The sequence below is a fragment of the Promicromonospora sp. NFX87 genome, assembly GCF_048564965.1.
Classification (GTDB): Bacteria; Actinomycetota; Actinomycetes; order Actinomycetales; family Cellulomonadaceae; genus Promicromonospora.
Genome location: NZ_CP183413.1, coordinates 4,372,633 through 4,828,634, shown reverse-complemented (window position 1 = coordinate 4,828,634; position 456,002 = coordinate 4,372,633). Strand labels below are relative to the sequence as shown.

The window sequence follows — 456,002 nt, the reverse complement described above, 5'->3', positions numbered from 1 at the left end:
GCGCTCCGCGATATGTGGCGAGCTAAGGGCCGATTTCTGCTGCTCAGCATGCAGGTGATCGTCGGCACGTTCATCATGGCGGTCGCATCGACGGCACTTCTCGACGGGAGCGCAGCGGTGCGCGCCATAAGGACTCTTGAAAATGCGCATGCGACGATGTTCTCGATCGTGTACCCAGACGCGGGCGTGGGGCGTCCAAGTGTGCCGACCGAGGGGCTGGACGCATACTTGACGCGGACCCTCGACGGTTCGACGCCCAGCCACTCCTTGGTGGTGGGGAACTACTTCAGCGACGCAAGCGTGACTCATCCTGTCGTCGTCGGGATCGGTGGGTTTCTTGAGTTCTGGGGCATCGACGATCCAAGGAAAGATAGAGAGCCAGGGATCTGGGTTGGCTCGAACGTCCGGGAATATCGGGTGGGTGACACCATAGATCTCGGACCCCATGTTGCAACTGTGCGTGGACAGCTTCCTTCAGGCACAGCTGTCTTCGACCCGTGGAACGGCCTCGTCGACCTAGACGATTCTCTAGTTCTCACTTCTTCATACGCCTGGTACCGCGATGAGGCGGTGGGCTCGGGGGCGCAGGCATCGTTTGAAGAGATCACGCAGAGCCTTGTGATGTCAGAGGCATCTCCCCGTGAGGTGGAGACGTATGTGCGTACCGTGAGCCAGAGCTCGGATTATCACGTTCTTCCGAGAACGGCCGAGGGCAGCCGGCAGTATTTTCGTGACCAAATTTTCTGGGCGTCAATCCAGCTCGCGATGGGTCTCGGGCTTCTCGTGGTGGCCGGTATCGGAATCGTGTCGATGGCAACTCGGCTCGTCCGCTCCAATGTTCGTGACTTTGCGATTCGACGCCTAAGCGGAGCGACCGTTCTGGAGACAGCTTTGCGTGTCGTGATCGCGATCGGCCTGGGATTTGCCGTGCCAGCAGTTGTGGTGTTCGTTGGATTGGGCGCCGTACCCCTGCCGGAGTTCGGCAGGCTTGGTGACTTGGTTCCGGCATTCGTGATCGGGGTAGCGGTTCTAGTTAGTGGAACAGCGTGGTGGGCCTCACGGATCGTGCGTAAAGCCGACCTCGCTCAAGTCGTCAGGGAGGAGCGCTGATGGATCGCGCGATCGAAGTAGAGAACCTCGTCAAATGGTACGGGAGCGGCGAATCACGAACCCATGCGCTGCGAGATGTCACGTTTTCTGTCGACGCCGGCGAAATGGTTTCGATCACGGGACCATCTGGCTGTGGAAAAAGCACACTGCTGTCGATCGTGGGCCACGTGACGGCACCGACCGCTGGAGTGGTTCTTGTCCGGGGTAAGGAGATGACCCGTGCCGACGACCGTTCGCTGGCCGCTTTCCGGAACTCCACGTTCGGATATCTGCTGCAAGAGTTCGCACTGCTGGAGCGCGACTCGGTCTTGGAGAACGTCGAACTGCCGCTTCGTTACCGACGCGGTCGGGTCGGTAAGGTCGCGCGACGCCGGATGGTGGGTGAGATTTTGGAGCGCCTCGGGGTGGCGCGATATGTGGATCGGAGAGTCGCTGATCTGTCGGGCGGCGAACGGCAGCGTGTGGCCCTTGCTCGGGCGCTGATAACCGACCCACCGATACTGCTCGCGGACGAACCGACTGGTGCGCTCGACTCGGAGAACGCGGCGGCCGTCTTCCAACTCCTGCGTAAGCAGGCTGACGAGGGCCGAACCGTGATGGTGGTGACGCATGACACCGAGATGGCTGCTCTGTGTGATCGTCAGATCGCCATGCGTGATGGGCATGTAGTGGAGTCCCGCGACGAACGTGGAGATGGCGACGGTTTGTCAACGGCATCAAGGGAGACAAACGAGGCCGTCCGGCCGCGGTGACATGCAGAGCTTGGGATTCCTCCGGCAGCCAGAAGCGTTCAAGGTCTACGTGCTTCAGGGCCATCGCTCACCAACTTCATGGAAGGAGCCGACGACGACCTGCCGTGTCGTCCGGTGTGTTCGGAGACTGGATTCCGCGGAACAATGACTGGGAGAAGGTTAGGAACGGTGGTCCCGCTTCCTGGTGTGGGCTGGCCGGGGCGGGAGCAGCCGGTCCCGTCGATCGGTGTCGTAGTTCTTGTTCGGGACACCGATCGTCCGAGGTCTACGTCGGTACAAGCCGTAGCGCCGGTCGCTCGTCTGCTTCCCCCAGAAGCTTGCGGACCGTCGCTGCCGACCATGCGAGCTCTTGGGCAAGGGACGGTACGGTCACTCCGTTGGCGTCCGCGAGCTCGACGGCTTCGCGTAACAGGCATGGTGTCTCGCCGGGAAACTGGCCGACCGGTTGTGGCGCGAAGGCCCCTTCGTTCTGCAGCTGGTTGAGCATGATGTAGGCGCGTCGCGCGGTGGAGTCCGACAGCAGTCCGACTTCGCGGCTGCGATATATCAGGGACTTGATCGAGACGCCCCACTCGTCGCTGAGCTGGTTCCATCGCTGGAAGTCGACGCGGCGCGGTAGCCGGTCGCGGATGACCAGGCCCGGCGTGAGGAACTCGGCGGCGAACCGATCTGCCTCGCGCTCAAGCTGAGGGTCGCCGCCGACCTGGTCGGCGTGGAGGACCAGGTGCCCGAGTTCGTGGGCGGCCGTGAACCTGTGCCGGAGCACGTCGTCGGCACGGTCGGGAGCGAGCACGATGATCGGCCGAGACAGGGCGACTGTCGAGAAGGCGTCGATGCGTCGCACCTCGGCGTCTGCCAGCGGTGCGAAGACCACAGCGATCCCGTGGTTCTCGATGGTCCGCACGACGTGCGCGACAGGTCCTGAACCTAGTCCCCACGCCTTGCGCAGGGCGCGCGCAGCCGCGTTCGGGTCTTCGGGGAAGGCCCCTGGCTCGATCTCACCACCAACGAAACCGGGAAGGGCGACTGGAGGGAACCGGACGTGCCGCTCGATCGCGTTCACCAGCTCCCAGACCTGCTCGGCGTAGGAGACCGCCTTCGCACGCTGCTTCGCCGTGGTCGACCGCAGACTGCGGAAGTAGGTGTCCGCCGTCTCCAGCCGCGCCATCGGGCGACCGGCCGCGAAGAACTGGCGCGGCACGCCGAGCTCGGTAGCCATGCGCACGATCAGGTCTGGGCGCGGCGGCGTCGCTCCTGACTCGAACTGCCCGACGGCGGTAGCTGATACCCCGAGGGAGGCCGCCAGGCTCTGCTTGGTTCGCAGGGCGAGCAGTCGCGCTTGCCGTAGCCGGTAGCCGTCGAACACCCGAGCAATCTGACGGTCAGTGAGCCGGCTCTCTGCCGGGCTGTCATTCACCGCCGCCCCCGGTGGCGGACTGGTCCTGGTCCTGGTCGCCTTCCGTATCGGTGCGCAGCGAGATCGGGCTCTCGGGCAGCGGCGCCTGGTCGAACCTGCCGCCGACACCGGGGTCGCTGACGAGGGCAAGCCCGGTGATCGAGCTGTCGAGAAGGGACTGAGGCAGTTCCTCCCGGTGGGTCCAGTCGAGGTACCCCAGAGCGTCGGGGGCGGCCTCTCCGTAATACACGTGCTGGAGGCCCCCACGAGCCGAGACAGCGCAGGCGACGGTCATGACCCGTTCTGCCGAACCGAAGGAGCCGTCACGCACCACGCGCACACGGCCAGCATCGAACTCCTGACCCAGGTCCAGGTGCCCCTGGACGGCCTCCGGCTCACGCCCATTGAGGGCGTACACGCGGGCACGGTACTCGGACACGTCGATCCGGATCTTGTCACCGCCGTGCGGGCTGCTCGCGTACCGCACAGGGAAGATCAGTGTCCCGCGGAAGACGATCAGCGGGAAGCGGGAGTCCTTCGGGTGGACCTGCTCATGGCCCGGCAGAAAGTTCATGTGCGTGGCGACCTGGTGGCCAAGGATCCGCCAGAGCGCGCCGTAGGCCTCGTTGGACTCCAGTCTGCTGCCGGCCTTGGCGTCCAGGGCATACTCCTGCGACGCACGTGCCGCCTCCGCCAGGGCGGCCCTGACCTGGTGCGCGTGCTCGCTGAACCGCTCGACCATCCACCGCGACGCTTCGGGCAACTCATGCATGCGCACTCCAGGGCTTGAGTAGGTTGCATGAATAGTAGCAGTAGTGCTTCAGATTCGTGCGAGGAACAGTCATTGGGCTGGTGGCGGCGGTCAGCGAGATGCTCTCGGTTCAGGAGGTTCTCCGACGCGGCGGCAAGGACCCCTCGTATCCCGCAAGACCTCTGCGTCCTCGGCTTCCTCGGCCATGTACCCGCCGCGGACGCTTCCCCTCAGGCCTGAGAGTCGCCCCTGCAGGCTGAACGAGAGGCTGTCTGGTCGCTGCTCGGCGGCTCCTGAGACGCGCTAGCCAGCGTAGGTAGTGGGTAGATCTCATGGCGTCGAAGTCTCAGGTCGAAACGGCGAGGTCTGCGAGCCGGACTCGTGGCCAGCTGCAGAACCGCCTGACCAACTGGCGGGCCGGATGCTTGGGCTTGAGGGTTTCAGGACTTTTCGACCCGCTCGCCTGCGGGCGTCTTGGGGCGGGACGAGTTATCCACAGGCATTCCTGCTGTGGCGCGCGGATCCGGATGGATCCTCCTAGGGTCGTGGTCGGTGGCGGTCCGCAGGGGGAGCGCGAGTGGCAAGAGCTCAGGGGGGACTATGTCCGCTGCGGTGGAACGGACGGAACTGCGTCGGCCGGCTCGGCTCGACGTCGGCGATGAGCGTGCGGTCGGCTCGGTAAGGGCCGATGGGATCGCCCTGCTTGAGAGCGAGGTGCGCGAGCTCGTCCGGCGTCGCGGCGTGGACCCGATGGCCGAACCGGACCGGTTAACCGATCTGGTGCGCGAAGCAGCTGCGGACTATGCGGACCGCGCTGCACGGGGTCTTCTCCTTGGGCTGCCCGATATGGAGCGTGTAGTCCAGGAGATTTCGGACGCGGTTGGCGGCTTTGGTCCACTCCAGGCCTATCTTGATGATCCTGAAATAGAGGAGGTCTGGCTCAACGCACCGACGCACGTGTACGTGGCGCGGCGCGGGGTGCCGGAGCTGACCAGCACCGTCCTGACCACGGAGCAGGTTCGTGACCTGGTGGAGCGGATGCTCAAGACGTCGGGTCGGCGGCTCGACCTGTCCAGTCCCTTCGTGGACGCCCGGCTGCCTGGTGGCGAGCGGCTGCACGTGGTCCTCCCCGAGATGACCGGCGGCGGGATGGCCGTGAACATCCGCAAGCACGTGGTGCGGGCACGTGCGCTCGCGGACATGGTGCGTCTCGGGTCGCTGACCGGACAGGCCGCGACCTTCCTCGACGCCGCGGTCCGGGCCGGCCTGAACATCCTCGTGTCCGGCCAGACCCAGGCGGGCAAGACGACGATGCTGAACGCCCTCGCGGGGTCGATCCCGGGATCCGAGCGGGTCATCTCGGCCGAGGAGGTCTGGGAGCTGCGCCTCCCGGTCCGCGACCACGTGGCCCTCCAGACGCGGCCGGCGAGCCTCGAAGGCACGGGAGAGGTGCCGCTGCGACGTCTCGTCAAGGAAGCGCTGCGGATGCGCCCCGACCGGATAGTGATCGGCGAGGTGCGTGAGGCGGAGGCGTTCGACCTGCTCATCGCCCTGAACAGCGGCGTCCCCGGCATGTGCACGCTCCACGCCAACACCGCGCGCGAGGCCGTGGCCAAGATGACGACGCTGCCCCTGCTCGCCGGCGAGAACGTGTCCGACCGGTTCGTGGTGCCCACCGTCGCCTCGGCGGTGGACCTCGTGGTGCACCTCGGCCTGAACCGTTCCGCGGACGGCGTGGTCCGGCGCCAGGTGCGCGAGATCGTCGCCGTCACCGGGCGGGTCGAGGAGGGCCGGATCGAGACCGCGGGCATCTTCGACAGGGACGCCGACGGCGACCTGCGGCGCGGCGACGGCATGCCGCCCGGTGAGGACCGGTTCGAGCGCGTCGGGTTCGACGTGCGGGCCCTGCTCGCGGACCCGCGGGTCGTCCCGGCCGGAACACGTCCGGGGACGGGCGGCGTCGCCGGCCCGTGGGCGGGCGCGGGCGCCCTGTCGGGCGCGGACGCCCGGGCGGGCGCCGGCCCCTGGGCGGTGCGCTGATGGGCGTCGTGGTCGGCCTCCTCCTGGGCGTCGGCGCGTTCTGCATCTGGTGGTCGTTCTGGACCCCGATGCCGCGCCCCGCGGGCCGGGTCACGTGGCAGATGCGGACCCGCGACCTGCTGACGCAGGCCGGCGCGCCGTCCGTCACGCCCGGGATGCTCGTGGGCGCCTGCGCGACGCTCGGCGTCATGACGCTGCTGCTCGGGCTCGCCCTGACCCGCTCGCCCGCGATCGCCGCGTGCTTCGCCGTCCTGACGACGCCCGGTCCGGTGGTGCTCGTGCGGGCGCGGGCGCGCCGCCGTCGTCGGGCGCTGCGGGAGGTCTGGCCCGAGGTCGTGGACCACCTCGCCTCCGGGGTACGCGCGGGGTTGTCCCTGCCGGAGGCGGTCGCACAGCTCGGGCAGCGCGGACCGGTCGAGCTGCGTGAGCAGTTCGGCCGCTTCGCCCACGACTACCGGGCCGGCGGCCGGTTCGGGGACGCGCTCGACGCGCTCAAGGAGCGCCTCGCCGACCCGGTCGCCGACCGCATAGTGGAGGCCCTCCGCCTCACGCGCGAGGTCGGCGGACAGGATCTCGGCCGGCTGCTCCGCACCCTCAGCGGCTTCCTGAGAGAGGACGCCGCCACCCGCGGCGAGCTGGAGGCACGGCAGAGCTGGACGGTGAACGGGGCCCGGGTGGCGGTCGCCGGGCCGTGGGTGGTGCTGGCGCTGCTGGCCACCCGGCCGGAGACCGCACGCGCCTACGACTCACCCACCGGCGTCGCGGTGCTGGTCATCGGCGGCCTCTGCGCCGTGATCGCCTACCGGATGATGCTCCGGATCGGCAGGCTGCCCGCCGAACGCCGGGTGCTGCGGTGACGGGCTGGGTGGCAGGGGCGCTCGCAGGTCTCGGCGTCGCGCTGGGACTCCTGATCGTGCTCGCCCGGCTGCGGTCGCGCGCCGTCACCCTCGACGAACGGCTCGCGCCGTATCTCCGCCCGCGTGACGCGACCTCGACGCTCCTCCGCGAGGTCAGCCGCACCTCGGCAGTGGTCCGCCTGCTCGGCCTGCACGACGTCGGCACCCGCCTCGAGCGGTTCGGCTCGCCTCGCGAGGAGGTACGGCGAAGGCTCGACCGGGCAGGATCCGTCGAGTCGGTGGACCACTTCCGGGCCCGGCAGATCGTGTGGACGGTGGCCGGGCTGGCCACAGGACTCGGCCTCGCGCTGCTGCTCGCGGCGACCCGGGGCGCGGCGGTCGTGCCGCTGCTGGCGCTCGTCGTCGTCGCGGGCGCATGCGGCTACGTGGCCTGCGACCAGGCCCTCACCCTCCGGGTCCGACGGCGCGAGGAGCGGCTGCTGGCCGAGCTGCCGACCATCGCGGAGCTGCTGGCCCTCGCGGTCGCCGCGGGGGAGAGCCCGCCCGCCGCCCTCGAACGCGTGGCCTCGACGGCGCGCGGCGAGCTCGCCGCGGAGATCCGGCGCATGGTCGCCGAGGTGCGGGCCGGCGCGCCCGTCACCACCGCCCTGACGGCGCTCGCCGACCGGTCGGGCCTACCTCCCCTGTCGCGGTTCGCCGAGGGGGTGGTCGTGGCCCTGGAACGGAGGCGTTAGTCACGTTACTTTGAAGGCATGGCATCCTCAGATCGGGAGCACAACCCACGGCGCGCCGTCACCTACGCCCGCCAGTCGAAGGAGCGGGACGACCGCTCGACGGCGTCGCCGGAGGCCCAGCGCAAGTCGACGGCCGCGCATGTGGCGAGCCGCCCCGGCTGGGAGTTGGTGGCGAGCTACGAAGACCTTGGCCGGTCCGGGTATGACCCGACGACCGACCGGCCCGGCCTCGAGGCGGCGCTCGCGATGCTGGAACGCGGCGAAGCCGACGCGCTCGTCGTCTACCGGCTCGACCGGCTCACGCGTCGCGGTGTAATCGAGGCCGTCGAGCTCGTCCGGCGCATCCAGCGTGCGGGGGCCGTGCTCGTCTCGGCGACCGAAGCCGAGTTCGACCTCTCTACGCCGATGGGCGCCGCCATCTTCGCGATGCTCGCCGCCATGGCAGAGCAGGAGTCGGCGAACATCTCCGCCCGAACCAAGGGGGCGAAGGCGGTGCTCCGCGAAGCGGGCTCGCACATGTCCGGACGGCCGCCGTACGGGCTCCGCGCCGTCAAGGTCCAACGCGACGGGCTCACTGTGCGCCACCTCGAGCCCGACCCGGTCACGGCACCTCATGTGCGCGAGGTCGTCGACAGGGTCCTCGCGGGCGCGTCGGTACGGTCCGAGGCTGCCCGCCTGGCCGCGCTAGGGCTCCGCACCGCGACTGGCGCCGCGTGGACGACGAGCGCGCTCGGCAAGCTGCTGCGGTCGCCGTCGCTCGCCGGGTACGTGCCTGCGACACGTGCCGGACATGTTGACGAGCACGGCGTCGCAAGGCGAGCTCGAGACGTAGCGACACCCCGAGACTCGCGAGGCCGCGTCGTGATCGCCACGGATGACGACGGGCACCTCATGCGCCCGTGGGAAGGGCCGCTCGAACCTGCCGTCTGGCACCGCCTCCAAGACCTCCTCGATTCCCGACCGATGACGCCCGGCACGACCCGGGAGGCGTCACTCCTCGGCGCGCAAGGGCTCCTAAAGTGTGGCGAGTGTGGCGGTCCCATGGTCGCCGACCGGCGCGCCACAGGGGGCGCCTACCGCTGCTCCTGGCACCGCACGGGCAAGCGCCCGGACTGCCCTGGCGTCTCTGTCTCGCTGCCGCACACCGAGTCATGGCTCGTCGAGGCTGTCTTCCGGCGCATCGCCGCGCTAGACCCTGAAGACGAGGCCGACCTCGAGCTACTCGTCGAGGTCGCTGCCCGGCACGGTGCCCAGACGGCCGACCCGGCATCGGAGGCGGAACGCTCGACACTCACGGCCGCTCGGGACTCGGCGCTCGCAACCCTCGAGCGGCTCGACGACGACCGCGCCGCCGGACTGTTCGACGGTGAGCTCGGCGCCAAGCGCTACGCCCGGCAGGTAGACGCGTTGACCCGGCGTCACGCCGAGGCCGAGGCAGCTCTCGCTGCGCTGCCGTCGGGTTCGATCGACATTTCCGTGTGGCTCGACTCCGTCGGCATCGCCGGGGAGCGGGGCGCCGGGTTCGACACCTGGTCACTTGAGGAGCGCCGAGAGTTCCTTGCGCTGTTCGTCGACCGCGTCGAGGTCACGAAGGCGACCTACCGAGGCACGCGCAACGACCGGTTCCGCCCGCAAGAGCGGTTCCGTCTCTGGTGGGCGGGCGCCGCCGAGGCTGTCAGCCCGGCGTAGCGCCGACGCGCCGCGTGTAAACGCCCTCGACCCACGCCGGGTCGGGGGCGTCGCCCGTTCCGGCGCCGCCGGGGGAGCGCCGGGAGCGGCCCCTCGAGGTCGGAGCTCAAGGGTGAGGAACCCTGCAACGGTGTAGCAAAAGCGTCTTTCTCCCTTGTTCCTCTACTAGCTGCTGCTACTCGAACAAGTAATAAGAGAGACCCAGATTTCTACACGCGTTGCAGGTTTCCTCACTCTGGGCTTGCGGCACCGACCCGGCGCGGGGCGCGCCCGCCATCCCGGCGAAGAAGTCACCTAGCCCTACGAGCACCGGGCTTTCGCTGGCCGACTATCACTTCGAGAGCACTGGGAGCCGCCGCGCCGCTCTCGCCCCGGGCCACACCTGGCCCCGGAGGTGAGCAGACCGCGTGCCGCTGGCCGTCTTCTATTCCGAACAGCCCGACGTGTCTTGGCGGATCGCGTCGGGCTGTTCGCAATCCGCCAACCATCCGCCACCGAAGGATTCCCCATGCACCTCACCATTGAGCACGCGCGCCTAGCGTCGCGCCGCGAACGTCGCTCGCTAGACCTGCCGAAGGCACACCGCGACCGCACGTGGTTCGCCGACACCGACGGCAGCCGTCGCGCTGTCGGCGTGCCCGGCCCTGCCGTGCTCGCCGCCCACGTGACCGTCCCCGGCGTCAAGCGCTCCGGCCGCACCCTGGTACTCGACGGCACGCCTGTCCCACTCGAAGACGTCGTCGCCGCGCTGAAGACCGCGCTTGCGGCGCTGCCCGACGTGGACAACGCCGAGGCGCCCTACCGCGACCTTCTCGTCGCCGCTACGTTCCCCGGCGCCGCGTACAGCGCGTACGCCGCCGACGCGGCCCGCGAGTGGGTGAAGCTCGTTCCTCGCGTTCCGAGGCCGCCGCGCCCGGCCCCCGAGGACCGCACCCCGGCGATGACTGCGACCGAGCGCTCGCGCTTGCACCGCGCCCGCCGACGCCGCGAAGAGCGCGAATCCGCAGAGTGGGTGATCCGTACCCACCTGGAAGGCGACCCGTACGGGGACACGCCGCCGCCCACCGTCGGTGACCGCATCCCCGGCCGCGACCTCTTCGGCCTGGCCGAGAGCATGCTTGGAGAAGCGACGTACGACCGCACCGACGCCGTCGCCGAGGGCACGCTCGAGGAGTGGCTCGAGGGCCGAGACGACCTCTATGCCCCTGGTTGCCCGGCGCACCCGCGCATGGTGTCGCGGCAGATGCTTTACGCCGCTGCGGCGGACATGGGCCTTCGCATCACTCGCCCAGGTAACGCCGTCGTCCTGACGGTCATTCGTCGACTCTTCCGACGCCTCAAGGAGGCCACCGTGTACGCACTCCAGCACGCCGCCGAAGTGCTCGGCGATCACCGCTCGCCTGAAGAGTTCCATGCCGAGACGCTCGAGGCGATCGGTGCCCCGGTCCCGCCGTCTAACCCCGACCCGGAGCTCGAGGCCCTCGCCGAGGCGCTGCCGGGCCCTGTGGCCAGCGCTATGGCGTCGTCTGACGACCCACTCCGGTCGCTCGAGCTCGTCGGTGCCTACTGGGCTCGGCGTCACCCCGAGACACGCGACGCGATCGTCGCGGCGCACCGCGCGTTCAGCCCGGCGCTCGTTGAGCACGTTCGTTTCCTGGTCGCCTCCGCGATCGAGGCCGACGTATGAGCGGTGCCGACGCCGCCGCCAGGCGCGGTCTGTGGGCGTACGCCTTTAGGGCATCTTCCCAAAGTGGACGCTGATGGGTACGCCCGGAGTGACGAAGAGCTTTACGCCCTGGCCGTTCCCGTCGTAGGCCATGAACGTACCGAGCTCGCCTGACCTCAGCCATCTCTCAATGTCCGCCTCGATTGTGCTGGCGGTGTGCTCTGGAAGGCTGTAGGTGAAGGTGCCGTATGTGATGTAGGCCATGGGACGGAGCATCGCAGTCGGCGCCCGGCTGCGCCACCGCGCAGAGCGGCTCGCGTGAGGGGCTCGTGACGGCAGCGTAAGGGCCTCGAGGAATTGGCCCTGATGGCACGGAACCGCTCAACCACTGGCTGTTTACACCTATGACAGAGAACTACGTTCCTGCCTCCGCTCGCGCTCGCCGACCTCGGCGTCGCGGGCCTCTCTCTTCCTCGGCTCATGTGCGCCGAGGAGGGCATGTGGGTTCCTTCGGTTGGTTGGTACCGGCCCGGTCGCTCTGAGCGGAGCGACCGGGCTAGCCGCCGCCCCACGGAGATCCCACGCCCGACGCGCTTCCCTCGCTCGCCACCTTCGGCGCCCACGTCCGCACGGACACCCGGCGCCTTCGGCTCCCTGACGCACACGCCCGCACGGGCCGCCGACCGGAGCCCTTCCCGGCGAGCCGCTCCCGCCGACGTGACGACGTCGTCGCCCCCTAGCTGCTGCACTCGGGTACCTATCAACAGGTCACATGAGCCCGAGCGCAGCGCCCTCTGCCTGCCCCGCCCGCCGGATCTTCCCCTTCCAGGCGCTGAGCCGTCGCAGGCACACCCGAGACAGCCCCGTCATGCGCGCCCGAGCGGATCGCGTGTGGCGGGGCTGGCTCTTTGCCTATTCCGCGAACGTTCGAAAGGACAACCCATGTTCGACACCTGTCCGACTGCCGGGTGTGGGCGGCGCAAGCCCGAAGGCTACGCACGGTGCGACCGCTGCCGCGCCAACGCGTCACGGCAACGCGCCGTTGACGACGTCGCCCGCGCCGCCGAGACCATCCGCGCACTGACCAGTGCCCTCCGCCGGAAGGCCCCCACACCGTGACGACCATGACCGACGCACTTGCCGCGCTGCGTACTGCTGTCCGCGAGGCCGAGGCTGCTCTCGCCGCTGTCGAGACCGACCCCGAGGCCAGCCTCGGCGACGCCATGACGGCCGCTGGCGAGGTAACTGCGGCGCGTATGCGCGCCGATGACGCCGAGCGGCAGCTCCCCGCCGCTCGCGAGCTCCGCGAGGCCGCTGGCGCTGAGGCACTCGCGGGCCTCTTCACCCCCGACGCCGCCGCCGACGCCTGACCAACCCCTGGATTTTCGCCGGCGAAAGTCCGGCCCCCGTCCACACCCCACCCAAGGAGCCATACCAACATGTTGACCAACCCTCGAAGCATCCTCGCCGCCCTCGCCGGGCTCGACGTCGAGCTGCCCGCTGCGGTCGTCGCAGCCCGCGCCAAGCACGCCGCCCTTGCGAAGCTCAACCCGACGCCCGCGACCGTGAACAGCTTCGCCGACCGCCTGATCGCTGCCGACGAGAAGAACCTCGGGCGCGAGCTCGACAAGCTCGCCAGTGCTTACGCCGGGGAGGCGGAGCGAGGGCGCATCCTCGACGCCGCCAAGCGTCGTGCCGACGCGGCAGTCGCTACGGCGATCCTCTTCGAGCGCGACTCGATCGTCGAGCAGGTGCTCACTGCCGCGCCCATCGCCGCCGCGTTCGCCACGATCGCCGAGGCCGCCCCGCTCGTTCCGCGCCTTACTGAGCGCTCGCCGTCCCTCGAGCGCGTGCCCGCCGATGTCGTCAGCAACGCCGCCCGGGTGACTGGCGCATACGCGACGATCGACGCCCTTGCCCGACAGCTCGCCGAGCTCTTCGGCTTCGAGCCGGTCCCGGCGACCATCGCGCTCCTGTTCGCGTCGCCGACACTGGACACGCGCGAGGACCTCGCCGCCTTCGTGCAGGCAGCAGAGGGTAAGTCGAACGCGCTCGCCGGGGCTTATAGGGGCCTGGCCGGTGAGGCAGGCAAGACGGGCCAGGGCATTCCGGCGGTACTCGTCGCCCACCTCGAGGGCGTCGAGCTCGCTGGCGTTAAGAGCCTCGCCGAGTTCCGGGAGCGCCGTGCCGCCTTCGCTACCGCACGCGCGCTGCCTCCGAGCGAGGCCGAGCTCGCCGGGGTGGAGAAGCAGCGCACCGTACCGATCGAGGCAGCCCTCGCGAACGGCATGCTGACCGGCGACGAGCCCGGCATCGTGTCCCGCGTCTGACCCGTCCCCCAGAGAGCCCCTGTGCCGCCCGCTCATGGCAGCACGGGGGCTCTCTGCTGCCCGGCGCCATCCTGGCGCCCCTCAACCTGGAAGGCACCGAAGGTGACTACCTCTCGCACGGGCACCACCGTGTACCTCAACCGCCGGGCACGCTTCCTGGCCAAGGCTCGCCGTGAAGGCTGGCCCTGTGCGCTCTGCGGTAAGCCGATCGACTACAGCCTGAAGCGTCCGCATCCCGGCGCGTTCCAGCTCGATCACATCACTCCTTACTCGCGCGGAGGCGCTGACCTCGACCCCGCGAACTGGCAGCCGAGTCACGCGAGCTGCAACCGAGCGAAGAGCGACAGCGTCGACATGCCGACGCTCAAGGAGCGTCCCGACTACCCGCACACCGTCGACACCGGGGGACGCGTGAACAGGCTCACGCGCGAGTGGTGACCGCGCCCGCCGTCGGCCACCCCCGGGTGGGAGCTACCCCTCCGGGTACCCCCTTCCCGCTCTCACGGCATTGCGAAACATATTCACCCAGAGAAGTTCTGTGGGAGAGAGAAACCACGGCCCTCTGACCTGCAACAACGCGAACCCGCCTGTGACCCGACCCTGAAGGAGGCCCCGTGCCTGATATCCCGACCGCAGACGGCAGCCCGCTCGCCTGCACCACGTGTGGCCTCGTCCTGGATGAGTCCACCGCCGTCCGCGACGCCAGCAAGCCGAGCGGCTACCGCTCCCGCTGCAAGACGTGCCACGCCGAGCGCATGGCAGTTGCCCGCGCGTCCCGTGGCGCGAAGTGGGCCTTCGATGTGATCGAGCGCTACGCGTTCGCTCTCGACGGCGCCGTGTTGGTTGGCGAGATTGGCCGGTTGATCGATCGCGCCGACTGGCTCGACGCCGCCGTCGCCAAGCTCGACGAACCGACGATCACCACCGCGCGCGGCGTCGTCCAGCTACACCCTGTGATCGCCGAGGCGCGACAGACGTTCAACGCCTTGCAGCGCGCCCTAGCAACCCTGGCGCTCGACCCGAGCGACATGCCGTGATCCGCTCCCAGCGCAAGGCCACGCCGCCGACCACGGCGCACCTGCCGACCGGCGAGACTCTCGACGAGTTCCTCGCCGCCGAACGTCGCGCCATCGCCGATGGCAGCGGCACCCGACCCCAGAGGAAGACATCATGATCCGATCCAAGGTGCGCAGCACCGCCCCCGCCGCCGTCGAGATTCCTGCCGGGCTCGAGTGGGGCGTGGAGCCGATGCCCGCTGACACGTTCAATTGGCTGGTCGAGCAGCTCGGCGAGGAGTGGGACGTGCTCCGCGTCGTCATGGTCGACCATCCCGACGACCCGCGCCGCACGATCACGCGCGACTTGCGCACGATCTCCGTCGAGCAGTTCCTTGCCGAGGAGCGAGCCGCCATCGCGAGCGGTGTCGGCACCTACCCGCGTCGCCAGGAGGCCCGCCGATGACGCGCCGTGTGTCTCGCCCAGCGCCCGACAACCCGGTCGCCCGCAAGCTGGCCTTCGACCTGATCGCCGCTGGCGCCACACTGGCCGAGCTGCGGGAGGCGATGACGGATCGCGGCTTCCACCCGGCGACCGCGAACCGGCTGCTCTCGGAGTGGTTCGACCACGTCGAGCGTGTCGAGGTCCCGAGCGGGCGAAGTACACGGTTCATCTACCGCTTCACGACGACGGAGGCCGCGTGAACAGGCTCACGCTCCTCGGCGCCCGTGACGGCTCGAGCCCGAACCGCGCCGGGTACGCCGTGCCCGCCGTCAACGTGCTCTACAAGCTGCCAGCCCCGGCCGCCGTCCGGCGCACTCTCCGTGACGCTCACGACGTCATCGCCGCGATGCGCGAAGCGTTCGGGAAGTCCGGCGTCGAGTACGCGATCCGCTCGGCGCTGCTCGGGCTGGCGATGTCCCGGGCCTCGAGCCGTGCCGACGTCGTCGCACTGCGCGCATGGGCTGCCGACGTCGCCGAGACAGAGACCGACGCCTGGCTCGAGGAGCACGCGGCAGCGTAGGCCCGCTAGCTCGCGAAGGTGGCGAGTGCCTCGGCGTAGGCGCGAGCTCGCGGGTCGTCGGTGAGCTTGGCCCGGTCGAATTCCTGCGTCAGCTCGTGCGCCACGAGCGCCAGGCTCGGCGCCGACCGCCGGTCTCCGGCGAGAGCGTCCACGCCGTAGTCGAGCGCCGCGTCGGCGTCGCCTGCCCGCGCTGCGACGACGGCGAGCGTGATGCGGGCCTCCGCGTTGCGCATGGGCGACCGTTCGACGCCGTCGGGCCGAACGCCTGCCCGGAGCGTTTCCTGGGCGTAGAGCGTCGCGAGTGCGTCGTTCCCGACGTTCCTGTGTACGTCCATCTCGTAGTACGACCACTTCGCCGGGTCGATCACGAAGTGGTTATCGGGGTTGTCGGGCATCGGCAGGGCCTCGAGCACGGCGCGCCCGCGCTCGAGGCTCAACTCGACCTGCCGGGCGTTGCCGAGCCTGGCCCACGCCTTCGCAGCCTGGGCGGCGAGCTGGGCACTGACGCCCCGCGATCCGGCGACCTCGATACCGCGCTCTGCGGCAGCGACGACACGGTGCAGGTCGCCGGACGTGAGAGCGAACCACGCCGACATCTCGAAGGCCCATCCGCTGACGTCGCGGTCGTCGACCTCGCCGGACAGGTCGAGTGCAAACCGGCGCGTCGACTCGGCGGCTACGTGTCGCCCGGCGTCGTACTCGACGCACCCGACCAACAGAGCGAGCCGACCGGCGAGCGAGAGCAACTCGCGATGCTGTCGGAACGTCAAGCGCTCATCCAACAGCCGCGTCATCCGCCGGAGCCACGTCATGCCCTCGGCGTGGAGCTCCCGAGTGTCGCGGTAGCGGTACTCCGTACAGAGCCGCTCGACCGTGACCTGTACCCCCGTCACCGTGGCGTCAGAGATCGTCGACCGCTCGAGCCTTGCGATTAGGTCGGCCGTGTCCATCCCGGCCTCTTGCAACAGGCCCACGTCGCCGACCGGCTGAGCTGGCGGGAAGAGCTCGTCTGTCACGGTGCCGAACACGTTGGCGATGTGCGGCGCCCATGTGCGCGGCGTGACGCGCCCCGCTTCCCAGTCCTTCCACTGCCGTAGGAGCGACTCGGCTGACGGCGCTTCCTTGCCCGTCGCCCGGCTGTAGACGGCTTGCAGGTTCGCGACAGCGCGGGCCTGCGACCAGTCACGCGCAGCCCGCTCGCGACGTAGGCGCTCCGCCCATGCTGGCCGTTCGCTCATGGCACCCATCGTGCCTCACGCGGGGAGCCAGGGGGAGACCTAAGTCTCCCCGGGTCTCACCTATTCCGACGTCCCACCCGGCGCCGAGGCTGGACCGCATGAACCTCGCGCCCCCGCCCGCACTCGTCGCGTGCGACATAGACGGGACCCTCCTCCGCACGGGCAACCCTGCGTCGCCCGGCGTTCGCGCCGCTGCTACCGCCGTCCGCGCCGCCGGTCATCACATCGTGCTTGCGACCGGTCGCTCTCTCGTCGGCGCGCTCTCCGTGGCCCAAGAGCTCGAGCTCGACGACGACATTTGGATCGTCGCCAGCAACGGCGCCGTCACGGCGCACGTGACCGGCTCAGGCTTCGAGGTCATCACGCAACACGATCTCGAAGCCGAGACCGCCATCCGGGCCGCGCTCGCCGCCTCGCCGGGCCTGCGCATCGCCGCCGAGGTCGTCGGCGTCGGCTACCGCGTGAACATCCCGTTCCCGGACTCCGAGGTCAACGGCACGCAGAACAGCGTCACCGGGCTCGAGGAGCTTTGGGCGGAGCCGACGCCCCGGCTAGCGCTCTACGGCCCAAGCGCCTATCGCGCCGTGCCCGCCCTGCGCGCTCTCGGGATCACGGCGATACCGACCCGCACCGACTGGGTAGACGTCACGCCGCCAGGGCTCTCGAAGGCCACGGCGCTCGAGAAGGTGCGTACCGAGCTCGGCGTCGAAGACGACGCCACGGTCGCTGTCGGCGACAGCGAGAATGACCTCGAGATGCTCCTGTGGGCGTCGACCGGGTTTGCCATGGGACACGCGCCCGTCCCCGTGAGAGCCGCCGCCGATCACGTCACGGGCACGCTCGACGACGACGGCGCCGCAACGGTCCTCCGGTCGCTCCTGGCATGACAGAGGCCTCAGGGACGCGCAGCCGCTCCCGAGGAGAACCACTGCACCAGCGGAACCGACAGCATGACGGCAGCTTCAGCCGCCTCCTGTGTAGGAACCGGCAACGGGCCATCGTGCGCGTGGCGACCCACCTGCCCTGCGATAAGCATGTTGAGCATCCCGATCAGGACAGCAGAATTCGGCGTGACCTTGTCCTGGCCATCGAACGGCAACGTCCAGTCCTTCTGGTCTCGGACGACATTCCTCATCTTCGTGAGCGTCGCCATCGAGTCGTTCGGAGACACCTGCTGCTTCATCGCGGCCTCAACAGCCTTGAGTGCGCGGTCGTACGCCTTCGACGGATCTGGGTTCACGCCGAACGCAGCGTGCCATGCCTCCGAGAGGATATCGCCCGCGTGGGAGGCGTTCGCCATGACGTGTTCGGCGGCCTCCTGCACACCCAAGGGCACTCGCCGCTCCAAACCCGGGTAACCCTCACGAGTGCCTACCTTCCAGGCGGATCCATTGAACTCCAGCAATTCTTCAAGCGATACAGCCGAGTACCCGTCCGAGTCCGGAATGATGGAAACGAGGTAGTCCACGAACGGAATCACGTCCACGTGCGGGTCCCACCTGCTGCGGAGCGTTGCGACAGCCACATGAGGGCCTTGCATCTCGACCGCAGACCGCAACGAGGCGGTCACGGGACTAGACGACCGGCGGAGCTGCTCGAACCTGTCCACGAGGTCGATCCGAATAAAGTCTTCTTCGTATGGGGGCCGGAGGGTGATCTGGTTGCCAATCCATGCCCACAGAGCCTCTGCCATCCACCCCGGGACGTCCTCGTGCAGGGCTGCCGCTTCTTCCGCTGTCTGACCCATCGGTCGCCATCCCGCCATGTCCGGAAGTATGACCCGAACCACTGACATGCGCGCGGACGAGGCAGGGCGCGCGCGGTGCTGCATTCCTTGCGCAACACGGCCGCCGGTCGGCGCCCCCGTCACGTCGTTCTCCTCTAGTTGCCGGGACTAATTCGTCCGTTCGCTCGAGCGCGGAACGCCTCTGGCTGACGTGCTGCGTGCGCAGGCACGCGACGTCCGCGAGGCCGGCCGCCGTTCCCTCCTGGAGGCGGGCGGACGCAAGGAGATCCTGATGATGGTCCCGGTCGTTTTCCTCGTGCTGCCGGTCACCGTCGTCTTCGCGGTTTTCCCCAGCCTGGCCACCCTGCGGATCGGGCTCTGACATGACTCCCCGTATTTCCCCCTCGAAAGGAAACGACATGCGCGACGGCCATGAGCCCGCCCCAGAGGCCCGTTCCGAACCGGGCAGTGAACGGGGCGACGTACCCGGCTGGGTCCTGGTGACGTTGATGACGGCGGGCCTTGTGGTCGCACTCTGGGCCATGGCCGGCCCGCTGCTGGAGAACGCGTTCCGGCAGGCGATCAGCAGCGTCACAGGCCAGGGATGAGCTCCGGCCGGCCGGAGCACGGCTCCGCCGCGGTCGAGTTCCTCCTGGTGTCCGTGCTGGTCCTGGCCCTGCTGCTCGGCGTGGTCCAGGTGGCGCTCGCGGTGCACGTGCGGTCCCTCGCCATCGACGCGGCCGCGGAGGGCGCCCGCGTCGCGGCCCGTGCCGACCGGGGTCCCGCCGACGGCGTCGCGCGGACGCGTGCGCTGCTGGCCGGAGCCCTGACCGTGGCCTACGCCCGCGACGTCACCGCCGGCCGCACCACTGTCGACGGCCTCGTGGTGACCGAGGTGACGGTGCGCACGACGCTGCCGGTCGTCGGCCTGCTGGGTCCCGGCGGGACGCTCACCGTGCAGGGCCACGCGCTGGAGGAGGCGCAATGACAACGGGGGAGCCGGAGCGTGGTTCGGCGATGGTCGAGTTCCTCGGCGTCGCCCTGATCCTGCTGATTCCTCTTGTCTATCTGGTGGTGACCCTGGGGCGGGTCCAGGCCGCCGCGTTCGCCGCCGAGGGGGCAGCCAAGGACGCCGTCCGTGCGATGGTCACGGCCGAGTCGTCGGCGGCAGGCGAGGCGCGTGCCGATGCCGCTGTCGGGATCGCCCTGACGGACCAGGGCTTCGAGCGGGCGAGCGGCGCGCTCAGCCTGGAGTGCTCCGCCTCCCCGTGCCTGACGCCGGGTGGTGCGGTCAGCGCCGTCGTGCGGGTCGAGGTGCCGCTGCCCCTCCTGCCCGACGCCGTACGCGGCTGGGTACCGCTGTCCGTCCCGGTCGAGGCAGCTCGCACGGGTACGACGGACCGTTACGCCCAGCCCCGCCCGTAGTCGGTTGTGAGCGTGACCGTTGCGCCGACAAGGGGCACACGGGCGCGACGGTCACGCTCACAACCGAGCCTCTCTCGCTGCTGACCTGCCCCCAGTGGCAGGTCATGGGTCAGCGGGTCAGGGGACCGTGCAGGTCGCCGTCGGGTTGTTGTTGTTGCCGTTCTTGTAGAGCGTGATGCCGAAGTTGTTCCCGGACCCGTTCGGTGTCGCTGTCAGGGTGCCGCTCGTTCCGGACACCGTCGCGTTCCACGAGTTCTGCAGGGTCTGGCCGCCCTGTGTCTGGATGGAGACCCGCCACGTCGAGCTGCCGGACACGGCCAGCGAGACGTTGAACCGGTCGGACCACTCGTTCGCCCTGCTGACGGTCACGGTGCAGCCGGTACCGGGGTCGGGGTTGCCGGTGCCGCCCCCGTTGAGAGCGTTGAGTGTGGAGGTGTAGGCGGCCTTCTTGTTGCCGCTGCCGTCGAAGAGGAGCGGGGTGCCGCTGGCGCGCCACGAGTCGGTGTCCCGGACGCCCCAGACACTGATACCGGTGCAGCGCGAGACGGCCAGGCAGGCCTGGACGACGCGCCGGTAGTTGTCGGCCTGCGCGGTGCCGGAGCCCTCGATGTCGAGCTCGGTGATCTGCACGTCGACGCCCAGCGCCGCGAAGCTCGAGATCGTGGTCTGGTAGTTGCTCGGCACGGGGCTCTGCGCGTTGAAGTGGGACTGCAGGCCCACGCAGTCGATCGGCACGCCGCGGGCCTTGAAGTCGCGCACCAGGTTGTAGACGGCCTGGGTCTTGGCGTGCGACCAGTCGTCGGTGTTGTAGTCGTTGTAGCAGAGCTTGGCGTTCGGGTCGGCGGCCCGGGCAGCGCGGAACGCCGCCTCGATCCAGTCGTTCCCGGTGCGCTGCAGGTTCGAGTCGCGGCGGGCGCCGGAGGAGCCGTCCTGGAACGCCTCGTTCACCACGTCCCAGGAATGGATCTGGCCCCGGTAGTGGGTGGCCACCTGCGTGACGTGGTTGAGCATGGCGTTCCGCAGGGCGGAGCCGCTCATGTTCTGCATCCAGCCAGGCTGCTGCGAGTGCCACGCCAGCGTGTGGCCGCGGACCTGCTTGCCGTTGCTGCGTGCCCAGCTCACGATCCGGTCGCCGTTGGTGTAGTTGAACTGGTTCTGGTTCGGCTCGGTCGCGTCGATCTTCATCTCGTTCTCGGCGGTGATCATGTTGAACTCGCGGTTCGCGATGGTCGTGTACACCGAGTCGTTGAGCCTGCCCGCCGCGATGGCGGTGCCGAAGTACCGGCCCGACTCCGCGGCGGCGGCCTGCAACGTGCTGCCGGCAGCCTGTGCGGTGGTGGCTGCGACACCGCCGGCGAGGACCACCGCGGTCAGGGTGGCGAGCGAGATGGCTCGCAACCCGCGCCGCGACGGCGATGGGGTGAGCGTTCGGGTCATCGTTGATCCCTTCGTGCTGGGCGGGCCGTCATTGGCCCGTCGGACGTGGAAAAGGATTTCGATGCGCGGTGCCGCCTGTCAAGGGGTTCTGCTAAACGTTTTCAAAGATCGGAGAAAGTGAAACGTTTAGGTCGCTTCGGGCACTGGGCAAGGCGGGCTGTGGACAACCGCCACCGCCGCCCGGCAGGTGCGGGCCACCCCCTGGACAATGAGGGAATGAGCCCCGACGCCCACCTGACCGACCTGGAGAGCGGCCGCATCATGCTGCTGACCTCGGCGTTCGTCGCGTTCGCCCTGATGCTCGTCGCGGTGGTCGCCTCGGCCAGCGCGGTCCACCTGGACCGCAAGACGCTCTACGACGTCGCGGACCTCGCCGCTGCCGACGCCGCGAGCGCGATGTCTCCCGACGCCTTCTACGCGGGTGCGGGCGCGCCTGCCGACGGCGCCCCGCTCACCCTGTCCGACGCTGACGTGCGCACCGCCGTCGACCAGTACCTCGCCGAGCACCCGCCGGGCATCCCGCTCGCGGTGACCGGTGCGTCTTCGCCGGACGGTCGCTCGGCCCGGGTGTCCCTCGCGACGGTGTCCCGGCCGCCGCTGCTGCGGTGGTTCACCGACGCGTTCGGCGGCGGGATCTCGGTGACGGCGTCGTCCACGGCACGCGCGTGGTGAGCCGGGTTAGGTTGTGGCCATGAGCGACCCCGAGGCAGGCACACGCCTGGAGCCCCAGCAGATCTTCGACCTCGCCCGGCAGGGTGCCGACGTCCTGCTGGACCTGGTGGACGCGGGGCTCCCCGTCGACCTGGCCGACGAGTCGGGCAACACGCTGCTGATGCTCGCGGCCTACCACGGGCACGCGGACCTGACGGCGGGCCTGGCCGAGCGGGGCGCGGACGTGAACCGGCTCAACGGCAAGAGCCAGGCGCCGCTCGCGGGTGCGGTGTTCAAGAACGAGGCCGACGTGATCAGGGTGCTCGTCGAGCACGGCGCGGACCCCGACGCCGGGAACCCGAGCGCCCGGGCGACCGCTCAGATGTTCGGCCGCGAGCTGCCGGAGCCCGGGGCTCGCTGAGCAGCCGTTCGAGCCTGCGCCGGATCTTCCGGCGTCGGGCACGACGATGCGCGGGTAACCTTGAACATCGTGGCAACCAACGACTTTCCCGCAGAGATCAAGGCGCTCCGCGCCACCCTCGATTCCATCGAGGCAGTGAGCGACCCGACCGCCCTGCAGGCGAAGATCGCCGAGCTGTCCGAGCAGGCGTCGGCTCCCAACCTGTGGGACGACCCGGACGAGGGCCAGCGTGTCTCCTCTGCGCTCTCGGCCGCGCAGTCCGAGCTCGACCGGGTGGAGAAGCTTCGCGCCCGGATCGACGACGTCGAGACGCTCGTCGAGCTCGGCCACGAGATGGACGACGCCGACTCGCTCACCGAGGCCGAGGAGGAGGTCGCGAAGATCCGCAAGGACCTCGCGGCGCTCGAGGTGCGCACGCTGCTGAACGGCGAGTACGACTCCCGCGAGGCGGTCGTGACGATCCGTGCGGGTGCGGGCGGCGTCGACGCCGCCGACTTCGCGGAGATGCTGATGCGCATGTACCTGCGCTGGGCCGAGCGCCACGGCTATCCCACCAAGGTCGGCGACACCTCGTACGCGGAGGAGGCCGGTCTCAAGTCGGCAACCTTCGAGGTCAACGTGCCGTACGCCTTCGGGAACCTGTCCGTCGAGGCGGGCACCCACCGGCTGGTGCGGATCTCGCCGTTCGACAACCAGGGCCGCCGGCAGACGTCGTTCGCGGCGGTCGAGGTGATCCCGCTCATCGAGCAGACGGACCACATCGACATCCCGGACACCGAGCTCAAGATCGACGTGTACCGCTCCTCGGGCCCTGGCGGTCAGTCCGTGAACACCACGGACTCCGCGGTGCGCATGACGCACATCCCGACCGGTGTCGTGGTGGCCATGCAGAACGAGAAGTCGCAGATCCAGAACCGCGCTGCCGCCTACCGCGTGCTGCAGTCGCGTCTGCTCCTGCTCCGCAAGGCGGAGGAGGCGGCCACGCGCAAGGAGATGGCCGGCGACATCAAGGCGAGCTGGGGCGACCAGATGCGCTCCTACGTGCTGCAGCCGTACCAGATGGTCAAGGACCTGCGCACGGAGCACGAGTCGGGCAACCCGCAGGCAGTGTTCGACGGCGCCATCGACGACTTCATCGAGGCCGGCATCCGCTGGCGCCGGGGCGGCGGCGAGAGCTGACGGTCGCGCCGGGGCACGTAGCCCCAGCCGAAATGCCGCTTGCCAGACGTTTTGACCGATATGGCGTCCGGACTTTGCGGACCGGGTGAGTTCTGTCGGCGTGTCCGCCCGACACGCCATGGGTTCCCACCCCTAGTCTCGGGCTCGTGATCAGGTTCGAGAACGTGTCGAAGGTCTACGCGCGGGGCGCACGGCCTGCCCTCGACCAGGTCTCCGTGGACGTCGAGCGTGGTGAGTTCGTGTTCCTCGTGGGGGCCTCGGGCTCGGGCAAGTCGACGTTCCTGTCGTTGGTGCTGCGCGAGCAGCGGCCCACGCGCGGGCGGGTCTATGTGGCAGGGCGGGACGTCGCGAACCTCTCCGGGTGGCGCGTGCCCACGCTGCGCCGTCAGCTCGGCGTGGTCTTCCAGGACTTCCGTCTGCTGCAGAACAAGACGGTCCACGAGAACGTGGCCTTCGCCCTGCAGGTGATCGGCAAGCCGCGCCACGTCATCCGGGACACCGTGCCCGAGGTGCTGGAGATGGTCGGCCTGTCGGGCAAGGGCAAACGGATGCCGACCGAGCTGTCGGGCGGTGAGCAGCAGCGCGCGGCGATCGCCCGCGCGATCGTCAACCGGCCGCAGATCCTCCTGGCCGACGAGCCGACGGGCAACCTCGACCCCACCACCTCGCTGGGCATCATGCGCCTGCTGGACCGCATCAACCGGACGGGCACCACGGTGGTCATGGCCACGCACGACGACGAGATAGTCAACGAGATGCGACGCCGCGTGGTCGAGCTGTCCGACGGCGTCGTCGTCCGCGACGAGGCACGGGGCGGCTACGGCGAGCGCGAGGCGATCCTGCCCGACGTCGGCGCGTCGCCGGTGCTCGACTCCCCGGGCAGCGGAACCCGTGCGCCGGTCCAGACCGCGCGGGGGGTCTGACCGTGCGCTTCCAGTTCGTGCTGGGCGAGGTCTTCTCGGGCCTGCGCCGCAACACCACCATGGTCGTGGCGGTGGTGCTCGTGACGTTCGTGTCGCTCACGTTCGTCGGTGCGGCGGCCCTGCTCCAGGCCCAGATCGGCAAGCTGAAGGACGACTGGTACGACCTCGTCGAGGTCTCCGTGTTCCTCTGCCCGCAGGGCTCCGTCGTGCCGACGTGCGCGGGCGGCGAGGCTACCCGCGCCCAGGTCGACGCCGTGCGCCAGATCATCGACACCGAGCTGTCCGACGAGGTCAGCGCCGTCTACTTCGAGTCGAAGGAGCAGGCGTTCGAGGCGTTCAGCGAGCGCTACCCCGACGGCTACCAGGGCACGCAGCTCACCGCCGACGACATGCAGGCCTCACTCCGCCTCAAGCTGGCCGACGCCGAGCAGTTCGCCGTCGTCAGCGACGTGCTCTCCGGCCGGGACGGCGTGGAGATCGTGAAGGACCAACGGGCCGTGTTCGAACCGCTGTTCCGGACGCTCAACGTCGCCACGCTGCTCGCGGCCGGGCTGGCCGGCGTCATGCTCCTGGCCGCGGTGCTGCTGATCACCACCACCATCCGGCTGAGCGCGGTCTCGCGGCGCAAGGAGACCGAGATCATGCGCCTGGTGGGCGCGTCCAACCTGTTCATCCAGCTGCCGTTCCTGCTGGAGGGGGCGCTGGCGGCAGTGCTTGGCTCGCTGCTGGCCGGAGGTGGGCTCTGGCTCGCCGTGCGGTTCATGGTCAGCGACTGGCTCGAACGGTCGGTCGACTGGGTGGCCTACGTCTCTGAGGTCGACGTGCTCCGCGTCGCGCCGTTGCTCGTGGTCATGGCCGTCGCCCTGGCCGCGCTCTCGTCCTTCTTCACCCTGAACCGGTACACGAGGATCTGATGACTACTTCACGAAGCCTTCGGTTCTGGACCGTCGCACGCGGAGCTGTCGGACGCGGCCCGGTCGCGGCGGTGCTCGCGGCGGTCCTCCTGCTGGGTGGCGCCACTGTCGGGTACGCGGACGACCTCGACGACCGCCGCGCCGCCGCCGAGCGGAAGCAGCAGGCCAAGGAGGACGAGCGCGAGAACCTCGAGGCCGAGCTGGAGCACACGGACAAGCAGCTGGCTGACGCCGTGCTCGAGCTGAACCAGGTGGAGGGTCGCCTGCCCGTCGCGGAGGCCGAGCTCGCCGTGGCCGAGGCCGAGCTGGAGCGCGCGGAGCGGGAGGCGGCGATCCTCGCCCAGCGCCTGGCCGACGCGCAGCTGGAGGAGGCAACGGTCACCCAGCTGCTCCAGGACGGCTCCGGCAAGGTCGACGGGGCGCGCGACGACATCGCGCAGATGGCGCGCGAGGAGTTCCGCGGTGCGGGCAACGCCTCGACGATCGGCCTCGTGACCGGCGCGCAGAGCACCGAGGAGTTCATCGACGGGTACTCCGTCTCGTCGTCGGCCGCGCGGATCCGGGCGCGCACGCTCGCCGAGCTGCAGAGCGCCGAGGCGACCGCACGCAACCTGCAGGCGCGGCTGACCGCGATCCGTGAGGTGGTCACGGAGCTCAAGCGCCTGGCGGACGAGAACGTGCGGTCCAAGGAGCAGGCCAAGCAGTCGGCGGTCCAGCGCAAGGCCGAGATCGTCGAGCTGATCGCCGAGCAGGAGCGGCTCAAGTCCCGTATCGAGCGGCGCAAGCACGTCGCGGTGCAGAACATGCAGGACACCGAGGAGGAGCTCAGCTCCATCGAGTCCGACCTCAAGGGGATCATCAGCGAGCAGCGGGAGCGGGACGAGCGGCTGGCCAGGGAGCGGGCCGAGCAGGAGTCGGACGGGAACGCCTCGGGCGGTGGTTCCGGGGGCGGCGGTTCCTCGGGCGGCGGATCGTCCGGCGGCGGCACGGGCACCGTGTCGTTCCTCAGCTACCCGACGGCGAACCCCGTCGTCACCTCCTCGTACGGCATGCGGTTCCACCCGGTGCTGCAGTACAACCGCCTGCACGCCGGCACCGACCTCCGGGCGTACTGCGGTACCCCGATCATGGCGCCCGCGGACGGCACGGTGCTGTACGCGCGCTACCTGGACGGCCTGGGCAACCAGGTGCTGATCAACCACGGCTACTCGTCCGGCGGCAGCAGCGTGATGACGAGCTCGAACCACCTGAGCTCGTTCGCTGTGTCGTCGGGTCAGCGGGTCTCTCGCGGCCAGGTGATCGGGTACTCGGGCACCACGGGCACGTCGACGGCCTGCCACCTGCACTTCGAGGTGTACATCAACGGTTCCACGGTGGACCCGATGAGCTGGCTGTAAAAGCCTGGTCCACCCAGGCCGGACGCGTAAACTGGGGCGTCGCGCTGCCCGCACGGGGTATGCCGCACCAGCAGATCCCGGAGGGAGACCATGGCCAAGAAGGACGATCCGCGCAAGATCGTGGCGAACAACAAGAAAGCCCGTCATGACTACGTGATCGAGGACGTCTTCGAGGCCGGGCTCGTGCTCTCGGGTACCGAGGTCAAGGCGCTGCGGATGGGGCGGGCTTCCCTCACGGACGGCTACGCCACCGTCGACCGTGGCGAGGCATGGCTCGAGAACGTGCACATCCCCGCGTACTTCCAGGGCACGTGGAACAACCACGCGCCGCGGCGCCGGCGCAAGCTGCTGCTGCACCGCGAGGAGATCCTCCGGCTGGAGTCGAAGTCGCGCGAGAAGGGGCACACCCTGATCCCGCTGGCGCTGTACTTCCTGGACGGCCGGGCCAAGGTGGAGATCGCCCTGGCCCGAGGCAAGAAGGAGTACGACAAGCGGCAGACCCTGCGCGAGCAGCAGGACATGCGCGAGGCGCAGCGGGCGATGCGGCAGAAGGAGCTCCGCTGACCGGTCGCGGTCGCTGCCACGGGCTGCGGGCTGTAACGGAAATAACGTTCCCGTCTGCGGAGTTGTCGCATAGGATGGAGATGTTCCGCACGGGCCCGGCCCGGACGGGGCAGTTGAAAACAACATAGGGGCTGATCGGTTTCGACGGTGGTCGTGCTTCGAGGAGAAGCGGGCCGAGGATGCAGGCTTATCTCGTAAACGATGCCTGCAAACACATAGTTGCCGATAACTCGCGCAACGACTTCGCCCTCGCCGCCTGAGCGAGCCCGAAGTCCGTCGGCCTGGGAGATGCTTCCGTCCCAGTAGCCGGCGTCATCTAGGAAGCCACTGCTCGTAGCTCTCGTCATCGGGGCTGCGGGAACACTCAGATGACTGGGCCTGTCCGCGAACGTGTCTGCGCGAGTGCGGGGGCCGAGAAAATCCATAGCAGACTGCGCCCGGAGAAGTACTCGAAAAGCGTCACCGGACCCGGGTTCGATTCCCGGCAGCTCCACCCCTATGACAGCAGGCCCGCCTCCATCGGAGGCGGGCCTGCTGTGCTGTCTGTCGGCGTTGTCTGTCGGCGCGCGAGGAAGCAGCGCGGCCTACTGCCTCGACAGATCCGTCACGGGGATGGCTACCTCGCGCGACCGCAGGACGCCGTCGACCACGACCACGGCCTCCTTGCCGGCCCAGCCCGGTCGTACGGTCTTCACGATGCCCTCTGTACCGCGTTCGGTGCTCGACGCCCCGGTGACTCTCACCATGACGCCTGTGGCGATCCCGTCGCCCATAACCTTCTTCTTTCTGTTGTCATTTCGGGCCAGGGCGATCAATTCACGTACGTCTGGCAATCGCTCAGCTCGGTGGGTGCATGAGCCTGCCAGCGGTTCGGTGCGGCGTCAAGATGAATGTGCAATGTTGATTTATGGCATCAAGCCTTTGTTTCTGTCTGTGTATTTTCCTTTCACCCAAAGGCTGTTTGCGCAGTTCTGCAACCTTGCTCAATCGCTTTTGCGTATTACGCGCAATTCAGGACAAACCCGTCCCGGTGTCGCGCAGGACCGACTGCACGGCCACCGTCGCCGTGGGCCGCTCCGCCGACGTCGCCCGCGCCGGGGCGGGGGCGAGCGGGGTCCAGCCCGCCGCTGCCCGAGATGCGTGGTTCATCCAGTCTTAACGTCGCCGCAGTCACATCGTCATAATACGATGTAACGATCTACCCACTTGGCGACCTGAAGGGAATGTGTCATGTCACAGCAATCGAGGGCCCTGCCGTCCGGCCTCATCGCGTTGGCGCTGGGCGGCTTCGGCATCGGCCTCACCGAGTTCGGCATCGTCGGGCTGCTCCCGGAGATCGCTACCGACTTCGCCGTCACCGAGAGCGCAGCGGGCTATCTCGTCTCGGGCTACGCGCTGAGCGTCGCGGTGGGGGCCATCTTCCTGACCGGCGCGGTCTCGCGATTCGAGCGTAAGCGGGTCCTGGTCAGCCTGATGGTGCTGTTCATCCTCGGCAACCTGATCTCGGCCATCGCCCCGACCTACGAGATCATGCTCCTCGGTCGCATCGTCGCCGCGCTGTGCCACGGCGCGTTCTTCGGGGTCGGCGCGGTCGTTGCGGCCGACATGGTCGCGGAGAACCGGAAAGCGGGAGCGATCTCCCTGATGTTCGCCGGGCTGACGATCGCGAACGTGGTGGGGGTCCCGCTGGGCACCTTCCTCGGCCAGGAGCTGGGCTGGCGTTCCACCTTCTGGGCCATCACCGCGATCGGCGTCGTCACGCTCGTCGGCATCCAGCTGCTGGTCGGCAGCTCGCCGGCCGCGCCGTCCGGCAGCCTGCGGAGCGAGGTCCGCGTCTTCCGCCGGCCCCAGGTACTGATGTCCGCGCTGGTCAGCATCCTCGCGTTCGGCTCGGTCGTCGGGGCGTACACCTACATCGCGTTCACCCTGACGGATGTCACGGGCTTCGCCGTGTCGGCGGTGCCGTGGCTCCTGCTCCTGTTCGGGGTGGGCACCTTCATCGGCAACCTGGTCGGCGGGCGGGCCGCCGACCGGGCCATGGACAAGTCGCTCCTGGTGATTCTCGGCCTGCTCGCGGTGGTGCTCGCCGTCTTCGGCCTCACCGCCTCGAACATGTGGGCGGCTCTCGTCGCGATGTTCCTGCTCGGTGCCGTCGGCTTCGCCACGGCGCCCGGCCTGCAGCTGCGCATCATGCAGGTCGCAGGGGATGCCCCCACGATGGCGTCCGGCGCGAACGTCGCGGCGCTCAACGTCGGCAACGCGTTCGGCGCCTGGCTCGGCGGTATGGCCATCGCCGCCGGCTTCGGGTTCGTGTCGCCCCTGTGGGTCGGCGCGGGCCTCGCCCTGGCGGCGGCCCTGGTCCTCGCCACGGCCATCGCCACGAAGGCAAAGGACCCGGCGTCCGATCTGACGTCGGCGCCCGCCGACGCGGCGACCGAGACCGCACCCGCCGAGCCGGTGGCCGCGGAGCGCGCCTGACACCCAGCGGCTCGGGCCGCGGTACCCAGCAGCACTATCCAGCAGCACTATCCAGCAGCACTGTCCAGCAAGACCCGCAAGATCCAGCACCAAGCAGCCCCCCGGCTGCAGCACTGACTTCCAAAGGTGGCCGGGGGGCTTTCCCCTGCCTGCCCTGCACCACGATCAAGACTGGTGAAAGGTGCGTCATGAACCCCTCAGTGCTCCACGCGGAACAAGGCCGCTCGTCCACGGGAACGATGCCGGGAACGACGGTCGCCCAGGGTTTCAACCTGGCTGGATTCTTTCCCGGGCTCGGGAGCCGAGCTGCGTATCGCGAGGTCGGGTGGACCTCTATCGGTTCGGCGTCGGAGTCCGTCGTCGAGCTGTACCAGGAAGCCGCTGACGCGCTCCAGATCGCGAACGGACCCGAAGGGCTCTCGCTCACGGCCGCCAACCTGCCGGAGGACCCGGTCGAGCGCCAGGGTTTCATCGGGGCGGGCTTCCTCGCACACAACCTGGCCCTGAACATCGAGCTGCGGGAGCGCGCGGCGGAGACCGGCGTCGCTCACTTCGTCGCCTACACGGGGGAGAGCTTCGGCGTGCTGGCATCGGCGGTGGCCTGCGGCGCGCTGTCGATCCAGGACAGCGTGCTGGTGGCCCGCGCCTTCACCCCGCTGCTGCTGGCGGCGTCGAACCAGGAGGGACGCGGCCCGCTGGGCGCGAGCCTGGCGAGGTACCTGCCGCGCTACTCCAGGGAGCGGCCGCCGATCACCGAGCCGGCGCACGTCATCGCGCTCAAGGCCGAGCCCCACGAGCTGCGCAGGCTCCTCGGCGAGCTCACGGAGCGCTACCGGGACGACGTCGAGATCCACAAGCGCTACTCGCCGAAGCAGACGAACGTCTACGTCCGCGCCGGCTTCATCTCGATGTTCGCCGAGATCATCCGGGCGTTCCCGGGTGTGAAGGCCGAGGAGCTGAAGGAGCCGACGAAGTTCCTCGCCCACTCGCGGAAGATGATCGAGGCGCGGGAGTCGCTGGACCACTACATGGACGATCAGGGCGTCCGGTTCGCCGACCCGCACACGCCGATGATCTCCAACAGCGGTGGCAGCTTTCTGATCACCGGCGACCAGGTGCGCAGCGCGGTGCTCGCGATGACCAACGAGGTCATGGACTCGCAGCGCACGGTCGAGCTGATCGACGAGCTGCGGCCCGACATGGTGGTCGAGATCGGGCGGGGCGGCAAGTCGCTGGACCTGTTGCAGGACAACTGGACGCGTTCCCCGGCTATCGCGTTCACCGGCGCGCGTGACGCGTCGACCCTGCTCGACGGCGCGGGCCTCGTCGTACGGCTGAGGACGGCGCTGCAAGAGCTCCGGTCGGCCGACGGCGCCGGCCCGGAGCCGTGGGACTACGACCTGCTGCGGCGGGTGAACGACCTGGCCAGGGCGGAGCCCGCCTTCGAGAAGTACCTGCTGGAGATGGCGTGCGCGCTGCCGACCCAGCCGGACGGGGCGGTCTCGGCCTCGTACCTGGAGATGAGCGAGGCGCTCAAGTACACCCTCGCGCACCGCAGGCACGTCCTGGAGGGCGAGCTGGTCGTCGGGGCGCGGCTCAAGAAGCGTCTCGACGCCGGGCCCGGCGCCGTCGGGCAGGCCTTCACCGAGCTCTGCGTCCGCGACGCCAAGGGCCGCATCAGAACCCGGACCGTTGTGGCGGCCGAGGACGCCGAGGCGCTCGTGGTCCACTTCGGCAAACCGCGCAAGCCGCAGCTGCTCGAGGCCGCCCGCGCCGCTCGCATGCTCGTCGAGTCCCAGCCGATCGCTCAGCGGATCCGTGCCCGCATCGCCGAGCGGCTCCGTGCGGACAACGGCACCACTACCCACTCCACGGGTCTCAGGGCGGCGATCGCCGAGGCAGAGGCCATCGACCTGCTCGTGTACCAGGTCTCGATGTTCGAGCTGCTGAAGCAGCACCGGCCTGGGCTGTTCGCGCACAACCACGCGTTCCTCGAGGGCGGCGACGCCTTCGGCTGGCTGGTGGCGCTCGTCGCCTCCGGTGCGGCCGACGCCGGTGACGTCATCGAGCTCGGGGCGCACATCGTCAGCGGCAGGCTGGGCGAGACCGTCCTGACCGACGGCATCGTCCGCCGGCTGGGCGCGCGGCTCACCGACGCGGCGGTGCCGGTCCTGTCCTCGACGGGCGCTCCGGTCGAGACCAGGCAGGACCTGGCCGCCGGGACCGCCACGATCTGCCGGCCCGGCGAGCTGCGCCGGGGGAAGCGCCCCATCCGGCTCAACGCCTCGTGCACGATCCTCGCCCTCGGTTCGTCGAGCCGCATCGCCTCGCTGGACACCACGCCCCACGCGAACCGCGTCCTGACCGTGCGCACCGCGGAGGAGCTGTGGCGCCGGGGACTCAACCGCGACCTGGACGCCATGGAGCGCCGGGCACTGCTGACCGCGTCCTCGGAACAGCGCGCGGTGATGCGTTACGCCCAGCAGCGGAGCCTGCTGTGCAGCACGGTCTGCGCGTACATGAACCCGGGGGAGATCCTCGTCGGGTTCGGCAACGGCGGCAGCGAGTCGATGACCGTCTTCTTCCGGCGCCGTGGCGAGAGCGAGCTGCTGGTGCGCAAGGTCCTCAGCGAGGCGCTCACGACCGCCCGGTGGGACCCGGAGGGGCAGGGGGCGATGCTTCCCCCGTTCACCAAGGCGAAGAAGCAGGCGGAGTACCTGATGGCGCTGCCCGCATCCGTCCGTGACTACTTCCCCCAGGTGTACTCGGTCCTCGAGCGGGAGGTGCGTCCGCTGGGCGCGGCCGACGGCGATCCCGTGCGCCGCGAGGTCATCTACGAGATGAGCTTCGTACCGGGCGACGAGGTGGGCCAGTACATCGCGCGCCACGTCCCGCCGCCGGTCGTCGTCGCGCGGCTCTACCAGGAGATCGCGGGCTTCGTGCACCGCAACATCCACACGGCCCGCCGGGTCCCGGCACCACGCGGCACGCTGGAGGAGCAGTACTTCCGCAAGATCGAGGACCGGCTCGACCTGTGCCGTCGCACGGCGCCGGCCACGTTCGGACCAGGCCTGCTCGACACGGACGAGATAGTCATCAACGGGCGCCGCTACCTGAACCACCGCCGCCTCCTGGAGGAGTTCCGCCGGGAGCCCGTGTTCCAGCAGGTCCTCGAACCGTCGTTCCACTCGCTGGTGGTGGGGGACACGAACACCGAGAACATCAAGATCGGCGACACGGCGGCGCTGGTCCGTGCCCAGGCGGTCATCGAGAGCGGGGCGGGCCACGCGGAGATCCGTGAGGCGCTGGCCGCCATCACCTCCGCTTCGATAGGGCTGAAGTTCCTCGACCCGCGCGCGATCGGCTGGCGGAGCGACGGCGCGACGACGAGCGACGACCCCATGTACGACAACAAGCCGTGGCACAACTCCGTCGGCCACTACGACGAGATGCACAACGAGGCGTTCGACCTCGTGGTCTCGAGGGGCCCGGACGGTTCGCCGGGCGTGACCATCGACTTTCACCGCGGCAACCCCTACCAGAGCTCCTACCGGGTGCGCGACGTCACGGAGCGCGGCCTTGCCGTGACCCCTGACGCCCCGCGGGGCATCGAGGACTACTTCGCCCAGGTGATGACCGACGTCTACGGCCTGGACGACCCCACGTCGGAGCAGCACCTGTCTGATCCGTACTGGGTCATCCGGTTCGTCTTCACCATGGGAACCCACTTCACGGCGATGCCCCCGTTCCACTTCGCGTCGGAGATCGACGGGACCGTCGTCGACTCGCCCGACGTCCAGCGCCGGCCGATCGCCATCTACTGCGAGGGCATCAAGTGGCTGAACTGGTCGCTGCAGATGCTCACCGGATCGCGGCCGGACTTCCTGGGTGTCCCGGTGCCGCCGCTCCCTGACGCCGACAACGCCGACAACGCCGGCCTCGCCCGGAAGGAGCAGGTCAAGTGACGTTTCTTCTGACACCACCGGTCCGCGGCCTGGACGACCTCTCGATCGAGTCGCGCGTCATCGCCACCCCCTGGAGCCGCATCGTCCGGGGCATCGGCCTGGGCCAGCACCCCATCGGCTGGGACGCGACGGCGGCGTCCCGGATCCGCGACTCGTTCGCCCTGCTCGACGAGCGGGCGCCCGGCGTCGGGACGTACACGGGTTTCGCACGCGCTCTCGCCGAGCTCGTCCTCCAGGTCGCCGATCCCTCGGTCCGGCTCGGCTACCGGCAGACCCAGGACCTGATGAACACGGCGGCCGACTCGGCCTTCGCGATCGCCAACCCCTACTACCGGCTGACGGCGGGCTGCGCGCTGCTCAGCGCGGTGGCCAAGCTGGGCGTCTCGAAGGCACACCTGCTCGACGGCGACCGGGACATCCCGGCACAGGTGCTCGCCACGATCGGTGAGATCCGCCCGGACGGCATCAAGGACGAGAACCGGGGCCGGCATGGCGACTACGAAAAGCTGTCGGCCTGGACGGCGGTGTTCCTCGCGTTCGGACAGCTCGACCTGCACGACAGGCTCGTGTCGGCCGAGCACGACCACGTGGCCGAGGCCCTGGCCCTGATCGACAACATCCCGGCGCCCTTCTTCCGCGGCCGCGGCGGGTCGATGCTCCTGTCCGCCACCATGCTGCTGGGGTTCGACGGCCACATCTTCGACGGGCCGACGAACTACGTGTCCGCCACCCTGTCCTACCTGGACCGGGTGGACGAGCTGCAGATCTACCCGTCGTTCCCGAGCCCGATGTCGCCGGCGTTCGCCAAGGTCTACCCGCTCCTCACCATGCTCAACGCGGTGGCGGTCACGGGGCGTCTCTCCTACCTCGAGTCCGGTCGGGACCGGCTCGCGGAGGCGGCTGAGCTGATGGCCGCCGTCGCCCCGGTGGAGCGAACGCACATGGGCCTCTACCACGTGGTCGCGCTGCACAACCTGCAGCGCCTCACGGCGGACGATCCCCGGATCACCGGCATCGTCGAGCCGCTGGTCGCCCAGTGGCGGGACATCGACCCCGGCCAGGACTACTTCCTCTACGGGATCTCGTACGCGTATCTCACCCAGCTCGCGTTCTTCACCGGGCGGGAGGACCTCATCACCGAGTCGATGGTCGACCGGATGCTCACCGCCTTCCCGTCGCTCGAACGGTCGGCCGAGAGCCGGGCCAACCGGCCCTACCCGTTCAGCTACGTGCTCAACGTGCTGACCGAGCTGGGCCTCGGTGACCTGCTGTACACGCCGCACGACGCGTACGGCGGCAGTACCCCGTTCCGCTGGTTCGCCGACCATCTCTCGCCGGGCGGTCGGGCCGAGCAGGCCAGGCTCTACATGGTCGACCACGCGCTCCTCAGCTGGGCGCTGCGCCTGCGGCCCGCGGACGCCGTCGAGCCGGGAGCGCTCGGGAGGTTTCGCTTCGCCGCGGGGGAGGAGTGGTAACGGAGAGCGGCAGAGGGAAGGTGATACGCGTTCTGCTGCTTGGTCGAGAGCGGTGTGAGCGATAAACTGGGGATATGACAGCGCAGGTCGAGGAGTACGAACAGATCGCCGACGAGGCTCTGGAAGCCTTCAAGGCGCTGTCGAACCCTGTGCGTCTGCAGATCCTCCAGTGGCTCAAGCAGCCGCGCGAGCACTTTCCCGTGGAGCGTGCGATCGCCGACCCCGACGTGGTGGGGGTGTGCGTCACGCACATCACCGAGAAGGTGAACGCGGCGCAGTCGACGGTCTCGGCCTACATGAACTCCCTGGAGCGCGCGAACCTGGTCACCTCCACGCGCGTGGGCAAGTGGACCCACTACCGGCGCAACGAGGAGCGGATCGAGGAGCTCGTGCGGATCCTCGGGAGCTCGCTGTAGCCCAGGCGCTACGCGATATCGCCTACCCGATATCGCGTAGCGCCGACTGCACGGCCACGATGTCGGTGCCGTACCGGTCGTCCGCGTAGCGCTGGATGCTGCCGTCGTCGTAGGGGACGGTCACCCAGACGTAGCCGTTCTCGATCCAGCCGAGGAGACCGCCGAGGTGGTCGTACACCTCGTTCTGGAGCTCCTGGGCCTCAGGCTCGGACATCTCCGATCCGATCGCACCCGCGTTGCCGGGATCGAGCCGGGGGTCCTCGGGCGGGGCGGGGCGCTCCGCCGGCACCGCGGCGGCCTCGGTGAGCCCGAAGGTCTCGCCGTCCCAGGAGCCCTTCACCTCGTACATGCCCCAGGTGGTGCCGTGCGCGGACTCGGCCTCGACGGCGTCCCAGTCCCAGCCGGTGATCGCCGGACCGCCGCACTGGGGCGGGTACGACTCGGCGATCGCGCCCAGACACAGCTCGGGAGGGGCGTCACCTTCCTGGAGGACGGTCGCGACGGCCGTGACCTGGCCCGACGCCGCAGGGGCGGGCGGCGCTGCCGCCGTCGGCGCGTCATCCGGCTGGTTACCGTCCGGGGCCGAGCCGGCGGGACCGCCCTGGGCGGCGCATGCGCTCAGCAGCAGCACACCGGCCAGGCCGGCGCTGAGGAGTCGGCGTCGTGCTCGTAGCGGCTTCATACTCGGCATATGTTTGCGTGACCACTGCACTTGCACGCTCACGCACGAGATTCTCGGTAAACGCTTGCCCAATGCGCGGGTCCGGGGCTAGCGTGTCCACACAAGAATATGTCAAGACATAAGATCAAACGGCCTTCAGCGATCCACCGGCAACACAGCATCCACCCGGCTACACAGCACAGGCGCTCAGGGTTGAGCGCCGACGAGGAGACACAATGAAGCGTCAGTACCTGACCCGCTCGCTCGCGACGGCGTCGATCACGATCGGCGCGCTCGTGCTCGCATCGTGCTCGAGCGGTGGCGGTGGCTCCGATGACGAGGTCGTGCTCCAGCTCATGCAGTCGGGCGACGTCAACCAGGGTGGTGGCTACGCCAAGCTGGCGGAGAAGTACTTCGACGAGACCGGCGTGCGCGTCGAGGTCGTCGAGGTGCCCAACGACGACCTGCGCACGCGGCTGCGTACCTCAGCGCAGGCGAACGACCTGCCGGCCCTGGCGGCGTCGCCGTCGACCGACCCGGCCTGGACCGAGCGCCTGCTCGACCTGACCGACGTCTTCGACGAGGTCGGCGTCATCGACACGCTCTCGGTCGCCGACCCCGCTGACGGCAAGGTCAAGGCGCTGCCGACCACGCTCACCGCCGTGGGCATGTTCCTCAACAAGTCGCTGTGGGACGAGGCCGGCGTCGAGTACCCGACGACGCTCGAAGAGCAGTGGACGTGGGACGAGTACGTCGAGAAGTCGAGCCAGGTCGTCGAGGCGACCGACGCGGAGTACGGCGCCGTCATGGACCCCTCCGCGCACCGCCTGCGCTCCTTCCTGTTCGAGTTCGGCAGTGACGGTGTCACCGAGCAGCCCGACGGCACCTGGGCGCTCGACGCGGAGGGCGCCGAGGCGCTCGGCTACTTCAAGAAGCTGCACGAGGACGGCGTCATGCCGCAGGCCGTGTGGGGGGCCGCCGACGACCCGAGCGCGACGTTCAAGTCGGGTCGCGTCGCGGGCTACATGTCGGGCGTCTGGCAGATCGCCGACTTCCAGGAGACCATCACCGACTTCGAGTGGGTGTCCGTGCCGCTGCCGCAGCAGCCGGTGCGCGCGACCAACTACGGTGCCGCGTCGTGGATCGTGGCGTTCGACGGCACCGGCGTCGAGGAGGAGACCCTCGACTTCGTCAAGTGGCTGTACTCGGAGGAGAACTACCGCGAGTACTGCGAGATCTCGGGCTGCCTGCCCGTGCTGGACGGCCTCGACGTCAGCTACAAGGACGACGCCTACGCCTTCGACCTCTACAACGGTGAGATCGCCGAGTCCCCGGCGATCTCGGCGGTCCAGACGACCGACGGCGTGCTGAACGGCTACGAGGGCAAGGCGATCGACTCCGAGCCCCTTCTCGACGAGACCGTCAAGCTCATCAACGACGAGCAGACGCTCGAGCAGACCGTGGAGAACATCAACAAGGCCTCGACCGAGCAGATGGCCGACTGATCGCGACGCACGAAAAAGGCTCCTCATGACTCTCACCACCTCGGGTCCGTCCTCCTCCTCCGCCCCCGTGGCGGAGGAGGAGGACGGGCGGCGCGTCCGGCGTCGCCGGCGCAGCCGCTACCTCCTCGCCCCCTTCGTCTTCACGGTCGGCACAGCCGTGCTGTTCGGACTGTTCTTCCTGTGGCCAGGCGTGCTCGGCCTGTCGTACTCGCTGACGGACTTCCGCGGGTGGGGAGACCTCGAGTTCGTCGGGCTCGCCAACTACCTCGAGCTGTTCCAGGACAGCGAGTTCTACCAGTCGCTCGGGCGGACGTTCGTGTACGCCGTCTTCTCGGTGCCCGTCGGCTACGTCCTGGCGCTCGCCATGGCAGTGGCCCTCACCTCGAAGGGAGCACGGGGCAAGACGCCGGCCCGCATCATCTTCTTCATGCCGTGGCTGGTGTCGCCGATCATCGCCGGTGTCATCTGGCGGTGGATGTTCGGCGAGAGCTTCGGGTTCGTCAACTACGTCATCCAGCTGCTGGGTGGCGAGGCGGTGCCCTGGGCGAGCAACGCCGACCTGTCGCTGTTCGTCGCGGTGCTCGCGTCGGCGTGGGGCGGCGCGGCCTTCAACATGCTGCTGTTCATCGCGGCGATCAGCAACGTGCCGCAGTCCTACTACGAGGCCGCTGAGCTCGACGGCGCGAACGGCTGGGAGCGGTTCTGGTACATCACGCTGCCGTCCATCGCCCCGACGTCGGTACTCGTCATCCTGCTGTCGTCGCTCGGCTCGATGAAGGAGTTCGCGATGATCCAGGCACTCAACGGCGGTGGGCCCGGCACCCAGAACCGTCTGGTCGTGCAGTACATCTACGAGACCGGGTTCGAACGCTCGCTCGTCGGATATGCGGCCGCCGCGTCGATGGTGCTGCTGGTCATCCTCATGGTCATCGCGATCATTCAGCTCCGGATCAGCAAGAGGAACAACGCATGGTGACGACGGACACGCCCACGGTGGCTCCGAAGATGTACGCGAGGCCGGGCGGACGCCGGCTCGGCGAGATCCGCCGCAGCATCGTCCCGACCACGATGCTGTGGGTCATCGCCGTGCTCATGGCGTTCCCCCTGCTGTGGTTCCTGCTGTCGTCGTTCAAGCCGGGCGGGGAGCTGTTCACCTACCCGCTGTCGTTCTTCCCGCGCGAATGGACGCTCGCGGGGTACGAGGACGCCTTCCAGCGCGTCGACTTCCTGCGCTACTTCAGCAACACGCTCGTCGTGGCGACCGTGTCGACGGCCATCACGGTGTTCCTGTGCGCGTCGACCGGTTACGCGCTCGCCAAGTACAAGAACCCGTGGCTCTACGTGCTCGGCCTGTGCATCCTGTCGATGACCATGCTGCCGGGCGAGGTGATCCTCAACCCGCTGTTCATCGTCGTGCGCGACCTCGGCATGTACAACTCGCTGCTGGGCGTCATCATGCCGTCGGTGCTCACCCCGACCGGCGTGTTCATGTTCCGCCAGTTCTTCCTGACGATCCCTGACGAGCTCCTGGACGCCGCGCGCATCGACGGCGCGAGCGAGTACCGCATCTTCTGGGGCATCATGCTGCCGCTGGCGCGGCCCATCATGCTCACTCTCGCGATCGTGTCGTTCCACTGGCGCTGGAACGACTACATCCTGCCGCTCATCATCCTCGGCGATCCCGACCAGTTCACCCTGCAGATCGCCCTGCGTGCGCTCGTCGGCGCCGAGAACATCAACTGGAGCGTGCTGCTGTCGGCCTCGGTGCTGTCGATGATCCCGCTGGTGCTGCTCTACCTCGTGTTCCAGAAGTACATCACCTCGTCGAACATCAACGCCGGACTCAAGGACTGAGCGGTGCACGTACAGGTGTCCTCGATCCTGGGAAGGGTCGACCGGTGGCTCGGCGAGTACCTGGCCGACGCCGTCACCGCCGGTTCCGTGCCGCTCGACGTCGCGGCATGGACGGTGCCGGGCGAGCCGGGCGGCGCGGGCGAACCCGTCGCGTTCGCCGACGTCCCTGATCCGGCGACGTTCGCGCCGGCCGCCCCCGGGTACGGGTGGGGGCGGCCCTGGGGCACCACCTGGTTCCAGGTGTCCGGACGGGTGCCGGCGGGTTGGGCTGCCGACGACAGGTACCGCGTCGAGCTCTCCCTCGACCTCGGTTTCGACGGCGCCAAGCCGGGGTTCCAGTGCGAAGGGCTGGTGCGCACCCCGGCCGGGCGCGTGGTGAAGGGCCTCGAACCCCGCAACCATCACGTGCCGCTCGAGGCGGGTCCCGGCGAGTCGTTCGCACTCCTCGTCGAGGGTGCGGCCAACCCGGACCTGTCGGGCGGCGACGACTTCAAGGGCGCACGCGCCTACGCGCCGACGCCGCTCGGCGACCCCAGGAGCGCGCCCGACGCGCCGCTGTACCGGCTGGGGCGGCTCGAGATCCGGCGGGTCGACACCGAGGTCGAGCGTCTGGTCCGCGAGGTCACCGTGCTGCGCGGCCTCACGCTGGAGCTGAGCGAGCACGAGCCGCGCCGGGCCGCGCTGCTGGCGGGCCTCGACCACGCGCTCGACGCGCTCGACCCGGGCGACCCCGCGGCTGCGGCGTCCGCCGCGCGGGCGGTGCTCGCCCCCCTGCTCGCCTCGCCGGCGGCGGCGTCGGCGCACCGCATCGTCGCGACGGGCCACGCGCACATCGACTCGGCCTGGCTGTGGCCCAGCAGGGAGACCGTCCGGAAGGTCACCCGGACCTTCGCGAACGTCGTCGACCTGATGGACCGTGACCCCGACGCGGTCTTCACGAGCTCGTCGGCACAGCACTTCGCCTGGCTCAAGCGCCAGGAGCCCGAGCTCTACTCGCGGGTGAGGCAGCGCGTCGCGGAGGGTCGCATCGTCCCGGTCGGCAACATGTGGGTCGAGTCCGACGTCAACATGCCCTCGGGGGAGTCGCTGGCGCGCCAGCTGCTGCAGGGCACGCGCTTCTTCGAGCGCGAGTTCGGCGCGCGCAGCGACGTCGGCTGGCTGCCGGACTCGTTCGGCTACCCGGGCGCGCTGCCGCAGCTCCTGCGCAAGGCGGGGCTGCGCTGGTTCTTCACGCAGAAGATGTGCTGGAACGACAGCAACCCGATGCCGCACCACACGTTCCTCTGGGAAGGTATCGACGGCACGCGCATCCTCACGCACTTCCCGCCGAACAACACCTACAGCGGCGACATGCGACCCACCGAGCTCGCCCGCAGCGTGCGCAACTTCGCCGACCACGCCGGTGCCTCCCACTCGCTCATGCCGTTCGGGTACGGCGACGGCGGCGGGGGACCGACGCGCGAGATGATGTGGGACGCGCGCCTCCAGGCCGATCTCGAGGGCTCTCCGCGGGTGTGGTTCGGCACCGCCGACGCCCTGTTCGGCACCATCGAGCGGGAGTACGCGAGCCCGCCCGTCTGGTCGGGCGAGATGTACCTCGAGTTCCACCGGGGTATCTACACCTCGCAGGCGCGGACCAAGCGCGGCAACAGGCGCAACGAGCAGCTGCTCGTGGAGGCCGAGCTCTGGTCGGCGAGCGCCACGCTGCGCACGGGCGCGTCGTATCCGTACGACGAGCTCGACGAGCTGTGGCAGGAGGTGCTGCTGCTGCAGTTCCACGACATCCTGCCCGGCGCTGCCATCGCGTGGGTGCACCGTGAGGCCGAGGCCTCGCACGAGCGCGTCACGGAGCGCCTGGAAGGCCTCGTCGACACGGCGCTTCGTGCGCTCGCCGGCGAGGGGACGCGCGTCATCGCGGTCAACGCGGCGCCGTTCGCGGCCTCGGGCGTCCCCGCGCTCGGCGGGACCGCTGACGTCGCAGCGGCTGCGGCGGTGGCGGTGGCCGCGACCGCGCTGCCGGACGGCGGCGTCGAGCTGGCCTCGCCCGGTCTGCGGGTAGTGATCACCGCGAACGGGCTGCTCGCACACGTGGTGGACCTCGCGTCCGGGCGCGATCTCGTGCCGCCGGGTATGGCGGCGAACCTGCCGCAGCTGCACGTGGACGCCCCGGCGAAGTGGGACGCGTGGGATCTCGACCGCTCCTACCGCGCGAACGCCGTCGACCTCGCCGACGGCACGGTGACCCTGCGCGACGACGGCAGCGTGCGCATCGAGCGGACGTTCGGCAGCAGCCGCCTGACGCAGACGGTGACCGTCGTCGACTCCGCTGTGCACATCCGCACCGACGTCGACTGGCACGAGCGCCGCCGCATGCTCAAGCTCGCGTTCCCGCTCGACGTCCACGCGCAGGACGCCGCGTACGAGACGCAGTTCGGGTACGTGCGCCGTCCGCTGCACGCCAACACGTCGTGGGACGCCGCACGCTACGAGGTGTGCGCGCACCGGTGGGTGCACGTGGGCGAGCCCGGCTTCGGCGTCGCCGTGGCCAACGACGGCGTCTACGGGCATGACGTCACGCGCGACAGCGTCGACGGCCGGGTCGTCACCACCGTGCGGCAGTCGCTCCTGCGCGCGCCGACGTTCCCCGACCCGGAGGCGGACCAGGGTCAGCACTCCTTCACCACGGTGCTCGCGCCGGCCCCGACGACCGACGAGGCGCTGCGCGCGGGCGTCCGGCTCGGCGCCCCGCTGCGCCGGATCACGGGTGCCGCTGTGCCGGTCCCCGTCGTCAGGGTCGCCGGCGTCGACGGTGCGCCGACCTCCGCCGTCGTCTCGGCGGTCAAGCTCGCCGACGACCGCTCCGGCGACCTGGTCGTGCGGGTCTACGAGAGCCGCGGTGCGCGCACCCGCGCGACGCTGCACGCCGACTTCGCGGTCGCCGGGGTGCGCGAGTGCGACCTCGTCGAGACGCCGCTCGCCGACGGGACGGCGGCCGTGGTGGACGACGGGGGCGACGGCACGGGCATCGTGCTGCGCCCGTTCGAGGTGCTGACGCTGAGACTGACAGGGGAACACGCATGACCGACGTGGACGAGGCGTTTCGCCGTGCGGTGATCGAGGCAGCGGACGCGGCGGTCGACGCGGTGCTCGCCACGGCGCCGGACGACGTCGACACGGGGCACATCGGGCTGTACCGAGCCACGATGCGGGATATCAAGCTGCTCGTCGCCGCATACCTCGCCGACGGCGGGCGCCACACCGGGGACACCGCGCTCGTCTCGCGCGCCGTGACGTACGCGGAGGCGCTCGCGGGCATGCAGGGGGCGTCCGGCCTGTTCGTCGGCGGGGACAACATCGAGTCGCCGCCGGACACCGCCTTCGCGATCAACGACGTGTGCGACACGCTCGAGCTGATCCGCCGCGCCGCCGCGCCGGCGCTGGCGCCGCTCGACGAGCTGCTCGGCGCGATCGCCGACGCGGCAGCGCCCGCCATGGTCGCCGGCGGGGTGCACACGCCCAACCACCGGTGGGAGCTCGCGGCGGTGCTCGCGAGGCTGCACCGACGTCGTGCCGACCCCGAGGTGCGCGCCCGGGCCGAGAGCTGGCTCGCCGAGGGCATCGACCTGCAGAGCGACGGGCTGTTCTCGGAGCGCAGCGCGGTCTACGCGGTGTTCGTGTCGAACCCGTCGCTCGCCCTGATCGGAGACGTCTTCGACCGCCCGGACCTGCACGACGTGGTGGTGCGCAACCTGGAGGCCACGCTCGGGCTGATCCTTCCGGACGGCACCGTCGAGACGGTGCAGTCGCGGCGCCAGGACCAGCGCGGGGAGCTGTTCCCGCTCGCGCCGTACCTGGTGGCGTACCGGCGGTTCGCGATCGAGCGCGGACGCGGCGATCTCGCGTGGGCGGCGGAGTACGCCGCCGCGCAGGGCATCATCGAACCCCAGACGGTGCTCACCGAGCTGCTGCTCGACCCGAGCCTCGCGGAACCTCTTCCCGACGCCGAACCGCCTGCCACGACGCGACGCGCGGAGTGGGCGGCGTCGCGGCTCGTCGTCGACGCGAACCCGTCGCGGACGCTGGTGGTGTACGGCGGCTCGGACTATTCCAGCCAGCGGCGTATCCGCTCGGGACTGGCGAACAACCCGACCTTCCTGCGCATGTTCGCGGGCGACGTGGTCCTCGACTCTGTGCGGCTGTCCCGCGACTTCTTCGGGCTGGGCCCGTTCCGCGCTGCAGAGGTCGAGCACGACGGCTCCGCTGTGGTGCTCGTCGAGCGGCTGGAGGGGCGCTACTACCAGCCGCTCGCGGAAGATGACCGGCGCGCCGACGGTGCCTACGACCTGGCCGACGAGAGCCGGTTCTCCGCGGCGATGTCCTTCGCGGCCCGGCCGACCGAGACCGTGGTGCTGCGTACACGGATCGCGGCGCGGCCGACCGCGGACGGGGTCGAGCTCGAGATCACCACCGACGGGCCGGGGCTCCCGTGGGCACTCGAGCTCGCCTTCCGTGCCGGCGGTACGTTCGAGGGCGTGGCGGAGGTCTCCGACGGCGCGGTGCGGCTCGACTCGGGTACCGCGCGTTACCGCGTGGGGGGCAGCGTCGTCGAGTTCGGCCCCGGCACCGGCGCGGCGGGCCCGGCCCGCTACCAGCCGGGGGAGGACTACACCTACCTCGGGGCGACCGATGCCGCGGGAGGCAGCCGGGCGTACATCGTCGGGAGCTCCCCGGGGATCGCGCGCGTCTTCGTTCGGGCTGTCTGAGGGCGTCGCCGATACAGGTCTGACCGACGACGGCCGTCCACCTCAGGCGCAACGAACGAAGGCCCTTGCCGCCTCGGGCGTCATTCTGCTGTCAGCAGAGGGCTTGATCCTGGCGAGCGGGTCGAACGCGTGTCGGATACGTTGGTGTCATGACGCGAAGCAGTGAGACGCCACCCCGAACGGCCGACGGGCCTGACCCGTCCAGGCCGTTCGATGGTGTGACCGCTGACGCGGCCGGGGTGCGGGCGCTGCGTGAGCTGGTGGCGACGATGATCCTGCCAGGAGGTACTGACACCGCGTCGTCCGTGTCGAAGCAGACGCAGGCCGAGTGGGTAGATCTGCTCGGTGAGCTGGAGGCGGTGAAGAACACCGTGACCGCGACCCAGGCCCGGCTGGCCGTGGCGCTGGAGGAGGCCACGAAGGCTGACGAGGCTCGGCAGGGCATCCGGGCGGAGCGGCGGGGTCGCGGTGTGCCGAATCAGATCGGGGCAGCGATGCAGGCGAGCCCGCATGCGGGCGGGTCGTTCCTGGGCACGGCACGGGTGTGGGTGACCCAGATGCCGTTCACGTTCGATGCGCTGCGCACGGGTGTGCTCTCGTCGTGGCGGGCGGCTCTCATGGTCCGTGAGACGTCGCATCTGTCGGTGGAGGACCGGGCCCGGATCGATGAGGAGATCTGCGGGCCCACGAACCTGGCAGCCCTGGCTCGGCTGGGTACCCAGCGGCTGGTCGCCTGGATCAAGGACCTGGCCGGCAAGCTGGACGTGCACGCGTGTGTGAAGCGGAACGCGAAGGCCGTCTCCGAGCGGTCCGTCTCGGTGCGTCCGGCTCCGGATCTGATGGTGTACCTGACGGCGCTGGTGCCGATGCAGCAGGGTGTGCAGGCGTACGCGCAGCTGAAGGCGCACGCGGCCGCGGTCAAGGCGACCGGTGACGAGCGGGGTGCCGGGCAGATCATGGCGGACACCCTGATCGAGCGGGTCACGGGTAGGGAGCCGGGCAAGGCGGATGATGTCCCGGTCACGATCAACCTGTTGGTCTCCGACCAGACGCTGCTGGCTGGTGGGGACGAGCCCGCCGTCGTCGTGGAGGGTGCCCCGGCGGGTGTGGGTACGGTTCCGGGTCCGGTGGCGCGAAACCTGGCGGCACACGGCGTCGATGCCGATGCGGCGTGGCTTCGGGCGATCTACGTGGACGCGAATGGTCGGTTGTTGGCCACGACGTCGACGTCACGGTTCCACCCGCAGGGACTTGCCGTGTTGTTGCGGGCGCGGGAGCAGGGGATCTGTGCTTCGCAGTGGTGTGACGCCCCGGTGCGGCACCTGGACCACATCACACCGCATGCGGAGGGTGGGGCGACCAGCCTCGACAACGGGCAGGGCCTGTGTGCCCGGTGCAATCACGCGAAGCAGGCGCCGGGCTGGTCGCAGCAGGTCACCGAGGTCGACGGCCGGCACGCGGTCGAGACGACGTCGCCGACGGGGCACACGTCCGTCTTCGTCGCGCCGGTGCCGCCGCGCCCGGTCACGGCCTCGACGCAGGTACCCGTACCGCTCGGCCCTGTCAGTGGGCCGGCTCCGGTCAGCGGAGAAGCCCGGGACGGTGTCAGGCAACCTTCACCGCCGTGGACCCCTGCGGTCGGTATGTCCGGGCCCGCGCCCGGTCGTGTTCCACGTAGCCGGTACGGCATCGGGTGCAGCGTCCCGCGTCCCCGTGGCGCGATCGCGTACCGCCCGCCCGGGCGACGTGAGCAGGTCGGTCCCGGGCGCCGGACGAGGTCGCGACCCGACCTCGCCTGGGCACACCCACCCGGGGCGCATACCCGCTGAACCGGCGACCGCCGCGAGCCCACCCTCGCGGCGGCCATCGGCACGCCCGGCATCCGTCAGCTACCTGGCGCCGGCACCCGTTCGCGAGAGACTGAGGCGGTGCAGCACAACGACGAACAGGTCCTGTCCGGAGGGTTCGTCTCGACCGTGACCCGGCGGGGCGGCGAGGTGCACCGGTCGATGACGGAGCGGCACGAGTACGTGCACGAGCTGCTGCGGTTCCTCGAGGAGCACGGCTGGGACGGTGCGCCCCGGCTCCTGCGGGTCGAGCCGCCCGCGACGGAGGTGCTCAGCTACCTGGACGGCCTCAGCGGGGCGGACGACGCCGTGCGACGGGCGGGGTCGGACCCGTCCTGCTTGGCCGCGCTCGCACGCCTGGTGCGCGAGCTGCACGACCTGACGGCCGGCACGTCGCTCGCCGGCGACTCGGAGGTGGTGTGCCACCACGACATCGATCCTCGCAACACAGTGTTCCGGCGGGGGAAGTGCGGGCTCGAGCCGGTCGCGCTGATCGACTGGGACATCGCCGGGCCGGGCCGGCGGATCGAGGACGTGGCGCACCTGGTCTGGCAGTTCGTCCCGCTGGGGCCGGGGACCGACGTCGGCGGCGCGGCGCGGGCGCTCGCGGCGGTGTGCGACGCCTACGGGCCGCTCGACCGGTCGGAGCTCGTGCCGACGGCGCTCTGGTGGCAGCGTCGGTGCGCCGATGGCATCGAGAACGGTGCGCGGGCCGGTGAGCCCGCGATGATCCGGCTCGCCGAGCTCGGCGTGCCGGACGACGTGCGGCGCCAGGAGGCCTGGACCGCCGAGCACGCCGAGGAGCTCGTGCGCCTTCTCTGAGAGCGGCTGCCGCTCGACGGCGCCCCAGGTCCGGGGCACACTGGCAGCGGCGCGGGACACCGGGGTCCGTCAGCCGGAACAGAAGGGCACCACATGGCCGACTACGCGGACGTCCACCGACGCAGCCTCGCGGATCCCGAGGGGTTCTGGGGCGAGCAGGCGGCCCTGATCTCGTGGTTCCGCAGGCCCACCCGCGTGCTCGATGCCGACAGCCCGCCGTTCTACCGCTGGTTCCCCGACGGCAGGCTGAACACCTGCTACAACGCGCTCGACCGGCATGTCATCGCGGGGCGCGGGGACCAGGCCGCGCTGATCTACGACAGCCCGGTCACGGGCACCTCCCGGACGATCACCTACGCCACCCTGCTACAGGACGTCGCGGCGTTCGCCGGCGCCCTGCGCGACCTCGGCGTCGAGCAGGGCGACCGCGTGGTGATCTACATGCCCATGGTTCCAGAGGCCGTCGTCGCCATGCTGGCCTGCGCCCGGCTCGGCGCCGTCCACTCCGTGGTGTTCGGTGGGTTCGCCGCGAACGAGCTGGCCCTGCGGATCGACGACGCGCAGCCGAAGGTCGTGGTGTCGGCGTCGTGCGGCATCGAACCCACCCGGATCGTGGAGTACAAGCCCCTGCTGGACCGGGCCCTGGAGCTGGCCGACCACGAGCCGTCGTCGTGCGTGGTGCTGCAGCGGCCGCAGGCCACCGCGACGCTCGTCGAGGGGCGGGACCTGGACTGGGCCACCGCCATGCACGCCGGCCGGACCAACCCCGCGCCGTGCGCGGAGGTCGCGGCGACGGACCCGCTCTACATCCTGTACACGTCGGGCACCACGGGGAAGCCCAAGGGCATCCTGCGCGACAACGGCGGCCACGCCGTCGCGCTGGCCTGGTCCATGCGCAACATCTACGACATCGGGCCCGGCCAGGTCTGGTGGACGGCGTCCGACGTCGGCTGGGTGGTCGGCCACTCCTACATCGTCTACGGGCCGCTCATCGCGGGCGCGACGTCCGTGCTGTACGAGGGCAAGCCGGTCGGCACGCCGGACGCCGGGGCGTTCTGGCGGGTCGTCGCCGAGCACGGCGTCGAGGCCCTGTTCACCGCCCCGACGGCGATCCGGGCGATCAAGAAGGAGGACCCCGAGGGAGTCCTCGTGGCGAGCCACGACACCTCCTCCCTGCGGCACCTCTTCCTCGCGGGGGAGCGGCTCGACCCCGGCACGTACGAGTGGGCGGGGAGCATCCTCGGCGTACCCGTGATCGACCACTGGTGGCAGACGGAGACCGGCTGGGCGGTGGTCGCCAACCTGCGGGGGCTCGACCCGATGCCGACCCGGCCCGGGTCGCCGTCGGTCCCGGTGCCCGGCTTCGACGTGCGGGTGCTGCTGCCGGACGGAACGGTCGCGGGGCCCGGGCAGGAGGGCAGCCTCGCGATCAGGCTGCCGCTCCCACCGGGCACCCTGCAGACGCTGTGGCGCGACGACGCCCGCTACGTGGCCTCGTACCTCGCCGCCTACGACGGCTACTACCTCTCCGGCGACGGCGGCTACATCGACGACGACGGGTACGTCTACGTCATGGGCCGCACCGACGACGTCATCAACGTGGCAGGGCACCGGCTGTCCACCGGGGCGATCGAGGGGGTGCTCGCGGCCCATCCCGCCGTGGCGGAGTGCGCGGTGATCGGCGCCGCCGACGCCCTCAAGGGCCAGGTGCCGCGCGGCTTCGTGGTGCTCAAGACGGGCGCCGACCCCGAGGGCGTCGCGGCGGAGCTCGTCGCCGCGGTGCGCGACCAGATCGGCCCGGTGGCCGCGTTCAAGGACGTCGAGATCGTCGCCGGGCTGCCGAAGACCCGCTCGGGCAAGATCCTGCGGCGCACCATGCGCCAGCTGGCCGACGGCGAGCACCCGGCCGTGCCGTCGACCATCGAGGACCCGGCGGTGCTGACAGCCCTGGAGCCGGTGCTGCGGCGGGGATGACATCTGTCATGCCTCGCCGGGCATTCCTCCGGGCAAGGTCGTGATCGGCGACACTTACCGGCGCACGCGTGCCGCCCGAGGGTGGGTACATGAGACGAACCCACGTCAGCTCCCCACCTCCGGACCCGACCGGCGCGCCGCACCAGGGCACGTCCGACGACACGCAGCAGCGCGTCCGACCAGCGCGCGGCGGGGGTGTCGCCCTGCTGGCCGTGGCACTGGCCGGTGCGCTCGCGATGCCCGCCGCGGCCGCCGTCCGGCCCCACGGCGCCGAACCGGACAGCGAGCCCGCCGCGCAGGTCGAGTGGGGCGAGTGCCCTGCCGACGTCGCGGACGAGGCGGCGCCCTACGTCCTGACCTGTGCCAAGGTGCCCGTGCCGCTGGACTACGCCGACCCCGACGGCGAGCAGATAGAGCTCCAGATCTCCCGCCTGGCCAGCGACAACCCGGCCGAGCGTCGCGGCGTGCTCCTGCTCAACCCGGGCGGCCCGGGCGGTTCCGGGCTCACCCAGCCCTCGTTCCTGATGTCGCGCGGCGTGCCCGACAGCGTCCTGGAGGCCTACGACCTGATCGGCATGGACACCCGCGGGGTGGGCCACTCGACCCGCATCGACTGCGGGTTCACCGCCGGCGGCGACTACTTCAGCAACATCCCGCCGTACGCGGTCGACGACGCCGCGGTGGTCGAGCACGCGAAGGTCGTCAAGGCCGCGGCCGAGCAGTGCGCGGCGAACGACGGCAACGGTCTGCTGCGCCACGTGTCGACGGCGAACATGGCCCGCGACCTCGACAGCATCCGGGCGGCGCTCGGCGAGGAGAAGGCCAGCTACCTCGGCTACTCCTACGGCTCCGCGCTGGGCGCCGCGTACGCGTCCATGTTCCCTGGGACGGCCGACCGGGTGGTGCTCGACAGCAACGTGGGCGACACGCACCTGAACCAGGAGCGTCTGCGCACGTTCGCCCTGGGGATGGAGCAGACGTTCCCCGACTTCGCGAAATGGGCGGCCAAGCGGCACACCGCCTACGGGCTGGGCCGGACGCCGGCGCAGGTGCGGGCCGGCTACTTCGAGACCGCCGAGCAGCTCGACCGCAGCCCGGTGCTGGGCGTTGACGGCGCGCTGTTTCGCCAGGTCGTCTTCGGCGGGCTCTACAGCCCGCTGAGCTACGCCCGGACGGCGCAGGCCTGGCAGTCGCTGCGGGACGGCGACGCCGCTGCCGCGCGGACCCTGCTCGACGGCAACCTCCTCGACGGTGTCCTGCCGGACGGCGCCGCCGTCGGCGCCGATGCCGAGGCGTCGCCCCTCTCCAACGCGCTGTCCGTGTTCATCGCCTCGACCTGCAACGACAGCGAGTGGCCCGAGGACGTCCGGTCCTACCGCCGGGCCGTGGCCGAGGACCGCGAGAGGTTCCCGATGTTCGGCGCGGCGTCGGCCAACATCCTGCCCTGCGCCTACTGGTCCGAGCCGGTCGAGCCGCCGGTGCGGATCTCCGACCAGGGCCCGCACAACGTGCTGATCCTGCAGAACCGCCGTGACCCGGTCACCCCGCTGGCCGGCGGCCAGCGGCTGCACGAGAAGTTCGGCGACCGGTCCCGCCTGGTGACCGTCGACGGCAGCGGTCACGGCGTCTACGCGCTCGGCGACAACGCGTGCGCCCTGAACATCGGGACGACCTACCTGGTCGAGGGGAAGATGCCCAGGCGCGACGTCGCCTGCCCGGCGGGCTGACGGGCCGTGGCACGCGGGAGCGCGCGGTCCTCCGGGATCGTGCGCTCCCGTCGGCACCAGCACCGGCACCGGCGCCGCGCTAGGGTGACCGCGTGCTACGCCCCGGAGACCTTGGCCTCGTCCCGGAACCTGCGTCGACGCAGGTGCCGGGCGGATCGGTACTGCTGGCGGACGGCGCGGGCATCGGTACCGACCCCGCGCTGCGGCCCGCCGCGCGCTGGTGGCGCCGCGTCACGGAGGAGGCGTTCGGCCTCGACCTGGTGCCGGCGGCGACCGATCGCAGCTCCGTCGTCTTCGCCCTCGCGCGCGGACTGCCGGCCGGCGGCTACGGCATAGACGTGCGTCCTACGGGCCTGGTGCGGGTCGAGGCCGCGGACCTCGCGGGGGCCCACGCCGCCGCGCAGACCCTGCGTCAGCTCGCCGGGCCCGAGGCCTACCGCCGCAGCGGCACCGGCGCGCTCGAGCTGCCGGTGGTGCAGATAGCGGACCGCCCGCGCTTCGAGTGGCGCGGGGTGCTGCTCGACGTCGCCCGTCACTTCCTGCCCAAGCACGACGTGCTCCGGTTCATCGACCTCGCCGCCGCCCACCGGCTCAACGTGCTGCAGCTCCACCTCACCGACGACCAGGGCTGGCGGGTGCAGATCCACCGCTACCCGGAGCTGACGCGGACCGGCGCGTGGCGCCACGAGTCCACGGTCGGCACCTGGCGTACCGGGTCCAAGGACGGCCGACCGCACGGCGGTTTCTACACGCAGGACGACCTGCGCGAGATCGTCGGCTACGCCCGCGACCGGGGCGTCACGGTGGTCCCGGAGATCGACGTGCCGGGCCACGTCGAGGCCGCCGTCGCCGCGTACCCGGAGCTCGGCACGCGCAAGGACCGCAGCGCGGTCCGCACCACGTGGGGCATCAGCCAGGACGTGCTCGACCCGTCCGAGGGCTCGCTCGCGTTCTTCCGGCACGTGCTCGACGAGGTGCTCGACGTCTTCGACGCACCCTGGATCGGCCTCGGCGGCGACGAGGTGCCGCCCACCCTCTGGCGGGAGTCGCCACGGATCGTCGAGCGGGCCGAGGCACTGGGCCTGGTCGGCAAGGACGGCACCCCCGACGTCGCCCAGCTGCACGGCTGGTTCGTCGCCCGGCTCGCCGAGCACGTGTCCGACGCCGGCCGCCGCGCCGTCGTCTGGGACGAGGCGATGTCGCCGATGCTGCCGCGGGACGTGATCGTGACCTCCTGGCGCGGTTACGCCCAGGGTGCGGCAGCGCTCGATGCCGGGTATGACGTCGTCATGGCACCTGAGCAGGCCGTCTACCTCGACCACCGCGCCGGGGAGCATCCGGCCGAGCCGATCCCCGTCGGTTTTCTGCGGACGGTCGAGGACGTGTACGCCTTCGAGCCGCTGCCGGCACCGTTGGCCGCGTCGACCAACGGGGCAGGCCGGCTCCTCGGCGCGCAGGCCCAGGTCTGGACCGAGCACCTCGACAGCGCCCGGCGCATCGACTACGCGACCTTCCCCCGGCTCGCGGCGTTCGCCGAGGTCGCCTGGTCGCCGCGGGCCGACCGGACACAGGGCTCCGCCGCGTCGAAGGATTTCCTGGGCCGCCTCGAGCAGCGGCACCTGCCCCGCCTCGACGCGTACGGCGTCGAGTACCGGCCGCTCGCCGGGCCGCACCCGTGGCAGACCCGGCCCGGCGTCCAGGGCTACCCGCGGGACCTGGCGGCGGAGACCGCCGTCGGCGGCTGGGCGGGGCTGGGCGGATGGCGGGACGACGGCGGGGCCGAGAACCTGCCTGCGGGCCGACCAGCCCCGGAGGCCCCAAAGGCCCCAAAGACCCCGAAGGGCGACGGATGACCGGCACGATCCTGGTCCGTGGCGCCCGCGTGCCGCAGCGCGACGGGACCCTGTCGGAGCCGGTGGACCTGCACGTGGTGCGCGGCAGGATCGAGACGATCACCCGGACCGGCGCCCCGGACGGTGCCGGACCCGCCGTCGAGCCAGGTGTCGAACCGGATACGGACGTCCTCGACGCCGACGGCCGCGTGGTGCTGCCCGGTCTCGTCGACGCGCACACGCACGCGGAGGCCGCCGTCTTCGAGCAGGACGTGCAGCTCGCGATGCTGCGCCAGGGGATCACCACGGTCGTGGCCGGGCAGGACGGCGTCTCCTTCGCCCCGAGCGACCGCGCCACCTACGACTGGGCGAGCACGTACTTCGCCGCCATCAACGGGGCGCACCCCACGTTCGGCGGCGGGTCCGTCGGCGATCTGCTGGGCACCTACCACCGCACGGTCCCGGTGAACGTCGCGTACCTCGCCCCGCACGGCACGCTGCGCTACCGGGTGCTCGGGGCCGCGCAGCGCCCGGCGTCCGACGCGGAGGTCGCGGCGATGGTGGGCCTGCTGGAGCGGGCCATGGACGACGGCGCCTGCGGCCTCTCGACCGGTCTCGAGTACGTGCCCGCCGCGTACGCCGACGAACGGGAGCTCGTCGCGCTCGCGAAGGTCGTCGCCGCTCGCGGGCTGCCGCACGTGAGCCACATGCGTGGGTACGAGGACAAGGGGGTCGCGGCGCTCGACGAGCTGATGCGGGTCGCCCGCGCGTCCGACGTCGCCACGCACGTGTCCCACCTGCACGGCCCCGCCCGCGAGCTCCTGGAGCACGTCGGGGGAGCGCGGGCCGGGGGCCTTGATGTCACCTACGACTCCTATCCCTACCTGCGCGGCTGCTCGATCCTGTCGATGGTCGCGCTGCCGACGTGGCTGCCGCTGGCCGATGCCAGCGCCACGATCGAGGCGCTGCGCGACCCGGCGACCGCCGTCCGCCTCGGCGAGCACTTCGCCGGCCTGACCGACCTCTGGCCCCGCATCACCTTCGCGTCGGTCCCCGGCATGGAGTGGGCGGAGGGCCGCACCCTGCCCGACGTCGCCGCGCGGCTCGGGCGGTCCGCCCCCGATACCGTGCTCGAGGTGCTGACGGTCACGGAGCTGCGCGCGAGCTGCGTGTTCGCGCAGCCGCCGACCAACTCGCCGGAGTCGGTGCGCACGCTGGCGGGCCACGAAGCACACCTCGCCGGGTCGGACGCCATCTACTGGGGCGGCAGCCCGCACCCTCGCGGCTGGGGCGCCTTCGCCCGGCTGCTCGACGAGCACGTGCGGCGCGGCTCCTGGAGCTGGTGGGACGCGGCGGAACACCTGTCGGCCCGGGCGGCGCGGCGGTTCGGGCTGGCGGACCGGGGCCGGATAGCGCCGGGCGCCGTCGCCGACCTCGCGTTCGTCGACCCCGGCCGCGTGTGCGACGAGGCGACGTACGAGGCGCCGCGGACCCCCGCCGTGGGGGTCGAGGACGTGCTCGTCGGCGGCGTGCCCGTGCTCGCGGCCGGGCAGCTCACCGGCGCCACGCCGGGTCACGGGCTGCGTCCGGCCGCTGCCGGGTCCGCCGCCCGGCCCCTGGGTTGATCCAGGACGCGTGCGCGGAGCGCCCGGGACACGGCAGGATGTGGGTGTGCTGCGCATCGACGACCCCACGCTCACCTGGCCGCTGCTGACCATCGACGAGGCGGCCCTGGACCACAACATCGGGACGGTGGCGGCCGCCTTCGCGGACGCGGGCGTCGAGCACGCGCCGCACGTCAAGACGCACATGTCCCGCGAGATCTGGACGCGCCAGGCCGCCGCGGGGGCCTGGGGGGCCACGGTGGCGACGCCCGCACAGCTCCGCACGGCGCTCGGCTGGGGCCTGCCCGGTGCGGGGCGCCGCGCCTTCCTCGCGAACGAGCTCGTCGACCCCCGCGACATCGCGTGGCTGCGGACGGCGCTCGCTGACGACGGCGCCGACCGAACTGCCGACGAGGTGTGGGTGTACGTGGACTCCGCCCGCGGCGTCGACCTGCTCGCGGCCGGCTTCGCCGGTGCGGCACCCGAGGTGACCGCCCGGCTGGGCGTGCTCGTGGAGCTCGGCGTCCCGGGCGGTCGCACGGGCGTCCGCACGGTGTCCGACGCCGTCGTGCTCGCGGTCGGGGTGAACGACGCCGGGCTCCGGCTGGCCGGGGTCGCGGGCTACGAGGGGCCGGTGGCGGGCGGCACGAGCGACGAGGAGCTCGCCGCCGTCGGCCTGTGGTGCGACGACCTGCGGGCCGTGGGCGCGCAGATCGGCGGCCTCGTCGACGGGCCGACCGTGCTGAGCGCGGGCGGCAGCGCGTTCGCCGACGTCGTCACGCACCGTCTGACCGTGCCGGTCCAGGACGCCGCGGGCGTGGACGTGCGGACCCGGGTGGTGCTGCGGTCGGGCGCCTACGTGACGCACGACCACGGCCACTACCTGCGTGCCGACCCGTGGACGCGCCTGGGTGCCGCGGCGCTGCGGCCGGCGATCACGGTCTGGGGCTCCGTGCTGTCCGCGCCGGAACCGGGCCTGGTCATCTGCGGCATGGGCCGCCGGGACGTGTCGTTCGACATCGACCTGCCGACGCCGCTCGTCGCGCGGACGCCCGACGCCGCCGGGCGGCTGGGCGCTGCTGACCCGCTGGCGGGCGCGCGCGTGACCGCGCTCAACGACCAGCACGCCTATCTCGCGGTGGACCCAACGGCCGGGCGGGCGCTGGAGCCGGGCGACGTGGTCGGGTTCGGCATCTCGCACCCGTGCACGACCCTCGACAAGTACCGCACAGGCTTCGTGACCCGCGGCGACGAGGTCGCCGAGCGGATCACCCTCGACTTCTGACCCGCCGCACCACCCGAACGCCGCACCACCCGAACGAGGAGAACCCGATGACCGCCAAGACCGCCATCTCCACCCCCGACGCGCCCGCACCCGCGTTCACGTTCCACCAGGGCGTGCGCAAGGGACCGTTCCTGCAGGTCTCGGGGCAGGGCCCCACCGATCCGGCGACGGGGGAGTACGTGCACCTCGACGACGTCGCCGGGCAGACCACGCGCACCCTGGAGAACGTGCGCGCGATCGTCGAGGCGGGCGGCGCGTCGTTCGAGGACGTCGTGATGCTCCGGGTCTACCTGACCACGCGCGACGACTTCGCGGCCATGAACGAGGCGTACGGCGCGTTCGTCGCGAAGTACTGCCCGAGCGGCGTGCTGCCGAGCCGGACCACCGTGATGGTGGGCCTGCCGCGCGAGGAGATGCTCGTGGAGATCGACGCCCTGGCCATCACGGACTGAGCGGCCGGGCCGCCGAGCCGCCTACCGAGAGCGTCAGTCGGTCGGGGCAGTCGCCGGTGTCGCGGTCTCCAGCAGGGTGGGGCCCGCGGGGCGGCGCTTGGCGATCTCCCTGCGGACGGCGACGACGATCAGCAGCACCACACCCGCCAGCGCGAGCCAGGGGATGATCGCGCCGAGCACCAGGACGACGACGTTGAACGTCGTCACCAGCGCGCTCCACCCGGCCGACAGGCCGCCGAGGAAACCGCCGGGCTGCGCCTTGGCGGCCGGCGAGCTCTCGGCGACGATCTCGACGTGCAGGGTGGACATCGCCACCTCGTCCGAGAGCCGGTTCCGCTCGGAGACCCGGGAGTCCAGCTCGGCCTGACGGGTGGAGAGCTCGGCCTCGATCTCGATGAGGTCGGACGTGCGGTCGGCGTCGGCCATGAGCTCGCGCAGCCGGTCGGTCGAGGTGCGCAGCGCCGCGATCCGGGCGTCGAGGTCCTGCGCGGTCCCTGTGACGTCGATCGTCTCGACGTGCCGGTCGCGCACCTCGCCGAGCTCGTCGAGGGCGTCCAGCGTCGCCGAGACGCGGTCGGCGGGGATGCGGAGCGTCATCGACGCGCTGCCCGGCTCGTCCGCGGTCGCCGCACGCTCGTCGCGCGCCTCGACGCGGCCGCCGGCCTGCTCGACGAGGTCGGCGATCTGCTCCGCGGCGTCGAACGGGTCGTCCACGGCGAGCGTCGCGTTGCCTGTGGTGACGAGCTCCCGGTCGACCGCTTCCTCCGGCGACTCGGCGAGGCCGACGGCGCCCGCCGCCGCGTCGGCGGCAACGTCACCTTCGGTGAACCCCTCGGAGCGCGCGGCGGTGTCGGCGCCGCCGCCGTCGGAGGCGCCGGACTCACCGGCGCCACCTCCCGAGCAGGCGGCGAGGGAGACCGCGAGGGTCCCTCCGACGACTGCTGCCAGGAGGGCGCGGGCGAGTCGGCGCGCGGGCGTGCCCACGTGCCCCCTGGCTGACCGGTTGCGCTTCATGGGACGAGAGTAGGAGCCAGACGGGGCGGGGACGTGTCCCACCTGAGAACTGTGATCCCTTTGTGAACTTGTGGGCCTGGTGACCCAATTTTTCTTGGGTTTTGCCCTGTTTTTGATCACGCTGCGGTCACGCCGTGCCCGGCGTCGCCAGGTACGGCAGGCTCGGATTCGTCAAGTACGTGAAGTAATCCGCACACGGTGACGGAGGGCTTCCAGCGACCAGGAGCAACGTGACCCAAGTAACAGTCTTGTTACGGGCCGCTCCGGGTGATGGACAGCGACTCTGTTAAGGAGGTCTACTAACAAACATGGCGACGACGACAGAGCGGAACGGCACCGGGCGAGGGCTCGGCGCACGCCTGCGCGCGACGTCCAAGGTGCTCCCCGAGCACGCCAGGGCGCACAACCGGTCCCTGGTGCTCCAGCACCTCTTCCACGAGGGGCCCACGTCCCGGGCCGACCTCGCACGAGCGACCTCGCTCACCCGCGTCACGATCTCGGACCTGGTCTCGGTGCTCATCACCGAGGGTCTGGTGGAGGAGCTCGGCACGCGACCCGGCCAGCGCGTCGGCAAGCCCGCGATCCTGGTCGGCCTCCGCACGGACGCCTACCAGATAGTGGCCGTCGACCTCACGGAGTACGGCCGCATGCGCGGCGCGGTCCTCAGCCTCACCGGCGAGATCATGGTGCGCCGCCAGCTCGACATCGACGGGCGCACCGGCGACGAGCTCGTCGACCTGCTCACGCGCTTCGTCCGCCGGCTGGTCGCCGCGGCGATCCACCCGGTGATCGGCGTCGGCGTCGGCTCGCCGGGCATCATCGACCTGGACGGCCGAGTGGTCGAGGCGCCCAACCGCGGCTGGTACGACGTCCCGCTCGCCGAGATCCTCGGCGACCGGATGGGCCTGCCCGTGCACGTGGCGAACGACGCCAACACGGCGGCGCTCGGCGAGTTCACGTACGGCGGCGGCAGCTCCGGCATGCTCGTGGTCACGGTGGGCGCCGGTGTCGGCGCGGGCATCGTGGTCGACGGCGTGCGGCTGCACGGCCAGGGCGACGCCGCCGGCGAGATCGGCCACGTCACGGTGGTCGACCACGGCGAGTGCGCCTGCGGCCGGGTGGGCTGCCTCGAGACGGTCCTGTCGGTGCCGGCGCTGCGGCGCGCGATCGCGGACAAGACCCCAGAAGATTCCGACGCCGCACTGGCGTCGGCAGGCCGGGTGCTTGGCGTAACCCTCGCCCCGGTCGTCAGCGCGCTCAACCTCACGGAGGTGCTGCTGAGCGGTCCGCGCGACCTGCTCGACGGTCCCCTGCGCGAGGCCGCGCTGGACACCATCCGTCAGCGCACCATGCAGGCCATCAACTCGGGCCTGCAGCTGCGGATGGCCGCACTCGACGAGGACGTGGTGCTGGCGGGCGCCGCCGTCCTCGTGCTTTCCGCCCAGCTGGGGGTCTCGTGAACAGCACTGTTCACGTGTCGGCGGCAGGCGTCATATCGAGCTTCCACTCGAGCCATCACCACGCACCGCGACACACAGTCGTATCCCGGGAGGAATACAAACGTGAACAGAAACCGTCTTGTCGGCGCTGCGGCGTCGGCGATCACCCTGACGCTCGCACTCACCGCGTGCGGTAACGCGGGCGGCGCTGCGGCGCCCGAGGAGACCGGCCCCGGCGAGGTCCGGGTCTGGCTCGTCGGCACCGACACGCCGAAGGAGGCCCGCGACTACCTGAAGAAGACCTTCGAGGAGGAGAACGCGGGCAGCACCCTCGTCATCGAGGAGCAGGCCTGGGACGGCCTGGTCGACAAGTACACGACGGCCCTGTCCGGCTCGGACGCGCCCGACGTGGTCGAGATCGGCAACACCCAGGCCGCGGCCTTCACCTCGGCGGGCTACTTCCGCGAGATCACCGCCGACGAGTTCGAGACGCTGGGCGGCAGCGACCTGCTCCCCGGCTTCGTCGAGGCCGGCGACTGGGAGGGCAAGCACTACGCCCTGCCGTACTACTCGGGCGCGCGCGTCGTCTTCTACTCCGAGCAGGTCCTGGGTGACACCCCGGTGCCGACGACGCTCGACGAGTACGTCGAGACCGCCGTCGACCTGCGGACCGACGACCTGTCGGGCGTCTACTGGCCCGGCCAGGACTGGTACAACGCTCTGCCCTTCATCTGGGAGAACGGTGGCTACGTCGCCGAGCCGGCAGAGGACGGCACCTGGGACGCCGGGTTCTCCTCCGAGGGCGGCCTCGCCGGCCTGGAGCAGATCCAGACCATCATGACCGAGGGCAACAACGCCCCGAGCGACGCCCAGGAGACGGACCTGCAGGTCCCGTTCTGCGAGGGCAAGGTCGCGTTCCTCTCGGCGCCGAGCTGGATCCAGTGGTCCATCAACGCCCCGGAGGAGCCGGAGGACCCCGAGGGTGTCCCGGGCTGCGCCTCCACGTACGGCAAGGACCTCCAGGGTGTCGCCCTGCCGGGCAAGGACGGCGGCGCCGCCCAGGTGTTCGCCGGCGGCTCGAACATCGCCATCGCGCAGAAGTCGGCCCGTCCGGACCTCGCCATGAGCGCCTACGAGATCCTGCTCAGCGACGAGTACCAGTCCATCCTCGCCGGCAACGGTCTGATCCCGGCCAAGACCTCGCTCTTCGGTGAGGTCGACCAGGAGACCTCGATCGGCAAGGCCGCCGTCGAGGCAGCCGCCAACGCCAAGCTCACGCCCGCCTCGCCGAAGTGGGCGGACGTCGAGGCCCAGGCGCTGCTGCAGACCGCGTTCTCGAAGATCGCCGCCGGCGAAGACGTCAAGACCGTGGCCGAGCAGCTCGACGCGGACATCGAGGAGATCCTCAACAGCTGATCGCTGAGTCAGCACGACTTCCCGCCCCGCCCGGTGCGACCCCAGAAACCCGGGCGGGGCGGGACACCACTGCCCGCCTGATGCTCGCGGCCGCTCTTCGAGGGAGAGGCAGTCGGCCGCCTCTGAGGAAGACAGGACATGAGCACCACACTTCTCGAACCCACGGCGCCACCCCGCCAAGAGATCCGGCAGCCACGCCGGAACCCTTTCCTGCCCTGGCTGCTGCTGTCGGCCACGATGGTCATCCTCGGCGTGCTGACCGGCTACCCGATCCTTCGCCTGGTCGTCATGTCGTTCCAGGAGTACGAGCGGGCCCAGCTCATGGGCCAGCCCGCCGAGTGGGTGGGGCTCGACAACTATGCGACGGTGCTGACCGACGTCGAGGGCTTCTGGACCGTCCTGCTGCGCAGCTTCGTGCTCATGGTCGTCCTCGTGGTCATCACGATGGTGCTCGGCATGCTCGTGGCGCTGCTCATGATCCGCATCGGCAAGGGCCTGCGGCTCCTGGTCTCGGTCGGCCTGCTGCTGGCCTGGGCCATGCCGTCGCTGTCCGCGACCACCGTGTGGGGCTGGGTCTTCGACACGCAGTACGGCGTGGTGAACAACGTGCTCACCGCGCTCACCGGCGACCGGTGGTTCGGCTACTCCTGGCTGCTCAACCCGTTGTCGTTCTTCGTGATCCTGACCTGCATCGTCGTGTGGGGTGCGGTGCCCTTCGTCGCGTTCACGCTGTACGCGGGCCTCACCCAGATCCCGGAGGAGGTCATCGAGGCGGCACAGCTCGACGGCGCCAGCGCGTTCCAGCGCTTCCGGCTCATCCAGCTGCCCTACGTGCGCAGCATCATCACGGTGCTCGTGGTGCTGTCGATGATCTGGGACCTGAAGCTGTTCACCCAGGTGTTCGTGCTGCAGGACATCGGCGGCGACCGCGACCTGACCAACACCATCGGTGTCTACATCTACCAGCAGGGTATGGCCCAGGGGCACTACGGCCTGGCGAGCGCGATCGGCGTCATCTTCGTGGTCGTCATGCTGGCCATCGCCTACCCCTATGTGCGGCGCACGCTGCGGGAGGAAGAGCTGTGATCAAGATCCGCAAGCGAATCGCCGACACCGGGTTCGGCGCCCTGGCCCTCGTCGTCTTCGCGCTCTCGGCCTTCCCCGTGTACTGGATGGTCAACACGTCGTTCCTGCCGAACAACCGGATCCGCGGCGAGAACCTGGCGTTCTTCCCGACGCCGGACGTGTTCACGCTCGACAACTACCGCTCGGCGATGTTCGGCCAGGTGCGGGCCCCGTTCCCGCCCGCCGTCGCGAACTCGATAGGGGTCACGTTCCTGACCCTCCTCATCACGCTCGTCGTCGGCTTCGTGGCCGCGCTGGCCCTCACCCGGTTCCAGTTCAAGGGCCGTCGCACCTTCATCGTGCTGATCCTGGTGGTCCAGATGATCCCCGGAGAGGCGATGATCATCTCGATGTTCCGGATCATCGACGGCTGGCAGCTGCTGAACACGATCATCGGCCTGACGCTCGTGTACACGGCAGGCGTGCTGCCGTTCACCATCTGGACGCTGCGCGGATTCGTCAACGGTGTACCCAAGGAGCTGGAGGAGGCGGCGATGATCGACGGCTGTTCCAGAGCCGGTGCGTTCTGGCGCATCACGTTCCCGCTGCTCGCGCCGGGCCTGGTGGCCACCGGTGTGTTCGCCTTCCTCCAGGCGTGGAACGAGTTCGTCACGGCCCTGGTGATCATGCAGCGGCCCGAGTCGATGACCCTGCCGCTCTGGCTGCGCACGTTCGTGCAGGCCACGCAGGCCACCAACTGGGGCTCGGTCATGGCGGCGTCCGTGCTCATCGCGATCCCCGCGGTGATCTTCTTCCTGATCGTGCAGGGCCGGATGACCGGTGGTCTGGTCTCCGGCGCGGTGAAGGGCTGATGGGTAGCAGGTCCGATACGGGCACGTCCGGCCAGGGCGAGCCCAGCGAGCGAAAGGCTGGGATGGGAAAGGTCGGCAAGCGGAAGGGGAGCGCCCGGACGGGGTCCGGGCGGGTGCCCGCGTACACGGTCGGCCTCGATATCGGCGGGACGAAGATCCTCGGTGCGCTCCTCGACCCCGAGGGTGAGGTGGTCGGCACCGTGCGGCAGAGCACCGTGCACGGCGCCGAGGGCCTCGTCGCCGGTGCGGCGCAGGCGGTGCGCGACGTCGTGGCGTCGGGTGGGGCGGAGCTCGCGGACGTGGCCGGCGTCGGGCTGGGTATCCCCGGCATCGTCGACCACCGTTCGGGCACCGTGAAGCATGCGGTCAACCTCGGTGTGCACGACGACGAGCTCCCGCTCGCCGACCTGCTGTCCGCCGAGCTGGGCGGTGTGCCCGTGGTGGTCGAGAACGACCTCAACGTGGCGGCCGTCGGTGCGGCGCACGTGCTCGAACGTTCGGCGGACAAGGCGGGCGGCGCGCACGACCACGCGGACCTCGCGTTCCTCGCGCTCGGCACGGGTCTCGCGTCCGGGCTGGTGCTCGAAGGGCAGCTGCGGCGTGGCGTGAGCGGGGCGGCCGGCGAGATCGGGCACGTCCCGGTGGACCCGCTCGGGCCGGAGTGCCCCTGCGGGCAGCGCGGCTGCCTCGAACGGTTCGCGTCGGGCAAGGCGCTGGAAGCGGCGTGGCCGTCGCGGCACGGCAAGCCGTCGCCGGTGGAGCTGTTCGAGGCCGCGCGCGCGGGCGACCAGGAGGCGATAGCGGTCAAGGACCGGTTCGCCTCCGCCACCGCCTCGGCCGTACGGTTGCTGGTGCTGACCACCGACGTGCGCCACGTGGTGCTCGGCGGGGGCGTGGCCCAGCTCGGCACCGAGCTGCTGGACGCGGTGCAGGACGCCCTGCGGGAGCAGGCCAAGGTGTCGCCGTTCCTCGGGTCGCTCAAGCTGGCGGAGCGGGTCCAGCTCGCGCCGACGCACGTTCCGGTCGCGGCGGTGGGCGCCGCCGTCCTGGGAAGGAGAAGCTGATGGAGGTCGTGATCGCGCCCCCGGGCGAGCTCGCGAGGCTGGCCGCGGACGCCGTCGAGGGGCTGGTCCGGGCCAATCCTGAGGCGGTGCTCGGGCTGGCCACCGGTTCGTCGCCGCTCGCCGTGTACGACGAGCTGGTGCGCCGGCACAAGGAAGGCCTCTCGTTCGCGCGCGCCCGGGCGTTCATGCTCGACGAGTACGTGGGTCTGTCGGCCGACCATCCCGAGCGGTACCGCAACGTCATCGAGAAGGAGTTCGCGTCCCGCGTGGACCTCGCGCCCGGGGCCGTGCAGGGTCCGGACGGCCTCGCGGCGGACCTGCCGGCCGCCTGCGCCGCGTACGAGGCGAGCATCGCGGACGCCGGCGGCGTCGACCTGCAGATCCTCGGCATCGGCACGGACGGGCACATCGCGTTCAACGAGCCGGGCTCGTCGCTCGCGTCCCGCACGCGGATCAAGACCCTGACGAAGCAGACCCGCGAGGACAACGCGCGGTTCTTCGGCGGGTCGGTCGACGACGTGCCCCGGCACTGCCTCACCCAGGGCCTCGCGACCATCATGTCGGCGCGGCACCTCGTGCTCCTGGCGTCCGGGCGTGCCAAGGCGGAGGCGGTGCACCAGCTCGTGGAGGGCCCGATCTCCGCGATGTGGCCCGCCACCATCATGCAGCTCCACCCGCACGCCACGGTGCTGGTCGACGACGCGGCGGCGTCGCGCCTGCAGCTCGCCGACTACTACCGGCAGACGTACGCCGACAAGCCCGAGTGGCAGGGGCTGTAGTGGCCTGTCAGACGCGTAGGTCACCAGAGTGATCTGAGCGTCTGACACGTCAGAGGTAGTTGCCCGCCACGGGTGCGGGCTTCCACCGGCCGGACGTCGCCACGTCGGTGACCCGGTCGGTGGTCAGCCCGTCGGGCCCGTGCTCGAGGATCGAACGGCGGGCGACCTCACGCAGGTCGGCGCCCGTCGCGCCGTCGAGGTACGAGGCCACCAGGGCGATGTCGACCGGGGCCTGGGGCGGCAGGAAGAGCCGCAGGATGTCCGTGCGGCCCGCCTGGTCCGGCGGCGGCACCTCGATGATGGTGTCGAAGCGCCCGGGGCGCTTGACCGCCGGGTCCAGGGCTTCGGGGTCGTTGGTGGTGGCGACGGTGAGCACGTCGTCGGAGCTGCGCGTGCCGTCCAGGGCATCCAGGAACTCGGCGAACGACGTGTCGCCGCGCGAGCCCTTGGACGCCACCGAGTCGATCTCCTCCAGCACCACGAGGCACGGGCCCAGACCGCGGATCTCCTCGTACAGCTCGGTCATCCAGGTGCGCAGCACCTCCGCGGTGACGAGCACCACGGTGAGCGGTCCCGCCAGCTCGGTGGCGATCACGCGCGTGAGCTTGGTCTTGCCGACGCCGGGCTTGCCGGCCAGCAGCAGGCCACGGGACGTCGTGTGGCCGAGCGCGCGCAGCGCGTCGCGACGGGTCGTGACGCTCGAGCAGAACAGGTCCACCTCGCGCCAGAGGTCGGCGGGCAGCACGACGTCGCCGCGCACCTGCACGGTGTGCTTGACCGGCGTCAGCTCCACCGCGCCCGTCGACGCCCGCGCCGACAGGACACCGCCACGGTAGGGGTGCTCGTCCTCCAGCGTGCGGGTCAGGTCGGCGAGGACACGCTCGGCGAGGGCCAGGCCACCGGGCGGGGTGTAGGCGGTGACCGTCGGGGTCCCGTACCGGTAGGCCACCTCGACGGCCACGGGGGTCTCGTACGCGGACCCGGCCGGGAACATCACGGTGGCCACGGCGGGCACGCTCACCGAGGTGCCGTTGCCGAGGTCGAGCGCGGCGCGCTGCGGCGCTCCGCCGGGGCCGAACACAGCGACGTCGTCGGGGTGGCGTTCGACCCAGCGCTGGAGGGCGTAGGCGTGCAGGCGCTGCAGCGTGCGCGACATGTCGCGCGAGACGTTGACCAGCGCGCTCTCGTCCACGTCCCACCTGCGGGCGAGCCACTCGCTCGACGAGCGTGGGTCCTTGGGGCGTTCCGGGATGGGGCGGCCGAGCATGGCCGCCACTGCGGCGACCGCGCGGCGCGCGGCCTCGTCGTTGTCGCCGAAGTCCGGCCAGTCGGGTTCGGGCAGGTCGTCGGTGAGCGTGGTGGCCATGGTGTCGGCGAGGTGGGAGGCGGCGCCGTCGTCGGGCAGGGTGAGGCTCCTCTCGGGGTGGGGATGTGACATGCAGACAGTTATAGCCGTGGTCACCGACACCACCGCAAGGCTTTCCGCGGTTCGATCGCCCGGAGGGGGTCCCGGACCGGCTCCCGAGCGTGTCCCGCTGGAGTGGCTGTGGGTGGTCCCGCGTAGACTTCTCGGCATGACCGAACCACTCTCGAACCCGCAGGACGACCCCCGCACGCAGGGCGGTACGAGCGTCCTCGAGCGCGAGGAGACCCGGGAGGAGACCGAACCCGGGGACCACGAGCGCTTTGCGCACTATGTGCGCAAGGAGAAGATCATGCAGTCCGCTCTGAGCGGCAAGCCAGTGATCGCGCTCTGCGGCAAGGTGTGGGTTCCGGGCCGGGATCCGGGCAAGTTCCCGGTCTGTCCCAAGTGCAAGGAGATCTACGAGGGTCTTCGTGACCCGCAGGACGGCGGCGAGGGCGACTCCACCAAGTGACGACCCAGCCGCAGCAGCTGCCCCACACACCGTCGTCTGCGGCCGCCTCGTCGCTCAGCCCTGCCTTTCCACGCCGCGCCCCCTGGGGTACGGCGTCGAGTCTGCGCGCCTGGCAGGCGGAGGCCCTGGAGCTCTACCGCGAGAAGAACCCGCGGGACTTCCTGGCCGTCGCCACGCCTGGCGCGGGCAAGACGACGTTCGCGCTCCGCATCGCCACCGAGCTCCTCGAGCAGGGCATCGTCCGGCGGGTGACGGTCGTCGCACCCACCGAGCACCTGAAGACCCAGTGGGCCGACGCCGCCGCACGCGTCGGCATCCGCATCGACCCGCACTTCAAGAACTCGCAGGGCCGGCACGGCTCGCACTACGACGGCGTGGCCCTCACCTACGCCCAGGTGGCGGCCAAGCCGGCGCTGCACCGTGCCCGCACGGAGGCCGCGCCCACGCTCGTGATCCTGGACGAGGTCCACCACGGCGGTGACGCCCTGAGCTGGGGCGACGCCGTCCGCGAGGCCTTCGAGGTGGCGGACCGCCGGCTGGCGCTCACCGGCACCCCGTTCCGCAGCGACACGTCCGCGATCCCGTTCGTGGAGTACGAGGCCGACCGCGAGGGCATCCGCCGCTCGAAGGCCGACTACACCTACGGCTACGGCGAGGCGCTGCGCGACCACGTCGTCCGGCCGGTCCTGTTCATGTCCTACGCGGGCGACATGCGCTGGCGCACCAAGATGGGCGACGAGGTCAGCGCCCGGCTCGGCGAGGCCATGACCAAGGACATGACCGGCCAGGCGTGGCGTACGGCCCTGGACCCGGAGGGCCAGTGGATCCCATCCGTGCTCGCGGCCGCGGAGAAGCGCCTCACCGAGGTGCGCCGCACCGTGCCCGACGCCGGTGGCCTGGTCATCGCCACCGACCAGGACAACGCGCGCGCCTACGCGAAGCACCTGCACGAGATCACCGGCAAGCGCCCGGTCGTCGTCCTGTCCGACGACGAGGGCGCGTCCGGGCGCATCGAGGAGTTCGCGCAGGGCGACGACCGCTGGATGGTGGCCGTGCGCATGGTGTCGGAGGGCGTGGACGTGCCCCGCCTCGCCGTCGGCGTGTACGCCACCAGTGCCTCGACGCCGCTGTACTTCGCGCAGGCGATCGGCCGGTTCGTGCGCGCCCGCAAGCGCGGCGAGACCGCATCGATCTTCCTGCCGAGCGTGGCGCCGCTGCTGAACCTGGCGGGCACCATGGAGCAGGAGCGCGACCACGCGCTCGACCGTCCGCGTACCGCCGAGGAACAGGGCATCGAGTACGACCCGGAGGCCGCGCTCGTCGCGGAGGCCAACAAGGAGGAGAAGGCGTCGAGCGAGCTGCTGGGCTCGTTCCAGGCGCTGGAGGCCCAGGCCTCGTTCGACCGGGTCCTGTTCGACGGCGGTGAGTTCGGCACCAGCGCCGACCTCGGCTCCGCGGAGGAGCAGGACTTCCTCGGCCTGCCCGGGCTCCTGGAGCCGGACCAGGTGGCGACCCTGCTGCGTCAGCGCCAGGCGGACCACCTCAAGGCCCGCGGGGGTGCGCCGACCGCCCGCCAGGCGGAGAACGAGCGGTCGGAGCAGGAGCACCGCCGCGCGATCGAGCTGCGCAAGGAGCTGTCCAAGCTCGTCTCGGCCTGGGCCAAGCGCAGCGGGCAGCCGCACGGCATGGTGCACGCCGAGCTGCGCCGCACGTGCGGAGGGCCGGAGGTCCCGCTCGCGACCGCCGACCAGCTCGCCGCGCGCGTGGCCCAGGTCCGGCGCTGGTTCGTCGGACAGAAGTAGTGGGGAGCGCCACGATCCGCATGGTGAGACAAGATGCCGCCTTGGCCCTGTTCGCGCCGCCCAGATGGGTTCGCTGGCCTACCGTGAGTGCATGACCGACGAGCTTCGGGGCATCGGCGCCTCGCTCACAGACTCGTGGCCTGCCTTCGACAACGGTGTCGAAGAGCCTCGGCCGCTGCCCGCAGCACCCTTGCCGGCGGTACGTCCGTCGGTCGCGCTCCTGACCGACCGCTACGAGCTGACCATGCTCCAGGCGGCGCTCGCGGACGGCACCGCGCACCGGCACTGCGTGTTCGAGGTGTTCACGCGACGCCTTCCCGCAGGCCGCCGCTACGGCGTCCTGGCGGGGACCGGCCGCGTTCTGGAAGCGCTGCCACACTTCGTCTTCGAGGACGCCGAGCTGGCGTACCTCGAGCAGAACGGCATAGTCGACCGCCGGACGCTCGACTACCTCGCGAGCTACCGCTTCTCCGGCACCATCCAGGGTTACGCCGAGGGTGAGGTGTTCTTCCCCGGCTCGCCCGTGCTGCAGGTCGAGGGCACGTTCGCCGAGTCGGTGCTGCTGGAGACCCTGATCCTGTCGATCCTGAACTACGACTCGGCCGTGGCGTCGGCGGCGTCGCGCATGACGAGCGCGGCGGGCGGGCGTCCGGTGCTGGAGATGGGCTCGCGCCGCGCGAACGAGCAGGCGTCCGTCGCCGCCGCACGGGCCGCCGTGATCGGCGGTTTCGCTGGCACATCCAACCTCGAGGCCGGCATGCGGTACGGGCTGGACACCATCGGCACCGCCGCGCACTCCTTCACGCTGCTGCACGACACCGAGCGGGACGCGTTCGCCTCGCAGGTCGCGTCGCTGGGCCCCGGGACGACCCTGCTGGTCGACACGTACGACGTGAAGCAGGGCGTGGCGACCGCCGTCGAGGTGGCGGGCACCGGGCTGGGCGCCGTGCGCCTCGACTCCGGCGACCTCAGCGGTCTGGCACAGGAGGTGCGCCGGCAGCTCGACGAGCTCGGCGCCCGCGACACGAAGATCGTCGTCACGTCCGACCTCGACGAGTACGCGATCGCGTCCCTGGCCTCCGCGCCCGTTGACGTGTACGGCGTCGGGACGTCGGTCGTCACCGGGTCCGGCGCGCCGACCTGCGGCATGGTCTACAAGCTCGTGGCGCGCGCCGACTCGTCGGGCGTCCTCCAGCCCGTGGCCAAGGCGTCGGCGAACAAGGCGTCGGTGGGCGGGCGCAAGGCCGCCGCCCGGCGCTACGGCCGCGACGGGCACGCCATCGAGGAGATCATGGTGACCGGCCCGGACACGGCGGTGGCCGAGTGGACGCCGCAGAGCGACGACCTCCGACCGCTGCTCGCCCCGATGGTCGTCGACGGCGCCGTCGACTCACGCTGGGTGGGGCCGTACGGGGTCTCGAACGCCGCCATCAACCACGGCATGGTGCGTGCCGAGCTGCCCCGCAGCGCGCGCCGGCTGTCCGACGGCGACCCCGCGATCCCGACGGTCGACCTGCGTCTGGACGACCTCCGCTACTGAGCGCGAGGCGCGAGGTCACAGCCAGGCGACAACTTCGCGAAAATCTTGTACAGGAGTGTTCGGCCGAGGGACGAAACCGCCTAGAGTGAGACCTGTGACTTCTTCCCCACCGCCGCTGCTATCGCCCATGGGGTCAGCCGGGACGGCCGTCGAGGAGGACACCGAGACGGACATCCTCGCGGGGGTCGCGGACCCGTGGGTGACCATCGTCTGGAACGACCCGGTGAACCTGATGTCGTACGTGACGTACGTCTTCGAGAGCTACTTCGGGTACCCGCGCGTCAAGGCAGAACGGCTCATGACTCAGGTGCACAAGAACGGTCGCGCAGTCGTGTCGAGCGGTGGGCGCGAGCGCATGGAGGTGGACGTGCAGGCGATGCACGGGTTCGGCCTGTGGGCGACGCTGCAGGAGTCGGGCGCGCGGGGAGCCGCATGACACCGTTCCGCGCCATGCGGCGGGGCTACGAGGCCAGGTTCGAGCCGGTGGAGCGGGTCGTCCTGGCCCGGGTCGCGCGCGATGTCGCGGACATGCTCCGCGAGGAGGCGGGCCTGGACCTGTTCCCCGACGACGACATACCCGGCCTCTCGGCGCACGCAGGCCCGGGCAAGGGGCAGGCGTGGGCCAACGGCCTGCTCGCCCCGGACGAGCTGACCGACGCCGACCTGGCCCGGCTCACCGGGGTCACCGGGGTGGGCCGGATCCCGACCGATCCCGCCGCACGGCGGCTGCTGCCGGACGCGAGCAAGGACGACTCGGACATCGCCGACGAGTTCCGCCGGCTGACCCAGAACGACGTCGCCCAGGCGAAGGTGGACCGGCTCGAGGCGTTCGCCGCGCTGCTCGACATGCCGACCGGCGAGGACGCGCCCTCCCCGCTGGGCAGGCACGGCGCCCCGCCGCCGGTGCGGGTGCCGCGCGAGGACGCCGAGCAGTTCGCGGGGGCGCTCACCGACGTGCGCCTCGTGATCGCCGAGCGGCTCGGGCTGAAGTCCGACGAGCAGGTCATGCAGCTCACCGACGAGATCATGTGGGACCGGCAGGCCGGTCGGGAGATCCCGGTGGCGACGGACGGCCGTGCGGCCCGGCGCTTCTGGTCCGGGGTGTTCGTCGCCGCGGGCTACGCGCAGGAGACCCTCATGGACGTGATGCTCAGCGAGCTGCGGGGGCGGCGTCCACCGGGTTCGGGTGCCGCAGGGCTGTGACCGAGACTGATGCGCTGACCTGCCGGAACGTGTCACGCGTCACGCGTGGCGCGGCTCACGAGCACCGGTGACGACGCGTTGTCGTGGCTAGGCTTCACCCCGTGAACGACGCGCCCATCGGGATCTTCGACTCCGGCCTCGGCGGCCTCACGGTCGCGCGCGCCATCCTGGACCAGCTCCCCAACGAGCAGGTCCGGTACCTCGGCGACACCGCGAACAGCCCCTACGGCCCCAAGCCCATCGCCGCCGTCCGCGCGATGGCGCTCGACGCCATGGACCGGCTCGTGGCCGCCGGCGTGAAGATGCTGGTCATCGCGTGCAACACGGCGTCGTCGGCCATGATGCGCGACGCCCGCGAGCGGTACACCCAGCGGCACGGCATCCCCGTGGTCGAGGTCATCCTGCCGGCGGCCCGCGCCGCCGTGACGACCACGCGGTCGGGCCGGATCGGCGTCATCGGCACGCTCACCACCATCCAGTCGCGTGCGTACGACGACGCGTTCCACGTCACGCCCGGCCTGACCATCACGAGCCAGGCCTGCCCGGAGTTCGTGCGCTTCGTCGAGGAGGGCCGCACGTCGGGCCCGGAGGTGCAGAAGTTCGCGCACCAGTACCTCGACCCGGTGAAGGCCGCGGGCGTCGACACGCTCGTCCTCGGCTGCACGCACTACCCGCTCCTCGCGGGCGCCATCTCGTACGTCATGGGTGAGGAGGTCACGCTGGTCTCCAGCGCCGACGAGACCGCCAAGGACGTGTACCGCACCCTCGTCGCGCACGACCTCGAGCGCGCGCCGGACGCGGGCGCGCCCGTGCACCGGTTCCTGACCACCGGCGACCCGGCGCCCTTCGGGCAGCTCGCCAGCCGGTTCCTCGGCCCTGAGGTCTCACTCGTGGAGGCCGTCTGATGCGCCTGATCCCTCTCGGTGTCTCCGGTTCGTTCCCGGGACCGGCGACCCCTGCGTCGTCGTACCTCGTGCGGGTCACCGCCGCGGAGGCGGCGGCCGCGGGCCACGAGGCGCGCGACTGGAACGTGCTGCTCGACCTGGGCAACGGCGCGTTCGGCGCTCTGCAGCGGTTCATGGACCCCATGGACCTCGACGCGGTCTCCATCTCGCACCTGCACCCCGACCACTGCGCCGACCTCTCGGGCCTCTACGTGTACCTGCGGTACCACCCCGAGCACGGCTCGCTGCGCACGGGTCGCAAGGATGAGCCGCTGCCGGTCTTCGGACCGTCGACGATGGAACGGCACGTCGCGCTGTCGTACGGGCTGAGCGAGGGCGAGTCGATGGAGAACGACTTCGACTTCCGGTCCTGGGCCGACCTCAAGCGGGTCGAGATCGGGCCGCTGACCATCGAGCCGCACCGGGTCTTCCACCCGGTCGAGACGTACGGCGTGCGCGTGACGGGCCCGTCGGCGTCGGGCGGCACGACGACGCTGGCGTACACGGGGGACACCGACGCGTGCCCGTCGGTGGTCGAGCTCGCGCGCGACGTCGACCTGCTGCTCAGCGAGGCCGCGTTCCTCGAGGGGCGCGACGACGTCGTCGAGCGCGGCATCCACCTGACCGGCCGCCGCGCGGGCGAGGTGGCGACCGAGGCAGGGGCTCGCCGTCTGCTGCTGACGCACCTGCCGGTCTGGAACGACCCCGCGGACTCGCTCGCGGAGGCGCGCGGCTCGTACGCGGGCCCGGTGGACATCGCGGAGCCGGGCACGGTCTACGAGGTCTGACGGGGCGGGACCGGTAGCTAGGGTTGGGGCATGACCTCAAGCACCGACATCGTCCGCGCCGACGGGCGCGCCACCGACCAGCTCCGCCCCGTGAAGATCACCAGGGGATGGCTCGACGAGGCCGAGGGGTCGGTCCTCGTGGAGTTCGGGCGGACCCGCGTGCTGTGCGTCGCCTCCTTCACGGAGGGCGTGCCGCGCTGGCGCAAGGGCTCCGGCGAGGGCTGGGTCACGGCCGAGTACGCGATGCTGCCGCGCGCCACCAACGAGCGCAGCCCGCGCGAGTCCGTGAAGGGCAAGATCGGCGGCCGCACGCACGAGATCTCGCGGCTCATCGGCCGGTCGCTGCGCGCCGTCGTCGACATGAGCGCGCTCGGCGAGAACTCCATCGTGCTGGACTGCGACGTGCTGCAGGCCGACGGCGGGACCCGCACCGCGGCGATCACCGGCGCCTACGTCGCGCTCGTCGACGCCATCGAGTGGGGCCGCAGGCACGGGCACGTCAAGGGCGGCAAGCAGGTGCTCTCCGACACGGTCTCCGCGGTGTCGGTCGGCATCATCGACGGAACGCCGATGCTCGACCTGCCGTACGTCGAGGACGTCCGCGCGGAGACCGACATGAACGTGGTCGTCACGGGCGGTGGCAAGTTCATCGAGGTGCAGGGCACCGCCGAGCACGCGCCGTTCGACCGCGCCGAGCTCGACGCGCTGCTCGACCTCGCGGTGGGTGGCACCGCCGAGCTCGCCAAGATCCAGCAGGACGCGCTCGCGCAGGAGCTCTGACCGCGGGCCGGGCGGCGGCTGGCATGATCGGGGCATGAGCTCCTCGACAGTGCCGCCCGCCGCCCGGATCGTCCTCGCGACCCACAACGCCAAGAAGGTGGGGGAGCTGCGGGCGATCCTCTCCGCGTCCGGCCTCGACCTGTCGGACGGCGCTCTGGTCACCTCGGGCGAGGTCGGCGCGCCGGAGCCGGTCGAGGACGGCGTGACGTTCGCCGAGAACGCGCTCATCAAGGCGCGGGCGGTCTGCGCGGCGACCGGGCTGCCCGCCGTCGCCGACGACTCAGGGCTGGCCGTGGACGTGCTGGGTGGCGCGCCGGGGATCTTCTCGGCCCGCTGGGCGGGCAAGCACGGTGACGACCAGGCCAACCTCGACCTGCTGCTCGGCCAGCTGGGGGACGTGCGCCCGGAGCACCGTCAGGCGGGGTTCGTGTGCGCCGCGGCGCTGGTCACGCCCGACGGGCGTGAGGAGGTCCGCATCGGCGAGATGCGCGGCCTGCTGGCGACCGCGCCGCGTGGGACCAACGGGTTCGGCTACGACCCGATCCTCGTCCCGGACGAGGCGGCGCCGGGGGACGCGAGCGCGGACGGCGGCCGCCGTCGGACCGCGGCGGAGCTGGAGCCGGAGGAGAAGAACGCGATCTCGCACCGGGGCAAGGCGTTCCGCGCGCTGGCCCCGGTGGTCCTCGAGGTCCTGGGCGCGTAGCTCGGCAAGTGCATGGTCACTTCGAGGCGTTCGCCGCCTGGGCGCGGCGCAGCGCCGTCACCAGCGCGCGCCAGCCGAGCATGGTGATCGCCAGGAAGACCGCCGTGACCAGCGCGAACGACCAGGCGAGACCCTGACCCGAGACGCCGCGCAGCAGCAGCCCGCCGAGCACCGTCATGAACCAGATCAGCACGCCCGTCGGCCAGATGCGGGTCGGGTCCTGCCAGGCGCGGGTCACTGCCCAGCCGAGTGCGGCGGCCAGGGCGAACGGCCACACCACGCGCCCGAAGGCGGCGACCAGCGACCCGTCGTGCGACGCGATACCGATGGACGTGAAGGCGAGGACGGCGACGGCGTCGGCCACTGCGGCGGGCCAGACGGGCACGGTACGGGGGGCGGTGGTGCTCACGCGTCGAGAGTAGTCCGGGGACGCGTGCGCGCCCGCATCCCGGTGGTCCACGCCGAAGGACGATTCACCCGGGTTAAAAGTTTACATGTCCGACATATATAACCCTTGTGCTCGAATCGTCCAGGCTTCAGGATCACTCCGCCCGCCATGTGGCGGAACGTGTGATCTAGGAGGCAGGCATGCGAAGCAACCTCTCCCGCAATCTCCTTGCGGGTCTGGCAGCTCTGGCACTTGGTGGGAGCGCCGCCCTCACGTCGGCCGCGCCGGCAGTGGCCCAGCCGAGCGACACCACCGGCAGCGTTGCTGTCCACGACGCGGCGACCACCCGGGCGGCCCACGACAAGGTCGTCGACTACTGGACCCCGAAGCGGATGCGCAACGCCGTGCCGGCGGACGTCCTCGTCGCCGGCAAGGACAAGTCCTCCGCGGGTGACGCGGTGGCCGTGGGCAAGCCGACGGTCGTCCGCCAGGCCGCGCCTACCGCGGTCGCCGACTTCACGGGCGGGTACTACTCGGGCGGTGGCGAGGTCCGTGACACCACGGGCAAGGTCTTCTTCACGCTCGGTGGGACGAACTACGTCTGCTCGGGCAGCGCCGTGACCTCCGGGAACAAGGACGTCGTGCTCACCGCCGGGCACTGCCTCAACGAGGGCCCCGGCGCCTACGCCACGAACTGGGCGTTCGTCCCCGGCTACGACGACGGCGCCCGGCCGTACGGCACCTTCACCGCCCGCCAGCTCATCACGACCACCCAGTGGCGTGACAGCGGCGACTTCGACTACGACTTCGCCTTCGCGATCGTGAACACCGTCAACGGCGCGCACCTGACCGACGTCGTGGGCGGGCAGTCCATCGGCTTCAACCAGTCGCGCGGCCAGTACATGTACTCGTTCGGCTACCCGGCCGCCAGCCCGTACGACGGCTCGGACATCGCCTGGTGCCACGGCACCGTCGTGCAGGACACCTACGGCGGCAGCGCCGACCAGGGCCTGAACTGCAACATGACCGGCGGCTCGTCCGGCGGCCCGTGGTTCACGAGCTACAACGAGTCGACCGGCCTGGGCACGCTCAACTCGGTGAACTCCTTCAAGTACAACGGTGGCCGGCTGCGCAGCTACATGTTCGGCCCGTACCTGGGCACCGTCGCCCAGTCGCTGTACAGCACCGCGGCAAGCAGCTGATCAGGGAGACCGCTGGTCGAGCCTGTCGAGACCGACAGGCTCGACCAGCGGTCTCAGCGCGTCAGGGCCGGGAGCAGGTCCAGGTAGTCGGCGAACGCCGCATGCACCTGATCCTGGTCCAGCCCGAACCGCTCGAGGTCGTACCGGTGCGGCGCTCGCCGCTTCGGTGCCTCGAGGGCGGCGGCCAGGTTCGTCTCGTCGGCGGCGCCCCACTGCGCGCCGAGCTGTTCGAACAGCTCCGGCAGCGCCGCACGCGGGTCGTTGGTGAGGCTTTCGTACGGCAGGTCGTGCACGACGTCGGACCCCAGGGCGGCGCGCTGGGCCAGAGCACGGGACACCCCGCGCGACATGATCGCCAGCCACGACCTGCCGGTCTCGGCCAGGTCGACGGCGTCCGGCCGCCTGTGCAGCCGCTCCGCGGACTCGGCCAGGGAGCACAGCGAGGCGAGGGCGACCTCGGGGGCCCGGTGGGTCCAGATGAACCGGGCATCGGGGAACACGTCGTGGATCGCCGACATGTGGAACAGGTTCGCCGGGTGCTTCAGCACCCAGCGGCGCGTGGGCCGCTGGTAGGAGAGCACCTGAAGCGTGTCGCGCAGGAACCGGTAGTCCGGCCGGTGGTCGAAGGTCTGCAGGCGTTCGACGTACTCCGGCGCGGGTACGGCTGACGAGTGCAGCTCCGAGTGGGCCCTGATGAACGTGTCCTCCTCCTCGGCCTCCGCGAAGAGCGGGTGGATGGTGTTCCACGTGGTGCTCAGCCGCGACACCATCGCGTACTTCCTCCGGGTGCGCCGGACCAGCGCGGCCTCCGTCGCGGCGTCGACGGCCAGGCCGAGGTGCGTCATCTCCCAGAGCTTGGGTCCGCGGTGCGCGGGCGACCTGGACAGGACGTTGTACGTGAGGGTGGTGCCCGTCCGGGGCATGCCGACCACGAACACCGGAGCCTCCACCGGCTCGTCGGCGATCCGGGGATGCCGGGTGCGCAGGTCGCCGACCACCGCACGGTTCCGGATGCGGGACTCCACCAGCGCCTGCCCCGCCATCCACCCGAGCGGGCTCAGGCCGGGGAAGCGCGCGAAGGCGCACAGGACCAGCCGGAGATGCTCGAGATCGGCCGCGTACTCGTCGCTCAGCGGTGTGCGGTCGCGCGACGCCCGCGCGATCATCCGGTCGAACACGGCGTCCGGGTCCTTGCGCGTGCGGGTACCGGGCGCGAGGAGCAGGTTGGTCAGGCGAAGTGCAGGCGGGGTCTCGGGCATATGTCTCCAAGGTCGGGCGCTCGCACGAAGAACTGCGGTACATATCATCCCGTAGCGCGCTTTTGCCCGTAAAGGAAAGAGCCAGGTCCACCGAGCGCGGAAGGGCCCGTAGGCTTGGCGGATGCACCTCGTCGCCCAGGATCTTGCCTTCGCGTACCCGGGGCGGGACGTGCTGGCCGGTGTGAGCTGCACCGTGAACGACGGCACGCGGCTCGGCGTCGTGGGCGAGAACGGTTCCGGCAAGTCCACGTTCCTGCACCTGCTCGCCGGTGACCTGAAGCCGAAATCGGGCGAGGTCCGGCGGCACGGTTCGGTCGCCCTCGTCGAGCAGGAGCTGCACCCGACGCCCGGCCAGACCATCGGCGACCTGGTCGAGGGCACGCTCGACGGCCTGCGGACGGCGGCCGCCGAGCTGGAGGCCGCAGCCGCCGCGTTCGACCACGGTTCGGGCGACCTCGCGGTGCTCGAACGCACCCTCTCGCTCGCCGAGCACCTCGCGGTCTGGGACGCCGACCGGCGCGTGGAGGTGGCGCTCACCCGGCTGGGTGCGCCGCGCGACCCCGGGCGGCGTCTCGACGAGCTCAGCGTGGGCGAGCGGTTCCGCGTCCGCCTCGCCTGCCGTCTCGCCGAGCGCTCCGACCTGCTCCTGCTCGACGAGCCCACGAACCACCTCGACGACTCCGCCATCGAGTTCCTCACGGGCGAGCTCGTCGCGTGGCGCGGCGGCGTCGTGCTCGTCACCCACGACCGCGAGCTGCTCGACGACGTCGCCACGGCGATCCTCGACCTCGACCCGTCCTGGGACGGCAAGCCCGTGCTGTACGGGCAGCCGGGCTACCTCGCCTACCGGTTCGCCAAGAACCAGGCGCTGCACCGCTGGCGGCAGCGCTACCGCGCCGAGCGCAAGCGGGCCGCGGCGCTCGCGGAGAAGCTGGACGACGCCTACGAGGGCCTGTCCGACGCGTGGCGCCCGCCCAAGGGTTCGCAGGGGCACCGCCGCGCGACGCGCGCCCGGATCCACGTCAAGGCCGCCGACCGGCTCGTCCAGAAGCTCGAGGCCGAGGCCATCGAGGTTCCGGTGCCGCCGGTGGAGCTCGGGTTCCCGGACCTTCCGGCGATGTCGCCGGGCTGGGACCCCAGCCACCCCGTGGTGGAGGTGCGTTCGCCGCGCGTGGGGGACGACGGCGGTGCCCGCGTGGACCTGCCGGGCACGCGGATAGCGATCCCGCCGTCGGGCCGGCTGCTCATCGTGGGGCCGAACGGGACCGGCAAGTCGACGCTGCTCGGCGCGCTGGCCGGGACGCTGGAGCTGGACCGGGGGACCCGGACGATCGCGGCGGGGGCGCGCATCGGCGTCGTCGGTCAGGAGAGCGCGCCCATCACCGGCAAGGCGCGCCTGCGGACCGGGTTCGAGACCTATGCCGACGAGGCGCTGCGGCTGCTCGCCTCGGGCGAGCTCGACCCGGACCACGTGGTGCCCGTCGCCGGGCTCGGCCTGCTCAGCGAGGAGGACCTGGACCGGCCGCTCGCCGAGCTGTCCGCCGGGCAGCGCCGCCGGTTCGAGCTGGCGCGGGCGCTGCTGCACGCGCCGCACCTGCTGCTCCTGGACGAACCGACGAACCACCTGTCGATCGACCTCGTCGACGAGCTGACCCGGGCGCTCCAGGTCACGCCGTGCGCCGTCGTGGTCGCGACGCACGACCGCCGCATGCGCGCGGACCTGGAGGACTGGCCGGTCCTGGACCTGAGCTAGGGCAGCCGGCCCACGTGGGCCATCGCCTGCTTGATCAGCATGCCCTGGCCGTTCATCATCTCGGCCTGCACGTCGTCGGCGCACGCCTCCTCCGGCGTCAGCCAGGCGAGGTCCAGGGAGTTCTGCTGGGGGCGGCAGTCGCCCGTCACCGGCACCACGTACGCGAGCGACACCGCGTGCTGGCGCGGGTCGTGGAACGCGGTGATGCCAGGCGTCGGGAAGTACTCGGCGACGGTGAACGGCTGCGGCGACGGCGGGACCTGCGGCAGCGCGACGGGCCCGAGGTCCTTCTCGATGTGCCGCAGCAGCGCGTCGCGGACCCGCTCGTGGTACATGACGCGGCCGGAGACCAGGGCCCGCGTCATCACACCCTGCGTGTTCACGCGCAGCAGCAGGCCGACGGCGACGACGTCACCCGAGTCGTCGACCCGGACCGGGATCGCGTCGATGTAGATGAGCGGGAGCTGTGCCCGCACGACCGCGAGGTCCTCGTCCGTCAGCCATCCCGAGGCCTGGGAGGGGTCGCGGTAGAAATCGTCCTGGGGGTAGTCGGCAGTGTCCGTCACGGGTCCGTTCTACCAGTTCACGCCTCGCGGTGCCTTACCCCCGCGCCGTCCGGACCGGTGCAGTGGTGTCGCGCCGCTCACTGAGGCGCTGTTCCCGGAATAGCTGAGGGCGAAACTGTGCTGCACCAGGGAGACGTACAACGAGAGGAAACGCGACATGGCAACCGTCGACATCACCGATGCCACGTTCGAGAAGACAGTCAGCGACAACGGGATAGTCCTCGTGGACTTCTGGGCCGACTGGTGCCCGCCGTGCAAGATGTTCGGCCCCGTCTTCGAGGCGTCCTCGGAGAAGAACGACGACATCGTGCACGCGAAGATCGACACCGACGCGAACCCCGGCATCTCGTCGGCCGCGCAGGTGACGTCCATCCCCACGCTCATGGCGTTCCGCGACGGAGTGCTGGTGTTCCGCCAGGCGGGCGCGCTGCCCGCCAAGGGACTCGCCGAGGTGGTGGAGGCCGTCCGCGGCCTCGACATGGAGGTCGTGAAGAAGGACCTCGCGGCGCAGCAGAACTGACGCGAACCGCAGCGACGGCCGTCCCCGTGCCCGGGGGCGGCCGTCGTTCGTCACCGCCGCGCGGTCTGTCGCTCGGGCTTCGGTGTCAGCGACGGGCCCACCGACGCCGGGTCCGGCCGCTTCTTGCCGTCCTCGCCGACCATCCGTGGTGCGGGCTTGATGGGCCAGCGCTCCACCACCCGGCTCCGCAGCTCGTAGCCGCGGGCGGAGGCGGCGACGTCCCACACGACGGCGACGAGGACGAGCGCGGCCGAGATCGCGAGCGTGACCAGCGCCTGCGGCACGAAGCCGCCGAACGTCTCGTCCGCCTCACCGTAGAGCGTCGCGACGTCCTCCATCCTTCCGGTGCCGAGGCTGTACACCCCCCAGCCGAGCACGGCGCCTAGTGCGGCCAGCAGCGCCAGGGCCTGCACGAAGATCACCGGCTGATGGTTGGCGTACTTGCGCAGCAGCACCCGTGGCGGGCGTGTAGCCGCGGGGTCGTCCAGCGCCGCGCGCAGGATCTCCTGCTCCCGCCGCTGCACGTCCGAGTCGGCGAAGAACCCCACGACCAGGAGCGCGACGGCCGCGACCATGAGGGCCGCGAAGACCCAGACGCCGGCGACGAGCACCACCTCGACGCCGTCGCCGTAGCCCACGCGCGGACCGGCGTCGGTCATGGAGCGGAACGGGTGGGTGACGAACAGCCAGAGCTGCATGAGGCTGAACCCGAGCGCGAAGCACACGATGCCGACGTACTCGAACCAGGTGGCCCTTCGCTGCCGGCGCCGGAGGTCGGGCGGGAGCGCGGTCTCGTCGTCGGCCGTAGACCGCGCGGGGGCCGCGCGTCGCCAGGCGGCCTGCTCGTCGGCGGGTGTCCAGTGCGCCGCGATCGTCAGGCGACGCCGGTGGTGCGCGGAGCGGCCCGCGAGCGCGACCAGCACGAACACACCGCCGACCCCCGTGGCCACGAGGAAGCCCCAGAGGATCGGCAGCTCATGGCCGTTGACGGTGAAGGCCGCGATCACGGACATCAGCAGGCCGATCCCCGCCACCAGGACGGCCATGACGAGGAACGCGAAGAACGGGGGCTGGGCCGTCACCAGGTCGACCTGGCTCGGGTGCGGCACGGCCGTCCGGAGCGCGCCCTCGCCGGATGCCCGGGCGACGGCCTTGGAGGTGATCACCTCGCGCAGCGCGAGCAGGACGGTGGTCAGGACGCCCGCGCCCAGCGCGAGGACGAGCACCGGCACCATGGCGGCCCGCGCGAGCTGGTCGAGCGCGCCGCTCACGGCGGGCTCGTAGGCCAGCGCCTCCTCACCCACCATCGCGACGGCCAGGAGGAGCACGAAGGCCGCCCCGATACCGAGGAGGAAGGGGGCGAGCGCGTTGATCGCCGCGTTCACGACGTTGCCTGCGAGTCCTACCGGGTACACCCGCCAGTGCGGTTGGTCTGCTGCACGTGGTTGTGTCGTCATGGCGCGGGCAGTTTATCCATGAGCACGAGAAAGGGCCCGGCCAGCGGCCGGGCCCTTCATCCGGTGCGCGAGGCGGGACTCGAACCCGCACGTCCGAAGACACCAGGACCTAAACCTGGCGCGGCTGCCAATTACGCCACTCGCGCGCGGCGCACAGTCTACGGGTAGTGAGCGTGCAGGTCAGCGGAACGCGGCCAGTCCCGTGATGTGTCGTCCGAGCACGAGCGTGTGGACCTCGTCGGTGCCCTCGTACGTGCGCACCGACTCCAGGTTGCTGGCGTGCCGCATCGGCGAGTGGTCCAGCGTGATCCCGTTGCCGCCCAGCACGGTGCGCGCCTCGCGGCAGATGTTGATGGCGATGCGCGCGTTGTTGAGCTTGCCCGCCGAGATCATGTGCCCCTCCAGCCGTCCGGCGTCCTTGAGCCGGCCGAGCCGCAGCGCCATGAGCTGCGCCTTGGTGATCTCCAGCGCCATGTCCACGAGCTTGGCCTGCGTGAGCTGGAAGCCCGCGATCGGCGTGCCGAACTGCTTGCGCCCCTTGGCGTAGGCCAGCGCGGCCTCGAACGCGTCCCGCGCGGCACCGACGGTGCCCCACACGATGCCGTAGCGCGCCTCGTCCAGGCAGGCGAACGGCCCCGCCAGGCCGGGGTGCTCCGGGAGCAGGGCGTCCGCGGGCACGCGGACGCCCTCCAGCGTGATGTCGCACTGCACGGACGCGCGCATCGACAGCTTCGGCTCGATGGGCACCGCCGCGAAACCCGGGGTCGACGTCGGCACGATGAACCCGCGGACGCGGTCCCGTTCGCCGCCGCCCTCGACCGGCTCGGCGACCTTGGCCCAGATGATCGCGATGTCCGCGAACGAGGCCATGCCGATCCACCGCTTGGCGCCGTCCAGCACCCACTCACCGCCGGCGTCGCCGCCCTCGCTGCCCGGCACGAACCGGGCGCGCGTCGTCATGCTCGCGGGGTCGGAGCCCGCACCCGGCTCGGTGAGCCCGAAGCAGCCCACGACCTCACCCGTCGCCATGCGGGGGAGCCACCGCTGCTTCTGTGCCTCGGAGCCGTGCTTGTGGATCGCCGACATCGCCAGCGAGCCCTGCACCGACACGAAGGTGCGGATGCCGGAGTCGCCGGCCTCGAGCTCCTGCGCGGCCAGCCCGTACTCGACGGCGGAGCGGCCGGCGCAGCCGTACCCGTCCAGGTGCATGCCGAGCAGGCCGAGCTCGCCCAGCTCGGGTACCAGCTCCTGCGGGAAGTGCGCGTCGGCGAACCAGCGGGCGATGTCCGGCCGGACGCGCCGGTCCACGAACTCGCGGACCCGGTCGCGCGTGGCCAGCTCGGCGTCGCTCAGCTCCGAGTCGATGTCGAGCAGGTCGGCGGGGGAGCCCATCAGTCGAGCCCGAGGACCTTGCGGATCCGGGCCACGTGGCCTGTCGCCTTCACGTTGTAGAAGGACTCGGCGACCGTGAGGTCCGGGTTCACCACGAAGGTGGAGCGGATGACGCCGACGTACGTCTTGCCGTAGTTCTGCTTCTCGCCCCAGGCGCCGTACGCCTCCAGCGTCGCGTGGTCCTCGTCGGACGCGAGCGGGAAGGTGAGCGCCTCGGCGTCGGCGAACTTCGCCAGCTTGGCGACCTTGTCGGGGGAGATGCCCACGACGGCGTAGCCCGCGCCCAGCAGCGACGCCTCGGAGTCGCGGAAGTCGCACGCCTCCTTGGTGCAGCCCGGCGTCGCGGCGGCCGGGTAGAAGTACACGATGACGCCCTTGGACGTGTTCTGCGCCAGCTCGGCGAGGCTGACGGTGGAGCCGTCGGCGGTCGGGAGCGTGAAGTCGGGAGCCTTGTCCCCGGTCTCGAGACGTGTGGTCATGCCCGTAACGTTAGCCGCCTCGCGGGCCGACGGCGGTCCGCCCGGCGGGACCCTGTGGACAACCTCGTCCGCCGGTCGCGTAGCGTTGTCCTGTGAGCACCCCCGCTGTGACGAACGCCGCTACGAAGCCAGGCACCCTCCCGATCCGCATGCTGCACGATCGGCTCCTGGTCGAGCCGGAGACGGACTCGGCGGAGCGGCACTCGACGGGCGGCCTCGTGATCCCGGCGACCGCCGTCGGGCCCAAGCGGCTCGCGTGGGCGACCGTCGTGGCCAAGGGCGAGCACGTGCGCCAGGTCGACGTCGGGGACCGCGTCCTCTACGACCCCGAGGAGCGCGCCGAGGTGGACCTGGCCGGCCGCGACTACGTGCTTTTGCGCGAGCGCGACGTGCACGGCGTCGCCGAACGGGACGAGGCGGACGGCTCGACGGGGCTCTACCTGTAGGTCAGGCGGGTCGGACGTCGGCCTGCAGCAGCTCCAGACGCTTGATCATGCGGCGCACGAGCAGCAGCGGGATCGCGCCGAAGACGCCGAACGACATGTCGATGAGGCTCCAGCCCCACGGGATGTCCCGGATCGGTCCGGCGATCAGGGCCAGCGGGATGATCCCCGCGCAGGCGATCAGCCCGAAGTCGATGATCCAGATGTTGCGGACCGGGTCGCGCAACGGGCCCCAGAACGCAACGGCGATGACCAGGTGCGCGAACGCAAGCCAGTCCGTGCCGTACGCGATGAACGGGTAGTCGGCGGCGGTGGCCTCCAGCCCCTCGCGGACACGGGCGAACCACTCCACGAGGCTCGGCAGCCAGTTCTCCACGCCCCACGCGACGAGGAGCTCGTGGCCCCAGCGGACCTCCGTCGTCAACGGGAACGCCGTGACCCCGCTCAGCACGAGGCCGACGATGAACACGATCAGCCAGGCGCGCACGCGCCGCAGGAGGACGGCCTGCTCGAACTGTGCCGCGGCCTCGGTCGGGGTGCCCGCGCTGCTGTCGGTGACGGTCATGGTGCCCGGAGCGTAGCGGCGGTCGGCGGTACCCCGCTGTCACGCAGTTCACAGCGGCGAGCTGTCCGTTCGGTTTCCGGTGACGGCGCAGGTCCTGGTAGTGTTTCTTCCCGTCGCAGGCGCCATTAGCTCAATTGGCAGAGCAGCTGACTCTTAATCAGCGGGTTCATGGTTCGAGTCCATGATGGCGCACCAGACGGCGGTCCAGCAGGCCCCTCACGGGGGTGTCTGCGAGGGTTGTCGCGAGGCGGAGGTAATGGTGCGCCAGAGGGCTCAAGCCCTGGTAATCTTTCCGTCGCAGGCGCCATTAGCTCAATTGGCAGAGCAGCTGACTCTTAATCAGCGGGTTCATGGTTCGAGTCCATGATGGCGCACAGCAGGTCGAAGGCCCCCACCACGGTGGGGGCCTTCGTCATTCCCGCTCAGGCGCCCGGCTGCAGCTCGACGGGGAACACCTCCGTGCGCGCCACCACCCGGTCCCGCTCCTCCGCCAGCGCCGTGCGCCGGGGATCGGCGAGGTAGGAGTCCAGGCCGGCCTGCCCGGCGAACCGGTAGAGCTGGACCTCGTGCGGCCGGCCCTCGGCGCCGTCGGACATCGCGCGCTGGACCACCGCGCCGCCGTGCTCGGGCAGCAGCTCCAGCACCCGGTCCTCGTAGGCGGTCAGCGCCGCCTCCTGACCGGGGTGCGCCCACAGGAAGCAGCAGAGCTGGATCTGGTCGCCAGGATTCGCCATGTCCAGAGCCTAGGACCTGACGGCAAGTTCACCCGGGTGCTGCGCGGTCGCTGACCTGCGGCTTCACCCGGCCCAACGGACAATTTGTCCGGTTGTTGCCTCCCGCACCCGTTCTGTTCACCCACCCGGTCCAGGTTGACCTCCGGGCGTGCTCAGGGCCGTCCACCTTTCACGGACCACAGGGAGGACGGCCATGCGGCCAGTCACCAGGAAAGAGCGAGGTCGGCAGCAGGCCGGTCTCGTCGCGGCGGTCACGGCGGCCACGCTCGCCATGACGGGATGGGCCGCGACGTCGTCGTCCGCCGCCCCCGCGGAGACCGGCAGCACTGCGGTCGGTAGTGCCGCGACGGCGCCGCACGAGCCGGCGGAACCGGCGGCAGGCGGGCCCGTCCTCACGCCCGACGAGGGCAAGTTCCTCGAGGGGACCGTCCCGGTCGCGGCCGAACCTGTCGCGCCTGGTGACGACGTCGAACGCCTCACCGTCGACGGCGTCGACGTGCCGGGTGCCACCGAGACGCTCGGTACCTCGGTCCTCGGCTACAACGTGGCGACGAACTCGACCGAGGCGCGCTACAAGAACTACGTGTCGGTGAACGGCTCCGAGCCGATCTACCTGCCGGACGCCGTGAGCAGGCGCGTCGAGCTGGAGATCCCCAACGAGTACCTCGTGACCGGCGAGAACACCGTCGAGGTGGTCGCGGGCACGATCGGCACCGACTGCGGCGTGAACCACGACGACTTCGTGCTCTCCGACTTCACGCTCGAGCCGCTCGGCGAGACCGCCGACGGCGAGGAGAACGAGTACACCTACGCGTTCGGCGACGGCAGCTGCGGCACCAACACGAGCCTCCTGCTGCGCGCCGAGCTGTCGTTCTTCCTGCAGGGCGACCCGCAGGGGACCACGGGGCTCAGCGCCGACCTCGACACGACGACGCTCACGAACGGCGAGCACACCATCGAGGCACGCACGGCGGACGGCGACACGACGGCGCACCAGGTCCGCGTGAACAACGCGCCCGTCGGCGCCCCGCGCCTCACCCCGACCGACGGCACCCTCGCCAACGGCACGGTCACCGCCATCGGCGCCCGTCCGGCGGACGGCGAGGGCGCCACCACCGAGCTCACCGTCGACGGCGAGGCGGCCGAGGCCACGGCGACGCTCGGCTCCGGCGACGCGGCGTTCTCGTTCAACGTCGGGTCGAACGCCGTGGACGGCAACGCCGCGAACCTGCTGGTCGTCAACGGGATCGAGATGCCGCTGGGCGGCTCCTACGCGAGCCAGCGCGCGGACGTCGTCGTCCCGAACGAGTGGCTCCGGCCCGGCGACAACACCGTCAAGGTGGTCACCGGCACCTTCGCCGGCGACTGCAACCGCGACGACTTCACCATCTCGAACCTCGCGCTGACCCCCGCGGCGGGCACCGCCGCCGGCGTCGGGCTGAAGCCCTCCTACTCGATGGGCGACGGCACCTGCGGCTCCAGCGGCACCGCCCTGCGCGAGGTCACGGTCACCTTCGCCGTGGACGCCCCCGCGCGCGGCCTGCGCGCCGACGTCGACACGACCACGCTGCCCGACGGCGAGCACGAGCTCGCCGCCACCTCGACCACCGGCGAGACCGCCACCCGGGCCCTGTTCACGGACAACACCGGCCCGGCCCTCGTCTCCGCCACGCCCGCCGACGGCGACCGGCTCACCACCGCCGTGCACCTCGCGGTCTCGATGGACGACGCCTCCGGCGTGGTGCAGGGCCCCGACATCACGCTCGACGGCGAGGAGATCGCCGTGGGCGACCCGGTCGGACCCGGCCTCGCCGCGGGCAGCCACACGATCGAGGTCTCCGCGACGGACGGTCTCGGCAACGAGGTCACCCACGAGATCCCCTTCGTCAGCGCCGGGATCCCCGACGTGCCGGCCGCCGTCGCACCGGCGTCCGGCACGTCGGACGTTGGGCGCACCGCGACCCTGCGCGCGACCGTGGCCGAGCCCGACGACGGCCGGGTCACCGCAACCTTCTCCAGCGCCGAGATCCTCACGCCGAGCCAGGCCTGGCAGGGCGAGGCTCCCGGAGTCCCGAGCACGCTGAGCGTGCGGGGCGAGAAGAAGCTGAGCACCCGGGCGCTGGAGCCGGGCGACGGCCGGACCGCGGCCTCGCCGGACTCGGGCGACGTCACCTACCAGCGGTTCGACGTGCCGGTCCGCGGCCACGTCGAGGCGCCGGTGCTGCGCTGGGAGGGCACCGCCGACCCGGCGCGCCTGGTCAGCCTGCGGGCCTGGAACCCGGACACCGGCGCCTGGGACGTCGTGGCCTCTGCGCGCGGCGCCGTCGACGGGGCGACCGTGCTGGAAGGCACCGTGACCGGCGACTACGTGCTGCGCGGCAAGGTGCACGCGATGGTCACCGGCGAGGACCCCTTCGCCGACGACATCGACCCCGGGGACCCGAACGGCTTCGCCGACCCGGCCGGGTACGACTTCTCGATGGTCCACTACACGGACACGCAGTACCTGACCGAGGGCGCCGTCGAGCAGGAGACCGCGGAGGAGCGCGCGGTCTGGGCCAAGGGCTACACGGGCGTCATGGACTGGATCGTCGACAACGCCGACGAACGCAAGATCGCCTACGTGGCGCACACCGGCGACATCATCGAGAACAACATCCGGGCGATCCCGCCGGAGCTCGAGGAGCAGGTGGCCGGCGAGTTCGAGTTCGCGTCCGAGGCGCAGGGCCGGATCGACGCGGCGGGCATCCCGAACGGCGTCGTCGCAGGTAACCACGACAACCAGTCGGGCACCGACCCCGAGCTGTTCGACGAGCACTTCGGGCCGGACCGGTACGAGGCGCTCGCCGGGGACTGGGAGGACGCGACGTACGGCGGCTCGATGACGCCGGGCTCGAACGAGAACCACTACGACCTGTTCTCGGCCGGCGGCCTGGACTTCGTGGTCGTGGGCCTGTCCTACGGCGTGACGCGGGACGAGGCCGAGTGGGCGGCGTCGATCTTCGACCGCTACTCCGACCGCAACGGCGTCCTGCTCACGCACGACTACCTGGAGCCGTCGACGTCGCCCGACGGGCGCGGGGCGAACTTCGGCGGGTCGGACGGGCCGCTGCTGTACAACCTGCTCGTCAAGGACAACCCGAACGTGTTCCTGGTGCTGGCCGGGCACCGGCACGGCGTGGGCACCAACGTGCGCCCGCCCGTGGTCGGCGACATCGGCGGCGGCGTGGTCGAGCTGCTCGCGGACTACCAGTTCTACACGGTGACCGCGGGCCAGCTGGGGCTCACCCAGATCGGCGGGTACGACCCGGCGGACCAGCTCCAGTTCGGCGCGTCCTTCTTCCGGATGCTGCAGTTCGACGTCGACCGCGGTGAGGTGTCCATCGACACCTACTCGCCGCTGCTGGGCGAGTTCGGCGCCACCGAGTACGACACCGAGCACCGGTACAACGGCCTCGAGGACAGCATGGTGCTGCCGGTCGACCTGACCTCCCGCACGACGTCGTTCACGACGGACTCCGTGGTCCTGTACGACCCGGTGCACCGGATCGGCAGCGACACCGTGTCCTCCGGTGAGGTCGCCTCGGTCCGGTGGACCGGCCTCAAGCCGGACCGCACCTACGCCTGGTTCGTCACGGCCCGCACCTCCGGGGGCGGGACGACGACGGCTTCGCCGGCTTACTTCACCACGGCACGGCGTTGAGGTTCGGCCGCTCCTTGGCCCTGGCGGGGCTGCTCGCAGTGGTGAGCAGCCCCGCCGTCGGGCCGGCCGCGTGGGCGCACGACGCCACGAGCGACGTCTACGCGGAGGTCACGTCCGCTGCTGGAGGCGGGCCGACGGCGGACGTCACCGCCGTCCTCGACCTCGAGTACGACCTGCTCATGAAGTCCGCCTGGCTGCGGGCCGAGGCCTACGAGGCCACCGGCCGGGCGGACCAGCTCGCGCAGCTCGACGAGCACGAGCGGGAGGTCGACGGGTACGTCACCGACCGGTTCGCCGTCACCTACGACGGCGAGCCGTGCGCACCGGCGCTCGACGCCGCCGACGTGGTGGAGCGCGGGGAGCGGGCCTACGCCTCGCTGACCTACACGTTCGCGTGCGACGGCGAGCCGGAGGGCGTGCACGAGGTCTCCAGCAATCTGTTCCCGGACGCCGAGTCGTTCGTGCACTCGACCGAGACGATCATCCGGTACGAGCTGGACGAGGAGGAGGGCTCGGCGGTCCTGACCGCGGCGTCGCCCACCCTCACCACGGGGGAGAACCGGCTGCTCAAGCAGGTGGGGGAGTTCTTCGTGCTGGGCGGCGAGCACCTCCTGTTCGGGCTCGACCACGTGCTGTTCCTGCTGGCGCTGCTGATCGGTGCCCGCAGGCTGCGCGACGTCGTGTGGACCGCCACCGCGTTCACCGTCGCGCACTCGGTGACGTTCCTGCTCGCGGCCCTCGGCGTGGTCTCCGTGCCGGCGATCGTGGTGGAGCCGGTGATAGCGGCGTCGATCGCGGTGGTGGCGGCCGTGGACCTGTACCTGATCTGGCGGGGGCGGGGTTTCGCGTCCGGGGTGGCGCCCGGGTTCACGTCCGGTGGCGGTGGGACGACGTCGGCCGCGGTCCGGGACGCCCTGCGCTGGCGGGCCCCGGCCGGGACCCGGGACGAGCTGACCGGCTGGGACCGCTGGCGGCTGCCCGTGGTGTTCGCCTTCGGCCTGGTGCACGGCGTCGGGTTCGCGGGCGCGCTCGGCATCGATGCGGCCTGGTCGTGGACCCTGCTGTGGTCGCTGCTGTCGTTCAACGTGGGCATCGAGGCGGTACAGCTCGGGATCATCGCAGTCGTCTTCCCGCTGCTGGTGCTGCTGCGCGCCCGGGCCCCGCGAACCGCCCGCTGGGTGCTGGGTTCGACGACCGCTGGCATCGTGGTGGTGGCCCTCTACTGGGTGGTGGAGCGCCTGGCCTAGGGATGGGCCGCCCAGAACGTCTCCAGCTCCGCGTCCAGCGCCGGCGCCACCTGCATCGGCAGGGAGTGCGTGGTGTCGGGCCAGATCTTGACCTGGGCGTCGGGGATCAGCCTCGCCTTCTCCGCCCCCGCCTCGCCGCCGGCCAGCGGGGAGTCACTCGCGATCCCGACGTACACCGGCATGGTCAGGCTCTTCAGCTCGGTATCGGTCAGCTGGACGGGGTTGGGCAGCCCTGACGAGCTGTAGCCCTCGGCGCCGACGCTGATCATCCGGGCGAGCGGGTCGTCGGGGTCGACCTCCTCGTTCTCGACCCCGCCGATCTGGTTCAGGGCCGCCTCGCGCCACGACTCCGGCAGAAACGTCAGTGAGACCGGGATGCTCGCGAACACCACCGAGAGCGGCAGCGCGCTCAGGGTCAGGACCGGCTCGAGCAGCGTCAGGCTGGCGAGGCGGTCCGGGTACCGCACCGCGACGGCGGCCGCGAGCCCGCCGCCCTGCGAGTGGCCAACCAGGTGTACCCGGTCGAGGCCGAGGCCCGCCATCGCCTCGTCCACCCAGCGTGCCGCGTCCCCGACGTCGCGCATCGGCACGGTCTGCTGGGACATACCCGTGTCACCGATGACGTCGAAGGCGTACACGGTGCGGTGCTCGATGTAGTGCGGCAGGTTGTCGCCCCACATCGGCGCGGCGGACGACCGTCCCGGCAGCAGGACCACGGGGACGCCGTCGGGCTGCCCTTCCGGGATCCAGGCGTAGGCGCGCACCGTGCCGAAGGTCGTCTCGATGTCCCGTGTCTCGGTGGGTTCGGGCAGGCGGCCGAGCGCCTCGGCGTAGGCGTCCTCGTAGGCCTCGCGCGCTTCCGGCGTGCGGAAATGGCCGACGCCGGGGGTGCTGGTCGCGAGGAGCAGCATCAGGCCGCTCGTGGAGACCGCGGCCAGGATCGCCAGCAGCACGACCGGCCACCGGCGGCGCTTGGGTCCGGTGTGGTTCTTGCGCATCGGAGGAGTCCTCTCGGAGTGCAGTGTTTTTGCAATACGTTCGCATCGTAACAGGTTGCGATGCGAACGTATTGCTACCCTGGGCACATGCCGAAAGTGGTCGATCACGAGGAACGTCGCTGGGAGATCGTCTACGCGCTCTGGCTGGTGATCGCCGAGCACGGGATCGAGGGCGTCAGCCTGCGGCACGTCGCGGCGGCCGCGGACGTCTCGATGGGCCGGATCCAGCACTACTTCGGCACCAAGGAGGCGCTCGTCCTCGCCGGCTGCACCGCGCTCGTCCAGAGCGCGCACGGCGGCTATCAGGAGACCGCAGAAGCGGCCCCGCGTGAGCGCCTGCTGCACGTGGTGAGCCAGCAGATCCCGCGGGACGACGCCGGCCGGATGGGCGTCAGCGTCTGGTACGCCTACGTGGCGAAGTCGATCAACGACTCCGCCGTCCGCCAGGTGCTGGCCGAGGCCCGGCGCGGGGCGGAGGGGGAGTGCGTGCGGCTGATCCGGGCCGACCGCGGCGGGCCTGCCGACGGCGCCGACCAGGCCGCCCTGGGGCAAGCCAGGCGCCTGCTCGCCCTGGCCGACGGCCTCACCCTGCGGGTCCTGGTCAGGGACCTCGAACCGGCCGAGGCGGTGGCGATGCTCGAGTCCGAGGTGGGCCGGATCTGACCATCCCGCGGATCAGTCGGGATCGGCAGGGCTGCCCAGCAGGTCACGGAAGAGGTCCTCGGACTGCCGCGCGACCTCGACGTCCCGCGCCACCCGGTCGGGCGGCACGCGTCGCTCGTCCGGCTCGGCCCAGCTGCGGTTGCTCAGCAGCCCGCGCCGGATCCAGCCGAGGACGAGTCGCGGGGCGTCGATGCCGCGCCGGTGCGCTATCTCGGTGAGCCGTCCGAGGTCGCCGTGGGACAGGTCGACGACTATCCGGCGCCCGTCGAGCTCGACGTGCGAGCCGGAGCCGCGCTCGGTCATGGGCGCCCGCTCGGCTGCCATGCGTCGATGGCGGGTGCGGCGGCGAGCATGTTCGGTCCTGACTTCGCTGGGTGGTCCGGGCGTCTGCCCCCAGACTGCCGCCCGTCGCCACGGGCGTGCGCGGCGAGCCCCGAATCCTTGCGGATACGCAATGCCCGGCCGCCACCTCGTACGCTCTACCCGTGAGCCAGCCCGTACCTCCCCAGCCCGACGCCGCCCAGCAGCCAGACGCCGCGGACCGGCCCGAGCTGGCGGGGTTCCGGACCAAGCCGGTGTCGTTCGTGCGGCGGTCCGGCCGGCTCACGGACAAGCAGAAGCGGATGTGGGCCGCCCGGCACGGTGCCTACCTGGTCGACGTCCCCCGGGCGGTCGCGCGCACCTCGGTGGACCCGGAGTTCGTGCTCGACGTCGAGGCGGTCTTCGGGCGCCGGGCCCCGCTCGTCGTCGAGATCGGCTCCGGCCTCGGCGACGCCGTGGTCGAGGCAGCCGCGACCGACCCCGCACGCGACTACCTCGCCGTAGAGGTCTACCAGCCAGGGCTCGCCCACACGATCGCGCGCGCCGAGCGGGCCGGAGCGGCCCTCGGCCAGGACGGGCTGTCCAACCTGCGGCTCGTGCAGGCCAACGCGGCAGAGCTGCTCGAGACGACGCTCCCGGCCGGGTCCGTGGACGAGCTGTGGGTCTTCTTCCCGGACCCCTGGCACAAGGCGCGCCACCACAAGCGCCGACTGGTCACCGCGGAGTTCGCTGCGCTCGCGGCCCGCGTGCTGCGGCCGGGCGGGACGTTGCGCCTCGCGACCGACTGGGCGGAGTACGCCGAGCAGATGGTCGAGGCGCTGGAGGCGGACGACGGCCTCACCAACGCGCACGGGCCCGGCGGCGTCGCCCCGCGGTTCGAGCGGCGCGTGCTCACCGGGTTCGAGCGCAAGGCGCACCAGGCCGGACGGGAGATCGCCGACCTGGAGTACGTGCGCCGCTGATGCGGCGTCTGCCGACGCGCCGACCCGCACGGCCCTGACCTGTCCATTTTCGAGATCTCTACAGGGACTCCGCGAAATATAACGACTTGGTCAAGTCCGGAAATCCACCGTGTGATCTGTTTGCCCCCGGCATGTGAAGTGCGGCACATTGGGCCCCAGGTGCGAAGCGCGCACCGGGTCGCGGGCTAGGCGCGCGCCCCCATGAGCCAATGGAGGCGTCATGAGTGACGTAGGGGCTTCAGGCCCGACAGAAACCGATTATCAGCGCGTGGAGAGATCGGAAGAGTTCCAGAGCCTGCGCAAGGCGTTCCGGAACTTCGTCTTCCCGATGACCGCGCTGTTCCTCGTCTGGTATCTCCTGTACGCGCTCATGAGCACGTACGCACACGACTTCATGAGCATCCGCGTGGGCGGCAACATCACCGTCGGTCTCATCTTCGGGCTGCTGCAGTTCGTGTCCACCTTCGTGATCACCACGCTCTACGCGCGGTGGGCGAACAACAAGTTCGACGCCCGGGCCAAGGCCCTGCGCGAAGAGATCGAGGAGGGCGCGCTGTGAACGGGACCGTCATGGCCGCGGCAGCGGCGACGAACGTCGGCAACGTCTGGATCAACATCGGGATCTTCGGCGCCTTCGTCGTGGTCACCCTGATCGTCGTCTTCTGGGTGTCCCGGGAGAACAAGACCGCGGCGGACTTCTACGCCGGCGGCCGCAACTTCACCGGCACGCAGAACGGCGTCGCGATCGCCGGCGACTACCTGTCCGCGGCGAGCTTCCTGGGCATCGCGGGCGCCATCGCCATCAACGGGTACGACGGCTTCCTGTACTCCATCGGCTTCCTCGTGGCCTGGCTCGTTGCCCTGCTCCTGGTCGCCGAGCTCCTGCGGAACACCGGCAAGTTCACCATGGCGGACGTGCTGTCGTTCCGGCTCAAGCAGCGGCCGATCCGGCTGGCCGCGGCGCTCTCCACGCTCGCCGTCGTGTTCTTCTACCTGCTGGCGCAGATGGCCGGCGCGGGCGGCCTCGTCGCGCTCCTGCTCGGCATCACCGACAAGGCCGGCCAGGGCCTCGTCATCGCGATCGTCGGTGCGCTCATGATCCTGTACGTGCTCGTGGGCGGCATGAAGGGCACCACGTGGGTGCAGATCATCAAGGCGACGCTGCTCATCCTGGGCGCGGGCATCATGACGATCTGGGTGCTGTCGCTCTTCGGCTTCAACCTGTCGGCCGTCATGGAGCAGGCCGTGAACATGTCCGGCGACAAGGGCGACGCGATCCTGGAGCCCGGTCTGCAGTACGGGGCGACGGCCCTGTCGCAGCTCGACTTCCTGTCCCTCGCGCTGGCCCTGGTGCTCGGCACCGCCGGCCTGCCGCACGTGCTGACGCGCTTCTACACGGTGCCGTCGGCCAAGGAGGCCCGGAAGTCCGTGGTCGTGGCGATCTGGCTGATCGGCATCTTCTACCTGTTCACGCTGGTGCTCGGGTACGGCGCCGGGGCGCTGGTCGGCCCCGAGACGATCCTCGCGGCACCGGGCGGGCAGAACTCCGCCGCCCCGCTGCTCGCGTTCCAGCTCGGCGGCGAGATCCTGCTCGGCATCATCGCGGCCGTCGCGTTCGCGACCATCCTCGCGGTGGTGGCGGGTCTGACGATCACGGCGGCGACGAGCTTCGCGCACGACATCTACGCCTCGATCATCAAGAAGGGTCAGGTGGCGCCGGACGGTGAGGTCAAGGTGGCCCGCTGGACGGTGGTCGTGATCGGCATCATCGCGATCATCGGCGGCATCTTCGCCAACGGGCAGAACATCGCGTTCCTCGTGGCGCTGGCGTTCTGCGTCGCGGCGTCGGCGAACCTGCCGACGATCATCTACTCGCTGTTCTGGAAGCGGTTCAACACGTCCGGCGCGCTGTGGAGCATCTACGGCGGCCTGAGCTCGACGATCATCCTGATCATCTTCTCGCCGGTCGTGTCGGGCAAGCCCGCCGACCCGGTCACCGGGCTCAGCAAGTCGATGATCAGCAACCCGGCCATCGACTTCCACTGGTTCCCGCTCGACAACCCGGGCATCGTGACCATCCCGCTCGCGTTCGTGCTCGGCATCGTCGGCACGTACCTGAGCAAGGAGCAGTCGCACCCGGAGAAGTACGCCGAGATGGAGGTCCGCTCCCTCACGGGCGCGGGCGCGGAGAAGGCCACGGCGCACTGACGCCCTGACACCCCGCTGAGTGCTGGGTATTTGCCCTCCCAGAGACGTTTCGAGGGCAAATACCCAGCACTCAGCTGTTTCAGGGGGCGATTGTCAGGTTGGTGATGCGGTCGTCCTTCAGGGTGTAGCGGTAGCGGAGGTCTACGACGCCGCCCGGGAAGTTGCCCTCCAGGTGTCGTACGGCCGTCCAGTGCTCCGCGTCGTCCTGGCGGACGGCGGTCAGCTCGCTCGTGAAGCTGTACTCGCTCGCCGCGCGGCCGAGCCAGGCGCGGATCTCCGCCGTGCCGCGGTAGGTGCGGCCCTCGTCGGTGACCTCGGCCTCCTCGGCGTAGCAGGCCAGCTCCCGCTCGACGTCGCGGGCCTCGTGGGCGGCCAGGTGTGCGGCCAGTACGGCGGGGAGCTCGATGCCCTGTGCTGCGTTCACTGTCGTTTCCTCTCGTGGTGTTCCGGACGGCTTGTGGCGGACGGCGGCTCGTGGCGGACGGCGGCGTCAGCCCACCGTCGGGACCGTTCCGCCGTCGATCGTGAGCTCGGCGCCGGTGATCGCCGCCGAGCGGTCGCTGACGAGGAAGGCGACCAGCTCGGCCACCTCGGCGGGTTCGCTGGGACGCCCGAGCGGAATGCCGCCGAGCGAGTCCATGACCTGGGCCAGGGCTTCCTCGCGCGTGATGCCCTGGCCGGCGGACAACCGGTCGACGAGGCCGTCGGCGCCGGACGACCGGATGAAGCCGGGGGAGACCACGTTGACCCGGACGCCGTGCGGTGCGACCTCGTTGGCCAGCCCCTTGCTGTACGTCGTCAGCGCGGCCTTGGCCGCGGCGTAGCCGAGCGTGGCGTCGTGCAGCGGTTGCCTGCGCTGGATGGACGAGACGTGCACGACGGCGCCCCGGCCGGCCGCGGCCATGCCAGGAACCAGTGCCCGGTCGAGGCGGACCGCCGCGAGCAGGTTCAGGCCCAGCTCATGGGCCCAGTGCTCGTCGGTGAGGGCCGCGAAGCCGCCGGACGGCGACCGTGACCCGCCGAGGGCGTGCACCAGGATGTCGACGCCGCCGAGGTGCTCGGCGATGTGCTCGGACACCCGGGCGGCGCCGTCGGGCGAGGTCAGGTCGGCCTCGACGAAGTCACGCGGGTCGGAGTGCGCCGTGGGCGCCGTGCGGGCAGTGCCCAGCACCGTCGCACCCGCCTCGCGCAGCCGCGCTGCGACGGCGGCGCCGGTGCCCCTGCTGGCCCCGGTCACGAGGGCGCGTCGGCCGTCGAGGCGGTCGCTGATGGTCACGGGGGGCGGATCGGCGTCTGCGGAGGTGTGCATGGCTCCACGCTGGGGCCTCCCGCGGGGAGAGGGTCAACCCGTGCGTCCGTTCCTGGAGCCTCTCCCTGCGGGAGGGTGCACAGTGGTGCCGTGACCCGAGGCCTGACCATCGGTGAGTTCGCGCAGCTCACCCACCTGAGCGTCCGGACCCTGCGCCGCTACCACGACTCAGGGCTGCTGGAGCCGGAGCGGGTCGACCCCGTCAGCGGCTACCGCTACTACACGAGCGCGCAGATCCCGCCGGCCCAGGTGATCCACCGCCTGCGGGAGCTCGACGTGCCACTGGCGGAGGTGCGGCAGATCCTCGACACGGAGGACGCCGGGACCCGGGCGGAGCTCGTCGCGGGGCACCTCCGCCGGCTGGAGGCGGAGCTCGACCGGACGCGGACCGCCGTCGCCTCGCTGCGGCAGCTGCTCAGCCCGAGCACGCCGCCGGAGGTCGCGCTGCGCTCCGAGCCGGCGCGGGTGGTCGCGGGGATCACCGACGTCGTCGAGCAGGACGACGTGCTGGCCTGGTACTCGGAGGCCATGGCCGAGCTGGACGCCGCCGTCGTCGGCCACGAGCGGCTCGGGCCGCCGGGCGGGCACTACGCGAACGAGCTGTTCAGCGACGGGCGCGGGCACGTGCTGGTGTACCGGCCGGTGGCGGACCCGCCCGAGCGCGGGCGGGTGCGGCCCGTCGAGCTGCCTGCCGCGGAGCTCGCGACCGTCGTCCACCACGGCGCGCACGACGACATCGACGTCACGTACGGGCGGCTCGGCGCGTGGGTGGTCGACAACACCCTGGGGGTGGACGGTCCGGTGCGCGAGACCTACCTCGTCACCCCGGCCGACACCCCCGAGACGTCCGCGTGGCGCACGGAGCTGGCCTGGCCGGTCTTCCGCCTCGCCCCCTGACCACTGAGTGCTGGGTATTTGCCCTCCTGGCTCGCGAAGAAGGGCAAATAGCCAGCACTCAACGGGGCGGTTCGAGGCGGATGACCACCGACTTGGAGGCCGGGGTGTTGCTGCCCTCTGCCGTGTGGTCCAGGGGGACCAGCACGTTGGTCTCCGGGAAGTAGGCCGCCGCGCAGCCGCGCGCCGTCGGGAACGCGACGACCCGGAACCCCTGGGCGCGGCGCTCCTCCGTGCCGCCGTCCCGCCCCGTCCACTCGCTGACCAGGTCCACCGTGTCGCCGTCGGCGAACCCGAGGGCCGTGAGGTCCTCGGGACGCACGAACACCACGCGCCGTCCGCCCTTGATCCCGCGGTACCGGTCGTCGAGGCCGTAGACGGTGGTGTTGAACTGGTCGTGGGAGCGGACGGTCTGGAGCAGCAGGCGGCCCTCGGGGACCTGGACGACCTCGAGCTCGTTGACCGTGAAGTTCGCCTTGCCGGTCGTCGTCGGGAACAGGCGGGCGTCGCGCGGCGGGTGCGGCAGCACGAAGCCGCCGGGCTCGGCGACCCGCCGTTCGAAGTCGTCGAAGCCGGGCACCACGCGCGAGATCGAGTCGCGCACGCGCGAGTAGTCGCTGCCGAACTCCTCCCAGTGCGTCGCGTCGTCCGGCCCGAGAGCGCGGCGGGCGAGGTCGCAGAGGATGTCGGTCTCGCTGCGCAGGTGCTCGGACGCCGGGTCCAGCCGCCCCCGGGACGTGTGCACGACGCTCATCGAGTCCTCGACGGTGACCACCTGCTCGCGGCCGCCCGTGCGGTCCCGCTCGGTGCGGCCCAGGCAGGGCAGGATCAGGGACCGCTTGCCGGGCAGGACGTGCGAGCGGTTCAGCTTGGTCGAGACGTGCACCGTGAGCGGTACGTCGCGCAGCGCGGCCTCCGTGACGGCGCTGTCCGGCGTGGCGGCGGCGAAGTTGCCGCCCACCGCCATGAAGACCTTGAGCTGCCCGTCGCGCAGGGCCCGGACCGTGTCGACGACGTCGTACCCGTGGGCGCGCGGCGGCTCGAAGTCGAACTCCGTGGCCAGCGCGTCGAGGAACGCCTCGGTCGGCCGTTCCCAGATGCCCATGGTGCGGTCGCCCTGCACGTTGCTGTGCCCGCGTACCGGGCAGGCGCCCGCACCCGGCCGGCCGACGTTCCCGCGCAGCAGGAGGAAGCTCACGACCTCGCGGATGGTCGCCACGGCCTGCTTGTGCTGCGTGAGGCCCATCGCCCAGCAGACGATGATCTTCTCGGATGCGAGGACGTCGCCCACGAAGTCCTCGATCTCCGACCGGTCCAGGCCGGTCGCCGCATCGACGTCGGCCCAGTCGAGGCTGCGCCACGCGGCCGCGGCGTCGGCGAAGCCGGAGGTGTGCTCGTCGATGAACTCGCGGTCGAGCACCCCCGGGTGACCGGCCGTGCGTGCATCGTCATCGGCTTCCAGGAGCAGGCGGTTGACCGCCTGGAACAGGGCCAGGTCGCCGGCGAGGCGGACCTGGAGGAACCGGTCGGCGAGCTTCGTGCCCGTCCCGACCACACCGCGCACCCGCTGCGGGTTCTTGAAGGTCTGCAGCCCGGCCTCGGGCAGCGGGTTGATGGCCACGATCCGCGCGCCGCGGTCCTTGGCCTCCTCGAGCGCGCTGAGCATGCGCGGGTGGTTGGTCCCGGGGTTCTGCCCGACGACGACGATCAGGTCGGCGTGGTCGGTGATGTCCTCCAGGGACACGCTGCCCTTGCCGATGCCCAGCGTCTCGACCAGGGCGGTGCCGGAGGACTCGTGGCACATGTTCGAGCAGTCCGGCAGGTTGTTGGTGCCGAGCTTGCGCGCCAGGAGCTGGTAGACGAACGCGGCCTCGTTGCTGGTGCGGCCCGACGTGTAGAACGCGGCCTGGTCCGGCGAGTCCAGGCCGCGGAGCTCGGACGCGACCAGGTCGAGGGCCTCGGCCCAGGGCACCGGCCGGTAGTGGTCGGCGCCCTCTTCGCGCAGCATGGGCTCGGTGAGGCGGCCGGACTTGCCCAGCCGGTGGTCGGTCCAGGTCGCCAGCTCGGAGATCGCGTGCTCGGCGAAGAAGGCCGCGTCCGCGCGCTTGCGGGTGGACTCCTCGGCGACCGCCTTGGCGCCGTTCTCGCAGAACTCGGCGAGGTGCGGCTTGCCGGGCTCGGGCCACGCGCAGCCGGGGCAGTCGAAGCCGCCGTGCTGGTTGAGCAGGGGGAGCGTGCGCAGGCCGCTCGCGACGCCCGCCTCGCCGAAGACGTGGGCCAGGCCATGTACCACCCCGGGCACCCCCGCCGCACTGTTCTTGGGCGGCCCGACGCGCAGGCTCTTCTCGGGGGCTTCGGTGCGGGCCTCGTCGCTCACGTCTGTCACGCTGCCGACCCTACGCCGGACTTCACCCTGTGTGGAGCGGATGAACATATCGGTCGGTGCGGGTGCGAGACTGGCGGCATGGGAGTCGTCACCGACCGACGGCGCGTCGTCCGCGTCCGCGAGGGCGCACGCGCGGCACGTCCGGACACGCTCGCCGTCGAGGAACCGCTGATGGTCCGGCTGGTCGATCCCGGTCCGGCACCCGGCAGCACGACGCTGACCGTGACGATGCGTACCCCCGGCGACGACTTCGACCTCGTGGCCGGCTGGCTGGTCTCGGAGGGTGCGGTGGCCGCGCCGGACGACATAGTGGCGATGCGGCTGTGCCCCGACGAGGACAACACCGTCGAGGTGGCGCTCGCGCGCGGCGTGGAGCCCCCGCGGCAGCGGGCCTTCGCGACGACGAGCGCGTGCGGCGTCTGCGGGTCGGACACCGTGGTGGAGGTGCGGGCCGGGCTGCGCTGGCCGGTCGCGAGCGACCCGGTCACCGTCGGCTCGGACATGATCTCCGCGCTGCCCGACCGGCTGCGCGAGCGTCAGCGTGCCTTCGACCGGACCGGCGGCCTGCACGCCGCGGGCCTGTTCACCGCCGACGGCGAGCCGCTGTACGTCCGCGAGGACGTCGGCCGGCACAACGCCGTCGACAAGGTGGTCGGGGCGGCGCTGCGCGACGGCGCCCTGCCCGCCGCCGGGACGGTCCTCCAGGTCAGCGGGCGGGCGTCGTTCGAGCTGGTGCAGAAGGCCGCCCGGGCCGGGATCCCGGTGCTGTCCGCGATCTCGGCGCCGTCCACGCTGGCCGTGGACCTCGCCGACGAGTGCGGCCTGACCCTGCTCGGCTTCGTGCGCGGCGACTCGATGAACGTCTACACGTGGGCGGACCGGGTGGTCTGACCCGCCGGACGGGGGTCCTGCCCGAGCACGCGGACGAGGAACGCCGCCGCGCTGTCCATGGCCCGCGCCGCTGCCGGCTCGGTGGCGTGGTGGTGCTGGAACACATGCGGGCTCCCCGGGTAGACCTCGAGGGCGACCTCCACGTCCGCGGCGGCGGCGCGGGCGGCGAGGCCCGTGGAGTCGTCGAGCAGCACCTCGTACGAGCCGACCTGGAGCAGGAGCGGCGGCAGGCCGCGCAGGTCGCCCAGCAGCGGGCTCGCGAGCGGATCGCCGGCGTCGACTCCCTCCGGCAGGTACTCCTTCGCGTACTCCTGGATGTCGGCGGCGTCGAACACCGGGTCGACGCTCTCCTTGCCGGTGAGGCTGGCGCCGGACAGCGTCAGGTCGAACCAGCCGGAGAAGGCGACGACCCCGGCGGGCAGCGGCAGCCCGGCGTCCCGCGCGGCGAGCAGCGTCGCCAGAGCGAGACCGCCGCCCGCGGAGTCGCCCGCGAGAACCACGTGTGCCGGGTCGTTGTCGTCGAGCAGGGCCCGGTACGCGGCCAGCGCGTCGTCGACGGCCGCGGGGAACAGGTGCTCGGGAGCGATCCGGTAGTCGAGGGACAGCGCGCGCAGGCCGGCGCGGGCGGCGAGCGCCGCGGTGAGCGGGACGCCGGTACTCGCGGCGCCGATCACGTAGCCGCCGCCGTGCAGGTAGAGCAGGACGCCGGCGTCGTCGTCGGCGGACGGTACGGCGACGTCCAGCGCCGGGACGCCCCCGAGCGTGGTCTCCGTGACCCGGGTGCCCTCGGGCACCGGCATCTGCCCGAACGACGCGTAGAAGGTGCGGAGCTCGGCGAGCGACTTCTGGTCCATTGTTCCTCCATGCCCGAAGATAGATTCCATGGAAGCCAAACAAGATTCCCAGGAATCTATTCCGCCGGACCTGGGATTCGCGAGCGCGCGGCTGCTCGACGATCTCGTCCGGGTGGAGGTGCGGCTCTACACCCTGCTCGACGCCCGGCTGCGGGACAAGCACGGCCACGGGCTGGGCCGGATCGACCTGCTCCGCGTGATCGCCGAGGTTCCTGACTGCCGGGTCTCGGACGTGGTCCGGCGCCTCGGCATCACGGTGGGCGCGGCGAGCAAGGGGGTCGAGCGGCAGGTGCGCGACGGCCTGGTGCGCCGCGCCGCCAACCCGGAGGACGGCCGCTCGTCGTTCCTCGCGCTCACGCCCGCCGGCCAGCAGGTCCTCGACGAGGCGCTGCCGACGCTCGACCAGGAGGCGGCAGCGGCGCTGCACGGCACGGGGGTGCCCGACGGCGACCTCGCCCACCTCGCGCGGACCCTGGCGGCGGTACGCGGTGCGCTGGAGGACGGCCGCGCGAGGTGAGGCCTGCCGGTCAGCTCGTGAAGAGCGGGATGACGCTGCGGACGGTCTGGAAGAGGCCGTAGGCCAGCGGGACGGTCACCACGAGCCAGGTGATGACCAGGCGCGGGACCTGGTTCGACGTCGGCTCCGGGGCCGGCCCTCCGGTCTGTGTCGCGGTCTGTTCCGGCATGGTCACGCCTTTCCCTCGGAGAACGCGTCGGCGCGGCTCGGCGCCTCGTGGAACCGTGCCGCCACGGGGCGGATCAGGATGTTGGCGACGAAGCCGACCGCGAGCACGGCGACCATGGTGAACAGCGCGGGCCGGTAGTCGGCGGCGACCAGCTCGCCCGGGGTGCCCTGGGCGTCGAGGAAGCCGTTGATGATGAGCGGGCCGGCGATGCCGGCCGCGGACCACGCGGTGAGCAGGCGGCCGTGGATGGCGCCCACCTGGAACGTGCCGAACAGGTCACGCAGGTACGCCGGGACCGTGGCGAAGCCGCCGCCGTAGAACGAGAGGATCACCGCGGCGACGAGCACGAAGATCACCGTGGAGAGGTGCCCGACGGTCGCCAGGAGCAGGTACAGGACCATCCCGACGCCCAGGTACATGACGTACGTCGGCTTGCGGCCGATGTAGTCCGACGTCGACGACCACACGAAGCGGCCCGCCATGTTGAACAGGGACAGGAACGCGACGAAGCCCGCCGCCGTCGTCGGCGCGACGGACGAGGTGCCGCCCTCACGGAAGAAGTCCTGGATCATCGGCGAGGCCTGCTCGAGGATGCCGATGCCCGCCGTCACGTTGCAGAACAGGACCGTCCACAGGAACCAGAACTGCGGGGTCCGTATCGCGTTCGCCGCCGAGACGTTCGCGGCCGACACCATGGGCTTGGCGGCCACCGCAGCGGCGTCGAACCCTGCGGGCGCCCAGCCGGGCGGCGGGACCTTCACCGTGAAGACGCCGAGCATCATCACGAGGAAGTACACGATGCCCAGCGTCACGAAGAGCGAGGTGACGGCGCTCCCGGAGGCCACGGAGGTGGGATCGGACGGGTCGTAGCCGCTGTCGTAGAACGCCATGAGCTGGCGCGAGAGCGGCGAGGCGACGAGCGCGCCGCCGCCGAAGCCCATGATCGCCATGCCGGTAGCCAGCCCCGGCCGGTCCGGGAACCACTTGATCAGCGTGGACACCGGCGAGATGTAGCCGATGCCGAGCCCGATGCCGCCGATGAAGCCGTACCCCAGGTACACGAGCCAGAGCTGCGACGTCGCGATGCCCAGCGCCCCGACGAGGAACCCGGAGGCCCAGAAGCAGGCCGACGCGAACATCGCGGCCCGGGGGCCCGCACGCTCCACCCAGGTCCCGAGCACCGCCGCCGAGAGCCCGAGCATGACGATCGCGATGGAGAAGATGACGCCGATCGCCGTCAGGCTCGACTCGAAGTGTGCGACCAGCGCGCTCTTGTAGACGCTGGTCGCGTACGCCTGGCCGATGCACAGGTGGATGGCGAGCGCCGCCGGCGGGATGAGCCATCTGCTGTAGCCGGGCCTGGCCACCGTGTGCTCGCGGTCGAGGAAGGACAACGCCACGGAAGCACCTCCTCGTGCTCGGGGGATCCGGCCGCAGGGAGTGCGGTTTCACCCGTTCGGTGCGCACGCTACTGGCGGTCGGATGCCCCGGTCAATGGTCAGTGCTGCGGGCTGCGCACCGCCGCGAGGAAGAGGGGAAGCTTCGTCTCGGTGTGGGCGATCCGGAGCAGGTAGGGCCGGTCCACCTGCATCGTGACCTCGGGGTCGGCGGGCACGGCGGCGCTCTCCTTCATCGCGATCTCGGTGACGGCGGCCGCCACCGTGCCCGCCTCGTCCAGGCTCAGGTAGGCCTGCTGCATCGCCTGGCTCACGCGGAGGTCCGCGCTGGTAGTGATACCGGACAGGTCGGGGGCGCCGTACAGCCCGCCGAGGCCCGCCTCCTCCATCGCCGGAGCCAGGTCGAGCGGGGGCGGTTCGAGCTCCAGGGACGGCATCGCCAGGTCGACGAGCCGCGGCGTCTCGGCGTCGAGCACCGTGGTCAGGGCGGTCAGGGTCCCGGGCGAGACGTCCGCCGGGTCGGTACCGGCAGGCGGCAGCAGGACGTCGGCGTGGAAGGCGTCCGCATAGGGCAGCCGGACGGCGGCCCAGCCGTCGCTCTCCGCGTAGGCGAAGCTCTCCGCGGCGTGCAGCATCTCGGTGGGCTCGGTCCCGGACGGACCGGTGAAGTCCTCGTCGGCGGTCGAGTGCTCCGCGAACGGGGTCTCCCAGCGCGCCGCGAGCAGCACGGCGTTCTGCAGGACCATGCGCAGGTCGAGGTCGGGTTCGATCGCCGACTTCTCGATCAGGCCGCCGGTGTGCTGGTTCACCCAGGCGTCCAGGACCTTCTTGCCCGTATCGCTTCCGAGGTCGATGCGCTGGAACCCGGCGTCGAACGCCGTGGCGATCCGGTCGAGGTAGGCCGGATCGACCTCGAGCTCGTCGTCGATCACCGCCTGGTTCGCCAGGTGCAGCACGGGCTTCTCGGGAAGCTCGTCGTCCTGCGCGACAGCAGGGTCGCCGTCGTGCTCCGCGAGCGCGCCCTGGAGGGCGTTGTACGCAGACGTACGGTCGGTACCCGAGGCGCCGAGGGCCTCGTCCAGAGCCGCCGCGGTATCGCCGTCGGCACCCTCGGCGAGCAGCGCCAGGGCGAAGGAGAGCGAAGCGGGGGAGACGAGGGCGTTCCCCTCCGGTTCCTCGGTCGCACGCAGGGCGAGCAGACCCAGCTCCTCGGTGGCGCGGACGGCGTCGGCGCTCGCGGGCGCGTCGGCGACGGCGATCACCGCACGTTCCGCGTCGGAGCGCTCCAGGCCTTCGCCGGCGGCGGGGCCGTCAGCGGCGGGGCCGCAGGCGGTCAGGGCGAGCGCCGCCGTCGCGGCCATTGCTGCGGTCGCCGTCGTACGGCGGTGGGCTGGGCTGGGACGCTGCACTGTTCCTCCTGGGGATGCCGGGCGCGGGAGCGTCTGCGGCGAGGTTCTGACCTCTTGTGTTCCGACCCGCGTCGGGCTTGCAGCGGTTCGTGCGAGGGGCTCTCAGGCCGCCATCATGGTCCGGCTCTCTGACACGCCCCGGAGGATGCGACAAGTGTCAGTGGTGCCAGGCACAATCTGTCCCGACCTTCTAGAAGTGAGGTAAGGGACAAGTGGCAAGTATCAATCGGCGGATCGCCGAGGAGCTGGGTGTACGGGAGGGGCAGGTGGCCGCGGCGGTCGACCTGCTCGACGGCGGCGCGACGGTGCCGTTCATCGCCCGCTACCGCAAGGAGGTCACCGGCACGCTCGACGATGCGCAGCTGCGCACGCTCGAGGAGCGGCTGCGGTACCTGCGCGAGCTGGAGGAGCGGCGCGCGGCGATCCTGTCGTCGGTGGAGGAGCAGGGCAAGCTCACGGACGAGCTGCGCGCCCAGATCCTTTCCGCCGAGACCAAGTCGCGTCTGGAGGACATCTACCTCCCCTTCAAGCCGAAGCGGCGCACCAAGGCGCAGATCGCGCGGGAGGCCGGCCTGGAGCCGCTCGCCCTCGCGCTGCTCGGCGACGCGTCGCTCGACCCGACGACGGCCGCCGGCCCCTACGTCGACGCCGACAAGGGCATCGCGGACACGGCGGCGGCGCTCGACGGTGCCCGCTCGATCCTCGTGGAGCGCATGGGTGAGGACGCCGACCTGATCGGCACGCTGCGGGAGCGGCTCTGGAAGCGCGGCCGCATGCTGTCCACCGTCCGCGACGGCGCGCAGGAGAAGGGCGCGAAGTTCTCGGACTACTTCGACTTCGCCGAGTCGCTGTCCAGCTTGCCGTCGCACCGCGTGCTCGCCCTCTTCCGGGGCGAGAAGGAGGACGTGCTGGACCTGACGATCGAGCCTGAGGAAGGCATCGAGGCGGGCGTGCCGACCTCCTACGAGGCGACCATCGCGCACCAGTTCGGCATCGCGAACCAGGGCCGCCCGGGCGATCGCTGGCTCGCCGACACGGTGCGCTGGGCCTGGCGCACCAAGATCCTCGTGCACCTCGGCATCGACGTGCGGCTGCGGCTGCGTTCCGAGGCGGAGGACGAGGCGGTCCGCGTCTTCGCGGCCAACCTCCGTGACCTGATGCTCGCCGCACCGGCGGGTACCCGGGCCACGATGGGCCTCGACCCGGGCCTGCGCACGGGCGTCAAGGTCGCCGTGGTCGACGCGACGGGCAAGGTCGTCGAGCACGCGACGATCTACCCGCACGCGCCGGCGAACCGGTGGGACGAGTCGCTCGCGAAGCTCGCCACCCTGGCCAAGAAGCACGACGTCGACCTCGTGGCGATCGGCAACGGGACGGCCTCGCGCGAGACCGAGCGCCTGGCCGCCGATCTCATGAAGAAGGCGCCGGAGCTCGGCCTGACCAAGGCCGTCGTCTCGGAGGCGGGGGCGTCCGTGTACTCGGCGTCCGCCTACGCGAGCGCGGAGCTGCCCGACCTCGACGTGTCCATCCGGGGTGCCGTGTCGATCGCGCGTCGCCTCCAGGACCCGCTCGCCGAGCTCGTGAAGATCGACCCCAAGTCGATCGGCGTCGGCCAGTACCAGCACGACATCACCGAGACCAAGCTCTCGCGGTCGCTGGACGCGGTGGTCGAGGACTGCGTGAACGGTGTGGGCGTCGACCTCAACACCGCGTCGGTGCCGCTGCTGTCGCGCGTCTCCGGCATCACCTCGACGCTCGCGGAGAACATCGTCGCCCACCGGGACGCCAACGGTCCGTACGCGTCGCGTGCGGCGCTCAAGAAGGTGCCGCGGCTCGGTCCCAAGGCGTTCGAGCAGTGCGCGGGCTTCCTCAAGGTCTCGGGCGGGGACGAGCCGCTGGACGCGTCGTCGGTGCACCCCGAGGCGTACCCGCTGGCGCGGCGCATCGTGACGGCGGTGGGCGCTGACGTCAAGGCCCTCATCGGCAACGGGAGCGCGCTGCGCACGCTCAGGCCCACCGACTTCGTCGACGAGACGTTCGGTCTGCCCACGGTCACCGACATCTTCGCCGAGCTGGAGAAGCCCGGCCGCGACCCGCGACCCGCGTTCGTCACCGCGTCGTTCGCGGAGGGCGTCGAGAAGCTCGGCGACCTGGTGCCCGGCATGGTCCTGGAGGGCCAGGTCACCAACGTCGCGGCGTTCGGCGCGTTCGTGGACGTCGGTGTGCACCAGGACGGCCTCGTGCACGTCTCGGCGATGTCGAAGAACTTCGTGAGCGACCCGCGCGAGGTCGTGAAGTCGGGCGACATCGTCAAGGTGAAGGTCATGGACGTCGACCTGCAGCGCAAGCGGATCGCGCTCTCGTTGCGCCTGGACGACGAGATCGGCGTGTCCGGCGGGCGCACCTCCGGTGGCTCCCGCTCCGGCGGAGACGGGCCGGGCGGGCAGGGCTCCGGCGGCCAGGGTGGCGGTCAGCGCGGCGGACGTCCCGGCGGCGAGGGTCGCGGCCGGAACGGGCGAGGTCAGGGCGGTCCCGGCCAGGGCGGTCAGGGGGGTGGCCGCGGGCGCCCCGCGCCAGCCGACACCGCGATGGCGGACGCGCTGCGCAAGGCCGGGCTGGCCTGACACGTCGGGCCGTCTGGCAATCGGGCCGCCGGGAGGCCACGATGACGGCATGAGCATTCCTGAGGAGACGTTCGACGTCGTAGTGATCGGTGGGGGTCCGGTCGGTGAGAACGCGGCCGACCGGGCCTCGCGCACCGGCCTGTCCGTTGCCCTGGTCGAGTCCGAGCTGGTGGGCGGTGAGTGCTCGTACTGGGCCTGCATGCCGTCCAAGGTGCTGCTGCGCGCAGGCGCGGTGCGTGCCCTGGCCAAGGAGACCCCCGGCCTCCGGGATCCAGGTGCGCCCGATGCCGCTGCCGTCTTCGCCCGGCGGGACGAGATCACCAGCAACTGGGACGACTCCGGGCAGGTCTCCTGGGTCGAGAGCGCGGGGCTGACCCTGGTGCGCGGCCACGGGCGGCTGGCCGGCGAGCGGCTCGTCGAGGTCACGCTGCCGGCGGGCTCCGACAGCGAGGCGCAGGGTGGAGCGGACGGCGGCCTCGGTGAGGCGGAGACAGGGGAGACCCCCGCGAAGCGTCTGCTGCGCGCGCGGCATGCGGTGATCGTCGCGACCGGCAGCGTCCCCGTCCTGCCCGGCACGCCCGGGCTGGCGGAGGCCGCGCCCTGGTCGAGCCGCGAGGCGACGGCGTCCGACACGGTCCCCGAGTCGCTCGTGGTCGTCGGCGGCGGCGTGGTCGGCGTCGAGATGGCGAACGCGTACGCGGACCTCGGCGCGCAGGTGACGCTGCTGTCGCGCGGCGGGCTGCTGTCCGCCGCCGAGCCCTTCGCCGGCGAGATGGTCGCGGAGTCGTTGACCGCGCTGGGCGTGGACGTCCGTACCGGTGCCGAGGTGGCCTCGGTCGAGCGCCCCGGCGTCGGCGCGGAGGACGGGGCCTCCGGCCCGGTGACCGTCACCCTTGCGGACGGCGGCACGATCACCGCCGCCGAGATCCTCGTGGCCACGGGCCGGGTCCCGCGGACCTCCGACGTGGGTCTCGAGAGCGTCGGCCTGGACGAGTCCGGGCTCGGCCGCGGCGGCGCCCTCGTCGTCGACGAGTCGTTGCAGGTCACCGGCGTGCCGGGTGGCTGGCTGTACGCCTGCGGGGACGTGACCGGCCGCGCGCCGACCACCCATCAGGGCAAGTACCAGGCGCGGATCGTCGGTGACGTGGTGGCCGCGCGGTACGGCACGGAAGCGGGGGACCGGTCGCCCACGAGCGGCGACCCGGAGCCCGCCGTCGGCCAGGAGGGCAAGGCGTGGTCGCGGTATGCCGCGACCGCCGACCACAGCGCGCGCGTCCAGGTTGTGTTCACACGGCCGCAGGTCTCGTGGGTGGGACCGACCGAACGGGAGGCGCGCGCGGCGGGCATCCCGGTGGAGGCCGTGTCGTACGACCTGGCCTGGGTGGCCGGCGCGAGCGTGGAGTCGCCCGGTTACAAGGGTCGCGCCCAGGTGCTCGTCGACACGCAGCGGCGGGTCCTGGTGGGTGCGACCTTCGTGGGGCCCGACGCCGGGGAGATGCTCCACGCCGCGACGATCGCCGTCGTCGGTGAGGTGCCGCTCGACCGCCTCTGGCACGCGGTCCCCGCCTACCCGACGGTCAGCGAGGTCTGGCTCCGCTTCCTGGAGTCCTACGGCCTATAAGCCCCGAGCGCGACTGCCGAAGTAGAGCGCCTGTCCCCCTTCCCCTTGAGGCTCGCCTCACGCGGAACGGGGACAGGCGCTCTACTTCGGCAGTCCTGGGTCCGGTTGGTTATGCGTTCGGGGTCAGGGAGCCGTCCGAGCTGAAGACCAGGCCCAGGGTGACCTCGCCCTGCTGGAGGGCGCTCTTGGTCAGCGGGCCGCCGGCGTCGAGCGAGCGGAACTCCGCGAACTCCAGACCGTAGGTCTCCTCGAGGCCCGGCTGGCAGAACGGGCGCTCCGTGCACTCCGGCGGGCCGCCGAGCACGAGGCCGCCACAGGCCTCGGCGAGCTCGCTGAGCGACGTGACGCCGTGCTCGTCCGCGAAGGCCTTGGTCACGGCGAACGCGTTCTGGTCCTGCGCGGGGGAGGGCTGGCCGAACACGAGGCCGATCTCCTCGCCGAGCCCTGTGAGCGCTTCGACGGTCGCGTCCAGGTCGCTGCCGGCCACCGCCTCGGCGTCGGCCCCGTTGACGTCCTTGTTGATGAACTCCGTGAGCGTGCCCACGTACTCGGGGATGATCTGGACCTGCTTGCCGTCCTCCAGCGCGGGGAGGTAGGTCTCGCGGTTGCCGATGGTGGTGACCTCGGCCTCGTACCCGGCGGCGTTCAGCACCGTCGCGTAGATGGTGCCGAGCGTGGCGCTCTCCGCGAAGTCGGCGGCGCCGATGACGATCTTGCCGCTGCCGCTCTGCTCGGGGGCGTCGAGGCCGGCGTCGGCCACGAACTCCTCCGCGACCTCCTTGGAGGTGCGGCGGTCGACGTCCACCGCCTTGTTCAGGCCGATGAGCGTGTCGGTGTCGAGCGCAGCCGAGACCGAGTCCAGGAGCGGCACGATGGCGTCGTCACCCTCCACGGCCGCCGCGTTGATCGCCGGGATGATGTTGTCCACGGTCTGCAGCTGCTTGTCGTCGTCGAGGACCACCAGCTCGTCGCCGGGGACCGCTTCGCAGGCCGCGACGCTGCTGCCGCCCGTCGAGGTGCTGCTGCCGCCGCTCCCTCCGGCGGATCCCGGCTCGCCGCAGGCGGTGAGGAAGGTGAGGCTGACGACGGCGACCGCCGCGCCGAGCGCCCGGGGCAGGGATAGATGCGTACGGGGGAACTTCATCGATGTCTCCGAACGTGGGTGACGTACAACTGTTCTACGGCTTCGATCGATCCCATTCGACCCCGGCCGGGCGACTATGGCAAGGGATAAACACGCTCGTGAGAATGTCGTTACATCCGGTTCGCCCCGGCCCGCCCGGCCGCGCCGGTGTCCCGCGAGCGGGCGCCGATCGAACCGGACAGGAGCACCGCGCTGCGCCGGGTGAAGAACCGCCCGAGGCCCGCCGCCAGCGCGTTGCCCCGGCCCGAGACGATGCTCGGCCGGCGGTTCCCGCGGTCCAGCGAGCGCAGGCCCGTCTCGACCACCTGCTCGGGTGTCTGGTAGCTGCCGTTGTAGGTGCCGCCGGACAGGTCGTCGAAGAACTCGGTGCGGGTCAGCCCGGGGGCGAGCGACAGGACGCGGAGACCGCTCGACCGCGACTCGAACCAGAGCGCCTCGGTGAAGCTCAGGACGAAGGCCTTGCACGCCGAGTAGACGGCCATGTCGGGCCCCGGCGTGTAGGCGGCGAGGCTCGCGACGTTGACCAGGATCCCGCGGCCCTCCCGCCGGAGCGGCTCGATGAAGGCGCGCGAGATGTCGACGAGGTTCGCGACGTCGACGGCGATCTCGTCCTGCAGCCGGTCCGGGTCCTCCTCGTGGAACGGCCCGTCGGTGCCGAAGCCGGCGTTGTTGACGAGCCCGGTCACGGTGAGGCCGCGTGCCGCCACCTCGCCGGCGAGGGCCTGCCCGGCCCCGCGCCGGCTGAGGTCGAGGGCGATCGGGGTGGCCCGCACGCCGTGGTCGCGTTCGAGCTCGTTCGCGAGCTCCCGCAGCCGGTCGAGGCGGCGGGCGACCAGGATCACGTCGGAGCCGCGCTCCGCGAGGGCCCGTGCGAAGGCGGCGCCGATGCCGGAGCTGGCGCCGGTGACGACGGTGGTCTGTGTGGTGAAGTCGATGTCAGCCATACCTGCACCGTACGCAGGGTGTTGCATCAAGTGCAAGTAATCGCACCATGGGTAAGATCTGCCCATGGACCCGACGCCCGACACCCCGACCCTGCGCGAGCGAACGCGCCGGGCGGTCCACGCCGAGATCACGGACACGGCGCTGCGCCTGTTCGCCGAACAGGGCTTCGACGCGACCACCGTCGACCAGATCGCCGCGGCGGCCGGGATCTCGAGGCGGTCGTTCTTCCACTACTTCGGGAGCAAGGAGGACGTCGTCATGGGCGACCTCGAGGCACTCGGACGCCGGGTGCGCGACGCGCTCGAGGCGCGCCCGGCGACCGAGTCCGCGTGGGAGGCCCTGCGCGAAGCGCTCAAGACCCTGCGCGGCCCCGACACCGAGGCCGTGACCGGGCTGGAGATCGCCGGCATGTACGCCGACGCGCCCTCGCTGCGGGCGAAGCACCTCGAGAAGCATCTGCGCTGGCAGGAGCTGTTCGCCCCCGACATCGAGCGGCGGCTCGGCATCACCCCCGGCCCGACGGCGGACCCGCGCGCCCGCGCGATCATCGCCTCGGCGCTCGCCTGCCTCGACATCGCCGTCGACGCGTGGCACGAGTCGGGCGGCACCGCGGATCCCGTGGAGCTGTTCGACGCGGCGGTCGCCGCGGTCCGCGCCTAGCGCACGCTCGGGCGCGGCGCGCGCCGGCGCCTAGCGCGCGCTCACACGCAGCGGGGCCGGCGTGGCCAGACGCTGCCCGATCGCCAGCACCATGTCGATCGCGAGGCACAGCACCGCGACCACCACACCGCCCGCGAGCACCTCGCCGTACCGCTGCGTGCCCATGCCGAGCGCGATGATCTGGCCCAGGCCCCCTCCACCGACGAGCGCCGCGAGCGGGATGGTGGCGACCACCTGCACGATGGTGGTGCGCAGCCCGGCGGCCACGAGGGTGGTGGCGAGCGGCAGCTCGACCTGCAGCAGGATGCGCCCGCCGCTCATGCCCATGCCGCGCGCGGCGTCGCGGGCGTCCGGGTCCGCGCCGCGTACGCCCTCGTAGGTGTTGACCAGGAGCACGGGCACGGCGAAGAACGCCGCGGCGATGACGGCCGCGCTGTTGCCGAACAGCCCGCCCGCGGCGAGCAGCAGGATGATGCCGAGCGTCGGCATCGCCCGGGAGGCGTTGGTGAGCCAGACGACGAGGCCGGCACCCCGCCCGCTGTGCCCGAGCCAGGCGCCGACCGGGATCGCGACCGCGGACGCCACCGCGACGGCGATGGCGGTCATCGCCAGGTGCTCGCCCGTCAGCTCGAGCACGCCGCCGGGCTCGGTCCAGGTCAGGGGGTCGTTGAGCCATACGAGGGCTTCGTCGACGACGCCGGTGGGGGCGCTCATGAGGTCCTCCTGCGCAGCCAGGGAGTGAGGGCTCTGCCGGCCGCCCACAGGGCGAGGTCCAGCACGAGCGCGAGCAGGATCGTCGCCAGCGTGGCGGTCATGATCTCGGCCCGGTAGGAGTTGTTGCGGAAGCCCTGGAACATGATCTGCCCCAGCCCGCCGTACCCGACCACGACGCCGACGGTCACGAGCGCGACGCTGGACACCGTGGCGAGCCGCAGACCGGCGATGATGCTCGGCAGCGCGCTCGGCATGGCCACCTGGACGAGCAGCCTGCCGGACCCGTAGCCCAGGCCGCGGGCGGCGTCGAGGACGGCCGGGTCCACCGTGGCGAGGCCGGCCACCGTGTTGCGCAGGATGATGAGCAGTGCGTAGACCACCAGGCCTACCAGGACGGGCGGGCGGCCGATCCCGAGCACGGGCGCCAGGATCGCGAACAGCGCGAGGGACGGCACCGTGTACAGGACGGCCGCCGTGCCGACGACCGGCCCGGACAGCCAGCGGAACCGGGAGACCAGCACCCCCAGCGGGATGGCGATGGCCGCGGAGATCGCGACGGCCTCGATGGTCAGCCCCGCGTGCTCGACCGTGCGCTCCCACAGCACGGGCGCGTTGTCGATCACGTAGGACCAGGAGAACCAGGGGTTGCCGGGCATGCCTCCGAACCTACCGCGTGAGACCCGGTAGGTTCGTAGGCATGGCTGCCCGCACCGTGATCGAGCTGGATTCCGTCCGCAAGGCGTACGGGGACGGCACCGTCGCCGTCGAAGGACTGAGCCTCGCCGTGCGCGAGCACGAGGTGCTCGCGCTCGTCGGCCCGTCGGGCTGCGGCAAGTCCACCACGCTGCGCATGGTGAACCGCCTGGTGGAGCCGACGTCGGGCAGGATCCTGCTCGACGGCGAGGACGTCACCACCACCGACCCCGTGGCGCTGCGCCGCCGCATCGGCTACGTGATCCAGAACGTCGGGCTGTTCCCGCACCGCACCGTCGAGGCAAACATCGCCACCGTCCCCGGGCTGCTGGGCTGGGACCGCAGGCGCACACGGGCGCGCGTCGCCGAACTGCTCGACCTGGTGGGCCTGCCCGCCGCGACCTACGCGAAGCGGTACCCGCACGAGCTGTCCGGCGGCGAGCGGCAGCGCATCGGCGTGGCCCGCGCGCTGGCCACCGACCCGCCGGTGCTGCTGATGGACGAGCCCTTCGGCGCCGTCGACCCGGAGTTCCGGCGGCACCTGCAGGCGGAGTTCCAGCGCATCCAGCGCGAGACCGGGACCACCGTGATCCTCGTGACGCACGACATCGACGAGGCGGCACGCCTCGGTGACCGGATCGCCGTGCTCACCCGCGGCGGCAAGCTCGAGCAGATCGCGAGCCCGCTCGCGGTGCTGGCACATCCGGCGTCCGACCGGGTGCGCGACTTCACCGGCGAGGGCGCCGCCTCCCGCATGCTCGCGCTCGCGAGCGTGCAGACCGCCGACCTGGAGAGCGCGGAGCGGATCGTCCAGCCCGCGCCGGCGCCCGTACGGCTGGGCGCGCGCCTCACCGACGCGTTCGAGGCGGTCGCCGCGCTGCCCGGCTCCGCGATGGGCCGGGTGCCGGTCGTGGGGGAGTCGGGCGACGTCGTCGGCTCGCTCACCGCCGACGGGATCCTCGGCGCGCTGCGCCGGGCCGCGGACGCCGCCGGAGCCGAGCCGGGCGTCCAGGACGCCTCGGACCGCGCGGACGACGTCCCCGAGGACGTGCCCGGCCGCGAGCCCGCAGTGTGACCTACGCCGCTCCGTCCGCGGCGGTCGGCGCGGGACCGGGCCTGACCCGTCCCGATAGTCTCGGGGCGTGACCAACGCCCGCGTAGCCCTCGCGACCTGCTCCCAGCTGCCCGACCTCGACACGGACGACGTGCCGCTGATCGCCGCCCTGGCGCAGCGCGGCGTGACCGCCGAACCCGCGGTGTGGGACGACCCCGCCGTGGACTGGTCCACCTACGACCTCGTGCTGGTCCGCTCCACCTGGGACTACTCGCCGCGCCACGACGAGTTCCTCGCGTGGGCGCGCTCGCTGCCCAAGGTGGCCAACTCCGTCGACGTCATCGAGTGGAACACCGACAAGCGCTACCTGCGTGACCTCGAGGCGGCCGGCATCCCCGTGATCCCCACGATCTGGCTCGACCCCGCGCGGCACCTGTCCAAGCGCGCCGTGCACACCCGCATGCCCGCGTTCGGCGACTTCGTGGTCAAGCCCGTCGTCAGCGCCGGCGCCAAGAACACCGGCCGCTACCAGCCCGTGTCCGCCCAGTCGCGGGCCAAGGCCATCGCGCACGCCGTCCGCCTGCTCGACGACGGCCGCTGGGTGATGATCCAGCCCTACGTCACCTCGGTCGACACCGCCGGCGAGACGTGCCTGATCTTCATCGACGGCGAGCTCACCCACGCCGTCCGCAAGAACGCGCTGCTCACCGGCCCCGCCGAGGACACCAGCGAGCTCTACGCGGAGGAGGAGAAGGAGGCGTTCGAGGCCACGCCCGCCCAGATCGACGTGGCGGAGCGGGCGCTCGCCGTGGCCAGGGAGGCCACCGGCGCGGAGTTCACCTATGCGCGCGTCGACCTGGTCTCCGGCGACGACGGCGTCCCGATGGTGATCGAGCTGGAGCTCACCGAGCCGTCGCTCTGGATGAAGTACGGCACGGGCGTCGAGGAGAAGCTCGCTGACGCCGTGGTGAAGCTGCTGGGCTGAGCGCGCGGCGCCGCCGAGCGCGCGGCGCCCAGCGCCCGGCGGCGTCCGGCAACGACGAAGGGCCCCTCACCGGAGTGAGGGGCCCTTCGTATGGGGTGAGCGACGGGACTTGAACCCGCGGCCCTCGCGACCACAACGCGATGCTCTACCAGCTGAGCTACGCCCACCATGCTCGCCGATCCTGGACCGGCGACCGTCGAAAAGCATACATGGTCGGCAGCCTCGGACCGAACTGAAAGCTACGGGGCGAGCTGCTTCGTGACGGACGTCTCGGCGATGCGCTGTGCCGCGGCGCGCGAGGTCGCCGTGTCAGGGCCGGGGTGGGCCGGGAACAGGACCTCGCGGTAGTAGCGCAGCTCGTCGATCGACTCGAGGATGTCGGCAAGCGCACGGTGCCCGCCGCCCTTCTTCGGTGACGCGAAGTAGACGCGCGGGTACCAGCGGCGGGCCAGCTCCTTGATCGACGACACGTCGACGATCCGGTAGTGCAGGTGCTCCACGAGCTCGGGCATGTGCAGGTCGAGGAATGTCTTGTCCGTGCCGACCGAGTTGCCGGCCAGCGGCGCCTTGCGTGGCTCCGGTACCCACTCGCGGACGTAGGCCAGGATCTGCGCCTGCGCCTCCTCGAGGCTCAGCCCTCCGTCCAGTTCGTCGAGCAGGCCGGACGTGGTGTGCATGGTGCGCACGAAGTCGTTCATCTGCGCCAGCGCCTCGGCCGGAGGCTTGACGAGGACATCGACACCGGTGCCCAGGACGTTGAGGTCGGAGTCGGTGACGATCGCGGCGACCTCGACGAGCGCGTCAGCGCGCAGGTCCAGGCCGGTCATCTCGCAGTCGATCCAGACGATGCGCTCGTTGGGGTTGGGAAGGCTCACGCCGCTCAGCCTATTGCGTCCGGAGCAGGGGAGTTACGCGGTGGGTGGTCAAGTGTGGACAGTCCGGGCAAACGGAAGGCCCTCCCGCAGGCCGACCGAGTGGTCGTCCGAGGAAGGGCCAGGATGTTCGACGGCGGCGCCGGCGCGCCGGAGTCGGTCAGATCAGGCGGAGTCGCTTGGTGCGCTTGGCGGTGCGACGCTCGGAACGCTCGCGGAGCGCGCGCGCCTGGGCTCCGGAGACCTCCGCGCGGCGGGCGATCTCGGCGACCTGTGCGCGGCCGATGTCGTACGCGGTCTGGGCATGCATGTGTCTGGTCCTTCCAGGGGTGGGGAGAGGGTGACGGTGCGGTGGGGCGTACCGGCCGGGTCGCGGCTCGGCGCCTCGCACTGTTTCCGTCGTGTTACATCATCCCTGATCGCGGAAAACCCGCGCAAGCCGGACAGGGGTGACGTGCAGCACCCTTGCGCAGGTCAGGGCGCTGCGCGGGCGCCTACAGGGGGTCGCGTCCGGTGCGATCAGCGGTCGTGCAACGCCGAAGCAGAGCGGGTGCCGTGCACGCGCTCTGCTTCGGGGGGTCGAGGGGCGCCGGGTACCGGGTGGAACCCGGCCGGCGCCACGGGGGTCATGCCGACCGCACGCGCAGGGCGGGAACCCGTGCGCGGCTGTTGGTGCTGCGTGCGGCGCCGGCCTCGGCCTTGCGTCGCTTCTGCTCCAGGCGGAGCGTTCGTGAACGCCGGTTCTCGTCGGCGTCGCGGAGGCGGTCCCGGTGAAGGGTGAGCGCCAGGTCGTACTCGGTATGCACGTGAGTGCCTTTCGTGACGCTGGATGTGTCGGTCTCCCGACATGGGTCTGGCCGGACCCTTCCACCGCCCGGTATGGGACCGGACGGACGTCACCGCGGTGTGCCTTGAGCCTCCCAGGTGGCACCCGGTCAGCGCACGGCTTTTTGTCGCGAGCTTTCGCAGGGCGGGTCCGGAGTCGTGGAAGAAGTCGCTAAAGATTGCTTGCGCAAGATGTCTTTAGCGTTCTAGGCTCCCCGCATGCCCGACCAGAAGCCGCCCGAGATCCCGGGATTCACGCGCCCGACGTCGCCCGACGACGTGGTCATCTCGCAGGCGGACGCGATCAAGGCGATGACCCACCCGCTGCGGCTCCGGCTGCTCGACCTCTTCGGCCCGGGCATCGAGCTGACCGCGACGCAGTGTGCCGAGCGCACCGGCGAGTCGGTCGCGAGCTGCTCCTTCCACCTGCGCCAGCTCGAGAGGTACGGCCGGGTCGAGCGGGCGGAGGCACACGGCAAGGAGCGCCCGTGGCGCGCCGTCGGCAACGGGTTCAGCGTCCGCCCCGACCTCGCCGACCCGGAGTCGTGGCCCGCCGCGAAGGCGTTCGGCAGCGTGTTCATCGCCGAGAGGTTCGCGCAGCTGCAGCGCTGGCTCACCGACGCCGGCCGGGACGACCCGGACTGGCTGTACGCCACCACCCAGACGCACCAGGAGTTCTGGGTCACCCGCGACGAGCTCGACGACCTCTCGCGCCGGCTGGAGGAGCTCACCGAGCCGTTCCGCGGACGCTCGGCGAACCCGGACGCCCGCCCGCCGGGCGCGCGGCAGGCCCACCTCTTCGGCGCCGTCTGGTCAGAGATACCGGACCCTGCCGAGGACACGGAGGAGGACTCGTGACCGACACCGCACCTGACGACCCGGCCGCCGTCGGGCAGCTGGTACCCGACGATCCGGCCAGGCACCTGCGGACACCGGTCTTCCGCACGCTCCTGGTCGGCTGGACGCTCGCGAACGTCGCGGACTCGCTCCTGACGCTGCTCATGGCCGTCTGGGTGGCCGACCTGACCGGCAGCGCCGCCCTGGGCGGCCTGACGTTCGCGCTGCTGGGCCTGCCCGCGCTGGCGTCCCCGTTCCTCGGGCACCTCGCCGACCGGGTGTCCCGGCGGCACATGCTCGTGGTCGCCTACGTCGTCGGTGCGTTCGGGCTCGTCCCGCTGTTCTGGGTGCGCGAGCCGGACCAGGTCTGGGTGATCTTCGCGTCGACGCTCCTGTACTCCGCGGTGGCGTACGTGACGGGGGCCTGCCAGTCGGGCATCCTCAAGGACCTGCTGCCCGACGAGGCCCTCGGCCACGCGAACGGGCGCCTCACGATGATCGACCAGGTGTTCCGCATCGCGCTCCCGGTGCTCGGCGCCGCCGTGTACGCGCTGGTGGGCGTGGTGCCGCTGGTCGCGGTGGCGATCGCCGGCTTCCTGGGGGCCGCCGTCGTCTTCTGCCTGGTCCGGATCGGCGAGTCGCGGATCGAGGACGGCGACGACGAGCCGTACCTCGTCGCCGTCGCCGCGGGGTTCCGGCACCTGTTCGGTACGCAGCCCCTGGGCGGCATGACCTGGAACGCGGTGATCGTCTTCGCGTCGGTCGGCCTGGTGAACGCCGTGGCCTTCGCGGTCCTCGACGGCCTGGGGCTGTCCGCCGCCTGGCTCGGACCGCTCACCGTGCTGCAGGGCGTCGCCGGGTTCGTCGCCGGGGCGGTCACCCCGCGCCTCATGATCCGCTTCGGGCGGCCGCGCGTCTACGCGGTCGGGATCACCGCCGCCGGGGTGGCGCTCGTGCCCCTCATGTTCAGCTGGGTGATCCCCGCGGTCGCCGGCCAGGCGCTGCTCGGGTTCGGCGTCACGGCGGCGGTCATCGCGTGGATCACAGAGCGCCAGGTCCGCACGCCCGAGCGGCTCCAGGGCCGGGTCGCGGCCGCGGGCAACCTGGTCAACAACCTGCCGGGCACCGCGGTGACGGCCCTCGGCGCGGGCCTGCTCGCGTTCGTCGACTACCGCCTGCTGCTGCTGGTCAACGTGGTCGTCGTGGTCGGAGCGGGCCTGGTCGCGCTGCGCCTGCGCGACACGACCACCTCGGACGTGTCAGACGCTGAGGTCACTCGGGTGACCCCAGCATCTGACAGGTCTGGCTAGGCCTCGCCCGGGAGGGCTTTGCGGATCACCAGGCGGGTCCAGGCGCCGATGTAGACCCGGTCGCTCTCCTCGATCTCCCGCCGGACGCCCTGCGTGAGCGGGACGTCGGGCAGGGGGTCGCCCGTGGCGGCGACGAACGTGCCGTTCGACGAGCCGAGGTCCTCCACCCACCAGCGCAGCCCGTCGGTGGTCAGCTGGCAGTGCCGCCGGGACACTCCCGGGTCGCTGCCGCAGTCGACGTCGGGCCGGATCCCGCGGGACTGCGACGGCCGCCCCACGAGCAGGCTGCGCTGCCGCAGCGTGACCAGGCCGGGCAGGCCCGCCGACGGCATCGGGTCCTCGGGCTGCTCGTGCGCGTACCAGTCGGGATCGACCCAGATCTCCGCGACCCAGGTGTCGTCGCCCGGCACGGGCGGCGCGCTGAGCCCTCCGCCCCCGGGCGACGGCGCGGGTGCCCCGGCCGACGGCGGCGGGTCCAGCGACGGCGGGTCCTGCGACGGCGTGGCCTGCGACGGCGGGTCCAGCGGCGGCGGGCTCGGCGCGGGCGCCGCAGGCACCGGTTGGCTCGGCTGTTGCGGCGCGCTCAGGCCGGCCAGGTCCAGAGACGACGCCGGAGGTGGCGGCGGAGCCGTCGTGCCGGTCGTGAAGTCGTACCCGCAGTTCTCGCAGAACAGCGAGCCGGAGGGGGACAGGTCACCGCAGTTGGGGCAGGTCACGGGGCTGCCGCCGGCCGGGGACTCCGCGGACGAGGTCGCTACCGGCCCGGTCCCGGCAGGCTCGGCCGCCGAGGCCCCCGCCGGGATCGGCGTGCCGCACACGTCGCAGTAGTCCGTGGACTGGCTGGTGTGGCCCTCCGGGCAGACGACCGTCATGCGCGCCGTACCCGGGTCGTCTTGGTGGAAGCGGTGTCGAGTGCCATCTCGTCCAGCTTGGCGGTGTTCCGCTTGAGGCGCACGGTGCCCGCCTCCTCGTCGTCCACCTCCACGATCTTCCGCAGGCGCGAGGTCGCGTCGTCGTTGCCGGTCTCGGCGGCGAGCTGGACGGCACGGCCGAGCTTGACGGTCGCCGTCGCCTCGTCGCCGGCGGCCTTGGCGGCCAGGCCCTCCTGGATGGCCGAGGCGAGCTCCGCCTGGCCCGTGTAGTGCGCCACCTCGGGGCTGATCCGGGCGGTGAGCGTGGAGTCGTCCGACCACTTGGCCTTGACCAGGCCCGACGCCGTCACCTCGTCGCCGACGGCGACCTGCACGCGCGCCGCGAGCTGTTCGGAGCCCACCGGCTTCGCCGGCACGCGGACCGCCACGTGGTACTCGCGGGTCTCGTCGGCCCACGCGCCGGTGGGGTACGCGCTGGTCAGGGCGTTCACCTGGGTGCGGCGGCCGGTGAGGTCGTCCACCTCCGGCGCCACCTGCTTGACGAACAGGACCTCCGAACCCTGGGGCGCCCAGACCCGCAGGTCGACCGCGGCGACGCCGCGCGCCATCGACTTGCGCACCAGGGCGGAGAAGTCCTCGGCGATGTCCTCGGGCCGGGCGATGAGGTCGACGGTCCCGAGCAGCGCCGTCGAGATCTTGCGCAGCTCCTCCACCACCCACCGGTCGCCGACCCCGCGGGCGTCGCACTGGAAGTGCCCGGTGACGTCGGCGATCATCCGGTCGAGGTGCATGGTCGGCTCGGACTCGTTCTTGCCGTCGGTCAGCAGGATCAGGTGCTTCTGGGCTGCGGGGACGGTCGCGAAGAGGTCGTCGGCGAGGCGCAGCCAGGAGGAGATCGCGGTGCCGCCGCTCGCGGACATGGTCGAGATGGCCCGCTTGGCCTCGTTGCGGGCGCCCAGCTCCATGGCCACCATGGGCACGCGCGCGTTGGGGTAGGGGAAGATCCGGGTCGCCACGTGGGAGCCGCCGATGATGGCGAACAGGGTGCCGTCGGGAATCTGGTCCACGGCCACCGCCGCGGCGTGCTTGGCCGCCTCCATGTTGCGGCCCTGCATGGACCCGGAGGTGTCGACGGCGACGATCTCGGCGACGCCGCCCGGACCGCCGGCGCTCACCCCGGCACCGCCGCCGGCGCCCGCGCCCGTGCACGTCACGGACACGACCGCGTGCACGTCGGTGGCGCCGTCGGACAGGAACTCGTTCTGGAAGACCTCGGCGGAGAACTCGGCCACGGTGGCTCCTCTCGGGTAGACGGCAGGCTATCGCTGCTCGGTGACAGTGGGGGAGACGCGGGCGAGTGCTGCGGTGATGTTGTCCCGCCCGCCCTGTGCGTTGGCCCAGCGCACGAGCGCCGCGGCCGTGGTGTGCGGGTCGCCGGAGGTGGCGAACCGGCGCACGAGCTCGTCCATCTCGTCCGCGTCGGAGCAGTAGTTCCAGAGGCCGTCGGAGCAGACGAGCAGCCAGCCCGGCCCGGACGGGACGGTCGCGGCGCAGCGGGCGTCCGTGTCGGGGGCGTCGGGGCCCAGCCACCGTGTGATCGCGTGCGCCTGGGGCGACGTCTCGGCCTGGGCGCGCGGCACGCCGGCCGCGATCATCTCCTGGGCCCACGAGTCGTCGACGCTGAGCTGCTCCGCCTGGCCGGAGTCCGGCAGCCAGTACACGCGGGAGTCGCCGAGCCAGCCCGCGACGATCAGGTCGTGGTCCACGACGGCCGCCACGAAGGTGCACGACGGCGGGTCGTCCGCCACGTTCTTCCCCTTCGTCGCGGCGAGCTGTTCCGCGGCGCCCCGCACCGCCTGGCCCGCGGCCCGTGAGGCGGCGACCATCGCGTCGGTCCAGCCCGCGATGCGCCGGCTGGTCGCGCCGGCCACGGAGCTCGCGCCCTCGGGGCCGTACGCCACCAGCACGTCCCGCGCGGCGCGGCTCGCGGCGAGCGAGGCGACGTCGGAGTCGGGTGCGCTGGACACGCCGTCGCACACCACGAGGGCCGCGAAGGTGCCGCTGGCGGCGAGGGCCATCGCGTCCTCGTTGCGGGCGTGCCGCACACCGCGGTCGCAGACCCCGGCCACCCACGCGGCCGGGCGTTCCTCGAAGTGGTCGCGCTCGGACTGGCCGGGGGTGCCGCAGTCGGCGCAGTACCCGTCCGGGGCGATGGTGCCGCCGCAGGCGCCGCAGGACCGGCGGCCGGAGGTGTCGCCGGTCGCCGGGTCGGGGTCCACCACGGTGGGTGCCACGTCGAGGGTCACCTCGGAGGGGATGCTCGCAGCGGAGCTGCCCAGCGGCGTGCCGCAGTTCTCGCAGAACCTGGCGCGGGGCGCCGCGTTCTCTCCGCAGCTGGGACAGCGGACGAGGCTACTGTCGTCGGCACTCATGTCTGGGTAGGTCTCCTTGCCACGTCAGGGGGTCTTCAGGTCGATCGACCGCTCAACGCATGGTCCACCGCCGTACGGAGTTTGCCCGGTCGACGAGCGCCACGCGCTCCGAGCGGTCGTCGGTGAGGTGGGCGAGGGTGCGCAGGGCGAGCTCGAGCCGGTCCCGCAGCTCGGGCTCCGTGGCCTCGGCGCCGGCTATCCGCACGCTCGGGTCGGGGCCCTCCTCCGTGACCAGGTCGAGCGCGCCCGAGAGGGCGTCGACGGTGACCTCGGCCTTGGGGCGGTCGGGGACGTGGGCGGCGTCGAGCCCGGCGACGGCGTCGGACAGGTCGAGCAGGGTGCGCCGCGCGTCGACGAGGAGCCGGGCCCGCCGCAGGCGGGCGTCGGGGAAGGACCCACGGCTGGGGCTCACCAGGTCGAGCGCGCGCAGGGCGCCGTCGAGGTCGCCGCCACCCGCCCGCACCCGGGCGAGGCCGAAGGCGGCGGCGCCCGTGTAGTTCGAGTCGGCCCGCGCGATGGTGCCGTACAGCTGCTCGGCGACACCGGGCTCGCCGGAGACCTCGCAGGCCGTGGCGAGCGCGAGCTTGGGCGCGGGCTCGCCGGGCACCTGCCCGTAGACGGCGTTGAACGACGCGCGGGCGGCCGCCGGGTTGCCGGCCGCGAGGTGGCCGAGGCCCTCCATCCAGGCGGCGCGCCACTCCCACGGGTCGTGCTCGAGGATCTGCGCGACGGTCTCGCGCAGGCGGTCCAGGTCGCCGGCCTCGATCGCGGCCCGCGCCAGGGCGAGCCGTACCTCGACGGTGGCCTCGGCCGCGCCGGCGAGCGCGACCATGCGGGCCGTGGGGTCGGTGACGTTCACGCCGGACAGCCAGGACGCCATCGGGTCGCTGGAGTCCACCTTCAGGTGCGGCAGGTCGTCCCAGGCCAGCGCGCCGTCGGCGCCGTCGAGCGGCGGGACCCCGAACAGGAGCGACTCGGCCGACGTCGTGGCCGTGTACCCGGGGCCCTTGTCGGTCGCGACCACCTCGCGGAGCACACCGAGGAGCTGGACGCGGGCCTCGTCGACCCCGCCGAACCGGTCGGCGGGGTTGGGTGCGCACGCCTTGGCCAGCCAGCGGTAGAACGAGTCGTACTTCTGGAAGACCGGCGTCTCGGACACCGGCGGGAACGACGCCTGGTACACGGTCGTGTTGCCGCGGAAGTCGAGCACCAGGGACGCCAGCGTGCGGCCCAGCGTGAAGATGTCGGAGGCCACCGACGGCCCGATCTCGGCCACCTCGGGCGCCTGGTAGCCGACGGTGCCGTAGATCGCCGACGTCAGGTCGTTGATGCGGCGCACGCCGCCCATGTCGATCAGCTTGACGCCGTCGCCCTGGGCGATGATGTTGTCAGGCTTGAAGTCGCAGTACAGCAGCTCGTGGTCGTGCAGATAGCTGAAGGCGGGCAGCACCTCGAGGATGTACGCGATCGCCTGGTCGACGGGCAGCGGCCGGGCCTGCCCGCCGCCCTGGTCGCGGCGCTCCTTGAGCACGTCCTTGAGCGACTTGCCGCCCACGAACTCCATGACCGTGTAGCCGAGGCCCTCGTGCAGCACGAAGTTGAAGATCTCGACGATGAGCGGGTGCTCGACCTCGGCGAGGAACTGACGCTCCGCGACCGCGGCCTCGTACGCCTCGCGGTCACCCGCGTTGAGCAGGCCCTTGAGCACCACCCAGCGGCCGCTGACGTTGCGGTCGCGGGCCAGGTAGATCCAGCCCAGGCCACCGTGCGCGAGGCAGCCCACCACCTCGTACTGGCCCGCGAGGAGGTCGCCGGCCTTGAGCGCGGGCGCGAAGTCGTACCGCGCGCCGCAGTGTCCGCAGAACCCGGCGATGCGGCCCGGCACGCCGTCGCGGGCGCGCCCCACCGGCTGGCCGCACGTGGGGCAGAACCGCTTGTTCTCCGCGAGCTCCGGCGTGGCCATGACGGCCTGCAGGGGATCGGCGACGGGGGTGTGCGGCACGGTGGTCAGGCCGGCGCCCAGGCGGTGCCCGCGCAGCCGGGTCGACCCGGTGCCCACCCGGCGTGTCTGGTACGTGCCGGACGTTCCCACGCGCGCCGAGCCCAGCGCCGTGGACGCGAGGCGGGACGAGCTGGTGCGGCCGGTCGACGGCTGGGACATGGCGCCCAGGGCGGAGCCCGGGGCAGATCCGGAGGCGCGGACGGTGGAGGCGTCCGGGTCCTCGCTGGTCCACGACGCCGCGACCTCGGCGAGCGCCTCGCCCGCGGGGTTGCCCCCGGCGGGCGCGCCGCACACGTCGCAGTAGCCGTCCTCGATGGTGCCGGTGCAGCCGGGCTCGGCGCAGGCCTGTGTCGTCATCGGTGTCCCTCCGGGAGATCACGCACTAGCGTCTCGAGCTGCTCGGTGAAGTGCCGTGCCAGGGCCAGGTCGCAGGGGGTGGCGTCCAGGGCTTCGCGTGCCTCGTCCTCGCCCGCCTTCACGGTGGACGACGCCGCCCGCCCGTTGCCCTGGGCTTTTGTCATCAGCTGCTTGACGCGGTAGCGCAGCTCGGCGCGTTCGCGCAGGGGCGCGGTGTAGGCGTCCTCGACCCTCGCCATCGCGCGTTCGACGGCGCCCAGCCGCTGGACGTACGTCTTGAGGCGGTCGGGTTCGTCCGGGACCTCGCCGAGCCGGGACACGTCCGGGATCGCGAGCCGCGGCGGGTCGGTGATCTCCCGGCGGCAGCGTTCCGCGACCTGGCTGAGCACGGGCGCCCGGTCGGCGAGGGTGGTGCGCAGCGCGACGGCGCGGTCCCGGTCCTTGGCGAGCGACCGGCGCCGGGCAGTCGCCACGATGAGGTCGCGCTCGGTGCGCGCCGTCTCGTCCTCGAGCGCCGCGAGCGGCCCCGTGATGTCGGCGCCGCGGGCGGCGTCGGACCTGAGGCGGGCGAGCCGGTCGCGCAGGCGGGCGACCACCGCGTCGTCCTCGGTGTCGGCCGAGGCGAGCGCGGCGTCCTCGGCCCGGACGAGGCCGGCGGCCAGGGAGCGCAGGCGGGCGGTGACGTCGGCGGCGTGCGGGTCGAAGGAGAGCCGGGCCGCGAGCTGGTCGGCCTGGGCGTCGCACAGGCGCGCGGCGTCGACGAGGGAGAGCAGCGAGGTCGCGGGGTCGCCGCCCAGGCGGCCCCAGATGAGCTGGGACATGCGCTCGCGCGCGACGGCGTCCGCGCGGCCGGAGTCCCACACCGTGATCAGCTCGTCGGTGCGCGTGCGTACCGCCTGCCACAGGGTCAGCGCCAGCACGACGTCGGCGGTGACGCCCTCCGTGCCCGACTGGCGCGCCGCGGAGTCGAGCCGGTCCAGGTCGGCGCGCCGTGCGTCGAGCCAGGCCTGAAGGTCTGACAGGTACGTCAGAAGATCCGTGGGTTCCGCCGCGATCCCCAGGGCACCGGGTGGCGCCGGCGCGCGCTGGGTCCTGCTCACGGCGTCCGTCCGTAGACCGGTTCCGGCGCGACGGGCGCGGGTCCGAGCGCGTCGCCCAGCCAGCGGTCGTAGGACTCCTCCCACTGCCCGCCGGCGATCATGTCCTCCAGCACGCCGTTGACGAACCGCACCATGTCCGGCTGGTCGGCGGGGATGCCGACGCCGTAGGGCTCGTCGCTCACGGCGTCGCCCACGACCTTCGCGTACGGGTCCTGCGCGGCGAAGCCGGCCAGGACGGTGTCGTCGCCGGTGATGGCGTCCACCTCACCCTGCTGGAACAGGACGAGGCACGTGGTGTGGGTGGCGGCGGGCACCGCCTCGACGCCCTCCCACTCCCCGAGCCGTTCCAGGGTGGTGGTGCCCTCGGGCGCGCAGACCCGCTGCCCCTCGAGGTCGTCGATGCCCGCGACCTTCGAGGTCGAGGGCACCAGGAGCTTCTGGCCCGCGTGGTAGTACTCCGCCGAGAACGCGATGTTCTCCCAGCGGTCGCAGTTGATGGTGAAGGCCCGCGTCACGATGTCGACCTGGTGCTCGGCCAGCACGGTCTCGCGGTCGCCCGACGTGATCACGCGGAACTCGATCTTGTCCGGGTCGCCCAGGATCGCGTCGGCGATCTGCCGGGCCACGTCGATGTCGAAGCCCTCGATGTCACCGGTGAACGGGTCGCGCGAACCCATGAGCAGGGTGTCGGCCGAGACCCCCACCTTGAGGGCGCCGTGCTCCCGGATGGCGGCCATGGTCGAGCCGGACGTCACCTCAGGGCTGCCTTCCGGGTCCAGCGACGCGACGGCGGGCCGCCCGTCGGCGCAGTCCTCGGCGGCGGTCGCGACGCCGGACGCCGCTCCACCGGTGCCGGCCTTCGGCGCCGACTCCTGTGTGGACTCCTGCGCCACGGAACCCGCGCCGGCCGCGCCGGTGAGCAGGTGCGTCGTCGGTTCGGGCGCGCACGCCGCCGTCGTGCCGGCGACGGCGAGCGCGACGAGGGCGGCGACCAGCGGTCTGCGAACGGTGCTCATCGGTACTCCTTCAGGCGGACGTTCATCCCGGCGGCAGCGGCCACTGCCCCTGCCACACCCAGCACGAGGGCGATCCAGGCGGCTGCCTGCGCGGTGGTCGCCGCGGACCCGAGCCGGTCGACGGCCTCCGTGCTGGTGGCCTCGACGTCCTCGTGGGCCCGGTCGGAGAACGCGGCGAAGGCCGCACCCGCCGAGCCGTCGCCGGTGGCCGTCGCGGCGTCGACCGCTTCGTCCCAGCGGCCGCCGTCGTCCAGCTCGCGGATCTCGGCGTGCTTTGCGTCCCACTCGTCCAGGAGGGACGTGGGGTCGGAGCCGGTGCCGGCCGCGTCGGCGGCCTCGGCCAGGAGGGCCCGCGCATCGGTGAGCGACGTCTGGTAGGACTCCTCGAAGTCCGCGCCCGAGCCGCGCTTGATCAGCGTGAACGACTCCATCGACTTGGCGTCGGTGGCCAGCGACAGCGCCTCCGACGTCGCGACGGTCGCCGCGTACGGCCCACTGGCGACAGACCGGGCGACGCCGTTGCCACCCAGCACCGCCGCCACCGTCACGACACCACCGACCAGGAGGGCGACGCTCGCGGCCGCCAGCCCGGTGTTCAGGACGCGGTGCGTGCGCCGGGCGAGCCAGAGCTGGACGGCGCCCAGCGCCACGAGCGCCAGCAGCACGAACAGGAGCAGCACCTGGGCCAGCGAGATGGAACCCATGTCGGCGTCCACCCGCTGCGACGTCGAGACCGCCACCTCGTCGATGGTGGGCAGGACCTCGTCGCGCAGCGCGGCCGACGCCTGGTCCAGGTACGCCGCGCCGACCGGGAAGCCCTGCCGGTTGTTCGCGCGCGCGGACTCGACGAGGCCCGCGTACCGCTGCACCGAGTCGGACACGGCGGCGAGGTCCGCGGCCTCCCCGGCGCCCCGCGCGGTCGCGGCCAGGGACGGGACGGCCTGCGCGGCCTCGGACAGGCTCGCCTCGTAGCGCTCGCGCGCCTCGGCAGGCTCCAGCCCGCCCACGAGGAACGCGTTGGTCGCCGTCGCGTCGGCCGAGACCAGGTCGTTGCGCAGCTCCTGCGTGCCCACCAGCTGGGCCGCGTCACGCTGCGCGTCGTGCAGCGCCGCCGACTGGCCGTTTCCCGCGAGAAACCCGGTGACGCCGAGGAGCAGGCAGGCCACCACTGCGACGGTGGTGGCCAGCGCGAGCTGGCCCGGGGTGGTCGCGAGACCCGCCGAGAACCGGCTGCGCCGACGGAGCAGGACGTCGTTGCGCGGCCCGGGAACCTCGCCGGGGTCGGGCGCGGCCGGATTCGGTGCGGTCACGCGGTGGCCTCGCTGTCTGTACCGATGTCCACGACATCCTCCAGGTCCTCTGGGACCAGCGTGCGGAGCTGGTCCAGCGTCGGTCGTTCAACGTCCCGCAGGCGCCAGGCGTGCCGGGCGATCGCGGAATCAAGCACATTGCGGGCCCAGCGGCCGTTGCCGAAACCCTCGCCGCGCGCCTGGTCGGCCGCGAGGCGGTCAAAACGTTCGAGAGTCTCCGGTCGCGGCTCGAAGTCGGCGGACCTCGTCATGCCCTCGAAGATCCGGCGCAGCTCGTCGGGGGAGTAGTCCTCGAACGTGATGGTGCGCGCGAACCGGCTCTCCAGGCCCGGGTTGGTGCCCACGAACCGAGCCATCGGGCCCGGGTAGCCCGCCACGATCACCACGAGGTCGTCGCGGTGGTCCTCCATGTCCTTGACCAGGGTGTCGACGGCCTCGCGGCCGTACTGGTCCTCGGCCAGGGCGTAGGCCTCGTCGATGAACAGGACGCCGCCCAGGGCGCGCTGCACCACCGCCGTCGTCTTCTCGGCGGTCTGGCCCAGGTAGCCGGCGACCAGCTCGGAGCGGTCGACCTCGACGAGGTGGCCCTTGTCCAGCAGGCCCAGGGCGCGGTAGATCCCGGCCACCAGGCGGCCGACCGTGGTCTTGCCGGTGCCTGGGTTGCCTACGAAGACCAGGTGGCGGGTGAGCGTCGGGGCGGTCAGGCCTGCTTCGCCGCGGAGGCGTTCTATGCGGAGGAGCTCGGTCTGGCGGCGGATCTCGTCCTTGACTCTTGCTAGTCCGGTGAGTTCGTCGAGCTCGGTCAGGAGCTCTTCGAGGGTGCGTTCGTCGGTGGTCGAGCTTGTCGAGACCTCGGGCGGTTCGGCTGGGGCGGCCGCGGGGTCCGAGATACCGCGCCGGGATGCGTTCACGGGCCCCAGGGGGCCCTCCACTTCGGGAAGGAATACATCCCGGCGCGGTATCTCGGACCCCGCGGCCTTTGTGGTCAGGTCACCTGGGGTGGTGGGTCGTCCGTCCAGGTTTGGGGTGGTTGGCAGGGGGTGTGCCGTCGTGCGTGTCTGGGGCTGCGTCGCTCTGTCGCGGCCGGCGGCTGCGCTGCGGTGGACTGCCTTGGTGCCCTCGGCTGCGGCTATCGCGCTGATGCTGGGGTCGCCCAGGGTGGCTGCGGCGTCTACGACCGCTGCCAAGGCTTCCGCGTAGTCGGCTGCGTGGGGGGAGTTCTTGGTGATGAGGTCCGTGAGGAGGTCTGTCGGGGAGGAGCGCCAGCGGCGGGCGCTGACCGCGGCGTCGAAGAACGGCTGCAGGCTGCTGCTTGAGGTCGGGCGTCCCGTGGCGGCGATCCAGTCCGTGGGGGCGCCCGGGGAGGACTCGGCTACTGCGGCCGCCAGGCGTTCGGCCTCGGTGCGTGCGGCAGCGGGGCTCAGGTTGGCGGCGGTGGCTGTCGCGGCGACGGCGTCCAGGGCGGCGGCCAGTGCCGTCGTGGTCATGGTGCTTCCAGGGGAGGCGGGCCTGACGTCGTGTCGGGGGCGGGCATCGAGCCGGGTGCTGCGCTCGGGAGGTTCAGGGCCGATGAGGTGCCGAACTTCTCCTCGAGGAAGCGGCCGTGCGCGACGAGGGCTACGGCGTCGGCCCGGGAGACGGCGTCGGAGATCTTGTCGATGGTGGCGCCCAGCAGGTCGAGCTGGTCGCACAGGATCATGAGCGACGTCTTGCCGCGGTCCACGACGCGCCGGTCGGCGAAGTCGCGGGGGAGGCGCAGGTAGGCGTCGACCGCCTCGGGCAGGTAGCTCGTCGCGGTGGCGACGACGGTGTGCGCCTGCTGGGAGCCGGCGCCGAGCCGGTCCAGGCGGGGCGCCATCTCGTGCACGGTCTCGGCGACGCGCTGCACCCGGGCGGTGACGGCGGCCGGCGCCTTGCCGGACGTGCGGGCCAGGACGGCGTCGACGGACGTCACGATCTGCTCCGTCGTGGGCGGGGCCGGGATGGAGACGGGCCGCGCCTCTTCCTCGGCGCGCCCGCCACCGAGGAGTCGCCGCCACCAGCTCATGCCTGCCTCCGAGCCTGCGGTCACGGGGTGGTGAGGTCGAGAGAACCGCTCGCCACGCCGTCGGTGTTGGTGCGTCGTGCGCGCTCCACGTACTGGGAGGCCTTCGTGGTCTCGGTCTGGAGCACGCCGATGGTCTGCGACATCGAGTCGAGCGCCCGGACCTTGAAGTCGCTGATCGAGTCCATGGTCGCGTAGATGTTCGCGAACGCGGACTGGAGCTGCTCGATGCCGACGGTCGAGCTCGCTGCCTGCTCCTGGATGGTCGCCGACTGGTCGGCGAGCATCTTGGAGGTCGAGGCGATCATGTTCGAGGTCGTCGTGTTCAGCGCGCCGATCTGGTCGAGCACGAGCTTCTGGTTGGCGAGCGCCTGCGCGACGATGACGGCGGTGCGCAGCGCGGAGACCGTCGTCGTCGTGGCGCGGTCGACACCCTTGGTGAGCTCGACGTTGTTCTTGATGATGATGTCGATCGCGAGGTAGCCCTGGATCGAGACGGCGAGCTGGGTGAGCAGGTCCTGGTGCTTCTGGCGCACGTAGAACAGGACGTCCTCGGACAGCGCCTTGGCCCGCTCGGGCTCGGCGATCTGGAGCTCGGCGATCTTCGCGGAGAGCTGGGCGTCGAGCCGCTCGGCCACGTAGATGTACTGGTTGAGCCGCGCCATCGTGTCCCAGAGGTTCTGCTTCTCCAGGTTGAGCGCGGCGTTGTCCTTGCGGAGCTCGTCCTGGCCGTTGTACAGGGCCTGGATGATGGCGTTGAGCTGGCCCTGCGCGGACTCGTAGCGGCGGAAGTAGTCCTGCAGCTTGTCGCCGAACGGGATGATCCCGAGGATCTTGCGGCCCACGCTGGCCTCGGACGGGTCCAGGTCCTCGACGGTGCGGCGCAGCTCCAGCAGGGTCTGGCCCACCTTGGAGCCGTCGGCGAGGCCGCCCTCCTTCAGGGCCCGGACGGGAGTGGCGAGCAGCCGGTTGCTGGAGTCCGCGGCCTGCCGGATGTCCTGGTCGCCCATGGTGCGCACGTCGTCGGCGCGCTTGGCGAACTCTGGGCTCTTGGTGTCGGCGCTCAGCAGGCCGTCCAGGTAGGTGGCCACCTTCTGGTCGAGCGCGGGCGCGACGGCGGGATCCACCTTCGGAGCCATCTTGGGGGCCTGCGTGGCCGCGACGGCCTGGACCGGGTCGGGCGCGCTCAGCACGAGGGGCTCGGCTGCGGGAGCAGGCGGTTGAAGCGGCATCGGCTCGGTCATCGGTGCTCCTCGCGATAGGGCGTCCGAACCCGGCGAGTATATGCGGGGGGCCGCTGTCGCCGGGAGGGAAAACGCCTGGGTGCGGGGTGAGAACGTCGGGGCGTGCCGGGTAGTTCCCGGGTGCCGTCTGACGGTTGTCCACGCCCTCCGCCGGGCGCGGCGGTGCGGGCCAGGCAGGGCCCGGCCCACACCGCACGGCCACGTGCTGCCGCGTCGGAAAGTCAGGCGGCCGGGGTCTCCGCGGTGGCGACCAGGGTGGCCCGGCCGAGGATGTGGGACGCCATGGTGAAGCCGAGGAACGCGGGGGTGGCGTCCTCGGGAACGCCGAGGTCCTCGGTGTCGAGGGCGTGCACGGTGATGAAGTACCGGTGCGCGCCGTGGCCGGCGGGCGGCGCGGCCCCCAGGTAGCGGGGCGCGCGGGCGTCGTTGGGCAGCTGGGTCGCGCCCTCGGGCAGCCCGGAACCCGTCTCGTCTCCCGCGCCCTCGGGCAGCTCCGTGACCGCGGCCGGGATGTTGGCGACCGCCCAGTGCCAGAAGCCGGAGCCGGTGGGGGCATCGGGGTCGTAGACGGTCACCGCATAGCTCTTCGTGGCGGCCGGCGCGCCCGTCCAGGTCAGCTGGGGCGACCGGTCCTGGCCGCCGGGCATGCCGAAGAGACCGGACAGCTGCACCGCGGGAAGTTCGCCTCCGTCGGGCACGGACTGGCTGGTCAGCGTGAACGTCGGCACCAGGGGGAGCCTGGCAAAGGGGTCGTTGCTCATCTGCACTCCAATCGAAGATCGATCAACTTGGGAATGATCGATTATTTGTTACGCTAGTCCCATGGAAGCCGAGAGCGCAATCGAACCGGCGCACCGCTCGCCGTCGGAACGTCTGTACGCCGGGGTCCGCACGCGGATCCTGCACGGAGACTTCGGGCCCGGTGCGGCGCTCAAGCCGCGGGAGCTGGCGGACGCCGAGGGGGTGAGCCTCGCGGTCGCCCGGGAGGCCCTGCTGCGCCTCGTCGGTGAGGGCCTGGCGGTGCGGTTGCACAATCGCGGGTTCGTGGTGCCGTCGATGGATGCGGACCGGTGGCAGAAGATCGCGGAGGCCCGGATCGCGACGGAGCCGGCCATGCTCCGCCTCTCGATGGCTCGGGGCGACATCGACTGGGAGGCGCGGGTCCACGCGGCCCACTACCGCTTGCGACGTACCCCGGTCTGGACGGAGGGCGGCCCCTTCTACTCCGACGAGTGGTCGGAGGCCCACCGCCAGTTCCACCGGTGTCTCCTGGAGGCCTGTGCGAACGACATCCTCCTCGACCTGTTCGACCGGATGTGGGTCGCCAGCGAGCTCGCCCGCCGCTGGTCCACGTCCGCGATGCCCCGTGGCGTCCCGCTCCGTAGCGTCCAGCCCCGCGACGGCGTCGCCGAGCATGCCGCGCTGGAGGCCGCCGTGCTCGCGCGCGACGCCGACCGCGCCGTCGACCTGCTCGTGCAGCACCTCACGCTGACAGCGGAGAGCCTGCGTGCCGGCCACGGTGCGTCGAACGGCTGAGCTGCGCGACCGCCGAGGGGAACGACCCACCCAGCCGGTGTGGCGCGCCTCACCTGGGGCCGCTGGACGGAATACGTCCGGCCGGGCGCACAGTTTGGGAGCATGAACGCAGTCGTTCGGAACACCTTCCAGACAGGATGCACAAGTAGCCATGCCCTCGCGTCGGTTCTCCCGCCCGCGTGCCGTCGTCGTCGTCACGGCCACGGTCGCTCTCCTGCTCGCCGCCTGCTCACCCGGGGGAGGGACGCCGGAGGAGGCTTCCGGCGAAGCCGTCGCGGGCGGAACCCTCACCTACGCCTCGGGTGACGCCGAACCCTCGTGCCTCGACCCGCACGTCGGCGGCAACTACCCGCAGGCGCTCATCGCCACGCAGTACCTGGAGTCGCTCGTCTCCCTTGACGAGAGCGGCGAGGTCATCCCGTGGCTCGCCACCGAGTGGCAGGAGAGCGACGACGGCCTGAGCTGGGAGTTCACCCTCCGCGAGGACGTGGCGTTCACCGACGGCACGCCGTTCGACGCCGAGGCGGTGGCCGCCAACATCGCGCACGTGCAGGACCCGGCGACGGCGTCGTCGACCGGCTACCTCGCCCTGGCGAAGATCGAGAACGTGGTGGCCGTCGACGACCACGTCGTCCGGCTGGAGCTCACCACGCCGGACAGCGCGCTGCTGGAGTCGCTCTCGCAGGTCTGGGTGGCCATGGAGTCGCCCAAAGCCCTGGAGCGCAGCCAGGAGGAGAACTGCGCGTCGCCGGTCGGTACCGGCCCGTTCGTCGTCGACCAGTGGGAGCGCCAGGACTCGGTGACCCTCGTACGGAACGACGACTACAGCTCCCCGCCGGCCGACGCCGAGGGCACCGGCCTCCCGTACCTCGACTCGATCGTGTGGCGGTTCATCCCCGACTCCGCGAGCCGCTACGCCGCGCTCCAGTCCGGTGAGGTGCAGGTCATCGACAACGCGCAGCCGGACACCATCCAGTCGGCCGAGGCGAGCGGGACCATCAAGGAGCTCGACGCACCGCGACCCGGCGCCTCGAACCGGATAGAGCTCAACTCGGGCAAGGCGCCGTTCGACGACGAGCGGGTCCGCGAGGCGTTCATCCGCTCCGTGAACGTGGACGACGGCATCGACAGCCTGTTCTTCGGGACCGCGGAGCGTTCGTACTCGCCGCTGTCCGGCGTCGAGCCGCTCGGCCTGGGCGAGCCCGACCTCTTCACCGTCGACACCGACGCCGCGGCCACCCTGCTCGACGAGGCGGGCTGGGCCGAGCGTGACGCCGACGGCTACCGCGTCAAGGACGGCAAGCGCCTCACCCTCGACTTCCCGGTGAGCACCAACCAGTCGATCCCGGCCGAGCAGTCCCTGTTCGAGCAGATCCAGGCGGACGCCAAGGCCGCGGGCTTCGAGGTGCGGCTCCACCCGCTCGACCTGTCCAGCTGGTACGGCGCGCTCGCCGAGAACGACTACAACCTGGTCAGCGCCCCGTACACGAAGGTCGGCCCGGACGTGCTGCGGATCCTGTACCACTCGGCGAGCATCGAGCCCGCGCCCAGCGGCTACTTCGCGAACCTCGCCCAGGTGGACGACCCCGCGCTCGACGACCTGCTCACGCGGGCCTCCGCGACGAGCAACCCCGACGACCGCAAGAGCCTGTACGAGCAAGCGCAGCGGATCATCCTCGAGGGGTACTACATCCTGCCGCTGTACGACCAGCAGAACCACTTCCTGTACTCGTCGACGGTGCAGGGCCTGCGGGCGATGCCCACGGTCTCCACGCCGACCTTCACCGAGGCCTGGCTGACGTCTTGACGCTTCCCGTCCCCACCACCGGGGCGCGCAGGAGGCCGGTGCCGGGCAACCGGCACTGGCTCCTCCTGCGCGCCGGTGGGGTCGTGTTCGTGCTCTGGGCCGCGGCGACCATCACGTTCTTCGCGCTCCGGCTGGTCCCCGGCGACCCCGCCGAGGCGATCCTCGGCGGACCCGGCTCGCAGGCCGGACCCGAGGCGCTGGAGCAGGTACGCCGCGAGTACGGCCTCGACCAGCCGCTCGGCGTGCAGTACCTGACCTACCTCGGCAGGCTCGTGACCGGCGACCTCGGCCAGTCGTACTCCCTGCACAAGCCCGTGGCGACGGCGATAGGGGAGCAGCTCGGCGCCACGCTCACCCTCGCCCTCTGCTCCCTCGTGCTCGCCTGGGTCCTCGCCTGCGCGCTGGCCGCCTGGAGCGTGCGGGGCGGCCGGGTCGCCTGGGCCATCGGGTCCGGGCTGGAGCTGGTGGCCGCCGCGGTGCCGCACTTCTGGCTCGCGACGGTGCTGATCCTGTTCTTCAGCCTCACCCTCGGGATCCTGCCGCCGGTCAGCGTGCCGGGGCCTCTGGGCATCGTGCTGCCCGCGCTGACGATGGCGATCCCGCTCGCCGGGTTCCTCGGGCAGGTCATGCGCGAGTCCCTGCTGACCGCCATGGAGTCGCCCTTCGTCACCACGGCGCGCGCCCGCGGCGAGAGCGAGGTCCGGATCTTCTGGCGGCACACGCTGCGGCACGCCGCGATCCCCGCCGTCGGGTTGTCCGGCTGGGCCTTCGGGTCGCTGATCAGCGGGGCGGTCGTCGTGGAGTCGGTGTTCGCCCGGCAGGGGCTCGGCCGCAGCCTGCTCTCGGCGGTCCAGCTGCGTGACGTCACGCTGGTGACCGGCATCGTGCTCGTCGTGGCGCTCGCGTACACGGTGATGACCCTGGTGACGGATCTGGCCGACCGGGCGATCGACCCGCGCGGACGGGCGGTGACGGAGTGAGCCGCCTGCGCTCCGCCGTCGCGCGCGTCACCGCGTTCCGCCCCACGGTCGCCGAGGCGGTCGCGGGCGCGGTACTGCTGCTCCTGCTCGTCGCGGCGCTCTGGCCGAACCTGCTCGCCCCGGGCGACCCGCTCGCCGTCGCGCGCACCGAGGCCTTCCGGCCGCCGTCGCTCGCGCACCTCTTCGGGACCGACGAGTCCGGCCGCGACATCTACACCAGGGTGATCCACGGGGCCGCGGAGTCGCTGCGGATCGGCGTCCTCGCGACGGCGATCGGCATAGGCCTCGCGACGGTCCTCGGCTTCGCGGCGGGCCTCGGCCCGCGCTGGCTCGACTTCGGCACCACGCGGCTCGTCGAGGTGCTCTTCGCGTTCCCCGGCCTGCTGCTCGCGCTGCTGTTCATCGTGGTGACGGGGCCGGGCGTGCTGAGCTCCACCATCGCCGTCGGCCTGGCCACCGCGCCCGGCTACGCGCGGATCATCCGGTCCCAGGTGCGGCGGACGGCGGCCGCCGAGTTCGTCGAGGCCGCGCGCGTGCTGGGGCGCGGCCGGCTCTGGATCGTCGTCCGGCACATCCTGCCGAACGTGACCGCCGCGCTGTTCGTGCTCGCGACCCTCGGGCTCGGGCAGGCGGTCATCTGGGTCTCCTCGCTGAGCTACCTCGGGCTCGGGGCCGTGCCTCCCGCCGCGGAGTGGGGCGCGATGCTCGCCGCGGGCCGCACCTACATCGCGAACTTCTGGTGGATGACCTTCTTCCCCGGCCTCGCGATCGTCGCGAGCGCCGCTGCCGCCACCGTCATCGGGCGTGGCATCCAGAAGCGGAACAGGAGCGCGGCGTGAGCGATCCGGTGCTGTCGATCAAGGACCTCGTCGTGAAGTTCTCCGGACGTCGCGTCGTCGACGGCGTCAGCCTCCAGGTGGCGGCCGGTGAGTGCGTAGCGATCGTCGGCGAGTCGGGCTCGGGCAAGAGCGTCACCGCGCGGAGCGTCGTGGGCCTCGCGGGGGAGAGCGCCCGGGTCACCGCCGCGGAGCTCAGCGTCGCCGGGCAGGACGTGCTCTCCCTGTCCGGCCGGCGCCTGCGCGCGCTGCGCGGCGGAACCGTCGGCCTGATCGCGCAGGACGCGCTCGTCTCCCTCGACCCGCTGCGGCCCGTCGGACGCGAGATCGGCGACACTCTCGCCCTGCACACCCGGCTCGACGCCGCCGCCCGCCGCACGCGCACCGTCGAGCTCCTCGGCCGTGTGGGCCTGCCCGACGCCGAGCTGCGGGCCGGCCAGCGTCCCGGCCAGCTCTCCGGCGGCCAGCGGCAGCGCGCCCTCATCGCCGCGGGGATCGCGGGCGAGCCGCGGCTGGTCATCGCCGACGAGCCGACCACGGCGCTGGATCAGCCCGTCCAGGCCGGTGTGCTCAAGCTGCTGGGGCAGCTGCGCGACGACGGCACCGCCGTGCTGCTCATCAGCCACGACCTGTCGGTGGTGCTGGGCATCGCCGACCGGGTGCTCGTGATGACCGACGGCGCCGTGGTCGAGGAGGGCACCCCGGCGGAGGTCTTCGAGCGGCCCCGGCACCCGTACACCCGCAAGCTGGTGGCCGCCGTCCCGGGAGGCGTGCCCCGCGGGACCCCCCTCTCGGCCGCCCCGCCGCCGTCGGCCGCCGCCCCAGCGGCCGGCGTCGAGCGTAGGAGTGGTCGCGGCGCGGGCGCTCGTGAGGCGACCGGGCCTACGCTCGGCGATGTCCTCCTCGAGGCACGGGGGCTCGCGCGGACGTTCCAGGTCGGCGGGCGGGAGATAGCCGCCGCCGACGACGTCTCGTTCACCCTCCGCGCGGGGCGGACCCTCGGGCTGGTCGGGGAGTCCGGTTCGGGCAAGTCCACGACCGCCCGGCTCCTCCTCGGGCTGGAGCGGCCCGACGCCGGCGAGGTCACCCTGCTCGGCGAGCCCTGGATCCCCCTCCCGGAGGCCCGACGGCGCGCGCGCCGGCCGCTCGTCGGCGCCGTGTCCCAGGACGCGCTCAGCTCGTTCGACCCCCGCTGGACCGTGGGTGCGGTCCTCGCCGACGCCCTCACCCGCGGGCGCACGACCCGGCCGGGACCGGTTCGCGCGGAGATCGCCGAGCTGCTCGACACGGTGGGCCTCGATCCGGCGGTCGCCACCCGCCGTCCGCTGCACCTCTCGGGCGGACAGCGGCAGCGCGTCGCCGTCGCGCGGGCGCTCGCGGCCGACCCCCGGGTGCTGATCCTCGACGAGCCGGTCTCCGCGCTCGACGTCTCCGTCCAGGCGCAGGTGCTCGACCTGCTCGACCGGCTCCAGCGCGAGCGGAACCTGGCCTACCTCCTCATCACGCACGACCTCGGGGTCGCGCTGCACATGAGCGACGACATCGCCGTCATGCAACAAGGTCGCATCGTCGGGTCCGGCCCGGCGGCGACCGTCTTCGACGACCCGCAGCACCCTTACGTGCGGCTGCTGCGGGAGGCCGCGCCGGTCGCCGTCGGGCGAGCCGACAGGGGCTGACCCGGCCTGCTCTACATCTCGATCCTGGGCTTGGCGTCCAGCACGTCGAACGTGTTCAGCAGGCGCAGGTAGGGCGCGAAGGCCTCGTTCACCTGGTCCGGCTCCAGCCCGTAGCGCCGCATGTCGTACAGGTGCGGCTTCGTGCCCGCCGGCCGGGCGAGCACCTGGTCGAGCTTCGCCTGGTCGCTCGCCGTCCAGGTGGCGCCGATCGCCGAGTACAGCCGCGGCACCTCCGTGTGCGGGTCGGCGCTCAGCGCGTGGTACGGCACGTCCACGATGGCCGACGGCGGCAGGCTGAGCCGCGCCTCCAGTGCGTTGTTCACCCACGTGACCATGGAGTCCATCACGAGCTGCCCGACCTCCAGCGGGTCCGGGTCCTTCTGGTACGGCGCCCACAGCGTCTCGATGAGACTGCACGACGAGCCGACGACGGCGGCCGGGTCGCGGTGCGTCCACACGAAGGTGGCGTCCGGGAACACCTGCTTGATCACGGTCATGTCGTTCAGGTGCGCCGGGTACTTGACGACCCACCGCTTGGACGGCCGTCCGTGCTGCAGCACCTGCAGGCCCTGCTTCAGGTACTCGTAGTCGCCGGCCAGCTCCGCCGCGCTGCGCTGTGCGTACCAGTCGCGGTAGGAGGGCATGCTGCCGTGGAACAGCGGCCAGAAGGTGCCGTGCGGCATGAGCACCAACGACTCCTCCGGGTCCGTGGCCTGGATCGGATGGATGTGCTTCAGCCCCGGGGCGAAGTAGCGGGTGACCAGCTGGATGCTCTGGTCGAACCGCTTGATCTCCCGCTTGGCGACCTTCGGGTCGTCGAGACCCGTGTAGGACATCTCCCAGGCGAGCGGCCCGCGGTGGTCGGGCGACGCCGCGAGCACCTTGTGGGCGAGGGTGGTCGCCGTGCGCGGCAGGCCGAGCACGAACACCGGGTTGACGATCTGCTCGTCGGCGATCTCCGGGCGCTCGGCCAGCAGGCTCTGGATGCGCAGCCGGTTGACGTAGCGGGCCTTGACCACGCTGAGCGCGAAGAACCAGCCCAGGGGCGTCAGCCGGGGCTCCTCGACGATGCTCGAGAACACGCGGCCGAGACCGTCGGCGAGCTCGCGGTCCTGCACGCCGGCCTCCTTGTCGGCGTCGGCCACGGCCTTCGCCCACGCACCTGCGGCGTCCTCCCGCCCGCGGATCGCGGGGGCGAGGACGGTGTTGAGAACCTTGGAGGCTCGGGTGTTGCTGCTCACGATGTCCCTTCGAGTGCGGAGTCCTGCTCTGGGCGGAAGGCGACAGGGAGCGCCTCCAGCAGACGGAAACGGAAGTCGGGTGCCCACCGGAGCTCGTCCGCGCGCAGCGCGAGAGCGGGCGTGAGACGGCGGTGCAGCGTCTCGGCGGCCGTGCGGACGATCAGGCGGGCGAGGTGCGGCGCGGGGCAGGCGTGGGCGCCGACCCCGAAGGCGAGGTGGGCACCGCTGCCGGAGCCGTCCCACGGACCCTCGCCGCGGATGCTCGGGTCCGAGCCGACGGCGCCCACCGCGAGCAGCATCGCGTCGCCGCTCTGCACGAGCTTGCCGTCCAGCAGGAAGTCCTCGACGGCGATCCGGGGCGCCAGCGCGCTCACCGGCGGCGCACTCCACAGCACCTCGTCGAGCGCCTCGTCGGTCCCGAGCCGTCCGCCCGCGAGCCGCCTGGCGAAGTGCTCGTCGGTCAGGGCGAGGTAGAGCGTCTGTGCCAGCCAGGCCTGCAGCCCGAGAGCCGCGGTGGCGGTGAGCGACACGATGCCGAGCGCCGCCTCGGCGGTGCTCTCGTAGGCGGCGTGCCGTGCCAGCCGGCCGGCGGGGGTGGGGGTGCCGTCCGGCCGGCGGGCCGCCGTCTGCCCGTTGAGCAGGAAGCTCACCTCGTGCACGGTCGCCGCGGCGTAGCGTTCCGACGCCGGGCGCGTGGCGATCTCGAACACCTGCTTCGCGGTCGCGGTGTCGAACCCGAGGAGCGCGCCCAGTGTCAGGTGCGGCATCGGCGCGACGTACTCGCGCACCAGGTCGGCGACGCCGGTCGCGGCGAAGCTGTCGATCAGCTCCTCGCACCGCTCGCGGGTGGTCCTGGCGACCTCCGCGTCGTCGATCACGCCGAGGACCTCGTCGAGCGGGGTACGGAGCCGGCCGTGCGTGCTTCCCTCGGCCTGCTCGACGATCGGGCGGCTGACCGGCGCGAGCGGGCGGAGCAGCGGCGAGTTCTCGTCGGGTCCCAGCTGCTCGTGGCCGTTCCAGGTCCCGGTGGCCGTCGCGAGGGGGAACTGGCCGCGGGCCATCGCGACGATGGTCCGGTACTCCGTCACGAGCCACGCGCGGGTACCGGGCTCCAGCCCGACGGGGGCGACGTCCCCCCACTCCTCGCGAAGCCGTGCGTGCACGGCTGCCGCGTCGGGTGACGCGGTCACCTCCGTGATGGACATGACGGTGGCCGGGTCGTCGAGCTTCAAGGGCCGGTGGGCGGGATCACCGCTGACGGTGTCGCCGATGCCGGTGACGCCGTCGATCATGGTCGAGCTCATCGAGTCCCCGTCTGGGTCGGGTACAGGTTCCTGGTTCCGGCCAAACCTTGCCCGATATGTGAGCGTATGTCGAGAAGCCTGCCAGGACTCGTGAAGGACTACGTGCTGGTCAGAAGCCCGCCCGGGTAGCAGGTGGAGCGCTGCCGGCCGTCGAACGCGATCTCGACCACCTGCTCCGGCCGGACGGTCACCACCCAGCCGCCGTCCTAATCGAAGTCGAAGGTGATGTCACCGAGCCATGCGGGTCGACGTACACGGGTCGCTACGTAGTCGGAGAGGGACTGTGCCAGTGCCAGGAGCACGTCGTCGTTGACGCGCTCAGCGACAAAGGCGATCTCGTCCACCAGCGAGACGCATCGCGTCCGGTTCAGGCTTAGGTCAGCCGACCCGTCGAGCAGCGGCAGTGTTGGCAACTCGTACGCACGCCCGATGGTGGTCAGTCGCCGAAAAAGTCGCCCAGAGCACCAAAGAGCGTCGTGCTCGTTGGGATCACGCTCGTAGATCCCTACAACCTCGTCATCTGATTCGTACGTACTGGGGTCGAGACGATCGGCAAAGCGCTCGGGTCGCATGGATTCCTCACCCGGCCGCGAGATCGGCTGCGAAGACGCCAGTGACCTTGCTCGGCCGACGTCGCCACCACCAGCCGTCCTTGTCCTCGTTGCGATAGAACCGGCGGAGCGGGAGCCGGCCGTCATCATCCTCGGTCGCTGCCACGAAGCGGGCGTCGAGGGCCTCCAGCTGGTGTTCGCGAAGTGCGCGGTCGATGGACTCGTAGTCTTCGGCGGTCATTTCGCCCATAGCTCGAACCTTGTCACGATCAGGCAGTCGGATCCCCAAGGAGCGCGCGCAAGGTCTCGATCGTGTCGGTCTCCTCCGTTGGCTTGTCGTCCCGGTAGCGGACGACTCTCGCGAAGCGAAGGGCGACGCCACCCGGATAGCGGCTCGATCGCTGAACGCCGTCAAAGGCGATCTCGACAACCTGTTCCGGCCGAACAGTCACGACCCAACCGTCATCGGAGGTCTGCAGCTCGCGGAATCGTTCTGTCTGCCACGCGAGCATCGCGTCGGTCATCCCTTTGAAGGTCTTCCCGACGGGCACCCAGCCGCTTCGGTCACCGTCTTTCGAGGTCTTGCCCAGCGTCACGAACCCGCCCTCCGGGTCGCGCGCACCGAGGTGGATGTTGGACAGCCAGCCCTGCCGGCGGCCTGAACCCCGCTCGACCGCGAGCACCACGAGGTCGAGCGTCTGGCGCGGCTTGACCTTCACCCAGCCCGCGCCCCGGCGTCCGGCCGCGTAGGGGGTGTCGAGCGACTTCACGACGACACCCTCCTGACCCTCGCGCAGCGCACCCGCGAAGAACTCGGCGGCGGCCTCGGGGTCCGCTGTGGCCAGCCGGCGCACCGTGTGCGGCCCGGCGATCTCGTCGAGCACGGCCAGGCGCTCGCGGAGCGGTGCGTCGACCAGGTCGCGCCCGTCGGCGTGCAGCACGTCGAAGAAGAAGGGGGTGAGCTGCAGCTGGGCGGCCAGCTCCACCTCCGACGTCGTCTCCTTGGTCGCGGAGCGCGCGGCGGTCTCCTGGAACGGCCGGGGCACGCCGTCCTCGCCGACGGCCAGCGCCTCGCCGTCGAGCACCAGGTGGTCGGACGGCAGCGCGCGCACCACCTCGACGATCTCGGGCACGCGCTCGGTGATGTCGTCCAGGGACCGCGTGACGACGCGTACGTCGTCGCCGAGGCGGTGCACCTGGATGCGGATGCCGTCGAGCTTGACGTCGACGCAGAGCTCCGGGCTGTCCTCGGCGGAGGCATCGCCGGACCCGAGCTTCTCGAAGGCTGCGGCGATGTCCGGCGCCGACGCGGCGAGCATCGGCCGTACCGGTCGCCCGACCTCGAGCGTGAACGTCGCCAGCACGGCGAGCGGGTCTTCCGCGAGAAGGGCGGCGCTCGCTACGGGGCCGGTCGCGCCGCGCATCATGACGGCCCGGCGGACGGCGTCGGCGGGGGTGCCCGCGGCCTCGGCGACGGCGTCGACCACCACCGAGTCGAGCGCGCCCTGGCGCAGCTCGCCGGCGACCAGGCCGCGGAGGAACGCCTGCTCGCGTTCGGTGGCGGCGGCGAAGAGGTCCGCGGCCGCGGTGGAGCGGGCCTGGGCGGAACCCGGGCCTTCGAGGGCCGCCATCTCGGCGAACGCCGCATCGACGTCGCGCACCGTGAGCGTGGCCGTCGTCGCCGGGGGTGGCAGATCGCGGAGAGCCGCGTAGCCGAGACCGGTGCGCCGCTGGCGGAGCGCGCCGGCGAGATAGGAGACGACTATCTCGAGGTCATCGGCGGTGTCGGCTGTGCGGCCTCCACCGTTCCCGGGTTCGTCCTGGTTGCCCGCAGCCGTACGGCGCAGCAGGTCGGCGATGGCCGCGCGCTTGGCGAGACGTGAGCGCGTGGCGGCAACGGCGTCGGACGTGGCGGCGACCTCGGCGAGCAGCATGCTCCATCTTGACGCGTCCTCCGTCGAGCCGCTGCTCTGTGCGGCCGACCGCGCGAATGACCATGCACCTGCTGCCAGGCTGGGCCGGATCCTGGCAGCAGGTGCATGGTCATCAGCGCTCCTCGGGCGCCCACCAGGTCAGGTGGCTCGCCGCCTCCGACGTCGGCTCGATGGTCTCCCACGCCTCTGCGATCAGTCCGTCCTCGAACCGCATGATGTCGACGACCGTGATCTCCGGCCCGGAAGGGAGCCGGCGGCGTGAGTGCAGGACGACGTGGTCGCCGTCGGCCAGCATGTGCTCGATCTCGACCTGCATGCCCGCGATGTGTTCCAGCGACGCTCGCATCGAGGCGAGCCATTCCGCCTTGGTCGACGAGGTCGAGTCCGGCCGGTGATGGACGAAGCCGTCGCTCAGCACCCGCCCGACCGAGGCGACGTCGCCCGACTCGACGAGGCCCGCGAACGCCTGGCCGACGATGGTCTTGTTGTCCGTAGATGTGCTCTCCGTGGTCATGGCAGCAGTGTTTTCCGCAGTCGTGGTGCTTGTCGATGAACTGGGAGTTCATGGCGTCCGGCGATGCGTTGAGCAACACTCGACGCCATGCACACAGTGGGGGAGCTGCTGCGGCAGTGGCGGCAGCGCCGTCGGCTCAGCCAGCTCGATCTGGCGATCGCCGCCGACGTGTCGGCCCGCCACGTCAGCCTCGTCGAGACCGGGAGATCCAGGCCGAGCGCCGACATGGTGCTCCGGCTCGCGGACCAGCTCGACGTGCCCCTCCGGGAGCGCAACAGGCTGCTGCTCGCCGCGGGGTTCGCCCCGCGCTACCCCGAGCGGCCGCTCGACGGCGACGCGCTGTCGGCCGCCCGGGACGCCATCGGACGGGTGCTGAGCGCGCACGAGCCGTATCCGGCGCTGGCCTTCGACCGCCGGTGGAACATCCTGATGACCAACCGCGCCGTCGACCGGTTCTTCGCGGGTGTCGCACCCGACCTGCTGCGCCCGCCGGTCAACCTGGTGCGGCTGGGCCTGGACCCCCGTGGACTCGCCTCGCTGGTGGTCAACCTGGCTGACGTGCGGGCGATGTTCCGCGCCCGGATCCGGCGCCAGCTCGCCACGGCTCCTGACCTCGAGCTGACGGCGCTGTACGAGGAGCTGCTGGCGCCGGGGCTCGACGGCGAGGCGGGCGACTCGATAGAGCCCGAGTCGGACGTCGTGATCCCCATGGTCATCCGTCTCGACGGGCGTGAGCTGCGGCTCTTCTCGACGATCACCACGTTCGGTACCCCGATGGACATCACCCTGGCCGAGGTCGCCGTCGAGTCGTACTACCCGGCGGACGCGGAGAGCGCGGCCTACTTCGCGGAGGCTCGGCCCTGAACGTCAGCCCAGATGCCAGGCGGACACCGCGGCCTCGATCGCGGCGCGGGCGTCCGCCTGGATTCCCGGCACGAGCTCGAACGGCGCCTCGCCCGACTTGGGTGCGCGGCGCCAGGTCCCGACCACGCGCCCGTCCAGGAGGACCGCCGGGCGGAAGATCCCGTTGACGAACGGGACGACGGTGCGCATCGCCTCGGCGTCCGCGACCAGCTCGCGGTCCTGGTAGCCCAGGACGATCTCGTCGAACCCCGGCGCGAGCACCACGCCGGACGGTTCGGCGAGATCGGTGCTCGCGGCCTGCCCGACGAGCATCACCTTCCCGTCGACGACCACCTCGGTGACGGCCTCCGGCTGTTCCGCACGCAGCTCGGCGACGGCGTTGCGCACCGGGACCTTGGGCAGGCCGAGCCACCACGCGAGATCCTCGGTGGTGGCGGGCCCCCGGCTCGCGAGGTACGAGCGCGCGATGCGGCGCAGCGCCGTGTCCGGCTCCTCGGCCGGAACCTTGCCGAGCCCGGCGCCCGGTGACTCGACCATCAGCTGCTGCGCCCCCGCGAACGGACCCCAGTGCAGCACTCCCTGGACCCCGAGGGTGGCGATCAGGTGATAGCCCCGCTGCCCCTCGATGGGTAGCCCTGCCTGCTGCCACAGGTCGACCATCGCTGCGCGCGAGATGCCGCCGTCGGCGGGGGACGTCCTGAACGTCTCGAGGGCGACCGCCTCGGCGCGGGCCACCACGTCGTCGTCCAGACCCTCGGTCTCGCGGACCCGGCGGCCCGTGCGCAGCATGCGCTCGCCGGTGAGCGAGAGGAGCGCGGCGAGGTCGCCCGGCGTGGTCGCGAAGAGGGTGCCGCGCTGGGTCCACCCGCGCACGAGCTCGCCGGCGTCGAACGCGGCGCGGACGTCGTCCAGCGTGGTGCCCTGGCGGGACCGGACCGCGATGGCACGCAGCACGGCCGGCAGGTCCTGGCCCTGGAGCGCGACCATCCGGCGGACGACGTCGGCGGGGGACAGGTCGGGGGTGCCCGCGCCGCCGTCGGGCAGGGTGAGGCCCTGCGTGCGCAGGCGAAGCCGGCGCGCGGCTGCGGGCGAGAGCTCGGTCGGTCCGGAAGGCATGCGGGAAGGCTACGGGGCAGGTCTGACACTCACCCGGCCGGCGGCCGTCCGGGCCGCGCCGCCTACTCCTCGATCGCGCCACCGATGGCCCGGAGGTGCTGGCGGAAGGTCGTGCCGTCGCGGTCGCGTGCGGCGAGGTACTTGGTGAACCGGGTCTGCTCGCGGAGGCTGGTGCCGAGGTTCATGCGTATCGCCTGGCGCCGTTCGGTGTCGCGGATGGTCGCTGCGAGCTCCGCGATCTCGGCCGCGCGACCGAGGGGCAGGAACAGCACGCCGTCGTCGTCGCCGAGCACGAGGTCGTCGCCGGTGACCGTGTGGTCACCGAACCGTGCCGCGGTCAGGGCGTCGGCGGGCAGTGCGTCGAGGCGCTGCGGCCCGGCCGGGACGCTGCCCTGGCTGAACACCGGCAGGCGGATCGTGCGCAGGTCGCGGGAGTCGCGGTGCAGCCCCCAGATCACTATCCCGCCGAGTCCGGCGCGCTGGACCTCGAGGGTGATGAGGTCCCCGACGCACGCCTCGTCCGTGCGGGCCTCGTTGTCGACCACGAGGACGTCGCCGGGCTCGGCCAGCTCGATCGCCTCGAGGAACACGTCGACGCTGCCGACGTGCCGCGCCGGCCGGGCGCGGCCGACGACGCGCGCGCCCTCCCACAGCGGGCGGACGTCCGCCGGTGCCTGCCGGACGGGAACACCGAGGCGCACCATCGCATCGGCGACGTGGGGCGTGGTGAGGTCGAGGTACGCACCTTGCAGATCGAGCACGTCGGTCGGCCTCCTTGATAGGCGCGCCGACCGGGCTCCCGGCGCTCGTCCGCGCAACCATATCGCCGCCCCGGAGGCGCCTACGGGCAGGGGTCGAGCGTCGCGGCGAGGAACTCCCGGGCCAGCCTGGTGAACTCGTCGGGCTGGTCGTACGTGACGATGTGCCCGGCGCCCGCGACCGTGACCAGGCGCGAGCCGGGGGCGGCAGCGGCCGCCGCGGACAGCTCGGCTTCCCCCACGAGCGTGTCCTGGTCGCCTCGGACCCACAGCGTGGGGACGGTCAGTCTCGGCAGGTCGGGCAGGAGGTTCAGCCGCATGGCGAACGGCCCGTAGGCCTGGGTCTGCCAGTCGTCGAGCCCCGGCTCGCCGTGCGCGTCCTTGGCCCTGGCCTCCTCGACGGCCAGACGGACGATGCCCTCGAAGTCAGGGGTGTCCGCGCCGGCGGCGAGGCTCGTGATCATGGACCGCCGGACCAGCTCCGGACGCCTGGCGAGGTACCGGCTGGTCAGCCGCATGGCTCCGGGGGTGCGCAGGAACAGCCAGGTGAGGAGCTGTGCCGGACGGCGGGCTTCGATTCCCCCGGGTCCGACGGCGATCAGGGAGCTGACCCGCTCGGGGTGGTCCAGCGCGTAGCCGGTGGCGATGCCGCCGCCCATCGAGAGCCCGATGATCGCCGTCCGCTGCAGGTCCAGGGCGTCCAGCAGGTCGTCGAGGAAGCGGCGGTAGAAGGCGTCGTCGAGCACACCGTGCCAGGGCCGGCTGCCGCCGTGCCGGGGCAGGTCGACGACGTGCACGCGGTAGTCGGCCGCCAGTGCCTGCGCGACCCGGCGCCACACGCCCTGGGCGGTGTCGAGCATGGCGCCGTGGAGCAGGAGGAGCGGCGGCCCTGACTCGCCGGCCCGGTACAGGCGCACCGGGCCTCCGGAGACCGTCAGGTCGGTACGGGTGTCGAAGAGGTCGGTCACGAGGGCTCCTTCAGCAGGTCGGGTGCCATTGTCCCGCGGCACGCCGTCCGGCCGGAGAGTCACTGCCTGGTGCGTGAATTGTTATGGTCAAGACCAGCCCGACCTGGGCTAAACTCGGCAGGCTTGCCTCCGTAGCTCAGTTGGATAGAGCGGGTCACTTCTAATGACTAGGTCGCGGGTTCGAATCCTGCCGGGGGCACCCAAGAGCGTGGCGACGTCGGCTGTGGCGGGGTCCCTGCTCCCCGCCACGGCCGACGCGCTCACCGCCGGGCGTAGGCGCGGTAGGTGTGTCCGCCCTGGCCCGTCAGGTCGATCACGTCGGTGGCTGTCCGCGTGGTCCTGGCCCGCCGGCCCCTGGTGACGTCGAGCACCGCGAACCGGCCGGTGAAGAGCTCGCCGCGCAGGGAGATCGTGCCGTCCCGGTCGGGGGTGATCCGGTACTCGTCGGCCCGCCCCGCGCTCCATGTCGCCCCGACGGTGTGCCCGCCGCGTGCCCGGAGGCCGTCGGCGGTGCCGTCCGGCCACGCCGCCGGCAGTGCGGGCAGCAGGTGCACCTCGCCCGTATGGCTCTGGACCAGCATCTCGGCGATCCCTCCGGTGGCGCCGAAGTTGCCGTCGATCTGGAACGGCGGGTGCAGGTCGAACATGTTGGGCGCCAGCCGGGCCGGCGTGACCAGGTACTTGATGAGGTCGTGGGCGCGTCCGCCCTCCTCGAGCCGGGCCCAGAAGTTGATCTTCCAGGCCAGGGACCAGCCGGTACCATCGTCGCCGCGGAGCTCGAGCGTCCGTTTCGCCGCCTCGAAGAGCTCGGGGGTGCCGCGCCTGGTGATCTGGTTGCTGGGATGCAGGCCGTAGAGGTGCGAGACATGGCGGTGCGTGCGCTCGGTCTCGACCCAGTCGTGCAGCCACTCCTGGATGTTGCCGCGCGAGCCGATCGTCATGGGGGCCAGACGCTCCCTGGTGGCGAGCACCCGCGCACGGAAGTCGGCGTCGACCCCGAGAGCCTCGCTCGCCCGCGCGCAGCCGGTGAACAGGTCCGTGAGGATCTGGTTGTCCATCGTCGGGCCGGCCGCGACGCTGGCGTCGGCGTGGTGGGAGAGCTCGGGGGAGTTCGACGGGTTGGTCACGAGGTAGCCGAGGTTCGGCTCCTCCACCAGCGTGTCGAGGAAGAACTGCGCCGCGCCCCGCATCGCGGGGTAGTGCTCGCGGAGGAAGCCCAGGTCGCCGGTGAACTGGTAGTGGTCCCAGATCGTCGTGGCGAGCCATGCCCCGCCTGTCTGCCACATCCCCCAGAACGCGCCGTCGACCACCGACGTCCCCCGCCAGCCGTCCGTGTTGTGGTGCGTCACCCAGCCGCCTGCGCCGTACTGCACCTCCGCCGTTCGCGCACCGGTGACGGAGAGGTCGTCGATCATCGAGAACACCGGCTGGAAGCACTCGGACAGGTTCGTCGTGTCCGCGGGCCAGTAGTTCATCGGCAGGTTGGCGTTGATCGTGTACTTCGAGTCCCACGCGGGGAACAGCTCGTGGTTCCAGATGCCCTGGAGGTTCGCCGGCTGCGTGCCCGGCCGTGACGACGAGATCAGGAGGTACCGGCCGTACTGGAACAGCAGCGCGGAGAACTGCGGGTCGTCGACGTCGCCGTGCTGGGCGATCCGGACGTCGGTCGGCTGGTCGGCGGCGGCTGTGCGCCCGAGGTCCAGGGTCGTCCGGTCGAACAGCTCCTTGTAGTCGGCGACGTGCCGGCCGCGCAGCTCGTCGAACGACCTGCCGGCAGCGGCCTCGAGGTGGCGCGCCGCGATGCCCTCGTAGTCGCCGCCGACGTCGGTGTGGTCCACATAGCTGCTCCCGATCGAGACGAGGAGCACCACGCTGTTCGCGCCGGAGACGGTCAGCCGACCGTCCGCGCTGCTCACGCTCCCGCCGTCGGCGACGGCGCGGGCCGATGTGAGGAACCTGACCTGGCCGGGGATCCCCTCCTGATCGCTGGAGATCCCGTCCAGCGCGATCGTCGCGGCGTCCGGGCTGGCCGTGGTGGTCCGCTGCGCGCTGTCGAACGCGGCGGTGAACGAGATCGACCCGGGCGTGTCGGCGGTGAGCCGCAGGACGACGACCTGGTCCGGCGCGCTCACGAACGCCTCCCGGCGGTAGCGCACGCCACCGGCGACGAAGCTGGTCAGGGCCGTGGCCGTGGTGAGGTCGAGCTGCCGGTAGTACTCGGTGGCCCCGCTCGTGCCCTCCGCCGTGAGGCGCAGGTTGCCCACGGTCTGGTAGGCGAGCTGGCCAACGGGGTTGCTCAGCATGTGCGCGTTGATGAGGTCCTGAGCCTCGACCCAGCGGTCCTCGAAGACGAGGCGGCGCACCTCGGGGAGCGCGGCCAGCGCCTCCGGGTTCGCGGAGTCGTGCGGCCCGCCGGCCCAGATCGTGTCCTCGTTGAGCTGGAGCCGCTCGGTCCCGGGGTTCCCGAAGACCATGGCGCCCAGCCGGCCGTTGCCCAGGGGCAGCGCGCGGAGCCAGTCGTCGCCCGCCGCCTCGTCGTACCAGAGCGCCAGGTCGCCGGCGGCCTGGACCTCGGGTGGTGGGGCGGACGACGCGCGCGCGGTCGCCGTCCAAGGCAAGGGCAGCAGCAGGCCTCCCGCGCCGACGGCACCGGCCTTGATGGCTTGTCGTCTTGTCACGTCTGGCATCTGGGTCCTCCGTTGGACGTCGTCAGCGCGAGCGTGACAAACCTACGAAGATATGACGTATCGGGTCAAGCATCGTATTTCTCGGGCTCGTTCTGGCGCGAGCCATGGCCGGCGCGGCTCAAACATCCAACCTTCCCCGCGTCCAACCCCGGACCTGTCCCGGCACCGCCCTACCGGTCGCCGAGGGTGTGCCCGGCGGCTCGGAAGGGGCCGCAACACCTGCGCTCTTGCATACCAACAGTCGTGCACGGCTTGGCAGAACGTTCTTTACCAATCAGGATGAAGCCGTGACTCCAGGAACACGCTCCGCAGTGCTCGGCCGTCGGGGTGGTGTGGACCCGAACGTTGCGGAGCAGCTCGGCTTCACGGTGCACGACGTCGTACGCGATCTGCGCCGCGACGTCGCCGCCGCGACCCTGCCCCTTCCCATCGACAGTGCCGAAGAAGCAGAAGCCTCCCGCGAACGACTCCTGGCGCAGCTCGACGAACACCTGCTGCCGCGCCTCGCCGAGCTGTCCAGCCCCGCCGTCGTCGTACTGGCGGGCTCCACGGGTGCCGGCAAGTCCACCCTGTTCAACAGCCTCCTGCGCGAGGAGGTGTCCGAGGCCGGCGTGCTGCGGCCCACCACCCGCGAGCCGGTGGTGGGTGTGCACCCGCGAGACGTCGACACGCTCACCCCGGGGCCCGTCACGGAGCTGGCCCGGCTGGTCAAGCACGAGGGCGTGCCGCGCGGAACCGCGCTGATGGACGCGCCGGACCTCGACTCGTTCCTCTCGGAGAACCGCTCCACCGCCCACCAGCTCCTCGAAGCGGCAGACCTCTGGCTGTTCGTCACCACCGCTGCCAGGTACGGCGACGCCCTGCCGTGGCAGGCCCTGGACCGCGCGAAGGAGCGCGGCGCGAGCGTCGCCATGGTGCTCAACCGGGTGCCGAAGGAAACCCTCACGACCATCCGCGCGGACCTCAACTCGCGGATGAAGGAGCGGGGCATGAAGGATGTCCCGCTGTTCATCGTGCCCGACGTCGGCCCGCACGAAGGGCTGCTCGACCCGAAGCTGGTGGAGCCCATCCAGCGCTGGCTCGGCCTGATGGCCGGGCCCGAGCGCTCCCGCACCATCATCCTGCGCACGCTCAAGGGCGCGCTCGGCGCCCTCCCCGAATGGGTGATGGGGCTCGTCGCGGCCGTGGAGGACCAGGGCACCGCAGCGTTCGACCTGCGCGCCGCCGTCGACTCCGTGGTCCCGGACGAGCAGCTGGCGGCCCGCACCGCCGTCCTGTCCGGTGCGGCGGGCGAGGGCACCGTCGCCGCACGGTTCACCGAGCTCGTCAGCACCCACCGCATCTCCCGCATCACCGTCCGCGACGGCGTCGCCCGGACCACCAAGCGCGCGGGCAAGGCCCGCGAGGCGGCGCTCGTCCGGCTACGGGAAGAGGTCGAGGCCACCACCGCCCGGTCCTTCGTGGCAGCCGGCGTCCGCACCGAGGAGAGCCTGCGCGGCGCCCTCACGGGATCGGGCGCGCCGCCTGCCGGGGAGACGATCCTCCCGGACGCCACCGCCCGCGCCAAGGACCGCCTGGCCTGGGGCCAGACGACCGCCGCCGAGTGGTCCGGGCAGGCGGACGAGATCGTCGGGAGACTGGACGTCACCGTCGCCGAGAGCTCCGATCCGGACGCCCCGGCCCGCGCGGCCGGCGCCCGGAAGGCCTTCGGGGACACCGGCCTCGCCACCCTGCTGCTCGCCACCGCGCTCGGGAACGAGGACGCCGCGCACCTCGTCGACCGCGTGCTCGGCGAGACAGTGGGCGAGGCCATCGAGAAACTTCAGGGCGAACTTGCCGAGAAGGTTGCGCTAGCGGTTGCGGAAGAGGCCCGTTCTGTCCAGAGTGCCCTTGACGTCCCCGCCTTAGCCGACGACGCGGCCGCTCCGCTCCGCGTGCGGCTGGCCGAGCTCAGGAGGCTGACATGACGAGCCACGACGCGACACTGGGCGCACGCACGGAGGACCTCGGACGCGCTCTCCAGATCGCGGGATCACGCCTCGACGACGCGGTCTTCGGCAAGGTCGCGAGCTCCGTCGCGGGCGTGCGCGAACGGCTCGCGCTCGGCGTCGACCACACGGTGGTGGCGCTCGCGGGCGGCACCGGCTCGGGCAAGTCGAGCACGTTCAACAAGATCTCCCGCCTCACGTTCGCCGACGTCGGCGTGAAGCGCCCGACCACCGCCAAGGTGACGGCGTGCTCGTGGAGCGACGACGCCGCGCCGCTGCTCGACTGGCTCGGTGTGGAGCGCGAGCGCCGCATCACCCGGTCCGGCGAGCTCGACGCGGCGGACGAGGCGAGCCTTGCCGGGCTGGTGCTGCTGGACCTGCCCGACCACGACTCCGTGGCGCCCGGTCACCGGGACGTGGTGGACAGGGTGCTGCCGCTGGTCGACCTGCTCGTCTGGGTGGTGGACCCCCAGAAGTACGCGGACGACGCCCTGCACACGGGCTACCTGCGCGACTCGTCGGGCATGCAGGCCTCGACCGTGGTGGTGCTCAACCAGATCGACACGGTGCCGGTCGGGCAGCGGAACAACCTGGTCAACGACGTGAAGCGGCTGTTGCGGGACGACGGTCTGGAGAACGTCCCGGTGGTCGCGGCGTCGACGAAGACGGACATCGGCATCGCCGACCTGCGCGGGCTCCTCGAGCAGACGGTCGCGCGTCGCTCGGTGTCGGCGGGCCGTGCCGCGGGCGAGCTGGACGCCGCGGCGACCCTGCTGCTGAGCCAGACGCCGGCCGAGGTGCCCTGGCACATCGACACGGTGCTCGAGCGCGAGGTGGACGCGCTGGCGCGGGCGGCAGGGCTGGAGTCGGTCGCGGCGCAGGTCGGCGCCGCGGTGCGCAACGGGTACGGCTCGCCCGAGTTCCGTGCGCCCGACCCGGACTCGATAGCGCTGTCGCGGGCGCGCTGGCTCAACGGCGCGGGGGAGTCGCTCAAGCCCGGCTGGCGCCGGTCGCTCGGGTCGAGCGTCGCGGGCGCGTCGGAGGTCGCCGCCGCCGTCACGACGGCGCTGCAGGGCGTCACCCTGGACACCCGCGGCCCGACGACGCAGCCGCTCACCCGCCGGCTCGCGCTCGGGTCGGTGCTGGTCGCCGTGGTGCTCGGGATCGCGACGGTGCTGGCCGCGATGGGCCTCCTGCCGGTCGGCGAGACCTGGACGACCGTCCTCGGTGTGCTCGCGGTCGTGGCGGCGGTGGCTGCGCTGGTGGTGTTCCTCGTGGCGGTGCAGCTACGTCGGGCGCTGGCCGCCCGGCGGGCGCAGGGCGTCATCGCGTCGGGCCGGGCGGCGCTCGAACGAGTGCTGCAGCAGACCCTGGGCGTGCCCACCCAGAAGCTGCTCGACGAGCACCGCGCGGTGCGCGAGCTCGCACAGAGTGCGCGGGACGACGGACCCTCCGCACCGCTTCGCCTGGAAGAGAACGCGACCACAGGGCAGCGGATCCGGGTTCCGTCCACAGGCACGGTCCAGCTGTCGGATCTGCGTATCGCTCGCGCCTGATGCTGGGTACGGACCGGCCGCTCGGGCCGGTCCGGACACCCAGGAGGCCTGAGATGAACGACGTCACGGTGACCGTGTCGGGCAATGTCGGCAGCAGCCCGGCCTTGCACGTGAACACGGCCAAGAATCTGCAGTGGTCCACGTTCCGCATGGCCAGCACCCGGCGCTACGTGAACGAGAACGGCGACTGGACCGACGGCGCGACGCTGTGGTTCACGGTCAAGGCCTGGCGGGCGGCCGCGGCGAACGTGGTCGAGTCGGTGCACAAGGGCATCCCGGTGGTGGTCACGGGACGGCTCGAGGTCGAGGAGTGGACCGGCCCCGAGGGGGAGCAGCGCACGGGACTGGTGATCGTCGCGACGGCGATCGGCGTGGACGCGACCCGTGGCAAGGTCGGGTTCACGCGGGTGGTGCACCACGACACGGTGCCCGACGACGCCCCGGTCACCCCGGTGGACCGCGGTGAGCCGGCCGCTGTGCGGCCGGGCGACGGCGACCCGTTCGCGCTCGACGCCCTGGGCTCCAGGAGCGTCGCCGAGCTCCTGGGTGACGAGGGCGACCAGGGTGACGACGCCGGCGTCGGGCAGCGCGAGCTGGTGAACGCGTAGGCTGGGGCCAGTCGTGCTCCGCGGACCGCGGGTGCCGGGGGCGAACCTCCGCGCAGGGACAACCCGGCACCCGCTCCGCGTGAGCGACCCCAATCCGAAGTACCTTCTGTGAACGGTGGAACACAGGCAGTGGCTGAATACATCTACTCCATGTACAAGGCGCGCAAGGCGCACGGCGACAAGGTCATCCTCGATGACGTGTCGCTGAACTTCCTGCCCGGCGCGAAGATCGGCGTCGTCGGACCGAACGGTGCCGGTAAGTCGACGATCCTCAAGATCATGGCCGGGCTGGACACGCCGTCGAACGGCGAGGCACGGCTCTCGCCCGGTTTCACCGTCGGCATCCTGCTGCAGGAGCCGCCGCTGAACGAGGAGAAGACGGTCCTGGGCAACGTCCAGGAGGCCGTCGGCGACATCCTGGCGAAGAAGGCGCGGTTCGACGAGATCTCCGCCCTCATGGCCGAGCCCGACGCCGACTTCGACGCGCTGCTCGCCGAGATGGGCACGCTGCAGGAGGACATCGACGCGGCCGACGCGTGGGACCTCGACTCCCAGCTCGAGCAGGCGATGGACGCGCTGCGCTGCCCGCCGCCGGACGCCGACGTCTCGGTGCTCTCCGGTGGTGAGCGTCGCCGGGTCGCGCTCTGCAAGCTGCTCCTGGAGAAGCCCGACCTGCTGCTGCTGGACGAGCCCACCAACCACCTCGACGCAGAGTCCGTGCTGTGGCTCGAGCAGCACCTCGCCGGCTACGCCGGTGCCGTGCTCGCCGTCACCCACGACCGGTACTTCCTCGACCACGTCGCGGAGTGGATCTGCGAGATCGACCGCGGACGCCTCTACCCGTACGAGGGCAACTACTCGACGTACCTCGAGAAGAAGCAGGCGCGCCTGGAGGTCCAGGGCAAGAAGGACGCCAAGCTCTCCAAGCGCCTCAAGGAGGAGCTGGAGTGGGTGCGGTCCAACGCCAAGGGCCGCCAGACCAAGTCGAAGGCTCGTCTGGCCCGCTACGAGGAGATGGCCGCGGAGGCGGACCGCACCAGGAAGCTCGACTTCGAGGAGATCCAGATCCCCGCGGGCCCGCGTCTCGGCTCGCTGGTGCTGGACGCCGAGAACCTCAAGAAGGGCTTCGACGACCGCGTGCTCATCGACGGCCTGTCGTTCACGCTGCCGCGCAACGGCATCGTCGGCGTCATCGGCCCGAACGGTGTGGGTAAGACCACGCTGTTCAAGACCATCGTGGGGCTGGAGCCGCTCGACGGCGGCAACCTCAAGGTCGGCGAGACCGTCTCGATCTCGTACGTCGACCAGTCGCGTGGCGGCATCGACCCGAAGAAGACCCTGTGGGAGGTCGTGTCCGACGGGCTCGACTTCATCAAGGTCGGCAACGTCGAGATCCCGTCGCGGGCGTACGTCGCCTCGTTCGGGTTCAAGGGCCCGGACCAGCAGAAGCCGGCCGGCGTCCTCTCCGGTGGTGAGCGCAACCGCCTCAACCTGGCGCTGACGCTCAAGCAGGGCGGCAACCTGCTGCTGCTCGACGAGCCCACCAACGACCTCGACGTCGAGACCCTCGGCTCCCTGGAGAACGCGCTGCTCGAGTTCCCCGGCTGCGCCGTCGTGGTCTCGCACGACCGGTGGTTCCTCGACCGCGTCGTGACGCACATCCTCGCGTACGAGGGCACGGAGGAGAACCCGGCGAACTGGTACTGGTTCGAGGGCAACTTCGAGTCGTACGAGGCCAACAAGGTCGAGCGCCTGGGTGCGGACGCCGCGCGTCCGCACCGGGTCACGTACCGCAAGCTCACCCGCGACTGACGACGCGGTCGGCTGGGAGGGACCGAGGAACGAGGCCCCTCCCAGCCGAGCCCGAGGAAGTCGCGAGACAAGCACTGCGACTCATCTCGGGGACTGACGGGTGATGTTTGAGGGCTGTGATCGGCGTCCTGACGCCGACCACAGCCCTCTTCCACGTTGAAGAAGTCCATGCAAAAAAGGTCATCCTTGCTGCATTAGGACATCTTCGACAAGATGCCGCAGTGAGCCCTGCCCTACGACCCGGGTGGCGTGACCTTCCGCCCCCGCTGCGAGACCGCATCACCCATCTGCTCGGCGCGCGCGTGATCGCCGCCAAGCATCCGGGGGAGTCCGGGATCCTCCCCGGTGCGCAGTTTCATGTGCAGACGACCAAGGGCGACACGTTCGTCAAGGTCCTGGGCACGGAGAAGCCGGAACCGCTGAACTTCATGCGTCAGGAGATCGCGCTCTCGCCGCTCCTGCCCGAGGCAGCGCCCCACCCCGAGCTCATGTGGTCGATCGACGAGGTGCTGCCCACCCTCGGCACCTGGGTGGCGGTCGGCTACTCGATGCGCCCCAACGTGCGGCCGATCGACCTGACCTGGCCGGAGGAGGACGTCGAGTCCCTGATCGGGGTGATCCGCTCGATCGGCGAGATCGAGGCGCCCGACGATCCGATGTTCCTGCCCGAGGAGAAGGTGTTCCCCACCAACTCGTGGGAGATCCTCGCGGACACCCGGCCCGCCGGGCTCGCGAACCATTCGCCGTGGCTGGCACACCGCCTGGAAGGCCTCGCGGAGATCGCCTCGCACGCCCCCGACGCGATCGCGGGCAAGAGCCTCCAGCACGGCGCGCTGCGCGTGCAGAACGTGATGCTGCCCGCCGGGCCGGACGACAAGCCGCTGGTCTCGGACTGGATCCGGGGCAGTGTCGCCGCTCCCTACCTCGACCTGATCTCGATGCTGGTGCACGTCCGGACCAGCGACGGGCCGCCGCCCGAGGCGACGCTGCGCCGGTACGGTCTGCCGCCCGGCACCGAGGCCGACGCCGTCACCTGCTGGATCGCCGCGCTCGCGGGCCACTACCTCAAGTCGTCGATGGACCCGCCGCCGCCCGAGATGCCGGAGCTGCGCTCCTACCAGCACCGGTTGGCGCGTACCGCGGTCTCCTGGCTGCAGACCCGGCTCGGTTTCTGACCTCTTCGCAGGTCACGGACCGCTGGCCGTGATGCGCGCACCGCTGTCTGTGGTTTGCAGGGTGAACTTCTGTTGGGCACACTCCGGCCATGAGCGCTGTTCGGCGACCGGCATGGTCCGATCTCCCCCCCTCTGTCCGTTCCCGCGTCAGCGAGACCATGGGGGGGCGCGTGATCGGGTCCGCTCCGATGAGCGGGACCGAGCAGACCGGAGTCCTGGAGGTGCTGCAGACCACGTCGGGCAGATCGATAGTCCGCGCCGTCGGGCCCGAGGCGCCGCTGACGCAGGACCGGATGGCCGCCGAGGCCGTCTCGGTGGCCGCGCTGCCCGACGACATCCCGAATCTTCCTCGCGAGTGGTTCGTCGACGAGGTGCTGCCGGGGGCCGGACGCTGGGTGGTGCTCGGGTACCGCAACGAGCCCATCCGCCCGCCGCACGACCCCTGGGACGACGGGGACCTTGCCGCGGCCGTCGAGCTCGCCATCCAGATCGGCTCCAGCGAGGCGCCGGAAGACCTGCCCGACACGCTCGACCTGATCGACAGCCAGGCCTGGGCCACGATCTCGGCGATGCGACCGCCCGGCCTGTCCGCCTTCACACCCTGGCTGTCCGACAAGATCGACCACCTCGCCGAGATCGCCAGCTTCGCCGGTGAGGCGATGGGCGGCAAGAACCTGGTGCACGGCGCGCTTCGCCGCGAGTCGATACTGATCACCGACCACGGCTGGGACGCGACCAGCGCCCACGCGGTCGACTGGTTCATGCCGTCGCGCGGCGCGTCGTACATCGACTTCGTGCTGCTGCTGCCCTACCTCCGGGTCGACGGCGCCCCGCCGCCCGAGGTGGTCATGGACCGGCACCCGCTGCCCGACGTCGACCCCGACGCCCTCACGTGCGCCATCACCGTCACCGCTGGGGCACTCGTGCTCGACTCGATGCGACCGCCGCAGCCCGGCCTGCCCCACGGCCGCGCCGTGCAGCGCGAGGTGGCGCACGCGGCCCTCGAATGGCTGCGCGCCCGGCTCGGCGGCTGACCTCTTTGCGGCACGGACGCGCCTGACCAGGGTGTCTACGGCAGACTGTGCGCTATGACCGATCACCCCGACGGCTCCGCCGCACCCAGCGCACGGGACCTTGAGGGAGGCTCCGAGCCGGCGCCCGGTCCGGAGCAGGCGGCAGCGCCCGGGGCTGAGCCCGGCGCGGGGTCCGGCGCCGAGTCCGGCCTGGTCGGAGCCCTGGAGACGCTGCGCGCCCGGCTCGGGGCGCTGCGCCTGCCGCTGGAGACGTCGGACGCCGGTGCGGCACGCACGGACCTGCGCCGCGCCACCGACCAGCTCGACGACTACCTCCTGCCGCGGCTGCGCTCGCAGAAGGCGCCGCTGCTCGTGGTGGTCGGCGGCTCGACGGGCGCGGGCAAGTCGACGCTCGTGAACTCGGTGCTGGGCGAGCTCGTGACGCAGCCTGGCGTGCTGCGACCCACCACGAAGGCTCCGGTGCTGGTGCACCACCCGCTGGACGCCCGCTGGTTCTCCACGGACCGGGTGCTGCCGGGCATGGCGCGCGTGACGACGTCGGGCCAGCAGCCGGACGGCGCGACGCCGTCCGAACCCAGCCGCACGCTGCGGCTCGTGCCGAGCGAGGCGCTGCCGAAGGGTCTGGCCCTGCTGGACGCGCCGGACATCGACTCGGTGGACACGGCCAACCGCGAGCTGGCGGCCCAGCTCCTGGGCGCCGCGGACCTGTGGCTGTTCGTCACGACGTCCGCCCGGTACGCGGACGCGGTGCCGTGGGACCTGCTGCTGCAGGCGGCGGGACGCAAGGCGCAGGTGGCGATGGTGCTGGACCGCGTGGACCCGGGCGCCGAGGCCACCGCCGACGACCTGCGGGACATGATGGTGGAGCAGGGCCTGGCGGAGAGCGCGCTGTTCGTCATCCCCGAGGCCGAGCTCGTCGACGGGATGCTGCCGGAGGAGGCCGTCTCGGAGGTGTCGCGCTGGCTCACCGGTCTGGGCGGTGACGCGGAAGCGCGCGGGCGCGTCATCGCGGCGACCCGCGACGGCGTCGTGGACTCCCTCGTCGAGCGGGCCACGGCCCTGGCCGACGCCGCGGACGAGCAGCAGGCCGCCGACGTCCGGCTGCGGCACGTCGTCGAGCGTGCCTACGCGGACGCGGTGGCCCACGTGGCGGCGGCGACGTCGGACGGCGCGCTGCTGCGCGGCGAGGTGCTCGCCCGCTGGCAGGACTTCGTGGGTACCGGCGAGTTCTTCCGGGCGGTCGAGGAGGGCATCGGCAGGTTCCGGGACGCGGTCGCCGGGTTCTTCCGCGGTAAGCCGAAGGAGGCGCCCCAGGTCGAGCAGGCCATCGCCCACGGCCTGGAGTCGGTGGTGCTGGACGCCGCGGAGGACGCGGCCGAGCGCTCGTACCAGGCCTGGCGGGGCGACACCGCCGGTGCGGTGCTCCTGGAGGGCCTGGAGCTGTCGCGGACGCCCGCGTCGCTGCGGGCCGAGGTGAGCGGGCAGATCCGCGGCTGGCAGGGCGACGTCCTGGAGCTCGTGCGCGAGCAGGGCGCGGCCAAGCGCGGTACCGCGCGGGTGCTGTCGTTCGGCGTGAACGGGCTCGGGGTCGCCCTGATGATCTTCGTGTTCGCCTCGACGGGCGGCCTCACCGGGATCGAGGTCGGCATCGCGGGCGGGTCGGCGGTGCTGGCCCAGCGGCTGCTGGAGGCCGTGTTCGGGGAGGACGCCGTGCGGCGTCTGGCCGTGCAGGCACGCGACCGGCTGCGCGCCCGGATCCAGGCGGTCATGGACGGGCAGGCCGCCCGGTACACGGCGCAGCTGGACGCCCTCGGCTCGGCCGAGGCGGGCGGTGACGGTCTGCGCTCGGCGGCGGACGCGGTCGCCTCCGCGGCCTCGGCGGAGCGCCGTGACCGGGCGGGTGCCGTCGACGCAGCGCCGGGTGCCGCACCCGTCGAGGACCTCGCCGGGGGCCGGGGCCTGCGGGGCGCCCGGGTTCGCCCGGGGCGCGAGATGCTGGCGAAGGGGCGCTCCGACATCGTCGAGGAGCCCGTCAAGAAGAGTTTCTGGAAGCGCATGTTCGGAGAGGGCGACCGATGAGCCGGCTCGACCTGGGCGACCGGACGACGGCGCTGGAGACCGCCGTCCGGGATGCCGAGGGGCGTATCGAGCCGGCCCTGCTGGCCGAGGCGCGGGCCGTCGCGATCCGCGCGCGGGAGCGGGGCGGGCTGTCCGCCGAGCACACCGTCGTGGCGCTGGCGGGTGCGACGGGTTCGGGCAAGTCGTCGGTGCTCAACGCGGTGGCCGGGGTCGCAGTCGCGCAGCCGGGCGTGCGGCGTCCGACGACGTCGCACGCGATGGCCGCGGTGTGGGGCGCGGGCGCGGACCCGCTCCTGGACTGGCTGGAGGTGGGCCGCCGGCACCAGGTGGGCGCGCCGTCGGCACCGTTGGTCGAGCCTGTCGCGACTCCCGCGCCGCCCCGCCGTCGGACCCCGGTGGGGGACAACTCGGGGCTGGTCCTGCTGGACCTGCCCGACCACGACTCCGTCGTGACCGAGCACCGCATGCGGGCCGAGCGGCTGGTGCAGCGCGCCGACCTGCTGGTCTGGGTGGTCGATCCGCAGAAGTACGCGGACGCCGCTCTGCACGAGGGCTTCCTGCGCCCGCTCGCCGGGCGGGCGGAGGTGGTGGTCGTCGCGCTCAACCAGGCGGACCGCCTCACGCCGGACGAGACGTCGGCGATGCTCGCCGACCTCAAGCGCCTGGTGGCACAGGACGGTCTGGAGGGTGCGCGCGTGCTCGCCGTGTCCGCGAAGACGGGCCAGGGCATGGACGAGCTCCGGGGACTGCTGGCGAAGGCGGCGGCCAGGCGGGAGGCGGCGACGGCCCGGCTCGCCGCGGACGAGCGGGCGGTCGCCCAGAAGATCGTCGACAGGTGCGGGACGCCGCCGCCGTCGCGCCAGGGGAACCAGGCCAAGGGCGACCTGGTGGCAGCGCTGGAGGCGGCCGCGGGCGTGCCGACGGTGGTCGACGCCGTGCGTGCCTCCGCCCGCCGGGACGCACGCGCGGCGACCGGCTGGCCGCTGACCCGCTGGGTCGGACGGCTGCGCAAGGACCCGCTGCGGCGGCTCGGGCTGCGGACGGCGGACCGGGAGCACCGGGCGCCGTCGGGCAGGGACGACCTGGTGCGCACGTCGCTGCCGACGGCCCGGCCGGCGGTGCGGTCGGCGGCCGCGTCGGCCGTGCGGCGCTACGTCGAGGAGGTGACGCGCGGAGCCGCGGACCCGTGGGTCCTGGCCGCGCGCTCCCGCGGACAGGCGGGGATCGACAGGCTCCCGGACGCGCTCGACCAGGCAGTGGCGACGACCCGCGTGGAGGCCTCCCGGCGCCCGGTGTGGTGGTCGCTGGTCAACACGGTCCAGTGGACCCTGATCGCCGTGGTGGCGGCGGGGCTGCTCTGGCTGCTGGGACTCTTCGCCTTCGCCTACCTCCAGCTCCCGCCGCCGCCGACGCCGGTGCTCACGCTGCCGACCTGGTCGGGCGAGGGCGTCGTGTTCCCCGGGGCGCCCGAGTCCGGCGCCGGCGACGGGCTCGGCGTCGACCCGTTTCGGATCCCGTGGCCGACGCTCATGGTGCTCGGCGGGCTGGCCCTCGGACTGCTGCTCGCGCTCGTCTGCCGCGTGTTCGGCGCGCTCGGCGCGCGCCGTCGGGCGATGGGCGCCCGACGCCGGCTCCGGCAGTCGGTCAGCGCCGTCGCGGACGAGCTGGTGCGCACCCCCGTGGGCGACGAGCTGGCCCGCCTGGCGAGCTGCCGGACGGCGGCCACGGTCGCCGCGAGCTGACCGCGCGGGTCGAGGGCGTGCTCAGCGGCGGAACGTGACCGGCTCCTCCTCGAACCCCTTCCACGCCAGCCGCTCGTTCTCCGTGAGCCTCCGCGGCTGGTTGGTGGCGGCGTCGACGAACACGAGAGTGGTGGTGGCGCGCGCGTAGGGCTTGCCGCCCGACGTCGGCCCGGTCTTCGCCATGCCGGCGACGCCGTCGTGCACCTCGTAGCAGACCTCGGCGCTCGCGCCGCCGATCCGGCCCAGCCACATCTCGACGCGCACCGGCGTGCGCGTGAACAGCAGCGGCCGCAGGTACTCGATGCGCTGGCCGGCCACGAGCGTGTGGGAGTCGGCGTCCGGCCCGGTGGGGACCACCGCCGTCGGCCACTCCTCGCCCTCCGGCGCCTCCGGGTGCTGCCAGAAGGCGGTGATCCGGGCGTCCTCCAGCAGGCGGAACATCGCTACGTTGTTGACGTGCGCGTACGCGTCGAGGTCGGACCAGCGCAGCGTGACGGGGACGTGGAGGCGTGTCATGGTGCCCATTTTCCTCCACGCGAAGTACCCGCCGTCCTGACGCGGTGGCGCGCCGGGCAGAGTAGTCCTCAACCTGTCCGAATTGGTAGATTCATCCACCTTGGTTTTGGCTGCGGAGGAACAGTTGGATCTGCCCAGGCACCACTTCGACCCCATAACGCTGCACGAGCTGTTCGACGACGTCCCGGTCGCCCAGGCGTATCGCGACGAGCTGGCGGGACGTCCGGACGGCGATGCGCCGGCCGTCCTCGCCGTGCGCGTGCCGCTGACCCGCGCGCTGGCTCCTGAGGCGGACGACCCGGACGCCGAGCTGGCGGAGGCCGAGCGCCTCGGCTGGCTCGCGCTCCGGCAGGCCGGTGGACCGGGCGACGAGCTGCAGGCCGCGCACTCGCACGCCGAGGAGGTGCCTCTCGGCGCAGTGGCACCGCTGTTGCGGCTGGCCCACGTGCTGCAGTGGCGGCACCGGTTCTCCGAGGCGGACCTGCTGTTCGGGCTGGCCCTGGAGGCGGCGCACCACTACGGGGACTACTCCGCGAGCGTCGAGCACGCGCGCCGGCTGGAGTGCTTCGCCCTGCAGCACTGGGGCAAGTGCCGGTACGACCAGGCGCTGGAGGCGCACGCCGACCAGGCCCGGCCGTTCCTCGGCGAGGCCCTCGCCCTGTTCGTGCAGGCACTGGAGCTGCGCGTGGAGGCGGGCGTGGCCCCGGACCAGGTCGCGTCGACCCGGCAGGCGATCCAGGCGACCCGGGACCGGCTGGCCGAGCTCGGGGCCTAGGCCGGGAGGCGGATCATGCCCTCCTGGCCCGCCGAGGCGACCAGGGCGCCGTCCTGCGTGTAGACCTTGGCCGTCCCCAGAGCGCGCCCGCCCTGCGCGGTGGGCGAGCTCTGCACGAACAGCATCCACTCGTCCACGTGCACGTCGCGGTGCCACCACATGCCGTGGTCGAGGCTGGCCATCGGCACGGAGGCGCCGACGTCCTGCCACGACTTCCCGGCGGCGCGCAGGGCGGGCTCGAGCATGAGCTGGTCGCACGCGAAGGCCAGGAGGGCGCGGTGCATCGCCTGCTCCTTGATCTCCAGCGGACGGCGTGTGCGCATCCAGACCATCTGCGTGGCGGGCGGCGTGCCGCCGTCGGCCGTCGTGGCGTCCGGGCGCAGGTACAGAGAGCCGCCCACGTGCCGCAGCTCGAACGCGGAGTCCGTCCAGAACTGGGCCCGTACGGCGACGCCCTCCGGCAGGCTGGCGAGCTCGTCGAAGGCGGAGCCGACCTCGTCGGGCGGCGGGACGTCGTCGGGCATCGGCATCGAGTGGTCGTAGCCCGGCTGGTCGTCCTGGAAGGACGCGATCATCGACAGGATCGGCTTGCCGAACTGGATCGCGTGGGTGCGCCGGGCGCTGAACGAGCGCCCGTCACGCAGCCGCTCGACGGCGAAGTCGATGGGCTCCTCGACCCGCCCCTCGCGCAGGAAGTAGCCGTGCAGCGAGTGGATCAGACGGCCTTCCGGGACGGTGCGGTCCGCGGCCAGGATGGCCTGCGCGAGGACCTGGCCGCCGTACGCGCGGTTGGCCGGGCCGGGCATGCTGTCACCGCGCAGCACGTCCTCCTCGCCGCGCGGGCCCCAGCCCTCGAGGTGCCGGAGGTCGAGCACCTGCAGCAGGCGGTCGAGCGCGTCGGGCTGGCGGTCCGGCGTGCTGCCGGCGAGCGGGTCAGGGGTGGTGGCGTCCACGAGCGGGCGTCTCCTTCAGGTCCTGTCAGTCTTCGAAAGTGTTGATCATGCTGAAGGCGGCGCGTTCCAGGTAGTCCCACAGCTGCGACTCGTGGATGGGCGCGAGGCCCAGCGAGTCGACGGCGGTCCGCATGTGCGCGAGCCAGCGGTCGCGCGCGTCGGGATTGACCTTGAACGGCATGTGCCGCATGCGCAGCCGCGGGTGCCCGCGCTGCTCGGAGTAGGTGCCTGGACCGCCCCAGTACTGCTCGAGGAACATCGTCAGACGCTCCTTGGCCGGTCCCAGATCCTCCTCGGGATACATGGGGCGCAGTACAGGGTCGTCGGCGACGCCGTCGTAGAACGCGTCGACGAGGCGCACGAACGTGTCGTGGCCGCCGACGGCGTCGAAGAAGGATTCCTGTGTCACGTCCGTCATCCTGCCACTCGACTGTGACAGCCCGATGGCAGCCGCGTGAAACCGGGTCTCGTGTGAGCAAGGTGACAATTGGCTGGGCGGATCGCTTGCCAGGGGCGATAGGCTGATCGAAGACCTGCAGCGACGCACGGTGGGAGTTGAGACATGACCAAGGCTGACCAGATCCTTGCGGCACTCGGAGGGACCTCGAACGTCGTCGAGCTGGAGCCGTGCATCACTCGGCTCCGGGTAGAGGTGAGCGATCCGTCGCTCGTGGACGAGCCCGGACTGAAGTCGTCCGGTGCATTCGGCGTGGTCCGGTCCGGGCGGGTGGTCCAGGTGATCGTCGGGCCTGAGGCCGACAGCCTCGCGGCGGAGCTCGAGACGCTCAGGGTCTGAGGTAGGACGCAGACCCCAGGACGGGGCGGGACAAGAGCGAGCTCGACGGTGAGCTTGCCGGTATGACGGCGCGGGCCCGGGTACTCCCGGGCCCGTGACCTGTCTCACGACCGAGCCGTCGCACGCGACCGTGAGGCGAACGCCCTGTGAAAATCACGCGGCAGTCCCTCGCACTCCGCGACAGCGGTCCGGTCCGGCGCGCGGACCCGAGTAGGTTTGCCACCGTGTTCGAGTCTCTTGCTACCTCCCTGTTCAACGGTGCCGAGGGCTTCTGGTCGTGGTTCGGCGACAAGCCCCTGAAGATCATCACGATCCTCGTGATCGGCATGGTCGCCATCTACGTGCTGCGGCGGGTCGTCACGTCCCTCACCGAGCGCATCGCCATCGGGCAGAAGCCCAGGAAGGTCGTCCAGAAGGCCCCGGATCCCGTGGGCACCACCACGGGTGGTGTGCCGACTACTGCTCCCGCAAAGGGCAAGCGACGCCGCAAGAACATGCTGATGTCGCCGCAGGCGCTGGCCGACGCCCTGACCGCGGCCAACCCGCGCGCCGCCGAGCGCCGCGCCCAGCGCGCGCGGACCGTCGGCTCGGTACTGAACTCGACCGCCAACATCGTGATCAGCACGATCATGGTGCTCACGATCCTGCAGGTCCTCGAGCTGCCCGTCACCGGCCTGCTGACCGGAGCCGGCGTCGTCGGTGTCGCCATCGGCTTCGGCGCGCAGAGCCTCGTCAAGGACTTCCTGTCCGGCATCCTCCTCCTCATCGAGGACCAGTTCGGCGTGGGGGACAACGTCGACCTCGGGGGCGACGTCGTCGGCACCGTCGAGGCGATGGGCCTGCGGCTCACCGAGGTCCGCGCGTTCGACGGCACCCTCTGGTACGTCCGCAACGGCGAGATCCTGCGGGCGGGCAACCGCACCCAGGAGTGGAGCCGTGCGGTCGCCTCCGTGCAGGTGCCGCTGGGGACCGACGTCGACGCCGTCCGCACCGCGCTCGGCCGCGCCGTCGACCGGGTGAAGAACGACCCGGAGCTGGCCGACAGCCTGCTCGAGACGCCCTCGGTGCGCGGCGTGGACGCCGTCGACCAGGCGGGCCTCACCTTCACGCTCTTCGCCCAGGTGCGCCCCGCCCAGCAGTGGGTGGTCGCCCGGGCGCTGCGCGTCGCGGCCCACTCGGCCCTGCTGAACGCGGGGATCGTCGCGCGCTCGGCGCCACTGCCGCTCGACGGGATCGGCTCGCAGGGTACGGACGGCGGTCCGGGCACCGCCTGACCCGGCCCAGGGCTGTTCCGCCCGGCCGCGCCGTCCACTCGCGCCGGCTGCCAATTCGTCGGACACGCCCGCGTTGCCCCCGGTGAGCGCCGGTAGATGGCAAGATCTTTCCTTGTGACCGACGAACCGATGCCTGGGTCCACCGGAGACGGCGCCGCCGTGCCGCCGGAGCTGGCCGAGCTGGCGACCGCCCACGGCGTGCAGTGCGTGTACACCGACCACGACGGCCGCGTGCAGCAGGTCAGCGTGTCGACGGTCGTCGCGGTGCTGGAGGCGCTCGACGTCCCTGCGTCGACGCCGGGCGCGATCGCCGCGAGCCTGGACCGGGTCGACGACGACGAGTGGCGCGCGATGCTCCCGCCGACCGTCGTGACCCGGGAGGGCACCGAGGTGCAGGTCGCCGTGCACGTCGCGGAGGGCGCCGACGTGACGGCGTGGATAGCGCTCGAGCAGTCCGAGCAGCCGGTCGTGCCCACGAGCGCCACCCCGTGGCGCGTGACGGCGCCGCAGGCGACCACGACCACCGGCTCGTTCGCGGTGGTGCGGGGTCCCCGCGTCCAGCTGCGGCAGGCCGACGTCCACACCGAGCCCCGCACGGTGGACAGCCGCAAGGTGGGGCGCGTGACGTTCACCGTCCCGGCCGACCTGCCGCTCGGCTGGCACACGCTGCACGCCGAGTCGGGCGGCCAGACGGCGCAGACCCCGCTCGTGGTGACTCCCGCGCGGCTGGAGCTGCGCAAGAAGGTCGCCCGCAAGCAGGCCTGGGGCTTCATGGTCCAGCTCTACTCGGTGCGGTCCAAGGACTCCTGGGGCATGGGCGACCTGGCCGACCTGGCCGACCTGGCCTGGCAGACGGCGCACAACGGCGGTGCGGACTTCGTCGGGATCAACCCCCTGCACGCCACCGAGCCTGTGCTGCCGGTGACGCCGAGCCCCTACCTGCCGACGTCGCGCCGCTTCATGTCGCCGCTGTACATCCGCGTCGAGGACATCCGTGAGACGGCGTACCTCTCCGCCGCCGACCGGTCGCTCGTGGAGTGGGCGGGCGAGCCCGTCCGTGAGCTGTCCGAGGACTCCGGCCCGATCGACCGGGACGCCATCTGGGAGGCCAAGAAGGCCGCGCTCGAGGTCGTGTACACGGCCCAGCGGTCGGCGGCCCGGCAGACGGCGTTCGACGAGTTCGTGCTGGCGCAGGGCAAGGGCCTCGTCGACTTCGCGACGTGGTGCGCCATCACGGAGCACCTCGACGGCCGCGACTGGCCGACCGAGCTCGCCGACCCGTCGTCGGCCGGGGTGGCGACGCTGCGCAACGCGCTCTCCGAACGCGTCCAGTTCTACTGCTGGCTCCAGTGGGTCGCCGACGAGCAGCTCCACGCGGCGCACCGCGCCGGGCTCGACGCCGGCATGCGGCTCGGCCTGCTCAAGGACCTGGCTGTCGGCTCGTCCCCGGACGGCGCGGACGCGTGGGCGGACGCCGGTGTGCTCGCCCAGGGCGTATCCATCGGCGCTCCGCCGGACATGTACAACCAGCAGGGCCAGAACTGGTCCCCGGCGCCGTGGCACCCGCGTGCGCTCGCGAAGGCGGGCTACGCGCCCTATCGCGAGATGCTGCGCACGGTGCTGCGGCACTGCGGCGCGCTGCGCATCGACCACATCCTCGGGCTCTTCCGCCTCTGGTGGATCCCGGGCGGCGCCCGCGCGTCGGCCGGCGCCTACGTCACCTACGACCACGAGGCCCTGATCGGCATCCTGTGCCTGGAGGCGCACCGCGCCGGGGTGACGGTCATCGGCGAGGACCTCGGCACCTTCGAGCCGTGGATCCGCGACTACCTCGAGGAGCGCGGCATCCTCGGCACCTCGGTGCTGCTCTTCGAGCGGGACGCCGCCGGGGCGCCCATCGAGCCGGAGGCGTACCGCCGGACGGCGCTGGCCACGGTCACGACGCACGACCTGCCGCCGACCGCCGGCTATCTCGCGGGCGAGCACGTAGACCTGCGCGAGCGCCTCGGGCTGCTCACGGAGGAGCCGACGGTGCTGCGGGCCCAGGCACGCGCGGAGCGTGAGTCGCTCGTGGAGGCGCTGTCCCGTCGCGGCCTGACGACGTTCGACCCGTCCGAGCGCGAGCTCGTCGAGGGGCTGCACCGCTACCTCAGGGACACGCCGGCCGCGCTGGTCGGGGTGTACCTGACCGACGCCGTGGGGGAGCGGCGCGCCCAGAACCAGCCCGGTACCAACACCGAGTACCCGAACTGGAAGGTGCCGCTGGCGGACTCCGCAGGAACGGTGGTGCTCCTGGAGGACCTGTTCACCAACGCCCGCCTGCGGTCGCTGGTGACGGTCATGAACGAGGAAGAGCCCGACCCCGCTCCGCCGAGATAGAACCCTGGCGAGATAGAACTGTGGCGAAGTAGAACTGTGGCGCACCCCGAGCGGGGTGCGCCACAGTTCTATCTCGCCACAGTTCTACTTCGGCGAACCGGCGTGCGAGGCGGGGTCAGGCGGCGCCGATGCCCGCGCGGGCGATCGAGAACCCGCTGCCGGTGGCGTCCGCGACGCACCTCATGCCGGACTGGTCGCTGACGCACGTGAACCCGTGGGCCTTCTTCTCGGCACCGTAGTTCAGGATCGCGACGTCGCCCTTCGCCTTCTTGGGCTGGTCCCCCTTGGTGACGCAGGGCTGGGTCACGTTGCCGGTCGGGTCGACCTTCGCCACGTAGCCGGACGCGCCGCCGCACGAGGCGTCGGGCGCGGGCTTCTGGTCGAGCTCCGCGATGCCGCACGCGGCGGCGTCCGCGGAGATCGTGCACGTGATGTTGCGCGACGGCGCGGCGAACGTCTCGACGCCGGCCCCGCCGTCGGTCTCCAGGCCCTCCTCGGGCTCCGGCGACGACGACTGCTCGGCGGCCGGTGTACCGCCCGGATCGAGCGAGGTGTCGGGGCTGCCCAGCAGGTTCACCGCGAAGATGATCGCTGCGATCACGAGCAGCACGTCCAGGGCGATGAAGGCGATCCACCCGGGGCTGAGCTTCTTGCGCCCAGGCTCGGGCCCGTAGCCGTCGGCCGCGGCTCCGTGCACCGGCTGGCCGTACTGGTCGTAGCCCTGCGGCGGATACGGCTGCGGCGGGTACTGGCCACCCTGCGGCGCCTGCTGCGCGTACGCCTGAGGCTGTGCGTAACCCTGCTGGTAGGGCTGCTGGTACTGCTCGGTGTAGTACTGCGGGGCGCCGCCGCCGTTGTGGATGTGGACGGACTGGACCACGGGGGCGCCGGGCGCGGCGGGCGCCGGCGTGACGGCCTGCGAGAACTGGCTCGCGGGTGAGATCGCGGGTGGTCTACGGGTCGCCGCGGAAACACGCTGCACCGGGCCCTGCTGGGCGGGCGTGGGTGCGGTGGGCGGGTGCTGCTCCTGGGGCGGCGTACCCGGGTCCTCGTCGGGCCATCCGCCTGGCGGCGGTGGCGGCGGCACTGTGCCGGACATCAGGCGACTCCCTCAGCTCAAATCGGTCGGTCGGGCGACCGCGGTCGATCGTACACAAAGGCGTTACTCGCTGTTACTCCTGCGTGGCATGATCGACGAGTCGTCGCAGGTAGTTCACAGACCGGACGACAACCCAACCGAAAAGGCGCGCCCGTCGGGCGTGCGGGCGTCATCTGCCGCCCCCGAGAAGACAGACGTGGAGGGCCTGTGCCCGGAGAGAACCTGACCCGCGCCGAGGCGGTCGAACGCGCCGGCGTCGTATCGGTCGAGTCGTACGAGATCGCGCTGGACCTGACCACCGGCCCGGAGACTTTCGCGTCCGCCACGACTGTGCGCTTCACCGCGACGGAGGGCGCCTCGACGTTCGTCGACCTGGTCGCCCCGTCGGTGCGGTCCGTGGTGCTGAACGGTCGCGAGCTGGACCCGTCGGCAGTGTTCACGGACTCCAGGATCACCCTGGAGGGCCTGGCCGCCGACAACGAGCTCGTCGTCGTCGCCGACTGCGGCTACACGAACACGGGCGAGGGCCTGCACCGCTTCGTGGACCCGGTGGACGGAGAGGTCTACCTGTACACGCAGTTCGAGGTGCCGGACGCCCGCCGCGTGTTCGCCTGCTTCGAGCAGCCGGACCTCAAGGCGACGTTCCAGTTCACGGTCACCGCGCCCGCTGCGTGGCAGGTCGTGAGCAACGAGCCGACGCCGGAGCCGGTCGCGGCCGGCGAGGACGTCGCCACCTGGACGTTCGAGCCCACCGGCCGCATCTCCACGTACATCACGGCGCTCGTCGCCGGCCCGTACGCGGTGGTCCGGTCGTCGCTGACGTCGTCGGACGGTCGTGAGATCCCGCTCGGTGCGTTCTGCCGCAAGTCGCTGTCGGAGCACTTCGACGCCGACTACATCTTCGAGAAGACCCGGCAGGGCTTCGAGTTCTACGAGACGACGTTCGGCGTCCCGTACCCGTTCACCAAGTACGACCAGCTCTTCGTGCCTGAGTACAACATGGGCGCGATGGAGAACGCGGGCTGCGTGACCTTCACGGAGTCCTACGTGTTCCGCTCCAAGGTGACCGACGCCGTGCGCGAGCGCCGCGTCGTCACGATCCTGCACGAGCTGGCGCACATGTGGTTCGGCGACCTGGTCACCATGAAGTGGTGGAACGACCTCTGGCTCAACGAGTCGTTCGCGGAGTACGCGTCCACGCTCGCCACGGCCGAGGCCACCGAGTGGGACGCCGCCTGGACCACGTTCTCCGCGATGGAGAAGTCCTGGGCCTACAAGCAGGACCAGCTGCCGTCCACGCACCCGATCGTCGCCGAGATCAAGGACCTCGAGGACGTCCAGGTCAACTTCGACGGCATCACCTACGCCAAGGGCGCGTCGGTGCTCAAGCAGCTCGTGGCCTGGGTGGGGCGCGAGGCGTTCATCTCGGGCGTCTCCGCGTACTTCGGCAAGCACGCGTGGGGCAACACCGAGCTGCCCGACCTGCTCACCGAGCTCGAGACGACCAGCGGCCGTGACCTCAAGGCCTGGTCGAAGCTGTGGCTCGAGACCGCCGGTGTGAACACGCTGCGTCCGGTGATCGAGACGGACAGCCACGGCCGCATCATGTCGTTCGTCGTCGAGCAGACGGCGCCCGCCGAGTGGCCGACGATCCGCCCGCACCGCCTCGGCATCGGCTTCTACAGCCTGTCCGACGCCGGCGAGCTCGTCCGGACGCACTTCACCGAGGTGGACGTCGACGGGCCGCGGACCGACGTGAAGGAGCTCGTCGAGCTCGACCGTCCCGCGCTCGTGCTGCTCAACGACGAGGACCTCGCGTACGCGAAGATCCGCCTCGACGCCGCGTCGCTCCGCGTCGCGCTCGAGCACCTCGCCGACATCGCGGACCCGCTGGCCCGCTCCCTCGTCTGGGGCTCGGTCTGGGACTCGGTGCGCGACGGCGAGGTGCCGGCCTCGGAGTACGTCCGCCTGGTGCTCGGGGGCATCTCCCGCGAGACCGAGTCGACGACGCTCCGCACCACGCTCAACCAGATGGTGCTGGCGACCAAGCAGTACGTGGCGCCGGCGAAGCGGGCGGCGACCCTCGCCGAGGTGGGCGACACGCTCTGGTCGCTCGTGGGCGACGCCGCCCCCGGCTCGGACACGCAGTTCCAGCTGGTGAAGTTCTTCGCGCACGTCGCGTCGACGCCGGCGCACGTCGGGACGCTGTCCGGGCTGCTGGACGGCTCGGTCACCCTCGACGGGCTCGAGATCGACACCGACCTGCGGTGGGAGCTGCTGGAGGGCCTCGTGCTCAACGGCGCCGCCGGCGACGAGGAGATCGACGCGACGCTCGCCGCCGACGACACCGCGACGGGCCGCCAGTCCGCCGCACGTGCCCGGGCCGCGAAGCCGACCGTCGAGGGCAAGCTGGCCGCGCTGTCGTCAGTGGTGGCCGCCGACGTGCCGAACGCGATCATCCGGAACACGGGTCTCGGGTTCGTGCACGTGAACGACCCGGCCACGCTGGTCGGCGTCGTGCAGCCGTACCTGGACGCGGTGCTCAAGGTGTGGAACGAGCGGAGCTACCACATCGCCGAGGAGATCATCGAGGGCTTCTACCCGGCGCCGCTGGCGTCGGCGGAGCTGCGGGACGCCACGGCGGCCTGGCTCGAGACGAACGCCGACGCCGCCCCGGCCCTGCGCCGCCTGGTGGTGGAGTCCCTGGCCGGCACGGACCGAGCCCTGAAGGCCCAGTCCGCCGACGCCTGACATGAGGTCGCCGAAGTAGAGCGCCTGTCCGGTCTCCCTGGTGTCGCCAGGGAGAACCGGACAGGCGCTCTACTTCGGCGACTGGGTCACCAGATGCGGACGCGGGCCTCCTCCGGGAGGTAGAGGGCGTCGCCCGGCTGGACGTCGTACGTCGCGTAGAACTCGTCCACGTTGCGCACCACGCCGTTGCAGCGGAACTCGTTGGGGGAGTGCGGGTCCGTCGCGAGACGGCGCAGCACCTCCTCGTCACGGCCCTTGGACTGCCACACCTGCGCCCAGCCGAGGAAGATCCGCTCGAGGGCGGTCAGCCCGTCCACGACCGGCGCCTCCTCCAGGGGCTTGCCGAGCGCGATCCGGTACGCCTTGATGGCGATCGACAGCCCGCCCAGGTCGCCGATGTTCTCGCCGATCGTGAGGCTGCCGTTGACGTGCGCGTCCTCGGCCTTCTCGCCGTCCGCCTCTGCCTCGTCACCCGCGACCTCGTCATCCGCTACGACGGCGGACGCCTCGAGCTGCGCCGGGCGGAACTCGTCGTACTGCGCGATCAGCGCGCTCGTGCGCTTCTCGAACTCGGCGCGGTCGGCGTCGGTCCACCAGTCCTCGAGGCGGCCGTCGCCGTCGTACTTGGAGCCCTGGTCGTCGAAGCCGTGGCCGATCTCGTGCCCGATGACGCCGCCGATCCCGCCGAAGTTCACGGCGTCGTCGGCCTCGGGGTCGAAGAACGGGGGCTGGAGGATCGCCGCGGGGAAGACGATCTCGTTCATGCCCGGGTTGTAGTACGCGTTGACCGTCTGCGGTGTCATGAACCACTCGTCGCGGTCCAGCGGCTTGCCGATCTTCGCGAGCTCGTAGTCCTGGTCGAACGCGTTGGACCGGCGCACGTTGCCGACCAGGTCGGCCGCGTCCACCTCGAGCCCCGAGTAGTCGCGCCACTTCACCGGGTACCCGACCTTGGGCGTGAACTTCTCGAGCTTGGTCAGGGCCTTGGCCTTGGTCTCGTCGGTCATCCAGTCGAGACCCTCGATGGACTCGCGGTAGGCCGCCACGAGGGCGTCCACGAGCCGGTCCATCTTCGCCTTGTTGGCGGGCGGGAAGTGCCGTGCCACGTACTCGGCGCCCACCGCCTCGCCGAGCGCGCCCTCGACGAGTGCGACGCCGCGCTTCCAGCGCTCGCGCACCTCCTGCGCACCCGTGAGGGTGCGGCCGTAGAAGTCGAAGTTGGCCTCGACGATCTCGTCGGTCAGGTACGGCGCCCGGGCGCTGACCACGTGGTACGTCATCCAGAGCTGCCAGTCCAGCACCGACAGCTCGCTCCACAGGGCGGCGAAGCCCGTCGCGAAGTCGGGCTCGCGCACCACCACGTCGTCGAACGCGCCGGCGGGCACGCCCAGGGCCTCGGCCCAGGCCACCCAGTCGAAGCCCGGCGCCGACTCGACGAGCTGCGTGAGCGTCATCGGGTTGTACGTGAGGGTGGCGTCGCGGTCGCGCACCACGTCCCAGTGGTGCGCGGCGAGCCGCTTCTCGAGGTCGAAGACGCGGCTGGCGGCGTCGTCGGCGGAGATGCCCCACGTCTCGTGGACGCCGGCGAAGCGCAGCATCCTGGCCACGTGCGGCAGGTACTTCTTGCGGATCGGGGCGTACTGCACCTCGCGGTAGTACGCCTCGTCGGGCAGGCCGAGGCCGGACTGCCGCAGGTAGACGACGTACTTCTCCGGGTCGGTCGCGTCGTTGTCCACCCAGAAGCGAACGCCGGCCGTGCCGCCCGTGCGCTGCAGGGTGCCCAGCGCCTGGGTCAGGGCCGCCATGTCGCCGGCGTCGCGGATGAGCGCGAAGTCCTCGTCCAGGGGAGCCGTGCCGAGGCCGGTGATGCGCTCGGTGTCCATGAAGCTCTTGTACAGGTCGCCGATCTTCGAACCGGTCGGCGCGTCCTGGATGATCTCCCGGACGTGCACCTCTGCCTTGTCGTAGAGGTCTCGGAACGCACCGTCCATCGCACGGTCGGCGGGGATCTCGTGACTGTCGATCCACCGCCCGTTGACGTGGCGGTACAGATCGTCCTGCGGTCGGGTTGCGGGGTCGAGCGCGTCGAGGTCGATGCCCGACGTGAGGCCCGTGGCGTCGGTGGTCATTGCGCCAGCGTACGCAACCTGCGCGCCCGGATTCTCACCCTGCGCGCCCGACCTTGGAGATGGGGAAGAATAGGGTCCATGCGCCTGCACATCGCCGCCGACCATGCCGGGTACGACCTCAAGCAGCACCTGGTGCAGCACCTCACCACCGCTGGGCACGAGGTGATCGACCACGGGGCCCACGAGATCGACCCCCTGGACGACTACCCGGCCTTCTGCATCTCCGCCGGCGAGGCCGTCGTCGCGGAGCCGGGCTCGCTCGGCATCGTGATCGGCGGCTCGGGCAACGGGGAGCAGATCGCCGCGAACAAGGTGGCCGGCGTCCGCGCCGTCCTCGCGTGGTCGCTCGAGACCGCCAAGCTGGGCCGCCAGCACAACGACGCCAACGTGATCGCCGTGGGCGGCCGGATGCACTCGGTGGAGGAGGCGACGTCGTTCGTCGAGGCCTTCGTGGCCGAGCCGTTCAGCGGCGACGAGCGGCACCAGCGCCGCATCGACCAGCTCGCCGACTACGAATCAAAGCGTGCCTGAGGGTCACACCGTCCACCGCCTCGCGCGGACGTTCGACTCGCTGTACGCCGGGCAGGTCCTCCGGGTGAGCAGCCCGCAGGGGCGGTTCGCCGACGGCGCCGCCATGCTCTCGGGGCGACACCTCGTGGCGAGCGAGGCCTGGGGCAAGCAGCTGTTCCTGGGGTTCGAGGGTGACCTGTGGCTGCGGACCCACCTCGGGCTGTACGGCGCGTGGACGTTCGCCGGCGCCCCGGACGCACCCGAGGTGGCGCACGCCATCGGCGCGCCGCGCAAGCGCATCGGCGAACGGGAGACCAGCCCGGTGGTCGGGACTGTCGGGACCCCGGTCTCGGCAGGCTCGACCGCCGGAGGGGCCGACGGCGAATGGCTTGCGCCCGAGCCGCGCGGGCAGGTCCGCGTGCGCCTGCTCGGCGAGCACGCCGTCGCCGACCTCACCGGGCCGACGGCGTGCGAGGTGATCACGACCGAGGAGAAGACGGCGGTCGAGGCGCGCCTGGGTCCGGACCCCATCCGGGACGACGGCGACGTCGAAGCCTTTGTCGCGGCGGTCGGCCGGTCCCGGGTCACGATCGGGCAGCAGCTCATGGACCAGGCGGTCGTCGCCGGGGTCGGGAACATCTACCGTGCCGAGGCGCTGTTCCGGGCCGGCGTCGACCCGCTGCGGCCCGGGCGCGACGTGCCCGCCGCGACGGTTCGCGCGATCTGGGACGACCTGGTGACCCTCATGCGCGACGGCGCCGCCCACGGCGCGATCGTCACGACCCGCCCGGCCGACAGGGGGTCTCGACAGGCTCGACCGGCGGGGTCGGCTCGACCGGCGGGGTCGGCTCGACCGGCGGGGTCGGCTCGACCGGCGGGGTCGGCTCGACCGGCGGGGTCGGCTCGACCGGCGGGGTCGGCTCGACCAGCGGGGTCGGCTCGACCAGCGGGGTCGGCTCGACCGGCGGACGGGGCGCGGACCCGGCAGAACACCGACGGTACACCCGGCGCAGTGCCTTCGGACGAGGCGTTCTACGTCTACCACCGGGCCGGCCTGCCGTGCCGGATCTGCGGGACGCCCGTCCTGACGAAGGAGCTGGCCGGCCGCAACCTGTTCTGGTGCCCCACCTGCCAGACCTGACCGGGCACACCAGAGGGGTGGGTCAGAAGACCCAGGAGGACCCGGGCGCGATCGGCCAGCCGAACGCAGCGCTCGCGCGGGCCAGCGCGTTCGCGGGCTGTCCGGGACGCGGGTGGACCGTGACGAGGTCGGCGGCCGCCAGAGCCGCGAGCGACCTGCCGCCGAGATAGGCGGCGCCCAGCTCGCGCACGTCGAGCGACAGGTCCGGGGCCTCGAACTCGGGGTCCACCCGCTCCACCGACGCCTCGCCGAACGCCTCGGCCCGCAGCCGGTAGACGCCCGCGTTGGCGGGCAGCCGCGTGTCGGTCACGGCGAGTATGACGTCGACGTCGGCCGCGTACCGGCGTCCGGCGAGCGCGCCGGCGACGTCGACCAGCCGGACCCAGACGTTGTCCGGCGTGCGCGGGACGGCGGCGCGGAGGTCCACCAGGAGGTGCGTGATGACGTCGTCGACCGGCAGGACGAACGGCGTGACCTCGTTCGTCAGGTCGAGATCGAGCAGCGCACCCCACAGGGCCCGGGCCGCGGCGGCGTCGAGCGCGACGACCTCACCGGCGTGGACCCGCCCGCGCGGCCCCCTGGGCTCCCAGCTCATGGTGCGGCGGAACGTCACGTAGCCGCGTGGCTTGCCGTCGAGCTCGACGACCATGATGCGCCGGGACTCGCGCCCCTCGCGGTGGATCGGGGAGTCGTCCCAGAGGATGGCCTGCAGCTCCTCGGTCTCACGGGTGACCCAGCCCGGCCGGTTGAGCCCCGGTACGCCCGTCGGGGCGGCGCCGGCCGCGCGGTGCAGGCGGTCGACCAGCTCGCCGTGCTTCTCGCGGGTGGCGACCTCGATCCGGATCGTGTGCCGCTCGGCCCCTGGCACGTCTCGCAGGGCCGCGCCGCGGGGGATCTCCAGGCGGAGGTCGTCGGCTGCTCGGCCGTAGCCGAACCGGCCGTAGATCGGCGCCTCGGCGGCGAACAGGGCGCTGAGCGCCTCGCCGCGCTCGACGGAGCGCGCCAGGTGCAGGTCGATCATCGCCGTCAGCAGGCCGCGCCTGCGGTGCTGGGGATGCACGCCCACCCAGGTCAGGCCCGCCGTCGGCAGTTCGGCGCCAGGCACGGGGAACTGCCGGAACGGGTAGGACGCGTGCAGCGCCACCAGGCCGTCGAAGCCCTCGGCCTCGATCGCTATCGCACGTTCCCAGGTCAGCGGTGACGGGGTGGCGTCGATGTCGTCGTGGGCGAGCCCTGACGGGAACGCCCACGTGTCCAGCTCGGTCACGAGCCGCTGGTCGTCCTTGGTCAGCGTGCGCCAGCGATAGCCGGCGGGCAGGGTGATCTGAGGAAGTGCCATGCGTCGATCGTGCCACCAGCGGGCAAGTGGAAAACTGCCCGTCGTGGCCGCCGCTGGTCCGACTGTCGGTGTCCGCGTCTACCATCGCATCCGTGACCGACTCGCCGCCCGGAACCCAGCTCACCGACGTCGAGGAGTACGCCGCCGCGGTGCTCGACGTCGTCCGGCGCATCCCCTCGGGCCGCGCGATGACGTACGGGCTGATCGCCGAGATCGTCGGCGAGGAGCTCGGCCGCGGCGGGCCCCGCCAGGTCGGGAGCGTGCTGGCCGGGTCCGGTGGCCGGTACGCGCACCTCGTGCCCGACGACGATGACCAGGGCGACGACCAGGACGACGACGCACCCGTGCCCGACGGCGACCGGGTGCCGTGGTGGCGCGTCGTCAACGCGGCTGGGTCACCGCCGAAGCATCACCTGACCGAGGCCCTGGACGCGCTGCGCGCGGAGGGCTGCCCGCTGTCCCGCGACGGCCGTCGCGTGAACCTGCGGCGCGCGGTGTGGTTCCCGGAGGACGACTGAGACTGCGGGGGTCCCGACAAGCTCGACCGACGGGGACCCCGCTGGTCGAGCCCGTCGAGACCCCCGCCGCCGTCAGACCTTCTTCGGGGCCACGCGGGAGAGCAGCGCCGACGTCGTCGAGCGCGCCCGTCCGCCGAGCGAGGAGTCCTGCGACGCCGACAGCAGCGCCAGCATCGAGGCCGGGTCGCCCTGGACGAGCATCGTCGTGATCGCCGTGCTCTCCCAGGCCGGCAGCTCGCGCCGGATCTTGTCGATCGGGCCGACCAGCGCGATCTCCTCCACGAGCTGCGTCGGCACGGCCGCGGCCGCCTCCTCCTTGCGCCCGGCGAGATACAGCTCCTGCACCTTGTCGAGCGGCTCCTTGTAGCCGAGCCGGTCGAGCGACTGCTTGTGGAAGTTCGCGTCCTTGGCGCCCATCCCGCCCGCGTACAGGGCGATGTGGGGGCGGATGACGTCGGCGGCGGCCTCGACGTCGTCCCGCACGATGACCGGGACGGTGGCCGCGACCTCGAACCCGTCGGACGCCGAACGCTCCTCAGAGCGGGCGTCGAAACCCTCGGCGAGCAGCGCGCGGAACTCGTCGTCCATGCGGGGCGCGTAGAAGCCGGCCATCCAGCCGTCGGCGATCTCGGCGGCGAGGGCCACGTTCTTGGGGCCCTGCGCGGCCAGGATGATGGGGATCTCCGGGCGGAACGGGTGCACCGTGGGCTTGAGCGCCTTGCCCAGCCCCATCGCCCCGGGCGCCTCGGCGGACAGGGGCAGCTGGTAGAAGGAGCCGTCGTGGGTCACCGGCGCCTCGCGGCGCATCACCTGCCGCACGATGTCGACGTACTCGCGCGTGCGGGCCAGCGGCCGCTTGTACGGCTGGCCGTACCAGCCCTCCACGACCTGCGGCCCGGAGGCACCGAGGCCCAGCACGAACCGGCCCTTGGACAGGTGGTCCATCGTGAGGGCCTGCATGGCGGTCGCCGTCGGCGTGCGGGCCGACAGCTGGGCGATGCCCGTGCCCAGCCGCACGTTCTTGGTGCGGGAGCCCCACCAGGCCAGCGGCGAGAAGGCGTCGGAGCCGTAGGCCTCCGCCGTCCAGACCGAGTCGAGGCCGAGCCTGTCGGCGGCCACGATGAACTGCTGGATGCCCTTCGGGGGCTTGCGGGACCAGTAACCGGTCTGGAATCCGATGCGCATGTGGGGTCACCTCGTCGTGGGAACGTCTTATCTGGGACGGCGCGTCCCAGATACTGCCCACACCCTACCGGTCTACGGTGGAGCCGTGGCCACCTTCGACGACGTCGCCCGGCTCGCCCTCGCGCTCCCCGAGACCGCCGAGGGTCTGAGCTACCGCCACCGCGCCTGGTCCGTCGGGCGCAAGGCGTTCGCATGGGAGCGCCCGTTCAGTAAGGCGGATCTTGAGCGCTTCGGGGACGATCCGGTGCCGGAAGGCCCGATCCTCGGCGTACGGGTCGAGGACCTGGGGGAGAAGGAGGCGATCCTGGCGGAAGGGCGGCCGGGATTCTTTACCATCCAGCACTTCGACGGCTTCGCCGGACTGCTGATTCAGCTCGGCCTTGTGGGCGAGACCGTGCTGCGGGAGACCCTGGTTGACGCCTGGCTCGCCACGGCGCCGCCGCGCCTCGCCGAGCGGCATGCGGATCGCTTGCCCTGACGCCGGCTCCGGCCGGGAGCGAATGGTCGGCACGGGTGGTCGGTAAAACGTCAGGAGATCGGCAGTCCGAGCTGCCGATCTCCTGACGTTTTACCGACCACGCAAGCTGCCGCTTGCCGGCCGCGCCATCGGGCGCAGGTCAGATCGTGTACTCGATGAGCTCCGACGGGTCCTCGTGCCGGGGGCGTTCCGCCACCGGCGCGTTCGGCACCCGGATCCGCGCGGGGATGCCCACGGCGACGGCTCCAGGGGGTACGTCCTTCACGACGACGGCGTTGGCGCCGATCTGCACGTCGTCGCCGACCCACACGGGGCCGAGCACCTTCGCGCCGGCGCCGACGGTCACGCGGTCGCCGAGCGTCGGGTGCCGCTTGCCGCGGTTGAGCGACCGGCCGCCCAGGGTGACGCCGTGATAGAGCATGACGTCGTCGCCCACGACGGCGGTCTCACCGATGACCACACCCATGCCGTGGTCGATGAAGAGGCGCTGCCCCAGCCGGGCGCCGGGGTGGATCTCGATCCCGGTCGCCGCCCGCGCGAGCTGCGAGAGCAGCCGCGCGGGCAGGCGAAGGGACGGCGCCCGCCACATGCGGTGCGCCGCGCGGTAGGCCCAGAGGGCGTGCACGCCCGGGTAGGCGAGCGCGACCTCCAGGTTCGACCGCGCGGCCGGGTCGTGGGCGCGCGCGGCGGCCAGGTCCTCGGCAAGAACCCGGAACAGCCCGCGCGCCCGCGCCATCAGTCGACCAGACCCTCGAAGAGCGGGGTCGAGAGGTAACGCTCGCCGAAGTCCGGCACGATCACGACGATCGTCTTGCCGGCGTTCTCCGGGCGCTTCGCGACCTGGAGGGCCGCGGAGAGCGCGGCACCGGAGGAGGTGCCGACCAGCAGGCCCTCCTCCTGCGCCGAGCGGCGCGCGGTCTCGATGGCGGTGGCGAGGTTGATGTCGATGACCTCGTCGTACACCTTGGTGTCGAGGATCTCCGGCACGAAGTTGGCGCCGATGCCCTGGATCTTGTGCGGGCCCGGGGCGCCGCCGTTGAGGATGGGCGACTCCTCGGGCTCCACCGCGACGACCTTGATGTCGGGGTTGCGGTCCTTGAGCACCTGGCCCACACCGGTGATGGTGCCGCCCGTGCCGATACCGGCGACCAGGATGTCGACGTTCCCGTCGGTGTCGGCCCAGATCTCCTCGGCGGTGGTCTCGCGGTGGATCTTCGGGTTGGCCTCGTTGGCGAACTGGCGGGCCAGGATGGCGCCCGGGCGCTCCTGCGCGATCCGCTCGGCCGCGGCGACGGCGCCCTTCATGCCCTCGGCGCCCGGCGTGAGCACCAGCTCGGCGCCGTAGGCACGCAGCAGCGCGCGGCGCTCCTTGGACATGGTCTCCGGCATGGCCAGGACCACCTTGTAACCACGAGCCGCGCCGACCCAGGCCAGGGCGATACCGGTGTTGCCGGAGGTGCCCTCGACGATCGTGCCGCCCTCCTTGAGCTCACCGGACGCCTCGGCGGCGTCGATGATGGACACGCCGATGCGGTCCTTCACGGAGTTGGCCGGGTTGTAGAACTCGAGCTTGGCGAGAACCGTCGCCTCGAGACCCTCGGTCAAGCGGTTGAGCTTGACGAGCGGGGTGTTGCCGATGAGCTTGGTCGCGTCGTCATAGATGCGGGCCATGTGTTCTTCCTTCACTGTGTGGCGGGTCTGGCTGGAGTCGTGCATGTCCGACGTCGGCGCCCGGGTCGTGCGGATGCGTGCCTCGGGACTGGCGTGGAGCGTCTGGGGCTTGGGTGGGACCGGAGCATCGCGCCCGCGCCTGGGCCACGCTCGGCTGAGCCGGTGTGGTCGGGCGTGAGACGGACGCTCTACAGACAGCCTCGGGGGCAGCAGTCGGACACGCACATGGAGCGCGCGGCGGCGGTGCGGGTCGGGGTGAGGGCCGAGGTGGGGAGTGCGGAGCGCACGGTGCTCAAGACGTCCTCCCTGCGTGGGCGGCCGGACGGCCGCGCGGCTGCGTGTTCCGTGGCGAGCCACCGGCCCGCCTGGAGCAGATTACGCGGGCAGGGACTGTGAGACAAGATCTGTCTCAGGTATCGATCACGCCTATGCGTTCAGGGCCGTCCAGGGTGCTCCTGGGGCGGCGTCCTGAGGTCCGAGGTACATCAGGAACGACGTCGGCCCCGGTCCGCTGGGGGACCGGGGCCGACTGCTGGCTCAAGAGGTGCTGCTGTCTCCTGCTCTGCCGCGGTCAGGCGGCGAACTGACCGAGGCGGCAGGCGGCGGCCGCCGTCGTCGCGACCTTTGTCGTGACGGCCGACCCGGACTCGGCCTCAGCAGTGGCCGCACCGCCACCGATGTTGATGTCCGAGCACAGGTAGTACGGCTGGTCGAGGTGGGAGGCCTGCCAGATCGTGTACAGGACGGCCCGGCCGCTACGGCCGGACAGGTCGACGTCGGTCTCGTACGTGCCCTGCGACGGGTACCTGCCGGTCTCCTTGACCAGCTGGACGTCGTCCCAGCCGAGCGCCTCCGTCGTCGGGTCGAAACCGGGCTCCGAGACGTAGATGCGCAGGTAGTCGGCGCCGTGCCGGGCCTGGTCGGTCAGGGTGAGGTGGAACTGCTGCGGGACGTCCTTGGCGACCCACTCGCCGGGGGTGTCCATGTAGTCGTACCGCGGCGACTGGGTGCGGCCGCCCGAGCAGAGCTGCCCGTTCGGGATGACCGCCTCGTGGTTGCCGCCCACGTTCTCCCGGTAGAGGCCGTTCCAGTTCCACATGGCGTTGGGGTCGTGCTGCCAGGCACCCCAGCACATCGGGTCGATGTCGGCCATCTCCGGGTTGAGGTGGTCGCTGCCCCAGCGCTCGAGACACCCGTAGTTGCGCGTGGGCGGGTCGGTCACCGAACCGTGGGCGGCCGCCGGCGCCGCTGTGATGGTGTCTGCGGTGACCGTGGCCAGGAAGGCGAACGGAGCGACCAGCGCCGCGGTGACGGCGAGCGTGAGACTGCGCTTGTGCGCACGGATGGACATGGTTCCTCCAGGTGCTCGGGCGGGTGCGCCTGGCGGGGCCCGCCACGGCGCGGTGCAGAAACCGCTCTGCAGAAACACTGTGCGGACGCCGAGCGGGCGAAAACCACCCGCTGAAACGTTTAGAGTTCGGCCACGACCAGGAAGGAACGGCGTCTTGAACCAGCCCCAGATCCAGCCCGAGGTCCGTGAGGCCTCCGCTGCCGACGACGCCGTCGTGCTCCAGCTCATGACGGAGTACATGGCGTGGGCGCTCGCCACGTTCGAGGAGACCTACGGCTTCGCGATGGGCGGCGACGCGCGACACACGCCCGCGGCGCTCGACAAGTTCCGCAGGCCGTCCGGCGTGATCGCGCTCGCGCACGTCGACGGCGCACCGGCGGGCGTCGCGGCCCTGCGCGTGCAGGACGACGGCGCCGTCGAGATCAAGCGGATGTTCGTGCGTCCGGCGCACCGGGGCGCCCACGTGGGCTCGGCGATGCTGGACTGGCTCCTGGACCTCACCCGCGGCGAGCTGCGGGCGTCGACCGTCCGGCTGGACAGCAACCGCTTCATGCACGGGGCCCACCGGCTCTACGAGTCGCGCGGGTTCGTGGAGCGTCCGCCCTACGAGGGCTCCGAGATCCCGGCCGAGCTGCAGCATCTCTGGCGGTTCTACGAGCGGACCATGGATCACTGAGCCCTGGCTGGCAGGCAGAACTGTGCTTAAGGTCGAGCAGACCGAGTGCCTTGGAGGTTTGCATGGCTGTCAACGACACGCCCGACGTCGTCCCGCCCACCGTCCCGCCCGTCATACAGGAGTTCGTCGACGCCACGAACGCGGCCGACACCGAACGATTCGTGGACACCTTCACGGACGACGCCCACCTGAACGACTGGGGGCGTGAGTTTCACGGACCCGACGGCGTCCGGAGCTGGAACGAGACCGACAACATCGGGATGCAGAGCCAGTTCGAGCTGATCTCGGTCGTGCCTGGGTCCGCGGACGGCGAGTACACGGCGAACATCATGGTGACGAGCAACCGGTTCAACGGGACCGGGCCGTTCAAGTTCAAGCTGCGCGACGGGAAGATCGCGAGCCTGGTGCTCAGCTGACGCCGGTCTCGGCGCGCATCCAGTCGAGGTAGTCCGGAGTGCCGGCCAGGATCGGAAGGCAGATGATCTCGGGCACCTCGTACGCGTGGTTGTCGCGGATGTGCTGGGCGAGGGACTCGAACAGCTCGGTCCGGGTCTTGAACACGACCCGCCACTCGTACGTGTCCTGGATCTCGCCGTCCCACCAGAACGTGCTCCCGATCGGACCTTCGACCTGCGCGCACGGGGCCAGCCGCGCCTCGACGACGGACCGGCCGAGGGCCACGGCCTCGGCCCGCAGGGTGCAGGTGGTCATGACCTGGCAGAACTCGTAGGCGCTCACGGCGTCGGCGGGCATGGCCGAAAGGCTACGGGACGCGTGGGTGAGCGTTACACGCCGTCGGTGCGAGCGGCGGCGGCGTCCGTGCTCCGGAACGTCCGCACGTGCCACCAGATCACCAGCGGCACGACGAACAGCTCCAGGACCAGCGCCCCGATGAACGCCGGGTGCGGCCAGCCCGTCACCGCTATGGAGATGAGCCGTGGGATGGCCCCGAGCGATGCGATCGCGAGGATCACGCGGGTCACGGCAGCGCGCTCCTGGGGACGGCGCAGGCTCCACCAGATGAGCAGCCCGGCGGCGAGCCAGAACACGTTGGTGAACCGGTACTCGCCGTCGACGGTGGCGTTCACCGCTTCGCCGTCGGGCAGGGCCGCAGGTCCGCCCACGATGCCGAGCAGTCCGCTGAGCACGGGAACGACGCCGAGCACGGCGATGACCACGATCAGTGTCCGGCGACCCATATGGGCAGTCTGGCACGGGCGCGCGACCTGTCGCCGGGACTCACCACATCGCCACCTCCGCCCCGAGCTCCAGCCCGTCGTCGGTGGTGCGCGCCGACGAGATCTCCACCTGCGGCAGCTCCTGACCCTCCGGGAACGCCACGCCCTCGACCAGCCGGTCCAGCTGGTCGTTGCCGAGCTGCTCCGCGAGCGTGGCCACCGGCATGCTGAGCCCGGCGAGCCGGACCGTGTCCGCGCGGAGCACCGCCTGGCCGCCCTCTGCGACCACGGAGAGGAGCACGTCGACCGTCTGCTCGCTGCCCGCGATGGAGAGCGGCAGCCGTGCGACGAGGTTCCCTTCCTCCGACGCGACCTGGAGCTCCGGCAGGTCGGTCGCGGTGCGCGCCGTGTCGGTGAGGGCCTCGGGGGAGACCCGCACCGACACGGTGGCCTCACCGGTCGCGACCTGCCAGAGCGCAGGGGTGTCGTCCCGTGCGACGGTGACGCCCGCGGGCAGGTGCGCCTCGGCGCTCGCGATCCGGTCGTCGATGATGCCGCGCAGGACGAACTCTCCGGCCACCCCGAGCACCGCCAGCCCGCCGACCACCGAGAGGGTGGCGATGATCCAGCGATGGCGAGGGCGGTACGAGGAGGTTTGTGTCATAGGAACCATTTGACCGCACCGACATGACGATCCGCTGGGCATGCTGTGATGGACCGGGGCTAGCCGGCGGCCTATCGCCCGCTCATGCGGTACGCCCCGGCCCACGCCCTGGCGTCCAGCTCGCGAGGCAGCGCGTTCGGGCCGACGCCGTGCTCGCGCGCCCACCGCCGCACGTCGTCCCGGGCGATGCCCTGCCGCACGAGGATCTCGTGCAGCCCGCGACCACGTCCGTTGAACACCGCCGCCGTGAATCGCTGGTAGCCGCGCTGTTCGCGCACGGGCAGCAGCGGTTCCGTACGGCGGTCGATGACAAGGAGGCCGGCGTCCACGCTCGGCCGGGGCCGGAACGCCCCGGCGGGGATGCGGCGGTCCAGGCGGGGCGAGAACCAGGGCCACCACTGGACGGTCAGGAGGGTGGTGCCGCCGACGGCGGCGCGCTTGCGCGCGACCTCCCACTGCGTGATCAGCACGGCGCGCTGCCAGCCGGTCAGCGTGAACAGGCGCCGCAGCACCGGTGTGGTCAGGTGGAACGGCACGTTGCACACGAGGTCGTAGGGGTCCGACGGCGGTGCGTGGCGCAGGATGTCGTCCCGCGTCACCGTGACGTTGCCGGGGGCCACCCGGCTGAGGCGCCCGGTCGAGCGCGGGTCGATCTCCACCGCCTCGAGCGGGCGGCCCAGACGCGCCAGCGGCAGGGTGAGCGCCCCGCGACCGGCCGCCCACTCGACCACCGGCCGGTCGGCGTCGGGGACGAGGTCGACGACGCGGCGGATGACCTGCGTGTCGACCAGGAGGTTCTGGCCCAGCTCGTGGGCGCCGCCCGGCAGGTCGTGGAGGGCCTCGGAGTTTCTGACAGAGGTACGTGAGGAACGGTTGCGCGACATGGTGTGCTCCGGAAGTCGTCGGTACTCGAGTTCCGGGCAGCACGAACGCGCCGCCCGGCGGGAGCCGGCGGCGCGGGGCACGCGCTGGGTGTGAGAGTGCGTTCCGCGCCGCTAGCGGGCGGAACGCTCTCTGATCATCGTGTTCATGGTCATGACGCTCATCGGGGTCGACCCTACGAGCCGCCCTCCGGAGCGGGCCAAGGTTTTTCCGGAGGCTTGACACGGCGAACCCGCGATGGTCGTATGGCGCACTGTTAACGTTCACATTTCTGTGAGGTCACCGTGCAAAGAAGCACCAGTCGTTCCCTTCTGCCCCCACGCCCCGTTGCAGTCGGCGCCGTCGCGGCACTGCTCGGAGGCCTGCTCCCGTTCCTGCCGGCGAGCGCCGCCGTGCCCGCTACGGCCACCACGACGACGTCGTCGGTGACCGCTGCCGACGCGGACGCCCAGGCCGATGCCGACGCCGCGGCCGCCGCGCTGAGCATCGTGCACGCCGACGACGTGCGCGGGCACCTCACGCTCCCGTCGTCCGGCCTGCACGGCGCGACGGTCACCTGGGCGTCGTCCGACCCGGCCGTCGTCGCCACCGACGGCCTGGTCGACCGCCCCGCGCACGGCGCGGGGGACACCACGGTGACCCTGACCGCGACCGCCGCCGTCGGCGATGCCACCGCCGCGCGCGAGATCCCCCTCACCGTGCGGGAGCAGCCGGCCGCCGCGGCGTACGAGGGCTACGCCTTCAGCTACTTCACCGGCAACTCGATAGCCGGCGAGAAGATCTACTTCGCCGCCAGCCGGGGCAACAACGCCCTGAAGTGGGACGAGCTGAACGAGGGGCAGCCCACGCTCGAGTCGACCATGGGCGAGATGGGCCTGCGCGACCCGTTCCTGATCCGTTCCCCCGAGGGCGACCGCTTCTTCCTGATCGCCACGGACCTCTCGATCGGCCGCAACGGCGACTGGGACCGCTCGCAGCGACAGGGCAGCAAGTACCTCGAGGTCTGGGAGTCGACCGACCTGATCAACTGGTCGGCGCAGCGGCACATCAAGGTCTCGCCCGACACCGCGGGCAACACCTGGGCGCCGGAGGCGTACTGGGACGAGTCGCTCCAGCAGTACGTCGTGTTCTGGGCCTCCAAGCTGTACGCCGAGGACGACCCGGACCACACCGGGAACGCGTACAACCGCATGCTCTACGCGACGACGCGTGACTTCGTGACGTTCAGCGAGGCCAAGATCTGGCAGGACCGCGGCGAGTCCCGGATCGACTCGACGGTCATCAAGGAGAACGACACCTACTACCGCTTCACCAAGGACGAGGGCGGGGGCGGCACCGGCTGCTCGGACATCATCCAGGAGAAGTCTCCGTCGCTGACCGCCGTGGACCTGCCGGGCGACCCGTCCTGGGAGTTCATGGACGCTTGCATCGGCCGCGACGCCGGCACCTCCGCCGTCGAAGGACCCACGGTCTTCGAGGCCAACCCGGGCGACACGTCCGGCTCGCCGTACTACCTGTTCGTCGACGAGTACGGCGGCCGCGGCTACATCCCGCTCGGCACCGACGACCTGGAGAACCCGGACTGGCAGGTGGCCGCGAACTACGACCTGCCCGCCAGCCCGCGCCACGGCACGGTCATCCCGGTCACGGCGGCCGAGCTCGCCGCGCTGCGCGAGGGCATAGTGATCCCGGAGGAGCCGACGCCCGTCGTCGCCGACGAGAACGGCCTGGTCGCGCAGTACGACCTCGACGAGACCTTCGGCGCCGTCGCGACGGACAGCACCGGCCACGGGTACGACGGCGTGGTCAGCGGCGACGCGACCTTCGCCGACGGCGCGCTGAACCTCGGCGGCACCAACGGTCACGTGAAGCTGCCGAACGACATGATGGCGGGCCTCGACGCGATCACCGTCTCCACCAAGCTCTGGCTGGACCCTGCCCAGGCGACGCCCTACTTCATCTGGGGCCTCGGCAACACCGACGGCGGGGGTACCGGCAACGGCTACCTCTTCACCACCGGCAACAACTACCGGACCTCGATCGCGTCCGGGAACTGGAGCACCGAGCAGACGGTGGCGGGCGGGCCCGCCCTGCCGCGCGGTGCCTGGAAGACGCTCACGTACACGCTCCAGGACGGCACCGCCGTCCTCTACCTCGACGGCGTCAAGGTCGGCGAGAAGACCGGCGTCACTATTGCGCCCGGCGACATCGGCGACGGCCGCACCACCGCCAACTACATCGGCCGCTCCAACTACACCTCCGACAAGTACCTCAAGGGCAAGGTGCGCGACTTCCGCATCTACAACCGGGCGCTGACGGCGGACGAGGTCCAGGAGCTCGGCGCGGACCCGACGGCCATCACCGACGTCGAGCTCGACAGCCTCAAGATCCCGGCCGTGATCGACTCGGCCTCCTCGACGGTGACCCTGCCGGTCACGCCCGGCACGGACCGGACGGCGCTGGAGCCGGCCTTCGAGACCGTGTCGACGTCGACCGTCTCGCCGGACGTCACCGGTCCGGTGGACCTCTCGACGGCGAGGACGTTCACGGTGACCGCGCAGGACGGCACCACCCGCGACTGGACGGTGCGCGCCGTCGAGATGCGGTCGCCGGTGCTGCCGGGCCTCTACGCCGACCCGAACATCGCGAAGTTCGGCGACTACTACTACCTCTACGCGACCACCGACGGCGTCGCCGGCTGGGGCGGCAAGGACTTCTACGTCTGGAAGTCGAAGGACCTGGCCGACTGGGAACGCTCGGCCGAGCCGTTCCTGACCCTGGACGGCGAGAACGGCGACGTGCCGTGGGCGAGCGGCAACGCCTGGGCGCCGACGATCATCGAACGGGACGGGAAGTACTACTTCTACTTCTCGGGCCACAACCCGACCTACAACCGCAAGACGCTCGGCGTCGCCGTGGCCGACAGCCCCGAGGGCCCGTTCACCGCGCAGCGAGAAGCGATGGTCCTGAACAACGAGGCGATCACGTCGGGTCAGGCGATCGACCCGTCGGCGTTCCAGGATCCTGAGACCGGCAAGTACTACCTGTTCTGGGGCAACGGCGGGCCGTCCAACGGCCCGGTCTACGCCGAGCTGAGCGACGACATGCTGTCGATCAAGCAGGACACGCTCAAGCGGATCTCGGGCCTCGACGACTTCCGTGAGGGCACGTTCCTCAACTACCGCGACGGTCTCTACCACCTGACCTACTCGATCGACGACACCGGTTCTGCCGACTACCGGGTCGGCTACGCCACGGCCACCAGCGTCGACGGGCCGTGGACCTACCGCGGCGTCATCCTCGAGAAGGACCAGAGCCAGGGCATCCTCGGGACCGGGCACAGCTCGATAGTGCAGGTGCCGGGCACCGACGAGTGGTACATCGCCTACCACCGGTTCGGCATGCCGGGCGGTGACGGGACGCACCGGGAGACCACCATCGACCGGCTGACGTTCGACGACGACGGCCTCATGGAGAAGGTGGTGCCGACGCTCACGAGCGTCGACCCGCTGCCCTACGACGGCGTCCAGCCGGACGCGCTGCGTTCGCCGAAGGTCCAGGGCAAGGCCGTCGACGGCGCGAAGCTCACCGCAACGCCTGGCACGTGGAGCAAGGACGGCCTGACGTTCACGTACCAGTGGCTGCGGGACGGCGAGCCGGTGGCCGGCGCGACCCGCAAGACCCTGTGGCTGACGTCCGCCGACATCGGGCACCGCATGTCGGTACGGGTGACGGCGTCGCAGCCGGGGGCGTTCCCGGGCGAGGCGGTCTCCACGCAGACGGCCAGGGTCCAGGCAAGGAGCTAAGGCTCCCGTTGGTCGAGCTTGTCGAGACCCGCCGCCCGTTGGTCGAGCTTGTCGAGACCTCACCAGGTTTCGACAAGCTCGACCAACGGGGAGGTCGGCGCGACCACCGGACGACACCGGTCAGCGGCCCGCCACGCCGTTCTCCCAGGCCCAGGCCGCGATCTCCACGCGGTTGCGCAGCCCGAGCTTCGCCTGGACGGCCGCGACATGACCCTTCACGGTGCTGAGCGAGATGAACATCTCCGCGCCGATCTCCAGGTTGGTCCGCCCGAGCGCGATCGCCCGGACCACCTCGGTCTCACGCTCGGACAGCGGCCGGACGGCGGAGGCGCCGCCCGGCCCGCTCCTCGGCCGGGACTCGCCGGTCAGATGCCGCAGCAGCCGCACCCCGACCGACGGCGAGACCAGCGCGTCGCCCGCGTGCGCCGCCCGGACCGCCTCGACGAGCAGCGCCGGGCCGGCGTCCTTCAGGATGAAGCCGACGGCGCCGCCGCGGAGCGCCCCGTAGACGTACTCGTCGACGTCGAACGTCGTGACGACGACCACCCGGAGCGGGTCGGCGACGTCGGGCCCGGCGAGCGTGCGGGTCACCTCCATGCCGTCCATGCGGGGCATGCGGATGTCGACGAGGCAGACGTCCGGCCGCAGCCGGCGGGCCAGCGCGACCGCCTCGACGCCGTCGGACGCCTCCGCGACGACCTCGAGGTCGGGCTGGTCCTCCAGGATGGTCCGCAGGCCGCCGCGGACCATGGGCTGGTCGTCGGCGAGGAGAACGCGGATGGTCATCGGGGCTCCTCCGCGGCCAGGGGGAGCGTGGCGGAGATGGACCAGCCGGCGCCCGGCCGCGGGCCGGCCCGCAGGGTGCCGCCGAGGGACACCACGCGTTCGCGCATGCCGATCAGGCCGTAGCCGCTCCCGGTGTCGAGGGCGCGGGCGCCCGCGTGCGGAGCGTCGTCGGACACCTCGACGGTCAGGCCGTCCGGGACCCGGCGCACGTCGACGGTCACCGTCCGGGCCTGCGGCGCGTGCCGCGTGATGTTCGTCAGCGACTCCTGGACCACCCGGTAGACGGCGGCGGTCACCTCCGTGGGCCACGCGGGCCCGTCGTCGGGCAGCCGCAGGCGTACCTCCGGGCCGCGGTCCCCGAACCGGCTGACGAGGGCGCTGAGCGACTCGGGGCCGGGAGCGGCGGGGGACGCGTCGTCGGCGTCGCGCAGCAGGCCGACGACGCGGCGGAGCGACGTGAGCGCCTCCGACCCGGCCGCCTCGATGCCCGCCAGCGACTCCGCGACCCGCGCCGCCTCGCCCGGACCCCTGGCGGCCACTATCTGTGCGGCCTGCGCCTGGACCACCATGCCGGTGATGTGGTGCGCGACGACGTCGTGCAGCTCGCGCGCCACCGCGAGGCGCTCGTCGCGGCGCACGCGCTCGACCGCCGCCTCGCGCCGGGCGACGAGGAGTCGGCCGCCGAGACCCGCGGCGACGGCGGCGAGCCAGGTCGCGGCGCTCACCGTCGGGATGACCGTCGCCTCGGGCACGAACGGGACGGCCGCGAGCCACGACCCGAGAACGACCACCAGGCCGCCTCCGGCCACGACGGCGGCCCGCCGCGTGGGGAGCGTGCGGATCGCCGACGCGACCAGCACCGCGAGGGCGAGGGAGACAGCCGGCGCGGGTTCCGCGGGAAGGTCGGCGAGCCACGCCACGACGACGGACACCGCCGCCACGCCCAGCCCGGCGAGCGCCGTGCCGAACCGGTCTCGGCGGCGCAGCAGGGCCAGCGCGGCGACGATCGTTCCCGCGATCAGGCCGGGTACCCAGGAGAGGCCGCCCCAGCTCGCCGCCAGGGCCGCGGCCGTGAACAGCAGGGCAGCGGCGAGCGTCAGGCCGATGAGGAGATCCCCGGCGGCCCTGGCCAGGGCCGTCCCCTGTCCGATGGTGTGCACGCGGTTCAGGCTACGAGGGTCGACGCCGGGTGGCGCTCGCCGGCGTCGTCGGTGATGCGCAGCGGCGGGCGGCGGAGCCACGTGGCCCAGCGCCAGCCCCACTCCAGGGGGCCGTACCGGAACCGGCGGAGCCAGAGGGTGGAGAACAGCCACTGGGCGACGAGCACGGTGCCCGCGATGACCAGCACCGTCTTCGACGACCAGCGTTCCGGGTGCCCGACGACGTGGGCGACGCCGAGCACCAGCACGGTGGCGGTCAGGTAGTTGGTGAGGGCCATCTTCCCCAGAGGCGCGAACACGGCGCGCAGCGCACGGCTGGCGGGGGTGCGCAGCAGCACCAGCAGTGCGCAGACGTACATGCCGGCGAGCAGGACCCCGGCAACCTGGAGGACGATCCGGTAGCCCAGGAGGTCGGTGTCGCCGACGCGCTCGAACGAGGCCTGGGCCCAGACGGCGGGCACGGCGGCCGCCGCCAGGACCAGCGCCAGGACGGCCGGGACGCGGGTCGAGCTCTCGACGCGCCGGGTCACGCCGTACCGGGTCAGCGCAGAGCCGAGCAGGAAGAGGCCGGGGACCAGGGCGTAGGGCCCGCCCGCCAGCAGGATCGCAGCGACCAGGCAGATGACGGCGAGACCGGCGACGGCCCAGCGGGGGAACCACGTGGACGGCAGCAGCACGAGCAGCCCGACGACGGCGTAGACCGTGAGGATGTCGCCCGGCCAGAGCAGGAGCAGGTGTGCCAGGCCGAGGGCGAGCAGCACGAGGAGCCGGCGCAGCAGGACCAGGCGTGGCCGTGCGACGCGGTCGGCCGCCGACTCGACGAGCAGCGAGAACCCGACGCCGAAGAGCAGGGAGAAGATCGGGAAGAAGCGCTGGTCGACGAGCAGGTGCAGCCAGTCGACCTGTCCCGCCCCGGAGGCGGCGAGCGCGGTCGTCACCGGTGCGTCGGTGGCGACCGCGGCGCTGATCGGGACGACGTTGGCGACGAGGATCCCGCACAGCGCGAACCCGCGGAGCACGTCGAGGGCGACGAGACGAGCTCGGGCGGGGGGCGAGTCGGCAGAGGTAGGAGGCATGTCCTCATGCTCGGCTCGGGCGCTCCCGCTCCGGTACCGACCAAAAGTACCTTTCCACGCACCCCGTTGGCCGAGCCTGTCGGGACCTGGTGAGGTCTCGACAAGCTCGACCAACGGAGAGACAAGCTCGACCAGCGAAGGGGGCTACTCGCTGCGGAGGGCCTCCGGCCGGGTCAGGCGCCACAGCAGCGGCAGGCCCGCCGCCGTCGTCAGGAGCACCACGATTGCGGCCGCCCCGGACGTCACGCCCACGCCCACCCAGTCGAACGTGAGCGGGGCGTCGACCGCCGTCTGCAACGCCAGGGCCAGGCCCGAACCGGTCGCGACGGCCAGCGTCAGCCCGAGCAGCACGGGGATGGCCACCTGGAAGAGCACGGAACCACCGAGGGTCCGACGCCGCGTGCCGAACGCGACGAGCACCGCGAGCAGCCGGCGCCGTTCCCGGAGCTGCTCGACGACGTTGACCAGCATGCTCGCCCCGATCAGCGCGAGCAGCGCCACCGTCCCGACCAGCAGCGACTGCCGCACGCCGCCCAGGACGGACGCGATGCGCTCCTGCTCGATGGGCGAGGCGTACGCGGCCGGGTCCACCTGTGCGGCCGCCGTGCGCATGTGGTCCAGGGCGTCCGGTACGGCGGGATCGAGCGCGACGTACGCGGTCACCGACTCCGGATCGGGCCGGATCCCCTCCAGGGCTCCGGGCGTCACCAGGATCCGCGCGGGCATCCCGCCCATCGCGTTGACGCCGCCGTCCGGCGGGTCTACCACCTCGGCCGACGCCGGGAGCGTCCACCGCGCGCCGTCGCTCCCCTCGGGACCGAGCAGGTAGGTGCTGCCGGGTGCCGGGGCGGTCGCGCCCTCCGGCAGGACGACGAACACGTCGCCGTCGGCGCAGGAACCCAGCCGGGCCTCCTGCGCCAGCACCTCGCACGTGCCGGACTCGACGAGCGTCTCGTCGTCGCCGAGGGGTGCGGCCGACGCATCGTCCGACGTCGTCCCGTCCGACGCCGCATCGTCCGCCGTCCCCGCCCACGTCGAGGTCAGCTCCCCGACCGCCGTCACGCCCTCGGCCCCGGCCAGCGCACTGGTCCAGGTCCCGGCGGAACGTCCGTCCGGGTCGATGTCCAGCACCGCTGCCTGGAACGTGCTGGTGTCGGCCTGCGACCCGGCGCTGAGCGCCCCGATCGCCCCGACCAGCCCCTGGATCGCGATCAGCCCGGCGACCGAGACGGCGATCCCCGAGACCGCACGCACCGCCGTCCCGCTGTCCAGCTGCAGGCGCCGCACCGCGAGCTCCCACGCGACGCTGCCCCCGCTCAGCCGGTGCACCGTCGCCTCGACCAGCCAGGGCAGCAGCAGCGCGACCCCCGCCAGCACCAGGACCAGCCCGGCCACGACCATCACCTGGCTGCCCAGCGAGCCGTCGAGCCCGCCCAGCAACGGCGTCAGCAGCGCGACGCCCGCGACCGGAAAGAGCAGCCGCCACCAGAACCGCCGTCGGCGCTCGCCGCTGCGCCGGACCACACCCAGCGGCTCGACCAGCACCTGCTTGAGCGCGGAGAGCGTGACCAGCACCGTCGTGACCGGGACGAGCACCACCGTCAGGGCCGCGAGCACCGGGACGGGACGCAGGTCCTCCGGGTAGAAGCTCATGCTCGCCGGCACGGCATGGCCCGCCAGCTGTCCGATCGCGAGGAACAGCAGGGCGCCGACGACCAGCCCGCCCGCGGCGCCCGCGAGGGTCTCGCCGGCGGCGATCCGGCGGGTCATGCCGACGTCGGCCCCGACCAGCCGCAGCGCCGCGAGCCGGCGGTCCCGGCTCTCGCTGCCGAACCGCACCGCCGTGCTGACGAAGATGGCGACCGGGAGCAGCAGCACGACCATGCCCACCAGGACGAGCAGGAGCAGCGCGGGGTCCAGGCCCTCCTCGGGCGACTCGGCCCCGCCGAACGACTGGATGCGGGTCGCCGTCGCGGCGGTCAGCTGGTCGGTGCCCAGGTAGAACCTGAGCTCCTCGGGGCCCGTCAGGCCCTCGTCGCCGATGGTGCCGACCACCCGGTCGCCCCACCGGCCCCGCAGCGCCGCGCCGTCGTCGGAGGCGAGCAGGTCGGCGAGGGCGGGGGAGACCACGAGGTCGCCCGGCGCGAGCTGATCGGTCACGCCCGGGGGGAGCGGGGCACCGTCGTGCTCCGGCTGGACCATCAGCCCGAGGACGGGGTCCTCGCGGTACGTCGACCGGACCTCCTGGACGAGGGCCGACGGCGAGCCGAGGCTCAGCTCCTGATCCGTGTTCACCGAGCGGGCCCCGTCGCGCGCCTCGCGGGCGTCGAGCACCGTGGGGATGCTCGCGGCGATCAGCAGCATCGTCACCCCGAGCCCCACACCGACGGCGATCAGGGCCAGCCGGACCCAGCCCGGCCGTCCGCCGCCGACGCTGAGCCGGATGCCGAGGGTGAGGTCGCCGAGCCGCCTCATCGGACGTACTCCCGTGCCCGCACCCGGCCGTCGCGCACGACCGCCTCGTGGTCGGAGTACGCGGCGACGCGCGCCTCGTGCGTGACCAGCACGACGGCAGCCCCGGTCTCCCGGGCGGCCGCGACGAAGAGCTGCATGACCCGCTCACCGTTCAGGGAGTCGAGGGCGCCCGTCGGCTCGTCGGCGAAGACGACCCTCGGCCTGGTCACGAGGGCGCGGGCGACCGCGACCCGCTGCCCCTGCCCGCCCGAGGCCTGCCCGGGACGCTTGTCCGCGACGTCCGACACCTCGAGCCGCTCCAGCCAGGCCCTCGCGCTGCTCAGGGCCGCGCGCCGGGGTGCGCCACCGAGCCGCAGCGGCAGGGCCACGTTCTCCAGGCAGGTGAGCTCGGGGACGAGCTGGCCGAACTGGAACACGAACCCGAACTCGCTGCGCCGCAGGGCGCTGCGCTCGTCGTCGTGCAGGGCGGTGAGGTCGCGGCCCGCGTAGGTCACGCGGCCGGCGTCCGGGTGGAGGATGCCGGCCAGGCAGTGCAGCAGGGTGGACTTGCCGGACCCGGACGGTCCCATGAGCGCCAGCACCTCCCCGGCGTGCACCTCGACCGATGCGGAGTCCAGTGCGGTGGTGGAACCGAAGCTGAGGTGCAGGTTCTCGGCGGTGAGCAGTGGTTCGGTGGGCATGAGGGGCTCCAGGGTTCGGCGGTCTCGAGGGTTACGCGCGGACCTGCGCGGCGAGCTGCTGCAGGCGCGCGGCGGTGAGCTCGAGCCAGCGCAGGTCGGCCTCGAGGTGGAACAGGGCGTGGTCGCAGATGAGCTGGTCGGCCAGGTCGCCGCCGTCCCTGCGACGCGTGAGCTCCCGCATGAGGCCCAGGTGCGCCGAACGCTGCGTGTCGAGCACGTCCTCGGCGTCGTGGCCCGTGAGCAGCGCGAGCACGACCTTCGTGTAGAGCGTGCTCTGCAGGTAGGGCTCGGGCTTTTCGGGCTTGGCGAGCCAGGCGGCGACGTCGGACACACCGGCGTCCGTGATCGCGTACTTCTTGCGCTCGGGGCCCGCGCCTGGCTCGGACTCGACCTCGACCAGGCCGTTCTTCAGCAGCCTGGCGAGCGTCGAGTAGACCTGGCCGTACGCGAGCTGCCGGTCATGGCCGAAGCGTTCGTCGTAGGAGCGCTTGAGGTCGTACCCGTGCCGCGCCCCACCCTCGAGCAACCCGAGCAACGCATGTCCAATACTCATGGCGAGCACTATACACACCATGTATACATGGTAGGAAGTCTCCGTTGAGTGCTGGATATTCGCCCCGATCGGCGGCTGGAAGGGGCGAATATCCAGCACTCAACGAGGGGCCGGGAGGGGCGGGTAGAGTTGGGCGCTGTTCAGCATCAGACAGGTGTGGTTGTTGCAGCACGTACAGATCGGTGAGTCTCGGTGACCGTCCTTACTTCTGAAACCCGTCCGGTACAGGTCGAGGCGGCCCGACGGCGCAGCATCGCCGTGATCTCGCACCCCGACGCCGGTAAGTCGACGCTGACCGAGGCGCTGGCGCTGCACGCGCACGCCATCGAGGAGGCCGGGGCGGTCCACGGCAAGGGCAACCGCGCGGGCGTCGTGTCCGACTGGCTCGAGATGGAGCAGAAGCGCGGCATCTCGATCACCTCCGCCGCGCTGCAGTTCGCGTACGGCGACGTCGTGATCAACCTGCTGGACACGCCCGGCCACGCCGACTTCTCCGAGGACACCTACCGCGTCCTGACCGCCGTCGACGCCGCGGTCATGCTGCTCGACTCGGCGAAGGGCCTGGAGCCGCAGACGCTCAAGCTGTTCGAGGTCTGCCGACGCCGCGGGGTGCCGGTCATCACGTTCGTCAACAAGTGGGACCGCCCCGGCCGCGAGGCCCTCGAGCTGTGCGACGAGCTCGAGGAGCGCATCAACCTGCGCCCGACACCGCTCACCTGGCCGATCGGCGAGGCCGGCCGGTTCCTCGGGCTGGTCGACCGTGCCAGCGGCGAGGTCCGCACCTACCGCCGCGCCCCGGGCGGCGCGTCGATCGCCGAGGAGAGCGTGCTCACCCCGCAGGCCGCTGCCGAGGCCCTGGGCGACGACCACACCGAGGCCGTCGAGAGCGTGCAGCTCCTGGAGCCCGTCGACCGCGAGTCCTTCCTCGCGGGCACGACGACGCCCATGCTGTTCGGCGCGGCGCTCGCCAACATCGGCGTCCGCCAGCTGCTCGACGCCGTCGTCGACCTCGCGCCCGCGCCGGGCGCGCGTCCCGACGTCAACGACGGGGAGCGCGCGGTCACCCAGCCGTTCAGCGGGTTCGTGTTCAAGATGCAGGCAGGCATGGACCCGAACCACCGCGACCACGTCGCGTTCATCCGCGTGTGCTCGGGCCGGTTCGAGCGCGGCATGGTCGTGACGCACGAGCGCACGGGCCGGCCGTTCGCCACCAAGTACGCCCTGTCGGTCTTCGGCCGCGAGCGGTCGACGGTCGAGGACGCCTACCCCGGCGACGTCGTCGGCCTGGTCAACGCCAGCACGCTCGCCGTCGGCGACACGGTGTTCGACTCCGCCGGGCCGAAGGTGCGCTTCCCGCCGATGCCGGTGTTCGCCCCGGAGCACTTCGCGGCCGCGCGCGTGGCCGACCCGGGCCGCTCCAAGCAGTTCCGCAAGGGCATCTCCCAGCTGGAGCAGGAGGGTGTCGTCCAGGTCCTCGTCTCGGAGGCGCGCGGCGACGGCAACCCGATCCTGGCTGCCGTCGGCCCGCTGCAGTTCGAGGTCGCGTCCTTCCGCATGGAGCACGAGTTCTCCGCGCCGATCCGCATGGAGACGCTGGGGCTCTCGCTCGCCCGCGAGGCCGCGCCGGAACACATCGAGACCATCGCCGGCTACCCGGGCGTCGAGGTGGTGCGCCGCGGCGACGGGACGCCGCTGGTCCTGCTGCGCGACGTCTGGCACGCCCGCGCGTTCGAGCGCGCCCACCCCGACGTGCCGCTCATCCCGCTGGTCGCCAGCGGGGTCTGACGCTCGGTACTCCGGCCAGACACTCCGGCCCGGGAACGCCGGGCCGTGGGGGAGCGAGGGCTACGGTCTTGGCATGACGTCGCCCAGCTCGTCCGAGACCGGCGCTACCGGTCCTGACGTGCCAACCGGTCCCGACCAGCCCTCGACAAGCCAGCCCTCGACGGACCAGCCGGTCCCGCCGCCCGGCGCGCCCGACTCCCCGCGCCCGCCGCGCTGGCTGCCCCGGGCGCTGTTCCTGGCCGTGGTGGCGGTGTTCGTCGCCATCTTCGCGTGGAACGCGATGGGGAAGCTGGAGGGGCTCTTCGTCAACGTGCTCATCGCGGTCTTCATCGCGCTGGCCCTCGAACCGGGCACGGTCTGGCTGGTGCGGCAGGGGTGGCGCCGCGGGCTGGCCGCCGCGGTCACGCTGCTCGGGTCGCTCGTCGTGGTGATCGTCCTGATGGCGCTGTTCGGCAACCTGTTCGTGCAGCAGCTCGTCGAGCTCGCGCAGTCGGTGCCCCGGCTCTACGAGGGCTTGCAGGGCTTCGTCGCCGAGCGCTTCGGCATCGAGATCCCCGAGTCAGAGAACCTGATCCGGCAGGCGTTCAACCGGTTCGGCGAGGACGTCGCGTCCGGGGCGCTGCTGGTGGGGACGACGGTGGTGGGCGGGCTCCTCGCCACCCTGACGATTCTGCTGGTCTCCTACTACCTGCTGGCGGCCGGGCCCCGCTTCCGCGCGGCGGTGTGCGGCTGGCTGACGCCGGCACGGCAGCAGGAGATGCTGCACCTGTGGGAGGTCACCCAGGGCAAGGTGTCCGACTACATCGGCTCCCGCGTGGTGCTGGCGGCGGTATCGACGGTGGTCACCTTCGTGTTCCTCGCGATCCTCCAGACGCCGTACGCCGTACCGCTGGCCGTCTTCGTCGGGGTGGTCTCGCAGTTCGTGCCGACGATCGGTGCCTACCTCGGTGGCGCGCTGCCCACCATGGTGGCGCTGACGGCGCAGGGCTGGCCCCAGGCGCTGGGCGTGCTCGCCTTCGTCATCGGCTACCAGCAGTTCGAGAACCTGTACCTGGCGCCGAAGGTGTCCGCCCGCGCGCTGGAGATGAACGCCGCGGTCAGCCTGCTGGTGGTGCTGGCGTTCGGCGCGGTCTTCGGGGTGCTCGGCGCGTTCCTCGCGCTGCCCGTCGCCGCGACGATCCAGGCCGTGGCGACCACCTACTTCCGGCGGCACGAGCTCGTCGAGTCGCACATGCTGCGGGACCCGGACGGGCTGGGCAAGGCGTGAGGTGCGCCGTCGGCGGATAGGATCGGGTCCGCGCACCTCCGCCTCTGCCTGGAGATCGTCGCCACCTCAGAGCCCGAAGGAACCTTTCTGCGTGTCACTCAGCCCTGCCGACCTACCCGGGTCCTGCCCCGGCGCCCGCCATCGAGGCTGCCGACAGCACCCGTGCGTACGCCGTAGAGGGCGAGCCGCAGTGACCACCACGGGCCACTGACCACAGACCACAGCAGTACCCACAGCGCCGCGCCTGCGGCCTGACCCGGTGAGCTCTGTTCATCCTGGCGGTCGTCCCACGCCACGAGGACCCCGAGCTCATCGGCAGCTAACCTGTTCCGGAGGGACACCATGCATACCGCACCAAGAGACCTCAGCCGCCCGCCCGTCGCACCGTCGCAGGGCCTGCGCATCACGCCGCTCGGCGGCATCGGCGAGATCGGCCGCAACATGACGGTCTTCGAGCACGCGGGCAAGCTGCTCGTCGTCGACTGCGGGGTCCTGTTCCCCGAGGACACCCAGCCCGGCATCGACGTCATCCTGCCCGACTTCACGAGCCTCGAGAGCCGCCTCGACGACATCGAGGCCATCGTGCTCACCCACGGGCACGAGGACCACATCGGCGGCGTGCCGTACCTGCTCAAGCAGCGGCCGGACATCCCCGTCGTCGGCTCGCAGCTCACGCTCGCGTTCCTGTCCGCCAAGCTCACCGAGCACAACATCAAGCCCGTGCTCGTCCACGTCGAGGCCGGCGGCCGGCACGCGGCGGGCCCGTTCGCGCTCGAGTTCATCGCCGTCAACCACTCGATCCCCGACGGTCTCGCCGTCGTGATCCGGACCGCCGCCGGCGTCGTCCTGCACACCGGTGACTTCCGGATGGACCAGTTCCCGCTCGACGGCCGCCTGACGGACCTGCGCGCCTTCGGCCGCCTGGGCGAGGAGGGCCTGGACCTGCTGCTGGTGGACTCCACCAACGCGGAGATCCCCGGCTTCACCATCTCCGAGACCGAGCTGACCCCCGCGATCGACCAGGTCTTCACGACGACGCCGGGGCGCGTCATCGTCTCCAGCTTCGCCAGCCACGTCCACCGCATCCAGCAGGTCCTGGACGCCTCGGACGCCCGCGGCCGCAAGGTCGCGTTCGTCGGCCGGTCCATGGTGCGCAACATGCGCATCGCGCGCGAGCTCGGCTACCTGACCGTCCCGCGCGGCCTCGTGATCGACTACGCCAAGACCCGCAACCTGCCGCCGAACAAGGTCACGCTCATCTGCACCGGCTCCCAGGGCGAGCCCATGGCGGCCCTGGCCCGGATGGCCAACGAGACGCACGAGGTCCGCATCAGCGACGGCGACACCGTCCTGCTCGCCAGCTCCCTGATCCCGGGCAACGAGAGCGCCATCTACGGCATCATCAACAAGCTCACCGACCTGGGCGCGAACGTGGTGCACAAGGGCAACGCCCGGGTCCACGTCTCCGGGCACGCCAGCGCGGGCGAGCTCGTCTACTGCTACAACATCCTGCGCCCGCGCAACGTCATGCCGGTCCACGGCGAGCCCAAGCACCTGCGTGCCAACGGCGCCCTGGCGGAGCGCACCGGCGTTCCCACGGACAACGTCCTGATCGTCCGCGACGGCGTCGTCGTCGACCTGGTCGACGGCGTCGCACGCATCGTCGGCCAGGTCGAGAACGACCTCGTCTACGTCGACGGCCAGACCGTCGGCCACGTCACCGAGGACACCCTCGCCGACCGGCGCAAGCTCAGCGCGGGAGGCGTCCTGACCGTCCTGGCGTTCCTCCGCTCCGGGACCGCCGAGCTCGCCGAACCCCTCGAGTACCTCCACCGGGGTTCCGTGCACGGGCAGGACAGCCTCGACAACGCCTCGCGCGCCGTCGAGAAGGCGCTCGCGGACGCAACGCGGAACAAGACCACCGCGGGCGACCAGCTCGAGGAGATCATCGCGACCACCGTCGCGCGGTCGCTCGCGCGCAGCTCGCGACGGGAACCGGTGGTCATCGCCGTCGTCCTCGACGCGTGACGGCTCGCCCCGGGCGGCCATGGGCCGCTCCGGGGCAGCCGACGGCTCGGCGGGCACGGCGTGGTGTTTCGGCGAGTGCCAGCAGGGCTGAATTTCGTTCGGGTAAGCACCGGGTTTGCGGGCTGTGCTGAACAGTTCAGCTGAGGTGAAATGAGCGGGGCCAGGCCGAACGAATTTCAGCAGGCCTGGCACCCGCTCTTCGCCCATGCTTCGCCCGGGCTGCTTGGCCGGGATGTGGTCGCGCTCGGCTCCTTCCGTGGCGGTCATGGTGACTCCGCTCACTCCGCCCCTTCGGCTCTTGACCCTGACGTCAACGTCAGGTTCTAGCGTTCCCGGCATGGACCTCAACAACTCAGTTGCCCTCGTCACCGGCGCCAACCGCGGCCTCGGCCGCGCCTTCGCCCAGCGCCTCCTCGAGCGGGGTGCGCGCAAGGTCTACGCGACGGCCCGCCGCCCAGAGACGGTGGACCTGCCCGGCGTGGAGGTGCTGGCTCTCGACGTGACCGACCCGGCGTCGGTGCGGGCGGCCGCCGCGGCGGCCTCCGACGTCTCGCTGCTCGTCAACAACGCCGGGATCTCGACGGGAACCGGCCTCGTGACCGGCTCGATGGACGCGGTACGGCTCGAGCTGGAGACCAACACGCTCGGTCCCCTCGGCCTGATCAGGGCGCTCGCGCCGACCCTCGCTGCGAACGGCGGAGGTGCGGTCGTGAACGTCCTCTCCGCGATGTCGTGGTTCGGGATCAACGGCGCCAACGCCTACCACCTGACCAAGGCGGCCGCGTGGGCCATGACCAACGGCGTGCGGCTGGAGCTCGCCGAGCAGGGCACGCTCGTGACCGCCGTCCACCTGGGCCTCGCGGACACCGACATGTCGGCCGGCTGGTCGGTGCCCAAGCTCGCGCCGTCGGACCTGGCCGATGCCGTGCTCGACGGCGTCGAGGCGGGCTCCGCCGAGGTGCTCGCCGACCAGTGGAGCCGGGACGTCAAGGCCAGGCTGCCGCTGACGCCGGAGGAGTTCAACGCCGAGATGGGCCGCGCGCTCTCGACACTCGCGGGAGCGTGAGCCGAGGTCCCGCCTAGCGCGACCGAACGGCGCGCAGGACGGTGTCGTGGACGTGGTGCGTGCCCTCGGGCGGGGCGGTGGTGCGCAGACGGCTCTCGTTGACCTGGATCGTCCAGCCCTCGCCGAGGAACTGGGCGATGTCGCCGGGCGCGTAGTAGTCGGAAGGGTCGAAGTCCGGGTGCCGGTACGTGGCCAGGTCGGCCATGTCGTGGCTGCCGACGAGCAGGGTGCCCCCGGGCGCCACCACGTCCAGGAGACGGCGGAGCGCTGCGTGGTCCGGCCGGTTCGGGAGCGGGAAGTACTGGAGCGACACCAGGTCGAACGGGCCCGCGGGCGGTGGTGTGGTCGTGAGATCTGCTTGCCGCCACGTCACCTGGCCCGCGAGCCCAGCGGCGGCCGCGGCCGCCGCGCCGCGGTCCAGCGCGACCCGGGAGATGTCGACGGCGGTGACCTGCCAGCCGTGCCCGGCGAGCCAGATCGCGTCGGCGCCCTCGCCGCAGCCCACGTCGAGGGCCTGGCCAGGCGGCAGGTTGGCGGCGTCGGTCACGAGCACCCCGTTGGGGTTGCCGCTGAAGAGCTGGTCCCGGCTGCTGTACCGCTCGTCCCAGTGCTGCGCGTCCATGTGTCCTCATTCGCTCGGGCCTGATCGTGCTGGGCCCATCGTGCGAGTTCAGGTCGACATGAAGTCAAGCGGGCGTGCGCTGGGAGTGACGGTCAACCGCGACGAGTGAAAGTCCGCCGCGATCACACGGTTACGCATGCTCCAGCGCCTAAAAGCATGCGTAACCGTGTGATCGCGGCGGACATGCGGCACCTGCCTCACGCCCGTCGGGCGGTGCGGTGGCGTGTCATGGCGTCGTAGTTGCCGCAGCGAGCGGTGCAGTATGCGCGGCGGCCGTTGCGGCTGGTGTCGACGAAAACCGTGTCGCAGCCGGTCCGGGCGCACACACAGAGGCGCGCACCCTCCGCCTCCACGGTGAAGAAGGAGAGGCTGCCAGCCGTGACGGCCTTGACCCGCCCGACGACGTCGTCGCTCTCGGGCGCGAAGTGCAGGTGGGGCCGCAGGCCGTCGTGGGTGGTGAGGTACGGCCGGCCGGCGCCCGCGGCGAGCAGGTCGTTGACGGCGTCGCAGCGCTGGTCGGGGGAGCCTGCCTCGAACACTCGGCGCAGGGCGCGCGTCCAGGTGCGCAGCTCGTGAGCGGCGTCGTCCGTCAGGTCGGCGCGGCGCACGTGGTGGTCCAGCAGCACTCCCAGGGCGGCGTCGCGGGACCAGCCGCCGGCGCCGTCGAGGTTGACGAGCGCTACCGAGAGCTCGGTGCCCGTCATGTTGTCATGGTTGAACTGCATTGACCCATTGCAGCACGGTGGAGTGGTGCCCCTGGTCATCACTGCGATCCTGCCGATAGTCCTGCTGCTCTCGCTCGGCGCTGTCCTGCGTCGCCGCGTGGTCCCCGCCGACGCCTTCTGGCGCGGGCTGGAGCGCCTCACCTACTACGTGTTCACGCCCGCGCTGTTCGTCGGGTCGATCGCCGTGGCCGACCTGTCGGCGGTGCCCGCGCTGCCGCTCGCCGCGAGTGTCGGCGCACCCATCGTGGCCGTGGCGGGCCTCGTGCTCCCGCTGCGCCGGCTGCTGCGGATCGACGGCCCGGCGCTCACGTCCCTGCTGCAGGGCAGCGTCCGGATCAACACCTACGTGGGCCTGGTCTTCGCCTCCGCGATGCACGGCAGCCCGGGCGTCGCCGTCTTCGCGCTCGCGACCGCCGTGCTGGTGCCCCTCGTGAACGTGATCTGCGTGAGCGTCCTGGCGGTCCACGGCGCGCGGACCGGGGCCGGCCCGCGTCCCCGGGGCGGGATCTTGTGCGAGCTGGCGCTCAACCCGCTCATCCTCAGCTGCGCGGCGGGTCTCGCCCTCAACCTCGGCGGCCTACGGCTGCCCGAGTTCCTGACGTCCCTGCTCGGCATGCTCGCCGGCCCGGCCATCGCGTGCGGCACGCTCATCGCAGGCGCCTCGATAGTGCTGCGGATGCGGCGCCAGGACCTGCTCCCGATAGCCGTCGCCTCGGTGCTCAGGCTGCTCGCCGTCCCGCTGGGTGCGGCCCTGCTGGCCGCACAGCTCGGCGTCTCCGGCGTCGCCTACGGCGTGGTCGTGATCATCAGCTCGGTCCCGACGGCGCCGTCGGCGGCGGTCCTGGCTGCGCGGCTCGGGGGCGACGTCCGGCTGATGGCGGCGATCACCGGTGTGCAGACGCTCCTGGCCGCCGGAACCATCCCGCTGGTCCTCCACTGGACGACCTGACGCGACCGGGCGACCCGGCGCGACCGGGCGACTGACGCGACCTGGCGACCCGACGCGGGCGGCAGGGCTCAGAGGGCCGCACCCGGATCGCCGACGTCGAACGAGCGGCCGATCTGGCCGAGGGCCCTGGCGAGCAGGTCGTCGGGGTCGGTGTCCCAGGCCTCGGCCTTGAGCGCGAGCAGGCCGTCGAGCGCCAGTGACGCGAGGCCGTGGCCGAGGGCCCAGAGCGTGATGCCGACGGCCTGCGGGTCGGCGACGCCGAGCCGGTCGACCAGGTCGGTGAGGACCTTGAGCGCGGCGTCCCCGGCCTCCTGCACCGCCGGATGCTTCTCCGGCTGGGAGAGCTCGGGACGGAACATCACCTGGAAGTGGCCCGGCTGCCGCCGGGCGAAGGCGACGTAGGCGGCCGCGACGCGCACGACGTCGTCGGTCCTCGACGCGCCCGGCGACGTGCCGACCGCGTCGAGCAGGTCCTGGGTGAGCAGGTCGAAGCCGCGGGCGGCGATCGCGGACAGCAGAGCGGCCCGGTCGGCGAAGTGGTGGTAGGGCGCACCGGGGCTGACGCCGGCCTCGCGCGCGACGCGCCGCAGGCTCACCGCGCCGATCCCCTCGGTCTCGATGAGCCGCACGGACGCCTCGACCAGTTCCTCGCGCAGCGAGCCGTGGTGATACGTCTCGCGCTTGCGCACGCTGTTGACCTCCATGGCCACAATCTATACGGTGCTCATAATCTAATCACCGCTCAGACTGGAGACGTGATGTCGAGGATTCTTGTCACCGGCGCTACCGGGTTCATCGCCGGGCACGCGATCGAGGCGCTGATCAAGGGCGGGCACGAGGTACGCGGGACGGTCCGCTCCCTGCGGGATCCCGCACGGGTCGCGCACCTGCACCAGATCGCCTACGCGCTGGGCGGAAGCCTCGAGCTGGTGGAGGCGGACCTGTCCGGCGACGAGGGCTGGGACGCGGCCACCGCCGGCCAGGAGCACGTGCTCCACATGGCCTCGCCCTTCCCGGCGACACCGCCGCGGGACGAGGCGGAGCTCGTCAGGCCCGCCGTCGACGGCACACGACGGGTCCTGGAGGCGAGCGTCCGGGCGGGTGTGCGGCGCGTCGTCATGACGTCGTCGCTCGCCGCGATCACGGCGGGCAGGTCGGGCGACGGCGAGCGGCGTCGGACCGAGGAGGACTGGAGCGACCTGGACCGGACCGCCCCGTACGCGAAGAGCAAGACCCTCGCCGAGCGCGCCGCGTGGGACTTCGCGGCGCAGCATCCCGAGCTGGAGCTGGCGGTGATCAACCCGGGCCTCGTGCTCGGCCCGCTGCAGCACGCGGCGGCCGGCACGTCGGTGGCGCTGGTCCGCCGCCTGCTGAACCGTGAGCTCCCGGCGGTCCCGGAGCTCGGGTTCGCGCCGGTCGACGTGCGCGACGTCGCGCGGGCGCACGTGCTGGCCGTCGAGACGCCCGCCGCTGCCGGCAACAGGTACATCTGCGCCGGCGAGAACGTGTGGTTCGGGGAGATCGCGCAGATCCTCGGCGAGGAGTTCGGGCCGCAGGGGTACCGCGTGCCCCGCCGCCGGATGCCCTACTGGATGCTGTGGGCGGCCGGCCGGTTCGACCGCGAGGTGCGGCTCGGCCTCGACTTCGTGGGCAGCGCCGAGCAGGTCAGCGCGGACAAGGCCCGGCGCGAGCTCGGCTGGAGCATGCGGCCGGTGCGGGAGACGGTGGTGGACACGGGCCGCAGCGTCATCGAGCTCGGGCTCGTGCGGGCCCGCTCCTAGCTGACGGCGGGGTGCGGTTGCCGGGTGGGTAGCTCCGCTGAAGCCAGGAGGGCCAGCTTGTCCGCGTCACCGGACCCGCGGTCCGGGTGATAGACGACGAGCATCAAGCCCTCCGCGCCGCCGATCTCCAGCCGCTCCCGGTTGAGGACGAGCTCGCCGACCTGCGGGTGGTCGAGGCGGATCGGTGTCCCGCGCTGCCCCCGCACCTCGTGCCGCGCCCAGAGCTGGCGGAACCGTGGGCTCGCCAGCAGGAGCTCCTCGGTGAGCTCGACGAAGCGCGGGTCGTCGACGTCGTTGCCCACCGCCTGCCGCAGGTTCGCGACGAAGCACTCGGTGACGTTCTGCCACTCCGGGTACAGGGCCTGCCCGGACGGGTCCAGGAACAGGTCCCGCAGCTGGTTGCCCCCCACGCCGAGGCGCGGGTCGAGCGCTCTGGCCGGACCGTTCGACGCCAGGACGTCGAAGTACCGGCTCTCGATGAAGGCCGGCTGGACGAGGGAGTCGAGGAGCTTGAGCGCGCCGGCCGGGGGAACCTCGTCGCGCTGCCGGCGCCCGCCCGGCCGAACGGGCTCGGCGGCCAGGGTCCGCAGGTGGGCGACGTGCTCGTCGTCCAGGTGGAGCACGCGGGCGATCGAATCGAGGACCTGCGCCGACGGGTTGCGGTCGCGGCCACGCTCCAGCCGCAGGTAGTAGTCGGCGCTGATGCCGGCCAGCATCGCGACCTCCTCGCGCCGCAGCCCGGGGACCCGCCTCCTGCCGGCGTCCGGGATGCCCGCCTGCTGGGGAGTGACCAGCTCACGGCGGGCGCGCAGGTACTCGCCAAGGGTGTTCCCGCTCGTGCCGCCGCGCTTCGCGCCCGGCGAGCCGGGTCGGCCGTGCGAGCCGGACAGAGGGGGTCCTGCCGCACCCCGGGCTGGAGAGGGCTCTGGTTCCGCGAGGTGGGCGTCCATAGCGTTCTCAACGGCCTGCTCGGGCCGCATATTTCGGGAGGACGCACACATGACCGTCGCACTGATCACCGGGGCGAACAAGGGCCTCGGGTTCGAGACCGCCAAGCAGCTGCTGGAGCTCGACCACACCGTCTACATCGGCGCGCGCGACGTCGAGCGAGGCGAGAAGGCCGCGGCGACGCTCGGCGCGCGGTTCGTCCAGCTCGACGTGACCGACGATGCCTCGGTGCGCACGGCGCTCGCCGTCGTCGGCGCGGACGAGGGCGTGCTCGACGTCCTGGTGCACAACGCCGGCATCCTGGCGGACGGGGCCGTGGACGGTCCCGCGGCCCTGCGCGCCTTCGACACCAACGCGGTGGGCGTGGTCCGGGTCACGGAGGCCGCGCTGCCCCTGCTGCGGAAGTCGTCGAACCCCGTGGTGGTGACCGTCTCCAGCAGCATGGGCTCGTTCTGGGCGGTCAACAACCCGGACCGGCCGGAGTCCGGCCTGCCGCTCGCCCTCTACTCCGCGTCCAAGGCGGCGGCCACCATGCTGACCGTGCACTACGCGAGGTCAGAGCCGGGCATCAAGTTCAACGCCCTGGAGCCGGGTGCCACCGCGACCGACATGACCGCCGCCTTCGGGATCGGCCGGCCACCGGAGGAGAGCGCCCGGGTCGTGGTGCGGCTCGCGACGATCGGCCCGGACGGTCCGACAGGAACCCTCCAGGACGAGAACGGCGAGCTGCCTTGGTAGGTACCTGACGTCCAGCCAGGGCCGTCTGTCCGGTGCGGGGGCGACCCCGTATGCGCCCTCGCGCACCTGGTCGTGCGGGTGAATTTCGAGCCCGTCAAGAACGTCACCGAGATCTGCCGGTTCCGCATGCCGCGGGCCGCGGCGTCGGCATGACCATGTGGAACGGGCCATGCGGGGGCGAGCCTCTGACGAGCGCAGACGCCCGGTCGGGGAGGCCGGCTCGGGCGCCCGTCGCAGAAAAGTTGGCCCGGGCGGCCCCACAGGCTACTTTCAGCAGCGATACTTGAGTGGTGACTACGTCCAGCGAGACCCCTGCGGTGGCAGGAGCAGAGATCCCGGTAGAGCTTCTCTTCCGAGTTCCATACGGCAAGGTCCTGCACGGCCGGGACTGCCAGCACCTGTCCGAGGACCGCCTGGCTGCTCTTCAGCCGGCGACCGAGCTCGACAGGCAGAAGTTCAAGGTGTGCAAGACGTGCCTCGTGGCCCTCACCGGTTCGAACCGTGCCGACTTCGACTCCTTCGAGGCGGCGCTCGAGGCGCTGCCCATCCCGGCGGTGCACCGGCCGGTCATGCGCGAGATGGCCGAAGGCCTCGACAAGACCCGCATCTGGATCCCGTCGTCCCGCTCGTACGTCGCGGTCTCGCCCGGCCCGGGTCAGGAGGCGACCGCCTTCTTCAACAAGGGCTTCGTCGACATCCAGCAGGCCGGCGGCGGGTACAAGCGCATCCTGATGGCCGGATTCTCGGGTACGCAGACCAACACGTTCGCGCACGCGCCCGACGCCGCCCCGGCGAGCTGCCCGGGCTGCTACATGCAGCTGCCCGCCACGGGCCGCTGCGACGCCTGCGACTGAGGTCGCCGGTTCTGGTCTGAACAAGCCGGTGGGCTCCCGCGGACAGCTGCGGGAGCCCACCGGCTTTCCTCTGCCCGGGGCTATCCGGCGGCCGCCCGGGCCGGCTCCGGCTGGTCCGCGGTCGGGCCCGCAGGTGTGTCCGACGGCGACCGGGGCCCGCGGACCAGCACGTAGACGAACAGGACGGCCATGACGACGACGCCCGCCCACATCGCGCTCTGCCAGCCCTCGACGAACGACTCCTGGGCGGCCCGGACCAGCTCCTGGGCCTGCGGGCCGGCGTCCGCCGCGGCGTCGAGCGCGTTGGCGACGCCCTGCCGTGCGGCGTCGGCGGCGCCGTCGGGAACGCCGTCGAGCCGCGCGTCGACGGCGCTGCGGTAGCCCGCCGACAGGAGCGCGCCGAGCAGCGCGATGCCGAGCGCCGTGCCGAGCTCGCGGGTGACGTCGTTGAGCGCGGACGCGACCCCCTGTCGCTCCCGGGGCAGCGCGCTGGTGATGGCCTCCGTCGAGGGCGTCATCGACAGGCCCATGCCGAGGCCCATGGTGAGCATGCCGGGCAGGATCGACGGGTAGCCGCCGTCGACCGAGACGGCCGACGCCATGAGCGCCAGCCCGGCGCCCGCCAGGAGGATCCCCGCCGCCATGGTGACCCGGGGGCCGACCCGCTGGGCCAGCCGCGGGGCGAGGCTGGAGGCGACCATCATCAGGACGGCCATCGGCATCATCGCGAGGGTGGACACCAGCGCCGACCAGCCGAGGACGGCCTGGAAGAACGGGAACAGCACCACGAAGATGCCCGCCTGCACCCCGAACACCACCAGCAGCGTGATCGAGCCGCCGGCCAGCGACCGCTCGCCGAACAGCCGCACGTCGAGCAGCGCGGCGTCCCGGCGCCGCAGCTCCCAGGCCACGAAGGCCACCGCGGCGGCGACCCCGACGACCAGCCCGAGCAGGGTGAGCGGGGCGGTCCAGCCGCGTTCGGGCCCTTCCTGCAGCACGAAGATCAGGCCCACCATGGCGACGACCGACGTCAGGGCTCCGACCGTGTCGAAGGGGTGCCCGGACGTCTCGCGTGAGTTGGGCACGGACCGCAGCGCCATGACGAGCGCGATGACGACGAGCACGACGGGCAGGGCGAACAGCCACCGCCACGTCACGAGGTCGACGAGGGCGGCCGAGAGGAACATGCCGATGATGCCGCCACCGCCCGCGACGCCGGTCCACACGCCGATCGCCTGGCCCCGCTCCGCCGGGGGAAAGGTGGAGGTGATGACGGCGAGCGTGATGGGCATGATCATCGCCGCGCCCACCCCACCGGCCAGGCGAGCGGCCAGTATGATCTCGGCCGACGGCGCCAGGGCGGCCACCACGTTCGCCGCACCGAACACGGCCAGACCGGCGACGAGCATGGGCTTGCGACCGAACCGGTCGCCGATCGCACCGAGCGGCAGCAGGAGGGCGGCCAGGCCGAGCGTGTAGATGTTGATGATCCACAGGACCGTGCTCTGAGCGACGTCGAAGGTGATCGCGAGGTCAGGTTGCGCGACGTTGAGCCCGGATACCGAGGCGATGACGGCCATCAGCGCGATGCAGACGGCGATCAGGATGGTGCGGCGCTGGCGGGCGTCGGGGCCGGTGGGCTCGAGCGTGCTCTTGTCCGGCCCGCTCACGCGAGGGCCGCCGTCGTGTCGGCAGTGACCAGGTCGGCGTTGATGTGGGCGCCGGCCAGTGCGCCGGCCGCGGCGGACGCCCCGACCTGCGCGGACGGGTCGGCGGTGTTGCCGGCGACCCACACGCCGGGCACCTCGGTGGTCCCGGCCGTGCCGGTCACGACGTGGCGGCCCATCCCGTTCGGCAGGTCCTGCAGCGGCAGCCCGAGGTCCTCCAGGCCCTCGACGCGCGGCAGCATGGTGGTCGCGACGGCGAGCACGCGCCGTTCGACGAGCTGCCCGTCGTCGAGCCGGACGCCCGCGATGCCGCCGTCGCCCGCCGCGATCACCTGGGCGACGGGGGCGTCGACGACACGGATGCCGCGGGCCGCGAAGCGGGCGCGCGCGTCGTCGTCGAGGGTGGTGCCGCGCGCGAAGTAGACGAGGTCATCGGTGAGCTGGCGGAACAGCAGCGCCTGGTGGACGGACATCGGGCCGGTCGCGATGACGCCGATCGGCTCGTCGCGCACCTCCCAGCCGTGGCAGTACGGGCAGTGCACCAGGCCGTGGCCCCAGTGCTCGGCCAGGCCCGGGACGTCCGGCAGGACGTCGCGCAGACCGGTGGCGACCAGGAGGCGGCGGGCGTGCAGCGTGGCGCCGTCGGCCAGGGTGACGGTGAAGCGCGGGTCGCCGTCGGCGGACGGATCGGCCGGGGCCGCCTTGATCACCTCGCCGGACAGCACGGTGCCGCCATAGCCGCGGACCTCGGACCGGCCGCGTTCCAGCAGCTCGGCCGGGGGAGTGCCGTCCAGGCCGAGCAGGCCGTGCACCCCCTCGGCGGGCGCGTTGCGCGGGGTGCCGCTGTCGATCACGGCGACCGAGCGGCGGGACCGGGCGAGCATCAGCGCGCCGTTCAGCCCGGCCGCGCCGCCGCCGATCACCACGGCGTCGACGGTCTCGTCCGGCAGTTCTCCGGCGGGCGTGGAGCTGGTTGCAGGCATGTCTCGTTTCCCTTTCGTGGTGCGGCCCCGGGTGGCGGGCCGGACACGAACGACGCTAGCTCCCTCTTGCGGTATGGGCATAGGATCTTGCCTATGACGCAAGAAAGTGGTGAGCTGGACAGCCTGGTGCGCAAACGCATCCGCGCCCTGCGGGTCGCGCAGGGCTGGTCCCTGGAGGAGCTGGCCACCCGCGCGCGGGTCAGCCAGTCGACGCTCAGCCGCATCGAGAACGGCCAGCGGCGCCTGGCCCTGGACCAGCTCGTCACGCTGGCGCGGGCGCTCGACACGTCGCTGGACCAGCTTGTCGAGACGGACACGGAGGACGTCGTCATCAACCCGACGGTCGACGGCTCGCACGGCGGGATGCGCTGGTCGATCAAGGCCGAGCCCGGGATGAGCGTCGTCCGGCAGCGGATGACCAGCCCGGCGCCGGACAACCCTGCGCGGATGCGCGCCCACCCGGGCCGCGAGTGGCTCGTCGTCATCTCCGGCACGGCGACCCTGCTGCTCGGCAACCGGCGCATCCGCATCGAGACCAACCAGGCCGCGGAGTTCCCGACGATGCTGCCGCACGCCATCGGCGCGGAGGGCGGGCCGTGCGAGATCATCGGCATCTTCGACCGGGACGCGCGGCGGGGGCACCAGCGCGGGGAGGACGGCGGGAAGGCGAGCCGGCCGGCGTCGTGACGCCCGGGCGCGCGCCAGCCCAGCGATCCGGCCCAAGAACGCGCGCCTTTTTGGGCCGGATCGCTGGGCTGCGGCGCCTCCGACTCGGACGCGGCACGACTGCGCCCGACACAATGGACCCATGAGCCAGTCCCGTCGCCAACGCCCCGACCTCTCCGCGCTCGGCGAGCTCAGCGAGGACGAGAAGGAGAACTTCGCCGAGCGCCTCCGCGAGCGCGTCTACGTCACGTTCGCCGCGCTCGCCGTCATCCTCACGCTGCTCGCCCACGCCCACGGGCTCACCGCCGGGGCCGCCGCCGGCTCGCTGACCATCACCGCCGTCGGCACGGTTGCCGCCGCCTGGCTCGCCGAGCTCATCGCGCACCTCGCCGCGCACGGCGGCTTCCCGGACCGGAAGCTCCTGGGCGCCATGACGCGGACGAGCGGTAGCGCCCTGGTGACCATCGTGTTCCCGCTGCTCGCCCTGCTCGCGGCGGGGATCGGGTGGTGGGAGGTGACGACGGCGCTCCGGGTCGGCGTCGGCGTGCTGATCGGGACCCTCGTGGTCATCGCCTGGCTCGGCGTCCGCCGCACCGCGCTGCCCTGGCCTGCGCGGATCCTGGCGCTGGGCATGCTCGCGGCGCTCGCGGTCGGGGTCGTCGCGCTGAAGCTGCTCGCGCACGCCTGAGCGGCGGGGCCAGGCGTCACCGGTGGTGTGGATGTCGCGAACACCACAGCGTCCGAAATCCGCTAGTGGCCGCACCGCGGCTCGGGCGAGAATCAGCCGGTGACATCCTCTCCACGCTCCGGCGCCCTCGAATTCTGGTCGGAGCTGCCCAACGACGGCCGCTGGCTCCTGTCCACGGTGATCGTGCAGTTCTTCGGCCGCGGCCTGACGCTGCCGTTCACGATCATCTACCTGCACGAGGTGCGCGGCTTCTCGCTCGGCCTGTCCGGCACGCTCATGGGCCTGATCGCGGTGGTCGGCCTGCTCGTCACCGGTCCGGCCGGAGCGCTCGTCGACCGGTACGGCGCCCGCCGCGTCATGCTCACGGGCCTGTTCTTCGCCGTCGCCGGATACGCGGTGCTCGCGTTCGCGACGGTCCCGGCGGTCGCCGCGCTCGGGCTGGCGCTCTTCGGGGTGCAGCTCGGTGTCGGGTGGCCGTCGGTCAACGCGCTGGTCGCCACGGTCGTCGACGGCGAGCTGCGCCAGCGGTACTACGGCGTGAACTTCGCGCTGCTCAACCTCGGCGTCGGTGTGGGCGGCGTGGTGGGCGGCCTCGTGGTCGACGTCGACCGCCCCGAGACCTTCGTGATGGCGTTCCTGGTGAACGCGGCGACGTTCGTCGTCCCCGTCGTCGTGCTCATGGGGCCGCTGCGGCACCTGCACGGCCGGGTCGACCGGCCGGCCGGCGACGCCGACGGCGGCGGCAGCGCGGCAGAGGGCTACCTCAGCATCCTGCGCCGGCCCGAGGTGCTCTGGCTGTCCGGGCTGGGGCTGCTCGCGGCGTTCGTGGGATACGGCCAGATGGAGGGCGGGTTCCCCGCGTTCGCGCGCCTGGTGGCGGAGGTGTCGACCCGCACCATCGGTTTCGCGTTCGTGGTGAACACGGTGGTGATCGTGGCGCTCCAGTTCTGGGTGATGAACCGGGTCGGCGGACGGCGCCGCACGCGGGTGCTCGCGGTCATGGCCGTGGTGTGGGCGACGGCGTGGCTGCTGCTCGGCGGCGCCGGGCTCGTGCCGGGCGGCACCGCCGCCGTCGTCATCGTCCTGGTGTTCCACGCCTTCTTCGGGCTGGGGGAGACCCTCATGCAGTCCGTGCTGCCCTCGCTGACGAACGACATGGCACCCGCCCACCTGCGCGGCCGGTACAACGCGATCAGCTCCGGGGCCTTCCAGGCCGGCACGATCGCAGGCCCCGTGGTCGCGGGACTGCTGCTGGAACGCGGCTGGGCGGGCGGCTTCATCGGCGTGGTGGTGGCCGGCTGCCTCGGGATCATCGCGATGGCGGTCGCTGTCGGGCGGCGGGTGACGCCCGAGGTCGACGGCGTGCGACAGGAACCGGTGGAATCAGGGTCGGCCTGACCTGACCAGCCGACTTTCGTTGCTCTTTTAGCCCGCTACCTCCCAAAGTGGACCCCGGCACACGTTTGTGAGCCAGTGGTCGCGTCCCTCGCAGGGCGCTTGCACCCCGGAGGCAAGAATGCACAGTCGCATGCCACACCGCCGAACGCCGATCGCTCTCGCAGCGGTCGGCGTTCTTTTTGCAACAGGGGTGAGCGTGACACCCGCGCTCGCGAGCACGCCTACGCCGACCGGGATACAGCCCGCCGTCACCACCGACGTCCCGGAGCGCGCGGCGGACAAGATCACGCCGGGCGTACAGACCCGGTTCGAGACCAAGGAGTCCGCCGACTTCTGGATCCGGTTCGCGGACGCGCCGGACCTGGCACCGGCCAAGGACATCGCGGACTGGGGCGAGCGCGGCCAGTTCGTCTACGACGCCCTGACCAGCACGGCGAAGGCGTCGCAGGCCGACGTCGTCGCCGACCTCAAGGCAGCCGGCGCCGAGTACGAGTCCTACTGGATCAGCAACGCGATCCTTGTCGAGGACGGCACGGAGGAGCTGGCGAAGCAGGTCGCCGGCAGCCGCGAGGTGAAGCAGGTCCACGAGCGGTTCGCCGCCCAGCCGATCGAGCCCGTGGAGCGCAAGGCGCCGACCGAGAACGCGCCGCTGGCCACCGAGTGGGGCCTGGACGCCATCAACGCGCCCGACGTGTGGGACCAGGGGTACACGGGTGAGGGCATCACCGTGGCCAACATCGACTCCGGTGTCGACGTCGAGCACCCGGCCCTGTTGCAGCACTACCGCGGCTACCTCGGCGACGAGGGCCTGAGCAACGACTACAACTGGTTCGACGCGAGCGACTCCTGCGACGGAGCGCCCTGCGACATCGACGCCCATGGCACCCACGTGATGGGCACCATGGTGGGTGACGACGGCGCGGGCAACCAGATCGGCGTCGCACCCGACGCCGACTGGATCGCGGCCAACGGCTGCGCCTCCTGCTCGGACGCCGACCTGCTCGCCTCGGGCCAGTGGATCCTCGCGCCGACGCGGGTCGACGGTTCCGACCCCGACCCGGCCCAGCGCCCGCACATCGTGAACAACTCCTGGGGCCAGACGGCGCCCGGCGCCATCGACGACTTCATGTCCGAGGAGATCGCCGCCTGGGAGGCGGCCGGCATCTTCGGCGCCTGGGCCGCGGGCAACGCGGGCGAGGTCGGCTGCCAGTCGACGTCGTCCCCCGGAGCCAACGTCGCGACCTACGCGGCGGGCGCGTTCGGGGAGAGCGGCGACATCGCCGAGTTCTCCTCGCGCGGCCCGGGCGCGGACGGCGAGACCAAGCCGAACCTGTCGGCGCCCGGTGACGAGGTGCGGTCCTCCGTGCCCGGCGGCGACTACGCCGTGTTCAGCGGAACGTCCATGGCGTCCCCGCACCTCGCGGGCGCCGTCGCCCTCCTGTGGAGCGCCGCGCCGGTCCTGGTCGGCGACATCGAGGCCACCAAGGAGCTCCTGGACGGGACCTCCACCGACGTCGCCGACGACACCTGCGGCGGCACCCCCGCCGACAACAACGTGTGGGGCGAGGGCAAGCTGGACGTCGAGGCGCTGGTCAGCAACGCGCCGATCGACGGCTACGGCTTCGTCGCGGGCACCGTCACGGGGCCTGACGGCGAACCGGTCGCCGGCGCGCGGGTGACCGCTGGTGAGCGTTCCGACACGACCGACGCCGAGGGCGTCTACCGCCTGGGCCTGGAGGAGGGCGCCCATGAGCTGAGCGTCTCCGCCTTCGGCTTCCTTGCCGGGACGGCGCAGGCCGACGTCGTCGAGGGCGAGACCACCACCGTCGACATCACCCTGGAGGCCGCGCCGACCACCACCGTGAGCGGTACCGTCACCGACGGTTCCGGGCACGGCTGGCCGCTCGACGCCAAGGTCTCCGTGCAGGGCGCGCCGAGCAGCGTCGTGGCGTGGACCGACCCGTTCACGGGGAAGTACTCGTTCGAGCTGCCCGAGGAGGCCACGCACACCCTGGTGGTGCAGCCGTCCGTGACCGGGTACGCGACGTTCACGCAGGAGGTCGAGGTGGGTACGGGGCCGGCGTCCGCCGACGCCGCGCTGCCCGTCCTCAGCGAGTGCACGGCCCCGGGTTACGCCATGACCGGGGCGGGCGTCGCGACGGAGGAGTTCGAGTCCGGCGAGGTGCCCGACGGCTGGACCGTCGAGGACCTGGCGGGCACCGAGCAGATCTGGACGTTCGACGACGCCTTCGGGTACGGCAACATGACCGGCGGCGAAGGTCTGTTCGCCGAGGTGAACAGCGACGCCTACGGCGAGGGCGGGTCGCAGGACACGACACTCACGTCGCGGTCCTACGACCTGTCCGACGTCGAGGAGCCGCTCCTGACGTTCGACCAGAGCTACCTGCCGCTCGGCGGCGAGTCTGCCGACGTCAACGTCAGCGTCGACGGCGGTGAGACCTGGGAGGCGGCGCTGCACCAGACCTCCGACGCCGAAGGGCGCGCGATCGTCGCCGTCCCGAGTGCGGGCGGCGAGTCCGACGTGCGGATCCAGTTCCACTACGGCGTCGCCGAGTGGTCCGGCTGGTGGCAGATCGACAACGTCTCCCTCGGCGCGTGCGTGCCGGTCGCCGGCGGCCTCGTCGCCGGGACCGTCCGGGACCTCAACACCGGCGACGGCGTCAACGGCGCCACGGTGACGGCCGGGAAGCAGAGCACGAAGACGCTGAACCCGGAGAACCCGAAGGTGGGGAACGGGTACTACTCGCTGTTCTCGCCGAAGGTCGGTGAGCGGGAGATCCGTTATGCGGCCAAGGACTACCGGGCGAAGAAGGTATCGGTGCGGGTCGTCGCCGACGCCGTCGTCCGGAAGGGCGTGAAGCTCGCGGCCCCGATCCTGACGGTCGACCCGGAGACGATCTCCCGCGAGGTCCGGATGGGCGGCACCAAGTCGGGCACGTTCACCGTGACGAACGAGGGCACCGCGCCTGCGGACGTCGAGGTGGCGCCGGCGTCGTCCGACTTCGAGATCCTTGGGTCGGCGGGCAGCGCCGGCGTCATCAAGGGCGCCGTCGGCGAGGCGACCGAGGTGAGCACGGCTGCGCAGTCGGACAAGGCAGGCACAGCCGGGAAGAGCTCGAAGGGCGGCGACCGGCTGGCTCGCAACGGGACGAAGGGGGGCCCGGCGGTGACGCCCGCCGCGCCGCCGTCGCTCCTCGCGGAGGGTACGACCATCACGCACTCCTCGTCGCAGGACATCGCGCCCGACAACTCGGCGGCCTGCGTCGGTGAGCAGACGCAGTGGCTGCGGACGTTCACCCTGGAGGACTTCGAGATCGAGGGCGAGTTCTCCGTGACGAACGTGTCCTTCGGCGTGGAGACCGTCGAGTCGGCCGCCGACGTGACGGTCAACCTGTACGAGCTCGACGGGGACCTCGTCTACGACAACATGACCCTGCTGGGCTCGTCCGACGTCACCCTGGAGCCCCAGCAGCTCACGATGGTGGACGTGCCGGTCACCGGTGTCGCACCGGCGGGCAGCACGCTCGTGGTCGAGGTCGTCGGGCACGCGGGTGGCGTGTTCTTCATCGGCTCGAACGCCGAGCCGGAGACCGCGCCGTCGTACATCGCCAGCGAGGCCTGCGGCAACGCGGAACCCGCCACCACCGAGGAGGTCGGCTTCCCCGACATGCACACGGTACTGAACGTGACCGGCGAGACCGAGGTCGAGGTGCCGTGGCTGGACGTCCAGCCGCCGTCGTTCCGGCTGAACCCGGGTGAGTCCGCGACGGTGCAGCTCGGCATGGACAGCAGCCGTGTCGACCAGCCGGGCACCTACACGTCGGCCGTCGTGGCCAACGGCAGCACGCCGTACGACGAGCCGCGGGTGCAGGTCTCGCTGAAGGTGACCCCGCCCACGAGCTGGGGCAAGATCGCCGGCACGGTTACCGGCGTCACCTGTGACGACGAGACGGTCCCGCTCGAGGGCGCGTTCGTGGTCGTCGACGGGGCCGAGTACGACATCACGCTCGTCACCGGTCCGGACGGCGGCTACGCCCGCTGGATGGGGATCTCGAACAACCGGCTGTCGCTGCTCAGCTCGGCGACGGGGTACCCGCCGGAGTCGAAGAACGCGCGCATCATCAAGGGCAGGACGGTGGTGCACAACTTCGAGCTGAACGAGCACTGCGGCTAGTCCGCTTCCGTCAGTCGAACCTGACCAACCGTCGGTCGAGCTTGTCGAGACCTCACCAGGTCTCGACAAGCTCGACCAACGGTTGCTCGGCCGATGGTCTGTCAGGAACGGCTGGTCAGGACCCGCTCCGCCTCGCGTTCCGTGTCGGTCGTGTTGTTCACCAGCCCCCGGGAGCCGTTGAGCTTGGCCTCGATGTGCTCGCCGACGGTGATCGGGCCGTAGAGCTCGGTCTCGCCCTCGGCGACGCACCCGGGGAGCGTCGTGATGACGGCGTCGACGTTGCCGTCGAAGAAGAACGCGGCGGAGCGGCGCCGCTTGATACGGCCGTCGATCACCGGCGGCTTCACGCGGTGCAGGGTCGACTTCCAGCGCTCGTTCGTCCAGCGCGCCGTGAGGTCGCCCAGGTTCACGAGCAGGGCGCCGGGCAGCGGGGAGACGTCGTTCCAGCCGCCGTCGTCGTCCAGCACCTGGAGGCCCTTCACGTCGTCGGCCCAGAGCAGCGTGACGATGCCGAAGTCCGTGTGCTCGCCCATGCCGATGAGGTCGCCGTCGAGCTCGACGCGCTCGCCCTCGGGGAGGGCGTAGTTGTTCATGCGCAGGACGTCGAGCGAGTGGTCGGTATACGCGTCGAAGTACCCGGCGGGCAGGCCGAGCGCGTCCGCGAAGACCCGCATCATGACCCGGGCCACGGCCCGGGCGTGCGACATCCACAGCTCGACGTCGCCCTGGAAGGTGTCGCTCTCGGCCGGCCAGATGTTCTCGGAGTACATGCCGGGGTCGACGTCGGCGTGCGGGTAGTCGGCCGCGGCCGCGCCGACGTTGAAGGCCTCGAAGAAGTCGTTCATACGCTCGGCCTTCTCGACGCCCAGGCTCAGGCTGAGCCGCTCCGACCTGGGCGGGCTGTACCCGCGGTTCACGCCCGACGGCGCCCGGTACTGCTTCTTCACCTCCAGCGGGAGCTCGAAGAACCGGTCGCTGGCCCGGCCGAGCCGCGCCCAGGCCTCCAGCGGGATGCCGTGCCCGAGGACCTGCATGAAGCCGACGGTGCGCGCCGCCTCGTCGACCTGGCGGGCGACCTCGCTCCGTTCCGCGTCGGTGCCGCCGGCGACGTAGGGGGCGATGTCGATCGCCGGGACGTGGAATGCTGACATGCTGGTCTCCCTGGGTGATAGGTATTGGTTATCAGCATGGATCAGGATCGAGGAGTCGTGGTTAAGGCCGTGTTAAAGAATCCGGACGCCACGGACGACGTCCGCGCCGCGGTGGGGCAGGCGATCCGGCGGGCGCGCGAGGCCGCGGGGCTCTCGATGCGCGCCCTCGCGCGCGCGAGCGAGATGAGCCAGCCGTTCCTGAGCCAGGTCGAGAAGGGCGAGACGAGCCCGTCGCTGTCGAGCCTCTACCGGCTCGCGCATGCGCTCGGGCTACCACCGAGCCAGCTCATGCCGCCGGTGAGCGCGCCGCGCGGCGTGTCCGTGCTGCGCCAGGGCGAGGGGCGTGAGCTGCGGGTCTCCGACGCTCCGGGGGCGGCGAGCGGGCGGCTCCTGTCCGGAGGCGCCGGCCACCTGCTGGAGGTGGTCGAGTACCGCGTCGAGCCCGGCGCCGACCTCGGGGGCTGGTTCGAGTCCGACGGCGAGATGACCGTCTACGTGGTCGACGGCGAGGTAGAGGTCACCCTGGAGCACGAGGGCTCCTGGCGGCTGGGGGCCGGCGACGCGATCAGCCACCCGGCCGACATCCGGCACCGCTGGGCGGTGGCCGGCGACGCTGCGGCGAGGATCCTGCTCTCGGTCGCGCACACGCACCCGGCGGTGGCGCGCACGTAGTCCGGCGGCACGGGCGGAGGCTCCTCCGCCCCGGGATTGTGCTGTTTCCGCCGAAATTATTCGTCACTCTCGCGTCATGCCGGCGAAACGGGCCGCCCCTACCTTGAAAAACAGGCCCGCACCGAGTGGGTCCTAAATCGCTACTAGTCAGCACAATGTGTCTGCTTGCGTCGGCCCCCACCGACTCTCGCGATAGGAGCCCCTCGTGCCAGTCTCTCGCCGCCCCTCGGTCCGCCCCTCGGCCCGGCTCGTTGCCGCCGCCGCCCTCGTCCCCGTCCTCGCGCTCGCCGGCTGCGGCCGCAGCGCCGACCCCGCATCGTCCGCACCGTCGGCCCGCGTCGACGACGCACCCGCCACCGGCACCGTGGAGCTGTGGGCTCCCGACGGCGACGCGACCGCGCTCGACGACGTCCTCGCCTCCTTCAAGGAGGAGAACCAGGACCTCGACCTGCAGATCACGCTGGTCCCGGCGGACGAGTACACGACCAAGCTGCAGGCGGCGGTCGCCGGCGGCGCGGGCCCCGACGTCGCGCAGCTCTACACCGAGTCGCAGGCCCAGTTCATCGCGGGCGGCGCCTTCGCTCCCGTGCCCGAGGACCTGGTCGACAGCGACTCGTTCTTCCCCGGCGCGTGGGAGTCCGGCGTCGTCGACGGGGTCGCCTACTCGATCCCGTGGTACGCGTACACGTACGCGCTGGTCTACCGCGCCGACTTCGCCGAGGCCGCCGGTGCGGAGGCGCCGGCCGCCTGGGACGACGTGATCCCGTTCTTCGAGGCCCTCCAGGACGGCGGCGCCGAGCAGGGCCTGGGCGCGGATGTCGGCTGGGACGTCTACAACGGCCAGGACGTCGCGCAGTACCTGTGGCAGGCAGGTGGCGCGCCGATGTCGGACGACGGCGCCGAGTGGACCCTCGACACCCCGGAGATGGTCGACGCGCTCACGTACAACCAGTCCTTCTTCACCTCCGGGATCGCCGACCCCGACGCGCCCGGCTTCCTCGACTCCCAGCCGTACTTCGTCGAGGGCAGGACGGGCGCCATGATGACCGGCCCCTGGGTGATCGGGCAGCTCGACGACGTCGCCGGCGAGCAGGGCTGGACCGAGGAGCACGTCGCTACCGCGCCACTGCCGGGCGGAGCGGGCGGCAGCGTCGGCGCGATCGCGGGCGGCAGCTGGGGCGTGCCGACCGACAGCGACAACCCGGACGCGGCCTGGAAGCTGCTGCGCCACCTCGCCGAGCCCGAGACGCAGGTCGCCCAGTACGAGGCGCTGACCTCCCTCCCCGCGGTCCGGTCCGCCTGGGACGACCCCGCGATCGCGGACCAGCCGCTCCTCGACGCGTTCTTCGACCAGCTCGAGAACGCCCGGACCTACCCGCAGGTGGAGCCCTGGGCGCAGATCGCGACGCAGCTCGGGGTCGAGATGGAGGCGGTGGCCAAGGAGCAGCAGACGCCGGAGCAGGCCGCGGCGGCCATCCAGTCCTTCGCCGAGAGCCTGGGCACCGGGACGGAGTGAGGCGCTCATGACCGCGACCATCACCCCGGGTGCGCCGTCGGCCCTGCGGCCCGCGCTGCGCCGGCCGGTACCGCTCCGTCGGCGAGGATCCGGCGCGCAGCGCCGCACCGCCGTCGCCTGGCTGTTCCTGACGCCGTTCCTCGTGGTCTTCCTCGTCTACACGGCGATCCCGACCATCGCAGCACTCGGCTTCAGCCTCACGGACCTGCGCGGCACCGACCTGCGCAACCCGTTCGCGGTCGACTTCGTCGGCCTCGCGAACTACGTATGGCTCTTCGCCGACGACCGGTTCGTCCGTGACCTCGGGAACACGGCGGTCTTCGTGCTGGTGGGGGTCCCGCTCACCATGCTGATCGGGTTCGCCCTCGCCCTCGCCCTCAACGCGGGAGCACGCCGGACGCGCGGCGTGTTCCGGACCATCTTCTTCGCCCCCGTGGTGACCAACGTCGTGGCCGTCGCGCTCATCTGGCAGTACGCCTTCAACACGAACGGCACCGTCAACGAGGTGGCCGCGAACCTCGGGTTCGCGGGGCCGAACTGGCTCGGCGACCCGGACCTGGCGATGCCCGTGGTGATCCTGCTCGGCGTGTGGCGCAACTTCGGCACCGCCATGGTGCTGTTCCTGGCGGGGCTGCAGGGTGTGCCGGAGGACGTGCACGAAGCGGCCGCCCTGGACGGCGCGGGGTGGTGGCGTCGCCTGTGGCACATCACCGTGCCCCTGCTCATGCCGACGATCCTGCTCGTCTCCGTGCTGCTCACCGTCTTCTACCTGCAGGTGTTCGACGAGCCCTACCTGCTGACCGACGGCGGCCCGCTGGGCTCCACCGAGTCGGTCGCGCTGTACACGTACCACCAGTTCGGCTTCGGCCAGCTCGGGCTCTCGTCCGCCGCGTCCTTCGTCATCCTCGTCCTGGTGGCCGTGGTGAGCATCGTCCAGTTCAGACTGCTGAGGCCCCGCACATGACCACTCCGCACATGACCGTGGCCGCACCGGCCGACATCAGACGTCCCGGACCCAAGGTTCTGCTCCAACTGGCTCTGGCCGCCGCCGCGGGGCTCACCCTGCTGCCCTTCCTGTGGGTGGCGAGCGGCTCGCTGCGCAGCCTGGACGACATCCGCGCCGACCCCGGCGCGTGGCTGCCGAGTGAGGTGACCTTCGACAACTTCGTGCGGCTGTTCGCGATCCAGGGGTTCAGCACGTTCCTCGGGAACAGCATCGTGGTCGCCGCCGTCGTCGTCGCGGGCAATCTCGTGGCCGCGTCGGCCGCGGGGTACGCGCTCGCCAAGTTCGACTTCGCCGGCAAGCGGCTCGCCTTCGGCGCCGTCATGGCGGCGCTCATGGTGCCGTACACCGCCACCTTCGTCCCGCAGTTCGTCGTCACCATGAACATCGGCCTCGTCGACACCCTCGCGGGGATCGCGCTGCCGAGCCTCGCGCTGCCGATCTCGATCTTCATCATGCGGCAGTACGCGTCAGCGGTACCGGACGAGCTGCTGGAGGCCGCGCGGATCGACGGCGCGGGCGAGCTGCGCATCTTCTTCCGGATCTTCCTGCCGCTGGCCGGACCCGCCCTCGCTACTGTCACGATCATGTCGTTCCTCGCCTCCTGGAACAATTTCATCTGGCCGCTCGTCGTGGCCCAGAGCACCTCCACCTACACCCTGCCGGTCGGGCTGGCCGCGACCAGCCAGGCCGCGCAGAACGTCACCGACTACGGGCTCGTGCTCGCCGGCGCCGTCGTGGTGATGCTGCCCGTGCTCGTGCTGTTCCTCTTCCTGCAGCGCCACTTCGTGCAGGGCGTCGCCGCCACGGGGCTCAAGTGACGTCGGGACTGGATCAGAGCGGCATCCGCCGGGTCAACACGGCTGCGGCGCTGCGGGCGCTCGCGGTCTCCGCCGAGGCGATGACGATGACGGCGCTCGCCGAGCGGACCGGCCTGTCGCGGCGCACGATCGAGCTGATCCTCGTCGCGCTCGTGGACGCGGGCTGGGTCGCCGAGCTCGACCGGGTGCCGCTCTCGGGCGGGGCGGGCAGGCCGCCGCGGCGCTTCGAGCTCCGCGCCCAGCACGCCCTGCTCGCCGCGGTCCGGATCAACACGCTCGAGGGCGCGGCGGTGGTGTCCGACGTGCGCGGGAACATCCTCGGACGTGCCCGCCGCGCGCTGCGGGAGTACCACGACCCGCGGTCCACGCTCGACGACGCCGCCGACCTCGTGCGGGAGGCGCTGGTGGACGCCGGTGGAACGGTCGACCGCCTGCGCGCGGGCGCCGTCGCGAGCGGTGGGGCGATCGACGCCGACGGCGTCGTCCGGCGGCTGGTGTTCACCGAGCACTGGGCCGGCGTCGACCTGCCCGCCGAGCTGGGCAGCCGCATCGGCATACCCTGGTTCGCGGACAACGACGCCAACCTCGGCGCCCTCGCCGAGCGCTGGCGTGGCGTGGCGCGGGACCACGACGACGTCGTCTGGGCTCAGCTGGGCAGCCGCGCGGGCCTGGGCATCCTCATCCGGGGAGCGGTGCACCGCGGTTTCCAGGGCGCGGCCGGCGAGATCGTCGAGGCGGCGTCGATGCGGGCAGGCACCCTCGACGACCATCCCATCGCGTGGCTGACGTCCCCGGTCCCGAGTGAGCGGGCGTTCGCGCGGGACCGCGTGGCGGCCGCGCGGGCGGGGAATCCGGCGGCTCTGGCCGAGGTCGACGAGTTCGTCGAGCACACCGTGTCGATCCTCACCACGCTGTCCTGGACCATCGCGCCGTCGCTCATCGTGCTCAGCGGCGGGATGGAGGACGCCGCGGACGTGCTCCTGCCGCGCGTCCGGGACCGGATGCGGGCGGCGCGCAACCCGGACATCGAGCTGCGGGCCACGTCGCTCGGCCCGGACGGGCCGCTCATCGGAGCCCTCAAGTTCGCCCTGGACCGCATGGACACCCAGCTCTTCGGCCCGGTCGTGCACGACGCATGACGACCTGTCAGACGTACAGGTCACTCGCGTGACCTGTACGTCTGACACCTGCTTATGGAGGATTTTTGACTTATTCGCGCAACACCAGCGTCCTGATCGTCGGTGGCGGCCTCATGGGCTCGACGGTCGCCCGGCTGCTCCGGGAGGCCGACCCGGCCGTCCGGATCCGCATGGTCGACGCGGGCACGGCGATCGGGGCCACCCCGGGCCTGCACCTGCACGACGTGCCGGAGCCCGAGCTCTGGGAGCGCTACAACGAGCGTGTCGCGAGCGGCATCCAGGGCATGTACACGGGGGCCGACGTCGACCGGGAGCCCGTCGGCGACGTCGGACGGCTCGGGCCCGGGATGTTCCACGCGCTCGCGTTCGGCGAGGACGCCGAGGCGATGCCGGGCGCAGCCATCGCGTGGAACGCGGGCGGGATGGGCGTGCACTGGACGGCAGCTACCCCGTGGCCCGCGGGCGAGGAGGTGTTCGACGGCGGCGACGCGGACGGCTGGTCGGACGACCTGGCGACCGCCCGCCGGGTGCTCGGTGTGCATCCGGCCCCGATCGGGCCGACCAAGGTGGGACAGGTCGTGCTCGACGTGCTCGGGGAGCACCTCGCCGGCGTCGGACCGCCCGACCGTGCGCCGCAGCCGATGCCGATGGCGGTCGCGCCGGCCGTCGAAGGGCCGCTGGTCCGCACGGGCCCGTCAGTGATCTTCCCGCCGATCGCGTCCGGCGGCGACGACGGCTTCGAGCTGCTCACCGGCGTCCTCGTGACCAGGCTGCTGGTCGACGGCGACCGGGTGCTGGGTGCGCGTGTCCGGCGGGTCGCCGACGGGGCGGAGCAGGAGCTGCTCGCCGACACCGTGGTGGTGTGCGCGGACGCGCTGCGCACGCCGCAGCTGCTCTTCGCCTCGGGGATCAGGCCGTGGGCGCTCGGGCGCTACCTGAACGAGCACGCGTTCGTCACCGGGCGGGTCCTCATGGACGTCGGCCGGTTCGGGCTCGACCTGGCCACGCTGCCGCTGCCGCGGGTGGGGGAGTTCTGCACCGACTCGCTCTGGATCCCGCAGAACGGCCCGGCCCAGCCGTTCCACGGGCAGATCATGAACACGACATACGTCGACGCGGCCGGACGCCCGCTCGCCCACTCGGTCGGTCTGTCGTTCTACACCCCGGTGGAGTCGCGGCCCGCGAACCGCCTCGTGTTCTCCGAGACCGAGACGGACGCGGCGGGCCTGCCGCGGATCGGCGTCGAGTTCGCCTACTCCCCGACCGACCTCGAGCTCATCGACCGCGCGCTCGCCCGTGTGCAGGAGATCGCGGAGCTGTTCGGCCCGTTCGACCCCGAGACGGAGCGGGCGCTCCTGGTCCCCGGATCGTCGTTGCACCTCACCGGCACCGTCCGGATCGGGGAGCACGACGACGGTACGAGCGTCGCGGACACCACCGGACGGGTCTGGGGCTTCGAGAACCTCTACGTCGCCGGCACCGGTGCGGTGCCGACCCCCGTGGTCGCGAACGCGACCCTCACCGGTGCGGTAACCGCCGTCCGCACCGCCCAAGCCGTAACCCGCCGCACCGCGAAGTAGAGCCCGCGTCCGGACACCCGCTCTACTTCGCGACGCGGCGCACCGCGAAGTAGAGCGTGCGTCCGGACGCTCGCTCTACTTCGCCAACTGACTTGTTTGCTGGATCGACCTGAGGATGCCGAACATGCTCGCTGAGCACATCACTACCGAGTACCGCATCGCCCTGCCGCCGTGGGTGGGCGACGAGCTGGCCGACGTGCCCGACGTCGTCCCGGACCGGGGCGACCGGATGCGGCTCGTGCACCGCCTGGCCGACCGCAACTGGCGGGAGGGGAACGGGGGACCGTTCGCCGCTCTCGTCGCGGAGAGCGAGACCGGGCGCATCGTCGCCGTCGGCGTGAACGTCGTGCTCGCCAGCGGGGTCTCCAGCGGTCACGCGGAGGTCGTCGCGCTGGGGCTCGCGCAGCGCCGGTCGGGGGCGTGGGACCTCGGCGGCGCCGGGCTGCCCGCGCACGAGCTCGTCGTCAACTGGCGGCCGTGCATCCAGTGCTACGGGGCGACCATGTGGTCCGGGGTGCGCACCCTCGTCGTCGCGGGCGACGGGCCGGAGCTCGAGGAGATCACGACCTTCGACGAAGGTCCGCTCGGCAGCGACTGGGCGGAGCAGTTCGAGCGTCGCGGCATCCGCGTGGTGCGGGACGTGCTCCGGGAGGAGGCGCTCGGCGTCTTCCGCGCCTACCGCGCGGGGGTGGACGCGGGCGGGTCCACCGTCTACAACGCGCGCCAGGGCACGACGGCGGGCGCGGCTCTGGGCACGGATGCGAGCACGACGGCGGGCACCACGCCGGGCACCACTCCGGGCACCACTTCGGGGACGACGGGGGCGATCGCATGAAGCTGCGCGCCGACCGGGTAGCCCTGAACCCGATCCAGTGGGTCAACCTGAAGGCCGACCCGTCGGACCCGGACAGCGAGGACCTCTGGCTCTTCGCCGACCCCGCCTTCCGGGACGCCTATCCCGGCGTCCTCGCCCAGGTGCGGGACGCCGGCTTCGCGGCGGTGATGATGGAGGTCCTCGACACCCAGACCCTGCAGTCGTACGAGCGGATGGTGGAGGAGGCGGGCCTCGTCCTGGCGCCCGGCTACGCGAGCATCGCCCTGCCGGAGGAGCACGGCACGCTGCTCGCTCCCGGCAGCGCCGAGGAGGTGCGCTGGTATGACGGCATCCGCCGCAAGGCCGAGGAGTCCAACTACTTCGGGCTGGACACCGTCTTCCTCGCGCCCGCGATGAGCTGGGCGCCCGGGACCCGGCGCACCCTGGAGCGGACCGCCGTCGGGGCCGACTTCGACGCCGCTCGCCTGGACCGGGTGATCGACGTGCTCGGAACCGCGGCGGAGGTCCTCGCCGCGGAGGGCGTGCGCGCCGGACTGCACAACCATGTCGGCACGTGGATCGAGACCGAGGAGGAGATCGAGCGCGCTCTCGCCGCGATACCGGCGTCCCTGCTGGGCGCTTCCTTCGACATCGGGCACCTGGCGTGGGCGGGGATCGACCCCGTGCGGATGCTGGAGCGGCACGCCGACCGGCTGGTCGACCTCCACGTGAAGGATCTCGACCTCACGGTGGCCGCGGCCAGCCGCGCCGAACCGGCCCCGTACAGCACGGTCGTCGACCGCGGCCTCTTCCGCGAGCCGGGACTCGGCGACATGGACCTCGACGCCGTGCTCGCGGCGCTGCCCGACCGATGGGACGGCTGGGTCATGATCGAGGTGGACCGCGCCTCGATGGACCCGAGGGCCAGCGCGGACGTGAGCCGGGCCTGGGTCGAGGCCCGGCTCGCCTGACTCACGTTCAGAAGGACCCAGACGGCCGTAACCCCCGGGGTTATGGTCGTCCGGAGCGTTATGGTCGCCTGGAGCCTGTTACCGCGTGCCGACGACGTGGTGCCTGGCCCGGAACCCGAGCACCTGCTCGGCGGCCGTGAGGTCGTAGGGCACCGCGCGCCCCTCGACCGGCCGGCGCACCGGAGTGTCCGGGTGGTACCGGCGCAGCAGGTCCGCGGTGGGTTCCGGCACCAGCGTCTCGGGCGCCGCGACGTGGATGACGACGGCGCCGTCGGCCGCGCAGCCGAGCGCGAGCCAGGCCGCCTCCGCGGCGTCGCGCGTCTCCAGGTAGGCCCACAGGCTCCCCGCGCCGATCGCCGGGTCCTTCGCCACGGCGTCCGCGTACTCGGTGAGCCGCTCGTCCGTGCCCCCGATGAACGGGTACCGCAGTGCGACCACGGGCATCCCGTAGCGCCGCGCCATCATGTCGGCGGTGAGCTCGTCCGCCCGCTTCGAGAGGGCGTACGCGTCGGCGGCCTGGTCGGGTGTGGAGTGGTCGACGGGCACGTAGACCGGGTGCAGCTCCCGCCCCGCGAAGGGGAGGCCTGAGGCGGCCTGGCTGCTCGCGATCACCGCCCGGCGGACGCCGGCGCGCCCGGCCGCGTCGAGCACGGTGAAGGTCGACAGCGTGTTGGTCCCGAAGACGACCTCCGGCGGATCGTCGAGCGGGGTCGGGATGGCCGCGAGATGGATGACGCCGTCGGCCCCCTTCATCGCCCGCGCCGCCGCCTCCGGCGACCGGGCGTCGCCCACGACGACGCGGTCGGCGGGCAGGTCGCCCGGATCCTCCAGGACCAGCGCGGTGGCCGGCACCGACTCCCTGGCGAGCACGTCGAGGACCGCGCGGCCGACGCGGCCGGCGGCTCCGGTGACCAGTACGCGCTGAAACCGGGTGATGGCGTCCTCCTCAGGTGGATGTCCGGAGTCATTCTGCCCGCGTTCGACGGCATTCGGGCCGTGGTGACGCGCGTCTCCCCGGACTGTCTCTTGACAATCTGAGTGAGTGCGCTCAAAGTTGAGTGAACTCAGAAACTGAGCAGGGGTACTCGGACTCGAAGGAAGTCACCATGCGCGCGTTCGTCATCAGCAAGTACCAGGGGCCGCTGCACGAGGCGGACGTTCCCGAGCCTGTCGTCGGGGAGCACGACGTGCTGGTCCAGGTCCAGGCCGCCGGGCTCAACGTCGTGGACGAGAAGATCCGGCAGGGGGCGTTCAAGGCGTTCCTCCGGTACGAGCTGCCGCAGGTCATGGGCAGCGACGTCGCCGGAACGGTGATCGGCGTCGGCGCGCAGGTGCGGGGCTTCGCCGTCGGCGACCAGGTGTATGCCCAGCCCCGCACCGACCGCATCGGGACCTTCGCCGAGCGCATCGCGGTGCACGAGGCGGACGTGGCCCTCGAGCCCGAGACGGTGACGCCAGAGGAGGCTGGCTCCTTGCCGATGGTCGCGCTGACCGCGTGGCAGGCGCTCGTCGAGCGGGGCGACGTGCAGCCCGGGCAGCGGGTCCTGATCCACGCCGGCGCCGGCGGCGTCGGCACCGTGGCGATCCAGCTCGCCAAGCACCTCGGCGCCACGGTCGCGACGACGGTCAGCGCCGGCAACATCGACTTCGTCCGGGAGCTCGGTGCCGACAGCGTCGTCGACTACCGCGACCAGGACTTCGAGCAGCTCCTGGACGGGTACGACCTGGTGCTGGACAGCGTCGGCGGGGAGAACCTCGAGCGGTCCCTGCGGGTGCTGCGCCCCGGCGGCAAGGCGATCGGGATCGTCGGACCGCCCGACGCCGCGTTCGCCCGCGAGCGAGGCCTGAACCCGGTGCTGCGCCTCGCCATGGCGGCACTCAGCGGGAAGATCCGCCGTCAGGCGAAGAAGCTCGGGGTGACCTACGAGTTCCTCTTCATGCACCCCAGCGGCGACCAGCTCCGCCAGATCAGCGCCCTCGTCGACAAGGGCGTGCTGCGCCCCGTCGTCGGGCGGGTCTTCGACTTCGACCAGGCAGTGGAGGCCATGGCGTCGATCGGCAAGGGCGGCATCCGCGGCAAGGCAGTCATCACCAGGGCCTGACCGGCCCTTCTCATCATTCGCAGAACCCAGAAGGGGAGAAAACCATGAGCATCAACGACACCTCGCACGTCATCACCTCCTACGCGCTGGCCCCGGCCCGCACGATCGACGCCGGCGGCATCACCTACGCCTACCGGGAGCTCGGCCCGAAGGGCGGCATCCCCGTCGTCTTCTTCGTGCACCTCGCCGCGACCCTCGACAACTGGGACCCCCGGATCGTCGACGCCATCGCGCACAACCGCCACGTCATCACCTTCGACAACCGCGGCGTCGGGGCCTCCACCGGCAGCGTTCCCGACAGCGTCGAGGCGATGGCCGACGACGCGTACACGTTCGTCAGGGCCCTCGGCTTCGACACGATCGACGTCTTCTCCTTCTCGCTGGGCGGCATGGTCGCGCAGGACCTGGTGGTCAAGCACCCCGAGCTCGTCCGCAGGCTGGTCCTGACCGGCACCGGGCCGCGGGGCGGCAAGGACATGGACAAGGTCGTCGGAGTCACCTACTGGGACATCCTGCGCGCAACCCTGACCCGGTCGGACCCCAAGGAGTTCCTGTTCTTCAACCGGAACGCCACCGGCAAGCCCGCCGCGAAGGCGTTCGTGAACCGGCTCAAGGAGCGCACCGTCGACCGCGACAAGGACATGTCGCTGACGGGGTTCCGCACCCAGCTCAAGGCGATCCAGAAGTTCGGCCGCTCGGCGCCGTCCGACCTGTCGAGGATCACGCAGCCCACCCTGATCGCGAACGGCGACAACGACCGCATGGTGCCCTCCGTCCTCTCCGACGACCTGCACCGCCGCATCAAGGACTCGACGCTCGTCATCTACCCGGACTCCGGGCACGGCGGCATCTTCCAGTTCCACGAGAAGTTCGCCCCGGTCGCCGCCGAGTTCCTCGCCGGCTGACCGCACGTCTCGCCCGATCCACACACCGCGCGACCAGACACCGCGCGACCAGACACCGCGGCGCTGGTCACCGTGGAAGGATGGCACCCAGCTACGAAGGAGGGCAGCCATGCCACTCGCCTCCAAGCCGGTCGGACGGCGCGAGCGGAACAAGCAGCTGAAGCTCGAACGCATCATGGCCGCCGCCACGGAGCTCTTCGCCGAGCGCGGCGTCGACGACGTCACGACCCAGGAGATCGCCGACAAGGCGGACATCGGGGCGGGCACGCTGTTCCTCTACGCCAAGACCAAGGGCGAGCTCCTGCTGCTCGTGCAGAACTCCACCTACGCCGAGGCCCTCGTCCGGGGAAAGCAGGCGGCCGAGGCCATCACGGACCCGCTCGACGCGGTGATGGCGATCGTCCGGCCGGTCGTGGAGTGCAACCGCAAGCAGGTCGAGAACGGGCGGACCTACCTGCGCGAGATGATCTTCGGCGACCCGGCCGAGCCCCACCACCACGAAGCCCTCGGCCTGAGTCAGCAGACCGAGGAGGCGGTCGCCGCGATCCTGCGGCGCGACGGACGCCGTACCGCGCAGGACGCCGCGGCACGGGCGCGCATCGTCTCCGCGATCATGTTCGTGAGCATGGCCGCGTCCTTCAACGCCGACAGGCCGGTCGAGGACATCGTGGGCGAGATCCAGGAGCAGGTCCGCTCGGTCCTGCCGGGCTGAGCCCACCGGGGGCACCGGCCGGGCCGCGACCGCCGGTCATCGGCGCACGTACGGGGCGGCGGGGCCTGGGTCGTGGGTCGGGATCACCGTGATGCGGCCGTCGAGGGCGGCCAGACGGCGCACCGTCCGCATCGCGCCCGCGCGGTCCAGGTCGGTGAGGCGGCCGGGAAAGGACCCCGTGGGCCGTACCTTCTCGATCTGCAGCACGTGCCAGACGGCGTCGCCCGCCATGAGCGCCCAGTCGCCCCCGCCGAGGTGGAGGAGTACGCCGACGCTGCCAGGCGTGTGGCCCGACATGTCGACGAGCACGACGGAGCCGTCGCCGAAGAGGTCGTGGCTCCTCTCGAAGCTGAGCACCGGCGGGCCGTCCAGGTCGTAGAACGTGACGGCCCGGTTCTCCAGCGGCCGGCGCACCACACCCTGCGGCGCACGTGCGCCCCCCATCGCCCAGTCCCACTCGGAGCGGCTCGTGCGGATCGGGACCTGCGGCAGGTCGACCAGACCCGAGACGTGGTCCCAGTGCAGGTGGGTGGGCAGGGCGAAGTCGATGTCCGCGGGCAGGACGCCGAGGTCGTCGAGCGAGTCGGTCACGCTGATCACGTCCGACGGCGGCGTGACGACGGCCCGCATCGGCTGCGGAAGCTGCGGCAGCACGCGGTCCCGGATGTCGTCGCAGATCGCCGGGTCGATCAGGAACGTCGCCCTCGGGTGCCGCACGAGGAAGGTGGTCATCGAGCTCAGCACCCGGGCCGGCTCCCGGACGCCGCGGACGATCGCGAACGTCGGCACGGGCCGGGCGACCTGGGCGAAGGCGGTCAGGGTCACCGCGGCGGACGGCGTCGGCAGCCCGGCGTCCGGCAGGGTGGCCTCGAAGTCCGCATCGGGCCGGTCGGATCGAAGGGGGTCGAGAAGCAGTGCGGCGGCGGCGCCGACCGACCGGGCCAGCGCGGGTAGCCCTGGCGTGCGGGAGGAGAGGTCGGGAGCGTCGGCCCTGGTTGTTCGCGGCATGTGTGCGAGGCTATTTCTTCAGGTCGACCTGAAGGCAAGGGAGCGTTCGCATGACCGCACTGCGTATCGGTGAGGTGGCCGCCCTCGTCGGCGTCGAGACCCACGTCCTGCGGCACTGGGAGGACATGGGCGTGCTGGTCCCGCCGCGTTCCGCGACGGGCCAGCGTGTCTACGACGACGACGCGATCAGCCGCGCGCGCGTGATCCGGCGCTGCCAGCGCGCGGGCCTCTCGCTCGCGCAGATCCGGGCGCTGGGCCCCGACGACAGCGCGTCGAGACGCGCCGTCGTCGAGGATCACCGCACCCGCATCGCGGACGACCTGCGACAGCTCCAGGCGACCGACCGCTTTCTCGGGCACCTTCTCGCGTGCCGGCACAGCGTGATCAGCGAGTGCCCGGAGTGCTCGGCGTTCGCGGAGGTCGGCCCAGGTCAGCCCACGAGCCGGAAGATCGGGAACACCCGTCCCTCCGCCGTCTTCTCGTAACCCGCGAAGCCGCTCGAGAACGCCTTGAAGCGGTCCCACCAGGCGTCGCGCTCGTCGCCGGTGATCTCCTCGACCTTGACCTGCAGGGTCTCGACGGGGTCGCCGGGAACCTCGAGGTCCACCTGCTCGGTCCGGCGCAGGCCGTAGACCCAGGCGGGGTTCTTGGGCGAGCCGCCGGCCGACCCGACGATGTGCCAGGCGCCGTCCTCCTGGATGGCCGCGAGCGGCGCGATACGGATGCTGCCGTCTTTGCGGGGTACATGCACGAGCACGAGTCCCTTGCCGAACTGGACGGGCTCGTTGACCTCTCCGCCGTTGGCGCGGAAGGTGTCGATGATCTGCTGGTTGAAGTCCATGCCCGCACCAACGCCGCCGTCGGCCCAGGACATTCCGACCAGGCGCAGGTCAGTTCACCCGGCCCTTTCGTTGCCGTATGCACCTCCGGCTCGCACAGTGTGATCTGGACCACATTCGTGGGCCAGTCTTCGCGCCCCGCGCGGGGCGCTCGCACCCCGGAGGCACTCATGCAAAGACGCATGCCACGGCAACGCGCCCCCATCGCTCTCGCAGCGGTCGGCGTCCTGCTGGCAACAGGGGTGGGCGTGACACCTGCGCTCGCGAACACTCCGACGGCGGCGGGGTTACCGCCCGCTGTCGCCACGGATGTCTCGGAGGTCCCGGACCGGGTGGCGGACAAGATCACGCCCGCCGTGCAGACCCGGTTCGAGACCAAGGAATCCAGCGACTTCTGGATCCGGTTTGCCGACGCGCCGGACCTGGAGCCGGCCAAGGACATCGCGGACTGGGGCGACCGCGGCCAGTTCGTCTACGACGCCCTGACCAGCACGGCGAAGGCGTCCCAGGCGGACGTCGTCGCTGATCTGAAGGCCGCGGGCGCCGAGTACGAGTCCTACTGGATCAGCAACGCGATCCTCGTCGAGGACGGCACCGAGGACCTCGCAAGGCAGGTGGCCGCCAGCGGTGAGGTGAAGCAGGTCCATGAGCGGTTCACGGCCGAGCGCATCGAGCCGGTCGAGCGCAAGGCGTCTGCCGAGCGCAGGGCGCCGACCGAGAACGCGCCGCTGGCCACGGAGTGGGGCCTGGACGCGATCAACGCGCCCGACGTGTGGGACCAGGGGTACACGGGTGAGGGCATCACCGTGGCCAACATCGACTCCGGTGTCGACGTCGAGCACCCGGCCCTGCTGCAGCACTACCGCGGCTACCGCGAGGGCGAGAGTCCGAGCAACGACTACAACTGGTTCGACGTCAGCGGCGACTGCGACGGCGCGCCCTGCGACGGCGACGGGCACGGCACCCACGTGATGGGCACCATGGTGGGTGACGACGGCGCGGGCAACCAGATCGGCGTCGCACCGGGCGCCGACTGGATCGCGGCCAACGGCTGCGCCACCTGCTCGGACGCCGACCTGCTCGCCTCGGGCCAGTGGATCCTTGCGCCGACGCGGGTCGACGGATCGGACCCCGACCCGGCCCGGCGTCCGCACATCGTGAACGCCCCGTGGCGCCAGCAGGAGCCCGGGGTCATCAACGACTTCATGTCCGAGGAGATCGCCGCCTGGGAGGCGGCCGGCATCTTCGGCGCCTGGGCTGCGGGTAACGAAGGCGCGGCGGGCTGCGGGTCGACGTCGTCGCCGGCGGCGAACGTCGACACGTACGCGGCCGGTGCGTTCGGGGCGAGCGGCGACATCGCCGCGTTCTCCTCGCGTGGACCGGGTGAGTACGACGATAGGACCGGCGGTATCAAGCCGGACCTGGCCGCGCCCGGTGTCGAGGTGCTGTCCTCCGTACCCGGCGGCGGCTACGCAGAGCTCAGCGGGACGTCCATGGCGTCCGCGCACCTCGCGGGCGCTGTGGCGCTCCTGTGGAGCGCGGCTCCGAGCCTGGTCGGCAACATCGATTTCACCGCGGACTACCTCAACTGGTCGTCCAGGCGCGTGGAGGACGAGTCCTGCGGCAGCAACGGCGGCCCGGCCAACAACGTATGGGGCAGGGGCAAGCTGGACGTGCGGGAGCTGCTGGAGCTCGCGCCGACCGACGACTACGGCGTCGTCGCGGGTACCGTCACCGGGCCCGACGGCAAGCCGGTCGCCGGTGCACGGGTCGCGGCCGGTAGGCATGACGACATCACCGACCGCGAGGGCGCCTACAACCTCGAGCTGAGGGACGGCGCCCACGAGGTGAGCGTCTCCGCGTACGGCTTCATCTCCGCGACGGCGCAGGCCGTCGTCGTGCGCGATGAGACCACCACCGTCGACGTCATCCTGGAGGCCGCACCGACCACCACGGTGAGCGGCACCGTCACCGACGGTAACGGCCACGGCTGGCCGCTCGATGCCAGGGTCACGGTGCTTGGGGCCCCCATCGGCACCGGGGTGTGGACCGACCCGTTCACGGGGGAGTACTCGATGGAGGTGCCTGAGGAGGCGACGCACACGCTGATGGTCGATGCGTCCGTGGCCGGGTACGAGTCGTACTCGCAGGAGGTCCAGGTGGGCACGGAGCCGGCAACCGCGGACCACGCGCTGCCCGTCAGTGCCGGATGCAGTGCTCCCGGCTACGCCCTGACCACCGAGGTGGGAGCGGTCGAGGAGTTCGAGTCCGGCGAGGTGCCCGAGGGGTGGGCGGTCGAGGACCTGGCTGGCACCGAGCAGGTCTGGACGTTCGACAACCGCTTCGAGCTCGGCAACCTGACCGGCGGTGAGGGTCTGTTCGCCGAGGTGAACAGCTGGGGCTACGGCGAGGACGGGGTGCAGGACACGGCGCTCACGCGGTCCTACGACCTGTCCGAGGTCGGGGCGCCGGGCCTGACGTTCGACCAGGAAGTATCGGTGAACGACGACGTCGTCGCCGACGTCACCTACAGCATCGACGGCGGCGAGAGCTGGGAGCCGGCGCACCAGATGCCCGTCGCCGAGGGGCGCACGACAGCCGTGCTGTGGAACGCAGGCGGTCAGTCCGATGTGCGGGTCCGGTTCCACTACAGCGCCCGCGGGTACGCGGGGGTGTGGCAGGTCGACAACGTCGTCCTGGGCGGCTGCACGCCGGTCGACGGCGGCCTCGTGGCCGGGTTCGTCAAGGACCGCAACACCGGTGACAGCCTCAACGGCGCCACGGTGACCGTCGGCAAGCTGAGCATGAAGACGTTCGACCCGGCGAACCCCAAGGTGGGCAGCGGGTACTACTCGCTGTTCTCGCCGAAGGTCGGCGCGCGGCAGATCGGTTATGCGGCGAAGGACTACAAGTCCACGAAGGTAACGGTGACGGTCGTCGACGACGCCGTCGTCCGGAAGGGCGTGAAGCTCGCGGCCCCGCTGCTGACCGTCACACCCGAGGCCTTGTGGCGGACGGTGGAGCTGGGCGGCACCAAGTCGGGCACGTTCATCGTCACGAACGAGGGCACCGCGCCCGCGGACGTCGAGGTGGCTCCCGCGCTGTCCGGCTTCACGCCCCTCGGGTCGGCGACCGGCGGCAAGGCTCTCAGAGGGGCCACCGGGGACGTGACAGAGGTGAGCACGGTGTCGGGGCCCGGGGCCGAGAGCGTCCGGGGTGCCGCCGCGAACGACGGCGACGGCCTCGTCCGGAACGGCGAGCGTCCAGGCCGGTCGGTGACGCCATCGGCCCCGCCGTCCCTCCTGGCGGAGGGCACGACCATCACGCACTCGTCGTCGCAGGACATCAGCACCCTGGGCGGCTCGGTGGCCTGTGAGCGCGGCAGAACGAGCTGGCTGCGGACCTTCACCCTGGAGGACTTCGAGATCGAGGGCAAGTTCGCCGTGACGAACGTGTCGTTCGGCGTCGCAAGCGTCGACGACGGTACCGAGGTCACGGTCAACCTGTACGAGCTCGACGGAGAGCTCAAGTACAGCAACATGACCCGGCTGGGCACGTCCAACGTGACCCTGCGGTCCCAGTGGTTCACGATCGTGGACGTTCCGGTCACCGGTACCGCGTCGGCCGGCAGCACGCTCGTCGTCGAGGTCGTCGGCTACGACGCCACGTTCTTCATCGGCACCAACGCCGAGCCGGAGACGGCGCCGTCGTACTTTGCGGGGAACTGCGTCTCCTCTGAGCCGATCACGGCTGCCGAGATGGGCTACCCGGAACTACACATGGTGCTCAACGTGACGGGTGTCGCCGCGGTCGACGCGCCGTGGCTCGACATCCAGCCACCGACGTTCAGGCTGGAGCCTGGTCAGTCGGCGAAGGTGCGGGTCGGTCTCGACAGCAGCCGCGTGGACGAGCCGGGCACCTACACCGCGCGTGTCATCGCGTACGGCAGCACGCCCTACGACGAGCCGCGGGCGCGGGTGGCGCTGAAGGTGACCCCGCCCCCCAGCTGGGGCAGGATCGCCGGCACGGTGACAGGCGTGACCTGTGACGACGAGACCGTCCCGCTGAAGGGTGCCTTCGTCGTCATCGACGGGTCCGACGACGACGTCACGCTCGTGACCGGGCCGAAGGGGGGTTACGCCCGCTGGATGCCTGCGTCGAACAACCCGCTGACGGTGCTCAGCTCGGCGAGGGGCTACCCGTCGGAGTCGAGGAACGCGCGCATCGTCGAGGGCCAGACGGTGGTGCGCAACTTCGAGCTGGACAAGTTCTGCGGCTAGACCCGTTCCGTTGGTCGAGCGCCACGTCGTTGGTCGAGCTTGTCGAGACCGAGTGAGGTCTCGACAAGCCCGACCAGCGGGGCTCGACCAACGCGGCTCGACCAGCGGTTTTGTTCACCCGGCCCTTTCATTGCCGTTTGAACTTCCCGCTCGCACAGTGTGATGTGGACCACATTCGTGGGCCAGTCTTCGCGCCCCGCGCGGGGCGCTCGCACCCCGGAGGCACTCATGCAAAGACGCATGCCACGGCAACGCGCCCCCATCGCTCTCGCAGCGGTCGGCGCCCTGCTGGCAACAGGGGTGAGCGTGACCCCCGCGCTCGCGAATACATCGACGGCGGTGGGGCTACGGCCCGCTGTCGCCACAGATACCCCGGACATACCGAAGCGGGTGGCGGAGAAGATCACGCCGGCCGTGCAGACCCGGTTCGAGATCAAGGAATCCACCGACTTCTGGATCCGGTTCGCCGACACCCCGGACCTGGAGCCGGCCAAGGACATCGCTGACTGGGGCGAGCGTGGGCAGTTCGTCTACGACGCATTGACCAGCACGGCGAAGGCGTCCCAGGCGGACGTCGTCGCAGATCTGAAGGCCGCGGGCACCGATTACGAGTCCTACTGGATCAGCAACGCGATCCTCGTCCAGGACGGTACGGAAGCCCTCGCGAGGCAGGTGGCTACCAGCGGTGAGGTGAAGCAGGTCCACGAGCGGTCCGCGGCTCAGCCGATCGAGCCGGTCGAGCGCAAGGCGCCTACGGACAACCCGCCGCGCGGCGTCGCGTGGGGCGTTGATGCCATCAACGCCCCCTACGCGTGGGACCGCGGGTACACCGGCTACGGCATCACGGTCGCCACCATCGGCTCCGGCGTCGACGCCGAGCACCCGGCGCTCATGGACCAGTACCGCGGCCACCGTGACGGCGAGGGACCGAGCAACGACTACAACTGGTTCGACCCGAGCGGCGCCTGCGATGGAGCGCCCTGTGACGGTGACGGGCACGGCACGCACGTGATGGGCACCATGGTGGGCGACGACGGCCACAACAGTTACCAGATCGGCGTCGCACGGGACGCCCGTTGGATCGCGGCCAACGGCTGCGGGACCTGCTCAGACGCGGACCTGCTCGCCTCCGGGCAGTGGATCCTCGCGCCGACGCGGGTCGACGGGTCGGACCCTGACCCGGCGCAGCGTCCGCACATCGTGAACAGCTCCTGGGGCCAGCAGGGGCCCGGCGTCATCGACGACTTTCTGTCCGAGGAGATCGCGGCCTGGGAGGCGGCGGGCATCTTCGGCGCGTGGGCCGCGGGCAACGCGGGCGAGGCGGGCTGTCAGTCGACGTCGTCGCCAGGGGCCGACGTCGCCGCGTACGCGGCCGGCGCGTACGCGGCGAGCGGCGGTATCGCCGGCTTCTCCTCGCGCGGCCCGGGTGCGGACGGCGAGACCAAGCCCAACCTGTCGGCGCCCGGCGTCGAGGTGATGTCCTCCGTGCCTGGTGGCGAGTACGCCGAGTTCAGCGGCACGTCCATGGCGTCCCCGCACCTCGCGGGCGCCGTGGCGCTCCTGTGGGGCGCCGTTCCGACCCTGGTCGGCGACATCGAGGCCACCAAGCGGCTCCTGGACCAGACGTCGACCGACGTCGCCGACGACTCGTGCGGCGGCACCCCCGCCGACAACAACGTGTGGGGCGAGGGCAAGCTGGACGTGCGGGAACTGTTCCAGGTTGCGCCAACCCGCGGCCTCGGCGCCGTCGCGGGTACCGTCACCGGGCCCGACGGCGAGCCGATCGCCGGTGCACGGGTCACGGCCGGTAGGCGTTCCGAGACGGCCGACGCCGAGGGCGTCTACCAGATCTACCTGGAGGAGGGTTGGCGTGATCTGACCGTCTCCGCCTTCGGGTTTCTCGACGCGACGGCGCGGCTCGACATCAAGGAGGGGAGGACAGCCACGCTGGACGTCTCCCTGGACGTCGCGCCGAACACCACCGTGAGCGGTACCGTCACCGACGGTTCCGGGCACGGCTGGCCGCTCGACGCCAAGATCTCGGTGCCGGACGCTCCGGGCGGCCTCGTCACCTGGACCGACCCGTTCACCGGTGAGTACTCGCTCGAGCTGCCTGAGGGGGCGACGCACACGCTGGTGGTCGAGCCGACCATGACCGGGTACGGGACGCTCACGCAGGAAGTCGAGGTGGGCACGGAGCCGACGTCGGCCGACCTCGCTCCGCGTGTCCTCGCCGAGTGCACGGCTCCCGGCTACATCCCAACCGACTTCCTAGCGGTCGAGGAGTTCGAGTCAGGCGCGGTGCCTGACGGCTGGACGGTTGAGGACCTGGCGGGCACCGAGCAGGTCTGGACGTTCGACGACGCCTTCGGGTATGGCAATTTCACCGGCGGCGAGGGTCTGTTCGCCGAGGTGAACAGCGAGGGCTACGGCGAGGACGGGGTGCAGGACACGACGCTCACGTCGTCGCCGTACGACCTGAGCAGCCTCGCCGCGCCGCTCGTGACGTTCGACCAGGCCTACTTCGTGTTGGAGGACGGCTTCGCCGATGTCGCCTACAGCATCGACGGCGGCGTGACCTGGGAGAGGGCTCTGTCCCAGAACCCCAGCGCGGTCGGGCGCAAGATCGTCGCCCTCCCGGGCGCGGGCGGCGAGTCCGACGTGCGGCTTCGGTTCCACTACAGCGCCGCGGGGTACGCGGGACTGTGGCAGATCGACAACGTCTCGGTCGGCGATGCGTGCGAGCCGGTCGAGGGTGGTTTCGTGGCCGGGTTCGTCAAGGACCTCAACACCGGTGACAACGTCAACGGCGCCACGGTGACGGCCGGCAAGCAGAGCACGAAGACACTGAACCCGGAGAACCCCAAGGTGGGCCGCGGGTACTACTCGCTGTTCTCGCCGAAGATCGGTGCGCAGCAGATCGGCTATGCGGCCAAGGACTACAAGTCCACGAAGGTAACGGTCAACGTCGTCGCCGACGCCGTCGTCCGGAAGGGCGCGAGGCTCGCGGCCCCGCTCCTGACGGTCTCGCCGGAGACGACCACCCGCGAGGTCCGCATGGGCGGCACCAGGTCGGGCACGTTCACCGTGACGAACGAGGGCACCGCGCCCGCGAACGTCAAGGTGTCTCCCGCGTCGTCCGGCTTCAAGCCCCTCGGGTCGGCGACCGGCGGCAAGGCTCTCAAGGGGGCCACCGGGGACGTGACAGCGGTGAGCACGGCGTCGCCGGGAGCTGACAGCGCCAGGGGTACCGCCGCCGCGAAGGCCGGCGACGGCTTCGTCCGGAACGGCGAGCGTCCGGGCAGGTCGGTGACGCCCGCGCCGCCGCCGTCGCTCCTGGTGGAGGGCACCACGACCATCACCCACTCGTCGTCGCAGAACGTCACCATGGGCAGCTCGGTGCGTTGCACGGGAAGCCAGACACAGTGGCTGAGGACGTTCACGCTGAAGGACTTCGACATCAAGGGCGAGTTCGCCGTGACGAACGTGTCCTTCGGTGTCGAGCTCGCCGGTGCGAACACGGACGTGACCGTCAACCTGTACGAGCTCGACGGTGACCTCGTCTACGCGAACATGACCCAGATCGGCACCGCCGACGTCACCCTGGAGCAGCAGGCGCTCACGATGGTGGACGTTCCGGTCACCGGCAACGCGACCGGGACCCTGGTGGTCGAGGTCGTCAGCTCCGGTGACTTCTTCATCGGGTCCAACGCCGCGCCGGAGACCGCGCCGTCGTACATCGCCTCTGGGGTCTGCGGTAACGCCGAGCCTGTCACGACGGCGGAGATCGGATTCCCGAACATGCACACGGTGCTCAACGTGACCGGTGAGGTCCCGTTCGTGGTGCCGTGGCTCGACGTCCAGCCGCCGGCGTTCACGCTGGAGCCGGGCGAGTCCGCGAAGGTGTACCTCGACATGGACAGCAGCCGTGTGGACCAGCCGGGCACCTACACCGCCGGCGTGGTCGCCAACGGCAGCACGCCGTACGACGAGACGCAGGCGCAGGTGTCGCTGAAGGTCACCCCGCCGCCCAACTGGGGCAGGATCGCCGGGACGGTGACGGGTGTGACCTGTCGCGCCGAGACCGTTCCGCCGAAGGGCGCCTTCGTGGTCGTCGACGGGTCCGAGTACGACATCACGCTGGTGGCCGGGTGGAAGGGGAGGTATGCCCGCTGGATGGGGATCTCGAACAACCGCCTGACGATGCACGCCTCGGCGGACGGGTACCCACCCGAGTGGAAGTACGCGCGGATCGTCGAGGGAGAGACGGTGGTGCGCAACTTCGAGCTGAACGAGTTCTGCGACTAGACCCACTCCGTCGGTCGAGCGGCCACTTCGCTGGTCGAGCTTGTCCCACCGTTGGTCGAGCTTGTCGAGACCTGGTGAGGTCTCGACAAGCTCGACCAACGAGGGTTCGACCAACGCGGCTCGACCAGCGGAGGCTCGGGCAACGGGGGTGGGGTCAGGCTGGGATTTGGGTCCGGCGGGCGCGGGCCCAGGTCGAGATGCCGAGAGCCAGGGCCAGGGTCGCGCCGATCGCGGGAACCAGGAGAGCGCGCCGGTAGTCGGACCAGTCGGCGTCCGCGGCGTGCCCCTCGACGAGCGCGATGGTGGCGATCGAGACGCCCAGCGCCGCGCCGAACTGGAACGCCGTGTAGACGACGCCGCCGGCGACCCCGTGCTCGGACTCGTCGAGGCCGGCGGTGGCGGCCGCCGTCAGCGGCCCGTACACCAGCGCGAACATCACGCCGATCAGCACCAGCGACGGCAGCAGGTCGAGGTATCCCCAGGTCCCGTCGATGCGCAGCGCCAGGGCGAAGGCCACCGCACCGGCGAGCAGCCCGGCGACCATCACCGGCGCGTTGCCGAACCGCTTGACCAACCGGTGCGTGACCAGGGGAGCGAGGATCATGTCCAGGCCCATGATCGCGAACGCGAGGCCCGTCGCGATGGGGGACCAGCCCTGGAACTCCTGCAGGTAGAGCGTGATCAGGAACTGGAACGCGAAGAACGCCCCGATGAACAGCAGTCCCGCGGCGCTCGACCGCAGCAGCAGCCCCTCGCGCAGCACCGCGAGGCGCAGCAGCGGGTCCGCCACCCGGCGCTCGATGATGACGAACAGACCGATGAGCACGGCGGCGGCCACGAACGACACGACCCCGGCAGTGGCCGTCTCGCCCTCACCGATCGCGACGACGCCGTAGATCAGCGCGACCATCGCCGACGTCAGGGTGATCGCGCCGCCCAGGTCGAACCCGCGGCGCGGCAGCTCGGAAACCGTGTCCGGCCGGATGACGGCCCGCCCGGCGATCCAGAGCGCGGCGCCCACGATCACCGGCGCGAAGAACACCCAGCGCCAGCCGACGTCGGTGAGGAAGCCGCCCGCCACCACACCGAGCGTGAACCCGCCGGCTCCGATGGCACCGTAGATCGCCAGCGCCCGGTCGCGCAGCGGCCCCTCCGGGAAGCTGGTCGTCAGGAGGCTGAAGCCCGCCGGCGTCATGAACCCCGCGGTGGCGCCGGTGACGAACCGGGCGACGATCAGCACCCAGGCCTCGTCGGCGAGGCCGCCGAGCCCGGAGAAGGCGACGAACACGGCGAGGGCGACCAGGAACGTCCGGCGTCGGCCGAGAAGGTCCGCGGTGCGTCCGCCGAAGATCATGAAGCCGCCGTAGGCGAGCACGTAGGCGCTGATCACCCAGTGCGCGTCGGCAGTGGCCAGGCCGATGTCGGCGGCGATGGCCGGCACCGCGACGTTGAGCATCGCGATGTCGATCCCCTCGAGGAACAGTGCACCGCAGACGACGGCCAGTACTCCCCAGCCCGTTCGTGCAGCGCTCACCGACGGGTTCCCCGCCGGCCGCACGGAATCTCGCACGTCTGTCACAAGGATCTCCTCGCTCAAAGTCCCGCATGGTTACCACTTGTAACCATGACGATCCTTGGGCACGATCGACGGATGGCACAAGAAGGCACTTTGACGTCACCCGGTTACATCGAGGGAACCAAGCACGTCGGTACCGAGCCCGTCAGCCGGGAGGATGCGGAGGCGTGCAGGTTCGACCGTGACCCCTTCCAGTGGGACGCCCGCGAGGACTGCCAGGTGCGACAGATCCTGGACCGGATCGCCGACAAGTGGTCCCTGCTGGTGATCGCGCTGCTGGACGAGAAGACGCTCCGGTTCGGGGAGCTCGTCCGGGAGATCGACGGGATCAGCAAGCGGATGCTGACCGTGACCCTGCGCAACCTCGAGCGGGACGGCCTCGTCGGGCGCACCGTGTACCCCGAGGTGCCGCCCCGCGTGGAGTACGAGCTGACCGCGCTGGGCCGCACGCTGCTCGGCACCACGCAGGCCCTGGTGAGCTGGTCCGAGGAGCACCAGGAGGAGATCGCGAGGGCCCGTCAGAAGTTCGAGGCGGCCAACGCCGCCGGCTGACGCGGGTCCGCGACGCCGTCGAAAGAACCGCCTACACGCGCTCCCACGGAACGTCGGCGAGACGCTCGACCACTCCGGCGAGGAGCGGCCCCGGCTCGGGCAGCGGCACGTCGTCGATAGAGGCGACGGCGACGACGCCTATCGAGTTGACCAGGAACGCACCCGCGAACGCGGCGACGTCGTCGCGTCGCACCACACGCCGGGTCGACGGCGTGGTGGCCTCGACCAGCTGCATGGCGACGCCGTGCAGCTGCGGCGCATCCGGCCAGACGACGGCGCCGTCGTCCCGGAGGAACCCGAGGTTCGCGATCGACGACTCGGCGAGGGCGCCGTCGGGTGCGGTGAGGACGGCGTCGTCGTACCCGTCGAGGCGGACCCGGCGCGCCCACTCGAGCTGCGCGAAGCTGCCCAGATGCTTGAGGTGCGGGAACGGGCGCAGGTACTGCACGGAACGCAGGCGCTGCGGGACGGCGGGCGGGCGGTGCGGCTCGGCGACCGACACCGAGACCCGCTCGGCGTCGCGCAGCAGGACCCGCACGGAGGCGTCGGCGGTACCGGCCAGGGCGTGCCGCACCAGCTCACGGACCCGATCGCCCGGGAGGTCGCGCCCGAACAGCTCGCGGTGCGCCGTGTCGAGCCGGTCGAGGTGGTTCGACAGCCCCTGGACCCCGCCGTCGCGCACCTGCATGGCGGTGAAGTGGCCATAGGTGCTGAACAGCTCTGCTGCCGTCGCGGGGCGGCCGTCGGTCTCGATACGCACCCTCGGACCCTAGTGAATGGCCGCGAGCTCTGCTGCCAGGGATTAATTGCGCCGTCTTCGGTCGCGGTCCGTGATGAGATGGGAGACGTGAATCGGCGTAGCGACGAGGGCCCAATAACGATCTATGACGTCGCTCGCCAGGCCGAGGTGTCGGTGGCATCGGTCTCGAACTTCCTCAACTGGCCGGACCGGGTCTCGGTGGCGATGAAGGAACGCATCGCGGCCGCCATCGACAGCCTCGGTTTCGTGCCGAGCATGGCCGCGCGGCAGCTCCGGGGCCGGCCCAGCGGCATCGTCGGCGCCTCGTTCGTCAACGCCTCCAACCCCTACTTCGGCGGCATCGCCACGGCGGTCGAGAAGCTGGTCGCGGACAACGGGCTCGCCGTGGTCGTGGGCAGCTCGCACGAGTCGGCGGCCCAGCAGAGGCGGTTCCTCGACCTGTTCGAACAGCTCCGGTTCGACGGTGTCGTCGTCTCGCCCTCGGACGACGACCTGGAGCCGCTGCGCCGACGGCGGGACCAGGGCACCCCTATCGTCCTCGTGGACCACGAGGACCCCGAGCACCGCCTGTCGTCCGTCTCGCTGGACCATCGTGAGGGCGGCCGGCTCGCCGCGCAGCACCTGCTCGACGTCGGGCGGCGACGCCTGCTCTTCGCGGCAGGCCCCGAGGGCGTGCGGCAGGTCGAACGCCGTCTCGACGGCTGCCGGCTCGCGGTGGGGCAGACGCCGGGCGTCTACCTGGAGACGGTCCGCGCGCCCGACCTGGACCTCGCCGACGGCACCGCCGTGGGGCTGCAGATCGCGGAGCTTCCGCCCGCCCGCCGGCCCGACGCCGTGGTGGCCGGCAACGACCTGCACGCGATCGGCATCATCGCGGGCCTGACGTCCGCGGGCGTGCGCGTCCCCGACGACATCGCGGTGGTCGGGTACGACGACATCCCGTTCGCCGCGGTCGCCGCCGTGCCGCTGACCACCGTGCGCCAGCCCATCGCGGAGATCGGGACCGCCGCGGCCCGGCTCCTGCTGGACGAGATAGCCCAGCCCGGCCGCGCGCCGCGCGAGGTGGTGCTCGCCCCGGAGCTGGTGGTGCGAGCGAGCGCCTAGCAGCACTGACCTAGCTGTACTGACCTAGCCGATCAGGCGCGGTTGCCGGGTGAGGTGATCTGGCGGGCTCGGCAGCCGAATCAGGCGGGTCGGGTCGCGCCAGGTTCGGCCGGCCGGTCGGTCGGCTTCGACGGAGGACGGCGGCTCGGTGGCCTGGTCGGTGCCAGGTGCTTCGATGGGTTCGGGTAGGCGGATGCGGTGGCCGCGGGCGTCGGTGAAGGCCCACCCGGTCTCCAGCAGGGCACCGGCCGTGGTGTTCGTGGCTGGCTTTCCGGTCCAGTGCATGGTGATGCCCTTGGCATCCACCAACTGGTGGTGGTACCAGCACAGCAACGCACTGTTCGTCACCGATGTATCGCCACCGTCGGCCCAGTGAGTGAGGGCGTGGTGGACCTCGCACCGTGACGGTGGCTGGTCACATCCCGGGTAGACGCAGTGCTGGTCGCGGGCGATGACGGCGCGTCGCATCTGCCCCGACACGGTGCGTTGGGCACGACCCACGTCGAGGACTGCGCCGTCGGGTCCGAACACGATCCGGGTGACCGCGCTGTGACACGCCAGGCGGCGCACCAACGCGCGCGGGGCGCGACCCCCGGTCTCGGTGAACACCGGACCACCCGAGGACAAGAACCCGGACTCTGTCGCTGTCCCCGCCGTGCTTGCACTCACCGTGCTCGCTGTGCTGGTGCTCGCTGTGCCGATCCGGCTGCTGAGCCCGGGCGTGGCCTGGCCGCACGTCAGGCACAGCCCGTCCCGGGTCCGAGTCACCTGAGTGACGAACTCGTTCCAGGACACCGTGACGTTCAGGTGCGGCGCGATAGCAGCACCCGGAGAGGCCTGGTTCGTGTCCAGCACCACCCGCGCCACATCCGCCAGACCCTGCGCGCGACGCTGGGTCGTCGTCCGGGTGTCTTCCGCTGACGGGGCGCCCATCACCGCGTTGATCGCGGTCGTGAGCTGCAGGCCGTGCTCATCGGTCAGAAACCCGGCCACGTGATACCCGCCGAACGTCTTGGCCAGGTCCAGGAACTCGCCCTGCGCGGCCTTGTCGTCGTCGAGGTCGTCTGTGTCGGGGTCGGTGATGGTCGCGAACCGGCGCGCCACCTTCCGGAACTGGTCCGCATTCAACACATTGGCCTCCCGCAGCACCACGCCCTCACCCGTGGTCAGCGTCCCGTCCGCGACCGCGCCCTCCAGCACCTGGGTCACTAGCTCACGAGTGCGTGCCCCATCGGGGTCCTCGGACGGGTCGGGGAAGTCGACCGCAACGGACTGGACGAACTGTTCCGGTGTGGTGGTGTGTCCGGTGCGGGTATCGATCAACCACGCCAGTGCGTCGGTACGGGTCTCACTGGTGGGTGCGACCTCGGTCATCACCCGGGCGTGGTCGACACCCAGGGTTCCCGCGACCAGACGCTCCCGCGTGACTGGGAGTGCGGTCGCGAGACGCCGGGCGATCGTCATGTCCTTACCCGCGGTGGACGCGGAGATGCCTTCGCGCAGGCGCAGCCAGGTCGTGAACGTGCGTGCCGCGCCACCGGAGCGCCACGAGCCCTCGTTCTCGATCCGGGGCAGCAGGGTGTACCGCACACCGTCCAACCGGCCGGTCAGCCGACGGATCCGGGTGTGCGCATCAGCCAGGCGAGTGACCGTCGGGGCGTCCCAGCCGGTCAGTGTCTCGGGGTCCGTCAGCGCGGTGAGGTGGTCTATCTCGTTCTCGATCCGGGCGAGAGTTTCCTCGATCGAGATCGCGGCGGGCAGGGTGGCGGGTCCACCGTTCGTCGTCTGATCCACCATGCTCACCCCCACTCATCTCGATCGCTCGCCTAGTACTCACTCCTTGGATGCGTCCATTATCTCGAACATGTGTGCGACCTGCATGCCAGATTTCAAATCTGTGGATAACTCTTCGCGACAGGATCGAGACGCCTCTGAGGCCGTCCCAGACGTCCCGCCAGCGCGACCTCAGCTGGTCAGTCGGTGCTCGCAGGCTGGCTCACGGCGTCGTGCGGCCTGCTCGCCAGGCCGCCGTCAGGGGCGCGCTCCGCCTCCTGGGTCGCCGCCCAGCTGGCCAGCAGCGCGAACTTCTCCGCTGAGTCGGTGTTCGGGGGAGGGCTGTAGGTGACGATCTGCAGGCCCGCCTCGCCGGGCATCGCGAAGACGTCGAACGCGACGGTGACACGCCCGACCACCGGGTGGTGGAACGACTTGACCCCGGTGCGGTGCTCGTGGACGTCGTGCCCCGACCAGTCCTCGCGGAACTGCGGGCTCCGGGTGGAGAGCTCGCCGATGAGCGCGGTGAGCTCCTTGTTGAGCGGGTCGCGTCCGGCCTCGAGCCGCATGATCGCCGCGGCGGTGCGCCGGGCCAGTGCCCAGTCGACGTAGTAGTCCTGGGCGCGGCGGTCGAGGAAGATGAACCGGGCGATGTTCGGCGTGCCGTCGGTGTCGAAGTGCGGGGCGTACAGGGCGCGGCCCATGACGTTCGCGGCCACGAGGTCCTGGTTCGAGTTGTGCACGATGGCGGGCACGGCCATGTTGTCCAGCACGCGCTGCACGGAGGTGCGGACCGACTGCGCGACGGGCTTGCGGTCGCGCGCGGCCGCGGCAGCGGGGGCCGTGCGGGCGAGGTCGAACAGGTACTCGCGTTCGGCGTCGTTCAGCTGGAGGGCTCGTGCGATCGCGCCCAGCACGCTCTCGGACGCGCCGCGGATGTTCCCGCGCTCCAGCCGCGTGTAGTAGTCGAGGCTGACGCCGGCGAGCATGGCGACCTCCTCGCGGCGCAGCCCGGGTACCCGCCGCTCCCCGCCGAAGTCGGGGATGCCCGCCTGCCGCGGGGTGACGTTCGCGCGGCGGGAGACCAGGAACTCCCGCACCTCGTCCTTGGTGCTCATGGGTTCCACGGTATGTGCGACCCGGGCGGCGCGACCGTCAGAGGGTGAGCAGCACCTTCGTGGCGCGACGCTCATCCATCGCCTTGTAGCCCTCGGCCGCCTCTTCGAGCGGGAGGGCGAGGTCGAAGACCTTGCCCGGGTCGATCGCGCGGTCCCAGATGAGCTGGATCAGCTCGGGCAGGAACCGGCGCACGGGGGCGGGGCCGCCGTGCAGGTGCACGCCGGTGAAGAACAGCTTCAGGCCGTCGAGCTGGACGCCGTGCGTGACGCCGACGTACCCGACGTAGCCGCCCGGCCGGGCGGAGTTGATGGCCTGCCACATCGACTCCTCGGTGCCCACCGCCTCGACGACGCCGTGGGCGCCGTACCCGCCGGTCAGCTCCTTGACCTTCGCGGCGCCGGCGTCGCCGCGCTCCTCGATGACGTCGGTGGCGCCGAACTCGCGGGCCAGCGCCTGCCGCTCGGGGTGGCGGCTGAAGACGACGATCCGCTCCGCGCCCAGCTGCTTGGCGGCCAGCACCGCCGAGAGACCGACCGCGCCGTCGCCCACGACCGCGATGGTCTTGCCGGGGCCCGCCTCGGCGGCCACGGCGGCGAACCAGCCGGTGCCCAGCACGTCGGAGGCGGCGAGCAGCGACGGGACCAGGTCGGCGTCGGGCGTACCAGGGGTGGCGACCAGGGTGCCGTCGGCCAGCGGGATGCGGGCGAGCTCGGCCTGGGTTCCCACCGAGCCCATCATCACGTTGTGGATGCAGCGGGACTGGTAGCCCGCCTGGCAGATCTCGCACGTGTTGTCCGAGGCGACGAACGAGCCGACGACGTAGTCGCCGACCTTGACGTTCCGCACCTCGGCACCGACCTGCTCGACGATCCCGATGTACTCGTGGCCCATTGGGGTCGGGCCGTCCAGGGCCTCGACCCCGCGGTACGGCCACAGGTCCGAGCCGCAGATGCACGCGGCGGTCACCCGGATCACGGCGTCGGTCGGCTCGATGATCCTGGCGTCCTCGCGCTCCTCGACCCGGACGTCGCCGGGCGCGTACATGACAACTCCACGCATGGGTACCTCTCCTTGCTCGGGTCCCGTGCCGAGCGGTGCGGCACGGGGTCAGTGCTCCTATCGGAATCCATCAGACGCCAGCGCGCCTCCGGGGTGGGAGGCCCGGGGAGTACCCCTCAGGGGGTCGGCCCAGCCGGTCGGCCCAGCCGGTCGACGTCGGTCCGCGAGCCGATGGCGACAAGCGGCCTGCTTTCCGTAAGGCTGTGACCCGCAGCGTGTTCATCGCGGACACCTAGGAACCGATGGAGTGCAATGGCCCGCATGCCGCAACGACCCGGCGCCCTGCCGCGATCGCCGAGAACGCGGAGACCGGGTGCGCAGCAGGACCCGGCGCCCGTGAGGTCACCGCGGGTTCCACGTGCTCGCGGCGCGGGCGGGCGGACGCCGACGGTCGGTCTGCCGGCCAACCCGTTCGGGTACGCGGTGCTCGCGACCCTGGGCGTCGGCGCCGGTCTCGTCGTGCTGGGCGCCATCGAGGCGGTGGCGACGGTCCTGGTGTACGTCGGGCTGGCGCTGTTCCTGGCGCTGGCGCTGGACCCGGGGATCCGGTACCTCGTCTCGCGGGGCGTGCTGCGGTGGGTGGCCGCGACGATGATGATCGTCGGATCCGCCGTCGTCCTCGCGCTCTTCGTCGTGGCGGTGCTGCCGCTGGCCGTCCCGCAGGTCGGGATCTTCGTCACCCAGCTGGTCGACGCGCTGCGGGAGCTGCCCAACCAGGCCTGGTACGTCTGGACCAACGACAACCTGGTCGCACTCAACCTGAACGGTCTGCTGGCGTCGCTGACCGAGCTGCTCACCGACCCCCGCCAGCTCACGGCGATCGCGGGTGGCGTCCTGCAGGTCGGCACCGGGCTGATCAACGGCGTGACGGCGGTCGTCATCGTCGCCGCCCTGACGATCTACTTCGCCGTGTCCCTGCCGACCATGGTCGCCGCCGTCCTGCGGCTCGTGCCCAGGTCCCGGCGGGACATCACCGGTTCGCTCCTGAACGAGGTGCTGGAGTCCGTGGGCCGGTATGTCGCGGGCCAGCTGCTCCTGGCGACCATCAACGCCACGTTCACCCTGCTGCTGACCGTGTTCGCGGGCAGCCCCGCGCCGATCCTCCTCGCCGTCCTCGCGTTCGTCGCGGCGCTGATCCCCGTCGTCGGAACCGTCATCGGCTCGATCCTCGTGGTGCTCGCGACGCTGACGGTGAGCCCGGTCGCCGCGCTCGTCGTCGCGATCCTCCTGCTCGTATACATGCAGGTGGAGGCGTACGTGCTGTCCCCGCGCGTGATGAGCCGCGCCGTGGCGGTACCCGGTGTGCTGGTGATCGTCGCGGCCCTGGCCGGTGCGGCGCTCGGCGGGATCCTCGGCGCGCTCGTGGCGGTCCCGGTCGCGGCCGCGGGCCTGCTCGTCATCAACCGTGTGGTGATCCCGTACCAGGAGACGCGGTGACCGCGCAGGGCAAGCGGCCGCCGACCATGGTCGACGTCGCACGCGCCGCCGGCGTCGCGCACATCACCGTGAGCCGGGTCGTCAACAACGAGCCGACGGTGCGGGCGGCGACGCGGGACCGGGTCCTGCGGGTCATCGACGAGCTCGGCTACCGCCGCAACGACTCCGCCCGCATGCTCAAGAGCGGCCGGTCGACCATGCTCGGCGTGGTCCTCGCGGGCTCGGAGCTGTTCGAGCTGCCGCGCATGCTGCTGGGCATCGAGCAGGCCGCGAAGGACGCCGGTCACTGGGTGAGCCTCACGAGCTGGCAGGGCGGCACCCACGAGCAGCTCGAGCAGTGCCTCGGGCAGCTCGTGGGGCAGGGAGCGGCAGGCGTCGCGGTGATCGCGGACCGGCCCGTGGCGTTGGAGGCGCTCGACCGGACGGTCGCGCGCGTGCCGATCTCCGTGGTGATGTCGGGCAACGTGGCGAACCCCGCGATCGGGTCGGTGGAGCTCGACCAGGTGGAGGGTGCGCGCCTCGCCACCCGGCACCTGCTCGACCTGGGCCACCGCGACGTCGTCCACCTGAGCGGCCACATGGAGACCTACGACGCCCGGGCCCGCGTGGACGGCTGGCGCGGCGAGCTCCGGCGCGCCGGGATCGCCGAGCCCCGCGTGCTCCACGGCGACTTCACCGCGCGCAGCGGGCACGAGCTCACCGCCGCGCTGATCGACGGGCTCGTCGACGGGCCGGCCGACGGCGGCACCCTGCCCACGGCGATCTTCACGGGCAACGACCAGATGGCGATGGGCGTGCTCTCGGCGCTCGCCGCCCGCGGGCTCTCCGTGCCCGGCGACGTGTCAGTCGTGGGGTTCGACGACATGGCCGGAGCCGACTACCTCGTCCCGGCGCTGACCACCGTCCGGCAGGACTTCGTGACCCTGGGCCGCCTCGCGATCGAGGTGCTGCTGGACCTGATGGGCGGGGGAGCCGCCCGCCACCACCAGCTGCCGCCGTCGTTGGTCGTGCGCGCCAGCACCCGCGCCGTCTGACGCCGCGCCTTCTGCCGCCGCTGCCGGCGCGGCGTACCGCACGCCGCGGAACGTCAGCGGCTCCGCGTCCACCGCCGCCTCGTTGACCAGCCCGAGGAGCACCCCGACGAACCCGCCGGCGGTCTCCGTGCTCAGCGCCGTGTGCGGGAAGCTCGCCAGGACGTCCTCCCCGATGCGGGTCACGCAGGAGAACGTGTAAGACTGTCCGTCCGACCGGATGCGGAGCACGACGTCGCCCGCGACCGGAACCTCCGAGCGCACGACCTCCGCTCCGCCCACCTTTCCGGCCACGCGGACCACGCAGCCGTCGGCCCGACGCCGGACCCGCGCGGCCAGGAACGTGTTCTCGTCCTGGAAGGCGACCACCCCGGCGTCGTGCCCCGCGATCCGGTCGGTCTCGACCGTCGTCTCGAAGACGAAGCGGTGCATGTCCTGGCGCCTCGCAAGGAATGCCGGGACCTCGCGCCCCGAGAGCGGCGCGGGCCGCGGGCCGAGCGTGATCGTGTCGCCCCTCACGTCGGCGGGCACGGGGCCACGCAGCGACAACCAGTCCGGGGGCCTGGTGGTGGTGTCCGGCAGGCCGGGCAGCACCCCCTGCACCCGCCCGGCGCCGGGCGCGAGGACCGGGCCGCGGTCGTCCCACTCCACGGGGACGAGCAGCACCTCGCGCCCGAGCGTGTGGTGCCCGTTCACCCGGCGGACGCCGAGCACCAGCGCCCAGGCGGTGCCGTCCGGCGCCTCGACGAGGTCGGCGTGGCCGACGTTCTGCACGAGCTCGCCGGCGCCGAGGTGCCGGTGCGTGAGCAGCGGGCTGCGCGGGTCCGTCGAGTACGGTCCGGTCACCGTGTCGGACGTCGCGGCCGTGACCGCATGGTTGCGTTCCGTGCCGCCCTCCGCGCCGATCAGGTGGTAGCGGCCGTCGCGCTCGTAGATGTGCGGGGCCTCGACCCACTGCCTGGTGAGGGCGCCGTGCCAGAGGACGTGCGTCGGGCCGACCAGCGTGAGCGTGGCGAGGTCGAGCTCGCGCAGCCAGATCTCGCCCGGCCCGGTGGCGTTGGGCGAGATCGCGTCGCGGGCGGCGGTGAACCACGCCCGGCCGTCGTGGTCGAAGAACAGGGACGGGTCGATCCCGTCGGCCTCCAGCGGCGTCGGGACGGCCCACCGCCCCGCGGGGTCCGCTGCCGTGGTGACGTACGTGGTCGCACCCTCGGTTCCGCGCACGACCGTGAACACCACGTAGAACACGCCCTCGTGGTGCCGGATCGTCGGCGCCCAGACGCCGTGGGACACCGTGTTGCCCTCTAGCGGGAGCCAGCTGTCGCCGTCGAGCACGTGTCCGACCCGGCGCCAGCTGACCAGGTCACGGCTGTGGTGGACGGGGATCCCCGGGTGATAGGCGAACGTCGAGGTCACCATGAAGTAGTCCGCGCCGACCCGGACCACCGAGGGGTCGGGATGGCAGCCGGGCAGGACGGGATTGGGGACCAGACGCATGTGCGCTCCTTTGCGCGAGGGATCGCGCTCGACGGGATGGCAACGTTGCCATGAGCAGCATAGGGGTCTTCCCGAGGAGCCCCGCGACGGGCCGCGGGTCAGGCGCGGGCCGGCTCCTGGCGTCCGACCATCTCGGCGATCCACACCGGGGCGTACGGCGGAGTGCAGCCCGGCGAGGCAGGGTAGTCGGCGAGGACTCGCAGGTTCTCGCCGATGCCGATCGCCCGTGCACGTCGGCCCGGGTCGTTGATCCCGATCATCGCGAGGCAGGTGTTCATCGCCCACTGCGTGTTCTCGGGTGCGTCCTTCATGTCCCGCTCGATCGTGTCGAGCAGCGCGTCGAGGTTGACGTCGTCGGGCGCCTTGACGACCTTGTCGCTCTGCAGGGTCCAGCCGGCCCGGCCGACCAGGTCGGCGCCGTCCGCGGCCCAGCGCTCGCGGAACTCCTCGCCGAACCTGCCGGGCTTCACGACGTTGACGACGAACCAGTCGAGCAGCTTGGGGGAGCGGATGTCGTGGACCATCGTGTCGACCTCGGCCGGGGTGAAGGACCGGGGGCGGCAGACCAGCGTGGCGAGGAGGCGGGCGGCCGTGTCGCCGGTCGCCCAGAGCTCGACGGCCAGCTCGTGCTGCTTCTTCAGGCGCTTCGCGACGGCGCGCAGCTGCGAGAGGTTGACGCCGTGGTCGTCCCCGTTGCGCTCGTTGACCGCGCGGAACCCGGGGTTCTCGAGCGCGGCGAGCTCCCGGAGGACCTCGTCGAGCGGCGTGGCGTCAGGCATGGGGGTTCCTCTCGCTGCGCGGTCGGCGCAGGGCCCTGCGCACGTCGCCTCGTCGCCACGATAGACGCCTTGCCAAAACCCTCGATCGGTATGCAATATATTGCGTGCCCTGGGCGGGTCGCCGACCCGCTCGTCAACGAGGAGTAACCATGGCCCTGTCCGACTTCCCCCGCCATCCGCTGACCTTCGGGCCGAGCCCCGTCCACCCGCTGCCCCGGCTGACCGCGCACCTCGGAGGTGCGGCGGTCTGGGCCAAGCGCGAGGACTGCAACGCGGGTCTCGCCTACGGCGGCAACAAGACCCGCAAGCTGGAGTACATCGTCCCGGACGCCCTCGCGCAGGGTGCGGACACGCTGGTCTCGATCGGTGGCTACCAGTCGAACCACACGCGTCAGGTCGCCGCGGTGGCCGCGTCACTGGGGCTCAAGGCCGTGCTGGTACAGGAGAACTGGGTCGACTGGCCCGACTCCGTCGCCGACCGGGTGGGCAACATCATGCTGAGCCGGATCATGGGTGCCGAGGTCCGGCTCGACCCGGCGGGCTTCGGCATCGGGTTCAAGGACTCCTGGACCCGCGCGATCGGCGAGGTCAAGGAGCGCGGAGGCACGCCGTACGCGATCCCGGCGGGTGCCTCCGACCACCGGCTCGGCGGCCTCGGGTTCGCGCAGTGGGCGTACGAGGTCGAGCAGCAGGAGCGAGAGCTGGGCGTCTTCTTCGACACGATCGTCGTCTGCGCGGTCACCGGGTCCACCCACGCGGGCATGATCGCCGGGTTCGCCGCACTGGAGGAGGCCGGCGGCCGGCCCCGCCGGGTGATCGGGATCGACGCGAGCGCGAAGCTCGACGACACGCGCGACCAGGTGGCCCGGATCGCGCGGGCCACGGCCGAGCTGATCGGCGTCGGGCGGCCGCTGCGCGACGACGAGATCACCGTGCTGCCCGGCTGGGCCGGCGACAAGTACGGGATCCCCGTCGAGTCGACGCTCGACGCGATCCGGCTCACCGGCCGGCTCGAGGGCGTCATCATCGACCCGGTCTACGAGGGCAAGTCCATGGCCGGCCTGATCGACCTCGTCACGAGCGGCGACATCCCCAAGGAGTCCACGGTCCTGTACGCGCACCTGGGCGGCCAGCCCGCCCTGAACGCCTACAGCGGCCTGTTCACCTGAGCCGGCCGACGCCCGGCCGACGCCATGCCCGGCCGACTCCCGGCCGGGTCACGCCCCGGCGATGATGCGCTCCGCGACGTCGGCGGCACGGTCGATCGGCACGGCGAACCCGATGCCGATGTTGCCCGAGCTGCCGACCGTCGCGATCGCCGTGTTGATGCCGACCACCTGACCGCTCAGGTCGACCAGGGGGCCGCCCGAGTTTCCCTGGTTGATCGACGCGTCGGTCTGGATCATCGGCCCGGGATAGTCGCCGGAGCTGCGGTCGACGGCGCTGACCACCCCTGCCGTGACGCTGCCCGTCAGCCCGAGCGGCGACCCGACGGCGATGACCGGCTGGCCGATCTGCAGCCCGGCGCTGCGGCCCAGGGCCGCCGCACGGGCCCCGCCGAGGTCGGCCTCGACCACCGCTATGTCGTTGCGCTCGTCGGCGCCGAGCACCCGGCCCGTGACGGAGCTCCCGTCGTCGAGCAGCAGCTCCACCGTCTCGCTGCCGACGACCACGTGCCCGTTGGTGACCACGTGGTTCGCGTCGATGATGACGCCCGACCCGCCGCGCGAACCCGCCCGCACCTGGACGACGCTCGGCAGCGCGCGCTGGGCGGCGCTCGCGGTCGTTGTGCCGGTGCCCTGGTCCACCACCGCTGGTGTCGCGATCTCTTCCGGCGCGAGGCTCAGGCCGGTGACCAGGCCCGTCGTCGCCGACCCGAGCAGCGCGCCCAGGGCGAGGGCGGTAGCCAGCGTCAGCAGGACCCGCGGGCGGCGGGGTGTCGCGTCGTGCGGGGCCTCCGGTTCGGGAGCCGCAGGGCCGGCAGGCAGGCCGAACGCCCGCCCGGGACCCGGCGGCGCGGGCGGCGCCGGGACGACGGGCTCGCCGACGACGAAGTGGCGCGGGCCGGCGGGCCGGCCGAGGCCGACGGGGGAACCATGGAGCAGCGGGTCGGGGTTCTGCAAGGGAACGCTCCTTCGAACGGTGTCAGACCAACCGGGAGAACCAGCGCAGGGACAGGGCGGTGGCGGTGATGGCGAGCGCCAGGCCGAGCAGGACCAGGGGCGTGGTGACGAGGGTGGTCTCGGTGCGCCAGCCGATGGCCGAGCCGATGTCCTCGTAGACCTGGTCCAGCTCGGCGCCGCTCTCGGCGCGGTAGAAGTGGCCGGCGGTCCCCTCGGCGAGCATGCGGAGGGTCTCGTCGTCGGCGGGCGCCGACTGCGTGCGGGTGCCGTTGCCGATGACGCCGCCGGGTGTGCCGTAGGCGATCGTCGAGACGGGCATCTCGGCGTCGAGGGCCGCCTGTACCGAGCTGGCGGGGCTGCGGCCGGCGGTGTTGAACCCGTCGGAGAGCAGGACCAGCCGGGCGGGGATCGGGTCGGCCGCGTCGCCGTCCGACGCCGCGTCGCCGTCCGCCGTCGTGCCGCCGGCGGCGGCCTGCCGGACCACCTCGGCGGCCGAGGCGAACACCGCCTCGCCGATGGCGGTGCCGCCGTCGGACTGCAGGTTCTGGATGGAGTTCTCGACCAGCGCGCGGTCGGCGGTGACGGGGGCGACCAGCTCTGCCTCCTCGGCGAACGCGACGACGCCCACCTGGACCGTCTCGGGGAGCTCGCGGACGAACTCCACGGCGGCCCCCTTGGCGGCGGTCAGCCGGTCGGGCGGGACGTCCTGGGCCTCCATCGAGCCGGACACGTCGATGGCGACGATGACCGTCGCACGCTCGTACGGGACGCGGAGCCGCATCTCCGGCCCGGCGGCCGCGGTGGCGAACGCGCCGAGCGCGAGCAGCACGAGCCCGGTCGCGAGGTGCCGCCGCCAGCGCGGGCGGGTGGGGGCGACGCGGTCGAGCATCGGCAGGGTCGCGAAGCGGACGGCGTAGCGGGTGCGGCGCCGCTGGAGCAGGACATACGCGAGCGCGAGCGCGGCAACGGGTACGAGGGCGAGCAGGAACAGGGGGTCGGTGAAGGTCACGGCGTCCTCCGGTGACGGCGGGCGGGGGCGCGACGGCGGTCCTTGACGAACCGGGCGAGCACTGCCGCCCAGTCGTCGTCGGTGCTCACGCGCAGGTGTTCGGCACGGGCGGCGCGGACGGCCGCTGCCGTCTCGTCGCGATGCAGGGCGGTGACCATGGCGTAGGCGATGCGCAGCTCGGGGTCCGACGTCGACACCTCGCGCTGCGCCCCGGTCTCCGGGTCGAGGAGCACCACCTCGCCCACGTCGGGCAGCTCACGCTCGCGCGGGTCGTCGACCTCGACGACTATCACGTCGTGCCGGGCGGTCAGCCGCCGGAGCGGTCCTTCCCAGTCGAAGGGCCGCTCGATCGCGCCGTCGGGCGACACCAGGTCGGTGACGACCACGCACAGCCCTCGGCGCCGGGCCCGGGCGCCGAGCCCGCGCAGGGCGTCCGACAGGGAGACCGCGGGGCTGCCCTGGCGGGCTGCCTCGTCGAGGCGGGTGAGCGCCGCCGCCGCGGCGCGTCCGGGGCGCGGTGAGATCCAGTGCAGGCAGGCCTCGTCGATCAGGCCGATGCCCACGCGGTTGCCCGGCCCGGTCGTGAGCAGGGCGACGGCGGCCGCCACCTCCTCGGCGACGTCCACCTTCTCGGTCCGGGCGGTGCCGAACGTCATGCTGGGGCTGCGGTCCACGAGGAGCCAGGTGTCCAGCTCGTGCTGGGCGCGCGTGCGCCACAGGTGCGGCTCGCCCGTGCGGGCGGTGACGTTCCAGTCGATCCAGCGCACGTCCTGCCCGGGCTGGTACCGGGTCAGCTCCTCCGGGTCGGAGCCGGGGCCGATCGCGTGCCCGTCGACGTCGCCCTGCAGCAGCCCGTCGACCCGGCGCCGGACGGTGAGCTCGAGCCTGCGGAACCGGCCCGCCGGGTCGTTCCGCTCCGGGCCGCTGCGCGCCGGGTCGTGCCCGGCCGGATCGCTCATCGCACGACCACCTCCTCCTCGGCGGGCGCCACGCGCGGCTGCGGCACGGCTGCCAGGACGGCGTCGACGACGGTCCGGGGGTCGACGCCGTCGGCGGCCGCGTCGAACGTGAGCACGAGCCGGTGGGCGAGGGTGTCGCCGGCCAGGTCGACGAGGTCCGCCGGCAGCACGTAGTCGCGTCCGCGCATGAGGGCCAGCGACCGTCCGGCGGTGATCAGGCCGAGGCTGCCGCGAGCGCTGACGCCGTACTCCAGCACGCCGTCGAGGTTGTGCAGCCCGTACCGGTGCGGCCTGCGGGTCGCCATCACTACCGCTACCGCGTACTGCGCGACGGCGTGGTGCACGAACACCTGGTCGGCCTCCCGCTGGAGCTGGCGGACCATCGCCGGGTCGAGCAGCGGCTCCGCACGCGGGGGCGCGGCGCTCATGCGCTGCACGATCGTCAGCTCCTCCAGCTCGTCGGCGTGGTCGACGTCGACCTTGAGCAGGAACCGGTCGCGCTGCGCCTCCGGCAGGGCGTAGACGCCGTCGCTCTCGATCGGGTTCTGGGTGGCCAGGACGAGGAACGGGTCGGGCAGGGCGTAGGTGCGTCCGCCGATGCTGACCTGGCCCTCCGCCATCGCCTCCAGCAGGGCCGACTGCACCTTGGCGGGCGCGCGGTTGATCTCGTCGGCGAGGACCAGGTTGGCGAACACGGGGCCCAGCTCGACGTCGAAGTCCTCCTGCGACGGCTTCCAGACGCGAGTGCCGACGATGTCGGACGGCATCAGGTCCGGCGTGAACTGCAGGCGGGCGAACGAGCCCCCCGCGACGGCCGCCAGGGTCCGCACCGCGAGCGTCTTGGCCACGCCGGGCACACCCTCCAGCAGCACGTGGCCGCGGGAGAGTAGGCCGACCATGATCCGTTCGACCATGTGGTCCTGCCCCACGATCACTCGTTTGACCTCGATCAGCGCCCGTTCGAGCAGGGCGGCGGCCGGGCGGAGCGGCGGGTGCGTCGCGACGGAGGGGATGTCCTGGGTGGCGGGTCTGCGCGGTTCCATGGGCTCGTCCATGACACCGACTCCACCCGACGGGAGAGAAAACTGCGGGAAACCCGAGCGAAAGCAGACCGAAAGGAGGGACCGGCAGGGCCTGTCAGAGCCGCGGCCGGGCGGTTACGGTGCTGATGTGCGGCTGCTGATCGTGGAGGACGAGGCAGGTCTGGTGAGTGCCCTGCAGGTGGCACTGCGCCGGGAGGGCTACGCCGTCGACCAGGCTCGCACCGTCGCCGAGGCGAGGGAGAAGCTCGGCCTCAACCCGTACGACGTCGTCCTGCTCGACATCACCCTCCCCGACGGGACGGGCTTCGACCTGACCCGCGCCATCCGCGGCGGCCAGGTGCCGCTCGCCGACGGCGATCCGCCGCGCATCCTCATGCTCACCGCGCGCGGCCGCCTGACCGACCGGGTGACCGGCCTCGACGTCGGCGCCGACGACTACCTCGTCAAACCGTTCGCGATCATCGAGCTCTCCGCCCGCATCCGCGCCCTGCTGCGCCGCGAGGCGCGCGAGGCCGCAGCGGTCCTCGTGCACGGCCCCATCCGGCTCGACGCCGCCCGGCAGCTCGCCTGGCGCGGCACCCGTGAGCTCGTGCTGACCCGCAAGGAGTTCGCCGTCCTGCGCTACCTGATGAACCGGCCCGCGTACGTCGTGCCCGCCGAGGAACTGCTCGAGCACGTGTGGGACGAGAACGCCGACCCCTTCACCCAGACCGTCCGCGTCACCGTCGGCACCCTGCGGCGCAAGCTCACGCTCGACGGCGAGGACCCCGCGCTGGAGACCGTCATCGGCCGCGGGTACCGGCTCCGCGAGCTGCCGGCCAGCGTGGACGGCCCCGTCGAGGGCGTTCCCGCATGACCCTCCCGGGGCTGCCCGGGTGGGCCCGCACCGTGCGGATGCGGCTCGCCCTGACCTACTCCGCGACGCTCTTCGGGATCACCGCCCTCATCCTCGCGGGCGTCTACTTCGCGCTCTCGCAGACCATCGTCGCCGCGCCGCTCGACCCCGTCACCGTCAAACGGTTCGAGAAGAAGTCCGACGGCAGCATCGCCTACAAGCCCGGCGAACAGTTCCAGGCGGCCGACCTCGACACGGTCCAGCACGCCGTGAACTACACCGCCCTGCAGACGCTGCGGGACTACTCGGCGGTGGCGCTCGCGGTGATGTTCCTGCTCAGCGTGGCCGTCGGCTGGTGGGTCTCCGGGCGGGCGCTGCGGCCGGTGGAGGCCATCACCCGCACCGCCCAGGAGATCGGCGCCACCGACCTGTCCCGGCGGATCGGCGCCACCGGGCCGCGGGACGAGCTGCGCACCCTCGCCGACACGATCGACGGCATGCTCGACCGGCTGGACCGGGCCTTCACCGCGGAACGCAGGCTCATCGAGGACGTGTCCCACGAGCTGCGCAACCCCGTGATGGTGGTGCAGGCGAACGTCGAGGCGGTGCTGGGCAACGAGCAGGCCGACCGGGCGCAGCGGGCGGAGGCGACCGCCGTCGTCCTGGGCGCGACGAGCCGCATGTCCCGGCTGCTGGAGGACCTGCTGGCCACCGCGCGGTTCCGCTCGGACGCCTTCGTGGACCGGGAGGTCGACCTCGCGGCGCTGGCCGAGGGCGCCGTCCGCGACAACCGCGCGGTCGCCGAGCGGCGCGGCGTGTCGATCGTCGAGCGGACGCACCCGGGCCCGGTCGCGTACGGCGACGCGAACGCGCTCGGCCGGGCGGTCGACAACCTGCTGTCCAACGCGGTGCGGCTCGCGCCGGTGGGCAGCGCGATCACCGTGGGCGTGGGGAGCCGTCAGGGCTGGGCGTGGATCGCCGTGGCCGACGAAGGACCGGGGGTGCCGGCCGAGGCGCGGGACCGGATCTTCGACCGGTTCTACCGGGGCGAGGACGGCGACGGGGCTGGCTCGGGGGCGGCCGGCGGGCACGCGGACCGGCCGAACGGCTCCGGCCTCGGCCTGGCGATCGCCCGCCAGGTCGCCGAGAGCCACGACGGGCACCTGCGGCACACCGACCACGGCACGAGCGGCAGCACGTTCACGGTCTGGCTCCCCGACCGGACGCTGGACCGCGCGACGGACCGCGGCGACACGCCGCCGACCGGGGACCCGCTGGCTTCCTGAGCTTGCTCGCGCCGACGTCGACCCGTGCATGCCTAGGATCAGGGGAGCAGAGCCGGCAGGACACAGCGAGGAGCCAAGCGATGAGTGATGTGTGCACGCACCTGGACCAGGTTGCAGTCCTGGAGCCCGCCAGCCGTGAGGGCTGCCCCGAGTGCCTGGAGCACGGCGGCACGTGGGTGCACCTGCGCAGCTGCCTCGTGTGCGGGCAGGTGGGCTGCTGCGACTCCTCGCCGGCCAAGCACGCCACCGGACACTTCCAGGAGACCGGTCACCCGCTGATGCGCTCGATCGAGCCGGGTGAGGCCTGGGGCTGGTGCTTCGAGGACGAGGCGACCCTGCGGACGGTGGAGCTGCCCGCCCGCTAGGGCGTCCTGCGTCTGAGGTTCGCCGTGCTTGTGCCGCGAGATCGGTCAGTTGCACGCGGGCGTGACCTGACTTCGGTCGGTTGCTCGCGGCCTGATCTGAGTTCGGTCCGTTGCTGTGAGATCGGTCGGTTGATTGACCGATCTCAGAGCAACGGACCGAACTCGAACAGCGGCGGAGGCAATTGACCGATCTCGCGACCTCTCGATTCCCATACCGCCGGTCCGGTGCGAACCTACGCTGCGATGCGGCGGCAACCTCGGGGAGGCGGGCGACCGTGGCCGTGGACATCTCGCTCTACAGGGTTGAGCAGCCGGGAACGAGCCCGCGGCGAAGGAAGCTGATCCTGCTGGGGTCCTACTCCGACCATGGCGACTTGTTCGCGGAGGCTTGCGCGGCGACGTCGCTCCCGATGTTGGCGCGGGTCAAGCCCTACGGATCCCTGATGCTGCTGTCGGCGGACATGGAGCAGTTCGTCGATGAGCTGCGCGAGCTCCAGCTCGATCCCTCAGTCAAGGAGGAGATCCTCGCGCTCGCCAGGGTCTGTGCGGCTGACCGGGACACAGAGCTGCACCTCGACGGAGACTGACCTGGCCAAGAGGCGCCCCAGCACCGCAACCGTCAGCCGACGACCTCCCGGCCCACCGCACGCAGCGCGTCCAGCACCGTCCTGACCGCTAGCCGTTCGGCCCGGTCCGGCCGCAGGATCGCGACGATCCACCGCGCGGCGTCCATCCCGTGCACCGCACGCAGGACTATCCCGGCGCCGGGCGTGGTGCTGTACCGGGGGAGCACCGCCACGCGGTCGCCCGACGCGACGAGCGCCTCGATCAGCCGGTTGTCGAGGAGCCGCTGGACCACCCGGACGGGAGCACCGGTCACGGTCTCGACGGCGATGCGCAGGTCGTCGAACGGGTAGCCGAGCGGCACCCCGTACCACTCGTGGAGCACCAGGTCCTGCGCCGTGACCCGCGCCTTGGTCGCCAGCACATGGTCGGCCCGCATGGCGATGTCGAGCGGTTCGCGGAGCAGCGCCGCGGTGACCAGGTGGTCCGCTCCGGCGGGCACGGGTCCGGTAAAGCTGTGGCCGACGACGATGTCGTGGTCGGCCACCAGGCCTGGGTACTCGGACTCGGCGATGTCGACGTCGGTGCACTCGAGGCTGACCGCCGTGTCCGCGAGCCGGTTCAGGACCTCGGGCAGCAGGACCGCCGCCGCGCTCGGCAGGGCTGCCAGGCGCACGGTGCCGGACGCCGAGCCCAGGTACGCATCCCACCTGGCCTGCACCTGGGCGATCGTCCGTGCGAGGTCGCGTCCGCCGTCGGCCAGGAGCCTGCCCGCCTCGGTGAGCCGCACGCCCCGGCCGTGCGGCTCCACCAGCGGGATCCCGCCGAGCTCGCGCTGCGCCGTGCGGAGCTGCTGCGACACGGCCGACGGCGTCCGGTGGGTCGCCTCCGCGACCGCCGTCACCGAGTGCCGGTCGGCGAGCTCGCGGAGCAGGTCGAGGTGACGGGGATTCATGAAGGCAACCTACAAGGACCTGTAGAAACTTTCGCTTGTCCTTCAGAACCGCCGCCGCACACACTCGGGCCATGCCCATCTCGCACCGCCTGCTCGCCGTGTCCGTCGCGGTCATGTGGGGCCTCAACTTCATCGCGATCGACGCCTCGCTCGGCCAGTTCCCGCCGTTCCTGCTCGTGGCGCTCCGGTTCGCGATCATCGCCGTCCCGACCCTGCTCCTCGTGCCGCGTCCGCAGGTACCGGTGCGCTGGCTGCTCGGGTACGGCATCGGGTTCGGCACGCTGCAGTTCCTGTTCCTGTACTGGGGGATGGCCGTCGGCATGCCGACGGGGCTGGCGTCCCTGGTGCTGCAGTCCTCCGCTCCGTTCACCGTGCTGCTCGGCGCGGTCGCCTTCCGGGACCGGGTGACCGCGCGGCAGCTGGTCGGGCTGGGCGTGGCGACGCTGGGGCTGGCGGTGGTGGGCTGGTCCCAGGCGCAGGCCGCCGCGTTCGGACCATTCCTGCTGGTGCTGGCCGGTGGGTTCGGCTGGGCGATCGGCAACGTGTCCAACGCGCGCGCCAGGGCGGCGAACCCGCTGCACCTCACGCTGTGGATGTCGGTGGTGCCGCCCGTGCCGATGTTCGCGCTGTCCCTGGTGGTGGAGGGGCCGGACGCGATCGCCGCGGCGTTCGTCCCCGGACCGCACATGGTCCCGGCGCTGGTCGGGCTGGCCTACACGGTCCTGATCGGCACGCTGGTCGGCTCCGGGATCTGGACGTGGCTGATGGCCCGGCACCCCGCGGGCGTCGTCGCGCCGTTCTCGATGCTGGTCCCCGTGGTGGGGCTCAGCGCATCGGCGGTCCTGCTGGGCGAGCACATCGAGATCGCGACGGCGCTCGGTGCGGCACTGGTGATCGGGGGTGTGCTCTGGGGGTCGTTGCGCAAGGCCGGCGCTCGGGGCTCGGGCGGTGTCGAGAAAGTGGTGCCCCCAAGACTCTCGACGCGCGAGACAGTCGGGTCATAAAGTGTGGAGAAAGCGTGATCGACTGTAGGACCTCTACCGGAGGCGACAATGGACGTCGTACTACTGATCGGCCGGGTGCTCTTCGTGGCCCTCTTCCTGGGAAGCGCCGTCGGCCACCTGACGCAGACGGACGCCATGGCTGGCTACGCGGCGTCCAGGGGCGTGAAGATGGCCAGACCGGCCACCGTCGTCAGCGGAGTGATGATGGTGCTCGGCGGCCTGTCCGTCCTGCTCGGCGTCTGGGGTGACCTGGGCGCGCTGCTCCTCTTCCTCTTCCTCGTCCCGACGGCGTTCCTCATGCACGGGTTCTGGCGGGAGACGGATCCGACGGCCAGGCAGACGGAGATGGTGCAGTTCAACAAGGACGTGGCGCTCGCGGGCGCGGCGCTGGCGTTCTTCTGGGCGTTCAGCCAGGATCCGGGCCTGACCATCACGGGACCGCTGTTCTCGATGGGCTGACCTGCACGCCTTCTCACCACAACTCAGCTCGGAGGCAGTCGTGAAGTCAGCTCTGATGGTGGTCGGTGCCGTCCTCGTCCTTATGGGCGCCGTCTTCGCGCTCCAGGGACTCGGTTACCTCGCCGGTAGCGCGATGACAGGCGTGACGCTGTGGGCGGTCGTCGGCCCGATCCTCGCCGTCGTGGGAGTCGTGCTCATCATCTGGGGCGCACGAGCGGGCAGGCCCGGTAAGCACAGCTGATCCGGGACGGGCGTTGCGGGCGCCGGTGGCAGGCTCGGCGGGGCGGCCTCAGGCGGCCGGCCCGTCGGCGTCCTCCAGATCCTCCGGGTTGGGCAGCCTGGACAGGAACCGGAACGACACGAGCGCGACCAGCGTCGCGAGGCCGCCCGCGATCAGGAACGGCGCCCGCAGGTCGATCCGGCCGAGCAGCCCGCCCAGCAGTGAGCCCAGCGGCATCGTGCCCCAGAGCAGCGTGCGCCACGTGCCGTGGACCCGGCCGAGCAGGCGGCTCGGGATCGCGGCCTGGCGCAGGGACATGACGAGGATGTTCCACGCCGTCGTGCCGCCTGCCGACACGAAGAAGCTGAATGCGACGACGCCGAGCACGGGGACCGCGCCCATCAGGACCAGTGCCGCGAGCGAGAGGGTCTGCGCGACGGCCATCACCGGTCCCGCCCCGAACCGCTCCTTGAGCCGGTTGGCGACCGACGCCGCGCCGAGCGAGCCCACCGCGCCGGCCAGGATGAACGCCCCGTACCAGGCCTCCGGCAGGCCGAGCTGGTTCAGCACGTAGAGCACCATCGTGGCCGTGGCGGCCGAGAAGCACAGGGCTATCACCACGCTGATCAGCCAGAGCCTCCGCAGCATGGGGTTGCCCGTGATGTACCGGAACCCGTCGGTGAACTGCCGGTACCAGGCGACGGGCGGCACGCCGCTCGGGTCGGTGTGGTGCCTGCCCGCCGCGGCGAGCGGCAGGAACACCGCCATGACGCTCGCCACCGCGTACGTGAGCGCGTTGATCCCGAGCGGCACCACCACGGAGACCGCGAACAGCGCCGAGGTGAGCGGGCCGGACAGGAACTGCTGGACGACGATCTCCCCGGCCTCGACCCGCGAGTTGGCGCGCGGCAGATCCTGTTTGGCGGCGATGGACGGCAGGACGGCGCGGAGCGCGCCGTCGTAGACCGTCTCGAACGCCCCGTACGCGAACACGACGCCGTAGAGCCACCAGATCGTGAGCTGGTCCGTGGCGAACAGCGCCAGCATGAGGACCGCGAGCAGCGTCCGGACACCGTTGGCGATCGTCATGGCGCGCCGCCGGTCGATCCGGTCCAGCAGGATCCCGGCGGGGATCGAGAAGATCAGCCACGGCAGCATCGCCACGGCTGCGATCCCGGAGACAAGCAGCGGGTCGTCGGTCAGCCGCACCGCCAGGAGGGGAGCCGCCACCCTGGCGATGCCGTCCCCGAGGCTGGAGCTGACATTCGCAACGATGACATTCCTCAACGCCCGCCCGAGCGGCTGCCTGTTGCTCACGCGCAGAGCCTAAGCGGACGCCGCAGGCGTGCCCTCCGGCGGTTCCTCCGCGAGGCGGGCCGCGATCGTGCCCGTGATCTCGGCCAGGGAGTCGAGCTGCTCGGGTGTGAGCGCGTCGATGACCAGCCGCCGCGCCGTCGCGATGTGCCCGGGGACCGAGCGGATCAGCTCGCGTCGGCCGGCGCTGGTGAGGCCCACGTTGGTGGCGCGACGGTCCTCGGGGCAGGGCGCGCGGGTGATGAGCCCGCGCTTCTCCAGGCGCCCGCACACGTGGGACAGCCGGGGCAGGGTGGCGACGGTGGCCTCGGCGAGCGTGGTCATCCGCATCGTCGGCCCGTCGCTGAGCTGGAGGCTGGAGAGCACCACGAACTCGAAGTGCGTGAGCCCGGAGTCGCGCTGGAGCTGTCTGTCCAGCGCGGCGGGCAGGAGGCTGAACACGGTGGTCAGGCCGAGCCAGGCCGCCGACTCCTGCTCGTTCATCCGGGGTACGCGTCGCTTCACGTGCCCCATCCTACCGTTTGGTTGACGCGACAAGTAATCGGTGCGAGACTCGGAGCGTTGGTTGTAGGAACAACTATTTTGGGAGCGCACATGACCACGGTCACCGTCATCGGGGCAGGAAACTTCGGCAGTGTTGTCGCGGGCATCGCGGCGAAGGGCGGGACCGGCATCCAGGTGCTCGCCCGCGACGTCGAGAAGGCGCGCGCTGTCGCCGGCCCGCTGGGCGGAACGGCCGGCACCGTCGGCGACGAGGTGACCGGCGACGTCGTCGTGCTGGCCGTGCCCTACGGCGCCGTGGCGGACCTGGTCGAGGTCTACCCGACCGCGTTCGACGGCAAGGTCCTCGTCGACGTCACCAACCCGGTCGACTTCAGCACCTTCGACGACCTCGTCGTCCCCGCCGACTCCTCGGCGGCGAAGCAGCTCCAGGACGCCGTCCCGGGCGCGAAGGTCGTCAAGGCGTTCAACACGAACTTCGGCGGCACGCTCGCGAGCGGCGAGATCGGCTCCGTACCGACGACGGTGCTCGTCGCCGGCGACGACGCGGACGCGAAGCAGACGCTCGTGGAGCTGGTCACCGCGGCCGGGCTGCAAGGGCTGGACGCCGGTTCGCTCAAGCGGGCCCGGGAGCTGGAGGCCGTCGGCCTGCTGCAGATGACGCTCGCCGGCGCCGAGAAGATCTCGTGGGGCGGCGGCCTCGCCCTGATCTCATGAGCGCGCCGAACATCGTCCCCGCGTGGCGGCAGGGCAGTGTCGCCACCGCGGGGACGGCGCCCGACGGCACCCGGATGGACACCGTGGAGCTGCTCGTGCGCGACCTCGACGCCATGACCGCGTACTACCAGGACGCGGTGACCCTCGACGTCCTCGACCAGTCGGGCGCGAACGCGACGCTGGGCCGGGGCGGCGTGCCGATCATGGTGCTCCGCCAGGAGAAGGACCTGCCGGGCGCGGACCCGCGCGGCGCCGGGCTCTATCACACGGCCATCGTCTTCGAGGACGAGCGGCGCCTTGCCGCGTCCCTCGCGTCGATGGCGCAGCGCGTGCCGGAGACCTACACCGGCAGCGCCGACCACCTCGTGAGCGAGGCGTTCTACTTCACCGACCCCGAGGGCAACGGCGTCGAGCTGTACCGCGACCGCCCCCGCGAGGAGTGGACGGTCCACCCGGACGGGACCGTCGCCATGGCCAGCGAGTACCTCGACCCGAACCAGTTCCTGCGGCGCTGGCACGACCCGGAGGCGTCCGACGCCGGTCCGTCCGCCGCGATCGGACACGTGCACCTGCAGGTGGGCGACCTCGCCTCCGCGCGCCAGTTCTACGTCGACACGCTCGGGTTCGACGTCACCGCGCAGCTCGGGGACTCCGCCCTGTTCGTCTCGGCGGGCGGCTACCACCACCACATCGGCATGAACACGTGGCGCAGCGCGGGCGCCGCGCCGCGCGCCTCGACGCTCGGCCTCGGCGACGTCCGGATCCTCGTCCCCACCCGGTCCGACGTCGAAGCCCTCGCCGACCGCCTCCGGTTCCACGGCATCCCGACGTCGGACGACGGCGCGACATTCCGGTTCGCGGACCCGTGGAACACGCGGCTCGCCGTGTCGCCGGAGACCGAGGGGTGATCGGAGGGCTGATCCGCGGGTCGGCCGGCGGGCCGCGGTCGTAGCCTGGTCGTATGCCGCGCGATCCGAACATCCCCGACGCGTTCGACGTCTACACCGTTGTGGTGCTGCGGCGTCCGCCGGACGCGCCGGAGATGTCGGACGAGGAGCTGGACGCGCTGCAGGGGCGCCACCTCGCGTACCGCGCCGAGCTGGCCCGGCGGGGCACCCTCGTCGCGAACGGACCGTTCGACGAGCAGAGCGACCAGTCCTACCGCGGCATGTCGATCTTCGCGTGCGACGCCGCCGAGGCCGCGCGGCTCTCCGACGCCGACCCGTCGGTCCAGGCGGGTCGGCTCGCCTACGACGTCATGAAGTGGTGGGTGGGCGCCGGCTCGCTCACGTTCCCGCACACCGGCGGCCCGGTGGGCGACCGGCGTTCGATGCCCGACGACTGACCCGTAGCGGCCTGGTCGTCACTGCCGCGGGACCGGCACGCCCGCGGCGCGCAGCCTCGCCTCGACGAGCGCGGTCAGCCGCGCCGCCGTCGGCCATTCCCCCTGCCCGTGGGTGTTGACCATCCCGTACCTCGCGGCGGTGTCGGGCCCGGCCTGAAACCCCGCGGGTACCGCCAGCAGCTCGGGCTTGGCCAGCAGGTTCGCGGCGAGGGCCGAGGCCAGCTCCTCGACCCGCGGGTCGTCCGGGTCCCACGACAGCGCGTCCCAGCTGCGCTGGGTCAGGTCGACGAACTCCGCGTCGTCCAGCCGGTGCTCGAGCTGGGACACGAAGCTGTCGAAACCCTCCGGCACCAGCGCCCGGAACAGCACCAGCGCCTCGCGCTGGCCGCCGACGTAGTCGGGGCTGAAGCCGAGCTCGCGCATCCGGTCGAGGACCGCGCAGGCGCGGTCGGGGAGCAGTGCCCGGTCGTCGGCGAGCCGGTGCAGCGTGTCACGGCGGGCGACCAGCTCTTCGATCTGGTCGGTCAGCCGCTGCTCGACGTCGGTGAGGGACAGGGCGAACCGCTCGGCGTCGGCGTCGAGCATGCCGCCGATGTCGGCGAGCGGCACGCCCGCGGCGGCCAGCGTCCGGACCTGCACGAGGCGCAGCAGGTCGTCCGACCGGTACCGGCGGTAACCGGAGCTGTCCCGGCCGGGCTCCTCGACCAGACCGAGCTTGTGGTAGTGCCGCACGGTCTTGATCGTGACGCCCGCGAACGCCGCCGCCTGGCCGATGGTGACGCCGCCCGCCGGCCCGCTCATCGGCCGGCCTGCCCCTGGGTGCTCACGGAGGCGGCGAGCTCACGGACGACGCCGGCGACGGCGGGGGAGTCCTTGCGCAGGATGCTGCCGTGGTTGCTGGCCACCTTCGCGCCCACCTTCAGGTTCGGGTTGCTGACCAGCAGCGGGTCGAGGGACTTGCGCATCTGCTCCTGCAGGTCGTCGCGGCTGCCCAGGCCCTCGCCGGAGGCCTCGACGTACCTGACCGGGACCGGCATCGTCTCGAGGACCGGCGTGAGGGCGGCATGCAGCAGGTGCGCCTCGATGGCGACCTCGACGTGCTGCTCGCCGGAGAAGCGCGCCGCCATGCCCAGCCGGCGGGCCAGCGGGATGAACAGCCGCATCCGGTGGAAGACCTTGCGGATCTCCTCGTGCTCGGCGTCCGTGGTCCAGCCGACCGGGTACGGGCCGTCGACGCCGACCACGCCCAGGGCGCGCTCCGGGTTGCGGTGCGCCCAGCGCACCCCAAGCAGCGCGCCGTAGGACCAGCCCACCAGCAGGACCTGGTCCACGCCCCGGGCGGCCAGGACCGCGTCGATGTCGCGGAGGCACGCGTCGAACGAGTAGTCCGCCGAGAGCTTCGACCGTCCGCGGGCGCGCTCGTCGAAGGCGATGTGCCGGTAGCCGTCGGCGAGGTCGGCGATCACTCGCTTCCAGTGCCGCTGCGAGGCATAGGAGCCGTTGAGATAGATCACGGGGAGGCCGGCACCTCCTGTGTCGGTCACTGCCAGCTCCGTGTCGTCGACGGGGACCATTCCGGACCAGGCGGGCTTGATCATCTGGGAAGAGCTTGAAGTCGTCATGCGATGAGCGTCCACCTTGACCTCAGGTCAAGGTCAACCACCTGATCGCGGCCAGTGCGCGCTGCGCCGGTCCAGCTCGGCGGCCAGGTTCTCGAACGCCGCCCGGACGCGCTTCTCGTCGTCGGTGACCAGGAGGTCGACGAGCAGCCCGCGCAGCGTCGAGAGCAGCGACGTCGCCAGCGCGGAGGCCTCCGGTTCCGGGCAGCCGTGCCGCACCAGGCCCGCGGCCAGCAGGGCCGTCCGCTGCTGGATCGACCGCGCGACGGCGTCGCGCAGCTTCGGGTTGTCGTGCATGGCGTGCCCGGTGATCGCGGTGAACAGCCGGATGTAGCGCCGCCCCTTGTCCGACGTCGCCCGCCGCCAGATGGTCTCCAGCGGTTCCGGGTCGTCGTCGACCAGGTCGGGCAGCGCGAGGGTCTGGGCGAGGACCAGGTCGACGATCTCTGCGACCAGGTCGTCCTTGGTCGTGAAGTGGTGCACCAGCGTCGCGTGGCTGACGCCGACCGTCTGGGCCACCTTGCGCAGCGACAGGCCGGCGAGGCCGTGGTCGAGGGCGTGCTCGGTCGCCGCACGCAGGACTTCCCCACGGCGATGTTCGAAGCGCAGCTTGCGGCCGTCCACGTGCTCGTTCACCCTCCGACCCTAGTCAACGACCACCGTGCATCAATCTCAAGAATGTCTTGACCGAGTGGTAGAGCTACTTTATCGTCAGTCCGGTCAGTTGTTGTCTCACCGATCTCGAAGGGGCGATTCATGAGGCATCTGATCCGCAAGGCTGGTGCAGCGCTCGTGACCGGGCTGCTGCTCACCGGCACCGCCGTCGTGGGCCTGCCGGTCGCGCAGGCCGCCGACAACCCGTACGAACGTGGTCCCGATCCGACCGTGTCGAGCATCGAGGCTCGCCGTGGTTCGTTCGCCGTCTCGGACGTGAGCGTCTCGCGTCTGGCCGTCACCGGTTTCGGTGGCGGCACCATCTACTACCCGACCAGCACCGCCGAGGGCACGTTCGGGGCGGTGGCCGTCGCACCCGGCTACACGGCCAGCCAGTCGAGCATGGCCTGGCTCGGCCCGCGGCTCGCGTCGCAGGGGTTCGTCGTCTTCACCATCGACACGAACACCACCTCTGACCAGCCGTCCTCGCGCGGTGACCAGCTCCTGCGGGCACTGGACTACCTGACGACGCGCAGCGTGGTCAGCGGCCGGATCGACGCCGGCCGGCTGGCGGTCATGGGCCACTCGATGGGCGGCGGGGGATCGCTCGAGGCGGCCAAGGACCGGCCGTCGCTGCAGGCGGCGATCCCGCTCACGCCGTGGAACACGGACAAGACGTGGCCGGAGGTCAGCACGCCGACCTTGATCGTCGGCGCGGAGAACGACTCGGTCGCCTCGGTCCGCTCGCACGCGGAGCCGTTCTACCAGTCCCTCCCCAGCAGCACCGACAAGGCGTACCTGGAGCTGCGCGGCGCCAGCCACTTCGCGCCGAACACGGACAACACGACCATCGCCAAGTACAGCATCTCCTGGCTCAAGCGCTTCGTCGACGACGACCTGCGCTACGACCAGTTCCTGTGCCCGGCGCCGTCCACCAGCACGACGATCAGTGAGTACCGCAGCACCTGCCCGTACTAAGGGTCGGGCTCTGTCCCGTTGGTCGAGCTTGTCGAGACCTCACCAAGGTCTCGACAAGCTCGACCAGCGGAGGGCGGCTCGACCAGCGATGGCGGTTATGCCGGCCTCGGGAGCGTGAGGATCTCCGCCCCGTCCTCGGTGATCGCGATGGTGTGCTCGCTGTGCGCCGTCCGGCAGCCCGTCGCGCTACGGAGGGTCCAGCCGTCGGCGTCGGTGACCAGCTCGTCGGTGTCCGACATGACCCACGGCTCCAGCGCGAGCAGCAGCCCGGGCCGCAGCTTGTACCCGCGGCCGGGCCGTCCCGTGTTCGGGATGTGCGGGTCCTGGTGCATCGATGATCCGATGCCGTGGCCGCCGAACTCGACGTTGATCGGGTACCCCGCCGCGCTGAGGATCGTGCCGATGGCGTCGGAGATGTCACCGATGCGAGCCCCGGGGCGGGCGACCGCTATCCCGGCCCGCAGCGCACGTTCTGTCACGTCGATCATGGCGACGCTCTCGGCGGGCCTGGTGTCACCGACGATGAAGCTGATGGCGGAGTCCGCGGCGATGCCGTCCAGCGAGACGGCGAGGTCGAGGGTCAGCAGGTCGCCGTCGGCGAGCCGGTAGTCGTGCGGCATCCCGTGGAGGACGGCGTCGTTGACGGCCGTGCAGATGTAGTGGCCGAAGGGCCCGCGCCCGAACGACGGCGCGTAGTCGACGTAGCAGGACTGCGCACCGGCGTCGACGATCATCGCCTTGGTCCACCGGTCGACGTCCAGCAGGTTCGTGCCGACCACGCACCGCTCGCGCAACGTCTGCAGGATGGTGCCGACCAGGGTGCCCGCGCCCCTCGCCCGGACCAGCTCGGTGGGGTTCAAGATCTCGATCATGTGGTGCCCTTCGCACGTCTTCCAATAACTATCCCGGCCATACTATCCCGGTACTATGATCGGAAGCATGGTCAGGTTGCCGCTCACACCCGCGGAGGTCGAGCGCGGACAGCGTCTCGGCGCCCTTCTGCGTCGCGCCAGGGGCGAGCGTTCGATGCTCGAGGTCGCGCTCGACGCCCGCGTCTCGCCCGAGACCCTCCGGAAGATCGAGTCGGGGCGTGTCGCGACCCCCGCCTTCCCGACGGTCGCGGCGATCGCGGAGGTCCTCGGGCTCTCCCTCGACGCGGTGTGGGCAGAGATGAACCCGGCCGACGACGGCGTCGGTTCCGTCAGGGCCGGCCGTAACGCGCGCGAGTGGCTGGCCTCGTAGGGGCTCACGGCTCTCGCGGCGCCCACCGGGAGGGCGGGCGCCGCGAGAGACGTGGCGGGAAGTTCCCTCGGTTCAGCTCCGGGCGGCGTCGAGGATGACCCTGGTGACCGTGCCGGGCTGGGTCATCATGACGACGTGCGAGCTGTTGACCTGGACCGTGGTGGCCCCGGCGCGTTCGGCCATCGCCCGCTCGGCCTCGGGCGGGATGATCCGGTCCTGGTTCGCGACGACGTACCAGCTGGGGATCTCTTCCCAGGCGGGCGGGCCGGACGGGATCAGCAGGGCACCGAGGGCGCCCGGGCGCTGGCCGGCGGCCATGAAGCGGGCCTGGTCCCGGGGCAGGTCCTGGGCGAAGAGCCGGTGGAACCAGGCGGGGTCGATGTAGGCGTCGGCGTCGTTGGGCGGGGCCCCGGGGTAGGGGCGCACGACCAGGTGGTCGGTCACGACGGTGTGGCCACCGCCGAGCTGGTTGGCCGCGGCCACGCTCTCGCCCTCGGCGGGTGCGTAGGCGGCGACGTAGACGAGTGCCTTGACGTCGGGGTCGCCGGTCGCGGCATTGGTGATGACCGCGCCGCCGTAGGAGTGCCCGACGAGCACGAGCGGGCCGGGGACGGTCTCGAGGAACTGGCGCAGGTACTCGCCGTCGGACACGGGGCCGCGCAGCGGGTTGGAGAACGCCAGCACGGGATAGCCGCGGTCGGTGAGGCGGTCGGCGACCGCCTCCCAGCCGCTGGAGTCGGCGAACGCGCCGTGCACGAGCACGATGGTGGGCTTCGGGCCGGGGTCCGGATAGCTGCCCTGGGTGCCGCGCGTGGCGGCCGGCGAGGTCGAGCCGGCCACGGGCGAGAGGGCGAGCAGCGCTGTGGCGAGCGCGGCGATCAGTGCGGTGGGGCGGGTGACGCGTCTCCTGGTCATCAGGGGCCTCCTGTCGGGGTGGGGACACCACAGATCATCCGGAACCGGGTGGGTGAACTGGACCACGTGAACCGCGTAGTTCCTCACCGCCGGACCTACCGTGGAGCGCATGGGAAAAGCCGGAGCGCTCCTGGGCCGTGACGAAGAGCAGCACCGGCTGGCCGCGCTCCTCGGCGCAGCACGCAACGGACGCGGCGGCTCCCTGCTGGTCCTGGGCGAGCCGGGGATCGGCAAGACCTGTCTTCTGACCGATGCCGCACGGCGGACGGGTGTCGACGTGCTCCGGCTGGACGGGTACGAGTCGGAGTCGGCGATGCCGTTCGCCGCCGTCCAGCGACTCGCCACCGTGCTGCAGGGGCACTACCCGGTGCTTCCGGAACGTCAGCGGCAGGCCGTCCAGGTCGCGTCCGGTGTGGCCGACGGGCCCGCACCGGACCGGTTCCTGGTCGGCCTCGGCATGCTCGGCCTGCTGGCGGCGGCGGGCACCGCCAGGCCGTTGGTGTGCTTGATCGACGACGCCCACCTGATCGACTCCGAGAGCCTGGACGCCCTCGCGTTCGTGGCCCGCCGGATCGCCGTCGAGCACGTAGCGGTCGTGTTCGCGGCGCGGGACGAGGAGGGCTTCGCGGACCGGATCGGCGGTGTGCCACAGCTCGTCCTGACGGGTCTCGGGCTCGACGCCGCCGTCCGGCTGCTGAACCATTCGGCGACGACGCCGTTCGCGCCGTCCGCGGCCGCCGCCATCGCGCGGGCGACCGGCGGCAACCCGCCGGCGCTGATCGACCTGGCCGGTGACGCGCTGGTGCACGAGCTGCCCGACCTCGGGCTGGACGGGGCGCCCGTGCCGGTCGGTCAGCACCTCGAGGCGCACTACGTCCGCCGGGTACGGCAGTCCGACCCCGGGGTTCAGCCCTGGATGCTCCTGGCCGCCGCGGACTCGACGGGAAACGTCGACCTCCTGACGGCGGCGGCAGCGGACCTCGGCCTGCGGCCCGACGGCGGCGACCGGGCCGAGATCGCCGGCCTCGTGGAGCTGGAACCGGTAGTGCGGTTCCGGCATCCGCTGGTGCGGTCCGCGGTCTACAACGCCGCACCGGGCGCCGAGCGCCGCCGGGTGCACGGAGCCCTCGCGCGCGCCGCGGAGCAGCTCGGCCTGGTGCAGACCGAGGCCTGGCACGCGGCCCGCGCCGTCCTGGGAACGGATCCCGAGGTGGCCGACCGGCTGGCCCACTCCGCCGACCTCGCGGCTCGGCGTGGCGGCCTGGTCTCGCAGGCGACCATCCTGACCCGCGCGGCCGAGCTCAGCCCGCCGGGTCCGGCCCGCAGCGCCCGCCAGATCGGCGCGGCGGAGGCGGCCCTCGCGGCCGGGGCGGTCCACATCGCGCAGCAGCTCGTCGACCAGATCGACCCGGCCGCCGTCGATCCCGTCACGCGCGGCCGGACCGTCACCGTGCGCAGTGCGCTCGGGCTGTTCGTCGCCGACCCCGACGGGGTGCGCGGGTCGACCGCGGCGCACCTCCAGGCCGCGGACGAGTTCCACGGCCAGGACCCGACACGCGAACAGCGGGCTCTGCTCAACGCCTTCCAGGCGGTCTGCACCGCCGAACGCCTCATCCGGGGTACGAACCTGGACGCACTCGGACGACGGCTCGTCGCGGGTGCGGAGATGGCCGACGGTCCGGAATCCGTCGTCCTGAGCGGTCTCGGAGCACTGATCCTGGACCCGTACGAGCAGGCGGTCCTGCCCGCACGCGCGGCCCTGGAGGCGGTACTGGCGCTGCCCGACCACGAGATGATGCGGCTGGGCTCCGTCATGGCCGCCCTGGGGACGTTCCTCTGGGACGACGCGGCACGTTCGGCGGCCTTGGACCGCGCCGCCGGGGCCGCGCGCGACGCCGGGGCCCTGCAGCTCCTCGACTCGCTGCTGTGGATCATGGCCCTGTCCGAGCTGTGGGGCGGCACCCTGCGTCGGGCCGTCGCGCTCGACGAGCTGGTCCGTGAGGTGCGGCGGGCCATGGGCTACGACGCGGAGAACGTCCTGAACGCTGCGGTCATGGCCTGGGCCGGTGCGCCGCGCGAGGTGGTGACGGCGATCTCGGACGGCGCGGACGCGACCGGGTTCGGCGGGGTCAGCTCGGCCGGGCAAGCCTGCCTCGCGGTCGGCGAGCTCGCGGACGGGAGCTACCAGGAGGCCTACGAACGGTTGCACCCGCTCGTCCGGGACCCGTTCCTGCACAGCACGCCCACGTACTACCCCGACTACGTCGAGGCCGCCGCCCGCAGCGGGCACCAGGACGATGCCGAACGGGTCGCCACCCTGCTCGTACGGCTGGCCGCCGCGAACGGTTCCCCCTGGTGCCACGGGCTGGCCGAGCGTGCGCTGGCACTGGTCGGCGCGGAGGACGCCGTCGGCCCCGAGCCCCACTACGCAGCCTCGATCGATGCGCTGAGCAAGACCGGGGCCGAGATGGACCTGGCCAGGTCCCACCTCGTCTACGGCGAATGGCTCCGCCGGGCCCGACGACGCCGCGAGGCCGGCGAACAGCTCCGGCTCGCCCTGAGACACTTCCGGCACAGCGGCGCCGACCTGTTCGTTCCCCGGACGACGGCGGAGCTGGCGCCGCTCAGCGCCCCCGGCGACGTCGGCGACACGCCACGGCAGTTCGACCTGACCACGCAGGAGCACACGATCGCGCAGCTCGCCGCGGCCGGGCGAACCAACTCCGAGATCGCCGCGAACCTGTTCATCAGCCCGAACACCGTCGACTACCACCTGCGCAAGGTCTTCCAGAAGCTCGGCGTGTCCTCGCGGCGACAGCTCGCCGACCGCCTGACGCCGACGCCGCCTGAGGAAGGCATGTCGTAGGAGACCGACGGACTACGAGGTTCACGTGGTCCGGTCCGGTGAGCCCGGCGGCAAGGTCGAGGTGCCAGAACTCGACCGACACCGAGGAGGCCCACCATGCCCTACATCAGCACCGACGACGGTGCCCAGATCTTCTACAAGGACTGGGGAACCGACGGCACGCCAGTCCTGCTCAGTCACGGCTGGCCGCTGAACTCCGACGCCTGGGACGCCGCGGCGCTGTTCCTCGCCGAGCACGGCCACCGCGCCATCGCGCACGACCGGCGCGGGCACGGACGCTCCAGCCAGACCTGGGGCGGCAACGAGATGGACACCTACGCCGACGACCTCGCCTGCCTGATCGATGCCCTCGACCTGCGGGACCTGACCCTGGTCGGCCACTCCACCGGCGGCGGTGAGATCGTCAGGTACATCGGCCGGCACGGCACCAGCCGCGTGGCGAGGCTCGTGCTGGTCTCGGCTGTCCCGCCCCTGATGCTGCGGACCGATGACAACCCCGAGGGGCTGCCGATCGACGTGTTCGACGGGATCCGTGCGGGCGAGAAGGCGGACCGGTCCCAGCTGTACCGGGACCTGGCCGACGGACCGTTCTTCGGCCACAACCGGCGAGGGGACGTCGACCAGGGGTTCCGCGACGCGTTCTGGCTGCAGAGCATGGCGTCCGGTCATCGCGGCGCCTACGAGTGCATCGCCGCGTTCTCGGCGACCGACTTCCGTCCCGACCTCGCCAAGGTCGACGTCCCGACCCTGGTCATCCACGGCGACGACGACCAGATCGTGCCGTTCGACGTCGGTGGCAAGCGGTCCGCCGCGCTGGTCGACGGCGCGACGCTCACCGTCTATGAGGGCAGCAGCCACGCGCTGCCCGACACCGACCGCGACCGCCTCCACGCCGACCTGCTGGCGTTCGTCGACGCCTGACCGGCGTCGACCCCGTTCACCGACCGACCCGTCACCGCCGGACCCTTTCGCAGGAGGAGCACCCACCATGAACGCAGCACAGCCAGATACCGTCGTCCTGGTCCACGGACTGTGGATGACGCCCCGCAGCTGGGAGGGCTGGATCTCCCACTACGAGGCCAAGGGCCTCAAGGTCCTGGCCCCGGGCTACCCGGGGTTCGAGATCGAGGTCGAGGCACTGCGGGAGAACCCCGAGCTCATCGCCGACCTGACCGTCCCCGAGACCGTCGACCACCTTGCCGGCGTCATCGAGGCGCTGGACAGCCCGCCGATCATCATGGGGCACTCGTTCGGCGGCACGCTGACCCAGCTCCTGCTCGCCCGGGGACTCGGTGCCGCCGGCGTCGTCGTCGACTCCGCGCCGACCGAGGGTGTGCGGGTCAACCCGCTGTCCCAGGCGAGGTCCCTGTTCCCCGCGCTGAAGAACCCGGCCAACCGGCACCGCGCCGTCGGGTTCACGCCCGAGGAGTTCCACTACGCGTTCACGAACACCCTCTCGGCCGAGGAGTCCCGGCAGGTCTGGGAGCGCTACGCCATCGCAGCGCCGGGCCACTGGGTGTGGGAGTACGGCCTCTTCGCCAACTTCAAGCCCGGACCGCAGGAGACCTGGGTGGACTACGCCGCCGACCGGGCCCCGCTGCTGTTCATCGGTGGCAGCGAGGACCACATCATGCCGACGTCAGTGAACAAGGCCAACGCCAAGCACTACGACAAGTCGCCCGCGGTCACCGAGTACTACGAGTTCGAGGGCCGCGACCACTGGACCTGCGCCGCACCCGGCTGGGAGGCCGTCGCCGACCACGCCCTCACCTGGGCGCTGGAGCACGCGCCGGCGGGCGACCCCGTCGTCTGACCTGCGCCGACGTGCGGGACCGAGCCGGCCCACGGCCGGCTCGGTCCACCTCAGTCCACCAGCGCGCCGCCGGTCAGGTTCACCACCGTGCCGGTCATGGCCCCGGCGCGGTCCGAGGCCAGGAAGGCGGCGGTCTCCGCGACGTCGGCGAGCGTCGGCAGCCGCTTGAGCAGCGTCCCGTGCTGCATCGCGTCGTCCAGCATCTCCTCGATCGACTGACCGGCTGCCTCGGCGGACGGGGCGAAGACGTCCTTGGTGTAGGAGCCCGCGGCGATCGAGTCCACGACGGCGTGCGGCCGGATGGTCAGGACGCGGATGTTGCCGGGGGCCAGCTCCGCGGCGAGCACCCGCGAGAACGCCTCCTTGCCGGCGGCGCTCACGCCGTGGCCGAGGATGCCCTCGACCGCCAGCTTCGCACCGGGCTCCGACAGGTTCAGGATGACGCCGGGGCGCTCGCCGCCCATGTGCCGCGCCACGGCCTTGCTCGTGATGAAGAGTGTCCGCAGAGACCCGTCGATCGGCCGCAGGAACTCCTCCAGCGAGAGGTCCGCGAGCGGCGTCCCCTGGACATGCATGACACCCACGGCATTGAGCGCGACGTCGATGTGGCCGGCCGTCGCGGCGACGGCGTCGGCGTGGCGCTCGACCGCCTCCTGGTCCGCGGCGTCGACCAGCGCCGTCTCGACCTTTCCGCCCGCGGCGGTGATGTCGCGCGCCACCGCGTCGAGCTTCGCCTGCGTCCGTCCGGCGATGAACACCCGCGCACCCTCCCGCGCGAACACCCGCGCGACGGCGCCGCCGATGGCACCCCCGCCGCCGTAGATCACGGCGTTCTTGTTCTCCAGCAGCAGTCCGCTCATGGCTGTTCTCCAGGTGTGTCGTGGTGGCCGGCTCAGGTACGACGGCGGGCGGTGGGAAAACTCATCGCGGGGCTTCCGGGCGGGAGCCGGGTATTCCGTTGCCAGACGAGGTCAGGGCCCGTGAGGCTGTGCGTCGATGATGCCGCTGACCGAGATCGACCGTCTGAAGCGAACAGTCACCTCCGTGTGGGAGAGCCCGGTCGCCGACCAGGTCGCCGCCGCCTGGGGGTACCCGGCGGGGACCGCGAAGTGGTGGCGCTCCAGCGCCTCCCACGTGTTCGTCCTGCCCGACCCGCGAGGGAAGCGATACCTGCGGTTCGTGCCCGACACCTACCGGGCCGCCGGTGCGGTAGTGCCGGTGAGCGTGCTCATGCACCGGCTCGCCGCGAGCGGTGCGGCAGTTGTGAGCCCTGTTCCCACCGAGACGGGCAGCCTGACGGCGACCGTGCCGACGGCGCTGGGCACCATGCACGCGATGGTGGTCGAGGCCGCGGCGGGACACGAGATCGACGCGGAAGACCTCACGGACGACCTGGCGCGCGAGTGGGGCCGGGCCCTGGCGCTGCTGCACGACGGCGCGGCCAGCCTCGAAGTCGACCTCCCGGACGCCTTTTCCGAGCTGGCCGAGATCCCTGACCGGTTCACCGAGGACCCCGCGCTCGTGGAGGCCACCGCCCGCCTGGCCGACCGCCTCGCGCACCTGCCGCGGGACCCATCGCGGTTCGGGGCGGTGCACGGCGACTTCGAGCTGGACAACCTGGCCTGGGACGCGGGCCGGGCGACCGCCTTCGACTTCGACGAGGCCGCGCAGTCCTGGTATACCGCCGATATCGCCTACGCCCTGCGCGACCTGACCGGTCCCGACGGGGAGCCGGACGCCACGCGCCGGCACCTCGTCGACGGGTTCGTCGCCGGGTACCGCGGCGTGCGGGCGCTCGAGGAGGCCGACCTGGCGAACCTGCGGCTGTTCGCCGGCGCGCACGCGGCCTGCTCGGCGGTCCGCATCGCCCGTGCCCTCGACTCGTCCGGAGCCGACGAGCCCGAGTGGAGAGCGGAGCTCCGCGCCGACCTGACTGCCATGGCACGGGCACAGCGAGACCTCGCGGTCGCCGTCGCCGAGCGGGGCTAGCCCTCGAACGTAGGGCTGGTCGCTCCACGAGCACTCAGGGAGCGACTGGCCCTACGTTCGGAGCCGCGCCGCGCGCGGAGAGCGACCAGCCCTTTTCGGGGCATACGTTCCACCGTTACGGAACCGTGATTTCCAATGCTTGACCGGACCGAGGCATGCCCCCTACCCTCATGTTCACGTTAACTTGTTATCGTTAACATCGGGCAACGATGCCCGGCGGCCTTCAACGGAGAGTGGCGCATGACAGAGATTCCGGTCGTCGAACCGGCTGAACGGCGATGGCTATGGCAGTCACGCTGACGAGGCCGGTCGTCCCGTCCGAGACGCTGACGGTGAAGAAACCGAAGTCGCTGCTGAGAAGCATCGCCCGCAACAAGGTGCTGCTCCTCATGTGCCTTCCGGCGATCGTGTTCTTCATCGTCTTCAGCTACGGTCCGCTCCCGGGTGTGTGGATCGCATTCACGAGCTTCAACTACCGGGACGGGATCTTCGGCAGCGAGTTCGTGGGGATGCGGAACTTCGAGTTCCTCATCCAGTCCGGGCAGCTGTGGCAGCTCACGCGGAACACGCTGCTCTACAACCTGGCCTTCATCATCCTGGGCAACATCCTGCAGATCGCGCTGGCGATCATGCTGAACGAGATCAGGTCGAAGTACTTCAAGAAGATCAGCCAGGCGATCATGTTCCTGCCGTACTTCATCTCGGTGGTCCTGGTCGGCGTCATCGCGTTCAACCTGCTCAACTTCGACACCGGCGCGATCAACGCGCTGATCGAGCAGACGGGCGGCGACCCGATCAAGATCTACAGCACGGCGGGCCTGTGGCCGATCATCATCATCCTGTTCCAGCTCTGGCAGAGCACCGGGTACGGATCGATCGTCTACTTCGCGGCGATCATGAGCATCGACAACTCGTTGTTCGAGGCCGCGGCCATCGACGGAGCGTCGGCCTGGCAGCGCATCCGGTACATCATCCTGCCGAGCCTGAAACCCACGTTCATCATCCTTCTGCTGTTCTCGCTCGGCGGGATCATGCACGGCAACTTCGGGCTGTTCTGGAACCTGGTGGGCAACAACGCCGCGCTGTTCTCCACCACCGACATCATCGAGACGTCCGTCTACCGCATGATCCTGTCGCAGAACAACTTCACCTCGTCGACGGCCGTGGGGCTCTACCAGTCCCTCTTCGGGTTCGCCCTCGTGATGCTGGCCAACTGGATCGTCCGAAGGATCAACAAGGACTATGCGCTGTTCTAACCTGCGCCGTTCTGACAGAGAGGGGGCGTGATGAGTCACGTCGTCGCAGTGAAGCGGCCGAGGAAGGTCAGGCTCGACAAGAGCGACTACATGCTGCGGGGTATCTCCTACCTCACGGTCACGCTCTTCACCTTGTTCTGTGCGCTGCCCTTCATCATGATCGTCTCCGCCTCCTTCTCCAGCGAGGGCGCGATCATGAGAGAAGGATTCGGGCTGCTGCCCAAGGAGTTCACGCTCGACGCCTACGAGTACATCTTCCGGGCACCCCGGCAGATCATCGGCTCGTACGTCGTGACCATCCTGATGACGGTGTGCGGTACCGCGCTCGGGCTGTTCATCATCGCGATGACCGGGTACGCCCTGCAGCGGCGGGACTTCCCGTTCCGGAACTGGATCTCGTTCTTCATCTACTTCACCACCCTCTTCTCCGCGGGCCTGGCGCCGACCTACCTCTGGGTGGCGCGTGATCTCGGCCTCAAGGGAAGCTATCTGGCGGTATTCCTCCAGCTCCTGATGACTCCGTGGCTCATCATCCTGATGAAGAACTTCGCGCGTTCCATGCCCTACGAGATCATCGAGTCCGGAAAGGTCGACGGCGCGGGAGACTTCCGGATCTTCCTGCAGCTCGCGCTCCCGATGATGAAGCCGGCGTTGGCCACTCTCGGCCTGTTCCTGGCCCTGGGCTACTGGAACGAGTGGTACCTCTCCTCGCTGTATCTGGGCAGCACCGTGGAGTTCAAACCGCTCCAGTACCAGCTGTACAACATCATCAACACCGCGAACGCGCTCAGAAACTCGGTGGCCGGCTCGAACGTGAGCATCACCGAGCTGCCGAGCAACACGCTGAAGATGGCGAGCGCCGTCGTCGCCACCGGGCCGATCGTGCTCCTGTACCCCTTCGTCCAGAAGTATTTCGTCTCCGGAATCACTGTCGGAGCCGTGAAGGGCTGATGCCCACTTTCATGACCGTCTGAAAATCCGCAAGAACATCGGCAGTACGAATCACGATTCGAGGGAGTCTCAACGATGAGAAAGTCTTTCGCGAGGGTCGGGGCGGCAACGCTCGCCCTGGCCATGAGCACCGCAACGCTGGCCGCCTGCGGTCCGGGTGGTGGGTCCGACTCCGGTGAACCGACCGAGATCACCATGCTGGTCCTGGGTGACAAGCCGGAGAACGGCCGCCTGGAGGCGATGCTGGAGGAGCTGAACCCGCACCTGATCGAGGAGGCGAACGCCACGCTGGACTTCTACTACGTGGAGTGGGCCGACTGGCAGACGCAGTACAACACCCAGCTCCTCTCGGGTGACGACAGCATCGACCTGATCACCACCGCCACGGACTGGCTGTTCGCCTGGGAGAACGCGGAGAAGGGCGCCTTCCTGCCGCTCTCCGAGGAGATGCTCCAGGAGCACGCCCCGCGCACCTGGGAGCAGGTCGAGGCGAACGGGAACTGGGACAAGGCGACGCTCGACGGGGAGATCTACTTCATCCCCGAGGACAACTTCACGCAGTGGACCAACCACGGGTTCTTCTACCGCGGCGACTGGGCGAAGGAGGCGGGCTTCGAGGACGGCACGATCACGAAGTTCGAGGACTTCACCACGTACTTCGAGTGGGTCAAGGAGAACAAGAAGGACGCCTACCCGTGGGACGTCGCGGGGGCCAACGACCACGCGCTGACCGGCTATCTCCAGGGACACACCGACGGCCAGACGATCCAGCAGATCACCGCGGGCAACTACTGGCCGTTCCAGACCACCGAGGCGGACCCCAACACGGTGACCTCCTGGTACATGGAGGGCGACGAGCTGCTGGAGGCCGCCGAGCTGGCCAAGGAGTGGAACGAGATCGGTGTGTGGCGCGAGGACGCGCTGAACTACGACGGCGTGACGCGTGAGCTGATGTACGCGGGTCTCTCCGGCGCCGACCAGCACCACGCGCAGACCTACATCGGCGCGATCGTCGACAACATGAACAAGAAGCAGCCCGGGTCCGACCCGAAGTTCTTCTACTGGGGTCAGGAGAACGGGAACTTCTTCCGGGACATCCCCACGCACGGGGCCATGGCGGTGAACGCCACCTCGGGCAACCCCGAGAAGGCGCTGGAGGTCTACGACGTCCTGCGCAACGACGAGCAGGCCTACAAGCTCCTCAACTTCGGTATCGAGGGCACCGACTACGTCATGACCGACGACGGCAAGCTGGACCGGCCCGAGGGCTGGGACGAGACCACCGACGCCCTCGGGTCGAACTTCTGGGGCGGCCGGATGGACGAGTTCGAGCCGGACCGCGTGACGGACGCGCCGAACAAGCAGGAGATCTACGACGGGCTCGACGCGGCGGCGAAGGACTACCCCTACTCGACCCTCGTCGTGGACAAGAACGCGATCGATCCCTACCTGGCGGCCATGGGCGGCGTGCTCTCCGAGTACATCCCGCAGCTCCAGTACGGCAAGTTCGACGACCCGGCCGCGGCCATCGCGGACATGCGTGCCGAGCTGGAGGCCGCGGGCTACGAGGACGCGCGGACCGCTGTCCAGGCTGACCTGGACACCTGGGCGGAGACCCAGGGCTAAGGCTCTCTCGGTGGTCGAGCTTGTCGAGACCCAGGTCTCGACAAGCTCGACCACCGGCAGCCGTACCACCGGCCACATCAAGAGACAGGGCGATCGTGAGCAAGATCTTCCACCCGGACTCACCGCTCCTGCGGTTCCTGGACAAGGTCGCGGACGTGATGATCCTCAACCTCGTGTTCGTCGCGACGGCGATCCCGGTGGTCACGCTCGGTGCCGCGCTGACCGCCCTGAACTACACCGCCATGAAGATCGTGTCCGGCGCGAGCACGTCGGTGGTGGGCGACTACCTCAGGTCGTTCCGGACGAACTTCAAGCAGGCGACGCTCCTGGGACTGGCCGTCGTCGGCCTCGCCCTGGTCCTGGCGGCCTGGTACGTCGTCCTCGACAACCTCGACGTCCCCGTCATCGTGCGGATCGTCCTCCTGGTGGTGTTCTACCTCGTCGCGTTCCGGTTCGTGCTGGCGACGCTGTACGTCTTCCCGTACAACGCGACGTTCGAGAACACCGTCCTGGAGGTGCTGAACAACTCGCGCCTGATGTCGCTGCGGCACCTCTTCGGGTCCCTGGCCATCGCCGCGGTCACCGCGCTCCCCGTCGTCGTCACGGTCTTCTACCCGAGGGTGGTGGTGTACGGGCTGCTCTGGTTCCTCCTCGGGTTCGCGGGGATCGCCGTCGTGAACGCGGTCCTGTTCACGAGGATCTTCCGCACGTACATCACCGAACCCAGCACCGAACCCAGCACCGAGCCCACCCCAGAACCCGCCGAGAGCGAAGGTACGAGATGACGACGCAGACGGACGCCACCGTAGGGCTGCGCCCCTCCGGGCTCGTGCTCGACGGCGCCGAGCAGGTGCACCTGTGCGCCTCGCTGTTCTACTTCAGGGTGCCGCGCGAGGCCTGGGCGGACCGCCTGGCCCAGGTGGCGGCGTCCGGCTACACGCTCGTGGACGTCTACGTCCCGTGGAACTTCCACGAGACCGCACCGGGCCGGTGGGACTTCACCGGGCGGCGCGACGTCGGCGAGTTCCTCGACCTGGCCCGCGACGCCGGGCTCGGTGTCGTCGCGCGGCCCGGCCCGTACATCTGCTCCGAGTGGGACGGCGGCGCGCTGCCCGCGTGGCTGACCCTCGAGGACGGCCTGGCCCTGCGGCAGGCCGAGCCGCGCTACCTGCGGCACGTCGAGGCCTGGTTCGACCAGGTGATGCCGCTGCTCGCGGCGCGGCAGCGCGACCGGGGCGGCGCCGTCGTCGCCGTCCAGGTGGAGAACGAGCTCGACTTCTTCGACTCCGCCGACCGGCCCGCGTACATGGCCCGGCTGCACGACCTGACGCGCGGCCACGGCATCACGGTGCCCGTCGTGGCCTGCGCCGGGCAGGGCGACCTCGCGGGAGCCACCGGGGGAGCAGCGGGCATCACCCCCGCGTTCAACTTCTACCCCGACGACCTGTCGCCGTTCGTCGAGGCCGAGGTGCGGCAGTATGCCGACCTCGTCGCCGGCCGCGGTGAGCCGCTGCTGGTCATGGAGACCAACCGCCGGCACGCGACGCTGCGCAGGCTGCTGGTCAGCGGCGCGAAGGTCATCGCGCCCTATCTCCAGGCCTCGGGATTCGACTTCGGCTACACGCCCTCGGTGGGCAACTGGGGCGACCCGGGTGGGTTCATGTCCCACGACTACGACTTCGGTGGGTACCTCGACCCGGTCGGTGCCCCGCGCCCCGAGATGGCCGAGGCCCGCGTCCTCGCGCGCGTGCTGCGCACCCTCGGGCCCGCGCTCGCGCGGTCGACCACCGCGTCCGCCGACGGCGCCTTCCGGGTCGACGTCTCCACCAGCGCCTCGCCCTCCCGGCTGGTGCTCGACGGCGGGGGCGAGCTGATCGGCATCCCGAACCTGACCGACGACGCCGGGACCGCCGCGTTCCCCGCATGGTTCGGCGGACCCGAGGTGGCCGTGCCGCTGCCCGCTGCGTCCTGCCTGCTGGTGCTGCGGGACCTGCCGCTGGACCGGTTCGGGCTGCCCGGGGCCCTGCGCCTGGCGACCGCCGACCTCGTGGGCGTCGGACCGGACGGGATAGAGCTGGCGACGGCCGGCGCGAGCGTCGTCGTGCTGGAGGTCCCGGGAGGGCGGCCGGTGCTGGTCGAGCTCGACGCACCCGCGCCCGGTGCCCCGGTCCGCGCACGGATCGAGGCAGGGGTCGACGGCGTGGTGTGGGCGGTCGTCGTCCGCCATCCCACAGAGGTGGACGCGGACGTGGACGCGCCGTCGGACGGCGGTGTCGCCGCGGGCGACGCACCCGCCGAGCACCCGCCGCTCACGGCCCTGACCGGGCTCGACCTCGCCGCCCGCACCGGACGCACCACGCGGCACGACGTGCCGCCGTCGTCGGAGGCGGTGGGGGTGCACCGCGGGCGCACGCACTACTCGACAGTCCTCGACGGGGCGGACGAGCTGCTGGTCGAGGGCGCGTCGGACATCGTCGACCTCGCGCTCGACGGGGCCGCGCTCCCCACGATCGCGGGCTTCGGGGCCACCTTCCTGCTGCCGGTGGCCGGGGCGGGACGCCTCGACGCGACGGTCGAGACCTGGGGGCACGCGAACTTCGACGACGTCCGCCTCCCGGCGCTGCGCCTGGGGTCGCTGCGCGGGCTCGGCAGGGTGTGGTCGGTCGTCAGCCGGTCCGACGTGTCCGCGCTGTGGCGCGTGAGCGCGGCGGGTGGGGCGGGCGCCGCGGGCGGCTGGCCGGGCGAGCCGGCACCGCTGCGGACGCTCGGCGGCTGGAGCAGCACCCGCGTCGGGGAGCCGGTCACCTACTCGCGCGGCCTCGCCATGGATGACGACGCAGGCGACGCGCACCACCACGCGTTGCGCCTGGCCGGGGTAGCGGGGTCGGTCCAGGTGAGCGTGGACGGCGTCGCGTACACCGTGACCGAGGACGACCCCTGGCTGCACCTGGCGCCCGGTGCGGGGCGTGCGGTCGCGATCACCGTGCCGCACCGGCCGGGATCCGGCCTGGCCGCCGAGCTGCTCCGCCTGGAGCCGGTCAGCGGCTGGGACGTGGAGGCTCAGCCCGACGAGGCGATCCTCGACCTGTCACGTGCCGCCGCCGCGGGGGAGGCCGTCGCCCTGCCGCTGGAGCTCGCGCCCGGCGAGGAGCGCTGGTTCGAGGCGGCGGTGCCGCCCGGCGGGCTCTCGCTCGGGTTCGACGGCGCCCAGGTGCGCGTCAGCGCGTTCGCCGGCGGGGAGCTGCTGGGCCGGGTCTGGCTCGACGACCCCGCACGGCCACGCTTCACGGGCGGCGACGCCGGCCGGCTGTGGCTGCCGGCCGCGTGGAACGACGGGACCGTCCGGCTCCTGGTCCGCGCCACGCGCGGGGCCGAGACGCCGACGCTCGGGGGAGTGCGCCTCACCGCTACCCCGGGCTGAGCCGGACCACGCAAGGCCGCGGAGACAAGTTCGGATGCGGGGTTGACCCTGACGCAGGGGCAACCCCGCATCCTCGTCGCATGAACCCAAGAACGGACATCGGAACGAGTCCCGGAGCCGGCGCCGGAGCGCCCGCGATCCGCGTGCGCGGGCTGGAGAAGTCGTACAAGGACCTGCGGGTGCTCAAGGGCGTGGACCTCGAGGTCGCGCGCGGCAGCATCTACGCCCTGCTCGGCTCCAACGGCGCGGGCAAGACCACCGCCATCAAGATCCTGTCCACCCTCCTCAAGGCCGACGCGGGCACCGCGAGCGTGAACGGGTACGACGTCGCCACCCAGGCCGCCGACGTGCGCGAGTCGATCAGCCTGACCGGCCAGTTCGCCGCCGTCGACGAGATCCTGACCGGCTGGGAGAACCTGGTCCTGGTCGCCAGGCTGCGCCACCTGGCCGACCCCGGCACGATCGCCGACGACCTGCTCGCCCGGTTCTCCCTGACCGAGGCCGGCAGCCGCAGGGCCGCGACCTACTCGGGCGGCATGCGCCGCCGTCTCGACATCGCGATGAGCCTGATCGGGAACCCGTCGGTCATCTTCCTCGACGAGCCGACGACGGGCCTCGACCCCGAGGCGCGCGTCGAGGTGTGGCGCACCGTCAAGAAGCTGGCCGACGGCGGCACGACGGTCCTGCTCACCACCCAGCACCTCGACGAGGCGGAGCAGCTCGCAGACCGGATCGCGATCCTGCACCAGGGTCGCATCATCGTCGACGGCACCCTCGCCGAGCTCAAGGCCCTGCTGCCGCCGGCCGAGATCGAGTACGTCGAGAAGCAGCCCACCCTGGAGGACGTCTTCTTCGCCATAGTCGGCGGCGACGGCGCTGCTGCGGGCAACGGCAAGAACAGCGAGGACCAGCGATGACCAGCCACTTCTTCAGCGACACCCGCGTCCTGACCGGGCGCTCCCTGACCCACATCCTGCGCAGCATGGACACGATCATCACCACCGCCGTCACGCCGATCGCGATGATGCTGATGTTCGTCTACGTCTTCGGTGGCGCGATCGAGACCGGCACGGACAGCTATGTCAACTACCTGCTGCCCGGCATCCTGATCATCACCGTCGCCTCCGGCATCGCCTACACCGCGTTCCGGCTGTTCATCGATATGCAGGGCGGCATCTTCGAGCGGTTCCAGTCCATGCCCATCGCCCGGTCGGCGGTCCTGTGGGCGCACGTGCTGACCTCGATGGTCGCCAACCTCGTCTCGATCGCCGTCGTCGTCCTGGTCGCGCTCCTGATGGGCTTCCGCTCCGGCGCGGGCCTCTCGGCCTGGCTCGCCGTGGCCGGCATCCTGGTCCTGTTCACGCTCGCGCTGACGTGGCTCGCCGTCATCCCGGGCCTCACCGCGAAGTCCGTCGACGGCGCGAGCGCGTTCTCCTACCCGCTCATCTTCCTGCCGTTCCTCAGCTCGGCCTTCGTGCCGACCGAGACCATGCCCGGGCCGCTGCGCTGGTTCGCCGACAACCAGCCGGTCACCTCGATCGTCGACACGATCCGCGCCCTCCTGGCCCAGGAGCCGGTCGGGACCGACATCTGGGTCGCCCTGGGCTGGTGCGTCGGCATCCTCGTGGTTACCTACTACTTCGCGATGGCCGCCTACCGCCGCAAGATCTCGTAGGGCACGCTGAACAGCATGCTGACGATCGGCCAGGTGGCGTCGTACGCCGGGGTGACGGTGCGGGCAGTTCGGCACTATCACCAGATCGGGCTGCTCCCGGAGCCGGAGCGGGACCGCTCCGGCTACCGGTCGTACGACGCCGCCACGCTGGTCCGTCTGATCCGGATCCGCACCCTTGCCGAGGCCGGTGTCCCCCTGGCCAGGGTGCAGGAGCTGCTCGACGCCTCCCCGGAGGAGTTCGCCCGGGCCGTCGAGGAGATCGACACGGAGCTGCGAGCGGAGATGCGGCGGCTGCGGGAGAACCGCAGGCGGATCGCCAGGCTGGCGGCCGGCGAGAGCCTGGCGCTCCCGCGGAGCGTCCTGGACTATCTCGACCGGCTGCGCGGCCTCGGGGTCGAGGAGCAGTACATAGTGCTCGAGCGGGACGCCTGGATCATGATGGCGGCCCGCGTGCCGGACGAGATCGACGACGTCATGGCGATGAAGCACAGGGAGCTGGACGACCCCGACGCGGTGCGGCTCTACAAGCTGATCAGCGACGCCGTCGACTGGTCTGTCGACGACGCGCGGATCGTCGAGATCGTCGACGTCATGGAGCGGCTCGCGCGCCGGGCCGTCGAGGCCGGCGAGGTGGTCGAGACCCACGACGACGGCCTCGACCAGCCGTTCGTGGACCTGCTGGACGCGCTGCCGGCCGAGTCACCGGGCGGCAGGCGGATCATCGAGCTGCTGGAGGAGCGAGGCTGGAAGGGCTGGACGCGGATCGAACGGGTGCCGCCCCGGTAGCCGAGCGCCAGTGACCCAGGTCATAACGCCTGAACCGTCAAGGAACCGTCAATGGCCGCGCCGATATCGGTGCGGGGGCTTGTAATGGCGGACGTGACTGCCACCGCGCCGCCTGCCGCGCCTTCCCCCGCACCGTCCCGGCTCCGGTCGTGGTTCCTGGCCGGGCAGGAGCTCCGGGCGGACAAGCTCGGGGCCTACGCGCAGGAGCGTCCGCCGGAGAAGGCGCACTCCTGGTGGAAGGTGATGTGCCTGACCGGCGTCGACTACTTCTCGACGCTGGGCTACCAGCCGGGGATCGCGGCCCTGGCGGCCGGGGTCCTGTCCCCGATCGCGACGATCGTCCTGGTCGCGCTGACGCTGCTCGGTGCCCTGCCCGTGTACCGCAGGGTCGCGCAGGAGAGCCCGCACGGACAGGGCTCGATCGCGATGCTCGAACGGCTGCTCACCTTCTGGCGGGGCAAGCTGTTCGTCCTGGTGCTGCTCGGTTTCGCGGCGACGGACTTCGTCATCACGATCACGCTGTCGGCCGCGGACGCCGCGGCGCACGCGGTGGAGAACCCGGCCGTCGCGCACCTGCTGGAGGGCGGCAACCTGTGGATCACGCTGGGCCTGATCGCGCTGCTCGGCGTGGTCTTCCTGGTGGGGTTCACCGAGGCCATCGGTATCGCCGTCGTCCTGGTCGGGGTGTATCTCCTGCTCAACGTGGTGACCATCGCGGTCTCGTTCGTCCACGTCTTCCTGGAGCCCCACGTCGTCGCCGACTGGTCCACCGCGCTCGTGACCCAGCACGGCAACCCGGTGATGATCGTCGCCCTGGCGCTGCTCATCTTCCCCAAGCTCGCGCTCGGCATGTCCGGCTTCGAGACCGGTGTGGCCGTGATGTCCCACGTCAAGGGTGACCCCACCGACACGACCGAGCGCCCGGCCGGCCGGATCCGCAACACCAAGAAGCTGCTGACCGCCGCCGCGGTCACCATGAGCTGCTTCCTGGTGACCAGCAGCCTGGTCACCACCTGGCTCATCCCGCAGGAGGAGTTCGCCGACGGCGGCGCGGCGTCCGGCCGTGCGCTGGCCTACCTCGCCCACTCGTACCTCGGCCCTGTCTTCGGGACGGTGTACGACCTGTCCACCATCGCGATCCTCTGGTTCGCCGGCGCCTCGGCGATGGCGGGCCTGCTCAACCTGATCCCGCGTTACCTGCCCCGCTACGGGATGGCACCGGAGTGGGCCTCGGCGGCCCGGCCGCTCGTGCTGGTGATCACGGCGATCGGGTTCCTCGTGACGTGGATCTTCAACGCCGACGTCAACGCCCAGGGCGGCGCTTACGCGACCGGCGTCCTGGTCCTGTTCTCCTCGGCCTGCGTGGCGGTCACGCTCGCGGCGCACAAGGCCGGGCAGCGCCGCCGCACCGTCGCGTTCGCCGTGATCACGCTGATCTTCTTCTACACCACGGCGCTCAACGTCTTCGAGCGGCCCGACGGCGTGAAGATCGGCGGCGTCTTCATCCTCGTGATCGTGCTCGTGTCCCTGGTCTCGCGCGTCACCAGGTCGTTCGAGCTGCGCACCACCGGCGTCGTGCTGGATGCCCGCGCCGAACAGTTCGTCCGCGAGACCGCCCGGCGCCAGATCCGCCTGGTCGCGAACGAGCCGGACGGCGGGGGAGCCAAGGAGTACCAGGACAAGGTCGGCCAGATCGTCTCCGACAACGACCTGCCCCGCTCCGGCGACGTCCTCTTCGTCGAGGTCACGCTCACCGACCCGTCCGACTTCGAGTCGGTGATCGAGGCCAAGGGTGTCGTGCGCCCCGGCGGGTACCGCGCCATCACGATGGAGGCACCCAGCGTGCCCAACGCGCTGGCCGCGCTCCTGCTGCACGTGCGCGACGTGACCGGCGTCCCGCCCCACATCTACTACGAGTGGACCGAGGGCAACCCGATCTCCAACCTCCTGCGGTTCCTGCTCTTCGGCGCGGGTGAGGTCGCGCCCGTCACCCGCGAGATCCTGCGCCGGGCCGAGCCCGACCGCAGCAAGCGACCGCACGTCCACGCCGGGTAGCCTGCCGGGTGGTCGCGAGGCTCGGCGTGGCAGAATCGCCCGGGTGCAAATCGGGATGATCGGGTCGCTCGAGGTGCGTCTGGACGACGGCGTCCTCGCCGAGGTGCCGGGCTCGCGGCTGCGGGCGCTCCTGATCGCCCTCGCGCTCGACGCCGGCCGCACGGTCCAGAAGGCGACGCTCGTCGACTGGATCTGGGGCGAGCAGCCGCCGTCCGACGCGACGAACGCCCTGCAGCGCCTGGTCTCCCGCCTGCGGAAGGTGCTGCCCGACGGCTCGATAGCGGGGCAGCCGAGCGGCTACCGGCTGCTGGTGGACCCCGATGCCGTCGACGCGCTGCGGTTCGAGCGTCTCGTGGACCGGGCGCGCGCCGCCGACGGCCCGCGGCGGGTGCAGCTGTTGCGCGAGGCGCTGCTGCTGTGGCGCGGCAAGGCCATGCAGGACGTCGACCTGGAGGGCAGCGCGGCGTTCGACGCCGCGGTCACCCGGCTCGAAGCGCTGCACCTGACCGCCCTGGAGGACCGGTTCGACGCGGAGATCGGCCTGGGCCACGGTGCCGACCTGGTCCCGGAGCTGACGGATCTGGTGGCAGCTCACCCGCTGCGCGAACGGCTCGTCGCCCCCCTGATGCGGGGGCTCGCCGCGGCCGGCCGGGACACGGACGCGCTGCTCGTCTACCAGCGCACGCGAGCGGCCCTGGCCGACGAGCTCGGCGTCGACCCCTCGCCGGAGCTGTCCGGCCTGCACGTCGCGCTGCTGCGCGGCGAGGTCGGACGGCGGCACGAGAGCCGGAGGACCAACCTTCGTGCCGAGCTGACCAGCTACGTCGGCAAGGACGCCGACGTCGCGGCGGTCCGCGCCATGGTCGGCGAGCACCGGCTGACCACCCTGACCGGGCCGGGCGGTGCGGGGAAGACCAGGCTGGCCACGGAGACCGCCCGCACGCTGGTCGACGACCTGCCGGACGGCGTCTGGCTGGTCGAGCTCGCGGTCGTCGGCGCCGACGGCGACGTCGCGCAGGCGACGCTCGCCGGCCTCGGCCTGCGGGACACGCTGCTCGGCGAGGCGACGGACCTGGAACCGGCCGAACGGCTCGTCGCGGCGATCCGCGAGCGGGAGATGGTCCTGGTCCTGGACAACTGCGAGCACGTGGTCGAGCAGGCGGCGGCGTTCGCCCACCGCCTCCTCGGGGAGTGCCGGCGGCTGCGGATCCTGGCGACGAGCAGGGAACCGCTCGGCATCACCGGCGAGGCGCTGTGGCCGGTCCTGCCGCTGGCCGTCCCGGAGGCCGACGCCGGCCTCGACGTGGTCGGGTCGGCACCCGCCGTCCGGCTGCTGCGCGAGCGGGCGAGGGCGGCGCGCCAGGACCTCGCGGTCGACGCCGCGACGCTGGCGACCATGGCGCGCATCTGCCGCTTGCTGGACGGGATGCCCCTGGCGATCGAGCTGGCCGCGACCCGGCTGCGCACGATGTCCGTCGACCAGCTCGCCGACCGGCTCGACGACAGGTTCCGGGTGCTGACCGGCGGCAGCCGCACCGCGCTGCCCCGGCACCGCACGCTGCGCGCGATGGTCGACTGGAGCTGGGAGCTGCTGACCGACGCCGAACGGGTCGTCCTGCGCAGGCTGTCGGTGTTCGCGGGCGGGGCGAGCCTGGAAGCGGCCGAGCGGGTCTGCGCGGGCGACGCGGGCGGGCCGGACGCGGCCGGACAGGCGCAGGTGCTCGACCTGCTCACTGCGCTGACCGAGAAGTCGCTGCTGATCGCGGACGACGGCGGCGGCGGCCCGCGCTACCGGATGCTCGGCACGATCAAGGAGTACGCCGCACAACGCCTCGCGGAGGCGGGCGAGTCGGACCTGGTCCGCCGGGCGCACCTGGACTGGTTCGTCGAGCTCGCCGAGACCACGGAGCCGCGGCTGCGCAGGCCCGAGCAGCTGCAGGGGCTCACCATGCTCGCCCGCGAGCACGACAACATCAGCGCCGCGATGCGCGGTGCGCTCGCGGCGGGTGAGGCACGGGCAGCGATGCGGCTCGCGGCCGGCGCGGGCTGGTACTGGTGGCTCAGCGGGTACAAGACCGAGGGCCTGGAGCTCATCACCGCGGCCGCAGAGCTACCCGGCGAGGTCGACGACAGGACCCGTGCCGCCGTCTACTCGCTCGTCGTCATGTTCGCCGGATCGGGGCGAGCCGCCGACGAGCGGCAGGTCGCGGACTGGATCCGCAAGGTCTACGAGATCAGCCTGCGCGACGGGCCCCACGACCCTCTGCTCGAGCTGGTCGTGCCCCTGGAGCGCATGCTGCGGGGCGCCGACCCGGTGAGTGCGTGGGAGTCGGTGCTCGACAGCGACGACCCCTGGGCGCGTGCGCTGGGCCGGCTCCAGCTCGGCAAGATGCGGGTGGTGCTCGGCCGTCCCGGACCGGACACGGACACGTACCTCGAGCAGGCGCTCACCGAGTTCCGTGCCCTGGGTGAGCGGTTCGGGATCTCCTTCGCCCTGACCGAGCTCGCGGACCGACGGGCGACACGCGGCGAGTTCGCCGCGGCGTCCGAGTACTACGAGCAGGCGGTCGCGGTGGTGGCCGAGGTCGGGGCCGTCGAGGACGTCATCCGGTTGCGGTCGGGCCAGGCGCGGCTGTACCGGCTGCTCGGCGACGAAGAGGCGAGCGCGGCGGCGATCGCCGAGGCGGCACGGCTCGCGGAGCGGGTCACGTGGCAGGAGGCGCTCGCGGAGGTGGCCCTGGCCAGGGCAGAGCTCGCGCGCTGGGCCGGTGACGCCGAGGAGGCCCGCCGGCAGCTCGATCTGGTGATCACCGGTCTGGGCGACCGGGCCGCGAACCTCAGCGCGGTGACGAACCATCAGCTGGGCTACCTCACCGACGATCTCGACGAGTCCCGCAGGCATCGTGCGGCGGCCTGCAGGGCTGCCGCCGAGTCGGGGTACGTGCCGACGCTCGCGCAGACCCTCGTCGGGGTGGCGGACCTCGCGCTGCGGTGCGACGAGCCCGAGCAGGCCGCACGGCTGCTCGGAGCCAGTACCGGGCTGCGCGGGCTGCGGGACCATTCCGACCCGGACCTGACCCGGATCGAGCGGGAGCTGCGGAGCCGCCTCGGCGACGCCGGGTTCGACGAGGCGGCTCGGCTGGGTGCGGAGACGAGCTGGGACGAGCTGGTCGCGGTCACGCTCGCCGCTACATGAGGCCAAGGATCAGGGCCAGGGTGCCGAACGTCGACATCAGGAGGGTCGTACCGACGTGCATCCCGATCGACAGGCGGAGGTCCTTCTTCTTCCACACGAACCACGGCCCGGGGAAGAAGAAGATGACGCGGGACAGGAACACCCACGGCGACCAGAGGTGGTACAGCGAGAAGAGGACAGTGCTGAGCACGGGCGCCCATGCGCCCAGGTGCTCCAGCCGGGGCATCAGGAAGCCGCGGAAGTAGTACTCCTCGATGAGGGGGAGCGAGAACCCGGTGAACGGGATGGACACCGCGAGGGTGATGATCATGACCGTGCGGCTGTTGCCCTCGAGGTAGGTGGTGGCGCTGGCGCCGACGTCGTCGAACGGCAGCCACGTGAAGAACGCCTCGAAGACGACGGAGTCCAGGGCGGTGAGCGCCGTCGAGACCGCGACGAACCACACGATGAGCCCCGCGACCATGGCGACGAGCCGGCCACGGGGGACCGGCTTGTCCAGGTAGCCCAGCACGCCACGCAGCGTGTACCGCCCGGTGCGGCGGCGCCCCAGCCAGAGCAGACCGAGCTGGAGCGGGAAGAGCACGATGATCAGCGCGATCGCCCAGCCCGCGAACGACGGGAGGTCGAGGGCCCGGACCAGGGGCTGAGCGAGGGCGAGGTAGACGGCGACGATCAGGACGCCGGGCACGAGGTGGAGCGCGATGGACAGTGGCAGTGAGTGGCGGTCCGCGAGCAGCAGATCGACCATCCGGTTCGTTCGGGTGTCTGGTGCGGAGGCTGCGAGCCCGTGTGTGTTCTCCATGCCGGAGATGTTCGCGTGGTCCGCGGACACGGCCCTGACACGGCGCTGACACGGCCCCCGGGTCAGCTCCGGTCGTTGTTCGCGATGATCTCGTCGAGCTTGGCCTTGAGGATCCTGGCGCCCTGGAGCAGCCGGCGCGTCGACTCGTCGAGCGTCGGCCCGGCCTCGTGGCTGGTGGCGTCGGCGCGGTGCCGCAGGCTCTCGCACTCCACGACCAGCGGGTGCCTCGCCGGGGCAGCCCGGATGAGGGGCATCAGGGCTTCCAAACCCAGCGAGGCCCGGAGGATCCGGACGCTCCGCGGTGTCGGCTCGGCGGTCAGCGCGTCTACCGCCTCGCCCAGCCCGTCCGACATCGCGCGCAGCCCCATGAGGACGTCCCCCTGGCGGGACTTGGCGTCGGCGATCGTACCGATCACCTCGACGTAGGCGAGTCGGTGGGCAGGGCTGACGGTGCGGGTGAGGAAGCCGACCATCCCCGCGGCGTCCAGGCAGAGCGTCGCGGGCTTCCACTGCCGGGAGTCGACGTACCCCTTGCCGATCGCCCGGAGCCGGTTCATCAGGCCGGGGGCCTGTTCCAGCTCGGAGTCGGACAGCCGCGACAGGGCCCCGGCCGCGCCGAGCTGCGACAGCATGCCGCCCAGGCGCAGCTGCACACCGTTGGTGGCGATGTTGATCCGTCTGCGCAGCTCGGCCTCGTCGACCGCCGGGACCCCGCCGTCGCCGTCCGCGACCAGCACGTAGGCCTCGGTGAGCCGTGCCACGGCCTCGACGAGCTGCGATCCCACCAGGGCGGTCTGCCCCGCCGACGCCAGCGCCCAGGCTCGTACCGGGTCGAGCTCGGGGCGGTCGAGCGCCTCGAACCGCACCGCCCGGAGCGCGGCCTCGGCCCGGGTCGTGCCGTCGCCTCCCGCGAGGGCCACCGACTCGGCCTCGTACAGCTCGTCCACGGCGTGCCGGAGTGCGGGGGAGGAAGCGGCCAGCGCCCGGACGGTCTCCAGGCCGTCACCGGTGGACACGAAGGTCAGGGTGTGGCCGTCGGCGGTATGGGCTGCCGGCCGGGACCGGGCAGCGGCGACGGGCCGCCACGGCGCCCACGGGGTCCCGTCCAGGTAGGGCCACTCGTCCAGCGCGAGCGCCGAACGCAGCGACTTCCGCAGGAGCACCAGGAGCGACGGGAGCCCTGGCAGCGGGTCGGCGTGCGGCAGGTCGGCGGCGAGCGGCCAGTCGTCCAGCGCTGTGAGCTGGGCGTGGACGGTGTTGTGCATCATGCCCTCGAGCAGGGTGACCCCGCGCCCGGCGTCGTCGAAGCTGACCTCGTAGGCGATCCCGTTCTTCCAGGTTCCCTTCCTCAGCTTCTTGAGCCAGGCCCGCGCGTCCTCGTTCGAGGCCCAGGAGATCTCGCGCGGCAGCTCCCGGCCGGGTTCGATCTCGACCAGGAAGCCGTGCGCCCGCCGCGCGCGCCGGAAGACGTACAGCACGGCCTGCTCGGCCGGGTCCCGGCGGCCGACCAGGCCGATGACGCGCCGCAGCTCGATCGGCGCCCTGGCGTCGCGCAGCCAGGGCGGGTCGGCGACGACGGGGAGCATCGACCGGGCGGCGGCGTCCGCGAGCCGTTCGAGCTCGCCGTCGTTGGCGGCGGCCATCGCGTACAGGACCGCGCGGGCCTCCGGCGTCCCCTGAGCGGCCAGCTCCCGGACGACGGCGTCGCGGCCCGGGCCGTCGCAGAGGTCGGCGGCGAGGTGCAGGGGGATGCTCGCGACGGCGCCGAGGTGCTCGGCCCGCACGGCGTCCGACTGCTGCAGGAGGTCGGCGCCCAGGAGCAGCGCGTGGCGCACGGCGTGCTCGACGTCGACGGACCGGTCCATGCGTCCCATGATCCCGTACGCCACCGACAGATAGCATGACCTGCGAACACGCTCGCGCTGATCGAGGAGCCACGGTGTCACTGAGTTACTACCTGTACATCTCGGACTCCAAGATCGACATGATGCTGCCGCAGATCGACCCCGGCTCGACGAAGGGTCACCAGACCGAGCTGTCCATCGGCCTCAAGATGTTCGGCGCCAGGCGGACCTCCGTGTCGGCCCCGGGCGCCGACCGGATCGCCCGGCTCGAACGGGTGGTCCGCCACCTGAGCGACACCCGGTCGGTCGGGTCGCTCGACGCCCCGGAGAGCTTCTTCTGGGGGCTGATGCCCATGCGCTGGCGCGTGATCCCGAGCGAGACCGGCGGACCGCTCGCGTTCTTCGGCGGCACCTGGGAGGGCAAGTCGGTGGGGCTCGGCGGGTCCGGCCGCCATCTGCTCGGCTCGGGCACGCCGGAGAGCGGGCACGGCCTGGGGTCGATGGCCCCCGCGCTCCTGGACGGGATCGCCTCCTCCGAGCTGGAGGACGAGCAGGTGGTGGACGCGGTCGAGGACGAGATCGACGGGGACCTCGACGCGCTCGAGACCGTCCGGAAGGCGGTCCGGGAGCTGCGCGGACCCACGCAGAACGTCGAGTTCGTCGCCAAGCGCCTGCTGGACGGCGACATCGGCGGCCCCGACGCCCCGCAGCCGGTGCTGCTCGGCACGCCCGTGTACGTGGCACTCGTGGACTGATCAGGCATGCCCGCTGCCGAACGGACCTCCGACTGGCGGCCCGGCGAGGTGATCCTGGACCTCTACGAGGTGCTCGGGAAGACCAAGGGCGGCATGGGTGTGGTCTACCGAGTGCGCCACCAGGACTGGGGCATCGACCTGGCGGTCAAGGTGCCGCGTGCGGCCCTCCTGCGGCACTCGCCGGAGTCCGTACGCAACTTCGAGACCGAGGCGGAGACGTGGGCCGGCCTGGGCGTCCACCCCCACATCGTGAACTGTGCGTACGTGCGCCGCATCGAGGACAGCCCCGGCGTCTTCGCCGAGTGGGCCGACGGCGGCAGCGTCGCCGAGGCAGTCCGCTCCGGTCGGCTCTACGCCGACGACCCGCTGGGCTCGGTCCTCGACGCCGCGATCCAGTCGGCCTGGGGCCTCGCGTTCGCCCATGCGCAGGGCCTGGTGCACCAGGACGTCAAGCCCGCCAACCTCATGCTCGCCGCGGACGGGACCGTCAAGGTGACCGACTTCGGTCTGGCCAGGGCGCGCTGGTCGGCAGGCGAACCGCCGGGCGGCGCGGCCGACCTGGCGGTCAGCCTCGGCGGCCTCACCGCCGCGTACTGCTCGCCCGAGCAGGCAGCGGCCGCGGCGAGTGGCCCACGGGACGGCGCGGTGCCCACCCTGACCGCCGCGACCGACGTGTGGTCGTGGGCGGTGACCGTCGTCGAGCTGTTCCTGGGCCGGCGCCCGAGCGAGTACGGCCAGGACGCCGGCGCGGCCTTCGCGGACCTGCGCCGTGGCGGCACCGACGGCCCCGCGCCGCTGCCCGGCCAGGTCGCGGACCTGCTGGCCGAGTGCCTCCGCGCCGACCCCGCCGAACGCCCCATCGACCTCGGCGCGCTCGCCGAACGGCTGATCGCCCTGCACGCAGAGCTGCTCGGCCGCCCCTACCCGCGCAGGCTCCCGGCCCAGGCGCGGCTGCTCGCCGACGGGCTCTCCAACCGGGCGCTGTCCATGCTCGACCTCGGACGGCCCGACCAGTCCGAACTGCTCTGGGAGCGGGCGCTCGAGGTCGACCCACGCCATCCGCACACCATGTACAACCGTGGGCTCCACCGCTGGCGGCACGGCAGGGCCACCGACGCAGAGCTCGTCCAGGAGCTGACGGGCATCGCCTGGAGTGACCAGGACGACTGGGTGGGCAGGTACCTGCTGGGCCTGGTGTACCGGGAACGCGGCGACGTGGCCGGCGTGCCCGAGCTCTTCGAGAGCGCGGCGCTGGCCGCTCCCGGGGAGGCGGCGGTCGCGGCGGCGCTCGCCGAGGCCCGGGCGGCGACCCCGACCGCGGAGCCGGTGGAGCTCGAAGGACACGACTCCGACGTCGTCTCGGTAGCCGTCAGCGCGGACGGCGCCATCGGCGCCAGCCTGGACGAGGGTGGTGTGCTGCGCGTCTGGGACCTGGACACGGGTGCCCGCCGCACCGCGATCCCGGTCACCGAGAACGGTGGCGCAACGGTGGCGCTGGCCCCGGACGGCTCCTTCGCGGTGGTCGTCGACGGCATCGGCTACCCGACGGTCTGGAACCTCTCCACCCCCACCTCCGCCCCTGCCGCCCCGCTGCGGCTCGGCTCGCGGCTCGAGCGCACCCTCGACGTCGTGGTCACCCCGGACGGGTTGCGGATCGTCACGCTCGGGACGGACGGGCGGGTCAGCGCCTGGGACCCGGCCACCGGCTCGCTCCAGGACACGTGGGAGGCGCCCGACGCCGTCCGCGACGCCCGCCCTGTCGCCGTCGACCCGACCGGCGCCTGGCGCGCCGACCTGCACGACGGCGCCCGACTCACGCTCTCCGCGATCGCCGACCCGGCCATCGCCGACCCCGCTCCCAGCCAGGTGCTGGACGGCTGGAACGCCGACCTGACGTTCGCCTCGGCGGGCGGCACCGCCCTAACCGTCGCCGACGACGGGACGGTCCGCGTCTTCTTCCAGGTCGGGGACGCCGCGGGGCCAGGCGAGGGGGACGGCGCCGGAGGCCCGTGGCGGCTCGCGGGTGAGCTCCGTGGCGCGCACTGGCCGGTCCGGCCGAGCGGCGACGGCCGGTTCGCCTTCGGCGGCGGCGTGTGGTGGGACCTCGCCGGACGACGGTGCCTGTACACCGGGGCGGACCGCGATCGGCTGGTGGCGCTCGATCGGTCGGGCACGGTCGCCCTGGCCGCACTGGGAAACAGTGTGACGGCGCACTACAGGCCAGATACGTCGTTCGTGGCCCCCTGGAGCTACACGCGCCCGCGTGACTCGACAGCGCTCTCCACCGAGTCCGACTCGGCGAGCCTCGCCCTCGACCGTTCGGCCCGCCTCGCCGCCGTCGGGCAGCTCCGGGAAGCCGCCCGGGTGGTCCGCGCCGCGCGCGACCTTCCGGGCCTGCGCCGCGACCCGCGGCTCACGGAGCGGTGGCGCGCCCTCGGCGCCCGGGCCCGGAGGCCGCGCCTGGAGGATGCCTGGCCGGTCCGGGAGCTGCGGGCGCCGTCCGGCCAGGACTGGCAGCTGGGCATCGCGCCCGCGAGCCGGCTGGCGATGGCCCACAGCCCGCGGTACCGCACGCCCTGGATCGTCGACCGCTCGGCGCCCCGGACGTCCGGTCCGCTGCGCTACCACACGGGACCCGTCACCGCGTCGGCGATCAGCGCGGACGGCGCCGTCGCCGTGTCCGGCGCGGCCGACGCGCGCGTCATCGTGTGGGATGCCGCGAGCGGGTCGGTGCGGCACCTCGTCGAGGCCCACAAGAGCCCGCCCCTGGTCGTCGCCGTGGACCGGCGCGCCGCCATGACCGGCTCCGGTGCCGGCGAGGTGGGCATCATCGACGTCGCCGGGGGAGGGCTGCGCGGACTGCGTGACGCGCACGCCGGTCCCGTACGGACGCTGGTGATCGCCCCCGGCGGCGAGATCGGCCTCTCCAGCGCCGAGGACGGCAGCGTCTGCTCCTGGGACCTCAGGTCCGGCGCCCTCCTGCACGTGCTGCGGCTCGAAGGTGGCTGGGCGCACCGGGCAGCGCTCAGCAGCACCGGGCACCGCGCAGTGCTCTGGATCACCGACGACGAGCTGCGCCTGTGGAGTCCCCGCAACGGCGCGACTCTCGCCGTCCTGAGCGAACCCGACGACGGGCGGCCCACGCGCACCACTGTGGAGTTCCCGTACGTCACCATGTCCCGATCCGGCCGGGCGGAGATGGTGAACCTCGACTGGCAAGCAGGTGGGGTGGCGGTGAGCGCCGACGGGCGATGGGCGCTCACCGCCGACCGTGCGCGTGGACCACGGATCTGGGACCTCGACTCCGGGCAGTGCACGAAGACGCTGCAGAAGGAGCCGGACGGCGTCACCGCGCTGGCGGTCACCCCCGACTTCGGACTGGCGGCGATCGCCGGTATCGACGGCGTCGACCTGTGGGACCTCACCACCGGGACGCTGCTCCGGAGCGTCGATGTGGGGCTCGGGTCCGTCCACCCGGGGCCGGGCACGGTCAAGGACCTTGCCCTCGCGCCCGACGGCGGCGCCATGGTCGTCTCGGACAGCGGCGGCAGGCTGCGGGAGTGGGCGCTGGACTGGGAGCTCGAGCTCCCGGACCAGGGGGAGCCGCTCGACGTCGGCTCGCAGGTAGATGCCGTGCCCGTCGAGACCGGTACCGATCCGCAAGCCGGTGGCGCGACCGACCTGCGCCTCGGTGACGAGGAGGAGCACCTCGGGACGCCGTGGCTGCGGCTGCTGGACACCGTGCTCGCCCGGCGAGCACTGCGCCGACAGGTGGAACGGACACTGGTCCACGCGACAGACCCGGAAGTGGGGAGCGACTGGTCGTCCGACGCCGCGGCGATCGCCCGGGCGGTCGCCCTGCTCGACCAGCGCGACTCCGGAGTGACCGTCGAGGAGCGGGCGCAGTTCGCCGAGTTCCAGGGACGACTGCGGGACGAGCTGGCGGCGCTCGCGGAGACCGCCCGTTCGGCAGAGCGCGCCGGACGCCACGCGGAGGCAGAGCCGCTGTGGCGGCTCGCCCTGGGCATCAGGTCCAACCTCGACGGTGCCGGGGCCCCGGACACGCGGACCGCCGTCGCCGACCTGGCCGCGTGCTGGTCCGCGCTGGGGCGCGCCGACGAAGCGGCGGCGCTGCTCGGTGCGGCTACCGTCGCACCCCCTCCGGTGGACGACGGGCCCGCCGACCCGGCCGCGCTCGAAGCGGACGTCCAGCGCATGACGGCTAGGCTCCGGGCCCTCCGTGCCGAGTCCACGCGTCTGCTCGAGGACCAGGGCCTGCGAGCGGCGATGGGGCCGGCCGAGACGGCGTTGGCGGTCGCCCGGATCGGCGACGCCCAGGACCGGTTCGGCGCGTCGAACCTGGCACTGGCTCTCACGATCCTCGGCGACCTGTGCAGGGCGGCAGAGCTGCCGTTCGCCGCCGTCCGCTACCTCGCTGAGGCGCTCGTGGTCTCGGCGCGGGCCAAGCTGGACGTACCGCTGGTGATACCGCTCGACAAGGTGGCCGGCCTGGTCGTCGCCGCGGCCAGCACCATCGACCTGCCCTACGGCGCGTGGTTCCGTTCCGGCGACACCGCGGCGGTCCGCGAGGCGATCGACCCTGCTGAGCGCGGTCTGCTCCGCGAGCTGATGCACTGGTGCGACGAGGCGGGTCGGGTGTTCAGCGAAGGAGAGGCCTCGAACTGGGCGTCCTTCTGCCACAGCGCCTCGATGGTCGTCGGCGAGGTCATGCGCGAGGACGATCCCTCTTTCACGGCCCCGCTGTGCGAGACCCTGCTGACCATCGCCGACCTCAGGTGCGCCGTCGGCGACCCGGCGGGCGGGGGTCACCTGCTGCGCCGCGCGATAGGCCTCGCGTACAACGGCTGCCTGGAGGACGAGGGGGACGTCGCGAGGCATCGAACCCTCGTCGCGACGCTCAACAGCAGCGTGCCCGTCCTGGAGCAGCTGGGCGAGACCGCGAGGGCCCGGGCGGCCGAGGAGGCCGCTGCGTACGTGGGTGCCGAACTGGCCGAGACGGCGTACGCACGGCGGGTCCCCGACGAGGCGGTGGATCGCATCCTGGACCTGGTCGAGGCGGAGGGCCGGCGAGCCTGACCGGCGCCGGCGCACGCCTGGGACGGCTGGGTCAGAAGGTGCGGCTCGCCACGTCCGGGCGGTGGGACGCCGCCAGGAGCTCGCGCAGGCGGTCGGCAGGGAGCGGTGCTCCCGCGTCCGCGAGGTAGTTCTCGGCGAAGACGTCGAGGTCGGCGACGTAGACAGGCGTGTACGCACCCGACTCGGGCTCGAACCGCCACGACTCGGCGAGGCTGCCGGCGTCGACCGGGTCGAAACCGAGCGTGCTGACGAGCGTGCCGACCGCCTGCTTGGCGCCGGCGTCGTCGCCCGCCACGGCGAGCCCGGACCGGTCGGTAGCGCCGGCCGGACGGGCGAGCGCCGGGATGTGGTGGGCGAGGATGTTGTTGAACGCCTTGACGATCACGGTGCCCGGGAGGAGCGCCTGCTCGTACTCCGCGGTGGTCAGGGCGTGGGAGTCCAGCTCCTCGATGCGCTCGTCGCGCGACGGGTAGTAGTTGCCCGTCGAGAGCACCGTCTTCGCGTGGAGCGCGTCGACCGGGAGCGCGCCGTACGCGGACAGCGGTACGGCCAGGACCACCATCTCGCCGAAGCTCGCGGCGTCGGCCACCTCGCCCGCCCCGGCGCTCTCGCCGAGCTCCTCGACGAGGCCGGCCAGCGACTCGGGCCCGCGGGAGTTAGCGATCACTACCTCGTGCCTCGCGGCGACCGCCAGCCTCGCGATGCCGGCGCCGATCGCGCCGCTGCCGATGATTCCCAGCTTCGTCATGTCGTTCTCCCTCTGTCGCGGGCGGGTGCGCCGCAGTCCTCCCGTCATCGTCCAACGTTCACATCAGTGTGAAGGTCAAATCGGGCCGGGTCGACGCGCGGCACCCAGGCCCGCTACGACGCCACCGGGTGCGGCTGCCCCGCGCTGCGGTCCATCGCCTCGATGTACCGCGTGAGGGCGGCACGGTTGTGCTCGAGGAGCGCGATCCGCTCCGCCATCCGTTCGCGCTCGCGGACGAGGATCTCGCGCAGCTCCGGATCGGGGTTGGCGACGACGATGTCCTGCGGCTGGTCGAGACAGGGGAGCATGTCGGCGATGATCCGCGTCGGGATGCCGGAGTCGAGGAGCCCGCGCACCTTCATGACCCGGTCGACGAGGTGGTCGCCGTACTCGCGGTAGCCGTTGTCACGCCGGCGTGGCCTGATCAGGCCCTGCTCCTCGTAGTACCGCAGCAACCGCCGGGGGACTCCCGTCCGTTCCGCCAGCTCGCCGATCCGCATCCTGATCCCGCCCTTCCGAAGCTTGACAGTCGTGTCAACGTTACCGCGACGGCCTCGCCGAGCTGCGCCGCGCTCGGCGTTTGGCCGCTGACCTGGGCCCTCGCCGTTCTACGATGCGCGGCATGCCCCACGCCGCTCTCCCTGGCCTGTCGTTCACCGCGATCGACTTCGAGACCGCCAACCCGAAGCGGGCCTCGGTCTGTGCCGTCGGGGTCGTCAAGGTGCGGGACGGCGTCGTCGTCGACTCGCTGGAGACCCTGGTCCAGCCGCCGCCCGGCCACGAGGCGTTCGGCAGCTTCAACGTGGCGGTCCACGGGATCACCGCCTGGGACGTGATGGGCGCGCCCACCTGGGACGTCGTCTACCCGAAGATCGCGGAGTTCGCCGGCGGGGACGCGCTCGTCGCGCACAACGCGTCCTTCGACCGCTCGGTGCTGACGCAGGCGAGCGCCGTGCACGGGATCTCGGTGCCGCGGGCGCAGTGGCTGTGCACGCGCGACACGGCGCGGTCGGTGCTGGACCTCCCGTCCTACAAGCTGCCCGACGTCTCGCGGGCGCTGAACATCGCCGCCCACTCCCACCACGACGCCGGAGCGGACGCGCGGCAGTGCGCGCTGGTGCTCGTCGAGCTGTGCCGACGGCTCGGCCCGGACTGGATGAGCCGGATGGGGCAGCACCTGAGGACGTGGTGAGCCGGCGAGAGATCTCGTCCGACGGGGCAACCTTCGGCCCACCCTCCCCGTAGTGGAAGGTATGAGGCAGGAGAGCGGGGCGACCATGAGCGAGTTCGGGACGAGCATGCCGCCGGACGACGGCGGGGCGCACGACGTGCGCGTCGAGGTGTCCCGGAACCGGGACGCGGAGTTCACCGCCTTCGTCCGTGACTCCGGCGCGTACCTCCACCGCACCGCGTACCTGCTGTGCGGGGACCGGCACCGCGCGGAGGAGCTGGTCCAGTCGACGTTCGAGCGGGTCTATCGCACCTGGGCCAAGGTGCGTCCGGGGACGCAGCTGGCCTACGCCCGCCGGATTCTCGTCAATGTGCGGATCGACGGCTGGCGGCACGGCCGGCGGGAGTCCTTCCCGGGCGATGACAAGCTTCCCGTCGGCGCCGCTCCGGACCATGTCGGTCGCCTGGCGCTGCGCGACGAGCTGGTCCGAGGGCTGGCCCAGCTCCCGGACCGGCAGCGCAGGGTCGTCGTGCTGCGGCACCTGCTGGACCTGCCCGAGGCGGACGTCGCCCGCGAGCTCGGCATCGCCGTCGGCACGGTGAAGGCGGCGAACTCCCGCGGGCTCGCCCGGCTGCGTGACGTGCTCAGAGCAGGCGCGGACGCCATCGAGCCGCCCGAGCTCGACGAGAGCATCGTGCTCGACCGGAGCCGCGCCGCACTGCGGCGACGCCGAACCGCGCAGGCGGTGGGCGCCGCATGCGTGACCCTCCTGCTGGCGCTCGGGGTCCTGACCCGCGGCCCGGTAGAGCTGCCCTGGGTCGGACCCGTGGTGCTGCCGGGCGGCCAGCTCATCACGTCCCTCTTCGACGAAGGCCCCACCGACGCGCTGGGGCCCGACCTCGGCTCGGGGTACACGCCGGTGGAGTGCCCCGACCAGCTGCCCGGGCCTGCGCCGGCCCGAGCCGCCGAGCCCGGTGACGACGTCGGCCCGCTCGATGACCCAGTCATCGTCGACGCCGCCGACACCCGCCCCCTGACCTGCCACGACGTCGACGTCGAGGCAGTCACGGGCGGAACCCTCGATGGTGTGGGGCTGCCGGTCACCGCCGACGGAGAACCACTGCCGGAGCCCCACGGGATCGCGCACACGGGCAAGATCTGGCACTTCAGCTACGCGGAGCTCCTCGACGACGACGAGGAGACCGACCGCGCGTACATCCAGACGAGGACCTGGGCGGGCAACGCGTCACGTTCCGCGAGCAGCCTGACGCACTACCAGGGCAGGAGGGTACTCCCGACCGGGCTCGCGGTGACCGGGGATCGTGTGGTCTGGAGTGAGCGCGCGGCGGAGGGCACGTCGCCCCGCAGGAGCTTCCTCCGTACGGAGAGCGTCTCCGGCGACAGCGTCACCACCCTGATCGATCCTCTGGTCAGCACCGAGGAACGGCTGTGGCTGCTCGCCACCACCGAGGGCCGCGCCCTGTGGACGGCCGGCGCCACCAAGGACGACACCCGCTTGTTCGCCATCACGCACGACGGCGACGGCACGCCGACGGAGCTCGCAGCCGGAGTCACGGCGCTCGCGGCGGACGACGACGAGGCGGTCGCCGCCGTCCTGGTCCCCGGTAGTGGCCCGATCCGCGTGACGACGATCCGGCTGTTCGACAACCTGGCGGGCGGGAACAGCTTCGGCACCGATCTCCTTGAGATCGATCACGACGCGTCGGCCGAGGTCACCCAGCTTGCCGTCTCGGACGACGTCATCGCGTGGACGGTCATGCCCGCCGGCGGCGGACCCGGTGCCCTCTACGTCTTCGACCGCGTCGGTGACGACGACAGCGTCGTCCAGCTTCCTGACGGCACCGTCACTGACCTCCGCGCGTCGGGCAGCCTGGTCTGGTGGACCAGCACCAACACCGCCGCCGAGAACCCGGCAGCCGCGTCCTACCTGTACCGCGCTACGGCGTCGGCCTCTGGATACGACGGTCCCGACCTCGCACGCTTCCCCGGTGGATCTGTGACAGCGGGCCTGGCCGGCGACCGCGCCGCCTGGCTCGAGGAAGCCGGTGCGCGCCGGTGGCTCGTGGAGGGTGCGGTCGTCCCTGTCCTGGAGCGTGGCTGAGCCGACGCCCATGGAACCGGAGCCCGAGCCCCAGCTCGGGTCCGGTTCCAACCCGAGTCCGGGCCCAGCCCCGGATCGGGTCCCGACCCGAGTCGGAACCCAGGCCTCTACCCTGAGCGGAGCCTACGACGGAAGCCCGGTTCTCGGCCTGTTCGGAGCAGGTGAAGTCCGGGTGAGGCTCAGGAGACGCGCAGCGTGGGGCCGTCGACGTCCACCGGCCCGTGCACGGTCGGGTGCTCGATCTGCAGGTTCACGGTGCTGCGCGACGTCGGGATCACAGCGAGCTGGGCCTCGTCGCCGCTGGTGTTGATGGCGCGCACGTGCAGGTGCCCGTCCTTGAGCTTGAGCGCGAACTGGTGGGCCCCGGAGACGAAGCGCACCTCGCTGTCGTCGCTGATCACGGTGGGGCCAGAGGGCAGGGTCTTCGGCATGTGTACAGCATGCCTCCTCTCGCGAGGTGCCTACGCACTCGCGGGCGGGAGCGCGTCGAGGATCTCCTCCCACGGGAAGTCGTCCGCTGCGTCGTCGCCCGACTCGTGCGGCTCGTTCGGGCCGATCACGACGTGCACGCCCCACTCCTTGAGGGTGGACAGGCTTCCCTGGTAGGTCGGGTGGTTGGCGAACCTGGCGTTGACGTAGGGCGCGACGGTGATGGGGATGTTGCGGCCCACCTGTTCGGCCAGACGCGTCAGGACATAGGTGTCGGCGATGCCGAGCGCCCACTTCGTGACCGTGTTGTAGGTGGCCGGTGCCACGATCACGGCGTCCGGGTCCGGGAGCGAGTACCCGACAGCGGTGTGGAAGTCGGTCCGCACCGGTCGGCCCAGGACCGCGGCGATCTGCGCCACCGCCTCGGGGAAGCTGCGCGCCGCCTGATCGGTGGTGAGGACGTGCACGTCCCAGCCTCGTTCGAGAGCCGGTGGGAGTAGCCGCGTCGGCACGTGCCGGATCGCGCCGGCGCCGGCCACGACGACGTACAGCACAGGTGAGCTCACGGTCCCGAGGCTACTGGTGGCGACGGATACGCATGGCCTCCCGTCCTACCGGCGGGACCCGGTCTCAGCCTCGACGAGCGCGGTGCCTCGTCGCCAGACCTGGCGGAGGTTGAGCGTGTCGGAGATGCGCCGGGTGGGGTCGCCGTCGACGAGGAGCAGGTCGGCGCGGACGCCCTCCAGGATTCGTCCGCGGTCGGCCAGGCCGAACCGCCGCGCCGGTGTGGAGGTCGCGGCCCGGAGCGCCTCGACGGGGGTGAGCCCCGCCTGGACGAGCAGCTGGAGCTCGTGGTGGACGCTGGCCCCGTGCGCCATGCCGCCCAGCGTGGGGAGCGGGAACGACACGTCGGTGCCGACGAGGAGGTCGACGCCGGCGTCGCGCAGCGCCCTGACCGAGGCCAGCACGTCGTCGAGACGGCCCTGCGGGTACCTGTCGTAGCTGCTCTCGAGCGTCGCGATCGAGGCGTCGTCGAGCCGTTCCCGCACCCGCGGGTCCGCTGCGAAGCCGACGGCCGGGATGCCCATCATCGAGGCGTTCAGCACGACGCACGGGACGACGAACGCGCCGGACGCCGCCACGTCGTCGATGATCTGCGGCGTGTGCGGCCGGTCCATGAACAGGTGGACGAGTCCGTCGACCCCTGCTGCGACGGCCGAGGCGGTGGCCGCGACGGTGAGCGTGTGGGCGACGGCCAGCAGGCCCTGCCGGTGGGTCTCCGCGACGCCGGCCGCGATCGTCGCGTCGTCGAGCATCGGGAGGCCAGGCGCGCCCTCGACGGTGCCGTCGTCGATCATGAACTTGATGTAGTCGGATCCGGCCGCCTTGAGCGGGGCGATGAACCCGACCGCCTCCTCTGGCGTGCTGGAGTACGGCATCACCAGGTCGGACCAGTCCGCGTGCTCCGCTTCTGCGCCCTCCCACGGGGCTTCGTCTCCGTCGGACTCGTCGTCGCCCATCAGCTCGCTCGGGTGCCCGCCGGGCGGGGTGATGCCGAATCCGGCCGACCGCACGTCGGCGAGCCGGTCGTCGTCGGTCACCGCGGCGCGCTTGTTCCTGGTGAACATGCCCTGCATCTCCAGCTCGGTCGTCACACCGAACCGGAGGGCGAGCGCGAGTCCTTCGAGCGAGGTGTGCACGTGGGAGTCGATGAGGCCCGGGAGCAGCGTGGCGCCCGCCGCGTCGACGACGTCGGCGTCGGCCGGAACCGCACCACCGACCGAGAGGATCCGGGCGCCCTCGAGGATCACGGTCGTGGCGTCGACGACCTCGATCCCGTCGAAGACCCGGGCATTGACGATTGCGGTCCTGCTCATGGCGGTTCTCCTCGCTCGCTGACCTGCTGACCTCATGACCATAACCCAAATCTGTAGTGACTACGAAAACGGGATCGCTTCGTATTCGGGACGGGTTCGCCCATGGGTAGACTGACGGGCATGGCAGGTGGAACTGGGCTTCGGGAGCGCAAGCGCGCTCGGACTCGTCGCGCCCTGAACGAAGCAGCCCTCCGGCTCTTCCTGGCGCGCGGCTTCGACGACGTCACAGTCGCCGAGATCGCGGAGGAGGCGGACGTCGCTCTGACGACGCTCTTCAGCTACTTCCCCGCGGGGAAGGTGGCCCTGGTGTTCGAGCAGGAGGAAGACCGCGCCGCCGCCCTGATGCAGGCGATCCGGGACCGTCCTGCGGAGACGGATCCGCTGCAGGCAGTCCACGCGTTCATGGAGACCCGGCTGCCGTTCGACACCGAGGACGCGCACTCCCGGGACGTCCTCAACCTGATCTACACGACGCCGCAGCTCCGGGCGTACGTCCGGGCGAAGTGGACGGACTGCGAGGACGAGCTGACGTCGGTCCTCGCCGAAGCGCGGCCCGACGTCGAGGACACGAGCCTGCGGGCGCTGGCGAGGTTCGCGCTCGAGATCCCCGACGTGGCCGCGCGCGAGGAGTCGCCCCGCGAGACGCTGGCTACTGTCTTCGCGAACCTTCGGCGGGGCTGGGGATACGACACGGATGAGCTCTGACCTGACGATCCTGGCTACGGCGCTCGACGCGGCCGACGACGACCAGACCGTGATCAGTCCGCCTGCCGGCTAGGCAGCCCGAGGGTGCGGGTAGGCCGCCTTGCGATCCTGAAAACTCAGGATGCTCGGGTTCTGGATCACGCCGTCGTGGATCTCGATCGCGCGGGAGATGGTGAGGTCCTTCGCCCACGCGGCCGGCCCTTCCATGACCGTGCGCAGGAACGGCAGGGTCGCCTCGCTGATCTCCCAGGTGGCCGAGTTCCAGAGGTACGAAGGGCTGTGGTCGACGGCGTAGTAGTCCACATCTCGGCCGACCTTGAACATCGGCTCGTCGAACGTGGTGGGCCTCGCCCAGTCGAAGCCCATGCCCTCGTCGCACGAGACGTCGATGATCAGCCCGCCTGAGGTGAAGCGCTCCAGGTCCTCGGTCCGCAGGTACGTCAGCGGCGCGGCGACGTCCTGCAGCGTGCAGTTGACGACGATGTCGTGCGACGCCAGGAACTCCGGGAGCAGGACATTGCCGGCTTTCGTGAGGACCTCGCTGAGGTGGGTCGGACCGTCGTCGGTGTTGAGCTGGGTGATGTGTGCGGTGTGGATCGGCGAGCCGACTGCTGCGACACCACGCTGTGTGAGGACCTGGATGTCGTGGATCCCGTGCGCCTTGAGCGCGGTGACGGCGCCTCGGGCCGTGGCACCGAAACCGATGACGACCGCGCTGAGCCGTGGCCCGTAGTCCCCGGTAGAGCCGACCAGGCTCAATGCGTGCAGCACGGAGCAGTAGCCGGCGAGCTCGTTGTTCTTGTGGAACACGTGCAGGCTGAAGTCGCCCCCGCGGGTCCAGTGGTTCATCGCCTCGAAGGCGATCAGCGTGAGCTGGCTGTCGATCGCCGTCTGCGTCATTCCGGCGTCCTGCACGCAGTGCGGCCAGCCCCACAGGACGCGGCCCTCGGGGATCGCTTCGACGTCGGCCGCTTGCGGCTTGGGCAGCAGCAGGACGTCAGCGGACTGGAGTACTTCGGAGCGTTCCGCGACCCTGCCCACGCGCGACTCGAGGTAGCCGTGCTCCAGCCGGAAGTCGGCGCCGTAGCCGCGCTCGACGATCATCCGGGCGCGCAGGTCCGGGTCGATCCGGTCGAGGTGATGGGGGTGTATCGGCAGCCGCCGCTCGTTCTCCATCGAGGAGTTCGCGAGCAGCCCGAGGGTGAGCAGGTCGCCGCTCGGTGATGCGCCGCTCGACGACGTGGTCTGGACGGCGGGGGAAGGCTGAGTGGCGTTGGAAATCGTGATTCCCATCATTGGGGAACCGAGGTCAGTTCCTTCCTTGACTGTACGCCGGTCTCTCGCGAGCTCAGCCTTCGCGGCAGGGGGACCCGTTCTCGTGGAGCTGGTCGTCGCTGCTGGGACACAGCGGCAGCGACCCCAACACACTCCCCGCCATCACCGGCGTGTCGCATGCAGTGTGTAGCGGTGGCCGGTTTACGGCCTCACGCCGCCGGCTCACTGAGCAGCTGCCACCGCGGACTGCACGCCGAACCACTGCTCGGCGCCGTAGGCCTCGAACCGTTCAACCTCGGTGAACCCCAGCCTCGTCGCGAGGCGTACCGAGGGCTCGTTGGCGGTCTGGGTAGTGAGCACAACCGCCTCGCCGGGAAACGCGTCGGCGAACCAGGAGAGTGCGGCCGCGCAGGCCTCCGCGGCGTACCCCTTTCCCCACGCATCGGGCAGGAACAGGAAGCCGAGCTCGACCTTCCCGATCGCCGGGCGGACCCCATGCCCCGCGTCGCGCCGTTCGAGCGAGACGATTCCGATCGCTGCCCCGTCGAGGTCAACCACGAAGCCGCCCGGACGCTGCCTCGGCACCTCGGGGACCGCTCGCTCGAGCTCGTCACGCGGCCGTGGGCCGCCGATGTAGGCGCAGACTTCCGGCGAGGCGTTCAGCTCGATGATTGCCGCGCGATCCCGGGGCTCCGGCGCGCGCAGCACGAGCCGCTCGGTCCTGATCGGGACGGGCGGCCATGCGACGGGTCCCAGGTCTGCCATGCGTGGAGGCTACCGGTTGCGTTCCGACGTCTGACGGCGACTGCCCGGGCCCTGCCATGGGGACCACAAGCCGGGGTTCTGGAAGGATGCCGACAGCGAGGTCTGAGCCTCGTACGGGTCGCTCCGACAGCGACTCGGGGGCTCACCGTATCCGCCTCTTGAAACAGATCTGGAGAGAACGCATGACGATCGCTCTGTACAACACTCTGACGAGGCGCGTCGAGCTGCTTGAGCCGATGACGCCCGGTGTCGTGCGGATGTTCGTCTGTGGACCCACCGTGTACGACCTGGCGCATGTCGGGCACGCGAAGACGTATACCCAGTTCGACTTCCTCGCCCGCTACCTTCGGGCGCGCGGCCTCGAAGTGACGTACGCGCAGAACATCACCGACATCGACGACAAGATCATCCGACGAGCCGCCGAGTCGGGCCGCGATCCGGGCGACCTTGCAGCTGAGTTCGAGGACGCCTATCGGCAGGACATGGCCGCGCTCGGGAACAGGAGCGTGGACGTCTACGCCCGCGCCCTCGATCACATCGATCAGATCGTCGCCCAGGTCCAAGCGCTCGTCGCTCGCGGGCACGCCTACCAGCTGGACGACGGTTGGTACTTCGACCTGTCGACATTCTCCGGGTACGGAAAGCTGTCCGGACGGACCGAGGTCGCCGAGGAGGACTCCGTCGCCCGGATCGACGAGAATGATGCCAAGCGCAACCGTGGCGACTTCGCGCTCTGGAAGGCGCGCAAGCCTGGCGAGCCCTTCTGGGACACGCCGCTCGGCCCGGGCCGTCCCGGCTGGCACATCGAGGACACCGCGATCACCGAAGCCCTGTTCGGTCCCCAGTACGACCTGCACGGCGGTGCGGTCGACCTGATCTTTCCGCACCACGAGGCGGAGATCGCTCAGATGGAAGCGGCCTCGGGCAAGGAACCGCTCGTACGCCACTGGGTACACACCGGCCTGCTTCGGGTCGACGGCGCGAAGATGTCCAAGAGCTCGGGCAACTTCCTCACGGTCCGTGACGCACTTGCCATGGCCGACTACCGGACGCTGCGGTACGCCTTCCTGTCCCAGCACTACCGCTCGTCGATGGAGCTCTCGGCCACTGCGCTGGAGCAGGCACGCAGCGCGCGCCGCAGGGTGGAGAACTTCGCTCGCAAGGTCGACCATTCCGTCGACGAGCCCGGGGGGAGTGGTCGACGCCGCGGAGGCCACCTGGGCGGCCATGATCGAACGTCTTGACGACGACCTCGACAGCCCTGCGGCCCTGGCTGCGCTGTTCGAGTACATCCGCGAACAGAACCGCAGTCCTGTCCCGCCCGGACCATCTGCGGCGCGCCTTCTTGAGCGCGTGAACGACGTGTTCGACACCTTTGACCTGGAGACCCGCGCCGTCGACGACTCCGAGATCGAAGCTGCGCTCGCCCGTCGCACAGAGCTCCGAAAGGCACGCGACTTCGCCGGCGCAGACCAGATCCGCGAAGCACTCACCGGCAAGGGAATCGTGATCGAGGACACCGCCGACGGCACCCGCTGGTGGCCGGCCGACGTCGCCTCCGGGGGGCTGACCCGACCTCGAGGAACGGTCGGCGTCGGGCTGGATGTGCGCGGCGGCGGACGAGGTCGTGGCCTCGCCCGCCGCCGCGCACGGCGTCAGGCAGACATCACGAGGTCGTGATCGTCCAGACCTGGTTGGTGCTGCCGGTGTTGCAGGTGATCTGCTTCAGGCGGGCGCTGTTGGCGGTGGATGCGCCCGGGACCTCGATGCACTTGCCCGAGTTCCGGTTCTTGAACTGGTGGTCGCTGCCCACGCTGATGCGCTCCCACTGCTGGTTGGTGCCGGCGTTGCAGGTGTACTGCGTGATGCCGGCGCCGTCGGCCGTGGATCCGCCCGGGACCTCGATGCACTTACCGGAGTGCTGGGCGACGAGGTTGTAGTACCCGTTGCCGAGGTCGTTCAGCGCGATGCGCTGGTTCGTCCCCGTGCCGCAGGTGTACTGGGCGACCTCGGCCGAGTTCGACATCGAGGCGGCGACGACGTCCATGCACTTGCCGGAGTGCTTGGCGGCGACCGTGCCGACGCGGGACCCGGAGCCGGTGCCCCCGCTGGGGTTCACGGCGTCGCCCATGGCATACCGGTACTGGTTGGCGCCCGAGTAGTTGCGGATCGTCATGTCGAGCGCCGTGCCGCTGCCGCTCTTGACGTACATGGAGTACCAGTCGTAGCCGATGTTGCCCTGCTTGCCGCCGGCGGCAGGCCAGTACGTGCCTCCCATGGAGTTGTCGCGCACGACCTGGGCGACCGCGCGCAGGTACCGGACCATGTTGTGGGTGCTGCCGCTGTCGTTGTAGTTCAGGCCGCTGTTCATCGCGGAGCCGAACTCGGTCACGACGGCGCGCGACGCGCAGTTCCCCAGGCGGGTCGTGATGTGCGACCGCCAGGCGTCGTAGGTCATCGCGCCGTACATGAACGTGTACGTGTGGAACGACAGCAGGGTGTTGTTGAAGCGCGAGTCGTTGCAGACGTCGCGCAGGTCCTGGCTGAAGCCGGTGCCGCCGATCAGAACGCGGCCGTGGGGTGCGTTGCTGTGCGAGCTGAGCCAGGCTGCGGCCGTGTTGCGCCACTCGGACGACGAGTAGCCGTGCGGCTCGTTCATCGGCTCGAAGTAGACGAGGCCGTTCGAGGCGTACTGCGACAGGACCGTGTTCCACATGGAGTTCCAGGCACCGGTGTTGGTGACCCTGCCGCCGGAGGCGGCGCCGTCCTCCCAGTACGCGAGGATGACCTTCCACCCGCGGGCCGTGGCCGCGTCGATCGTGCCGCGGTAGGCACCCCACCAGGCGGTGCCGACCGTGTGGGTGTTGACGGGCAGGCGGACGGTGTTGACGCCGAGCGTCGACCCCATGTCGTCGTAGAGCGCGTTGGCCTTGGCCCGCACGGTGTCGTAGCTGTCCGACGACGAGAGCCCGTCGAGCACCAGCGGGCTCGTCGAGAAGTTGTCACCGGCGACCGCCCAGTTCATGCCGCGGAACTGGGACGTAGCCGCGGTGGCGGGGGCGCTGCCCACGACGGCGGTGAACGGCAGGAGGGTAAGGGCCAGCAGCGCGGCGGCCAGGCGAGCCCGGGGCCGTCTGGGGCGTGGGGAGGTTCTACGGAGTGTCGTCACGGTTCAACCCATCTCGCGCTTCGTTGCGCGTGTTCGTCGGTGAACTAGCAGAGGGCTTCGATACTGATCGTTTCCGAGGTCAGCATCGCCGTAAGAGTCCCACCCGAACAGTAGGTGGTCAAGAGTGGGTTGTAAACGATCAGAAACGATCACGCACGGGGTCTCCGCCGTAGCCAGTACCACCCGATGACGACGCACACGAGACCGTTGAGCACCCCGACGACGACGTCGCTCGGATAATGCATTCCTCGGTACAACCGGGAGTAGACGACGAGCAGGGGCAGCACGAACAGCACGACGGTCACGATCACGCGGAGCCACGTGCGCTCGATGCGCTGGGCCATCAGCGCCAGCGACAGGTAGAGCGCTATCGAGGCGCCGGAGTGGCCGCTCGGGAAGCTCGACGTCGGTGGTGCGTGGTCGAGCTGCTCGACGTCGGGGCGTTCGGCGCTCACGACGACCGCCGCCAGCATGAAGACCGCTGCCTGGACGGCGACCGCGATCGCCGGGACCGCCGCGTACCACCACTGTCCGGTTCGCCACCAGACGACGCCGGACACGACGAGGCAGATCCCGATGATCGTCTCGGTGGTCCCCATCACGCCCCATATCTCCGTGAGGGTGTTGAGGGTCGCCGTGCGCTGCTCGACGAACCACTCGTTGACTGCGTTCTCGCGCTCCTTGAGGCCTGCCAATGGGCCGGCGAGAAGGAGACCGAGGCCGACGACGATCACCCACCACACCGCTGCTGGGATTCCTACGCGGAGGCCGAGGTCGCGTCGCGCCTCGCTCCCGCTGGGTGCTGAGGTGTCGTGCGCCCACCGCTCGAGGTCGACCATCAGGACGCCGTGCCGGGCTCGGGGAGGGGCGTTGGCCAGTGCTTGTAGGCGAGGTATGACGCCAGCACGAAGCCGACCCCGAAGAGGATGCCGGCTACCACGTCGGAGGGGTAGTGGACGCCGAGCATGACTCGGTCGACTGCCGTGGCGACTGTGAGCACGGCCGCGCTGGCTACTGCCGTGACCCGCATTGCCCGTGATCTGAGTGACGGCCACACGAGGACCACCAGCGCCGTCGTCATGGCCGCGGTGTTCGCGGCGTGCCCTGACGGGAACGAGTAGCCGGCGGCGCTCTCCACGGGCTGGTCCAGGACGGGCCGGGCGCGTCGGACGACCTCCTTCAGCAGGTTGGACAGTCCCCAGGCGGTGAGGATCGTCGAGAGGGCCCACCACGTGCGCGTGGCGTTGCCGGTGCGCCACCAGTAGGCGAGGCCGATCGCGGCGACGGGTATCAATAGGTGGATTGCTAGGAACGCCCACTGCCAGAGGATGAGCGCGCGGAGCAGGTCGGGGTGTTGGGCGGCGATCGCTACGCCGTCGGTTACGGCGCGCTCGTCGAGCTGGACTAGCGGCGGCCACTGTTCGCGCACGAGGAGCGCGATGACGATGAGGGCGACGCCGGTCGCGACGCCGGTCAGCGCGGCGCGTAGGAGGCGGCGGGCGCGGCTTGCGGGCGCTCGCGGTGGTGTGGCGGTCTGCGGGTCGCGGCCGGGACTACTTCGGTGCAAAACGGGCCTCATGACGACACGTTGCCACAGGGCGGCGCCACTGGCCCGTCGTTACGCGTGCCGTGACTTGGCCGCCACCGGCGCTGACTGGCTGGGGCGGGTGCGGTTGGCGGGGAACCAGTAGTTTCCCTAACGATGGACGACGATGGCTTCCAAGAGGCGACCTACCGGCTGGCGCACGTCGACGGCGGCGCGCTCCACTTTGCCAAGGTGACGGTTGCGGTCAGTACGACGACGCACGCCGCTACCGTCGTGCCGGGAACGGCTCCGTTCGCCTGGCGCAAGAGCGCCTATGGTCCTTACGCCTATGCGCTGGATACCGACGTAGACCATCTCGCCGAGGCGCTCGACGGCGCCCGGCTGGCTCTGCGCGTTGTCTCTCGTGACGTGCTTGCAGTCGTGACGGAGATCTGCACCAACGTTGACACATGGCCGGGGGACGTCCGCTACGCCGCAGGGCACGCGCTCTGGCGGGCTGTCGGCGTGGATCGCCCAGCACTGTGTGTGGTTCGGAAGGGACTGCTTGTGTTTCCCGACGACGTCTCGTGACGCCGAGGCACCGCAGCGGCCAGCCAGATCAGAAACGCTCCCTGGCCTCGGCCTTCGCACCTGACCAGGCGACGGGAATGGAAGTTAGGGCCGGGCCAGTCCCGCCATGCTTGCTTCGGCACGGCCGCTAGTTGTTGCCCACGCAGGGCTCAGTCCGGTGGACGGTTCAACGCTAGGTTGGCGGCCGTGCGCGACGTACCAGCAAAGGTCGTCCCGCCCGTCGATGAGCTCGACTTGTCCGGTGTTCTGGTTCGAACGGACTACACCAACGATGGCCGCTTCCAGGAGGTCCTTACCGAAGCTCGCCGACCAGTTGGGCCGAACTCGGACGGGGCAAGCCTCCTGGTCGTGGAGGACCAGCGATTGGCTGGAACCACCCCTGCGGAAATCGCGGAAATGGTCGAGGTGGAGGATTTCGCCTTCGTCGTGGACGCGCGATCAATGCTCGACAGCACTCTCCTGGTCGTGGATCTGCTCAGCGATTCCGACACCCACCTGGCCATGTTCAGAGCTGTCCCTGAGACTGTCTACGCGATCGAGGCGAGCCTTGTCTTGGCGAACCTCGACTTCATCGATCTCTTGGAGTCCGTGGGCTCCGATGGGGTCTTCCGTGAGACGTTCCGCTAGGGCCGGTAGCGAGGCCGCCGGCAGCCAGGCGCCGAGCCGATTCGACCAAATCACCCGCGGTACAGGGGTCAAGAACCAGTCCTGAAGCGAACAATCAGAACATGGTTGCTCGCAGGAAACAGCTCGCAATCACGGCCGCAACCGCATTAGTGCTCACCTTGGGCCGCGGGCCGCGGGCCGGGTGGCGCGGTCTGGGGGAGGCCGGACTCCGGCTGAGCTTGACGGAGCGAGGGGAAGCGTCCGCGCGGGAGGCTGATGGTCGGTAGAGCTGTCGCTGGCTCTGCTGTTCATGCGCCTCGGACGTTCCTGGCAGGATGCATTCGCGTGAGGACCCCACCCCCGCCGTCGGACATCACTGCCATCTTTCCCGAACTGCGCGGGTACGAGCGCACGGCGACGATGCTGCATCCACGCCCGGGTCAGCCCGAAGTGCGTGAGTCATCCGTCGGAGGTCCGCTGCTGTGGCCGGCCGACGAGCCGTGGCCGACGGCCCACCAGCCTGGTGGAGGGACGATCCCTCTGGTCGCGGTGCTCCAGCTCTGGGTGCGTGACTTTCCGGACCTGCCGCACCCGGACGGTGTGGACGTCCTGCAGATCCTGTGGTGCCCGGACGACAGCGTCGACGCATTCGAGATGGATCACTTCCGCACCGCACCGCCTGACGAAGAGTTCATGGTCGTATGGCGCCGCTCGGGCGACGTCGACGACGTCCTGACCGACGTGCCGCACCCCGGTGAGGACCAGATCTTCCTGGACGGCTACGTTCCGGTCCCGTGTGTACTCGCTGCGGAGCAAGTCACCGAGTTCCCTCCTGCATGGGTACTCGGACGAGCCTTCCATGACCAGGTCACGCGACGTGATGACGAGCTGGGAACCAGCTACGACTCGGTGCGGTCATTCGCCGACGGGTCCAAGGTCGGCGGATGGCCGGCAGACAGCAATATCGGGGGCCCGTACTTCAGCGCCTTTACGTGCGCCTGCGGTAATCCTCTGAGCACGTTTCTCAGCCTGGCCAGCACCGAGGTGACCCATACCCATCGGACGACCACAACGACCTACCTGGCGCCGCCGGCCGACGAACCGCGCGGCCCCGAGTGTGGCGAGCCGACTGGGCTGGTCCTCGGTAATTGGACCAACCTGCAGCTCTTCTACTGTGCCGTTTCCTGGGACCACCCGGTCCAGCGCTTCGTCATGTAGTGGCACCGGAATGCAGTGACGGCGTGGCCAAGAAGAGCCGGCCCCGTGGCCACGGGGCTGCTGCACAGATCGGCGACAGGGGGAGGGCCGGCGCACAGTGGAGGATCAGCCGATCCTGCGATGCGCCGTCGATCGTATGCGCCCGTGGCCTGCGAGAACCGCCATCCTGGCCCGGAACGGTTGTGGTCCAGAATGGGCGGCGATGACATCGCGTAACCCATCCGCCCGGCAGCGTCTCTACGAGGCTGCGACACGCTGGTCCTTCGATCGAGGTGTCGACAATGCGTTTCTGGTCGACGCCGCCACAGACGCCCTCGTTTCGGGCGTCGACTCGCCCGCCCTTCGCGAGCTCGCCGGGGCCACGGGGCACGTGGATACCGAGGATCTGCGTGTGCTGCTCGATTCTGCTTTGCGAGAGCTGATGCTGCCGCGCCCAGGTGGGATTGCGCTCTCGGATGTCGTGGCGGACGACGGCACGGTGGTTCCGCGCACGTCTGCCGAGACGATCCGGTTCGAGGTAGTGGCAGCCGACGTGCATGACGACTTCCAGGTGCTGGTCTTCGTCGACGATGTGGAGATGACGAGCCGTGCCGCGGGTGCCGGCATGGGGCCGGACAGCTTGTTCGTTCCGGAGAACCGGCTGGTCGCGTCCACCGAACCACGTGTCGTGCCGATCGCTCGCTGCGAGTGTGGCGAGTACGGATGCGGAGTCACTGATGTCCGGATCCTGCGTCAGGGCAACGCCGTGCACTGGGACTGGCTGCATGAGACGCCCATGGACCACGGCGTGACGTTCCGTGCCGACCAGTACGACGCCGCCGTCGCCCGGGTCGCTGCCGACCACTCCTGGGAACGCCCGCAGGACACCGCCCAGCGCCAGATCCTGACCAGCGTCGACGAGGAACGGCTGCGAGCCGAGGGCCTGATGCTGCGATCTTCTTATCTCGTTCACGACGACCCATCGACCTACCTGGTCGCGCTGGAGACCGTCGACAACGTCTACCAAGTGTTCTTGCACTTTCCGCTGGACGGACGAGAGCCGACGGCGATCGTCCCCGACGCGCTTCGGGTACTGGGTGAGCCGCCAGCGAGCTGGTCCGCGCAGTTCCACGCGATACCGGCCGCGGTCAAGGAGCGACCTGCCATCGCCGGCCGGCGTTGGACGAGGGCGGACCTCGGCTGGCCACGACGGAGGACATGATCGAAGGGAACGCGAGCGGCCTGTACGGGCTCACTGGGAAGGACAAGGCGCGCGTAGGGAAGTTCGTCAAGGCCGCCGGTTCGGAAAGGGCGGCCTCCAGAATGCACGAAGCCCAGGTTAGAAACAGTCTCTAACCTGGGCTTCCGCACTCCGAGCGGGCGACGGGAATCGAACCCACGTAATTAGTTTGGAAGCCTTGCCGGGTGGCGATCGGGTGATGCGGGCCAACCGGCCGAAAATGGCTGCTGACCTGGCCTTATTGTAATGCTGGAGTGGGCTCGTGTGGGGCTGGGACTGGCCCTTATTGGCCCTAACTAGGGCCAGATTGGCGGAAGTTAGGGCCAATAAGGGCCAGCCTCGCGAGCCTCCCTCGACGGCGGGCAGGGACGTCGGCTGAAGGCACTGAGCCAAGGGGTTCGTCCCTGCCGGACGGTCCGTCCTGCTCGTCGATGCGGTTCTGGGGTGCGTGTCGCTTTGGAGAGCCGTCAGTCGTAGTCCCAAGGAAAGTCCGCGTGCCACCAGCGGTAGTAATGGTCGAGCTGGACTGGGAACTTGGCAAGGATGCGGCGGTCGAGTTCGTGAACGAGGTTTCTCAGCTCACGTGCGGGGCGGCGTGGCAGGCCACGCATCGCTTGCTCAAGGGTGTCGCGATCGTCGAGCGGGCTGCCGCAGCACTCCCTGATTCCGCAGCCGTATCCGTACCTGCCCCACGGCCTGTGGGTGCGGGCTTCGCGGTCCCAGTTCTGAAGAGCGCCGAAGACTTCACCGGTGAAGGTCTCGGCGAGTGTTATGGCCGCTTGGGTCGAACCCGACAGACGTCCGTCCTTGGTGGATTGCCAACGAAACGCGGTCGGTCGGTACTTGCGGAGCCGGCGTGCGGCGTGCCGCCGCACTTGAACAGGGCGCCTACGCGGCATGTCCCTTCGTGGTAGTCATGGCGCAGATCCTAGCCGGACCGATTCCTGTTTCGGTGTCCCTGGTCGGTGGCCTCAAAGATCGACGTGGACGGCGGACCGGTCGCCCGTCACACTGCACACGTGAGCACTCCCGTCGATGCCCCCGTCGTAATCCAGGATCAAAGATGAGTTTTGACCTGACGATCCTCGCGACGACGCCTGGCACCTCCGACGACGAGATTCGTGCCCAGGCACTGCGATGCGCCGCCGGGCAGGACCATCCGGAGGGCGACCTCGACGCGCGCATCGTCGCGTTCTACGAGGTGCTCTGCGGCGTGCATCCGGATAACGGCCCGGCGTCACGCAGCGAGACGACTCCCTGGGCGTCATCACCGCTGGACACTGGAATCGACCACGTGACCACCAACCTGCGACACGGCCGCGCCGGCGACGTCATCGACACGATCTTCGAGCTGGCCGCCCTCCATGGACTTGTGGTCTTCGATCCGCAGGACGGAACAGTCAGCCGTCCGCACCAGCCAGGCAGCACAACTCACAGGATCGCGACGCCATGACCTCCGTCGTCGTCCCCGACCACGGCCAAAGCCTCCAGCACGGGCCACCGATCGATGGCTGGGGCTGGCATCATCAACGCCGTGAGCCCCATCGCCGACCTCGCCATCAGGATCCTGCACCGATCCCGGCTCGACCTCGGCCCCGGGCTGACCAGCGACCAGATCGCCGACATCCAAGCCACCTACGGCTTAACGTTCAACCGCGACCACATAGACGTCCTGCGGAACGTTACCCCCGAGGGCTGGATCGACTGGACCGGTGACGAGCAGACCATCCGTGACAGCCTTGCATGGCCGATCGAAGGTGTCCTGTACGACGTCGAGCGCGCCTTCTGGATGCCGGCCTGGGGCGAACGACCGGCGACCAAGGCCGCTGCGATCGAGGTCGCTCGGCACCACCTGACCACGGTGCCGCAACTCGTGCCGATCTACGGCCACCGCTACATCCCAGCAGGACCGGAGCCCAGTGGCGCGCCTGTGTTCTCTGCCTATCAGACCGACGTCATTTACTACGGAACTGATCTCGCCAGCTACTGCGCCTACGAGTTTCTCGGTGAGACGACGGGCCGCACCCACCACCGCCGAATCGCGTTCTGGTCTGACCTCGTCGGCGGGGTGGGCGGCATCGAATTCTGGTGATCGTGGGGCAATCCCAGACCGCTGTAAGCGGGAGTGGACCGCGGGGGAGAGCCCGGCACCGCGTCGGACGTTCCAGAGCTTGCCGCCCGAGATAGGCGCATAGCGCCAGAGCAATGATGCCGTCATCCCCTGGGGAGGGCGGACTCTTCGCATGCACCGGGGAGATTGCTCGGGCCCTGCGGAGGACCCCGCCGCCACGTTCCTGACGTACGTGGTAGCACGGACACGGCCGACGAACTGCTGCGGATACGGACGAGCACGCGACGACGCACACCGCGTGACACGGCAGCGCGACTGACGGGACTGCGCGGCTTGGGCAATCGAGCGGATGGACAACGGGTCCCGCAGACCGCCCGACGAAGGCCACACACCTAATGCACAAGCTGTGAGCGGTTCCGTCCGTACGAAACATCTGGGGTGGGCAAATGAGCGTCGACGCGAGTTCTGCCGGGCTGGGGGACGACGAGTCTCGCGCGCCCACCGGACAGCGGTCCGCCGGCTATCGCGTGGGGACCTCCGGCGTGTGTCCTCGATGCGGGAACCAGGTCACGGTGAGGACGACGGGGAGGCCAGCTAGATGGTGCTCGCCGCGGTGTCGGCGTGCTGCGTACGAGGAACGCCGGGCCGCAGCCGCCGGGGCCATCGCCATGGACGTCGTGGAAACCGTCACGACGACCGAACACGCGCTCGATGAGTGCGTTAGGCGGGTGCAGGCATCTCCCGTCGCGGCACGCAAAGTACTGACCCACGTGACCAAACTGCTGGCAGAGGGTGGCCTACGTGACCCGAAGTGGGCATCGACGGTGGACTCTGCGGTAGTCCTAGCGCGTACGGTCGGAACCGGGAGTCGGACTTCCGCCCGCTTCCCGCCGCGGGGATACGTCAAGCCGCTTTGGTAGAGAGCCTCATGCGCGATCCGGCGCGTCGGCACGGTGTTCGAGACCGGGACGGCACACCGTGCGTCACCTCCATGCAACAGTCCCAAACCTGTTCAGGGTGCACGCGAGAGAAGGACCACGAAGCTACTCGGCCCAAACGGCCAGGTCGGGGCACCCCGCAAAGCGGAGGAACTTGACTGGTCAGGGTCACCTGGCCGTAGTGCTCTGCGAGGGCACGACTCATCGTGCGAGCTACGGGCGTCGACTTACGGATGACAACCACTTCACCCGCGCTTCAACGGCCGGTCAGCACCAAAACCTGGCACCCTGGTGGTTCAGGCCTCGGAGGCAATGCCATGGATATTTCCACAACCATCTATTGCAGGCGCACGGCGAACCGTTGGCCCGCCCTAAGCTGTGCAGCATTCGAAAGCGGGGTTGGCCGCCCGGCGCCATCAATGAATAATAATCAAAATGCCTCGGTCACCTAACTTCGACTCAAAACTTCGCAGATTTGGAGAGTCATGGATAAACAACACATCTTCTTTGGCTATGCAGCAGATATTCCACATGTGCGTGAGTCGCTGCAACTGGTTGCCGCCAGGTTGGGTGACCACCCGAGTGTCGCCCAGTCGATAACCTGGGAAGATCTGCTGGTCGATGGCAAGCTGATTATCTCCGACATAATCGACGCAATCGACAGTGCTACTATTTGCGTCTTTGACATCACCGACCTGAATCCAAACGTGCTTTTTGAGCTTGGTATCGCCACCGCTCGTGGCAAGCAGATAATCATCACGCGAGACGCCGACAATATACTGAGCGATCGAATTTTCCGAGAATTCGGCCTTCTCACAACTGTCGGATACACCAAGTTCCTCAATTCTGGCGACTTGCTTGCGAGCATGACCGCGATCCTTGCTAGTCCGCCGAAAGCGCTTCTCGACTTCCTGCTTGGTCAGAGCATCGACTCGGAGCCGGACGTTAGACACATCGTTTACGTACCCAGCATGAAAGAGGATGAGGCGAGCCGCGCATTGTCCCGTGTGATCGACTCGCATACCGGTCTTAGTGTTAAGACTCTCGAGCTGGATGAGTATGGAACAGCGCCATTAGCGTGGCTGGTCGAGCAAATCTACAGGTCGCGAACGGCGTTGGTCCACTTGACGCCAACCGATGCGTATCTTGCAGAGACCTCAAATCGTCGGGCATCCCTTCTCGCTGGGCTTTCCGTGGGCTTTGGAAACCACACCAGAATTGCGATGAGAGACAGTGCGTCCGTCCCGCTCGACTATCGAGACCTGCGCATTACTTATCGACTTTCGAAGGATCTTGTCGCGCAAGTCTCGTCGTGGATCGAGACTCTGGATTCAGGCGCACCAGTTCCGTCTCGAACGCGCAAGCATATCGGGATCGAGCTAGCAGCTCTTCGATTCGGAAACCACGTTGCTGAAGCGGATCAAGAAGGGCTCGGCCGATACTTCGTCGAGACTCGGGACTATCTAGATGTTGTCGATGGAATCTCATCAATATTCACCGGACGTAAAGGCACGGGAAAAACGGCCAACATGCTCCAGGCCGCAGCTCGCTTGCGTAGCGATGCTCGAAACGTTGTCTGCGTAATAAAACCTGCGAGCTACGAACTCGAAGCTCTCGTAGAGGTACTAGGCCGAGTGGAAACGGCGCACATTGGCCATTACCTGGTGGAAGGAGTCTGGAAGTACCTCCTCTATGCAGAAGTTGCGGCGGAAGTGGTACGAAGTGTTCGGTCGACGCCGGCCGGGATTGCTGCTGGGTCGGCTGTTGAGCGACTTTTCATGATGCTTGAGAGCGATCATAAGGGCGTTGACGCCTCTTTCTCGGTTCGCCTTGAGAATCTCGTGTCGGGCCTAGACCTGGAATTTGGTGCTCGGATCGACGGTTCCAGTATCGAGGAAACCCGGGCGCGCATAGGGAAGACGCTATATGGTGGGCACCTAAAGAAGCTCCGCGCCGCTCTTTCGGAGGCTATTCATGGCAAGAGGCGGGTTGCTGTCCTAATCGACAATCTGGACAAGGCCTGGGAGCGCGGAGCTGATCTCCACTCACTCTCCGACTTGATATTCGGGCTGCTTACGAGTGTCGGACGCGTTTCAGACGAGTTTGCCCGCGAGTCCATCGGTGGAGGTGCGAGGTTTACTTTGACCGCATTTCTCCGGAGTGACATTTACGCATTTGTTCGCAGGGAAGCGCGAGAGCCGGACAAGATAAATTCGACTGAAATCGAATGGCGAGATCAGGAAATGCTCGCGCGCGTCCTCGAGGATCGGTTTCTGGATTCACGCGATGGCAAATCTTCGCCGTCGGACCTTTGGAATCACTATTTCGTGAGTGAGATCGCAGGCCGACCATCGAAGGATTATATCCTCAGCCATGTTCAACCGCGCCCGCGGGATCTCGTCTACTTCGCAAATGCGGCCGTGCTGCAAGCAACCAATGCCAAGCATGGGCTGATAAATCAGGAGGACATCGAGAAGGCTGAAGTTTCATACAGCCAGTTTGCATACGACGCGCTCGTCGTAGAGGGTGTTGCGGCCGGCGTGGATATGGAGAAGCTTTTGTACGCGTTCGTGGGCGAGAAATCAATCTTGGACCGCTCCGATATCGTCACAGCACTCTCCGAGGGAGGGATTGAAGCGCGCCATCACGACGAGATGATCCGAATACTCCGGCAGCATGGATTCCTCGGCATCGAGGTGGGTGCCATGCGCTTTGATTATGGCGGAACGGTTGGCGAGATGGCGAAGGCGGATGTCTTGGCCCGAAAGCTAGCTAAGGGGCTTGGGCGCGCCACGCGCTTCGAAATTCACTCGGCATATCGAAGCCATCTGGTCGTAGAGGCATAAGTGGTGGTGCGGTGGGCGTTGGCTGATGAGCTGGCGACGGTCCCGGCTAAGGCGCTTCAGTGAGCGGGCCAGAGTTGCGCCATCGTGGAGGGTCGGCCGCCGCTCGAAGCTTGATCTTCCGCGCGCGGTGCTGCCTTGCATCGCCAGCCATCGCGGTGCGCTCGGCAGGTGCCAGGAAACCGATCATCAACCCCGGTCGCGCCGGTGCTTTCTCCGAGCTGCTCGATCGGCCAGAGCCAAAGTCATAGCGATCACAAGGGACGCAACGACTCCCAGCACTTCGAAGAGCCTGCCATTCTCGTGCCCGCCGGGAATGCCCAAAGCGTTGGCGAAAAATGCAAAGGCAAAGGCAACTACCAGGAGGGCCATCGCCAGCACCTCGGTTGTCCGTTCGAGTCTTGTCCTCCCGGTGATGTGTTCAAACGAGTCCCGCGCCTTCTGACGGACGTCGCGCTCGCTGAGCAGGTTTTCCACATCGTGTTCAATGCTCGCTCCGAGCCGGTCCCGCGCCTCGCCATCCGGCATCAAGGCGTGGATCTCCAACTCCTTTTTGAGTCGGTCAAGTGTCCTCGCCTCCCCAGTGAAGCCGGGAACCTTACCCAGGATGAACACAAGTAGGGCGGTTGCAGCAGCGATCAGCGCAGTCGACACGGCACCGATGATGCCCGACAACGAATCTGGATGCGGCCGCCGCCGTGCCGCCACCTGCCAGACCGCACTGGAGTTGCCGATGACTGAGCATGACTGACGGAACCAGTACCATCCTGATTCGCCGGACCACGCATGTTTCCGCGGTAGCGGACCTCGGGGCCGTGAAGGCGAGCCGAGCGTGGAAGCGAAGTTCGAGGTCTTAGTCGTCGCCCATGTAGAGGTCGAGAAGGTGGGCGTCGAGATCGAAGTCCTCGCCGAGAGCGTCCTCGTCAACATCGAACAACTGCGACGGCAGGCCTGCCTGGGCCAGTTCTTGGCGACCAGAGAGATGGAGTCGACAGACTGCGCAAGAGAACTCGGCGGGCGCCAACTCAGCCTGCCACTCTGGGTGTGGCCCGAACGGGCTGCCATCACCGTCCACGTCCGCTTCCGCTCGGCCATCGACTCGCCCGGCGAGCCGACCGATCGAGCCGCACTCGGGACAGTCCCAGTCGATTGCCAGATGGCCGAACGCCCGCGCATCAGTGTCGAGCGACCATCTCTGTTCCTGCAGCGAGTCCGTCGCGACCTCGAAGGCTTCCGAGCCGAGCGTGTCCTCAAGTTGAGTGAGTCGCGAGCGAGCGCGGACCCTCTTGGCTGCTACACGCCCTGCGATTTCTGATTTTCCTTCGTGAAGGAGAGTCTGGACGCTTGGTGTGTGGGTGCCGAAGAACGTCTCCGTGCTAACGCCGAGGGGCTTGAGCAGGTCCATGAGCAGGGTGAGGCAGTCGAGCAGCACGAAGCGCGCTTCGGTAGTTGTTCCTGCGTGCACCGCCCCGTTGCGTACATTCACAATGCGCGTTCGGCGATCTTTGGCGACGGGAAGGTCACCGAGTACCTTCTCCAGGCGCCCGAACGCGAGCTGGAGCCCGATCGTCTTGACGTTGTTCAGGGCAAGATCAGCTTTGGTCGCGAGTGCTACGAGCGAGTTCTCATGTGGCTCGCTCAGTTGCACGAGTAGCACGGGGTTGACGCGCCACAGGACGGCTTTGCTGATTAATTCGATCGAGAGTGGCGCTGCGACCGCAACCTTCTCGTAGTCGTCGTCAGCCCAAGCGTCGAGAGCCTCACGTGCCCACTTGGTGCCAGAGGCGATCAAGCGCGTTTCGGTCTCTGACGCTAGCGGCAGTGCGTCCGTTGCGCGTGCGGATGTGGCTGGCTCCGGCTGAGGCATGGAGGACAGGATGGCACGGCAGCAATTGCGAAGACGAGTCGATTGCACCTCCCGTGTGAGGAGGTGCTGCCACTGTGACGATGTCAATCCACAAGGTCTGCGCCGGGCACCGCGACGCCTATGTGCTCAAGTCTGTCGCGAACGCCGACGGACACCGCACGCTCCGGACCAGATCACGCGGTATCTGGAGGCGGGTACGCCGCCAGGGTTCTGTCTCGGCAGGGGCGTCGCGCACCTCGGCCACGGCGAGCTCGCTCAGGGGCAGGTGGTGACCGCCGCGCAGCTCAAGCGCCTCATTGACGCTGGCCGCGACCCGGTGACGGGAGGTGCGCTGGGTCGCGGCTCCCGGACGTACAACTCCGCCGCGGAGCGAATCGAGGACGCGTCGCGACGCTCGATCCAACCCCACCGACGCCGAGCGCCGCACGGCCGCGGCCAGGATCGAGGCCGAGGAGACGAAAGCTGGACACCGCCACGCCGTCGCCGGCTTCGACCTGGCCTCAAGCGTCACGAATTCCGTCAGCGTCCTATGGGCAGTAGCCGACGCGGACACCCAGATGCTTATCGTTGAGGTCCACCACGCCGCCGTCGCTGACACATTCGCGCTCCTGGCGAAGCGCGTCGGCGCGACTCGAACTGGCCCTGGTGGGATCGAGCAGAAGGCAGTCGTTGGCGTCGCCGCCGCGGCCTACGACCGCTGGCACTCTCAGGCGAACGATCCGCAGCAGGACACCCACGTCGTCGTCTCGAACAAGGTCAAGACTGTCGACGACGGCATCTGGCGCGCCCTGGACGCGAAGCCGCTCTTCGACGCTACTCGCGATATCCGCCCACTACGACGCCACGCTCCGTGATCGACTCACCGGCACGTTCGGACTTGCCTGGGAACAGCGCGACCGCCCCGCGGACGGGACGCCCCAGCGGGAGTCACCGCGGTCCGCGACAGCCACTCGGTGCCTTGTCCAGCGGCCGGGCGCCCGGACGACGCGTCGGTGGGTGGCGACTGACGAAGAGCAAACTCTGGGCGAGCCAGGCCCGATCAGCCGGGCAGGATCTACCAGAGGACGAATGACGCCAGCGGATACGCTGATTAGGAGACCAGAAGCTCTCCAGCGCCGCCACGACAGTCGAGAGGATTTCATGAACAAGGAGCGCCCCGATGAGCGCGAGGCGATGCGCATCGTTGAGAACGTTCTGGGCGTCGCACTTGAGCACGCCGACACGCATGGCGGCGTTGACTACCTCTCGGGCGACGGACGTCATGCGGTGGAGGTCACTCGGGTGACGGACGGCCGCAGACGCGCCGGTCGCGTTGCACTAGACAAGTCGCGTGAGGCGGACGAGCCGGCAGGTGAGCTCCGGACCTGCTGGCTCACGTTCGCCCCCGATACGCAGCCGGGCCTCAGGACCTTTGTGCAGCGTGTCCATCCGGTCCTGGTGGAGCTTGAGCAGGCCGGTGAGACCTCTTTCGAGCGTCAGCGTGCAACGGTGCACGTCATCCAGCGAGGACCGCTGTCTCCCATCTACCGGCCACTGATCGAGGCTGGTGTTGAGAGGGCGTCCGCAATGCCCGACCACGCTCACCGACGCCACGCACACCGGGTGATCCCGACGCTCGGCAGCGGCGGGACGTCCAGCGGCAGCGATCGGGCGCTCGGCCTTCTCACAGACACGCTCGGCGAGAAGCAGGACAACCCGAAGAAACTGCTGGCATCCGGCGTCGAGCACCGGCATCTGTTCGTGTGGATCGACGCCGACACGCGATTCGACATCGCGCGTCCGCTGAGCCACGAAGCGCCGTCGTGGCACGACGGGTTCGGCCTGCCTTCGACGCCACCTGCGCTGGATCCCGCGATCACGCACCTGTGGGTAGTACACCAGGGATCGCGGATGGGCTGGTTCTGGGATGGCCAGGCCTGGCAGGGACTCCGCGATCGCACCGAGAACTCCCAGGCGTCCAGTCCGACTACCAATTGCTGAGCGGCTCCATTCCCCCACAGTTCCCCCAAGGCGCCCGGCCAACCGGTGAACCACGAGGTCAGGCCCACATGACACGCTTCAACGTCTGAGTCGGAACTCGAGCTCCGGGAGGGTCCTCAATCCGAGGATCTCCGATGGTTCCTGGGTCACATGCGTCCGAGCATGGCAAAGTTGCTAGCTCGAAGACAACCGGTGCTGAACCCAGCGCCGTGCGCCACGAACTGCAACCACCCGATGCGGACTGGGGTACTCGACAGCAAGACGGTGCCACTGGCCGTAGATGGTTGCGGCGAACGCCGTGACGGCGTCCGGGATCGCGCTGGCGTGTTGCATACCCCAGGTACCGGACACGAGTCGCTCGGCCTCGGCTGGTTCATGTCCCTCGCCGATCAGCCGGGGAACCAGCAGTGCGGCGTCGACCCAGGGCGGTCCTGTCCTGGACCATGCCCAGTCGATCAGCCGAACCTGGTCGCCGTGCACGAGCAGGTTGAGCTGGTGGATGTCGCCGTGGACCAGAGAGTCCCCGGGCAAGATGCTCGGCACCTCGTCATCGAACTGGATCAGCAGGTCCAGGTGCTGCTTCTCCCACACGTCGAGCTGGCCCGCCTGGTTGTCCGCGAGCCACCGCCATCCAGCCAGGCGCGCGTATCTCTTCCTGAGTGGCGACGCACCAGGAGCAGGGCTCGGCGTGAGTTGCTGCGCGAGGCGCGAGAGGGCATCGACCACGGTCGGGACGTCCGGCGATCCGGGCGTGAAGTCGGCGTGCTCGCCGGGCACGGTCTCGTACCCGGCGAGCAGCCATCCCTCGGTGCGCACGGTCCACAGCAGGCGCGGGGCGTCACGCACCGCGTCCCGCAGTTGGAAGTTGATCTGGATCTCGTGCTCGTGCACGGTGACCAGCCGCTCGTAGTCGGGAACGCCCTTGACGAACACCGTCCCGTCGGCCGTGTGCAGGAACGCAGCGAACGTCGAGTTACGGCCAGCCGACGGCGCCTCGGCACGGAGTACCCGTCCGCACTCCGCCTCGACGGCGTGGCGCAGTGCGGTGGGCAGTTCTTCCCATGAGCGGCGGTGCATCGTGCTCTCCTAGTGGTTGGTCACGGTGCGGTCGAGCTGGTGCATCCCTGGTGGCACTGCGAGCAGGCGACCGAGTGCGCGGTGGGCCACAGGTCGGTGTCGACGTAGAACCCGGCCTCGGCGATGGCGTTCACGGTGTACTGCATCGCCTCGTGAGCGGACGCGCCCTGGGTGGACGGGTCCTGGGGGTCGGTGGGCACGTGGTGCAGGAACCGGCCGGCGATCCGCTCGCAGAAGGCAGCGTAGTCAACCGTGTGCAGGACGAACTCGTGCCACCCCGAGTCCACGATCTCCGAAGGTGACAGCGGTCAGCCCCGGTGGGTGGCGCTGGTACCCAAGAACGCGAGGGTCTGGTCGACGACGCGGGCCGCCATGCTCAGATCGTGGTCGTGTTCCTCGGCGACCCGCTGAACGAGCCGGTGGAAGAACTCCGGGTCGACGAGCGACCGGCCCTCTCGCAGTCCGCGTGCAGTGGTGGTGGTCATGTTGCTTCCTCCTCGTTGTGCAGGGTGGTGCAGGACATGCCCGCCAGGAGCGGGCTTGTGGCTGGGCAGTGATGCAGGGTGTCTGGTGCGCCACCGAGGCGCAAGATCAGTGGCGAGCGGCTATAGGCCGCGCAGGGGAAGTTCGAACCCCGCAGGGCCGTCACCAGTGACGCTGCGCCACTGCGCGCGACGTCGGCCCTCGTCGCCACGCGGGTAAGGCAGCCCTGCCTCGAGCGCGGCGGCCTCGATCGCGCGCATCGTGACACCCGCGCCGGACGGAATCGGTGCGTGCCGCAGCCAGTGGCCGTCCTGGAGGGTCCACGCCTCACAGCGGGCCAGGTCCGATCCGATGCCGTGCCACACACGCAAGACCACAGGGCCAGGCGCGCTGGCCTCGGCAGTAGCGATCTGCGCAGCCAGCGACGACAACGAATTGTCTACGACTGGGACGAGCGAACGTAGTACTGCCAATGCGCCGCCTTCGCTGATGGTCCCTGTCGTCTCATCGGCGGCGCTGCGTACGATCGCGGCCGCGTGTCCCATCGCTACCGAGCGGGCGGCCCAGGCGAGCATGTCCAGGTCGTTGACGCCGTCCCCGACCGCCACTGTCCGGTCCGCGGGGACGCCCAGGTGGGCACGCACCACGTCGAGCGCGACGGCCTTGTTGACGCCGGGTGCTGTGATGTCGAGCCAGTCCGCTCCCTGCGGAGTAGCTGTGACTCCAGCGGCACGCAAGGTGCCGGCGTAACGTCGGATGCCTGGGGCCGTGAGCACGATGCGGGTCACCGGCTCGGTCATCAGGTCACTCAGCAGGACTGTCTTCTGCTGCCCGTTCAACTCACTGGGTTCGAATGGGCTGCTGGTGCGCCATCCCCACCCGACCTCCTCGATCGCGACGCGCACACTCGGTGCCACGTCAAGGGCGCGGTGGATCACGCGTGTGGCGTCGAACGTTCGGGTCTCGACGACGTCGTAACCTGACGGCGCGGTCCGGTCCAGGTGAATGGTCAGAGCCCCGTTGGAGCACACTGCCCAGCCATCGGTCAGGCCCAGCCGCACGGCGATTGGCAACAGTCCGGCCAGCGACCTTCCTGTGGCAAGCACGACCTCGTGCCCCGCAGCACGAACCAGGTCCAGTGCTTCCACCGTTCCGGGCGGAACCCGGGCTTCGCGGTCTACGACCGTCCCGTCGATGTCCAGGGCCACCAAGCGGCGCACCTCGGTTCGGGTATTGCTGGAGTGGGCTGTCACGGATCCGCTCTTCTTGAGTACGTGCCCCGGGCGCTCGACGATGCGCGACAGGCGGCTGGTGTCGGGTGGAGTCATCGGGGGATCCCTGCGGGCTGTCGCAGCACGGACCGGATCTGAACTTCGAGCCCGTCGACGATCCCGGTCCACAATGTGTCTCCCGGCACGAACATTCGATGGTCCAGTGGGAAGTCGCACCCGATGGCACGAGCGATCTGCTCGCCCTCTTCGAGATCCGCAGGATGAAGGCAGAGGCGGTCACTGGTGAAGGTGACCAACTCGATCCGGCTCATACCGATGTCCGCTAGCAATCGCGCCGCCAGGGCGTGCGCGCGGCCGATCGTTCCTCGGAAGTCCGCATTAGTGTTTGAGTCGAACGAGTTCAACGTGATCACCGTCCTTTCCTGCCCCGGCTGAGGGGTGCCGTGTAGCTAGTGACCACTGTTGCTGGCGCGGCGCGCCGGGGGAGGGGCACACTGGGCGGCAGACTGAGACCTGGATCGGGCAGGAGACGATCACTACACGGCACGCTTGTGAGATTTGGGGGTGGGGCAACGGTGACAACCCCCAACGAGCGTCTCCGGCGGCTCCGCATCGAGAAGGCATCCCTCGCAGATCCGGCGCGACCTATGAGCCGCGCCGAACTCGCCGAACTGGTGAACCTGCACCTCTGGCGGACGACTGGTCGCCGCGCGGCCCTTGAAGCAGACGCGATAGCCCGGTACGAACGTGGGGTTGTGAACTGGCCGAGCAAGACCTACCGCGCCGCGTTCCGTGCAGTGCTCGACGTGGCGACCGACGCCGAGCTGGGTTTCTACCCGAGCCCACGGGGACCAAAGGCACGACCAGACGCGTCGGATGACGACATGATGGGCTGGCTCCGGCGTGCATCGTCCGTCGATCAAGAGACCGTTACGACTCTGGCCGTTCGGACGGAGGAGATCCGTCTGGGTGACCGCGGGCAGTCCAGCGTCGCGACGAGCAAAGCGCTCAAGGAGCACCTGGACGTCCTGTGGTCTCTGCGCGCGTACAGCCTGGAACCGACGATGCGCGAAGCACTGGCGAGCGTCTACAGCGACACCGCATCGTTGGCCGGCTGGGTGTACCTGGACAGCGGCAACATCAAGGAAGCCTGGCGTCTACACGAGGCTGCGAAGGACGCTGGTCGCGAGAGCTCGGCCAAAGCTGATCTCGCGCACGCCACCGCGCAGCAGGCGTACGTCCTTGTTGACACGGATCAGCCGCACTATGCGCTCCGCATCGCGGAGCACGCGATCACCGTGGGCGCGACGGCGCTGTCCGGTCCAGTGCGGTCCTGGCTCCACGGCGTGGCGGGCGAAGTCGCCGCGATCGTCGGAGAGACGACGGCAAGCATGGAGCATTTCGACCGGGCCGTGGCCCTGTTGTCCGGCGACACGGGTGATCCCGACGCGCCCTACATCATGCTCGACGAATATAGCCTTGCCCGCTGGCGTGGAGCAGCCCTCGCCCGTCTCGGAGACGAAGAAGCGATCGCCGATCTCCATTTCGCCCTGAGCGGGATGGACCCCAACCACCTACGCGCGGGAGCCCAGCTCAACGTGGACCTCGCCCACTCCCTCGTCGCAGCAGGCCACAAATCTGAAGCAGTCCGGGCTCTCGACACAGCTCACGGGCTCGCTCAGCGAGCCGGGTCGGTGCGGCAAGGCCGCCGCATCAAGAATCTTCAGTCACGCCTCGGCGTCAAGGCCGGCTAGGACCGCCAGGAGGCCGACGAGAGTTCCAGAACCCAGCACTTCTCTCGTCCGGATGAGCCCTGCGATTCGTGCCAGGGGAACCCACTCGATCAGGGCTTCCTCTTCAGCGTCCGTCGGCTCGCCGATCTGCTCGGCGCCGTGGAAGACGAAGACCTCATGCGGCGTGTCAACCATCCCCGGCATCGGCTGAAAGCCCGCGACCGGACGGCCCTCGCCACGGGGCCTCCACCCGGTCTCCTCGATGGTCTCCCGGACGGCAGCAGCTTGCGTCGACTCGCCGCTTCCGACGATCCCGCCGGGCGCATCCCAGCCGATCTGACTCGTAGCGAACCGGTGACGGCGCATCAGCAGCACGTGTTCGCCGGCGTCATCCACGACGATTGCGGTGGAGACGGTCTGGAGCCGCACCACGTGGTGCCAGAACCGGTGGCCGTCGGGCGGCTCGATCTCCACCTGGACGAGCCGAACCCACGGGTTGTCGTAGAGCACCCGCTCGCCGAACACCTGCGTCAGCGGCACACCCGTCTCGTCTTCGCTCACATGGTCACTCTGACACGGCAACCCCGACAGCCAGAATGCCGTCCAGAATGCCCGCCCCTCCGAGGGCGGCTCCGGGCCAGGGTGAGTCCATGAGCACACCCAGCTCCATGGACTCCGCCAAGGCCTACGCGACGTGGATCGCGCCGCAGGCCAGCCTGGTCGTGCTGCAGCCGACGACCTTGTGCAACCTGGACTGCTCCTATTGCTACCTGCCGTTCCGCAAGAAGCGCCTCGAGATGTCGTTGGAGGTCGTAGAGGCTGTGGCGGCCTCGATTGCCTTGCAGCCGCCTGGTCACGTGACCGAGGTCTGCTGGCACGGCGGCGAACCACTGGCAATCGGACCGGAGAAGCTCACCGCTCTGATGGCGCCGTTCGATCAGTTGCGCCGTGCAGGGAGGGTGCGCCACAGCCTGCAGACGAACGCCACGCTGATCAACGATGCCTGGTGCGACCTGTTCCGGGAACGCGATGTCGCCGTCGGTGTGAGCATCGACGGGCCGGCCGACCTGAACGTCGAACGCGTCGACTGGGCTGGTAGGCCCGCGTTCGACCGGATCGTGGCCGGTATTGGGAAGCTCGTCGACCGGCAGATCAGGTTCTCCTTGATCGCGGTCGTCGGTGAAGGGATCGGCCGGGCGGAGGACCTGCTCGACTTCCTGGCTGGATTGGGCCCGACGTCGATCGGGCTCAACATCGAGGAGTTGGAGGGTGTGAACACGTCTCGGACTCAGCCCGCCCCGGAGCGGGCCCGGGCCTTCTGGGAGGCGGTGTTCACATGGTCGGCCGAGCATCCGGATGTGGAAGTCAGAGAGCTTGACCGGTTGGCGCAGTACCTACGAACCATTCGTGGTGGGGGACGCGCGTCGTGGGAGGCACACCGGTACGACCCCCTGCCGACCGTCGCGGTGAACGGTGACGTAGTGCTGCTGTCCCCAGAACTGGCCGGGATCCGCGACGAGCACTACGGCGACTTCCTTGCCGGCAACGTTCTCGCGCAGCCCATGTCCGAGATCCTGGCAGGCGCGTGGCAGCTGCCTTACGTGTCCGAGTTCCTGGATGGTCTGGCCGCGTGCCGGGAGTCCTGCGCATTCTTCGACTTCTGCCGTGGGGCGCAGGCCGGGAACCGGTACTTCGAGAACGGCCGCTTCGACTCCACCGAGACGAACTACTGCCGGGCGTCAAAGCAGGAGCTCGTGCGGGCTCTCGCTGGCATCACCAACACGACTGCCATCTCAACCAGTACTCGATCGACAGAGGAAGCGAAATGACCGCAGCGACAGAGCAAATGACCGATCTTCTTGCCGACCTGGTCGAGTCTGACCATGAGGCTGTTACCGCCCTTGTGAGTACGGGTCGCCGAGGATCTGACTGGGACAACCGGCCAGCTTGGGACAACTGGAAGAAGACGCCGGGCCCGTGGGACAACCGTCCGAGCTGGGACAACTGGAAGAAGCGGTAGCACCCGTGCCCAGCGCCCCGACCCGTTCTCGACCCTACTGTGGGGCACCATGGAGACCCTGACGATCCGCGACACCACCGCAGACCTGCCTGTCCTGGACGCGGACGAACTCACGGAGCTCTCGACGCTCCAGCCCGAGGACGGGCGCCTCTCGCTGTTCAGCTATAGCGGTAAGGACTTGCGGGCTCTGGAACTTGCCAACACCCAGCTCTATGACGGGCGTATCAGCGAGGTCCGTGCGCAACGGGTGGACCTCGATCGGGTGCGTATGTCGTCGGTCGAGTTCACGGGGTGCGACCTGGCCTCACTGACGCTAAGTAACAGCCGACTGTCCCGGGTGCGATTCACAGACTGCCGACTGCTCGGCGCACGGCTCGACGGTTTGGTTCTGGAGGATGTCGTCTTTCAGGACTGCAAGTTCGACTACGGGATGTTGACCCAGGTCACAGCCAAGGGACCGGTTGTTTTCGTTGGCTGCTCGCTCATCGAGACCGAGCTGGATGGTTGTGACCTGTCCGGCGTGGCATTCGAGGACTGCGTCCTGCGTGCCACGTCGTTCCATGCGGGCACCTACCGGGGTACGGACCTTCGGGGCAACAACTTGTCCGTGATGAGCGGGGCGGTCAACCTCAAGCGGATCGTGATCGACCGTTACCAGCTCGCGGACCTGTCGCTCGTGCTGGCCGACGAACTCGGCATCACGATCGCCGACTGATTCGGTCGACTCCAAGGAGTCTGCTGCACTGATCTGATCGACCGTGCATCTGGGTGTGTTGTTTCTTGCTGAGGCACGCGAGATCGCATCCGCACCACTCCTAGACCCTGCCGACGCCGCCGTGCTGCTCTCCCGGCCCGAGTTCTGCCGGGAGGGCAGGACCTCTGAGTTAACGAGGTCCTCTCGGTGTTGGTGCGGGACTGCCGCGTCTACCTGACGGACTCCGCCAGCGACCGGCATTGACTACGCGATGGGCGTGCTGACGGCGGACCTCGGGTCCGACCTGCTCGACCCGGCGCTCTGGACCAAGAGTGCGGACCGACTGTTTGGTGTCCGACCCATCGGTGGGGCAGTACGGTCCCGGGCGCAGCGCGTTCTCCGAGTTGTCCGACGGCACCCTGATGCTGGCCTATCACGCGCGTACCTACCCCGAGATCTTGGGGATCCCCGTGGGATGCCAACCGGCGTGCGCGTGCCCCTTGTCCCGGCGGGGACCGTCGCACGCATTTGTCCGGCAAGAGGGGCATCCAAGTACCGGAGCGCGAGTTCAACGCGCCCGGATAGCAGTCGCGGGCATCGCGGCAAGTTGAACAATCTCGCTCCGAGAGTCAGTTCAAGTCTGACATGCTTACGATGGGCTGGATCAGGTGCTTTGACTGAACGGTCCTATAAGCATCACCGCAAGTAACGTCCTCGATCTCAGCGGTTTCATGTTCGTCTGCTGCTTCGCTGCCAAGACAGATTACATCTATTCCGCGGAGGTCGACGTGACGTCCAGCAACTGCGCTTGTTTGGATGGACCCAATTCCCGATATTTGCATTGCAGTCATTTCGGCGGCGAATAGCGAGAGGCTGAAAGCTCGCGGACTGTTCCAGTATGCGCCTTCTCCTGCGATAATTTGTGCGCCGCGCAGATCGCTTGCAGACAGCCTGACATTGCTCATGTCGCGCGGCTCTATGCGTGCACCAGCGGCGCTAACCCTAATGGCGTCGATGTCTCTCAGTGTGACGTTAGTGAGATAAGCCCCGGTCAGGTCCGTCCCATCGATCTGGGCGCCAGTGAGGTCCGCTCCTGTGAAGTCGGCACAGGAAGCCTCGCTCAGTCTCTCAGTAAATACGGGATCCTCGGGGAACTCGAATCCGCGGAGTTTTATATCGCAACCTAGGTCGAGTTCGGATAGGTCAGCTCCTCGGAGGTTCATGCCTCGAAAATTCTTGATACCGTCTGGACTGTCGCGAACGGACTCCCTGATGAACGTAACGTTTGCGAGCACTTCCTGACGTTCTGCACGGTTATCATCCACCCAGAGTTGGACGCCGGCGATCACGCCGGCCAAGGTGAGAGTGAACAGCACTTCGACGGGCCAGGTGTAACGGTGATGCCGTACGAAGCCTGCCCACCAGTGGTCGGCTGGTGGGTGCACATGTGGCTTCAAGCCTCCTGGCTCTTTATCGACCCTTGTGCCTTGACGCGTGGTCATGGCTGCAATCTTGGCAGGTGAGTCCCGGAGCAGCTGCCGGTTGGTGTGGTGAAATCTGCACGGGGGAGAAGCAGGCACCGGCGTCGTTCCTGCTTGCCTGCTCGGTTGGTCGCGGCGGCCCATCGCCGCCGGCGCCAGGCCCGTCTGGGACGTTTGACGCCGATCGAGTACGAAGCCAGCATGGCCACTCAGGTCGCACTCGCCGCCTGGGAAACCCTGTCACCTGCCGGTGCAGCAGTCCCCAAGGGACTGCTCCGACAGGTGACACCGCGCGTGTGGTCCGCGTGTCGTCGATGCGAAGTGGTGTGCTCTTGTCCGGTCTCGGTCGCGGCGTGCTCTGGCCTGCGGTTCCGTGTGGGCGACGTTAGGATCGGTGACGACCCAGCAGGGTGTGCTTTCCATTGGGTGCTGAGGCTCGAGAAATCGGAACCGCACTCGCTCGTGCCTGTTGGGTTCCCCCTGGCTGGGAGAGTCGGGTTTCCTGTGTTGACCGGTGTGGTGTTGGACATCTGCAGAGGTCGGCGCCACCGTGACCTTCACATACGGGCGCAGATGGCCGACAACTCGAAGCTCCTGCCTCAACCCGGATGCGGCAGTGCCACGATGGGTCCAAGACCCTTAAGTGCAGACAGTGCGGCGCGCGAAGTGCCCTGCTCTAGCAGTCATCCGGCGAATCCTTGACGATCGCGCCTCGAACGACTTGAGTTCTGCTCCGGGTAGATACGTCAGGATTCGTCGGGAATTTGCCTGGCTACGGAAATAACTGGGAGCTCAACCTGCGGCATTCTCGGTGAGCCTGGGGCTGCTCCCATCAGCGATTCTCAAGAAGTCTGCTGCCGTCAGATAGGTCCACATTACGCACGTCTCGGCTTCCACATACCCGACAGTGTCGTGCACGCCCTTCGACGAGAGCTCTTCGAGTCGATTGAGGCGGCTGCCGAGTCCGCGAAGTACTTCCTGAACGAATTCGCGATGGGTGCTACCTCCGATATTCTCGACTGCGAACTGCATTAGGCGATTGCGATATGCGTCGTCGGTCATCCTTCGCTCTTTGCCATCCGTGCCAGTGATCATTTCACCTGTCGCTGGATAAAGGGCATCCGCTAGGGCTTTGACCATGCGTCGGCACGATGTCAGAGCGTGGGTGAAATCCTCTGGACGCCCCCTCCCGAGCGCTTCCTCTGCAGCCTGGAACAGTCCAAGTGCGTCGGGGGCTCTCTGTGCGAGCGAGGTTTCGATGTATGCCTGCCCGCGCTCGAAAATGGTGGGGCGCCGCTGTCCGGATTCGAGTTGTTGCTCGGTGTCGACTAGCAAGTCGTGGACGGACTGGCGGATTCGTTCGAGCACGGCCTCGAGGTCCGCCCGCTTTGGCACCACTTTGGCGGCGGCTCGGTCATAATCTTTGGCGACTAGGTAGGTGTCTGCGGGAGTCAGGTTGGACGGGACATGGGAGTAGTGGTCCATAACCTCGACGATCTGACGCAGTGACGCCTCGATCTGACCGACGCTCTGCCCATGGATCATCTTTGGATCGCCGAGTAGTGCTCGGTCTCGCTGATATCGCATCACGATCAGGATACTTTGGCGGTCTGCATTTTCCTTGCCAATGAGAGCGGCGAGATTGGCTTGCGCGTCCAAGTAGGCTGGGTGGTCGACCTTCGTTTCAGGTGTGAAGTCCATGGTTTCCAGCAGGAGGCGCAAAAGTGCCGGATAGTCCTGACGTTTGTGGGCAATCCGAATGGCTCGCCTGGCGTGGCTTGCTACAGGCTGCGAAGGGTCATCAAATAGTCGAAGAGCGTCCTCGACGAGCTGATCCACTGACGTTGGCACCTTGCTCCTCTACTGGTTCTGAACTGACTGACGTCTGCTCTCGGTGGGTGGGGCCTCATCCTGCAATCTCGATGACGGCGACGAGTGGGTCTGAACTGGCCGGCTCCTCATCACATGCTGGTCGCGCGTCCCCAGGACCAAAAGTTAGCGATATCGACGGACGACACGCATCCCGTCTAGGCGAGAGCGCCGGGTGAACAATCGTCGTGCGCTCTGTCGCGCTCGCTGTGTTTTGGTCCTGGCACGAGTGCGCGAACGGGACTGCCACATGGTCGACGCCTGATGTGGACCGCTTGAGGTCGCTGGGAGCTACGAGCGTGGGTGGCCAGTTCCCGGGGTAGTCGGCAGGTCGGCGCTGGCGAGAATCCGCGTGCGGAACTACTGTCTGCGCTGGTGCGCGGGTGTGATCAGGAGCAACCACATCAGGGTGTGCTTTCGATTGGGTGCTGAGGCGCGAGAAATCGCTATCGCACTGGCTGGCTGTCGGGTGTGCCACCACGCAGGGCGCGATTACGGCACGTTGCTTGGGGGCACGCGGCGGACCGTTCTGCGTGACGGCCGGAGTCACCTGGCCATGCAGCAGTCCCTGCTGGCCGTTCATCCACTCGGGAACGGTCAAGCCGTAAACGCCGACCAGGAGGATCCACACGGATGCACGACACGGGTGCAGACTGGGGTCCCCCAGCCCGGAGGATCAGTTTCGTTGGATACGCCGACCCAGGTCGCCACTCAGATTCGGTTTCATCTCGAGAATCTTGGCGAGTCGAATGCCCATCATCCGTTTGAGCAGCTCTGTCTAGGGCTCACACGGCGCCGAATCGTCAGCAACGTGATGCCTGCTACAGGGCCGGTAGCCGCAGGGGGCGACGACGGTCGCGACGGAGAGAGCTTCTGGACGGTCATAGCTGCCGAACTTCCGGGCACCTCAGTCTTTACCGCCCTCGCCACCGACGAACGAGTGGTGCTTGCCGTCACGACCCAGCGTGAGGATGTCCCGTCCAAGATACGTGCCGACCTGGGCAAGATCTGCAACAAGGGGGCTTCGGTCGACCGCGTCGTGTACTTCACCGTCACACCTGTCGCGGTGTCGAAGCGCCACGAACTCCAGGCACATGCGCGAGACGAATACTCTGTCTCGCTGGACATCTGGGATGCCCAGGCGATCTCCGAGGAACTAGCGAGTCACGACCTCTTCTATCTCGCAGTTGACTACCTCCACCTACCGTCCTCGCTGACGCCAGCACGGCCTGACGACGACGCTGTCCTCCCCGACTGGTACCTGGAGGACCGCCAGCACTGGCGCAGCCAACCGCTGTGCACCGGCTCAATCGGAGAACTTATCGACCTACGGGAGGGTCTCCGGTTCTCCAGCCTCAACGAAGACGCACGGGCTGACCTACCAGACTGGCTTGCCGCTGCACATCGCCTGCGTGAGTCCTCCACTGACAATGACGCAGTCCTGAGTCGCATAGAGTACGAGATCGTCATCGCTGCGGGCTTCGGAATGAACACGCTCCGACCGGTGGACGCCGTTGCGCGGTCGTATTTCGGTCGTAACGCCACTCGCCAGCCCGATCCCGGAGTACTGGTGGACGCGATCACTCTGCTGCACCTCATCGGGGCGATGCAGATGTGGCGGCAGACCGAAATTTCAGTGGCCGAGAGCTCGGCCTGGTCTGCCGACTTGGAGCAGGCGATCGACCTGATGCTCTCGGCTGCGGATGGACCGAACTCAAGGGCGCATCTCCTCATGGTCGCCGCGATCCTCGCCCACGGCCCCCAAGCCGTGTCCGAGGAAGATCTGGCCGACTCTGAGCCGTCCAACGCACCACTGATGTCAGAGTTCTACCGATCACTCAACGAGGCGAAGCGGGCCGGGCTGCCAGGGCGGAGTGCCCCCGCCGATGGAAGCCTGCGGGACCTCGACAAGGGGATGAAAATACTAACTGAGCTCGCAGGGCTTCTACCCACTACCCCAGTAGTGCCGATCGATCAGCTCACCAGGATGTTCGACATTGCAGCCCCGCTGCTCGTCGACCATCCCAAATATCTCAGTGTGCGAAGGGCGTTCGACGACGCAACGGTCGAACGGTCCGGGAAAGCAGCCGCAGGGGACCGCGCCCATGCGCGATCCATCGCGCTCCTTAACGCCAACCGCCCGATCGAAGCGCTCCGAGAGATCCACGCGGCCAAAATCAACTGGCTCCAGGGAGAAACGGCGGAAGGCGCCGCCATCATGATGATTCTGGCGTCCCGGGTCTATGACAGTCTCAGACTCCCGCTAGCTGCGAAGCAGTACGCGCTCAGTGCGGCAGCTGTTGCTCGGGCAAGCGATGACCCAGCGCTCGCTGTTCTTATAGCGCAGGGCCTCATCCTCTCGGCGATCGACGAACATAAAGCTGGCCAGTGGATCACAGCGACTCGGACCTTCAGGATCGGGATATGGGCACAGGCTAAACTCGCTGGCGACCCGTGGAGTTTTGAGCGGTACCCATACTTCCGGAACATGCTGACCGACCAGTGCTTCATCCTGCGGACGGCCCGGTCGTTGCGGCCCGCTTTCCTGCCGCTGATCGAGCCGATCATTGCGTCTACCGGCCTTAATGATCTCGTTGAGCCAATGCTGGCCAATGTAGAATCCATCCCGCCGCTGAGTGAGCCTGAAGTAGCCGAGTCGGCTGATCGAAGCGGCATGGGCCGGCCTTTTTCGGACGCTGGGCCTACCCGCCAATACAGCTGGTCCGCTCTGGGCAACGTCTGGACTCTTCGAGCGCCGAACGATCGGGTACATGTGTTGGCGGCTGAACGATTTGCCGCTGCTACACAGATCATGTTGGTTGACCTTGTGGGCGAGGACCTTCTCCTGGTGCCAGGTCCGATTGATATCGAGATCGCAGTCTCAAGCGAGCCTGTTGCACTGGGTGAGGTGTTCCTCGACGCTTCCGAGCGAGATTCAACCGCGCATCTGGTGCGACTCACTGTTTCCGGGGCCTTACCTGTCGATGATGGACAGCTCGAGGTGGTCGCCGCGGCCATGCAGGTGATCGCGACCCAATCACTCTTGGGACGCAGTGCGTTTACCCAGGTGATGGAGCGCACCTTTGAGCGCGGTTTACCGCACATGCTGACTTGCGTGCGGCCATACGACGAGCTAGCCGACATCCACAAAGATTCGCTCTTTAAGGAACTTCGGGGCCTGGCAGGAACCCACATCGCTTCGGAGTTGGCAAACGCTCCGCAACAGTCGCCTGCACTGGCGCAGACGTTCACTGGCACCGCGGTTGGATACGATGCGACGGTCTCAAAGGAGACGATTCGTAAGCGTTATGAGAATCTGATACCACCGGTCCGGATCACGGTGAAGCGCTTGGCACAGGACGAAACATTTGTGGCTGTGGTCGAAGGGCTGAGGGAGGAAGGCTGGAAGGATTGGCACTTGCTCACAGCGGTAGCAAACATTGTTGTAAATGCGCGTGCGATTGCAGCAGGAATTAATATGACCACTAGCTTTACCGAAGTCGATGTAAGGCGATTCCATGCGATCATGGAGGCTGACGAGCAACCGACCGATCTGGAAGTGTCGCCTGGCGATTTCTCGTCGCAGTCCATGTGGTTCCATCTCGCCAACGCAGCCCGGTCGACCGCGGACGCATGGGGTCTGGAGGTCCGGACGAACCCGATCGATCCGAGAGCGTTCCTCGCGGTGCTGGGCGAGCGGTTCAACTACTGGGCCGATGACGCTGAGCACCAACCAGTCTTTGCACCCTAAGGGTACTCGGGAGTTCCACCCCTCGGAAGACACCATGGGAGTTCGGGCGATCTGTTTCCCGTGTCTCTTGATGCCGCCGCTAGTGGTGTTGCCTAGCGATTCCGATACATTCGCCCGTCGGCCCGTGGCCGGCGAGAGCAGGCGTGACGATCGGTTTCACCCATTCGTGCAACAGTCCCATCAGATCGCAGATGGAAGTCGATCGAGGTGAGCCGCCAGGTTGGCGCGGTCGGCGATGATCGCCGCGCACCTCTGGCTCCCACTTGCTCGTGCGAGTTGAGTAGGGCCAGCCCTTCTTGCTGAGCAGTGATATCGCGTGCTCGACACCATCCGGGTCAAACGACCCGGCGAGCCCGGACGCCTGCGCACGACGCCGGACCGGGACCGTGGCGATATGGCCTGCGCCTCAGGGGCCAACCGCCGCCTCCTGCGCAGGCAGGGATTCCGCGTGACGATCCCGGACAAGAAGGACCAGGCCGCCCACCGCCAGGCGAAGGGGGCAGTCGGCGGGCGGCCGCCGAAGGTCGTACGAGGACTACAAGAACCGGCACGCAGTGGAGTGCATGTTCAACCAGCTCAACGCTGGCGGGCGGTCGCGACGAGGTTCGACAAGCTCCAGGTCCGCTAAGAGGCGACCGTGAGGTCGCCGCGATCGACGACTGGATCGCCGCCGTGGTCCGGGCGGCTTGAGCCCTGGCATCCTGGCTCCGTGCGATCACAGCCCTGGCCTACTACGCCGACACCGAGGACGGCCAGTACGTCGAGGACTCCGACCGCGTCGCCCTGCTGGGCATGCTCGAGGACCTGAACAGCAGCAACAACACGTTCTTCGTGATCTACCCCGACGACGAAGCCTTGGACTGGTCCATCTCGGTCCACACCTGCACCAATGGTGTGGACGGCTACGAGATCGAGCGGCGCGACGCAGCGATCGGGCAGCACGACACGACCGCCGCGGCCGACCGCGTCACCATCGTCGCCGAAGTCCTGACCTGGATCCGACACCGCTGACCAGTTCCGAAACAGGCCCTGGTGCAATAGCTGGTTCCTTGCTGACCCAGAACGTCGAGCGTCTGTCCACTAGCATGCCAGCGGGTGTTGGGTGGTGTGCGCATCTGACCTGCGCTGATACGGCCGCACACCCTGGTGTGCGGGCACCTTGGTGTGCGCAGAGCGTGCGCTCGCCTGTCACCCTCAACGCATGGATGTGTACGTGCGCGCAGGTAACCCGGCATGGGCCAGCGGGTCGAGTCCGCTGAGCCAACCGCGGGGGCATGCCCATGCGCGAGCGCGCGCCGATTTCCACGTTTCGCCTTTAAGTAATGCTCACGAGTTGGGGACATGCGTTCGTCCTGTTCACCGCCATGTCCCCCACCCGGAACCTTGCCCCGCAAGGCTGCGTGGGGACGTCAAGTGGTACCTCGACGGGTACAGGTGGCGTGCACAATCGGGAGCGTGGGGCAGGCAGGTGCAGGTGGATGCGGGCTAACTCGGACATACGCGGTGGTGGCAATTTGCCACCACCGCGCGACCCGCAGGTTCGCTCCCACATGGCGCGCGGTTGGAGTTGGGCCGCAACCAGCCTCAGGGCTAATTCGGACAGTTGCGGTGGTGCCAATTTGGCACCACCGCGTGACCTGGGGTTCTACCGAACCACCGATGCGCCATTGGCCCGTTCCGGCTCTGGAGAACAAACCGGACAACGATGGTTCTGCCAAATTGGCAGGACCATATGACCTGGGCAGGAGCCCGAGGCCCCATCGGAATTACTGGGTCCAGGTGTCGATCTAGGCGTCGGTCACCGGCTACCGCACCAGGACAACCGCCGCCCGACCCGAGGTCAGGAAGGCGATCCACGCCACGCGCTCGACAGACCCCCAGAAACAAACCGGGCAAGTAGGGTCCCGCCGATTTGGCGGGACCGTACGACTTGGGCGAACACCCCGGCGCCCAACGCCGGATCTACCCCGTGCAGGCCTCGATGTAGACCTCCACCGCAGACCGTCGCACCACGACCCGTCGGCCGACCCGAGCTCCGGGTAGCAGCCCTCGCCGCACGAGCTCGCCGGCCGTCCAAGACGAGACGCCGAGATACGCACCGATGTCCTCGTACGTCAGGTACGGATCCTCCGGGTCGCCCGCTTGCTCGGCCCGATACTGGTCCAGCACCGACCGCCGCACCCGCAGCCGGCCTCCGATCCGCGCGCACGGCCCGACGCGGCCACGGCGCACCAATTCGCCGAACCACCAGCGTGACACCCCTAGCGCGTCGGCGGCTTCGGCCGCCGTGAGCAGGGGGTCGTCAACAACGAACGGCAGCGCACCCTGAGCATCCATCTCTGACTCCTGTCCGATCGCGGTTGTCGACAGGTAGGTGTGCACGAACCCCCAAGCACCCGCCGCCGCCAGGCCCCGCAGAAGGGCACCGGGCAGTGGCAGGCACCCTCACCCGCTCAGCCCAGGGAACTCCACGACATTCGACGCTCGCCTCGCCGCCTGGATCTCGGCCATCCGTGCCGCCAGCCGCTCGTCGCCATCGTCGGTGGCGTGCTGGTAGACCATCGCGGCGGCGACCGTCGAGTGCCCGATCCGCCGCTGGAGCTCGGCCAGCGTCGCCCCCGCCTCAGCGGCGCGGGTCGCCGCGAGGTGCCGCAGGTCGTGCCAGCGGAGCTCAAGAGGCGCTCCGGCACGCCTCTTGGCGCGAGAGAACATCGACGAGCGGTTCCCGCCGCGCACCGGCCGTCCGGCGGCCGTGGCGAACACGAGCGCCCGCGGACCAGGCCCGGTGTAACGGTCCAGATGCGCCAGGAGCACGCGGGCGGCTTCGGGCGGCAGGTGCACCTTGCGGCGCCCGGCGTCCGACTTGGGCGGGCCGAAGGCGACGGGCTTACCCGGCACGTCCACGAGTGTCTGGCGCACGTTGAGGCGCACGCCGCCCTGTGGCGTCCGCTCGACGTGCTGGCGTTCGAGCGCGAACAGCTCGCCCGCGCGGAGCCCGGAGTGCGCCGCGACGATCACGGCCGCGCGGTAACGCTCGGAGGGCCCGTCGAAGGCTGCCGCGATCGCATCCACGACAGTGTCGCCGGGGACGACACGTTCCGCCGGCCGGGTCTGGCCGGCGCCGCGGATGCTGCATGGGTTCGCCTCGATGAGTCGGTCGCGCACGGCGTCACCGCAGATCGTCCGCAGCAGCGCGTAGGCGTGCGCGGCCTGGGTCCGGCCGGTCACCGTCCCGGCATGCCTGGATTCGACCGACGCTGCAGGCGGCTCCCCAGCAGATCGCCACGCATCCCACAGCCGCGCCGGCATCCGGCCCGAATCGCCCACCGGCAAGCCGGTCGAACGGGCCCACGCCCGCACGTGCGCCGCGTCGCTCGGCCCGCCGCCGCGCGCCAGCCAGGCCGCTGCGGAGTCCGCCGTCGCCACCAGGAGCGCGGCGTACCACTCGCTCACCATGGTGTGCGACAGCGACCGCAGGGGGAGTGCGCCGAGGTCGAGCTGTCGCGCACCGCCCGGGCTCGGCAGCGGCGTCAGGATCCAGCGCCGCAGCAGCCGCTCGTAGCCGTCGAGAGTGGACGGCTTCAGGTCGCGCGTGGCGAGCCAGCGTCGCGCGTACTCGCGCAGGGGCACGTCGCCCGTCTCGGGCTCGCGGTAGGTGCCCTGGTAGACGTCGCTGAGCACGCGGGCCAGGGCGGCGTTCGCTGCCTTCTCGGACTCGAACGTGCCGATCGGGCGGCGCACGCCGTCGGGTCCGGTGTACCTGGCCTCCCAGCGGCCAGGCGTGCGTTGGCGGACATTGCCGTAGGAGCGGCGGCTGTTGCGACGCGTGCGTGGGGACATGCTTCGAGGTGCACGCGCGGCTCCACGAGCGCGCCCTTGAGGATCGGTTGAAGCGGACATCTTGGCTCCAGGTCCTGACCCAGTCGCGAGCGACTTAGGGTCAATAAGGGCCACTCGGCGCTGCTTCCAGCCCTCCAGAATGCACGAAGCCCAGGTCAGAAACACTCTCTGACCTGGGCTTCCGCACTCTGAGCGGGCGACGGGAATCGAACCCGCGTAATTAGTTTGGAAGACTAAGGCTCTACCATTGAGCTACGCCCGCAAGGCCGCGCGCGATGCGCGGTGCGGGGAACACACTAGCAAACTTCGGCCCCTCGCCGACCCCGCCGCCGCGCGCGCCGCGCAGCACAACCGGCCACCGCGCCCCCACCTCAGGGCGCAGCAACCAGCACATCCCGCACCAGCGCATCCAGCTGCGCATCCGCCTCAAGGAACTGGCGCAAGGTCCGCCGCGATGGACCGAACCCAGCAAACTCCTCAGGCGCCAGTCCGTCAGGCTCATAGGCCGCCCGGAAGTCCGGCAGCGAACGCGAGAGCGTCTCAAGGATGTCCGGATCCACGGGAACATCGATCCGAGACGGCAGCGCCAGAGAGTTCCGGTTGATCGAGTCCTGCCACTCGAACGGCGGCGAGATCACCAGGTCACCGCCCACCAGCTCCGACAGATGCAGGTGCGTCCGGAACGCCGCAGACAGCACCCGAGTCCGATAGCCCCGCTCGACGAAGATCCGGTACGCATTCTTCAGAGCAGCAACACCCGCCCAGTCAAGAACCCCCGGCGGCAGCAGCAGACCCTCACGCGCCGCGACAATCTTGAGCCAGTCATCAAGCCGCCCACCCATGATGGTCGCCACGGCCCCCATCTCCTCGACCGGCAGCCCCTCACGTTCGCGCCGGTCAAGACCGCGCTCCACCGCCTCGGCCACGGCCACCGCCTGCGCCACGGTGAACGAGACCGTCGCGTTCACGCTGATGCCGCGGTAGGTCACTTCCTCGATCGCCTCGACACCCACCTGCGTCGCGGGGATCTTCACGATGATGTTCGGCGCCAGCGCCGCGAACTGCTCCGCCTGGCGCACCAACGCGCCGACGTCCCGGTGCAGGCGCGGGTCGGTCTGGATCGACAGTCGCCCGTTCCGGCCGCCGGACTCCTCGAAGGCCGGCAGCAGCAGGCGGGCCGCCTCGACGCTCAGCTCCTGGACCACCAGCCAGCCGAGCTCGGACTCGGAAGCGGTGGGCAGGTCCTCGGCGAGCGCGCCCAGCCGGGCCGTCCAGCGCGGCAGGTCCGCCTCGATCGCGGCGAGCGCGATCACCGGGTTGCAGGTCGCGCCGACGGCGCCCCAGGCGATCGCGCGGCCGAGCTGCACCGGGTCCGCCGAGTCGTTCCACAGGGCCGTCTGCGGGTGCTCGCGCGTCATGCGCGCCAGGGGGCTCTCCCCGTCAGCGCTGTCAGGGGTGGCGGTGTCGAGCGTCTGGGTCACGAGATCCTCCGGAGGCGTAGGCCGACAGTGCGCGTCCGCACCCGAGCCCGCGTCGTCGCAGGGTTCGGCGTGACTCCATTCGACAGTGCGTCCTGGCAACCTGTCAACCGAATGTCAGGACAAAGCAGCGCAACACAAGCGCCCGGCCGCGAAGAATCAGCCGGTCAGCTCGCGAACAGCATGGTGTCGAACATGTACCGGGACGCACGGTAGATGTGCTGCCCGAACTCGATGCCCTTGCCGTTGTCGTCGTACGCCGTGCGCTCCATGGTCAGCAGCGCCGCCCGCGGCTTCTCGCCGAGCGTGCGGGCCTCGACCGCCGTCGCCGAGCGCGCGCCGATGCGCTGCCGCGCGACCTTGGGCTTGGCGCCGCGCGAACGCAGCAGGTCGTACAGCCCGCTCGTCGCGAGCTCCTCGACGGTCGGGGCGATGTCCAGCGGGACGTAGTTGGTGAGCACGGCCAGCGGCTCGCCGTCGGCCATGCGCAGACGGCGGATCATGACCACCTCGGTGCCCTCCGGCAGCTCGAGCGCCTCCGCGACCTCGGCACTCGCCGACACGGTCCGGTGCTCCAGCACCTCGGTGCTGGGCTTGCGGCCGGACTTCGTCAGGTCGTCGTGCAGGCTCGTCAGCTCGACGGGCCGGCGCACGCGCGCCGGGGCCACGTGCGTCCCGACCCCGCGCTGGCGTACCAGGCGTCCGCGCTCGACCAGGTCCTGCAGCGCCTGGCGCGCGGTGGGCCGCGAGATGCCGAGGCGCGCGGCCAGCGCCACCTCGTTCTCGAGAAACTCGCCGGGCTGCAAACGCCCGTCCTCGATCGCTGCGTCGATAGCGGTGGCAACCTGGTGGTACAGGGGCACCGGGCTCGACCGGTCGAGGTCGATGCGCAGCGTCTGGGGCACGGAGAGCCTCCTCGTCGGGGTCATCTTCTTGTCGCTGAGAGTCTAGCCGTCGGTGGTACTGAGGACGGGATGTTCAAATGTCAGGACAAAGTATTGACAGGAGGGCGCGTCGGAGGCAGGGTCGACCTATCTGCCGCACGAGTGGTGCGCGCGGGTCCGCAACGTTGGGGATGGGGCAGCATGACACGACGCGTTGACGCGTGGGCGCCGGACGTGCTCGCGATCGGCCGCATCGGGGTCGACCTGTACCCGCTGCAGAGCGGCGTCGGACTGGAGGACGTGCAGTCGTTCGGCAAGTTCCTCGGCGGCAGCCCGACGAACGTCGCGGTCGCCTCCGCCCGGCTCGGCTACGCCACCGCCCTCGTCACCGGCGTGGGGGAGGACCCCTTCGGCCGGTTCGTGCGCCGCGAGCTCCGCGGGTTCGGCGTCGACGACCAGTACGTCGTCGTGGTGCCCGAGCTGCACACCCCCGTCACGTTCTGCGAGATCTTCCCGCCCGACGACTTCCCGCTCTGGTTCTACCGGTCGCCGTCGGCCCCCGACCTGCACATCACACCGGAGGACGTCGGCATCGACGCCGTCCGCTCGGCTCGCCTGTTCTGGCTCACCAGCACCGGCCTGAGCCAGGAGCCCAGCCGCTCGGCGCACCTCGCGGCCCTCGAAGCGCGCGGCCGGTCCGGCCACACGGTGCTCGACCTCGACTACCGCTCCATGTTCTGGCCCGACGTCGAGACGGCGCGCGAGCAGATCCGCGCCGCGCTGCCGCACGTGACGATCGCCGTGGGCAACCGGGAGGAGTGCTTCGTCGCCGTCGGCGAGAAGGATCCCGACCGCGCCGCCGACGCGCTGCTCGCCGCCGGCGTCGAGCTGGCGATCGTCAAGCAGGGTCCGCGCGGGGTGCTCGCCAAGACCCGCGACGAACGGGTGGTCGTGCCGCCGGTCGCCGTCGACGTCGTCAACGGGCTCGGCGCGGGGGACGGGTTCGGCGGGTCACTGTGCCACGGGCTGCTGCAGGGCTGGTCGCTCGAACGGACGCTCCGGTTCGCCAACGCCGCCGGTGCGATCGTCGCGGCCCGGCTGGAGTGCGCGGCGTCGATGCCGACGGTCGCCGAGGTCGAATACCTGCTGGCCACGGGTCGGGTGCCGGAGCAGCGGACCGATGTGCCCCTCGAGATCCGCGAGCGCGCGGCCGCGCCGTCCGACACGAACGACACGGACGACGACGGCGCCGCATCCGAGAGCACCGCCCGCCCAGCCCTCACCGTCGACGACGTCGCCGAGCTGCGGCTGAGCGACCCGCGCGCCCTGCGCGAACGGCTCTTCAACCGCCCGCGGCATCCCGGTTCGGTCCCGGGCGAGCGGTTCCTCGTCATCGCCGCCGATCATCCAGCGCGCGGAGCCGTGGCGGTGGGCAACGACCCCATGGCGATGGCGGACCGGCGCGACCTCCTGCGCCGGACGGCGATCGCGCTGGGGCGGCCGGGCGTCGGGGGCTTCCTCGGCACCGCCGACCTCGTCGAGGAGCTCGCCGCGATGGGCGCGCTGGACGGCAAGCTGGTCTACGGATCGATGAACCGCGGCGGCCTGGCCGGTTCGTCGTTCGAGCTGGACGACCGCTTCACCGGCTACGACGCGCGCGGCATCGCCGAGGCGGGTCTGGACGGCGGCAAGATGCTGCTGCGCATCGACCCGCAGGATCCCGCCTCCGTCGCCACGCTGGAGGCGAGCGCCCGCGCCGTCGACGAGCTCGCCGACCGCGGCCTCGTCGCGATGGTCGAGCCGTTCATCTCCCGGCGGGTCGAGGGGCGCTTGCGCAACGACCTGACCCCCGACGCCGTGATGCGGTCCATCGCCATCGCGTCCGGCCTGGGCCGCACGTCGGCCTACACGTGGCTCAAGCTGCCCGTCGTGGACGACATGGAGCGGGTGCTGGCGGCGTCCACCCTCCCCGCGCTCATCCTCGGCGGGGAGGTCAGCGGGGACCAGGACGCCGCCATGGCCGGCTGGGCCAAGGCGCTCGCCCTGCCGACGGTGCGCGGCCTGGTGATCGGCAGGTCCCTGCTGTACCCGCCGGGCGGCGACGTCGCGGCGGCCGTGGACGAGGCGGTCAGCCTGCTGTGAACAACACCCCTGCGAACAACTCAGCCGTGAAGGACGCCCCCGTGAACGATCTGATCCTCAGAGCGAGCGTCCCCGACGCGCGCACCGGCGGCCCTGTCGCCGAGGTCACGCCCGAGCGGGCCGGCTGGGGCTACAGCGGCCTCCTGGTCCACGAGATCGCCCCGGGTGGGCACCTCGACCTGGAGCTCACCGCCGACGAGGCGGTGGTCGTACCGCTGCGCGGCAGCCTGCGCCTGGACGTGACGGACCCCAGCGGCGAGCAGCACGACCTGCGGCTGACCGGCCGGTCGAGCGTCTTCGACGGCCCGGCGGACGTCGCCTACCTGCCGGTCGGCTCGACCGTGACGCTGCGGCCCGACGGCGGGGACACGCCCGACGGCGCGGGCGCCCGGGTCGCCATCGGCACCGCACGCGCCGGCCGGGTGCTGCCCGTCCAGGTGCTGCGGGCGAGCGACGTACCGGTCGACTTGCGCGGCGCGGGCCGGGCCAGCCGCCAGGTGCACAACTACACGATCGGCACGGCCGTCGACGTCGACCGCATCCTGGTGTGCGAGGTGCTGACCCCGGGCGGCAACTGGTCCAGCTACCCGCCGCACAAGCACGACGTGCACAGCGACGTCCGCGGCCACGAGGAACGTGAGCTGGAGGAGATCTACTACTTCGAGGTGGCCGACGGCCCGTCCGGCCCGGGGCTCGCGCACCACCAGGTGTACGGCACGGCGGACCGGCCCATCGAGGTCCTGGCCGAGGTCCGCACGGGCGACACGGTGCTGGTTCCGCACGGGTACCACGGGCCGTCCGCGGCGGCCCCTGGCTACGACCTGTACTACCTCAACGTCATGGCGGGCCCGGCCGACGACGGCACCTGGCTGTCCGTCGACGACCCGGCCCACCACTGGGTGCGCGGGACGTGGGAGTCGGAGCCTGTCGACCCGCGCCTCCCGCTCGGCGGGAGCCCCGCCCCCGCACCCACCCCGAACCCGACCACGGAACTCACCGAGGAGCCCACGTGAGCAGCACGACCCCGAGCCCAACCCCGGACGCCGCCACCGTCCGCCTCACCGTCGGCCAGGCCCTGGTCCGCTTCCTCGCGCACCAGCACACCGAGCGCGACGGCGTGACCCAGCGGCTGTTCGCCGGCGCGTTCGGCATCTTCGGGCACGGCAACGTCGCGGGGTTCGGGCAGGGGCTGCTGCAGGCGCACGTCGAGGCCGCCGAGTCCGGCGTACCGGCGGGCGAGACCGGACCCGACGAGCTGCCCTACCTGCTGGCCCGCAACGAGCAGGGGATGGTGCACGCCGCCGTCGGCTACGCCCGGACCAAGGAGCGGCTGCAGACCTTCGCCTGCACCGCGTCGATCGGCCCTGGCTCGACCAACATGATCACGGGCGCCGCCCTGGCGACCATCGACCGGATCCCCGTGCTGCTGCTGCCCTCCGACGTTTTCGCGAACCGGCTCCCGGACCCGGTGCTGCAGCAGCTCGAGCACCCCGGCGGCCCCGACGTCACGGTCAACGACGCGTTCCGCCCGGTCTCAAGGTACTTCGACCGGATCTGGCGGCCCGAGCAGCTCCTGTCGAGCGCGCCCGCCGCCATGCGCGTGCTGACCGACCCCGCCGAGACCGGCGCCGTCACCCTCTGCCTCCCGCAGGACGTGCAGGCCGAGGCCTACGACTGGCCCGTCGAGTTCTTCCGCGACCGCGTGTGGCACGTCGCGCGCCCGGTCCCGGAGCCTGCCGCGCTGGCGCGCGCCGTCGAGGTGATCCGCTCCGCGAAGCGGCCGCTCGTGGTCGCGGGCGGCGGCGTCGTCTACTCCGAGGCGAGCGAGGCGCTGCGCGCCTTCGCCACGGCGACCGGCATCCCCGTCGCCGACACGCAGGCCGGCAAGGGCGCGATCAGCTGGGACCACCCGCTCGCCGTCGGGGGAGTGGGCGCCACGGGCAACGACGCCGCCAACGCGCTCGCGGCCACCGCCGACGTCGTCATCGGGGTGGGTACCCGCTACACGGACTTCACGACGGCGAGCCACACCGCCTTCCGCGACCCCGGCGTGCGGTTCGTCAACCTCAACGTCGCCGCGTTCGACGCCGCCAAGCACTCCGCGGAGATGCTGGTCGCCGACGCCCGCGAGGGGCTCGTCGCGCTCACCGAGGCCCTGGCCGGCCACCGCACCGACGAGGACTACCGGGCCGAGGTCACGCGGCACGTGGCCGACTGGCAGGAGGTCACCGAACGCTGCTACCACCTGGGCCACGGCCCGCTGCCCGCCCAGACCGAGATCTTCGGGGCGCTCAACGAGCTGATGAGCGACGAGGACATCCTCATCAACGCCGCCGGCTCGATGCCGGGCGACCTCCAGGCGCTGTGGCGGGCGCGGACGCCGTCGCAGTACCACCTCGAGTACGGCTACTCCTGCATGGGCTACGAGATCCCGGCGGCCATGGGCGCGAAGCTCGCGGCGCCCGACCGTGAGGTCGTGGCGATCGTCGGCGACGGCACCTACCAGATGCTCCCGCAGGAGCTCGCGACCATCGTCTCCGAGCGCATCAAGGTGATCGTGGTGCTGCTGCAGAACCACGGGTTCGCCTCGATCGGGGCCCTGTCGGAGTCGCGCGGCTCGCAGCGGTTCGGCACCCGGTACCAGATGCGCAACCCCGAGACGGGCCTGCTCGACGGCGACGACGTGCCCCTCGACCTGGTGCGCAACGCCGAGAGCTTCGGCGTCGACGTGCTGGTCGCCAAGAGCGTCGAGGACTTCCGCGAGGCTTTCCGCACCGCCGTCGCCTCCGACGCCGCGACCCTCATCCACGTCGAGACCGACCTGTACGGGCCCAACCCGCCCGGTTCGAGCTGGTGGGACGTGCCGGTGAGCGAGGCCTCCACCCTGTCCAGCACCCGCACCGCGCGCGCCGAGTACGAGGCGGGCCGCGCAGCGCAACGGCACTACCTGTGACGGCGCGCCGCACCGTCGCGACGGAACCGACCGACCCCTCCGAGCACGAGCGAGGTATCTGATGTCCCTGATCACCCACTGGATCGACGGCAAGCCCGTCGAGCCGTCCGGCGAGCGCACCCAGCCCGTCTTCAACCCCGCGACGGGCGACGAGATCGCGCGCCTCGGGCTCGGCACGGCGTCCGACGTCGACCGCGCGGTCGCCTCGGCCGCCGAGGCCTTCGAGACCTGGTCGCGCTACCCGCTCGGCAAGCGCGCCTCGGTGCTGTTCCGGTTCCGCGAGCTGCTCGCCGCGAGCACCGACGAGCTGGCGCGCCTGGTCAGCCGGGAGCACGGCAAGGTCGTGTCCGACGCCGCGGGCGAGGTGGGCCGCGGCCTGGAGGTCGTGGAGTTCGCCTGCGGCCTGCCGCACCTCCTCAAGGGGGAGTACTCGGAGCAGGCCGCGACCGGCGTCGACGTCTTCTCGTTCCGGGAGCCGCTCGGGGTGGTCGCGGGCATCACGCCGTTCAACTTCCCCGTCATGGTGCCGCTGTGGATGAGCCCCATGGCGATCGCCACCGGCAACACGTTCGTGCTCAAGCCGTCCGAGCGCGACCCGTCGGCCTCGCTGTTCCTGGCCGACCTGTGGCAGAAGGCCGGTCTGCCCGACGGCGTGTTCAACGTGGTCCAGGGCGACAAGGAGGTCGTGGACGCGATCCTGCACCACGACGACGTCGCGGCTGTCTCGTTCGTGGGCTCGACGCCGATCGCGAAGTACATCCACGCCACGGCGTCGGCGCAGGGCAAGCGTGTCCAGGCGCTCGGCGGCGCCAAGAACCACGGCGTGGTGCTGGCCGACGCCGACCTCGACGACGCCGTGAATCACCTGACCGCCGCGGCCTTCGGCGCGGCCGGCGAACGCTGCATGGCGATCTCGGTAGCGGTGGTCGAGGACTCGGTGGCCGACGCGCTCGTCGAGAAGCTCGCCGCCAAGGCCCGCGCGGTCAAGGTGACGTCCGGCGACCAGCCGGGGGCCGACATGGGCCCCGTCATCACGGCCGCCGCGAAGGAGCGCATCGAGGGCCTCATCGGCTCGGCCGAGCGCGACGGCGCCGAGCTCGTGGTCGACGGCCGCGGCCACACCGTGCCGGGCTACGAGAACGGCTTCTTCGTCGGCCCGACGGTCATCGACCGCGTCGCGCCGGCGCACGAGGTCTACCGCGAGGAGGTCTTCGGGCCGGTCATCGACGTCGTGCGCGTGTCCGGCCTGGCCGAGGCGATCGAGGTGATCAACGCGAACCCCTACGGCAACGGCACGGCGGTGTTCACGAGCTCGGGCGAGTCCGCCCGCACCTTCCAGCGTGAGGTGAGTGTGGGCATGATCGGCGTCAACGTGCCGATCCCCGTCCCCGTCGCGTGGCACTCGTTCGGCGGGTGGAAGGACTCCCTGTTCGGCGAGAGCCACATCTACGGTCCCGAGGGCATCAAGTTCTACACGCGCGGCAAGGTCGTCACGCAGCGGTGGCCGCACCGTGAGCAGCGCACCGACGCCTCGTTCCACTTCTCCGGCGACTCCCAGAAGTAGTATTTGACCGGTGGTAAGAATGTCTTGACATGGGCTCTCGCAGCGGTAGCGTGGGTCACTCAGATCCTTCACAACGACGTGACCCAAGGAGCCCAGACGTGAACAGAACACACCTCGCCCGTGCGCTCGCCCTCGGCGGCGCACTGGCGCTGTTCCTCACCGCTTGCTCGGAGGGTGGGCGGCAGCAGGAGGACGACGACGCTCCCGCTGCCGCCGCCGAGAAGACCATGACCGCGGTGATGGTCACCCACGCCGGGCCCGGAGACACGTTCTGGGACATCGTCCGCCGCGGCGCCGAGGCCGCGGCCGAACGCTACGGCGTCGACCTGCAGTACTCGGGCGACCCGGACGCCGCCCGCCAGAGCCAGCTCGCCCAGCAGGCGGTGGACCAGGGGACGGACGGCCTGGCGCTCACCTTCTCGAAGGGGGAGGCGATGCAAGGAGTGACGCAGAGCGCCGTCGACGCCGACATCCCCGTCGTCGGCTTCAACGGCGGCATGGACGACGCGCTCGACTACGGCGCGTTCACGTTCATCGGCCAGGACGACGGCCTCGCCGGCGAGGCGCTCGGCGACCTGCTCACCGAGCAGGACTTCACGCACCCGATCTGCGTGATCCACGAGCAGGGCAACGTGGGCCTGGAGGCGCGCTGCGCCGGGGTCAAGGAGAAGCTGCCCGACACCGAGACGCTGTACGTCCAGGGCACCGACATGACGCAGGTGAGCTCGACGGTCACCGCAAAGCTCCAGTCCACGGCCGACGCCGACGTCGTCATCGGCCTCGGGGCACCCTTCACGCTCACCATCGTCGACGCGGTCGCGGAGACCGGTTCGGAGGCGAAGGTCGCCTCGTTCGACCTGAACGCCGACCTTGCCCAGGCGGTGGCCGACGGCGACGTGCTCGCCACCGTGGACCAGCAGCCCTACCTGCAGGGCTACATGGCCATCGAGTCGCTGTGGCTGCAGCACAACGGCGGCTTCGTGCTCGGCGGCGGCCAGCCCGTCTTCACCGGCCCGGCGATCATCGACCAGGACAACGCCGCCGACGTCCTCACGGGCGCCCAGGACGGCATCCGCTGATGGTCGCGGAAACGACTCCCGCGCAGGAGGCGGCGGCCAAGCCTCCGGCCGACGAGCGCGTCGTGCGCCGCTCGCCGGTCGCGCGGCTGCTCGTGCGGCCCGAGATGGGCGCCGTCGTCGGCGCGGTCGCGGTCTTCGCGTTCTTCGCGGCCGTCGCCCCGGTGTTCACGCAGCTCTCGTCCGTCGCGACGGTGCTGTACGGGGCGTCGACCATCGGCATCATGGCGGTCGGCGTCTCGCTGCTCATGATCGGCGGCGAGTTCGACCTGTCCACCGGCGTCGCCGTCGTGTTCTCGGCGCTGACCGCCGCCCAGTTCTCGTGGTTCCTCGGCACCAACGTGTGGGTCGGCGTGGGCGTGGCCCTCGTCGTGTCGCTCGGGCTCGGGTTCCTCAACGGCTACCTGCTGATCGTGACCAGGCTGCCCTCGTTCATCGTCACCCTCGCGACCTTCCTCATGATCACCGGGATCAACCTCGGCGTCACAAGGCTCGTGGCCGGCGGGGTCTCGAGCCCGTCGATCGCGGCGATGGACGGGTTCGAGTCGGCCCGCGCGCTGTTCGCCGCCAAGATCAGCTTCCTCGGCGTGCAGTGGAACGTGACCATCGTGTTCTGGCTGGCCCTCGTCGTGATCGCGACGCACCTGCTGGTCCGCACCCGCGTCGGCAACTGGATCTTCGCCGCGGGTGGGGACGAGCTGGCGGCGTCCGCGGTGGGCGTCCCTGTCGTCCGCACCAAGATCGGCCTGTTCATGGGCGTCGGGCTGTGCGCCTGGCTCCTCGGCATGCACAACCTGTTCGCGTTCGGCACCGTGCAGTCCGGCGAGGGTGTGGGGAACGAGTTCCTCTACATCATCGCCGCGGTGATCGGCGGCTGCCTGCTGACCGGCGGCTACGGCTCGGCGGTCGGCGGCGCCCTCGGCGCGCTCATCTTCGGCATGGTCAACAAGGGCATCGTCTACGCGCAGTGGAACCCGGACTGGTTCAAGTTCTTCCTCGGCCTCATGCTGCTCGTGGCCACTATCGTCAACCTCGTCGTCAAGAAGCGGGCGGAGCAGCGATGAGCACCACCAGCGGCGGCTCCCTCGTCCGGATGCGCGGGGTAGGCAAGCGGTACGGCAACATTCTCGCCCTGCAGGACGTCGACCTCGACGTCGAAGCGGGCAGCGTCACGTGCGTGCTCGGCGACAACGGCGCGGGCAAGTCGACGCTCATCAAGATCATCGCCGGCCGTCACCAGCACTCCGACGGCGTCCTGGAGATCCACGGCGAGGAGCGGACCCTCGGCTCGCCCCGCGAGGCCCTCGACCTCGGCATCGCCGCCGTCTACCAGGACCTCGCTGTGGTGCCGCTCATGCCCGTGTGGCGCAACTTCTTCCTCGGCTCGGAGCTGACCAAGGGGCGCGGCCCGGCCCGCATCCTCGACGTCAAGGAGATGCAGCGCATCACCAAGCAGGAGCTGCTCGACATGGGCATCGACCTGCGGGACGTGAACCAGCCGATCCACCAGCTCTCGGGCGGCGAGCGGCAGTGCGTGGCGATCGCGCGCGCCGTCCACTTCGGCGCCCGGGTGCTCATCCTCGACGAGCCCACCGCCGCGCTCGGCGTCAAGCAGTCGGGCGTGGTGCTGCGCTACGTGCTGCGGGCGCGCGACCGAGGGCTCGGCGTCGTCTTCATCACCCACAACCCGCACCACGCGTACCCCGTCGGCGACCGGTTCCTGCTGCTCAAGCGCGGCCGCCCGCTCGGGTACCACGCGAAGAAGGACGTGACGCTCGACGAGCTGACGTCGCAGATGGCCGGCGGCGCCGAGCTCGCGGCGCTGGCGCACGAGCTGGAGCAGTGACCCCCCAAGGCTTGTCCGGACGCTTGTCCCGAAAGAGAATCAAGGAGAAACCATGCGCATCGCGCTCATCGGCGCCGGACGGATCGGCGCCGTCCACGCCCGCTCGATCGCCGCGTCACCCGACGCCGAGCTCGTGCTCGTCGCCGACCCGGTCGACGGCGCCGCGGCGCGCCTCGCCTCGGCCCACGGCGCGGCGGCCACCACCGAGGTCGGCGACGTGTTCGCCGACGACACGGTGGACGCGGTGGTGGTCGCGTCCCCGACCGCCCACCACGTCGAGCAGATCCTCGCGAGCGTCGAGGCGGGCAAGGCCGTCCTGGCGGAGAAGCCCGTGGACCTCGACCTGGCCCGCGCCGACCGCTGCCTGGCTGAGGTCGGCGACCGCGCGCACCGCGTGATGCTCGGCTTCAACCGCCGGTTCGACGCGGGCTTCGCGGAGATCCACCGCCGCGTGGCCGCCGGGGAGATCGGCGACCTCGAACAGCTCACGATCATCAGCCGGGACCCCGCCGCGCCGCCCGTCGGCTACCTCGCGGGGTCGGGCGGGATCTTCCGCGACATGACGATCCACGACCTCGACATGGCGCGGTTCTTCCTCGGCGACATCGTCGCCGTCCAGGCCGTACCGCAGCGCCTGGACCCCGCCTTCGCGGAGATCGACGACTACGACGCCGCGATCGTCACCCTCACCGCCGCCTCCGGCGCCGTCGCGACGATCATCAACAGCCGGCACTGCGCGGCCGGGTACGACCAGCGGCTCGAGGCGTTCGGCCCGCGCGGTGCGCTACGCGCGGAGAACCACACGGCGACGTCGGTGGTGCTCGACGCCGCGGGGGCCTCGGGCGGCCGCGGCCCGTACCTCGACTTCTTCCTCGAGCGGTACGCCGCCGCGTACACGAGCGAGCTCGCCGCCTTCGTGACCGCCGTGCGCGAGGGCTCCGCGCCGACGCCGTCGCTGCTCGACGGGCGCCAGGCGCTCGCGCTCGCCGACGCCGCGACCGAGTCCGCCCGCACGGGCCGCAGCGTGGCGCCGGCCCCGGTGCCGTCGCCGGCGTCGTCGGCCGCCGTCTGACCCCTGCCCGGACCCCATACCCACCCCGGACGAGAGAGAACGAGATGACCAGCGAGACGACGTCCTCCGGCGCCCCCACCAGCAAGGCGCGCAACACCGACCCGCGGTTCAGCAAGCTGACCGTCGGCGTCTGCCCTGACCAGTGGGGCGTGTGGTTCCCCGACGACGAGAAGCAGATCCACTGGGAGAAGGCGCTGGCCGAGATGGCCGAGGCCGGCTTCGAGTACATGGAGACGGGCCCGTACGGCTACTTCCCGACCGACCCGAAGCGCCTGCAGAAGGTGATGGACGACAACGGCTTCACCGTCGTCGCCGGGACCGGTTGGGGCATCCTGCACAAGGCGGAGGCCTGGGCCGAGACCGAGAAGACCTTCCGGGCCATCGCGGAGACCCACGCGGCGGTCGGCGCGGAGTACATCGTCCACCTGCCCCCGCTGTTCCGCGACGACAAGACCTGGGAGTGGACCGACGACCGCGTGCTGACGCCGGACGCCTGGAAGCTCTACACCGAGAACGCCAACCGGCTCGGCCAGATCCTCAAGGACGAGTACGGGCTGAAGATGGTGCTCCACCCGCACGGGGACAGCCACATCGAGACGCCGGAGGACATCGCGCGCGTGTTCGACGCGACCGACCCCGACTACGTCAACCTGTGCCTCGACACCGGCCACATCGTCTACGGCGGGGGAGACCCGCTGGAGATGATTCGTACCTATCCCGACCGCATCTCCTACGTGCACATCAAGGCTTTCGACGTCGAGCTGACCGAGCAGGCGCACAAGGAGGACTGGCCCTTCGGCGAGGCGGTCGCGCGCGGCGCGTCGGTCCGGCCCCCGGCCGGTGCTCCCGACATGCCCTCGCTCGTTGCCGCGCTGGCCGGCCTGGACAAGGACCTGTACGTCATCACCGAGCAGGACCTGTACCCGTGCGACCCGCGGCTGCCGCTGCCGAACGCCGTCATGACCCGCCAGTACCTGGCGTCGTGCGGCCTGGGTCTGCTCTGACCGGGATGTTGCGGCCGGGGGTGGTGACGTGACGGGACGACGACGGATCGGCGTCGGGCTCATCTCGGCGGGCTGGATGGGCGCCGTCCACTCGCACGCCTACCGGGCGCTGGGGGAGCGGTACCCGGAGCTCGACGTCGACGTCGTGCCCGTCATCGTGGCCGACACCTCGGCGCCGAACGCCGAGGCGGCGCGACGCCGCTTCGGCTACCGGTCGACGACAGCGGACTACCGTGACGTGCTCGCCCATCCGGAGGTCGACGTCGTGTCGATCTGCAGCCCCAACTACCTGCACCGCGAGCATGCGCTCGCGGCCGCGGCGGCCGGCAAGCCGTTCTGGGTGGAGAAGCCGATGGGCACCTCCGTCGGGCAGTCCCAGGACATCGCCGACGCCGCCCGGGACGCGGGACTGGTCACCGCCGTCGGCTTCAACTACCGGCACGCACCGGCGGTGGAGCACCTGCGGTCGCTGGTCCGTTCGGGTCGGCTCGGGCGGGTCAGGAACGTGCGCGTGGTGCTCGACGCGGACTACTCGTCGTCGCCGTCCGGGCCGCGGACCTGGCGGTTCGTGCGCGAGACGGCGGGGTCGGGGGTGCTCGGGGATCTGCTCAGCCACGGGTTCGACCTGGCGCAGTACGTGGTGGCTCCGGTGCTGGAGGTCACGGCGCTGACCGAGACGTTCATCGCCGAGCGCCCGGCGCCTGTCGGTGGCGGCGTCGGGCATCAGGCCCATGGTGATCTCGACGGGGAGCTGCTGCCCGTGGAGAACGAGGACTACGCGGCGGTGCTCGCGCGGCTCGACGGCGGTGCGGTGGCCACGTTCGAGTCGTCCCGGGTGGCCGTGGGGCCGCGGTGCGGGTACGGGATCGAGGTGTTCGGGAGTCTGGGCACTGCCCGATGGGACTTCGAGCGGATGAACGAGCTGGAGGTCTGCCTCGGGCCGGGCGACGCCGGGTACGGGTTCACGCGGGTGCTGACCGACGGGGCGCACGGGGAGTTCGGCCGGTTCAACCCTGGCGGGGGTATGGGGCTGAGCTTCGAGGACCTCAAGGTCATCGAGGGGGCGGAGTTCATCGCCTCGGTGCTGACTGGGGAGCAGCTGGCGCCGTCTGTGGTTGATGGGCTCCAGGCGGCTCGGGTGGCGGCGGCTGCGGAGGCGTCTGCTGTTGACGGTCGGTGGCACGCTGTGGCCCCTCGGGGCGAGGGGTCTGGCTGACTGCCGTTCAGCAGGCTCAGGAGAGCCGTAACCTCGACGGTTACGGCACGCTCTGGCCTGTTGAACCACAGTCAGATGTGGCCCGCTCGGAGGGGCGTTGGGGGCCCGTATCAACTGGCGTCACTGTCGTACCTACCGGATATGATGGGGCGTCGCTCGCGAGGACCGAGGGTCACCCTTGGTTTCCGTGTCGGTATGACGGGCTGTGGCGCAGCTTGGTAGCGCATCTGCTTTGGGAGCAGAGGGTCGCTGGTTCGAATCCAGTCAGCCCGACCCCCGCCCACCAGCACTGATACACCTTGGTGCTGGTGGGCGTCGTCGTTTCCGAAGGCCGAGGGAGCCTATCCGGAGCCTGTGCAGCGCCCGAAGCACGTTGTGTGCATCTGCGCGAAGGCGGGCCGCGCGCTGGGCGGCACGATGCTTACGAAGGACCGTTCCGACGTAGCCGGAGAACGCCAGCGTGCGCCGCGACTTCGGAGTTGTCGGTGCTGTGCGGCGTCATGGCGCCACGGGGAAGTGGCTCGTGACGGCGATCCGGTTCCAGCCGTTGAACTCGATGGCGAGCCAGGTCACCGCAGCGATCTGCTCCGGGGTGAGCACCCCCTCGACGTCCGTCTGCGGACCCGGGGACGTGTGCTGGTGCTCGATCCGGGTGACCTGCTCGGCAAGCGTCAGTGCGGCTCGTTCCTCCTCGGTGAAGTACTGCGACTCCCACCAGGCAGGCAGCACCGCGAGGCGGTCCGCCGTCTCGCCTGCCGCGATAGCGGCCCGGGTGTGATCACGCAGGCAGAACGCACAACCGTTGAGCTGCGACACACGGATCTTGACCAGCTCGCAGAGGATGGTCGAGAGGCCGGCGGACCGTGCCGCAGCCGTTGTCTCCTTGCTGAATGCCACGTAGGCCTCGTACGGGCCTGGATGCTGCTTGATGATGTTGACGTTCGGGAACACGTGCACTTCCGTTCTCGGGGGACCAGAGCCGAACGGGCTCGGCTGCGTGACTTCGTCGATGCTGACGACGCCCACGAACCTAGACACGGCGGAGGCCCGGCACGGGATGTCTTTCAACAACGTAAGAATTACGCGGTGGCTGGGCAGTACGGAGCGGCCGACCTCGTGGTTCGCGTGCTTGCGGTTGGATTCCCGCCCTAGGGCTGCCCGACTCGCTCCCCGTCGACGTAGAGCTCCAGGTCGGCGCTCTTCTCCGGCCAGAAGCAGACCAGCCCTGCCAGCCGGATCGACTCGGGCAGCGGCATCTCGTACCCCCAGACCACGTCGGTCAGCTCCAGATCACCCACGTTGACGGTCCAGTACGACGCCGATCCCTTGTACGGGCAGTGGCTGACGGCGTCGGTGGGAGTGAGCAGGTCCATCCGCACGTCGACCCGCGGCAGGTAGTACCGGGGCACGAGCCCGGTCTCGGTCAGGACGACCGGGCGATGCGACTCCGCGACGACCACCCCGCCGACCGCCACGCGCACGTGCCGGCTGGACGGCAACGCGTCGATCCGTACATAGGGGCTGCGCGGGTGGGTGTGGAGCACCTCGTCCTCCGCGAGCCAGGTGTCGAAGGCCGACCAGGTGAGGGAGTACGCGCCGCGCATCTCCTCGGCGGGGGCCTCCGGGTAGCGCTGGGCCGCCCGCGGCAGCAGGCGGTCACCCACCACGACGTCGAACAGCTCACTCGGACCGAGCGCCTTGGACCGAGGGCCCTTGCCCACGGGGCGCAGTTCGGCCTTCAGGTCGTCCGGCTGGAAGAAGTACCGGGGGTAGTAGGAGTGTTCCCAGACCAGCAGTGGTGCGGCCGCATCGACGACGAGATGGCCCTCGCTGAAGACACGGGCCCTGGTCTGTCCCTGCTGGACGGTTCCCGGGGTGATCACGAACGGGTTCTGACTGAGGTTGGACATGGAAGACAGGATGCGTGCGCGTCCGCCCGTGGGTGGCGTTTCTTACGTCGCCGTAAGAATCGGCAGGGTCACCGCTATCACTGTCGTGAGCGCCCAGATGGCGGGCGCAGCGCTGAGCACCTGCTCGCGCCGGGCCGCCACCCGAGAGGCTTCGAGATCGCTGCGTGTCACCCACCACGGATCGATGCCGGCCTCGAGGCGGTAGTAGACCCCGCCGAGCGCGGCGCCATAGGCAAGGTGGCCGACGAGGGACGGGAACTCCGCGGCCAGCGTCGCGGCGTCCCAGACGACCGGGGCGCCGGTCAGCGCGGGCAGCAGTGTGAGGTCGCCGAGCACCCACCAGAAGAAGCCGTACGACACGCCCCACCCGATGCCGGACAGGACGTCGAAGCTCTGCAGCCGGAACAGCAGGGCGTAGGACACCCCGATCACCGCCGAGATGACCAGGTGGACGACCAGGCCGGCGGGCACGCCGTCGGCCCCCACCACGTTCGCCACCAAGGGCAGCGCGCCCACGAGGACCATCACCGCCGTGAACAGCAGGCCGCCGACGAGGCCCGAGAGCGTGCCGAACGCGACCGCCCGCGGCCCACGAGCGCCGGGTGGCCTGGAGTCGATCTTGCGGACGTCGTCGAGGAACAGCCCGCGTACCCACAGGCCCAGCCAGGTGGTTCCGACCGCCGTGCCGACCCCGAGCAGGAGGTACCCGGGCAGATGGCCTGCCGCGGCCGCGGCGTCTGGCTGTGACCAGGCGAGGCCGCCGTCGGTCACCAGTGGCCTCAGGGTCAGGTCCACCACCACCCAGGCCGCGAACCCGTACAGGGTGCCGCGGGCCAGCGCGGGCCCGGTCGGTTCCGGCCGGGCCGAGAAGAGGAGCGGGTAGCAGGCGCCGACGGCGATCCCGGTCAGCAACCAGGCCAGGGTGTCCCGTGGGGAGGCGGGGACCCAGAGCAGCACCGTGGCAGCTGCGACGCCGGAGACGGCTCCGCGCAGGACGGCTCCGGCGGGCGGCACCCGCCACGTCGTACGCAGGTCGTGTTGATGCAGGACGAGGACCAGCGCCGTCGTCGTGCCGTAGAAGAGGTGACCGATCAGGCTCGGCAGCAGGGCGCCGGCCTCGGGAGTGCCCCAGTCCACCGGCAGGCCCCGGAACAACGGCAGCAGCGTCTGCGGTCCGAGGAACCACCAGAGCGCTCCGTACGCCTGGCCCCAGAACAGCATCTCCCGCACGCGGAGCCGGAGCCGGACGACGAGCAGGCCGAACGCTGCGCCGATGAGCACGGCGAACACCATGTGCACCCCGAACCCGGCAGCCTCGGAGTCGGTACGCACGATCGACGCGATGGTCGGCAGCATCCCGGTCACCGCCATCGACGCACCGAACACCAGGCCGCCCGCGGCGCCCGCGACACCTCCCACCACCGCACCGCGCAGGTGCGAGACCGCTTCGGTGGCCGTCGGTTCCGTAGCTGTCCGGACGTCGGCGCTCATCGTTCGCTCTCCGCTGGGGTCTCGTCGGGTACCGGGGTACGCGCGGTCGTCGTGACGACGATGTCGCGGGGGAAGGCCAGGTCGAGCAGCCAGTCGAGCAGCACGCGGACCCGCTTCTCGATGCCGGGAAGCTTGGCCAGGTAGACACCCCGCCACAGCAGCCAGGCGGCCAGCCCGGAGAAGCGCAGACCGCGCACCTCGCCCGCCGCCGTCCGGTGGCCGAGTGCCACCAGCACTCCGAGGGTGCGGAACCGGAAGGCTCCGGGTTCCCGGCCTGCGACGGTCGCGACGATGTTCGCTGCCACGACGCTTCCCTCCCGGATGGCGTGCTGAGCCGTCGGTGGGCAGTAGTCGCCGTCGCGGCCCGGGTCGGGGATCCGTGCGCAGTCACCGATCGCCCACAGCCCGTCGACGCCGGCCACCCGGAGCTGCGGGTCGGTGTGCAACGGTCCTCCGCCGCTGCCGGCCAGCCCGGCGGCGAGCGGCTCGGGCCGGTTGCCTGCCGTCCACACGAACGTCGTGGTCGGGATCCGCTCGCCGTCGGCCAGCAGCACGCTGTCGGCGTCGGCCTGCGCCACCCGCATCCCGGAGCGAAACTCGATCCCTCTGGCCTCCAACCGTTCCTTCGCGTACGCGCCGAGCTCGGATCTCAGCTCCGGGAGGATTCGTTCGCCCGGGTGCACGATCACGAACCGCGGCTCCAGCTCCCCGATCGCCGGGTAGAACCGGAGCACTCCGTAGACCAGGTCGTACAGCTCGGCGATGGTCTCGGTGCCGGCGAATCCAGCGCCCGCGACGACGAACGTGAGGATCTGCCGCCGCTCGTCCGGATCGCTCTCCTGCTCGGCACGTTCCAGCAGGCCGATCACGTGGTCCCGCAGGCGGGTCGCGTCGGAGAGGTTCTTGAGCGTCCACGCGTGCCGGTCGACCCCCGGCAGGCCGAACGTGTGCGGCACGGAGCCGACGGCCAGCACGAGGTGGTCATAGGGGATCGTCTCCGCATGACCTGCCACGCGGACGGTGCGGGCGACCGGGTCCACGTGCTCCACCCGCCCGTGCCGGAACCGGGTGTGCGGCACCGACGCCCGGACCGGCGCGCTGATGTGCCTCGACTCCAGCGCCCCGGAGGCGACCTCGGCGAGCATCGGGGTGAACAGCAGATAGTTGGAGTCGCTCACCAGCGTGACGTCCACCGGTGCACCGCGCAGGGCGAGCCGCTCGAACGTCCGCGCCGCGCTGACACCGCCGAACCCGCCGCCCACGATCACGATCCGAGCCAGCGGCCTCGACGGGGCGTCACCCCCCGCTCCGGTCCGTCGTGACCGGAGCGAGAGCGAGCCTGACAGGAAGGCGCCGGTCAGGCCGCCGTGCAGCAGGTCTCCGACGAGCTGCGGGTAGCTCGCCGCCGCGGACGCTGACGACCAGGTCGGCGACTCCCCGGCCGCGATCGGGACGAGCGTGAGCGACCAGACCAGCCATCCGACGCACCCCAGGAGCACCCCGCCGCAGACGACCGCGACCACCGGCAGGCGGGAGCGAGCGGTCCCGACGGCCAGGCCGAGTGCCGCACCGAGGGCCGCGCTGCGGACCCCGTAGCCGAACCACTCGGCCAGGCCTTCGGCGAACATGGCCTGGAGCGCCAGCACGGCACCGACAACCACGCCGGCGGCGAGGCCGGAGACGATACCGAGCGCCGCCCGCTCCCGGGTCGCGTTCTTGAACACCGGTGGCTCCTGTTCGGTCGGGTGTGGTGCGCCCGACGTTAGGTCGCAGCGGGGATGACCAGAGCGTTTATTACAGGTTCGAAAGAATCTCCTGCTCGCCCGTGCCGTCTGCGGCTACCCGCACCGGACGCTGCGCCGGCGGGGCACGCACCTACAGTGGGTGCGTGCCACGTACCTATCGTTCTGCTGTGCGAGAGCGGGCCGCCGCATCGACTCGGGCCGCCATCCTGGACGCCGCGGAAGCCCTCTTCGCCGAGCACGGCTACCCGCGGGTGACGATCGGGCGGATCGCACAGGAGGCCGGGGTGGCGCAGGGCACCGTCTACGCATCCTTCGGGAACAAGCTCGCCCTGATCCGGGCGCTCACCGAACGCGCGGCGGAGGACGACAGCATCGGTGCCGCGCTCTCGGTTGTCGCCGAGGCGTCGGACGCTCGCGAGATCGTCAGCCTGGTCGTACGCGGCACCGGGGACGTCGTCCGGCGCCACTGGCGGCTGATGGCCGTGGTGGTCGACAACGCCACGGCGGACACCGAGATCGGCGAGATCTCCGCCGGGACGGAGCGGTTGCTGCGCGAGCGGTTCCGTATGGTCTCGGCCCGGCTGGCCACCGTGGGCGCGTTGCGCCCTGGCTTGACCACGGCTCGAGCGGTCGACGTCCTGGTCTACTACGTGAGCCCGGAGTCCTGGTTGCGGCTGCGTGGTCTCGGCTGGAGCTGGCAGGCGTGCCAGGACTGGCTACGGCGCGAGCTGCTGTTCGCGTTGTGCGGCCTGACCGGCGAGCCGGGCGACAGTGGTGCGTGACCTAATTCATTGAAGTAGTACGCTACCCAATATGCGGATCCTCTTGCCTCTCGTCGTCGTGCCGCAGACCTCCGAGACCGAGAGGAACCGGTGAATGGCAACCCCCTGTGCGGCGGCTACGGCTGACCACGAGTCGCTTGACCGGCTTCTCGCCGGCGGACCGAGGCACGTTCTGCTGGACAGCACGCGGACGGGCGGACAGCTCGCGATGTCTCGCCTGGCCGCGCCGGCCGGAACAGCCTCATCCGTGCACCCGCACGCGGGCGAGGACGAGATCTTCGTCATGATGCGCGGCAGCGGCATCTTCTGGGCCGGCGACCAGCGCTTCGAGCTGGGCGAGGGCGGCGTCGCGTTCCTGCCCTGCGGAGTTCCGCACGGTTACCGCATCACGTCCGATGCGGACCTGCTGGCACTGAGCACGCCAGGCTCGCCGGGCCTCGCGCCGTACGCCGCGGGAGCCGATCAGCACGAGACGCTCGAATGGCTTGACGGCGGCCTGGTCCGGATCCTGCTCAGCGAAGAGCGCACAGGTGGCCGACTCTCGCTCTTCCGCTCCACAGCACCTGCCGGCTCAGCCTCCCCGGTCTACGTGCACGGCAAGGAGGACGAGATCGTCGTGATGCTGAGCGGCAGCGGCATCTACTGGGTCGGCGAGCACCGCTACGAGCTGTCGGCCGGCGGGATGGTGTTCGTCCCGCGCGGTGTCACCACGGCACATCGCATCACCACCGACGCGGAGAAGCTCACCGTCACCACGCCGGGCGGGTTGGAGGCGTTCCTCCGTAAGGTCTGCCGCGACGTGTCCCAGCCCCGGCCCGCCGGCTGGCGGATCTCGTTCGACGCGATGGTGCGGGCCGCCGAGGCGACCGGCCAGACCATCCTCGTGGCGCCGTTACAGGCGGACGACGCGAGCTCGGCGCCCCTTGTCGCCGCCTGATCACCGACGAGTCGACAGGCGCGACCTCTCACCGACGAGCTGAAGACGATCCTGAAGAAGTCCAGCCCCCTCAGGTGACGGGGAGCGCGACGTTGAGCCGGAACCCCTGCGGGGCGTGCTCGGCGTGGACGTCGCCGCCGTGGGCCTGGACGATGCCGCGCACGATCGCGAGCCCGAGTCCGGCACCGGGCGATCCGGCGGGTTGCGGCTCGGGGGTGCGGGCCGTGCTGGCCCGCCAGCCGACCTCGAACATTCGCGCGAGGTCCTCGGCGTCGACGCCGCCTCCCTGGTCCAGCACCGACAGCACGAGCCGGTCGTCGTGCTGGTCGGCGGAGATGAGGATCTCTGTGCTCTCGGGGGCGTGGCGGATGCCGTTGGTGAGCAGGTTCACCACTACCCGGGTGAGCTTGTGGGGGTCCGCCCGAAGCATGCGGCCCTCGATGCCGGCGTGGACGATGCGGAGGTCCTTCGCGGTCGCGAGCTCGTGGACGTCGGCGACGGCGTCGGACACGATGTCCAGGAGCTCGATGTCCTCCAGCCTGAGCCGGAGGTCTCCGCTGTGGATCTGGGAGAGCTCGAACAGGTCGTCGACCAGGCGGTTCATCGTTACCACCTGCATGCGGATGCGGCGGACGTAGTCGGCGGGGTCGTCCACGACGCCGTCGTCGAGCGCCTCGGCGAGGGCGCTGATGCCCGTGAGCGGGGTGCGCAGGTCGTGCGAGATCCAGGCGAAGAACTGCCTGCGGGAGGCGTCCAGTCGCTCGATCTCGGTACGTGCGGTCGCGAGGCGTGCCGAGGTGTCCGCGAGCTGTGCGGAGAGATCCAGGAACTCCTTGCCACCGTGCGTCTGGGCGTCCACGACGTCGCCGTGGCCGACGCGCTCGACAGTCCTTCGCAGGCCGGCGAACGCCAGGCTCGTCGTCCGCGCGGTAAGGAGGGTGGCGGCGAGGCTCAGTACCGCGGACGTGCCGACCACCCAGAGGAGCACCAGCAGGTCGTGCGGGGAGAGGTACATCAGGGCGGCGATCGCGACGGTGGAGCAGACGATGGACGCGATGGCGGCGGCGACCACCACCGTGAACTGGAACGCGATGGACCGTGGCGGGCGCAGCCGCAGGACCAGGAGCGCCGCGACGGTGATCGCCGCGGTGCAGCCGAGCGCGGTGGAGAAGATGAGGAGCAGGTCCCCTGGCGTGAGCATCATGCGGCGTCCTCGACGGTGAACCGGTAGCCCTGGCCCCATTCGGTGAGCAGGTAGCGGGGGAACCGGGGTTCCGGCTCGATCTTCTCCCGCAGCCGGCGCACGTGGACGGTGACGGTGGAGGTCTGGCCGAAGGTCCAGCCCCAGACCTCGCGCAGGATGTCGTCGCGGGTCAGGGTGCGGTCCGGGTTGCGCAGCAGGAAGACGAAGAGCTCGTACTCGCGCGTGGTGAGTGTCATCTCGATGTTGTTCAGCCAGATGCGCCGGCTGGCGGGATCGACCCGGAACGGGCCGAGCGTGAAGGGCGTGTGCGTGGCGCGCGCGCTGAGGCCGCGGCGCAGCACCGCATCGATCCGCAGCCGGAGCTCGCGCAGGACGAACGGCTTGGCGACGTAGTCGTCGGCGCCGTGCTCCAGGCCGTCGATCCGTTCCTCGACCGTGCCCAGCGCGGTGAGCATGATGATCGACGTGTGCGGGGCCGTGGCGCGTACCTGGCGGCACAGGTCGTCGCCGCTGACGCCGGGCAGCATCCGGTCCAGGATCAGCACGTCGGGCCGGGCGGTGCGCAGCAGCTCGCGGGCCGCCCGGCCGTCGCCGAGCCCGGTGACCCGGTAGCCCCGGCCGCGCAGGTAGTCGGTCACGACGGCCAGGACGGTGGCGTCGTCCTCCACGACCATGATGTCGACGTCGGGCTTCATGCCGTCAGCGTAAGCACGACGGCCTCCTGGGCCGGGAGTTCTTACGTTGTTGAAAGACTTCCCGTGCCTGGCCTTTGCCGTGTCTAAGTTCTGGGACGTCGGCGGCACGTCGGATGCCTCTCGCGTGCCGCCGACCTCCACTTCGACATCCACGACGGACGCGACAGAAGGAAACAATCCGATGCGCAAGACAGTGTTCCGCAGGTCAGTTTTCGCAGGCACCACGATCCTGGCCCTCTCCCTCGCTCTCGCGGCCTGCGGCAGCGAGGAGACGCCGGGTGGCTCGACGGCGGAGGAGACCGCCGCGTCGCAGACCGAGGAGTCGCCGACGGACGACGAGACGACCGACGACGAGATGACGGCAGAGGCTCGCTCCGGCGCCTTCGAAGGCCTCAACGACAAGTCCGTGGAGGGTTCCGTCGAGGTCAGCGCCACCGAGATCGTCCTGTCCGAGTTCTCCTCCGACGAGGGCCCCGATCTGCACGTGTACCTCACGAACGGGTCCGAGGCGGCCGATGTGGCAGCGGGCGTGCTGATCGACGTGGTCGCCTTCGACGAGGCCTCCCAGACCTTCACGCTCGACGGGGTGGACGTCGCGGGCTACGACACCGTCGTGATCAACTGCGACAAGGCCAAGGCCGTCTTCGGCGCCGCTCCCCTCGCATGAGCTCGGCTCACCTACCCACGAACCGGACGGCCCTCGCCACCGCCCTCACGGGGCCTGTGCTGACCGGGGTGGCGAGGGTCGTCCTCGGGGCCCTGTGGATCAACGAAGGGCTGATCAAGTACCGCGCCGGGTTCGGCGCGGCGGACATCCAGCTCGTCGTCGACAGCGCCTCGGCCAACAGCAGGGTCCCAGCCTTCTTCCAGGCGTTCGCCGGGAGCGTGCTCGGCGGTGCCCCTGAGCTCTTCGGCGTGGTGATGCCACTGCTCGAGGTCGGCCTCGGCGTCGCTCTGGTGCTCGGGGTGCTGACCCTGCCCGCCACGCTCATGAGCGCGCTGACCCTGATGACGTACTGGCTGGCCGACCAGCTCACCGCGTCGTACCCGATCATGACCGCCCTGGCCGTCGTGGTCGCCACGTGGGCCCTGACCGCATCGCGGTTCTCGGTGACCGCCGTGGTCGAGAACGCCGTCCGTGAACGTCGTCCGACCTCCTTCTGGCTGAGAGAGCCGGTCCGGCGCTGGCTGTAGACCCCGGCCGCGCGAACCACATCGAGATCGAGAGTGAGAGAAACATGCGAGTCCTGTTCAGTGCCGTGCCCGCGTACGGCCACATCCTTCCCCTGGCCCCCCTGATGGAGGCCGCCCTCGCCGACGGGGACGCCGTCGGCCTGCTGACGAGCGAGATCGTCCGTCCGCTGGCCGAGCAGGAGCTGCCACCAGGGGTGGAGCTCCTCGCCGCAGGCGTCGCGCCGGAGGTCTTCATCGTGGAGGCCGCGAAGCGGGGCGGCGGAGACCCATACCATCCGACGCCCGAGATGATCGCCGAGACCTTCGGCGGCACCCGTCTGGACCTCGACAAGGAGGACGCGCTGGACGCCGCCCGGCGATGGGATCCCGACTTCGTCGTCGCCGAAGCGTTCGACACCGTCGGGCCGTTCGCCGCGGCGCACCTGAACGTGCCGTGGCACCAGGCGGGGCTCGGCCCCGGAATCGATGCCGAGATACGTCGGCTGTTCGACCGGTCCGTCGCCCCGCACTACCAGCGAGCGGGCGTGGAGCCTGAGCCACCGTCCAGCTATGTCGACCCGTGCCCCCCGACGTTCCAGACGCCCGGCTGGGTCAGCCCGGCGCCGATCGTCAACATCCGGCCCAGGGCGCACCGACGGATCACGAGCGCGGACCTGAAGCCGTATCGGTTCTCCGACAAGAGCAGGCCGACGGTGCTGCTGACCCTGGGGACGGTCTTCTCCGACGGATCGACGCTCGCAGAGCTCGCACAGGCGGTCGCCGCGGCGGACGTCAACGTGGTCGTCACGCTCGGGCCGGGCGAGCAGCAGCCGCCGGAGGCGCCTGGCGTCGGCGAGGTGCGCTGGGTGTCGTTCGTGCCGCTCGACCAGCTGCTGGGCGACGTGGACCTGGTGGTCGCGGCTGGAGGATCTGGGACGGTCCTGGGGGCCATGAGCCGTGGCATCCCCATGGTGCTGTGCCCGCAGGGCGCCGACCAGCCCGTCAACGCCGCTCGCGCCGAAGCCGCCGGGGTCGCGGTGGTCGTGGGCCACCCGGCGGAGGTCACGGATGCGATCACGCAGGCCCTGAAGGACGCCGACCTGCGAACGCGTTCCGCCGAGCTCGCGAAGGAGATCGCGGACCTGCCGTCACCCGTGCAGGCGTTCGCCGTGCTCGCCGGCCGCTGACGAACGAGATCACGAACCCGTGCACCACGTCGGCGAGATGAGGAGACCTGGATGAGCCGAATGTTGCAGGGCGCTGTGACCGCCCTGAGGCCGAGCAGGCCAGAGCCGGGGCTGACGGTCCTCGACCCCGTCGTGACGAGACTGCGGGTGCTGCCGCAGGACCTGGACTACATGATGGTGGTCAACAACGGCACGTACCTGCAGCTCATGGACGTAGCCAGCCACCGCCACCTGGGCAGGAACGGCGCACTGCGGCTGGCCGCCAAGCGCTCATGGTTCGGGTACGTGGTTGCCTCCACGATGCGCTACCGCCGGCCCTTGCGGCTCTGGGACTGGTTCGAGGACACCTCACGCGTGCCCGGCTGGGACGACCGTGTCTTCTACATGGAGCACGTCATCACCCGGGACGGGGAGCTGTGTACCCGCGGTGTGATCTGCTACAGGCTCGTGCACCGGAGCAGCCGGGAACCCGTCAGCCCGCACGACATCGTGCCGTTGCTGGCGGAGCAGCAGGGGTATGTCGACGCCATACCGGAGAGCCCCGAGCTGCCGGCAGACGTCGTGGCGTGGGCCCGGTCCTGGCCCGCTGCTCACCGGTGAGCCCGCTGCTCACCGGTGAGCCTGCCGCTCACTGGTGAGCAGCACCGGCCTGTGCCGCCTCGCGGATCGCCCACGCGGCGTTGATCAGGCCGATGTGGCTGAACGCCTGGGGGAAGTTGCCGATCAGCTCGCCGTCGGCGACCTCCTCGGCGAGCAGCCCGAGGTCGTTGGCGTACCGGCTCGCCCGATCGAAGGTGGCCCTGGCCTGCTCCAGCCGTCCGGCCTGGGCCTGCGCCTGGGCCAGCCAGAAGGTGCAGAGCAGGAAGCTGCCCTCCTCCCCGGCCAGCCCGTCCACCCCGGTCGAGGTCCGATAGCGGTAGACCAGCCCCTGGTCGTCGGTGAGCCGGTCGGCGACGGCGTCGATGGTGGCCAGCACCCGAGGATCGTCTCCCGGCAGGAGCCCGACGATCGGGATCATCAGGGACGACGCATCGAGATCGTGGGAGCCGAACGACTGGGTGAACGCGCCTGCCTCGGAGCTCCAGCCCTGCTCCAGGATCGCTGCCCTGATCGTCTCGGCGACCGCGCGCCAGTGCTCGGCCCGGTCGTCCGCGCGCAGCTGCGTGGCCAGCGCGGCCGCCCGGTCCAGCGCGACCCAGCACATCAGCTTGGAGAAGAGGAACTGGCGGGGCTCGCCCCGGACCTCCCAGATGCCGTTGTCGGGCTGCTCCCACAGGACGGCAGCGGTGTCGGCCAGGCCGATCAGGAAACCGCGCGTCGCCTCCGACGGGGTGCCGAGCTGGTCGCGCAGCCGGTACGCGGAGCCCAGCAGCTCGCCGTACACGTCGAGCTGCGGCTGGGTCCAGGCGGCGTTGCCGACTCGGACCGGTCGGCTGTCCCGCCAGCCGGACAGGTGCGGGAGGGTCCGCTCGGTGAGGTCGTGCTCGCCGCCGATGCCGTACATGATCTGCAGTGATCCGCCGCTGCTGTGCGCGGCGGCCGCGGCCATGAACCCGAAGAACTCGTCCGCCTCGTGCGGGCAGGCCGCCACCCACAGGGCGTCCATCGTGAAGCTCGCGTCGCGGACCCAGGCGTAGCGGTAGTCCCAGTTGCGCTCGCCGCCGACCTCCTCGGGGAGCGAGGTGGTCGGCGCGGCCACGATCGCTCCGGACGGCTGGTAACTCAGCCCCTGCAGCACCCGGCCGGACTGCAGGACCTGGTCGCGCCACGGCCCGTCGTAGGTCTGGTGCACGGCGGACCAGCTCTGCCAGGCCCCGACGGTGGCCCGCAGGGACGCCTCGATCTGCTCGGGCGTCCACGGCCGCAGCGGCGGGTCGGAGAGGTACGCGTGCTGCAGGGCGAACCCGACGGTCTGGCCGGCGGCGACGCGGACGGTCGTCCGGGCCTCGCCACGGTCGAGGTCCCACTCGGCGGTGGAGGACAGCAGCAGGCGGCTCGCTCCGCCGGCACAGCCGACCGCACCCTCGCCCTGGACCAGCAGCGGGACGATCAGCCCGTACTCCGGGCGGGGGCGCACCACCACCTCGACCTCGGCCTCGCCGCTGAGCCCTCGTAGCCGGCGGATCAGCGTGTGCGGTGCGTGCTCGCCGAGCCGGTGCGGGTCCTCCGCGGTGACGTCGACGGAGTCCGTCCGGGGGTCGGTGACGGCCAGCGCGTCGGTCAGCTCGACCGATCCGGTCGTGGTGGTGAGGACGGTCCGCAGGACCAAGGTGTCGGACACATAGCCGCGGCTGGCCTCGGCGGCGTCGCCGTCGGCCGGCCGGATCGTCCAGGTGCCGGCCGCGTCGTCGAGCAGACGGCCGAAGACCGAAGGGCTGTCGAAGCGCGGGAAGCCGAGCCAGTCGACCGAGCCGTCCCTGCCGACCAGGGCGGCGGAGTGCCGGTCGGACAGCAGGCCGTAGTCCGCGATCGGCTGCCGGCTCACGGCAGGTCGAACGGCAGCTTCTGCCCGTCGAGGACGTGCTGGCAGTCGCACTCGTCGTCCGGCAGGGCGGCCACCGTGGCCTCCAGGACTCCGGAGAGCTTCGACACGTTGCGGGCGAACAGCTCGAACACCGCTTCCTGCGTGACGTGCTCACCGCCCTCGACGCCCGCGTCCGCGTCGGTGACGAGCGCGAGCGTGGTGCAGCACAGGGCCAGCTCGCGGGCCAGTGCGGTCTCGGGCATCGCCGTCATGTTCACCAGGGTCCCGCCGTCCTGGGCATTGCGCCGCGACTCCGCACGCGACGAGAAGCGCGGGCCCTGGATCACCACCATCGTGCCGCCGTCGACCGCGGGCAGGGGGCCGGCCTGAGCCGCTGCCACCGCTGCCCTCCGGCCGCGCGGGCAGTACGGGTCGGCGAACGGGAGGTGCACCACCGGTCCCTCGGCGTCGTAGTACGTGTGCTCGCGCCCCCACGTACGGTCGATCACCTGGTCCGGTACGACGACGGTTCCCGCGCTCAGCTCCGGCACGAGCCCGCCCACCGCGCACGAGGTCACGAGCTGCCGGACCCCCAGCGCGCGCAGCGCCCAGAGGTTCGCGCGGTAGGGGACCCGGTGGGGCGCGAAGCGGTGGTCGGCCCCGTGCCGCGGGAGGAACACGACCTCGCGCCCACCGAGCAGACCGCGGGCAGGGGCCTCGGACGGCGGACCGTAAGGAGTGTCGACGGCTACCGGCTCCGGGTCCGTGAGCAGTCGGTACATGCCGGATCCGCCGATGACTCCGATGGGTGCGTTCATGCTCCCCAGGCTATGGCGGACGGCGTTCCCGGGCAGCGCTGTGGTCCGGACGTCAGCGGATCGTCAGGTACGGGCGCTCGCGTCGGACGGGTAGGAACGGTTTGACTCGAGACCTAGCGAAAGGTGGCCAGGATGCGCGTGCTGGTGACAGGTGGGGCCGGTTTCATCGGCCGGGAGGTGGTCGCGGCGCTGACCCGGCGTGGTGACGACGTGGTGGTGCTCGACTCGTTGCGCGAGGACGTGCACGGCCCGGGCGCCGTCGCCGACGAGCGCACGATCGTGGGAGACGTGCGTGACGCCGTCGCGGTGAAGCGGGCGCTGTCCGGGTGCGACGCCGTGGTCCATCTGGCCGCGAAGGTCGGTCTCGGCGTCTCGCTGGCCGACATCGACGACTACGTGTCCTCCAACGACCTCGGGACCGCCGTCCTGCTGCGCGCCGCCGAGGTCCCGCACATCGTGTATGCCAGCTCGATGGTGGTGTACGGCGAGGGCAGGTACGACTGCCCGGAGCACGGCCAGGTCGCGCCGCCGCCGCGCCGGGCGGAGGACCTGGACGCGGGCTGGTTCGAGCCGCGGTGCCCGGTCTGTGCCGCTGCCCTGCGACCAGGCCTGGTCGCGGAGGACGCGCGGCTCGACCCGCGCAACGTCTATGCCGCGACGAAGGCGCACGGCGAGGCGCTGCTCGCCGCGTGGGCCCGGCAGACCGGCGGCAGCGCTACCGCGCTGCGCTTCCACAACGTCTACGGGCCGGGAATGCCGCGAGACACCCCCTACGCGGGGGTCGCCGCTATCTTCCGCTCCGCGGTGGAGCGAGGGGAGGCGCCGACGGTTCTGGAGGACGGGCAGCAGCGCCGTGACTTCGTCCACGTGACCGACGTCGCGCAGGCAGTAGCCGCTGCCGTCGCCGTACCGCAGACGACGGGAAGCGTGACCCCCTTGAACGTCGGGTCCGGCATCGTGACCACCGTCGGCGAGATGGCTCAGGTCACCTCCAAGCTCCTCGGGGGACGGGACCCCGTGGTGACCGGCGGCTACCGGCTCGGCGATGTACGTCATGTCACCGCGTCGAGCGAGGCGGCGGCCGCGGCTCTCAACTGGCGCGCCGAGGTGGGCCTGGCCGAGGGCCTGGCCACCCTGACCTGAGGCAGCTCGACGTGTCAGACGCACAGGTCACCCGGGTGACCTGTGCGTCTGACATGTCCCGGGCGTCAGTCGGCGACGGGCAGGCTGACCTCGACGTCGCAGCCCGCCGTCGTGCTGTGTACGGCCACCCGCCCGCCGTGCTCCTCGACCACCCGGTCGACGAAGGCGAGGCCCAGCCCCGAGCTGCCGGCCTTGTCGCCCTGGTAGCCCGCGCGGAACATGTGCGGCACCTGGTCCGCGGGGATGCCGCCGCACGTGTCGCGCACGGTGAGACGGGCGAAGCCCTCCAGGCTCTTCACCCCGACGAGCACCCGTCCGCCGGGGCCGCTGGACCGGACCGCGTTCGACACCAGGTTGTCCAGGACCCGGCCCAGGTCGTCCCGGTCGCCCTGCACCCGCACGTCACCCTCGATGTGCTCGGCGAGGTCGACGCCGTGCTCCGCGGCCGCGGGGCGGGCGTGGGCGAGGACGCCACGCAGCACTGCTGCCATGTCCACGGGACCGAGCTCGGCGCGGCGCGGCGGCTCGTCCGACCGGGACAGCTCGCCCAGGTCCCCGATCATCCGGGACATCCGGTCCACCGCCGCCGCTATGCCGTCCAGCGCCGTCGTCGGTTCCGGGAAGACACCGCTGCGCAGACCATCGGTGGCCGCACGGATACCGGACAGCGGGGAGACCAGGTCGTGGCTCACGAACCCGATGACCTCGCGGCGGGCCTCCTGGGCCGCCCGCTCGGCCGCGCGGGACGCCGCGAGCCGGTCTCGCGTCGTCTCCAGCTCGGCCATCACCGCGGCCAGCTCCGCGGTCGCCGGGGCGGGGGTGCGAGGGACGGGAGCCGTCGCCCCGCCGTCGGCCCTCTCGTCCGCTACCGGGACCTGTCCCAGCCGACGCGCGCCGTCGACGACGAGCCGGACCTCCCGCGCGACCAGCCGACCGAGCGCCAGCGCGAGCAGCACCTCGAGCACGGACGCCGTGCCCAGGACGAGCCGGACCACGAAGGCGTCGTGCGGGGAGATGAACATCGCCGACACGTTGACGGCCAGCGCCGCCACCACCGCTGCCACCGGGGTCAGCGCGGCGACCAGCAGAGCGAGCATGATCGACACCCGTCGGGCCAGCCGGAGCGCGACGAAGCCCACGACGCCCACCACCAGCGAGCACGCGATGGTGACGAGCACCATGAACTGGACGTCGGTCACGACGCATCCTGGGACTTCGGCGCGAGCGTCGTACCGACGGCCTCCGCGGTGGCGTCCGGCACCAGCACGTACCCGGACCCGCGGACGTTGACGATCAGCTGCGGATCAGCGGGATCCACCTCGAGCTTCTTGCGCAGCCGCCGGATGTGGACCATGACCGTGGAGTCGTCGCCGAACGTCCAGCCCCAGACCCGGCGCAGGAGCTCCCGGCGGCCGAACGGGTGCCCGGGACGCTGGGCGAGAAAGCTCAGCAGTGCGAACTCGCGGGGCGTGAGCTCCTCGACCCGGCCCCGGTACGCGGCGGTACGCGCCACCTCGTCGAGCACCAGACCGCCCACCTCGACCCGGACCGGAGCGTGGTTCACGTCGAACGGCCCGCGGCGCAGCAGCGCCTCCACCCGGAGCACCAGCTCGCGAGCGTCGAACGGCTTGGTCACGTAGTCGTCCGCGCCGTGCTCCAGACCGACCACCCGGTCGTCCACGCCCGACAGGCCCGACAGCATGAGCACCGGCGTGGCGTCGCCGTCGCGCCGACGACGGGTCAGCAGCTCCAGGCCGGACCCGCCCGGCAGCAGCACGTCGAGCACCACGGCGTCCGGCTGCCACGTGCGCCAGATGCGCTCGCTCTCGACCGCGTCGCCGGCGGACCGCAGATCGTGGCCGGCCGCTGTCAGGTGGGCGGCCACGCTCGAGGCGACCAGCGCGTCGTCGTCCACCACGAGAACCTTGGTCATGGAGAAACCATAGCCACGGCCGGCCGCCGCGGCGCCCGCCCAGCCGGCGAGGCGGCGCCGTCGCAGCGCCGGGGGACCAGAGCGTCAGGTACCTGTCAGGTCGGTCGGCGTACCTCGGCGCCAGGTCCGCGCATAGCGTCGAGACCATGTTGCCAACTGTGGACGTGGTACTGCCCTGTCTCGACGAGGCGGAGGGCCTCGCCTGGCTGCTTCCCCGGCTCCCGGACCAGATGCGAGCCGTCGTCGTGGACAACGGGTCCTCCGACGGGTCCGTCGAGATCGCGCGTGACCACGGCGCCCTCGTCGTCCGGGCCGAGCAGCGCGGGTACGGCGCCGCCTGCGCGGCCGGGCTCGAGGCGGCGACCGCCCGCGTCGTCGCGTTCTGCGACGCCGACGCCAGCCTCGACCCCAAGGACCTGCCCCGGGTCACCGATCCCGTGGTCAACGGGCAGGCCGACCTCGTGCTGGGGCGCCGGCGCCCGGAGCCGGGCGCATGGCCGTGGCACCTCCGCCTGGCGAACGCGGAGCTGGCTCGCCGGGTGCGTCGCAGGACCGGGGTGAGCGTCCGGGACATCGGGCCGATGCGCGCCGCGCTGCGGGAGCCGCTCCTGGCCCTCGATCTGCAGGACCGACGCAGCGGCTACCCCCTGGAGACGCTGGTCGCGGCGGCCGAGGCAGGCTGGCTCGTCGCCGAGGTCGACGTCCCCTATCGCAGGCGGCGCGGCCGGTCGAAGGTGACCGGTACGCCGCTCGGCGCGTGGCAGGCGGTCCAGGACATGTCGAAGGTCCTGGCGTCATGACCGGCAGGACCCCGCCCCGGACCGTCGTGGTGCTGGCGAAGGAGCCCCTGCCCGGGAAGGTCAAGACCCGCCTGATCGGTGAGCTCACCGCGGCCGAGGCGGCCGCGCTGGCCCAGGCGGCGCTTGCGGACACCCTGGAGGCGGTCGACGACCTGCCCGGGGTGCGCCAGGTGCTCGCGCTGGACGGTCGGACCGGACCCTGGGTGCCCGCGGGCTTTGCGGTGATCCCGCAGGCCACCGGCGGCCTGGACCGCCGGATCGCCGCGGCCTTCGATCACGTGCTCGGCCCGGACGGGCATCCGGGCCCCGCACTGCTGGTCGGGATGGACACCCCGCAGCTCGGCCCGCTCCTGCCGGCGGTGGACTTCGAGGGGTACGACGCGGTGCTGGGGCTCGCGGACGACGGCGGGTACTGGGCCGTGGGGCTGCGACGGCCGGACCCCGCGTTGTTCCACGGTGTGCCGATGTCCGAGGCGGTGACCGGTCAGGCGCAGCTCGAGCGGCTGCGCGGAGCGGGGCTCCGGGTCCGGCTCCTGCCACCGCTGCGCGACGTGGACACCGTGTCCGACGCGGCTGCCGTGGCCCGCGCGGCACCCGGCACGCGGTTCGCCCGGGCCTGGTCGGAGGTAGCGCACCGGGTGACGGCTGCGGTCGGCACCGGAGCGGCCGCGGACCTCGCCGGAGACGCCGTCGGAGGTCAGGCGTGACTGCGGCTGCGTCCGGTCCGGTGAGTCCGCTGGTCCTGTTCGAGGCGGCACTCGGGGGTTCCGTGGTGACCGCGATGCACCTGTCCGACCCCGTGCCGGTGGACGTCGCGGCCTGGACCGCGGAACAGGACGCCGTCGACGAGGCGATCGTCGCGCTGTGCGAGGGGCCGGTGCTGGACGTGGGGTGCGGTCCGGGCCGGTTCGCCGCGGCGCTCGCGGCACGCGGCGTGCCCGCCCTCGGGATCGACGTCTCGCGCGCGGCGGTGCTCCGAGCGCGGGCTCGTGGTGCGGTGGCGCTGCGGCGCGCCGTGGAGGGGCCGCTGCCGGGGGAGGGGCGCTGGGGCACCGTGCTGCTGGCGGACGGCAACATCGGCATCGGCGGGAACGTGCGCAAGCTGTTGCAGCGGTGCCGTGACCTGGCCAGGCCGGGTGGGCTGCTGCTCGTCGAGGCCGATCCCGACCCCGACACGGACGTGTCGGGGCCGTTGGTCCTGCGTGCCGCGGACGGCCGGAGCTCGCGCCCGATGCCGTGGGCGCGTGCGGGGAGCCGGACGCTGCGGACGATCGGTGCCGAGCTCGGGCTGGTCGTCTCGCAGGAGTGGGAGCTGGCCGGCCGCGTCATGATCTCGCTGCGGACGCCACAGACCGCCGCGCAGAGCTGAGGGCACGTCCGGTCGGCCGTGGTGGCCGTCCGGACGTGCCCTGTTCTTCAGCGATTCAGCGGCTCGCGCTCCAGAGAGCCACGAGCCACACCAGCAGGAGCGTGCCGAGCACCATGACGGCGCCGCGCAGGACGACACCCGTCCAGACGTTGCTCAGGCCGCTCGCGACGACCTGCCCCTGGGGCCGTCTGCGTGCGAGCGCAGGCAGGCGGACGAGCACGAGCCAGCCGAGCACGATCACCAGCGGCGCGAGGACGGCGTCGTGCAGCGCCACGGATCCGGCCAGCCAGACGCCCCACGGCAGCCACCACTGGGGCGGGATCGAGGTGAGGGCCAACCACGCCCACCAGCCCATGCCGGCCAGGCCGGCGACGACGAGCACCCGGCGGGACCACGTCGCGGCGCTCATGCCGCGCTCCCGGCGACGCTGCCGACGACGAGGCGGGAGACCCACTTGGTCTGCAGCACTCCCGGCCGGTTCGGCGCGATGATGCGCGCGGGGAAGCCGTGGTCCAGGTCGAGATCCTCGCCGGCCAGGGTGAGGGCCAGGAGGGTGTCGTCATGGGCGACGTAGGAGCCGGGCAGGTCGGAGGTCGAGTAGAAGGTCCCGGCCTCTTGCAGGCTCACCACATGGACGGGGTCGTCACGTCGCCCGCCGGACAGGATCGCGAGGTCCCGGATCCGGACGCCGGTCCAGCGTGCCGAGGCGCTCCAGCCCTCGACGCAGGCGATCGGCAGCACCGCCTCGTGCTGGTCCATCGCCAGCAGGTCGGCCCGGCTCAGGTGCGTGGTGCCGCCAGGCCCGACCAGCTCCAGCGCCCAGTCCGGGTCGGTCGCCAGCTCCTCGACCCGCGCGCCCTTCGCCGTCTTGTTGACGGCCAGGCCCTGCGGGCCGTCGAGCGGGTCGCGGGGTGCGAGCAGGGCGATGGCGCGCAGCGGGGTCACGGTCTGTCCCACCGTCAGCGCCGTGAGGAAGAGAGCGGCCACGGCCACCGACCCGAGGAAGCCGCGCCGGGTCGTGCCGTCCCCGCTCGTGCCGTCCCTGCTCGTGCCGTCCGTCGCGTCCCCGTCCGTCTCACCGCCGGTCAGCAGGTTGCCGCCCGGCCCCTCCGGGCCGGGAGCGCCGGAGTCGAGGTCGCGCGCGCCGGCCGCGAGGGAGCGGATCACCACCGGGAGCTTGATCCCCACGTGCACCAGGGCGGCGCCGAACGCGAGCCAGGCCGTGGCGTAGTGGACCGACGTGAAGCTGAACCCGAAGACGTACAGCTTGAAGACGTTGAGGATCCCCGTCACGACCTGGAAGACCATCGAAGCGACCAGGATGCCCACCGAGCCGCGCTCCAGCGCGTGCTTCCAGCCGGTGACCGGCGGCCGGACGAAGAACTGCGGGTAGACCGTGTACAGCTTGGCCAGGACGAGCGGCAGGCTGGCGAAGCCGACCGCCACGTGCAGGCCCTGGTTGACCCGGTAGGCCCAGGCCGGTTCGGGCCCGAAGGGCAGCCATGGCACGGGGTGCTGGTGCAGGTGCGAGATGAGGCCGGTGACGAAGAGGATCAGGATCGCCGCACCGAGGAACATGCCCAGACGGGCCACCACACGCTCGTCGTGCACCGGCGAACGAAAGTCGCTCGGTTCGGGTATTCGCAGCCACGCCGGGCGGATCGCGGACAGCTGAGGTCTCACCATGGTGACTCCAGGATCGTGTTGAGCAGGATGGCCAGGCCTCCCTGGGCCCAGAGCCAGGACGCGGGTAGGGCACTCCGCCCGGCGTCGTCTTCGGCCGGGAAATCTGCCGCGTGGTGGCGCGAGGTTCGGAGCGCGACCACCGCCGGGACCACCCAGTAGGCGACGGGGAGCCAGATGCGCTCCACCTCGCCGCGTTCGAAGCCGAGCAGCGCGCCGGACAGGGCGGCGGCCAGCGCGAGGCCTACCACCACCCGGACGACGGGGTCGGTCCGGCGTAGCCCGGCGAGGCCGCCCACCGCCGCGGGGCCGACGATCGCGCCGAGGGCGGCGAGGTCCACGAGGAGGAAGTAGAGGTAGGGCCGCATGTTGCCGACCGGGGCCCAGACCTCGTGAGTGGCGGCCACGCCGTCCCACACCCAGAAGCCGGCCAGGCCGACCGCGACGACCACGCCGACCGCTACGACACCCGCCACGGCCGTGGCTGCGGCCCGGCGGGACAGGATCAGCGGTGCGAGAGCGATCAGGCCCATATGGAGCAGGCCGTACGACAGGATCGGGCAGGCGCCGAGGAGAAGACCGGCGGCCACCGCGTACGTCCAGCGCGCGGTCGCGCGACGTCCGGGGTCGGAGGCGAGCGCCAGCAGCGCCACGCCCCAGGCGAGCACCCCGGCGAAGAACGCGTCGGCGGAGGTCGCCACCCACAGGGCAGCGGGGGCCAGGACGAGCGCGGGGACGACGACGCGGGCGGTGCGCTCGGCGGTGGCGCCCTGCGACGGTCCGGCCGCGCGCACCATGCCGAGCGTCCGTAGCGTGATCAGCACCGCGGGCACGGCCGACGCACCGGCCAGGATGAAGAGGGCAGCTGCCCAACCCGCTCCGCCCAGCCCCGCCCGGTCCAGCAGAACCAGCAGCAGCACGAGGCCCGGGGGATGACCCCTGACATGGATGGGATAGTCGGGCAGGTCCTCGGCGAAGCCCGCGAGAAACGCACCGGGGTCCGCTGCGGCGATCGGTACGGCCGGGAGGTACTCGTGTTCCCCGCTGACCGGCGCCGCGAGGTCGTTCCACGACGTGAGCGCCGCCAGCGCCACTGCCCATGCCGTGGTGGCGACCCAGGAGATCAGCAGCAGCACCCGCCAGGGCAGCCGGGCCGCAAGGCCCGGGCCGAACCGGACGACGGCGACCAGGAGCGCGAGCGCCGCGAGGAGACCCGGCCCCGTGCGCACCACCCAGTGGCCCACGAAGGGCTCGGCCCCGGTGAGCAGCGGCACGTCGCCCCCGTACCGCAGCACGACGCCGCCGAGCCAGAGCAAGGGGATCGACACCGCCCAGACGGACACTGCCGCCCCGGGTCCGTGTCTCTGCCACCAGGTCTCGCCTGCACCTGGCGACGGGTCGAGGGCGGGGCGTCGCCCGGCCCATCCGGTCGGTACGGGCCTCTGTCCCGTTGTTTCGGCCACGAGTCCATCGTCGCGGGCGACCGGCCCCGACGGGGTGCCGGCCGACCTGACGAACGTCTGACGGTGGATCTGGCTGCTGGGCATCGCCAGGGCGTCTCCGGTCTCGTCGGCAGGGAGTCCGTGGAAGACGGGCAAGGGGTATGCCTACCGCCGGACCCCAGAGGGTAGGCACGGCGGAACCCTGGGCAGGCCGCGTCGACCACGGTGAGGGCGCACACGAAGAATGAGCCGACTGCCGGGTTGCGCGGTGGCAAGTCCTTGCGGTGCCGCGAACTTGACCGACGTCACATCCGGCCACCGGGAACGCGGGACCAACACGGCACCACGAGGTGTTGTCCCTTACGACGCCGCAGCCAGCGGCGCGAATACAGGAGGCATCGTGTCCCACGACTATCGAAAGACTCCTGAGGCGCTCAACCGCCTCACCCCCGGCCAGTACCACGTCACCCAGGAAGACGGGACCGAGCCGGCGTTCCGCAACAAGTACTGGGACAACCACGAGGCCGGCATCTACGTCGACGTCGTCTCGGGCCAGCCGCTGTTCTCATCGATCGACAAGTACGACAGCGGCACCGGATGGCCGAGCTTCACCAAGCCCATCGCGGCGGACGAGGTCCGCACCAGGACCGACCGGTCATCGTGGATGGTCCGCACGGAGGTGCGATCCGCAGGTGCCGACAGCCACCTCGGCCACCTCTTCGACGACGGTCCCGCGGAGTCCGGCGGGCAGCGGTACTGCATGAACTCCGCCGCCCTGCGTTTCGTCCCCGTCGCCGACCTGGAGGCCGAGGGCTACGGCGAGTACCGCTCGCTGTTCGACACGACCGCCGATTCGAAGGGACTCGCATCATGACCAGCGGAATCCACGACACCGGTGAGGTCACCCGTATGCCTGGAACCGAGACGGCCGTCCTGGCCGGCGGGTGTTTCTGGGGCATGGAGGACCTGGTCCGACGCCAGCCTGGCGTGCTGCGTACCCGCGTCGGGTACACGGGTGGCAGGAACGAGCACGCCACGTACCGGAACCACCCAGGACATGCCGAGGCTCTGGAGGTCGTCTTCGACCCCGAGAAGACGACCTACCGCGACATCCTGGCGTTCTTCTTCCAGATCCACGACCCGTCGACCCTCAACCGGCAGGGCAACGACATCGGCGCGAGCTACCGGTCGGCGATCTTCCCGGTCACTCCCGAGCAGCAGGATGTCGCACGCGAGACCATCGCCGACGTGGACGCCTCGGGGCTGTGGCCCGGTAAGGCCGTGACCAGCATCGAGCCTGCCGGACCGTTCTGGGAGGCGGAGCCCGAGCACCAGGACTACCTCGAGACGTACCCGAACGGCTACACGTGCCACTTCCCACGCACGGGCTGGGTGCTGCCGCGACGTGAGACAGCAAGCCCCGCCTAGTCCAGACCTCGGAGGACGCGCCCATCGCTGACCCTTGGGCGCGTCCTCTGCATGCGCTGCCGAACGTCGCAGCACGCGGGGGCGCGCAGGTTCGATCGCCTCAGCGAAGCTCGCCGTGCCTGTGCTCGCGACGGTAGGTGGCAGGCGGCATGCCACATCCGGACCTGAAAGCGGTGTAGAACCGGCTGACCGAGCTGAAGCCCGACTCGGATGCCACGTCGGCGATGGGCAGGTCGGTCGTGACGAGAAGGCGACGAGCCTCGGCAAGGCGGCATCGCGTCAGATAGTCGACCACCGTCGTGCGCACGACCTTGCGGAACTGAGCCATGGCGTAGTTGGGGTGGAGCCGCGCCGCTCGGGCGACGTCCGCGACGGTGAGCGGCTCACGGAAGTGTTCGGCGATGTGTCGCACCATGGCGACGACCTGAACCAGCGCCGGGTCACCTCCGGTGTAGTGATGCACCGGTTGTCCGGGTGTGGCGAGGGCGAGCCGGCGAACCCGGGCCTCGACCTCGAGCATCGCGATCCGGCGGCGTTCCGGATGCTCGCTCGACAGGTCCTCGGCCCACTGGGCGAAGTTCGCGGAATCTGTCTCCATCGCGGCTGACGGCGGGGTAACCAGGGGCGTGCCGGACAGCAGGCGACCGACCAGTGCGGTGGGCAACCCCCAGCTGAGGAAGGTCGCGAACGGCACGTGGACCCAGTGAGCTCGCGTCGCCGAGCTCGCGACGAGCTGGTGGGGTACGGCTGCCCAGAAGGCCGCCACACATCCGGGGCCGACCTCGACGGGCACGCCGCCGAACAGGTAGAGCATCGTGCCGCCCTCGGCGACGAGGTTGAGCTCCAGGTCGTCGTGCTGATGGGCGATGTTCATGAGGATCGGGCGGCCGGCCCATCCCACGAGCCCCGGTGGCTGGATCTCGATCGGTGCTGCCATCTGAGGATCCAAGAAACACTAGCTCCGATCGATGAAGAACTCGCCGATCGTAGGCCCGTATCGTCATGGCCGTCAACGAAGAGCGAGGGCTGGTCGTTGCCGCACCGCCCCGATGTGTTTCACGACAAGGAGCCTTCTGTGTTCTCTCTCGGCATTGTTGGAGCCGGCCAGTTCGCCGGGCAGTTCGTCAAGCTGTGGGGACTGCACCCGGGCGTCGGTGACATCGTCGTCACGGACCTGGTGCCGGAGCGGGCCGCGCGGCTCGCTGCTGAGTACGACCTCGCCGGGACGCAACCGTCGTTCCAGGCCATGCTCGAGTCGGACGTCGACGCCGTCGCGATCTTCACCCAGCGCTGGACGCACGGCCCGCTGGTCGTCCAGGCCCTGCGCGCCGGCAAGCACGTCTACTCCGCGGTGCCGATGGCGGTGACGGAAGGGGAGATCGCGGACATCATCGAGGCGGTTCGGGAGACCGGACTGACGTACATGATGGGCGAGACGAGCTACTACAACCCGGCCACCGTCTACGCCCGCGGCCAGCTCGCCAAGGGGGCCTTCGGGCGCCTGTTCTATGCCGAGGGCGACTACGTCCACGACATGGATCTCGGGTTCTACGACGCTTACCGCTACAGCGGCGGAGACAACTGGAAGGCCACCGCCAGCTACCCGCCGCTGCTGTACCCGACGCACTCCATCGGCGGGGTTCTCGGAGCCTGGCAGACGCACGCGACCAGCGTCTCGGCGATCGGCGTCGTCGACGACCGAGGAGACGGCGTGTTCGACACGGAGATCAGCCAGTTCGGCAACGACTTCTCGAACGCCACCGCGTTGTTTGAGGTCGCGGGCGGCGGCGCATTCCGGATCAACGAGTTTCGACGCGTCGGGTATCCCTCCTACATCCGTGAGTCACGGTTCCGGTTCTTCGGCACGGAGGCGAGCTTCGAGCAGCTCGTGAACGTCTGCCTCTGGCAGGACAAGCACAGCGTCGAGGACGTCACCGAGCACCTGGAACCCAAGCGCACCCTGTCCCCTGACGACCCGTCTCTCGAACACGTCTCTCCGGCACTGCGGGACGCGTTCACGTCGGGCTCCGCGCCGGTGCACGACCGGTCGAGGCTGCCGAAGGAGTTCGCCAACGTGTCGAACGGGCACGAGGGCAGCCACCACTTCCTGGCCGACGACTTCGTGACAGCGGTCAACAGCGGCTCGCTCCCGCCGGTCAACGCCTGGGTCGCGGCCCGGTACACGATGCCCGGGATCACCGCGCACGAGTCCGCACTCAAGGGTGGTACCCGGCTGGAGATCCCGGACTTCGGAGAAGCACCGTAGGCCGCCGGGCGCGGGATCGGAGGGTCGCCGGTTCGAATCCAGTCAGCCCGACCGAATGCCCACCAGCATCGATACTCATCGGCGCTGGTGGGCATCGGACTCACTCACCGTCCATATCCTCAGGGCTCGCCTGGCGCCACGACGTCCGCCCGACCTCGGCCTCGAAGGCGGGTCGGACGTCGACCGTGTCGTAGATGATGTGGAGCTCCTTGATCTTCCCGTCTGATCCGAGCGTTGCCACGTCGACGACGTCGAACGGCGCCGCCGCGCCGGAGGGGAGGCGCCAGTCGAAGTGGAACCAGAAGCTCACCGTCGCCCGGCCGTCCTGATCCCTGCCGCTCATCACGGACCTCAACGTCAGATTCGCCTGACTCGTATCCGCGAACAGTGCCGGGTAGAAGTCCTGTGCCAGTTGGGGTCCATAGAGCGGTGAATGGACCACGCCATCAGCAGCAAAGAGGCTGGCCGCCAGTCCTGCGTCCGCGGTGCCGAGAGCACGAAGGTAGGTGGCGACAAGTTCATCTGCTCCGGGGTGCACGTCCACACGGTAGCGGCGCCGTCCTAACAGTCGTCTCAGATTCGCTCGGTAAGAAGTGGGACATGATCTCTGTGCTCGTGGCGGACGCCCAGCCGCTGCAGCGCTTCGGCTTTCGCGCGCTGCTGGAGAGCAACCCCGACACCAAGATCGTCGGGGAGGCCGAGAACGGTGCCGAGGCCGTGCGGTGGACCACCGAGCTGCATCCTGACGTCGTGCTGATGGACATCCGCATGCCCGACGTCGACGGGATCGAGGCCACCCGGCGCATCGTCGCCGCAGGTGGGCGCTCGCGGATCCTGGTGCTGACGACGTTCGACGTGGACCGGTACGCGCTCGCCGCGCTGCGGGCCGGGGCGAACGGCTTCCTGCTGAAGGACACCCGCCCGGAGGAGGTGCTCGCCGGCATCCGGGCCGTCGCCGCCGGGAACGCCGTGATCGCGCCGGCACTGACCCGGCGTCTGCTCGACGAGTTCGCCGACCAGCTCGGCGACGACCTCTGCGTGCCCGTGCGGGAGGATTCCCGCCTGGACTCCCTGACCCGCCGCGAGCGCGAGATTCTCGTCGCCATCGGTCAGGGCCTCACCAACGGCGAGATCGCGCAACGGTTCACGCTGTCGCAGTCGACGGTGAAGACCCACGTCGGGCGGGTCCTCGCCAAGATCGGCGCGCGGGACCGGGTGCAGGCCGTCATCCTCGCCTATGACCTGAGGCTTACCCGGCCGATCTGACGCCTCGGCCCGCGCGTCCGTCCGGGGGCGCGACAGTGGTTCCCGGCCGCACCGTTCCGGGCGGAGCGGTGCGGCCGGGCCTGGTTATGCGGTGGTGACCCGCCCGTCGACGATCTGCACCGGCACCTTGACCAGGGGCTTTGTCGCCGGGCCGGCGGTGACCTGGCCGTTGCCGTCGAAAGCGGAGCCGTGGCACGGGCAGCGGAAGCCGGAGTCCGCGGGCGTGACGGGGCAGCCCTGGTGTGTGCAGGCGGCGAGGTACGCCAGGAACGTGTCGGTCGAGGGGCGCAGCAGGTAGGCGGCGGAACCGTCCGGTGTGGTGAAGCTCGTCGACGAACCGACGGCGACGGCGGCGACCTCAGCGATCACCGTCGGGGAGCTCGTCCCTGAGGCTGCTGGCCGGCTGGGCCCCGGGTTGGTGGTGGTGCGCCGGGTCAGAGCGACGACGGCGACACCGAGGGCGGCGGCCGTCGCGGTGATCACGCCGCCCCGGAGCACGGTGCGTCGTTCGGCGTCGTTCCCTTGCTCGGGGGTGGGGCTCGGCCGGCGACGACGTATCGCGTCGCGCAGGAGCGTCGTCGTGGAGAACAGGCCCGCGTCGCCCGCGATCAGCAGTGGGGTCCAGGCGGCCGCGAAGACGATGTCGGCGCCGACGTAGTACGGCTGGGTCGTCCAGCTGACGGTGAGGAAGAAGCTCAGCGCGAGGAGATACCCGCCGAGAGCGGCGACACGGGTGAACAGCCCGAGCAGAGTGCCCAGCCCGACCGCGACCTCGCCGAGGGCGATCGCCAGGCCGGCGACGGTCGAGTGCTCGGCCGCGAACGACACCAGCGCGCCGATCGGCGAGGTCGTCGCCGCGTGCAGCATCTGGGCCTGCACGCCGAGGGGCGAGCTGGGGTCCAGGTAGTTCGGGTCGAGGAGCTTGGAGAGGCCGGCATAGAGGAACGTGCCGCCGAGGAAGACGCGGAGCGGCAGGAGCGCCCAGGGAGACATCCGGTCACGACTTCCGGGGGGAGACCGCCATGATGCCGATGCACATCTCGTCGCTGGTGCCGTCGCCCCACACCACGTAGCGCGGCGGCAGCTTGCTCAGCTGCGGCAGCACCTTGCGCAGCCCCGCGTCGTGCGTACACGTCACCCGCAGCGTGTCTCCCGGAGCGACCTCCACCGGCGTCGGCAGCTTCATCAGCCGCTGGTTGTCGAAGTCGAACTGGGGCACGTCCAGCAGGACCTCGGCTTTCGGTGTGCCCGGGTTGAGCTCGACCTTCAGGGATCGTCCGAGCATGTGCATGTGAGCGAAACCGGCGAACACCGTGGCCGGCTCCTCCACCTCGTGGTCGCAGGTCTGGGTGTTACCGGGCCTCGGCATGCCGCCCTCGTTGCACTCCTCCACCTGCTCGTCCGCGAACTCGCCGACCTCCGACCCGAACCGCTTCGTCACGTCCGCGATCGAGGCCGCCCGGTCACAGAGCGGACCCGACTCGTCGGCGGTGCAGGGCAGGTCGGTCGGCGCGTCGAGCGACCACGTCTCGAGCTCCCGGGTCTGCGGCGTGCCGTCCGTCAGCCGCAGCCGCACCGCCGGGCGGTCCGACCCGGCCGGCTTGCCGTCGGTCGCGAGCAGGTTGTAGTGCATCTGGAAGATGACCAGGCCGCCCGGCTCCAGCTTGAAGCCGGCGTCATGGTCGAGCAGCGTCTCCGTGGCGCCCGGCGCCCACGTGTCCAGCCACGCCGCGTTCCCCTCTTCCACCTCCGCGCCGGGCACGCCGGTCCCGCCGAAACACTGCCAGCCGGGTCCGGGGTTCTTCGCGTCGTGCTCGCGCACCGCGGCAGCGCCGTCCGGCGGCACCGCGTACACGATGGCGTGGTGCGCGATGGCGACGTTCTCGGGCGCGAACTGGGTCCCGGTCAGGAACGCGGCCTCGGTCAGGCCCGGATCGATCGCCTGGCACCGGTACTCGTCCGTGCTGCCCTCCGGCGGCGCGGGCGTGTAGGGCTCGGGCATCTTCAGCTCGAGGAACCGCTCGCCGGCGCGCAGCGGCTGCGGCGGAGCCGACGACGTGCCCGCGTGCGCGCCGTGCGACTCGGTTGCGGTGGGGGCCGCACCGTCGTCGGCGGCGTTGTCGGCGGCCGGCCCGCAGGCGGCGACAGCGAGCACCGTCGCGAGCGCGACGGCGGCCGCTCCGAACCTCCGCAGTGGACTCTCAGGTTTTGTCATGCCCTGAACGGTAGGCAGGATCTTGTCCGGTTTCGTCGTACCGCGGTCGTCACTTCTGGGAGGCAGGTGGTACCACGGTACGTCCCGCCGGAGCGCCGTCCGGGGCGGGCGGGACGGCGGCCGGAAGGTCCACCCGGAGCAGCGCGCCACCGCGCGCGGAGCGGGCGACGGCGACCCGGCCGCCGTGGGCGTCGACGACCCGCTGCACGATCGAGAGCCCCAGACCGGACCCCGGCATCGCCCGGGCGCTGTCGGCACGGTAGAACCGGTCGAACACCCGCGGCACGTCGACGGCGTCGATGCCCGGCCCGGCGTCGTCGACCGCGAGCACCGCCGACGTGCCCTCGGCACGGAGCCGGACCTGAACCGGCTGGTCCGGGGGAGACCACTTGCCGGCGTTGTCGATCAGGTTGAGCACCGCCCGTTGGAGGCCGGCGGGACGCCCGTTCATCCACACGGAGGTCACGTCGAGCGCGACCTCGACGTCGGGCACGCGGGAACGTGCCCGGGTCGCGGCGGCCACGACCACGTCGGCGAGGTCGAGCACCTCGGTGCTCTCGTCGCTGACGTCGCCGCGGGCCAGGTCGGTCAGCTCGGCGGCGAGGGTGCTCAGCTCGGCCACCTGGGCGCCGAGATCGTCGAGCAGCCGGGTCCGGCTCTCGGCCGGGAGTGCGCTGTCCAGGGTGCCGCGCCGATCGAGCCGGATCAGCAGCTCGACGTTGAGGCGCAGGCTGGTGAGCGGGGTCCTGAGCTCGTGGGCGGCGTCCTCGGCGAGGAGCCGCTGGGCCCGACGGGAGTCCCGGAGCGCGGCGAGCATGTCGTTGATCGCCTGGATCAACGACCGGATCTCCCCACCGCCCTCGTCCGGGATGTCGGCGTCGAGGTCCCGGGTCTGCGCGACACGGACCGCGGCGGCGGTCAGCCGGTCGATCGGTGCCAGCCCGGTCCGCGCCACGGCCCGCCCGACAAGGGCGCCGCCGGCCACGCAGAGCAGCCCGATCAGCAGCATGCCCAACCCGAACTGGTTGACCGGGTTGTCGTCGGCGGCGCGGGCCACCTGGACCGCGCCGTCGCCCGCCCGCAGCGTGTAGACGAGGTAGCCGCCGTCGTCGAGGTCGCCCGACTCCATCAGGTCGGCCGACGCGCCCTGCGCCACGCGCCCGGCGCGCTCGCTGACCGGAGGCAGAGCGGGTTGGCCGTCCGGCGTCCGGGTCGAGCCGTCGGGCAGGACGACCCGCACCAGCCGACCGGATCCGGGATACGGCGGTAGCTCGACCCGCGCCAGACCGGCGTCCTCGGCGTCCGCCGCCAGGACGCGGGAGTCGGCGCGCAGCTGATCCTCCACGGCGTCCTGCAGCTCCGACTCCAGCAGCTGGCTGGCTACCTGGAAGGCCAGGAACACGCAGACGGCGATGGCCGTCGCCGCGATCACCGTCAGCCTGGTCCGCAGGGACCGCAGGCGCCACCAACGGGTCAGCCGGCTCGGGCCCCGGCCTGCGGTGCTGCTCACGGAGGAGTCTCCCGCAGCGTGTACCCCAGGCCGCGCAGCGTGTAGATCAGTCGCGGCTCACCCTCGGCCTCCAGCTTGCGGCGCAGGTAGCTCACGTACACCTGGAGGTTGTTGGCGGTGGCGCTCATGTCGAAGCCCCAGATCGCCTCGAACAGCGCGTCGCGGGTCAGCACCCTGGTCGCGTTGCGGACGAGGACCTGCAGCAGGGAGAACTCGGTCCGGGTCAGGCGGAGCGGCCGCCCGCCCCGCCACGCCTCGAACCTGTCGGGATCGATCCGGACGTCGGCGAAGATGAGGATCTGCGACTCGTCGCCCGGCGCGCGACGGCGCAGCAGGGCCCGCACCCGCGCCAGCAGCTCCTCGGTGGCGAACGGCTTGGGCAGGTAGTCGTCGGCACCCGCGTCCAGCCCCGCGACCCGGTCGACGACCTGGTCCCGGGCGGTCAGCATCAGCACCGGCAGGTCCCGGCCCGCCGCCCGCAGCCGCCGGCAGGTCTCCAACCCGCCGAGGCGGGGCATCATCACGTCGAGGATCAGCAGGTCCGGCGCGTCGCCACCGATCCCGTCGAGCACGGCGAGACCGTTGGCGACGGTGCTGGTGTCGTAACCCTCGACCTGGAGCACCCGCTCCAGCGAGTCGCGGATCGCCGCCTCGTCGTCCGCGATCATGATCCGCACGCCGGCCCGCCCCTCCAGTCGATGCCTCTGCCGCTCATTGTCCCCGAGGAACCTGAGACCAGGATTAGAACGACGCCGCTCGAGGCCGGGCGGTGCTCGTGCTGTCGCGGACGGTCAGCGAGGTGGCCAGCTCGACGTGGCGTGACGTCGGCGGCTTGCCGGTCGACATCGCGATGATGGCTTGGACCGCCATCCGTCCCATGCCATCGAGGTCCTGATGGACGGTGGTCAGTGGCGGCGTCGTCCAGGACGCCTGGGGCGTGTCGTCGAACCCGGTGACGCTCAGGTCGTCGGGCACTCGGATCCCTAGCCGGTGCGCGGCTGCCAGCACGCCGACGGCGAGCTCGTCGTCGGCTGCCATGATCGCGGTCGGTGGGTCCTGCGCCGACAGGAGGTCGTGTGCGTGCCTGGCACCTGTGGCGACGTCGAACTCGTCCGTGCGGACCAGCTCGGGGTCGACCTCGATCCCTGCGGCGTCCAGCGCCGCGGTGAAGCCGTAGAAGCGGTCGCGTGCGGCCTCGGAGAGCTCGGGTCCACCGACCCAGCCGATACGTCGGTGGCCGAGCGCGATGAGGTGGGCCGCGGCCGTGCGGGCGCCGGTCCAGTTGGACGAGCTGACGCTGACCATGCCCTGGTGGTTGGTGTCGACGGGGTCGACCATGACGAACGGGATGCCGGCGTCGGCCGCCGCCTCGATCAGTGCCCCCGGTCTGGCCAGTGTGAGCCCGACGATTCCGGTGACACCGGCGGCGTGCTGCTCGGCGACCCACTCGCGGGCCACCGTCCGCTGTGTCCGTGCCTGGCGATCGGGGGCGAGCCGGGTGAGCAGGTCCAGCCGCCCGTCCGACGCCTCCGTCAGTACCCCTTGAAGGACGCCGAGGATGTAGGGCGACGCGGGGATGTCGTACACGACGGCGACGGCACGTCGGGTCGCCGTCGGTACGTGCGAGGTCGTCGGCCGGTAGTCGAGCGCGGCGACGGCGCCGAGCACGCGCTCCCGGGTCGCTCCTCCGACGTCGTCGCGCCCGTTGAGCACCTTGGAGACGGTGGCCGTCGATACCCCGGTGGCGGCCGCGACATCCGCCAGGGTCGTCCGCCGGGTCGTTGAACGATCAGCCATGGGCGCCTCTTCCTCTTCGAAATAATTTCGCTGCTTCATCCGCACCATACCCGACTTCTCGACGCCAGATACCGGCTCTTGCACCAGCCAGTCGGCCTCCTATACTCTCAACGCGCAGCACAAGTTGCGAAACTATTTCGGCAGAGTGGCCGTGTTGTGCAGCCGTACCGTTTCGCCCGACTCAAGGAGGAGTTCGATGAAGTCACGGTTGAGAAGCATGAGGAGCCGGGGGCGCGTCGGCGTCTCGGTCCTGCTCGTCGGGGTGCTCGGCCTCGGTCTCGCCGCATGTTCAGGAGGCGGTGGCGGAACCTCGGGCCTGGACGGCGACACGCTCAAGATGTACACGTGGATCGGCGGCGAGGCCGACGAGCAGCAGTGGAGCGACTACATCGCCGGAGGAAAGCACGCCGACCCGGATGTGGCGGTGAGCGTCTCGGGCCCGCCGATCGGCGACTACTACACGAAGCTGCCCACCGTGATGCGGAGCAGCAGCGCGCCGTGCCTGGTGACGTTCCAGAACGGCCGCGTGAACCCGTACGTGCAGGGGCTGGAGCCGCTGGACGACCTGGTGAAGGAGAACGAGCTCGACCTGTCGGCGTACAGCCCGGCAATGCTCGAACAGCTCAGCGTCGACGGCAAGCTCTACTCCCTCCCGTTCAACGCGGGGCCCACCGTGATCCTCTACAACAAGAAGATGTTCAAGGACGCCGGCGTGGCCGAACCCGCCGACGACTGGACGATCGACGACTTCATCGCGACAGCGAAGGCGACCACGAAGGACGGCGTGTACGGCTTCGCGATCCCCCAGGCGTCGAACCCCGTCGCCACCCTCATGGCGGCCGACGGCCACCCCTGGGCGGACGAGAACGGTCCGCTGCTCGACGACCCGAACTTCCACGACGCGCTGCAGCTGCTCGTCGACCTGTCCAACAAGCACAAGGTCGCGAAGCCGCTCGAGGCGGGCGGCAGCTTCCCCGACATCGACGCGTTCAACACGGGCCAGGCCGCCATGGAGATGCAGGGGCTGTGGGATCTGCAGCACGCGCAGGAGAGTCTCGGCAAGGACAACGTCGGCATCGCCGTCATCCCGAGCAAGAGCGGCGTCTCCAAGGGGTTCATCGGCGGATCGGGCTTCGCCATCACGAAGACCTGCGGCGACAAGCAGAAGGCGTTCGAGGCCATCGAGGCGATGACGAGCAAGAGCGGGCTCGAGTTCGTCACCACGTCCCAGGCCTCCGTGCCGGCGCGGCTCGACGCGCTGGACGCCTGGTCCACCAACGTCGGATCGCCGGAGTTCACCGCGGTCATCAAGCAGATGACCGGTGACGCGACGCCCTCGCCCGTACCGTCGAACCAGGCTGAGCTCGACACGCTCCTGACCCAGTACGAGGTGGACGCCTTCTCCGGCAAGAGCACGGTCGCCGAGGTGCTGCAGCAGGTGAAGGCTGGCCTCGCGCAATGAGGTCCGTGCGTCCGGACCGTGCGGTGGAGGCAGTCTCCGACGGGCCCGTCGCCCCACCGGACCGCCCGAGGGACCGGCTGCGCCGCCGGCCCCTCGGGGGACCCGGCTGGGTGGGGTGGGCCTTCGTCCTCCCTGGCCTCATCGGGCTCGCGGTGTTCATCGTCATACCGCAGGTCGCCTCGCTGGTCCTCGGATTCGCCGACTCGACCCTGCTGGGAGGCACCCAGTTCACGGGCACACAGAACTACGTCCGCCTGCTGCACGACACGCAGTTCCTCAACAGCGTCAGGGTCACGGCGATCTTCGTGCTCGTGTACGTCCCGGCGAACATCGCGATCTCGATGGCCATGGCGATGTGGCTGAAGACCCGCATCGCCGGCCGCAACTGGCTCCGTGTGATCTTCCTGATCCCGGCCCTGTCACCCCTGGTGGCGAACGCCGCGGTCTTCAGGTTGCTCTTCCAGAAGGACGGCGCCGTCAACCAGGCTCTGGCGACGATCGGGCTCGGGCCCATCCCCTGGCTCAGCGACGGCGACTGGGCGCTGGCCGTCGTGATCGGTGTGTCGCTCTGGCAGTCGTTCGGCTACAACATGATCGTGCTCGGCGCGGGCATCGACTCGATCAGCCCGGACGTCATCGCGGCGTCACGGATCGACGGCGCGGGCCGGTTCCGTCGCCTGGTCTCGATCACGCTGCCGCTGGTCAGCCCCGCCCTGTTCTTCACCACGGTGCTCACCGTCATCGGCGCCTGGCAGACCTTCGCCCAGGCCTACGTGATCACGGGCGGAGGCCCGGGCAACAGCACGATGACGATCATGTTGTACCTCTATCAGACCGCCTTCACGAACAACGAGCTCGGCTATGCGTCGGCCATCGCCACCGTGCTGTTCGTGATCATCGCGATCTTCACGCTCTTCCAGCTGTGGGGACAAAGGAGGTGGGTCCACTATGACTGAACCTATGGCTGGGCCCATGACTGGGCGACGTCTGCCGACGTCGGGACCGAGCTGGCGCCGCCGGGGGCGCGCCGTGGGGTTCGTCGCCAACACGACGGTCGCCTGGCTGTTCGCGCTCGTGTTCTCGTTCCCGCTGATCTGGACCTTCTTCACCGCGCTGAAGCCGGCGAACGAGGCGTTCGGAGCACAGATCAGCTTCATCGGCTCGAAGGTCCTCTGGTCCAACTTCGTGGACGCGTGGACCGAGGTCGACTTCGGGCGCCTGCTCCTGAACAGCCTGGTCGTAGCCGCCATCTCGACCGTGCTCACCCTGGTCGTCGCGACCCTCACGGCCTTCGCGTTCGCGCGGCTGCGGTTCCCGGGCCGGAGCGCCGTCTTCCTGCTGTTCGTGATCACGCTGACCCTGCCCAGCGAGGTCGCCGTCGTGCCCCTGTTCCTCGGCTTCGACCAGGCGCGGCTCGCCGACACCTGGATAGCTCTGATCCTGCCGGGCCTGTTCGGAGCCTTCGGAGCGCTTCTGCTCCGGCAGTTCATGCTCCAGATCCCGGCGGAGCTGGAGGAGGCAGCCCGGCTCGACGGAGCGTCCACCTGGCGCATCCTCATCAGCGTCATCGTTCCGCTGGTGCGGCCGGCCCTGTCGGTGACGGCGATCTTCACCTTCCTGGGCAGCTGGAACAGCTTCCTGTGGCCGCTGATCATCCTCAACAGCTCCGAGAAGTGGACGATCCCCATCGGGATCGCCGGGTTCACGACCCAGACCGGGACGCAGTGGGAGCTGCTGATGGCGGCGTGCGTGATGACGATCGCTCCCGTGGTGATCGTGGTCGCCGTCGCCCAGAGACAGCTGGTGGCCGCGATCGGCGCCGGCGCGTTCGGCGGCCGCTGAACCCTGAGAGATGGACATCACGACCAAGGGAGTCAGGGGTGAGCATGGACCGCGCCCACCTACTCGTTCTCGGGCGACGTCGGCCTGCCGACCGCTCGGGCGAAGCAGGTGGAGACGGCGACCGCGACGAGCACGACGATGATCGCCGAACGCAGGCCCACGTGCTCGCCGATCAGCCCCAGCACCGGCGGCCCGACGAGAAAGGCGGTGTACCCGGCGGTCGCGACCGCGCTGACCCGGCGGGCCGCTCCCACGGGGTCGTCACCGGCGGCGGAGAGGGCCACCGGGAAACCGAGGGCAGCGCCCAGGCCCCACAGGACCACGCCGCCGGCACCGATCCACGCACCGGGAGCGAACGAGACCGTCGCGATCCCGAGGACGGCGAGCGCGGCACTGGCGATCATCACGGGCGTGCGGCCGAACCGGTCCAGGAAGTAGCCCCCGGAGAACCTGCCGATCGCCATGGACAGGCCGAAGAGCGCGTAGACCAGGGCCGCGACCGGCGCGGACAGCGCGAACCCGTCGACCATGATCAGTGGGAGCCAGTCGTTCGCGGACCCCTCCGCCAGCGCCATGCCGAGCACGATCACGGCAATGGCCACGGTGCGCGGCTCGGTCCATACCGCGAGAGCGGCGCGGAAACTCTCCATGATCGGTGCTCGACGGCGCAGGTCGGAGCCGGGTTCCCGGCCGACCGCCGGTGCGACGTTCCGCACGAGGAAGACGGCCGCGGCGGCCGTCAGCACCGCCACCACGGCCAGGTGGGCGGCCACCGGAAGGCCCACAGTGCTCGCGGCCAGCCCCAGCAGGCCACCGATCGCGATGCCGAGGCTGTAGGACCCGTGCAGGCTCGGCACGACCACTCTGCCGAGCGTGGTCTCGACGTCGACACCCTCGACGTTCTGGCCGATCTCGCCCGATCCCATCCCGTACCCGAAGAACGCGAGCCCGACGGCGACGAGCCAGCCGAGCCCGGCTCCCGAACCGATCGCGACGGTCGCGCCGCCGGCCACGATCGCGACCATGCCCCACAGCACGACGAACCGCGCGCCACGCTGGGCCACCAGCGTGCCGGCAGCGGCGATGCCGATCATCGAGCCGGCGGACAGCCCGGCGATGACCAGCCCCATCTCGGCGGTGCTCGCGTCGATCGCGTCCCGGATCGCGGGCGTGCGCGAGACCCAGGACGCCATGGACAGGCCCGTGACGAAGAACGCGATGAACAGCGCGGTCCGACGTCGTTCCGCGGTCGGGCGCATGGTCACCGGGCCTCCTCGGCCGGAACCTCGGCGTGAGAGACCGCCGTGGGTTCGATCAGGCGGTACACGGCACCGCGCACCCGGTCGACGTCGAACGGCTCGGTCGAGATGTGGCTGTGCAGCACCAGGCCCTCCTGGAGGGCGTCGATGACCGGTGCCGCCTCCGCGGGGAAGTGCCTGCGCAGCGAGGCACGGGACCGTTCCATCCAGGACTGGATGAGCACCCGGTAGCGCTCGTCGCGTACCGCCAGGGCGTACAGCTCCGCCGACAGCACCATGTCCCGCCCGTACCCGGCGCCCTGGGTGACGATGAGCTGGACGACCCGCTCGCGGGGGTCCTCGCCGTCGAGCGGCTCCGCCATGATCTCGTCGAAACGCCCGTGCATCTGGTCCGCCAGCCGCTCGAACGCGGCCAGCAGCATGTCGTCACGGGTCGGGAAGTGATAGGTCATGGAACCCATCGGCACGTCGGACGCCTCGGCCACCGACCGGTAGGTCGCCCCGGCGGAACCGTCCCGGGCGATCAGGTCCAGCACCGCGTCCAGGATCCGTTCGCGCCGGCCGGGATCGGTCCGCCGAGGCCGGTTCACAGGACGGCCGCGAGCTGTTCCAGCGCGGCGAGCGGGTCGGGACCAGCGGGTATGAACACGTTCGACGTGACTCCTGCCGTGGCCAGGTCGTCGATCCGCGCACGGACCTGGTCAGGCGTACCGGCGAGCGCGAGCTGCTGTACCCACGGCGCGGGCAGTCGCTCGACGAACTCCTGGCGCGTCGCGCAGTCGGCGCGCAGCGCCGCGAACTCCGCCGCGAACGGCAGCGGAGCCAGGTGTGGTGCCCAGTCCGGTTCCCCGATCCACTCGAGGCCCGGCCGCGCGGTGGCGATGGCCACGTCCGGGTCCTGATCGACGGCGGCGAGGTTGTACGCGACGACCCGGTGCGCGCCCTGGGCCGCGATCTGCTCACGCGCAGCGGCCACGTATTCGGGCGTGACCGGCTCCGCCAGCACCGTCCCGTCCGCCACCCGCCCCGATGTCGCGAGCGACCGCGGCCCACGAACACCGAGCAGGAGCGGCGGCACGGTCTCGGGCAGCGACGACTGCTCCAGCCGGACGCCCTCGAGACGGGCGCCGGCGACCGTGCCGTCCAGGGTGTCTCCACCAAGGAGGGCACGCAGCCCTTCCGTGTACTCGCTCAGGAACGTCAGCGGCCGCTCCGGCCAACACCCGGCCTGGCGCATCCAGCCCGGCATGCCGTGTCCGATGCCGACCACCGCCCTCCCGGGGAAGAGCTGGGCGAGCGTCGCGATCTCCATCGCCGCGAAAGCGATGTTGCGCGACGCCGCGGGCAGGATCCCGATGCCGACGTCGATGCGCTCGGTGGCGGCCAGCACCGCCGCGGCCTGCGAGAAACCGCCACGGAAGCCGAGGTCCTCCACGACCCACAGCTCGTCGAACCCGATGCGCTCAGCCGTGCGGGCGTAGTCCAGTACCTGGTGCGCGGGCAGGTCACGCGGCAGCATCACACCGATGCTCGATGTCGAGGTCATGGGGCATAACTATCAGAACGCTCGTATATGGACAAGGCTCCTCCTGCCCAGGGATGCGGTGGGGAGCAGGTCGCTCCCCACCGCGTCGCCCGCCAAGGCACCCTGTCAGACGCGTCGTCCCGCCCGAGCGAGGATGTCGGCCGCCGCCGGGTCGGCCTTGATCGCCTCGTCGAAGGTCTCCTTGGGCAGCACGGTGTTCCCGGCCACGGTCACCGTCCTGGGCGGGTCGTCGTAGCCGTCGGGCAGGACGTCCCAGAAGTTGCCGATGAAGGCGACGTTCTCCAGCGGCGGACCCACCTGCAGCACGATCGGCGTGTCGGCCCGGCACACGATGTTCCCGACGACGGTGATCCACGCGGCGCCGTAGTCGGCGTAGAGCCCGAAGTTGTACGACGTCAGGACATCGCGGATCACGTTGCCCCGGACCACCGCCCCGCCGGCGAACGACGAGCCCTGCGGTGCGGACAGGTATATCCCGCCGCCGTCCATCAGCGCGCTCATGCTCCGTTCGACGAGGTTCCCGACCACCTGGGTGCCCTTGGCCCCGTCGCCGCCGGTGATCACTATGCCGTTGTGCGGGACGTCGTGGATCTCGTTGTGTGCCACGACGGTCTCCTCGGAGATGAAGACCAGGACGGCGGGCGAACCGCGGTACTCGGTGCCGATGTGGTGGACGAGGTTGTCCTCGACAGAGACGCGCGTGGAGCCCTGGACGGCGATCCCGCTGCCCGAGATCTCGTCGAAGACGTTTCCCCGGACGTCGACGGCGGTGCTCCCGTCGATCGACAGTCCGCCGGCACCGAGGCGAGTGAAGTGGCACCCCTCCAGCACCATCCGGCTGACCGAGTCGAGGACGACGTTGGCCGGTAGCTGGGTCGGCGTCGCCGGAACGTGGACGTAGCCGACGTCGGCGCCCATGTCGATCTTCTGGAACCCGCCCCGTTCGTGGCGGGCGTTGCCGTGGTAGTGCAGGTAGCCGCCGGACCGGGTGGGGCCTGACCAGTGCGCGTCGGCGAACGTGAGTCCACGCAGCGCGATGTCGTGCACACCCTGCCCGCTGACGATCGTCTCGAGAACCGGCACGATCACGGCGGTCCTGCCGAGCTCCTCGCCGGGGCGCGGCCGGTAGTGCAGGACGTGTCCGCCCGGTTCGGAGCGGTCGACGGCGAAAGTGCCCGGCTCGCCGAGGAAGGCCAGGTTGTTCTCGAGCACTGACGGTGCGGCGAGGCCGTCCCAGGTTCCGTCACCTTCCGCGCCGTACCACTTCGAGTCGTAGAGGGCCTTTGCGTTGTCGAAGGCGGGCTGGGCCATGGTGATGGTGGTCGAGGAACCGTCTCCGGAGATCGCGGCGACCGCAAGGCGAGCCTCGGCCCACGGATAGACGCCCGGGTAGACGAGCTCCAGTCCTGAGGGATCCGGCCAGGACTGAGGTTCCATGCTGTCCGTGACGTAACCGGTAGCAGTTTTCGTCACGCTTCCGGGGAGTCCGGTGCGGGCCGCCCGGGCAGCGGGCCGGCCGTCGACGGAGAGTCGTCGTGGCTCCAGCTCGCCGATCGGGGCGGTCCAGACGCCGTCGGCGCCCGCGGACCAGTCGGTGACCTGGCGGCCGCCGCTGAGCACGACCTCCTCCCGGCCGGCCGTTCCGTAGCCGTGTGCCTGGTAGACCACCCGGAAGCCGTTCGCCCCCGAGTCGCCGTGCGTGTTGTCGAAGGTGAGCGGTTCGTCGAGGTGGTAGACGCCGGCTCGGAGGATGACGACGACGTCGCCGGCCATCTCGGCGGTGAGCGCCCGGACAATCTTCTGCGCCGCGTGCGGGGTGGCGAAGGGCCGGTCGAGGGTGCCCGGCCAGTCGTCCTGGCCGTCGGGGGACACGTAGAACCTGTTCTCGGGCATGATGAAGCGGCTCCTACGAGTTGTTTTATGGAATATACTGAGGTTTATCAGTTAAACAGGATCGAACGACGAGCGTCAAGGGAGCAGCGGTGGCTGAGGACGACGTGCAGCCGGATCCGGAACGTGCGATCGAGCTGCTCTGGGGCGCGCACGAACCGGCCAGGCCCGGGCTGAGCCTCGGCCGGATCGTCGCGGCGGCGATCGAGGTCGCGGACGCCGACGGGCTCGGGGCGCTGTCCATGCGGAAGGTCGCCGAACGGTTCGGCACGACGACGATGTCGCTCTACCGCTACGTTCCCGGCAAGGCCGAGCTGGTGGAGCTCATGCGGGACGCCGTCTACGGGGAGGTGCCCCTGGAGCCCGCGGACGGGCTGGACTGGCGTGCCGGCCTCGAACGCTGGGCGCGCCGGGCGTGGACGATCCACCAGCGGCATCCCTGGCTGGTCCACAGCGCGGGAAGCCGCCGCCTGCCCGGTCCGAACATCATGGCCGGGTACGACCACGCGCTCGACGTCGCGTCCCGCGGCGGCCTGGCGCCGGCCCAGGTGATCGCGGTGGTGAACCTCGTGGGCGGGTTCGTCGAGTCGGTCGCGCGCCAGGCGGGGGAGACCGCGGAGCTCCAGCGGCGCACTGGCGTCTCTCACGAGCGCTGGTGGAGCGAACGCGAGTCTCTCTTCGAGCGGATGGACGCCTACCCGGCCCTTGCAGGGCTGTGGGAGAGCGGCGGCATGGACGAGCCGGTCGACCCGTTCGAGTTCGGGCTGCAGCGCACGCTCGACGGTGTCCAGGCGCTCGTCGAGAGCCAGGGTAGTGAGGTAATGCGTGACGAAAATAGCGGGGCGACGTGCGTGATGTGCGGAAAGCCGCTGGACGGGGGAGGGCGGGGGCGGCCGCGGGACTACTGCTCGAGGAGCTGTCAGCAACGGGCCTATCGCCGGCGTCGGTCGACTGCGTCTTGATTCTGGCCACCTTGTGAGCCGCGCAGCCGAGTTGTTCGCCGCGGCCGACGCACTTCTGCTCGATTTCGACGGTCCCGTCGCGCCCCTGATTCCCATACCGGCGAACCTCGAAGTTGCGAACGCAGCACGCGCACCGATGCTGGCGCGTGGTGTTGCGTTGGGTGATCGCATCGGCGCGACCAGCGACCACCTCGCTGTCCCGTGCTGGGTTCCGATCGACCTGCCCGCGGCCTTGCCCGAGGTCGAGGCCGCGTGCGACCGCGCCGAAGCTGCCGCCGCGTCAACGGTCGTGCCAACCCACGGTGCGCACGACCTCAGCGCCAGGTGCCATCAGATCGGCAAGCCGGTGCTCATCGTGAGCAACACCGCCGCGGCTGCGATCTGCTACCTCGAACGTCGGTTACTCGCGGCCTACATCGTCGGGGTCATCGGTCGGCTGGCGGGTAGACCATGACCTCATGGGGCCCAACGCGCACACTGTCGATAAACGTCTAGGACCTCTCCGTATGAAGCCCGACCGGTCGGTGTTCATCGGCGACTCGATCTGCGACGTTGAGGTCTCGCGAGCGGCCGGCGTGCCATGCATCGGTTACGCCAAGTCACTGCGCCGAGGTGATGAACTGCGAGCGGCCCGCGCGGACGCGGCCACACCCGGTTTGTCGGTATTCCCATAGGCGAAACCGCTCACCCTCTATTCACCCACATTTATCTGGTTAAGCCGGATGTGGCGGAAATAGTATCGAGATCACACGAAGACGTGTGATCCGATCATGGAGGAGTTCTGATATGGCTCGCTATTGCGTAAACAGAAACGCTCAGCCCGGCACGAATGACCACGAGGTCCACAACCTCGACAACAACTGCATCCGCCTGCCCAGCGCGGCGAACCAGATCTATCTCGGCGCTTTCGCGTCGTGCGTCGGCGCTGTCGCCAGTGCAAAGGGGCGGGTCGGCAACGATGTGAACGGCTGCTACTACTGCGCCAGCGAATGCAACTCGGGCTGAGACCTTGCCCTCGCTCGGCGAGGAGTCCCTGGCTTCGAACGGATCTCAGAGGCGGGATTCCTGTGAGGGCCTTCTTCGCTCGTTTAAGGTGGGTTCCCTTAGCTGAATCCCAACAGAGGTCCTAACGGGTCTCGTTACGAGACGTGAACTTCGGGATTCTACGAGACCCCCGCTTTAGGTAGAGCGGGGGCTCATTTCTCTTGTCCAGGGCTGGCGCCCGAGTCCGGGCAGCTTCCGGATGCCGTCTTGTTCTTGGATCGAGACCTGCCCCGGTCACCTGGACTTCTGGCGCCGACAAGTGCGGTGATCCAAGCCCGGAAACGTGGGAGGTTTATAGCGCTTCTCTACCCGAGAAGGGAGCGGAGCACGGTGGCGGCTCCGTCGTCGTCGAGGGTTCCAGTGACGTAGTCCGCACCGGCGATCACGAACGGCGGCGCGTGACCCATGGCCCAGCCGTGTGCGGCCCAACCCAGCATCTCCATGTCGTTCTCCGAGTCGCCGACGGCGACCGTGTCGCCCGGCTCGACGCCAAGCTCGGTGCGCACCTTCTCCAGTGCCGTCGCCTTGGAGATCCCAGCCGCTGTGACGTCGACCCAGTCACGCCGGGTGGCGATCGCCGTCAGGCCGAGCGCTCGCAGTGCCCACACCAGGCGGTAACCGGACGGACCCTGCAGGGCGATGCGGGGAGTCGGGTGCGCCCACAGCTCCTCAAGCCCGCGCACGCTGTGCTGGGCGCCGTTGAGTTCGTGATCCGGGAACGGGATGTTGACCCGGTAGCCGGTACCCACCATCTCGGCTGCGATGCGCACACCGGGCGCCGCCGCGACGGCGACGCGGATCGCGGCCTCAGCGTCGAGGTTGTGCTGCTCGGTGACCTGGTAGTGGTCACCTACCAGGTGTGCGGTGACGGCGCCGTTGCTTGCCACGATCCACGTGTCGTCCAGCCCGAGCTGCAGCGCGACGGGCAGTGCGCCTACGAGGGAGCGTCCCGTGGCGAGCACGATGTGGTGCCCGGCCGCCCGAACCTGAGTAGCCGCAGCGCGTACGGCGGCCGTGGCCGGGCTGCCGGTACGGACCAAGGTCCCGTCGATGTCGCACGCGACGAGGAGCGGCGCGGAAGTTCTCATACCTGGAAGGATTCGTCAGCCCGGTGTTCGCGGGATAGGTGAGAGGTGGGGAGACATTCACCTCCCCTCTGGTTGCCTGTCTGTGACGTGGGGCACGATGGGAGCCATGAGCACACGGCCTGCCTGGGCGGATCGGCTGCGGCGCGAGCGTGAAGCGCGCGGCTGGTCCCAGGCGCGCGCCGTGGCGAATCTGCAAGCGGTGTACAGCCGCTCCACGGGGAAGGAGCCACCGTCGGCGGAGTCGCTTGTACGGCAGTGGAAGGAGTGGGAAGCCGGGCGCGTCACCCCACGCAGCTGGGCGCCACACATCGCGATGGTCCTCGGCACGGTCACCGCCGACCTCTTCCCACCGGCTGCCCCGGCCGGGGAGACTTCCTTGCTCCTGGAAGCGGGGATGGACACGGCCGAGCTGATCGCCCGGCTGCAACGCTCGTCGATCACCGACGCCACGGTGACCGCCGTCGAGGTCACCGTCGAACGGCTCTGCACCGAGTACCGGTACCGCGAGACTCGCGAACTGCGCGCCGAGGGGCTGGCTTGGCTGGGCCGGATCACCCGACTGTTCGACGAGCGTCTGTCGTTCGCCCAGCACCGCGACCTGCTTTCCCTGGCGGGTCGCCTGGCGCTCCTGGTCGGTTGCGTCGAGTACGACGCCGGACAGCACGTCGCCGCGGAGGCAACCCGGCGCTACGCACTCGACCTCGCCAACGAGGTCGACGACCACCACGTCGGCGGTTGGGCTCACGAGATGAGTGCATGGTTCGCCCTGACCTCCGGCGACCTGCACCGCGTCGTCGCAGCAGCCGAGCACGGCATCGAAGTAGCCGGTGCTCGCAGCGTCAGCGCCCAGCTGGCCGCCCAGGCGGCAAAGGCATGGGCGCGGCTCGGGAATGCTCACCAGGTCGAGCTGAGCCTCGAGCGTGGTCGCACCGTCCTTGAGGCCCTACCGATGCCGTCGAACCCCGACGACCATTTTGTGGTCGACCCCGCGAAGCAGACCTACTACGAGATGGACGTGCACCGGAACGTCGGTAACGACGACCGGGCAGTGCTGTATGCGGAGGAGGTGTTGCGCGCCGGTATCCGGCCGGACGGCGTCGAGCGCAGCCCCATGCGCAATGCCGAGGCACGCATCACTCTGGCCGTCGCCGCGGCCCGTGCGGGGGACGCTGACGCCGCGCTCGACTACGGCATCGAAGCGCTGACGGGCGACCGTCGATCCGTGCCGAGCCTGGCCCTTGTTGCCCACGAGCTGACTCGTGAGTTCGACCGCGCCCAGCTCTCTGACGACCCACGTGCCCGCGCCTACGCCGACGCGCTGTCCGACATCGGCAACTGACAGTGAAGCACCCGATCGTTCTCTGAGTTCCTCGGTTTCCTGGGCGCGAGTCCTCGTGCACTAGCCGCCCCACCGGCTGGCGATCAGCTGGGATATCAGCCCCTGCTGACGGCCGCCGGCTTGCGGGCGAAGACGCGCTCGACGGTCCCGGCCTTGAGACGTTCGGACTCGACGACGTCGAACCCGGCGGCCTGGACCAGGGGGAGCTGACGGCGGGTGAGGTGCTCACCCGCTGCTCGGATCGTCAGCCGTTCCACCAGCCGCTGTGCGGCGTAGACCGGTGGCCAGGTGCTACCGACATGGTCGAGCAGCAGCAGCCGTCCGCCGGGCACCAGGACGCGCCTCATCTCGGCGATCGCGGCGACGGGGTCGGGGATCGTGCACAGCGACAGGGCGCAGACCACCGTGTCGAACGACTCGTCCCCGAACGGCAGGTGCTCGGCGTCGCCGGTGCGCAGGTCCACGCCGCGGCCGAGCTCGGCGGCGCGCCGTTCGGCGTTGGCGAGCATCGCGGGGCTCAGCTCGATCCCGGTCAGGGTGACGCCTGTCGGGTAGTGCGGCAGGTTGAGGCCGGTGCCGATCGCTACTTCCAGGACGCGGCCTTCGGCGCGGGCGCCGAGCCACTGCCTGCCCCCGCCGAACTGCACCTTCTCCGCGAAGGCCATCTTCCTGTCGTAGCTCGGCGCGATCTTCTCCCAGACGCGCAGGGCCTTGGCGGTCGGGTCGGGTGCTGCTGTCACGACGTACTCCAGTCGGTCGGTGAGCCGGTGATGGTCAGCCGGGGAAGGGCGAGCTGCCCGGAGGGCGCCGTCGGAGGACCAGGGGCAGGAGGCACAGCGCAAGGACGCCCCCACCGAGGGCGAGGGCAGTGTAGGAAGCGCCCGCGACCACCACGCCGGACAGCGCTCCGCCGCCGGCTCCGGCGATCGCGACCAGGACGTCGACGTTGCCCTGCACGCGGGCACGGCTGTGCAGGGGCAGGTCGCGGCTCAGGAGCGTGGTCCCGGCGACCAGCCCGAGGCTCCAGCCGAGCCCGAGCAGAGCCAGCCCCAGGGCCAGCGCCCACACCGCACCCGCCGGCGCGAGGCCCGCGACGAGTCCCGCGGCGAGCAGCGTGAGGGCGGCGAGTGCGCTGACGGCCCGCGCCCCGTACTTGTCCACGAGCCACCCGGAGAGGAGCGAAGGCAGGTACATCGCGGCGACGTGCACGGCGATGACGATGCCGATCGCGGCGGTGCCGTGGCCGTGATGCTGCAGGTGGACCGGCGTCATCGTCATGACAGCGACCATGACCGCCTGGGTGACCACCATGACCGCGGCACCGAGACGAACCCCGGCCGGCAGGCCCGCAGCGGCCGGGAGCAGGGGCCCTGAAGAGTCCGTGGCTCCCTGGATCTCCTGCTCAACCGCACCGAGCTCGCGTGCGAGCAGGAGCGGGTCGGGTCGCAGCAGAAGGACCAGCACGACCGCGGCGGCGCCGTAGGCGAGAGCGGCCAGGCCGAACGGCCCGGCCAGGGGCGGGATTCCCCAGGCGGCCGCGGCCGACCCGGTCACGGTGACCAGGTTGGGCCCGGCGACCGCACCGAGAGTGGTCGCGACCAGCACCGTGGACACCGCACGAGCCTTGCGGTGCGGCGGGGCCAGGTCCGCGCCCGCGTAGCGCGCCTGAAGGTTGGTCGCCGTCCCCGCCCCGTACACGAACAGCGCGATGAACAGCAGCGGGACCGAGTCGGCGACCGCGGCCAGGAGCACACCGAGCGCCCCCACGGCGCCGACCGCGTAGCCCGTCGCGAGGCCGGTTCGTCGCCCCGACCGCTGCGACAGCCGCCCTACGACGACGGCGGCGGCGGCGGAGCCGATGGTGAACAGGGCGCTGGGCAGCCCTGCGAGCCCGGCTGTGCCGAGCATGTCCTGGGCCAGCAGCGCCCCGACCGTGATCCCGGCCGCGAGCCCGGCCCCGCTGAACACCTGGGCCAGGACCAGCGCAAAGAGAACCCTGCGCTGCTCGGGCGGGGTGCCGTCCACCCAGGGCGCTGCGGCGGTCGAATCTGCGGAGGCTGCGGTGTCGGTCATGAGGTGGCTCGGGCCGGGAGCGTGGTTGTGGTCAGTGCGACGTCGTCGGCCAGGAACTCGATCACGCCGTCCGCGACCAGATGGGACGTGTATCCGTGGTCGGTCAGGAGGTGCACGGCGTCATACGACAGCACGCAGAACCGGCCTCGGCAGTAGGCGGCGACCTCGACGTCGGCGGGAATCTCCGCGAGGCGATCCGCGAGCTCTCCAGCTGGGATCGAGACCGCGCCGGGCAGGTGGCCGGCGGCGTACTCCTCGCTCGGGCGCACATCCAGAACCAGCACCTCACCGCGCCGGGACCGGTCCAGGAGCTCGGCACGGTCGATGACGCTGACGCCGTCGGGCAGCAGCCGCGAGCGCATCCCTGCCGCCGCTGCCGAGACCTCGGGGCGGTGCCGCTCGGCCACCCGGAACATGAGCATGACCAGCTCAGCCACGTCCGGCCCGGCCAGCTGGTACAGCACACGGGTGCCATCTCGCCGGGAGGTGACCAGGCCGGTGTCGCGGAGCAGCTGGAGGTGCGCCGATGTGGTGGTGAGGTTCAGGCCGGCCACCGATGCGAGCTGCTGCACCGGACGCTCGCCCTGCGCGAGCAGCTCGAGCAGCTCCAGTCGCTTGCCGCTCGCCAGCGCCTTGCCCGTTCGAGCGAAGGACTCGAACAGATCAGACTTGGACATGCCACACCGTATTCCAAAAATCCATGGAACACGGTAGCACTGTCGGTCGCCTGTCACATATAGGCTCGCCCGGCCGCAGCACCCACTGCTCGAAGGAGAGAAACGGTATGCACCTGGCCTCCGCCGAGGGCGTCTCCCGGAGCCGGTTCCAGGAGTGGACCGCACCCCTCGCGCCGTCCGAGGCGGTCAGCGCCACCGGCGGGCGACTGGTCGCAGGGCCCACGCACCTCAGCCGGGACGGCCGCCTGGTCATCCCCGTCTCCGGCGAGCTCCACTTCTCCCGCGTGCCCCGCTCCGACTGGGACCGCAGGCTCCGACTCATGCGCGCGGGTGGCGTGACGGCGGTCTCCACCTACGTCATCTGGATCCATCACGAGGCGGAGCGCGGGAAGGTGTCGTTCGACGGCGGCCTCGACGTCGCCGCGTTCGTCGACACGGCTCAGGCCGCGGGGCTGGATGTCGTCCTGCGCATCGGGCCGTGGGCCCACGGCGAGGTCCGCAACGGCGGCCTGCCCGACTGGGTGCAGGGCCTCGACGTCCGGCATCGCACCGACGATCCCGGCTATCTCGACGTCGTCCGCACCTGGTTCGGCGCGCTCGGCGCTCATCTGGCGGGCCGCGTGCGACCGGGCGGGCCGGTCGTGGCGGTGCAGATCGAGAACGAGCTCTACGACCAGCCCGGACACATCAGGACCCTGATCGGCATGGCCCGCGAGGCCGGGATCGAGGCGTCGATCTGGACGGCGACCGCCTGGGGCGGTGCCGAGCTGCCGGACGAGGTGGTCCCGCTGTACGGCGGGTACGGCGACGGGTTCTGGGTGCCGTCCGACCACCCGTGGGACGTCAGCTTCCGGGCGCACTACTTCTTCGGCCACGTCTGGGACGATCCCGGCATCGGCTCGGACCAGCGAGAGGAAGCCTCGGCGCCGCCGACGACGTCCGGGCACCGCGGACCGGCGGCGACCTGCGAGCTCGGGGGTGGCATGGCGGCGTCCTACCACCGGCGGCCCGTGCTCCGGCCCGCGGACATCGCGGCGATCGCCCACACCAAGATCGGCAACGGCTCGGTCTGGCAGGGCTACTACATGTACGCCGGCGGCAGCAACGTCTGGCGCGGCCCGGGCCTCCAGGAATCCCTCGCGACCGGGTACCCCAACGACCTCCCGGTGTTCGACTACGACTTCCACGCGCCGATCGGTGCGGCGGGTTCGAGGTCACCCTCGTTCGACCTGCTGCGCGACCAGCACGCGTTCCTCGCCGCCTTCGGTGACCGTGTCGCGACGATGTCGGCGTCGATGCCGGAGACGCTGCCCGCGGACCAGGACGACACGAGCACGTTGCGGTGGGCGCTGCGCAGCGACGGGACCAGCGGTTTCGTCGTGATCGGGCAGCACCAGCCGTACGTCGAGATGCGAGACGCCGACCCGACCCGGTTCGCCGTCGAGCTCACGGACCGCGTCGTCGAGTTCCCCGCTGCGCCCGTGACGGTCCCCGCGGGCACGACGGCGCGCTGGCCCGTGGGGCTGCGCCTCGCGGGCGCACCGGAGATCGAGTGGGCGACCGCCTCGGCGGTCACGATCCTCGACGACGACGGCGGCGACGGCGTCAAGCGGCCGACCCTCGTGCTCCGCGCGGAACGAGGCATCGACCCGACGCTGGCCTTCGCCGATCGCGAGGTGGAGGTCGTCGCGCGGACGGGAGCGGTCGCTCTTGCTGATGGCGCCTGGGCGGTCACGGCGGACGACAGTGCCCTGCTGGAGGTGCGCACCACCGGGGCGGCGCTCGACGTCCTCGTCCTCGGGCCGGACCGGGCGGCCCGGACCTGGGTGCTCGACCGCGGCGGCCGGCGCACGCTGCTGGTCGCGGACGACGATCTCTGGACCGCGGCGGACGGGTCGCTCACCGCGCGGACGACCGGCACGACGGCGGGTGCCGTCGAGCGCTGGGAACCGGCGTCGGGTCAGTTCGTGCGGCTCGCCGGCCCGGACGCCGAGCCGCGTTCGGGCGCGTGCGCCGTCGTCGCGGAACGTACGCCCGGCGAGGCACCCGCGAGCTACGGCGGCACCACCACACGCGGCGCGGCCCCGAGCCATGGCCTCGTGCGGCGGACGGGCGCCGTCTGGACCGTCGAGCTGCCCGCGTGGACGGCGGAGCCGGGCGTCGACGCCGTCCTCGACGTCGAATGGGCCGGCGACGTGGCGCTGCTCGAGGTCGACGGCACGGTCGTCGCCGACAGGTTCTGGGACGGCACGCCGTGGCGGCTCGACCTCGGGACGCTCGGCGCGCTGCCGGCCGAGCTGCGCCTCGTCGTGCTGCCCCTGCATCCGGACAACCCCGTCTGGCTGCCGACGGCGGCCGAGGCGCGACGACGCGAGACCGACGGGCAGCTCGCGGCGCTCGACTCGATCACCGTCACCGAGCGCATCACCTGGACGGCCGCACGGGAGTAGAGGGGGACCAGGAGGCCGTGGATACCGTCGGTTGAGGCGGCTTGGATGACCGCATGACCGTTTCGAAGAATGTCTCGTCCGTGCCCGAGCGAGCCGTCGATCTCGCTGCGGCCCGGGACCGCCACGGCGACCGTATCGACAGCATGCTGCGGGCGTTGCAGGTGGGCGACCCGCTCGCCGACGCCGTCGTCGTCGAGCTCGACGAGCTCGGCCGCCCAGCCCGCGCCGCGCTCCAGAAGGGCCTCACCGAGGGCCGGGCGAGCGTGCCGGACGCCCCGCCGGCCGTCGGCGCGCTGCTCGCCCATACCGAGACCGTGCCCGGCTGGGTCGCGCCCGAGCTGCTGGACGAGGGCGACCTGACCTCGCTCGCGGTGCCGCCGCACTGGCGCGGCCTAGCCTTTGCCGGTGGCTCGCTGGCCCACACCTACCGGTCGCCGTCGATCGCGCGACTGCTCGTGGGTACGGGCCGGCTCACCGCGACGGCGCCGCGTCGTCTTGCCGAGACCGGACTGTGGAACGCCTCGGTCGTCCTGCCTGGCGGCCTGCAGCGCGGCGCTCCTGGCTACGTGCAGACCGTGCAGGTCCGGCTGCTGCACGCCCGCGTGCGGGCCTCGGCCACGGCGCACGGCTGGGACACCGAGCGATGGGGCGTGCCCATCAACCAGGCCGACGTCGCGCGCACCTGGCTCGACTTCACCGTCGTACCCTTCACGTTCCTGGAGGCCATCGGGTACCGGCTCACCGGCCAGGAGCAGTCCCGCCTCTACCGCTACTGGTGGTACGTGGGTCACCTGCTGGGTCTGGACGAGGAGTTCTTCCTCGGCACGGAGAGCCACGAACAGGCCGGCGAGCTCCTCGACCTGCTCGACTCGACGTCCGCGGCACCGGACGAGAACAGCCGGGCGCTCGTCGGGGCGCTGTTCGACGCGGCGACCACCAACCTCGCCGCTCTGCCGCAGTCGCCGATGGACGCCGCGGGCTGGCGCGACCTGCTCAATGCCCTGGCCGGCCGCTATCACGGCGAGGCGGCCGCTGGGCTCGGCATCGCGGAGTCCCCGGTCACGCCCGTGCTGCCGCTCCTGGCGGCGGGGGAGGCGAAGGCGCGTCGCTACCAGCTGCAGGTTCCCGGAGCGGTGCAGGAGTCGGTGGAGGACGGCGTCCGGGCGTTCCGCGGCCTGGTCGCCGCCCTCGACGACGGCAGAGCCGCCTACCAGGACCACGTCGCGGCGACCTGAGCAAGCCATGACCTGAGCAAGCCATAGAGCAGGACGCCGGACGGCTCCGGACCACGTGATGGTCCGGAGCCGTTCCGCTGTCCGGTGGGCCTACAGGTGGTCGATCAGCTTGTCGAGCGTGATGGGCACGTCGCGCACCCGGATCCCGGTGGCGTTGTAGACGGCGTTGCCGATCGCGGCCGCCGAGCCGACCGTGCCGATCTCGCCGAGGCCCCGGGCGCCGAGGCTCTGGGTGCCGACGTCCTCGCTGCCGTCTCCGAGCAGTCCGGTGAGCACCGGGTCGGGCCGGTCGAGCATGACCACGTCGATGTCGGGGACGTCGGCGTTCACGGGCACGAGGTAGTCGGCCAGCGTGCTGTTCGCCAGACGGCCGGTGCGGAGCTCGAGGTGGTTCTCCTCCAGGAGGGCATGTCCGATGCCGAAGATGACGCCGCCGACGAGCTGGCTCCGGGCCGCCTTGGCGTTGATGACCCGGCCGACGTCGGCGACGGTGGTGAACCGGGTGACGCGGGTCTCGCCGGTGAACCGGTTGACGCGGACCTCGCAGAAGTGGGCACCGAAGCTGTGGTGCACGTATCCGGGGACGGGCTGGCCGCCCGGCGCGGACTCCATGTGGATGCCCGGCGACCCGATGGCGGTCAGCAGGCGGCCGAAGGTCATCGAGTGGCCGAGCCCGTGCAGGATGCCGCGCTCGTAGCGGAGGTCCTCGACCGCCGCTCCGTGCCAGGGCGACCGCTCCGCGGTGACGGCGGCCCGCTTGAGCTCGGCGATGACGTTCCGGGCGGCGTCCACGACCATCGGCACGGTGGCATGCGTGCCGCTGGAGCCGACCGCGGGTGCCCCCGGAGGCAGGGCGGTGTCACCGATCTCCGGGGTGACCCGCTGCACCGGGATGCCCAGGGCGTCGGCGCCGGTGACCGCCACCATGGTCCACGAGCCGGTGCCGAGGTCCGACGTGGCGGTGGACACCACAGCGGTGTCGTCGTTGCGCAGCTGGACCCGGACGACGACCCCGAGCCGGCGGTGTGCGGGATAGATGGCTGTGGCCATTCCTGCCCCGTACAGCCACTGTCCGTCGACGCGTGCGCGTGGCGTGGCGCTGCGCGCGGACCAGCCGAACCTCTCCGCGCCGACGCGGTAGCACTCCTCCAGGTGCTTGCTCGACCAGGGCAGGCCCGTGGAGGGGCTGGTGGCGGCGTTGTTACGCAGTCGCAGCGTGACCGGGTCGACGCCGGTGGCGACGGCCAGCTCGTCCATCGCCGTCTCCAGGGCGAAGGACCCGGGGGCCTCGTTGGGTCCGCGCATCGCCCGGCTCCCGGGGATGTCGAGGACGGCCAGCTGCGCGTCGACGTGCAGGTTCGGCGTGCGGTAGAGCGCGTCCGACGTGGAGTGGGCCGGAGTCATGGTGAAGGCCATGGTGCTCGGCCGCTCGGCGACGCTCCGGTGGCTGACGGCGTTGAGCACTCCCTGCCGGGAGGCGCCCAGCCGGACGGTCTGCGTGAGGTGCGAACGGTGGCCGGTCAGCGTGAACATCTGCTCCCGGGTGAGGACCAGCCGGACCGGCCGGCCGAGCTCCTTGGCCGCCGCGGCGGCCAGAGGTGTGTCGCTCCACAGGACGACGCGCGCGCCGAACCCGCCGCCCACGTACTTCGTGATCAGCTGGACGTTCTGCGGCAGGACGCCGAGCCGTTGGGCTATCCCGAGCGCGTACGCCGCTGGGATCTGCGCGCCGGCATGGATGGTCAGCTGGTCCCCGTGCCAGACGGCGAGGACCGCGTGCGGCTCCATCGCGGCCTGGTGCTGGATGTTCTGGTGGAACTCGGCCTCCACCACGACGTCGCTGGCGGCGAGCGCGGCGTCGATGGAGCCGACGCCGGGAGCCAGGATGTTGAGGCTGCTCGGCGCACCGCTGATGGTGGGGCCGGCCGGCACGCGCGGCTCGTCCGCGATCGAGGTGCGCGGCGGCTGGGTGTCATAGGTCGCGGTGACCAGCGCCGCGGCGTCGCGTGCCTGCTCGGGGGACTCGGCGACGACCATCGCGATGGCCTGGCCGTGAAAGTGGATCATGTCCGTGTTCAGCGGGAGGTAGTTCTCGGTGAAGCCGGCGGCCTGGCCGGTGGCCAGGTACAGCGGCAGGCGGCGATCCGGCGCGGTGTACACGCGCAGCACCCCGGGCGAGTCGAGCGCGGCCGCCGTGTCGAACCCGGTGACCTTGCCTCGGGCGATGGTGCTGGTGACGAGGTGGGCGTGGGTGAGGTCGGTGGCGCGGTAGTCACCGGAGTACTCGGCCGAGCCGGTGACCTTCAGCCTGCCGTCGACGCGGTCGGTCTCGCGTCCTACGGGGGAACGGGGCATCGTGACTCCTTCTAGCTGCTGTGGGTGAGCGGGCGCGGCGACAGGACGCTGCTGTCGATGACGTCGTGCTGGACGACGCCGCGGTGGATCGGCACCCCGGTGCTCAGCGGTACGCCGGAGCCGCCGTGCCGGTTCGCGACGATCTCCGCCGTGATCGACAGCGCGGTCTCCTGCGGGGTGCGGGCGCCGAGGTCGAGCCCGATGGGCGAGTGCAAGCGGTCGAGCTCGTGATCGCTCAGGCCTGCCTCACGGAGCCGGGCCAGGCGTTCCTCGTGGGTGCGGCGCGACCCCATGGCCCCGACGTACGCCACGGGCAGGCGCAGGGCGGTGGTGAGGAGCGGCAGGTCGAACTTGGGGTCATGGGTGAGCACGCACACGACGGTGCGCCGGTCGAGCAGCCCGGCCTCGGCCTGGGACCCGAGATAGCGGTGCGGCCACTCGACGACGACCTCCGCGTCCGGGAACCGCTCCGCGGTGGCGAACGTCGCCCGGGCGTCGCAGACGGTCACCCGGTAGCCGAGGAAGACGCCGAGCCGGGCCAGCGCGGCGGCGTGGTCGATGGCGCCGAAGACGAGCATCCGCGGGGCCGGGGCGCTGGACTCCACGAGCAGCGTCATGGGCTCCCGGCAGTAGCTGTCGGCCACCCCGATCTCGACGGTGCCGGTCCGCCCGGCATGCAGGAGCTCGGCCGCGTGGGTCGCGGCCACCTGCTCGAGCGGCCCGTCGCCGAGGGACCCCGTGACTGGCCCGCCTGGGCGCACGACAACCGCCGCGCCGAGGTGGGTGTCCGGGCCGCGGACGACCGTGGCCACGGCTGCCGGCCGGCCGGCGACGGCGTCCGCCAGCGCCTGCTCCAGCCATGGTTCGGCGGCCGGGTCGTGGTGCCGCAGGAGCAGCTCGATCGTGCCGCCGCAGGTCAGGCCGACGCCGATCGCGTCGGCGTCGGTGTACCCGAACCGCAGGACCTGGGGCCGGTGGTCCCCTGCCAGCATCTCGTGGCAGGCCTCGTGGACCGCGGCGTCGACGCAGCCGCCGGACACGTTGCCCAGCACCGCGCCCTCGGCGTCGACGACCAGGGACGAGCCGGGCTGCCGGGGTGCGCTGCCGTCCACGTGCGTGACGGTGGCGGTCACGAACGGGACCCGGCGGCGGGCCCGGTCGAGCAGCTCGGCGGCGAGCTCAAGCATGATCGCCGCCTGGACGGGGACCGTCGGACCGGTCGCTCATCAGGACCCCTGCAGCTCGGTCAGCGCGCGGACCAGCGTGCGGCGCAGCAGCGCGGGCTTGAACGCGTTGTGCTCGCGCGGCTCGGCGCCGTCCGCGGCACGGGTCACGGCGGCCTCGAACGTGGCGGAGGTGGCGGGCCGCCCGGTCAGGGCACGCTCGACGGCGGGCAGCCGCCAGGGCCTGGTCCCCACCCCGCCGACGGCGATCCGGGCGTGCGCGATGGTGGTGCCGCGCAGCTGGAGCGCGACGGCGGCAGAGGTGAGCGCGAACTCGTAGGACTGCCGGTCGCGGATCTTCAGGTAGAGCGAGTGCGCGGCCCAGGGGGAGCGGGGCACCGTGATGCCGGTGATGAGCTCGCCTGGGCGCAGCACGTTCTCGACGTCGGGCGTGCTGCCCGGCAGTGTGTAGAAGGTGTCGAGCGGCACGCTGCGGGTGCCGCGCGCCGAGGCCAGGTGCACCACGGTGCTCAGGGCCACCAGCGGGACGGCCAGGTCGCTGGGGTGGGCAGCGATGCAGGTGTCGCTGGTGCCGAGGACGGCGTGGCCGCGGTTGATCCCTTCCAGCGCCGAGCACCCGCTGCCCGGCTCGCGCTTGTTGCACGGCGTCGTGACGTCACGGAAGTAGCCGCACCGCGTGCGCTGCAGCAGGTTGCCTCCGATGCTCGCCATGTTGCGCAGCTGCGCCGACGCACTCAGCTCCAGCGCCTGCGCGACCATCGGGTAGTGCTCACGCACGGCGGCGTGGGCGGCGACGTCGCCCATCCGCTCCAGCGCACCGATGTGCACGCCCTTGCGGTCCAGGGTGATGCCGTCCAGCGGGAGCCCGTTGATGTCCACCACCCGTTCGGGGGTCATCACCTCGAGCTTCATCAGGTCCACCAGAGTCGTGCCGCCGGCGAGGAACGCCGTGTCCGGTCCAGCGCCCCGGACCGCCTCGCGCACCGTGCGCGCCTGGTCGAAGGTGTAGGGCCGCATCAGCGCATCACCTGCTGCGCGTCACGGATCGCGTCGACGATGCGGGGGTACGCGCTGCAGCGGCAGATGTTGCCCGACATGCGCTCGCGGATCTCATCGTCGGAACCGGCGGGGCCCTCGTCGTCGACCATCGCGACCGCGGACATGATCTGTCCGGGGGTGCAGAAGCCGCACTGCAGGCCGTCGTGGTCGATGAAGGCCTGCTGCATCGGGTGGAGCCGGTCGCCGTCGGCCAGGCCCTCGATGGTGGTGACCTGGTGGCCGGTCGTCGCGGCGGCCAGGGTGAGGCAGGACAGCACGCGCCGCCCGTCGACATGGACGGTGCAGGCGCCGCACTGGCCCCGGTCGCAGCCCTTCTTCGTGCCCTTGAGGTCCAGCCGCTCGCGGAGCGTGTCGAGCAGCGTGGCCCGGGGGTCGACCAGCACCGTGACCGGTGCGCCGTTGACAGCGGCCCGCACCAGCACCTGTGCCACGTCGTCCGCGGTGGCGGAGGCCGCCGCCTCTGCCTCGGCCGTCGCGTTCAGCAGTGGTGTCACGGCGGCGGCGACCAAACCGCCGCCCAGGAAGCTCCGCCGGGACACACCCGAACGGCCGTGTCCCGCATCGTTGTCTGGATTCATCGAGTCTCTCCTGGCTGGTCGCGGCTTCGGGCAGGGAAGGACAGCGCCGTGACCATCCGCGTGGTCTCCGGGCTCGGTGCTGGTCCCAGGTTGGACACCGGGGCGAACGACATCCAGGACCTGTCGATCCGACCCTGACCAGCGCGAGAGCAGGTCACGAGACAGACCTCGCTCGACGTCGAGGCTTCGAACCCGCAGGGCTCGGTCCACGAGACGACCATCGGCGCCTGCCTGGTCGGATCCGCGGCCCGGGACCCATGAGGTTCCGCGCGGTCCGATGCTCGAGCACGCCGCTCAAGCGACCGAACGGCTCACTGGTGCGTGAGCAGGGCCTCGGGCGTGATGGGCAGGTCGCGGACGCGGCGTCCTGTCGCGTTGAAGACGGCGTTGACGATCGCGGGTGCCACGCCGACCTGCACGACCTCGCCGAGCCCCTTGACGCCGATCGGGGCTGCCTCGTTGTCCACGCTGTCGACGTAGATCGCGCGGATGTCGGTCGTGTCCGCGTTGGTCGGTACCAGGTAGTCGGCGAGGTTCGCGTTCATGATCCGGCCGTCACGCGGATCGGTGACGGTGTGCTCCAGCAGCGCCTGTCCCAGGCCGCCGATCATGCCACCGAGGGCCTGGCTGTCGGCGAGCTTGGGGTTGACGATGCGGCCCGCGTCGAAGACCCCGAGCATCCGCCGGACCCGGACGATCCCGAGCCGGGCATCGACGGCGACCTCGGCGAAGACCGCGCTGTAGGCGTACATCGAGTACCGGATCTCCTCGGGCGGCTCGTAGCCACCGACCGCCTCGAGATGGGTCCGGCCGTTGCGCGCCAGGAGCTGCTGATAGGTCTCACCACGACGCGGGTCCTCCCGGGTGTGCAGCCACCCGCGCCGTACGAGGACCTCGTCCACGGGTGCGCCGTGCAACGGTGACCGTTCGTCGCCGACTGCGAGGGCGATCGCCTTGCGGCGCAGCCTGTCGCAGGTCGCCTGGACGGCGGAACCCACGCTCGCCATGGTCCAGGCGAGCGCGTGCACGGGGGCCGGGGGCATCGTGGAGTCGCCGAGCTGGAACTGCACGCTCCACATGGGCAGGCCGAGGGCGTCGGCGGCCACCTGCGCCATCGACGTCGTCGTGCCCGGGCCCATGTCGCTGCTCGCCGAACGGACGACGACGGTCCCGTCGGCGCCGAGCCGGGCGTGCGCCTGAGCGGGGGCGCTCTCGGCCGGGTAGGCCCCGGCCGCCATACCCATACCGATCAGCCAGTCGCCCTCGCGCACGGTCCCCGGGCGGGGGCTGCGCCGGTGCCAGCCGAACTCGCGCATGCCGGTCGTGTAGCACTCGTGGAGCCGTCGGGTGGAGAACGGCTGACCGGTCGCGGGATCGTCCGCGGGCTCGTTCCGGATCCGCAGCTCGATCGGGTCGATGCCGAGCTCGTGCGCCAGCTCGTCCAGCGAGGTCTCCAGGGCGGTCGCGGTGGTGGACCACCCTGGGCCACGCATCCACGTCGGCGTGTTGATGTCGAGGGGAACGAGCCGCACCTCCTGCCGGAAGTTCGGCGTGTCGTAGAGCATCCGGCCCAGTGCGAGGTCGTCCGAGTGGCGCTCGTAGCCGGACGTCTCGCCCCGTACGTCGTGGACGACGGCGGTCAGCCGGCCGTCCCGCTCGCTGCCCAGGCGCACGCCGTACTCGTAGGCCGGGCGGAACCCGACACCGAAGTAGAGCTGCCTCCTGCTCAGGACGAGCTTGACCGGGCGACGGAGCTCACGGGCCGCCAGCGCCGCCGCTACCGAGTGGACCCAGGTGCGTCCGGAGTTGCCGAACGCTCCGCCGACGAAGCGCGAGTAGCACCGCACGGCGGCCTGGGGGATCCCGAAGACCGCCGCGAGCTCGTTCCTGGGGTCGGCGACCCACTGGGTCTTCTCCCAGACGGTGAGCCGGTCGCGGTCCCAGCGCGCCACTATCGCGTGCGGTTCCATCGCGTTGTGATGGTTCCGGGCCATCCGGTAGGTCATCTCCAGCCGCACCGGGGCCGCCGCGAGCGCGGCCGCGGCATCGCCGCGGGCGTAGACGTCGGGCTCGTGGGCGGGTGCCGTCGTGAGGTCGAGCCGCGGGGGCTCGGCGTCGTAGGTGACCTCGATGAGACGCGCGGCGTGCCGCGCCGCCTCCGGTGTCGTGGCGACGACGACGGCGACGGGCTGTCCGAAGAACCGGACGCGGTCGTCCTGGAAGGCGCGCAGCCGCTCGCCGGGCGGGTGGATCGAGTCGGGGAACGTGTTGTCCCGGTAGGGCAGCCGGGGCGCGTTGCCGTGGTGGATCACGGTGAGGACGTCCGGGACGGCCAGGGCGGTGCGGGTGTTGATGCCGGTGATCCTTCCCCGGCCGACTGTGGCGTCCACGAGCACCGCGTGCACGATTCCGTCGATGCCGTCCGCGGGGCCGTGGTCCGCGGCGAAACGGGCCTGGCCGGTCACCTTGAGGCGTCCGTCGACGCGGGACCGCGGCGAGCCGACCGCCGCCTGGGGCTGTCGTGCGGACCGCGGATCTGGCTGTGGGGTCATGCGCGCTCTCCTACGATGCGGAGCTGGCGTTCGACGGTGCGTCGCAGCAGCTCGGTCTTGAAACCGTTGTGGACCAGTGGCCGGGCGCCCTCGGTGGCTCGTTCGGCAGCCTGTGCCCAGAGGCGGGGTGACGGACGTCTGCCGACGAGGTACCGCTCGACAGCCGGGAGCTTCCAGGGAACGGTGCCCACCCCGCCGGCGGCGACCTTGGCGGTGTGGATCACGCCGCCCCTGATGTGCAGCGCGACGGCGGCGGAGGTGAGCGCGAACTCGTAGCTCTCCCGGTCGCGCACCTTCAGGTACCCGGACCGCAGCGGCCGTGGGAGCGGGGGTATCTCGACGGCGACGATCAGCTCGCCGGGCCGGAGGTCCTGCTCCCGGTCGGGCGTGTCGCCGGGCGGCAGCAGGAAGTCACCGATCGGTGTCGCCCGTCGTCCCTCCGGACCGAGCAGGTGCACGGTGGCCTCGAGCGCCGTCAGGACGACAGCCAGGTCGGAGGGGTGGGTGGCGACGCAGTGCTCGGAGGTCCCGAGGATGGCGTGGGTGCGGTTGTAGCCCTCCAGGGCCGAGCAGCCCGAACCCGGCTCGCGCCGGTTGCAGGGCGCCGAGACGTCGCGGAAGTACGCGCATCGCGTGCGCTGCATGACGTTGCCGCCGATGGTGGCCATGTTGCGCAGCTGCGCCGAGGCACTCAGCTCCAGCGCCTGCGCGACGGCGGGGTAGGTCGTCCGCACCACGGGGTGCGCGGCGACGTCCGCCATGCGGGCGAGTGCTCCGAGACGGAGGCCGCCTCCTGGCGTGGCACTGACGTCGGACAGGGGCAGGCCGGCGATGTCGATGAGGGCGCCCGGGCGCTCGACCGTCTCGCGCATGAGGTCGACGAGGGTGGTGCCACCGGCGATGTACCGGCCGCCGCGCCCGCCGGCCACTATCGCGTCGTGGACGGAGGCCGCTCTGGTGTAGATGAAGGGGAACATGCTGCTCACCTCCCGCCCGTCGCGGTCTGGGCGACCGCACGGACGATCTTGACGTAGCACCCGCACCGGCAGATGTTGCCGCTCATCCACTCCCGGATCTCTTCCGCGGACCCGGTGTGCCCCTCCCGGATGCAGGCCACGCCCGACATGATCTGGCCGGGCGTGCAGAAACCGCACTGGAGGGCGTCCTGCTCGATGAACGCTCGCTGCAGCGGGTGCAGGTCGCCGTCCGGCGCGAGGCCCTCGATGGTCGTGACCTGCGCGCCGTCGAGCCTCGCCGCGAAGGTGAGGCAGGCGTTGACCCGGCGGCCGTCGACATGGACCGTGCAGGCCCCGCAGGCACCGGCGTCGCAACCCTTCTTGGTCCCGGTCAGATCCAGCCGCTCGCGCAGCAGGTCGAGCAGGGAGGTCCGGTTGTCGACGACCAGCGACTGGCGGCGGCCGTTGAGAAGGAAGGAGACCCGGGTAGCCGTGCCGTCCCCGGGTTCGGGCGCCAGGTCTTCGGTGGCGGATACCGGGCGGGTGCCGGTTGCGGTCACCCCGGCGGCGACGGCGGCTCCCGTCGCGGTGCCCGTGGCGGCGATGAAGGTTCGTCTGGTCAGCCGGGAGGTTGGTCCTACTCCTGGTTGGGGCACTGGCTCCGGTACATCGGTAGACATGTCGACCTCGCTCGGTCTCTCGTCGTGACGGCTGGTAAACTAGACCGTACCGTTTACTTCTGAGTCGGACAAGGCCCGGTAGGGGAGCGCACGTCTCCCTGGTGGACGGTTCGGTCCCCCTACCTCCACGATCGGAGGCCGCCGTCCGCGCGGAACGGCCCGCCGAGTAAACTCCGTCGTACCGGATCTCGATCACGACGGAGGCAGGTCGGTGGCACGTCGCGGGGAAGAGCTCAAGGAACACATCCTGTGGTCCGCCAAGGACGTGTTCCTCGAGCTGGGCTTCGAGCGCACCTCCATGGACGTGGTCGCCGCGCGCGCCTCCACGTCCAAGAGGTCTCTCTACGCACACTTCCCGAGCAAGGACCTCCTGTTCCGCGCGGTGTTCGATCTGGCGCGCACGATGTACCTCAACCGTCTCAAGACCCCTGACACGTACAGCCAGGACGCCACCGAGGCGGTGACGGTGTACTGCGCACGTTTTCTCCAGCTCCTCCTGCGTGAGCCGGCGCTGCGCACCTGCCGGATGGGGATCGCGGAGGCCGAACGCCTCCCCGAAGCGTCGAGCCAGTACCACGACGCCATCTTCCGCACATCCCAGGACCGCCTCGCGGCGTTCATCACGGAGCAGTTCCGGATCCAGGAGCCAGCCTCCGCTGAGCTGGCGACCGACCTGCTCGGCCGCTCACTCCACCCTCGCTTCTTCCAGGCCTTGTTCGGCGTCGAGAAGCCGCTGCCGGTGGGTTCCGACGAGGACTCGCTGCACACCGACGTCGACGTGGACCGCATCCGGGGCTTCGTCACGACGCTCCTGCCGACCCCCTAGGACGCCTGGAGCTGCCGCACGACGAGGTGCCGCGGCCGGCTGACTGACGAGCAGAGCACCCTTCCGCCTCGGCTCGGCCATCCACGGATCGCAAGGTCCTGGATGCCGACGTCGTGCCGCGCGAGCCTTGCCGGGTCACGCCCACCCAGCTGAGGAACGGGGCACGCTCGTCGCCCTCGCCCGGCGCCCACACCAGGAGAGTTCCCGACATGACACGCACACCAGGTGAGAACGGTCCCGTCGAAATCGAGAAGAAGGGACTGTCCCGCCGTTCCTTCGTTCGACTGGTCGGGGTCGGTGTGGGCGTCGCGGTCGTCGGCGGCGGCACGGCTGCCGTGATGGCGAACCGGCCGGAGATGTCCTCGCGTCAGCAGGGTCTGCCGAGAATCCCCGAGTGGACGGCGGCTGACGTCCCCTCGCTGCAGGGGCTCTCGGCGCTCGTCACGGGCGGCAACGGCTATCCCGTGGAGGATCGGAGCGGCTTGGGTTTCCACAACGCCCTCGAGCTTGCCCGCGCGGGCGCCGAGGTGACGATCGCGTCCCGGAACCGGGAACGGGGCGCGGAAGCGGTCCGGCGCATCAGGGCCGACGTCCCCGGTGCCTCGATCCGCTTCGAGACGCTCGACCTTGCCGACCTCGCATCGGTCGCTGGGTTCGCGGACCGTATGCGCGCTGCACGGACGAGCCTGGATCTTCTCGTCAACAACGCCGCTGACGGGGGGCAGGCGGTCCGCCAGGTGAGCGCCGACGGGTTCGAGCGGGTTCTGGCCACGAACACCATCGGTCACTTCGCGTTGACCGCCCGGCTGCTGCCTCTGCTGCGCGCGGCTGATGCGCCGCGGGTCGTCTGGGTCTCCAGCCTTCGCGCCGGCACCGCGGCGATCAACTTCGACGACCTGCAGGCGGAGCGCGAGTACGACTACGGGGCGGCCTACAGCAACTCCAAGCTCGCCAACCTCATGCTCGCCTTCGAGATGCAGAGGCGCAGCAGGGCACAGGGCTGGGGCATCTCGTCCATAGCGGCCCACCCCGGCGTCGCCCGTACCAACCTGATCCCGGACGGCCCCGGCCCGGACAGCACGGAGGGGCGCAACCACAGATACATGCCTTTCCTGTACCAGCCAGGCGCCCAGGGTGCTCTGCCGACCCTGTATGCGGCGACATCGCCGCAGGCCGAGGCCGGCGCCTACTACGGCCCCGCCGGGTTCATGGAGCTGAGCGGTCTACCCGCCTGGGCCGGCATACCTCAACAGGCCGAGGACCAGCAGGTCGCGGCCAGGCTGTGGACCACGCTCGAGGACCTTGGCCAGGTCACCTTCGGGCGGGTGGGCTGACACCGTGGAGACTTTCACGCTGAATGACGGCAACCAGATCCCGAAGGTCGGCATCGGCCTGAACCAGGTTCGTTCCGCCGACGTCGGCCCTGTGCTGGCTCGCGCGTTCGAGGTCGGCTACCGCTCGGTGGACACCGCCAACACGTACCTGAACGAGCGCGCCGTCGGCCGGGCAGTCCGGGACAGCGGCCTGCCGCGGGACGAGATCTACCTGACCACGAAGGTGTGGTCGACCGAGTCCGGGTACACGAGAATGTCGGCCGCGATCGACCGCACGCTCGAGCGGCTCGACACCGACTACCTGGACCTCTTGCTGGTACACCAGCAGTACGGCGACTACAACGGTTCCTGGAAGGCGATGGAGGACGCCGTCGGAGCGGGCAAGGTGCGCTCGATCGGCATCAGCAACTTCAACCGTCGGAGACTGACCGATCTCATCAGCAGGGCGACAGTGCTGCCCGCCGTCGCCCAGATCGAACGCCATCCCTACTTCCAGCAGCGCGAGCAGAAGGAGTTCCTCGAGCAGTTCGGGACGGTCGTGGGGGGCTGGTTCCCGCTCGGACGCGGCAACCGGGAGCTGCTCGCGGAACCGCTCTTCGCCGAGCTGGGCCGGAAGTACGGGAAGTCGCCCGCGCAGGTCATCCTGCGGTGGCACCTCCAGGGCGACACGATCGTCATCCCCGGGTCCACCGACCCGGCCCACATCCGGTCGAACCTCGAGCTGTTCGACTTCACCCTGACCGCCCAGGAGATGGACCGGATCGCCGTCATGGACAAGAACGAGCGGTTCCACAACCTGCCCGAGCCCGTCGAGCGGATCATCTTCCAGAGCATGCGGATGGACTACGACAAGCGCCAGCGCTGAGGCGCCCCGGCGTCGGCGGCGTCGACGCGGGATGCCCCCATCTGCATACGACACGTATCGCAGATGGGGGCCATGGCGGGAGCGTCTCGGGGACCCGCCTCACACCGCCGAGATGGCCGTCCTGGTCAGCTGCTCCGAGACGGCCCAGACGCGTGCGGCCTCGTCGGCGCTGAGCAGCGGGGAGTACAGCCGCTGCTCGGCCGGCGAGCCGCTGGTGTTGCCGAACCCGCTGGGGCTGTACAGCGTGCCGGGCTTGGCCTGGGGGTCGGTCGCCGCCAGGAGCGCGGGCAGCGCCGCTGTCTCGACGGTGCCGGCGAGGATGCCGCGGGCCGAGAGCCAGCGGATCATCCGGCGTCCGGCGGTCTCCTGCGCGCGACCCAGCTCGGGGCGTGCGGCGAGCAGGTTGGTTGGTGCGACGCCGGGGTGGGAGAGATTGCTCGTGATGCCCCACCCGTGGGCCCTGCTGCGGCGCTCCAGCTCCAGGCCGAAGAGCCCGAAGGCGATCTTGGACTGGCTGTAGGCGCGCATCCCGTCGTAGCCGCGTTCCCAGTTCAGGTCGTCCCAGTTGATGACGCCCCTGCGGGCGGCGACGCTGACCTGCGAGGTCACGCGTGCACCGCCCGCGCGCAGGAGCGGCATCAGGTGCGCGACGAGAGCGAAGTGGCCCAGGTGGTTGGTGCCGAGCTGGAGCTCGAACCCGTCGGCGGTGGTCTGGCGGTCGGGCGGGGTCATGACACCGGCGTTGTTGATCAGGAGGTGGATGGGTTCGCCCTCGGCGCGCAGGGTCTCGCCGAGGGCGGCGACGGAGGCGAGGGAGGACAGCTCGAGGCTGCGCAGCGAGACGTTCGCGCCGGGCACCGACCGCTTGACCGTGGCGATCGCTGCCTCACCCTTGGCCGGGTTCCGGACGGGGATGACGACCTCGGCCCCCGCCGCGGCAAGCCGCCGGGCCATGACCAGGCCCATGCCGTCGCTCGCCCCGGTGACGACGGCGCGCTTGCCGGTCAGGTCGGGGATGGTGATGTCGGTGGGTGTGCGGGACATAGTTCGCTCCTTGATGTCGTGCGGTTGTCCCCACACTCCTTGATCGCCGGCTCGTTATTCAGGGCCTGTCGATCCGCCCCTGGCCCATCAGCTGCGGACCTGGGCGCGGGGCCGGTCCGATGAAGCGGGGACGTCGTGGCTCTCGGCGATCCCGCTGAGCACCTCGGCGGCGGCGAGCTCGTCGCGTGCGGCGAGCCGGTCGAAGCCGTCCACGGCCGGGTAGACGTAGCGGCCCAGCGTCGCGATGAGGACCGCGCCGACCACGAGCACGCCCATCAGGACAGGTATGACCGGGTCGTAGGAGCCGAGCTGGTCGTAGCCGAGCCCGAGGAGCAGCGGCCCTACGGCGCTGCCGAGGATGAACATGGCCTGGACCGGTCCGATGATCTGGCCGAAGTTGCGCATGCCGAGGTACCGGGTGATGAGCAGGGCGAGCAGGTCGCCCTCGATGCCGAACGCGACGCCGATGAACGCGACCGCGAGGGCGGCGGTCGAGAACGGCGGCTCGAGGAAGAACATCCCGGCGATGGGGGCGAGGATGACGATCGGCCCGACGACGGAGCCGTGGACGCGGTCGATGACGATGCCGCCGGCGACGCGGCCCACGAGCGACGCCAGACCGAAGATGACGAGCAGCCGGCCCGCTTGGTCGTTGCTCAGGCCGCGGTCGGTCATCATCGGCACGAGATGGACCTGGAGCCCGATGATCACGACGCCGACCATGCCGAGGCCGAGCGCGATGCCCCAGAACTGGCGGGTGCGCAGCGCCTGGCCGAAGGTCAGGCCGGGGAGCTCGAGGCTGACGTCGCGGTCTCCGACGTGCGTCTCCTGGACGAGTCGTCCGCGCACGTGCTGCTCGGCGCGGCCCCGGACGAACAAGGTGATCATCGTGACGGACACGAGGCCGGCGATGAGCGCCATGTAGCCGTAGGTCTGCCGCCAGCCGACGTTCTCGATGAGCGCTCCGGCCAGCACGGGGCCCAGCGCGGCGCCGAGGCCGATGATGCCCGTGACGATGCCGACGGCGAGCGCGCGGTTGTTGTCGAACCAGCTCACGACGACCCGGGTGGCGGGGATCGCTGTCCCGCCCCCGAAGAACCCGACGAAGAAGCACGGGACGAAGTAGACGGCCTCGACCGGCGGGACCAGGCCGATGGCGGCCATCGAGGCGGCGAACAGCACGAAGCTCGGTACGAGGATGTACCGGGCGGCGTACCGGTCCACGAGCCGGCTGACGATGACCAGGCCGATGACCATGCCGACGGCGGCGACCGAGTACGCGCCGGTGACGGTCGTGCGGCTGAACCCGGTCTCCTCGACGATCGGCAGGACGAACAGGCCGGTGGTGGCCAGGTACATCGGTGGGCCGACGGCGTTGGCCGTGCCGGCACCGACGACCACCCACCAGGGGCTTCGGCGTCGGGCGTCGGTCGGGGTGACAGAACTCATGCGGCTTCTCCTGCGGCTCGGCTCGTGGGGGTCGCGGTGGTCGGCTGTGCGGTCATGCGGACGGGAAGGAGGTCTTCGTCAGCTCCTCGGAGACCTGCCAGACGCGGGCGGCCTCGGTGAGGCTGTGCAGCGGCCGGTGCATCCGCTGCTCGGCGGGCGCACCACCCAGGGTGCCAGGGCCGCTGGGCCCGTACAGGGTGCCGGGCTTGGCGGCAGGGTCGGTCGCGGCCATGAGGGCGGGCAGCATGGCGGTCTCGAGGGTGCCCAGCAGGATGCCGTGCTCCGAGAGCCAGCGGATCCGCCGGATGTGGGGCGTGTCCTCGCTGCGGCCGAGCTCGGGGCGGGCGGCCAGGAGGCTGGTGGGGGCGACCCCGGGGTGGGAGAGGTTGCTGGTGACGCCCCAGCCGTTGGCCCTGCTGCGACGCTCCAGCTCCAGGGCGAACAGCCCGAACGCGATCTTGGACTGGCGGTACGCGTGCATGACGTTGTACGAACGCTCCCAGTTCAGGTCGGGCCAGTTGATGGAGCCGCTCGACGACGCGACGCTGACCTGGGAGGTCACCCGGGCGCGCCCGGCACGAAGCAGGGGCAGCAGGTGGGCGACCAGGGCGAAGTGGCCCAGGTGGTTGGTGCCGAGCTGCAGCTCGAACCCGTCGACAGTGGTCAGCCGCTGCGGCGGCCGCATCACGCCCGCGTTGTTGATCAGGAGATGGATCGGCCGCCCCTCCTTGCGCAGCGTGTCGCCCAGGGCCGCCACGGACTGCAGCGACGCCAGGTCGAGGTCGCACAGCGAGACCTTCGCGCCGGGGGCGGCGCGGTTGATCCTGGTGATGGCGGCCTCGCCCTTGGCCTTGTTGCGCACGGGCATGATGACCTCCGCGCCCGCGGCAGCCAGACGCCCGGCCATGCCCAGGCCCATGCCGTCGCTGGCGCCGGTGACCAGCGCGCGCTTGCCGGTCAGGTCAGGGATGGTGATGTCGATCGGTGTGCGTGGCATCGCTCTGCTCCTTGGAGTCGTCAGGGGCCGTTCGTCGGCCATGGCCCTGATCCTTGGCGGACGGCGCAGGCCTATCCAGGGCCTCCCGATCACAGGCTCGCGAGGTCACGGCTCACCCCGGTATCGGTGGGCCGGGCCCAAGGGGGGATCGCCGGGCCGTGGCTACGGCGCTCCGCACGGGATAGAAACGAGGCTGTACTTCAAGAAAAGGGGAGCGTCATGATCGATCGCACGGGGCTCGCGAGCTTTCTCCGCAACCGGCGTGAGGCACTGCAGCCGGAGGACGTGGGCATGCCCCGCGGCCAGCGGCGCAGGACCAGCGGGCTACGGCGCGAGGAGGTCGCGACGCTGTGCAACATGTCGGCCGACTACTACGCGCGGCTGGAGCGGGAGCGCGGGCCGCAGCCGTCGCAGCAGATGCTCGCCTCGATCGCGCAGGGGCTGCACCTGTCGATCGACGAACGCGACCACCTGTTCCGGCTCGCCGGGCACAACCCGCCCCCCAGGGGAACCTCCAGCGAGCACATCAACCCCGGGCTGCTGCGCATCCTCGACCGCTTGGAGGACACTCCCGCGGAGATCGTCACCGAGCTCGGCGAGACGCTGCGGCAGACCCCGATGGGTGTAGCCCTCACCGGCGACACGACCCGGTTCACCGGGCCCGCCCGCAGCATGGGCTACCGGTGGTTCACCGATCCGAGCGCCCGGGACATCTACGCCCCCGAGGAGCACGCGTTCCTGACGCGGATGTATGCCGCCGGCCTGCGCGGGCTCGTCACCCTCCGCGGCCCCGGCTCCCGTGCCGCCTACCTGGCCGACCTGCTCCTGGACAGCAGCGAGGAGTTCCGGCGCGTGTGGGACGACCACGAGATCGGGATACACCCCCATGAGGTGAAGCACTTCGTCCACCCCGAGGTCGGCGCCCTGGAGCTCAACTGCCAGCGGCTGGTCGATCCCGGCCAGGCCCACTCCCTGATGGTCTACACCGCCGTCCCGGGCACCGAGAGCTACGAGAAGCTGCAGGTCCTGTCCGTCATCGGCGCGCAGTCGCTGCGCTGACCCACCTCCGGCAAACCACACCCAGCACACCGCATCAGACCAGGAGGGGCTCGTGCCCACCAACCGCATCGCACTCGTCACCGGAGCCAACCAGGGCATGGGCAAACAGGTCGCGAAGGAGCTGGTCGCCGACGGGGTCACCGTGTTCGTCGGATCCCGCGACCTCGCCCGCGGTGAGAAGGCAGCCGCCGAGATCGGCGACGGCGCCGTCGCGCTCCAGCTGGACGTGACCGACGGAGCCTCGGTCACCAGGGCCGCCGCGCGGATCCAGGAGGAGGCGGGCCGCCTCGACCTGCTCGTCAACAACGCCGCCGTCTCAAGCACCCGCACCGGCGTCCAGGACATGGCGGAGCTCCGCGCGCTGGCGCAGCCCGGCGTCGTCCCCCTCGACGAGGTGCGGGCCGTCTGGGAGGTGAACGTCCTCGGCGTGCTGGCGGTGTACCAGGCCATGCTGCCGCTGCTGCGCAGGTCGTCGGACGCGCGCATCGTGAACGTCACGAGTGCGCAGGGCTCGCTGACGATCATGGCCGACCCCGCCCTGCCGTTCCACAAGACCTTCGAACCGGTCTACTCGGCGTCGAAGACCGCGCTGAACGCCATGACGCTGTCCATGATGATCGAGCTGGAGGAGACCGACATCAAGGTCAACCTGGTCTCGCCAGGCTTCGCGAACACCGCCCTGGTCCACTTCCAGGGGACGGAGTCGGTCGAGGACGCCTGCCGGGAGGTGGTGCGCGTCGCCCGTCTCGGGCCGGACGGCCCGACCGGTACCTTCACGAGCTGGGACGGTGCGGACCTCCCGTGGTGACAGCCGCCTGACGTCTGCCGGCGCGGGAACGAGGTCGATCCGAACTGGTTCCTGTCCGGACTCCACATCTCGGCGCCGGGCGGCGTCTCAAGGGGGTAAGCACATCCCACCAACTGGAGGTCCACGTGACCAGCACCCCCAGCACTCCCCGCACCGCCCGCTCCAAGACCCTCCGCCTCACCGCGATCGGCGTAGCGGCCACCGGCCTGTGCCTCGGCGGCGCCGGGATGGTCGCCACGGCCAACCCCGCCTCGGCCTTCGGCCAGGTGGTCGGCACGGCAGTGCACGCCGCCGGCGTCGACTGGTCCGACATGCCCGCCGGCTACACCCAGGCGCAGTACGAGGCATTCTGGGCCGCCGAGTACAGCGGCGAGGACCTCGCCGAGCTGCAGGAGCTCTGGTCGCTCGGCGAGACCGAGACCAAGTCCCGCGCCGGCCAGATGCTCCTGGACGGCGAGGCGCTCCCGTTCGAGCCCGGCACGCACACCACCCCCGAGCTCCCGGCGGACGAGCAGGCGGCGATCCTCGCGTTCTTCGAGGCCGGATACTCGTCCGAGGACGTCGAGACGCTCAACGACCTGTGGGACACCGAGCACGTCGAGACCAAGGCCCGCGCCGGCCAGATGATCCTGGACGGCGAGGAGCTGCCCATCGGCCCCGCCACCTCGGCCACCAGCTGATCCTGTGCGCCCGGCACCGCTGACGACTCGCCAGGAGGCGACCATCAACACCCTCACGTCGCGTATCGGCTTCGAGATCGAGCTGCTCGCACCCGCCGGCTCCGACCGGCGGGCGCTCGCGGACGCCCTTGCGGCCCGGAGCGGCGGCCGGGTGCGCCGGTCGTTCCATACCGACAGCGAGCCGTCGCCGGTGCCGGGCGTCGGGGTGTTCCGGCACCTGTCGCCCGCGTTCGACGTGGTCGACAGTGCCGGCGCCCCGGTGGCGCGGCTCGTCGACGACATCACCATCGTGTCCGACCTGGCCGGGGCGACCACTCGTGGCCACCGCGGCTGGTACCGCGTGCTGTGCGACGAGCCGCGCCTGCTGCGCCTGATCGAGCGGCACACCGACCCCGAAGCGGCCCTGCCCGACGTCCTGACCCCCGTCGCCGAGCTCTTCGGCACCCGGGTCGAGCTGAAGGGCGGGGCGGCCCGGGTGAACGACGCGACGGGCGCCACCATCGCCGTCGCGATGCCGCTGCCCGCGGGGCGCGAGCGGCCCTGCGAGGTGGTCACCCCACCAATCACCCAGGGCCACTGGCGGCATCTCGACGACCTGCTCGCTCCCGCGCGGGACCTCGGGTTCACGGTTCCGGCGGAGGCCGCGGTCCACCTGCACCTCGACGGCGCGGCCTTCCGGCGGACGGCGTCGTTCGCCAACCTGGTCCGGCTGTTCGGGCACTGGCGCGAACCCTTGTGGGAGGCGCTGGGCACCAACGGGGCGTGCCGCAGGCTCGCTCCGCTGCCCGCCGAGCTGCTCCAGCTCGTGGAGCGGGACGGCCTGTCCTGGGCCGAGCTGGGTACCGCCGCGCGCGGCATCGGCCTGACGAAGTACGCCGACGTCAACCTCACGCAGCTGGTCGCCCCCCAGCCGGTGCGCGACACGGTGGAGGTGCGCATCCTGCCCGGTGCGCTGGACGCGTCGGATGTCGTCCCGAGGGCAGCGCTCGTCGAGCGCCTGATGCGGAGGTGTCTCGACGACGCCCCGGTCCCGCGGCCCGACGGCGGGGCGGCGCACGATCCCGTGGGCGCCCTGCTCGAGCTGGCGTCGAGGGGTGCCGCTCGATGACGATCTGGGTGGAGGCCTCCGGGCCGGCGAGCGCGCCCACCCCGCGGGTAGGCGCGCCGGTACCCGGGCGCGGCGCGGACGGCACCGGCTCGGCCGGCACGCTCGACGAGCTGGTGCGGACGCATCTGCCGGGCCTGATCCGCTACGCGACGGTGCTCGTCGGGGACCAGCACACCGCCGCCGACCTGGTCCAGGAGGTGCTGCTGCGGGCGCACCAGCGCTGGCGGCGGATCGCCCTGACGGAACGTCCGGACCTGTACCTGAGGCGCATGGTCACCAACGAGCACCTCTCGTGGCGGCGGCGCTGGCACGTCCGCATGATCCGGCCCACGGCAGACGAGACCCTGGTCGGTCACGCGGGCACCGGCGGGGACCCCGCGGAGCGCCTCGCCCAGGAGGACGCCATGTGGCACCGTCTGGAACAGCTGCCGCCGCGCCAGCGCACGGTGCTCGTGCTGCGGTACTACGAAGGACTGGCGGACGCCGAGATCGCGACGGTGCTCGGCACGTCGTCCGCCACCGTCCGTTCGCACGCCTCGCGCGCCCTGACCACGCTCCGGAAGACCGACCTGAACCACATGGAGACGCGATGACCAAGGACCGTCCCGCCGGTACGCCGGCGCCCGGACCCCGGCCGGGGGGCAGCGGCCGGCACGACGACCTCACCGAGCTGGTCGCCGCCGCCCTGCGTTCGCGTGAGCCCGACGCCGCTGCCACCGCCGCCACCGCTCAGCGCATCGCCGCCCAGGTCGAGGCGGCCGACGGCCGGAGCGGAGTCGTCACCCCGTTCGCCCGGCGCGCCGGCACCATCGCGGTCACCGGCGTCATCGCGTCGGCCCTCGGCGTGGTCGGTGCGGGCGCCGCCGCCGCGGCGAACCCCTTCTCGGGCTTCGCCGTAGCGGTCGACGGCGTCGCGCAGGCGGTGGGTGTCGAGTGGTCCGCCATGCCCGACGGCTACACGCGCGAGCAGCACGACGCGTTCTGGGGCGCCGAGTACTCGGCGGGGGACCTGGAGGAGCTCTGCGAGCTGTGGAACGTCGAAGCGCTGGAAGCCAAGGCCCGCGCCGGCCAGATGATCCTCGACGGCGAGACCCTCCCGGTGGCGCCGGGCACGTCCGCGCCAGAAGACCCGCCCTACCTGCGGCTGGACGCCCAGGAGGCCCTCCTGGAGGCCGGGGTCACGTACGAGGACGCCGAGCAGCTCGCCGAGCTGTGGCAGGTCGACCCGGTCGAGGCGAAGGTGCGCGCCGGGGACATGCTGCTCCGGGGCGAGGAGCTTCCGCTGCCCTGACCCGGCGGCGGTTCGCGAGCGCGTCCCCGGCCGACCGGAGGGACACACCCTCCGGTCGGCCGAGCCGTCCGAGCGGCTGCGGTCGCCGCCTACGCCGGGACCGTCGTCGAGATCTCGAAGTCGAAGTAGGTGTCGGGGAACGGCTCGTCGCGGAGGCTGTAGTGCCACCACTCGTTGTCGTAGCGGTCGAACCCGCTCTCCTCCATGACCGTGCAGAGCGTCTGCCGGTTCCGGGCCTCGAGGTCCGGCACGCCCGCGGCCCCGTGGTGCGAGACCGGATCCATCAGGTCGTGGTCACCGCCCATGCTCGCCAGCTCGCCGCTGTCGAGGTGGAAGAGCGTCAGGTCGACGGTGCTGCCCCGGGTGTGACCGGACCTGGCCGCGACATAACCCCGCGAGAACATCTCCTCCCGGGCGATGTTCGGGTAGTGGCGCTGCTTGGTCCGGCCGTCCTCCGGCTCCCGCGACCACTGCAGGAAGCGGTCGACGGCACGCTGCGGCCGGTACCCGTCCCAGATCAGCAGCCCGAACCCGAGCGACCGGGCGTGCTCCTGCGCGCGCTCGAGAGCAGCGCACAGGGCCTTGGTGCCCACTACCCGGTTCGCCAGGTAGCCGTCGACGGGCTTTCCGGTGAAGTTGTCCCAGGTGGCGTACTTGGCATCCCAGCGGATGCCGGGGACGAGCTCGTCGACGAAGGCGAACTCGCCGTTCATCGTGCTGTCTGTCACCGTGCGCCCTGCAGCGCCAGCGGCACCAGGCGGTCGATCACCTCGGAGAGCGGCAGCCCGGCCGCGGCCATCATCCGGGGGTAGCGGCTGTACGACGTCAGGCCGGGCAGGGTGTTGACCTCGTTGAGGATCACCTGTCCGTCGTCGGTCAGGAACGTGTCGACGCGGGCGAGCCCCTTGCACCCGAGGGCGCGGTAGATGGCCTTGGCCGTCTCCTGGACGAGCGTGCGCTCCTCCTCGGTGATGTCGGCGGGGACGATGAACGTCGAGTTCTCCGAGCCGGTCTCGGGCGACTTCTCCTGGTGGATCCGGAAGAACCCGTGCGAGAGGTCGACGCGGTCGACCTCACCGGTGAACAGGTCGGGGTCGTTGCCCAGGACGGCGCAGCCGACCTCGCGACCGACCACGGCGCCCTCGATCAGGATCTTCGAGTCGTACTGGCGCGCGTCCGCCAGCGCGGCGGCCAGCTCGTCCGGGCCGGTGACCTTGCTGACGCCGAACGACGAGCCGGAACGGGCGGGCTTCACGAAGACGGGGTAGGTGAGCTCGTCGGCGTCGACGGCCTCGTCACCCTGCACGATCTTGAGGTCCGGCGTCCGGATACCCGCGGCCTGGACGACCGTGTAGGTGAGGGACTTGTCGATGCACACCACGGAGGCCTGGACGTCGCAGCCGACGTAGGGGATACCGGCGAGCTCCAGCAGGCCCTGGACGGCGCCGTCCTCACCCAGCTGGCCGTGGAGCACGGGGAAGACCACGTCGAGCCGGATCGCCTCGTACCCGCTCTCCCCGAGCACGAGCAGGCCGTGGACGCTCCGGTCGGGCGACAGCGTGACGGGACGCGAGCCGGCGTCCTCCCAGCCCTCCCCGGGACCGTCGCAGAGCCGCCAGTCGCCCTTTGTCGTGATGCCAATCCAGAACGGCTCGTACTTCTCGGTGTCGAGGCTCTTCGCGACCTCCCGTGCGGACTTCACGGAGATCGGGTGCTCCTCGGAGAGGCCGCCGAAGAGGATTCCGACATTGAGCTTGGACATGCAGTTTCTCGCTCTCGTAGTTTCAGGCAGTCGAGCAGGGCAGATATGAGCAGGTCACATATCAGTGGTTTCAGATACTTATGTGGTTCAAGCAGTTGATCAGGCTGTTCTCGACGGTGTCCGCCAGCGCGTGATCCGTGAAGTACGCCGTGTGCGGCGTGATGACGACGTTCGGCAGCCCGTGCAGCCGCGCGAGCGCTCCGTCGTCGAGGGGCTTGTGCCGGCGGTCCGCGTAGAAGACCCCCTCCTCACCCTCGACGACGTCCAGCGCGGCACCACCCAGGTGCCCGCTCTCCAGTGCCTCGAGCAGAGCCTCGGTGTGCAGGAGCGGCCCCCGGCCGGTGTTGATGACGTAGGCGCCGGGCTTCATCTGCGCGATGCGCCGCCGGTCGAGGAGGTGGTGCGTCGCCGCCGTCAGCGGGGTGTGCAGGGTGACGATGTCGCTCTCGCGGAACAGGTCGTCCAGGGGGACGTGGTCGTCCGAGGTCGCCGCGCGCGTGTCGTAGGCCAGGACGCGGCACCCGAAGCCGCGCAGGCGGTCGATGACCGCCGTGCCGATCCGCCCCGTCCCGACGACGCCGACGGTCAGGTCGCGCAGCTCCCGGCCGCGCGTCTCGCTCAGGCGGTAGTCGTGGGCCTCGACGCGGAGCAGCACGGACTTCAGCTGGCGCACGGCCATCAGCATCAGCATCAGCGTGTAGTCGGCGACGCTGTCGGGGGAGTAGGCGACGTTGCCCACCGTGATCCCGACACTCTTCGCGTACGACACGTCGATGTGGTTGTAGCCGACGCTCCGCGTGGAGATGTACTCGACCCCGACCTTGCTCAGCGCGAGCAGCGTGGGGTTGGTGATCTGCGTCTTGTGGCCGACGCTGACGCAGCTGTTGCCGAGGGCGAGGTCTGCGGTCTCCTCCGTGAGCGCGGCATCGATGATCGTGGGCTCGACGTCGAAGCGGGGCGCCATCGTCCGGAACAGGGCTGCCTCGTCTGCTCCGCAGCCGTAGACCGTGATGCCCGTCGTCGCGACGGTGGCCGAGCCGGACGGCCGGGATCGGGCGTCGGAGGTCATCGCCGGTGCGGGTCCGCTGGAGCTCATTCGACCAGTCAAGAGAGCGTCGTGTGGCTGGGGCGTATCGCTTTGTGCATACCCGGATGGTACCGGCCGTCCGGCTACCTGTGGACATCTCGCACCTTGTCCGGCTAGCGTTCCGGCCATGACGTCGCACCTCACGAGCCAGGACTGGTGGCCCGCCGAATAGGCGAGCCGCGACGCATCCACACACGTCCACGACCGCCTCTCCCCGAGGCGGTCGTTCGTGTTTTCCACGAGGCCGCGGACCGGGGCGGGGCACCCCCAACCGAGAGGCCCCGCATGTCCGACAGCCGTACCCCCGCCACCGTGAACCACCCGCTCCTCGGCCGTGTCCTGGCCTCCGACGGCACCCTCCCGTTCGCGCTCCTGCGCCGCGAGGGCAGCCTGGAGGTCGAGGTGCTGGTCGGCGAGGTGGTCGACGTCGGCCTCCTGGGCGACATCCCGCTCGACGGCGCGCCGGTGCTCGCGATCGTCCCGTTCCGCCAGGCGGTCGAGCGCGGCTTCACCGTGCACGACGACGGCGCCCCGCTGCGCTGCCTCGTCGTCCGCGAGTCGGAGCGGGTCTCCGTGGCCGACGCCGTCGGCGTCCTCCCGCCCGAGCCCGTCGCCGCCGAACCGCTCGGCTTCGACCTCCCCGACGACGAGTACGCGAGCATCGTGCGCCGCGTCATCGACGACGAGATCGGGCAGGGCGCGGGCGCCAACTTCGTCGTGATGCGCCGCTTCGAGGCGCAGACCTCCGCCGCGCCCGTGACCACGCTCACGTCGTGGTTCCGTGCGCTCCTCACGCACGAGATCGGCTCGTACTGGACCTTCGCGGTGCACGCCCCGGTGTCCGACGGCGAGGCGCTGTCCCTGGCGGGCGCCACGCCCGAGCGGCACCTGACCCTGCACGACGGCGTCGCGCGGATGAACCCGATCAGCGGCACCTACCGCCACCCCGCGACCGGCCCCACGCGCGACGGCGTCCTGGAGTTCCTGCGCGACACCAAGGAGAACGAGGAGCTCTTCATGGTGGTCGACGAGGAGATGAAGATGATGAGCGCGCTCTGCCCGGACGGCGGGCGCATCGTCGGTCCGTACCTCAAGCAGATGGCCCGCCTCAGCCACACCGAGTACCTGCTGGAGGGCCGGACCGACCTCGACCCCCGTGAGGCGCTGCGCCAGACGATGTTCGCGCCCACCGTCACCGGGTCGCCGATGGAGAACGCCTGCACGGTGATCACCCGCCACGAGACACGCCCGCGCGGCTACTACTCGGGATTCCTCGCGCTGTTCGAGCCTGAGGAGCCTGCCTCGTCGGGCTCTGCGAGCTACTCCCTCGACGCCCCGATCCTCATCCGCACCGCGTATCTGCACGACGGCGGCCGGGTGTCCGTCCCGGCGGGAGCGACCCTCGTGCGCCACTCGGTCCCCGAGCACGAGGTCGCGGAGACGCGGGCCAAGGCGTCCGGCGTGCTGACCTCGCTCGGGCTCGTGCCGCGCGGTGCCGGACCCGATGTCGCCGTCGACCTGAACGCGCAGCCCGGCGTCGCCGAGACGCTGGCCGCCCGCAACAGCCAGCTCGCCGAGTTCTGGGTGCGCCCGCAGGACGCCGTCCGCCCCGCTACGGCGACGGCCCTCACCGGCCCGAACGTCCTGATCGTGGACCACGAGGACCAGTTCACGACGATGCTCGCGCACCAGCTGCGCCACCTCGGCATGAACACCCGCATGGTCCGGTGGGACGCCGACTTCGACGTCCTCGCGGACGATCTCGTCGTGCTCGGCCCCGGGCCCGGCGACCCGCGCGATCACGAGGACCCACGCATCGCCTCCATCGCGCGGCGCATCCACGAGCGGGTCGCCGCGGGCCGGCCGCTGCTCGCGGTCTGCCTGAGCCACCAGGTCCTCGCGGGCCTCGCCGGCTTCCCGGTCCGCGCGCTCCCCGCGCCGCGCCAGGGCGTGCGGCTCGACGCCGACGTGTTCGGCAGCACGGCCGCCGTCGGCTACTACAACACCTTCGGCGCGTACGTCACCACGACCAGCGCCGCCGACGACGGTCCGGTGCCCCGGCTCGCCCTCGAACCGTCCGTCGACGCGGACGGCGTGCTCACCGCGCTGCGCGGCCCGCGTGTCGCCTCGGTCCAGGGCCACCTGGAGTCGGTGCTGTCGTCCGACGGCCTCACGGTCCTCGACGCCCTGACCCGGCACGTCCTGGGGGTCCCGGCGGTGCGGTGAGTCGGGGGTCTCGACGAGCGACCCCTACACGCTGCACGCGACGCGCCGGTGACGCCATGCAGGGTGTAGGGGTCGCTGAGCGAGCCTGTCAGTCCTAGGTCAGGCCGAGGCCCTCGGCGAGGTCGGACAGGGAGCCGGACGGCGCCGACGGGCTGGGCGACGTCTCGGGCGGCGTCGCCGGTTGCTGGGTGGGCTCGGACGGGCTGGGTGCCGGCGAGGGGGAGCCAGGGGGCTCCTCGCCGGGATCCGAGGGAACCGGCGTCGGTGTCGGGACCGGCGTCGGCGTCGGGACGGGCGACGGGACCGGAGACGGGACGGGACCGGCCGGGGGAGTCGTCGGCTTCGGCGCCGGCTTGCTCGGCGTCGGCTTGGGCTTCGGCTCGCTCGGGCTCGGCTTGGGCTTGGGCTTCGCGGCGGGCTTGGCCGGCTTCTTCGTCGGCGGCTTGGCGCTCGGCTCGTCCTTCGGCTTCGTCGGCCGCTGACGGGCCTCGGAAGCGGGGGAGTCGTCCTTCGGCCGGCGCTCGGCCGCCGTCGCGGACCGTGAACCGGTGCTGTCGGAGGAACTCGACGCGAAGGCCGGGCCCCACGTCTCGACGTCGGACGGGTCGACCGCACGGTCGGGAACCGGCCCGGCCGCGAAGAACTCGAAGTGCCACGGCTCGGGCTTGGCCCCGCCCAGCCGGGCCCACGACGGGTTGTCCCACCCGTAGTCCGGGCCGTGTACCCGCAGCCAGGTGTACTCCGGGGACGCGCCGCTCGAGATCGGGTTGCTGAGATCCACCGCGAGGCCCCAGCCGTGGTTGGACGTGCCCGGTACGGCGGCCAGGTGCGGCTTCGAGCCCGCGAGGCTGATCTGCTCCACGTAGGTGCGGTACGAGTCGGTGATCGGGATCGGGTAGCCGAACTTCCGCTCGAACTTCTTGTTCAACGCCGTCAGGCGCTCCGCGGCGTCGCACCGCAGCATGTGCCCCGGCGCGAACTCCAGGTCGCAGAGCACCGCTGCGGGGATCCGGCCGTTGGCATAGCCGAGCGTCGAGTCGCCGAACACCGCGACCACGTCGTGCAGGTTCGAGCGCAGCGAGGAGCCCTGACGCCCCGGACCGCCCGCGAGCAGCGGTGACCCGTCGAACCGGTCCGTGTGCTGCACGTCGACGGAGGCGTCAGGCATCGACTGGTCCAGCATGCCCGCCAGCCGCACCGCCGCGACCATCACCTCGTCATAGGTGACGTGGCCGGTCTCGGGGCCGACACCGTGCGGATCGCCCTCCGTGTCCTGGTCGCCTTCCGCGTGCGAGTGGTATTCCGCGGCGCGCACGTAGGACACGGCGACGGCCGACAGGACCTCCTGCCGCGCGGGTTCCTCGACGTCCTGCGGGCCCCGGCCCTTCTTGGCGGCGCGGGCGACGGGTGCGTCCTGGACCCGCAGGCCCCCGTTCTGCTCGTCGGACGGCTGCTGCTGCGCCTGATAGGTCGTGTACAGCATCCCGAGCTCGGCGGCGGCCTGCGCGATCGTCGGGCTGAGGTCCGGGCCCTGCTCTCGCGCCAGCTTCTCGACCCGCTCGAGGAGCACCACGATCTGCTCCACGCTCACGTCCGCGGGGACGGCCCGGACGACCGGCTCGGTCCTGAGCTGTGCGCGATGCTCGGCGGAGTGCTCGGCGGGGTGCTCGGCGGGACGTTCGCCATCAGCGGAGGACACCTGCCCGGGTGGGACATTCGCCGAAACGGTGAGGAGCAGACCTCCCGCAGTGACGGTGGCGATAACGCCGGCCCAGCCGGTGCGGACCCATCTTCTGTGGAGAGATCTGTGAGAAACCGGTTCGGATACGGGCACAGCGAACTTCTTCGCCTCGTCCTTCACACGTCGCTCCCTCGGTTGGTGCGTTCATTCGTGGTGCGTGCTGCTCAGGTCTGTCCACGGCGGTTAAAGGATCTCTTGGGGGCCGTTAAAGGAGTATCACGAGTTGGGTTGACGCACGAGGCGAAGGCCCTGCGGCCTGTCGCCCTTCCGGTCGCGGAGACGGGGGCCGGCCGTAGGCTTCCTCTGGCATTGCCCATTGAAAGTCATGGGAGTTTCCTGAAAGGGAGCGAGCGTGGATCCAGAGGACGGGCCCCGGGCGGGCGGCTGGCCGGCAGGATCGTCGGGGCAGGCACCGGACCAGGGCGGTGGGGGGCCGGATCGCGTGGTTCACGGCCGGGACCGGGAACTCAGGCTCGTCGAGGCGTTCCTGACCGGTCTCGATCCCACGACCCTGGTCGTGAGCGGTCTCAGCGGTATCGGCAAGAGCACCACGGTGCTGGCCGCGTTGCACCGGATCGGCGCGCAGACCTCGGCGGTGCGGGTCGTACGGTCGTGCTCGTCCCGTCCGTACGCGCAGGCGCTCTCCGGCCGGCTGCACCTCGACCTGTCGGCACACTCCGTGCCGGTGGGGCCGGTGCCGGTCGGATCCGCGCCGCTCGGATCCGCGCCGGGGCACGAGCTCGACGCGGCCGGCCTCCTGGAGGCGGTCGGCTCCGCCGTCGGGCCGGAGAGCGCGGGGCCCCGGATCCTGTTCGTCGACGACCTGGACGTGCTCTCGGCCGGCCGGGCCGCCTGGCTGCAGCAGCTCGGGGACCTGGCCTACGAGCGCGGCTGGCGCATCCTCGCCGCGGCCCGGCACGTTCCGGTCGGTCCGCTGCCCGACGACGTCGAGGTGCTCGACCTCGGACCGCTCGACTCCCGGTCGCTGCGCCTTCTGCTGGACGCCGCGCTGCGGACGCCGCTGGCCGCCGACGTCGCCGAACGGCTGCACTGGTGGAGCTCGGGCAACCCGCGCCTCGCCCTCGAGCTCGCCGACCGGCTCAGCCCCGGGCAGCGGCGCGGCGGCGAGCACTGGCCCGGGCCGGACACCGTCGGGCCGGTGGCCCGGCGGACGTTCCAGGTACTGCTCGGCGGGCTCGACGCCACCGCGACGTCGCGTCTCGCGAACCATCCGGTCCTGGCGGCGGCCGGCGTGCTGGACCGTACGGTCGACGACTCCGATCAGTGGAGCGTCGGGCTCGGCACCATCTCGGTCCCGCCGGGTCCCGGCGACGTGAACCGGCTGGCCGCGCGCTACCCGCTGCTCGCGCTGCTGTGCCGGGAACAGGCCCGCGAGGCGGCCGACGGCGGACGATCCGGCGGCGGGCCGGCCGACCCGGGAACGGTGGACGGCGGACCAGGCCCGGGCGTCGACCGACCGGCCTTCCCGGTCGCCGCCACCCTCGCCGAGGTGATCCTCAACGGGCTGCACCTGGACGCCGTCGAGGGGCTCTCCGCAGGCGAGCGGGAACCGCGCGCGGCGGCGCGTGCGGTCGGCCTCACGCTGCTGAGCGGGGCGACGTGGGCGGACGACCGGGCCCGCTGGTGGACGCCCGCGACGGTCAGCCCGGAGTGGACGGATCACCTGTGGTGGAGCGGGGCGACCGCCGTCGGACCCGCGCAGAGTGCGGCGGGGGGAGCGCGCTGCCGCCGCGCTGATCCAGCTCGAGCGCACCGGCTGCCTGGCCGATCCGGCCGGTCTCCGTGCGGACCTCGACGTGATCGGGTCCACGCGACGCCTGGACTGGGTGGGCGTCTGCCTCCAGGTGCGGGCCCGGCTGCTGCTGGGCGACGCGGCCGGGGCGCGGCGGCTCCTGGACGGTGAGTCGGGCACGTCGTCCGGCAGGACCGTCGCGGAGGTCGTGGCGAGGCACCTCGCCGCCGCCCGGGTCGCGATGTTCGAGGGGTGCGCGGCCGACGTCCGGCAGTGCCTCGAGAGGGTGACCGACCTGCGCCCCAGCGTCGCGGACTGGCTCCCGGTCCAGGGGCTGCGCGCCCGCCGCGGCGGCGATGCTCGACGGGAGGGCGCCGGCCGGCTCGGTGCCGCTCGCGGCCGAGGCGTGGTCGACCAGGGCGCTCGGCGAGTTCGCCGTGGACCTCGGCACGGCACACCTCGCCGTCGGCCAGGCCGAACGGGCCGCCGAGCTCCTGGCCCTCGGGCTCGAACGTTGCCAGTGGCCCTACCGGGGCCGGGTCCAGGCCCGGGCCGACCTGGTCGAGGCGGTCCTGGCCTCGAGAGGCGTCGGTGGCGAGGTGCCCCGGCCCGCGCTCGCCGACCCGCCGATCGAACCCCACGAACGGGCCGGCGCGGACACCGGCGCGGCCTACGCGCGGCTGCGGGCCATGCTGGCGGCCGCGGGCCCGCAGGGGGACGGCGTCGAGGACTGGCTGCCTGCCTCGCACCTGGTCTCGCCGTGGCAGCGGCTGCGGTCGCTCGTCGCCTACGGCCGGTACTGCCTGGCCCACGGGGACCGCGTGGCCTCCGAGCCCGCCCTGACGGAGGGCCGGGTGCTCGCCCGGCTGGCCGGCACGCCCGGCTGGCGCAAGGCGATCGACGCGTGCCTCGCCGGCTTCGGCGCCTCGGACGGTCCCGGCTGGGCCCGGCTGAGCGGGAACGACCGCGAGTTCGTCCGCCTGGCCCTGAAGGGCGTCACCAATGCGCGGATCGCGGAGGCGGCATACGTCTCCGAACGCACCGTCGCCAATCGCCTGCGCCAGATCTATGCCCTTCTGCGGGTAAGGGACCGCAAGGAATTGATGGAGCTGGCCGAGACGGACCCGCCCGGCTGGCTCAGCGGTAACGGCTGAGGTATTTTTCACCCGCTCCTTTTCGAGCCCTTTCGTCGCTTGCTGGGTCAGTGACCGAAATTCCCCGTCCTTTGTGCTCCGAGTTGTCCTCGGTTGCATCGACGCACTTCCTCATGCGTGATCGTGCGCCCGTGCATGATTGCCGTTCACGCGTGGCAGATCATTTCATTCCTGTGTCTTCTGAGGGCGGGCACGTACCGGACCTGGTGCGGGTCACAGCAATTCCGACGCCGTTGCAGCAGGCGCGAACGTGAGGAGTGATCTTCTTGATCTCGACGCATGTGCCGTTCATTCGAAGGCGAGATTCCCGAGGGCGAGTGCGAGGTGGCGCGACGTGGCGCAGAGGCCTCGCCGCAGTGGCCGCCTCAGCGCTCCTGATCACCGCGGTCGGCGCCCCCGCCGTCGCGGTGGACAACTACCCCGACGAGCCCTCCGAAGCGGAAGCCAGCGTGCTGGCGTCCGAGCTCATGCAGCAGGAGCTGCTGGGTGCGGCAACCTCCGACGCCGGGTCGCTCAGCAACCCCGGCCCGAACACGGAGAACCTGAACGTCGACCTCCTCGGTTCCCAGGTGCTCGCGCTCGGCGACATCCAGCTCCCGGTGGACCAGTTCCTTGACTTCGGCCAGATCGGCGCACTCGCCAGCACTAGCGAGGCATCCGGTCCCGTGGACGCGCACGCGGTGTCCGGCCTGCTGGGCGCCGACGGCGGCGTCACGCTGGACGGCGCGGAGGACTCCTTCGGCACCGCGTCCATCGACGTGCTGTCGCTGGCGGACCTCGTCGGCGTGGACGGCATCACCGACGCGGTGGTCGACGAGCTGACGATCGAGCTGGGTGCGCTCGGCGCCGAGGTCATCGCCGAGGACGGCGTGATCCTCGACCCCGACGGCGGCGTGACCGGACCGGGGCAGTACCGCCTCGCCGACGGCACGCTGCGCCTGCACTCCCCGGTCATCGAGGGCGCTGCCGACACCGTCTACGACATCGGCGGCGCGATCGACACGCAGATCGAGACGCTGGTCAACGACACGCTCGACATCTCGGCGCTGACGGCGCTGCTGGCCGCGGTCCCCGGGATCCCGGAGCCGACGGTCACCGTCGACTCCGACATGCAGGAGACGCTGTTCCAGTCCGTCGTGGGGGAGCCGATCACGTCGGCGAACCAGCTCGTGACCCTGGACCTCTCCACCGGTGAGCTGCAGGTCCACCTGGAGCACCTGGTCGAGGGCAACGACCCCTGGGGTGGTGGCGACGACGTGGGCATGAACGGTCTCGCCCCCAACTACGAGCTCATCGACGACCAGACGTACCCGCAGATCGCCGAGGGCGTCCACGAGATCATGCAGGAGGCCACGCGCATCCTGATCGGTGCGATCGAGGACTCCCTGAACGCGGTGACGATCGACATCGCGTTCTACGACCAGTCGGCGCTCGGCACGCTCGACGTGTCCTGGTCGGTGCCCCTGGCCGACGCCGTGAACGGCGACTTCCCGCAGGTCGTCAACAACAGCACCGGCGTCCAGGCGGTCACCGGAACCCTGCTGGCGACGACGATCAACGGCCTCGGCAACACCGCCGCGCCGATCTTCGGCGCCGTCTACGACCTCATCATCAGCGACGCGGGCGACCAGATCTTCGAGCTGCTGATCAACGACATCAAGTCGGGCATCACCGGGACGATCGGTGCCGCGCTGTCGCCCGTGTTCGACATAGTGGTGCAGTTCGTCTCGCTGCAGATCAACCACCAGGAGGCGGCTACCTGCACCACCGCCGACGGCACGGAGCTGCTCGGCCAGCTCGAGGTGTCCGCGCTCAGCCTCGGACTCGTCCAGGCGGCGGACGCCGGCCGGATCGGCCTCGGCAACGCCGGCGTGCGGATCGACGCCTGCGACCTGGCGGCCATCGCCCCGACCCTGGCGGTCGACCCGGGCGAGGTGGCGCCGGGCGGCACGACGACGGTGACGGGCGAGGGCTACACGCCGAACGCCACGGCCACGGTCCAGCTCACGGACGCCGACGGCAACCCCGTCGGTGACCCGATCACGGTGGACACGGACGAGAACGGTGGCTTCACGACGCCGCTCGTGGTGCCCGACGACGCCGAGCCCGGCGACTACACGGTGGTCGGCACGGACGACACGACGGATACGCCTGCCGAGGCGCCGCTGGTCGTGACCCCGCCGTCCGCGATCACCCCGGAGCTGAGCGTCGACCCGGCGGAGGTGGCTCCGGGCGACTGCACGGAGGTGTCCGGCTCCGGCTACACGCCCAGCGCGACGGTCACGGTGCAGCTCACGGACGCCGACGGCAACCCGGTGGGCGAGCCGGTCGTCGCCGACACGGACGAGAACGGCGCCTTCACCACGGAGCTCTGCGTCCCCGAGGACGCCGAACCGGGTGACTACACGGTGGTCGGCACGGACGACACGACGGGTACGCCCGCCGAGGCGCCGCTCGTGGTGACCGAGGCGCCGGCGATCGACCCGTCGATCACGGTCGACCCGGCGGAGGTCGTGCCGGGTGGCACGACGACGGTGACGGGTGAGGGCTACACGCCCGACTCGACGGTGACGGTGCAGCTCACGGACGCCGACGGCAACCCCGTCGGGGACCCGATCACCGTCGACACCGACGAGAACGGCGGGTTCACGACACCCCTGGTGGTGCCCGAGGACGCCGAGCCCGGCGACTACACCGTCGTCGGAACGGACGACACGACGGACACGCCGGCCGAGGCGCCGCTCACGGTGATCACCGGTGCCGAGCAGTGCGAGTCGGCACCTGAGCTGACGGTGACGCCGAGCTCTGTGCCGGCCGGCGAGACCGTGACGGTGGTGGGCACCGGCTTCCCGGCCGGGGTCGATGTCACGGTCCAGCTCACCGACGCCGAGGGCAACCCGGTGGGTGACGCCGTCACGGTTACTCCGGACGAGGACTGTGGCTTCACCACGGAGTACACGGTGCCTGAGGGCACCGAGCCCGGTGACTACGAGGTGGTCGCGGAGCCGGAGGACGGCAGCGAGGGTGCCGAGGCGCCGCTCACGGTCGAGCCCGCGGACATCACGCCGTCGCTGACGGTCGACCCGACCGAGGTCGAGCCGGGTGCCTGCACGGAGGTGACGGGTGAGGGCTACACGCCTTCTTCGACGGTCACCGTCCAGCTGACGGATGCCGACGGCAACGCCGTGGGCGACCCGGTCGTCGTCGACACCGACGAGAACGGTGCCTTTACGGTCGACCTGTGCGTGCCCGAGGACGCCGAGCCCGGTGACTACACCGTGGTCGGGACCGACGACACCACCGGTACTCCGGCCGAGGCGCCGCTGACCGTGATCACCGGTGCCGAGCAGTGCGAGACGGCACCCGCGATCACGGTGGAGCCCAGCTCGGTGCCGGCCGGCGAGATCGTGACGGTGGTGGGCACCGGCTTCCCGGCCGGCGTCGACGTCACGGTCCAGCTGACCGACGCCGAGGGCAACCCGGTGGGTGACCCGGTCACCGTGACGCCGGACGAGGACTGCTCGTTCACCACCGACTACACGGTTCCGGAAGGGACCGAGCCCGGTGACTACGAGGTCGTGGCGGAGCCCGAGGACGGCAGCGAGGGCGCCGAGGCGCCGCTCACGGTCGAGCCCGCGGACATCACTCCGTCGCTCACGGTCGATCCGGCGGAGGTCGCGCCGGGCGGCACCACGACCGTGACGGGTGAGGGCTACACGCCCGACTCGACGGTCACCGTCCAGCTCACGGACGCCGACGGCAACCCCGTCGGTGACCCGATCGTGGTGGACACGGACGAGAACGGTGGCTTCACGACGCCGCTCGTGGTGCCCGAGGATGCCGAGCCCGGCGACTTCACGGTCGTCGGCACGGACGACACCACGGGTACTCCGGCCGAGGCGCCGCTGACCGTGATCACCGGTGCCGAGCAGTGCGAGTCGGCGCCGGAGCTCACAGTGACGCCTGGCTCGGCACAGGCGGGCACGGACGTCACGGTTGTCGGCACCGGCTTCCCGGCCGGCGTGGACGTGACGCTCCAGCTCACCGACGCCGAGGGCAACCCCGTGGGTGAGCCGGTCACGGTCACACCGGACGAGGACTGCTCGTTCACGACGGACTACACGATCCCCGAGGGCACCGAACCCGGTGACTACGAGGTAGTGGCGGAGCCCGAGGACGGCAGCGAGGGTGCTACCGCACCGCTCACGGTCGAGCCCGCGGACATCGACCCGTCGATCACGGTGGCTCCGGCGGAGGTCGCGCCGGGTGGCACCACCACGGTGACCGGCGAGGGCTACACGCCCGACTCGACGGTGACGGTGCAGCTGACGGACTCCGACGGCAACCCCGTCGGGGACCCGATCACCGTCGACACCGACGAGAACGGCGGGTTCACGACACCCCTGGTGGTGCCCGAGGACGCCGAGCCCGGCGACTACACCGTCGTCGGAACGGACGACACGACGGACACGCCGGCCGAGGCGCCGCTGACCGTGATCACCGGTGCCGAGCAGTGCGAGTCGGCGCCGGAGCTCACGGTGACGCCGAGCTCTGTGCCGGCCGGCGAGACCGTGACGGTGGTGGGCACCGGCTTCCCGGCCGGGGTCGACGTCACGATCCAGCTCACCGACGCCGAGGGCAACCCGGTGGGCGATCCGGTCACGGTCACTCCGGACGAGAACTGTGGCTTCGCCACCGACTACACGATCCCCGAGGGCACCGAACCTGGTGACTACGAGGTCGTGGCGGAGCCGGAGGACGGCAGCGAGGGTGCCGAGGCGCCGCTCACGGTCGAGCCCGGCTCCGGTCCCGGGGAGGAGTGCACGGACCCGACCCTGGTCGCCGACCCGACGACCGTCGAGCCGGGCGGCGAGGTGACCGTCACCGGTACGGGCTTCCCCGCGGGTGTCGAGGTCAGCGTCACGCTGACCGACGCATCGGGTGACCCGGTCGGCGACCCGGTCACCGTGACCCCGGACGAGGACTGCGGGTTCACGGTCACCATCCAGATCCCGGACGACGCGGATCCCGGCGTGCACGTCATCGTCGCGGAGCCCGAGGACGGCAGCGACGGTGCCGAGGTACCGATCACTGTGACGGGACCTGACTCCAGGACGCTGACCGCCTGGTTCGAGGAGGACTCGGTGAAGCCTGGTGCGAGCCAGACTCTCTACGCCTCGGGCTTCGAGCCGGGTGAGATGGTCGTCGGCGTGATCCGCTCGACGTCGGTCAAGCTGCAGGCCGCCGCCGCGGACGACACGGGCAAGGTCGAGTGGACCTTCATCGTCCCGGCCGGGCAGAAGGCGGGTTCGTACATCGGAACCGCCACCAGCCAGACGGTCGGGGACTCCGCGGCTGCCTCGTTCAAGGTGGCGCTGACGTCCACCGGTGGTGGCAACGGTGACGGGGACGGCAACGGGAACGGTGATGGGAACGGCAACGGGTCGGGCAACGGCAACGGTTCGGGCTCCGGCTCGGGCGGTCTGGCCAGGACCGGTGCGGACGTCGCCACCCTGGTGACCATCTCGATGCTCCTGCTCGGGGCCGGTGCGGTACTGATCCGGCGTCGACGTGAGCTCGCGATGGCAGCGGCCACGGCCATGGGCAAGATGCCTGACAAGGAGTAGCAGGAAACCGCTGACGGCCGGTGATCCGGCCGGCGGGTGAGCCGGCCCGGCACGAGAACCTTCGTGCCGGGCCGGCTTGCGCCTCTGCGACGAGCCGGATGTGCCGCCCGCCGCGCAGGCGGCAGGTCAGCGGTCGATCGAGGCCATGTTGGCCTCGTCGTGCCGCTCGCCCGCCGCGGGCTCCAGGCTGTTCAGCCGCTCGAGCTGGCCGGCGGTGAGCACTACGCCGTCCGCGGCGGTGTTCTCCTCGACGCGTGAGACGCGCCGCGTGCCGGGGATGGGGGCGATGTCGTCGCCGCGGGTGAGGATCCAGGCCAGGGCGGTCTGTGCGGGGCTCGCGCCGATCTCGGCGCCGATCTCCCGGACGGTGTCGACGACGGCGAGGTTGCGCCGGAAGTTCTCGCCGGTGAACCGTGGGTTGGTCTTGCGCCAGTCGTCGTCGGCGAAGTCGTCCACGGAACGGATCTGCCCGGTGAGCAGTCCGTGGCCCAGCGGTGAGTAGGGGACGAAGCCGATGCCCAGCTCGCGCAGCAGCGGCAGGATCTCCGCCTCGACGTCCCGCGTCCACAGCGAGTACTCGGTCTGCAGCGCCGAGACCGGCTGCACGGCGTGAGCCCGCCGGATCGTCTCGGGTGCTGCCTCCGAGAGCCCGAAGTGCAGGACCTTGCCCTCCTTGACCAGGTCGGCGACCGCTCCGGCGGTCTCCTCGATCGGCGTGCCCGGGTCGACCCGGTGCTGGTAGTACAGGTCGATGTGGTCGGTGCCCAGGCGCCGCAGCGAGCCCTCGGCGGCGGTCCGCACGTTCGCCGGGCTGCTGTCGATGACGCCCGGGCCGGCACCGGAGTGGGACACGAGGCCGAACTTCGTGGCGATCCGCACCTGGTCGCGCCGGCCCTTGACGGCCTCGCCCACGATCTCCTCGCTCAGGAACGGGCCGTAGACCTCGGCGGTATCGATGTGGGTGACCCCGAGGTCGAGCGCGCGGTGGATCGTGCGGATCGACTCGGCGTCGTCGAGCGCGCCCCCGCTGGTGTACGTGCCGGCCATGGTCATCGCGCCGAGGCCGATGCGGGAGACCTCCAGGTCTCCGAGGTGAGCGGTCTTCATGGTGCTGCTCCTTCCGGCTCAGGCCTGGTCGGTGGGCATGACCCACAGCTCGGCGACGGAGGCGTGCCGCGGGCGGGTGACCATGTAGGCGACGGCGTCGGCGATGTCCTTCGCCTCGAGGACCTCGGTGGCGGCCAGGAAGTCGTCGATGTGGTCGAGCATCGCGCCGCTGTTGTGCGAGCCGAGCTCGGTCGCGGTGCCACCGGGTTCGATGACTCCGACCCGGACGTGTCGCTTGGTGACCTCCTGGCGGAGCGACTCCGTGAAGCCGTTGACGCCGAACTTGGTGAGGTTGTAGACGCCGTAGTTCGCCCAGGCCACGCGGCCCGCGATGGAGCTGATGTTGACGACGTCGGCCACGCGGCGCGGGTCGTCGTCCGCGGCCTCGAGCAGGTGGGGGAGGGCGGCGTTCGTGGTGTAGGGCAGGCCCTGGACGTTGATCGCGAGCATGCGCTCCCACTCGTCGACGTCGGCGCCGACCACCGGGCCGAGGAGCATCAGGCCCGCGTTGTTGACCAGCACGTCCAGGCGGCCGAGGCGGTCGACGACGGTCTGGACGGCGTCCTCGGCCTGAGCGCGGTCGGTGATGTCGGCCGGCACGGCGAGGGCCGTGCCACCGGCGTCCTTGATGCGCGCGGCGAGATCGTCGAGGCGGTCCGCGCGCCGGGCGACCAGCGCGACGGACGCACCCTCCTGCGCCAGGCGCAGCGCGGTGGCCTCGCCGATGCCGCTGCTCGCGCCGGTCACGACCGCGACCGTTCCGGTCAGCTTCCCTCTGGACTGCTCGGCCGAGCCGAGCTTCGTGTTCTCCATGCCTCCAGGAGACGTCGCTCGGCGCGGTGCAGGGAGTCCCGCTCTACAGGGTCAATGCCAG

At 71.0% G+C, this 456,002-nt stretch carries 405 protein-coding genes, 7 tRNA genes, 1 other RNA gene and 5 pseudogenes; 239 read left to right on the top strand and 179 right to left on the bottom strand.

The annotated features are described in order from the left end of the window. Window positions 1-48: 48 nt before the first annotated feature. Together ACNYC2_RS21700 and ACNYC2_RS21695 are read left to right on the top strand one after the other, a co-directional pair. Complete coding sequence (locus ACNYC2_RS21700; protein WP_419703775.1) at window positions 49-1,110, top strand: hypothetical protein; 1,062 nt, start codon at window positions 49-51, stop codon at window positions 1,108-1,110. After that, a complete protein-coding gene (locus ACNYC2_RS21695; RefSeq protein WP_419703774.1) occupies window positions 1,110-1,862 on the top strand; it encodes an ABC transporter ATP-binding protein in 753 nt (250 codons plus the stop codon). The genes ACNYC2_RS21700 and ACNYC2_RS21695 overlap by 1 nt, the downstream gene beginning before the upstream one ends. 265 nt (window positions 1,863-2,127) lie before the next feature. Here the strand turns inward: ACNYC2_RS21695 and ACNYC2_RS21690 are convergent, their stop codons facing one another. Both ACNYC2_RS21690 and ACNYC2_RS21685 read right to left on the bottom strand, forming a co-directional pair. Further along, a complete protein-coding gene (locus tag ACNYC2_RS21690) occupies window positions 2,128-3,228 on the bottom strand; it encodes an XRE family transcriptional regulator (protein WP_419703773.1) in 1,101 nt (366 codons plus the stop codon). Between the two features lie 43 nt (window positions 3,229-3,271). Beyond that, a complete protein-coding gene (locus ACNYC2_RS21685) occupies window positions 3,272-4,030 on the bottom strand; it encodes a hypothetical protein (protein ID WP_419703772.1) in 759 nt (252 codons plus the stop codon). A gap of 579 nt (window positions 4,031-4,609) precedes the next feature. Here ACNYC2_RS21685 and ACNYC2_RS21680 point away from each other — a divergent pair. The 5 genes from ACNYC2_RS21680 (at window position 4,610) to ACNYC2_RS21660 (ending at window position 11,016) form a co-directional block, all read left to right on the top strand. Then, a complete protein-coding gene (locus tag ACNYC2_RS21680) occupies window positions 4,610-6,049 on the top strand; it encodes a CpaF family protein (RefSeq protein ID WP_419703771.1) in 1,440 nt (479 codons plus the stop codon). Next, window positions 6,049-6,906: a type II secretion system F family protein gene (locus tag ACNYC2_RS21675; RefSeq protein ID WP_419703770.1), complete on the top strand. Its 858-nt coding sequence runs from the start codon at window positions 6,049-6,051 to the stop codon at window positions 6,904-6,906. The genes ACNYC2_RS21680 and ACNYC2_RS21675 overlap by 1 nt, the downstream gene beginning before the upstream one ends. Beyond that, entirely contained in the window at window positions 6,903-7,640 is a 738-nt protein-coding gene (locus ACNYC2_RS21670) for a type II secretion system F family protein (RefSeq protein ID WP_419703769.1), read from the top strand. The genes ACNYC2_RS21675 and ACNYC2_RS21670 overlap by 4 nt, the downstream gene beginning before the upstream one ends. An 18-nt stretch (window positions 7,641-7,658) precedes the next feature. Then, window positions 7,659-9,329, top strand: a complete 1,671-nt coding sequence (locus ACNYC2_RS21665; RefSeq protein WP_419703768.1) for a recombinase family protein — start codon at window positions 7,659-7,661, stop codon at window positions 9,327-9,329. 508 nt (window positions 9,330-9,837) lie between these two features. Beyond that, window positions 9,838-11,016, top strand: a complete 1,179-nt coding sequence (locus ACNYC2_RS21660; protein WP_419703767.1) for a hypothetical protein — start codon at window positions 9,838-9,840, stop codon at window positions 11,014-11,016. A gap of 45 nt (window positions 11,017-11,061) precedes the next feature. Here the strand turns inward: ACNYC2_RS21660 and ACNYC2_RS21655 are convergent, their stop codons facing one another. After that, window positions 11,062-11,259, bottom strand: coding sequence for a hypothetical protein (locus tag ACNYC2_RS21655; protein ID WP_419703766.1), 198 nt, complete (start codon window positions 11,257-11,259; stop codon window positions 11,062-11,064). A gap of 860 nt (window positions 11,260-12,119) precedes the next feature. Here ACNYC2_RS21655 and ACNYC2_RS21650 point away from each other — a divergent pair. The 8 genes from ACNYC2_RS21650 to ACNYC2_RS21615 all read left to right on the top strand — a co-directional run bounded on the left by ACNYC2_RS21650 (window position 12,120) and on the right by ACNYC2_RS21615 (window position 15,345). Further along, on the top strand, window positions 12,120-12,365 hold the full coding sequence (locus ACNYC2_RS21650; protein ID WP_419703765.1) for a hypothetical protein: 246 nt from the start codon (window positions 12,120-12,122) through the stop codon (window positions 12,363-12,365). 69 nt (window positions 12,366-12,434) lie between these two features. After that, window positions 12,435-13,325 carry a hypothetical protein gene (locus ACNYC2_RS21645; protein ID WP_419703764.1) on the top strand — a complete coding sequence of 297 codons (891 nt, stop codon included), beginning with the start codon at window positions 12,435-12,437 and terminating at the stop codon, window positions 13,323-13,325. A 102-nt stretch (window positions 13,326-13,427) separates the two neighbouring features. Beyond that, complete coding sequence (locus ACNYC2_RS21640) at window positions 13,428-13,763, top strand: HNH endonuclease (protein WP_419703763.1); 336 nt, start codon at window positions 13,428-13,430, stop codon at window positions 13,761-13,763. Between the two features lie 176 nt (window positions 13,764-13,939). Then, window positions 13,940-14,362, top strand: a complete 423-nt coding sequence (locus tag ACNYC2_RS21635; protein WP_419703762.1) for a hypothetical protein — start codon at window positions 13,940-13,942, stop codon at window positions 14,360-14,362. Then, window positions 14,359-14,499 carry a hypothetical protein gene (locus ACNYC2_RS21630; protein ID WP_419703761.1) on the top strand — a complete coding sequence of 47 codons (141 nt, stop codon included), beginning with the start codon at window positions 14,359-14,361 and terminating at the stop codon, window positions 14,497-14,499. Before ACNYC2_RS21635 ends, ACNYC2_RS21630 begins: the two co-directional genes overlap by 4 nt. Next, window positions 14,496-14,786, top strand: a complete 291-nt coding sequence (locus ACNYC2_RS21625) for a hypothetical protein (protein WP_419703760.1) — start codon at window positions 14,496-14,498, stop codon at window positions 14,784-14,786. Before ACNYC2_RS21630 ends, ACNYC2_RS21625 begins: the two co-directional genes overlap by 4 nt. Further along, window positions 14,783-15,025, top strand: a complete 243-nt coding sequence (locus ACNYC2_RS21620; RefSeq protein ID WP_419703759.1) for a hypothetical protein — start codon at window positions 14,783-14,785, stop codon at window positions 15,023-15,025. The genes ACNYC2_RS21625 and ACNYC2_RS21620 overlap by 4 nt, the downstream gene beginning before the upstream one ends. Then, window positions 15,022-15,345, top strand: a complete 324-nt coding sequence (locus ACNYC2_RS21615; protein WP_419703758.1) for a hypothetical protein — start codon at window positions 15,022-15,024, stop codon at window positions 15,343-15,345. The genes ACNYC2_RS21620 and ACNYC2_RS21615 overlap by 4 nt, the downstream gene beginning before the upstream one ends. Before the next feature lie 5 nt (window positions 15,346-15,350). Here the strand turns inward: ACNYC2_RS21615 and ACNYC2_RS21610 are convergent, their stop codons facing one another. Continuing rightward, window positions 15,351-16,583: a hypothetical protein gene (locus tag ACNYC2_RS21610; RefSeq protein ID WP_419703757.1), complete on the bottom strand. Its 1,233-nt coding sequence runs from the start codon at window positions 16,581-16,583 to the stop codon at window positions 15,351-15,353. Window positions 16,584-16,681: 98 nt separating this feature from the next. Between ACNYC2_RS21610 and ACNYC2_RS21605 the strand changes: the two genes are divergently transcribed. Beyond that, complete coding sequence (locus ACNYC2_RS21605) at window positions 16,682-17,470, top strand: HAD family hydrolase (RefSeq protein ID WP_419703756.1); 789 nt, start codon at window positions 16,682-16,684, stop codon at window positions 17,468-17,470. Window positions 17,471-17,478: 8 nt separating this feature from the next. On the opposite strand, the gene ACNYC2_RS21600 is transcribed toward ACNYC2_RS21605, so the two are convergent. Further along, window positions 17,479-18,069 (bottom strand): hypothetical protein, encoded by a 591-nt coding sequence (locus ACNYC2_RS21600; RefSeq protein ID WP_419703755.1) that lies wholly within the window; start codon window positions 18,067-18,069, stop codon window positions 17,479-17,481. A 421-nt stretch (window positions 18,070-18,490) separates the two neighbouring features. Between ACNYC2_RS21600 and ACNYC2_RS21595 the strand changes: the two are divergent. The 4 genes and pseudogenes from ACNYC2_RS21595 to ACNYC2_RS21580 all read left to right on the top strand — a co-directional run. Next, window positions 18,491-18,691 (top strand): annotated as a pseudogene (locus ACNYC2_RS21595) (pilus assembly protein TadB); the annotation flags it as partial. 37 nt (window positions 18,692-18,728) lie between these two features. Beyond that, window positions 18,729-18,917, top strand: coding sequence for a hypothetical protein (locus ACNYC2_RS21590; RefSeq protein ID WP_419703754.1), 189 nt, complete (start codon window positions 18,729-18,731; stop codon window positions 18,915-18,917). Continuing rightward, window positions 18,914-19,297, top strand: a complete 384-nt coding sequence (locus ACNYC2_RS21585; RefSeq protein ID WP_419703753.1) for a TadE/TadG family type IV pilus assembly protein — start codon at window positions 18,914-18,916, stop codon at window positions 19,295-19,297. Before ACNYC2_RS21590 ends, ACNYC2_RS21585 begins: the two co-directional genes overlap by 4 nt. Beyond that, the gene (locus tag ACNYC2_RS21580) at window positions 19,294-19,734 is read left to right on the top strand and encodes a pilus assembly protein (RefSeq protein WP_419703752.1); all 441 of its coding nucleotides are present in this window, start codon (window positions 19,294-19,296) and stop codon (window positions 19,732-19,734) included. The genes ACNYC2_RS21585 and ACNYC2_RS21580 overlap by 4 nt, the downstream gene beginning before the upstream one ends. 117 nt (window positions 19,735-19,851) lie before the next feature. Here the strand turns inward: ACNYC2_RS21580 and ACNYC2_RS21575 are convergent, their stop codons facing one another. Continuing rightward, window positions 19,852-21,171, bottom strand: coding sequence for an endo-1,4-beta-xylanase (locus ACNYC2_RS21575; protein WP_419703751.1), 1,320 nt, complete (start codon window positions 21,169-21,171; stop codon window positions 19,852-19,854). A gap of 216 nt (window positions 21,172-21,387) precedes the next feature. On the opposite strand from ACNYC2_RS21575, the gene ACNYC2_RS21570 reads away from it, so the two are divergent. From ACNYC2_RS21570 to ssrA, 8 genes are all read left to right on the top strand, one after another. Continuing rightward, on the top strand, window positions 21,388-21,843 hold the full coding sequence (locus tag ACNYC2_RS21570; protein ID WP_419703750.1) for a hypothetical protein: 456 nt from the start codon (window positions 21,388-21,390) through the stop codon (window positions 21,841-21,843). A gap of 19 nt (window positions 21,844-21,862) precedes the next feature. Continuing rightward, complete coding sequence (locus tag ACNYC2_RS21565) at window positions 21,863-22,243, top strand: ankyrin repeat domain-containing protein (RefSeq protein ID WP_419703749.1); 381 nt, start codon at window positions 21,863-21,865, stop codon at window positions 22,241-22,243. Window positions 22,244-22,312: 69 nt separating this feature from the next. Further along, the gene (prfB, locus tag ACNYC2_RS21560) at window positions 22,313-23,422 is read left to right on the top strand and encodes a peptide chain release factor 2 (RefSeq protein WP_377138031.1); all 1,110 of its coding nucleotides are present in this window, start codon (window positions 22,313-22,315) and stop codon (window positions 23,420-23,422) included. 146 nt (window positions 23,423-23,568) lie between these two features. Further along, entirely contained in the window at window positions 23,569-24,345 is a 777-nt protein-coding gene (gene ftsE, locus ACNYC2_RS21555) for a cell division ATP-binding protein FtsE (RefSeq protein WP_419703748.1), read from the top strand. Between the two features lie 2 nt (window positions 24,346-24,347). Continuing rightward, on the top strand, window positions 24,348-25,259 hold the full coding sequence (ftsX, locus tag ACNYC2_RS21550) for a permease-like cell division protein FtsX (protein ID WP_419703747.1): 912 nt from the start codon (window positions 24,348-24,350) through the stop codon (window positions 25,257-25,259). After that, complete coding sequence (locus ACNYC2_RS21545; RefSeq protein WP_419703746.1) at window positions 25,259-26,656, top strand: peptidoglycan DD-metalloendopeptidase family protein; 1,398 nt, start codon at window positions 25,259-25,261, stop codon at window positions 26,654-26,656. The genes ftsX and ACNYC2_RS21545 overlap by 1 nt, the downstream gene beginning before the upstream one ends. A gap of 90 nt (window positions 26,657-26,746) precedes the next feature. Continuing rightward, window positions 26,747-27,220, top strand: coding sequence for an SsrA-binding protein SmpB (smpB, locus tag ACNYC2_RS21540; RefSeq protein WP_116674061.1), 474 nt, complete (start codon window positions 26,747-26,749; stop codon window positions 27,218-27,220). Between the two features lie 127 nt (window positions 27,221-27,347). Then, window positions 27,348-27,716, top strand: a transfer-messenger RNA (tmRNA) gene (gene ssrA / locus ACNYC2_RS21535). A gap of 515 nt (window positions 27,717-28,231) precedes the next feature. Here ssrA and ACNYC2_RS21530 read toward each other — a convergent pair. Next, window positions 28,232-28,369: a hypothetical protein gene (locus ACNYC2_RS21530; RefSeq protein ID WP_419703745.1), complete on the bottom strand. Its 138-nt coding sequence runs from the start codon at window positions 28,367-28,369 to the stop codon at window positions 28,232-28,234. 102 nt (window positions 28,370-28,471) lie between these two features. Here ACNYC2_RS21530 and ACNYC2_RS21525 point away from each other — a divergent pair, with 102 nt between their 5' ends. The 4 genes from ACNYC2_RS21525 to ACNYC2_RS21510 all read left to right on the top strand — a co-directional run bounded on the left by ACNYC2_RS21525 (window position 28,472) and on the right by ACNYC2_RS21510 (window position 35,554). After that, window positions 28,472-29,698: an MFS transporter gene (locus ACNYC2_RS21525; protein ID WP_419707877.1), complete on the top strand. Its 1,227-nt coding sequence runs from the start codon at window positions 28,472-28,474 to the stop codon at window positions 29,696-29,698. Between the two features lie 188 nt (window positions 29,699-29,886). Continuing rightward, window positions 29,887-33,663 (top strand): hypothetical protein, encoded by a 3,777-nt coding sequence (locus tag ACNYC2_RS21520; protein ID WP_419703744.1) that lies wholly within the window; start codon window positions 29,887-29,889, stop codon window positions 33,661-33,663. Continuing rightward, the gene (locus tag ACNYC2_RS21515; RefSeq protein WP_419703743.1) at window positions 33,660-35,138 is read left to right on the top strand and encodes a hypothetical protein; all 1,479 of its coding nucleotides are present in this window, start codon (window positions 33,660-33,662) and stop codon (window positions 35,136-35,138) included. Before ACNYC2_RS21520 ends, ACNYC2_RS21515 begins: the two co-directional genes overlap by 4 nt. A gap of 74 nt (window positions 35,139-35,212) precedes the next feature. After that, window positions 35,213-35,554 (top strand): ArsR/SmtB family transcription factor, encoded by a 342-nt coding sequence (locus tag ACNYC2_RS21510; RefSeq protein ID WP_357505893.1) that lies wholly within the window; start codon window positions 35,213-35,215, stop codon window positions 35,552-35,554. Window positions 35,555-35,576: 22 nt separating this feature from the next. On the opposite strand, the gene ACNYC2_RS21505 is transcribed toward ACNYC2_RS21510, so the two are convergent. Next, on the bottom strand, window positions 35,577-36,236 hold the full coding sequence (locus tag ACNYC2_RS21505) for a hypothetical protein (RefSeq protein ID WP_419703742.1): 660 nt from the start codon (window positions 36,234-36,236) through the stop codon (window positions 35,577-35,579). A gap of 215 nt (window positions 36,237-36,451) precedes the next feature. Here ACNYC2_RS21505 and ACNYC2_RS21500 point away from each other — a divergent pair, with 215 nt between their 5' ends. The 13 genes from ACNYC2_RS21500 to ACNYC2_RS21440 all read left to right on the top strand — a co-directional run bounded on the left by ACNYC2_RS21500 (window position 36,452) and on the right by ACNYC2_RS21440 (window position 55,880). Continuing rightward, window positions 36,452-37,720, top strand: coding sequence for an extracellular solute-binding protein (locus ACNYC2_RS21500; RefSeq protein WP_419703741.1), 1,269 nt, complete (start codon window positions 36,452-36,454; stop codon window positions 37,718-37,720). 25 nt (window positions 37,721-37,745) lie between these two features. Further along, window positions 37,746-38,696 carry a carbohydrate ABC transporter permease gene (locus tag ACNYC2_RS21495; protein WP_419703740.1) on the top strand — a complete coding sequence of 317 codons (951 nt, stop codon included), beginning with the start codon at window positions 37,746-37,748 and terminating at the stop codon, window positions 38,694-38,696. Next, entirely contained in the window at window positions 38,690-39,574 is an 885-nt protein-coding gene (locus ACNYC2_RS21490) for a carbohydrate ABC transporter permease (protein WP_419703739.1), read from the top strand. Before ACNYC2_RS21495 ends, ACNYC2_RS21490 begins: the two co-directional genes overlap by 7 nt. Window positions 39,575-39,577: 3 nt before the next feature. After that, complete coding sequence (locus ACNYC2_RS21485) at window positions 39,578-42,655, top strand: alpha-mannosidase (RefSeq protein ID WP_419703738.1); 3,078 nt, start codon at window positions 39,578-39,580, stop codon at window positions 42,653-42,655. Continuing rightward, window positions 42,652-44,337, top strand: a complete 1,686-nt coding sequence (locus ACNYC2_RS21480) for a hypothetical protein (RefSeq protein WP_419703737.1) — start codon at window positions 42,652-42,654, stop codon at window positions 44,335-44,337. The genes ACNYC2_RS21485 and ACNYC2_RS21480 overlap by 4 nt, the downstream gene beginning before the upstream one ends. A gap of 269 nt (window positions 44,338-44,606) precedes the next feature. Beyond that, the gene (locus tag ACNYC2_RS21475; RefSeq protein ID WP_419707876.1) at window positions 44,607-46,166 is read left to right on the top strand and encodes an HNH endonuclease; all 1,560 of its coding nucleotides are present in this window, start codon (window positions 44,607-44,609) and stop codon (window positions 46,164-46,166) included. 99 nt (window positions 46,167-46,265) lie between these two features. Further along, the gene (locus tag ACNYC2_RS21470; protein ID WP_419703736.1) at window positions 46,266-47,006 is read left to right on the top strand and encodes a phosphotransferase; all 741 of its coding nucleotides are present in this window, start codon (window positions 46,266-46,268) and stop codon (window positions 47,004-47,006) included. Window positions 47,007-47,099: 93 nt separating this feature from the next. After that, window positions 47,100-48,980: a propionyl-CoA synthetase gene (locus tag ACNYC2_RS21465; protein WP_419703735.1), complete on the top strand. Its 1,881-nt coding sequence runs from the start codon at window positions 47,100-47,102 to the stop codon at window positions 48,978-48,980. Between the two features lie 89 nt (window positions 48,981-49,069). Beyond that, entirely contained in the window at window positions 49,070-50,707 is a 1,638-nt protein-coding gene (locus ACNYC2_RS21460; protein WP_419703734.1) for an alpha/beta hydrolase, read from the top strand. 92 nt (window positions 50,708-50,799) lie between these two features. Beyond that, window positions 50,800-52,560 (top strand): beta-N-acetylhexosaminidase, encoded by a 1,761-nt coding sequence (locus ACNYC2_RS21455; RefSeq protein ID WP_419703733.1) that lies wholly within the window; start codon window positions 50,800-50,802, stop codon window positions 52,558-52,560. Beyond that, window positions 52,557-54,164 carry an N-acyl-D-amino-acid deacylase family protein gene (locus ACNYC2_RS21450; protein WP_419703732.1) on the top strand — a complete coding sequence of 536 codons (1,608 nt, stop codon included), beginning with the start codon at window positions 52,557-52,559 and terminating at the stop codon, window positions 54,162-54,164. The genes ACNYC2_RS21455 and ACNYC2_RS21450 overlap by 4 nt, the downstream gene beginning before the upstream one ends. 46 nt (window positions 54,165-54,210) lie before the next feature. Then, window positions 54,211-55,428 (top strand): alanine racemase, encoded by a 1,218-nt coding sequence (locus ACNYC2_RS21445; RefSeq protein WP_419703731.1) that lies wholly within the window; start codon window positions 54,211-54,213, stop codon window positions 55,426-55,428. Between the two features lie 47 nt (window positions 55,429-55,475). Beyond that, window positions 55,476-55,880 carry a RidA family protein gene (locus ACNYC2_RS21440; protein WP_377137999.1) on the top strand — a complete coding sequence of 135 codons (405 nt, stop codon included), beginning with the start codon at window positions 55,476-55,478 and terminating at the stop codon, window positions 55,878-55,880. Window positions 55,881-55,913: 33 nt separating this feature from the next. Here ACNYC2_RS21440 and ACNYC2_RS21435 read toward each other — a convergent pair whose 3' ends face one another. After that, window positions 55,914-56,894 carry a DUF4349 domain-containing protein gene (locus ACNYC2_RS21435; RefSeq protein WP_419703730.1) on the bottom strand — a complete coding sequence of 327 codons (981 nt, stop codon included), beginning with the start codon at window positions 56,892-56,894 and terminating at the stop codon, window positions 55,914-55,916. 308 nt (window positions 56,895-57,202) lie between these two features. Here ACNYC2_RS21435 and ACNYC2_RS21430 point away from each other — a divergent pair, with 308 nt between their 5' ends. The 6 genes from ACNYC2_RS21430 (at window position 57,203) to nagB (ending at window position 63,529) form a co-directional block, all read left to right on the top strand. Next, a complete protein-coding gene (locus tag ACNYC2_RS21430; RefSeq protein WP_419703729.1) occupies window positions 57,203-58,354 on the top strand; it encodes an ROK family protein in 1,152 nt (383 codons plus the stop codon). Window positions 58,355-58,456: 102 nt separating this feature from the next. Then, the gene (locus tag ACNYC2_RS21425) at window positions 58,457-59,749 is read left to right on the top strand and encodes an extracellular solute-binding protein (RefSeq protein WP_419703728.1); all 1,293 of its coding nucleotides are present in this window, start codon (window positions 58,457-58,459) and stop codon (window positions 59,747-59,749) included. Between the two features lie 138 nt (window positions 59,750-59,887). After that, on the top strand, window positions 59,888-60,835 hold the full coding sequence (locus ACNYC2_RS21420) for a carbohydrate ABC transporter permease (RefSeq protein WP_419703727.1): 948 nt from the start codon (window positions 59,888-59,890) through the stop codon (window positions 60,833-60,835). Beyond that, window positions 60,832-61,686 (top strand): carbohydrate ABC transporter permease, encoded by an 855-nt coding sequence (locus tag ACNYC2_RS21415; protein WP_116674076.1) that lies wholly within the window; start codon window positions 60,832-60,834, stop codon window positions 61,684-61,686. The genes ACNYC2_RS21420 and ACNYC2_RS21415 overlap by 4 nt, the downstream gene beginning before the upstream one ends. After that, entirely contained in the window at window positions 61,686-62,750 is a 1,065-nt protein-coding gene (locus ACNYC2_RS21410; RefSeq protein ID WP_419703726.1) for an ROK family protein, read from the top strand. The genes ACNYC2_RS21415 and ACNYC2_RS21410 overlap by 1 nt, the downstream gene beginning before the upstream one ends. Next, entirely contained in the window at window positions 62,750-63,529 is a 780-nt protein-coding gene (nagB, locus tag ACNYC2_RS21405; RefSeq protein WP_419703725.1) for a glucosamine-6-phosphate deaminase, read from the top strand. The genes ACNYC2_RS21410 and nagB overlap by 1 nt, the downstream gene beginning before the upstream one ends. Before the next feature lie 49 nt (window positions 63,530-63,578). Here nagB and ACNYC2_RS21400 read toward each other — a convergent pair whose 3' ends face one another. Continuing rightward, entirely contained in the window at window positions 63,579-64,967 is a 1,389-nt protein-coding gene (locus tag ACNYC2_RS21400) for an AAA family ATPase (RefSeq protein ID WP_419703724.1), read from the bottom strand. Between the two features lie 136 nt (window positions 64,968-65,103). Here ACNYC2_RS21400 and ACNYC2_RS21395 point away from each other — a divergent pair, with 136 nt between their 5' ends. The 9 genes from ACNYC2_RS21395 to rdgB all read left to right on the top strand — a co-directional run bounded on the left by ACNYC2_RS21395 (window position 65,104) and on the right by rdgB (window position 73,166). Then, window positions 65,104-65,406 carry a DUF3039 domain-containing protein gene (locus tag ACNYC2_RS21395; RefSeq protein WP_116674080.1) on the top strand — a complete coding sequence of 101 codons (303 nt, stop codon included), beginning with the start codon at window positions 65,104-65,106 and terminating at the stop codon, window positions 65,404-65,406. Continuing rightward, complete coding sequence (locus tag ACNYC2_RS21390; RefSeq protein WP_419703723.1) at window positions 65,403-67,208, top strand: DEAD/DEAH box helicase; 1,806 nt, start codon at window positions 65,403-65,405, stop codon at window positions 67,206-67,208. The genes ACNYC2_RS21395 and ACNYC2_RS21390 overlap by 4 nt, the downstream gene beginning before the upstream one ends. A 91-nt stretch (window positions 67,209-67,299) precedes the next feature. Next, window positions 67,300-68,748, top strand: a complete 1,449-nt coding sequence (locus tag ACNYC2_RS21385) for a nicotinate phosphoribosyltransferase (RefSeq protein ID WP_419703722.1) — start codon at window positions 67,300-67,302, stop codon at window positions 68,746-68,748. Window positions 68,749-68,875: 127 nt separating this feature from the next. Continuing rightward, window positions 68,876-69,184: an ATP-dependent Clp protease adapter ClpS gene (gene clpS, locus ACNYC2_RS21380; protein ID WP_116674082.1), complete on the top strand. Its 309-nt coding sequence runs from the start codon at window positions 68,876-68,878 to the stop codon at window positions 69,182-69,184. Next, a complete protein-coding gene (locus tag ACNYC2_RS21375) occupies window positions 69,181-69,951 on the top strand; it encodes a DUF2017 family protein (protein ID WP_419703721.1) in 771 nt (256 codons plus the stop codon). Before clpS ends, ACNYC2_RS21375 begins: the two co-directional genes overlap by 4 nt. Before the next feature lie 101 nt (window positions 69,952-70,052). Further along, window positions 70,053-70,856 (top strand): glutamate racemase, encoded by an 804-nt coding sequence (gene murI / locus ACNYC2_RS21370; protein ID WP_419703720.1) that lies wholly within the window; start codon window positions 70,053-70,055, stop codon window positions 70,854-70,856. After that, a complete protein-coding gene (locus ACNYC2_RS21365; protein ID WP_419703719.1) occupies window positions 70,856-71,683 on the top strand; it encodes an MBL fold metallo-hydrolase in 828 nt (275 codons plus the stop codon). Before murI ends, ACNYC2_RS21365 begins: the two co-directional genes overlap by 1 nt. Before the next feature lie 30 nt (window positions 71,684-71,713). Continuing rightward, entirely contained in the window at window positions 71,714-72,463 is a 750-nt protein-coding gene (gene rph / locus ACNYC2_RS21360; protein ID WP_419703718.1) for a ribonuclease PH, read from the top strand. A 34-nt stretch (window positions 72,464-72,497) separates the two neighbouring features. After that, entirely contained in the window at window positions 72,498-73,166 is a 669-nt protein-coding gene (gene rdgB, locus ACNYC2_RS21355) for an RdgB/HAM1 family non-canonical purine NTP pyrophosphatase (protein ID WP_419703717.1), read from the top strand. 16 nt (window positions 73,167-73,182) lie between these two features. Here rdgB and ACNYC2_RS21350 read toward each other — a convergent pair whose 3' ends face one another. Beyond that, window positions 73,183-73,575, bottom strand: a complete 393-nt coding sequence (locus ACNYC2_RS21350) for a DUF3054 domain-containing protein (RefSeq protein ID WP_419703716.1) — start codon at window positions 73,573-73,575, stop codon at window positions 73,183-73,185. 179 nt (window positions 73,576-73,754) lie between these two features. Here ACNYC2_RS21350 and ACNYC2_RS21345 point away from each other — a divergent pair, with 179 nt between their 5' ends. Continuing rightward, window positions 73,755-74,756, top strand: a complete 1,002-nt coding sequence (locus ACNYC2_RS21345) for a trypsin-like serine peptidase (RefSeq protein WP_419703715.1) — start codon at window positions 73,755-73,757, stop codon at window positions 74,754-74,756. Between the two features lie 53 nt (window positions 74,757-74,809). Here ACNYC2_RS21345 and ACNYC2_RS21340 read toward each other — a convergent pair whose 3' ends face one another. Continuing rightward, on the bottom strand, window positions 74,810-76,015 hold the full coding sequence (locus ACNYC2_RS21340) for a sulfotransferase family protein (RefSeq protein ID WP_419703714.1): 1,206 nt from the start codon (window positions 76,013-76,015) through the stop codon (window positions 74,810-74,812). A 121-nt stretch (window positions 76,016-76,136) separates the two neighbouring features. On the opposite strand from ACNYC2_RS21340, the gene ACNYC2_RS21335 reads away from it, so the two are divergent. Next, window positions 76,137-77,768, top strand: coding sequence for an ABC-F family ATP-binding cassette domain-containing protein (locus tag ACNYC2_RS21335; RefSeq protein WP_419703713.1), 1,632 nt, complete (start codon window positions 76,137-76,139; stop codon window positions 77,766-77,768). Here ACNYC2_RS21335 and ACNYC2_RS21330 read toward each other — a convergent pair. Further along, a complete protein-coding gene (locus tag ACNYC2_RS21330) occupies window positions 77,765-78,334 on the bottom strand; it encodes an NUDIX hydrolase family protein (protein ID WP_116674092.1) in 570 nt (189 codons plus the stop codon). The genes ACNYC2_RS21335 and ACNYC2_RS21330 overlap by 4 nt on opposite strands. A 157-nt stretch (window positions 78,335-78,491) precedes the next feature. On the opposite strand from ACNYC2_RS21330, the gene trxA reads away from it, so the two are divergent. Then, window positions 78,492-78,854, top strand: a complete 363-nt coding sequence (gene trxA, locus ACNYC2_RS21325; protein ID WP_357505960.1) for a thioredoxin — start codon at window positions 78,492-78,494, stop codon at window positions 78,852-78,854. A 50-nt stretch (window positions 78,855-78,904) separates the two neighbouring features. On the opposite strand, the gene ACNYC2_RS21320 is transcribed toward trxA, so the two are convergent. The 4 genes from ACNYC2_RS21320 to bcp form a co-directional block, all read right to left on the bottom strand. Continuing rightward, window positions 78,905-80,311: a hypothetical protein gene (locus tag ACNYC2_RS21320; protein ID WP_419703712.1), complete on the bottom strand. Its 1,407-nt coding sequence runs from the start codon at window positions 80,309-80,311 to the stop codon at window positions 78,905-78,907. Window positions 80,312-80,375: 64 nt separating this feature from the next. Next, window positions 80,376-80,457: transfer RNA gene (locus ACNYC2_RS21315), tRNA-Leu, on the bottom strand. Window positions 80,458-80,491: 34 nt separating this feature from the next. Beyond that, window positions 80,492-81,703, bottom strand: a complete 1,212-nt coding sequence (locus ACNYC2_RS21310) for an acyl-CoA dehydrogenase family protein (RefSeq protein ID WP_419703711.1) — start codon at window positions 81,701-81,703, stop codon at window positions 80,492-80,494. Next, entirely contained in the window at window positions 81,703-82,182 is a 480-nt protein-coding gene (bcp, locus tag ACNYC2_RS21305; RefSeq protein WP_419703710.1) for a thioredoxin-dependent thiol peroxidase, read from the bottom strand. Before bcp ends, ACNYC2_RS21310 begins: the two co-directional genes overlap by 1 nt. Window positions 82,183-82,331: 149 nt before the next feature. Here bcp and ACNYC2_RS21300 point away from each other — a divergent pair, with 149 nt between their 5' ends. Continuing rightward, the gene (locus ACNYC2_RS21300; protein ID WP_357506008.1) at window positions 82,332-82,628 is read left to right on the top strand and encodes a GroES family chaperonin; all 297 of its coding nucleotides are present in this window, start codon (window positions 82,332-82,334) and stop codon (window positions 82,626-82,628) included. A 1-nt stretch (window position 82,629) separates the two neighbouring features. Here the strand turns inward: ACNYC2_RS21300 and ACNYC2_RS21295 are convergent, their stop codons facing one another. Continuing rightward, on the bottom strand, window positions 82,630-83,190 hold the full coding sequence (locus tag ACNYC2_RS21295; RefSeq protein WP_419703709.1) for a hypothetical protein: 561 nt from the start codon (window positions 83,188-83,190) through the stop codon (window positions 82,630-82,632). Window positions 83,191-83,309: 119 nt separating this feature from the next. Here ACNYC2_RS21295 and ACNYC2_RS21290 point away from each other — a divergent pair. Next, window positions 83,310-83,385, top strand: a tRNA-Lys gene (locus ACNYC2_RS21290). A gap of 106 nt (window positions 83,386-83,491) precedes the next feature. Then, window positions 83,492-83,564 (top strand) — tRNA-Lys (locus tag ACNYC2_RS21285). Between the two features lie 48 nt (window positions 83,565-83,612). Here ACNYC2_RS21285 and ACNYC2_RS21280 read toward each other — a convergent pair. After that, window positions 83,613-83,924 carry a hypothetical protein gene (locus ACNYC2_RS21280; RefSeq protein ID WP_419703708.1) on the bottom strand — a complete coding sequence of 104 codons (312 nt, stop codon included), beginning with the start codon at window positions 83,922-83,924 and terminating at the stop codon, window positions 83,613-83,615. Window positions 83,925-84,117: 193 nt separating this feature from the next. Between ACNYC2_RS21280 and ACNYC2_RS21275 the strand changes: the two genes are divergently transcribed. Both ACNYC2_RS21275 and ACNYC2_RS21270 read left to right on the top strand, forming a co-directional pair. After that, window positions 84,118-87,627, top strand: a complete 3,510-nt coding sequence (locus ACNYC2_RS21275) for a metallophosphoesterase (RefSeq protein WP_419703707.1) — start codon at window positions 84,118-84,120, stop codon at window positions 87,625-87,627. A gap of 14 nt (window positions 87,628-87,641) precedes the next feature. Continuing rightward, complete coding sequence (locus tag ACNYC2_RS21270; protein WP_419703706.1) at window positions 87,642-88,874, top strand: HupE/UreJ family protein; 1,233 nt, start codon at window positions 87,642-87,644, stop codon at window positions 88,872-88,874. Here ACNYC2_RS21270 and ACNYC2_RS21265 read toward each other — a convergent pair. After that, window positions 88,871-89,872 (bottom strand): alpha/beta fold hydrolase, encoded by a 1,002-nt coding sequence (locus ACNYC2_RS21265; protein ID WP_419703705.1) that lies wholly within the window; start codon window positions 89,870-89,872, stop codon window positions 88,871-88,873. The genes ACNYC2_RS21270 and ACNYC2_RS21265 overlap by 4 nt on opposite strands. 87 nt (window positions 89,873-89,959) lie before the next feature. Here ACNYC2_RS21265 and ACNYC2_RS21260 point away from each other — a divergent pair, with 87 nt between their 5' ends. Then, a complete protein-coding gene (locus ACNYC2_RS21260) occupies window positions 89,960-90,535 on the top strand; it encodes a TetR/AcrR family transcriptional regulator (RefSeq protein ID WP_419703704.1) in 576 nt (191 codons plus the stop codon). A gap of 12 nt (window positions 90,536-90,547) precedes the next feature. Here ACNYC2_RS21260 and ACNYC2_RS21255 read toward each other — a convergent pair whose 3' ends face one another. Then, complete coding sequence (locus ACNYC2_RS21255; protein WP_419703703.1) at window positions 90,548-90,859, bottom strand: hypothetical protein; 312 nt, start codon at window positions 90,857-90,859, stop codon at window positions 90,548-90,550. A 161-nt stretch (window positions 90,860-91,020) separates the two neighbouring features. Between ACNYC2_RS21255 and trmB the strand changes: the two genes are divergently transcribed. The 3 genes from trmB to ACNYC2_RS21240 all read left to right on the top strand — a co-directional run bounded on the left by trmB (window position 91,021) and on the right by ACNYC2_RS21240 (window position 94,026). Next, a complete protein-coding gene (trmB, locus tag ACNYC2_RS21250; protein ID WP_419703702.1) occupies window positions 91,021-91,818 on the top strand; it encodes a tRNA (guanosine(46)-N7)-methyltransferase TrmB in 798 nt (265 codons plus the stop codon). Window positions 91,819-92,038: 220 nt separating this feature from the next. Further along, complete coding sequence (locus ACNYC2_RS21245; RefSeq protein ID WP_419703701.1) at window positions 92,039-92,377, top strand: DUF485 domain-containing protein; 339 nt, start codon at window positions 92,039-92,041, stop codon at window positions 92,375-92,377. Window positions 92,378-92,388: 11 nt separating this feature from the next. After that, window positions 92,389-94,026 carry a cation acetate symporter gene (locus ACNYC2_RS21240; RefSeq protein WP_419707875.1) on the top strand — a complete coding sequence of 546 codons (1,638 nt, stop codon included), beginning with the start codon at window positions 92,389-92,391 and terminating at the stop codon, window positions 94,024-94,026. A gap of 79 nt (window positions 94,027-94,105) precedes the next feature. On the opposite strand, the gene ACNYC2_RS21235 is transcribed toward ACNYC2_RS21240, so the two are convergent. Then, window positions 94,106-94,450 carry a nuclear transport factor 2 family protein gene (locus ACNYC2_RS21235; RefSeq protein WP_419703700.1) on the bottom strand — a complete coding sequence of 115 codons (345 nt, stop codon included), beginning with the start codon at window positions 94,448-94,450 and terminating at the stop codon, window positions 94,106-94,108. A gap of 66 nt (window positions 94,451-94,516) precedes the next feature. Next, a complete protein-coding gene (locus ACNYC2_RS21230) occupies window positions 94,517-95,335 on the bottom strand; it encodes an SDR family oxidoreductase (protein WP_419703699.1) in 819 nt (272 codons plus the stop codon). Window positions 95,336-95,425: 90 nt separating this feature from the next. Between ACNYC2_RS21230 and ACNYC2_RS21225 the strand changes: the two genes are divergently transcribed. After that, window positions 95,426-96,232, top strand: coding sequence for a MerR family transcriptional regulator (locus ACNYC2_RS21225; RefSeq protein WP_419703698.1), 807 nt, complete (start codon window positions 95,426-95,428; stop codon window positions 96,230-96,232). Window positions 96,233-96,290: 58 nt separating this feature from the next. On the opposite strand, the gene ACNYC2_RS21220 is transcribed toward ACNYC2_RS21225, so the two are convergent. Continuing rightward, window positions 96,291-98,663: an FdhF/YdeP family oxidoreductase gene (locus tag ACNYC2_RS21220; protein WP_419703697.1), complete on the bottom strand. Its 2,373-nt coding sequence runs from the start codon at window positions 98,661-98,663 to the stop codon at window positions 96,291-96,293. A gap of 30 nt (window positions 98,664-98,693) precedes the next feature. Between ACNYC2_RS21220 and fdhD the strand changes: the two genes are divergently transcribed. After that, on the top strand, window positions 98,694-99,506 hold the full coding sequence (gene fdhD / locus ACNYC2_RS21215) for a formate dehydrogenase accessory sulfurtransferase FdhD (protein WP_419703696.1): 813 nt from the start codon (window positions 98,694-98,696) through the stop codon (window positions 99,504-99,506). On the opposite strand, the gene ACNYC2_RS21210 is transcribed toward fdhD, so the two are convergent. Then, window positions 99,479-100,360 carry an alpha/beta hydrolase fold domain-containing protein gene (locus ACNYC2_RS21210; RefSeq protein ID WP_419703695.1) on the bottom strand — a complete coding sequence of 294 codons (882 nt, stop codon included), beginning with the start codon at window positions 100,358-100,360 and terminating at the stop codon, window positions 99,479-99,481. The genes fdhD and ACNYC2_RS21210 overlap by 28 nt on opposite strands. 28 nt (window positions 100,361-100,388) lie before the next feature. On the opposite strand from ACNYC2_RS21210, the gene ACNYC2_RS21205 reads away from it, so the two are divergent. Next, on the top strand, window positions 100,389-100,877 hold the full coding sequence (locus ACNYC2_RS21205; RefSeq protein WP_419703694.1) for a MarR family winged helix-turn-helix transcriptional regulator: 489 nt from the start codon (window positions 100,389-100,391) through the stop codon (window positions 100,875-100,877). Between the two features lie 10 nt (window positions 100,878-100,887). On the opposite strand, the gene ACNYC2_RS21200 is transcribed toward ACNYC2_RS21205, so the two are convergent. The 3 genes from ACNYC2_RS21200 to ACNYC2_RS21190 form a co-directional block, all read right to left on the bottom strand. Next, window positions 100,888-101,046, bottom strand: a complete 159-nt coding sequence (locus tag ACNYC2_RS21200; protein WP_419703693.1) for an MFS transporter small subunit — start codon at window positions 101,044-101,046, stop codon at window positions 100,888-100,890. A 2-nt stretch (window positions 101,047-101,048) separates the two neighbouring features. Beyond that, a complete protein-coding gene (locus tag ACNYC2_RS21195) occupies window positions 101,049-102,440 on the bottom strand; it encodes an OFA family MFS transporter (RefSeq protein ID WP_419707874.1) in 1,392 nt (463 codons plus the stop codon). A 104-nt stretch (window positions 102,441-102,544) separates the two neighbouring features. Continuing rightward, entirely contained in the window at window positions 102,545-103,852 is a 1,308-nt protein-coding gene (locus ACNYC2_RS21190) for a serpin family protein (RefSeq protein ID WP_419703692.1), read from the bottom strand. Between the two features lie 212 nt (window positions 103,853-104,064). On the opposite strand from ACNYC2_RS21190, the gene ACNYC2_RS21185 reads away from it, so the two are divergent. After that, window positions 104,065-106,476 (top strand): Tex family protein, encoded by a 2,412-nt coding sequence (locus ACNYC2_RS21185; protein WP_419703691.1) that lies wholly within the window; start codon window positions 104,065-104,067, stop codon window positions 106,474-106,476. Window positions 106,477-106,525: 49 nt separating this feature from the next. Next, complete coding sequence (locus ACNYC2_RS21180) at window positions 106,526-108,097, top strand: dihydrolipoyl dehydrogenase family protein (protein WP_419703690.1); 1,572 nt, start codon at window positions 106,526-106,528, stop codon at window positions 108,095-108,097. Window positions 108,098-108,206: 109 nt separating this feature from the next. On the opposite strand, the gene ACNYC2_RS21175 is transcribed toward ACNYC2_RS21180, so the two are convergent. Together ACNYC2_RS21175 and ACNYC2_RS21170 are read right to left on the bottom strand one after the other, a co-directional pair. After that, window positions 108,207-109,241: a glycine betaine ABC transporter substrate-binding protein gene (locus ACNYC2_RS21175; RefSeq protein WP_419703689.1), complete on the bottom strand. Its 1,035-nt coding sequence runs from the start codon at window positions 109,239-109,241 to the stop codon at window positions 108,207-108,209. 110 nt (window positions 109,242-109,351) lie between these two features. Next, entirely contained in the window at window positions 109,352-110,185 is an 834-nt protein-coding gene (locus tag ACNYC2_RS21170; protein WP_419703688.1) for an SDR family NAD(P)-dependent oxidoreductase, read from the bottom strand. Window positions 110,186-110,249: 64 nt separating this feature from the next. Here ACNYC2_RS21170 and ACNYC2_RS21165 point away from each other — a divergent pair, with 64 nt between their 5' ends. Then, the gene (locus ACNYC2_RS21165; protein WP_419703687.1) at window positions 110,250-110,846 is read left to right on the top strand and encodes a TetR/AcrR family transcriptional regulator; all 597 of its coding nucleotides are present in this window, start codon (window positions 110,250-110,252) and stop codon (window positions 110,844-110,846) included. A 30-nt stretch (window positions 110,847-110,876) separates the two neighbouring features. Here the strand turns inward: ACNYC2_RS21165 and ACNYC2_RS21160 are convergent, their stop codons facing one another. Further along, the gene (locus tag ACNYC2_RS21160; RefSeq protein WP_419703686.1) at window positions 110,877-111,560 is read right to left on the bottom strand and encodes an ABC transporter permease; all 684 of its coding nucleotides are present in this window, start codon (window positions 111,558-111,560) and stop codon (window positions 110,877-110,879) included. Beyond that, window positions 111,557-112,216, bottom strand: a complete 660-nt coding sequence (locus ACNYC2_RS21155) for an ABC transporter permease (protein WP_116674119.1) — start codon at window positions 112,214-112,216, stop codon at window positions 111,557-111,559. The genes ACNYC2_RS21160 and ACNYC2_RS21155 overlap by 4 nt, the downstream gene beginning before the upstream one ends. Before the next feature lie 41 nt (window positions 112,217-112,257). Here ACNYC2_RS21155 and ACNYC2_RS21150 point away from each other — a divergent pair, with 41 nt between their 5' ends. Beyond that, entirely contained in the window at window positions 112,258-113,328 is a 1,071-nt protein-coding gene (locus tag ACNYC2_RS21150) for an ABC transporter ATP-binding protein (protein WP_419703685.1), read from the top strand. Between the two features lie 67 nt (window positions 113,329-113,395). Then, a complete protein-coding gene (locus tag ACNYC2_RS21145) occupies window positions 113,396-114,292 on the top strand; it encodes an ATP-grasp domain-containing protein (protein ID WP_419703684.1) in 897 nt (298 codons plus the stop codon). A 91-nt stretch (window positions 114,293-114,383) separates the two neighbouring features. Here ACNYC2_RS21145 and ACNYC2_RS21140 read toward each other — a convergent pair. From ACNYC2_RS21140 to ACNYC2_RS21125, 4 genes are all read right to left on the bottom strand, one after another. Further along, window positions 114,384-114,459: transfer RNA gene (locus ACNYC2_RS21140), tRNA-His, on the bottom strand. Between the two features lie 72 nt (window positions 114,460-114,531). Continuing rightward, window positions 114,532-115,167, bottom strand: a complete 636-nt coding sequence (orn, locus tag ACNYC2_RS21135; protein WP_419703683.1) for an oligoribonuclease — start codon at window positions 115,165-115,167, stop codon at window positions 114,532-114,534. 157 nt (window positions 115,168-115,324) lie between these two features. Continuing rightward, window positions 115,325-115,474, bottom strand: a complete 150-nt coding sequence (locus ACNYC2_RS21130; protein ID WP_377137887.1) for a hypothetical protein — start codon at window positions 115,472-115,474, stop codon at window positions 115,325-115,327. Between the two features lie 316 nt (window positions 115,475-115,790). Further along, the gene (locus tag ACNYC2_RS21125) at window positions 115,791-115,970 is read right to left on the bottom strand and encodes a hypothetical protein (protein ID WP_419703682.1); all 180 of its coding nucleotides are present in this window, start codon (window positions 115,968-115,970) and stop codon (window positions 115,791-115,793) included. A 238-nt stretch (window positions 115,971-116,208) separates the two neighbouring features. Between ACNYC2_RS21125 and ACNYC2_RS21120 the strand changes: the two genes are divergently transcribed. Beyond that, on the top strand, window positions 116,209-116,847 hold the full coding sequence (locus ACNYC2_RS21120) for an ArsR/SmtB family transcription factor (protein WP_419703681.1): 639 nt from the start codon (window positions 116,209-116,211) through the stop codon (window positions 116,845-116,847). Next, window positions 116,844-118,136: an MFS transporter gene (locus ACNYC2_RS21115; RefSeq protein WP_419703680.1), complete on the top strand. Its 1,293-nt coding sequence runs from the start codon at window positions 116,844-116,846 to the stop codon at window positions 118,134-118,136. Before ACNYC2_RS21120 ends, ACNYC2_RS21115 begins: the two co-directional genes overlap by 4 nt. Here ACNYC2_RS21115 and ACNYC2_RS21110 read toward each other — a convergent pair. The 11 genes from ACNYC2_RS21110 to ACNYC2_RS21060 all read right to left on the bottom strand — a co-directional run bounded on the left by ACNYC2_RS21110 (window position 118,133) and on the right by ACNYC2_RS21060 (window position 131,274). Beyond that, window positions 118,133-119,008, bottom strand: a complete 876-nt coding sequence (locus tag ACNYC2_RS21110; RefSeq protein ID WP_419703679.1) for an FHA domain-containing protein — start codon at window positions 119,006-119,008, stop codon at window positions 118,133-118,135. The two genes, ACNYC2_RS21115 and ACNYC2_RS21110, sit on opposite strands and share 4 nt — an antisense overlap. Next, window positions 119,005-120,300, bottom strand: a complete 1,296-nt coding sequence (locus ACNYC2_RS21105) for a VWA domain-containing protein (RefSeq protein ID WP_419703678.1) — start codon at window positions 120,298-120,300, stop codon at window positions 119,005-119,007. Before ACNYC2_RS21105 ends, ACNYC2_RS21110 begins: the two co-directional genes overlap by 4 nt. Before the next feature lie 27 nt (window positions 120,301-120,327). Continuing rightward, window positions 120,328-121,440, bottom strand: coding sequence for a PP2C family serine/threonine-protein phosphatase (locus ACNYC2_RS21100; RefSeq protein ID WP_419703677.1), 1,113 nt, complete (start codon window positions 121,438-121,440; stop codon window positions 120,328-120,330). 52 nt (window positions 121,441-121,492) lie between these two features. Continuing rightward, the gene (locus ACNYC2_RS21095; RefSeq protein WP_419703676.1) at window positions 121,493-123,799 is read right to left on the bottom strand and encodes a tetratricopeptide repeat protein; all 2,307 of its coding nucleotides are present in this window, start codon (window positions 123,797-123,799) and stop codon (window positions 121,493-121,495) included. Beyond that, window positions 123,796-124,899: a hypothetical protein gene (locus ACNYC2_RS21090; RefSeq protein WP_419703675.1), complete on the bottom strand. Its 1,104-nt coding sequence runs from the start codon at window positions 124,897-124,899 to the stop codon at window positions 123,796-123,798. The genes ACNYC2_RS21095 and ACNYC2_RS21090 overlap by 4 nt, the downstream gene beginning before the upstream one ends. After that, a complete protein-coding gene (locus ACNYC2_RS21085) occupies window positions 124,896-125,915 on the bottom strand; it encodes a glutamate ABC transporter substrate-binding protein (RefSeq protein ID WP_419703674.1) in 1,020 nt (339 codons plus the stop codon). The genes ACNYC2_RS21090 and ACNYC2_RS21085 overlap by 4 nt, the downstream gene beginning before the upstream one ends. Further along, window positions 125,912-127,225: a hypothetical protein gene (locus ACNYC2_RS21080; protein WP_419703673.1), complete on the bottom strand. Its 1,314-nt coding sequence runs from the start codon at window positions 127,223-127,225 to the stop codon at window positions 125,912-125,914. Before ACNYC2_RS21080 ends, ACNYC2_RS21085 begins: the two co-directional genes overlap by 4 nt. Next, a complete protein-coding gene (locus ACNYC2_RS21075; protein ID WP_419703672.1) occupies window positions 127,222-128,712 on the bottom strand; it encodes an AAA family ATPase in 1,491 nt (496 codons plus the stop codon). Before ACNYC2_RS21075 ends, ACNYC2_RS21080 begins: the two co-directional genes overlap by 4 nt. Continuing rightward, entirely contained in the window at window positions 128,709-129,272 is a 564-nt protein-coding gene (locus ACNYC2_RS21070; RefSeq protein ID WP_419703671.1) for a hypothetical protein, read from the bottom strand. The genes ACNYC2_RS21075 and ACNYC2_RS21070 overlap by 4 nt, the downstream gene beginning before the upstream one ends. 20 nt (window positions 129,273-129,292) lie before the next feature. After that, the gene (locus ACNYC2_RS21065) at window positions 129,293-130,513 is read right to left on the bottom strand and encodes a toxic anion resistance protein (protein ID WP_419703670.1); all 1,221 of its coding nucleotides are present in this window, start codon (window positions 130,511-130,513) and stop codon (window positions 129,293-129,295) included. 221 nt (window positions 130,514-130,734) lie between these two features. Continuing rightward, window positions 130,735-131,274, bottom strand: a complete 540-nt coding sequence (locus ACNYC2_RS21060) for a YbhB/YbcL family Raf kinase inhibitor-like protein (RefSeq protein WP_419703669.1) — start codon at window positions 131,272-131,274, stop codon at window positions 130,735-130,737. Between the two features lie 61 nt (window positions 131,275-131,335). Between ACNYC2_RS21060 and ACNYC2_RS21055 the strand changes: the two genes are divergently transcribed. The 5 genes from ACNYC2_RS21055 to ACNYC2_RS21035 all read left to right on the top strand — a co-directional run bounded on the left by ACNYC2_RS21055 (window position 131,336) and on the right by ACNYC2_RS21035 (window position 137,348). Further along, window positions 131,336-132,049 carry a GntR family transcriptional regulator gene (locus tag ACNYC2_RS21055; protein WP_419703668.1) on the top strand — a complete coding sequence of 238 codons (714 nt, stop codon included), beginning with the start codon at window positions 131,336-131,338 and terminating at the stop codon, window positions 132,047-132,049. Window positions 132,050-132,200: 151 nt separating this feature from the next. Further along, window positions 132,201-133,856: an ABC transporter substrate-binding protein gene (locus ACNYC2_RS21050; protein WP_419703667.1), complete on the top strand. Its 1,656-nt coding sequence runs from the start codon at window positions 132,201-132,203 to the stop codon at window positions 133,854-133,856. After that, a complete protein-coding gene (locus ACNYC2_RS21045) occupies window positions 133,853-134,836 on the top strand; it encodes an ABC transporter permease (protein ID WP_419703666.1) in 984 nt (327 codons plus the stop codon). The genes ACNYC2_RS21050 and ACNYC2_RS21045 overlap by 4 nt, the downstream gene beginning before the upstream one ends. A 5-nt stretch (window positions 134,837-134,841) precedes the next feature. Further along, complete coding sequence (locus tag ACNYC2_RS21040; RefSeq protein ID WP_419707873.1) at window positions 134,842-135,675, top strand: ABC transporter permease; 834 nt, start codon at window positions 134,842-134,844, stop codon at window positions 135,673-135,675. Further along, a complete protein-coding gene (locus tag ACNYC2_RS21035; protein ID WP_419703665.1) occupies window positions 135,672-137,348 on the top strand; it encodes a dipeptide ABC transporter ATP-binding protein in 1,677 nt (558 codons plus the stop codon). Before ACNYC2_RS21040 ends, ACNYC2_RS21035 begins: the two co-directional genes overlap by 4 nt. An 11-nt stretch (window positions 137,349-137,359) precedes the next feature. On the opposite strand, the gene ACNYC2_RS21030 is transcribed toward ACNYC2_RS21035, so the two are convergent. The 6 genes from ACNYC2_RS21030 to ACNYC2_RS21005 form a co-directional block, all read right to left on the bottom strand. Then, window positions 137,360-138,589: a sulfotransferase family protein gene (locus ACNYC2_RS21030; protein WP_419703664.1), complete on the bottom strand. Its 1,230-nt coding sequence runs from the start codon at window positions 138,587-138,589 to the stop codon at window positions 137,360-137,362. Beyond that, complete coding sequence (locus ACNYC2_RS21025; RefSeq protein WP_419703663.1) at window positions 138,586-139,893, bottom strand: hypothetical protein; 1,308 nt, start codon at window positions 139,891-139,893, stop codon at window positions 138,586-138,588. The genes ACNYC2_RS21030 and ACNYC2_RS21025 overlap by 4 nt, the downstream gene beginning before the upstream one ends. Window positions 139,894-140,099: 206 nt before the next feature. Further along, on the bottom strand, window positions 140,100-140,465 hold the full coding sequence (locus ACNYC2_RS21020) for a hypothetical protein (protein WP_419703662.1): 366 nt from the start codon (window positions 140,463-140,465) through the stop codon (window positions 140,100-140,102). A 7-nt stretch (window positions 140,466-140,472) separates the two neighbouring features. Next, window positions 140,473-140,694 (bottom strand): hypothetical protein, encoded by a 222-nt coding sequence (locus ACNYC2_RS21015; protein WP_419703661.1) that lies wholly within the window; start codon window positions 140,692-140,694, stop codon window positions 140,473-140,475. Between the two features lie 19 nt (window positions 140,695-140,713). Then, on the bottom strand, window positions 140,714-142,378 hold the full coding sequence (locus tag ACNYC2_RS21010) for an ATP-dependent DNA ligase (RefSeq protein ID WP_419703660.1): 1,665 nt from the start codon (window positions 142,376-142,378) through the stop codon (window positions 140,714-140,716). A gap of 112 nt (window positions 142,379-142,490) precedes the next feature. Continuing rightward, window positions 142,491-142,892: a nuclear transport factor 2 family protein gene (locus ACNYC2_RS21005; RefSeq protein ID WP_419703659.1), complete on the bottom strand. Its 402-nt coding sequence runs from the start codon at window positions 142,890-142,892 to the stop codon at window positions 142,491-142,493. 87 nt (window positions 142,893-142,979) lie between these two features. On the opposite strand from ACNYC2_RS21005, the gene ACNYC2_RS21000 reads away from it, so the two are divergent. Further along, window positions 142,980-143,756 (top strand): helix-turn-helix domain-containing protein, encoded by a 777-nt coding sequence (locus ACNYC2_RS21000; RefSeq protein ID WP_419703658.1) that lies wholly within the window; start codon window positions 142,980-142,982, stop codon window positions 143,754-143,756. Window positions 143,757-143,759: 3 nt separating this feature from the next. On the opposite strand, the gene ACNYC2_RS20995 is transcribed toward ACNYC2_RS21000, so the two are convergent. The 3 genes from ACNYC2_RS20995 to ACNYC2_RS20985 form a co-directional block, all read right to left on the bottom strand. Beyond that, window positions 143,760-144,872, bottom strand: a complete 1,113-nt coding sequence (locus ACNYC2_RS20995) for a winged helix DNA-binding domain-containing protein (RefSeq protein WP_419703657.1) — start codon at window positions 144,870-144,872, stop codon at window positions 143,760-143,762. Between the two features lie 62 nt (window positions 144,873-144,934). Further along, window positions 144,935-145,633, bottom strand: coding sequence for an RraA family protein (locus tag ACNYC2_RS20990; RefSeq protein ID WP_419703656.1), 699 nt, complete (start codon window positions 145,631-145,633; stop codon window positions 144,935-144,937). An 80-nt stretch (window positions 145,634-145,713) separates the two neighbouring features. Beyond that, entirely contained in the window at window positions 145,714-146,598 is an 885-nt protein-coding gene (locus ACNYC2_RS20985) for an alpha/beta fold hydrolase (RefSeq protein WP_419703655.1), read from the bottom strand. Between the two features lie 125 nt (window positions 146,599-146,723). On the opposite strand from ACNYC2_RS20985, the gene ACNYC2_RS20980 reads away from it, so the two are divergent. After that, a tRNA-Arg gene (locus ACNYC2_RS20980) sits at window positions 146,724-146,797 on the top strand. Between the two features lie 61 nt (window positions 146,798-146,858). Here the strand turns inward: ACNYC2_RS20980 and ACNYC2_RS20975 are convergent. Continuing rightward, window positions 146,859-149,285: a glycosyl hydrolase family 95 catalytic domain-containing protein gene (locus ACNYC2_RS20975; protein WP_419703654.1), complete on the bottom strand. Its 2,427-nt coding sequence runs from the start codon at window positions 149,283-149,285 to the stop codon at window positions 146,859-146,861. Window positions 149,286-149,572: 287 nt separating this feature from the next. On the opposite strand from ACNYC2_RS20975, the gene ACNYC2_RS20970 reads away from it, so the two are divergent. The 8 genes from ACNYC2_RS20970 (at window position 149,573) to ACNYC2_RS20935 (ending at window position 161,279) form a co-directional block, all read left to right on the top strand. After that, the gene (locus ACNYC2_RS20970; RefSeq protein WP_419703653.1) at window positions 149,573-151,252 is read left to right on the top strand and encodes a GTPase; all 1,680 of its coding nucleotides are present in this window, start codon (window positions 149,573-149,575) and stop codon (window positions 151,250-151,252) included. After that, window positions 151,249-152,829 carry a GTP-binding protein gene (locus ACNYC2_RS20965; RefSeq protein ID WP_419703652.1) on the top strand — a complete coding sequence of 527 codons (1,581 nt, stop codon included), beginning with the start codon at window positions 151,249-151,251 and terminating at the stop codon, window positions 152,827-152,829. The genes ACNYC2_RS20970 and ACNYC2_RS20965 overlap by 4 nt, the downstream gene beginning before the upstream one ends. Before the next feature lie 53 nt (window positions 152,830-152,882). Then, window positions 152,883-153,437 (top strand): single-stranded DNA-binding protein, encoded by a 555-nt coding sequence (locus ACNYC2_RS20960; RefSeq protein ID WP_419703651.1) that lies wholly within the window; start codon window positions 152,883-152,885, stop codon window positions 153,435-153,437. Between the two features lie 129 nt (window positions 153,438-153,566). Next, the gene (ettA, locus tag ACNYC2_RS20955) at window positions 153,567-155,249 is read left to right on the top strand and encodes an energy-dependent translational throttle protein EttA (protein ID WP_419703650.1); all 1,683 of its coding nucleotides are present in this window, start codon (window positions 153,567-153,569) and stop codon (window positions 155,247-155,249) included. 221 nt (window positions 155,250-155,470) lie between these two features. After that, a complete protein-coding gene (locus ACNYC2_RS20950; RefSeq protein ID WP_419703649.1) occupies window positions 155,471-156,424 on the top strand; it encodes a phosphotransferase in 954 nt (317 codons plus the stop codon). A 170-nt stretch (window positions 156,425-156,594) separates the two neighbouring features. Further along, the gene (locus tag ACNYC2_RS20945; RefSeq protein ID WP_419703648.1) at window positions 156,595-157,458 is read left to right on the top strand and encodes a hypothetical protein; all 864 of its coding nucleotides are present in this window, start codon (window positions 156,595-156,597) and stop codon (window positions 157,456-157,458) included. A gap of 54 nt (window positions 157,459-157,512) precedes the next feature. Then, window positions 157,513-159,537 carry a dynamin family protein gene (locus ACNYC2_RS20940; RefSeq protein WP_419703647.1) on the top strand — a complete coding sequence of 675 codons (2,025 nt, stop codon included), beginning with the start codon at window positions 157,513-157,515 and terminating at the stop codon, window positions 159,535-159,537. After that, the gene (locus ACNYC2_RS20935; RefSeq protein ID WP_419703646.1) at window positions 159,534-161,279 is read left to right on the top strand and encodes a GTPase; all 1,746 of its coding nucleotides are present in this window, start codon (window positions 159,534-159,536) and stop codon (window positions 161,277-161,279) included. The genes ACNYC2_RS20940 and ACNYC2_RS20935 overlap by 4 nt, the downstream gene beginning before the upstream one ends. A gap of 21 nt (window positions 161,280-161,300) precedes the next feature. Here the strand turns inward: ACNYC2_RS20935 and ACNYC2_RS20930 are convergent, their stop codons facing one another. Then, window positions 161,301-161,795: an acyl-CoA thioesterase gene (locus ACNYC2_RS20930; RefSeq protein ID WP_357507939.1), complete on the bottom strand. Its 495-nt coding sequence runs from the start codon at window positions 161,793-161,795 to the stop codon at window positions 161,301-161,303. Window positions 161,796-161,919: 124 nt separating this feature from the next. Between ACNYC2_RS20930 and ACNYC2_RS20925 the strand changes: the two genes are divergently transcribed. Next, window positions 161,920-162,570 carry a hypothetical protein gene (locus tag ACNYC2_RS20925; RefSeq protein ID WP_419703645.1) on the top strand — a complete coding sequence of 217 codons (651 nt, stop codon included), beginning with the start codon at window positions 161,920-161,922 and terminating at the stop codon, window positions 162,568-162,570. Here ACNYC2_RS20925 and ACNYC2_RS20920 read toward each other — a convergent pair. Beyond that, on the bottom strand, window positions 162,567-163,523 hold the full coding sequence (locus tag ACNYC2_RS20920) for an acyl-CoA thioesterase (protein ID WP_419703644.1): 957 nt from the start codon (window positions 163,521-163,523) through the stop codon (window positions 162,567-162,569). The genes ACNYC2_RS20925 and ACNYC2_RS20920 overlap by 4 nt on opposite strands. Window positions 163,524-163,548: 25 nt before the next feature. Continuing rightward, complete coding sequence (locus tag ACNYC2_RS20915) at window positions 163,549-163,941, bottom strand: globin (protein WP_419703643.1); 393 nt, start codon at window positions 163,939-163,941, stop codon at window positions 163,549-163,551. 144 nt (window positions 163,942-164,085) lie between these two features. Here ACNYC2_RS20915 and ACNYC2_RS20910 point away from each other — a divergent pair, with 144 nt between their 5' ends. From ACNYC2_RS20910 to malQ, 3 genes are all read left to right on the top strand, one after another. Continuing rightward, window positions 164,086-164,319 carry a glucose PTS transporter subunit EIIB gene (locus ACNYC2_RS20910; RefSeq protein ID WP_116674151.1) on the top strand — a complete coding sequence of 78 codons (234 nt, stop codon included), beginning with the start codon at window positions 164,086-164,088 and terminating at the stop codon, window positions 164,317-164,319. 224 nt (window positions 164,320-164,543) lie between these two features. Next, window positions 164,544-165,593, top strand: coding sequence for a mechanosensitive ion channel family protein (locus ACNYC2_RS20905; RefSeq protein ID WP_419703642.1), 1,050 nt, complete (start codon window positions 164,544-164,546; stop codon window positions 165,591-165,593). Window positions 165,594-165,722: 129 nt separating this feature from the next. Continuing rightward, window positions 165,723-167,972, top strand: coding sequence for a 4-alpha-glucanotransferase (gene malQ, locus ACNYC2_RS20900; protein WP_419707872.1), 2,250 nt, complete (start codon window positions 165,723-165,725; stop codon window positions 167,970-167,972). A gap of 115 nt (window positions 167,973-168,087) precedes the next feature. Here the strand turns inward: malQ and ACNYC2_RS20895 are convergent, their stop codons facing one another. Beyond that, window positions 168,088-169,071, bottom strand: coding sequence for a hypothetical protein (locus ACNYC2_RS20895; protein WP_419703641.1), 984 nt, complete (start codon window positions 169,069-169,071; stop codon window positions 168,088-168,090). 207 nt (window positions 169,072-169,278) lie between these two features. On the opposite strand from ACNYC2_RS20895, the gene pepN reads away from it, so the two are divergent. Next, on the top strand, window positions 169,279-171,822 hold the full coding sequence (gene pepN / locus ACNYC2_RS20890) for an aminopeptidase N (protein ID WP_419703640.1): 2,544 nt from the start codon (window positions 169,279-169,281) through the stop codon (window positions 171,820-171,822). Window positions 171,823-171,908: 86 nt separating this feature from the next. Here the strand turns inward: pepN and ACNYC2_RS20885 are convergent, their stop codons facing one another. Continuing rightward, complete coding sequence (locus ACNYC2_RS20885) at window positions 171,909-173,951, bottom strand: M13 family metallopeptidase (RefSeq protein WP_419703639.1); 2,043 nt, start codon at window positions 173,949-173,951, stop codon at window positions 171,909-171,911. A 78-nt stretch (window positions 173,952-174,029) separates the two neighbouring features. Here ACNYC2_RS20885 and ACNYC2_RS20880 point away from each other — a divergent pair, with 78 nt between their 5' ends. Next, window positions 174,030-174,482, top strand: coding sequence for a ribose-5-phosphate isomerase (locus ACNYC2_RS20880; RefSeq protein WP_419703638.1), 453 nt, complete (start codon window positions 174,030-174,032; stop codon window positions 174,480-174,482). Then, on the top strand, window positions 174,475-175,602 hold the full coding sequence (locus tag ACNYC2_RS20875) for a DNA-formamidopyrimidine glycosylase family protein (RefSeq protein ID WP_419703637.1): 1,128 nt from the start codon (window positions 174,475-174,477) through the stop codon (window positions 175,600-175,602). The genes ACNYC2_RS20880 and ACNYC2_RS20875 overlap by 8 nt, the downstream gene beginning before the upstream one ends. A 22-nt stretch (window positions 175,603-175,624) precedes the next feature. Here the strand turns inward: ACNYC2_RS20875 and ACNYC2_RS20870 are convergent, their stop codons facing one another. Then, window positions 175,625-176,941, bottom strand: coding sequence for a GNAT family N-acetyltransferase (locus ACNYC2_RS20870; RefSeq protein ID WP_419703636.1), 1,317 nt, complete (start codon window positions 176,939-176,941; stop codon window positions 175,625-175,627). A gap of 92 nt (window positions 176,942-177,033) precedes the next feature. On the opposite strand from ACNYC2_RS20870, the gene ACNYC2_RS20865 reads away from it, so the two are divergent. Next, complete coding sequence (locus ACNYC2_RS20865; RefSeq protein WP_419703635.1) at window positions 177,034-177,459, top strand: MGMT family protein; 426 nt, start codon at window positions 177,034-177,036, stop codon at window positions 177,457-177,459. A 72-nt stretch (window positions 177,460-177,531) separates the two neighbouring features. Here ACNYC2_RS20865 and ACNYC2_RS20860 read toward each other — a convergent pair whose 3' ends face one another. Then, complete coding sequence (locus ACNYC2_RS20860) at window positions 177,532-178,644, bottom strand: LLM class F420-dependent oxidoreductase (RefSeq protein WP_419703634.1); 1,113 nt, start codon at window positions 178,642-178,644, stop codon at window positions 177,532-177,534. 85 nt (window positions 178,645-178,729) lie between these two features. On the opposite strand from ACNYC2_RS20860, the gene ACNYC2_RS20855 reads away from it, so the two are divergent. Then, the gene (locus ACNYC2_RS20855; RefSeq protein ID WP_419703633.1) at window positions 178,730-179,122 is read left to right on the top strand and encodes an MmcQ/YjbR family DNA-binding protein; all 393 of its coding nucleotides are present in this window, start codon (window positions 178,730-178,732) and stop codon (window positions 179,120-179,122) included. Between the two features lie 139 nt (window positions 179,123-179,261). On the opposite strand, the gene epsC is transcribed toward ACNYC2_RS20855, so the two are convergent. The 3 genes from epsC to ACNYC2_RS20840 form a co-directional block, all read right to left on the bottom strand. Beyond that, window positions 179,262-179,858, bottom strand: coding sequence for a serine O-acetyltransferase EpsC (epsC, locus tag ACNYC2_RS20850; protein ID WP_419703632.1), 597 nt, complete (start codon window positions 179,856-179,858; stop codon window positions 179,262-179,264). Next, a complete protein-coding gene (cysK, locus tag ACNYC2_RS20845; protein WP_419703631.1) occupies window positions 179,858-180,793 on the bottom strand; it encodes a cysteine synthase A in 936 nt (311 codons plus the stop codon). Before cysK ends, epsC begins: the two co-directional genes overlap by 1 nt. 571 nt (window positions 180,794-181,364) lie before the next feature. Beyond that, window positions 181,365-182,144, bottom strand: coding sequence for a lytic polysaccharide monooxygenase auxiliary activity family 9 protein (locus ACNYC2_RS20840; RefSeq protein ID WP_419703630.1), 780 nt, complete (start codon window positions 182,142-182,144; stop codon window positions 181,365-181,367). A 154-nt stretch (window positions 182,145-182,298) separates the two neighbouring features. Here ACNYC2_RS20840 and ACNYC2_RS20835 point away from each other — a divergent pair, with 154 nt between their 5' ends. Both ACNYC2_RS20835 and ACNYC2_RS20830 read left to right on the top strand, forming a co-directional pair. Next, window positions 182,299-182,820 carry a GNAT family N-acetyltransferase gene (locus ACNYC2_RS20835; RefSeq protein ID WP_419703629.1) on the top strand — a complete coding sequence of 174 codons (522 nt, stop codon included), beginning with the start codon at window positions 182,299-182,301 and terminating at the stop codon, window positions 182,818-182,820. Window positions 182,821-182,882: 62 nt separating this feature from the next. Continuing rightward, window positions 182,883-183,236 (top strand): nuclear transport factor 2 family protein, encoded by a 354-nt coding sequence (locus ACNYC2_RS20830; RefSeq protein ID WP_419703628.1) that lies wholly within the window; start codon window positions 182,883-182,885, stop codon window positions 183,234-183,236. Here ACNYC2_RS20830 and cutA read toward each other — a convergent pair. From cutA to erm, 4 genes are all read right to left on the bottom strand, one after another. Then, entirely contained in the window at window positions 183,229-183,573 is a 345-nt protein-coding gene (gene cutA / locus ACNYC2_RS20825; protein WP_419703627.1) for a divalent-cation tolerance protein CutA, read from the bottom strand. The two genes, ACNYC2_RS20830 and cutA, sit on opposite strands and share 8 nt — an antisense overlap. Before the next feature lie 32 nt (window positions 183,574-183,605). Further along, complete coding sequence (locus ACNYC2_RS20820) at window positions 183,606-184,019, bottom strand: DUF4345 domain-containing protein (protein ID WP_419703626.1); 414 nt, start codon at window positions 184,017-184,019, stop codon at window positions 183,606-183,608. A gap of 40 nt (window positions 184,020-184,059) precedes the next feature. After that, window positions 184,060-184,662, bottom strand: coding sequence for a hypothetical protein (locus ACNYC2_RS20815; protein ID WP_419703625.1), 603 nt, complete (start codon window positions 184,660-184,662; stop codon window positions 184,060-184,062). A gap of 71 nt (window positions 184,663-184,733) precedes the next feature. Further along, window positions 184,734-185,546 (bottom strand): 23S ribosomal RNA methyltransferase Erm, encoded by an 813-nt coding sequence (gene erm / locus ACNYC2_RS20810; RefSeq protein ID WP_419703624.1) that lies wholly within the window; start codon window positions 185,544-185,546, stop codon window positions 184,734-184,736. A gap of 390 nt (window positions 185,547-185,936) precedes the next feature. Here erm and ACNYC2_RS20805 point away from each other — a divergent pair, with 390 nt between their 5' ends. Then, window positions 185,937-189,350, top strand: coding sequence for a family 43 glycosylhydrolase (locus ACNYC2_RS20805; RefSeq protein WP_419703623.1), 3,414 nt, complete (start codon window positions 185,937-185,939; stop codon window positions 189,348-189,350). 120 nt (window positions 189,351-189,470) lie between these two features. On the opposite strand, the gene ACNYC2_RS20800 is transcribed toward ACNYC2_RS20805, so the two are convergent. The 6 genes from ACNYC2_RS20800 to ACNYC2_RS20775 form a co-directional block, all read right to left on the bottom strand. Continuing rightward, window positions 189,471-190,136: a response regulator gene (locus ACNYC2_RS20800; RefSeq protein WP_419703622.1), complete on the bottom strand. Its 666-nt coding sequence runs from the start codon at window positions 190,134-190,136 to the stop codon at window positions 189,471-189,473. Then, window positions 190,133-191,296, bottom strand: coding sequence for a sensor histidine kinase (locus ACNYC2_RS20795; RefSeq protein ID WP_419703621.1), 1,164 nt, complete (start codon window positions 191,294-191,296; stop codon window positions 190,133-190,135). Before ACNYC2_RS20795 ends, ACNYC2_RS20800 begins: the two co-directional genes overlap by 4 nt. 5 nt (window positions 191,297-191,301) lie before the next feature. Further along, on the bottom strand, window positions 191,302-192,372 hold the full coding sequence (locus ACNYC2_RS20790) for a DUF418 domain-containing protein (protein ID WP_419703620.1): 1,071 nt from the start codon (window positions 192,370-192,372) through the stop codon (window positions 191,302-191,304). A 144-nt stretch (window positions 192,373-192,516) separates the two neighbouring features. Further along, window positions 192,517-194,847, bottom strand: coding sequence for an FtsX-like permease family protein (locus ACNYC2_RS20785; protein WP_419703619.1), 2,331 nt, complete (start codon window positions 194,845-194,847; stop codon window positions 192,517-192,519). Continuing rightward, window positions 194,844-195,527: an ABC transporter ATP-binding protein gene (locus ACNYC2_RS20780; RefSeq protein ID WP_419703618.1), complete on the bottom strand. Its 684-nt coding sequence runs from the start codon at window positions 195,525-195,527 to the stop codon at window positions 194,844-194,846. Before ACNYC2_RS20780 ends, ACNYC2_RS20785 begins: the two co-directional genes overlap by 4 nt. Window positions 195,528-195,558: 31 nt before the next feature. Next, window positions 195,559-196,080: a PadR family transcriptional regulator gene (locus ACNYC2_RS20775; protein ID WP_377137758.1), complete on the bottom strand. Its 522-nt coding sequence runs from the start codon at window positions 196,078-196,080 to the stop codon at window positions 195,559-195,561. Between the two features lie 192 nt (window positions 196,081-196,272). On the opposite strand from ACNYC2_RS20775, the gene ACNYC2_RS20770 reads away from it, so the two are divergent. The 4 genes from ACNYC2_RS20770 to ACNYC2_RS20755 all read left to right on the top strand — a co-directional run bounded on the left by ACNYC2_RS20770 (window position 196,273) and on the right by ACNYC2_RS20755 (window position 202,226). Continuing rightward, complete coding sequence (locus ACNYC2_RS20770) at window positions 196,273-197,865, top strand: peptide chain release factor 3 (RefSeq protein WP_419703617.1); 1,593 nt, start codon at window positions 196,273-196,275, stop codon at window positions 197,863-197,865. A 73-nt stretch (window positions 197,866-197,938) separates the two neighbouring features. Continuing rightward, entirely contained in the window at window positions 197,939-199,132 is a 1,194-nt protein-coding gene (locus tag ACNYC2_RS20765; RefSeq protein ID WP_419703616.1) for an AI-2E family transporter, read from the top strand. Between the two features lie 342 nt (window positions 199,133-199,474). Beyond that, window positions 199,475-201,160 carry a ribonuclease J gene (locus ACNYC2_RS20760; RefSeq protein ID WP_419703615.1) on the top strand — a complete coding sequence of 562 codons (1,686 nt, stop codon included), beginning with the start codon at window positions 199,475-199,477 and terminating at the stop codon, window positions 201,158-201,160. A gap of 337 nt (window positions 201,161-201,497) precedes the next feature. Further along, window positions 201,498-202,226 (top strand): SDR family oxidoreductase, encoded by a 729-nt coding sequence (locus tag ACNYC2_RS20755; protein WP_419703614.1) that lies wholly within the window; start codon window positions 201,498-201,500, stop codon window positions 202,224-202,226. 13 nt (window positions 202,227-202,239) lie between these two features. Here the strand turns inward: ACNYC2_RS20755 and ACNYC2_RS20750 are convergent, their stop codons facing one another. Together ACNYC2_RS20750 and ACNYC2_RS20745 are read right to left on the bottom strand one after the other, a co-directional pair. Beyond that, window positions 202,240-202,848, bottom strand: a complete 609-nt coding sequence (locus ACNYC2_RS20750) for a class I SAM-dependent methyltransferase (RefSeq protein WP_419703613.1) — start codon at window positions 202,846-202,848, stop codon at window positions 202,240-202,242. Window positions 202,849-203,045: 197 nt separating this feature from the next. Continuing rightward, window positions 203,046-203,573: a CGNR zinc finger domain-containing protein gene (locus ACNYC2_RS20745; protein ID WP_419703612.1), complete on the bottom strand. Its 528-nt coding sequence runs from the start codon at window positions 203,571-203,573 to the stop codon at window positions 203,046-203,048. A gap of 25 nt (window positions 203,574-203,598) precedes the next feature. On the opposite strand from ACNYC2_RS20745, the gene ACNYC2_RS20740 reads away from it, so the two are divergent. Then, window positions 203,599-204,522: an AEC family transporter gene (locus ACNYC2_RS20740; RefSeq protein WP_419703611.1), complete on the top strand. Its 924-nt coding sequence runs from the start codon at window positions 203,599-203,601 to the stop codon at window positions 204,520-204,522. Between the two features lie 68 nt (window positions 204,523-204,590). Here the strand turns inward: ACNYC2_RS20740 and ACNYC2_RS20735 are convergent, their stop codons facing one another. Next, window positions 204,591-205,226 carry a TetR/AcrR family transcriptional regulator gene (locus tag ACNYC2_RS20735; protein WP_419703610.1) on the bottom strand — a complete coding sequence of 212 codons (636 nt, stop codon included), beginning with the start codon at window positions 205,224-205,226 and terminating at the stop codon, window positions 204,591-204,593. A gap of 54 nt (window positions 205,227-205,280) precedes the next feature. Here ACNYC2_RS20735 and ACNYC2_RS20730 point away from each other — a divergent pair, with 54 nt between their 5' ends. Continuing rightward, window positions 205,281-206,303 carry an SDR family oxidoreductase gene (locus ACNYC2_RS20730; RefSeq protein ID WP_419703609.1) on the top strand — a complete coding sequence of 341 codons (1,023 nt, stop codon included), beginning with the start codon at window positions 205,281-205,283 and terminating at the stop codon, window positions 206,301-206,303. Here ACNYC2_RS20730 and ACNYC2_RS20725 read toward each other — a convergent pair. Continuing rightward, window positions 206,300-207,253: a helix-turn-helix domain-containing protein gene (locus ACNYC2_RS20725; protein WP_419703608.1), complete on the bottom strand. Its 954-nt coding sequence runs from the start codon at window positions 207,251-207,253 to the stop codon at window positions 206,300-206,302. The two genes, ACNYC2_RS20730 and ACNYC2_RS20725, sit on opposite strands and share 4 nt — an antisense overlap. A gap of 49 nt (window positions 207,254-207,302) precedes the next feature. On the opposite strand from ACNYC2_RS20725, the gene ACNYC2_RS20720 reads away from it, so the two are divergent. Together ACNYC2_RS20720 and ACNYC2_RS20715 are read left to right on the top strand one after the other, a co-directional pair. After that, window positions 207,303-207,989 carry an SDR family NAD(P)-dependent oxidoreductase gene (locus tag ACNYC2_RS20720; protein ID WP_419703607.1) on the top strand — a complete coding sequence of 229 codons (687 nt, stop codon included), beginning with the start codon at window positions 207,303-207,305 and terminating at the stop codon, window positions 207,987-207,989. Between the two features lie 290 nt (window positions 207,990-208,279). Next, window positions 208,280-208,843, top strand: coding sequence for a hypothetical protein (locus ACNYC2_RS20715; protein ID WP_419703606.1), 564 nt, complete (start codon window positions 208,280-208,282; stop codon window positions 208,841-208,843). An 80-nt stretch (window positions 208,844-208,923) separates the two neighbouring features. Here the strand turns inward: ACNYC2_RS20715 and ACNYC2_RS20710 are convergent, their stop codons facing one another. Together ACNYC2_RS20710 and ACNYC2_RS20705 are read right to left on the bottom strand one after the other, a co-directional pair. Next, window positions 208,924-210,513, bottom strand: a complete 1,590-nt coding sequence (locus ACNYC2_RS20710; RefSeq protein ID WP_419703605.1) for an MFS transporter — start codon at window positions 210,511-210,513, stop codon at window positions 208,924-208,926. Further along, on the bottom strand, window positions 210,510-211,493 hold the full coding sequence (locus ACNYC2_RS20705) for an NAD(P)/FAD-dependent oxidoreductase (RefSeq protein WP_419703604.1): 984 nt from the start codon (window positions 211,491-211,493) through the stop codon (window positions 210,510-210,512). The genes ACNYC2_RS20710 and ACNYC2_RS20705 overlap by 4 nt, the downstream gene beginning before the upstream one ends. A 93-nt stretch (window positions 211,494-211,586) precedes the next feature. On the opposite strand from ACNYC2_RS20705, the gene ACNYC2_RS20700 reads away from it, so the two are divergent. From ACNYC2_RS20700 to ACNYC2_RS20685, 4 genes are all read left to right on the top strand, one after another. Then, complete coding sequence (locus ACNYC2_RS20700; protein ID WP_419703603.1) at window positions 211,587-212,180, top strand: helix-turn-helix domain-containing protein; 594 nt, start codon at window positions 211,587-211,589, stop codon at window positions 212,178-212,180. Window positions 212,181-212,301: 121 nt separating this feature from the next. Continuing rightward, a complete protein-coding gene (locus ACNYC2_RS20695) occupies window positions 212,302-212,847 on the top strand; it encodes a hypothetical protein (RefSeq protein ID WP_419703602.1) in 546 nt (181 codons plus the stop codon). Window positions 212,848-212,946: 99 nt separating this feature from the next. Then, the gene (locus ACNYC2_RS20690) at window positions 212,947-214,245 is read left to right on the top strand and encodes an MFS transporter (RefSeq protein WP_419703601.1); all 1,299 of its coding nucleotides are present in this window, start codon (window positions 212,947-212,949) and stop codon (window positions 214,243-214,245) included. Between the two features lie 196 nt (window positions 214,246-214,441). Next, entirely contained in the window at window positions 214,442-218,440 is a 3,999-nt protein-coding gene (locus ACNYC2_RS20685) for a S8 family serine peptidase (protein ID WP_419703600.1), read from the top strand. Between the two features lie 101 nt (window positions 218,441-218,541). Here ACNYC2_RS20685 and ACNYC2_RS20680 read toward each other — a convergent pair whose 3' ends face one another. After that, window positions 218,542-219,591 (bottom strand): isopenicillin N synthase family dioxygenase, encoded by a 1,050-nt coding sequence (locus tag ACNYC2_RS20680; RefSeq protein ID WP_419703599.1) that lies wholly within the window; start codon window positions 219,589-219,591, stop codon window positions 218,542-218,544. 69 nt (window positions 219,592-219,660) lie between these two features. On the opposite strand from ACNYC2_RS20680, the gene ACNYC2_RS20675 reads away from it, so the two are divergent. The 8 genes from ACNYC2_RS20675 to ACNYC2_RS20640 all read left to right on the top strand — a co-directional run bounded on the left by ACNYC2_RS20675 (window position 219,661) and on the right by ACNYC2_RS20640 (window position 228,107). Continuing rightward, window positions 219,661-220,263: a helix-turn-helix domain-containing protein gene (locus ACNYC2_RS20675; RefSeq protein WP_419703598.1), complete on the top strand. Its 603-nt coding sequence runs from the start codon at window positions 219,661-219,663 to the stop codon at window positions 220,261-220,263. 205 nt (window positions 220,264-220,468) lie between these two features. Next, window positions 220,469-221,779 (top strand): extracellular solute-binding protein, encoded by a 1,311-nt coding sequence (locus tag ACNYC2_RS20670; RefSeq protein WP_419703597.1) that lies wholly within the window; start codon window positions 220,469-220,471, stop codon window positions 221,777-221,779. Between the two features lie 7 nt (window positions 221,780-221,786). Then, the gene (locus tag ACNYC2_RS20665; RefSeq protein WP_419703596.1) at window positions 221,787-222,743 is read left to right on the top strand and encodes a carbohydrate ABC transporter permease; all 957 of its coding nucleotides are present in this window, start codon (window positions 221,787-221,789) and stop codon (window positions 222,741-222,743) included. Beyond that, window positions 222,740-223,603: a carbohydrate ABC transporter permease gene (locus tag ACNYC2_RS20660; RefSeq protein WP_419703595.1), complete on the top strand. Its 864-nt coding sequence runs from the start codon at window positions 222,740-222,742 to the stop codon at window positions 223,601-223,603. The genes ACNYC2_RS20665 and ACNYC2_RS20660 overlap by 4 nt, the downstream gene beginning before the upstream one ends. Beyond that, window positions 223,600-224,742 carry an ROK family protein gene (locus tag ACNYC2_RS20655; RefSeq protein ID WP_419703594.1) on the top strand — a complete coding sequence of 381 codons (1,143 nt, stop codon included), beginning with the start codon at window positions 223,600-223,602 and terminating at the stop codon, window positions 224,740-224,742. The genes ACNYC2_RS20660 and ACNYC2_RS20655 overlap by 4 nt, the downstream gene beginning before the upstream one ends. A gap of 65 nt (window positions 224,743-224,807) precedes the next feature. Beyond that, window positions 224,808-226,322 (top strand): GMC oxidoreductase, encoded by a 1,515-nt coding sequence (locus tag ACNYC2_RS20650; protein WP_419703593.1) that lies wholly within the window; start codon window positions 224,808-224,810, stop codon window positions 226,320-226,322. Between the two features lie 124 nt (window positions 226,323-226,446). After that, entirely contained in the window at window positions 226,447-227,157 is a 711-nt protein-coding gene (locus ACNYC2_RS20645) for a nucleoside deaminase (RefSeq protein WP_419703592.1), read from the top strand. Next, entirely contained in the window at window positions 227,154-228,107 is a 954-nt protein-coding gene (locus ACNYC2_RS20640) for a sugar phosphate isomerase/epimerase family protein (RefSeq protein ID WP_419703591.1), read from the top strand. Before ACNYC2_RS20645 ends, ACNYC2_RS20640 begins: the two co-directional genes overlap by 4 nt. A gap of 78 nt (window positions 228,108-228,185) precedes the next feature. On the opposite strand, the gene ACNYC2_RS20635 is transcribed toward ACNYC2_RS20640, so the two are convergent. After that, a complete protein-coding gene (locus ACNYC2_RS20635; protein WP_419707871.1) occupies window positions 228,186-229,022 on the bottom strand; it encodes an NAD-dependent epimerase/dehydratase family protein in 837 nt (278 codons plus the stop codon). Between the two features lie 191 nt (window positions 229,023-229,213). On the opposite strand from ACNYC2_RS20635, the gene ACNYC2_RS20630 reads away from it, so the two are divergent. From ACNYC2_RS20630 to ACNYC2_RS20620, 3 genes are all read left to right on the top strand, one after another. Further along, a complete protein-coding gene (locus ACNYC2_RS20630) occupies window positions 229,214-230,209 on the top strand; it encodes an NADP-dependent oxidoreductase (protein WP_419703590.1) in 996 nt (331 codons plus the stop codon). A 44-nt stretch (window positions 230,210-230,253) separates the two neighbouring features. Then, window positions 230,254-231,114, top strand: a complete 861-nt coding sequence (locus tag ACNYC2_RS20625; RefSeq protein ID WP_419703589.1) for an alpha/beta fold hydrolase — start codon at window positions 230,254-230,256, stop codon at window positions 231,112-231,114. Window positions 231,115-231,223: 109 nt separating this feature from the next. Then, on the top strand, window positions 231,224-231,826 hold the full coding sequence (locus ACNYC2_RS20620; protein ID WP_419703588.1) for a TetR/AcrR family transcriptional regulator: 603 nt from the start codon (window positions 231,224-231,226) through the stop codon (window positions 231,824-231,826). A gap of 36 nt (window positions 231,827-231,862) precedes the next feature. Here the strand turns inward: ACNYC2_RS20620 and ACNYC2_RS20615 are convergent, their stop codons facing one another. Continuing rightward, window positions 231,863-232,834 carry an MBL fold metallo-hydrolase gene (locus ACNYC2_RS20615; RefSeq protein ID WP_419703587.1) on the bottom strand — a complete coding sequence of 324 codons (972 nt, stop codon included), beginning with the start codon at window positions 232,832-232,834 and terminating at the stop codon, window positions 231,863-231,865. A gap of 50 nt (window positions 232,835-232,884) precedes the next feature. Here ACNYC2_RS20615 and ACNYC2_RS20610 point away from each other — a divergent pair, with 50 nt between their 5' ends. Beyond that, entirely contained in the window at window positions 232,885-233,319 is a 435-nt protein-coding gene (locus tag ACNYC2_RS20610) for a MerR family transcriptional regulator (protein ID WP_419703586.1), read from the top strand. Here ACNYC2_RS20610 and ACNYC2_RS20605 read toward each other — a convergent pair. Then, window positions 233,265-233,675 carry a nitroreductase/quinone reductase family protein gene (locus ACNYC2_RS20605; RefSeq protein ID WP_419703585.1) on the bottom strand — a complete coding sequence of 137 codons (411 nt, stop codon included), beginning with the start codon at window positions 233,673-233,675 and terminating at the stop codon, window positions 233,265-233,267. The genes ACNYC2_RS20610 and ACNYC2_RS20605 overlap by 55 nt on opposite strands. Window positions 233,676-233,855: 180 nt before the next feature. Here ACNYC2_RS20605 and ACNYC2_RS20600 point away from each other — a divergent pair, with 180 nt between their 5' ends. Together ACNYC2_RS20600 and ACNYC2_RS20595 are read left to right on the top strand one after the other, a co-directional pair. Next, entirely contained in the window at window positions 233,856-237,953 is a 4,098-nt protein-coding gene (locus tag ACNYC2_RS20600) for a S8 family serine peptidase (protein ID WP_419703584.1), read from the top strand. Between the two features lie 240 nt (window positions 237,954-238,193). Next, window positions 238,194-242,261, top strand: coding sequence for a S8 family serine peptidase (locus ACNYC2_RS20595; RefSeq protein WP_419703583.1), 4,068 nt, complete (start codon window positions 238,194-238,196; stop codon window positions 242,259-242,261). 154 nt (window positions 242,262-242,415) lie between these two features. Here the strand turns inward: ACNYC2_RS20595 and ACNYC2_RS20590 are convergent, their stop codons facing one another. Then, window positions 242,416-243,795, bottom strand: a complete 1,380-nt coding sequence (locus tag ACNYC2_RS20590; protein WP_419703582.1) for an MFS transporter — start codon at window positions 243,793-243,795, stop codon at window positions 242,416-242,418. A gap of 135 nt (window positions 243,796-243,930) precedes the next feature. Here ACNYC2_RS20590 and ACNYC2_RS20585 point away from each other — a divergent pair, with 135 nt between their 5' ends. Continuing rightward, on the top strand, window positions 243,931-244,389 hold the full coding sequence (locus ACNYC2_RS20585; protein ID WP_419703581.1) for a winged helix-turn-helix transcriptional regulator: 459 nt from the start codon (window positions 243,931-243,933) through the stop codon (window positions 244,387-244,389). Window positions 244,390-244,420: 31 nt separating this feature from the next. On the opposite strand, the gene ACNYC2_RS20580 is transcribed toward ACNYC2_RS20585, so the two are convergent. Continuing rightward, entirely contained in the window at window positions 244,421-245,149 is a 729-nt protein-coding gene (locus tag ACNYC2_RS20580; RefSeq protein WP_419703580.1) for an aminotransferase class IV, read from the bottom strand. A gap of 87 nt (window positions 245,150-245,236) precedes the next feature. Here ACNYC2_RS20580 and ACNYC2_RS20575 point away from each other — a divergent pair, with 87 nt between their 5' ends. Next, on the top strand, window positions 245,237-246,253 hold the full coding sequence (locus ACNYC2_RS20575; protein ID WP_419703579.1) for a LacI family DNA-binding transcriptional regulator: 1,017 nt from the start codon (window positions 245,237-245,239) through the stop codon (window positions 246,251-246,253). A gap of 24 nt (window positions 246,254-246,277) precedes the next feature. Here the strand turns inward: ACNYC2_RS20575 and ACNYC2_RS20570 are convergent, their stop codons facing one another. From ACNYC2_RS20570 to ACNYC2_RS20560, 3 genes are all read right to left on the bottom strand, one after another. Continuing rightward, window positions 246,278-248,050: a DUF222 domain-containing protein gene (locus tag ACNYC2_RS20570; protein ID WP_419703578.1), complete on the bottom strand. Its 1,773-nt coding sequence runs from the start codon at window positions 248,048-248,050 to the stop codon at window positions 246,278-246,280. 176 nt (window positions 248,051-248,226) lie between these two features. Continuing rightward, window positions 248,227-249,144: a helix-turn-helix transcriptional regulator gene (locus ACNYC2_RS20565; protein WP_419703577.1), complete on the bottom strand. Its 918-nt coding sequence runs from the start codon at window positions 249,142-249,144 to the stop codon at window positions 248,227-248,229. A gap of 37 nt (window positions 249,145-249,181) precedes the next feature. Beyond that, window positions 249,182-250,204, bottom strand: a complete 1,023-nt coding sequence (locus tag ACNYC2_RS20560) for a zinc-dependent alcohol dehydrogenase family protein (protein ID WP_419703576.1) — start codon at window positions 250,202-250,204, stop codon at window positions 249,182-249,184. Between the two features lie 336 nt (window positions 250,205-250,540). Between ACNYC2_RS20560 and ACNYC2_RS20555 the strand changes: the two genes are divergently transcribed. Both ACNYC2_RS20555 and ACNYC2_RS20550 read left to right on the top strand, forming a co-directional pair. Beyond that, the gene (locus tag ACNYC2_RS20555) at window positions 250,541-251,641 is read left to right on the top strand and encodes an AI-2E family transporter (RefSeq protein ID WP_419703575.1); all 1,101 of its coding nucleotides are present in this window, start codon (window positions 250,541-250,543) and stop codon (window positions 251,639-251,641) included. Then, window positions 251,638-252,675, top strand: coding sequence for a LacI family DNA-binding transcriptional regulator (locus ACNYC2_RS20550; RefSeq protein WP_419703574.1), 1,038 nt, complete (start codon window positions 251,638-251,640; stop codon window positions 252,673-252,675). The genes ACNYC2_RS20555 and ACNYC2_RS20550 overlap by 4 nt, the downstream gene beginning before the upstream one ends. Before the next feature lie 93 nt (window positions 252,676-252,768). Here the strand turns inward: ACNYC2_RS20550 and ACNYC2_RS20545 are convergent. Together ACNYC2_RS20545 and ACNYC2_RS20540 are read right to left on the bottom strand one after the other, a co-directional pair. Further along, window positions 252,769-254,169: pseudogene (locus tag ACNYC2_RS20545) on the bottom strand (family 43 glycosylhydrolase); the annotation flags it as partial. A gap of 98 nt (window positions 254,170-254,267) precedes the next feature. Beyond that, window positions 254,268-254,948: a DNA alkylation repair protein gene (locus tag ACNYC2_RS20540; RefSeq protein ID WP_419703573.1), complete on the bottom strand. Its 681-nt coding sequence runs from the start codon at window positions 254,946-254,948 to the stop codon at window positions 254,268-254,270. Between the two features lie 149 nt (window positions 254,949-255,097). Here ACNYC2_RS20540 and ACNYC2_RS20535 point away from each other — a divergent pair, with 149 nt between their 5' ends. Beyond that, window positions 255,098-256,117, top strand: a complete 1,020-nt coding sequence (locus ACNYC2_RS20535) for a 1-aminocyclopropane-1-carboxylate deaminase (protein ID WP_419703572.1) — start codon at window positions 255,098-255,100, stop codon at window positions 256,115-256,117. A gap of 48 nt (window positions 256,118-256,165) precedes the next feature. On the opposite strand, the gene ACNYC2_RS20530 is transcribed toward ACNYC2_RS20535, so the two are convergent. Genes ACNYC2_RS20530 through ACNYC2_RS20515 form a run of 4 tightly spaced genes read right to left on the bottom strand, consistent with a single transcriptional unit; the run spans window position 256,166 to window position 260,094 of the window. Beyond that, complete coding sequence (locus tag ACNYC2_RS20530) at window positions 256,166-257,071, bottom strand: S1C family serine protease (RefSeq protein ID WP_419703571.1); 906 nt, start codon at window positions 257,069-257,071, stop codon at window positions 256,166-256,168. 22 nt (window positions 257,072-257,093) lie between these two features. Then, window positions 257,094-258,080: a VWA domain-containing protein gene (locus ACNYC2_RS20525; protein WP_419703570.1), complete on the bottom strand. Its 987-nt coding sequence runs from the start codon at window positions 258,078-258,080 to the stop codon at window positions 257,094-257,096. Next, window positions 258,077-259,039, bottom strand: coding sequence for a DUF58 domain-containing protein (locus tag ACNYC2_RS20520; protein WP_419703569.1), 963 nt, complete (start codon window positions 259,037-259,039; stop codon window positions 258,077-258,079). Before ACNYC2_RS20520 ends, ACNYC2_RS20525 begins: the two co-directional genes overlap by 4 nt. Then, window positions 259,036-260,094, bottom strand: coding sequence for an AAA family ATPase (locus tag ACNYC2_RS20515; RefSeq protein ID WP_419703568.1), 1,059 nt, complete (start codon window positions 260,092-260,094; stop codon window positions 259,036-259,038). The genes ACNYC2_RS20520 and ACNYC2_RS20515 overlap by 4 nt, the downstream gene beginning before the upstream one ends. Before the next feature lie 115 nt (window positions 260,095-260,209). Between ACNYC2_RS20515 and ACNYC2_RS20510 the strand changes: the two genes are divergently transcribed. From ACNYC2_RS20510 to ACNYC2_RS20495, 4 genes are all read left to right on the top strand, one after another. Continuing rightward, complete coding sequence (locus ACNYC2_RS20510; protein ID WP_377137638.1) at window positions 260,210-260,938, top strand: response regulator transcription factor; 729 nt, start codon at window positions 260,210-260,212, stop codon at window positions 260,936-260,938. Next, entirely contained in the window at window positions 260,935-262,203 is a 1,269-nt protein-coding gene (locus ACNYC2_RS20505) for a sensor histidine kinase (protein ID WP_419703567.1), read from the top strand. Before ACNYC2_RS20510 ends, ACNYC2_RS20505 begins: the two co-directional genes overlap by 4 nt. Before the next feature lie 80 nt (window positions 262,204-262,283). Further along, window positions 262,284-262,568, top strand: coding sequence for a UBP-type zinc finger domain-containing protein (locus tag ACNYC2_RS20500; protein ID WP_419703566.1), 285 nt, complete (start codon window positions 262,284-262,286; stop codon window positions 262,566-262,568). Between the two features lie 275 nt (window positions 262,569-262,843). Further along, window positions 262,844-263,155: a hypothetical protein gene (locus ACNYC2_RS20495; RefSeq protein ID WP_419703565.1), complete on the top strand. Its 312-nt coding sequence runs from the start codon at window positions 262,844-262,846 to the stop codon at window positions 263,153-263,155. Between the two features lie 32 nt (window positions 263,156-263,187). Here the strand turns inward: ACNYC2_RS20495 and ACNYC2_RS20490 are convergent, their stop codons facing one another. After that, window positions 263,188-264,087: a LysR family transcriptional regulator gene (locus ACNYC2_RS20490; RefSeq protein ID WP_419703564.1), complete on the bottom strand. Its 900-nt coding sequence runs from the start codon at window positions 264,085-264,087 to the stop codon at window positions 263,188-263,190. 71 nt (window positions 264,088-264,158) lie between these two features. Between ACNYC2_RS20490 and ACNYC2_RS20485 the strand changes: the two genes are divergently transcribed. From ACNYC2_RS20485 to ACNYC2_RS20475, 3 genes are read left to right on the top strand one after another with little or no spacing between them, the layout of a single operon-like run. Further along, a complete protein-coding gene (locus ACNYC2_RS20485) occupies window positions 264,159-265,091 on the top strand; it encodes an EamA family transporter (protein ID WP_419703563.1) in 933 nt (310 codons plus the stop codon). 48 nt (window positions 265,092-265,139) lie between these two features. Then, on the top strand, window positions 265,140-265,550 hold the full coding sequence (locus ACNYC2_RS20480; protein WP_419703562.1) for a DoxX family protein: 411 nt from the start codon (window positions 265,140-265,142) through the stop codon (window positions 265,548-265,550). A 40-nt stretch (window positions 265,551-265,590) separates the two neighbouring features. Beyond that, window positions 265,591-265,791: a hypothetical protein gene (locus ACNYC2_RS20475; protein WP_419703561.1), complete on the top strand. Its 201-nt coding sequence runs from the start codon at window positions 265,591-265,593 to the stop codon at window positions 265,789-265,791. A gap of 48 nt (window positions 265,792-265,839) precedes the next feature. Here the strand turns inward: ACNYC2_RS20475 and ACNYC2_RS20470 are convergent, their stop codons facing one another. Together ACNYC2_RS20470 and ACNYC2_RS20465 are read right to left on the bottom strand one after the other, a co-directional pair. Next, entirely contained in the window at window positions 265,840-267,087 is a 1,248-nt protein-coding gene (locus tag ACNYC2_RS20470; protein WP_419703560.1) for an MFS transporter, read from the bottom strand. 9 nt (window positions 267,088-267,096) lie between these two features. Then, the gene (locus ACNYC2_RS20465; protein ID WP_419703559.1) at window positions 267,097-267,588 is read right to left on the bottom strand and encodes a MarR family winged helix-turn-helix transcriptional regulator; all 492 of its coding nucleotides are present in this window, start codon (window positions 267,586-267,588) and stop codon (window positions 267,097-267,099) included. Between the two features lie 90 nt (window positions 267,589-267,678). Here ACNYC2_RS20465 and ACNYC2_RS20460 point away from each other — a divergent pair, with 90 nt between their 5' ends. Genes ACNYC2_RS20460 through ACNYC2_RS20450 form a run of 3 tightly spaced genes read left to right on the top strand, consistent with a single transcriptional unit; the run spans window position 267,679 to window position 269,647 of the window. Continuing rightward, window positions 267,679-268,302: an NADPH-dependent F420 reductase gene (locus ACNYC2_RS20460; RefSeq protein WP_419703558.1), complete on the top strand. Its 624-nt coding sequence runs from the start codon at window positions 267,679-267,681 to the stop codon at window positions 268,300-268,302. Continuing rightward, entirely contained in the window at window positions 268,299-269,210 is a 912-nt protein-coding gene (locus tag ACNYC2_RS20455) for a VOC family protein (protein WP_419703557.1), read from the top strand. The genes ACNYC2_RS20460 and ACNYC2_RS20455 overlap by 4 nt, the downstream gene beginning before the upstream one ends. 53 nt (window positions 269,211-269,263) lie before the next feature. Continuing rightward, window positions 269,264-269,647: a YciI family protein gene (locus ACNYC2_RS20450; RefSeq protein WP_419703556.1), complete on the top strand. Its 384-nt coding sequence runs from the start codon at window positions 269,264-269,266 to the stop codon at window positions 269,645-269,647. Window positions 269,648-269,665: 18 nt separating this feature from the next. Here the strand turns inward: ACNYC2_RS20450 and ACNYC2_RS20445 are convergent, their stop codons facing one another. Genes ACNYC2_RS20445 through ACNYC2_RS20435 form a run of 3 tightly spaced genes read right to left on the bottom strand, consistent with a single transcriptional unit; the run spans window position 269,666 to window position 271,902 of the window. Next, window positions 269,666-270,448 carry a MerR family transcriptional regulator gene (locus ACNYC2_RS20445; RefSeq protein WP_419703555.1) on the bottom strand — a complete coding sequence of 261 codons (783 nt, stop codon included), beginning with the start codon at window positions 270,446-270,448 and terminating at the stop codon, window positions 269,666-269,668. Continuing rightward, complete coding sequence (locus ACNYC2_RS20440) at window positions 270,445-271,269, bottom strand: alpha/beta fold hydrolase (RefSeq protein WP_419703554.1); 825 nt, start codon at window positions 271,267-271,269, stop codon at window positions 270,445-270,447. The genes ACNYC2_RS20445 and ACNYC2_RS20440 overlap by 4 nt, the downstream gene beginning before the upstream one ends. Window positions 271,270-271,302: 33 nt before the next feature. Then, window positions 271,303-271,902, bottom strand: coding sequence for a TetR/AcrR family transcriptional regulator (locus tag ACNYC2_RS20435; RefSeq protein ID WP_419703553.1), 600 nt, complete (start codon window positions 271,900-271,902; stop codon window positions 271,303-271,305). 120 nt (window positions 271,903-272,022) lie between these two features. Here ACNYC2_RS20435 and ACNYC2_RS20430 point away from each other — a divergent pair, with 120 nt between their 5' ends. Continuing rightward, window positions 272,023-272,898, top strand: a complete 876-nt coding sequence (locus tag ACNYC2_RS20430; RefSeq protein WP_419703552.1) for a serine aminopeptidase domain-containing protein — start codon at window positions 272,023-272,025, stop codon at window positions 272,896-272,898. A gap of 95 nt (window positions 272,899-272,993) precedes the next feature. Here ACNYC2_RS20430 and map read toward each other — a convergent pair whose 3' ends face one another. Next, the gene (gene map / locus ACNYC2_RS20425) at window positions 272,994-273,770 is read right to left on the bottom strand and encodes a type I methionyl aminopeptidase (protein WP_419703551.1); all 777 of its coding nucleotides are present in this window, start codon (window positions 273,768-273,770) and stop codon (window positions 272,994-272,996) included. 67 nt (window positions 273,771-273,837) lie between these two features. Here map and ACNYC2_RS20420 point away from each other — a divergent pair, with 67 nt between their 5' ends. Continuing rightward, on the top strand, window positions 273,838-274,140 hold the full coding sequence (locus tag ACNYC2_RS20420; RefSeq protein ID WP_377225659.1) for a helix-turn-helix transcriptional regulator: 303 nt from the start codon (window positions 273,838-273,840) through the stop codon (window positions 274,138-274,140). A 72-nt stretch (window positions 274,141-274,212) separates the two neighbouring features. Here the strand turns inward: ACNYC2_RS20420 and ACNYC2_RS20415 are convergent, their stop codons facing one another. After that, a complete protein-coding gene (locus tag ACNYC2_RS20415) occupies window positions 274,213-275,055 on the bottom strand; it encodes an alpha/beta fold hydrolase (RefSeq protein WP_419703550.1) in 843 nt (280 codons plus the stop codon). Between the two features lie 109 nt (window positions 275,056-275,164). Here ACNYC2_RS20415 and ACNYC2_RS20410 point away from each other — a divergent pair, with 109 nt between their 5' ends. The 3 genes from ACNYC2_RS20410 to ACNYC2_RS20400 all read left to right on the top strand — a co-directional run bounded on the left by ACNYC2_RS20410 (window position 275,165) and on the right by ACNYC2_RS20400 (window position 279,734). Then, window positions 275,165-277,921, top strand: a complete 2,757-nt coding sequence (locus ACNYC2_RS20410) for an AAA family ATPase (protein WP_419703549.1) — start codon at window positions 275,165-275,167, stop codon at window positions 277,919-277,921. Window positions 277,922-278,017: 96 nt separating this feature from the next. Then, window positions 278,018-278,842, top strand: coding sequence for an alpha/beta fold hydrolase (locus ACNYC2_RS20405; protein ID WP_419703548.1), 825 nt, complete (start codon window positions 278,018-278,020; stop codon window positions 278,840-278,842). 67 nt (window positions 278,843-278,909) lie between these two features. Further along, complete coding sequence (locus ACNYC2_RS20400) at window positions 278,910-279,734, top strand: alpha/beta hydrolase (protein WP_419703547.1); 825 nt, start codon at window positions 278,910-278,912, stop codon at window positions 279,732-279,734. A gap of 50 nt (window positions 279,735-279,784) precedes the next feature. Here the strand turns inward: ACNYC2_RS20400 and ACNYC2_RS20395 are convergent, their stop codons facing one another. Next, window positions 279,785-280,594: an SDR family NAD(P)-dependent oxidoreductase gene (locus ACNYC2_RS20395; RefSeq protein WP_419703546.1), complete on the bottom strand. Its 810-nt coding sequence runs from the start codon at window positions 280,592-280,594 to the stop codon at window positions 279,785-279,787. 136 nt (window positions 280,595-280,730) lie between these two features. On the opposite strand from ACNYC2_RS20395, the gene ACNYC2_RS20390 reads away from it, so the two are divergent. From ACNYC2_RS20390 to ACNYC2_RS20340, 11 genes are all read left to right on the top strand, one after another. Next, entirely contained in the window at window positions 280,731-281,723 is a 993-nt protein-coding gene (locus ACNYC2_RS20390) for a phosphotransferase enzyme family protein (protein WP_419703545.1), read from the top strand. Between the two features lie 284 nt (window positions 281,724-282,007). Further along, entirely contained in the window at window positions 282,008-282,979 is a 972-nt protein-coding gene (locus ACNYC2_RS20385) for an ABC transporter permease (protein WP_419703544.1), read from the top strand. Window positions 282,980-283,009: 30 nt separating this feature from the next. Beyond that, window positions 283,010-283,930, top strand: coding sequence for a carbohydrate ABC transporter permease (locus ACNYC2_RS20380; protein ID WP_419703543.1), 921 nt, complete (start codon window positions 283,010-283,012; stop codon window positions 283,928-283,930). 75 nt (window positions 283,931-284,005) lie between these two features. Continuing rightward, window positions 284,006-285,556 (top strand): extracellular solute-binding protein, encoded by a 1,551-nt coding sequence (locus tag ACNYC2_RS20375; protein WP_419703542.1) that lies wholly within the window; start codon window positions 284,006-284,008, stop codon window positions 285,554-285,556. 95 nt (window positions 285,557-285,651) lie between these two features. Further along, window positions 285,652-286,341 (top strand): YesL family protein, encoded by a 690-nt coding sequence (locus ACNYC2_RS20370; RefSeq protein ID WP_419703541.1) that lies wholly within the window; start codon window positions 285,652-285,654, stop codon window positions 286,339-286,341. Next, window positions 286,338-288,977 carry a beta-galactosidase gene (locus tag ACNYC2_RS20365; RefSeq protein ID WP_419703540.1) on the top strand — a complete coding sequence of 880 codons (2,640 nt, stop codon included), beginning with the start codon at window positions 286,338-286,340 and terminating at the stop codon, window positions 288,975-288,977. Before ACNYC2_RS20370 ends, ACNYC2_RS20365 begins: the two co-directional genes overlap by 4 nt. An 80-nt stretch (window positions 288,978-289,057) precedes the next feature. Next, the gene (locus tag ACNYC2_RS20360) at window positions 289,058-289,894 is read left to right on the top strand and encodes an ABC transporter ATP-binding protein (protein ID WP_419703539.1); all 837 of its coding nucleotides are present in this window, start codon (window positions 289,058-289,060) and stop codon (window positions 289,892-289,894) included. Further along, window positions 289,891-290,652: an ABC transporter permease gene (locus ACNYC2_RS20355; protein WP_419703538.1), complete on the top strand. Its 762-nt coding sequence runs from the start codon at window positions 289,891-289,893 to the stop codon at window positions 290,650-290,652. Before ACNYC2_RS20360 ends, ACNYC2_RS20355 begins: the two co-directional genes overlap by 4 nt. A 15-nt stretch (window positions 290,653-290,667) precedes the next feature. Further along, complete coding sequence (locus ACNYC2_RS20350; protein WP_419703537.1) at window positions 290,668-291,438, top strand: MerR family transcriptional regulator; 771 nt, start codon at window positions 290,668-290,670, stop codon at window positions 291,436-291,438. Between the two features lie 51 nt (window positions 291,439-291,489). Then, the gene (locus ACNYC2_RS20345) at window positions 291,490-293,493 is read left to right on the top strand and encodes an amino acid transporter (RefSeq protein WP_419703536.1); all 2,004 of its coding nucleotides are present in this window, start codon (window positions 291,490-291,492) and stop codon (window positions 293,491-293,493) included. A 43-nt stretch (window positions 293,494-293,536) separates the two neighbouring features. Next, the gene (locus tag ACNYC2_RS20340) at window positions 293,537-296,689 is read left to right on the top strand and encodes a BTAD domain-containing putative transcriptional regulator (RefSeq protein ID WP_419703535.1); all 3,153 of its coding nucleotides are present in this window, start codon (window positions 293,537-293,539) and stop codon (window positions 296,687-296,689) included. Here the strand turns inward: ACNYC2_RS20340 and ACNYC2_RS20335 are convergent. Together ACNYC2_RS20335 and ACNYC2_RS20330 are read right to left on the bottom strand one after the other, a co-directional pair. Continuing rightward, complete coding sequence (locus tag ACNYC2_RS20335) at window positions 296,682-297,491, bottom strand: CPBP family intramembrane glutamic endopeptidase (RefSeq protein ID WP_419703534.1); 810 nt, start codon at window positions 297,489-297,491, stop codon at window positions 296,682-296,684. The genes ACNYC2_RS20340 and ACNYC2_RS20335 overlap by 8 nt on opposite strands. A 62-nt stretch (window positions 297,492-297,553) precedes the next feature. Next, window positions 297,554-299,356, bottom strand: a complete 1,803-nt coding sequence (locus ACNYC2_RS20330) for a hypothetical protein (RefSeq protein WP_419703533.1) — start codon at window positions 299,354-299,356, stop codon at window positions 297,554-297,556. A 74-nt stretch (window positions 299,357-299,430) separates the two neighbouring features. On the opposite strand from ACNYC2_RS20330, the gene ACNYC2_RS20325 reads away from it, so the two are divergent. Both ACNYC2_RS20325 and ACNYC2_RS20320 read left to right on the top strand, forming a co-directional pair. Further along, window positions 299,431-300,090, top strand: a complete 660-nt coding sequence (locus ACNYC2_RS20325; RefSeq protein WP_419703532.1) for a DUF7019 family protein — start codon at window positions 299,431-299,433, stop codon at window positions 300,088-300,090. Between the two features lie 6 nt (window positions 300,091-300,096). Continuing rightward, window positions 300,097-305,187: a protein kinase domain-containing protein gene (locus ACNYC2_RS20320; RefSeq protein ID WP_419703531.1), complete on the top strand. Its 5,091-nt coding sequence runs from the start codon at window positions 300,097-300,099 to the stop codon at window positions 305,185-305,187. Between the two features lie 31 nt (window positions 305,188-305,218). On the opposite strand, the gene ACNYC2_RS20315 is transcribed toward ACNYC2_RS20320, so the two are convergent. After that, window positions 305,219-305,935 carry an NADPH-dependent F420 reductase gene (locus tag ACNYC2_RS20315; protein WP_419703530.1) on the bottom strand — a complete coding sequence of 239 codons (717 nt, stop codon included), beginning with the start codon at window positions 305,933-305,935 and terminating at the stop codon, window positions 305,219-305,221. 113 nt (window positions 305,936-306,048) lie between these two features. Then, window positions 306,049-306,435 carry a MerR family transcriptional regulator gene (locus tag ACNYC2_RS20310; protein WP_419703529.1) on the bottom strand — a complete coding sequence of 129 codons (387 nt, stop codon included), beginning with the start codon at window positions 306,433-306,435 and terminating at the stop codon, window positions 306,049-306,051. 122 nt (window positions 306,436-306,557) lie between these two features. Here ACNYC2_RS20310 and ACNYC2_RS20305 point away from each other — a divergent pair, with 122 nt between their 5' ends. Both ACNYC2_RS20305 and ACNYC2_RS20300 read left to right on the top strand, forming a co-directional pair. After that, window positions 306,558-307,127, top strand: a complete 570-nt coding sequence (locus ACNYC2_RS20305) for an exonuclease domain-containing protein (RefSeq protein ID WP_419703528.1) — start codon at window positions 306,558-306,560, stop codon at window positions 307,125-307,127. Between the two features lie 85 nt (window positions 307,128-307,212). Continuing rightward, the gene (locus tag ACNYC2_RS20300; protein WP_419703527.1) at window positions 307,213-309,228 is read left to right on the top strand and encodes a SigE family RNA polymerase sigma factor; all 2,016 of its coding nucleotides are present in this window, start codon (window positions 307,213-307,215) and stop codon (window positions 309,226-309,228) included. A gap of 179 nt (window positions 309,229-309,407) precedes the next feature. Here the strand turns inward: ACNYC2_RS20300 and ACNYC2_RS20295 are convergent, their stop codons facing one another. Genes ACNYC2_RS20295 through ACNYC2_RS20285 form a run of 3 tightly spaced genes read right to left on the bottom strand, consistent with a single transcriptional unit; the run spans window position 309,408 to window position 311,534 of the window. Then, complete coding sequence (locus tag ACNYC2_RS20295; protein WP_419703526.1) at window positions 309,408-309,659, bottom strand: hypothetical protein; 252 nt, start codon at window positions 309,657-309,659, stop codon at window positions 309,408-309,410. Between the two features lie 30 nt (window positions 309,660-309,689). Continuing rightward, a complete protein-coding gene (locus tag ACNYC2_RS20290) occupies window positions 309,690-310,223 on the bottom strand; it encodes a flavoprotein (RefSeq protein ID WP_419703525.1) in 534 nt (177 codons plus the stop codon). A 45-nt stretch (window positions 310,224-310,268) separates the two neighbouring features. Further along, window positions 310,269-311,534 carry an amidohydrolase family protein gene (locus tag ACNYC2_RS20285; protein ID WP_419703524.1) on the bottom strand — a complete coding sequence of 422 codons (1,266 nt, stop codon included), beginning with the start codon at window positions 311,532-311,534 and terminating at the stop codon, window positions 310,269-310,271. Between the two features lie 120 nt (window positions 311,535-311,654). Here ACNYC2_RS20285 and ACNYC2_RS20280 point away from each other — a divergent pair, with 120 nt between their 5' ends. Then, a complete protein-coding gene (locus tag ACNYC2_RS20280) occupies window positions 311,655-312,239 on the top strand; it encodes a TetR/AcrR family transcriptional regulator (RefSeq protein WP_419703523.1) in 585 nt (194 codons plus the stop codon). 69 nt (window positions 312,240-312,308) lie between these two features. Here ACNYC2_RS20280 and ACNYC2_RS20275 read toward each other — a convergent pair whose 3' ends face one another. Together ACNYC2_RS20275 and ACNYC2_RS20270 are read right to left on the bottom strand one after the other, a co-directional pair. Then, window positions 312,309-313,415, bottom strand: a complete 1,107-nt coding sequence (locus ACNYC2_RS20275) for a N(5)-(carboxyethyl)ornithine synthase (protein WP_419707870.1) — start codon at window positions 313,413-313,415, stop codon at window positions 312,309-312,311. Window positions 313,416-313,736: 321 nt separating this feature from the next. Continuing rightward, entirely contained in the window at window positions 313,737-314,279 is a 543-nt protein-coding gene (locus tag ACNYC2_RS20270; protein ID WP_419703522.1) for a GNAT family N-acetyltransferase, read from the bottom strand. Between the two features lie 182 nt (window positions 314,280-314,461). Between ACNYC2_RS20270 and cysS the strand changes: the two genes are divergently transcribed. Beyond that, window positions 314,462-315,523: a cysteine--tRNA ligase gene (cysS, locus tag ACNYC2_RS20265; protein ID WP_419703521.1), complete on the top strand. Its 1,062-nt coding sequence runs from the start codon at window positions 314,462-314,464 to the stop codon at window positions 315,521-315,523. Beyond that, window positions 315,507-315,959 (top strand): CysS/YqeB C-terminal domain-containing protein, encoded by a 453-nt coding sequence (locus ACNYC2_RS20260; protein WP_419703520.1) that lies wholly within the window; start codon window positions 315,507-315,509, stop codon window positions 315,957-315,959. The genes cysS and ACNYC2_RS20260 overlap by 17 nt, the downstream gene beginning before the upstream one ends. Here ACNYC2_RS20260 and ACNYC2_RS20255 read toward each other — a convergent pair. The 3 genes from ACNYC2_RS20255 to ACNYC2_RS20245 form a co-directional block, all read right to left on the bottom strand. Then, on the bottom strand, window positions 315,946-317,448 hold the full coding sequence (locus tag ACNYC2_RS20255) for an RICIN domain-containing protein (RefSeq protein WP_419703519.1): 1,503 nt from the start codon (window positions 317,446-317,448) through the stop codon (window positions 315,946-315,948). The two genes, ACNYC2_RS20260 and ACNYC2_RS20255, sit on opposite strands and share 14 nt — an antisense overlap. Before the next feature lie 149 nt (window positions 317,449-317,597). After that, window positions 317,598-318,287, bottom strand: coding sequence for a phosphatase PAP2 family protein (locus tag ACNYC2_RS20250; protein ID WP_419703518.1), 690 nt, complete (start codon window positions 318,285-318,287; stop codon window positions 317,598-317,600). After that, window positions 318,287-319,027: a phosphatase PAP2 family protein gene (locus ACNYC2_RS20245; RefSeq protein WP_419703517.1), complete on the bottom strand. Its 741-nt coding sequence runs from the start codon at window positions 319,025-319,027 to the stop codon at window positions 318,287-318,289. The genes ACNYC2_RS20250 and ACNYC2_RS20245 overlap by 1 nt, the downstream gene beginning before the upstream one ends. Window positions 319,028-319,150: 123 nt before the next feature. Here ACNYC2_RS20245 and ACNYC2_RS20240 point away from each other — a divergent pair, with 123 nt between their 5' ends. From ACNYC2_RS20240 to ACNYC2_RS20225, 4 genes are all read left to right on the top strand, one after another. Then, on the top strand, window positions 319,151-319,564 hold the full coding sequence (locus ACNYC2_RS20240) for a hypothetical protein (protein ID WP_419703516.1): 414 nt from the start codon (window positions 319,151-319,153) through the stop codon (window positions 319,562-319,564). A gap of 186 nt (window positions 319,565-319,750) precedes the next feature. After that, window positions 319,751-320,191, top strand: coding sequence for a DUF6924 domain-containing protein (locus tag ACNYC2_RS20235; RefSeq protein WP_419703515.1), 441 nt, complete (start codon window positions 319,751-319,753; stop codon window positions 320,189-320,191). Between the two features lie 528 nt (window positions 320,192-320,719). Further along, the gene (locus ACNYC2_RS20230; protein ID WP_419703514.1) at window positions 320,720-321,388 is read left to right on the top strand and encodes a hypothetical protein; all 669 of its coding nucleotides are present in this window, start codon (window positions 320,720-320,722) and stop codon (window positions 321,386-321,388) included. Window positions 321,389-321,590: 202 nt separating this feature from the next. Next, window positions 321,591-322,589: a hypothetical protein gene (locus ACNYC2_RS20225; protein WP_419703513.1), complete on the top strand. Its 999-nt coding sequence runs from the start codon at window positions 321,591-321,593 to the stop codon at window positions 322,587-322,589. Between the two features lie 485 nt (window positions 322,590-323,074). Here the strand turns inward: ACNYC2_RS20225 and ACNYC2_RS20220 are convergent, their stop codons facing one another. Then, a complete protein-coding gene (locus tag ACNYC2_RS20220) occupies window positions 323,075-323,482 on the bottom strand; it encodes a hypothetical protein (protein WP_419703512.1) in 408 nt (135 codons plus the stop codon). Window positions 323,483-323,670: 188 nt separating this feature from the next. Here ACNYC2_RS20220 and ACNYC2_RS20215 point away from each other — a divergent pair, with 188 nt between their 5' ends. The 3 genes from ACNYC2_RS20215 (at window position 323,671) to ACNYC2_RS20205 (ending at window position 328,462) form a co-directional block, all read left to right on the top strand. Continuing rightward, complete coding sequence (locus tag ACNYC2_RS20215) at window positions 323,671-324,060, top strand: hypothetical protein (RefSeq protein ID WP_419703511.1); 390 nt, start codon at window positions 323,671-323,673, stop codon at window positions 324,058-324,060. A gap of 81 nt (window positions 324,061-324,141) precedes the next feature. Further along, window positions 324,142-324,699, top strand: coding sequence for a hypothetical protein (locus ACNYC2_RS20210; RefSeq protein WP_419703510.1), 558 nt, complete (start codon window positions 324,142-324,144; stop codon window positions 324,697-324,699). A 1,402-nt stretch (window positions 324,700-326,101) separates the two neighbouring features. Then, entirely contained in the window at window positions 326,102-328,462 is a 2,361-nt protein-coding gene (locus ACNYC2_RS20205; protein WP_419703509.1) for a P-loop ATPase, Sll1717 family, read from the top strand. A 186-nt stretch (window positions 328,463-328,648) separates the two neighbouring features. On the opposite strand, the gene ACNYC2_RS20200 is transcribed toward ACNYC2_RS20205, so the two are convergent. After that, entirely contained in the window at window positions 328,649-329,113 is a 465-nt protein-coding gene (locus ACNYC2_RS20200) for a hypothetical protein (protein WP_419703508.1), read from the bottom strand. Window positions 329,114-329,312: 199 nt separating this feature from the next. Continuing rightward, the gene (locus tag ACNYC2_RS20195) at window positions 329,313-330,326 is read right to left on the bottom strand and encodes a hypothetical protein (RefSeq protein ID WP_419703507.1); all 1,014 of its coding nucleotides are present in this window, start codon (window positions 330,324-330,326) and stop codon (window positions 329,313-329,315) included. Between ACNYC2_RS20195 and ACNYC2_RS20190 the strand changes: the two are divergent. From ACNYC2_RS20190 to ACNYC2_RS20180, 3 genes and pseudogenes are all read left to right on the top strand, one after another. Then, window positions 330,325-330,645: pseudogene (locus ACNYC2_RS20190) on the top strand (hypothetical protein); the annotation flags it as partial. The gene ACNYC2_RS20195 and the pseudogene ACNYC2_RS20190 overlap by 2 nt on opposite strands. A 7-nt stretch (window positions 330,646-330,652) precedes the next feature. After that, complete coding sequence (locus tag ACNYC2_RS20185; RefSeq protein ID WP_419703506.1) at window positions 330,653-331,180, top strand: relaxase domain-containing protein; 528 nt, start codon at window positions 330,653-330,655, stop codon at window positions 331,178-331,180. Window positions 331,181-331,466: 286 nt separating this feature from the next. Further along, window positions 331,467-332,306: a hypothetical protein gene (locus ACNYC2_RS20180; protein ID WP_419703505.1), complete on the top strand. Its 840-nt coding sequence runs from the start codon at window positions 331,467-331,469 to the stop codon at window positions 332,304-332,306. 174 nt (window positions 332,307-332,480) lie between these two features. Here ACNYC2_RS20180 and ACNYC2_RS20175 read toward each other — a convergent pair whose 3' ends face one another. From ACNYC2_RS20175 to ACNYC2_RS20155, 5 genes are all read right to left on the bottom strand, one after another. Next, complete coding sequence (locus tag ACNYC2_RS20175) at window positions 332,481-333,383, bottom strand: phosphotransferase (protein ID WP_419703504.1); 903 nt, start codon at window positions 333,381-333,383, stop codon at window positions 332,481-332,483. A gap of 20 nt (window positions 333,384-333,403) precedes the next feature. After that, complete coding sequence (locus tag ACNYC2_RS20170; RefSeq protein ID WP_419703503.1) at window positions 333,404-333,670, bottom strand: hypothetical protein; 267 nt, start codon at window positions 333,668-333,670, stop codon at window positions 333,404-333,406. A gap of 21 nt (window positions 333,671-333,691) precedes the next feature. After that, the gene (locus tag ACNYC2_RS20165; protein WP_419703502.1) at window positions 333,692-333,868 is read right to left on the bottom strand and encodes a hypothetical protein; all 177 of its coding nucleotides are present in this window, start codon (window positions 333,866-333,868) and stop codon (window positions 333,692-333,694) included. Window positions 333,869-333,988: 120 nt separating this feature from the next. Continuing rightward, window positions 333,989-335,194 (bottom strand): HAD family hydrolase, encoded by a 1,206-nt coding sequence (locus tag ACNYC2_RS20160; protein ID WP_419703501.1) that lies wholly within the window; start codon window positions 335,192-335,194, stop codon window positions 333,989-333,991. Further along, on the bottom strand, window positions 335,191-335,511 hold the full coding sequence (locus ACNYC2_RS20155; protein WP_419703500.1) for a hypothetical protein: 321 nt from the start codon (window positions 335,509-335,511) through the stop codon (window positions 335,191-335,193). The genes ACNYC2_RS20160 and ACNYC2_RS20155 overlap by 4 nt, the downstream gene beginning before the upstream one ends. A 162-nt stretch (window positions 335,512-335,673) precedes the next feature. On the opposite strand from ACNYC2_RS20155, the gene ACNYC2_RS20150 reads away from it, so the two are divergent. Beyond that, window positions 335,674-336,852 carry a hypothetical protein gene (locus ACNYC2_RS20150; protein ID WP_419703499.1) on the top strand — a complete coding sequence of 393 codons (1,179 nt, stop codon included), beginning with the start codon at window positions 335,674-335,676 and terminating at the stop codon, window positions 336,850-336,852. Here the strand turns inward: ACNYC2_RS20150 and ACNYC2_RS20145 are convergent. Next, window positions 336,826-337,371, bottom strand: coding sequence for an NUDIX hydrolase (locus ACNYC2_RS20145; protein WP_419703498.1), 546 nt, complete (start codon window positions 337,369-337,371; stop codon window positions 336,826-336,828). The two genes, ACNYC2_RS20150 and ACNYC2_RS20145, sit on opposite strands and share 27 nt — an antisense overlap. Window positions 337,372-337,481: 110 nt before the next feature. Between ACNYC2_RS20145 and amcB the strand changes: the two genes are divergently transcribed. Genes amcB through ACNYC2_RS20130 form a run of 3 tightly spaced genes read left to right on the top strand, consistent with a single transcriptional unit; the run spans window position 337,482 to window position 339,566 of the window. Beyond that, window positions 337,482-338,660, top strand: coding sequence for a cyclophane-forming radical SAM peptide maturase AmcB (gene amcB, locus ACNYC2_RS20140; protein ID WP_419703497.1), 1,179 nt, complete (start codon window positions 337,482-337,484; stop codon window positions 338,658-338,660). Next, complete coding sequence (amcA, locus tag ACNYC2_RS20135) at window positions 338,657-338,851, top strand: multiple cyclophane-containing RiPP AmcA (protein ID WP_419703496.1); 195 nt, start codon at window positions 338,657-338,659, stop codon at window positions 338,849-338,851. Before amcB ends, amcA begins: the two co-directional genes overlap by 4 nt. 49 nt (window positions 338,852-338,900) lie before the next feature. Next, window positions 338,901-339,566 (top strand): pentapeptide repeat-containing protein, encoded by a 666-nt coding sequence (locus tag ACNYC2_RS20130; RefSeq protein WP_419703495.1) that lies wholly within the window; start codon window positions 338,901-338,903, stop codon window positions 339,564-339,566. A gap of 608 nt (window positions 339,567-340,174) precedes the next feature. On the opposite strand, the gene ACNYC2_RS20125 is transcribed toward ACNYC2_RS20130, so the two are convergent. Together ACNYC2_RS20125 and ACNYC2_RS20120 are read right to left on the bottom strand one after the other, a co-directional pair. Beyond that, window positions 340,175-340,894, bottom strand: coding sequence for a pentapeptide repeat-containing protein (locus ACNYC2_RS20125; protein ID WP_419707869.1), 720 nt, complete (start codon window positions 340,892-340,894; stop codon window positions 340,175-340,177). 924 nt (window positions 340,895-341,818) lie between these two features. Then, a complete protein-coding gene (locus ACNYC2_RS20120) occupies window positions 341,819-342,865 on the bottom strand; it encodes a hypothetical protein (RefSeq protein WP_419703494.1) in 1,047 nt (348 codons plus the stop codon). Window positions 342,866-343,580: 715 nt separating this feature from the next. Between ACNYC2_RS20120 and ACNYC2_RS20115 the strand changes: the two genes are divergently transcribed. Together ACNYC2_RS20115 and ACNYC2_RS20110 are read left to right on the top strand one after the other, a co-directional pair. After that, window positions 343,581-346,646 carry a hypothetical protein gene (locus ACNYC2_RS20115; RefSeq protein ID WP_419703493.1) on the top strand — a complete coding sequence of 1,022 codons (3,066 nt, stop codon included), beginning with the start codon at window positions 343,581-343,583 and terminating at the stop codon, window positions 346,644-346,646. Window positions 346,647-347,438: 792 nt separating this feature from the next. Then, complete coding sequence (locus ACNYC2_RS20110; protein WP_419703492.1) at window positions 347,439-347,657, top strand: hypothetical protein; 219 nt, start codon at window positions 347,439-347,441, stop codon at window positions 347,655-347,657. 951 nt (window positions 347,658-348,608) lie between these two features. Here the strand turns inward: ACNYC2_RS20110 and ACNYC2_RS20105 are convergent. From ACNYC2_RS20105 to ACNYC2_RS20085, 5 genes are all read right to left on the bottom strand, one after another. Beyond that, a complete protein-coding gene (locus ACNYC2_RS20105; protein ID WP_419703491.1) occupies window positions 348,609-349,028 on the bottom strand; it encodes a helix-turn-helix domain-containing protein in 420 nt (139 codons plus the stop codon). A 63-nt stretch (window positions 349,029-349,091) separates the two neighbouring features. Then, window positions 349,092-350,486: a site-specific integrase gene (locus tag ACNYC2_RS20100; RefSeq protein WP_419703490.1), complete on the bottom strand. Its 1,395-nt coding sequence runs from the start codon at window positions 350,484-350,486 to the stop codon at window positions 349,092-349,094. Window positions 350,487-350,677: 191 nt separating this feature from the next. Continuing rightward, window positions 350,678-350,748 (bottom strand) — tRNA-Gly (locus tag ACNYC2_RS20095). Window positions 350,749-350,857: 109 nt separating this feature from the next. Next, the gene (locus ACNYC2_RS20090) at window positions 350,858-351,967 is read right to left on the bottom strand and encodes a transaldolase family protein (RefSeq protein WP_419703489.1); all 1,110 of its coding nucleotides are present in this window, start codon (window positions 351,965-351,967) and stop codon (window positions 350,858-350,860) included. Window positions 351,968-352,131: 164 nt separating this feature from the next. Then, window positions 352,132-352,869, bottom strand: a complete 738-nt coding sequence (locus ACNYC2_RS20085; RefSeq protein ID WP_419703488.1) for a GntR family transcriptional regulator — start codon at window positions 352,867-352,869, stop codon at window positions 352,132-352,134. Between the two features lie 180 nt (window positions 352,870-353,049). Here ACNYC2_RS20085 and iolC point away from each other — a divergent pair. From iolC to ACNYC2_RS20025, 12 genes and pseudogenes are all read left to right on the top strand, one after another. Next, window positions 353,050-354,006 (top strand): annotated as a pseudogene (iolC, locus tag ACNYC2_RS20080) (5-dehydro-2-deoxygluconokinase); the annotation flags it as partial. A 168-nt stretch (window positions 354,007-354,174) separates the two neighbouring features. Next, a complete protein-coding gene (locus tag ACNYC2_RS20075) occupies window positions 354,175-354,990 on the top strand; it encodes a Cgl0159 family (beta/alpha)8-fold protein (RefSeq protein ID WP_419707868.1) in 816 nt (271 codons plus the stop codon). Between the two features lie 41 nt (window positions 354,991-355,031). Continuing rightward, window positions 355,032-356,003, top strand: coding sequence for a 5-deoxy-glucuronate isomerase (gene iolB, locus ACNYC2_RS20070; RefSeq protein WP_419703487.1), 972 nt, complete (start codon window positions 355,032-355,034; stop codon window positions 356,001-356,003). After that, window positions 356,000-357,943, top strand: a complete 1,944-nt coding sequence (gene iolD / locus ACNYC2_RS20065; RefSeq protein WP_419703486.1) for a 3D-(3,5/4)-trihydroxycyclohexane-1,2-dione acylhydrolase (decyclizing) — start codon at window positions 356,000-356,002, stop codon at window positions 357,941-357,943. Before iolB ends, iolD begins: the two co-directional genes overlap by 4 nt. Before the next feature lie 61 nt (window positions 357,944-358,004). Further along, entirely contained in the window at window positions 358,005-359,507 is a 1,503-nt protein-coding gene (locus ACNYC2_RS20060; protein WP_419703485.1) for a CoA-acylating methylmalonate-semialdehyde dehydrogenase, read from the top strand. 98 nt (window positions 359,508-359,605) lie between these two features. Beyond that, entirely contained in the window at window positions 359,606-360,586 is a 981-nt protein-coding gene (locus ACNYC2_RS20055) for a substrate-binding domain-containing protein (protein ID WP_419703484.1), read from the top strand. Next, a complete protein-coding gene (locus ACNYC2_RS20050) occupies window positions 360,586-361,647 on the top strand; it encodes an ABC transporter permease (RefSeq protein ID WP_419703483.1) in 1,062 nt (353 codons plus the stop codon). Before ACNYC2_RS20055 ends, ACNYC2_RS20050 begins: the two co-directional genes overlap by 1 nt. After that, on the top strand, window positions 361,644-362,429 hold the full coding sequence (locus tag ACNYC2_RS20045) for an ATP-binding cassette domain-containing protein (protein ID WP_419703482.1): 786 nt from the start codon (window positions 361,644-361,646) through the stop codon (window positions 362,427-362,429). The genes ACNYC2_RS20050 and ACNYC2_RS20045 overlap by 4 nt, the downstream gene beginning before the upstream one ends. Before the next feature lie 52 nt (window positions 362,430-362,481). Beyond that, the gene (gene iolG, locus ACNYC2_RS20040; RefSeq protein WP_419703481.1) at window positions 362,482-363,501 is read left to right on the top strand and encodes an inositol 2-dehydrogenase; all 1,020 of its coding nucleotides are present in this window, start codon (window positions 362,482-362,484) and stop codon (window positions 363,499-363,501) included. Between the two features lie 44 nt (window positions 363,502-363,545). After that, complete coding sequence (locus ACNYC2_RS20035; RefSeq protein ID WP_419703480.1) at window positions 363,546-364,505, top strand: TIM barrel protein; 960 nt, start codon at window positions 363,546-363,548, stop codon at window positions 364,503-364,505. 28 nt (window positions 364,506-364,533) lie between these two features. Then, window positions 364,534-365,721 carry a Gfo/Idh/MocA family protein gene (locus tag ACNYC2_RS20030; RefSeq protein ID WP_419703479.1) on the top strand — a complete coding sequence of 396 codons (1,188 nt, stop codon included), beginning with the start codon at window positions 364,534-364,536 and terminating at the stop codon, window positions 365,719-365,721. A 199-nt stretch (window positions 365,722-365,920) separates the two neighbouring features. Further along, window positions 365,921-365,994: transfer RNA gene (locus tag ACNYC2_RS20025), tRNA-Pro, on the top strand. 225 nt (window positions 365,995-366,219) lie between these two features. Here ACNYC2_RS20025 and ACNYC2_RS20020 read toward each other — a convergent pair. The 4 genes from ACNYC2_RS20020 to ACNYC2_RS20005 all read right to left on the bottom strand — a co-directional run bounded on the left by ACNYC2_RS20020 (window position 366,220) and on the right by ACNYC2_RS20005 (window position 370,846). Next, complete coding sequence (locus ACNYC2_RS20020) at window positions 366,220-366,672, bottom strand: carboxymuconolactone decarboxylase family protein (protein ID WP_419703478.1); 453 nt, start codon at window positions 366,670-366,672, stop codon at window positions 366,220-366,222. 197 nt (window positions 366,673-366,869) lie between these two features. After that, a complete protein-coding gene (locus ACNYC2_RS20015; protein WP_419703477.1) occupies window positions 366,870-367,631 on the bottom strand; it encodes a DUF427 domain-containing protein in 762 nt (253 codons plus the stop codon). 42 nt (window positions 367,632-367,673) lie between these two features. Then, window positions 367,674-369,122, bottom strand: a complete 1,449-nt coding sequence (locus tag ACNYC2_RS20010; RefSeq protein ID WP_419703476.1) for a hypothetical protein — start codon at window positions 369,120-369,122, stop codon at window positions 367,674-367,676. After that, window positions 369,119-370,846 (bottom strand): NAD(P)/FAD-dependent oxidoreductase, encoded by a 1,728-nt coding sequence (locus ACNYC2_RS20005; RefSeq protein ID WP_419703475.1) that lies wholly within the window; start codon window positions 370,844-370,846, stop codon window positions 369,119-369,121. The genes ACNYC2_RS20010 and ACNYC2_RS20005 overlap by 4 nt, the downstream gene beginning before the upstream one ends. 164 nt (window positions 370,847-371,010) lie before the next feature. Here ACNYC2_RS20005 and ACNYC2_RS20000 point away from each other — a divergent pair, with 164 nt between their 5' ends. Continuing rightward, window positions 371,011-371,649: a TetR/AcrR family transcriptional regulator gene (locus ACNYC2_RS20000; RefSeq protein WP_419703474.1), complete on the top strand. Its 639-nt coding sequence runs from the start codon at window positions 371,011-371,013 to the stop codon at window positions 371,647-371,649. A 94-nt stretch (window positions 371,650-371,743) separates the two neighbouring features. Further along, window positions 371,744-372,586, top strand: a complete 843-nt coding sequence (locus ACNYC2_RS19995; protein ID WP_419703473.1) for a cupin domain-containing protein — start codon at window positions 371,744-371,746, stop codon at window positions 372,584-372,586. Between the two features lie 70 nt (window positions 372,587-372,656). Here ACNYC2_RS19995 and ACNYC2_RS19990 read toward each other — a convergent pair whose 3' ends face one another. Together ACNYC2_RS19990 and ACNYC2_RS19985 are read right to left on the bottom strand one after the other, a co-directional pair. Continuing rightward, window positions 372,657-373,790, bottom strand: coding sequence for a sensor histidine kinase (locus ACNYC2_RS19990; protein ID WP_419703472.1), 1,134 nt, complete (start codon window positions 373,788-373,790; stop codon window positions 372,657-372,659). Beyond that, window positions 373,787-374,485 carry a response regulator transcription factor gene (locus ACNYC2_RS19985; protein ID WP_419703471.1) on the bottom strand — a complete coding sequence of 233 codons (699 nt, stop codon included), beginning with the start codon at window positions 374,483-374,485 and terminating at the stop codon, window positions 373,787-373,789. Before ACNYC2_RS19985 ends, ACNYC2_RS19990 begins: the two co-directional genes overlap by 4 nt. Before the next feature lie 181 nt (window positions 374,486-374,666). On the opposite strand from ACNYC2_RS19985, the gene ACNYC2_RS19980 reads away from it, so the two are divergent. Genes ACNYC2_RS19980 through ACNYC2_RS19965 form a run of 4 tightly spaced genes read left to right on the top strand, consistent with a single transcriptional unit; the run spans window position 374,667 to window position 377,445 of the window. Next, on the top strand, window positions 374,667-375,152 hold the full coding sequence (locus ACNYC2_RS19980; RefSeq protein WP_419703470.1) for a DM13 domain-containing protein: 486 nt from the start codon (window positions 374,667-374,669) through the stop codon (window positions 375,150-375,152). Continuing rightward, window positions 375,149-375,679: a hypothetical protein gene (locus ACNYC2_RS19975; protein ID WP_419703469.1), complete on the top strand. Its 531-nt coding sequence runs from the start codon at window positions 375,149-375,151 to the stop codon at window positions 375,677-375,679. Before ACNYC2_RS19980 ends, ACNYC2_RS19975 begins: the two co-directional genes overlap by 4 nt. Window positions 375,680-375,723: 44 nt before the next feature. Beyond that, a complete protein-coding gene (locus tag ACNYC2_RS19970; RefSeq protein ID WP_419703468.1) occupies window positions 375,724-376,845 on the top strand; it encodes a nucleotide disphospho-sugar-binding domain-containing protein in 1,122 nt (373 codons plus the stop codon). Between the two features lie 51 nt (window positions 376,846-376,896). Then, window positions 376,897-377,445, top strand: coding sequence for an acyl-CoA thioesterase (locus ACNYC2_RS19965; RefSeq protein ID WP_419703467.1), 549 nt, complete (start codon window positions 376,897-376,899; stop codon window positions 377,443-377,445). 28 nt (window positions 377,446-377,473) lie between these two features. On the opposite strand, the gene ACNYC2_RS19960 is transcribed toward ACNYC2_RS19965, so the two are convergent. Both ACNYC2_RS19960 and ACNYC2_RS19955 read right to left on the bottom strand, forming a co-directional pair. Then, entirely contained in the window at window positions 377,474-379,330 is a 1,857-nt protein-coding gene (locus tag ACNYC2_RS19960) for a glycoside hydrolase family 15 protein (protein WP_419703466.1), read from the bottom strand. Then, a complete protein-coding gene (locus tag ACNYC2_RS19955; RefSeq protein ID WP_419703465.1) occupies window positions 379,327-380,127 on the bottom strand; it encodes an S-methyl-5'-thioadenosine phosphorylase in 801 nt (266 codons plus the stop codon). The genes ACNYC2_RS19960 and ACNYC2_RS19955 overlap by 4 nt, the downstream gene beginning before the upstream one ends. Window positions 380,128-380,259: 132 nt before the next feature. On the opposite strand from ACNYC2_RS19955, the gene ACNYC2_RS19950 reads away from it, so the two are divergent. Beyond that, the gene (locus tag ACNYC2_RS19950) at window positions 380,260-381,270 is read left to right on the top strand and encodes an NAD-dependent epimerase/dehydratase family protein (protein WP_419703464.1); all 1,011 of its coding nucleotides are present in this window, start codon (window positions 380,260-380,262) and stop codon (window positions 381,268-381,270) included. A gap of 65 nt (window positions 381,271-381,335) precedes the next feature. Here ACNYC2_RS19950 and ACNYC2_RS19945 read toward each other — a convergent pair whose 3' ends face one another. Continuing rightward, complete coding sequence (locus tag ACNYC2_RS19945) at window positions 381,336-382,469, bottom strand: sensor histidine kinase (protein WP_419703463.1); 1,134 nt, start codon at window positions 382,467-382,469, stop codon at window positions 381,336-381,338. Beyond that, window positions 382,466-383,203 carry a response regulator transcription factor gene (locus ACNYC2_RS19940; protein WP_419703462.1) on the bottom strand — a complete coding sequence of 246 codons (738 nt, stop codon included), beginning with the start codon at window positions 383,201-383,203 and terminating at the stop codon, window positions 382,466-382,468. Before ACNYC2_RS19940 ends, ACNYC2_RS19945 begins: the two co-directional genes overlap by 4 nt. A gap of 146 nt (window positions 383,204-383,349) precedes the next feature. Between ACNYC2_RS19940 and ACNYC2_RS19935 the strand changes: the two genes are divergently transcribed. From ACNYC2_RS19935 to ACNYC2_RS19925, 3 genes are read left to right on the top strand one after another with little or no spacing between them, the layout of a single operon-like run. Continuing rightward, complete coding sequence (locus ACNYC2_RS19935; protein ID WP_419703461.1) at window positions 383,350-384,003, top strand: glycosyltransferase family 2 protein; 654 nt, start codon at window positions 383,350-383,352, stop codon at window positions 384,001-384,003. Then, on the top strand, window positions 384,000-384,710 hold the full coding sequence (locus ACNYC2_RS19930; protein ID WP_419703460.1) for a TIGR04282 family arsenosugar biosynthesis glycosyltransferase: 711 nt from the start codon (window positions 384,000-384,002) through the stop codon (window positions 384,708-384,710). Before ACNYC2_RS19935 ends, ACNYC2_RS19930 begins: the two co-directional genes overlap by 4 nt. Then, a complete protein-coding gene (locus ACNYC2_RS19925) occupies window positions 384,707-385,372 on the top strand; it encodes a class I SAM-dependent methyltransferase (RefSeq protein ID WP_419703459.1) in 666 nt (221 codons plus the stop codon). The genes ACNYC2_RS19930 and ACNYC2_RS19925 overlap by 4 nt, the downstream gene beginning before the upstream one ends. A gap of 55 nt (window positions 385,373-385,427) precedes the next feature. Here the strand turns inward: ACNYC2_RS19925 and ACNYC2_RS19920 are convergent, their stop codons facing one another. Genes ACNYC2_RS19920 through ACNYC2_RS19910 form a run of 3 tightly spaced genes read right to left on the bottom strand, consistent with a single transcriptional unit; the run spans window position 385,428 to window position 388,383 of the window. Next, the gene (locus ACNYC2_RS19920) at window positions 385,428-385,781 is read right to left on the bottom strand and encodes a hypothetical protein (RefSeq protein WP_419703458.1); all 354 of its coding nucleotides are present in this window, start codon (window positions 385,779-385,781) and stop codon (window positions 385,428-385,430) included. Continuing rightward, entirely contained in the window at window positions 385,778-387,058 is a 1,281-nt protein-coding gene (locus ACNYC2_RS19915) for a molybdopterin-dependent oxidoreductase (RefSeq protein WP_419703457.1), read from the bottom strand. The genes ACNYC2_RS19920 and ACNYC2_RS19915 overlap by 4 nt, the downstream gene beginning before the upstream one ends. After that, entirely contained in the window at window positions 387,052-388,383 is a 1,332-nt protein-coding gene (locus ACNYC2_RS19910) for a hypothetical protein (protein ID WP_419703456.1), read from the bottom strand. Before ACNYC2_RS19910 ends, ACNYC2_RS19915 begins: the two co-directional genes overlap by 7 nt. Window positions 388,384-388,897: 514 nt before the next feature. Here ACNYC2_RS19910 and msrB point away from each other — a divergent pair. Together msrB and msrA are read left to right on the top strand one after the other, a co-directional pair. Further along, on the top strand, window positions 388,898-389,371 hold the full coding sequence (gene msrB, locus ACNYC2_RS19905; RefSeq protein WP_419703455.1) for a peptide-methionine (R)-S-oxide reductase MsrB: 474 nt from the start codon (window positions 388,898-388,900) through the stop codon (window positions 389,369-389,371). Then, a complete protein-coding gene (gene msrA, locus ACNYC2_RS19900) occupies window positions 389,368-389,925 on the top strand; it encodes a peptide-methionine (S)-S-oxide reductase MsrA (protein ID WP_419703454.1) in 558 nt (185 codons plus the stop codon). Before msrB ends, msrA begins: the two co-directional genes overlap by 4 nt. Window positions 389,926-390,025: 100 nt before the next feature. On the opposite strand, the gene ACNYC2_RS19895 is transcribed toward msrA, so the two are convergent. Further along, window positions 390,026-390,862: a helix-turn-helix domain-containing protein gene (locus ACNYC2_RS19895; protein WP_419703453.1), complete on the bottom strand. Its 837-nt coding sequence runs from the start codon at window positions 390,860-390,862 to the stop codon at window positions 390,026-390,028. Window positions 390,863-391,000: 138 nt separating this feature from the next. Between ACNYC2_RS19895 and ACNYC2_RS19890 the strand changes: the two genes are divergently transcribed. Further along, the gene (locus ACNYC2_RS19890) at window positions 391,001-392,191 is read left to right on the top strand and encodes a Gfo/Idh/MocA family protein (RefSeq protein WP_419703452.1); all 1,191 of its coding nucleotides are present in this window, start codon (window positions 391,001-391,003) and stop codon (window positions 392,189-392,191) included. A 100-nt stretch (window positions 392,192-392,291) separates the two neighbouring features. On the opposite strand, the gene ACNYC2_RS19885 is transcribed toward ACNYC2_RS19890, so the two are convergent. Then, window positions 392,292-392,729 (bottom strand): nuclear transport factor 2 family protein, encoded by a 438-nt coding sequence (locus ACNYC2_RS19885; protein ID WP_419703451.1) that lies wholly within the window; start codon window positions 392,727-392,729, stop codon window positions 392,292-392,294. A 62-nt stretch (window positions 392,730-392,791) separates the two neighbouring features. On the opposite strand from ACNYC2_RS19885, the pseudogene ACNYC2_RS19880 reads away from it, so the two are divergent. After that, window positions 392,792-393,130 (top strand): annotated as a pseudogene (locus ACNYC2_RS19880) (response regulator); the annotation flags it as partial. Then, complete coding sequence (locus ACNYC2_RS19875) at window positions 393,122-393,457, top strand: helix-turn-helix domain-containing protein (protein WP_419707867.1); 336 nt, start codon at window positions 393,122-393,124, stop codon at window positions 393,455-393,457. The pseudogene ACNYC2_RS19880 and the gene ACNYC2_RS19875, both read left to right, overlap by 9 nt. Window positions 393,458-393,541: 84 nt before the next feature. Here ACNYC2_RS19875 and ACNYC2_RS19870 read toward each other — a convergent pair whose 3' ends face one another. The 5 genes from ACNYC2_RS19870 to ACNYC2_RS19850 all read right to left on the bottom strand — a co-directional run bounded on the left by ACNYC2_RS19870 (window position 393,542) and on the right by ACNYC2_RS19850 (window position 398,979). Next, window positions 393,542-394,450: a TQO small subunit DoxD gene (locus ACNYC2_RS19870; RefSeq protein WP_419703450.1), complete on the bottom strand. Its 909-nt coding sequence runs from the start codon at window positions 394,448-394,450 to the stop codon at window positions 393,542-393,544. 4 nt (window positions 394,451-394,454) lie between these two features. Continuing rightward, window positions 394,455-395,672, bottom strand: coding sequence for a hypothetical protein (locus ACNYC2_RS19865; protein WP_419703449.1), 1,218 nt, complete (start codon window positions 395,670-395,672; stop codon window positions 394,455-394,457). A gap of 49 nt (window positions 395,673-395,721) precedes the next feature. Continuing rightward, a complete protein-coding gene (locus ACNYC2_RS19860) occupies window positions 395,722-397,182 on the bottom strand; it encodes a HAMP domain-containing sensor histidine kinase (protein WP_419703448.1) in 1,461 nt (486 codons plus the stop codon). After that, the gene (locus ACNYC2_RS19855) at window positions 397,179-397,850 is read right to left on the bottom strand and encodes a response regulator transcription factor (protein WP_419707866.1); all 672 of its coding nucleotides are present in this window, start codon (window positions 397,848-397,850) and stop codon (window positions 397,179-397,181) included. The genes ACNYC2_RS19860 and ACNYC2_RS19855 overlap by 4 nt, the downstream gene beginning before the upstream one ends. Before the next feature lie 73 nt (window positions 397,851-397,923). Continuing rightward, a complete protein-coding gene (locus tag ACNYC2_RS19850; RefSeq protein ID WP_419703447.1) occupies window positions 397,924-398,979 on the bottom strand; it encodes a LacI family DNA-binding transcriptional regulator in 1,056 nt (351 codons plus the stop codon). Window positions 398,980-399,196: 217 nt separating this feature from the next. Here ACNYC2_RS19850 and ACNYC2_RS19845 point away from each other — a divergent pair, with 217 nt between their 5' ends. The 3 genes from ACNYC2_RS19845 to ACNYC2_RS19835 are packed head-to-tail and all read left to right on the top strand — an operon-like array spanning window position 399,197 to window position 402,283. After that, the gene (locus ACNYC2_RS19845; RefSeq protein WP_419703446.1) at window positions 399,197-400,441 is read left to right on the top strand and encodes an ABC transporter substrate-binding protein; all 1,245 of its coding nucleotides are present in this window, start codon (window positions 399,197-399,199) and stop codon (window positions 400,439-400,441) included. Beyond that, complete coding sequence (locus ACNYC2_RS19840) at window positions 400,438-401,397, top strand: carbohydrate ABC transporter permease (protein ID WP_419703445.1); 960 nt, start codon at window positions 400,438-400,440, stop codon at window positions 401,395-401,397. Before ACNYC2_RS19845 ends, ACNYC2_RS19840 begins: the two co-directional genes overlap by 4 nt. A 16-nt stretch (window positions 401,398-401,413) precedes the next feature. Then, a complete protein-coding gene (locus tag ACNYC2_RS19835; RefSeq protein ID WP_419703444.1) occupies window positions 401,414-402,283 on the top strand; it encodes a carbohydrate ABC transporter permease in 870 nt (289 codons plus the stop codon). Between the two features lie 59 nt (window positions 402,284-402,342). On the opposite strand, the gene ACNYC2_RS19830 is transcribed toward ACNYC2_RS19835, so the two are convergent. The 4 genes from ACNYC2_RS19830 to ACNYC2_RS19815 all read right to left on the bottom strand — a co-directional run bounded on the left by ACNYC2_RS19830 (window position 402,343) and on the right by ACNYC2_RS19815 (window position 406,981). Beyond that, window positions 402,343-403,542: an MFS transporter gene (locus ACNYC2_RS19830; protein WP_419707865.1), complete on the bottom strand. Its 1,200-nt coding sequence runs from the start codon at window positions 403,540-403,542 to the stop codon at window positions 402,343-402,345. A 2-nt stretch (window positions 403,543-403,544) separates the two neighbouring features. Continuing rightward, window positions 403,545-404,132 carry a TetR/AcrR family transcriptional regulator gene (locus tag ACNYC2_RS19825; protein ID WP_419703443.1) on the bottom strand — a complete coding sequence of 196 codons (588 nt, stop codon included), beginning with the start codon at window positions 404,130-404,132 and terminating at the stop codon, window positions 403,545-403,547. Continuing rightward, the gene (locus ACNYC2_RS19820) at window positions 404,129-405,088 is read right to left on the bottom strand and encodes an LLM class flavin-dependent oxidoreductase (protein ID WP_419703442.1); all 960 of its coding nucleotides are present in this window, start codon (window positions 405,086-405,088) and stop codon (window positions 404,129-404,131) included. Before ACNYC2_RS19820 ends, ACNYC2_RS19825 begins: the two co-directional genes overlap by 4 nt. Before the next feature lie 105 nt (window positions 405,089-405,193). Then, entirely contained in the window at window positions 405,194-406,981 is a 1,788-nt protein-coding gene (locus tag ACNYC2_RS19815; protein ID WP_419703441.1) for a right-handed parallel beta-helix repeat-containing protein, read from the bottom strand. Window positions 406,982-407,070: 89 nt separating this feature from the next. Here ACNYC2_RS19815 and ACNYC2_RS19810 point away from each other — a divergent pair, with 89 nt between their 5' ends. The 4 genes from ACNYC2_RS19810 to ACNYC2_RS19795 all read left to right on the top strand — a co-directional run bounded on the left by ACNYC2_RS19810 (window position 407,071) and on the right by ACNYC2_RS19795 (window position 408,945). After that, complete coding sequence (locus ACNYC2_RS19810) at window positions 407,071-407,940, top strand: TetR/AcrR family transcriptional regulator (RefSeq protein ID WP_419703440.1); 870 nt, start codon at window positions 407,071-407,073, stop codon at window positions 407,938-407,940. A gap of 13 nt (window positions 407,941-407,953) precedes the next feature. Then, complete coding sequence (locus tag ACNYC2_RS19805) at window positions 407,954-408,394, top strand: hypothetical protein (protein WP_419703439.1); 441 nt, start codon at window positions 407,954-407,956, stop codon at window positions 408,392-408,394. 4 nt (window positions 408,395-408,398) lie between these two features. Beyond that, complete coding sequence (locus ACNYC2_RS19800; RefSeq protein ID WP_419703438.1) at window positions 408,399-408,614, top strand: HAD family hydrolase; 216 nt, start codon at window positions 408,399-408,401, stop codon at window positions 408,612-408,614. A 112-nt stretch (window positions 408,615-408,726) separates the two neighbouring features. Further along, entirely contained in the window at window positions 408,727-408,945 is a 219-nt protein-coding gene (locus tag ACNYC2_RS19795; RefSeq protein ID WP_419703437.1) for a hypothetical protein, read from the top strand. 344 nt (window positions 408,946-409,289) lie between these two features. Here the strand turns inward: ACNYC2_RS19795 and ACNYC2_RS19790 are convergent, their stop codons facing one another. Then, the gene (locus tag ACNYC2_RS19790) at window positions 409,290-410,072 is read right to left on the bottom strand and encodes an HAD family hydrolase (protein WP_419703436.1); all 783 of its coding nucleotides are present in this window, start codon (window positions 410,070-410,072) and stop codon (window positions 409,290-409,292) included. Window positions 410,073-410,169: 97 nt separating this feature from the next. On the opposite strand from ACNYC2_RS19790, the gene ACNYC2_RS19785 reads away from it, so the two are divergent. Continuing rightward, a complete protein-coding gene (locus ACNYC2_RS19785; RefSeq protein ID WP_419703435.1) occupies window positions 410,170-411,411 on the top strand; it encodes a hypothetical protein in 1,242 nt (413 codons plus the stop codon). Window positions 411,412-411,506: 95 nt separating this feature from the next. Here the strand turns inward: ACNYC2_RS19785 and ACNYC2_RS19780 are convergent, their stop codons facing one another. From ACNYC2_RS19780 to ACNYC2_RS19770, 3 genes are read right to left on the bottom strand one after another with little or no spacing between them, the layout of a single operon-like run. Next, entirely contained in the window at window positions 411,507-412,151 is a 645-nt protein-coding gene (locus tag ACNYC2_RS19780) for a class I SAM-dependent methyltransferase (RefSeq protein WP_419703434.1), read from the bottom strand. A gap of 34 nt (window positions 412,152-412,185) precedes the next feature. Further along, window positions 412,186-413,484 (bottom strand): MFS transporter, encoded by a 1,299-nt coding sequence (locus tag ACNYC2_RS19775; RefSeq protein WP_419703433.1) that lies wholly within the window; start codon window positions 413,482-413,484, stop codon window positions 412,186-412,188. Further along, entirely contained in the window at window positions 413,481-414,161 is a 681-nt protein-coding gene (locus ACNYC2_RS19770; RefSeq protein ID WP_419703432.1) for an ArsR/SmtB family transcription factor, read from the bottom strand. Before ACNYC2_RS19770 ends, ACNYC2_RS19775 begins: the two co-directional genes overlap by 4 nt. A 107-nt stretch (window positions 414,162-414,268) precedes the next feature. On the opposite strand from ACNYC2_RS19770, the gene ACNYC2_RS19765 reads away from it, so the two are divergent. Then, window positions 414,269-416,611, top strand: coding sequence for a beta-galactosidase (locus ACNYC2_RS19765; RefSeq protein ID WP_419703431.1), 2,343 nt, complete (start codon window positions 414,269-414,271; stop codon window positions 416,609-416,611). 53 nt (window positions 416,612-416,664) lie between these two features. Then, on the top strand, window positions 416,665-417,846 hold the full coding sequence (locus ACNYC2_RS19760; RefSeq protein ID WP_419703430.1) for an oxygenase MpaB family protein: 1,182 nt from the start codon (window positions 416,665-416,667) through the stop codon (window positions 417,844-417,846). A 90-nt stretch (window positions 417,847-417,936) separates the two neighbouring features. On the opposite strand, the gene ACNYC2_RS19755 is transcribed toward ACNYC2_RS19760, so the two are convergent. The 7 genes from ACNYC2_RS19755 to ACNYC2_RS19725 all read right to left on the bottom strand — a co-directional run bounded on the left by ACNYC2_RS19755 (window position 417,937) and on the right by ACNYC2_RS19725 (window position 427,210). Continuing rightward, window positions 417,937-420,201 (bottom strand): xanthine dehydrogenase family protein molybdopterin-binding subunit, encoded by a 2,265-nt coding sequence (locus ACNYC2_RS19755; RefSeq protein WP_419703429.1) that lies wholly within the window; start codon window positions 420,199-420,201, stop codon window positions 417,937-417,939. Between the two features lie 11 nt (window positions 420,202-420,212). After that, the gene (locus tag ACNYC2_RS19750; RefSeq protein WP_419703428.1) at window positions 420,213-421,388 is read right to left on the bottom strand and encodes an XdhC family protein; all 1,176 of its coding nucleotides are present in this window, start codon (window positions 421,386-421,388) and stop codon (window positions 420,213-420,215) included. Between the two features lie 39 nt (window positions 421,389-421,427). Continuing rightward, window positions 421,428-422,402: an FAD binding domain-containing protein gene (locus ACNYC2_RS19745; protein WP_419703427.1), complete on the bottom strand. Its 975-nt coding sequence runs from the start codon at window positions 422,400-422,402 to the stop codon at window positions 421,428-421,430. Beyond that, on the bottom strand, window positions 422,402-423,022 hold the full coding sequence (locus tag ACNYC2_RS19740; RefSeq protein WP_419703426.1) for a (2Fe-2S)-binding protein: 621 nt from the start codon (window positions 423,020-423,022) through the stop codon (window positions 422,402-422,404). The genes ACNYC2_RS19745 and ACNYC2_RS19740 overlap by 1 nt, the downstream gene beginning before the upstream one ends. Window positions 423,023-423,333: 311 nt before the next feature. After that, window positions 423,334-425,574 carry a xanthine dehydrogenase family protein molybdopterin-binding subunit gene (locus ACNYC2_RS19735; protein ID WP_419703425.1) on the bottom strand — a complete coding sequence of 747 codons (2,241 nt, stop codon included), beginning with the start codon at window positions 425,572-425,574 and terminating at the stop codon, window positions 423,334-423,336. Beyond that, window positions 425,571-426,551, bottom strand: a complete 981-nt coding sequence (locus ACNYC2_RS19730) for an FAD binding domain-containing protein (RefSeq protein WP_419703424.1) — start codon at window positions 426,549-426,551, stop codon at window positions 425,571-425,573. The genes ACNYC2_RS19735 and ACNYC2_RS19730 overlap by 4 nt, the downstream gene beginning before the upstream one ends. A gap of 5 nt (window positions 426,552-426,556) precedes the next feature. Next, on the bottom strand, window positions 426,557-427,210 hold the full coding sequence (locus tag ACNYC2_RS19725) for a (2Fe-2S)-binding protein (protein WP_419703423.1): 654 nt from the start codon (window positions 427,208-427,210) through the stop codon (window positions 426,557-426,559). Between the two features lie 211 nt (window positions 427,211-427,421). On the opposite strand from ACNYC2_RS19725, the gene ACNYC2_RS19720 reads away from it, so the two are divergent. From ACNYC2_RS19720 to ACNYC2_RS19710, 3 genes are all read left to right on the top strand, one after another. Further along, complete coding sequence (locus ACNYC2_RS19720; RefSeq protein ID WP_419703422.1) at window positions 427,422-428,036, top strand: TetR/AcrR family transcriptional regulator; 615 nt, start codon at window positions 427,422-427,424, stop codon at window positions 428,034-428,036. A gap of 209 nt (window positions 428,037-428,245) precedes the next feature. Then, entirely contained in the window at window positions 428,246-429,370 is a 1,125-nt protein-coding gene (locus tag ACNYC2_RS19715; protein WP_419703421.1) for an SDR family oxidoreductase, read from the top strand. Between the two features lie 4 nt (window positions 429,371-429,374). Beyond that, window positions 429,375-430,235: an aldo/keto reductase gene (locus ACNYC2_RS19710; RefSeq protein ID WP_419703420.1), complete on the top strand. Its 861-nt coding sequence runs from the start codon at window positions 429,375-429,377 to the stop codon at window positions 430,233-430,235. A gap of 99 nt (window positions 430,236-430,334) precedes the next feature. On the opposite strand, the gene ACNYC2_RS19705 is transcribed toward ACNYC2_RS19710, so the two are convergent. The 3 genes from ACNYC2_RS19705 to ACNYC2_RS19695 all read right to left on the bottom strand — a co-directional run bounded on the left by ACNYC2_RS19705 (window position 430,335) and on the right by ACNYC2_RS19695 (window position 433,725). Next, window positions 430,335-431,279: an SDR family oxidoreductase gene (locus tag ACNYC2_RS19705; protein WP_419703419.1), complete on the bottom strand. Its 945-nt coding sequence runs from the start codon at window positions 431,277-431,279 to the stop codon at window positions 430,335-430,337. Window positions 431,280-431,366: 87 nt separating this feature from the next. Further along, window positions 431,367-432,728: an MFS transporter gene (locus tag ACNYC2_RS19700; RefSeq protein ID WP_419703418.1), complete on the bottom strand. Its 1,362-nt coding sequence runs from the start codon at window positions 432,726-432,728 to the stop codon at window positions 431,367-431,369. Window positions 432,729-432,780: 52 nt separating this feature from the next. Next, a complete protein-coding gene (locus ACNYC2_RS19695; RefSeq protein ID WP_419703417.1) occupies window positions 432,781-433,725 on the bottom strand; it encodes an SDR family oxidoreductase in 945 nt (314 codons plus the stop codon). Between the two features lie 219 nt (window positions 433,726-433,944). Between ACNYC2_RS19695 and ACNYC2_RS19690 the strand changes: the two genes are divergently transcribed. From ACNYC2_RS19690 to ACNYC2_RS19665, 6 genes are all read left to right on the top strand, one after another. After that, entirely contained in the window at window positions 433,945-434,784 is an 840-nt protein-coding gene (locus ACNYC2_RS19690; protein WP_419703416.1) for a helix-turn-helix transcriptional regulator, read from the top strand. A gap of 52 nt (window positions 434,785-434,836) precedes the next feature. Continuing rightward, complete coding sequence (locus tag ACNYC2_RS19685) at window positions 434,837-435,592, top strand: SDR family NAD(P)-dependent oxidoreductase (protein ID WP_419703415.1); 756 nt, start codon at window positions 434,837-434,839, stop codon at window positions 435,590-435,592. Window positions 435,593-435,717: 125 nt separating this feature from the next. Continuing rightward, on the top strand, window positions 435,718-436,272 hold the full coding sequence (locus tag ACNYC2_RS19680; RefSeq protein WP_419703414.1) for a hypothetical protein: 555 nt from the start codon (window positions 435,718-435,720) through the stop codon (window positions 436,270-436,272). Window positions 436,273-436,276: 4 nt separating this feature from the next. Continuing rightward, window positions 436,277-437,380, top strand: a complete 1,104-nt coding sequence (locus ACNYC2_RS19675) for an amidoligase family protein (protein WP_419703413.1) — start codon at window positions 436,277-436,279, stop codon at window positions 437,378-437,380. Further along, complete coding sequence (locus tag ACNYC2_RS19670) at window positions 437,377-437,973, top strand: RNA polymerase sigma factor (protein ID WP_419703412.1); 597 nt, start codon at window positions 437,377-437,379, stop codon at window positions 437,971-437,973. The genes ACNYC2_RS19675 and ACNYC2_RS19670 overlap by 4 nt, the downstream gene beginning before the upstream one ends. Beyond that, entirely contained in the window at window positions 437,970-438,671 is a 702-nt protein-coding gene (locus tag ACNYC2_RS19665) for a hypothetical protein (RefSeq protein WP_419703411.1), read from the top strand. Before ACNYC2_RS19670 ends, ACNYC2_RS19665 begins: the two co-directional genes overlap by 4 nt. A gap of 89 nt (window positions 438,672-438,760) precedes the next feature. Here the strand turns inward: ACNYC2_RS19665 and vanX are convergent, their stop codons facing one another. The 3 genes from vanX to ACNYC2_RS19650 form a co-directional block, all read right to left on the bottom strand. Beyond that, the gene (vanX, locus tag ACNYC2_RS19660) at window positions 438,761-439,384 is read right to left on the bottom strand and encodes a D-Ala-D-Ala dipeptidase VanX (RefSeq protein ID WP_419707864.1); all 624 of its coding nucleotides are present in this window, start codon (window positions 439,382-439,384) and stop codon (window positions 438,761-438,763) included. Window positions 439,385-439,395: 11 nt separating this feature from the next. After that, window positions 439,396-440,433, bottom strand: a complete 1,038-nt coding sequence (vanA, locus tag ACNYC2_RS19655; protein ID WP_419703410.1) for a D-alanine--(R)-lactate ligase — start codon at window positions 440,431-440,433, stop codon at window positions 439,396-439,398. Between the two features lie 70 nt (window positions 440,434-440,503). Next, window positions 440,504-441,502 carry a D-isomer specific 2-hydroxyacid dehydrogenase family protein gene (locus ACNYC2_RS19650; protein ID WP_419707863.1) on the bottom strand — a complete coding sequence of 333 codons (999 nt, stop codon included), beginning with the start codon at window positions 441,500-441,502 and terminating at the stop codon, window positions 440,504-440,506. A gap of 303 nt (window positions 441,503-441,805) precedes the next feature. Here ACNYC2_RS19650 and ACNYC2_RS19645 point away from each other — a divergent pair, with 303 nt between their 5' ends. Beyond that, window positions 441,806-443,746 (top strand): anthranilate synthase family protein, encoded by a 1,941-nt coding sequence (locus ACNYC2_RS19645; protein WP_419703409.1) that lies wholly within the window; start codon window positions 441,806-441,808, stop codon window positions 443,744-443,746. Window positions 443,747-443,840: 94 nt separating this feature from the next. On the opposite strand, the gene ACNYC2_RS19640 is transcribed toward ACNYC2_RS19645, so the two are convergent. Continuing rightward, on the bottom strand, window positions 443,841-445,445 hold the full coding sequence (locus ACNYC2_RS19640; protein WP_419703408.1) for a M15 family metallopeptidase: 1,605 nt from the start codon (window positions 445,443-445,445) through the stop codon (window positions 443,841-443,843). Window positions 445,446-445,839: 394 nt separating this feature from the next. On the opposite strand from ACNYC2_RS19640, the gene ACNYC2_RS19635 reads away from it, so the two are divergent. The 3 genes from ACNYC2_RS19635 to ACNYC2_RS19625 all read left to right on the top strand — a co-directional run bounded on the left by ACNYC2_RS19635 (window position 445,840) and on the right by ACNYC2_RS19625 (window position 454,021). Further along, window positions 445,840-447,411, top strand: a complete 1,572-nt coding sequence (locus ACNYC2_RS19635) for an ATP-binding protein (RefSeq protein WP_419703407.1) — start codon at window positions 445,840-445,842, stop codon at window positions 447,409-447,411. Window positions 447,412-447,596: 185 nt separating this feature from the next. After that, window positions 447,597-448,394, top strand: a complete 798-nt coding sequence (locus ACNYC2_RS19630; protein WP_419703406.1) for a LuxR C-terminal-related transcriptional regulator — start codon at window positions 447,597-447,599, stop codon at window positions 448,392-448,394. Between the two features lie 356 nt (window positions 448,395-448,750). Then, on the top strand, window positions 448,751-454,021 hold the full coding sequence (locus ACNYC2_RS19625) for a choice-of-anchor G family protein (protein WP_419703405.1): 5,271 nt from the start codon (window positions 448,751-448,753) through the stop codon (window positions 454,019-454,021). A gap of 126 nt (window positions 454,022-454,147) precedes the next feature. On the opposite strand, the gene ACNYC2_RS19620 is transcribed toward ACNYC2_RS19625, so the two are convergent. After that, on the bottom strand, window positions 454,148-455,128 hold the full coding sequence (locus ACNYC2_RS19620) for an aldo/keto reductase (RefSeq protein WP_419703404.1): 981 nt from the start codon (window positions 455,126-455,128) through the stop codon (window positions 454,148-454,150). A gap of 18 nt (window positions 455,129-455,146) precedes the next feature. Further along, entirely contained in the window at window positions 455,147-455,941 is a 795-nt protein-coding gene (locus ACNYC2_RS19615) for an SDR family NAD(P)-dependent oxidoreductase (protein WP_419703403.1), read from the bottom strand. Between the last annotated feature and the right edge of the window lie 61 nt (window positions 455,942-456,002).

Bases quoted from the DNA above. Each gene is read 5' to 3' on its own strand.
- ACNYC2_RS21700 (WP_419703775.1), top strand. From the start codon at position 49: ATGCAGGTGATCGTCGGCACGTTCATCATGGCGGTCGCATCGACGGCA.
- ACNYC2_RS21695 (WP_419703774.1), top strand. From the start codon at position 1,110: ATGGATCGCGCGATCGAAGTAGAGAACCTCGTCAAATGGTACGGGAGC.
- ACNYC2_RS21685 (WP_419703772.1), bottom strand. From the start codon at position 4,030: ATGCATGAGTTGCCCGAAGCGTCGCGGTGGATGGTCGAGCGGTTCAGC.
- ACNYC2_RS21680 (WP_419703771.1), top strand. From the start codon at position 4,610: ATGTCCGCTGCGGTGGAACGGACGGAACTGCGTCGGCCGGCTCGGCTC.
- ACNYC2_RS21675 (WP_419703770.1), top strand. From the start codon at position 6,049: ATGGGCGTCGTGGTCGGCCTCCTCCTGGGCGTCGGCGCGTTCTGCATC.
- ACNYC2_RS21665 (WP_419703768.1), top strand. From the start codon at position 7,659: ATGGCATCCTCAGATCGGGAGCACAACCCACGGCGCGCCGTCACCTAC.
- ACNYC2_RS21660 (WP_419703767.1), top strand. From the start codon at position 9,838: ATGCACCTCACCATTGAGCACGCGCGCCTAGCGTCGCGCCGCGAACGT.
- ACNYC2_RS21655 (WP_419703766.1), bottom strand. From the start codon at position 11,259: ATGGCCTACATCACATACGGCACCTTCACCTACAGCCTTCCAGAGCAC.
- ACNYC2_RS21650 (WP_419703765.1), top strand. From the start codon at position 12,120: ATGACCGACGCACTTGCCGCGCTGCGTACTGCTGTCCGCGAGGCCGAG.
- ACNYC2_RS21645 (WP_419703764.1), top strand. From the start codon at position 12,435: ATGTTGACCAACCCTCGAAGCATCCTCGCCGCCCTCGCCGGGCTCGAC.
- ACNYC2_RS21625 (WP_419703760.1), top strand. From the start codon at position 14,496: ATGATCCGATCCAAGGTGCGCAGCACCGCCCCCGCCGCCGTCGAGATT.
- ACNYC2_RS21620 (WP_419703759.1), top strand. From the start codon at position 14,783: ATGACGCGCCGTGTGTCTCGCCCAGCGCCCGACAACCCGGTCGCCCGC.
- ACNYC2_RS21610 (WP_419703757.1), bottom strand. From the start codon at position 16,583: ATGAGCGAACGGCCAGCATGGGCGGAGCGCCTACGTCGCGAGCGGGCT.
- ACNYC2_RS21605 (WP_419703756.1), top strand. From the start codon at position 16,682: ATGAACCTCGCGCCCCCGCCCGCACTCGTCGCGTGCGACATAGACGGG.
- ACNYC2_RS21590 (WP_419703754.1), top strand. From the start codon at position 18,729: ATGCGCGACGGCCATGAGCCCGCCCCAGAGGCCCGTTCCGAACCGGGC.
- ACNYC2_RS21585 (WP_419703753.1), top strand. From the start codon at position 18,914: ATGAGCTCCGGCCGGCCGGAGCACGGCTCCGCCGCGGTCGAGTTCCTC.
- ACNYC2_RS21580 (WP_419703752.1), top strand. From the start codon at position 19,294: ATGACAACGGGGGAGCCGGAGCGTGGTTCGGCGATGGTCGAGTTCCTC.
- ACNYC2_RS21575 (WP_419703751.1), bottom strand. From the start codon at position 21,171: ATGACCCGAACGCTCACCCCATCGCCGTCGCGGCGCGGGTTGCGAGCC.
- ACNYC2_RS21570 (WP_419703750.1), top strand. From the start codon at position 21,388: ATGAGCCCCGACGCCCACCTGACCGACCTGGAGAGCGGCCGCATCATG.
- ACNYC2_RS21565 (WP_419703749.1), top strand. From the start codon at position 21,863: ATGAGCGACCCCGAGGCAGGCACACGCCTGGAGCCCCAGCAGATCTTC.
- ACNYC2_RS21545 (WP_419703746.1), top strand. From the start codon at position 25,259: ATGACTACTTCACGAAGCCTTCGGTTCTGGACCGTCGCACGCGGAGCT.
- smpB (WP_116674061.1), top strand. From the start codon at position 26,747: ATGGCCAAGAAGGACGATCCGCGCAAGATCGTGGCGAACAACAAGAAA.
- ACNYC2_RS21530 (WP_419703745.1), bottom strand. From the start codon at position 28,369: ATGAACCACGCATCTCGGGCAGCGGCGGGCTGGACCCCGCTCGCCCCC.
- ACNYC2_RS21520 (WP_419703744.1), top strand. From the start codon at position 29,887: ATGAACCCCTCAGTGCTCCACGCGGAACAAGGCCGCTCGTCCACGGGA.
- ACNYC2_RS21510 (WP_357505893.1), top strand. From the start codon at position 35,213: ATGACAGCGCAGGTCGAGGAGTACGAACAGATCGCCGACGAGGCTCTG.
- ACNYC2_RS21505 (WP_419703742.1), bottom strand. From the start codon at position 36,236: ATGAAGCCGCTACGAGCACGACGCCGACTCCTCAGCGCCGGCCTGGCC.
- ACNYC2_RS21500 (WP_419703741.1), top strand. From the start codon at position 36,452: ATGAAGCGTCAGTACCTGACCCGCTCGCTCGCGACGGCGTCGATCACG.
- ACNYC2_RS21495 (WP_419703740.1), top strand. From the start codon at position 37,746: ATGACTCTCACCACCTCGGGTCCGTCCTCCTCCTCCGCCCCCGTGGCG.
- ACNYC2_RS21490 (WP_419703739.1), top strand. From the start codon at position 38,690: ATGGTGACGACGGACACGCCCACGGTGGCTCCGAAGATGTACGCGAGG.
- ACNYC2_RS21480 (WP_419703737.1), top strand. From the start codon at position 42,652: ATGACCGACGTGGACGAGGCGTTTCGCCGTGCGGTGATCGAGGCAGCG.
- ACNYC2_RS21475 (WP_419707876.1), top strand. From the start codon at position 44,607: ATGATCCTGCCAGGAGGTACTGACACCGCGTCGTCCGTGTCGAAGCAG.
- ACNYC2_RS21465 (WP_419703735.1), top strand. From the start codon at position 47,100: ATGGCCGACTACGCGGACGTCCACCGACGCAGCCTCGCGGATCCCGAG.
- ACNYC2_RS21460 (WP_419703734.1), top strand. From the start codon at position 49,070: ATGAGACGAACCCACGTCAGCTCCCCACCTCCGGACCCGACCGGCGCG.
- ACNYC2_RS21450 (WP_419703732.1), top strand. From the start codon at position 52,557: ATGACCGGCACGATCCTGGTCCGTGGCGCCCGCGTGCCGCAGCGCGAC.
- ACNYC2_RS21440 (WP_377137999.1), top strand. From the start codon at position 55,476: ATGACCGCCAAGACCGCCATCTCCACCCCCGACGCGCCCGCACCCGCG.
- ACNYC2_RS21435 (WP_419703730.1), bottom strand. From the start codon at position 56,894: ATGAAGCGCAACCGGTCAGCCAGGGGGCACGTGGGCACGCCCGCGCGC.
- ACNYC2_RS21430 (WP_419703729.1), top strand. From the start codon at position 57,203: ATGGCGACGACGACAGAGCGGAACGGCACCGGGCGAGGGCTCGGCGCA.
- ACNYC2_RS21420 (WP_419703727.1), top strand. From the start codon at position 59,888: ATGAGCACCACACTTCTCGAACCCACGGCGCCACCCCGCCAAGAGATC.
- ACNYC2_RS21410 (WP_419703726.1), top strand. From the start codon at position 61,686: ATGGGTAGCAGGTCCGATACGGGCACGTCCGGCCAGGGCGAGCCCAGC.
- nagB (WP_419703725.1), top strand. From the start codon at position 62,750: ATGGAGGTCGTGATCGCGCCCCCGGGCGAGCTCGCGAGGCTGGCCGCG.
- ACNYC2_RS21400 (WP_419703724.1), bottom strand. From the start codon at position 64,967: ATGTCACATCCCCACCCCGAGAGGAGCCTCACCCTGCCCGACGACGGC.
- ACNYC2_RS21395 (WP_116674080.1), top strand. From the start codon at position 65,104: ATGACCGAACCACTCTCGAACCCGCAGGACGACCCCCGCACGCAGGGC.
- ACNYC2_RS21385 (WP_419703722.1), top strand. From the start codon at position 67,300: ATGACCGACGAGCTTCGGGGCATCGGCGCCTCGCTCACAGACTCGTGG.
- clpS (WP_116674082.1), top strand. From the start codon at position 68,876: ATGGGGTCAGCCGGGACGGCCGTCGAGGAGGACACCGAGACGGACATC.
- ACNYC2_RS21375 (WP_419703721.1), top strand. From the start codon at position 69,181: ATGACACCGTTCCGCGCCATGCGGCGGGGCTACGAGGCCAGGTTCGAG.
- ACNYC2_RS21365 (WP_419703719.1), top strand. From the start codon at position 70,856: ATGCGCCTGATCCCTCTCGGTGTCTCCGGTTCGTTCCCGGGACCGGCG.
- rph (WP_419703718.1), top strand. From the start codon at position 71,714: ATGACCTCAAGCACCGACATCGTCCGCGCCGACGGGCGCGCCACCGAC.
- rdgB (WP_419703717.1), top strand. From the start codon at position 72,498: ATGAGCTCCTCGACAGTGCCGCCCGCCGCCCGGATCGTCCTCGCGACC.
- ACNYC2_RS21345 (WP_419703715.1), top strand. From the start codon at position 73,755: ATGCGAAGCAACCTCTCCCGCAATCTCCTTGCGGGTCTGGCAGCTCTG.
- ACNYC2_RS21340 (WP_419703714.1), bottom strand. From the start codon at position 76,015: ATGCCCGAGACCCCGCCTGCACTTCGCCTGACCAACCTGCTCCTCGCG.
- ACNYC2_RS21335 (WP_419703713.1), top strand. From the start codon at position 76,137: ATGCACCTCGTCGCCCAGGATCTTGCCTTCGCGTACCCGGGGCGGGAC.
- trxA (WP_357505960.1), top strand. From the start codon at position 78,492: ATGGCAACCGTCGACATCACCGATGCCACGTTCGAGAAGACAGTCAGC.
- ACNYC2_RS21320 (WP_419703712.1), bottom strand. From the start codon at position 80,311: ATGACGACACAACCACGTGCAGCAGACCAACCGCACTGGCGGGTGTAC.
- ACNYC2_RS21310 (WP_419703711.1), bottom strand. From the start codon at position 81,703: ATGGGCTCCCCCGCCGACCTGCTCGACATCGACTCGGAGCTGAGCGAC.
- bcp (WP_419703710.1), bottom strand. From the start codon at position 82,182: ATGACCACACGTCTCGAGACCGGGGACAAGGCTCCCGACTTCACGCTC.
- ACNYC2_RS21300 (WP_357506008.1), top strand. From the start codon at position 82,332: ATGCTGCACGATCGGCTCCTGGTCGAGCCGGAGACGGACTCGGCGGAG.
- ACNYC2_RS21295 (WP_419703709.1), bottom strand. From the start codon at position 83,190: ATGACCGTCACCGACAGCAGCGCGGGCACCCCGACCGAGGCCGCGGCA.
- ACNYC2_RS21280 (WP_419703708.1), bottom strand. From the start codon at position 83,924: ATGGCGAATCCTGGCGACCAGATCCAGCTCTGCTGCTTCCTGTGGGCG.
- ACNYC2_RS21275 (WP_419703707.1), top strand. From the start codon at position 84,118: ATGCGGCCAGTCACCAGGAAAGAGCGAGGTCGGCAGCAGGCCGGTCTC.
- ACNYC2_RS21265 (WP_419703705.1), bottom strand. From the start codon at position 89,872: ATGCGCAAGAACCACACCGGACCCAAGCGCCGCCGGTGGCCGGTCGTG.
- ACNYC2_RS21260 (WP_419703704.1), top strand. From the start codon at position 89,960: ATGCCGAAAGTGGTCGATCACGAGGAACGTCGCTGGGAGATCGTCTAC.
- ACNYC2_RS21255 (WP_419703703.1), bottom strand. From the start codon at position 90,859: ATGGCAGCCGAGCGGGCGCCCATGACCGAGCGCGGCTCCGGCTCGCAC.
- ACNYC2_RS21245 (WP_419703701.1), top strand. From the start codon at position 92,039: ATGAGTGACGTAGGGGCTTCAGGCCCGACAGAAACCGATTATCAGCGC.
- ACNYC2_RS21240 (WP_419707875.1), top strand. From the start codon at position 92,389: ATGGCCGCGGCAGCGGCGACGAACGTCGGCAACGTCTGGATCAACATC.
- ACNYC2_RS21230 (WP_419703699.1), bottom strand. From the start codon at position 95,335: ATGCACACCTCCGCAGACGCCGATCCGCCCCCCGTGACCATCAGCGAC.
- ACNYC2_RS21220 (WP_419703697.1), bottom strand. From the start codon at position 98,663: ATGTTCATCCGCTCCACACAGGGTGAAGTCCGGCGTAGGGTCGGCAGC.
- fdhD (WP_419703696.1), top strand. From the start codon at position 98,694: ATGGGAGTCGTCACCGACCGACGGCGCGTCGTCCGCGTCCGCGAGGGC.
- ACNYC2_RS21210 (WP_419703695.1), bottom strand. From the start codon at position 100,360: ATGGACCAGAAGTCGCTCGCCGAGCTCCGCACCTTCTACGCGTCGTTC.
- ACNYC2_RS21205 (WP_419703694.1), top strand. From the start codon at position 100,389: ATGGAAGCCAAACAAGATTCCCAGGAATCTATTCCGCCGGACCTGGGA.
- ACNYC2_RS21200 (WP_419703693.1), bottom strand. From the start codon at position 101,046: ATGCCGGAACAGACCGCGACACAGACCGGAGGGCCGGCCCCGGAGCCG.
- ACNYC2_RS21180 (WP_419703690.1), top strand. From the start codon at position 106,526: ATGAGCATTCCTGAGGAGACGTTCGACGTCGTAGTGATCGGTGGGGGT.
- ACNYC2_RS21175 (WP_419703689.1), bottom strand. From the start codon at position 109,241: ATGAAGTTCCCCCGTACGCATCTATCCCTGCCCCGGGCGCTCGGCGCG.
- ACNYC2_RS21170 (WP_419703688.1), bottom strand. From the start codon at position 110,185: ATGGCTGACATCGACTTCACCACACAGACCACCGTCGTCACCGGCGCC.
- ACNYC2_RS21165 (WP_419703687.1), top strand. From the start codon at position 110,250: ATGGACCCGACGCCCGACACCCCGACCCTGCGCGAGCGAACGCGCCGG.
- ACNYC2_RS21160 (WP_419703686.1), bottom strand. From the start codon at position 111,560: ATGAGCGCCCCCACCGGCGTCGTCGACGAAGCCCTCGTATGGCTCAAC.
- ACNYC2_RS21155 (WP_116674119.1), bottom strand. From the start codon at position 112,216: ATGCCCGGCAACCCCTGGTTCTCCTGGTCCTACGTGATCGACAACGCG.
- ACNYC2_RS21150 (WP_419703685.1), top strand. From the start codon at position 112,258: ATGGCTGCCCGCACCGTGATCGAGCTGGATTCCGTCCGCAAGGCGTAC.
- ACNYC2_RS21130 (WP_377137887.1), bottom strand. From the start codon at position 115,474: ATGCATGCCCAGACCGCGTACGACATCGGCCGCGCACAGGTCGCCGAG.
- ACNYC2_RS21120 (WP_419703681.1), top strand. From the start codon at position 116,209: ATGCCCGACCAGAAGCCGCCCGAGATCCCGGGATTCACGCGCCCGACG.
- ACNYC2_RS21110 (WP_419703679.1), bottom strand. From the start codon at position 119,008: ATGACGGTCGTCTGCCCGGAGGGCCACACCAGCCAGTCCACGGACTAC.
- ACNYC2_RS21100 (WP_419703677.1), bottom strand. From the start codon at position 121,440: ATGAGTGCCGACGACAGTAGCCTCGTCCGCTGTCCCAGCTGCGGAGAG.
- ACNYC2_RS21095 (WP_419703676.1), bottom strand. From the start codon at position 123,799: ATGACGACACAGGCCTGCGCCGAGCCCGGCTGCACCGGCACCATCGAG.
- ACNYC2_RS21085 (WP_419703674.1), bottom strand. From the start codon at position 125,915: ATGAGCACCGTTCGCAGACCGCTGGTCGCCGCCCTCGTCGCGCTCGCC.
- ACNYC2_RS21075 (WP_419703672.1), bottom strand. From the start codon at position 128,712: ATGACCACGACGGCACTGGCCGCCGCCCTGGACGCCGTCGCCGCGACA.
- ACNYC2_RS21070 (WP_419703671.1), bottom strand. From the start codon at position 129,272: ATGAGCTGGTGGCGGCGACTCCTCGGTGGCGGGCGCGCCGAGGAAGAG.
- ACNYC2_RS21065 (WP_419703670.1), bottom strand. From the start codon at position 130,513: ATGACCGAGCCGATGCCGCTTCAACCGCCTGCTCCCGCAGCCGAGCCC.
- ACNYC2_RS21060 (WP_419703669.1), bottom strand. From the start codon at position 131,274: ATGAGCAACGACCCCTTTGCCAGGCTCCCCCTGGTGCCGACGTTCACG.
- ACNYC2_RS21055 (WP_419703668.1), top strand. From the start codon at position 131,336: ATGGAAGCCGAGAGCGCAATCGAACCGGCGCACCGCTCGCCGTCGGAA.
- ACNYC2_RS21050 (WP_419703667.1), top strand. From the start codon at position 132,201: ATGCCCTCGCGTCGGTTCTCCCGCCCGCGTGCCGTCGTCGTCGTCACG.
- ACNYC2_RS21025 (WP_419703663.1), bottom strand. From the start codon at position 139,893: ATGAGCTCGACCATGATCGACGGCGTCACCGGCATCGGCGACACCGTC.
- ACNYC2_RS21020 (WP_419703662.1), bottom strand. From the start codon at position 140,465: ATGCGACCCGAGCGCTTTGCCGATCGTCTCGACCCCAGTACGTACGAA.
- ACNYC2_RS21015 (WP_419703661.1), bottom strand. From the start codon at position 140,694: ATGGGCGAAATGACCGCCGAAGACTACGAGTCCATCGACCGCGCACTT.
- ACNYC2_RS21010 (WP_419703660.1), bottom strand. From the start codon at position 142,378: ATGCTGCTCGCCGAGGTCGCCGCCACGTCCGACGCCGTTGCCGCCACG.
- ACNYC2_RS21005 (WP_419703659.1), bottom strand. From the start codon at position 142,892: ATGACCACGGAGAGCACATCTACGGACAACAAGACCATCGTCGGCCAG.
- ACNYC2_RS21000 (WP_419703658.1), top strand. From the start codon at position 142,980: ATGCACACAGTGGGGGAGCTGCTGCGGCAGTGGCGGCAGCGCCGTCGG.
- ACNYC2_RS20995 (WP_419703657.1), bottom strand. From the start codon at position 144,872: ATGCCTTCCGGACCGACCGAGCTCTCGCCCGCAGCCGCGCGCCGGCTT.
- ACNYC2_RS20975 (WP_419703654.1), bottom strand. From the start codon at position 149,285: ATGCCAGACGTGACAAGACGACAAGCCATCAAGGCCGGTGCCGTCGGC.
- ACNYC2_RS20965 (WP_419703652.1), top strand. From the start codon at position 151,249: ATGACGAGCCACGACGCGACACTGGGCGCACGCACGGAGGACCTCGGA.
- ACNYC2_RS20960 (WP_419703651.1), top strand. From the start codon at position 152,883: ATGAACGACGTCACGGTGACCGTGTCGGGCAATGTCGGCAGCAGCCCG.
- ACNYC2_RS20940 (WP_419703647.1), top strand. From the start codon at position 157,513: ATGACCGATCACCCCGACGGCTCCGCCGCACCCAGCGCACGGGACCTT.
- ACNYC2_RS20935 (WP_419703646.1), top strand. From the start codon at position 159,534: ATGAGCCGGCTCGACCTGGGCGACCGGACGACGGCGCTGGAGACCGCC.
- ACNYC2_RS20930 (WP_357507939.1), bottom strand. From the start codon at position 161,795: ATGACACGCCTCCACGTCCCCGTCACGCTGCGCTGGTCCGACCTCGAC.
- ACNYC2_RS20915 (WP_419703643.1), bottom strand. From the start codon at position 163,941: ATGACGGACGTGACACAGGAATCCTTCTTCGACGCCGTCGGCGGCCAC.
- ACNYC2_RS20910 (WP_116674151.1), top strand. From the start codon at position 164,086: ATGACCAAGGCTGACCAGATCCTTGCGGCACTCGGAGGGACCTCGAAC.
- malQ (WP_419707872.1), top strand. From the start codon at position 165,723: ATGCCTGGGTCCACCGGAGACGGCGCCGCCGTGCCGCCGGAGCTGGCC.
- ACNYC2_RS20895 (WP_419703641.1), bottom strand. From the start codon at position 169,071: ATGTCCGGCACAGTGCCGCCGCCACCGCCGCCAGGCGGATGGCCCGAC.
- ACNYC2_RS20885 (WP_419703639.1), bottom strand. From the start codon at position 173,951: ATGACCACCGACGCCACGGGCCTCACGTCGGGCATCGACCTCGACGCG.
- ACNYC2_RS20880 (WP_419703638.1), top strand. From the start codon at position 174,030: ATGCGCCTGCACATCGCCGCCGACCATGCCGGGTACGACCTCAAGCAG.
- ACNYC2_RS20870 (WP_419703636.1), bottom strand. From the start codon at position 176,941: ATGGCACTTCCTCAGATCACCCTGCCCGCCGGCTATCGCTGGCGCACG.
- ACNYC2_RS20860 (WP_419703634.1), bottom strand. From the start codon at position 178,644: ATGCGCATCGGATTCCAGACCGGTTACTGGTCCCGCAAGCCCCCGAAG.
- epsC (WP_419703632.1), bottom strand. From the start codon at position 179,858: ATGGCGCGGGCGCGCGGGCTGTTCCGGGTTCTTGCCGAGGACCTGGCC.
- cysK (WP_419703631.1), bottom strand. From the start codon at position 180,793: ATGGCCCGCATCTATGACGACGCGACCAAGCTCATCGGCAACACCCCG.
- ACNYC2_RS20840 (WP_419703630.1), bottom strand. From the start codon at position 182,144: ATGTCCATCCGTGCGCACAAGCGCAGTCTCACGCTCGCCGTCACCGCG.
- ACNYC2_RS20830 (WP_419703628.1), top strand. From the start codon at position 182,883: ATGGCTGTCAACGACACGCCCGACGTCGTCCCGCCCACCGTCCCGCCC.
- cutA (WP_419703627.1), bottom strand. From the start codon at position 183,573: ATGCCCGCCGACGCCGTGAGCGCCTACGAGTTCTGCCAGGTCATGACC.
- ACNYC2_RS20820 (WP_419703626.1), bottom strand. From the start codon at position 184,019: ATGGGTCGCCGGACACTGATCGTGGTCATCGCCGTGCTCGGCGTCGTT.
- ACNYC2_RS20815 (WP_419703625.1), bottom strand. From the start codon at position 184,662: ATGACACAAACCTCCTCGTACCGCCCTCGCCATCGCTGGATCATCGCC.
- erm (WP_419703624.1), bottom strand. From the start codon at position 185,546: ATGTCGCGCAACCGTTCCTCACGTACCTCTGTCAGAAACTCCGAGGCC.
- ACNYC2_RS20800 (WP_419703622.1), bottom strand. From the start codon at position 190,136: ATGACCATCCGCGTTCTCCTCGCCGACGACCAGCCCATGGTCCGCGGC.
- ACNYC2_RS20790 (WP_419703620.1), bottom strand. From the start codon at position 192,372: ATGCCTCCTACCTCTGCCGACTCGCCCCCCGCCCGAGCTCGTCTCGTC.
- ACNYC2_RS20785 (WP_419703619.1), bottom strand. From the start codon at position 194,847: ATGAGGCGGCTCGGCGACCTCACCCTCGGCATCCGGCTCAGCGTCGGC.
- ACNYC2_RS20780 (WP_419703618.1), bottom strand. From the start codon at position 195,527: ATGCCCACCGAACCACTGCTCACCGCCGAGAACCTGCACCTCAGCTTC.
- ACNYC2_RS20775 (WP_377137758.1), bottom strand. From the start codon at position 196,080: ATGAGTATTGGACATGCGTTGCTCGGGTTGCTCGAGGGTGGGGCGCGG.
- ACNYC2_RS20765 (WP_419703616.1), top strand. From the start codon at position 197,939: ATGACGTCGCCCAGCTCGTCCGAGACCGGCGCTACCGGTCCTGACGTG.
- ACNYC2_RS20760 (WP_419703615.1), top strand. From the start codon at position 199,475: ATGCATACCGCACCAAGAGACCTCAGCCGCCCGCCCGTCGCACCGTCG.
- ACNYC2_RS20755 (WP_419703614.1), top strand. From the start codon at position 201,498: ATGGACCTCAACAACTCAGTTGCCCTCGTCACCGGCGCCAACCGCGGC.
- ACNYC2_RS20750 (WP_419703613.1), bottom strand. From the start codon at position 202,848: ATGGACGCGCAGCACTGGGACGAGCGGTACAGCAGCCGGGACCAGCTC.
- ACNYC2_RS20745 (WP_419703612.1), bottom strand. From the start codon at position 203,573: ATGCAGTTCAACCATGACAACATGACGGGCACCGAGCTCTCGGTAGCG.
- ACNYC2_RS20735 (WP_419703610.1), bottom strand. From the start codon at position 205,226: ATGGAGGTCAACAGCGTGCGCAAGCGCGAGACGTATCACCACGGCTCG.
- ACNYC2_RS20730 (WP_419703609.1), top strand. From the start codon at position 205,281: ATGTCGAGGATTCTTGTCACCGGCGCTACCGGGTTCATCGCCGGGCAC.
- ACNYC2_RS20725 (WP_419703608.1), bottom strand. From the start codon at position 207,253: ATGGACGCCCACCTCGCGGAACCAGAGCCCTCTCCAGCCCGGGGTGCG.
- ACNYC2_RS20720 (WP_419703607.1), top strand. From the start codon at position 207,303: ATGACCGTCGCACTGATCACCGGGGCGAACAAGGGCCTCGGGTTCGAG.
- ACNYC2_RS20705 (WP_419703604.1), bottom strand. From the start codon at position 211,493: ATGCCTGCAACCAGCTCCACGCCCGCCGGAGAACTGCCGGACGAGACC.
- ACNYC2_RS20700 (WP_419703603.1), top strand. From the start codon at position 211,587: ATGACGCAAGAAAGTGGTGAGCTGGACAGCCTGGTGCGCAAACGCATC.
- ACNYC2_RS20695 (WP_419703602.1), top strand. From the start codon at position 212,302: ATGAGCCAGTCCCGTCGCCAACGCCCCGACCTCTCCGCGCTCGGCGAG.
- ACNYC2_RS20680 (WP_419703599.1), bottom strand. From the start codon at position 219,591: ATGTCAGCATTCCACGTCCCGGCGATCGACATCGCCCCCTACGTCGCC.
- ACNYC2_RS20665 (WP_419703596.1), top strand. From the start codon at position 221,787: ATGACCGCGACCATCACCCCGGGTGCGCCGTCGGCCCTGCGGCCCGCG.
- ACNYC2_RS20660 (WP_419703595.1), top strand. From the start codon at position 222,740: ATGACCACTCCGCACATGACCGTGGCCGCACCGGCCGACATCAGACGT.
- ACNYC2_RS20645 (WP_419703592.1), top strand. From the start codon at position 226,447: ATGCTCGCTGAGCACATCACTACCGAGTACCGCATCGCCCTGCCGCCG.
- ACNYC2_RS20640 (WP_419703591.1), top strand. From the start codon at position 227,154: ATGAAGCTGCGCGCCGACCGGGTAGCCCTGAACCCGATCCAGTGGGTC.
- ACNYC2_RS20630 (WP_419703590.1), top strand. From the start codon at position 229,214: ATGCGCGCGTTCGTCATCAGCAAGTACCAGGGGCCGCTGCACGAGGCG.
- ACNYC2_RS20625 (WP_419703589.1), top strand. From the start codon at position 230,254: ATGAGCATCAACGACACCTCGCACGTCATCACCTCCTACGCGCTGGCC.
- ACNYC2_RS20620 (WP_419703588.1), top strand. From the start codon at position 231,224: ATGCCACTCGCCTCCAAGCCGGTCGGACGGCGCGAGCGGAACAAGCAG.
- ACNYC2_RS20615 (WP_419703587.1), bottom strand. From the start codon at position 232,834: ATGCCGCGAACAACCAGGGCCGACGCTCCCGACCTCTCCTCCCGCACG.
- ACNYC2_RS20610 (WP_419703586.1), top strand. From the start codon at position 232,885: ATGACCGCACTGCGTATCGGTGAGGTGGCCGCCCTCGTCGGCGTCGAG.
- ACNYC2_RS20605 (WP_419703585.1), bottom strand. From the start codon at position 233,675: ATGGACTTCAACCAGCAGATCATCGACACCTTCCGCGCCAACGGCGGA.
- ACNYC2_RS20600 (WP_419703584.1), top strand. From the start codon at position 233,856: ATGCCACGGCAACGCGCCCCCATCGCTCTCGCAGCGGTCGGCGTCCTG.
- ACNYC2_RS20595 (WP_419703583.1), top strand. From the start codon at position 238,194: ATGCCACGGCAACGCGCCCCCATCGCTCTCGCAGCGGTCGGCGCCCTG.
- ACNYC2_RS20570 (WP_419703578.1), bottom strand. From the start codon at position 248,050: ATGGTGGATCAGACGACGAACGGTGGACCCGCCACCCTGCCCGCCGCG.
- ACNYC2_RS20565 (WP_419703577.1), bottom strand. From the start codon at position 249,144: ATGAGCACCAAGGACGAGGTGCGGGAGTTCCTGGTCTCCCGCCGCGCG.
- ACNYC2_RS20560 (WP_419703576.1), bottom strand. From the start codon at position 250,204: ATGCGTGGAGTTGTCATGTACGCGCCCGGCGACGTCCGGGTCGAGGAG.
- ACNYC2_RS20540 (WP_419703573.1), bottom strand. From the start codon at position 254,948: ATGCCTGACGCCACGCCGCTCGACGAGGTCCTCCGGGAGCTCGCCGCG.
- ACNYC2_RS20535 (WP_419703572.1), top strand. From the start codon at position 255,098: ATGGCCCTGTCCGACTTCCCCCGCCATCCGCTGACCTTCGGGCCGAGC.
- ACNYC2_RS20520 (WP_419703569.1), bottom strand. From the start codon at position 259,039: ATGAGCGATCCGGCCGGGCACGACCCGGCGCGCAGCGGCCCGGAGCGG.
- ACNYC2_RS20515 (WP_419703568.1), bottom strand. From the start codon at position 260,094: ATGGACGAGCCCATGGAACCGCGCAGACCCGCCACCCAGGACATCCCC.
- ACNYC2_RS20505 (WP_419703567.1), top strand. From the start codon at position 260,935: ATGACCCTCCCGGGGCTGCCCGGGTGGGCCCGCACCGTGCGGATGCGG.
- ACNYC2_RS20500 (WP_419703566.1), top strand. From the start codon at position 262,284: ATGAGTGATGTGTGCACGCACCTGGACCAGGTTGCAGTCCTGGAGCCC.
- ACNYC2_RS20490 (WP_419703564.1), bottom strand. From the start codon at position 264,087: ATGAATCCCCGTCACCTCGACCTGCTCCGCGAGCTCGCCGACCGGCAC.
- ACNYC2_RS20485 (WP_419703563.1), top strand. From the start codon at position 264,159: ATGCCCATCTCGCACCGCCTGCTCGCCGTGTCCGTCGCGGTCATGTGG.
- ACNYC2_RS20480 (WP_419703562.1), top strand. From the start codon at position 265,140: ATGGACGTCGTACTACTGATCGGCCGGGTGCTCTTCGTGGCCCTCTTC.
- ACNYC2_RS20460 (WP_419703558.1), top strand. From the start codon at position 267,679: ATGACCACGGTCACCGTCATCGGGGCAGGAAACTTCGGCAGTGTTGTC.
- ACNYC2_RS20455 (WP_419703557.1), top strand. From the start codon at position 268,299: ATGAGCGCGCCGAACATCGTCCCCGCGTGGCGGCAGGGCAGTGTCGCC.
- ACNYC2_RS20450 (WP_419703556.1), top strand. From the start codon at position 269,264: ATGCCGCGCGATCCGAACATCCCCGACGCGTTCGACGTCTACACCGTT.
- ACNYC2_RS20445 (WP_419703555.1), bottom strand. From the start codon at position 270,448: ATGAGCGGGCCGGCGGGCGGCGTCACCATCGGCCAGGCGGCGGCGTTC.
- ACNYC2_RS20440 (WP_419703554.1), bottom strand. From the start codon at position 271,269: ATGACGACTTCAAGCTCTTCCCAGATGATCAAGCCCGCCTGGTCCGGA.
- ACNYC2_RS20430 (WP_419703552.1), top strand. From the start codon at position 272,023: ATGAGGCATCTGATCCGCAAGGCTGGTGCAGCGCTCGTGACCGGGCTG.
- map (WP_419703551.1), bottom strand. From the start codon at position 273,770: ATGATCGAGATCTTGAACCCCACCGAGCTGGTCCGGGCGAGGGGCGCG.
- ACNYC2_RS20420 (WP_377225659.1), top strand. From the start codon at position 273,838: ATGGTCAGGTTGCCGCTCACACCCGCGGAGGTCGAGCGCGGACAGCGT.
- ACNYC2_RS20415 (WP_419703550.1), bottom strand. From the start codon at position 275,055: ATGACCAGGAGACGCGTCACCCGCCCCACCGCACTGATCGCCGCGCTC.
- ACNYC2_RS20410 (WP_419703549.1), top strand. From the start codon at position 275,165: ATGGGAAAAGCCGGAGCGCTCCTGGGCCGTGACGAAGAGCAGCACCGG.
- ACNYC2_RS20405 (WP_419703548.1), top strand. From the start codon at position 278,018: ATGCCCTACATCAGCACCGACGACGGTGCCCAGATCTTCTACAAGGAC.
- ACNYC2_RS20400 (WP_419703547.1), top strand. From the start codon at position 278,910: ATGAACGCAGCACAGCCAGATACCGTCGTCCTGGTCCACGGACTGTGG.
- ACNYC2_RS20395 (WP_419703546.1), bottom strand. From the start codon at position 280,594: ATGAGCGGACTGCTGCTGGAGAACAAGAACGCCGTGATCTACGGCGGC.
- ACNYC2_RS20390 (WP_419703545.1), top strand. From the start codon at position 280,731: ATGATGCCGCTGACCGAGATCGACCGTCTGAAGCGAACAGTCACCTCC.
- ACNYC2_RS20385 (WP_419703544.1), top strand. From the start codon at position 282,008: ATGGCAGTCACGCTGACGAGGCCGGTCGTCCCGTCCGAGACGCTGACG.
- ACNYC2_RS20380 (WP_419703543.1), top strand. From the start codon at position 283,010: ATGAGTCACGTCGTCGCAGTGAAGCGGCCGAGGAAGGTCAGGCTCGAC.
- ACNYC2_RS20375 (WP_419703542.1), top strand. From the start codon at position 284,006: ATGAGAAAGTCTTTCGCGAGGGTCGGGGCGGCAACGCTCGCCCTGGCC.
- ACNYC2_RS20365 (WP_419703540.1), top strand. From the start codon at position 286,338: ATGACGACGCAGACGGACGCCACCGTAGGGCTGCGCCCCTCCGGGCTC.
- ACNYC2_RS20360 (WP_419703539.1), top strand. From the start codon at position 289,058: ATGAACCCAAGAACGGACATCGGAACGAGTCCCGGAGCCGGCGCCGGA.
- ACNYC2_RS20355 (WP_419703538.1), top strand. From the start codon at position 289,891: ATGACCAGCCACTTCTTCAGCGACACCCGCGTCCTGACCGGGCGCTCC.
- ACNYC2_RS20350 (WP_419703537.1), top strand. From the start codon at position 290,668: ATGCTGACGATCGGCCAGGTGGCGTCGTACGCCGGGGTGACGGTGCGG.
- ACNYC2_RS20345 (WP_419703536.1), top strand. From the start codon at position 291,490: ATGGCCGCGCCGATATCGGTGCGGGGGCTTGTAATGGCGGACGTGACT.
- ACNYC2_RS20335 (WP_419703534.1), bottom strand. From the start codon at position 297,491: ATGGAGAACACACACGGGCTCGCAGCCTCCGCACCAGACACCCGAACG.
- ACNYC2_RS20330 (WP_419703533.1), bottom strand. From the start codon at position 299,356: ATGGACCGGTCCGTCGACGTCGAGCACGCCGTGCGCCACGCGCTGCTC.
- ACNYC2_RS20320 (WP_419703531.1), top strand. From the start codon at position 300,097: ATGCCCGCTGCCGAACGGACCTCCGACTGGCGGCCCGGCGAGGTGATC.
- ACNYC2_RS20315 (WP_419703530.1), bottom strand. From the start codon at position 305,935: ATGACGAAGCTGGGAATCATCGGCAGCGGCGCGATCGGCGCCGGCATC.
- ACNYC2_RS20310 (WP_419703529.1), bottom strand. From the start codon at position 306,435: ATGCGGATCGGCGAGCTGGCGGAACGGACGGGAGTCCCCCGGCGGTTG.
- ACNYC2_RS20305 (WP_419703528.1), top strand. From the start codon at position 306,558: ATGCCCCACGCCGCTCTCCCTGGCCTGTCGTTCACCGCGATCGACTTC.
- ACNYC2_RS20300 (WP_419703527.1), top strand. From the start codon at position 307,213: ATGAGCGAGTTCGGGACGAGCATGCCGCCGGACGACGGCGGGGCGCAC.
- ACNYC2_RS20295 (WP_419703526.1), bottom strand. From the start codon at position 309,659: ATGCCGAAGACCCTGCCCTCTGGCCCCACCGTGATCAGCGACGACAGC.
- ACNYC2_RS20285 (WP_419703524.1), bottom strand. From the start codon at position 311,534: ATGAGCAGGACCGCAATCGTCAATGCCCGGGTCTTCGACGGGATCGAG.
- ACNYC2_RS20280 (WP_419703523.1), top strand. From the start codon at position 311,655: ATGGCAGGTGGAACTGGGCTTCGGGAGCGCAAGCGCGCTCGGACTCGT.
- ACNYC2_RS20275 (WP_419707870.1), bottom strand. From the start codon at position 313,415: ATGGAGAACGAGCGGCGGCTGCCGATACACCCCCATCACCTCGACCGG.
- ACNYC2_RS20270 (WP_419703522.1), bottom strand. From the start codon at position 314,279: ATGGCAGACCTGGGACCCGTCGCATGGCCGCCCGTCCCGATCAGGACC.
- cysS (WP_419703521.1), top strand. From the start codon at position 314,462: ATGACGATCGCTCTGTACAACACTCTGACGAGGCGCGTCGAGCTGCTT.
- ACNYC2_RS20260 (WP_419703520.1), top strand. From the start codon at position 315,507: ATGATCGAACGTCTTGACGACGACCTCGACAGCCCTGCGGCCCTGGCT.
- ACNYC2_RS20250 (WP_419703518.1), bottom strand. From the start codon at position 318,287: ATGGTCGACCTCGAGCGGTGGGCGCACGACACCTCAGCACCCAGCGGG.
- ACNYC2_RS20245 (WP_419703517.1), bottom strand. From the start codon at position 319,027: ATGAGGCCCGTTTTGCACCGAAGTAGTCCCGGCCGCGACCCGCAGACC.
- ACNYC2_RS20240 (WP_419703516.1), top strand. From the start codon at position 319,151: ATGGACGACGATGGCTTCCAAGAGGCGACCTACCGGCTGGCGCACGTC.
- ACNYC2_RS20225 (WP_419703513.1), top strand. From the start codon at position 321,591: ATGACATCGCGTAACCCATCCGCCCGGCAGCGTCTCTACGAGGCTGCG.
- ACNYC2_RS20215 (WP_419703511.1), top strand. From the start codon at position 323,671: ATGAGTTTTGACCTGACGATCCTCGCGACGACGCCTGGCACCTCCGAC.
- ACNYC2_RS20205 (WP_419703509.1), top strand. From the start codon at position 326,102: ATGGATAAACAACACATCTTCTTTGGCTATGCAGCAGATATTCCACAT.
- ACNYC2_RS20195 (WP_419703507.1), bottom strand. From the start codon at position 330,326: ATGCCTCAGCCGGAGCCAGCCACATCCGCACGCGCAACGGACGCACTG.
- ACNYC2_RS20180 (WP_419703505.1), top strand. From the start codon at position 331,467: ATGAACAAGGAGCGCCCCGATGAGCGCGAGGCGATGCGCATCGTTGAG.
- ACNYC2_RS20175 (WP_419703504.1), bottom strand. From the start codon at position 333,383: ATGCACCGCCGCTCATGGGAAGAACTGCCCACCGCACTGCGCCACGCC.
- ACNYC2_RS20165 (WP_419703502.1), bottom strand. From the start codon at position 333,868: ATGACCACCACCACTGCACGCGGACTGCGAGAGGGCCGGTCGCTCGTC.
- ACNYC2_RS20160 (WP_419703501.1), bottom strand. From the start codon at position 335,194: ATGACTCCACCCGACACCAGCCGCCTGTCGCGCATCGTCGAGCGCCCG.
- amcB (WP_419703497.1), top strand. From the start codon at position 337,482: ATGAGCACACCCAGCTCCATGGACTCCGCCAAGGCCTACGCGACGTGG.
- amcA (WP_419703496.1), top strand. From the start codon at position 338,657: ATGACCGCAGCGACAGAGCAAATGACCGATCTTCTTGCCGACCTGGTC.
- ACNYC2_RS20130 (WP_419703495.1), top strand. From the start codon at position 338,901: ATGGAGACCCTGACGATCCGCGACACCACCGCAGACCTGCCTGTCCTG.
- ACNYC2_RS20110 (WP_419703492.1), top strand. From the start codon at position 347,439: ATGCTCGAGGACCTGAACAGCAGCAACAACACGTTCTTCGTGATCTAC.
- ACNYC2_RS20100 (WP_419703490.1), bottom strand. From the start codon at position 350,486: ATGTCCCCACGCACGCGTCGCAACAGCCGCCGCTCCTACGGCAATGTC.
- ACNYC2_RS20060 (WP_419703485.1), top strand. From the start codon at position 358,005: ATGTCCCTGATCACCCACTGGATCGACGGCAAGCCCGTCGAGCCGTCC.
- ACNYC2_RS20050 (WP_419703483.1), top strand. From the start codon at position 360,586: ATGGTCGCGGAAACGACTCCCGCGCAGGAGGCGGCGGCCAAGCCTCCG.
- ACNYC2_RS20045 (WP_419703482.1), top strand. From the start codon at position 361,644: ATGAGCACCACCAGCGGCGGCTCCCTCGTCCGGATGCGCGGGGTAGGC.
- iolG (WP_419703481.1), top strand. From the start codon at position 362,482: ATGCGCATCGCGCTCATCGGCGCCGGACGGATCGGCGCCGTCCACGCC.
- ACNYC2_RS20035 (WP_419703480.1), top strand. From the start codon at position 363,546: ATGACCAGCGAGACGACGTCCTCCGGCGCCCCCACCAGCAAGGCGCGC.
- ACNYC2_RS20015 (WP_419703477.1), bottom strand. From the start codon at position 367,631: ATGTCCAACCTCAGTCAGAACCCGTTCGTGATCACCCCGGGAACCGTC.
- ACNYC2_RS20010 (WP_419703476.1), bottom strand. From the start codon at position 369,122: ATGAGCGCCGACGTCCGGACAGCTACGGAACCGACGGCCACCGAAGCG.
- ACNYC2_RS19995 (WP_419703473.1), top strand. From the start codon at position 371,744: ATGGCAACCCCCTGTGCGGCGGCTACGGCTGACCACGAGTCGCTTGAC.
- ACNYC2_RS19990 (WP_419703472.1), bottom strand. From the start codon at position 373,790: ATGATGCTCACGCCAGGGGACCTGCTCCTCATCTTCTCCACCGCGCTC.
- ACNYC2_RS19985 (WP_419703471.1), bottom strand. From the start codon at position 374,485: ATGAAGCCCGACGTCGACATCATGGTCGTGGAGGACGACGCCACCGTC.
- ACNYC2_RS19980 (WP_419703470.1), top strand. From the start codon at position 374,667: ATGCGCAAGACAGTGTTCCGCAGGTCAGTTTTCGCAGGCACCACGATC.
- ACNYC2_RS19975 (WP_419703469.1), top strand. From the start codon at position 375,149: ATGAGCTCGGCTCACCTACCCACGAACCGGACGGCCCTCGCCACCGCC.
- ACNYC2_RS19970 (WP_419703468.1), top strand. From the start codon at position 375,724: ATGCGAGTCCTGTTCAGTGCCGTGCCCGCGTACGGCCACATCCTTCCC.
- ACNYC2_RS19965 (WP_419703467.1), top strand. From the start codon at position 376,897: ATGAGCCGAATGTTGCAGGGCGCTGTGACCGCCCTGAGGCCGAGCAGG.
- ACNYC2_RS19955 (WP_419703465.1), bottom strand. From the start codon at position 380,127: ATGAACGCACCCATCGGAGTCATCGGCGGATCCGGCATGTACCGACTG.
- ACNYC2_RS19950 (WP_419703464.1), top strand. From the start codon at position 380,260: ATGCGCGTGCTGGTGACAGGTGGGGCCGGTTTCATCGGCCGGGAGGTG.
- ACNYC2_RS19940 (WP_419703462.1), bottom strand. From the start codon at position 383,203: ATGACCAAGGTTCTCGTGGTGGACGACGACGCGCTGGTCGCCTCGAGC.
- ACNYC2_RS19935 (WP_419703461.1), top strand. From the start codon at position 383,350: ATGTTGCCAACTGTGGACGTGGTACTGCCCTGTCTCGACGAGGCGGAG.
- ACNYC2_RS19930 (WP_419703460.1), top strand. From the start codon at position 384,000: ATGACCGGCAGGACCCCGCCCCGGACCGTCGTGGTGCTGGCGAAGGAG.
- ACNYC2_RS19920 (WP_419703458.1), bottom strand. From the start codon at position 385,781: ATGAGCGCCGCGACGTGGTCCCGCCGGGTGCTCGTCGTCGCCGGCCTG.
- ACNYC2_RS19915 (WP_419703457.1), bottom strand. From the start codon at position 387,058: ATGGTGAGACCTCAGCTGTCCGCGATCCGCCCGGCGTGGCTGCGAATA.
- msrA (WP_419703454.1), top strand. From the start codon at position 389,368: ATGACCAGCGGAATCCACGACACCGGTGAGGTCACCCGTATGCCTGGA.
- ACNYC2_RS19895 (WP_419703453.1), bottom strand. From the start codon at position 390,862: ATGGCAGCACCGATCGAGATCCAGCCACCGGGGCTCGTGGGATGGGCC.
- ACNYC2_RS19870 (WP_419703450.1), bottom strand. From the start codon at position 394,450: ATGTCTCCCTGGGCGCTCCTGCCGCTCCGCGTCTTCCTCGGCGGCACG.
- ACNYC2_RS19865 (WP_419703449.1), bottom strand. From the start codon at position 395,672: ATGACAAAACCTGAGAGTCCACTGCGGAGGTTCGGAGCGGCCGCCGTC.
- ACNYC2_RS19855 (WP_419707866.1), bottom strand. From the start codon at position 397,850: ATGATCGCGGACGACGAGGCGGCGATCCGCGACTCGCTGGAGCGGGTG.
- ACNYC2_RS19850 (WP_419703447.1), bottom strand. From the start codon at position 398,979: ATGGCTGATCGTTCAACGACCCGGCGGACGACCCTGGCGGATGTCGCG.
- ACNYC2_RS19845 (WP_419703446.1), top strand. From the start codon at position 399,197: ATGAGGAGCCGGGGGCGCGTCGGCGTCTCGGTCCTGCTCGTCGGGGTG.
- ACNYC2_RS19840 (WP_419703445.1), top strand. From the start codon at position 400,438: ATGAGGTCCGTGCGTCCGGACCGTGCGGTGGAGGCAGTCTCCGACGGG.
- ACNYC2_RS19835 (WP_419703444.1), top strand. From the start codon at position 401,414: ATGACTGGGCGACGTCTGCCGACGTCGGGACCGAGCTGGCGCCGCCGG.
- ACNYC2_RS19830 (WP_419707865.1), bottom strand. From the start codon at position 403,542: ATGCGCCCGACCGCGGAACGACGTCGGACCGCGCTGTTCATCGCGTTC.
- ACNYC2_RS19820 (WP_419703442.1), bottom strand. From the start codon at position 405,088: ATGACCTCGACATCGAGCATCGGTGTGATGCTGCCGCGTGACCTGCCC.
- ACNYC2_RS19815 (WP_419703441.1), bottom strand. From the start codon at position 406,981: ATGCCCGAGAACAGGTTCTACGTGTCCCCCGACGGCCAGGACGACTGG.
- ACNYC2_RS19800 (WP_419703438.1), top strand. From the start codon at position 408,399: ATGGGGCCCAACGCGCACACTGTCGATAAACGTCTAGGACCTCTCCGT.
- ACNYC2_RS19795 (WP_419703437.1), top strand. From the start codon at position 408,727: ATGGCTCGCTATTGCGTAAACAGAAACGCTCAGCCCGGCACGAATGAC.
- ACNYC2_RS19790 (WP_419703436.1), bottom strand. From the start codon at position 410,072: ATGAGAACTTCCGCGCCGCTCCTCGTCGCGTGCGACATCGACGGGACC.
- ACNYC2_RS19785 (WP_419703435.1), top strand. From the start codon at position 410,170: ATGGGAGCCATGAGCACACGGCCTGCCTGGGCGGATCGGCTGCGGCGC.
- ACNYC2_RS19775 (WP_419703433.1), bottom strand. From the start codon at position 413,484: ATGACCGACACCGCAGCCTCCGCAGATTCGACCGCCGCAGCGCCCTGG.
- ACNYC2_RS19770 (WP_419703432.1), bottom strand. From the start codon at position 414,161: ATGTCCAAGTCTGATCTGTTCGAGTCCTTCGCTCGAACGGGCAAGGCG.
- ACNYC2_RS19765 (WP_419703431.1), top strand. From the start codon at position 414,269: ATGCACCTGGCCTCCGCCGAGGGCGTCTCCCGGAGCCGGTTCCAGGAG.
- ACNYC2_RS19760 (WP_419703430.1), top strand. From the start codon at position 416,665: ATGACCGTTTCGAAGAATGTCTCGTCCGTGCCCGAGCGAGCCGTCGAT.
- ACNYC2_RS19755 (WP_419703429.1), bottom strand. From the start codon at position 420,201: ATGCCCCGTTCCCCCGTAGGACGCGAGACCGACCGCGTCGACGGCAGG.
- ACNYC2_RS19750 (WP_419703428.1), bottom strand. From the start codon at position 421,388: ATGCTTGAGCTCGCCGCCGAGCTGCTCGACCGGGCCCGCCGCCGGGTC.
- ACNYC2_RS19745 (WP_419703427.1), bottom strand. From the start codon at position 422,402: ATGCGGCCCTACACCTTCGACCAGGCGCGCACGGTGCGCGAGGCGGTC.
- ACNYC2_RS19740 (WP_419703426.1), bottom strand. From the start codon at position 423,022: ATGAATCCAGACAACGATGCGGGACACGGCCGTTCGGGTGTGTCCCGG.
- ACNYC2_RS19735 (WP_419703425.1), bottom strand. From the start codon at position 425,574: ATGACCCCACAGCCAGATCCGCGGTCCGCACGACAGCCCCAGGCGGCG.
- ACNYC2_RS19730 (WP_419703424.1), bottom strand. From the start codon at position 426,551: ATGTTCCCCTTCATCTACACCAGAGCGGCCTCCGTCCACGACGCGATA.
- ACNYC2_RS19725 (WP_419703423.1), bottom strand. From the start codon at position 427,210: ATGTCTACCGATGTACCGGAGCCAGTGCCCCAACCAGGAGTAGGACCA.
- ACNYC2_RS19715 (WP_419703421.1), top strand. From the start codon at position 428,246: ATGACACGCACACCAGGTGAGAACGGTCCCGTCGAAATCGAGAAGAAG.
- ACNYC2_RS19705 (WP_419703419.1), bottom strand. From the start codon at position 431,279: ATGTCCCGCACACCCACCGACATCACCATCCCCGACCTGACCGGCAAG.
- ACNYC2_RS19700 (WP_419703418.1), bottom strand. From the start codon at position 432,728: ATGAGTTCTGTCACCCCGACCGACGCCCGACGCCGAAGCCCCTGGTGG.
- ACNYC2_RS19695 (WP_419703417.1), bottom strand. From the start codon at position 433,725: ATGCCACGCACACCGATCGACATCACCATCCCTGACCTGACCGGCAAG.
- ACNYC2_RS19690 (WP_419703416.1), top strand. From the start codon at position 433,945: ATGATCGATCGCACGGGGCTCGCGAGCTTTCTCCGCAACCGGCGTGAG.
- ACNYC2_RS19670 (WP_419703412.1), top strand. From the start codon at position 437,377: ATGACGATCTGGGTGGAGGCCTCCGGGCCGGCGAGCGCGCCCACCCCG.
- ACNYC2_RS19665 (WP_419703411.1), top strand. From the start codon at position 437,970: ATGACCAAGGACCGTCCCGCCGGTACGCCGGCGCCCGGACCCCGGCCG.
- vanX (WP_419707864.1), bottom strand. From the start codon at position 439,384: ATGAACGGCGAGTTCGCCTTCGTCGACGAGCTCGTCCCCGGCATCCGC.
- vanA (WP_419703410.1), bottom strand. From the start codon at position 440,433: ATGTCCAAGCTCAATGTCGGAATCCTCTTCGGCGGCCTCTCCGAGGAG.
- ACNYC2_RS19650 (WP_419707863.1), bottom strand. From the start codon at position 441,502: ATGACCTCCGACGCCCGATCCCGGCCGTCCGGCTCGGCCACCGTCGCG.
- ACNYC2_RS19645 (WP_419703409.1), top strand. From the start codon at position 441,806: ATGTCCGACAGCCGTACCCCCGCCACCGTGAACCACCCGCTCCTCGGC.
- ACNYC2_RS19630 (WP_419703406.1), top strand. From the start codon at position 447,597: ATGCTCGACGGGAGGGCGCCGGCCGGCTCGGTGCCGCTCGCGGCCGAG.
- ACNYC2_RS19620 (WP_419703404.1), bottom strand. From the start codon at position 455,128: ATGAAGACCGCTCACCTCGGAGACCTGGAGGTCTCCCGCATCGGCCTC.
- ACNYC2_RS19615 (WP_419703403.1), bottom strand. From the start codon at position 455,941: ATGGAGAACACGAAGCTCGGCTCGGCCGAGCAGTCCAGAGGGAAGCTG.